Annotated in this window: 374 protein-coding genes, 6 pseudogenes and 2 riboswitches (2 of these 382 only partly in view); of the genes and pseudogenes, 188 read left to right on the top strand and 192 right to left on the bottom strand. The window is 62.0% G+C overall.

The window, feature by feature from the left end; translation table 11 throughout:
• From LIX93_RS03750 to LIX93_RS03735, 4 genes are all read right to left on the bottom strand, one after another.
• Positions 1-1419: the 5' portion of a VRR-NUC domain-containing protein gene (locus tag LIX93_RS03750; protein ID WP_346015211.1), read on the bottom strand. Its footprint begins 312 nt before the window's first position; only the first 1419 of its 1731 coding nucleotides appear in the window; it begins with the start codon at positions 1417-1419; its stop codon lies off the left edge, out of view.
• Between the two features lie 91 nt (positions 1420-1510).
• Positions 1511-2929: a PLP-dependent aminotransferase family protein gene (locus tag LIX93_RS03745; RefSeq protein ID WP_226502659.1), complete on the bottom strand. Its 1419-nt coding sequence runs from the start codon at positions 2927-2929 to the stop codon at positions 1511-1513.
• A complete protein-coding gene (locus LIX93_RS03740; protein WP_226502658.1) occupies positions 2926-4383 on the bottom strand; it encodes a hypothetical protein in 1458 nt (485 codons plus the stop codon). Before LIX93_RS03740 ends, LIX93_RS03745 begins: the two co-directional genes overlap by 4 nt.
• A 274-nt stretch (positions 4384-4657) precedes the next feature.
• A complete protein-coding gene (locus tag LIX93_RS03735) occupies positions 4658-5680 on the bottom strand; it encodes a zinc-dependent alcohol dehydrogenase family protein (RefSeq protein WP_226502657.1) in 1023 nt (340 codons plus the stop codon).
• 211 nt (positions 5681-5891) lie between these two features.
• Between LIX93_RS03735 and LIX93_RS03730 the strand changes: the two genes are divergently transcribed.
• From LIX93_RS03730 to LIX93_RS03690, 9 genes and pseudogenes are all read left to right on the top strand, one after another.
• Complete coding sequence (locus tag LIX93_RS03730) at positions 5892-6806, top strand: LysR family transcriptional regulator (protein WP_226502656.1); 915 nt, start codon at positions 5892-5894, stop codon at positions 6804-6806.
• Positions 6807-7333: 527 nt separating this feature from the next.
• Positions 7334-7651, top strand: a complete 318-nt coding sequence (locus tag LIX93_RS03725; protein ID WP_226502655.1) for a type II toxin-antitoxin system PrlF family antitoxin — start codon at positions 7334-7336, stop codon at positions 7649-7651.
• Complete coding sequence (locus LIX93_RS03720; RefSeq protein WP_226502654.1) at positions 7651-8070, top strand: type II toxin-antitoxin system YhaV family toxin; 420 nt, start codon at positions 7651-7653, stop codon at positions 8068-8070. The genes LIX93_RS03725 and LIX93_RS03720 overlap by 1 nt, the downstream gene beginning before the upstream one ends.
• A 464-nt stretch (positions 8071-8534) precedes the next feature.
• Positions 8535-10013: a benzaldehyde dehydrogenase gene (locus LIX93_RS03715; protein WP_226502653.1), complete on the top strand. Its 1479-nt coding sequence runs from the start codon at positions 8535-8537 to the stop codon at positions 10011-10013.
• An 18-nt stretch (positions 10014-10031) separates the two neighbouring features.
• Complete coding sequence (locus LIX93_RS03710; RefSeq protein ID WP_226502652.1) at positions 10032-11156, top strand: NAD(P)-dependent alcohol dehydrogenase; 1125 nt, start codon at positions 10032-10034, stop codon at positions 11154-11156.
• 79 nt (positions 11157-11235) lie between these two features.
• Positions 11236-12126: a transporter gene (locus LIX93_RS03705; RefSeq protein WP_226502651.1), complete on the top strand. Its 891-nt coding sequence runs from the start codon at positions 11236-11238 to the stop codon at positions 12124-12126.
• 106 nt (positions 12127-12232) lie between these two features.
• Complete coding sequence (locus tag LIX93_RS03700) at positions 12233-14044, top strand: sigma-54-dependent Fis family transcriptional regulator (protein WP_226502650.1); 1812 nt, start codon at positions 12233-12235, stop codon at positions 14042-14044.
• Positions 14045-14054: 10 nt separating this feature from the next.
• Positions 14055-14378: pseudogene (locus LIX93_RS03695) on the top strand (substrate-binding domain-containing protein); the annotation flags it as partial.
• Between the two features lie 55 nt (positions 14379-14433).
• Positions 14434-15075 (top strand): TetR/AcrR family transcriptional regulator, encoded by a 642-nt coding sequence (locus LIX93_RS03690; protein WP_226502649.1) that lies wholly within the window; start codon positions 14434-14436, stop codon positions 15073-15075.
• Positions 15076-15081: 6 nt separating this feature from the next.
• Here the strand turns inward: LIX93_RS03690 and LIX93_RS03685 are convergent, their stop codons facing one another.
• The 4 genes from LIX93_RS03685 to LIX93_RS03670 form a co-directional block, all read right to left on the bottom strand.
• Positions 15082-18645 carry a molybdopterin cofactor-binding domain-containing protein gene (locus tag LIX93_RS03685; RefSeq protein ID WP_226502648.1) on the bottom strand — a complete coding sequence of 1188 codons (3564 nt, stop codon included), beginning with the start codon at positions 18643-18645 and terminating at the stop codon, positions 15082-15084.
• Positions 18638-19147, bottom strand: coding sequence for a (2Fe-2S)-binding protein (locus LIX93_RS03680; RefSeq protein WP_226502647.1), 510 nt, complete (start codon positions 19145-19147; stop codon positions 18638-18640). The genes LIX93_RS03685 and LIX93_RS03680 overlap by 8 nt, the downstream gene beginning before the upstream one ends.
• 98 nt (positions 19148-19245) lie before the next feature.
• Positions 19246-19686, bottom strand: a complete 441-nt coding sequence (locus LIX93_RS03675) for a MarR family winged helix-turn-helix transcriptional regulator (RefSeq protein WP_226502646.1) — start codon at positions 19684-19686, stop codon at positions 19246-19248.
• Positions 19687-19788: 102 nt separating this feature from the next.
• On the bottom strand, positions 19789-20841 hold the full coding sequence (locus tag LIX93_RS03670; RefSeq protein ID WP_226502645.1) for a 2,5-dihydroxypyridine 5,6-dioxygenase: 1053 nt from the start codon (positions 20839-20841) through the stop codon (positions 19789-19791).
• A gap of 318 nt (positions 20842-21159) precedes the next feature.
• Between LIX93_RS03670 and LIX93_RS03665 the strand changes: the two genes are divergently transcribed.
• The 6 genes from LIX93_RS03665 (at position 21160) to LIX93_RS03640 (ending at position 28009) form a co-directional block, all read left to right on the top strand.
• Positions 21160-22308, top strand: coding sequence for an FAD-dependent monooxygenase (locus LIX93_RS03665; RefSeq protein WP_226502644.1), 1149 nt, complete (start codon positions 21160-21162; stop codon positions 22306-22308).
• On the top strand, positions 22305-23114 hold the full coding sequence (locus LIX93_RS03660) for an alpha/beta hydrolase (protein ID WP_226502643.1): 810 nt from the start codon (positions 22305-22307) through the stop codon (positions 23112-23114). The genes LIX93_RS03665 and LIX93_RS03660 overlap by 4 nt, the downstream gene beginning before the upstream one ends.
• 15 nt (positions 23115-23129) lie before the next feature.
• Positions 23130-23882 carry an Asp/Glu racemase gene (locus LIX93_RS03655; protein WP_226502642.1) on the top strand — a complete coding sequence of 251 codons (753 nt, stop codon included), beginning with the start codon at positions 23130-23132 and terminating at the stop codon, positions 23880-23882.
• Between the two features lie 11 nt (positions 23883-23893).
• Positions 23894-24520 (top strand): isochorismatase family protein, encoded by a 627-nt coding sequence (locus tag LIX93_RS03650; RefSeq protein WP_226502641.1) that lies wholly within the window; start codon positions 23894-23896, stop codon positions 24518-24520.
• Between the two features lie 140 nt (positions 24521-24660).
• Positions 24661-25938, top strand: a complete 1278-nt coding sequence (locus LIX93_RS03645) for an MFS transporter (RefSeq protein WP_226502854.1) — start codon at positions 24661-24663, stop codon at positions 25936-25938.
• Between the two features lie 85 nt (positions 25939-26023).
• Positions 26024-28009, top strand: coding sequence for a glycoside hydrolase family 3 N-terminal domain-containing protein (locus tag LIX93_RS03640; RefSeq protein ID WP_226502640.1), 1986 nt, complete (start codon positions 26024-26026; stop codon positions 28007-28009).
• Positions 28010-28096: 87 nt separating this feature from the next.
• Here the strand turns inward: LIX93_RS03640 and LIX93_RS03635 are convergent, their stop codons facing one another.
• The 3 genes from LIX93_RS03635 to glnT all read right to left on the bottom strand — a co-directional run bounded on the left by LIX93_RS03635 (position 28097) and on the right by glnT (position 31214).
• Positions 28097-28699 carry a TetR family transcriptional regulator gene (locus LIX93_RS03635; RefSeq protein ID WP_226502639.1) on the bottom strand — a complete coding sequence of 201 codons (603 nt, stop codon included), beginning with the start codon at positions 28697-28699 and terminating at the stop codon, positions 28097-28099.
• Positions 28700-28763: 64 nt separating this feature from the next.
• Positions 28764-29837: a putative urea ABC transporter substrate-binding protein gene (locus tag LIX93_RS03630; RefSeq protein WP_226502638.1), complete on the bottom strand. Its 1074-nt coding sequence runs from the start codon at positions 29835-29837 to the stop codon at positions 28764-28766.
• 18 nt (positions 29838-29855) lie between these two features.
• Complete coding sequence (gene glnT, locus LIX93_RS03625; protein ID WP_226502637.1) at positions 29856-31214, bottom strand: type III glutamate--ammonia ligase; 1359 nt, start codon at positions 31212-31214, stop codon at positions 29856-29858.
• Positions 31215-31366: 152 nt separating this feature from the next.
• Between glnT and LIX93_RS03620 the strand changes: the two genes are divergently transcribed.
• The gene (locus LIX93_RS03620) at positions 31367-32374 is read left to right on the top strand and encodes an alpha/beta fold hydrolase (RefSeq protein ID WP_226502636.1); all 1008 of its coding nucleotides are present in this window, start codon (positions 31367-31369) and stop codon (positions 32372-32374) included.
• A 208-nt stretch (positions 32375-32582) separates the two neighbouring features.
• Positions 32583-32738, top strand: a complete 156-nt coding sequence (locus LIX93_RS03615; RefSeq protein ID WP_226502635.1) for a hypothetical protein — start codon at positions 32583-32585, stop codon at positions 32736-32738.
• A gap of 252 nt (positions 32739-32990) precedes the next feature.
• Here the strand turns inward: LIX93_RS03615 and LIX93_RS03610 are convergent, their stop codons facing one another.
• The 6 genes from LIX93_RS03610 to LIX93_RS03585 form a co-directional block, all read right to left on the bottom strand.
• On the bottom strand, positions 32991-34760 hold the full coding sequence (locus tag LIX93_RS03610) for an ABC transporter substrate-binding protein (RefSeq protein ID WP_226502634.1): 1770 nt from the start codon (positions 34758-34760) through the stop codon (positions 32991-32993).
• Positions 34761-34822: 62 nt separating this feature from the next.
• Positions 34823-35095 carry a DUF2160 domain-containing protein gene (locus LIX93_RS03605; RefSeq protein WP_226502633.1) on the bottom strand — a complete coding sequence of 91 codons (273 nt, stop codon included), beginning with the start codon at positions 35093-35095 and terminating at the stop codon, positions 34823-34825.
• Positions 35096-35107: 12 nt separating this feature from the next.
• Entirely contained in the window at positions 35108-35908 is an 801-nt protein-coding gene (locus tag LIX93_RS03600) for a carbohydrate ABC transporter permease (protein ID WP_226502853.1), read from the bottom strand.
• 26 nt (positions 35909-35934) lie between these two features.
• Positions 35935-36801 (bottom strand): sugar ABC transporter permease, encoded by an 867-nt coding sequence (locus LIX93_RS03595; RefSeq protein WP_226502632.1) that lies wholly within the window; start codon positions 36799-36801, stop codon positions 35935-35937.
• Positions 36794-37945: an ABC transporter ATP-binding protein gene (locus LIX93_RS03590; protein WP_226502631.1), complete on the bottom strand. Its 1152-nt coding sequence runs from the start codon at positions 37943-37945 to the stop codon at positions 36794-36796. Before LIX93_RS03590 ends, LIX93_RS03595 begins: the two co-directional genes overlap by 8 nt.
• Positions 37945-39039 (bottom strand): ABC transporter ATP-binding protein, encoded by a 1095-nt coding sequence (locus LIX93_RS03585; RefSeq protein WP_226502630.1) that lies wholly within the window; start codon positions 39037-39039, stop codon positions 37945-37947. The genes LIX93_RS03590 and LIX93_RS03585 overlap by 1 nt, the downstream gene beginning before the upstream one ends.
• 337 nt (positions 39040-39376) lie before the next feature.
• On the opposite strand from LIX93_RS03585, the gene LIX93_RS03580 reads away from it, so the two are divergent.
• On the top strand, positions 39377-41218 hold the full coding sequence (locus LIX93_RS03580; RefSeq protein ID WP_226502629.1) for a sigma-54-dependent Fis family transcriptional regulator: 1842 nt from the start codon (positions 39377-39379) through the stop codon (positions 41216-41218).
• A gap of 75 nt (positions 41219-41293) precedes the next feature.
• Here the strand turns inward: LIX93_RS03580 and LIX93_RS03575 are convergent, their stop codons facing one another.
• Complete coding sequence (locus LIX93_RS03575; protein WP_226502628.1) at positions 41294-42469, bottom strand: saccharopine dehydrogenase NADP-binding domain-containing protein; 1176 nt, start codon at positions 42467-42469, stop codon at positions 41294-41296.
• A gap of 112 nt (positions 42470-42581) precedes the next feature.
• Between LIX93_RS03575 and LIX93_RS03570 the strand changes: the two genes are divergently transcribed.
• The gene (locus LIX93_RS03570; protein ID WP_226502627.1) at positions 42582-43478 is read left to right on the top strand and encodes a LysR family transcriptional regulator; all 897 of its coding nucleotides are present in this window, start codon (positions 42582-42584) and stop codon (positions 43476-43478) included.
• A gap of 91 nt (positions 43479-43569) precedes the next feature.
• On the opposite strand, the gene LIX93_RS03565 is transcribed toward LIX93_RS03570, so the two are convergent.
• Positions 43570-44001 (bottom strand): nuclear transport factor 2 family protein, encoded by a 432-nt coding sequence (locus LIX93_RS03565; RefSeq protein WP_226502852.1) that lies wholly within the window; start codon positions 43999-44001, stop codon positions 43570-43572.
• Positions 44002-44293: 292 nt separating this feature from the next.
• Here LIX93_RS03565 and LIX93_RS03560 point away from each other — a divergent pair, with 292 nt between their 5' ends.
• From LIX93_RS03560 to LIX93_RS03550, 3 genes are all read left to right on the top strand, one after another.
• Positions 44294-45106, top strand: a complete 813-nt coding sequence (locus tag LIX93_RS03560; protein ID WP_226502626.1) for an endonuclease/exonuclease/phosphatase family protein — start codon at positions 44294-44296, stop codon at positions 45104-45106.
• Positions 45107-45129: 23 nt separating this feature from the next.
• On the top strand, positions 45130-46386 hold the full coding sequence (gene clsB / locus LIX93_RS03555; RefSeq protein ID WP_226502851.1) for a cardiolipin synthase ClsB: 1257 nt from the start codon (positions 45130-45132) through the stop codon (positions 46384-46386).
• Between the two features lie 86 nt (positions 46387-46472).
• The gene (locus LIX93_RS03550; RefSeq protein ID WP_226502850.1) at positions 46473-47363 is read left to right on the top strand and encodes a lysylphosphatidylglycerol synthase domain-containing protein; all 891 of its coding nucleotides are present in this window, start codon (positions 46473-46475) and stop codon (positions 47361-47363) included.
• Positions 47364-47441: 78 nt separating this feature from the next.
• Here LIX93_RS03550 and LIX93_RS03545 read toward each other — a convergent pair whose 3' ends face one another.
• Both LIX93_RS03545 and LIX93_RS03540 read right to left on the bottom strand, forming a co-directional pair.
• Positions 47442-48113, bottom strand: a complete 672-nt coding sequence (locus LIX93_RS03545; protein WP_226502625.1) for a response regulator — start codon at positions 48111-48113, stop codon at positions 47442-47444.
• Positions 48113-49510: an ATP-binding protein gene (locus tag LIX93_RS03540; protein ID WP_226502624.1), complete on the bottom strand. Its 1398-nt coding sequence runs from the start codon at positions 49508-49510 to the stop codon at positions 48113-48115. The genes LIX93_RS03545 and LIX93_RS03540 overlap by 1 nt, the downstream gene beginning before the upstream one ends.
• 187 nt (positions 49511-49697) lie before the next feature.
• On the opposite strand from LIX93_RS03540, the gene LIX93_RS03535 reads away from it, so the two are divergent.
• On the top strand, positions 49698-50759 hold the full coding sequence (locus LIX93_RS03535; RefSeq protein ID WP_226502623.1) for an NAD(P)-dependent alcohol dehydrogenase: 1062 nt from the start codon (positions 49698-49700) through the stop codon (positions 50757-50759).
• Positions 50760-50889: 130 nt separating this feature from the next.
• Positions 50890-52341: a sugar porter family MFS transporter gene (locus LIX93_RS03530; RefSeq protein ID WP_226502622.1), complete on the top strand. Its 1452-nt coding sequence runs from the start codon at positions 50890-50892 to the stop codon at positions 52339-52341.
• Positions 52342-52387: 46 nt separating this feature from the next.
• Here LIX93_RS03530 and mapR read toward each other — a convergent pair whose 3' ends face one another.
• Positions 52388-53797, bottom strand: coding sequence for a GntR family transcriptional regulator MpaR (gene mapR / locus LIX93_RS03525; RefSeq protein ID WP_226502621.1), 1410 nt, complete (start codon positions 53795-53797; stop codon positions 52388-52390).
• 241 nt (positions 53798-54038) lie between these two features.
• On the opposite strand from mapR, the gene LIX93_RS03520 reads away from it, so the two are divergent.
• The 6 genes from LIX93_RS03520 to LIX93_RS03495 all read left to right on the top strand — a co-directional run bounded on the left by LIX93_RS03520 (position 54039) and on the right by LIX93_RS03495 (position 61178).
• On the top strand, positions 54039-55499 hold the full coding sequence (locus LIX93_RS03520; RefSeq protein WP_226502620.1) for a SulP family inorganic anion transporter: 1461 nt from the start codon (positions 54039-54041) through the stop codon (positions 55497-55499).
• A gap of 95 nt (positions 55500-55594) precedes the next feature.
• Positions 55595-56413: an HDOD domain-containing protein gene (locus LIX93_RS03515; protein ID WP_226502619.1), complete on the top strand. Its 819-nt coding sequence runs from the start codon at positions 55595-55597 to the stop codon at positions 56411-56413.
• A gap of 190 nt (positions 56414-56603) precedes the next feature.
• The gene (locus LIX93_RS03510; RefSeq protein ID WP_226502618.1) at positions 56604-56882 is read left to right on the top strand and encodes a DUF2790 domain-containing protein; all 279 of its coding nucleotides are present in this window, start codon (positions 56604-56606) and stop codon (positions 56880-56882) included.
• A 402-nt stretch (positions 56883-57284) separates the two neighbouring features.
• A complete protein-coding gene (locus LIX93_RS03505; RefSeq protein WP_226502617.1) occupies positions 57285-57563 on the top strand; it encodes a DUF2790 domain-containing protein in 279 nt (92 codons plus the stop codon).
• Between the two features lie 254 nt (positions 57564-57817).
• On the top strand, positions 57818-59899 hold the full coding sequence (gene tkt, locus LIX93_RS03500) for a transketolase (protein WP_226502616.1): 2082 nt from the start codon (positions 57818-57820) through the stop codon (positions 59897-59899).
• Between the two features lie 145 nt (positions 59900-60044).
• Complete coding sequence (locus tag LIX93_RS03495) at positions 60045-61178, top strand: MFS transporter (RefSeq protein WP_226502849.1); 1134 nt, start codon at positions 60045-60047, stop codon at positions 61176-61178.
• Between the two features lie 13 nt (positions 61179-61191).
• Here the strand turns inward: LIX93_RS03495 and LIX93_RS03490 are convergent, their stop codons facing one another.
• The 6 genes from LIX93_RS03490 to LIX93_RS03465 all read right to left on the bottom strand — a co-directional run bounded on the left by LIX93_RS03490 (position 61192) and on the right by LIX93_RS03465 (position 67821).
• The gene (locus tag LIX93_RS03490; RefSeq protein ID WP_226502615.1) at positions 61192-62034 is read right to left on the bottom strand and encodes an NAD-dependent protein deacetylase; all 843 of its coding nucleotides are present in this window, start codon (positions 62032-62034) and stop codon (positions 61192-61194) included.
• A gap of 91 nt (positions 62035-62125) precedes the next feature.
• On the bottom strand, positions 62126-62956 hold the full coding sequence (locus tag LIX93_RS03485; RefSeq protein ID WP_226502614.1) for a CoA ester lyase: 831 nt from the start codon (positions 62954-62956) through the stop codon (positions 62126-62128).
• 61 nt (positions 62957-63017) lie between these two features.
• Positions 63018-64220: a CaiB/BaiF CoA-transferase family protein gene (locus LIX93_RS03480; RefSeq protein WP_226502613.1), complete on the bottom strand. Its 1203-nt coding sequence runs from the start codon at positions 64218-64220 to the stop codon at positions 63018-63020.
• Between the two features lie 162 nt (positions 64221-64382).
• Positions 64383-65732 carry an MmgE/PrpD family protein gene (locus LIX93_RS03475; RefSeq protein ID WP_226502612.1) on the bottom strand — a complete coding sequence of 450 codons (1350 nt, stop codon included), beginning with the start codon at positions 65730-65732 and terminating at the stop codon, positions 64383-64385.
• Positions 65733-65741: 9 nt separating this feature from the next.
• Positions 65742-66929 carry an acyl-CoA dehydrogenase family protein gene (locus LIX93_RS03470; RefSeq protein WP_226502611.1) on the bottom strand — a complete coding sequence of 396 codons (1188 nt, stop codon included), beginning with the start codon at positions 66927-66929 and terminating at the stop codon, positions 65742-65744.
• 55 nt (positions 66930-66984) lie between these two features.
• Positions 66985-67821 carry a MaoC family dehydratase N-terminal domain-containing protein gene (locus LIX93_RS03465; protein WP_226502610.1) on the bottom strand — a complete coding sequence of 279 codons (837 nt, stop codon included), beginning with the start codon at positions 67819-67821 and terminating at the stop codon, positions 66985-66987.
• 150 nt (positions 67822-67971) lie between these two features.
• On the opposite strand from LIX93_RS03465, the gene LIX93_RS03460 reads away from it, so the two are divergent.
• The 3 genes and pseudogenes from LIX93_RS03460 to LIX93_RS03450 all read left to right on the top strand — a co-directional run.
• Positions 67972-68871, top strand: coding sequence for a LysR family transcriptional regulator (locus tag LIX93_RS03460; RefSeq protein WP_226502609.1), 900 nt, complete (start codon positions 67972-67974; stop codon positions 68869-68871).
• 97 nt (positions 68872-68968) lie between these two features.
• Positions 68969-70072: a tetratricopeptide repeat protein gene (locus LIX93_RS03455; protein WP_226502608.1), complete on the top strand. Its 1104-nt coding sequence runs from the start codon at positions 68969-68971 to the stop codon at positions 70070-70072.
• Between the two features lie 187 nt (positions 70073-70259).
• Positions 70260-71453 (top strand): annotated as a pseudogene (locus LIX93_RS03450) (ATP-binding protein); the annotation flags it as partial.
• Between the two features lie 117 nt (positions 71454-71570).
• On the opposite strand, the gene LIX93_RS03445 reads toward LIX93_RS03450, so the two are convergent.
• Genes LIX93_RS03445 through LIX93_RS03425 form a run of 5 tightly spaced genes read right to left on the bottom strand, consistent with a single transcriptional unit; the run spans position 71571 to position 78095 of the window.
• Entirely contained in the window at positions 71571-71948 is a 378-nt protein-coding gene (locus LIX93_RS03445) for a response regulator (RefSeq protein WP_226502607.1), read from the bottom strand.
• A gap of 21 nt (positions 71949-71969) precedes the next feature.
• A complete protein-coding gene (locus LIX93_RS03440) occupies positions 71970-73208 on the bottom strand; it encodes a hybrid sensor histidine kinase/response regulator (RefSeq protein ID WP_226502606.1) in 1239 nt (412 codons plus the stop codon).
• Positions 73202-73777: a chemotaxis protein CheB gene (locus tag LIX93_RS03435; RefSeq protein ID WP_226502605.1), complete on the bottom strand. Its 576-nt coding sequence runs from the start codon at positions 73775-73777 to the stop codon at positions 73202-73204. Before LIX93_RS03435 ends, LIX93_RS03440 begins: the two co-directional genes overlap by 7 nt.
• Complete coding sequence (locus LIX93_RS03430) at positions 73774-74595, bottom strand: protein-glutamate O-methyltransferase CheR (protein WP_226502604.1); 822 nt, start codon at positions 74593-74595, stop codon at positions 73774-73776. Before LIX93_RS03430 ends, LIX93_RS03435 begins: the two co-directional genes overlap by 4 nt.
• A complete protein-coding gene (locus tag LIX93_RS03425; RefSeq protein WP_226502603.1) occupies positions 74592-78095 on the bottom strand; it encodes a response regulator in 3504 nt (1167 codons plus the stop codon). Before LIX93_RS03425 ends, LIX93_RS03430 begins: the two co-directional genes overlap by 4 nt.
• Before the next feature lie 292 nt (positions 78096-78387).
• Between LIX93_RS03425 and LIX93_RS03420 the strand changes: the two genes are divergently transcribed.
• Complete coding sequence (locus LIX93_RS03420; RefSeq protein ID WP_226502602.1) at positions 78388-78762, top strand: response regulator; 375 nt, start codon at positions 78388-78390, stop codon at positions 78760-78762.
• 11 nt (positions 78763-78773) lie between these two features.
• Here LIX93_RS03420 and LIX93_RS03415 read toward each other — a convergent pair whose 3' ends face one another.
• From LIX93_RS03415 to LIX93_RS03405, 3 genes are all read right to left on the bottom strand, one after another.
• Entirely contained in the window at positions 78774-79127 is a 354-nt protein-coding gene (locus LIX93_RS03415; RefSeq protein ID WP_226502601.1) for an Hpt domain-containing protein, read from the bottom strand.
• Positions 79124-79819: a response regulator transcription factor gene (locus tag LIX93_RS03410; RefSeq protein ID WP_226502600.1), complete on the bottom strand. Its 696-nt coding sequence runs from the start codon at positions 79817-79819 to the stop codon at positions 79124-79126. Before LIX93_RS03410 ends, LIX93_RS03415 begins: the two co-directional genes overlap by 4 nt.
• Positions 79820-80143: 324 nt before the next feature.
• Positions 80144-81193, bottom strand: a complete 1050-nt coding sequence (locus LIX93_RS03405) for a DNA-binding protein (protein WP_226502599.1) — start codon at positions 81191-81193, stop codon at positions 80144-80146.
• Positions 81194-81469: 276 nt separating this feature from the next.
• On the opposite strand from LIX93_RS03405, the gene LIX93_RS03400 reads away from it, so the two are divergent.
• Positions 81470-81808, top strand: a complete 339-nt coding sequence (locus tag LIX93_RS03400; RefSeq protein ID WP_226502598.1) for a GtrA family protein — start codon at positions 81470-81472, stop codon at positions 81806-81808.
• Here the strand turns inward: LIX93_RS03400 and LIX93_RS03395 are convergent.
• Positions 81765-82670, bottom strand: a complete 906-nt coding sequence (locus tag LIX93_RS03395; protein ID WP_226502597.1) for a LysR family transcriptional regulator ArgP — start codon at positions 82668-82670, stop codon at positions 81765-81767. The genes LIX93_RS03400 and LIX93_RS03395 overlap by 44 nt on opposite strands.
• A 61-nt stretch (positions 82671-82731) precedes the next feature.
• Here LIX93_RS03395 and LIX93_RS03390 point away from each other — a divergent pair, with 61 nt between their 5' ends.
• The 4 genes from LIX93_RS03390 (at position 82732) to LIX93_RS03375 (ending at position 87105) form a co-directional block, all read left to right on the top strand.
• Positions 82732-83658, top strand: a complete 927-nt coding sequence (locus LIX93_RS03390) for a site-specific integrase (RefSeq protein ID WP_226502596.1) — start codon at positions 82732-82734, stop codon at positions 83656-83658.
• A 111-nt stretch (positions 83659-83769) separates the two neighbouring features.
• A complete protein-coding gene (locus LIX93_RS03385; protein ID WP_226502595.1) occupies positions 83770-84222 on the top strand; it encodes a MaoC family dehydratase in 453 nt (150 codons plus the stop codon).
• A gap of 147 nt (positions 84223-84369) precedes the next feature.
• Positions 84370-85995 (top strand): methyl-accepting chemotaxis protein, encoded by a 1626-nt coding sequence (locus tag LIX93_RS03380; protein ID WP_226502594.1) that lies wholly within the window; start codon positions 84370-84372, stop codon positions 85993-85995.
• 72 nt (positions 85996-86067) lie between these two features.
• A complete protein-coding gene (locus LIX93_RS03375; RefSeq protein ID WP_226502593.1) occupies positions 86068-87105 on the top strand; it encodes a GlxA family transcriptional regulator in 1038 nt (345 codons plus the stop codon).
• Between the two features lie 6 nt (positions 87106-87111).
• Here the strand turns inward: LIX93_RS03375 and LIX93_RS03370 are convergent, their stop codons facing one another.
• Entirely contained in the window at positions 87112-89022 is a 1911-nt protein-coding gene (locus LIX93_RS03370; RefSeq protein ID WP_226502592.1) for an EAL domain-containing protein, read from the bottom strand.
• Positions 89023-89306: 284 nt separating this feature from the next.
• Between LIX93_RS03370 and LIX93_RS03365 the strand changes: the two genes are divergently transcribed.
• Positions 89307-90383, top strand: coding sequence for an alkene reductase (locus LIX93_RS03365; RefSeq protein ID WP_226502591.1), 1077 nt, complete (start codon positions 89307-89309; stop codon positions 90381-90383).
• Between the two features lie 41 nt (positions 90384-90424).
• Here LIX93_RS03365 and LIX93_RS03360 read toward each other — a convergent pair whose 3' ends face one another.
• The 3 genes from LIX93_RS03360 to LIX93_RS03350 form a co-directional block, all read right to left on the bottom strand.
• On the bottom strand, positions 90425-91069 hold the full coding sequence (locus LIX93_RS03360; protein ID WP_226502590.1) for a TIGR04211 family SH3 domain-containing protein: 645 nt from the start codon (positions 91067-91069) through the stop codon (positions 90425-90427).
• 279 nt (positions 91070-91348) lie between these two features.
• Complete coding sequence (locus LIX93_RS03355; RefSeq protein ID WP_226502589.1) at positions 91349-92134, bottom strand: sulfite exporter TauE/SafE family protein; 786 nt, start codon at positions 92132-92134, stop codon at positions 91349-91351.
• A 118-nt stretch (positions 92135-92252) separates the two neighbouring features.
• The gene (locus tag LIX93_RS03350) at positions 92253-92606 is read right to left on the bottom strand and encodes a c-type cytochrome (protein ID WP_226502588.1); all 354 of its coding nucleotides are present in this window, start codon (positions 92604-92606) and stop codon (positions 92253-92255) included.
• 157 nt (positions 92607-92763) lie between these two features.
• Here LIX93_RS03350 and LIX93_RS03345 point away from each other — a divergent pair.
• A pseudogene (locus LIX93_RS03345) lies at positions 92764-92838 on the top strand (ribbon-helix-helix domain-containing protein); the annotation flags it as partial.
• Positions 92839-92973: 135 nt separating this feature from the next.
• On the opposite strand, the gene araD1 reads toward LIX93_RS03345, so the two are convergent.
• From araD1 to LIX93_RS03315, 6 genes are all read right to left on the bottom strand, one after another.
• A complete protein-coding gene (gene araD1 / locus LIX93_RS03340) occupies positions 92974-93972 on the bottom strand; it encodes an AraD1 family protein (RefSeq protein ID WP_226502587.1) in 999 nt (332 codons plus the stop codon).
• A 170-nt stretch (positions 93973-94142) separates the two neighbouring features.
• A complete protein-coding gene (locus LIX93_RS03335) occupies positions 94143-95054 on the bottom strand; it encodes an SMP-30/gluconolactonase/LRE family protein (protein ID WP_226502586.1) in 912 nt (303 codons plus the stop codon).
• A 28-nt stretch (positions 95055-95082) separates the two neighbouring features.
• A complete protein-coding gene (locus LIX93_RS03330) occupies positions 95083-96042 on the bottom strand; it encodes an ABC transporter permease (RefSeq protein ID WP_226502585.1) in 960 nt (319 codons plus the stop codon).
• Entirely contained in the window at positions 96039-97064 is a 1026-nt protein-coding gene (locus LIX93_RS03325; protein WP_226502584.1) for an ABC transporter permease, read from the bottom strand. Before LIX93_RS03325 ends, LIX93_RS03330 begins: the two co-directional genes overlap by 4 nt.
• Positions 97061-98512 carry a sugar ABC transporter ATP-binding protein gene (locus tag LIX93_RS03320; RefSeq protein ID WP_226502583.1) on the bottom strand — a complete coding sequence of 484 codons (1452 nt, stop codon included), beginning with the start codon at positions 98510-98512 and terminating at the stop codon, positions 97061-97063. The genes LIX93_RS03325 and LIX93_RS03320 overlap by 4 nt, the downstream gene beginning before the upstream one ends.
• Before the next feature lie 14 nt (positions 98513-98526).
• A complete protein-coding gene (locus LIX93_RS03315) occupies positions 98527-99549 on the bottom strand; it encodes a substrate-binding domain-containing protein (protein ID WP_226502582.1) in 1023 nt (340 codons plus the stop codon).
• A gap of 39 nt (positions 99550-99588) precedes the next feature.
• Between LIX93_RS03315 and LIX93_RS03310 the strand changes: the two genes are divergently transcribed.
• The 3 genes from LIX93_RS03310 to LIX93_RS03300 all read left to right on the top strand — a co-directional run bounded on the left by LIX93_RS03310 (position 99589) and on the right by LIX93_RS03300 (position 101816).
• Complete coding sequence (locus LIX93_RS03310; protein ID WP_226502581.1) at positions 99589-99738, top strand: hypothetical protein; 150 nt, start codon at positions 99589-99591, stop codon at positions 99736-99738.
• Between the two features lie 99 nt (positions 99739-99837).
• Complete coding sequence (locus tag LIX93_RS03305) at positions 99838-101085, top strand: GAF domain-containing sensor histidine kinase (RefSeq protein ID WP_226502580.1); 1248 nt, start codon at positions 99838-99840, stop codon at positions 101083-101085.
• The gene (locus LIX93_RS03300) at positions 101085-101816 is read left to right on the top strand and encodes a response regulator transcription factor (protein ID WP_226502579.1); all 732 of its coding nucleotides are present in this window, start codon (positions 101085-101087) and stop codon (positions 101814-101816) included. The genes LIX93_RS03305 and LIX93_RS03300 overlap by 1 nt, the downstream gene beginning before the upstream one ends.
• A 21-nt stretch (positions 101817-101837) precedes the next feature.
• On the opposite strand, the gene pcsA is transcribed toward LIX93_RS03300, so the two are convergent.
• From pcsA to LIX93_RS03285, 3 genes are all read right to left on the bottom strand, one after another.
• A complete protein-coding gene (pcsA, locus tag LIX93_RS03295) occupies positions 101838-102557 on the bottom strand; it encodes a phosphatidylcholine synthase (RefSeq protein ID WP_226502578.1) in 720 nt (239 codons plus the stop codon).
• A 182-nt stretch (positions 102558-102739) separates the two neighbouring features.
• Positions 102740-103219 carry a WbuC family cupin fold metalloprotein gene (locus LIX93_RS03290; RefSeq protein ID WP_226502577.1) on the bottom strand — a complete coding sequence of 160 codons (480 nt, stop codon included), beginning with the start codon at positions 103217-103219 and terminating at the stop codon, positions 102740-102742.
• Positions 103220-103383: 164 nt separating this feature from the next.
• Positions 103384-104598 (bottom strand): MFS transporter, encoded by a 1215-nt coding sequence (locus LIX93_RS03285; protein WP_226502576.1) that lies wholly within the window; start codon positions 104596-104598, stop codon positions 103384-103386.
• A gap of 327 nt (positions 104599-104925) precedes the next feature.
• Between LIX93_RS03285 and LIX93_RS03280 the strand changes: the two genes are divergently transcribed.
• Entirely contained in the window at positions 104926-106023 is a 1098-nt protein-coding gene (locus tag LIX93_RS03280; RefSeq protein WP_226502848.1) for an MltA domain-containing protein, read from the top strand.
• Positions 106024-106124: 101 nt separating this feature from the next.
• Here LIX93_RS03280 and LIX93_RS03275 read toward each other — a convergent pair whose 3' ends face one another.
• From LIX93_RS03275 to LIX93_RS03250, 6 genes are all read right to left on the bottom strand, one after another.
• Complete coding sequence (locus tag LIX93_RS03275) at positions 106125-106766, bottom strand: ribonuclease T2 (RefSeq protein ID WP_226502847.1); 642 nt, start codon at positions 106764-106766, stop codon at positions 106125-106127.
• Between the two features lie 49 nt (positions 106767-106815).
• A complete protein-coding gene (locus LIX93_RS03270) occupies positions 106816-109197 on the bottom strand; it encodes a DNA polymerase II (RefSeq protein WP_226502575.1) in 2382 nt (793 codons plus the stop codon).
• 3 nt (positions 109198-109200) lie between these two features.
• A complete protein-coding gene (locus tag LIX93_RS03265) occupies positions 109201-109653 on the bottom strand; it encodes a MarR family winged helix-turn-helix transcriptional regulator (protein WP_226502574.1) in 453 nt (150 codons plus the stop codon).
• 270 nt (positions 109654-109923) lie between these two features.
• On the bottom strand, positions 109924-110205 hold the full coding sequence (locus LIX93_RS03260; RefSeq protein WP_226502573.1) for a DUF1652 domain-containing protein: 282 nt from the start codon (positions 110203-110205) through the stop codon (positions 109924-109926).
• Positions 110206-110417: 212 nt separating this feature from the next.
• A complete protein-coding gene (locus tag LIX93_RS03255) occupies positions 110418-110786 on the bottom strand; it encodes a hypothetical protein (RefSeq protein ID WP_226502572.1) in 369 nt (122 codons plus the stop codon).
• Between the two features lie 148 nt (positions 110787-110934).
• Positions 110935-111828 (bottom strand): LysR family transcriptional regulator, encoded by an 894-nt coding sequence (locus LIX93_RS03250; RefSeq protein WP_226502571.1) that lies wholly within the window; start codon positions 111826-111828, stop codon positions 110935-110937.
• 132 nt (positions 111829-111960) lie between these two features.
• Between LIX93_RS03250 and LIX93_RS03245 the strand changes: the two genes are divergently transcribed.
• Complete coding sequence (locus LIX93_RS03245) at positions 111961-113025, top strand: Ldh family oxidoreductase (RefSeq protein ID WP_226502570.1); 1065 nt, start codon at positions 111961-111963, stop codon at positions 113023-113025.
• Between the two features lie 72 nt (positions 113026-113097).
• Positions 113098-114414 (top strand): MFS transporter, encoded by a 1317-nt coding sequence (locus LIX93_RS03240; protein ID WP_226502569.1) that lies wholly within the window; start codon positions 113098-113100, stop codon positions 114412-114414.
• Between the two features lie 105 nt (positions 114415-114519).
• Here LIX93_RS03240 and LIX93_RS03235 read toward each other — a convergent pair whose 3' ends face one another.
• Entirely contained in the window at positions 114520-115389 is an 870-nt protein-coding gene (locus LIX93_RS03235; RefSeq protein WP_226502568.1) for a family 16 glycosylhydrolase, read from the bottom strand.
• A 327-nt stretch (positions 115390-115716) separates the two neighbouring features.
• On the opposite strand from LIX93_RS03235, the gene LIX93_RS03230 reads away from it, so the two are divergent.
• The 3 genes from LIX93_RS03230 (at position 115717) to LIX93_RS03220 (ending at position 120062) form a co-directional block, all read left to right on the top strand.
• Positions 115717-116862: a hypothetical protein gene (locus LIX93_RS03230; protein WP_226502567.1), complete on the top strand. Its 1146-nt coding sequence runs from the start codon at positions 115717-115719 to the stop codon at positions 116860-116862.
• Positions 116863-117049: 187 nt separating this feature from the next.
• Positions 117050-118531: an MFS transporter gene (locus LIX93_RS03225; RefSeq protein ID WP_226502566.1), complete on the top strand. Its 1482-nt coding sequence runs from the start codon at positions 117050-117052 to the stop codon at positions 118529-118531.
• A 208-nt stretch (positions 118532-118739) separates the two neighbouring features.
• Positions 118740-120062: a methyl-accepting chemotaxis protein gene (locus tag LIX93_RS03220; protein ID WP_226502565.1), complete on the top strand. Its 1323-nt coding sequence runs from the start codon at positions 118740-118742 to the stop codon at positions 120060-120062.
• 101 nt (positions 120063-120163) lie between these two features.
• Here LIX93_RS03220 and LIX93_RS03215 read toward each other — a convergent pair whose 3' ends face one another.
• Entirely contained in the window at positions 120164-121555 is a 1392-nt protein-coding gene (locus tag LIX93_RS03215; RefSeq protein WP_226502564.1) for a sugar porter family MFS transporter, read from the bottom strand.
• A 184-nt stretch (positions 121556-121739) separates the two neighbouring features.
• On the opposite strand from LIX93_RS03215, the gene LIX93_RS03210 reads away from it, so the two are divergent.
• Positions 121740-122387 carry a nucleoside/nucleotide kinase family protein gene (locus tag LIX93_RS03210; protein WP_226502563.1) on the top strand — a complete coding sequence of 216 codons (648 nt, stop codon included), beginning with the start codon at positions 121740-121742 and terminating at the stop codon, positions 122385-122387.
• Positions 122388-122413: 26 nt separating this feature from the next.
• Here the strand turns inward: LIX93_RS03210 and LIX93_RS03205 are convergent, their stop codons facing one another.
• Genes LIX93_RS03205 through LIX93_RS03170 form a run of 8 tightly spaced genes read right to left on the bottom strand, consistent with a single transcriptional unit; the run spans position 122414 to position 130429 of the window.
• Complete coding sequence (locus LIX93_RS03205; RefSeq protein ID WP_226502562.1) at positions 122414-123166, bottom strand: SDR family oxidoreductase; 753 nt, start codon at positions 123164-123166, stop codon at positions 122414-122416.
• 23 nt (positions 123167-123189) lie between these two features.
• Entirely contained in the window at positions 123190-124314 is a 1125-nt protein-coding gene (locus tag LIX93_RS03200; RefSeq protein WP_226502561.1) for a zinc-dependent alcohol dehydrogenase family protein, read from the bottom strand.
• 37 nt (positions 124315-124351) lie between these two features.
• Positions 124352-125785, bottom strand: a complete 1434-nt coding sequence (locus tag LIX93_RS03195; protein WP_226502560.1) for an aldehyde dehydrogenase family protein — start codon at positions 125783-125785, stop codon at positions 124352-124354.
• Positions 125782-126501, bottom strand: coding sequence for an ATP-binding cassette domain-containing protein (locus tag LIX93_RS03190; protein WP_226502559.1), 720 nt, complete (start codon positions 126499-126501; stop codon positions 125782-125784). Before LIX93_RS03190 ends, LIX93_RS03195 begins: the two co-directional genes overlap by 4 nt.
• Before the next feature lie 10 nt (positions 126502-126511).
• On the bottom strand, positions 126512-127252 hold the full coding sequence (locus LIX93_RS03185) for an ATP-binding cassette domain-containing protein (RefSeq protein WP_226502558.1): 741 nt from the start codon (positions 127250-127252) through the stop codon (positions 126512-126514).
• Entirely contained in the window at positions 127249-128205 is a 957-nt protein-coding gene (locus LIX93_RS03180) for a branched-chain amino acid ABC transporter permease (protein ID WP_226502557.1), read from the bottom strand. Before LIX93_RS03180 ends, LIX93_RS03185 begins: the two co-directional genes overlap by 4 nt.
• A complete protein-coding gene (locus LIX93_RS03175) occupies positions 128205-129107 on the bottom strand; it encodes a branched-chain amino acid ABC transporter permease (protein WP_226502556.1) in 903 nt (300 codons plus the stop codon). The genes LIX93_RS03180 and LIX93_RS03175 overlap by 1 nt, the downstream gene beginning before the upstream one ends.
• Entirely contained in the window at positions 129104-130429 is a 1326-nt protein-coding gene (locus LIX93_RS03170; RefSeq protein ID WP_226502555.1) for an ABC transporter substrate-binding protein, read from the bottom strand. Before LIX93_RS03170 ends, LIX93_RS03175 begins: the two co-directional genes overlap by 4 nt.
• 339 nt (positions 130430-130768) lie before the next feature.
• Here LIX93_RS03170 and LIX93_RS03165 point away from each other — a divergent pair, with 339 nt between their 5' ends.
• Both LIX93_RS03165 and LIX93_RS03160 read left to right on the top strand, forming a co-directional pair.
• Positions 130769-131572 (top strand): CSS-motif domain-containing protein, encoded by an 804-nt coding sequence (locus LIX93_RS03165; protein ID WP_226502554.1) that lies wholly within the window; start codon positions 130769-130771, stop codon positions 131570-131572.
• A gap of 231 nt (positions 131573-131803) precedes the next feature.
• Entirely contained in the window at positions 131804-133345 is a 1542-nt protein-coding gene (locus LIX93_RS03160) for an EAL domain-containing protein (protein WP_226502553.1), read from the top strand.
• Between the two features lie 40 nt (positions 133346-133385).
• On the opposite strand, the gene LIX93_RS03155 is transcribed toward LIX93_RS03160, so the two are convergent.
• Complete coding sequence (locus tag LIX93_RS03155; protein WP_226502552.1) at positions 133386-134318, bottom strand: AEC family transporter; 933 nt, start codon at positions 134316-134318, stop codon at positions 133386-133388.
• Between the two features lie 11 nt (positions 134319-134329).
• Positions 134330-134635 carry a hypothetical protein gene (locus tag LIX93_RS03150; RefSeq protein ID WP_226502551.1) on the bottom strand — a complete coding sequence of 102 codons (306 nt, stop codon included), beginning with the start codon at positions 134633-134635 and terminating at the stop codon, positions 134330-134332.
• Positions 134636-134684: 49 nt separating this feature from the next.
• On the opposite strand from LIX93_RS03150, the gene mexE reads away from it, so the two are divergent.
• Genes mexE through LIX93_RS03135 form a run of 3 tightly spaced genes read left to right on the top strand, consistent with a single transcriptional unit; the run spans position 134685 to position 140632 of the window.
• Positions 134685-135923: a multidrug efflux RND transporter periplasmic adaptor subunit MexE gene (mexE, locus tag LIX93_RS03145; protein ID WP_226502550.1), complete on the top strand. Its 1239-nt coding sequence runs from the start codon at positions 134685-134687 to the stop codon at positions 135921-135923.
• A gap of 12 nt (positions 135924-135935) precedes the next feature.
• Complete coding sequence (locus LIX93_RS03140; RefSeq protein WP_226502549.1) at positions 135936-139124, top strand: efflux RND transporter permease subunit; 3189 nt, start codon at positions 135936-135938, stop codon at positions 139122-139124.
• The gene (locus tag LIX93_RS03135; RefSeq protein WP_226502548.1) at positions 139124-140632 is read left to right on the top strand and encodes a TolC family protein; all 1509 of its coding nucleotides are present in this window, start codon (positions 139124-139126) and stop codon (positions 140630-140632) included. The genes LIX93_RS03140 and LIX93_RS03135 overlap by 1 nt, the downstream gene beginning before the upstream one ends.
• An 85-nt stretch (positions 140633-140717) precedes the next feature.
• Here the strand turns inward: LIX93_RS03135 and LIX93_RS03130 are convergent, their stop codons facing one another.
• Entirely contained in the window at positions 140718-141671 is a 954-nt protein-coding gene (locus LIX93_RS03130; protein ID WP_226502547.1) for a tyrosine-type recombinase/integrase, read from the bottom strand.
• Between the two features lie 357 nt (positions 141672-142028).
• Positions 142029-144452, bottom strand: coding sequence for a membrane-bound PQQ-dependent dehydrogenase, glucose/quinate/shikimate family (locus LIX93_RS03125; RefSeq protein WP_226502546.1), 2424 nt, complete (start codon positions 144450-144452; stop codon positions 142029-142031).
• 288 nt (positions 144453-144740) lie between these two features.
• Between LIX93_RS03125 and LIX93_RS03120 the strand changes: the two genes are divergently transcribed.
• The 4 genes and pseudogenes from LIX93_RS03120 to LIX93_RS29685 all read left to right on the top strand — a co-directional run bounded on the left by LIX93_RS03120 (position 144741) and on the right by LIX93_RS29685 (position 151566).
• A complete protein-coding gene (locus LIX93_RS03120) occupies positions 144741-145721 on the top strand; it encodes a hypothetical protein (RefSeq protein WP_226502545.1) in 981 nt (326 codons plus the stop codon).
• A 241-nt stretch (positions 145722-145962) separates the two neighbouring features.
• Positions 145963-147021: pseudogene (locus tag LIX93_RS29535) on the top strand (glycosyl hydrolase family 28-related protein); the annotation flags it as partial.
• A 128-nt stretch (positions 147022-147149) separates the two neighbouring features.
• Positions 147150-147245, top strand: a pseudogene (locus LIX93_RS29530) (hypothetical protein); the annotation flags it as partial.
• Positions 147217-151566 (top strand): putative Ig domain-containing protein, encoded by a 4350-nt coding sequence (locus tag LIX93_RS29685; RefSeq protein WP_346015216.1) that lies wholly within the window; start codon positions 147217-147219, stop codon positions 151564-151566. The pseudogene LIX93_RS29530 and the gene LIX93_RS29685, both read left to right, overlap by 29 nt.
• 105 nt (positions 151567-151671) lie before the next feature.
• Here LIX93_RS29685 and LIX93_RS03110 read toward each other — a convergent pair whose 3' ends face one another.
• The 3 genes from LIX93_RS03110 to LIX93_RS03100 are packed head-to-tail and all read right to left on the bottom strand — an operon-like array spanning position 151672 to position 156118.
• Positions 151672-153024, bottom strand: coding sequence for a TolC family outer membrane protein (locus LIX93_RS03110; protein ID WP_226502543.1), 1353 nt, complete (start codon positions 153022-153024; stop codon positions 151672-151674).
• A 3-nt stretch (positions 153025-153027) separates the two neighbouring features.
• Positions 153028-154404 (bottom strand): HlyD family type I secretion periplasmic adaptor subunit, encoded by a 1377-nt coding sequence (locus LIX93_RS03105; RefSeq protein ID WP_226502542.1) that lies wholly within the window; start codon positions 154402-154404, stop codon positions 153028-153030.
• On the bottom strand, positions 154397-156118 hold the full coding sequence (locus tag LIX93_RS03100) for a type I secretion system permease/ATPase (RefSeq protein WP_226502541.1): 1722 nt from the start codon (positions 156116-156118) through the stop codon (positions 154397-154399). The genes LIX93_RS03105 and LIX93_RS03100 overlap by 8 nt, the downstream gene beginning before the upstream one ends.
• A 287-nt stretch (positions 156119-156405) precedes the next feature.
• On the opposite strand from LIX93_RS03100, the gene LIX93_RS03095 reads away from it, so the two are divergent.
• From LIX93_RS03095 to gloA, 11 genes are all read left to right on the top strand, one after another.
• A complete protein-coding gene (locus LIX93_RS03095; protein WP_226502540.1) occupies positions 156406-157680 on the top strand; it encodes a glycosyltransferase family 4 protein in 1275 nt (424 codons plus the stop codon).
• Positions 157681-157770: 90 nt separating this feature from the next.
• The gene (locus LIX93_RS03090) at positions 157771-158697 is read left to right on the top strand and encodes a MurR/RpiR family transcriptional regulator (protein ID WP_226502539.1); all 927 of its coding nucleotides are present in this window, start codon (positions 157771-157773) and stop codon (positions 158695-158697) included.
• Between the two features lie 50 nt (positions 158698-158747).
• Positions 158748-159653 carry an AraC family transcriptional regulator gene (locus LIX93_RS03085; protein ID WP_226502538.1) on the top strand — a complete coding sequence of 302 codons (906 nt, stop codon included), beginning with the start codon at positions 158748-158750 and terminating at the stop codon, positions 159651-159653.
• A gap of 167 nt (positions 159654-159820) precedes the next feature.
• Positions 159821-161146: a sugar ABC transporter substrate-binding protein gene (locus LIX93_RS03080; protein WP_226502537.1), complete on the top strand. Its 1326-nt coding sequence runs from the start codon at positions 159821-159823 to the stop codon at positions 161144-161146.
• Positions 161147-161331: 185 nt separating this feature from the next.
• A complete protein-coding gene (locus LIX93_RS03075; protein WP_226502536.1) occupies positions 161332-162258 on the top strand; it encodes a sugar ABC transporter permease in 927 nt (308 codons plus the stop codon).
• Positions 162259-162268: 10 nt separating this feature from the next.
• Positions 162269-163102, top strand: a complete 834-nt coding sequence (locus LIX93_RS03070; protein WP_226502535.1) for a carbohydrate ABC transporter permease — start codon at positions 162269-162271, stop codon at positions 163100-163102.
• 333 nt (positions 163103-163435) lie between these two features.
• Complete coding sequence (ugpC, locus tag LIX93_RS03065) at positions 163436-164539, top strand: sn-glycerol-3-phosphate ABC transporter ATP-binding protein UgpC (RefSeq protein WP_226502534.1); 1104 nt, start codon at positions 163436-163438, stop codon at positions 164537-164539.
• Positions 164540-164553: 14 nt separating this feature from the next.
• Positions 164554-166035, top strand: a complete 1482-nt coding sequence (locus LIX93_RS03060) for a mannitol dehydrogenase family protein (protein ID WP_226502533.1) — start codon at positions 164554-164556, stop codon at positions 166033-166035.
• Between the two features lie 7 nt (positions 166036-166042).
• The gene (gene xylB / locus LIX93_RS03055; protein ID WP_226502532.1) at positions 166043-167515 is read left to right on the top strand and encodes a xylulokinase; all 1473 of its coding nucleotides are present in this window, start codon (positions 166043-166045) and stop codon (positions 167513-167515) included.
• Positions 167516-167736: 221 nt separating this feature from the next.
• Positions 167737-168102 carry a histone-like nucleoid-structuring protein, MvaT/MvaU family gene (locus tag LIX93_RS03050; RefSeq protein ID WP_226502531.1) on the top strand — a complete coding sequence of 122 codons (366 nt, stop codon included), beginning with the start codon at positions 167737-167739 and terminating at the stop codon, positions 168100-168102.
• A gap of 304 nt (positions 168103-168406) precedes the next feature.
• Positions 168407-168931, top strand: coding sequence for a lactoylglutathione lyase (gene gloA, locus LIX93_RS03045; RefSeq protein ID WP_226502530.1), 525 nt, complete (start codon positions 168407-168409; stop codon positions 168929-168931).
• Positions 168932-168985: 54 nt separating this feature from the next.
• Here the strand turns inward: gloA and ahpF are convergent, their stop codons facing one another.
• The 4 genes from ahpF to LIX93_RS03025 all read right to left on the bottom strand — a co-directional run bounded on the left by ahpF (position 168986) and on the right by LIX93_RS03025 (position 176673).
• Positions 168986-170548, bottom strand: a complete 1563-nt coding sequence (gene ahpF, locus LIX93_RS03040; protein ID WP_226502529.1) for an alkyl hydroperoxide reductase subunit F — start codon at positions 170546-170548, stop codon at positions 168986-168988.
• Positions 170549-170803: 255 nt separating this feature from the next.
• Positions 170804-171367 (bottom strand): alkyl hydroperoxide reductase subunit C, encoded by a 564-nt coding sequence (gene ahpC, locus LIX93_RS03035; RefSeq protein ID WP_226502528.1) that lies wholly within the window; start codon positions 171365-171367, stop codon positions 170804-170806.
• 224 nt (positions 171368-171591) lie between these two features.
• Positions 171592-174021, bottom strand: coding sequence for an autotransporter outer membrane beta-barrel domain-containing protein (locus tag LIX93_RS29680; RefSeq protein WP_226502527.1), 2430 nt, complete (start codon positions 174019-174021; stop codon positions 171592-171594).
• A 630-nt stretch (positions 174022-174651) separates the two neighbouring features.
• Entirely contained in the window at positions 174652-176673 is a 2022-nt protein-coding gene (locus LIX93_RS03025; protein ID WP_226502526.1) for a hypothetical protein, read from the bottom strand.
• Positions 176674-177129: 456 nt separating this feature from the next.
• On the opposite strand from LIX93_RS03025, the gene LIX93_RS03020 reads away from it, so the two are divergent.
• Entirely contained in the window at positions 177130-177405 is a 276-nt protein-coding gene (locus LIX93_RS03020) for a LuxR family transcriptional regulator (protein ID WP_226502525.1), read from the top strand.
• Between the two features lie 62 nt (positions 177406-177467).
• Positions 177468-178076 (top strand): response regulator transcription factor, encoded by a 609-nt coding sequence (locus LIX93_RS03015; protein ID WP_226502524.1) that lies wholly within the window; start codon positions 177468-177470, stop codon positions 178074-178076.
• A gap of 50 nt (positions 178077-178126) precedes the next feature.
• Here LIX93_RS03015 and LIX93_RS03010 read toward each other — a convergent pair whose 3' ends face one another.
• Genes LIX93_RS03010 through LIX93_RS02995 form a run of 4 tightly spaced genes read right to left on the bottom strand, consistent with a single transcriptional unit; the run spans position 178127 to position 189135 of the window.
• Positions 178127-182197, bottom strand: a complete 4071-nt coding sequence (locus LIX93_RS03010; protein WP_226502523.1) for an RHS repeat protein — start codon at positions 182195-182197, stop codon at positions 178127-178129.
• A gap of 60 nt (positions 182198-182257) precedes the next feature.
• On the bottom strand, positions 182258-184867 hold the full coding sequence (locus LIX93_RS03005; RefSeq protein WP_226502522.1) for a hypothetical protein: 2610 nt from the start codon (positions 184865-184867) through the stop codon (positions 182258-182260).
• Positions 184868-184897: 30 nt separating this feature from the next.
• The gene (locus tag LIX93_RS03000; protein ID WP_226502521.1) at positions 184898-187318 is read right to left on the bottom strand and encodes a hypothetical protein; all 2421 of its coding nucleotides are present in this window, start codon (positions 187316-187318) and stop codon (positions 184898-184900) included.
• Positions 187319-187356: 38 nt separating this feature from the next.
• Positions 187357-189135, bottom strand: coding sequence for a hypothetical protein (locus LIX93_RS02995; RefSeq protein ID WP_226502520.1), 1779 nt, complete (start codon positions 189133-189135; stop codon positions 187357-187359).
• A gap of 201 nt (positions 189136-189336) precedes the next feature.
• On the opposite strand from LIX93_RS02995, the gene LIX93_RS02990 reads away from it, so the two are divergent.
• The 7 genes from LIX93_RS02990 to LIX93_RS02960 all read left to right on the top strand — a co-directional run bounded on the left by LIX93_RS02990 (position 189337) and on the right by LIX93_RS02960 (position 200734).
• The gene (locus LIX93_RS02990; protein ID WP_226502519.1) at positions 189337-189900 is read left to right on the top strand and encodes a hypothetical protein; all 564 of its coding nucleotides are present in this window, start codon (positions 189337-189339) and stop codon (positions 189898-189900) included.
• 17 nt (positions 189901-189917) lie between these two features.
• Positions 189918-190484 carry a hypothetical protein gene (locus LIX93_RS02985; protein ID WP_226502518.1) on the top strand — a complete coding sequence of 189 codons (567 nt, stop codon included), beginning with the start codon at positions 189918-189920 and terminating at the stop codon, positions 190482-190484.
• 44 nt (positions 190485-190528) lie between these two features.
• Positions 190529-195445 carry an RHS repeat-associated core domain-containing protein gene (locus LIX93_RS02980; protein ID WP_226502517.1) on the top strand — a complete coding sequence of 1639 codons (4917 nt, stop codon included), beginning with the start codon at positions 190529-190531 and terminating at the stop codon, positions 195443-195445.
• A gap of 207 nt (positions 195446-195652) precedes the next feature.
• A complete protein-coding gene (locus LIX93_RS02975) occupies positions 195653-196216 on the top strand; it encodes a fimbrial protein (protein WP_226502516.1) in 564 nt (187 codons plus the stop codon).
• A gap of 115 nt (positions 196217-196331) precedes the next feature.
• Complete coding sequence (locus LIX93_RS02970; RefSeq protein WP_226502515.1) at positions 196332-197030, top strand: molecular chaperone; 699 nt, start codon at positions 196332-196334, stop codon at positions 197028-197030.
• Positions 197031-197052: 22 nt separating this feature from the next.
• Complete coding sequence (locus tag LIX93_RS02965) at positions 197053-199602, top strand: fimbria/pilus outer membrane usher protein (RefSeq protein WP_226502514.1); 2550 nt, start codon at positions 197053-197055, stop codon at positions 199600-199602.
• On the top strand, positions 199592-200734 hold the full coding sequence (locus tag LIX93_RS02960) for a fimbrial protein (protein ID WP_226502513.1): 1143 nt from the start codon (positions 199592-199594) through the stop codon (positions 200732-200734). The genes LIX93_RS02965 and LIX93_RS02960 overlap by 11 nt, the downstream gene beginning before the upstream one ends.
• Before the next feature lie 7 nt (positions 200735-200741).
• Here LIX93_RS02960 and LIX93_RS02955 read toward each other — a convergent pair whose 3' ends face one another.
• The 3 genes from LIX93_RS02955 to galU form a co-directional block, all read right to left on the bottom strand.
• On the bottom strand, positions 200742-202253 hold the full coding sequence (locus LIX93_RS02955; RefSeq protein ID WP_226502512.1) for a hypothetical protein: 1512 nt from the start codon (positions 202251-202253) through the stop codon (positions 200742-200744).
• A gap of 126 nt (positions 202254-202379) precedes the next feature.
• Positions 202380-203735 carry a glutathione-disulfide reductase gene (gorA, locus tag LIX93_RS02950; protein ID WP_226502511.1) on the bottom strand — a complete coding sequence of 452 codons (1356 nt, stop codon included), beginning with the start codon at positions 203733-203735 and terminating at the stop codon, positions 202380-202382.
• 111 nt (positions 203736-203846) lie between these two features.
• Entirely contained in the window at positions 203847-204686 is an 840-nt protein-coding gene (galU, locus tag LIX93_RS02945) for a UTP--glucose-1-phosphate uridylyltransferase GalU (protein ID WP_226502510.1), read from the bottom strand.
• Between the two features lie 280 nt (positions 204687-204966).
• Here galU and LIX93_RS02940 point away from each other — a divergent pair, with 280 nt between their 5' ends.
• A complete protein-coding gene (locus LIX93_RS02940; protein ID WP_226502509.1) occupies positions 204967-205245 on the top strand; it encodes a hypothetical protein in 279 nt (92 codons plus the stop codon).
• Between the two features lie 69 nt (positions 205246-205314).
• On the opposite strand, the gene LIX93_RS02935 is transcribed toward LIX93_RS02940, so the two are convergent.
• Entirely contained in the window at positions 205315-205671 is a 357-nt protein-coding gene (locus LIX93_RS02935; protein WP_226502508.1) for a hypothetical protein, read from the bottom strand.
• Positions 205672-205817: 146 nt separating this feature from the next.
• Between LIX93_RS02935 and LIX93_RS02930 the strand changes: the two genes are divergently transcribed.
• From LIX93_RS02930 to modC, 5 genes are all read left to right on the top strand, one after another.
• The gene (locus LIX93_RS02930) at positions 205818-206120 is read left to right on the top strand and encodes a DUF1883 domain-containing protein (protein ID WP_226502507.1); all 303 of its coding nucleotides are present in this window, start codon (positions 205818-205820) and stop codon (positions 206118-206120) included.
• 28 nt (positions 206121-206148) lie between these two features.
• Positions 206149-206310, top strand: coding sequence for a hypothetical protein (locus tag LIX93_RS02925; protein WP_226502506.1), 162 nt, complete (start codon positions 206149-206151; stop codon positions 206308-206310).
• An 87-nt stretch (positions 206311-206397) separates the two neighbouring features.
• Entirely contained in the window at positions 206398-207144 is a 747-nt protein-coding gene (modA, locus tag LIX93_RS02920; protein ID WP_226502505.1) for a molybdate ABC transporter substrate-binding protein, read from the top strand.
• Positions 207144-207824, top strand: a complete 681-nt coding sequence (gene modB / locus LIX93_RS02915) for a molybdate ABC transporter permease subunit (protein WP_226502504.1) — start codon at positions 207144-207146, stop codon at positions 207822-207824. The genes modA and modB overlap by 1 nt, the downstream gene beginning before the upstream one ends.
• Positions 207825-207827: 3 nt before the next feature.
• Entirely contained in the window at positions 207828-208922 is a 1095-nt protein-coding gene (modC, locus tag LIX93_RS02910; RefSeq protein WP_226502503.1) for a molybdenum ABC transporter ATP-binding protein, read from the top strand.
• Between the two features lie 38 nt (positions 208923-208960).
• On the opposite strand, the gene LIX93_RS02905 is transcribed toward modC, so the two are convergent.
• Both LIX93_RS02905 and LIX93_RS02900 read right to left on the bottom strand, forming a co-directional pair.
• Positions 208961-212620: a transporter substrate-binding domain-containing protein gene (locus LIX93_RS02905; protein WP_226502502.1), complete on the bottom strand. Its 3660-nt coding sequence runs from the start codon at positions 212618-212620 to the stop codon at positions 208961-208963.
• Positions 212621-212623: 3 nt separating this feature from the next.
• Complete coding sequence (locus LIX93_RS02900; RefSeq protein WP_226502501.1) at positions 212624-213250, bottom strand: response regulator transcription factor; 627 nt, start codon at positions 213248-213250, stop codon at positions 212624-212626.
• 295 nt (positions 213251-213545) lie between these two features.
• On the opposite strand from LIX93_RS02900, the gene LIX93_RS02895 reads away from it, so the two are divergent.
• Both LIX93_RS02895 and LIX93_RS02890 read left to right on the top strand, forming a co-directional pair.
• Complete coding sequence (locus tag LIX93_RS02895; RefSeq protein WP_226502500.1) at positions 213546-214574, top strand: DNA topoisomerase IB; 1029 nt, start codon at positions 213546-213548, stop codon at positions 214572-214574.
• A gap of 85 nt (positions 214575-214659) precedes the next feature.
• The gene (locus tag LIX93_RS02890) at positions 214660-215334 is read left to right on the top strand and encodes a TIGR02466 family protein (protein WP_226502499.1); all 675 of its coding nucleotides are present in this window, start codon (positions 214660-214662) and stop codon (positions 215332-215334) included.
• 73 nt (positions 215335-215407) lie between these two features.
• Here LIX93_RS02890 and LIX93_RS02885 read toward each other — a convergent pair whose 3' ends face one another.
• Positions 215408-215560, bottom strand: coding sequence for a hypothetical protein (locus LIX93_RS02885; RefSeq protein ID WP_226502498.1), 153 nt, complete (start codon positions 215558-215560; stop codon positions 215408-215410).
• Positions 215561-215705: 145 nt separating this feature from the next.
• Here LIX93_RS02885 and LIX93_RS02880 point away from each other — a divergent pair, with 145 nt between their 5' ends.
• The 3 genes from LIX93_RS02880 to csrA all read left to right on the top strand — a co-directional run bounded on the left by LIX93_RS02880 (position 215706) and on the right by csrA (position 218822).
• Positions 215706-216506, top strand: a complete 801-nt coding sequence (locus tag LIX93_RS02880) for a glucose 1-dehydrogenase (RefSeq protein ID WP_226502497.1) — start codon at positions 215706-215708, stop codon at positions 216504-216506.
• Entirely contained in the window at positions 216499-218355 is a 1857-nt protein-coding gene (locus LIX93_RS02875) for a glycoside hydrolase family 15 protein (protein WP_226502496.1), read from the top strand. The genes LIX93_RS02880 and LIX93_RS02875 overlap by 8 nt, the downstream gene beginning before the upstream one ends.
• 275 nt (positions 218356-218630) lie before the next feature.
• On the top strand, positions 218631-218822 hold the full coding sequence (gene csrA, locus LIX93_RS02870; protein ID WP_226502495.1) for a carbon storage regulator CsrA: 192 nt from the start codon (positions 218631-218633) through the stop codon (positions 218820-218822).
• A 120-nt stretch (positions 218823-218942) separates the two neighbouring features.
• On the opposite strand, the gene LIX93_RS02865 is transcribed toward csrA, so the two are convergent.
• Both LIX93_RS02865 and LIX93_RS02860 read right to left on the bottom strand, forming a co-directional pair.
• Positions 218943-219266 carry a hypothetical protein gene (locus LIX93_RS02865; RefSeq protein ID WP_226502494.1) on the bottom strand — a complete coding sequence of 108 codons (324 nt, stop codon included), beginning with the start codon at positions 219264-219266 and terminating at the stop codon, positions 218943-218945.
• Positions 219267-219379: 113 nt separating this feature from the next.
• Positions 219380-221005 (bottom strand): methyl-accepting chemotaxis protein, encoded by a 1626-nt coding sequence (locus LIX93_RS02860; protein ID WP_226502493.1) that lies wholly within the window; start codon positions 221003-221005, stop codon positions 219380-219382.
• Between the two features lie 382 nt (positions 221006-221387).
• Here LIX93_RS02860 and LIX93_RS02855 point away from each other — a divergent pair, with 382 nt between their 5' ends.
• Positions 221388-221648, top strand: coding sequence for a DUF1652 domain-containing protein (locus LIX93_RS02855; protein WP_226502492.1), 261 nt, complete (start codon positions 221388-221390; stop codon positions 221646-221648).
• 58 nt (positions 221649-221706) lie between these two features.
• Here the strand turns inward: LIX93_RS02855 and LIX93_RS02850 are convergent, their stop codons facing one another.
• On the bottom strand, positions 221707-224250 hold the full coding sequence (locus LIX93_RS02850; protein ID WP_226502491.1) for a UvrD-helicase domain-containing protein: 2544 nt from the start codon (positions 224248-224250) through the stop codon (positions 221707-221709).
• Positions 224251-224485: 235 nt separating this feature from the next.
• Here LIX93_RS02850 and LIX93_RS02845 point away from each other — a divergent pair, with 235 nt between their 5' ends.
• The gene (locus LIX93_RS02845; RefSeq protein ID WP_226502490.1) at positions 224486-225190 is read left to right on the top strand and encodes a pirin family protein; all 705 of its coding nucleotides are present in this window, start codon (positions 224486-224488) and stop codon (positions 225188-225190) included.
• Positions 225191-225314: 124 nt separating this feature from the next.
• Here LIX93_RS02845 and pgm read toward each other — a convergent pair whose 3' ends face one another.
• Entirely contained in the window at positions 225315-226955 is a 1641-nt protein-coding gene (gene pgm, locus LIX93_RS02840) for a phosphoglucomutase (alpha-D-glucose-1,6-bisphosphate-dependent) (protein WP_226502489.1), read from the bottom strand.
• 202 nt (positions 226956-227157) lie between these two features.
• Here pgm and LIX93_RS02835 point away from each other — a divergent pair, with 202 nt between their 5' ends.
• Entirely contained in the window at positions 227158-228702 is a 1545-nt protein-coding gene (locus LIX93_RS02835) for a sensor domain-containing diguanylate cyclase (protein ID WP_226502488.1), read from the top strand.
• Positions 228703-228714: 12 nt separating this feature from the next.
• On the opposite strand, the gene LIX93_RS02830 is transcribed toward LIX93_RS02835, so the two are convergent.
• Entirely contained in the window at positions 228715-229443 is a 729-nt protein-coding gene (locus tag LIX93_RS02830) for a metallophosphoesterase (protein WP_226502487.1), read from the bottom strand.
• Between the two features lie 37 nt (positions 229444-229480).
• On the bottom strand, positions 229481-229996 hold the full coding sequence (locus tag LIX93_RS02825; RefSeq protein ID WP_226502486.1) for a DUF4946 domain-containing protein: 516 nt from the start codon (positions 229994-229996) through the stop codon (positions 229481-229483).
• A gap of 334 nt (positions 229997-230330) precedes the next feature.
• Between LIX93_RS02825 and LIX93_RS02820 the strand changes: the two genes are divergently transcribed.
• From LIX93_RS02820 to LIX93_RS02790, 7 genes are all read left to right on the top strand, one after another.
• On the top strand, positions 230331-231602 hold the full coding sequence (locus tag LIX93_RS02820; protein ID WP_226502485.1) for a 3-methyl-2-oxobutanoate dehydrogenase (2-methylpropanoyl-transferring) subunit alpha: 1272 nt from the start codon (positions 230331-230333) through the stop codon (positions 231600-231602).
• Positions 231599-232660, top strand: coding sequence for an alpha-ketoacid dehydrogenase subunit beta (locus LIX93_RS02815; RefSeq protein ID WP_226502484.1), 1062 nt, complete (start codon positions 231599-231601; stop codon positions 232658-232660). The genes LIX93_RS02820 and LIX93_RS02815 overlap by 4 nt, the downstream gene beginning before the upstream one ends.
• Positions 232661-233995 (top strand): dihydrolipoamide acetyltransferase family protein, encoded by a 1335-nt coding sequence (locus LIX93_RS02810; protein ID WP_226502483.1) that lies wholly within the window; start codon positions 232661-232663, stop codon positions 233993-233995.
• Positions 233996-234157: 162 nt separating this feature from the next.
• On the top strand, positions 234158-235042 hold the full coding sequence (locus tag LIX93_RS02805) for an EamA family transporter (protein WP_226502482.1): 885 nt from the start codon (positions 234158-234160) through the stop codon (positions 235040-235042).
• A gap of 100 nt (positions 235043-235142) precedes the next feature.
• Positions 235143-236378 (top strand): AGE family epimerase/isomerase, encoded by a 1236-nt coding sequence (locus LIX93_RS02800; protein ID WP_226502481.1) that lies wholly within the window; start codon positions 235143-235145, stop codon positions 236376-236378.
• A gap of 163 nt (positions 236379-236541) precedes the next feature.
• Positions 236542-238128: an inorganic phosphate transporter gene (locus LIX93_RS02795; RefSeq protein ID WP_226502846.1), complete on the top strand. Its 1587-nt coding sequence runs from the start codon at positions 236542-236544 to the stop codon at positions 238126-238128.
• A gap of 122 nt (positions 238129-238250) precedes the next feature.
• Positions 238251-239033 (top strand): class I SAM-dependent methyltransferase, encoded by a 783-nt coding sequence (locus tag LIX93_RS02790; protein ID WP_226502845.1) that lies wholly within the window; start codon positions 238251-238253, stop codon positions 239031-239033.
• Positions 239034-239267: 234 nt separating this feature from the next.
• Here the strand turns inward: LIX93_RS02790 and LIX93_RS02785 are convergent, their stop codons facing one another.
• Positions 239268-240551 carry an MFS transporter gene (locus LIX93_RS02785; protein WP_226502844.1) on the bottom strand — a complete coding sequence of 428 codons (1284 nt, stop codon included), beginning with the start codon at positions 240549-240551 and terminating at the stop codon, positions 239268-239270.
• A gap of 626 nt (positions 240552-241177) precedes the next feature.
• Between LIX93_RS02785 and LIX93_RS02780 the strand changes: the two genes are divergently transcribed.
• Entirely contained in the window at positions 241178-241996 is an 819-nt protein-coding gene (locus LIX93_RS02780; protein ID WP_226502480.1) for an NAD(P)-dependent oxidoreductase, read from the top strand.
• Between the two features lie 13 nt (positions 241997-242009).
• On the opposite strand, the gene LIX93_RS02775 is transcribed toward LIX93_RS02780, so the two are convergent.
• Positions 242010-243821, bottom strand: a complete 1812-nt coding sequence (locus LIX93_RS02775) for an ABC transporter ATP-binding protein (protein ID WP_226502479.1) — start codon at positions 243819-243821, stop codon at positions 242010-242012.
• A gap of 69 nt (positions 243822-243890) precedes the next feature.
• Between LIX93_RS02775 and LIX93_RS02770 the strand changes: the two genes are divergently transcribed.
• The gene (locus tag LIX93_RS02770) at positions 243891-244955 is read left to right on the top strand and encodes an FUSC family protein (RefSeq protein ID WP_226502478.1); all 1065 of its coding nucleotides are present in this window, start codon (positions 243891-243893) and stop codon (positions 244953-244955) included.
• 24 nt (positions 244956-244979) lie between these two features.
• Here the strand turns inward: LIX93_RS02770 and LIX93_RS02765 are convergent, their stop codons facing one another.
• Positions 244980-245468, bottom strand: coding sequence for a GFA family protein (locus LIX93_RS02765; RefSeq protein ID WP_226502477.1), 489 nt, complete (start codon positions 245466-245468; stop codon positions 244980-244982).
• 74 nt (positions 245469-245542) lie between these two features.
• On the bottom strand, positions 245543-246694 hold the full coding sequence (locus LIX93_RS02760; protein WP_226502476.1) for an MFS transporter: 1152 nt from the start codon (positions 246692-246694) through the stop codon (positions 245543-245545).
• A gap of 290 nt (positions 246695-246984) precedes the next feature.
• Between LIX93_RS02760 and LIX93_RS02755 the strand changes: the two genes are divergently transcribed.
• Positions 246985-249060: a mechanosensitive ion channel domain-containing protein gene (locus tag LIX93_RS02755; protein WP_226502475.1), complete on the top strand. Its 2076-nt coding sequence runs from the start codon at positions 246985-246987 to the stop codon at positions 249058-249060.
• Between the two features lie 21 nt (positions 249061-249081).
• Here LIX93_RS02755 and LIX93_RS02750 read toward each other — a convergent pair whose 3' ends face one another.
• From LIX93_RS02750 to lexA, 4 genes are read right to left on the bottom strand one after another with little or no spacing between them, the layout of a single operon-like run.
• Positions 249082-252237: an error-prone DNA polymerase gene (locus LIX93_RS02750; protein ID WP_226502474.1), complete on the bottom strand. Its 3156-nt coding sequence runs from the start codon at positions 252235-252237 to the stop codon at positions 249082-249084.
• On the bottom strand, positions 252234-253649 hold the full coding sequence (locus tag LIX93_RS02745; protein ID WP_226502473.1) for a DNA polymerase Y family protein: 1416 nt from the start codon (positions 253647-253649) through the stop codon (positions 252234-252236). The genes LIX93_RS02750 and LIX93_RS02745 overlap by 4 nt, the downstream gene beginning before the upstream one ends.
• Before the next feature lie 7 nt (positions 253650-253656).
• Positions 253657-254277, bottom strand: a complete 621-nt coding sequence (gene imuA, locus LIX93_RS02740) for a translesion DNA synthesis-associated protein ImuA (RefSeq protein ID WP_226502843.1) — start codon at positions 254275-254277, stop codon at positions 253657-253659.
• A gap of 44 nt (positions 254278-254321) precedes the next feature.
• Positions 254322-254936 carry a transcriptional repressor LexA gene (gene lexA / locus LIX93_RS02735; protein ID WP_226502472.1) on the bottom strand — a complete coding sequence of 205 codons (615 nt, stop codon included), beginning with the start codon at positions 254934-254936 and terminating at the stop codon, positions 254322-254324.
• A 267-nt stretch (positions 254937-255203) separates the two neighbouring features.
• Here lexA and LIX93_RS02730 point away from each other — a divergent pair, with 267 nt between their 5' ends.
• Entirely contained in the window at positions 255204-256829 is a 1626-nt protein-coding gene (locus LIX93_RS02730; RefSeq protein ID WP_226502471.1) for a methyl-accepting chemotaxis protein, read from the top strand.
• Between the two features lie 154 nt (positions 256830-256983).
• Positions 256984-257646, top strand: a complete 663-nt coding sequence (locus LIX93_RS02725; RefSeq protein ID WP_226502470.1) for an HAD-IA family hydrolase — start codon at positions 256984-256986, stop codon at positions 257644-257646.
• Positions 257647-257749: 103 nt separating this feature from the next.
• On the opposite strand, the gene LIX93_RS02720 is transcribed toward LIX93_RS02725, so the two are convergent.
• Positions 257750-258181 carry a carboxymuconolactone decarboxylase family protein gene (locus tag LIX93_RS02720; RefSeq protein WP_226502469.1) on the bottom strand — a complete coding sequence of 144 codons (432 nt, stop codon included), beginning with the start codon at positions 258179-258181 and terminating at the stop codon, positions 257750-257752.
• 98 nt (positions 258182-258279) lie between these two features.
• On the opposite strand from LIX93_RS02720, the gene LIX93_RS02715 reads away from it, so the two are divergent.
• A complete protein-coding gene (locus LIX93_RS02715) occupies positions 258280-259665 on the top strand; it encodes a PLP-dependent aminotransferase family protein (protein ID WP_226502468.1) in 1386 nt (461 codons plus the stop codon).
• A gap of 32 nt (positions 259666-259697) precedes the next feature.
• Positions 259698-260549 carry a CAP domain-containing protein gene (locus LIX93_RS02710; protein ID WP_226502467.1) on the top strand — a complete coding sequence of 284 codons (852 nt, stop codon included), beginning with the start codon at positions 259698-259700 and terminating at the stop codon, positions 260547-260549.
• A 13-nt stretch (positions 260550-260562) separates the two neighbouring features.
• Here the strand turns inward: LIX93_RS02710 and LIX93_RS02705 are convergent, their stop codons facing one another.
• A complete protein-coding gene (locus LIX93_RS02705; RefSeq protein ID WP_226502466.1) occupies positions 260563-260742 on the bottom strand; it encodes a hypothetical protein in 180 nt (59 codons plus the stop codon).
• On the opposite strand from LIX93_RS02705, the gene yghX reads away from it, so the two are divergent.
• The gene (yghX, locus tag LIX93_RS02700) at positions 260741-261628 is read left to right on the top strand and encodes a YghX family hydrolase (protein ID WP_226502465.1); all 888 of its coding nucleotides are present in this window, start codon (positions 260741-260743) and stop codon (positions 261626-261628) included. The genes LIX93_RS02705 and yghX overlap by 2 nt on opposite strands.
• Before the next feature lie 29 nt (positions 261629-261657).
• Here yghX and LIX93_RS02695 read toward each other — a convergent pair whose 3' ends face one another.
• From LIX93_RS02695 to LIX93_RS02675, 5 genes are all read right to left on the bottom strand, one after another.
• Positions 261658-262821 (bottom strand): HlyD family secretion protein, encoded by a 1164-nt coding sequence (locus LIX93_RS02695; protein ID WP_226502464.1) that lies wholly within the window; start codon positions 262819-262821, stop codon positions 261658-261660.
• On the bottom strand, positions 262818-264491 hold the full coding sequence (locus tag LIX93_RS02690; RefSeq protein ID WP_226502463.1) for an MFS transporter: 1674 nt from the start codon (positions 264489-264491) through the stop codon (positions 262818-262820). The genes LIX93_RS02695 and LIX93_RS02690 overlap by 4 nt, the downstream gene beginning before the upstream one ends.
• 145 nt (positions 264492-264636) lie before the next feature.
• Positions 264637-265596 carry a zinc-binding alcohol dehydrogenase family protein gene (locus LIX93_RS02685; protein WP_226502462.1) on the bottom strand — a complete coding sequence of 320 codons (960 nt, stop codon included), beginning with the start codon at positions 265594-265596 and terminating at the stop codon, positions 264637-264639.
• A 79-nt stretch (positions 265597-265675) separates the two neighbouring features.
• Complete coding sequence (locus tag LIX93_RS02680; protein WP_226502461.1) at positions 265676-266473, bottom strand: helix-turn-helix transcriptional regulator; 798 nt, start codon at positions 266471-266473, stop codon at positions 265676-265678.
• 195 nt (positions 266474-266668) lie between these two features.
• A complete protein-coding gene (locus LIX93_RS02675) occupies positions 266669-266995 on the bottom strand; it encodes a thioredoxin family protein (RefSeq protein WP_226502460.1) in 327 nt (108 codons plus the stop codon).
• Between the two features lie 246 nt (positions 266996-267241).
• Here LIX93_RS02675 and LIX93_RS02670 point away from each other — a divergent pair, with 246 nt between their 5' ends.
• The 3 genes from LIX93_RS02670 (at position 267242) to LIX93_RS02660 (ending at position 270838) form a co-directional block, all read left to right on the top strand.
• On the top strand, positions 267242-268924 hold the full coding sequence (locus LIX93_RS02670) for an AMP-binding protein (protein WP_226502459.1): 1683 nt from the start codon (positions 267242-267244) through the stop codon (positions 268922-268924).
• Between the two features lie 122 nt (positions 268925-269046).
• The gene (locus tag LIX93_RS02665) at positions 269047-269982 is read left to right on the top strand and encodes a class I SAM-dependent methyltransferase (protein ID WP_226502458.1); all 936 of its coding nucleotides are present in this window, start codon (positions 269047-269049) and stop codon (positions 269980-269982) included.
• Positions 269983-270067: 85 nt separating this feature from the next.
• Positions 270068-270838 (top strand): 3-hydroxybutyrate dehydrogenase, encoded by a 771-nt coding sequence (locus LIX93_RS02660; protein ID WP_226502457.1) that lies wholly within the window; start codon positions 270068-270070, stop codon positions 270836-270838.
• Positions 270839-270952: 114 nt separating this feature from the next.
• On the opposite strand, the gene LIX93_RS02655 is transcribed toward LIX93_RS02660, so the two are convergent.
• Positions 270953-272110: a PilT/PilU family type 4a pilus ATPase gene (locus tag LIX93_RS02655; RefSeq protein ID WP_226502456.1), complete on the bottom strand. Its 1158-nt coding sequence runs from the start codon at positions 272108-272110 to the stop codon at positions 270953-270955.
• Between the two features lie 85 nt (positions 272111-272195).
• On the opposite strand from LIX93_RS02655, the gene LIX93_RS02650 reads away from it, so the two are divergent.
• Complete coding sequence (locus tag LIX93_RS02650) at positions 272196-273899, top strand: ATP-binding protein (protein ID WP_226502455.1); 1704 nt, start codon at positions 272196-272198, stop codon at positions 273897-273899.
• Positions 273900-273937: 38 nt separating this feature from the next.
• Positions 273938-274213, top strand: coding sequence for a peptidylprolyl isomerase (locus tag LIX93_RS02645; RefSeq protein WP_226502454.1), 276 nt, complete (start codon positions 273938-273940; stop codon positions 274211-274213).
• Positions 274214-274312: 99 nt separating this feature from the next.
• Here LIX93_RS02645 and LIX93_RS02640 read toward each other — a convergent pair whose 3' ends face one another.
• Positions 274313-274585 (bottom strand): DUF1652 domain-containing protein, encoded by a 273-nt coding sequence (locus LIX93_RS02640; protein ID WP_226502453.1) that lies wholly within the window; start codon positions 274583-274585, stop codon positions 274313-274315.
• Positions 274586-274937: 352 nt separating this feature from the next.
• Between LIX93_RS02640 and LIX93_RS02635 the strand changes: the two genes are divergently transcribed.
• From LIX93_RS02635 to LIX93_RS02620, 4 genes are all read left to right on the top strand, one after another.
• Complete coding sequence (locus LIX93_RS02635) at positions 274938-275846, top strand: Ku protein (RefSeq protein WP_226502452.1); 909 nt, start codon at positions 274938-274940, stop codon at positions 275844-275846.
• A gap of 136 nt (positions 275847-275982) precedes the next feature.
• Positions 275983-278469 carry an autotransporter outer membrane beta-barrel domain-containing protein gene (locus LIX93_RS02630; protein ID WP_226502451.1) on the top strand — a complete coding sequence of 829 codons (2487 nt, stop codon included), beginning with the start codon at positions 275983-275985 and terminating at the stop codon, positions 278467-278469.
• Between the two features lie 567 nt (positions 278470-279036).
• Positions 279037-280623, top strand: a complete 1587-nt coding sequence (locus LIX93_RS02625) for an ABC-F family ATPase (protein WP_226502450.1) — start codon at positions 279037-279039, stop codon at positions 280621-280623.
• Between the two features lie 163 nt (positions 280624-280786).
• Entirely contained in the window at positions 280787-281980 is a 1194-nt protein-coding gene (locus LIX93_RS02620) for an MFS transporter (RefSeq protein ID WP_226502449.1), read from the top strand.
• A 6-nt stretch (positions 281981-281986) separates the two neighbouring features.
• Here the strand turns inward: LIX93_RS02620 and LIX93_RS02615 are convergent, their stop codons facing one another.
• Positions 281987-283030 (bottom strand): dienelactone hydrolase, encoded by a 1044-nt coding sequence (locus tag LIX93_RS02615; RefSeq protein ID WP_226502448.1) that lies wholly within the window; start codon positions 283028-283030, stop codon positions 281987-281989.
• A 303-nt stretch (positions 283031-283333) separates the two neighbouring features.
• Positions 283334-283942 carry an FMN-dependent NADH-azoreductase gene (locus LIX93_RS02610; protein WP_226502447.1) on the bottom strand — a complete coding sequence of 203 codons (609 nt, stop codon included), beginning with the start codon at positions 283940-283942 and terminating at the stop codon, positions 283334-283336.
• Positions 283943-284074: 132 nt separating this feature from the next.
• On the opposite strand from LIX93_RS02610, the gene LIX93_RS02605 reads away from it, so the two are divergent.
• Positions 284075-284983 (top strand): LysR substrate-binding domain-containing protein, encoded by a 909-nt coding sequence (locus tag LIX93_RS02605; RefSeq protein ID WP_226502446.1) that lies wholly within the window; start codon positions 284075-284077, stop codon positions 284981-284983.
• A complete protein-coding gene (locus tag LIX93_RS02600) occupies positions 284983-285327 on the top strand; it encodes an MmcQ/YjbR family DNA-binding protein (protein ID WP_226502842.1) in 345 nt (114 codons plus the stop codon). Before LIX93_RS02605 ends, LIX93_RS02600 begins: the two co-directional genes overlap by 1 nt.
• A 7-nt stretch (positions 285328-285334) precedes the next feature.
• On the opposite strand, the gene LIX93_RS02595 is transcribed toward LIX93_RS02600, so the two are convergent.
• Both LIX93_RS02595 and LIX93_RS02590 read right to left on the bottom strand, forming a co-directional pair.
• A complete protein-coding gene (locus tag LIX93_RS02595) occupies positions 285335-286165 on the bottom strand; it encodes an undecaprenyl-diphosphate phosphatase (RefSeq protein WP_226502445.1) in 831 nt (276 codons plus the stop codon).
• A gap of 450 nt (positions 286166-286615) precedes the next feature.
• On the bottom strand, positions 286616-287941 hold the full coding sequence (locus LIX93_RS02590) for a sigma-54 dependent transcriptional regulator (RefSeq protein ID WP_226502444.1): 1326 nt from the start codon (positions 287939-287941) through the stop codon (positions 286616-286618).
• A 315-nt stretch (positions 287942-288256) separates the two neighbouring features.
• Here LIX93_RS02590 and LIX93_RS02585 point away from each other — a divergent pair, with 315 nt between their 5' ends.
• Complete coding sequence (locus tag LIX93_RS02585) at positions 288257-288523, top strand: hypothetical protein (protein ID WP_226502443.1); 267 nt, start codon at positions 288257-288259, stop codon at positions 288521-288523.
• A 120-nt stretch (positions 288524-288643) separates the two neighbouring features.
• The gene (locus LIX93_RS02580) at positions 288644-289336 is read left to right on the top strand and encodes a DUF421 domain-containing protein (protein ID WP_226502442.1); all 693 of its coding nucleotides are present in this window, start codon (positions 288644-288646) and stop codon (positions 289334-289336) included.
• Between the two features lie 23 nt (positions 289337-289359).
• On the opposite strand, the gene LIX93_RS02575 is transcribed toward LIX93_RS02580, so the two are convergent.
• From LIX93_RS02575 to cobW, 4 genes are all read right to left on the bottom strand, one after another.
• Positions 289360-289902, bottom strand: a complete 543-nt coding sequence (locus LIX93_RS02575) for a VWA domain-containing protein (RefSeq protein WP_346015210.1) — start codon at positions 289900-289902, stop codon at positions 289360-289362.
• A gap of 119 nt (positions 289903-290021) precedes the next feature.
• Positions 290022-291062, bottom strand: coding sequence for an ATP-binding protein (locus LIX93_RS02570; protein ID WP_226502441.1), 1041 nt, complete (start codon positions 291060-291062; stop codon positions 290022-290024).
• Positions 291063-291068: 6 nt separating this feature from the next.
• Positions 291069-294830 carry a cobaltochelatase subunit CobN gene (cobN, locus tag LIX93_RS02565; protein WP_226502440.1) on the bottom strand — a complete coding sequence of 1254 codons (3762 nt, stop codon included), beginning with the start codon at positions 294828-294830 and terminating at the stop codon, positions 291069-291071.
• 3 nt (positions 294831-294833) lie between these two features.
• On the bottom strand, positions 294834-295898 hold the full coding sequence (cobW, locus tag LIX93_RS02560) for a cobalamin biosynthesis protein CobW (RefSeq protein ID WP_226502439.1): 1065 nt from the start codon (positions 295896-295898) through the stop codon (positions 294834-294836).
• 95 nt (positions 295899-295993) lie between these two features.
• Positions 295994-296212, bottom strand: a riboswitch (cobalamin riboswitch).
• A 101-nt stretch (positions 296213-296313) separates the two neighbouring features.
• A riboswitch (cobalamin riboswitch) is annotated at positions 296314-296558 on the top strand.
• A gap of 94 nt (positions 296559-296652) precedes the next feature.
• Between cobW and LIX93_RS02555 the strand changes: the two genes are divergently transcribed.
• The 4 genes from LIX93_RS02555 to cobM are packed head-to-tail and all read left to right on the top strand — an operon-like array spanning position 296653 to position 298747.
• Positions 296653-296847, top strand: a complete 195-nt coding sequence (locus LIX93_RS02555) for a CbtB-domain containing protein (RefSeq protein WP_226502438.1) — start codon at positions 296653-296655, stop codon at positions 296845-296847.
• 8 nt (positions 296848-296855) lie between these two features.
• Positions 296856-297539 carry a CbtA family protein gene (locus tag LIX93_RS02550; protein ID WP_226502437.1) on the top strand — a complete coding sequence of 228 codons (684 nt, stop codon included), beginning with the start codon at positions 296856-296858 and terminating at the stop codon, positions 297537-297539.
• Positions 297539-297940: a cobalamin biosynthesis protein gene (locus tag LIX93_RS02545; protein WP_226502436.1), complete on the top strand. Its 402-nt coding sequence runs from the start codon at positions 297539-297541 to the stop codon at positions 297938-297940. Before LIX93_RS02550 ends, LIX93_RS02545 begins: the two co-directional genes overlap by 1 nt.
• Before the next feature lie 60 nt (positions 297941-298000).
• On the top strand, positions 298001-298747 hold the full coding sequence (cobM, locus tag LIX93_RS02540; protein WP_226502435.1) for a precorrin-4 C(11)-methyltransferase: 747 nt from the start codon (positions 298001-298003) through the stop codon (positions 298745-298747).
• A gap of 120 nt (positions 298748-298867) precedes the next feature.
• On the opposite strand, the gene nfuA is transcribed toward cobM, so the two are convergent.
• The 4 genes from nfuA to sohB all read right to left on the bottom strand — a co-directional run bounded on the left by nfuA (position 298868) and on the right by sohB (position 304197).
• Entirely contained in the window at positions 298868-299452 is a 585-nt protein-coding gene (gene nfuA / locus LIX93_RS02535; protein WP_226502434.1) for a Fe-S biogenesis protein NfuA, read from the bottom strand.
• A 58-nt stretch (positions 299453-299510) separates the two neighbouring features.
• Positions 299511-300545: an acyltransferase gene (locus LIX93_RS02530; RefSeq protein ID WP_226502433.1), complete on the bottom strand. Its 1035-nt coding sequence runs from the start codon at positions 300543-300545 to the stop codon at positions 299511-299513.
• A 131-nt stretch (positions 300546-300676) separates the two neighbouring features.
• Positions 300677-302971, bottom strand: a complete 2295-nt coding sequence (locus tag LIX93_RS02525; protein WP_226502432.1) for a fatty acid cis/trans isomerase — start codon at positions 302969-302971, stop codon at positions 300677-300679.
• A 203-nt stretch (positions 302972-303174) separates the two neighbouring features.
• Positions 303175-304197 (bottom strand): protease SohB, encoded by a 1023-nt coding sequence (gene sohB / locus LIX93_RS02520; RefSeq protein ID WP_226502431.1) that lies wholly within the window; start codon positions 304195-304197, stop codon positions 303175-303177.
• Between the two features lie 369 nt (positions 304198-304566).
• Between sohB and metH the strand changes: the two genes are divergently transcribed.
• The 4 genes from metH (at position 304567) to LIX93_RS02500 (ending at position 311551) form a co-directional block, all read left to right on the top strand.
• Positions 304567-308259 (top strand): methionine synthase, encoded by a 3693-nt coding sequence (gene metH / locus LIX93_RS02515; RefSeq protein ID WP_226502430.1) that lies wholly within the window; start codon positions 304567-304569, stop codon positions 308257-308259.
• A gap of 510 nt (positions 308260-308769) precedes the next feature.
• Entirely contained in the window at positions 308770-310428 is a 1659-nt protein-coding gene (locus LIX93_RS02510; protein ID WP_226502429.1) for a nitrite/sulfite reductase, read from the top strand.
• A complete protein-coding gene (locus LIX93_RS02505; protein ID WP_226502428.1) occupies positions 310412-310906 on the top strand; it encodes a DUF934 domain-containing protein in 495 nt (164 codons plus the stop codon). The genes LIX93_RS02510 and LIX93_RS02505 overlap by 17 nt, the downstream gene beginning before the upstream one ends.
• A 330-nt stretch (positions 310907-311236) precedes the next feature.
• Complete coding sequence (locus tag LIX93_RS02500; RefSeq protein ID WP_226502427.1) at positions 311237-311551, top strand: SCP2 sterol-binding domain-containing protein; 315 nt, start codon at positions 311237-311239, stop codon at positions 311549-311551.
• A 123-nt stretch (positions 311552-311674) separates the two neighbouring features.
• On the opposite strand, the gene LIX93_RS02495 is transcribed toward LIX93_RS02500, so the two are convergent.
• The 7 genes from LIX93_RS02495 to LIX93_RS02465 form a co-directional block, all read right to left on the bottom strand.
• Positions 311675-313159: an efflux transporter outer membrane subunit gene (locus LIX93_RS02495; RefSeq protein WP_275948741.1), complete on the bottom strand. Its 1485-nt coding sequence runs from the start codon at positions 313157-313159 to the stop codon at positions 311675-311677.
• Positions 313156-316263 carry an efflux RND transporter permease subunit gene (locus LIX93_RS02490; RefSeq protein WP_226502426.1) on the bottom strand — a complete coding sequence of 1036 codons (3108 nt, stop codon included), beginning with the start codon at positions 316261-316263 and terminating at the stop codon, positions 313156-313158. The genes LIX93_RS02495 and LIX93_RS02490 overlap by 4 nt, the downstream gene beginning before the upstream one ends.
• 6 nt (positions 316264-316269) lie before the next feature.
• The gene (locus LIX93_RS02485) at positions 316270-319470 is read right to left on the bottom strand and encodes an MdtB/MuxB family multidrug efflux RND transporter permease subunit (protein ID WP_226502425.1); all 3201 of its coding nucleotides are present in this window, start codon (positions 319468-319470) and stop codon (positions 316270-316272) included.
• Complete coding sequence (locus LIX93_RS02480; RefSeq protein ID WP_226502424.1) at positions 319467-320768, bottom strand: MdtA/MuxA family multidrug efflux RND transporter periplasmic adaptor subunit; 1302 nt, start codon at positions 320766-320768, stop codon at positions 319467-319469. Before LIX93_RS02480 ends, LIX93_RS02485 begins: the two co-directional genes overlap by 4 nt.
• A 222-nt stretch (positions 320769-320990) precedes the next feature.
• Positions 320991-321491 (bottom strand): thiol peroxidase, encoded by a 501-nt coding sequence (gene tpx, locus LIX93_RS02475; protein WP_226502423.1) that lies wholly within the window; start codon positions 321489-321491, stop codon positions 320991-320993.
• A gap of 144 nt (positions 321492-321635) precedes the next feature.
• Positions 321636-321896 (bottom strand): DUF1652 domain-containing protein, encoded by a 261-nt coding sequence (locus tag LIX93_RS02470; protein WP_226502422.1) that lies wholly within the window; start codon positions 321894-321896, stop codon positions 321636-321638.
• A gap of 296 nt (positions 321897-322192) precedes the next feature.
• Complete coding sequence (locus LIX93_RS02465; protein WP_226502421.1) at positions 322193-323098, bottom strand: DUF72 domain-containing protein; 906 nt, start codon at positions 323096-323098, stop codon at positions 322193-322195.
• A 329-nt stretch (positions 323099-323427) separates the two neighbouring features.
• Between LIX93_RS02465 and egtB the strand changes: the two genes are divergently transcribed.
• The 3 genes from egtB to LIX93_RS02450 all read left to right on the top strand — a co-directional run bounded on the left by egtB (position 323428) and on the right by LIX93_RS02450 (position 327242).
• Positions 323428-325593, top strand: coding sequence for an ergothioneine biosynthesis protein EgtB (gene egtB / locus LIX93_RS02460; RefSeq protein ID WP_226502420.1), 2166 nt, complete (start codon positions 323428-323430; stop codon positions 325591-325593).
• 87 nt (positions 325594-325680) lie between these two features.
• Positions 325681-325905, top strand: coding sequence for a DUF6555 family protein (locus tag LIX93_RS02455; RefSeq protein WP_226502419.1), 225 nt, complete (start codon positions 325681-325683; stop codon positions 325903-325905).
• A gap of 206 nt (positions 325906-326111) precedes the next feature.
• On the top strand, positions 326112-327242 hold the full coding sequence (locus tag LIX93_RS02450) for a mechanosensitive ion channel family protein (protein WP_226502418.1): 1131 nt from the start codon (positions 326112-326114) through the stop codon (positions 327240-327242).
• 71 nt (positions 327243-327313) lie between these two features.
• Here the strand turns inward: LIX93_RS02450 and LIX93_RS02445 are convergent, their stop codons facing one another.
• A complete protein-coding gene (locus LIX93_RS02445; RefSeq protein WP_226502417.1) occupies positions 327314-327583 on the bottom strand; it encodes a hypothetical protein in 270 nt (89 codons plus the stop codon).
• Between the two features lie 676 nt (positions 327584-328259).
• Between LIX93_RS02445 and LIX93_RS02440 the strand changes: the two genes are divergently transcribed.
• The 16 genes from LIX93_RS02440 to LIX93_RS02365 all read left to right on the top strand — a co-directional run bounded on the left by LIX93_RS02440 (position 328260) and on the right by LIX93_RS02365 (position 347216).
• Positions 328260-329291: a glycoside hydrolase family 5 protein gene (locus LIX93_RS02440; RefSeq protein WP_226502416.1), complete on the top strand. Its 1032-nt coding sequence runs from the start codon at positions 328260-328262 to the stop codon at positions 329289-329291.
• A gap of 159 nt (positions 329292-329450) precedes the next feature.
• Entirely contained in the window at positions 329451-331700 is a 2250-nt protein-coding gene (locus tag LIX93_RS02435) for a polysaccharide biosynthesis tyrosine autokinase (RefSeq protein WP_226502415.1), read from the top strand.
• 20 nt (positions 331701-331720) lie between these two features.
• Complete coding sequence (locus LIX93_RS02430) at positions 331721-333013, top strand: hypothetical protein (RefSeq protein ID WP_226502414.1); 1293 nt, start codon at positions 331721-331723, stop codon at positions 333011-333013.
• Positions 333010-334137 carry a glycosyltransferase gene (locus tag LIX93_RS02425; protein ID WP_226502413.1) on the top strand — a complete coding sequence of 376 codons (1128 nt, stop codon included), beginning with the start codon at positions 333010-333012 and terminating at the stop codon, positions 334135-334137. The genes LIX93_RS02430 and LIX93_RS02425 overlap by 4 nt, the downstream gene beginning before the upstream one ends.
• Positions 334134-335255 (top strand): acyltransferase, encoded by a 1122-nt coding sequence (locus LIX93_RS02420; RefSeq protein WP_226502412.1) that lies wholly within the window; start codon positions 334134-334136, stop codon positions 335253-335255. The genes LIX93_RS02425 and LIX93_RS02420 overlap by 4 nt, the downstream gene beginning before the upstream one ends.
• A gap of 12 nt (positions 335256-335267) precedes the next feature.
• A complete protein-coding gene (locus LIX93_RS02415) occupies positions 335268-336500 on the top strand; it encodes an oligosaccharide flippase family protein (RefSeq protein ID WP_226502411.1) in 1233 nt (410 codons plus the stop codon).
• Between the two features lie 86 nt (positions 336501-336586).
• Positions 336587-337744, top strand: a complete 1158-nt coding sequence (locus LIX93_RS02410) for an outer membrane beta-barrel protein (protein ID WP_226502410.1) — start codon at positions 336587-336589, stop codon at positions 337742-337744.
• Between the two features lie 19 nt (positions 337745-337763).
• Complete coding sequence (locus tag LIX93_RS02405; RefSeq protein WP_226502409.1) at positions 337764-338297, top strand: polysaccharide biosynthesis/export family protein; 534 nt, start codon at positions 337764-337766, stop codon at positions 338295-338297.
• Positions 338298-338445: 148 nt separating this feature from the next.
• A complete protein-coding gene (locus LIX93_RS02400; protein WP_226502408.1) occupies positions 338446-339222 on the top strand; it encodes a WecB/TagA/CpsF family glycosyltransferase in 777 nt (258 codons plus the stop codon).
• Between the two features lie 24 nt (positions 339223-339246).
• Complete coding sequence (locus LIX93_RS02395; RefSeq protein ID WP_226502407.1) at positions 339247-340320, top strand: acyltransferase; 1074 nt, start codon at positions 339247-339249, stop codon at positions 340318-340320.
• A 36-nt stretch (positions 340321-340356) separates the two neighbouring features.
• Complete coding sequence (locus tag LIX93_RS02390) at positions 340357-341565, top strand: glycosyltransferase family 4 protein (protein WP_226502406.1); 1209 nt, start codon at positions 340357-340359, stop codon at positions 341563-341565.
• Between the two features lie 154 nt (positions 341566-341719).
• Positions 341720-342676 carry an acyltransferase family protein gene (locus LIX93_RS02385; RefSeq protein ID WP_226502405.1) on the top strand — a complete coding sequence of 319 codons (957 nt, stop codon included), beginning with the start codon at positions 341720-341722 and terminating at the stop codon, positions 342674-342676.
• Positions 342677-342710: 34 nt separating this feature from the next.
• On the top strand, positions 342711-343835 hold the full coding sequence (locus tag LIX93_RS02380) for an acyltransferase (RefSeq protein ID WP_346015209.1): 1125 nt from the start codon (positions 342711-342713) through the stop codon (positions 343833-343835).
• 381 nt (positions 343836-344216) lie between these two features.
• Positions 344217-345608, top strand: coding sequence for an undecaprenyl-phosphate glucose phosphotransferase (locus LIX93_RS02375; RefSeq protein ID WP_226502403.1), 1392 nt, complete (start codon positions 344217-344219; stop codon positions 345606-345608).
• 114 nt (positions 345609-345722) lie between these two features.
• Complete coding sequence (locus tag LIX93_RS02370) at positions 345723-346760, top strand: NADP(H)-dependent aldo-keto reductase (protein WP_226502402.1); 1038 nt, start codon at positions 345723-345725, stop codon at positions 346758-346760.
• A gap of 195 nt (positions 346761-346955) precedes the next feature.
• The gene (locus LIX93_RS02365; protein ID WP_226502401.1) at positions 346956-347216 is read left to right on the top strand and encodes a hypothetical protein; all 261 of its coding nucleotides are present in this window, start codon (positions 346956-346958) and stop codon (positions 347214-347216) included.
• 129 nt (positions 347217-347345) lie between these two features.
• On the opposite strand, the gene LIX93_RS02360 is transcribed toward LIX93_RS02365, so the two are convergent.
• From LIX93_RS02360 to ligD, 6 genes are all read right to left on the bottom strand, one after another.
• Complete coding sequence (locus tag LIX93_RS02360; RefSeq protein ID WP_226502400.1) at positions 347346-348008, bottom strand: glycosyltransferase family A protein; 663 nt, start codon at positions 348006-348008, stop codon at positions 347346-347348.
• Positions 348005-348634, bottom strand: coding sequence for a class I SAM-dependent methyltransferase (locus LIX93_RS02355; RefSeq protein ID WP_226502399.1), 630 nt, complete (start codon positions 348632-348634; stop codon positions 348005-348007). The genes LIX93_RS02360 and LIX93_RS02355 overlap by 4 nt, the downstream gene beginning before the upstream one ends.
• An 11-nt stretch (positions 348635-348645) precedes the next feature.
• On the bottom strand, positions 348646-349425 hold the full coding sequence (locus tag LIX93_RS02350) for a PIG-L family deacetylase (protein ID WP_226502398.1): 780 nt from the start codon (positions 349423-349425) through the stop codon (positions 348646-348648).
• Positions 349422-350441 carry an acyl-CoA dehydrogenase gene (locus tag LIX93_RS02345; protein ID WP_226502397.1) on the bottom strand — a complete coding sequence of 340 codons (1020 nt, stop codon included), beginning with the start codon at positions 350439-350441 and terminating at the stop codon, positions 349422-349424. Before LIX93_RS02345 ends, LIX93_RS02350 begins: the two co-directional genes overlap by 4 nt.
• A gap of 104 nt (positions 350442-350545) precedes the next feature.
• Positions 350546-351022 (bottom strand): hypothetical protein, encoded by a 477-nt coding sequence (locus LIX93_RS02340; protein WP_226502839.1) that lies wholly within the window; start codon positions 351020-351022, stop codon positions 350546-350548.
• Between the two features lie 93 nt (positions 351023-351115).
• On the bottom strand, positions 351116-353917 hold the full coding sequence (gene ligD / locus LIX93_RS02335; RefSeq protein ID WP_226502396.1) for a DNA ligase D: 2802 nt from the start codon (positions 353915-353917) through the stop codon (positions 351116-351118).
• Between the two features lie 353 nt (positions 353918-354270).
• On the opposite strand from ligD, the gene LIX93_RS02330 reads away from it, so the two are divergent.
• From LIX93_RS02330 to LIX93_RS02320, 3 genes are all read left to right on the top strand, one after another.
• Positions 354271-354849 (top strand): 2Fe-2S iron-sulfur cluster-binding protein, encoded by a 579-nt coding sequence (locus LIX93_RS02330; protein WP_226502838.1) that lies wholly within the window; start codon positions 354271-354273, stop codon positions 354847-354849.
• A 10-nt stretch (positions 354850-354859) separates the two neighbouring features.
• Positions 354860-355864 carry a xanthine dehydrogenase family protein subunit M gene (locus LIX93_RS02325; RefSeq protein ID WP_226502395.1) on the top strand — a complete coding sequence of 335 codons (1005 nt, stop codon included), beginning with the start codon at positions 354860-354862 and terminating at the stop codon, positions 355862-355864.
• A gap of 156 nt (positions 355865-356020) precedes the next feature.
• Positions 356021-358249 carry a xanthine dehydrogenase family protein molybdopterin-binding subunit gene (locus LIX93_RS02320; RefSeq protein ID WP_226502394.1) on the top strand — a complete coding sequence of 743 codons (2229 nt, stop codon included), beginning with the start codon at positions 356021-356023 and terminating at the stop codon, positions 358247-358249.
• Positions 358250-358384: 135 nt separating this feature from the next.
• On the opposite strand, the gene aroA is transcribed toward LIX93_RS02320, so the two are convergent.
• The 3 genes from aroA to LIX93_RS02305 all read right to left on the bottom strand — a co-directional run bounded on the left by aroA (position 358385) and on the right by LIX93_RS02305 (position 362841).
• The gene (gene aroA, locus LIX93_RS02315) at positions 358385-359644 is read right to left on the bottom strand and encodes a 3-phosphoshikimate 1-carboxyvinyltransferase (RefSeq protein ID WP_226502393.1); all 1260 of its coding nucleotides are present in this window, start codon (positions 359642-359644) and stop codon (positions 358385-358387) included.
• A gap of 202 nt (positions 359645-359846) precedes the next feature.
• Positions 359847-361400, bottom strand: a complete 1554-nt coding sequence (garD, locus tag LIX93_RS02310) for a galactarate dehydratase (protein ID WP_226502392.1) — start codon at positions 361398-361400, stop codon at positions 359847-359849.
• Between the two features lie 82 nt (positions 361401-361482).
• Positions 361483-362841, bottom strand: a complete 1359-nt coding sequence (locus LIX93_RS02305; protein WP_226502391.1) for an MFS transporter — start codon at positions 362839-362841, stop codon at positions 361483-361485.
• 508 nt (positions 362842-363349) lie between these two features.
• On the opposite strand from LIX93_RS02305, the gene LIX93_RS02300 reads away from it, so the two are divergent.
• Positions 363350-364432, top strand: coding sequence for a hypothetical protein (locus tag LIX93_RS02300; protein ID WP_226502390.1), 1083 nt, complete (start codon positions 363350-363352; stop codon positions 364430-364432).
• Positions 364433-364447: 15 nt separating this feature from the next.
• Here LIX93_RS02300 and LIX93_RS02295 read toward each other — a convergent pair whose 3' ends face one another.
• A complete protein-coding gene (locus tag LIX93_RS02295; RefSeq protein WP_226502837.1) occupies positions 364448-365758 on the bottom strand; it encodes an Nramp family divalent metal transporter in 1311 nt (436 codons plus the stop codon).
• Positions 365759-365882: 124 nt separating this feature from the next.
• Positions 365883-366779 carry a LysR family transcriptional regulator gene (locus LIX93_RS02290; RefSeq protein WP_226502389.1) on the bottom strand — a complete coding sequence of 299 codons (897 nt, stop codon included), beginning with the start codon at positions 366777-366779 and terminating at the stop codon, positions 365883-365885.
• A 106-nt stretch (positions 366780-366885) separates the two neighbouring features.
• Between LIX93_RS02290 and LIX93_RS02285 the strand changes: the two genes are divergently transcribed.
• Complete coding sequence (locus LIX93_RS02285; RefSeq protein WP_226502388.1) at positions 366886-367893, top strand: zinc-binding alcohol dehydrogenase family protein; 1008 nt, start codon at positions 366886-366888, stop codon at positions 367891-367893.
• A 31-nt stretch (positions 367894-367924) separates the two neighbouring features.
• On the opposite strand, the gene LIX93_RS02280 is transcribed toward LIX93_RS02285, so the two are convergent.
• From LIX93_RS02280 to LIX93_RS02270, 3 genes are all read right to left on the bottom strand, one after another.
• Complete coding sequence (locus LIX93_RS02280; RefSeq protein ID WP_226502387.1) at positions 367925-368635, bottom strand: anti-sigma factor; 711 nt, start codon at positions 368633-368635, stop codon at positions 367925-367927.
• A complete protein-coding gene (locus LIX93_RS02275; protein WP_226502386.1) occupies positions 368632-369198 on the bottom strand; it encodes a sigma-70 family RNA polymerase sigma factor in 567 nt (188 codons plus the stop codon). Before LIX93_RS02275 ends, LIX93_RS02280 begins: the two co-directional genes overlap by 4 nt.
• Before the next feature lie 142 nt (positions 369199-369340).
• Positions 369341-369883 (bottom strand): DUF3455 domain-containing protein, encoded by a 543-nt coding sequence (locus LIX93_RS02270; protein ID WP_226502385.1) that lies wholly within the window; start codon positions 369881-369883, stop codon positions 369341-369343.
• Positions 369884-370089: 206 nt separating this feature from the next.
• On the opposite strand from LIX93_RS02270, the gene LIX93_RS02265 reads away from it, so the two are divergent.
• From LIX93_RS02265 to LIX93_RS02250, 4 genes are all read left to right on the top strand, one after another.
• Positions 370090-370710 (top strand): trimeric intracellular cation channel family protein, encoded by a 621-nt coding sequence (locus tag LIX93_RS02265; RefSeq protein WP_226502384.1) that lies wholly within the window; start codon positions 370090-370092, stop codon positions 370708-370710.
• A 129-nt stretch (positions 370711-370839) separates the two neighbouring features.
• Positions 370840-371661 (top strand): transporter substrate-binding domain-containing protein, encoded by an 822-nt coding sequence (locus LIX93_RS02260; protein ID WP_226502383.1) that lies wholly within the window; start codon positions 370840-370842, stop codon positions 371659-371661.
• Positions 371662-373011, top strand: a complete 1350-nt coding sequence (locus LIX93_RS02255) for a sensor domain-containing diguanylate cyclase (RefSeq protein WP_226502382.1) — start codon at positions 371662-371664, stop codon at positions 373009-373011.
• Positions 373011-373760, top strand: coding sequence for a transporter substrate-binding domain-containing protein (locus tag LIX93_RS02250; RefSeq protein WP_226502381.1), 750 nt, complete (start codon positions 373011-373013; stop codon positions 373758-373760). Before LIX93_RS02255 ends, LIX93_RS02250 begins: the two co-directional genes overlap by 1 nt.
• Before the next feature lie 32 nt (positions 373761-373792).
• Here LIX93_RS02250 and LIX93_RS02245 read toward each other — a convergent pair whose 3' ends face one another.
• From LIX93_RS02245 to LIX93_RS02235, 3 genes are all read right to left on the bottom strand, one after another.
• Entirely contained in the window at positions 373793-375604 is a 1812-nt protein-coding gene (locus LIX93_RS02245; RefSeq protein WP_226502380.1) for a monovalent cation:proton antiporter-2 (CPA2) family protein, read from the bottom strand.
• Positions 375605-375833: 229 nt separating this feature from the next.
• Entirely contained in the window at positions 375834-376202 is a 369-nt protein-coding gene (locus LIX93_RS02240) for a response regulator (protein WP_226502379.1), read from the bottom strand.
• Between the two features lie 21 nt (positions 376203-376223).
• Positions 376224-377672, bottom strand: a complete 1449-nt coding sequence (locus LIX93_RS02235; protein ID WP_226502836.1) for an ATPase domain-containing protein — start codon at positions 377670-377672, stop codon at positions 376224-376226.
• A 243-nt stretch (positions 377673-377915) separates the two neighbouring features.
• On the opposite strand from LIX93_RS02235, the gene LIX93_RS02230 reads away from it, so the two are divergent.
• A complete protein-coding gene (locus tag LIX93_RS02230) occupies positions 377916-379262 on the top strand; it encodes a sodium:proton antiporter (protein ID WP_226502378.1) in 1347 nt (448 codons plus the stop codon).
• A gap of 66 nt (positions 379263-379328) precedes the next feature.
• Here LIX93_RS02230 and LIX93_RS02225 read toward each other — a convergent pair whose 3' ends face one another.
• Together LIX93_RS02225 and LIX93_RS02220 are read right to left on the bottom strand one after the other, a co-directional pair.
• Complete coding sequence (locus LIX93_RS02225; RefSeq protein ID WP_226502377.1) at positions 379329-379970, bottom strand: HAD-IA family hydrolase; 642 nt, start codon at positions 379968-379970, stop codon at positions 379329-379331.
• A gap of 108 nt (positions 379971-380078) precedes the next feature.
• Positions 380079-380636: a DUF924 family protein gene (locus LIX93_RS02220; protein ID WP_226502376.1), complete on the bottom strand. Its 558-nt coding sequence runs from the start codon at positions 380634-380636 to the stop codon at positions 380079-380081.
• A 265-nt stretch (positions 380637-380901) separates the two neighbouring features.
• On the opposite strand from LIX93_RS02220, the gene LIX93_RS02215 reads away from it, so the two are divergent.
• The 5 genes from LIX93_RS02215 (at position 380902) to LIX93_RS02195 (ending at position 387087) form a co-directional block, all read left to right on the top strand.
• Positions 380902-381921: an iron ABC transporter permease gene (locus tag LIX93_RS02215; protein WP_226502375.1), complete on the top strand. Its 1020-nt coding sequence runs from the start codon at positions 380902-380904 to the stop codon at positions 381919-381921.
• Positions 381918-382682 (top strand): ABC transporter ATP-binding protein, encoded by a 765-nt coding sequence (locus LIX93_RS02210; RefSeq protein ID WP_226502374.1) that lies wholly within the window; start codon positions 381918-381920, stop codon positions 382680-382682. Before LIX93_RS02215 ends, LIX93_RS02210 begins: the two co-directional genes overlap by 4 nt.
• A gap of 12 nt (positions 382683-382694) precedes the next feature.
• Entirely contained in the window at positions 382695-384803 is a 2109-nt protein-coding gene (locus LIX93_RS02205; protein ID WP_226502373.1) for a TonB-dependent receptor, read from the top strand.
• On the top strand, positions 384804-385928 hold the full coding sequence (locus LIX93_RS02200) for an ABC transporter substrate-binding protein (protein ID WP_226502372.1): 1125 nt from the start codon (positions 384804-384806) through the stop codon (positions 385926-385928).
• Between the two features lie 214 nt (positions 385929-386142).
• Positions 386143-387087 (top strand): hypothetical protein, encoded by a 945-nt coding sequence (locus tag LIX93_RS02195; RefSeq protein ID WP_226502371.1) that lies wholly within the window; start codon positions 386143-386145, stop codon positions 387085-387087.
• Between the two features lie 185 nt (positions 387088-387272).
• Here LIX93_RS02195 and LIX93_RS02190 read toward each other — a convergent pair whose 3' ends face one another.
• The 6 genes from LIX93_RS02190 to LIX93_RS02165 all read right to left on the bottom strand — a co-directional run bounded on the left by LIX93_RS02190 (position 387273) and on the right by LIX93_RS02165 (position 395457).
• A complete protein-coding gene (locus tag LIX93_RS02190) occupies positions 387273-387947 on the bottom strand; it encodes a response regulator transcription factor (RefSeq protein ID WP_226502370.1) in 675 nt (224 codons plus the stop codon).
• A gap of 10 nt (positions 387948-387957) precedes the next feature.
• A complete protein-coding gene (locus tag LIX93_RS02185; protein WP_226502369.1) occupies positions 387958-389232 on the bottom strand; it encodes a HAMP domain-containing sensor histidine kinase in 1275 nt (424 codons plus the stop codon).
• 25 nt (positions 389233-389257) lie between these two features.
• Positions 389258-392338, bottom strand: coding sequence for an efflux RND transporter permease subunit (locus LIX93_RS02180; protein ID WP_226502368.1), 3081 nt, complete (start codon positions 392336-392338; stop codon positions 389258-389260).
• Complete coding sequence (locus LIX93_RS02175) at positions 392335-393507, bottom strand: efflux RND transporter periplasmic adaptor subunit (RefSeq protein ID WP_226502367.1); 1173 nt, start codon at positions 393505-393507, stop codon at positions 392335-392337. The genes LIX93_RS02180 and LIX93_RS02175 overlap by 4 nt, the downstream gene beginning before the upstream one ends.
• Before the next feature lie 8 nt (positions 393508-393515).
• Positions 393516-394898 (bottom strand): efflux transporter outer membrane subunit, encoded by a 1383-nt coding sequence (locus LIX93_RS02170; RefSeq protein ID WP_226502366.1) that lies wholly within the window; start codon positions 394896-394898, stop codon positions 393516-393518.
• A gap of 292 nt (positions 394899-395190) precedes the next feature.
• Entirely contained in the window at positions 395191-395457 is a 267-nt protein-coding gene (locus tag LIX93_RS02165) for a DUF3077 domain-containing protein (protein ID WP_226502365.1), read from the bottom strand.
• Positions 395458-395723: 266 nt separating this feature from the next.
• Between LIX93_RS02165 and LIX93_RS02160 the strand changes: the two genes are divergently transcribed.
• Entirely contained in the window at positions 395724-396002 is a 279-nt protein-coding gene (locus LIX93_RS02160) for a type II toxin-antitoxin system RelE/ParE family toxin (RefSeq protein WP_226502835.1), read from the top strand.
• A 13-nt stretch (positions 396003-396015) separates the two neighbouring features.
• Positions 396016-396300, top strand: coding sequence for a HigA family addiction module antitoxin (locus LIX93_RS02155; protein WP_226502364.1), 285 nt, complete (start codon positions 396016-396018; stop codon positions 396298-396300).
• Between the two features lie 12 nt (positions 396301-396312).
• On the opposite strand, the gene LIX93_RS02150 is transcribed toward LIX93_RS02155, so the two are convergent.
• From LIX93_RS02150 to LIX93_RS02130, 5 genes are read right to left on the bottom strand one after another with little or no spacing between them, the layout of a single operon-like run.
• Positions 396313-397701: a sigma-54 dependent transcriptional regulator gene (locus LIX93_RS02150; protein ID WP_226502363.1), complete on the bottom strand. Its 1389-nt coding sequence runs from the start codon at positions 397699-397701 to the stop codon at positions 396313-396315.
• The gene (locus LIX93_RS02145; RefSeq protein ID WP_226502362.1) at positions 397698-399437 is read right to left on the bottom strand and encodes a HAMP domain-containing sensor histidine kinase; all 1740 of its coding nucleotides are present in this window, start codon (positions 399435-399437) and stop codon (positions 397698-397700) included. Before LIX93_RS02145 ends, LIX93_RS02150 begins: the two co-directional genes overlap by 4 nt.
• A gap of 58 nt (positions 399438-399495) precedes the next feature.
• Positions 399496-400374, bottom strand: coding sequence for an alpha/beta fold hydrolase (locus LIX93_RS02140; RefSeq protein ID WP_226502361.1), 879 nt, complete (start codon positions 400372-400374; stop codon positions 399496-399498).
• A complete protein-coding gene (locus tag LIX93_RS02135) occupies positions 400371-401765 on the bottom strand; it encodes an aminotransferase class III-fold pyridoxal phosphate-dependent enzyme (RefSeq protein WP_226502360.1) in 1395 nt (464 codons plus the stop codon). Before LIX93_RS02135 ends, LIX93_RS02140 begins: the two co-directional genes overlap by 4 nt.
• A complete protein-coding gene (locus LIX93_RS02130; protein WP_226502359.1) occupies positions 401755-402456 on the bottom strand; it encodes an MtnX-like HAD-IB family phosphatase in 702 nt (233 codons plus the stop codon). The genes LIX93_RS02135 and LIX93_RS02130 overlap by 11 nt, the downstream gene beginning before the upstream one ends.
• A gap of 237 nt (positions 402457-402693) precedes the next feature.
• Here LIX93_RS02130 and LIX93_RS02125 point away from each other — a divergent pair, with 237 nt between their 5' ends.
• Genes LIX93_RS02125 through LIX93_RS02115 form a run of 3 tightly spaced genes read left to right on the top strand, consistent with a single transcriptional unit; the run spans position 402694 to position 404262 of the window.
• Positions 402694-403479 carry a MipA/OmpV family protein gene (locus LIX93_RS02125; RefSeq protein ID WP_226502358.1) on the top strand — a complete coding sequence of 262 codons (786 nt, stop codon included), beginning with the start codon at positions 402694-402696 and terminating at the stop codon, positions 403477-403479.
• Complete coding sequence (locus LIX93_RS02120; RefSeq protein ID WP_226502357.1) at positions 403479-403850, top strand: EamA family transporter; 372 nt, start codon at positions 403479-403481, stop codon at positions 403848-403850. The genes LIX93_RS02125 and LIX93_RS02120 overlap by 1 nt, the downstream gene beginning before the upstream one ends.
• A gap of 25 nt (positions 403851-403875) precedes the next feature.
• Positions 403876-404262 (top strand): transporter, encoded by a 387-nt coding sequence (locus LIX93_RS02115; protein WP_226502356.1) that lies wholly within the window; start codon positions 403876-403878, stop codon positions 404260-404262.
• 630 nt (positions 404263-404892) lie between these two features.
• Here LIX93_RS02115 and LIX93_RS02110 read toward each other — a convergent pair.
• The 9 genes from LIX93_RS02110 to LIX93_RS02070 form a co-directional block, all read right to left on the bottom strand.
• On the bottom strand, positions 404893-406332 hold the full coding sequence (locus LIX93_RS02110; protein WP_226502355.1) for an efflux transporter outer membrane subunit: 1440 nt from the start codon (positions 406330-406332) through the stop codon (positions 404893-404895).
• 21 nt (positions 406333-406353) lie between these two features.
• Positions 406354-409473 (bottom strand): efflux RND transporter permease subunit, encoded by a 3120-nt coding sequence (locus LIX93_RS02105; RefSeq protein ID WP_346015208.1) that lies wholly within the window; start codon positions 409471-409473, stop codon positions 406354-406356.
• On the bottom strand, positions 409470-412685 hold the full coding sequence (locus tag LIX93_RS02100) for an efflux RND transporter permease subunit (RefSeq protein ID WP_226502354.1): 3216 nt from the start codon (positions 412683-412685) through the stop codon (positions 409470-409472). The genes LIX93_RS02105 and LIX93_RS02100 overlap by 4 nt, the downstream gene beginning before the upstream one ends.
• Positions 412682-413905, bottom strand: coding sequence for an efflux RND transporter periplasmic adaptor subunit (locus LIX93_RS02095; protein WP_226502353.1), 1224 nt, complete (start codon positions 413903-413905; stop codon positions 412682-412684). Before LIX93_RS02095 ends, LIX93_RS02100 begins: the two co-directional genes overlap by 4 nt.
• 256 nt (positions 413906-414161) lie before the next feature.
• Complete coding sequence (locus LIX93_RS02090; RefSeq protein ID WP_226502352.1) at positions 414162-414770, bottom strand: PqiC family protein; 609 nt, start codon at positions 414768-414770, stop codon at positions 414162-414164.
• Positions 414767-416449, bottom strand: a complete 1683-nt coding sequence (locus LIX93_RS02085) for an MlaD family protein (protein WP_226502351.1) — start codon at positions 416447-416449, stop codon at positions 414767-414769. Before LIX93_RS02085 ends, LIX93_RS02090 begins: the two co-directional genes overlap by 4 nt.
• Complete coding sequence (locus LIX93_RS02080; protein WP_226502350.1) at positions 416442-417059, bottom strand: paraquat-inducible protein A; 618 nt, start codon at positions 417057-417059, stop codon at positions 416442-416444. The genes LIX93_RS02085 and LIX93_RS02080 overlap by 8 nt, the downstream gene beginning before the upstream one ends.
• Positions 417056-417664 carry a paraquat-inducible protein A gene (locus tag LIX93_RS02075; protein WP_226502349.1) on the bottom strand — a complete coding sequence of 203 codons (609 nt, stop codon included), beginning with the start codon at positions 417662-417664 and terminating at the stop codon, positions 417056-417058. The genes LIX93_RS02080 and LIX93_RS02075 overlap by 4 nt, the downstream gene beginning before the upstream one ends.
• A 213-nt stretch (positions 417665-417877) precedes the next feature.
• Positions 417878-418102 carry a hypothetical protein gene (locus LIX93_RS02070; RefSeq protein WP_226502348.1) on the bottom strand — a complete coding sequence of 75 codons (225 nt, stop codon included), beginning with the start codon at positions 418100-418102 and terminating at the stop codon, positions 417878-417880.
• Between the two features lie 152 nt (positions 418103-418254).
• On the opposite strand from LIX93_RS02070, the gene LIX93_RS02065 reads away from it, so the two are divergent.
• Entirely contained in the window at positions 418255-418653 is a 399-nt protein-coding gene (locus LIX93_RS02065; protein ID WP_226502347.1) for a hypothetical protein, read from the top strand.
• Here the strand turns inward: LIX93_RS02065 and eutC are convergent.
• The 3 genes from eutC to eat all read right to left on the bottom strand — a co-directional run bounded on the left by eutC (position 418650) and on the right by eat (position 422472).
• Complete coding sequence (eutC, locus tag LIX93_RS02060; protein ID WP_311970015.1) at positions 418650-419501, bottom strand: ethanolamine ammonia-lyase subunit EutC; 852 nt, start codon at positions 419499-419501, stop codon at positions 418650-418652. The two genes, LIX93_RS02065 and eutC, sit on opposite strands and share 4 nt — an antisense overlap.
• 211 nt (positions 419502-419712) lie before the next feature.
• Positions 419713-421107 carry an ethanolamine ammonia-lyase subunit EutB gene (locus tag LIX93_RS02055; protein ID WP_226502346.1) on the bottom strand — a complete coding sequence of 465 codons (1395 nt, stop codon included), beginning with the start codon at positions 421105-421107 and terminating at the stop codon, positions 419713-419715.
• A gap of 3 nt (positions 421108-421110) precedes the next feature.
• A complete protein-coding gene (gene eat / locus LIX93_RS02050) occupies positions 421111-422472 on the bottom strand; it encodes an ethanolamine permease (RefSeq protein WP_226502345.1) in 1362 nt (453 codons plus the stop codon).
• Between the two features lie 342 nt (positions 422473-422814).
• Here eat and LIX93_RS02045 point away from each other — a divergent pair, with 342 nt between their 5' ends.
• Together LIX93_RS02045 and LIX93_RS02040 are read left to right on the top strand one after the other, a co-directional pair.
• Complete coding sequence (locus LIX93_RS02045) at positions 422815-423861, top strand: AraC family transcriptional regulator (protein WP_226502344.1); 1047 nt, start codon at positions 422815-422817, stop codon at positions 423859-423861.
• A 156-nt stretch (positions 423862-424017) separates the two neighbouring features.
• The gene (locus tag LIX93_RS02040; protein WP_226502343.1) at positions 424018-425172 is read left to right on the top strand and encodes an aminotransferase class V-fold PLP-dependent enzyme; all 1155 of its coding nucleotides are present in this window, start codon (positions 424018-424020) and stop codon (positions 425170-425172) included.
• Positions 425173-425331: 159 nt separating this feature from the next.
• Here the strand turns inward: LIX93_RS02040 and LIX93_RS02035 are convergent, their stop codons facing one another.
• The 11 genes from LIX93_RS02035 to LIX93_RS01980 all read right to left on the bottom strand — a co-directional run bounded on the left by LIX93_RS02035 (position 425332) and on the right by LIX93_RS01980 (position 438197).
• Entirely contained in the window at positions 425332-425916 is a 585-nt protein-coding gene (locus LIX93_RS02035; protein WP_226502342.1) for a peroxidase-related enzyme, read from the bottom strand.
• Entirely contained in the window at positions 425916-426440 is a 525-nt protein-coding gene (locus tag LIX93_RS02030; protein WP_226502341.1) for a carboxymuconolactone decarboxylase family protein, read from the bottom strand. The genes LIX93_RS02035 and LIX93_RS02030 overlap by 1 nt, the downstream gene beginning before the upstream one ends.
• Before the next feature lie 216 nt (positions 426441-426656).
• Positions 426657-428222, bottom strand: a complete 1566-nt coding sequence (locus tag LIX93_RS02025; protein ID WP_226502340.1) for an ABC transporter substrate-binding protein — start codon at positions 428220-428222, stop codon at positions 426657-426659.
• Between the two features lie 107 nt (positions 428223-428329).
• Positions 428330-429343: an ABC transporter ATP-binding protein gene (locus LIX93_RS02020; RefSeq protein WP_226502339.1), complete on the bottom strand. Its 1014-nt coding sequence runs from the start codon at positions 429341-429343 to the stop codon at positions 428330-428332.
• The gene (locus LIX93_RS02015) at positions 429333-430346 is read right to left on the bottom strand and encodes an ABC transporter ATP-binding protein (RefSeq protein ID WP_226502338.1); all 1014 of its coding nucleotides are present in this window, start codon (positions 430344-430346) and stop codon (positions 429333-429335) included. Before LIX93_RS02015 ends, LIX93_RS02020 begins: the two co-directional genes overlap by 11 nt.
• The gene (locus LIX93_RS02010) at positions 430343-431248 is read right to left on the bottom strand and encodes an ABC transporter permease (protein ID WP_226502337.1); all 906 of its coding nucleotides are present in this window, start codon (positions 431246-431248) and stop codon (positions 430343-430345) included. The genes LIX93_RS02015 and LIX93_RS02010 overlap by 4 nt, the downstream gene beginning before the upstream one ends.
• A complete protein-coding gene (locus LIX93_RS02005) occupies positions 431245-432219 on the bottom strand; it encodes an ABC transporter permease (RefSeq protein ID WP_226502336.1) in 975 nt (324 codons plus the stop codon). The genes LIX93_RS02010 and LIX93_RS02005 overlap by 4 nt, the downstream gene beginning before the upstream one ends.
• A complete protein-coding gene (locus tag LIX93_RS02000; protein WP_226502832.1) occupies positions 432219-433676 on the bottom strand; it encodes an NAD(P)/FAD-dependent oxidoreductase in 1458 nt (485 codons plus the stop codon). The genes LIX93_RS02005 and LIX93_RS02000 overlap by 1 nt, the downstream gene beginning before the upstream one ends.
• Before the next feature lie 271 nt (positions 433677-433947).
• Positions 433948-434898, bottom strand: a complete 951-nt coding sequence (locus LIX93_RS01995; RefSeq protein ID WP_226502335.1) for a LysR family transcriptional regulator — start codon at positions 434896-434898, stop codon at positions 433948-433950.
• A 202-nt stretch (positions 434899-435100) separates the two neighbouring features.
• Positions 435101-436423 (bottom strand): PAS domain-containing methyl-accepting chemotaxis protein, encoded by a 1323-nt coding sequence (locus tag LIX93_RS29510; protein ID WP_260524622.1) that lies wholly within the window; start codon positions 436421-436423, stop codon positions 435101-435103.
• A gap of 157 nt (positions 436424-436580) precedes the next feature.
• Positions 436581-438197 (bottom strand): PvdJ/PvdD/PvdP-like protein, encoded by a 1617-nt coding sequence (locus LIX93_RS01980; RefSeq protein ID WP_226502334.1) that lies wholly within the window; start codon positions 438195-438197, stop codon positions 436581-436583.
• 390 nt (positions 438198-438587) lie between these two features.
• Between LIX93_RS01980 and LIX93_RS01975 the strand changes: the two genes are divergently transcribed.
• From LIX93_RS01975 to LIX93_RS01955, 5 genes are all read left to right on the top strand, one after another.
• Positions 438588-439796 (top strand): MFS transporter, encoded by a 1209-nt coding sequence (locus LIX93_RS01975; protein ID WP_226502333.1) that lies wholly within the window; start codon positions 438588-438590, stop codon positions 439794-439796.
• 219 nt (positions 439797-440015) lie between these two features.
• Complete coding sequence (locus LIX93_RS01970; protein ID WP_226502332.1) at positions 440016-440771, top strand: hypothetical protein; 756 nt, start codon at positions 440016-440018, stop codon at positions 440769-440771.
• A 90-nt stretch (positions 440772-440861) separates the two neighbouring features.
• Positions 440862-442409: an S-type pyocin domain-containing protein gene (locus LIX93_RS01965; protein WP_226502331.1), complete on the top strand. Its 1548-nt coding sequence runs from the start codon at positions 440862-440864 to the stop codon at positions 442407-442409.
• Positions 442406-442870 (top strand): DUF6392 family protein, encoded by a 465-nt coding sequence (locus LIX93_RS01960; protein ID WP_226502330.1) that lies wholly within the window; start codon positions 442406-442408, stop codon positions 442868-442870. The genes LIX93_RS01965 and LIX93_RS01960 overlap by 4 nt, the downstream gene beginning before the upstream one ends.
• A 319-nt stretch (positions 442871-443189) precedes the next feature.
• On the top strand, positions 443190-443561 hold the full coding sequence (locus LIX93_RS01955; RefSeq protein WP_226502329.1) for a hypothetical protein: 372 nt from the start codon (positions 443190-443192) through the stop codon (positions 443559-443561).
• A gap of 140 nt (positions 443562-443701) precedes the next feature.
• Here LIX93_RS01955 and LIX93_RS01950 read toward each other — a convergent pair whose 3' ends face one another.
• Complete coding sequence (locus LIX93_RS01950) at positions 443702-444415, bottom strand: alpha/beta fold hydrolase (RefSeq protein ID WP_226502328.1); 714 nt, start codon at positions 444413-444415, stop codon at positions 443702-443704.
• Positions 444416-444511: 96 nt separating this feature from the next.
• Entirely contained in the window at positions 444512-444820 is a 309-nt protein-coding gene (locus tag LIX93_RS01945; RefSeq protein WP_226502327.1) for a YkgJ family cysteine cluster protein, read from the bottom strand.
• 260 nt (positions 444821-445080) lie between these two features.
• Here LIX93_RS01945 and LIX93_RS01940 point away from each other — a divergent pair, with 260 nt between their 5' ends.
• The 3 genes and pseudogenes from LIX93_RS01940 to LIX93_RS01930 form a co-directional block, all read left to right on the top strand.
• Complete coding sequence (locus tag LIX93_RS01940; protein WP_226502326.1) at positions 445081-445566, top strand: flavin reductase family protein; 486 nt, start codon at positions 445081-445083, stop codon at positions 445564-445566.
• Between the two features lie 101 nt (positions 445567-445667).
• Positions 445668-446420: a GntR family transcriptional regulator gene (locus LIX93_RS01935; RefSeq protein ID WP_226502325.1), complete on the top strand. Its 753-nt coding sequence runs from the start codon at positions 445668-445670 to the stop codon at positions 446418-446420.
• A gap of 11 nt (positions 446421-446431) precedes the next feature.
• Positions 446432-446556, top strand: a pseudogene (locus LIX93_RS01930) (LLM class flavin-dependent oxidoreductase); the annotation flags it as partial.
• A gap of 45 nt (positions 446557-446601) precedes the next feature.
• Here the strand turns inward: LIX93_RS01930 and LIX93_RS01925 are convergent.
• The 3 genes from LIX93_RS01925 to LIX93_RS01915 form a co-directional block, all read right to left on the bottom strand.
• Positions 446602-447954 carry an OprD family outer membrane porin gene (locus tag LIX93_RS01925; RefSeq protein ID WP_226502324.1) on the bottom strand — a complete coding sequence of 451 codons (1353 nt, stop codon included), beginning with the start codon at positions 447952-447954 and terminating at the stop codon, positions 446602-446604.
• 271 nt (positions 447955-448225) lie between these two features.
• Positions 448226-449158: a 2-hydroxyacid dehydrogenase gene (locus LIX93_RS01920; RefSeq protein ID WP_226502323.1), complete on the bottom strand. Its 933-nt coding sequence runs from the start codon at positions 449156-449158 to the stop codon at positions 448226-448228.
• Between the two features lie 35 nt (positions 449159-449193).
• Positions 449194-449733: a chalcone isomerase family protein gene (locus tag LIX93_RS01915; protein ID WP_226502322.1), complete on the bottom strand. Its 540-nt coding sequence runs from the start codon at positions 449731-449733 to the stop codon at positions 449194-449196.
• A gap of 226 nt (positions 449734-449959) precedes the next feature.
• On the opposite strand from LIX93_RS01915, the gene LIX93_RS01910 reads away from it, so the two are divergent.
• The 3 genes from LIX93_RS01910 (at position 449960) to LIX93_RS01900 (ending at position 452669) form a co-directional block, all read left to right on the top strand.
• A complete protein-coding gene (locus LIX93_RS01910) occupies positions 449960-450634 on the top strand; it encodes a response regulator transcription factor (RefSeq protein ID WP_226502321.1) in 675 nt (224 codons plus the stop codon).
• Between the two features lie 165 nt (positions 450635-450799).
• Positions 450800-451936, top strand: a complete 1137-nt coding sequence (locus LIX93_RS01905) for a D-alanyl-D-alanine carboxypeptidase family protein (RefSeq protein WP_226502830.1) — start codon at positions 450800-450802, stop codon at positions 451934-451936.
• A 142-nt stretch (positions 451937-452078) separates the two neighbouring features.
• Positions 452079-452669 carry a class I SAM-dependent methyltransferase gene (locus LIX93_RS01900; RefSeq protein WP_226502320.1) on the top strand — a complete coding sequence of 197 codons (591 nt, stop codon included), beginning with the start codon at positions 452079-452081 and terminating at the stop codon, positions 452667-452669.
• Between the two features lie 81 nt (positions 452670-452750).
• Here the strand turns inward: LIX93_RS01900 and LIX93_RS01895 are convergent, their stop codons facing one another.
• A complete protein-coding gene (locus LIX93_RS01895) occupies positions 452751-453770 on the bottom strand; it encodes a branched-chain amino acid aminotransferase (protein ID WP_226502319.1) in 1020 nt (339 codons plus the stop codon).
• Between the two features lie 241 nt (positions 453771-454011).
• On the opposite strand from LIX93_RS01895, the gene LIX93_RS01890 reads away from it, so the two are divergent.
• Both LIX93_RS01890 and ppnN read left to right on the top strand, forming a co-directional pair.
• Positions 454012-454953, top strand: coding sequence for a sensor domain-containing diguanylate cyclase (locus LIX93_RS01890; RefSeq protein ID WP_226502318.1), 942 nt, complete (start codon positions 454012-454014; stop codon positions 454951-454953).
• A 241-nt stretch (positions 454954-455194) separates the two neighbouring features.
• Positions 455195-456568: a nucleotide 5'-monophosphate nucleosidase PpnN gene (gene ppnN / locus LIX93_RS01885; RefSeq protein WP_226502317.1), complete on the top strand. Its 1374-nt coding sequence runs from the start codon at positions 455195-455197 to the stop codon at positions 456566-456568.
• A 63-nt stretch (positions 456569-456631) separates the two neighbouring features.
• Here ppnN and LIX93_RS01880 read toward each other — a convergent pair whose 3' ends face one another.
• Complete coding sequence (locus LIX93_RS01880; protein WP_226502316.1) at positions 456632-457828, bottom strand: sugar transporter; 1197 nt, start codon at positions 457826-457828, stop codon at positions 456632-456634.
• 363 nt (positions 457829-458191) lie between these two features.
• Between LIX93_RS01880 and LIX93_RS01875 the strand changes: the two genes are divergently transcribed.
• From LIX93_RS01875 to ada, 3 genes are all read left to right on the top strand, one after another.
• Positions 458192-458779, top strand: a complete 588-nt coding sequence (locus LIX93_RS01875; protein WP_226502315.1) for an N-acetyltransferase — start codon at positions 458192-458194, stop codon at positions 458777-458779.
• A 294-nt stretch (positions 458780-459073) separates the two neighbouring features.
• Complete coding sequence (locus tag LIX93_RS01870; protein ID WP_275948740.1) at positions 459074-459547, top strand: acyloxyacyl hydrolase; 474 nt, start codon at positions 459074-459076, stop codon at positions 459545-459547.
• 185 nt (positions 459548-459732) lie between these two features.
• On the top strand, positions 459733-460596 hold the full coding sequence (gene ada / locus LIX93_RS01865) for a bifunctional DNA-binding transcriptional regulator/O6-methylguanine-DNA methyltransferase Ada (protein WP_226502314.1): 864 nt from the start codon (positions 459733-459735) through the stop codon (positions 460594-460596).
• A gap of 17 nt (positions 460597-460613) precedes the next feature.
• Here the strand turns inward: ada and LIX93_RS01860 are convergent, their stop codons facing one another.
• Positions 460614-461373 carry the 3' portion of a PHB depolymerase family esterase gene (locus LIX93_RS01860; RefSeq protein ID WP_226502313.1) on the bottom strand. 155 nt of this gene lie beyond the right edge of the window, so only the last 760 of its 915 coding nucleotides appear in the window; its start codon lies off the right edge, out of view; its stop codon occupies positions 460614-460616.

Here is a 461373-nt window from a genome sequence, read left to right as displayed (position 1 = left end):
CAAGGCTTCGTCCAGCATGCTCCAGTATACGAAGGGCGACTGCAGGCCGAATTTATCGCGGTAGCGCTGGCGGATCGTCGCCGGGTAGCGGCCATCCTCCAGCTCCATGAGGCAGGCCTCGAACAGCGCCGCCCGGCGCGCGTGGAAGTCGGCCTGGTGCAAATCAGTGGGCCCGCTCTGGAATGGGTGAAAGAACGCTCCGGGCAATGGCGCGAAGATCGCAGGCCAGCACAGCAATCCGAACAATGACGTGAACAGGGTGTTCTCGACATAGAACACCAGGCCGCCCTCCTCCTGCAGATGCGCCTGGACCCAGGCCTCGACGCTGCGCGCTGGCCCATCACGCAGCAGGCACAGATCGAGACGTTGCGGCGGCGCGGCCTTGCGCTTGGGTTGCGCGGGTAACCCCAGGCCTCGGCGCAGGCGTGGCAGCATGCGTTGCAATTGCTGACGCTCGGCAGCGTTGGGCGCAGCCTCCAATGCATTTTGCGGCGATTGCAGGGCGCTTTGCGCCAATTCCACAGCTTGCTCCAAGCGGCCCATGCGTTCGAGTACGCGTACCTGCCGCGCGCGGCTTTCGGCGAAAGTGCTGGCCTGATAGATCACCAGCGCCTGATCCAGCAGCCCTTCGCGCTCATACAGATACCCCATCTGGAACAGCAGTTTGTCGCGTCGACTGCGCAGCCACGGGTTGTCGAGTTCAAGGCTCAGCACCCCAGCTACCAAGGGCTCGCGCTCAAGCCCTGCTTCCAACGCCTGGCGGGCCTCGTGCAAGACCATGTACTGGTCGATATGGGTCGCGTGATGCAGGCTGCGTGATTCCGCGTTCAGGGGTACTTGTTCGTAACGGTAGATCCCCAGGTCGGCCAGCACGAACTCCGACCAGTCCTGATAAAGATTGCCGAAAAACAGCAAGCGCATGCGCTCACACAGCCCGCGGATCTGCAGCGCGTAGACTGCGTCGTCCAGCTCCGGCCACCAATGGGCGAAGGGCTGCTCATCGAGGTAGTGCTCGCACAGCTGTTCGAGCCATTGCGCCTTGCGTGCCCCCGAGAGCAGGCCGTGGTGACGAAAGCGCTGATAGAGTTCGGCCTTGCCCAGCAGATCGAACAACTGCCCCAGGCTGATGGGGTGCTGATCGTCGACCCAGCCGCGCTGCAGTAACGGGGCCACGGCAAGTTCGGTAGGACCGATTTCGGCATAGACCAGTTTGCTCGCGCGATACAAGGGGCCTTTGCGCATGATCATCCGCACCAGCAGCGCCTGGGCGGCCTTGTCGAGCACGGCGAAGCCATCGACGAACGCCAGTTCTTCGTTGCAAAGCACATCGCTGTAGCGCTCGCGCAACCAGGCCAGTACCTGGCGAAAATTGCTCAGGTAGTAGAATGGGTCTTCGAGGGAGTTGGCAGGAATGGTCACGAGACGAGATATTTCAACGGAAAAAACATGGCCTGTTTATACATACAGTCCCTGCCGATGACAATGTCTGGCGACCAATGGATCGCCTCGATCAGCGACGGCCAGACTGCAACGCCTTGCGCAACTCGGCGATCACCCGCCCCGGCAGCCCCCGTCCGTTGACCGGACAGGCGATGCGCAGGCATTGAGAATGATGGCCCTGGCTGCTGAACACCGGCCCTGGGGCGATGAGGATGTGTCGTCTCAGCAGGTGGTCGTACACCTGTCGCACATCGATGGCGTGGCGGCTACTCACCCACACCCCGCTGCCACCCGCAGGCATCGGCACGCAGAGCAGATCGCCCAGGCTGTCATCGAGTTGCTGCACCAGCCGACCAACATTGAGTTTCAGGCCGTTGCGCAGGGAACGCAGTTGGCCATCGATGGCCCTGCGCTGGTAAAGGCGCGCGATGGCCTTCTGGCGTACTGGAGGCAGATGGAAGTCACGTTGCAACAAGCGCTGACGCACCGATGCAGTCATCGGCGAGCGCGCCTCCGGTGGAACCAGCAGGTAGCCATAGCGCGCTTCGGTGCCGATGGTCCGTGCGAACGAGCCACACACGAGCAAACGCTCCGGAGCTACCCAATCTCGCAAGGGAGTCTCATGGGAAAAACACAACTCGCCATGATCATCGTCCTCAAGCACCCAGGTGCCGTGGTGATCGAGCAGTTTTGCCAACGCCTGTCGAGTGGTGTCAGGCACGAGTGCGCCTTGTGGGCCATTGAGCGTGGAACTGAGGATCACCAGCGCCACCGCACGCTCGCGCAAGTAGTGTGCGGCCCGCTCGAGATCCAGGTCGCCGCCCATATCCAGGGGCAACTCGCAGACATCCAGCCCCGCAGCGTCGAGTGCCATCAGTAATACGGGGGACGCCGGGGTCGTGATCATCACCGTGCGGCCACTGATATCCAGCGCGGCCAGGGTGATATCGAGGGTGGCGCGCAGATCGGCCGCTAGATAGACATCATCGGCACACCAGCGGTGATGGGTAGCCTGGGTATAGCGCGCCGCCAGTTCGCGTCGCAGCGCCGGCTCGCCTAGTGGATGGCTGTCGGGGCTGCGGTGCTGGCGCCGGATCTCCCGCTCCCGTGTGGTCAGGGCCTGGCCAAAGGCGTCGCCAGGCCAGGGGTCGCTGCGGTGCAGTGCCCACATGCCCGGGGTACAGGCATGGTGGTAGAGGCTTTGCAGCAGATCGGGTTCGGCGGTGGGCGTGGCCAGTGCAGCGAGCGGCGGGCCCGCTGGGGAGGCGACAGCATAATAGCCGGACTTGGCCACGGACATGATCCGCCCCTCGCTTTCAAGTAGCTGGTAGGCATGCTGTACGGTCGATACGGAGACGTCCAGGCGGCTGGCCAGGTCGCGCAATGACGGCAGGCGGATCTTGTGCTCGCCGGTGGCTTCGGCAATCAGGCTCGCCAGATAGGCGTACACGGTTTGATAGGCATAGCCGCGGGCCGCTGCCCTGGTCATGATTCACGCTCGCGTCGGCTGGCCGGGCTCAGGGCGGGCAAACCGGTCACCGGATGCAGGCCCCGCACGCCACGGCTGTTGAGCGGCCAGTGCGGCGAATTCGCCAACAATCCCTGGTCGTCGTCGACGTGCACCCGCGCCATCCTGTACAGCTCCCGCAATCGTTTCAATGGCAACCCGCTGCTCTCGGTCAACCATTGTTGGACGGGCATGGGCACCGTCTCGCCAGCCAGTGCGCTATGCATATAGGGCAGCGCCCGCGGCATGCTGTGATGGCAATGGCGCAGATAGCGCGCAAGTCCGGCGCCCTGATCGACAAAAGGCGCGAACAGCATGCACACCAGCTGCTTTTCACCTAGGCCATAGCGTGTAGTGAGCAGCGCATTGGCCCGTTTGCGGTGGGCGGTGAGGGTTGCTTTGGTGGCATAACCGGCCAACGCTGCACGAAGCAACTCCTGGGGCAACTTGCGCTGACGCAACAAAGGGCTTGAGAGGTTCAGGTAGTGTTCGATGCCGTCGCGGTAGTCGAGCAGTGTCAGGGCTTCGGATCGCAGCCCTGCGATATGCGCCAGCAGCAATGGATGAGCAAGATCGGCCTGGCCGATCACCGCGCCCAGATCCGTCAGCCGAAAGCCGAGGAACTCGAGCAATGGCATGCAAGGTGTGTCGAGAATCTCGTCCATAAGATCGTCCAAGGCCAACGACTTGACGGTCCGTGGCGGACGAGCGCCCTGCCCGAGCCCCGCACGCAACGCGCAGAACGATTGGAGCAAAGGGTCATCGACTTCGCGCTGTTGAGCCAGCGATTGAGCACGGCGCGCGACTTGGCGGGACCAGAGTTGATACTGATGGCGTTGGCGCGGTGACTCGAGCCGGACCAGCGCATTCACCGCGCCGCCCCAGTGCAGGCCGCGCTGCAAGGCATTGGCGTAGCGCTGGTGATCGAGATGGCAGAAGGTCGCGCGGACATCGCCCCCGGTGATCTGCCCTGCCATCAACAAGTTCATGCGCCGGACGGCGGATAATGGCTCCATGCCAACTTCCGGCAGGTCGAAGGGCGATACCTGATGATCGTCGGCCAGCAGAGTCTCTACCCGTGGGTCGTCCTCGACGAACAAGGCAGCGTAGAGGCGCCGTACATTACCCGCAGTGGGCTCGGTGAGGGTTTCCTGGCGACAGGTCACGATTCGCAGAAGGAAGGTCTGCCCACAGCGTACCGTCAGGCTTAACTGCGCAGCGCGCAGAAAGGCGACGGCCTGAGCACTCTCGCGACCGCCATTATGGGCGACCATGATCCGGTACTCCCCCAACCGGCCCGGGCCACCCGCCGCCAGAATGATGCGCGGTATGAGCTGCTCTAGCGCCAGGCGCTGGCGATGGGAATAGTGGCACTGCAGTTTCTGTAACACCTGCAGATAGACGTAGTTGATGGCTTGTTGATGCAGCTCGCTCAAGATCGATCCCTGTCAAAACCGTCGGGCAACGCTCCACTCCGGCGGGGAGGCAAATGGCAGGAAGTATTATCGGGGCATGGGAATGTATTGAAAGATACAGATCAGCGCGGAAAACCAGTGCAGATTACCGGAATTTTCCTACACCGCGATCAAGCAAACGTAAGCGGGGATGTACAGATGGAGCGAGGGGGCCTGCCCCCGACAAAGCGTGTCAGCACCATCACCTTGCTGACACAGTTGATCGACGGCAAGCCCCCTCGCTACAGGGCTTGGCTCAAGCGGGTTCCACTTCCAGGGCCACGCGGGCGCCGCACGGGCACTCGTCCATGTAGCGGTGGGCTTCCACGAACTGGCCGAAGGGATAGACGCGAATCTCCTGGGGCAGCAGGATGCGATCGGCGGTCATCTGGTTGATGTCCGCCAACGCACGCTGCAAGGCCTCGTGATCCTGAACGATGCCCAGCTCCGGCTTGCCGGTGAAATTGCTGATGCAATGCACATAGAACTGAATATTCTTCTGGAACGCCGCGCACGCCGGGAACGGCGTCTGATTGCCGCCTTGCAGGCCGTACAGGATCAGGCTGCCACGGGGCGCAAGCACATCGCCCATCAATGACATCTGCGGGCCACCCAGGCCGTCGAAGACCATATCGACACCACGGCCATCGGTGAACTTGCTGATCTGCATGACCAGGTCCTGTTCCTCGGTGACGATGACCTTTTCCGCCCCCAGCGCCAGCAGGTAGTCGCGCTGCTCCGCTGATTTGGTCGCCGCGACCACCCGCACACCGAGCGCCTTGCCCAGTTGCACGAAGGCCGGGCCGGCGCAATGACTGGCATCGGTAACCAGCGCGACCTGACCGGGCTTGGTGCGCGCCAGGTCGCGATAGGCGAAGTAAGCGATCAGCAGCGGCGTGTAATGCACGCTGGCCTGAACCGGAGTGAGCAATTCGGGATAACGGGTCAGGGCGGTCACCGGCAGCACGATGACCTCACCGTAGACCGGATATTGATTGGGACTCTCGGCCGGGAAGCTGGCGACCTTGTCGCCGACCGCCAGCACTTCGACGCCCTCGCCTACTGCCACGACCACGCCGGCCATTTCATGACCCAGGCCAGCAGGCAGACGAGCGTGGGATGACGCCAGGTTCTGGCGCCACAGAATGTCGTACCAGCTGATGCCGATAGCTTCGACACGAACCTGCACTTCACCAGGCGCAGGCAAAGCGGCTGCGTGCTCTTCGCACTTGAGCACATCTGCCGGACCGAACTTGTGAAAACGGATCGTGCGGGACATCGCAAACCTCGTCAAAGTGACCTCTAATGCCATGAACTTTATCCGGGCTTTCCCGCTAAGGCTATGGCGGCCTATTAATAGTCAACATGCCTGTGATTGATCGGCGATTCAATCAACTGGCGACAATTTTCATTTTCTCGGTGCAGGTTACCAGTCTTTGCCCTTAAGATTCACCCCGCCCCCTCGTCGTCACTGAACAGAAGCACTGAAGATGAACCGTAACGACCTGCGTCGCGTCGATCTTAACCTGCTCATCGTCTTTGAAACCCTGATGCACGAACGTAGCGTGACCCGCGCCGCGGAAAAGCTGTTTCTCGGTCAACCGGCCATCAGCGCAGCGTTGTCGCGCCTGCGCAGCCTGTTCGATGATCCGCTGTTCGTGCGCACCGGGCGCAGCATGGAGCCGTCGGCACGCGCCACGGAAATCTTCGCGCTGTTGTCCCCCGCCCTGGACTCGATCTCCACGGCAGTGAGCCGTGCCTCCGAATTCGACCCGGCCACCAGCACTGCAGTATTCCGCATCGGGCTGTCGGACGATGTCGAGTTCTCGCTGTTGCCCCAGTTGCTCAAGCGTCTGCGCGGCGAGGCACCGGGGATCGTCCTGGTGGTGCGCCGCACCAACTATATTCTGATGCCGGCCCTGCTGGCCTCCGGCGAGATATCCATCGGCGTCGCCTACACCAACGACCTGCCCGCCAACGCCAAGCGCAAAGTGCTGCGCCGGGCACGGCCGATGTTGCTGCGCGCCGACAGCATGCCAGGGAGCATGAGCCTGGACGACTTCTGCAGCCGGCCCCACGCGCTGGTCTCCTATGCCGGCGACCTCAGCGGCTTTATCGATACAGCCTTGGAGAAGATCGACCGCAAGCGCCATGTGGTGCTGGCCGTGCCGCAGTTCAACGGGCTGGGCACGCTGCTAGCGGGCACCGACATCATCGCCATCGTCCCCGACTATACCGCCGATGCACTGACCGCCGTCGGTGGCCTGCGCGCGGAGGAGTTGCCGCTGGAGATTCAGAGCTTCGAGATGCACATGGCGTGGAGGGGGTCGCAGGACAATGATCCCGGTGAGCGGTGGTTGCGGTCTCGGTTGCAGATGTTTTTTGGCGACCCTGAGAGTCTTTAGGTGTCGTTGGGCAGGCTGTTTAGCTGATCATTTCTGCCTTTCCACAAACCATGGAGCTCCACTCACTTCCAGTGGTTTGCTAAATTGGGGGCACATCTTGGGATGGTTTGAAAAGGATGCCCCCAGCCTAAGGTCCAACAGTCTCCTTCATCGAAAATTCACCCGTTGTCAATGAGATCAGCAATGTTCACAGCGAGGCTCCCTATCATTTGCGATCCGGAGGGTTCTGAACGTCACTCGCTTCCCTGCTTCCAGCCCAAGCGTTTTCAAAAGTGCTATCAGAGTAGCCGCATGGTCCTGCTCCGCAACGGGTGGGAACAGAGTTCATGCGCGGTTTGGCAAGATATGCCTGAGCGATACGGCCCCTCGTCTGCAGTTTATGAGCGGGTTCGGATCGTGTCCCGCGGTAACTTATCGTGACACGCTTCTGAGCCTTCACCCTGCTTATGCTTGATTAGGGTAAAATCGAAATTGACCATGTAAGGATTATTCCTTACTACTCACTCAGCATATCCCGGAGAACACCCATGCCTGCCATCCACGAAATTGCCACATTGACTTCGAAGGGGCAGGTCACACTGCCCAAATCCGTTCGCCAGCTACTGGGCATTGATACTGGTGGCAAGATTGCATTCGACGTACGCGGAGGTGAAATCGTGGTCAGCCGCGTAGAAACCATCCACGAAGACCCTGCCATCGGTGCGTTCCTGGGTTTGCTGGAGGCTGATATCCGAGGCGGCCGCAACCTCGCCACTCTGCCGGAAGACTTGGCGCAAACCATGCTCGCCAACGCAAACCACTGCGTAAACCTGGACGAAGATATCGATGGTGAGGTCGCGATCTGATGCTGCGAAATGGGTGGAGACTGTTGTTCCATGAAGGTGTGACTTTACAGCTACGCAAATTGCAAGAAGCCGCCGATCGAGCCGAGCAGAACGATCCGCAAGGTTTTGAGAGCAACGCCAACGTCAAGCTGTTTCGGGCACTGAGCCATCTGATAATGGAGGCTGTGCCTGCCGACCCAGGCCGTGATGAGTTCCGCCAAGGCAACACGCTGGGCACCGCCTACAGACATTGGCGCCGCGCAAAAATCGGCAGGCGCTTTCGGCTGTTCTTTCGCTACGACTCAAGGTCCAAGATCATCGTCTATGCATGGGTCAACGACGAGAATACCCTACGGTCCGCAGGCAGCAAATCCGATCCCTACGCCGTGGTACCTGAGCACGCGGGCGCTCGTATTCTACCGCCCGCGAGCTGCGCCTGAGTACCTGACACATGTCGAAACCGCACCGGCACTCTGCGTTAGCAGCGCCGAACAAGAACTGGGCTGCGCATAACCATCTGTGGTTTCCAGGTCACCAAGGGAGAACGTCTGGGCGTTCCACCTCCCTACCCCAGTTCGGGCATACACTGAGAGCCATCCGGAGCCATATAGAAGGGTTCTCGACCATTACGAATCAGTCAATGTCCGCGAGTAGATCCACTGGAAGGGCCAACCTGCCCCGGGTGGAATTATGTAGTGATAGCCAACGTCCAGAAACTGAACACTCATCCTGGCGTCCATGTCCAGTATCTGGACATGGACGCCAAGGCCTGAGCCGCTAACACCCGCTACAACCCCTGCCCGTCCGCGCCTGCGGCAAAATGGCACGCCCTCTGCTATGCCAAGACAGCGCCGCAACGCCAACTCGGCTTTGCGCATACGTCAAAACAAGAGGGACACCCACAATGAGCACCCCTGCCTCAACTGCCGAATTTCTTCCGAACGCCCTGTGGCACCAGCGCCTGTTCACCGGTTCCTGGCAACCCGGCAACGCTGCATCCAGCGCGGTGGTCGAACCGGCCACCGGCAATGCCCTGGGCGAAATCGCCAATGCCGACGCGGCGCAGATTGCCAGCAGCGCCCAGCAGGCCGCCGACGCTCAACGTGGCTGGTACCAGCTGCCTTACGATGAGCGCTCAGCGCTGTTTCGCAAGGCCGCGCAACTGGCCGAGAGCCACTTCGATAGCATCGTCGGCTGGCTGGTCCGCGAAAGCGGCTCGACTCAGGCCAAGGCCGCCTTTGAAACAAACATCACCATCAAGGCCCTGCACGAAAGCGCTGCCCTGCCGTCACGCAGCCAGGGCGAAGTGCTGCCCTCCAGCGCTGGCCGCCTGAGCCTGGCGCGGCGCCGGCCGCTGGGGGTGATCGGGGTGATCTCGCCCTTCAACTTTCCGCTGTACCTGGCCATGCGCGCGGTCGCCCCGGCCCTGGCGACCGGCAACGCTGTGGTACTCAAGCCGGACCCGCGCACCGCAGTGTGCGGCGGCCTGGTGATTGCCCGCCTGTTCGAGTTGGCCGGCTTGCCCAAGGGCGTGCTGCACGTACTCCCTGGCGGCGCTGACGCCGGCGCAGCACTGACCAGCGACCGCAACATCGCCATGATCCAGTTCACTGGCTCCACCGGCGCGGGGCGCAAGGTTGGCGAAGCCGCTGGAAAACACTTGAAGAAAGTGTCCCTGGAGCTGGGCGGCAAAAACTCACTGATCGTGCTGGACGACGCCGACCTAGACCTGGCGCTGGCCAACGCCACGTGGGGCGTGTACTTGCACCAGGGGCAGATCTGCATGTCCACCGGCCGCTTGCTGGTGCAACGCGGCATCTACGACCGGTTCCTTGAAAAACTGGTAGCCAAGGCCGACAGCCTCACGGTTGGCGATCCTGCCAGCAGCCAAGTGCACCTGGGGCCGTTGATCAACGCCGCGCAGCGCGACCATGCCGCCAAGGTGGTCAAGGCCGCCGTCGATGCCGGCGCCAGCCTGGACGCCGGCGGCACCTATGAAGGCCTGTTCTTCAAGCCTACCGTGCTCAGCGGCGTGACCCGCGATAACCCGGCCTTCCATGAAGAAATCTTCGGCCCGGTGGCCGTGGTCATCCCCTTCGACACCGACGCCCAGGCCATCGAACTGGCCAACGATACCGACTACGGCCTATCCGCTGCGGTGCTGTCGCAGAACGTCAGCCGCGCCCTGAAGCTCGGCGAGCAGCTGCGCGTGGGTCTGCTGCATATCAACGACCAGACCGTCAACGACGAGGTCATCAACCCGTTCGGCGGCGTCGGCGCCTCTGGCAACGGCACCAGCATCGGCGGCCCGGCCAACTGGGAAGAATTCACGCAATGGCAGTGGCTGACCGTCAAGGGTGACGCCCCGGCCTATCCGCTTTAAACCAGGAGAACAATAACAATGAACGCAACCGTCTACCGTCCCGTTACCGCCGCCGTCACCCGCGGCAAAGGCGCGCCCTTCGCCCTCGAAACCGCACAGATCCGCAACCCGCGCGGCGATGAAGTGTTGGTACGCATCGTTGCCACCGGCATGTGCCACACCGACATGATCGTGCGCGACCAGTACTACCCCGTGCCGCTGCCAGCGGTGCTCGGCCATGAGGGCTCGGGCATCGTCGAAGCCGTGGGCCCACTGGTGCAGGGCCTGCAGGTGGGCGACCACGTGGTGCTGACGTACGGCTACTGCGGCCACTGCCTGTCATGCGGCGGCGGCCATACCGCCTATTGCCAGGAGTTCTTCGGGCGCAACTTCAGTGGTGGCGACCCGCAGGGCGAAAGCGCCTTGCAAGACGACGCCGGGCAACGGCTCAACGACCACTTCTTCGCCCAGTCGTCTTTCGCGACCTTGGCCTTGAGCCGCGAGAACAATGCGGTCAAGGTCAGCCGCGAGGCGCCGTTGGAACTGCTCGGGCCGCTGGGCTGTGGCATCCAGACTGGCGCCGGGGCGGTGATCAACTCGCTGAAAATCACCCCGGGCAGCAGCTTCGCCGCCTTCGGCGGTGGCGCCGTGGGCTTGAGCGCGGTACTCGCCGCACGGGTGGCAGGGGCCACGACCATCATCGCCGTCGACGTGGTGCCCTCCCGCCTGGCCCTGGCCAGCGAGCTAGGCGCCACCCACGTGATCAATAGTCAGGACACTGACCCGGTGGCGGCCATCCGCGAAATCACCGGCGGGGGCGTCAACTTCGCCCTTGAGTCCACCGGCCGCCCGGCCGTGTTGCGCCAAGCCGTGGACGCCCTCGGTAGCCGTGGCGCTCTGGGTGTGGTCGGCGCACCCGCGCTGGGCACCACCGCCGAGTTCGACGTCAACGACCTGCTGCTGGGCGGCAAGACCATCCGCGGCATCGTCGAAGGTGACAGCGTGCCTCAGAAGTTCATCCCCGAGCTGGTCAACCTGTACCTGCAAGGCCGCTTCCCGTTCGACCGCCTGGTGAAGTTCTACAACTTCGACGAGATCAACCAGGCCGCCGCCGACAGCGAAAAGGGCGTGACCCTCAAACCCATCATCCGTATCGGCCAATAAGATCACGCCCGGGGCGCCTGCCGCCCCGGGCCCTGTGCCGACAACCACCGGCGCACACAACAATAATAAAGGACCTTCCATGCACATCAATTCCCGCTCACGCCTGGGCGCGCTGGCGCTCGCCCTCGGTTCGACCAAAGCCATGGCCGTCGACGTCAACGCGGGCGACTACACCGCCCTGCCCGCCGGCACCAACATCGCCGCCTGGTACCAGCAATACAGCCACTCAGACCGCTTCAACGCCGACGGCGGCGCCGACAGCACCCGGCAAACCAGCCTCAAATCCAACATCAGCATACTGCGGCTGATCCACTTCATGGACATCGGCGGCATCACCGTCGACCCGCAGATCCTGTTGCCCTTCGGTCACGTCTACGACGCGCGCATCGGCGGGCAATCGCTAGGCAGCGCCAGCGGCATGGCCGACCCGATCGTCGGCGCCACTTTCTGGCTGGTCAACCAGCCCAGCGCCGGGGTCAGCGGCCGCTACTTCGGCATCACCCCGCTGCTGTACCTGCCGTGGGGCAGCTACGACCGCCACGATGCCGTTAATCTGGGCGAAAACCGCTTCAAGGGCGACCTGCAACTCGGCTGGGTCGAACCGCTGTGGGGCCGTTTTTCCATGGAGCTGTACGGCGACGCCGTGGTCTACGGCCACAACGACGACGCTGGCAGCGGCCGCCAGACCCTCAAGCAGGATCCCACCTATCAGCTCCAGGGCAACCTGCGCTACGACTTCAACCCTACCCAGCGCGTGGCCTTGGGCTACAGCGCCAGCACCGGCGGCAAGCAGTACCTCGACGGCGACTACACCGGCCAGAAGACCGAAGTGCAGCAAGTGCGCCTGGAATTCCAGCAGATGGTCGGCCAGCGGGTGCAGCTGAGCGCGCAGCTGACCCACGACGTGCGCGCCGTCGGCGGTTTCCAGGAAGATGCCGGCATCAATCTGCGCGCGCTGTTGGTGTTTTGAACTTGACGCTGGCGGGGGGAAGGTATATCTGAGAAAGGGCCGTGGCCGGTGCCTGTGCCGCCACGGGCCCTGTACTTTACCCCCAATAATGATTAGAGGTATCTCCATGGATGCCCTTGCAATGGTGGACCAGCAACGGCTGAGCCACGCGCGCCATCGCTTTATCGAAGGCGCCTCCTTGCCCCTTGGGCTGTTGCCGGAACCCATCGCCCAATCCTGGGCTCGCTCGCGGGCCAGCGGCCTGCTGCCGTGGAACACCTGGCAGGCCGAGCGTGACGACCAACTGCAGATTCTCGACGCCGCCGACCTGCGCCTGGCCGATTGCGTGCGCCCGGAAATCGACCGTTTGTGGCAGCAGATCGGTGGTTCCTCATGGACGCTATTCTGCGTAAACCCACAGGGCGTGATCGTCCATGCGCGGCAATCGCAGCAACTGGATGGGCCGCTGCTGCCATTACAGATCGGTCGACGCATCCAGGAAGCCGACATCGGCACCACTGCCCCGGCCTGCACCTTGGCCGAGGGCGTGCCGATGGTGGTGATCGGCAACCAGCACTACCTCAGCGAGCTGGAGCATGTGTTCTGCGTGAGCGTGCCGGTGCGCGGCCTGGGCGGGGAAATCATTGGTGCGCTGGACATCACCGGCGTGGGTGAGCGCCAGGCGGGCGCTGTGCTGGAGCAACTCAGCCACGCCGCCATGGCCGCCGAGAACCGCCTGTTCGTCGGGCTGGGCGACTGTCGCATCCTCTCTCTGCAGCACGACCCGCGCCTGCTCGGCACGCCGCTGCAAGGGCTGCTGGCCATCGACCACGCCGGCCGCATCCGCAACGCCAACCGCGCGGCGCAGCGGCTGCTGGGCCTGGCGCAGTATCAGCCGGATGGCCGCCACCTCGACCAGCTGTTCGAAGCCAGCACCGCCATCGATCTGCACCGCGCGCCCCAGCAATTGACCCTCAACGACGGCTCGCGGCTGTTCGCGCGGGTGCTGGAACAGCATCGCCCGGTAGTCAGCCGCAACACGTGCCTGAACCAGCCAGCGTCGCCGCTGGGCTCTGATACCGGGCTCAACCGCCAATTGCAGCAGGCTCACAAAGCCTTCGCCGCCGGCGTGCCGATTCTGTTGCAAGGCGAGACCGGCACCGGCAAGGAAGTGTTCGCCCGCGCCCTGCACGAGCACTGGAATCCACAAGCGCCGTTCGTGGCGATCAACTGTTCGGCGATTCCCGAAAGCCTGATCGAGGCCGAGCTGTTCGGCTATGCCGAAGGCACCTTCACCGGCGCGCGCAAGGGTGGCGCCAGCGGCCAGCTGGAAGCGGCCCATGGCGGTACCTTGCTGCTGGACGAGATCGGCGACATGCCGGCGGCCCTGCAGACGCGCCTGTTGCGGGTTTTGCAGGAACGGGAAATCACTCGGCTGGGTAGCAGCCAGCGCCGGCCACTGGATGTACGGGTGATCAGCGCGACGCACTGCGATCTGCCCCGGCGCATGGCCGCGCGGCAGTTTCGCGAAGACCTGTACTACCGTCTCAACGGGCTGAGCGTGTCGTTGCCGCCCCTGCGCGAGCGTGAAGACCTCGACATCCTGATTGAGCGCCTGCGGCTGCGCCACGCCGGCCCACCGCTGAACAGCCTCGCCCTGCAAGCGCTGCGCCGGCAGAACTGGCCCGGCAATGTGCGGCAGCTGGAACAGATCCTGCGCCTGGCGTCGGCACTGGCCCAGGACGAGGCCATGATTCGCCTCGAGCACTTGCCCATGGAGCTCCAACAACTGCCCATGGCGGCGCCTGACGGCGACCTCGAGGCGACGCTGCGGCGCACCGTAGAAAACGCGCTTGTAGCCAATGGCGGCAACATCTCCGCCGCGGCCGCGCAATTGGGGATTTCCCGTACCACGCTTTACAAGAAGCTGGGGCGGTGACTCAGCTCAGCTGAAGTCGCCGCCCCACCGCCCCACGGCGCTGTTTTGTAAAAACGACGAGATGGCCATCGGTGCGCTGATGCGAATCAAGCAAGCACGGCTGCGAGTGCCCACGGATGTATCCGTGGCAGGCTTCGACGAGTTCTCCATGGCCACCTACTGTGATCCGCCGTTGACGACCGTAGAGCAACCGGCCGAAGACTTTGGCCGCCACGCCGTACACAGGCTGGTCGCCCTGATCGAAAACAAGCCGTTGGCCGAACGCCACGTACAGCTGCCACTCACGCTGAGGATTCGTGCAAGTGCCTGCGCACCAGATGGCGCCGGTCGATAGCAGGGCAGCATGGCGTATGATTGGCGCTGCACTTTCTTTCAGCCACAGGACCTCCATGGCCACTCCCAATTCCGGGCTGCGCAGCCAACAAGCCGAAGAAACCCGCGCACGCATCCTCAAGGCCGCCACTAAGGTGTTCAGCCAGGACGGCTATTCGGGCGGACGCATCGAAAAGATCTCGCGGCTGGCCAAGTCCAACGACCGCATGATCTATTACTACTTCAAGAGCAAGGAGCAGTTGTTCATCCGTGTCCTGGAGGGCATCTACGCGGGCTTCAACGAAGCCGAGAGCCGCCAGCGCTTCGACCTCGCCCAGCCGGTCGCTGCCCTTGAGCAACTGGTGGGTTTCGTCTGGGACTACTACGGGCGCCACCCCGAATTCATCAGCATCCTGAATAGCGAAAACCTGCACAAAGGCAAGCACTCGCGCAAGTCGCCCCATCTGTTGGCGCTGTCGGGCGCGGCGCTGGATACCCTCGCGCCAATCATCCAGGCGGGGCAGGCGCAGGGACTGTTTCGCATGGATGTGGATGTGATCCACACCTACCTGATGATTTCCTCACTGTGCTACTTCTATAACTCCAACCTGCATACCTTGGGCGCCTTCCTGGGCACCGATCTGAACAGCAAGGGCGCGCGCGAGCACTGGCTGGATTACGCTCGCGACCAGGTACTGCGCGGGCTGGCGGCAGGCTGACAGGATTCAGTGGCTGCCTGGATTGACGCGCAGCCAGGCCACTTGCTTGCCCAGCGGTGGCCAAGGGGCCTTGTCGGCCGCAAAGGTGCTGCGCAGATAGGCCACCAGGTCGCTGACCTGAGTATCGGAGAGGCTGTCCTTGAACGCCGGCATATAACCCAGTTCGCTGACGGCCGGGTTGCCGATACCGTGAAGAATGACCTTGATCAGATTGTCGGGACGGTCGCTGTGCACGTTGGTATTCGCCGCCATCGATGGGCTCACGCCGAACAACTCGGGGCCGCCGTCCAGGGCACTGTGGCAACCGGCGCAGGCGCCTTCGAACACCCGCCGCCCATTGGCCAGGTTCGCCGTGACGGGCAGGCTGGCGACCGTCTTTTGCGCTTGGGCCACCGGCTCACCCTCGAGGCTGCCGAGGTAATGGGCGATCGCCCGCAGGTCATCGTCGGGCAAGGTCGACAGCTCGCTGACCACCGGTCCCATCGGCCCTGCCGCAACGCCGTGTTCGGTGCTGAAGCCGGTGCGCATGTAGCTGAACAACTGGTCTTCGGTCCAGGGCGTGGGCGCCTTGGACAAACCGGTCAGGGCGGGCGCTTCCCAACCGTCGACCATCGCCCCGGACAAGAACTTCGCCCCGCCCTGCTCCGCGCCCATCAGGTTGCGCGGCGAGTGGCAGGCGGCGCAGTGGCCCAGGCCGTTTACCAGATAATTGCCACGGTTCCACTGCGCGCTGCGTGCCGGATCGTCCTGATATTCGCCCTGCTTGAGGAACAGCGTATTCCAGCCCGCCATCAGCGCCCGCACATTGAACGGAAAGCGCATCTGGTTGGTCGGCGGCGTACTGGGCACTGCGGGTTGTGACATCAGGTAGGCATAAAGTGCCTGCATGTCTGCTTCCTTGATGTTGCGAAAGGCGGTGTAGGGAAATGCCGGGTAGAGGTGTCGCCCGTCACGGCTGATGCCTTGGCGCATGGCCCGGTCGAACGCGGCGAACGACCAGTTGCCGATGCCCGTCTGTGCATCAGGCGTGATGTTGCTGCTGTACAGCGTCCCGAACGGCGTATCCATGGCCAGCCCGCCCGCGTTGGTCACTCCACCGTGGGCGGTGTGGCATACGGCGCAGTCGCCGGCGGCGGCCAGTTGCCGGCCGCGTTCCAGCGTCGCCGCGCTCCAGGTGCCGGCCGGTGGCGGCGTCACGGCGGCGATTTCCGCGCGCCAGGGCATGGCACTGATACCCAGGCCCAGGGCAGTGCCGAACAGCCCTGCCAGGCCGCCGAACAGCCATTTGCGCTTCCTGCTTTTGACTGGCGCAGCGTAAGGCAGCCCGACCGGGTCCTGGGGCTCGGCAGCCTTGAGCGCCGCCAGCACCCGCTCGGCAGTGATCGGCAGCTCGCGAAAACGGATGCCGGTGGCATCGAATACCGCGTTGGCGATCGCCGCAGCGCTGGGCACCGAGGCCGACTCCCCTGCCCCCAGCGGCGGTTCATGCTGGCGCTGCATCATCATCACATCGACTTGCGGCACCTCGGGAAAGGTCAGGATCGGATAGCCGCCCCACTCCTTGCTGACCACCCGCGATTCCTCGAACGTCACCTGCTCCTTGAGCACACGGCTGGTGGACTGCATCACGTTGCCGTGAATCTGGTGCTGCACCCCGGCCGGGTTGACCATCATGCCGGCGTCATGGCCGACCACCACGCGAGTCACAGCGATGTCGCCGGTTTGCTTGTCGATGGCCACGTCGGCCACCCAGGCGGCCCAGGCAGCACCAAAGCCGGGGAATTTACTGTGGATGTATCGCGCGTAGGCGAAGCCGCGGCCACGCAACACACCGTCTTCGCCAGGGGTCTGACCGGGCTGGGTGTGTGGCGTCCATTGCGCGCGCTCGGCGGTGGCGCGCACCAGTTCGGCGGCACGCTCGTCAGGCAGATAGCGCAGGCGGTATTCCACCGGGTCAACGCCCGCCTCGTGGGCCAGCTCGTCGATATAGGATTCGTGGGCGAAGACGTTGGGCAGCGCCGATACGCCACGCAACCAAGAGGCGCGCACGATCGGCGCCATGTCCTCGATGCTGACTCGTAGCTCCGGGTAGCTGTAATGGGGCACCGCAGTGCGGTCGCCCATCTCGTAGGCCACCGGCACCGGCTCGACGCGGCCGGTCAGCAGCAGTGCCAGGGTCGGCGCGCCGTTGGATGGGTAGCGGGTGCGGAAGTCGTAGACGGCCAGGTCGCCGGCAGCGTCGATACCGCCGTCGACGTCCATCAACTGCGCGGTGCCCTTGGGCTCCCAAGCGTGCTCCTGCTCGCGGGTCAGTTGCACGCGCACCGGCTTGCCGACCGCGCGGGACAGCAGCACCGCGTCGGCGCATACATCATCGGCACAGTTGCGCCCGTAGCAGCCGGACGCCTCCATGCGGATGATCTCGATGCCGGTTTCATCGACCTCCAGCAGCCAGCCCAAGTCGGCGCGCAACGCGTGGGGATTCTGGGTACCGGACCAGATGCGGATCGCCTGGGGCTGGTAGTCGGCCACCGCGCAGGCCGGGCCGATGGAACCGTGCAGTTGGTAAGGCCACAGGTAACGGCGAGTCAGGCGAGTCGCGACGCTGGCCAACGCGGCATCGACGCCGCCGGTGTCGTGCACGACCCGCTCGATCGACGGGTTGTCGCGCAGTGCTTGTTCAATATTGTCGAGGTTGGGCAGATGTTGCTGCCAAGGCTTCCATTGCACCTTGAGCTCACGTGCGGCTTTGATCGCCTGCTCCTCGCGCTCGGCCACCACGCCGATAAAGTCGCCGATCACCACTACGCGGACAATGCCGGGAAGATGGGCGATTGAGCTTTCATCGACAGCGATCAGGCTGGTGCCGACGAACACCCCGGTGTCGTAGCCGTCATAGGGTGGGCGCACCACGCGGCCGTGGAGCATGTCCGGCACGCGCATGTCGTGCACGAAGGTCAGCTCGCCGGTGGCCTTGGCGGGGATATCGACCCGCGCCGAGCTTTGCCCTACCAGTTTGTAATCGGCCAAAGACTTCAACGGTGCGTCGCCGCTGAGGGTCAGCTCGATGCGCTGGCCCTGGATCAACTCGGCGAAACTCAGCGCCCGGCCATCGCGACTATGCACCACGCCGGCTTCGATGCGCAGGTCGTCACTGCCCAAACGCTCGGCCGCTGCCGCCAGCAACCAGCGGCGCGCTTCGGCGGCGGCGTTGCGCAGCGGCACGGCGGAGATCTGCAAGGTGGCACTGGCGATGGTTGCGCCCTGGTTCGGCGCCCGGGCGGTATCGCCCAGCACCACACGCAACTGGTCCATGCGCAGGTCGAGTTCTTCGGCGACGATCTGCCCCAGGGAGGTCTGGATGCCGGTGCCCAGGTCCACATGGCCGTTGAAGGCGTAGTACTCGCCGGTATCGCACAGGGCGATGAACAGCCCCAGCTCTTTAGGTTTGAGAATGGGCGTCTTGCCCTTGGGCACCAGTCCGGGCGGCGGCTGGATCTGGTCGACCACGAGCAACACGCCTTCGCGCGCCAGCAGTTCGGCCTGGGTCGGAACGGCACGGTCAGTCATTGCGACGGCTCTCACGATAAAGCTGGGCGGCGCTACGCACCGCAGCGAGGATTTCGAGGTGCGTGCCGCAACGGCACAGGTTGGCCGACAGCGCGCGGCGAATCTGCGCTTCGCTGGGGTCGGGGTTGCGGTCGAGCAAGGCCTTGGCGGTCATGATCATGCCATTCAGACAATAGCCGCACTGCGCCGCCTGGGCGTCGATGAAGGCTTGCTGTACCGGGTGCGGGCGATGGCGGTCGCCCAAGCCTTCGAGGGTGGTGACGTTACGATTCGCCACCCCACTCCAGGGCATCACGCAGGCACGCGTGGCTTTGCCGTCGACGATCACCGTGCACGCCCCGCATTCGCCCAGGCCGCAGCCGAACTTGGGGCCGTTAAGGTGCAGATCGTTGCGCAGCACCAGCAGCAAGGGCGTGTCGGCCATGGCGCTGCACGTCACCGGTTGGCCGTTGACGGTGCAACTGATGCGAGTCGACGCGGTAGGCGCAAGAGGTGTGTTCATGCCGCTCTCTATTTTCGTGTAGTACTTACTACATCAAAAGGCAAGAACGGTGCCAAGCGGCCAACTGACGCTCAAAGACTCGCGCCAGGTGCGGTGAATCAGGCAGGGTCGTCGATCATCTTGCGCAGCAGGAACAGCATCGCCACTCGCTCCCCGGGGTTGAGGTTGCTCAGGGTCAGCTCGCTGATCTGCTGGGCGCACGGCACGGTCTGCTCCACAGCCACGCGACCGGCCTCGGCCAGGTGCACGATGACCTTGCGCCGATCCTGGGCGTCATGCCCCAGCGCCACCAGTTCGCGCGCCTTGAGACGCTCGACGATGCCGCGGATGGTGGCCTGGTCGACGGCAGTCAGCGCCACCAGTTCGGTGAGCGAGCTGGGGCCATGGTCGCGCACGGCGCAGAGGGTGATGAATTGCACTGCGGTGAGCTGCGACTCGCCGACGTTCTGCTGGAAGATCGCCATATGGCGCTGATAAGCCTTGCGCAGCAAGTGCCCCACCTGTTCGGTGAAGGCATAGGAAGGATCGGTGGAACTCATGGGCAGGACAGGTCCGCAGCAGCTGGAAAACACATACGATAACTCAAAGCCCACCCCCACCGCGCGCCCGGACCTAGCATCACGGGCGCCAGCAGTACGCGGTCACTTGGCGATAGAAGCCGCCGGGGCGACGACATCACCGGCCAATACCACGGCCTGATCGTCCAGGTAGATGTCGCAGTGACGCAGCGGAATATCCATGTGGCACGGCGTCTTGCGTTTGCCGCCCACCTCGGTGTTAGGGCCGGTGGAGAACAGGAAGTTGCCGTAGAACGCACGGGCGTCCATGCACATGCCGTCGTTCTTGTCGTGCAGCCCCATGGCGGTCCATTGCGCGCGCGGCTGCAGGCCCCAGCCGATATGGGAGATGCCGTACACCTCGGGATCGTTGAAGTACTTCATGTATTCGCGCAGGTACTCCGCCTCGAAGCCGCCGTGAATGCGGGTGATGAAGCCTTTTTCGATCTCCAGGGTGATGCGCTCGCGGCAGTAGGTCTTGAACGGCAGCAGGATATCCCCCACGTCCAGCACCAGAGTGCCTGCGGCGGTTTCCTCGTTCGGCCAGGTGAACAGAAAGCCGCTGGGCCAATGGTCCCAGCGCCCAGGTTGATCAACATAGCCATACTCGGTGACCGCCGGGTACTGGCCTAGCGCCGCACGGAAATCGCTGCCGGCGCGGGAACGCACGGTCATCGTACGGGCCTGCTTGAGCACGGCTTCGGCGGCCATCACCCGTGCCTTGTCGGCCTCGCTCGGCAGCATGCGGGCCAGCACTTCCGGGGGCTCGACGGCCAGCAGGATGCGCGTGCCGGTCTTGAGGATCTGCTCCTGTTCGGGGGAATGCAGCAGCATCATGGTGTCGACGATCAGGTCAGCGGCTTCCAGCGCGCGCTGGGCCGCGAGGTTGCCGGTGAGCGCGGTGTCGCCGCAGTAGGCGGTCATGTCGTTGCCCATGGCCACCGGGGCATTGAAGGCCGGCAACTCCACGGCATACACCTTGGCGCCCAGCCGCTGCGCGGCCTCCATCGCCGCACGCACGGTGCGCGGGTTGGAGTAGTGGGCCTTGAGGATGGCCACGCTTTGGGTGGCGTCCACTTTCGACAGCGTGAGCACATGTTCGAACATCTGGGTCAGTTCAGCGTCGCTGACAGCCATTGCATTTTCTCCTGAGCCGGTGGGTTAAATATGCACCGCGATGGCGCGGCGCGCTTCGTGATGGTGCATATTTATAATGTATACGCTACTTAATGACACATTCAAAAAACCATGAAGCGGCGTCTGCAAAGTACGAGCCAATGATTAGAAAATTGATAAGTCTCATATTTCGCTGGGCATATACGCTGAATTAGCACCTTGGAAGCTTTTTCAACTATTTTTCGACAAGCCCCTTCACAGCGAAAAATAATAGTGCATACACTGTAAGTGCGTTCCGATCCCACGTTCCGGAGATCGGCCATCGAGGAGACAACACCCATGGGGGCAACACAACGAATCGCCATCGTCGGCGCCGGCCTGGGCGGCGCCGCAGCTGCCGCCTCGCTGCAGCAGGCAGGCTTCGAAGTCGATATCTACGAACAGGCGCAGCACTTCTCACGCCTCGGCGCCGGGATCCACATGGGCCCCAACGTGCTGAAGATCTTCCGCCGCCAAGGCATCGAGAAGCAGCTTGAAGCCATGGGCTCGCACCCGGACTTCTGGTTCAGCCGCAGCGCCGACGGCGAATACATGTCGCGCATCCCCCTGGGTGATTTCGCCCGCAAGGAATACGGCGCTGCCTACCTCACCGTGCATCGCGGCGACCTGCATGCCTTGCAGATGACCGCCCTCAAGCCCGGCTCGGTGCACTTCAACAAACACCTGGCCAGCCTCGACGAAAGCGGCAGCGACGTGCTGCTGAAGTTCGCCGACGGCACCCAGGTCCGCGCCGACATCGTGATCGGTGCCGACGGCATCAACTCCCGCGTTCGCGAACACCTGCTGGGCGTCGAAGCGCCCACCTACAGCGGCTGGGTCGGCCACCGCGCGTTGATCCCGGCGCACAAGCTGGCCAAATACGACTTCAATTTCGAAGACTGCGTGAAATGGTGGTCGGGCGACCGCCACTTGATGGTCTACTACACCACCGCCAAGCGCGACGAGTACTACTTCGTCAGCGGCGTGCCCCAAGCCGAATGGGAAGGCGGCAACGCCAGCTACGTCGACTGCAGCCGCGAGGCCATGTTCGATGCCTTCAAGGGCTACCACCCCAGCGTGCAGGCCTTGATCGAGAACGCCGAGGACATCACCAAGTGGCCACTGCTCAACCGCCAGCCATTGCCGGTCTGGAGCAAGGGCCGCATGGTGTTGTTGGGCGATGCCTGCCACCCGATGAAACCGCACATGGCCCAGGGTGCCGCCATGGCCATCGAAGACGGCGCCATGCTCGCCCGCTGCCTGATGGAGACCGGTCTCAGCGACTACAGCACCGGCTTTCGCTTGTATGAGGCCAACCGTAAAGAGCGAGCCTCCCGCGTGCAGGCCGTGTCCAACGCCAACACCTGGCTGCGCACCCAGGAAGACCCCTCGTGGGTATTCGGCTACGAATTGTTCGACCACCCGCTCAAATCAGAGAACGCAGCATGAGTCGCTTTCTCTACGGCGCCAACGTGCAGGCCAACGGCATTCGCCAGCATTACTTGCGCTATGGCGGCAAAGGCCAACCGCTGTTACTGATCCCGGGCATCACCAGCCCGGCCATCACTTGGGGTTTCGTAGCCGAGCGCCTGGCTGAGCACTTCGACACCTATGTACTGGATGCCCGCGGCCGCGGCTTGTCATCGACCGGGCCAGCACTGGACTACGGCACCGACGCCTGCGCCGACGACATCGCCGCCTTCGCCCAGGCCCTGGAGCTCAAGGACTGCGTGCTGGTGGGCCACTCCATGGGTGCACGCTTCATCCTGCGCGCCGCCACCCGCCATCCCGAGGCACCGTTCAGCCGCCTGGCCTTGATCGACCCGCCAGTGTCCGGCCCGGGCCGTCGCGAATACCCCGGCAAGCTGCCGTGGTACATGGACTCGATTGCCCAGGCCGAGCAAGGCATGAGCGCCGCCGACATGCTCGCCTTCTGCCCGACATGGACCCTGGAGCAACGCGCCCTGCGCGCCGAATGGCTGCACACTTGCTATGCGCCGGCAATCCTCAAGGCCTATGAGGATTTTCACCAGGTGGACATCCATCAGGACTTCCCCCTTGACCATCTCCCTACCCTGCTGATGATTGCGGGCAAGGGCGGCGTGATCGGCGCCGAAGACGAAGCCGAAATCCGCGCCCTGCAACCGTCGATCGAAACCGTGAAGGTGGACAACGCCGGGCACATGATTCCTTGGGACGACTTCGAAGGCTTCTTCCGCGCCTTCGGCAGCTTCCTCGGCCACCCCCTGAGCTGAATCCGGAGACCCACCATGAGCAAGCTCTACCGCATCGGCCAGATCGTGCCGAGCTCCAACACCACCATGGAAACCGAGATTCCGGCGATGCTCACCGCGCGCCAGTTGATCCGTCCCGAGCGCTTCACCTTCCACTCGGCGCGCATGCGCATGAAGCACGTGAAGAAGGAAGAACTGGCAGCCATGGATGCACAGTCCGACCGTTGCGCCCTGGAGCTGTCCGACGCCCGCGTCGATGTGCTCGGCTACGCTTGCCTGGTGGCGATCATGGCCATGGGCCGTGGCTACCACCGTGAATCCCAGCAGCGCCTGGGCCAAGTGGTGCTGGACAACGACTCCGAGGCCAAGGTGATCACTAGTGCCGGCGCTCTGGTAGACGGCCTCAAGGTGCTGGGTGCCAAGCGCATCGCCCTGGTGGCGCCCTACATGAAACCGCTGACCGAACTGGTGGTGGACTACATCCAGCACGAAGGTATCGAGGTGAAGGTGTGGCACGCCCTGGAGATCCCCGACAACCTCGACGTGGCTCGCCATGATCCGTCCCGTTTGCCGGGTATCGTCGCCGGCCTGGACCTGACCGATGTGGACGTGATCGTGCTCTCCGCCTGCGTGCAAATGCCCTCGCTGGGCGCCGTCGCCAAGGTCGAGGCACAAACCGGCAAGCCTGTGCTAACCGCCGCCATCGCCACTACTTACGCCATGCTTAAGGCCCTGCAACTGGAGCCGATCGTGCCCGGTGCCGGGGCCTTGCTGTCTGGCGCCTACTGAGGAGCACGCTCATGAGCAGCGCAGAAGACAATTATGCCGGGGTGTGGGGTAATCGCGTCGGCTTCGGTCAGCGCCCGGCATTGCTGCTGATCGACTTCATGCAGGGCTACACCACCGAGGGCGCACCGCTGTTCGCGCCCGGCGTAGTCGATGCCGTGTCCCATAGCGTCGAGCTGCTGGCGGCCGCACGCGCCATCGGCGTTCCGGTGATCCACACCAATATCCGCTACCATCCCGGGCACTTCGCAGACGGTGGCATGTGGGTGAAAAAGGCGCCGGTGATGAAGGACATGATCGAGGGCAATCCCTTGGCCGCGTTTTGCCCTGAAGTGACGCCACTGCCGACCGAGGTGGTGCTGACCAAACAATACGCCAGCGCCTTTTTTGGTACCAGCCTGGCACCCATGCTGCATGCACTGGGCATAGACACGCTGATCATGCTGGGCTGCTCCACCAGCGGCTGCGTGCGCGCCACCGCCGTGGACGCAGTGCAATACGGCTATCGCGGCATCGTCGTGCGCGAGTGCGTCGGCGATCGGCACCAGGCACCCCACGAGGCCAACCTGTTCGACATCGATAATAAATACGGGGATGTGGTTTCCCGAGCACAAACGCTGGACTATCTCGCCACGCTGTAAGGGCTCCCAGGGAGGCGTCCATTCAAGAGACGCCCCTCGCCCACTGATTCCTGTCTGCCCATGAACATAGCCCGTAGCGCCGCAAAAGCGGCAGAATCAGGAGACACGACATGTCACTCAGCGAAACCGGAGCCCTTGAAATGCCGCGTGCGCAGGCGTCCGACAGCTACCGCAAGATCATCTGGAGGCTGATCCCCTTCCTGTGTTTCTGCTACCTGGCCTCCTACCTGGACCGCATCAACGTCGGCTTCGCCAAACTGCAGATGCTCGACACACTGCACATGAGCGAAACCGCCTACGGCCTGGGGGCCGGGCTGTTTTTCGTCGGCTACATCCTGTTCGAAGTGCCGAGCAACCTGGTGCTGGAAAAGGTCGGCGCACGCCTGTGGATCGCCCGCATCATGATCAGTTGGGGGCTGCTGTCGGGACTGACCATGTTCGTCACCAGCGAATGGCAGTTCTACACCCTGCGCTTCCTGCTGGGCGCCGCCGAAGCAGGCTTTCTGCCGGGCGTGCTGTATTACCTGAGTCAGTGGTTTCCGTCCTACCGTCGCAGCCGCATCATCGCCCTGTTCATGATCGGCCTGCCGCTCTCGAGCCTGTTGGGCAGCCCCCTGTCGGGCTGGATCATGGGCCACTTCGGCGGTGTCGGCGGGCTGGCCGCGTGGCAGTGGCTGTTCCTCCTGGAAGCGGTGCCGACCGTGGTGCTGGGTTTCCTGTGTTTCGCGGTACTGCCCAACGGCATCAGCGACGCAAAATGGCTGAGCCACGCGGAAAAGTCCGAACTCAGCGCTGTGCTGGCCAAGGATGAAGGCGAAAACCCGGGCGGCCATTCGTTCCGCGACGGCTTCTTCAACATCAAGGTCTGGATGCTCGGCGGCATCGACTTCTCGATCCTGCTCAGTGCCTACGCCATGGGCTTCTGGCTGCCGACCTTCATCAAAAACGCCGGGGTGTCCAACCCCGCAGATATCGGCCTGCTGGTGGCCATTCCGAGCCTGGCCGGGTTGATCGGCATGCTCGCCATCGGCGCCAGTTCGGACAAGCACCGCGAGCGCCGCTGGCACATCATCGTGCCCTTTATCGTCGGTGCCGCAGCGATGTTCCTAAGCACCTTCTTCACCCAGAACGTGGCGGCGACCGTAGCGTTGTTCTCGGTCGCTTCGCTGACCATCATCGGCGCCGTGCCGGTGTTCTTCAGCCTGCCCGCGACCTTCCTCAAGGGCACCGCGGCCGCTACGGGCTTCGCCCTGGCCTGCTCGGTGGCAAACATCGCCGGGCTGGTAAGCAACTCACTCATGGGCGTGGTGATGGACCACTTCCACAGCCCGCAAATAGCGCTGTGGATCTTCGCCGGGTGCTTGTTGCTGAGTTCATTGCTGGTGGTGGCGCTGCCTGCAAAAGTCGTCAACCGATAAATCACCGCGCTCCACCGAGTGGCTTCAGCGATAGCAATATCACTGAAGTCCACGACCACTACCGCCCAGAAAACGGTGAACCCATTTGAACAAAGCCATCTCCAGCACGGCTGCAGTCATCGCCGCCTCCTGCTATCTGAGTGCCTGCAGCCATAGCGCAGCGACCTCGCCCGACATCGCCCAGCCCTCGCTCAAAACCGTTTCCAGCCCGTTGCTCCACCAGGATGGCCTGACCTTCAAGGACCTCGATCACAATGGTCTGCTGGACACCTATGAGGACTGGCGGCTGCCCCCCCAAGCCCGTACCAGAGATCTGGTACAGCGCATGAGCCTGGAAGAAAAAATCGGCTTGATGATGCACAGCACCGCCCCCTACATCGCGACAGGCGCAGACGCGGGTTACAACCTTGCAAAGCTCTCGCCATTGATTGCCGACAAGCACATCAATCATTTCATCTCGCGCCTCAGCATCTCCCCTGCCGAGATGGTCAGCAGCTACAACCAGCTTCAGGGGCTGGCAGAAAAGACCCGCCTGGGCATCCCGATCAGCTTCAGTACCGATCCACGTAATCATTTCCAGTACACCCTGGGTGCAAGCGTCAGCTCCGGCAGTTTTTCCCAGTGGCCAGAGACACTGGGGCTTGCTGCCATCGGTGACGAAAAACTGGTTGAGCGATTCGGCGATATCGCCCGGCAGGAATACCGCTCCATGGGTATCCAGATCGCCCTGTCACCCCAGGCGGACCTGGCCACGGAGCCGCGCTGGTCGCGCATCAACGGTACCTTCGGTGAAGATGTCGATCTGGTCAGCAAGATGACTGCGGCGTATATCAGCGGTTTTCAACATGGCAGCCACGGCCTGCAACCTGACGGCGTCGCGGCAACCGTCAAGCACTGGGCCGGCTACGGCGCAGCCTACAAGGGCCTGGATGCGATGAATGCCTACGGGCGCAATCTTGCTTATGGCGCCGAGGACTTCACGACACAACTGAGCCCCTTCAAGGCGGCGTTCGCCGTCGACGCGGCAGAGATCATTCCCACCTATGGCGTGCCACCTGAAGGGATCACCGTCAATGGCAAGCCTCTGGAGCGCGTCGGTGCAAGCTTCAGCAAGCAAATGCTGACCGAGTTGCTGCGCAAAGAGTACGGTTTCAAGGGCATCATCCTGACCGACTGGTTGATCACCAACAGCTGTACAGACGAATGCCTGACCGGCAGCAAAGTAGGGCAAGATCCCAACAAGGCTTATTCCAAGTACGGCATGCCGTGGGGCGTCGAGGGGCTGACCGAAAAACAGCGCTTCATCAAAGCGGTGGATGCCGGAGTCGATCAATTTGGCGGGACCTTCAATACCGAGCCGCTGATCGAAGCGGTCAAGGACGGCGCTGTCTCCATGGCCCGGATCGACCAGTCGGTCACGCGACTGTTATTGCAGAAATTCCAACTCGGCCTGTTCGAGACGCCTTACGCGGACGGCGCCGCAGCCGAGCGAATCGTTGGCAATGCGCAGTTCAAGGAAGAAGGCCTCCAGGCGCAGCGCCGCTCGCTGGTCATGCTGCAGAACCAGCAGCATGTGCTGCCGCTCAAACCCGGCACCAAGGTGTATCTGGTCGGTGTGTCGAGTGCTCAGGCGCAACAGCATGGTTTGACCGTGGTATCCGCTCCCGAGGCCGCCGATGTAGCGGTGGTACGCATGAACGCACCATTCCAGACCCATGCGACCTATGCGTTCGGCTCCGGGTTGCATGAAGGCGATCTGGACTTCAAGCAAGACAACGCCGAATACGCGGCGCTGCTGAAGATCAGCGCGAAAGTACCCGTCGTGACCACAGTCTATCTCGACAGACCGGCGATCCTGGGTAACGTCGCGCAGGCCAGCCGCGCGCTCGTTGCCAACTTCGGCGTGAGCGATCAGGCACTGCTTGATGTGTTGACTGGCAAGCAGGCACCAGAGGGCAAATTGCCGTTCGAGCTGCCGTCGTCCATGGCTGCTGTCGAGGCCCAACAATCGGGCAAGGCCGCCGACAGCACCTCGCCCCTCTACCCTCTGCATTTCGGCCTGAAGTACTGAGAGACAGGACTTTGGCACGCGAGGTATGCCTATCGAGCACTAGCACGCTAGGCAGCACGATGCGCGCCAGCGCTGACACTGAGCGCATCAGTCCAGCAATCGTAACAACCGCGCGCTGAACACCTTTGCATTCTTCTTCAAGCTGAACAGCTTGGGGTCTACCAACCACGTATGGGTGACGCCCATCAACGCCGTGTACAGCAATACCGCGCTTTGTTCGCTGTCCTGCTCAGGCAGTTGCTTCAACCGCTGTGCCTCACCAATCAGGCGCGCCAGGCTGTTCACGATCTTGCGCGTCAGTTTTCGCTCGCGGCGTACCGTGCCAGACATCTGCACGGTCAATTCTGTCTTGTTCAGCAAGATTTCGAAGGATTGTCGGTGCCAGCGGTTTTCCAGGAGCAAGGTGAACCACTGATCGCAAAAGTACTGCAACGCCTGCAAGGGGGTGGCCTGCAGCTCCAGGCTTTGGGCAACCAATTGCTCCAGCGGCGCCTGGGAATAGTGCAAGACCGCTTCGTAAAGTTCGTCCTTGTTCTTGAAGTGCCAGTAGATCGGCCCGCGGCTGAAACCCGCAGCGTCGGCAATCATGGCTAAGGTAGTGTGGGAATAGCCGTGCTGGCTGAAGAGCTCAAGCGCGGCTTCGATGACTTTCAGGCGGGTGGTTTCGGCATCTTCTTTGGTTCGGCGCATTGAGGCTCTTCACGTGTTCAGGAGCGTAGCCACGGCGCCATGGCAACGCCGTGGCGGGCCGTTGCTACAACCTGTTGTCGCGGGCCATCTGCATGTAGGAGGTATCGAAGCGCAGTTTGACGTTCTTGGCATCGCCGAGCAACTTGCCATTGGGCAGGCTGATACCAATGAAGTCTGCGTTGGCGGCGCCTTGGCCAAGCAGACCGTGGGCGAAGGAGAACTGCCTGACGCTGTCCATCGCATTGTAGGCCTGCTGGCTTTCAATGAACGCCAGCGATTCTGCGGGGGTCCAGAACATTTTCATGCCCTTGAGTTGCGACTCGTAACCGGCCTGATCAGTGCCCGACGCTTCGCCCAGAAAGGCACGGGCTTTGGCACCGGCCGGCGTGTTGCTGGCGATGATGCCCATCACCTCATACCACGCGCCGACCACTGCCTTGCCGAACGCCGGGTTGTCGGCCAACGTCTTGCTGTTGACCAGGGTCAGGTCTTTGATATGCCCAGGGATCTGGCTGGAGTCGAATACGCGATGAACGCCCGGTACGGCAGCGACCTGATCGAGCAGCGGGTTCCAGGTGACCACGTTGCGCACGTCCTTGCTGGCAAAGCTGCCGACGATGTCGGCATCCGAAGTATTGACCACCTTTACATCTTTTTCGCTGAGGCCGACGCTCTCCAGGGCATGCGCAAGCAGGTAGTGCGAGACTGACAACTCGACCAGATTGATTTTCTGCCCTTTGAGGGTCTTCATGTCGGCACTGTCTTTCATGACGATGCCATCGTTGCCATTTGAATAGTCACCCACGATCAACGCCGTGCTGTCGACCCCGCCCGCCGCTGGAATCGACAAGGCGTCCATGCTGGTCAGTACCACCGCGTCGTACTTGCCCGCGGTGTACTGGTTGATCGATTCGACGTAGTCATTGATCTGGGTGATGTTGACCTTGATGCCGTATTTATCGGCCCATTTTTTCATGATCCCGGACTCGTCGGCATACTTCCATGGCATCCAGCCGGCATAGATGCTCCACGCCAGGTTGAACTGTTGTTTAGGTTCGGCGTAGGCGCTGATCGGCAGGCTGCCGGCCAGGACCACGCTGATTGCACAGAGCAGCGTCTTCAGGGGCTTGATGGACATGGTCTGACCTCGTTCAATTTAGAAGAACTTCAGGTAGCGCTGTATTTCCCAATCGGAAACATGGGTGTGGTACGCGGTCCATTCATCACGCTTGAAGTCGATGAAGGCACGGAACAGGTCATCACCAAAGACTTCGCGCGACAGAGGGTCCGCTTCGAAAGCGTCAATGGCCTCATCAAGATTGCGCGGCAGGCATTCGATATCCATTTCGGCCACCTGCGCTTCGCTGTAGTTGTACATGTTCTCGCGGTGCGGCAAGCCGGGGTCAAGCTTGTCGCGAATACCCTCAAGGCCCGCTGCGAGGATCAACGCAGCACCCAGATAAGGGTTGCAGGCGATGTCCGCCGCTCGGCACTCGACACGACTGCCTTGGGAGGGGATGCGCAGCATGTTGGTGCGGTTGTTGTTGCCGTAGCAGACGAACACCGGCGCCCAGGTCGAGCCCGACATACTGCCCTTGCGCACCAGGCGCTTGTAGCTGTTGACCGTCGGCGCAATGACCGCGCAGATGGCCTGCGCGTGCTTCAAGACCCCTGCGATAAAGTGATAGCCCAATTGGCTGACGCCGCATTCATGAACATCGTCGTTGTCAGGCTCGAACAGGTTGCGCCCGGTCTCGCGGTCGGCCAGCGACATGTTGTAGTGCGCGCCGCTGCCAGTGCGGTCCGCCGAGGGTTTGGGCATAAAGCTGGCGAAGGCGCCGTGCTTGCGAGCGATCTCGTTGGCCAGCAGGCGGAAGAAAACGAAACGGTCAGCCATGGTGAGTGCGTCGGCGTACTTGAAGTCAGTTTCGAACTGACCGTTCGCGTCTTCGTGATCGAACGAGTAGACATCCATACCGATATCGTTGAGCGCCTCGACCAGTTCGCCAACGATGTGCAGGTTGTCCATCAGCCCGCGTGGGTCGTAGCAGGGCTTGGCCAGGTTGTCACGCTGACTGAGGGGTTCGAAGCCGCCGTCGGCAGTGTCCTTGAACAGGAAAAATTCGGTCTCGATGCCCAGATTGAAGGTGTAACCCATGGCGGCCGCAGCGTCGGTCTGGCGTTTCAGCGCACCTCGGGAGCAGGCGCTGAAGGGTTTGCCGTCCAGGTAGAGATCACTGGCAAACCAGGCCAGCTCTTTGTTCCAGGCGCACTGAATGGCGCTGGCCGGATCGGGCATTGCCGCGACTTCATTGTCGCTGATGTCCTGGGGCACGCCATCCAGTGCCGCGCCGGTGTACAGCTCCGAACCGTTGAGCATCTGGCCCAGATGCGCGAGCGGCACGAATTTACCTTTGATCACGCCATGAATGTCGACGTAGCTGGCCATGGCATATTTCACCCCCTTCGCCTGCAGGGTGATTTTCAGCTGTTCCGCTTCCGGGCTGTGGCTCATTGCAGTTTATCTCCGCTGATAAGGTCATGGCGCCAAGCGCCCTGGCACGATTCGTTCATTCAATATACATGCCAGCGTGTATATATAAGCGCAGAGCAAGGCTTGCCAGGTTTGGGCGCTCGGCTCCAGTGACACAAAGAGGAATAAGCTAAATGCTTGAGTTGATGAAAGAAAAACACTTCATGAATCTGGGCGACATCCCCCTCCAGAGCGGCCAGACGATCCAGGATGCACAGCTGTGTTACCAAGTGCTGGGCCGGCCCAATGCCGCGTGCGACAACGTTGTGCTGATCCCCAGCTATTACGGTGGCACGCATTGGGGCAGCTTGCCCTTGCTTGGTGCGGGCAGCCCGCTGGCCAGCGGAAACTACTGTGTGGTGCTGACCAACCTGTTTGGCTCTGGTTGGTCGAGTTCGCCCAGCAATGCCAAGCCAGGCCAGCGCGGAGCGGATTTTCCGCGGATCAGCCTGGTCGATAACATCGAGGCGCAGCGCCGACTGCTGGACACTCTGTTTGACCAATGGCGGCTGGCGCTGGTGTGCGGTTGGTCAATGGGCGGCATGCAGGCTCTGCATTGGGCGATGCATTACCCGGACAGGGTCGAGCGCATTTTGCCGATCTGCGCGACAGCCCAATGCTGGCCGCATAATCGGGTATTTCTTGAAGGCGTCAAGGCCGCATTGTGCGCCGACAGCAGTTGGCAACACGGACGTTACGAGGCGCAGCCACAGGCCGGGCTGCGTGCGTTCGGCCGGGTCTATGCGGGGTGGGCATACTCTCAGGCGTTCTTCCGTAACGGCCTGTACCGCGAGTTGGGCTTCAGTACGGTCGAGGCGCTGCTTGAGTTCTGGGAGAACGACCACTTGGCACAAGACGCCAACGACCTGCTGTGCACCCTGCACACCTGGCAAGACGCCGCACCGCCGAACGGTGAAAGCCTGGCTAGCGGCCTCGCCCGCATCCGTGCACGCACCCTAAGCATGCCCGGTAGCAGCGACCTGTACTTTACCGTCGAGGATGCGCGGCATGAGGCCAGCCTGATCAAGGATGCCCACGTGCAGGTACTGCAATCAGACTGGGGCCACTGCGCCGGGGGTCCAGGCCGCGACCGTCAAGCCATGACGCAGATTTTTGTGGGAATGGAGAGATTATTACTGTGATGCTTTCGAGCGAACATCAAACGCCCCAGCACCCACCTTGATGCGGCCCAGAACCTTTAGGAGCAAGCGGTTCACCTCCTCAGGCCGTTGCAGTCCGAGATGTATTGAACGCTCAAGCCCGGCCCAACTCCAAATCATGCCCAGATGCTCAACGCCGGCGTATCGCCTAGGTGGGTGTTTGAATCATTTACCCGATCGAGGAATTTTCATGACAGATCCACGTAACGTCGCTCACGACAAAAAAGTCCAGCAAGAGAAAAAGAACCACGGCGAAGAAATCGCGCCCGATGCCGAGCACGCGCCTCAGCCAGGCATGAAGCCACCCCTCAAGCACGACGATGACAAGCAAAACGAGCAGGCTTGACCCGGCACTGATCTGACCTGGAGCTTGCCGTATGGGTTGCTGGCGCAAGTCAGCAGCCGCTCGGTCACCCACAGATGAACGCAGCGTCCTGGACATACGTGATGCAGCCTGCTTGAAGACATCGAATCATTACCCATATCCTCTTCCGAACGACCAAGGATTTGCCAGGTAAGGATTGCTTATCCAGTCCCTGTTGACCAAGGTACGTCACCCAAACGGCACCCACAGGTACCGTTCGAGTAGCGTCAGCGATTACTTCTTGCCCGCCTCCCAGCTCTTGAGCAATTCGTTGTAACTGATGGTTTCGCCTTTAGGCTTCTCGTTCTCGAGTTTGCGTTGAGGTGCCAGGAACTGGCCGCCGCTGGATTCAGCCTTTTTGTACCAGGCCTCCGCCGAGGTCTCGGGGTTCATCTTCGGCGCGCAACCGCTGGCGTCCTGCACCTTGGAGCGCTCGATGCGCGTCATGATCGCGTCCTGGTCTTTCGCCAACCCGTCCAGTGCTGCCTGGGCCGACTTCTCGCCCGTGACCGCTTCGGCGACATGGCTCCACCACAGCTGCGCGAGCTTCGGATAGTCCGGTACGTTGGTGCCGGTGGGCGACCACTGCACACGGGCCGGGCTGCGGTAGAACTCCACGAGGCCGCCCAGTTTAGGCGCCAACGCGGTCATCTCCTTGGAATTGATGTCCGACTCGCGAATGGGGGTCAGGCCGACGATGGTTTTTTTCAGGGACACGGTTTTCGAGGTCACGAACTGCGCATACAGCCAAGCGGCCAAGCGCTGTTTCTCCGGCGTGGCCTTGAGGAAGGTCCATGAGCCCACATCCTGATAGCCCAGCTTCATGCCGTCCTTCCAGTACGGGCCTTTTGGCGACGGTGCCATGCGCCATTTCGGCGTGCCGTCAGCATTCATCACCGGCAAGCCCGGTTTGGTCATGTCCGCGGTAAAGGCGGTGTACCAGAAAATCTGCTGCGCGACATTGCCCTGTGAAGGCACCGGCCCCGACTCCGAGAAGGTCATGCCGGCTGCTTCAGGTGGCGCGTAGGCCTTGAGCCAATCGATGTATTTCTGCGTCGCGAATACCGCCGCAGGGCCATTGGTGTCGCCGCCGCGGGTGATGCTCGAACCCACCGGGTGGCAATCCTCCACGCGGATGCCCCACTCGTCCACGGGCAAGCCATTGGGCAGGCCCTTGTCGCCGCTGCCAGCCATGGAGAACCAGGCATCGGTAAAGCGCCAGCCGAGCGAAGGGTCCTTCTTGCCGTAATCCATGTGGCCATAAACCTTCTTGCCGTCGATTTCCTTGACGTCTTCGCTGAAGAACTTGGCGATGTCTTCATACGCCGACCAGTTCACCGGCACGCCCAGTTCATAACCGTATTTGGCCTTGAATTTTGCTTTGAGGTCGGCGCGTTCGAACCAGTCGGCACGGAACCAGTAAAGGTTGGCGAACTGTTGGTCGGGCAACTGATAGATTTTCTTGTCCGGGGCGGTGGTAAACGAGATACCGATGAAATCCTTGATATCCAGCGTCGGCGAGGTGAAGTCCTTGCCTTCATTGGCCATCAAATCACTGAGGGCTTCGGCCTTGCCATAGCGAAAGTGGGTGCCGATCAAGTCGGAATCGTTAACCCAGCCGTCGTAGATACTTTTGTCCGACTGCATCGCGGTCTGCAACTTCTCGATCACATCGCCTTCCTGCAGCAGGTCGTGCGTCACTTCGATGCCGGTAATTTCAGTAAAGGCCTTGGCCAGGGTCTTGGACTCGTACTCATGGGTGGTCAAGGTCTCGGATACGACCTTGATCTTCATGCCACGAAAGGGTTCGGCTGCCTTGATGAACCACTTGAGCTCGTCGAGCTGCTGCTCACTGGTCAGTGTCGATGGCTTGAATTCGTTGCCCACCCATTTCTTCGCCGCGTCTTCATACGGGTCCGCCCAGGTCGAGAGACTCAGCCCGCTGAGGGTCAGCAGGGTTGAAATCGTCACGCTATGTCGCAGCTTGTTTTTTTTATTGAACATAGACACCTCCAGTGATGCTTGTTATTAGTCCGCTGTTCGTGCGCTGGCAGGATTGAAAGGGCTCAACCCCAGCGCATGACCACCACCAGCCATACCAGGGAAACCCCGGTGGCTATCCAGATACTCCAGTCGGTCGCGCCGATCACCAGCAGATGCAGGTAGGCACTTCCCAGTAGCCCGATGAACAACCGATCACCACGCGTTGTGGAAATCGGCAGGAAACCCCGACGAGGGACGCTTGCCGAGCGCAGTTCCCAGGCGGTCATTGCCGTGAGCAGCAAGGCAATGCCGGCAAAGAAAATCGCGGTGGGCAGTGTCCAGGCCATCCAATCCATTTTTACCACTCCTCAGACACGGCCAAGAGCGAAGCCCTTGACCACATGGTTGCGAACGAACCAGATCACCAGCATGCCCGGCAGGATGGTCAACACCCCCGCCGCCGCCAGCACGCCCCAGTCGATGCCAGAGGCCGACACCGTGCGCGTCATCACTGCGGCGATAGGCTTGGCATTGACCGAGGTCAGGGTGCGCGCCAGAAGCAATTCGACCCACGAGAACATGAAGCAGAAAAACGCCGTGACGCCGATACCCGAGCCAATCAACGGGATGAAAATCTTGACGAAAAACTTGGGAAAGCTATAGCCATCGATGTAGGCCGTTTCATCAATCTCTTTCGGCACCCCGGACATGAAGCCTTCCAGAATCCACACTGCCAGCGGTACGTTGAACAGGCAGTGAGCCAAGGCGACCGCAATGTGCGTGTCAAACAAACCAATGGACGAATACAGCTGGAAGAACGGCAGCAGAAACACCGCAGGTGGCGCCATGCGGTTGGTCAACAACCAGAAGAACAAGTGCTTGTCGCCGAGAAACCGGTAGCGCGAGAACGCATAGGCGGCAGGCAGCGCGACACTCAGCGAAATCACAGTGTTCAAGCACACGTAATACAGCGAGTTGATATAGCCGCTGTACCAACTCTCATCGGTAAAGATCACCTGATAGTTGGCCCAGGTGAAGTCCCGAGGGAACAGCGTCAAGCCGCTGAGTATCTCGGTGTTGGTCTTGAACGACATGTTGACCAGCCAATAGATGGGCAGCAGCAAAAACAGCAAGTAGAGCCACAGGGGCACGAGTTTTCTGAACGACACGTTCTTGCGCATGCTCATGCTCTCCCTTAGTTCGTTTCGCCGTGGGTCATCGCGGTATAGAACACCCACGACACCAACAGAATGATCAGGAAATACACCAGCGAGAAGGCCGCCGCCGGGCCGAGGTCGAACTGCCCCAGCGCCATGGTCGTGAGCGTTTGGCTGAGGAAGGTCGTGGAGTTGCCGGGGCCGCCACCGGTCAGCACGAAGGGTTCGGTGTAGATCATGAAGCTGTCCATGAACCGGAGCATCACGGCAATCAGCAGCACGCTCTTCATTTTTGGCAGCTGGATGTGCCGAAACACCGCCCAATCCGACGCGCGATCGATCCGCGCCGCCTGGTAGTAGACATCCGGGATGGCACGCAAGCCCGAATAACACAGCAGCGCCACCAGCGATGTCCAGTGCCAGACATCGATGATCAGCACCGTCACCCAGGCGTCCGAGGCGTTGGCCGCGTAGTTGTAGCTGATGCCCAGCACGTTGTTGAGAAACCAGCCCATCAGGCCAATGTCGCCACGCCCGAAGATCTGCCAGATGGTGCCCACCACGTTCCAGGGAATCAGCAGGGGGATGGTCATGACGATCAGGCACAGCGACGACCATCGGCCCTTGGTCGGCATGCTCAAGGCGATGCCGATACCCAGCGGGATTTCGATCAACAGCACGCAGCCCGAATAGATGAACTGGCGCAGCAGCGAGTCGTGCAGGCGCGGATCCTGCAGCACCTGCCTGAACCAATCCGTGCCGACGAAGTAGCGGCTGGACTGATCGAAGATGTCCTGCACCGAGTAATTGACCACCGTCATCATCGGAATGATCGCGCTGAAGGCCACCAGCAGGAACACCGGCAGCACCAGCCACCAGGCCTTGTTGTTCTGCACTTTACGCATGGGCTACCCCTTGGGCCGAGTCACTGGCAAGCGGGACGTCGCCTTCGACGAGGAAATCATCGGCATAGACCATCAGCCATTGTCCCGGAAAGCTGATCCAGGCCTGCCCCTGCGGCACCGGTTTGTCTTCTTGCAGGCGCACCTTGAGCAACTGGCCGGCGAGCTTCAAGGTAAGGATCTTGTAGGTCCCGAGGTCTTCGACATAGGTCACGTCAGCGCACCAGGCTTCGTCATAAGGACCGTCCCAGACATGCACGAATTCGGGGCGGATCCCCAGGGTCAGGCGAGTCCATCGAGTCGCTGCCAGGCGCTGTTGCACGCCCTCGGACACTGGCACGACAACCTTGGCAAGACCGGCCTCACCAAACCCGACCCCACCCGGCTGGAGAGTGACCTCGATCAGGTTCATGCCGGGGCTGCCGATGAAATAACCCACAAAGGTGTGCCGGGGCTTTTCGAACAGTTCACGCGGCGTACCGAACTGCACGATCTGGCCGCCGTACATCACCGCGATCTTGTCCGCGAAGGTCGAGGCCTCCAACTGATCGTGGGTCACGTAGACCATGGTGATGTTGAATTGCTCGTGGATCTGCTTGAGCTTGCGCCGCAGTTTCCATTTCAAATGCGGGTCGATCACCGTCAGCGGCTCATCGAAGAGAATCGCCGACACGTCGTCGCGCACCAGCCCACGGCCCATGGAGACCTTCTGCTTTTCATCAGCGGTGAGGTTCCTGGCCTTCTTTTTGAGCAATGGCTGGAGATCAAGCACTTCGGCAATTTCACTGACCTTGGCGTGGATCCTTTTTTCATCCATGCCTTGGTTGCGCAGCGGAAACGCCAGGTTGTCGTACACCGTCATGGTGTCGTAGACCACCGGGAACTGAAACACCTGGGCGATGTTGCGCTGTTCCGGCGACAGCGCGTTGACCACCTTGGCATCGAACATCACCTGGCCCTCCGACGGGCTCAGCAGGCCGGAGATGATGTTGAGCAATGTGGATTTACCGCAACCGGAAGGACCGAGCAGTGCGTAGGCGCCGCCCTGCTCCCAGATGTGGCTCATTTCGCGGATCGCATAGTCGTCGGGGCCGGTGGGCGCGGCGACGTAGCTGTGGGCCAGGTTCTGCAAGCGGATCTCAGCCATCAGGCAACCCTCGCCATGCGCAGGCCAGGTGCCTGAATCAGGCCGCCTTGCGGGTCAAACACAAACAATTTGTGGGTGGGGATGTACACCCTGATCGGCGCGTCCACCTCGTATCCATGCACGCCCGGTAGATGCAGCACTAAGGCGAAATGCTCGTTGCGCACATGCAGGAAGGTCTCGGAACCACTGATCTCCGCCAGTTCGACGGTGACCGCCAGCTCCAGGTCATCATCGTTGGAGGGCACCAGGCTCAGGTGGCTGGGCCGTACACCGAACTGGTAATCACCATCACCGATTTTGCGCAGGTCAACGTTGAGCGGGAAGTGGGCGAAGTTGGCAAAGCTGACCTCGTTACCCTTGATGCTGCCTGGCATGAGATTGATAGGTGGCTCGGAAAACAGCTCGGCGGCCAGTACTGTCTTGGGCTGATGGTAGACCTTGGGAGTCAGGCCGCTCTGGATCACCCGCCCTTCGTGCAGGATGGTCGTGGTGCCGCCCAGCGCCAAGGCCTCGTTGGGCTCGGTGGTGGCATAGATGGCGATGGTGTGGCGAGCTTCAAAGAGCAGGCGCATTTCCTGACGCAGCTCTTCGCGCAGTTTGTAGTCGAGGTTGACCAACGGCTCGTCGAAGAGGATCAGCTCCGCGTCCTTGACCAGTGCACGGGCCATGGCCGTGCGTTGTTGTTGGCCTCCGGACAACTCGAGAGGATAGCGGCTCAAGAATTTTTCGATCCGCAGCATCGTGGCGGTTTCCAGCACCTTGCGCTGGATTTCGTCTTTCGAGACACCGGCCTGACGCAGCGGCGAGGCGATGTTGTCGTAAACGGTCATGCTCGGATAGTTGATGAACTGCTGGTACACCATGGACACGTTGCGATGGCGCACGGCAACCCGGCTGACATCGTTGCCATTCATCAGGATGCGCCCGCTGTCGGGCTTGTCCAGCCCGGCCATCAAGCGCATCAAGCTGGTCTTGCCCGACAAGGTACGCCCCAGCAAAACGTTGAATGAGCCAGGTTCGAAGCTCAGCGAGGCATCATCGATCCAGATCTGGCCGTCGATCGAGCGGCTGACGTGCTCCAGCGTGAGAGACATGGCGTGCCCTTTGGTCAGTGGCGATTTTTATTAGAAGGCGGGTGCTGGCCGACACGTTCGTCGACTGCTGGAGAGATAGCGACAATCGTGCCAAGCGCAGCCTGCCGACCTTCATTCGCCTGGGAAGCTTGCGCCAGAGCGGTGTCGGCAAACCATCGCGTGCCGGGAGCGTTCGTTGGCGAACACAAATGAACAGAAATAGCTGAACACTTGAACACAATGAACATTGACTTTGAGCAATACTGAACAACACTGCACAGAAGTTTTCAGGGCGCCTAAGCCCGGCCTACGCAGTACCCCATAACAATAAAAACACGCTGCACGGAGCGATCTCCACATGGCCACACCCGGCATTTCCATCGCGCACGACACCATGATCAAGGATTCCTGGGCACGCTGCAGGGAGTTCGGCCTGGACCACCGTTCGCTCCCGGCCTTCGGCCAGTTGCCGCCACAGCAGGTTTGCCAGTTGCTCGAACGTCACCGGGTGCTGTCGCTGACGGCGCACCAGCAAGTGTTGCCGTTCTACGAAAACATCCTGAGCAATGCCAACTGCCTGATCCTGCTCGCCGATAACCAGGGGCAGGTGCTCAACTCGTGGGGCACTCAGCGCTTCGTCGAACCGACCCAGGGCCTGGGCTTCGTAGCCGGTGCATGCTGGATCGAACAGGCCGCCGGCACCAATGCCATCGGTACCGCGCTGGCCGGTGAGCAAGCAGTGCACATCGAGCACGACGAGCATTTCCTCAAGGCCAATCGCTTCATGACCGGCTCTGCAGCGCCGATCTTCGACGCCTCACGGCGCTTGGTCGGGGTGCTGGACCTGTCCAGCGACAGTTTCTTGCCGCCCTCCTACACGTTGGGGATGGTGAAGATGATCAGTCAGACCATCGAAAACAGGCTGATCCTTGACCAGTTTCAGAACACCCATTTTCAGCTGACCTTCAACACGGGCCTGGACAACCTCGACAGCCAGTGGGCTGGCCTGCTGATATTCGATGAGAGCGGGCACATCCTTTGCGCCAACCGCCGCGCTGACAGCCTGCTGGGGACGAGCCTGTTGCAGGCAAGCATCGACGAGCTGTTCAGGACAACGCTGGCCGAGGTGCTCGATCAATCAAACGGGCAACCTTTCGCCCTGCAGGCGTCGCGTGACAACCGCTTTTACGGTCAGCTCAAACGTCCCAAAGCCCCCGTTCTGCCCTTGGCAAGTCTGCCTCGGTCAGGGCAACCGGTGGCCGGCGCGTTACCAATGGCTGTGGGTTTTGGCGACGCGAAGATCGAAAAAGCTTTCGAGCAGGCGCAACGATTGCTTGAAAAGAACGTACCGCTATTGATTCTTGGCGAAACCGGTGCAGGCAAGGAAGTGTTCGTCAAGGCGCTGCATCAGGCCAGCACCCGGGCCAAGCAGCCGTTGATCGCGGTGAACTGCGCGGCAATTCCTTCAGAGTTGGTGGAAGCGGAGCTATTCGGCTATGAAAAGGGCGCTTTTACCGGCGCGCACCACAAAGGCAGCATCGGGCTGATTCGCAAAGCGCACAAGGCCACACTGTTCCTGGACGAAATCGGCGACATGCCGCTCGCGGTGCAGGCACGCTTGCTGCGGGTCTTGCAGGAACGTTGCGTACAGCCTTTGGGCAGCAGCGAGCAACACCCGGTGGACATCCGGCTGATCTCTGCAACCCATTGCTCCCTGCGCGATCAGGTGCATCGCGGGCTGTTCCGACAGGATCTGTATTACCGCGTCAGCGGTTTGAATCTCGAACTGCCGCCGCTGCGCGAGCGCACTGACCTGCCCGCGCTGGTGCGCAGCCTCTGGAACCAGCACCGGGAACCCCGGCAAACGGCGGGCTTCGATTCGCACGTGATGGCACTGTTCGAACGCCATCCCTGGCCCGGCAACCTGCGCCAACTGAGTAATGTCATTCAGGTAGCGTTGGCTTTGGCCGACGGTGAGTTGATCGGTACCGCGCATCTACCGGAGGATTTCTTCGCCGACCTGGAGGTCTGCAACCACAGCGGCGTGACTGTCAAAACCGCTGACAGCCCCGCTGTTTCGGGCTCGTATGGCAATCTGAACGAGCTGTTGCAAGCCTGTGGCGGGAATATTTCGCAGCTTGCCAAGCACTTGGGCGTAAGCCGCAATACGGTTTATAAGCGGTTGCGCGCGCAGGTATGAACGTCCCTGACTGTGTTCAGGCCAACGTCTGTGCCAGCTGCGTGTGGCAGTTTTTTAGCAATTCGCCAAGGCAACTCACTGCTCAGGGCAAAACCTGATCCGTGCGTTCTTGCTCAGGCGCGAGATCAAGGCTTCGTTCAGCGCCGCCGCCGGCGTCCAGCAGCCACCGGGCGTCTGCTCGCGATCGACTTCGAAGGCCAACGCCAATGCCGACTCCGCGAGCATCTTGGAAGTGGACAGGTAGCCGGGGTCTTCATCACAGCTGACCGAGGCCTTCACCACTCTGCCCTCACCCAGTTCGGCATAAAACACCAGGTCGTAGAAACCGGCGTCGATTTCAGCCTGGCTCGGCCCTTGTCCAGGTTGCGGATGACCCCCTTCGTTGTAGGAGAACCCTGCCAGGCCCGGCACGTCATCCTTGGCAGGCGCAGCGGCGAGCATCAGCATTTCGTCATACTGGAAGTCTTCTCCCCACGGGTGGCCTTGCAGGTAGTTGGTACGGTGCACGGCCTTGGTATTGATGGTCGACATGATGAATGGCCCCACCCAGCTGCCCGCCACATCATCGACGTAGGGCGTCTGCCCGTCCGGTTGCTCGACACCCTCGAAGCCGGGCGTGTAGGCAAACGGATCGTTCAGTAAGGCGGCCAGGGCCGAATCCGTGGCTGCGGCCGCCTCGACAGCGCCGACGCTGGCGAAGGTGCCGCCCGACAACACACCGTGCATCTTGCGCATGCGCGCCCGCACACGGGGGGCGTACTGGCCGAACTGCTGCATGGCCTGCTGCTGGACGAACCACACGCCGAGGTCGAAAGGCACCGAGTCGAAACCACAGGAGAACACCAGTCTGGCACCGCAGGCGCGTGCGGTGGCCTGATGGCGCTCGATCATCTGCGCAATCCACGGGATCTCCCCGCACAGGTCCACGTAGTCCGTGCCGAGCTCGGCGCAGGCGGCAACCAAATCAGAGCCGTACAGCGAAAACGGCCCCGCCGTATTGATCATCACCCGGGTCGCCGACGCCATGTCGCGCAGGGTGGTCGGCTGTTCGGCATCAGCCATGATCAACGGCAAGGCGTCAGCGTCGGCCCAGGTGTCGCGGATGGCTTGCAGCTTGCTCAGGTTGCGGCCGGCGAGCGCCCACTTGACCGGGCCGCCGACCCCATGGGTGGCGAAGAAATATTCGGCGACCAGGCGGCCGGTGTAGCCGGTGGCGCCAAAAATGATCACATCAAAGGACCGAGAGCTCATGTCGTGGTGTTTCCTGCGAAGGGTTGAAAACAAGTGCGTCACTCTAGCAACCCAGGGTAATAATGATTAGCGGGTATGATAGGAATGGACCTATAACCTCAAGGCATCAATCATGCGTGACACGGTAACCGATCTGGTGGCATTCCTGAGGGTCGCTCGCGAAGGCAGCTTCACCAAGGCTGCGGCGCAGTTGGGTATCTCGCAACCGGCCCTGAGCCGTACCATCCGCAAGCTCGAGACACGGCTGGGGGTGCAGTTGCTGACGCGCAGTACCCGGAGTGTCGCCCCCACCGAGGCTGGGGTGCGGCTGATGGACACCATCGGGCCGCACTTCGATGGCATAGAAGCGGGCCTGGGCGAACTGGGTGAACTGAGCGGCAAGCCGACGGGTAATCTGCGCATCACCTCCCTCGAACATGCCAGTCCCTGGGCCTTGGCACCCGCAATCAGCCGGCTGATGGCCGACTATCCGGACATCACGGTTGAAATCAACGACAACTATGCCCTCGTCGACATCGTCGCCGAACGCTTCGACGCCGGTATTCGCATGGGCGAACAACTGGCCAAGGACATGATCAGCCTGCCGGTAGGACCCGCGTTTCGCATGGCACTGGTGGGCAGCCCCGCGTATTTCGAGCACAGGACAAAACCGCTCACGCCTGAAGATTTGACCGAGCATCAGTGCATCGACTTGCGCCTGCCGACATCGGGGGGCTTGTGGTCATGGCCGTTTGCCAAGGACGGTCGGGAAATCAAAGTGCGCGTTGACGGGCATCTGGTGTGCAACAGCCTGGCACTGATGCTCGATTTCGCTCGGGCGGGTAGCGGTCTTGTGTACGTACCAGAACATGTCGTAACGCAGGACCTCGCCCAAGGTCGGTTACTGAGATTGATGGAGGATTGGTGTGCGGCGGCCTTGTCTTACCATCTTTATTATCCGAGCCGACGCCAGCACAAGCCGGCTTTTCGGCTGTTGCTGGAAATCCTGCGTCGGGAGCCTGTACGTTAAAGGCTGCTGCAACGCAGGCAACCACGCAGGAAGAGAGAACAACAGAATCTGGCCAGCGGGCCGCCAGATTCTGCCTTATGGTGCGGGATGGCTAGAATTTGAAAGCCTGCCGCCCAATCAAAAGCCACTTGCCGCCACGCTGCTGCCACACTTGAAAATTCTCGATCTCGGTCGGCACCACTTGGCCACTGTTCACCGCTTCAGCCGAGAAATGGTTTCTGACGAGGGCGACATCACCATTCATGACGATCTTCTGGTTGAGCATCTTCAAGGTGTTGAAGCCGCTTCTACCGGTTTTGATATCGTCGATAAAAGCCTGTTTGTCTTGAACCTTGCCGCTGGAATGGCCGTAGCTGACGTTATCCGCCGTCAAGGCTTCGAGTTCGGCGATATTCTTGTGCAGCATCGCTTGCGTCAGACGATCCACCGCCGCCGTGACGGCGGCTTCATCCGACGCCGGTGATGCATTGACCAGACCGCTGAACAGGCAAAGAAAAATCAGGCTGCGCTTGAGTGCGTGCATAGTGGTGTTCCTTTTATTGTTGTTGGAGGGGACATTCCTGCCACCAGGTCGTACGATATCATACAAAGGTATTGCTCCTCATCCGGGTGACGTCAAGTGCTGCGGCGCTTGAATCAAATGCCCGTCCTGGCCATCAACCCTTGCCGTCAGGCACCCCACTGAAACTTCTTGCCCCTCGCCCAGTCGGAAATTCTGAGTCCGCTTTTCTCCCCCAAGCGGCTCTGGCGTAAGCCGCCCGACGCTCGCTGCCTGCCAAGGCACGACTGCGAATGACCCGCCAGGAGCTTTACTCATGCACACCCAGGATCTCGCCGACGCCGCCCATGCGACGCCAGCCACGGCATTGCCCACGGACGCCCCTGCGGTCACCGTCTTGCGGGTATTGACGGTCAACACCCATAAAGGCTTCAGCCCCCTGAACCGACGCTTTGTACTGCCCGAGCTGCGTGAAGCGGTGCGGGCGCTGTCCGCCGATGTGGTGTTCTTGCAGGAAGTGCTCGGTACTCACCGTCAGCACGGTCAGCGCTACGACAATTGGTCCGACGTCCCGCAATACGAGTTCCTTGCTGACAGCATGTGGCCGGTGTTCGCCTACGGGCGCAACGCGGTGTACCCGGACGGCGAGCATGGCAATGCCTTATTGTCGAAATTCCCCATCCTGCGCCACGACAACCTCGACGTGTCGGTGAGCGATGGCACTGAAGAGCGTGGCCTGCTGCATTCGGTGCTGGCGGTGCCAGGCCAGGGCGAAGTGCACACCATCTGCGTGCACCTGGGCCTGCGCGAAGCCCAGCGCCAGCAGCAACTGCGTTTGCTCTGTGAGCTGCTGCAAAGTATTCCCGAGGACGCGCCGGTGATCGTCGCGGGGGACTTCAACGACTGGCGCCAGCGCGCTGACGGCATGCTCGCCGAAGCGGGCATGCACGAAGTCTTCGTCGACACCTTCGGTGCGCCGGCTCGCAGTTTTCCGGCCCGCTGGCCGCTGCTGTGCCTGGATCGCATCTACTTGCGCAATGCCAAGGCCTTCATGCCCCAGGTGCTGTCGCGCAAGCCTTGGTCGCATTTGTCAGATCACGTCCCGCTGGCTGTCGAGGTGCACCTATGAGCCCGCCTGGCAAGGACGCATCGATGCAGGATTTCATCGCTCACCCCGGCGAACACTGGCGCACCGACAACGAAGCGCAGTTGCTGATCAACGGCGAAGAGTTTTTCCCGAGCGTGTTCGCCGCGATTGGCGGCGCCCGTGAAGAAGTCTTGATCGAGACCTTTATCTTTCGCGACGACAAGGTCGGCCGCGAACTGCAGCAGGCGCTGATCGATGCCGCGCAGCGCGGCGTACGGGTGGAGATGCTCGTCGATGGGTACGGCAGTGACGAGTTGCAAGCGCCTTTTATCCGCGCCATGACCGATGCCGGCGTCCATCTACTGGCGTTCGATCCGCAACCACGGCGGTTCGGTGTGCGGACCAACCTGTTCCGCCGCTTGCACCGCAAGCATGTCGTGGTCGACGGCGAGATCGGCTTTGTCGGCGGGATCAATTATTGTGCGGATCATTTGGCCGATTACGGCCCGATGGCCAAGCAGGATTACGCCATGCGTGTGCGTGGCCCTATCGTCGCCGACCTGCACCGCGCGACCCTCAAGCTGATGGACGAAACCAGCCGCCTGACCCGCGCAGCCAGGCCTTGGCTGTCCCGCGGCCCCGCGCCGGATGCCGATACCGCCAAGGCGAGGATGTTGCTGAGCGTGCGCGACAACACCGAGCACACCAACGATATCGAGCAGCACTATCTGCACGCGGTGACTCACGCGCGCCAACGCATCATCATTGCCAACGCCTATTTCTTCCCGGGCTATCGACTCCTGCGCGAACTGCGCAATGCGGCGCGGCGTGGCGTCGATGTCACGCTGATTCTGCAAGGCATGCCGGATATACCGCTGATGCGCTTGTGCTCGCGCCTGCTTTACAACTACTTGCTGCGCGACGGGGTGGTCATTCGTGAATATACCGAGCGCCCTTTGCACGGCAAGGTCGCCCTGGTGGACGAGCGTTGGGCGACGGTAGGGTCGAGCAATCTCGATCCCCTGAGCCTTTCGCTAAACCTGGAAGGTAACCTGATCATTGATGATCGCGCCTTCAACGCCCGGCTCCATGAGCACTTGCACGAACTGTCGCAAACCAAATGCAAATCCATCCCTCTGGAGCGCGTATTGCGCGGTTATTGGTGGCGTGCGCCGATCATCTTTGTGTGCTTCCACTTCTTGCGTCATTTTCCGGCGATCGTCGGCCTGCTGCCTGCCCACTCACCGAAACTCAAGCCGATGTTGCCGACGCCTGGAGTGACGCCTGTCACGCCAGCGTTCGATCAGGAGAAAGCCTCATGAAAGCGAGCGCCGCTGAACACGACGGCGCAGCCACCGCGCCCACTACGGGCCGCCAGCGCACTCTGTGGCGCTGGCTCAAGCGCGGTATGGCCGTGTTTTGTTTCGTCATGGTGCCGTTGCTGTTGTTCATGCTGGTGCGCAACATGGATTGGCAGGAAGTCAGCCACGCTCTGCGCTCCTACAAGCTGAGTACCTTGGTGCTGGGGGCGGCCATCATGTTGGCCAGCTATCTGGTATTCGCCAGTTATGACCTGCTGTCCAAGCGCTATACCGGTCACGATGTACCGGCCCCCAAGGTGCTGGCGCTGGCGTTCGTGTGCTATGCGTTCAACCTCAACCTGAGCAGTTGGGTGGGCGGCATCGCTCTGCGTTATCGGCTGTACGGCAAGCTGGGCCTCAAGGCGGCGACTATCACTCGAATACTCAGCCTCGGGCTGATCACCAATTGGCTGGGCTATCTGCTGATCGGCGGAACGGTCTTCGCATCAGGATTCCCCAACCTGCCCGAAGGCATGAAGCTAGGTTCCACTGGCTTGCGCCTGATTGGCGTGGCGATGGTGCTGGCCGGGGTGGCCTATCTGCTGGCCTGCGCCTTTGCGCGCAAACGCACCTGGCGTGTGCGTGGCAACGAGATCACCTTGCCGTCGTTTCGCTTTGCCTTGCTGCAAGGGGCGACCGGAGCATTGAACTGGGCCTTGATGGGCTCGCTGATCTATCTGTTGCTGCCAGCCAAGGCGAGCTGGTTCGAGGTGCTGGCGATTCTGTTGATCAGCAGTATTGCCGGGGTCATCACCCATATCCCGGCCGGGCTGGGAGTGCTGGAAACCATCTTTATCACCCTGTTGCAGGGCGAGTATTCCAAGGGCGCGCTACTGGCCGCGCTGATTGGGTATCGGGCGCTGTATTTTCTGCTGCCGCTGGCGATTTCCTGTGTGATGTATCTGCTGTTGGAACAGCGTACGCGCAAGTCAGGCTAGCGCTGTGGTGATGTTTATGGGCCCTTCGCGTTCAGTTGCGAAGAGGCCCGATCCAAGCCCGATCAAACACTGTGCAGTTCACAGTTCAAACCGGTACCCCACACCATAAATCGACTGAATCGGCGTGCAACTGGGATCGATCTGTTCCAGTTTGCGGCGCACATTCTTGACGTGGCTGTCGACCGTGCGGTCGGTCACCACGCGGTGATCCGGATACAGCCGATCCAGCAACTGATCCCGTGAAAACACCTGGCCCGGCGCGCTGGCCAGGCAGTTTAGCAGACGAAATTCCACGGGGGTGAGGTCCATCTCGACCCCACGATAACTGGCCTTCCAGCTACCTTCATCAAGGGCAAGCGCGCTACTCGCGCTGGCACCGCGCGGCTCGCGGCGGCGCAAAATGGCCCGCACCCGCGCCACCACCTCGCGCGGGCTGAAAGGCTTGCAGATGTAATCGTCGGCGCCACTGTCGAGCCCCAGCAGCCGATCGATCTCCTCGACCCGGGCGGTGATCATCATGATCGGCACGTCACTGAACTCACGCAGTTCACGGCACAACGACAACCCATCGCGGCCCGGCAGCATCAGGTCGAGCAAGATCAGGTCCGGTTCGCGGGCCTGCACGGCGGGGATCAGCTGCAAGCCGTTGGCCAGGCACTCCACGCTGTGACCGGCGGCCAGCAGATAGTCACGCAACAGCGCGGCCAGCTTGGGTTCATCCTCGACCACCAAAATATGCGCGGCGTCCATTACGCGGCTCCTTTGGGCAAACGAATACTCAGCCATAACCCGCCGAGCGGCGAGCGTTGGGCCGTCAAGGTGCCGCCGTGGGCGGCTACGATGCTCTCGCAGATCGCCAGGCCCAGGCCCGCCCCGCCGCTCTCGCGGTTGCGCGAGCCTTCCGTGCGGTAGAAACGCTCGAACAATCGCGGTAGTTGCTGATCGTCTACACCGGGCGAAGAATCGATGAAATCAATGCGAATAAGCGTGGGGTCATCGTTGAGGATCACTCGCAGTTCGCCACCGGGATCGGTGTAGCGCAGGCTGTTTTCGAGCAGATTGGTGAACAGCTGCTGCAAGCGATCGGCGTCGGCGGCCAGCCATTGCGCCAGGGGAGGCGCCTCGATGCTCAGGCGCAGTTGGCGCTGGCGAAACCGTTCGACCTGAGACGCCACCGCGCGGCGGACCTCTTCCTGCACGTCGATGATTTCCTTGCGGTAGCTCAGGGCGCCCACGTCGGTCAGCGACAACTCGTAGAGGTCATCCACCAGTTTGCCAAGCCGCGCCACTTCGCCTTGCAGCGATTGCAGCGCTGCGCGATCGGGCTTGCGCACGCCATCTTCAAGGGCTTCAAGCTCGCCGCGCAACACCGACAACGGCGTGCGCAACTCGTGGGAAACGTCGGCCATAAAGTCGCGCCGTAGACGCTCGTTGCGTTCCAGCGTGTGCGCCAGCAGGTTGAAATCCCGCGCCAGCTGCCCGGCCTCGTCATCGGTGATGACGTGCACGCGCTCGGCGTAGTCGCCGGCTGCAAGACGATGGGTGGCGGCGGCCACCTGGCGCACCGGGGCCAGCAGGCGGCGTGCCACCCACCAGGCGATCAGCCCGGCCAGCAGCACACAGAGGCTGCCGATCGCCAGGCTCCAGACCATCTGATTGTGGAAGAACCGCTGGCCGCCTGCTTCCGTTACGCTCTGGAACGGTGTCATCGCCAGCCAGCCGACGGTGCGCCCGTCGACATCGATCGGCAGGCGAATGGCATCCTGGCTGATCTGGTAGTAGCCCATGACCCGCTCGCCAGCGGCGTCCAGCAGGGTGATGCGAAACACCGCGCCGGTCAGGTCGGAGACCGGCGTCTGACGGCCAAAACGGGCACCGTCGGGTTCATTGATTGGCCGATCGGGGCGGATCAGCTCGAACCAGGCCGGTGGCTTGTCGTGCACGAAGTTCCAATCCTGATGCAGGCGCCAGGCGGCGACGAAGCGGGGCTGCACCGACTCCATACGCTGCACGCTGAGCTCGTTGAGGTAGCCGAGGAAGCCGCGCGAGAAGCTCACGCCGTTGGCCACCGCCATGGCCAGCACCACGGAAATCATGGTGGCCAGTACGGCGATAAAGAGCTTGGTCGAGAGGCTGGTTCTGATCATCAAAGCGGCCGGCGGGGTACACAATCGAGCCATTAAGGCCGCCAGGGCCCGGTTTTACAAGGGCTGTAAGCAAACTTCAAATTTTCTGCACATTTGCACCGCGGTGTTTTCATACACAGTAACCATTGTTGGCGTAGGCTTGTCCTGTGCCGTTTCCCCATGAGACTTCCTTTCAAGGAGCCATTAGATGACCCAGGCCTTAACCTACGCAGCGCAAAACGCCAGTGATCGCCTCAAGCCGTTCAAGATCGAACGGCGTGCACCGGGCGCTGACGATGTGCAGATCGACATCCTGTTTTGCGGCGTTTGCCACTCTGACCTGCATACCGCGCGCAATGAATGGCAGAACACCCTGTATCCATCGGTCCCCGGGCATGAAATCGTCGGCAAGGTGACCGCCGTCGGTTCGGCCGTGACGCGCTTCAAGGTCGGTGATCTGGCCGGCGTTGGCTGCATGGTCGACAGCTGCCAGCACTGTGCTTCCTGCGCCGAGGGCGAAGAGCAATACTGCGAAAACGGCTTCACCGGCACCTACAACGGGCCAGTGTTCGGCGGCGAAAACACCTTTGGTGGCTATAGCGACAGTGTGGTGGTGAAGGAAAAATTCGTCCTGCACATCGCCCCTACCGACAACCTGGCGGCCGTGGCGCCGCTGTTGTGCGCGGGCATCACCACCTTTTCGCCGCTCAACCACTGGAAAGTCGGCCCCGGCAAGAAGGTCGGCGTCGTCGGCCTCGGCGGGCTGGGTCACATGGCGGTGAAAATCGCCCATGCCATGGGTGCCCATGTGGTGCTGTTCACCACCTCCGAAAGCAAGCGCGAGGACGGTCTGCGCTTGGGCGCCGATGAGGTCGTGGTCTCGCGCAACCCGGACGAGATGGCCACCCAGGCCAACCGCCTGGACTTCATCCTCAACACCGTGGCCGCGCCCCACGACCTGGATGCCTTCCTCAGTCTGCTCAAGCGTGACGGCACCATGACCCTGGTCGGTGCTCCGGACCACCCGCATCCATCGCCTACCGTGTTCAATCTGATCTTCAAGCGCCGCAGCCTGGCCGGGTCGTTGATCGGCGGGATTCGTGAAACCCAGGAAATGCTGGATTTCTGCGCCAAGCAAGGCATCGTTTCGGATATCGAGATCATTGCCATGAAGGACATCAACGAGGCCTACGAGCGCATGATCAAGGGTGACGTCAAGTACCGTTTCGTGATCGATATGGCGACGCTCAAGGCTGAAGCCGCCGCCTGATACACTTTCGCTCCGTGCCAATAACTGGCGCAATGCCATTTAGTGTTGAACGTCTGCGTCGCGGCGCGATCCATTGACTACAGGGGCACCCCTACTGCCCCTGTCTTCTGAATAAAGGATCGTGTCAGCCATGCTTGCCTCCACCCCTGCCCCGCACGCTGCGGGCGCCGAAACCGATGACGCTGCCGCCAAGCGCGCCAATCGACTGATCATCCGCGTCGCCGTGATCGCTACCATGGGCGCCCTCGCCTTTGGCTATGACACCGGGGTCATTTCCGGTGCGCTGCCGTTCATGACCCTGCCTGCCGATCAAGGCGGCCTGGGCCTGACACCCATGACCGAGGGGCTGGTTGCCTCGTCGCTGATCCTTGGCGCGGCCCTGGGCTCGTTGTTCGCCGGCCACCTGGCCGATCGCTTCGGTCGCCTGACGGCGCTCAAGGGCCTGGCGATTCTGTTCATGATCGGCGCCCTGGGCAGCACGCTCGCGCCAGACGTAACCGTAATGGTCATCACCCGCTTCATCCTCGGCATGGCCGTGGGCGGTGCCTCTGCAACGGTGCCGATGTTTCTGGCGGAGATGGCCGGGCCTAAACGGCGCGGGCGACTGGTCAGCCAGAACGAGTTGATGATCGTGCTGGGGCAGTTCCTGGCCTATTCATCCAATGCCCTGCTCGCCTACTTCGCCCATACCCCCCACGTTTGGCGTTACATGTTGGCAATCGCCATGCTGCCGGCGGCGTTGCTGTATGTGGGTATGCATTTCGTGCCCAAATCGCCGCGCTGGCTGGCGTCCAAGGACCGCTACGACGAAGCGCGGGAGGTGCTGCTGGAGATCCGCGCCGACCCCGAGCAGGCCGAACGCGAGATGAAAGAAATCATTCGTCAGAACGAGATCGATCACGAGCAATCAGGCTGGTTTGCCGCGTTTGGCGAAGCCTGGACGCGCAAACTGCTGTACATCGGCATGGCCCTGGGCTTCGTCGCCCAGTTCACCGGTGTCAATGCGTTCATGTATTTCACCCCGATCATCCTCAAGTCGACGGGCCTGGGCACCAATGCCGCGCTGACCGCAACCATCGGCAATGGCGTCGTGTCCGTGCTGGCTACGGTGCTGGGTATCTGGCTGGTGGGGCGCATCGGGCGACGGCCAATGCTGATCAGCGGCCTGAGTTTCGTGGTGCTCGCGCAAGTGGCACTGGGGCTGGTGCTGAGCCTGATCCCGAGCGGGCCGATGCAAAGCTATCTGGCACTGGGCTGCATTTTGATGTTTCTGCTGTTCATGCAGACCTTCATCGCTCCGGTCTACTGGTTGCTGATGTCGGAGCTGTTCCCCTCCCATCTGCGCGGTTCGATGACGGGGATGGCGGTGTGCTTTCAGTGGATCTGCAACGCCACGGTGGCGTTCCTCTTTCCGCTGTCGTTGAGTCTGTTCGGCAGCGCTACCTTCCTGGTCTTCGCGGGCATCAACGTCGTCTCGCTGATCTTCGTGATGATCTGGGTACCGGAAACCAAGGGCAAGTCGCTGGAGCAGATCGAACGGCATCTGGAAAAGCACTTGGGCGAGGATGAAGTGCCTGCCTGATCATGACCGTAGCGAGGGGGCAAGCCCCTCGCTACCGCTTGAAACGTCAAAATCGCTGCAACAACTTCCCCAACGTCTGCATCGCCGCCTCGCTGTGCTCATCCCATGGATAACCGTGATTGAGCCGTGCGCAGTGGCCGAAGCGCCCGGTCGCGGAAAAGATCGGCCCGGGTGCCAGGCTGATATTGCGCTCCAACGCTTGGTGAAACAGCTGCAGCGAATCCACCTGGCGCGGGAACTCGAACCACAGGAAATAGCCACCCGCAGGGCGCGTCACCCGCGTTGGCGCCGGGAAATGCCGCGCCGCCGATGCCAGCATCGCGCTTTGCTGCATTTCCAGGTTGTCGCGCAACTTGCGCAAGTGCCGGTCATAACCACCGTGCTGCAAGTAGTCGGCGATGGCCGCCTGGGCGGGCACTGACGGCGAAATCGTGGTCATCAACTGTTGCCGCCTGATTCGCTCGGCAAAGCGCCCACCTGCTACCCAGCCCACTCGGTAGCCCGGCGCCAGACACTTGGAGAACGAGCCGCAGTGCATCACCAGGCCTTCACGGTCAAAGCCCTTGACCGGCTTGCGCGGCTGCACGCCGTAGTACAACTCGGCATAAACGTCATCCTCCACCAGTGGCACCTGGTGCTTGCACAGCAGGTCATAAAGCCCCTGCTTGGTCTCGTCACTCATGCTCGCCCCGAGGGGGTTCTGCAGACTGCTCATGAACCAGCAAGCCTTGATCGGCCATTGTTGCAGGCTCTGCGCGAGTATCTGCAGATCGATGCCCTCGCGCGGATGCACGGGGATTTCCACGGCCTTGAGCTTGAGGCGCTCCAGCACCTGCAGCGTGGCGTAAAACGCCGGCGCCTCGATCGCCACCAGATCACCAGGTTGGGTGACCGCCTGCAGACACAGGTTCAAGGCCTCCATGGCGCCATTGGTGATGACCAGCTCGTCGACCGGCGAATGCACGCCGCTGACCCCATAGCGCAAGGCGATCTGGCGACGCAGGTCGGCGTTGCCGGCGGTCATGTCGGCAACGATCGCGTGGGGCGACAGCGCCTTCAGGCTCTGGGCCATGGAGCGTGCCAGCCGTGCCAGGGGGAAGAGTTCCGGGCTGGGGAAGGCCGAGCCGAAGGGCACGGTCGCGGGGTTCTTCAACGAACTCAACACCGAAAACACCAGCTCGCTGACATCGACTTCGGTGGTGTGCGCCTGGCCATCGCCGGCGTCGGCTTCAGGCAGCGGCTGCATGGCGTGTTCACGCACAAAATAGCCGGAACGTGCCCGCGCCTGAATCAACCCGCGATCCTCCAGCAGATAGTAGGCCTGGAATACCGTCGACGGGCTGACCCCGTAGGTGCGGCTGGCATGGCGTACCGATGGGACCTTGGTATTGGCGGCCAGCACCCCGGAGCGGATCATTTCGGCGATTTGATCAGCGAATTTCTCGTAGCGTTTCATGGTCGATCCGCAGCAGGCAAACAGTCACAATCATGGCGGGCCGGGGATAAAAAGAACAGATGCAAAGTCGGGAGATATTTGCGGATCAGATGTACACCCTCTCTAACGGCCAGATTCCGGCCCGATCCCGGCCCGGCAGACACATCCGCTTGCAATTCTGATAGGATGACACCTCCTTTTTATGACAACTGCCTTGCGCGCCCCGGTGCCCGTGAGGTCTGTGTGCTGATCCAGGTTGCCCATGTCCCTGACCGCTTTGCGCAGTAACGTTCTCGCTGGCCTGACCTCATCCTTCGCCCTGGTGCCTGAATGCATCGCCTTTGCCCTGGTGGCACAGGTGAACCCGCTGATGGGCCTGTATGGGGCGTTCATCATCTGCACCCTGACGGCTCTGTTCGGCGGCCGTCCGGCGATGATCTCCGGGGCCGCCGGCTCGATGGCCGTGGTCATCGTCGCGCTGGTGGTGCAGCACGGGGTCGAGTATTTGCTGGCGACGGTGGTGCTCGGCGGTTTGATCATGACGCTGTTCGGCCTGCTCAGGCTCGGCAAGCTGGTCCGCATGGTGCCGCATCCGGTGATGCTGGGCTTCGTCAACGGCCTGGCGATCATCATTGCCATGGCCCAGCTGGATCACTTCAAGCTGCCCGACGGCCACTGGCTGAGCGGTCAGCCGCTAGGGGTGATGCTGGCGCTGGTGGCGCTGACCATGGCGGTCGTCTACCTGTTGCCACGCTTCACCAAAGCCGTACCGGGGGCACTGGTGGCCATCGTCGGTGTCAGCCTGCTGGTCGCCCTCACGGGTTTGCCGACTCGCACCCTGGCAGACATGGCCACCATCGCTGGCGGCCTGCCTGCGTTTCACTGGCCCAGCGTGCCGCTGAACCTCGCGACCCTGAAGATCATCGCTCCGTATGCAGCGCTGATGGCCATGGTCGGGTTGCTCGAAACCCTGTTGACCTTCAACCTCACCGACGAACTGACCGAGACCCGCGGCCAACCCAATCGCGAGTGCGTTGCCCTGGGCGCGGCCAACGTAGTGTCCGGCCTGTTCGGCGGGATGGGTGGCTGCGCGATGATCGGCCAGACGGTCATAAACCTCAGCTCCGGCGGGCGTGGGCGGCTGTCTGGCGTAGTCAGCGGGATCATGATTCTGTTGTTCATCCTGTTTCTGTCGCCGTGGATCGAGCGTATTCCCCTCGCCGCCCTAGCCGGCGTGATGTTCGTGGTCGCCCAGCAGACATTTGCCTGGGGTTCGTTGCGGGTGTTGGGCAAGGTGCCGCTGAACGACGCCGTGGTCGTGGTCGCCGTGACGGTGATCACCGTGCTCACCGATCTGGCCACCGCCGTGCTCTGCGGCATTCTCATCGCCGCCCTGGCATTCGCCTGGCAGCACGCGCGGGACATGCGCAGCGATGCTGATGACAGCGTCCCGGGGCGCAAGGTCTACACGCCGCACGGCACTTTGTTTTTCGCGTCGACGACGCACTTCCAGGCGCTGTTCGATCCCCAGCACGACCCTGATTCGGTGGTGGTCGATTGTCGGTATCTCCACGTCGTCGATCACTCGGCCATTGCCGCGCTGGAAGGGCTGGCGGCACGCTACGAGAAATTCGGCAAGGGCTTTGTGCTCAGTCACCTGTCGCCACGCTGCGAGCGATTGCTGACCCGCGCCGGGCTCGCTGCGAAAATCGCAGTCAATTAATCGCCCTGGGGGCAGATACACTCACAAGGACGGCTTTTTTGCCTTCCGCTGGAAATTGCCTATCGTTGGTTAATCTGTCGCAGAAGGTAGCCCCCATGGAACTCGAAAATCTCTTCAAGTCGCTGCATGCCCTTCCCAGCATTCCGAAGGTCGCCCAGGATCTGCTCCAGCAATTCGACAGCCCTAAAACCAGCCTCGACAGCGTGGCCAAGAACATCGAGAAAGACCCTGTCATCGCCGCCAAGATTCTGCGCCTGGCCAACTCGGCGCGGTTTCGGGGGTCGCGCGAATCCTCGAGCATCGAAGACGCCGCCATGCGCCTGGGCTTCGAAACCTTGCGCACCCTGGTGCTGTCCTCGGCCGTCACCGGGGCGTTCCAGGCCGGGCCCAACTTCGATCTCAAGGGGTTCTGGCACAAAAGCTTTCAGGTGGCAGGCATCTGCAAGCTGCTGGCCAAGCAGTCAGGGGCCGATGCAGAGATCGCCTTTACCTGTGGGGTGATGCACAACATCGGTGAATTGTTGATTCAGACCGGCGCGCCAGAGATTGCGGCACGTATCAACAGCGGGCGCGGTGGTGCCGGTCGGGTTGCCAACGAAACCCTGCAATTGGGTTTTGGTTATCCGGAAGTCGGTGCCGAGCTGGCCAGACGCTGGCAACTGCCCAAGGTGATTCAGGACGCCATTGCCTATCAGGCGCAGCCGCTGAAAGCGCCGGCCAATACGCCACAGCCAAGAATCGTCGCCCAGGCCATCCTCATCGCTGACGCCCTGGAAGAGCACGGCGGCGTGACCCCTGAGGCGCTGGAGGCCGTCAACGGGCCGTTGTTCGAGGGTGTCAAGCTCGAGGCATTGTTCGCGGCGCTCCCGGCGGTCCTGGAGGCCGACAAAGCGTTCTCCGAGCTGTTGACCTGATCATCTTCAGCGAGGGGATGCACCCCTCGCTGCCTTGTCGTTAAGCCAGCGTTACCTCGCGCGATCATTTTTGATGATGTGTTGTATCGATCCCTGGTATTTCTGCAATTCGACGCGCACGCCTAAACTTCAGTTACCGGAGCGAAACATGTGATTCGCTCCAGACCTAAACCAACTGGAGTCTCCCCTCATGAAAGTTGCCCTCTTCGCCGCCCTGTCGATGTTCAGCGTATTGGCCGCAGCCGCCGAGCCCGACACCTTGGCGCCCGTGACCGTAAATGCCGCGAAAGTCCCCACGGTTCAATATAACTACGCGCAACACCTGGACATCGCCAAAGTCATCAGTACCAAAGCTGATAACCCTGATGCTTGCGGCCTGACCAACGCCAATATGGTGTATGTCGACAGTAAAGGTGTGACCCACAGCCTGGAATATACGCGTCTGGGTAACGGATGCCAGAATGGGTAATCGTTCGATATAGGGATAAGGATCTGCGCCGATATGCAGAGCGGGTGTTCAGACTGAATCCTCATCAAAACGTTCCCGTCAGAAACCGCGGGTAATTACTACCTTGTAATTTGCAGCGGCTTCTATCGCTCCTATATTCTTTTCGGCACTAGCACATGACGCTGGCTCGCGTGCCCTTGATGGGTGTGCAAGCCCTATGGCGCGGAGCCTGTGAAGGTGTCTGGCGCCGTATCCGGCCTGTTGCGGCATACCACTCAAGCAGCGTCGACGGCAACAATCATTTTTGATGATGTGTTGTATTGACAAGCAGTATTTCTGGGTTCTCATGATCACGCCTAGAATTCAATCACCGGAGCGAAATACATGCTTCGCTCCCGACCTAAATCAAATGGAGTTCACCCTATGAAATATCCACTGTTTGCCGCTTTGTCTCTGTTCAGCGCATTTGCCGCCGCTGCCGAACCGACTTCGCTGGACCGGGTCACCGTCAACACCGCACAGCCGGCCACCGTCGAATATAACTATTCGCAGCACCTGGACATCGCCAAAGTGATCAGCATTAAAGCGGATGACCCCGACACTTGCGGCACCACCAACGCCAACATGGTGTATGTCGACAGCAAAGGTGTTACTCATAGCCTCGAATACACCCGCATGGGTAATGGTTGCCAGAATGGTTGAGTCCTCGGCATGGCCAAACCATGACCGAATCCGATACTCGATACCGAAAATAGCAAGCACGACATTATCGACACGCTTCAAATAAGAGCCGCTGGCAATTACGCTTCAGTAATTAACAGCGGTTTTTTATTGCCTTTATATTGCGTATTTACCCAAGCTTTCATGATTCCAAGGCAACTCAGGGCGGTGGCAGTGGTCAGCTTTACGAGCTGAATCATTTTTTCTACCCGTTCCAAGGCTAAAGGATCATTGTCATGCCCTCTTCTGCCCCATCGAACACCGAGCACAACAGCGCTCAAGAACTCCTCGCCATCAATACCATCCGCACCCTGTCCATGGACGCCGTGCAGAAGGCCAATTCCGGCCACCCTGGCACGCCGATGGCGCTGGCGCCGGTGGGCTACACGCTGTGGAGCCGCTTCCTGCGCTACCACCCGCAGCATCCCGACTGGCCCAACCGTGACCGTTTCGTGCTTTCGGTCGGCCATGCTTCGATGCTGTTGTACTCGCTGCTGCACCTTGCGGGTGTCGATGAGATCGACGCCGACGGCAAACTCACCGGCAAGCCCGCCGTGAGCCTCGACGACATCAAGCAATTCCGCCAGCTCGACTCCAAGACCCCCGGGCACCCCGAATACCGCATCACCACGGGCGTGGAGACCACCACCGGCCCCCTGGGCCAGGGCTGCGCCAACAGCGTCGGCATGGCCATGGCTGAACGCTGGTTAGGCGAACGCTTCAACCGCCCCGATGCCACGTTGTTCGACTACAAGGTCTACACCCTGTGCGGTGACGGCGACATGATGGAAGGCATCAGCTCCGAAGCCGCCTCGGTGGCCGGGCACCTCAAGCTGGCCAACCTGTGCTGGATCTACGACAACAACACCATCAGCATCGAAGGCCACACCGAGCTCGCCTTCAGCGACGACGTGGCGGCGCGCTTTCGTGCTTACGGCTGGCACACCTTGCACGTGAAGGATGCCAACGATACCGAGGCACTTGCCAAGGCCCTGGAGACCTTCCGCAACACCACGGATGCGCCGACCCTGATTGTGGTCGACAGCCTCATTGGCTACGGCGCGCCGCACAAGCAGAACACCGCCGCCGCCCACGGTGAGCCGTTGGGCGAGGACGAGATCCGCCTGGCCAAAGCCGCCTACGGGGTCAACCCGGATGTCAGCTTCGATGTTCCGGAGCAGATCCGCACCGTGCTGCACGATACGCTGGTGCAACGTGCCGACAGCCAGTTCAGCACCTGGAACCAGGCGCTGCAAAGCCTGACCCAGGCTGAACCGGCCCTCGCCGAGGAACTCAAGCGCATGCGTGCCGGTGAAATGCCAGATGGCTGGGTGGCGAAACTGCCGGTGTTCGAGGCCGACGCCAAAGGCATCGCTACTCGTGCTTCGGGCGGCAAGGTGTTGAACGCCTTCGCTGAACAGATCCCGTGGGTGATCGGCGGTTCTGCCGACCTGTCTCCTTCGACCAAGACCAATCTGACGTTCGAGGGCGCGGGCAGCTTCAGCGCCGCCAATTACAGCGGCCGCAACCTGCATTTTGGCGTTCGCGAGCATGCCATGGGGGCCATCGCCAACGGCTTGGCGCTGTCCTATCTGCGTTCTTATACCTCGACTTTCCTGGTGTTCAGCGACTACATGAAGCCGCCCATCCGCCTCGCGGCGATCATGGAGATCCCGGTCGTGTTCGTGTTCACCCACGACTCCATCGGGGTCGGCGAAGACGGCCCTACCCACCAGCCGATCGAGCACCTGACCCAACTGCGCGCCACCCCTGGCTTGCTGACCCTGCGCCCGGGCGACGCCAATGAGGCCGCCGAGGCCTGGAAGGTTGCCCTGAGTCAGACCCACAAGCCGTCGTGCCTGATCCTGTCCCGGCAAAACCTGCCGACCCTGGACCGCAGTCGCTATGCCCCTGCGTCCGGGGTGGCCAAGGGTGGCTATGTGCTGGCCGATGCCGAGAATGGCCAGCCGCAGGTCATTCTGCTGGCTACAGGCAGCGAGTTGAGTCTGGCGGTAGACGCCTATGAACAGTTGCAAAGCCAAGGTATCGCCGCGCGAGTAGTGTCGCTGCCGAGCTGGGAGCTGTTCGAAGAACAGGACGCCGCCTACCGCGAGCAGGTGTTGCCCGAGGCCATCAAGGCGCGGGTCGCGATCGAGCAGGCCGGCCCGCTGGGTTGGGATCGCTATGTCGGGCAAAGCGGCGCCAAGGTGGTGATGAACAGCTTTGGCGGTTCGGCGCCACTGGCCAAGCTGCAGGCCAAGTTCGGCTTCAATGTCGAGAACGTCGTGAAGCTGGCCAAGCAGCAGCTGGGCCAGTAATCCCCCCGTGTAGCAAGGCGCCCCAAGCGCCTTGCTACAGCCCATCGACATGGCACAATAGCGCTCTCCCAGCACTGCCCACGTCGAGACCTCAGTGACCGTTTTACCTGCTCGCCCTTCGATCATCCACTCCAGTTTGCTCGGCATCGCCCAGATCATCGCCTGGGGCGGGTCCTTCTATCTCACGGCTGTACTGGCTGCCGCTGTCGTCCGCGATACTGGCTGGGCGCAATCCTGGGTCTATGGTTCGTTATCGGTCGGCATCCTCATATCGGGCCTGCTGGCACCCGCAGTGGGCAAGCTGATCACCCGCTTTGGTGGCCGACCGATGCTGCTGGCCAGTAGCCCGATTCTGGCGATCGGCCTGTTGCTGCTGGCGATCGCGCCCAACCTGCCCTGTTTCGTCGGTGCGTGGTTAATCATCGGTACGGGGATGGCCGCGGGCCTCTACGACCCGCTGTTCGCCACCTTGGGCCAGCGATACGGCAAGAACGCCCGCGGCGCGATCACTCAAGTCACCTTGGTATCAGGTTTTTGCACCAGCATTACCTGGCCATTAGTGGCGCTGTTGGTCGAGCATCTGGGCTGGCGTGGTGCCTGTCTGGCCTATAGCGCGATGCTGGTGCTGCTGGTGCTGCCGATCTACCTGTTTACCCTGCCGCCTCAGGCCATCAAGGCGCCCACCACCGAGGCCGCTGGCGTGCCGACCGAGGAGCAGCACCTGCCAGCACCGCAGGGTCGAGTCTACTGGCTGATGACGGCCAGTTTCATTCTCGCCGCGGTGATCATGACAGCCATCTCCGTGCAACTGATCAGCCTGTTGCAGGCACGCGGTGCGACCTTGGTAACGGCCTTGGCCATCGCCGCACTGATCGGTCCCAGTCAGGTTGGCGCGCGAGTAGTCGAAGTACTGTTCGCGCGCAAGGCGCACCCGATCTGGAGCATGCTCGGTTCCACCGCCATGGTCGCCATCGGCTTGATCATGATTATGGCCGAGCCTGGCCTGGCGGTGCTGGGCATGATCCTGTACGGCACAGGCAGTGGGATTCGCTCGATCGTGCGCGGGACATTGCCGCTGGCGCTGTTCGGCGCCAAGGTCTATCCGCTGGTGCTTGGGCGAGTAGCGCGCCCGACATTGATTGGCCAGGCGCTCACGCCTATTGTCGGCGGGCTGATTCAGCAGCATTTCGGCGCGACGGTCACCTTCGCGGTTTTGGTCGCGCTGGCCCTGTCGAACATTGTGCTGGTCGCACTGCTGAGACGTGAAGTCGCGCGTTAGCCACCGCGCGCGGTCAACCCGCCAATAGCTCGGTCAACAACGGCAGCACCTGCTCGCACGGTGCCTGCACCTTGACCGTCAACAGCGCATCGGCGCGGGTCCTGCCCAGATTGATCGCCATCAGCGGCTTGCCCTGGCGCGACAGCTCCTGGCACAGCCGATAACTGGAATAGGCCATCAACGAACTGCCAACCACCAGCATCGCGTCGGCCGCCTCGACCGCCTGCAGCGCCGCCTCGGCGGTGGCCGGCGCAACGCCGTCACCGAAAAACACCACGTCTGGCTTGAGCCGATCGCTGCCACAGCTCGGGCAGATAGGCATCACGAATTGATCGAGAAAGTGCGCGGCCAGTTGCGCGTCGCCATCAGGGGCCAGTACGGCGTGCACATTGAGCAGGCTGGGGTTCTGTTCTTCAAGTAGCGCCTGGACGTCCGGGCGCGCCAGGCTGCGGCCGCAATCCAGGCACACCACGCGGTGCAGGTTGCCGTGCAGCTCGATAACGCCACGGCTGCCGGCCAGATCGTGCAGGGCGTCAACGTTCTGGGTGACGATGGCACTGACCCGCCCCCGCTGCTGCAAGGTGGCCAACGCCTGGTGCGCGGGGTTGGGCCGCGCCTGACCGACGCCGTGCCAGCCGAACATGGCCCGCGCCCAGTAGCGTTTACGGGCGCTGGCCGAGCCGATGAATTCCTGGTGCATCATTGGCGCGTTGCCACGACGCACGCCTTCGGTATCGCGGTAGTCGGGGATGCCGGACGCGGTGCTGATACCCGCGCCGGTCAGCACCAGCACCGAGCGGTCGGCCATGCGTTCGCACAGCCCGCTCAACGCTGCCTGGACGTCATTATCGAGCATGAGGAGTCTCCGTCGCTGCGTCGGATACTGCGTGATACACGTGACAGAGAGGTTAAACCATCCAGGCCGATGCTGCCGCGTCTGTCGACCATTACCCCGCCGTGAGGTCGGCGCTCGGCTGCGCGAGCAGGCGCCGGGCGCGGGCCAGCACGGGTGCGTCGATCATCTGGCCGTCGAGCTGAAAGGCGCCGGCGTTTTGCGCCGCCTGGGCCACCACTCGCTCGGCCCAGGCCACCTGCGCAGCGTCGATGCTCAACACCGCATGAATCGGCGCTACCTGCCGTGGGTGGATGCACAGGGTCCCGGCAAAGCCCATGTCTCGGGCATGGCCGATGGTTGCGCGCAGCCCTGCCTCGTCGGCGATGGCCGGGAACACGCCATCCAACGGCGCGGCCAGCCCCGCCGATCGGGCATGCAGGACCACTGCCAACCGCGCCTGGTCAAGGGCAAAAGTAGCCCCAGGAGTGCCGTCGTTGAGGTTCAGGTCGAGCGCGTAATCGATGCCGCCAAAGGCCAGGGTGGCGACCCCGGGGCTGCGGGCGATCTCGCCCAGCTGCAACACCCCAGTGGCGCTCTCGATGATCGGCACCACCGGCTTGCCAGTTGCCGCCGCGCGGATGATCTGCCCATGGCTTTCGGCTTTGGGCAGCACTACATGGGACACCTGTGGGCGATCGCTGCAAAAAGCCAGGTCGGCGGTGTGCTCGGCATGCGCGGCGGCGTTCACCCGCACCCACACCCGTACGGCGGGGTGCTGATCAAAAAAAATGCCCAGCTGGGCGCGCGCCTGGGCTTTGAGCCCGTCCTCCACGGCATCCTCGAAATCGACGATCACGGCATCCGCGCCACTGGCCAGGGCTTTGGCGAAACGCTCGGGGCGGCTGCCGGGAACGAACAGGGCACTGCGATAGAGCTGATTCATGCGGCTGCTCCAAAGGGGTCTGCGGGCGATAGGGCCGATGCCCGTCTGAATGACGACGCGGCTAGATGGTTCCTTGCGCGCGCAACCGTTCCAGATCCTGGGTGCCGTAGCCGAGTTTGCCGAGGATGCTCGCCGTGTGTTCGCCCAGCCCAGGTACTGCGTCCATGCGCGGTTCGAATGCGTCGTTACGGCCCGGCGGCAACAACGCCGGCAGCTTGCCTACCGGGCTGTCGATCTCGCGCCAGCTGTCGCGAGCCTTGAGTTGCGGGTGATCCCACACCCCGTGCATGTCATTGACCCGCGCGTTGGCAATCTGCGCGTGTTGCAGACGGTCCACTACCTCCTGAATGGTCAAGGTCGCGAAGCGCTCGACGATGATCTGCCGCAACTGGGCGCGATTCGCCGAGCGCTTGGCATTGGCATCGAAACGCTCGTCACTGGCCAGCTCAGCGTTCAACAGTACCTTGGTGCAGAACGACGCCCATTCACGTTCGTTTTGCAGGCCCAGCATCACCGTGTCGCCAGCGCCCACCGGAAAGGGCCCGTAGGGGTAGATCGTCGAGTGCGCAGCACCGGCCCGCGGTGGCGGCTCGGCGCCTTCGAAAGCGTAATACATGGGGTAGCCCATCCACTCCACCAGGCCTTCGAGCATGCTCACATCGATGCGGCTGCCTTTACCTGTCTTGGCCCGCAGCAGCAGTGCTGACAGCACGCCACTGTAGGCATACATGCCGGCGGAGATGTCGGCAATCGAACACCCGGCCTTGGCCATGTGCTCCTCGCCCGGGCCGCCCGTCACGGACAGAAAACCGCCCTCGCTCTGAATCAGCAAGTCGTAAGCCTTTTTATGCTCGTACGGCCCACCCTCGCCGTAACCGGAGATATCACACACGATCAAGCGCTCGAAACGCTCATGCAGGGCGTCGAACGACAGGCCCATGCGGGCCGCAGCGCCGGGCGCGAGGTTCTGTACCAGTACGTCGGCTTCAGCCAGCAGTTGCTCAAGAATGTCCCCGGCTTCATTTTGCTTGAGATCCAGGGTCAAGGATTCTTTCGAACGGTTGGTCCACACGAAGTGCGAGGCCAGGCCGCGGGTGCGGGTGTCGTAGCCGCGGGCGAAATCGCCGACCCCGGGGCGTTCGATCTTGATCACTCGCGCGCCCATGTCCGCCAGTTGGCGCGTGCAGAACGGCGCGGCGATGGCGTGTTCCAGACTGATCACGGTAATGCCGTCCAGCGGCCGTTGCAGGGGGTTGGTGGTCATTTCGGTTACCTCGCCGGCCCGCGCTGAGTCGGGCATGGTTCATCGGGTGGTGGAGCTATGTGGTAGAGCTATGTGGCGAATGCTCTGGGGTGAGTGCTCGATACTGAAGCTCGGTGGTGGGTCGCATTGCGGGGGGAGCCCCCTCGCTACAGCTCGAACACATCAAACCAGCTCGCTCAGGTCGGCGTTGTCGCGCAGCCCCCAGACTCGCTCGATCAGCACCTGCGCCTGGGCCGGCTGACGCGCCCCGGAGAACGCCACCAACCGTAAAAACTTGTCTTCAAGCTCCGCACGGCTGAGGGTATTGCCGGGGTCGCCCTTGGGCTCGTCGATCGCGCCATGCAACTGGCGGCCATCGACGGTCGTCACCACGACACGCCCCAGCCAGCGCTGCGGATAGGCCGCATCCACATGGGCATCGAGGGTCATGCTGACTTTGTCGCGCAAGGCCGACACCCTGGGGTCGGTCAACGCCAGCTCATGGAACTCGGTGAGGCCCGCTTGGCCATACACGGCGATAAGACCCAGCACGGTGCCCATGGAAAATTTGGCCTGGTGCACGGTCTGCGGCACCAAGACCCTGCCCAAGACATCGATGGCGCTTTGATGCACGCGGGTTTCCACCCGCTCGATATCAGCTGCACTCAGCCCTTCGCGCTGCATGACTTCAAGCAATGCATCGGCGGCAGGATGGGTGTGGCGGCACGAGGCATGGAACTTGAACGAAGTCTCGGCCAAAGCCCAGCGAGTGCCCAGGCCCTGGGACAGCTTGCTCGGGTCGGCATCGCTGGACATCCCGGCCGCCAGGCCCTGGTCGCCCTCAAGGATATTGCGCGCGCCGGTCAGGCCTTCAGCGGTCAGGTATGCCGCCAGCAGACCATCGGCGGCGGCCTTGGCGGTGTGCAGCTGCTTGGAGTCGGCGGCATCGCGCAGGAACTCCCACAACCCCGCGGCCTGGGTACCGGCGCTGCCCAGCAGGTCAGTGAACTGGCTTTGATTGAACGCCATCAACTTGCCCACGGCCACCGCTGCGGCCAAGGTGCCCACCGTGGCGGTGGTGTGGAAAATCCGGTAATGCGAGCGCCCGAGAAATTCCCCTATACGGATGCCCGCCTCGTACCCAGCCACTGCCGCCAACAGCAAGTCCCGGCCGCTCTTGCACAGATCCTGAGCAGCCGCCAGCGCGGCGGGAAAGACCACCGTCGCGGGGTGCAGTACCGAGCTGTTGTGCAGATCGTCCTGTTCCACCAGATGCGACGACGCAGCATTGACCAGTGCCGCGAAATACGCCGAACTGCGCTGCCCGTTGACCAGTATCTGCGCCGGGCCGCTGGCGGGTCCCATCTTCCGCGCGTAGGCCTCGAATAACGGGATGGGGCGCGCGCCCTGACTCGCCAGCGCCGAACCCAGCCAGTCGAGAAACAGGTCTTCGGTACGGCTGAGTACGGGTTGGGGAATGTCTTCGTAACGCAATGTGGTGAGGAACTGCACCAGGGCTTGAGTGTGGCTCATGGTGCCTCCTTAAAAGCTGCGCGGCAGCTCGAGCAGATGCTCGGCCACGTACGACAGGATCAGGTTGGTCGAGATCGGCGCGACCTGATACAGACGCGTCTCGCGGAACTTGCGTTCGACGTCGTATTCGCAGGCAAAGCCGAAACCGCCGTGAGTCTGCAGGCAGGCGTTGGCCGCTTCCCACGACGCCTTGGCCGCCAGGTACTTGGCCATATTGGCACTGGCACCGGCGTTCTGGCCGCTGTCGTATTCGTCGCAGGCGCGCCAGCGCATCAGGTCGGCGGCTTCGATCTCGATATGCGCTTGGGCGATAGGAAACTGCACGCCCTGGTTTTGGCCAATGGGCCGGCCGAACACCACGCGGTCCCGGGCGTAGGCGCTGGCCTTTTCGATGAACCAGCGGCCGTCGCCGATGCATTCGGCGGCAATCAAGGTGCGCTCGGCGTTGAGGCCGTCGAGGATGTACCTGAAGCCCTTGCCTTCTTCGCCGATCAGGCTGTCGGCGGGCAGTTCGAGGTTATCGAAGAACAGCTCGTTGGTTTCGTGATTGACCATGTTGGCGATCGGCTGCACCGTCAGGCCATTACCGATGGCTTCGCGCAGGTCGACGAGGAAAATCGACATACCTTCGGACTTCTTCTTCACTTCAGCCAGCGGCGTGGTACGCGCCAGCAGGATCATCAGGTCCGAATGCTGCACCCGTGAAATCCACACCTTCTGGCCATTGATCACGTATTTGTCACCTTGGTGCACGGCGGTGGTCTTGATCTTGGTGGTGTCGGTGCCGGTGGTGGGCTCGGTGACGGCCATGGATTGCAAACGCAGTTCGCCGCTGGCCAGCCTGGGCAGGTAGTACTGCTTCTGCGCCTCGCTGCCGTGCCGCAGCAGGGTAAACATGTTGTACATCTGCCCGTGCACGGTGCCGGAGTTGCCGCCGCAGCGGTTGACTTCTTCGAGGATGACCGAGGCTTCGGCCAGGCCCAGGCCGGATCCACCGTATTGCTCGGGGATCATCGCCGCCAACCAACCGGCCTCGGTCAGGGCCTTGACGAAGGCCTCGGGAAAGCCTTTGCGCTCATCGATACCGCGCCAGTAGGCGGCGTCGAATTCCGCGCACAGGCCGCGCACGCCTTCGCGGATGGCCTGCATTTCTTCGCTGTCGGCGCGGCCTTGGGGAACATTGTTGTTGTCGGTCATTGTTCATCTCCATGGAGTTCAGTCAGGGGCGTGGCGTGGGCTGGGCGCAGCCCTGTCAAAGCGCACTGTCGAAGTGCACTTGGGCGCTCTGCGCCAGGCCATCCGCATTGCTGGCCCACAACTCGGCCACGCCCGGCACGTCAATACGTCCACCAACGCTGAACGGTTGCGGCGCAATCAAGGGCCGCACGCCGCGATAACTGAAGCGCCGCACGTTGGCCTGGGGGTTGGCGCGAGTGAAGGCCCGCAGGTTCAAGGTCGCGATCATCGGCCCATGCACCACCAGCCCGCTGTAGCCCTCGGTGTCGGTGACATAGGGATGGTCGTAGTGAATGCGATGGCCGTTGAAGGTCACTGCGCTGTAGCGAAACAGCAGTACGGGGGTAGGTTCGATCTGCTCGGTCCACTGACCACTGGCAACGGGCTCCCGCGCGCCACGCTTGGGGGGCGTGGGCTCGCGGTAGACGATGTCCTGTTCTTCGCGAATGGCCAGCACGTCTTGTTGAAAATAGTCATGGCGCACGGTGACGAACAGCAAGGCGCCGGTACGGCCGTGTTTTTCTTCAATATGGGTAATGGTCGAAACGCGGGTCGCATCGGCGCCGGCCTTGAGCGGGGTAAAAAACTCGAGTCGCCCGCCGGCCCACATGCGGTTGCGATTATCGGCCGGGGGCAGGAAACCGCCCCGAGCCGGATGGCCGTCGCGGCCCAGGCCGGATTCAGGCACCGGGTCCTGGAAGAAACACCAGTGCCACAGTGCTGGCAACGGCTCGCCGACCTTCGGTACCGATTCACCGAACGTCGCGGCGATACGCTTGAGGAGGTTGACGCTGAAATGCTCCTGACTGGTTTCCTGACGGCCTATCCAGCTGGAAAGATCGGGGTCACTCATGGGAGGGCTGCTCCTTCGCACTGACGGCTTTTATCGTTGTGCGAGGATGATGGCGGCCATGCGCCGTTCTGAGAATTTGCATTTGAATAAGGCGGCGTTCGGCTATGCTGAACACCGCCAGGCCATGCCCAGCCTCACAGGACCCCTGCCATGCACTTCGATCTCGCCGATCTGCGGCTGTTCATCCATATCGCCGAATCCCCCAGCCTGACCCAGGGCGCCCGCCGCGCGTTTCTCTCGCCGGCCGCCGCCAGCGCGCGCATCAAGGCTCTGGAGGCGCAACTCGAGACCCGCTTGCTGTATCGCGACAGCCGAGGCGTAGAAATGACCCCGTCCGGCGAGCGCCTGCTGCAACATGCGCGCCTGATCATGCGCCAGGTGGATTACCTCAAGAGCGAGTTCGCCCAGCACGGCGGCGACTCGACGGGGCACATCCGTATCTTCGCCAACACCACGGCGGTCACCGAATTCCTCCCGGAGATACTCGCCGGCTTCCTGGCGCAACGGCCAGGGGTCACGGTCGATCTGCAGGAGCGACTGTCTCGCGATATCGTGCGCGGCGTGCTCGATGGCACCTCGGACATGGGCATCATTGCCGGGCCGGTCGAAGCCAGCGGCTTGCAGGTCATGCACTTCAGCACCGATCGCCTGGTACTGATGGTCCCGGTCGGACATCCGTTGGCGCAGATCGGCCCGGTCACCCTGGGGCAGACGCTGGAGTATCAGCACATCGGCTTGCACGAAGGCAGCACCTTGCTGAGCTTTTTGCGCGACCATGTAGAGCGGCTCGGCAAGCACTTGCACCTGCGTATCCAGATGTCGAGTTTCGAAGCCATCTGCCGGATGATCGAAGCTGGCGTGGGCATCGGCATCATTCCCGAATCAGCGGCGTTACGGCATAGCCGCACCATGCGCCTGTGCGCCGTGCAGCTCGACGAGCCGTGGGCGATCCGCGAACGCAGCATCCTGGTACGCGAACTGGACGCGTTGCCCGGCACCATTCGCGCATTGATCGCCACCCTGCTGCCCAACGGTCCCTTGCCCATTTAAGCCAACGCCCCCGAACTGTCTATAAGGGCAATTGACTCCAGCCGTAGACTGACCGAAGCTTGCCGACTCGCTCTTCGCGCCCCTCCATGGATTGTGCATGCTCAAGCTGCAACGCTTAGTGATCGTCTGTCTCGCCCTGCTGGCGCTGGCCGCCGCTGTGGTGGTGTGGCGCCATAGCGGGCCGCTGCAGGAGCCTGCGGTGCAGCAGGAGATTTTCGGCAAGGCGCTGCGCCAGGCCCGCAATGGCGAAGCCGGCTCGGCACGGGTGCTGTACCAGCAACTCGGCCGTGATGACCTGCTGCCCACGCAGCGCGCGGTGTTGTACGGCTTGCTGGCCGACTATCCGTCACCTCGAGCACTGAAACTGGCCCGTGCCGACCTGCACAACGACGACCCCGAGGTTCGCCAGGCAGCCATCAATGCCGTGGTCGGGCTGGTACCGGCAACCCAGCGCAGCCTGATACTCGGTCCGCTGCTCGACGACCCGCAAGCCAGCCTGCGCTATGCCGCCGCCACTGCCATGCTCGATTTGTCACCGGATGACGCCGGGCTGTATTTCGGCCCGCTGGACAAGGCCCTCGATGAATATCGTCAGGTGCTGCAGACGCAAAGCGCATCCGGTAACACCCCAGAGGGCGCTGACCCTGCTTCTGACGCGGGCCCTGACCTGGCCAGGCAACTGTTGCTCGCTCGCATCCTCATCCATCAAGGCGACCGCGCTGCTGCCAGCGCACTGCTGAAGCAGGTACTGACGCAACAACCGGATAACGCTCATGCCATCGCTTTGCAGGTACGCCTGCTCGATCAACCAGGCAACACCGATGCCGCCCGCCAATGGCTCGCCGAGCAGTTGCGTCAGTACCCTCAGTCGGCTGCACTGCAACACGAGCTGGGGCTCTGGCTGGTCGATCACAAACAGGACGAATACGCGCTGCTGGCACTGACCCGGGCGGTCGAACTGGCGCCGGACAACAGCACCTTCCGCTACAGCCTCGCCCTGACCCTGCATGCCATGGAACAGGTGGATGCGGCCCAGCGCCAATTGCAGGAGATTGTCCAGCGTCACCCTCAGGATCGGCGCGCTCGGGTACTGCTGATCAACTACTGGAAGGAAACCGGCCAACTGCAGAATGTCCAGGTGCTGCTGGCGCAACTGGAGCAACAGAACCCCGACGATCCGCTGGTCCAACAAGGCCTCTAGGCCAAAGCGCCGCGCGTCAGACCAATGTGCAATTGCGCATCGTCTGCAACTGAACCCCCTTCGGCGGGGCAGGTCCGTATTCAATAAGAATGCAGTTTTTTCGGAGACTTGGCCCTTGTCCAGTTCAGAGCAACAGCTGCACGACGCTCAACGACAGATCGAGCAACTACAGGGTCACATCGCGGCGCTCGAACTACAGATCGAGCAGCGCTCGGCGCAAGCGCGCGACAGTGAAGAAGCGCTGCGCCAGGCACAGAAGATGCAGGCGGTCGGGCAATTGACCGGCGGTATCGCTCACGACTTCAACAATATCCTCACTGGCATCATCGGCAGCCTCGAAATGATGCGCCGCCGCATCGCCAAAGGCCGCTTCGATGATCTTGACGAGCTGATCGAACAAGGCGTCAGCTCCGCCCACCGCGCGGCCAACCTTACCCACCGGTTGCTGGCCTTTTCCCGTCGCCAATCGTTGGATGCACAACCTGTCGAGCTCAATGCGCTGGTCGCTCAGATGAGTGACCTGCTGGTACGCAGCCTGACCCCGGCGATCGAGCTGTCCATCAATGGCGAGCCACAGCTGTGGACGGCGGTAGCCGACGCTAATCAGGTCGAAAGCGCCCTGCTCAACCTTGTCCTCAATGCCCGTGACGCGATGCCCTGTGGCGGCAAGCTGCGGGTCCAGACGCGCAATCAACGCGTCGATGCAGCCCAGCCCGACGCGGCCAGCAACCTGCGCGCCGGAGACTATGTGGTGCTGAGTGTCACCGACAACGGCGGGGGCATGCCGCAAAGCGTGGTCGACCGCGCCTTCGATCCGTTCTTTACCACCAAGCCGATCGGTCAAGGTTCCGGCCTGGGGTTGTCGATGATCTACGGCTTCTGCAAGCAATCCATGGGGCATGTCAGCATCGACAGCGCGCTGGGCAAGGGCACCACCGTCAACCTGTTCCTGCCCCGAGGCGAGCGGATGCCGGCGGCCAGCACTCCAGTGCCACGGGCTCGGGCGCCGAAAGCGCGCGATGGCGAATCGGTGCTGATCGTGGAAGATGATCCGGCGGTGCGCAAACTGGTGCGCTCGGTCCTCGAAGAGCAAGGCTACCACTGCCTGGTCGCCATCGACGCCGACAGCGCGCAGCCGATCTTCAGCTCGGACGCGCGCATCGATCTGCTGATCAGCGACGTCGGCCTGCCGGGCATGAACGGGCGCCAACTGGCCGAAGTCGGTCGCCATCACCGGCCGGGGCTCAAAGTGCTGTTCATTACCGGCTATGCCGAGCATGCAGCAGTACGCGACGGGTTTCTCGGGGCCGACATGCAGATGATCACCAAGCCGTTCCCTTTCGATCTGCTGACCGCCAAGGTTCACGAGATGATTGGCTGAGGTTTATCGGCCGGCAGTGCCGGCCTGTAAGCCGCCGAACGCGCTGCCACAGAGGTGGCAGCACAACCTACCCCTGTGGGATCGGGCTCTGCCCAAGAGAGGACCAGCTTCTCTGCATTAAGCCAGCTGCTTGTCTACCAGCTGCTTCAAGGTATCCAGATCGAACGGCTTGGCCAGGATCGGCGCCTTCCTGGCGATCGGGCTGCCCGACTCGGCGATTTCCTGCGGGTATCCACTGATGAAGATCACCTTCAACTCGGGGCGCAGTTTGACGGCCGGCTCGGCGATCATGACCCCGGAAATCCCGCCAGGCAGCCGGTAATCGGTGATCATCAAGTCCAGATGGGGCTTGGTGGCCAGGATTTCGAAGGCCTGCTCGGCATTTTCGGCCTGCAGTACCCGGTAACCCTCGCCTGCCAGATAGGTAGACAGAATCATCAAAATATTCGGTTCGTCCTCGACGATCAGGACAACGTCTTGCGCATCTTCACTCATGGAAAGCCTATTCAGGTAGGTCTAGCTGCCAATACGACCATGGGCCGTGGCAGAGGTTGCGTCCGGGTTGCAAGATTCGTCGAGTGGCAGCGTCACGCGGAACATCGCGCCCTCGCCCACTGCGCTATGGACGCTGATCGTGCCGCTGTGGGCGGTCACGATCTGCTCGGAAATAAACAGCCCCAGGCCCAGGCCAGACACCACATGCTTGGCCGATACCCGCTCGAACTGCTGGAAAATCCGTGACTGGTTTTCGGCGCTGATACCGATGCCGTGGTCCTGTACCTCTATGCGCGCGCCGTTCGCAGCGCTGGCCACGCGTACCTCGATCGGGCTTTTGCCGCCATAGCGCAATGCGTTGGACAACAGGTTGACCACCACTTGCTCAATGCGAAATTCATCCCAGATACCCACCACCGCCTTATCGCCGGCAAAGCTGATATGGGTACCGATGGCGCTCGCCTGGGGCTCGAAACGCTCGACCACGTTGGCAACCATCTGCGTCAGGTTGAACCGCGTCGGGCGAATCGACAGCTTGCCGGTACGAATGCGCGACACGTCGAGCATGTCCTCGATCAGGCGGATCAAGCTCAGGATCTGCCGTTCGTCGCGATCGACCATGGCCCGCAGCTTGTCGGGGGCAAAGGCGTCGAGATTGTCCTTGGCCAGGTGCAGCTTGCGCAGTTGGGTCTCGAGGATCAGCCCGTTCAAGGGCGTGCGCACTTCATGGGAGACGATCGACATGAAGTCATCACGCATGCGCACTGCGTGCTCGAGTTCGCTCTGGGTCACCTGCAGGCGGCGCAGCAGCACCTCCTGTTCCTGGCGCGCGCGTTCGAGCGCATCCAGCTGTTCCTTGAGGGCCTTGCGCTGGCGATACAGGTCGACGAACACGCTGACCTTGCTCTTCACCGCCTGCATGTCCAGCGGCTTGTGGAGGAAATCCACGGCGCCGCTTTCGTAGCCCTTGAAGGCATAGTTCATTTCGCGCCCAGCGGCGCTGACGAACACGATGGGGATGTGTTTGGTCTTCTCGGTGCTGCGCATCAGCTCCGCGAGTTCGAAACCATTCATGCCGGGCATCTGAACGTCGAGGATGGCCAGGGCGAACTCGTGTTGCAACAACAGGGACAGCGCGGCATCGGCGGACAGCGCCTTGTAGACCACGCGATCCTCACGCTGGATCAAGGCCTCGAGGGCCAGCAGGTTTTCCGGCAGATCGTCGACGATCAGCAATTTTGCCTGGAGGTGACTTAGCATTTACTTCGTTCCAGCTTGGCGAGCAAAGAGCCTATGCCGTTCAATGAAAGAATATGGTCGGGCTGCTGCAATTTCAGTGCGGCCAGCGGCATGGTCGGCATCCGCGCTTCGGCCGGATCCTGAACGATCGTCAAGCCGCCCTGACGCTTGATCGCAGCCAGCCCTTTGGCGCCATCCTCATTGGCACCGGTCATCAATACCCCCACCAGCCCGGGCCCATAGGCATCGGCGGCGGAATCGAACAACAGATCGATGGCCGGACGGGAAAAGTGCACCCGTTCTTCCTGACTCAGCGACAGGGTGAAATCGCGCTCCACCGACAGGTGATAGCTGGGCCCGGCGAAATAGATCACCCCGGGCTCGATCGCCACCTTGTCGCTGCCTTCGCGTACATCACGGCCCAGGCGCGTGGCAAATACCTCGGATAACTGGCTGCGGCGCTCGTCGGGCAGATGCAGCACTGTCAGGATGGGGATATCGAACGCTTTGGGCAGCGCGCTGAAGACGTGCAGCAGTGCCTCTACCCCACCGGCAGAAGCCCCCACGACGATCGCACCGTAACGATTCATTTCTTCCGGTAGATCCGTTCTTGCTTGACCAGCGGCTCGAATTTATCGCTGTACGCGGAAAAATCCACCGTCTCCTTGCTGCCCAGCACCATGAAGCCGCGATGACACAGGGACTCGTGAAACAGCCCGAACGCCCGCTCCTGCAAACCCTTGTTGAAATAGATCAGCACGTTGCGGCACGACACCAGTTGCGTCTCCGAAAACACGCTGTCGGTCGCCAGGCTATGGTCGGCAAAGGTCACGTTCTCGCGCAGGCTGCCGTCCATGATCGCGTGGCCATAGGCGGCGGTGTAATAGTCGCTGAAATCGCGTTTGCCGCCAGCGCGCTGGTAGCTGTTGCCGTAGATACGCATCGCTTCCATCGAATACACGCCCTTTTTGGCCTTTTCCAGCGATGTCGGATTGATGTCGGTGGCGTAGATGATGGTCCGCTCCAGCAAACCCTCTTCGCGCAGCAGGATGGCCATGGAGTAGACCTCCTCGCCTGTGCTGCAACCGGCGATCCACACCTTGATCGATGGATAGGTCCGCAACAGCGGCACCACTTCCTGGCGAATCGCCAGGAAGTGGTCGGGGTCGCGGAACATCTCGCTGACCGGAATCGTCAGGTATTGCAGCAACTGCATGAACGCGGTCGGGTCATGGATGACGCGCTCCTGCAACGCCGAGACGGTCTTGCACTCCAGTTGCGTCAATGCATGCTGGACGCGGCGCTTGACCGAAGCCCCGGCGTAATCGCGAAAATCGTAGCTGTACTTGAGGTAGATCGCCTCGATCAGCAGCCGAATCTCGATGTCGGTGTTCTGTTGCACTATCAAATACGCTCCAGTTGCGGCAGCCACACACGAATCAGCGAAAACAACCGGTCCAGCTCGATCGGCTTGGCCAGGTAGTCGTTGGCGCCCGCCTGCAGGCAGCGCTCCTGGTCATCCTTCATGGCCTTGGCGGTCACGGCGATGATCGGCAACTTGCGCCAGCGTGGGTCCTTGCGAATCTCTCGGGTAGCTTCGAAACCGTCCATTTCCGGCATCATGACGTCCATCAGGACCAGATCGATGTCACCCACCGTGTTGAGCCGTTCGATGGCCTCCAGGCCATTGCGACCGATCTCCACGACTGCGCCCTTGTGTTCCAGGGCGCTGGTGAGGGCAAAGATGTTGCGCACGTCGTCGTCGACCACGAGGATCTTGCGACCTTCGAAGACTTTGTCGCGGCTGCGGGCGGTCTTCAGCATCTTCTGCCGTTCAGTGGACAGCTGGGATTCGACTTTGTGCAGAAAGAGTGTGACTTCATCCAGCAGGCGCTCGGGGGAGCGCGCGCCCTTGATGATGATCGAGCGCGAGTACTTGAGCAGCTCGGCCTCTTCTTCACGGGTCAGGTTGCGCCCGGTGTAGACGATGACCGGCGGGAAGGCCTTGATTTCCTCGGTGGACATGCGCTTGAGCAGGTCGTTGCCGAGCATGTCGGGCAGCTTGAGGTCGATGATCATGCAGTCGTAGACATTGGCGTGCAGCAGGTCCAGGGCCTCCTGGGCATAACCTACGGCGGTGATCTCGATGTCGTCGTCGCCGATCAGGCGGGCAATGCTGTCGCGCTGCAAGTCGTCGTCCTCGACCAGAAGGATGCGCTTGAGTTTTTGCGTGAGTTTGGATTCGAGCTTGCCGAACACCTGCTTGAGCTCTTCACGACTCGTGGGCTTGACCGCGTAGCCGACAGCGCCCATGTGCATCGCCGCTTCGACGCGATCTTCCACCGAGATGATGTGCACCGGGATATGCCGGGTGGCCGGCAGCTCCTTGAGTCGCTGCAGCACAGTGAGCCCGGAATGATCGGGCAGGCGCATGTCGAGCAATACCGCGTCAGGAATGAACTGCGCCGCCAGGTCGAAGCCCTCATCGGCGGCGTGGGCCACTAAGCAGTGGTAATCCAGCTCGTGCGCCAGATCGAAGAGGATGCGAGCGAAATTCGGCTCGTCCTCGACCACCAGAATGCAACGCTTGCTGAACGGGCCGAGCTCGCGATCATCGACAAACGGCGGTGTGCGCACCACGGGCGGTTCGAGCGGTACCACTGGTGGCACTTCGACCGGCCCATGGCTGGATGAAAACGTCGTCGCTTGCAAGGTGGCGGCAGCGCTTTCAGGGCGCGGTGAAGCATCGAACTGCTCCGGCAGCACCAGGGTAAAGGTGCTGCCCTGCCCCAAGGCGCTGGTAACGCTGATGTAGCCGCCGAGCAACGCCGCCAGGTCGCGGGAAATCGAGAGCCCCAGGCCGGTGCCGCCATAGCGGCGGTTGGTGGTGCCGTCGGCTTGTCGGAAGGCTTCGAAGATGCCCTGCTGCTGGTCGGCGGCAATGCCGATGCCGGAGTCGCGGACATGGAAGGCGATGCCTTCGCCAGGTTGCGCAGCGATGGTCACGCTGACGCTGCCCAGCTCGGTGAACTTGAACGCATTGGACAGCAGGTTCTTGAGGATCTGCTCGACGCGCTGGCGATCGGTATACAGAGTGGCCGGGGCATTGTCGGCAATATTGATACTGAACCCCAGGCCCTTGTCGGCAGCCAGCGGCGTGAACATCGTGCGCAAGCTGTCGGCCAGCCCGGTCACCCGAGTGTTTTCCGGGCGCACTTCGAGCTTGCCGGCTTCGACCTTGGAAATATCCAGAATATCGTTGATGAGGTGCAACAGGTCGTTGCCGGCGGAATAGATCGATTCAGCGAACTTGACCTGCTCGGCGGTCAGGGTCTGCTCGGCGTTTTCGGCGAGCAGCTTGGCCAGAATCAGGGTGCTGTTGAGCGGCGTGCGCAGCTCGTGGGACATGTTGGCAAGGAACTCGGACTTGTACTTGCTCGACCGTTGCAGCTCTTCGGCACGCTCTTCGAGCTGTATCTGCGCCTGATTGAGCTCGGAGTTCTTGCGGTCCAGCGCATCGCGCTGATCGGCCAGGGCATCGGTACGCTCGGCCAGTTGCTCGTTGGTCTGCTCGAGTTCGGCCTGTTGGGTTTCCAGGTGGGCCTGGGACTCCTTGAGCACCCGCGACTGTTCTTCGAGCTCTTCGTTGGCGGTTTTGAGTTCTTCCTGCTGGACCTGCAACTCTTCGTTGAGCTGCTGGGTCTCGGCCAGCACTTCCTGCAGGCGCTGGCGATAACGGGCTGCTTCGATGGAAGTACCGACGTTGTTGCCGACCAGTTCAAGGAACTCGACATCACGATCGCTGAGTTCACGCAGGAAACCCAGTTCAACCACACCATTAACGCCGTCATCGTTACGGGCCGGCATCACCAGCACGCTGCGCGGTGCGCCATCGCCCAGGCCGGAGGCGACCTTGAAGTAATCGCCAGGCAAGTTGTCAAGGCGCTGCACGCGGCCGCGCTGAGCCACTTGTCCAGTCACCCCTTCGCTCGGCAAGAGGTTCTGCTCGGCGTTTTCCTGCTCGGCCGAAAACCCGTAGCTGGCCACGCGGCGCAGGCCGCCTCGTTCATCGCGTACATAAACGGCGCCCACGACCGCACCCAGATATTGCGCGAAAAACTCCAGAATGTTGCGCCCCAGCAGGTTCACGCTGAGCTGGCCGATGACCTGTTCGGCCAATTGGGTCTGCCCGGTACGCAGCCAGGCCTGGCCCTGCAAGCGTTCGGCGCTGGTGCTCAATGCTTCGAGGTTGCTGCCATACTGGCTGGACAGGCCCAACAGATCGCGACGGCCGAACCAGGCAAGCAGGCCGCTGAGCAACACCACGAAGATCAGATAACTGGTGATCGACACCGTGACGGTATAGGTGACGGCTTCGGAGCGCGCCACCCGCAGTTGCTGTTCGGCACTGATGAAATCGCTGTACTCGTTACGCATTTCGTCCGTCAGGCGCTTGCCTTGACCTTTATGGACGATGCTGCGGAAGTCGCCGTCGACCTTGCGCACCTCGATCAGACTTTTAGCCAGCTCGTTCCATTCTTTCTGCACCGCCAGGATGCGCGTCAGCCGATCGACCTGGGACGGGTTGTCCGCGACCAGCTCCTGCAAAGCCTCGAGCTCGGCGGTGACCCGCGGCCGGGCGATCTCGTAGGGGCCCAGGTAGTCGACCTCCCCTGTCAGCAGATAGCCGCGCATGCCGGTTTCCATGTCCACCGACAGGCGCGCCACCTCATTGGCGTTGTTGATCACCCGGTCTGTATGGTCGACCCAGCGCATCACCGAGATCAGATACAGGAGGATGACAATGAAGACGGCCACGCTCAGCACGCCCACACCCAGCGGCAGGCTGATATTGCGTTGCAGAACCTTGCGGAACCCTTGTTCATCAATAGAGGCGTTTTTGGTCATGTCCATGGCCTGGGCGGGGAAATATTCAAGGCTGGGATTCTGCCGCAAATTCGTCAAAAAGTTCTAAGTTTCCTACGCCAAGTTAAGAAAATTCTTACGAAAATGGCGTTTTCGGATAGGCTTCACCTTGACCAGCACCGATAAATGGCCAAATGCCAGCTCTCTAAGCGACACTGCAGCCTGGAGTTTTTACTCGGGTGGGGAACTTGTCGGGGGCCGCCACGTACTCATAGTGAGCAAGGGTGGCATCCTGCCCTCATCACCGATCATACGTTTTCAGGAAAGCCTTTCAATGTCCGAAGCCAATCCCGTCACTATCCTCGTCGTCGAAGATGACGCCATCGTGCGCATGTTGATCGTCGATGTGCTCGAAGAACTCGAGTACAAGGTGCTGGAGGCCGAAGACAAGGCAGGGGCAATGACCTTGTTGAATGACGTCGCGCAGCCACTAGCGCTGATGATGACCGACGTCGGGCTACCGGACGGTAACGGCATTGACTTGGCGCGCGAGGCGCTGAAGCTGCGTACCGGCCTGCCCATACTGATTGCCAGCGGGTACGGCGATTCGGCTGAGAACCCACCCGGCACCGAGGTACTGGCCAAGCCCTTCTCCATCGACCAGTTGCGCGACAAGGTGCGTGGCATGCTGGGCGGCGGCGTTAATTGATGGGCATAGCGCTAGCGCTGCTGGTATTGCGCTAGTTGCTGTCGCAAGCGAATCAGGCGTTCCTGGCTGTCGGTCGGAATGTGCGCCACTTCTCGCAGAACTCTCTCGAAACTTTCCAGCTCCGCCAGCATCGGGGTAGCGCCCGCCGTCAGCGCCGCACCGTGCAGACGGTGAACCCTGTGCAGCACCTCACCTGGCTGGGCACCTAGCAAAGCACATTCGAGCAATCGCAAGTCCTCGTGGCTGGTCTCCAGAAACATGCGAGTCAGGATGCGCTTGTCCTCGGCCGACAGCTGGAATGATCCGGGAGCGTCCGGCCGATCCGGAGCTGAGCGCTCAAGACCGCTCACCCATGGCGCTTTCATCGCTGCTCCAGTTGCGAGCGGATCTTGAACAGTTCGTTATCGCTGGCCAGGCCCAACTTGCGAAACGCCGATTGCTTTTGCGTGCTGATGGTCTTGATGCTGCGCGAGAATTTCCCGGCGACCTGAGTCACCGACATGCCGGCCAGGCAGCAGCGCAGCACTTCGCGTTCCCGCAGGGTCAGGTTGTTGGTCCTGACCAGCGCCTCGATCGCGGACTTGTTACCTTTGATCGTTGAGTCTGGTACTTGCGTGGCGATATCCCGATCCTCCAGCAACGAGGCCATCCTCGGCTCCAGGTAGACGGTGCCAGTCGCCAGCGCGCGCACGCCTTCCAGCAAATGTACCGGGTCGCTGTCCTTGCCGATGAAACCCATCGCGCCACAGCGCAGCGCCAAGCTCACGGTGGCTGGGGTGTGCGTGGCCGAAATCACCAGGAGTTGAACGGCGGGAAACTTTATCCGCAGTGCGCGGATGAGGTTCAAACCATCGGTTTCTTCCGGGCCAAGGGCAAAATCCATGACCACGACATCGACGGGCGATTGCTTGAGTGCCAGTAGCAGGTCACGGCTACGCGTGAAACATCCGACGATGTCGAATTCAGCATAGGTGCCGAGCACATGCTGCATACCGCACAGCACGAATTCGTGGTCATCGAGCAGCATGAGGCGGATGGGGTTGCTGGTTTCACACATGGTGTATTGGCGCCCTGCGTTAGAAATGGGGTTACACCTGCCGGCGCGGTAAAGCGAGGTTCGGGCTGAGATGAATGTCGCGGGAGCTGCTCTGCATTGGGCTGTGCCGGCGCTCTTCACGGGGCGGAATCTTAACGGCGGGGGGCGTGCAGCCCTATAGGAAAAGTCTGAAACACGTAACTGCATGTATTTAATTGATAAACGCTATCGATACAGGTGATGAGGGGATGCACGCCAGTGATGTTACTTTTTACCTCGAAGCACGAATCCACTCGCGCAGCCTGGTTTTCCCCCGACCTCCAGTGCTTGTCGAGCGGTTCCACTTCAGTCCTTTGGTGAAACTCCTCTGACCGCCCTCCCCGCAGATGGCGGTCTTTTTTTTGCCCCGCTTTTAACGTTGCTGGCTGGCAGTGCGGGGGCTTGAGCCTCGCTGGCCGCGGCCTCGACTTGCTGCTGTGCGCGCGCCGCAAGCTCCAGCAACTGTTGCTGCAGCACCGCTTGTGCACCCTCTGCCTGTGCCGCGCGACGCCCCCAATCGCTGACCAGTTCACGCTGCTGGGCCAACTGCACTTCGTGTTGCTCGGCCAGGCGCTTTCCGAGGGCCTGCTCAGCGGCCTGCGCCGCGAGTTGCAGCTGCAACTGGCGCTCGCTGTGGGCGGCCTCGGCGAGCAAACGCTCGTTGCTGCGGTTAAGGCGGGTCAGCTCATCCTGACGGACCACCGCCGATTGCTGCAGTTGGCGGACTTCGACCTGAATCATCTGCACCTGGGCTTCGTGACGGCGCTGCTCCTGTTCACGCTGCTCACGCACCGAATCGCGATAGTGCTGTAGCGCATCACGACTGTGACGATGCTGCTCCTCCAATGACTGCACCCGTTGCTGCTGGTCATCGAGGCGTAACTGCAGATCGTCGCAGGCCTGGCTCAATCTGGCGTTACGGGTGAGCTCGGTCTGCAAGCTGCTTTGACTGACCTGCAAGCGCTCGCTTGTCTGCTCCAGTGCCGACTGCAGCACAGTCTCGCGTATCAGGGCCTGGTCGAGCTGCGTTTCAGCGGCTTGAGTACGGGCTTGCAGCGCTGCGGCCTTGGTTTCCAGGTCGGCCTGGGCCTGGTCCAGGTAAGCCTGGCTCTCGTCCCGCAATTGCTGGGCGATATTGGCGACCAAGGTGCTAAGGGCGTCCGTCAATACCGGCGCTCCTTGAGCAACGGCAGGCATTGCGTCATCGAGTTCGCGCAGATAGCGATGAATAGTGCTTTTTGATCCCGTGTTGCCCAATTCGATACGTATGGCATCGATGCTCGGGTGCTCGCCCCGTGCCAGCAAGCTTTCTCGCGCCCTGCTTACAAGGGCCTTGTTGATACCGCCACGGGCCATGGTCACTCCGGATAGTTTCGTACTGTGGTACGTATTATGTAATTACACCGAACCAATGGCGAATTCTTTTTGTAAAAATCTTAGAAGCTAGCATTCAATAATTGAGCATTATCGAATGGCAGCCCGCTCGCGGCCCTGCTTCTGGGCTACAGAGGTGTACCGAAATCCGCATCAGGAGCGCCTCGTTCCGACCTACCTATCAGATCTGCTAGGTAGACACCCACCCTCTTCTAGCCTCGCATCCAATAGAGGGGAGCAATGATCGTGGGGAGGAACATGGATAAGACTTGGCAGGAGTTCGCCACCTACGCGGTGATAGGCATTGCCAACAGCGTGATTCACTGGCAGCTATTCTTCATTTCCCGTGACGCCTTCGAACTCAATCAGGCGCTGAGCAATTTCCTGGCGTTTTGCGCGGCGGCCTCATTTTCGTTCTATGCCGATTCCCTCTACACCTTTGGGGGAAACGTTTCTATGGCGCGGTACCTGGTGTTTATGGCGTTCGACGACTCCTGCGCGCACAGACAGTGCACGCAGTTCAAGGCCCCCTTGGCCCAAGGGGTTAACGGCCTCAGTTACCCACAAAAACGGGCACCTCCAGCCACTCATGACTGACCTTGCGTAAATGGGCGGTCAACGTGCTCAGCAACTCACCGCCATTACGCCAATGGTGCCAGTACAACGGCACTTCCAACGACCTGTTCGGCAGCAACTCGACTAACACCCCTGCCCGCAACTGCTCGGCAATCTGCAACTCCGGTATCAAGCCCCAACCCATCCCCGCCTCGGCCATGCGGATAAAGCCTTCCGACGATGGGCACAGATGGTATTGAAAGCTGCCCGCCGCCTGCAGCGAGGCCATGTAACGATGCTGCAAGCTGTCGTCCGGGCCGAACACCACGGCGGGCGCTCGCTCCAGGCGTTCAATCGTGACACCTGGGGAGAAATGGCTGGCCATGAATGCAGGGCTGGCTACCGCCCGGTAGCGCATGACCCCCAACAAGACACTGCGCGCGCCAGCCACGGGGCGTTCGCTGGCACACAGACAGGCCGCCACTTCGCCGGCGCGCATGCGCTTGAGCGCGACTTCCTGATCCTCGACCACCAAATCCAGCAACAAGCGCTGCTCGCGACAAAAGTCACCCACCGCGCCCGCCCACCACGTGGCGAGGCTATCGGCATTAAGGGCGATGCGCAGGCGATCGGGCAAGCCAGCTTCGTTCAGCGTCGGCACCTGCCCCAGCAAGTCGCGCTCCAGCAACCGCACCTGTTGAACGTGGTTGAGCAGGCTCATGCCCACGGGTGTGGCGGTCGGCGGGCTACTGCGCACCAGCACCGGCTGACCGACCCGCGCTTCGAGCAGTTTGATCCGCTGCGACACCGCCGATTGCGAGAGATTGAGCGCCTGGGCAGCACGCTCGAAACCGCCCTGCTCGATCACCGCGCTCAGGGCGGCCAGCAGTTTGTAGTCGATCATCGATTTTCCTGATGTGCGATACTTGAGATTCATTGCCCTTATACAGGTATTGCCGACGGACATGAACGAGCAGATCGAGCGGTATCTCAAGGCCGGCACCCGCGACAACACCCGGCGCAGCTACCAGGCCGCGGTCGAGCACTTCGAAGTCAGCTGGGGTGGCTTTCTGCCAGCGACCGCCGACAGCATCGCGCGCTATCTGGTGGACCATGCCGAGCGCCACTCCATCAATACCCTCAAGCAGCGCCTCGCCGCCCTCGCCCAGTGGCACATCAGCCAAGGGTTTCCGGACCCGACCAAGGCACCGATGGTCAAACAGCTGCTCAAAGGCATCCGCGCCACGCATCCAGTGCAGCAGAAACAAGCCGCGCCGTTGTTGCTGACCCAGTTGGAGCAGGTGGTCAGCGCGCTCGAAACCAGCGCTGCGACCGCCGCTGAACGTCACGACATGGCGGCACTGTTACGTGCCCGGCGCGATATCGCGCTGTTATTGATCGGTTTCTGGCGCGGCTTTCGCGGGGACGAGCTGGCGCGCCTGCAGGTCGAGCACATCCAGGCCGAGCCCGGAACCGGCATGACCCTGTATTTGCCTCACAGCAAGGGGGATCGGCTCAACCAAGGCGTCAGTTATCGCGCGCCGGCGCTCAAACGCCTGTGCCCGGTGCAGGCTTATGGCAACTGGATCACCGTGGCCGGCATCGCCCATGGCCCGGTGTTCCGGCGCATCGATCGCTGGGGCAACCTGGGCGAACAAGGTCTCAACGCCAACAGCCTGATCCCCTTGCTACGCGGCGTGCTCGAGCGCGGCGGGCTGCCTGCCGACCTGTATAGCAGTCACTCGCTACGTCGCGGATTTGCCACTTGGGCAAGCGCTAACGGTTGGGACATCAAGGCGTTGATGACCTACGTGGGCTGGAAGGACATGAAGTCGGCATTGCGCTATATCGACCCGGCGATGTCGTTTGCCAATCTGCAGTTGTTGCCGTGAATCCGTTGAGTTTATGCAATACGCACTAGCGCCTTAACCGCCGAAGCCCAGGTATTGTGATCATCATTCAATATGCTTTACTGGTCGATTGGACCTTTTCGGAGATAGCTGATGACCGCCCCCGCCTCGCTCTACCTTGAATCCTTCAACGTCGGCGACACCTTCACCAGCGCCAGCACCGTGATCACGCTCGAACAGATCAAAGCCTTCGCCAAGGAATTCGATCCACAGCCCTTCCATCTCGATGAAGCCGCCGCTCGCGATACGCTCTTTGCGGGCCTGGCCGCCAGTGGCTGGCACACCGCCGCGCTGACCATGCGCCTGCTGGTCGACAGCCTGCCCCTGGGCGACGGCCTGATCGGTGCTGGCAGCGACCTGCGCTGGCCGACCCCGACGCGCCCTGGCGATGAACTGCACGTGCGCAGCAAAGTGCTGGAGATCAAGCCCTCACAATCCAAACCCGACCGTGGCATCGTCGTGGTGCAATGCGACACCCTTAACCAACGCGGCGAATGCGTGCAACGCGCCATCAGCCAATTGCTTGTGTTTCGCAGCGCTCGATAAGCGAATGCGTGCAAGTACCGACCTAGAGCGGTTGACGTTGAACTGTGCGTTTATCGCCCGGATTGCACCGGGCGAGTGCTCAAGTTTGCGGACGGACGGTGGATAACGTGATGACAATTATTTCATCCGTAATCCGGAGTGCAACCCATGTTCGTCCACCTCAAAGTCCGCACCGGCATGATCGGCGTCTTGCTGCTGTTCGTTGTGGCCCTGCTGTTTTCCATCGTCAATAGTTGGTGGTCGGCTGTGCGCAGCCATGACCAGATCGACGAGCTGAGCCGCACTTCGCATCAGATCGACGGCATCAACAACGCCCTGCTGCTGGCGATCCGCACCAGCGCCAATGTGTCGTCGGCTTTCATTGAAACGGTGGGCGGTCGCTTTGACGATGCCGAAGCGCGGCTGGTGCGCAGCGAGGGCATCTGGAACGACGCCATCGCCAAGGTCAATGCCTCGACCACCGACCTGCGTGACCCGCAGCTCAAGGCGCTGGCCGAAGACCTCAAAGGCGCCTTCGCCGAATACGGCGCTGCGATCGTCGGTCAACGGGCCGCTACCCGTGCGCGTTCGGCAGACCAATATTTCGTGGTCAATATCGCAGCCGGTAACGGCATGACCAAGCTTCAGGAAATCCGCGTCAAACTGGTGGGCGCGCTGGACGCACGCGCCGCCGAGATCAATCAAGAGTCGACGGCCCGCCTGGCCACCGCCAAGCTGCTGTCCATCGCCTTGGGCGCAGTGACGCTCGCACTCGCAGTGCTGTGCTGGATATTCATTAGCGGTCGAGTGTTGCGCCCTTTGCGCGACGCCGGCGAGCATTTCAAGCGCATCGCCAATGGCGATCTGACCCGTGAAGTCATCTCCCCAAGCCGCAACGAGATCGGCGAACTGTTCGTCGAGTTGCAGCGCATGCAGGCCAGCCAGCGCGAAACCCTGATCCAGATCGCCGGCTCCGCGACGCAACTCGCCTCGGCCGCCGAAGAGCTCAACGCCGTGACCGAAGAAAGCAACCGCGGCCTGCAGCAGCAGGACATGCAGCTTGAACAAGCGGCCACGGCGGTCAACCAGATGACCAGCGCAGTCGAAGAGGTGGCGCGTAACGCCGTATCTACCTCACAAGCGGCCACAGCCTCCAACACTCTGTCGGAAAAGAGCCGCCAGCAGGTGCGCGAAAACATCGCCGGCACACAGTCCATGACCGCCGAAATCCAGGGCAGCGCCGAGCGCATCCAACACCTGGCCGATGAAGTCCGCAATATCGGCAAGGTCCTCGATGTGATCCGCGCCGTCTCGGAACAGACCAACCTGCTGGCCCTCAATGCCGCCATCGAGGCTGCGCGCGCCGGTGAAGCCGGTCGTGGCTTCGCAGTGGTGGCCGATGAAGTGCGCACCCTTGCCTACCGCACCCAAGAGTCGACCCGCGAGATCGAACAGATGATCGCCAGCGTGCAGGGCACTGCCGAGCAGGCTGTCGAGTCGATGCGCAGCAGCACCACGCGCGCCCAGGGCACCTTGGAAATCACCCAGGCTTCTGGTGCTGTGCTGGAGGACATCTTTGCCGCCATCGGCCAGATCAACGAGCGCAACCTGGTGATCGCCAGCGCGGCGGAAGAACAGGCCCAGGTGGCGCGAGAAGTGGACAGCAACCTGGTGGCGATCCGCGATCTGTCGGCGCAGTCGGCGGCAGGTGCCCTGCAGACCAACGCCGCCAGCCACGAACTGTCGCGCCTGGCCGCCGAACTCAGCGCTTTGGTGGGGCGTTTCCGGACCTGAGAGCTGGCCTCGCCAGGGTCCTTGGTTTAGGTCAAGATAGCCGGCAGAATCCGCGCTCGACCAAGGACCCCCATGCAATCCGCTTTCGAAAGCGTACTGGCCAACAAGAACATGGCGCACCAGGCCAAGCGCGGCCTGGCATCATCCGGCGGCAACCGCCAACGGGTCGCTCTGGTGCTGTTCGAACACTTCTCCATGATGGCGTTCACCGGTGCCGTCGATGCCCTGGTCACCGCCAACCTGCTCAATCCTGAACCGCTTTACGAGGTCTGCTCGTTCGGGCTGACCGCCACCCAGGTGACCAGCGATCTGGGCATTGTCATCTCGGCCGACCACGCGCTGAACGCCCTTGAAGAAAAGTCCTGGGACCTGATCATCCTGTGCGGCGGCTTTCGCGTGGCCCTGCGCGAGCACGCGGTACTGCGCAGCAAATTGCGCGCCGCGGCGGCCAAGGGGGCGATGCTTGGTGGCCTGTGGAACGGTGCATGGTTCCTGGCCCAGGCGCACTTGCTGGACGGTTACGAATGCGCCTTCCATCCCGAAGGCCGAGCGATGATGGCGGAGGATTATCCCGACGTGCGACTGAGTTCGCGAAGCTTCGTCATCGATCGCCAGCGGATCAGTTGCGCGGGCGCCAACAGTTCGCTGCGCATGATGCTGGAGGTCATGCGCCGCCAAGGCGCCGGACACCTGATCAGCGCCGTGGAAGAGATTCTGGCCTGTGATCAGAACGCCGATGTGCAAGACATCTCCGTCATGGCCATCGACTCTGACCCGACGCTGCCACAACCCTTGAAGTCCGCTTTGGAGCTGATGCACAACAATATCGACGAGCCCTTGAGCGTCGACGAAATCGCTCGCTGCGTGCAGCTTTCCAAGCGTCATCTGGAGCGCCAGTTCTGCAGTTTCATGAAGGCCACCCCGACCCGCTATTACCTCGAATTACGCCTGACCCGGGCGCGGCAACTGATCCAGCAATCCAACCGGCCGATCGCCGATATCGCCGTGGCTACCGGTTTTGTCAGCCTGTCGCATTTTCAGCGGCGCTTTCGCGAGTTCTTCGACATCGCCCCCGGGCGCTTGCGCACAGCCGGGCGCAGTGCTTCATGACTGCGCTTATGACGGCAGCGGGCTCTGGTTCTTTTCCAGCCACTCCAGTGTCTGCGCGAACGGCATGGGCCTGGAGAACAGATAACCTTGCACGGTCCGGCAGCCCAGGCTCAGCAGCGCATTCATCTCGTCGGTGGTCTCGACGCCTTCGATAATGCAGTCCAGGCCCATGTCCTGACTCAAGGCCACCAGTGACTTGACGATCTTGTAGCTGGCGGGGTTTTCATGGATGCCGGTGACGAAACTGCGATCGACCTTCAATTTGGTCAGGGCCAGCGCGTGCAACTGGCTCAGGCTCGAGTAGCCGGTGCCGAAGTCATCCAGCGATACGCCGCAGCCCATCCGGCGGAACAACCCGATGGCCCGCTGTACCTGGACGATATCCTGCATCACCGCGGTTTCGGTGATTTCCAGATCCAGCTGCGCCGGATCGAATTGGCTCGCCAGAATGGTATCGATGATTTGCTGGACGTTTTCCTGGGAGCCGCAATCATGGGCGGACAGATTGAACGACAAGCGTACCTCGGGCGGCCACTGTTCCGCTGCCCGCAGCGCCTTGCGCAACAGCGGCAAGGTCAGGCGATTGATAAAGCCGATGCGCTCGGCAATCGGTATGAACTGGCTGGGCGGCACGCTGCCCAGGTCCGGGCTGGCCCAGCGCGCAAGTGCCTCGAAGGCTACCGTGCGGCCACTGTGCAGATCGACGATGGGCTGGAACAGCACACTGAACTCAAAATCCAGCTTTGCCCGGCGCAGCGCCTGTTCGGTCAGTGTGTCGCGTTGCAATTGCTGGTGGTGCGCGGCACAAAACAAGCTCAGGACGCCCGGATGATTGCGCTTGCTCTGGTACAGCGCATAGTCGGCGTATTCGTAGACGCTAGCGGCGCTGGAGGCCAGATCCGGGTAAGTGGCGATGCCCAGCGAGGCGCTGATCTGCACCGGCACGTCGATCAGGGTAAAGGGCTTTTTCAGCTCGGCGCAGATGCTGTCGCCGAATGCCTGCAGCTGCTCATTATCGCGCACATGGGTGAAGATCAAGGCGAACTCGTCACCGCCCAACCGTGCCACCTGCATGGTCGCGTCCATCGATGCGGTCAGACGCTGGCCGACCTGCACCAGCAAGCGGTCGCCCACACTATGGCCGTAAACATCGTTGACCGGCTTGAAGCCGTCCAGATCCAGAATCCCCACCGCCAGCCGCTGGCCCGTCTGCTGCGCCTGCGCCAAGGCTTTATCCAGAGCGGTGAAAAACTGCCGGCGATTGGGCAAGCCGGTCAGGCTGTCCTGGTTGGCCAGGCGCAGGTTCTCGTCACTGAGTTTTTCGGTTTCGGCCTGGGCGTTGACCAGCCGCGTGAAATCGCCGTAGTGGTTCTGCAGGATTACCAGCATGGCCCCTGTCACCAGCACCACGTTCACCGCGGTGGCAACAAAGGTGGTGATATGGGTCGAGGCGAAAAAACCGACGAACACCACATTGACCACCGCCGCCGTGATCAACGCCGCCGAGCGCAACTGCATCAGGCAAAAGATACAGCCGATGACGGTGATGCCCATGTAGAAAGCGACATGCGCCTGCTCGTACGCCCCCCCATAGCGGAACAGCGACAGCGCCCACACAGCGAATCCTGCGGAGATGAATCCGGTCATGCGGGTGGTGCGGGTCAGGGCCTCGTAGATGACTTGCGGCTCGGGTATCGCGCGGCTTTGGCGCTGATGCCAGACCCAACTGCGCACCGAACACACCAACGTCAGGACCACCGGCACGGTCAGTGTCAGCCAGCCTGGTGCATAACTGTAGTGCGTCCAGGCGAGGGCCCAACTGTTGACCAGCAGGATGAAATACATCATCGGGATTTGCCGGGACAGCACCCGGTACTGCGCCTGCAACAGTTTAGGATTGTCGCGGGGCACAGACATCAGCGTCCGCCATTTGGCGGCCAGTTCTGTCTTCATAGGTGAGGGCATCTCGTTTTCCAACAGCGTCTGGCAGTGGCCACGCTGACGTCGACGGCTAGCGTCAGGCTTGCTTGTTTATCGGCGCAAGCCCCGGATTCTGTAGGCTCGGCGATAAATGGCAGATCGATTGCGTGATTGCGTGCGTAGTGATCCAAACCATGCCAGGAACCACCGACCTGGGCGCTTGTCGCACATCCAGTGCCCGCAATTTCTGGCCGTCTTCTCCTTCGTGACAGGATCCCTCTATGCCCAGCCTTTTCGAACCGCTCAATCTCGGCGCCCTGACCGCTCCGCATCGCGTATTCATGGCCCCGCTGACGCGCGGGCGCTCGAGCCGTACCCATGTGCCCAGCGACCTGATGATCGAGTACTACACCCAACGCGCCAGCGCTGGGCTGATCATCACCGAAGCCACCGGTATCTCCCAGCAAGGCCTGGGCTGGCCTTATGCGCCCGGTATCTGGAGCGACGAGCAGGTCGAAGCCTGGAAGCCGGTGACCGACTCGGTGCACGAAGCAGGCGGTCGTATCGACCTGCAGCTGTGGCACATGGGCCGCATCGTGCATCCGAGCTTTATCGGCGGAGCAACGCCGGTATCGGCCTCGGCGACCACTGCGCCGGGCAGCGCTCACACTTACGACGGCAAACAGCCCTACGCCCAGGCACGGCCGTTGACCCTGGACGAGATCAAGCGCCTGCTGGACGATTATGAGAAGGCCGCGGCCAACGCCCTGGCAGCGGGTTTCGACGGGGTGCAGATTCATGCCGCCAATGGCTATCTGATCGATCAGTTTCTGCGCGACAACAGCAACTTTCGTCAGGATCAATATGGCGGCTCGGTGGACAACCGCATTCGCTTGCTGCTGGAGGTCGCCGAACGTGTGGTGCACACCGTCGGCGCCGAACGCACCGGTGTGCGGCTGTCGCCCAATGGCGACTCGCAGGGGGTCAACGACAGCGACCCCAATACCCTGTTCAGCGCAGCGGCGGCAGGCCTGGACAAGATAGGCATTGCCTACCTGGAGCTGCGCGAACCTGGATTCGACGGCACCTTCGGCAAGGCCGACCGCCCGCCCGTGCACCCGGTGATTCGCAAGGCGTTCAGCCGGCCGTTGATCCTCAATTCCGATTACACCCTGGAGCGCGCACAAGCGGCACTGGATGCCGGTGAGGCGGACGCGATCACTTTTGGCCGGCCATTCCTCGCCAATCCGGACCTGCCCTATCGGCTCTCAAAGGGGCTGGCGCTGAACGAGGATGTCATGGCGACCTGGTACAGCCAGGGCCCCGAGGGCTATGTCGACTATCCGTTCGCCGACTGACTCGCCAGGTTCGAGGCCTCCCACACGGGGCCTCACGGCACTTAGAACCAGCGATCCTTGCGCTTGCGGCCACGGCTCAAGGCCGGCAGGATCAATCCCGCGAGCAGGCCTGCGCCGGCGATGCTGCCGCCATAGACCATGTAGCTCATCATCACTTGCTTGTTCTCGTCACCCAGCTTGGCTTGGGCGGTGCGCAGATCCGATTGGGCTTCGGACAACTGATCGTTGAGCGCTTTGCTGCGCCCCTGCAGCTCGTCGATCAGCGATTTGCGTGTGTCCAGGGTTTCCTGCATGCCTTGCACGCGCTGCTTCCAACTGTCGTCGATAGTCTTGAGCTGTGTGCTCAGCTCGGTCACCTGCTGGGTCAATTGCGGCACGCGTTCGACCGGGCCAGGCACGTCCTGCAAATTGCTGCTGGGCAGCCATACCGTGTCACCCGACTCGCCCTTGACCTGGCTGTAGTCACCTTGAGTATTGATCAGCTCCAGTTTTTGCCCGGACTTGACTGTGCCGACAATTCGATAACCATCGGTGGGACCGCTGCGTACGTACGTGCTGAGGTTGTCGCTGACCCAGCGCTCATTACTGGCACCGTGGGCCTCGCTGGCGACAAAGGTGACGAGCAGGCCGCCCAACAGGCAGGTCAAGGGCGAGCGGCGGAAAACGGAACGACGGATCAGCGACATAATGGTATTCACTTGAAAAATAGATAAAAAAGCCCCGATGACCGGGCCGATGACCATAACGATTGAATATCGACGAGGCGCCGCCAGTACGCACGGGCATATCGCTACGACTGCCACGCTCGGTGGCTAACTGCGAGGGAAAACGCCTGGAACCTGGCTGACAGCCAGCGTCGGGCAGCCAAATTGCTGCCAGCACAAAGACCGTTTTATTGGCGCAAGGTTCCGTCAAGGAGGGATATGAGCATGGGCGCGTCAGACAGCTGACGCTTGAGGCGCGTTTCAGAACGTCAGTTTGTAGCCAACCAACAGCAGCATCACCGCCAGGCAGGGGCGTAGCACTTTATCTGGCACGCGGCCCGTCAATTGACTGCCGATATAGATGCCGGGCAGCGAACCCAGCAACAGAAAACCTAAAACGCCCCAATCCATATTGCCCATGCTGGCGTGCCCCAGGCCGGCGACCAGCGTCAGCGGTACCGCGTGGGCGATCTCGGTACCGACCAACCGTCGGGTCGGCAGAAATGGGTAGAGAATGAACAACGCCACGGTCCCCAATGCGCCCGCGCCGATGGACGTCAGGGCGACCATGGTGCCCAGTACCAGGCCAGTGACCACGGTCATCGCATTGAGCCGCGCACCACTGGGCTGATAACGGCCTCCGGCACGGCGGTGGGCGAAGTCGAGCAGCTGTTGCTTGAACAGCACGGCAAGCGCGGTCAGCAGCAACACCACCCCGAGGCCCTGTTTGATGATGGCGTTCATCGCCTCAGGGGCGGTATGCAGTGAGCTGAGGTACCACAGCGTCAGGGCCACGGCCGGGACGCTGCCCAGGGTCAGCCAGCCGGTGACGGTCCAGTCGATATTGTCGTTCCTGCGGTGCACCAGCACGCCGCCGGATTTGGTGATGGCCGCGTACAACAGGTCGGTGCCCACCGCAGTTGCCGGGTTGATGCCGAACCACAGCAGGATCGGCGTCATGAAGGACCCGCCCCCTACCCCGGTCATGCCCACGATGAAACCGACGACCAAGCCTGCCACTACGAAACCGATATTACCGAAATCCATCAACTGCCCTAGATGCCGCGCGCGGCCTTATGAAAAAACTGGCGCAGCATAGCCAGTTTTCTTATAAGCGCCATATATCGATGTGATCTATTGTTATTCCAGATCGGCAATCGCCGAATTATTCGGCGTTCTGGTTTGCCTGCAGCCAAGCCAGCAAGTCGTCTAGCTTTTGCGCATCGCTGATCCCCCAGAAATGCATATTGGTGCCAGGCACCACGTCGCTGGGATCCTTGATAAATGCCATGAGGGTGTCACGCTGCCAAGTAATACCCGAGGCTTTCATGGCGCTGGAGTACACGTAGTCGCGGGTGGTACCCGCCACACGGCCGAAGATACCGTTCAGTTGCGGCGCGAAGGCGGCCTGTGCATAGCGTCCAATCTTGTGGCAGCCGCCGCACGTCTTGGTGAACAAGGCTTCGCCTGCCTTTGGATCGCCGTCGGCCAGCGCATGGCTGCTAATGCTCACGAGCATCAGTACGGTACAGGCCAATTGCCGTAAGCGGGAGCGCGAGGTATTGCACGAGCGCAGCCGAGGCCCGATACCACCAGAAGCCACAGCTCTATTGAGTCGTTGCGCGAAGAATCGATCGCAGTGCATAAACACACGAACACCTACAGTAGTACAAAACATGAATACTACCTGCTGGCACGTCGCCGGTTCTACCGACACCGATCAAGCACTTCGCATGTTCCTCGCCAGTCAAACTAGGCGCCATGATCAACACCCTGCAGCCTGCGCAGGGGCGGCCGGCTGACCATCGAGATCGGCGCCCGCACAAAAACCGCCAGCGTCGGGTAAACGCGGCGGCTTCCATGGTTTTACACAGCCTGCATTTCGATCAAAGGCTATGCACATCACCCGGACGAAACACCTCGCGGCTCACCTGCACCGTATTGCGCAGCGGCGCGCCGAACTCACTGATGCTGATCTCGAACTCATCGCCCGCCTGGGTGCGGATATTGTCGGCGACGGACAGGGTCGCGGTGCCGAAGAAATGCACGTGCACGTCCCCTGGGCGCAAGAACTGCTGATACTTGAAGTGGTGGTATTCAAGGTTTTCCAGGCTGTGGCACATGTTGTCCTCGCCGCTGAGGAACTCCTTCTCCCAGATCACTTCGCCACCGCGGCGGATCCGACTGATGCCTGCCAGGTGGCTCGGCAAGGCGCCGACGCGCAGTTCCGGACCATAGGAACAGTTGCGCAGCTTGGAGTGCGCCAGGTACAGGTAGCTGCGACGCTCGAGCACGTGGTCGGAAAACTCGTTGCCCAAGGCGAAACCCACTCGGTACGGACGGCCATCATCGCCGATCACATAGAGCCCGGTGAGCTCCGGCTCTTCGCCTCCATCTTCGGCGAAAGGTGGCTGCTGCAACGCGGCACCGGGGCGTACCACGCAAGAGCCGTCGCCCTTGTAGAACCACTCCGGTTGCGCGCCTGGGCTGCCGGGTTGTGGCTTGCCGCCCTCGATACCCCATTGGAACATCTGCGCCGAGTCGGTCAGGGTGCCGGGATCGGCGGCCTTTTGCTGATGCATCTTGTCACGGGTGGAAGCGCTGCCCAGGTGGGTCAAGCCGGTACCGGTCACCAGGCAATGAGCCGGGTCCTGATGGTCGAGGGGCGGTAGCACGCGCCCTTGCTCCAGGGCCAGCGCATAGCGCTCGTCGCTCGGTTGGGTCCCTCGCGCGATGACTTCTTCCTGTAACGAGCGCTTGTTGCGAATGGCGGCAAGCGCCAGCTCACGGGTCGAAGTGGTATCGACGACGATATGGATCTGCTCGCCCTCCACCATGCCCACCTGGCGCTGCCCTTGGGTATTTTCAAACTGTACGAGACGCATGGACTACTCCCTTTTTATGATTATCGAGCCTGATTCGCGCAGCTTGCCGCTCTCAATGCGTTCTTGCCTAATGACAAACGCTTACTGAGCGATAACTTTCAGTCATCCCCCCACGCCTACAGATCGGCATCCCGACCCCATCACCGTTTTGCGCCCCCGCAGTACGCCTCTCACGGCAACTGCGCCCCCGTCACGGCCACATGGATCATGTACAGCGACGTATTCGCCGCAATGAACAGCCGATTGCGCCGCGGCCCGCCAAACGTCAAGTTGGCGACCTTCTCGGGCAGGCGGATCTTGCCCAACAAGGTCCCGTCCGGGGCGAAGCATTGAATCCCGTCCCCGGCGCTGGTCCAGAGATTGCCCTGCACGTCGATACGAAACCCATCTGGGATACCCGGCTCGATCACCGCGAACACCCTCGACGCACCCAAGCGCGTGCCATCGATCACCTCCAGTGCGCGAATATGATGGGGCGCATCCGGGTCGTGGCTCCGGGCCGAATCCGCGACGTAGAGGGTTTGGCCATCGGGGCTGAACGCCAGGCCGTTGGGCTGTACGAAGTCGTTGGCCATGCAGGCGATTACGCCACTAAGCGGGTCGATCCGGTAGACGAAACTGCCCTCCTGCTCCGGTTCCGCCTTGAAGCCCTCATAATCGCTGAGGATGCCGTAGGTGGGATCGGTGAACCACACCGCGCCATCGCGGTGCACCACCACGTCGTTAGGCGAATTGAGGCGCTTGCCCTGGAATTGGTCGGCCAGCACGGTGATGCTGCCATCGGCTTCTGTGCGGGTCACTCGTCGGGTGCCGTGCTCGCAGGTCACGAGCCGCCCTTGCAGGTCGCGCGTGTTGCCGTTGGCGAAGTTGGAGTTGGCCCGGAACACCGACACCCCGTGGTCGGGTATCCAGCGCAGGATGCGTTCGTTGGGGATATCGCTCCACAACAGGTAACCCCCGTCGTTGAACCACACCGGGCCCTCGGCCCAGCGGCATTTGTCGTACAGGCGCTCGAGCTGGGTGTTGGGGATGGTCAATGCGCGAAAGCGCGGGTCAAGGTGCTCATAAAGTTCGTCGGACACTGCGGCGATCCTCGTAAAAATAGGCTATTCAGGCGCGGGCCGTTTGGCGGCCGCTCATGGCCGTGATGACGGCGATGATGATCACGCCGGTCAGGATCAGGCGGACCCCGGCACTGGCTCCGAAACTGTTGAGCATGCTCACCAGCAGGTACAGGAACAGCGCTGCGCCCCAGATGCCCGGGACGTTGGCGAAGCCGCCAGCTACCGAGGTACCGCCGATCACCACTACGGCGATGGATGCCAACAGGTATTCATCGCCCATGCTCAGCGACGCGCCACCAGAGAACCCGGCCAGCAGCAAGCCGCAGAGGCTGGCGAACAAGGCACTCAGCACATAGGTAGCGAACCGCACCCGGCCCACCCGCACCCCGGCCAGCTCCGCCGCACGCGGGTTCTGGCCGATAGCGAGCACCCAGCGGCCATACAGGGTGCGCGTCAGTACCACACCCATCAGCACCGCCAGGAGCATCACCGCCAGGGCAACGTAAGGCACCCCGAGCAGCTTGCCGGTGGCGAAGGCGTAGAAGTCGTCCGGTGGCTGGATCCGCACACTGCGCCCGTAGGCGATTGCCAGTGATTGCAGAAGGAAACTGGCCGACAAGGTGGCAATGATCGGAGGGATACGCAGCAGCCTGATCAGCGCGTAGTTGCCGCACCCGACCAGCACGCCGGTGGCCAGCACGCCGAGCACACCCAGCCAGATCAGTTCGTTGTGGCTGTCCATCAGCTTCATCGCCACCGCGCCGCTCAATGCCACGTTGGCGGGGATCGACAGGTCGATATTGCCGGGGCCGGTACTGATCACGAACATCTGGCCGATGCCGACGATCACGAAAAACGCCGAGAACCCCAACGCGCCGGACAGCAACGCGCCGCTGCCTGCGCCACGGTTGAACACCAGCGTCGCCGCCCAGATCAGCAGCGCTGCCAGAAACGACCACAGCCAAGGCTTGTCGAGTACACGTTTGATGATGGGGATGTCCTTCATGGCTGACGTGCCTCCATACGGTTGACGGCAGCCCGCAGGGCCAGCACCAGAATCAGAATCGCGCCCTGGGCACCGATCTGCCAATCCGGTGAGATCCGGATAAACGACAACAGCGAGCCCGCCAGCACCAAGGTCAAGGCCCCCAGTACCGCGCCGATCGGCGACACCCGTCCACCGACGAATTCGCCGCCGCCAAGGATCACCCCGGCGATCGACAACAAGGTGTAGCGCAGCGCCACGCTGGCATCGGCCGAGGTGGTCAGCCCGACCAGAAACAAGCCGGACAACACGCCAAAGCCGCCGGCCATGGCATACAAGGTGACCTTGATGCGCAACAGCGACCAACCGGCCTTGGCGATCGCCAGCGGGTTGCCGCCTGCGCCGCGTAGCACCACACCCAGGGTCGAACGCATCAGAAACAGATGCACCAGCAGCGCCAGGGCAATGCACACGATGATGGCGAATGGCAGCAGGGGCGGCTTGATCCGCACCAGTGCCTGCAACCATTGCGGCGCAGTGCCGCCGGGGGCCGGCAGCAACAGTACGGCGGCGCCGGTCCAGATGAACGACATGCCCAGGGTCACCACGATCGACGGCAGGCGCCGGGCATGAATCAAGGCACCCAGCAGCGCATAGACCAGCACGCAGCCCAACAACGCCAGCACCCCGAGGATGGGGTGATCGTTGAGCAGGGTCGCGGCCACGCAGGCAACGAAGCTGATATAGCTGCCCAGCGACAGGTCGAGATCGTTGACGGTGATGATCAGCATCTGCGCGATGGTCGCCAGGGCGATCGGCACTGCCAGATTGAGCATCAGGTTCATGCCCATATAGCTCATGGCCCGCGGCTGCAGGATAAAAATGGTGCCCAGCAGCACCACCAATGACAACGCCGGCAAGGCGCTGCGCAGCCAGCGCGCCCGATTGACCGGCGACACCCTGGTGCGTGTAGCGAGGGGGCTTGCCCCTGATCCACTCTCGTCAGCCACCACTGCCCCCTCGATACGCGTCGGCATGTTCATGCCACCTCCTCGGCGAAGGAGCCACGCAGGATCCGCTCCTCGCTCAGTTCGTCACGGGGCAGGTCGAGCACCGCCTGGCCGTCGCGAAAGACATAGATATGGTCGCAGTAGTCCAGCTCTTCGAGCTCGGTCGTGTACCAGACGAAGGTGCGCCCGCGGGCCGCTTCTTCGAGGATGATCGAATACACCTCACGCTTGGTGCCGACATCCACGCCGCGCATGGGGTCATCCATCAGGATCACTGGCGCGGTGGTCGCCAAGGCTCGGGCGAACAGCGCCTTTTGTTGATTGCCACCGGACAGCGAGAGGATTGGCGCGTTCATGTCCGGCGTACGGATCGCCATGCGCTGCTGCCACTGGCCCGCCAGCGTAGCGCACGCCCGGGGATCGATCAGGCCACCGCGTTTGAGCTGCTTGAGGGCGCTGAGATCGAGGTTCTGCGCGATCGACCAGAGCGCGAATACGCCATCGTTCTGCCGATCGCCTGCCACCAGCGCTGCGCCTTCACCGCTGGCGATGCGGCGGCGCAGGATCTGCGTCAGCAGTTGGCTCTGGCCGTGCCCGGCGAGCCCGGCCAGGCCGATGATTTCGCCGCGCCAGGCGCGCACGCAACCGCCATCGAGCTGAGCGGCCGGGCGCTGCTCGAGCAGCGCCGCACCCTGCAAGCGTTTGCTGCTGTAGGCCTCGGCCTGTGCCTTGGCGTGGCTGGCGGCGCTGCCCATCGACTCGACCAAGGTCGCATGGGTGAAGGACGTAGCGGCGCGGGTATCGACCACCTTGCCATCGCGCATCACTGCAATACGGTCACAGGTGCCGAGCATCTCGCCGAGGATATGGCTGATCAGCACGATGCTGCCGCCCTGCCCCACAAACCGCCGAACAAAGGCCAACAACTGCGCCGAGACCCGCGAGTCCAGCGATGAGGTCGGTTCATCGAGGATCACCACATCCAGGCGTTCGTCCACGCACACAAACGCGCGGGCAATTTCGACCATCTGCCGTTTGCCAATCGCCAGGTCGGCGACGATGTCGTCGGCGCTGATGCCGTGATGGGGAAAGATCTCGTCAAGGCTTGCCTCGATCAGCTTGCGGGCGTGACGCCGCCAGCCGAAGCCGCGAATCGCCGGGCACATCAAGCGAGTGTTCTCGGCGACGCTCAGGTTGGGACACAGTGACAACTCCTGGAACACGCAGCGGATCGCGCATTGCCGGGCGATCTGCACGCTATAGTCGTCGCGGCGGTCACGGCCCTCGATCAGCAGGCTGCCGCAATCTGCGGCCAGCGTGCCGGCGAGCACCTGCATCAAAGTCGATTTACCGGCGCCGTTATGGCCGATCAGGCCGAGACATTCCCCGGCCTGCACGCTGAGGTCGACACCATCCAAGGCCCGCACCGCGCCAAAGGACTTGCCGATACCCGCGAAGGTCACGCGTTGCGCTGTAGACATGGCAGCCTCCAGGCTCAATGAGTGGCGGGTGCTTGCAGCTTGGCGACGTCATCGACGCTATAGACCTGGCTCACCAGATCGCCCTTGGCGAGGCCCTTGAGCTGTTGTTCGAGAGTGTCCTGAGTGACGCTCACCGCTGGCGATACCAGGTCATGCGGCAGCTGCTTGCCATCGAGTAACTGCTGGGCGACCCAGAACGCCAGGCTTGAGATGCTGGGCGCACTGGAGATGGAGAAGCTCTGGTAGCCGTTGAGGTCCTTTTGTTTTTTCCACCAGGAGAGTTCTTCTTCGCGGTTGCCGAAGACGATGGTCGGCGTCGGCCGGCCAGCGGCGGTAAAGGCCTGCGCGGTGCCGTAGCCATCATCGCCCTGGGTGACTACTGCATCGATCTTCGGCAGGCTCGGCAACACGCCGGCAACGGCCTTTTGCGCCGCAGTCTGCGACCAGTTGCCGTTGACTGCAGCGACTATTTTCAAGTTTGGATGCTTGGCGGCGCCGGCCACGATGCCGGAGTGGATCAGCTCGTCCACCGAAACCCCGGCCAGGCCGCGCACTTCCAGCACGTTGGCGCCATTGGGGTAGCGACTGGCGAGGTAGTCCATCTGGTCGATGCCGCTTTGCTTGAAGTCCATCGAGATGCGGTAGGCGCAGGGCTCGGTGACCACGCCATCGAACGACACGACGATAATGCCAGCGTCGCAGGCCTGCTTGACCGCGCCGTTGAGTGCCGTGGGCGATGCCGCGTCGATGACGATAGCGTTGTAGCCTTGCAGGATGAGGTTCTGGATCTGCGCGGCTTGTTCGGTGGCCTGGTTTTCGCCGGTGGTGAACGAGTCGGCCGACGCGATGATGCCGGTCTTGACCGCCTGATCGGTGGTCTGCTGCCAGCTGTTGAGCATGTTCTGGCGCCAGGCGTTGCCGGCATAGTTGTTGGACAGGGCGATGGTCTTGTCGGCGGTGGCAGCCTGGGCCAGCATCAGCGGGGCCATTACCAGAGCGCTGGACAGCAGCGCGCAACGGAGCGTGTCGAGTTTCATGTCGTGACCCTTGTTATTGTTGTGGGGCATCGTGAATGAGTGCAGGCACTGACCTGGGGCCTGGTGCAGCTGCAGGGCCAGTCTGCACCGCTAATACCGGTGCGTCTGTGGGCATTGGCGCAGATCGGTTGCGGGTTCCCGCAGGTCAAAGGCGGGGATGTGCAGTTTTTCACTGTGCCTGACGCTTAAGGTAAATGCAGTGCGACTGCCCAACGACGATGAGCCGTACGAAGCGTTATGATGGCCGCAACCCGTATTCCCACTACAAAAACAAACCTGGGAAGCACCGTGCAAAGACCCCTGATTTCGGCGGAACACGTCCTACAGCATTTCCTCGGCATTTCCCGCGCTCTGGCCGGGCAGCTAGACCTGCAATCGATGGTCAACGCGGTGTCCGACGAGATTCGCTTCATTCTCCCCCACGACCATATCGACGTGAGCCTGCTGCTCGACGGCGAAAACCATTTGCATGCCTATGAAACCGGGGTGCAAACCGCCTGGAGCCACTTCGTCGATCATCCCCTGCCGATTGTCGAGAGTCCGATTCGCGCACTGCTGCTGGGCCAGGTAGCGTTCATTCTCAGTGACGACGCGATGCTCGATTCACGTTTTCACTTCCCTGGAGCGTTCGCCCAGCCGATCTTCGATGCGCAACTGCGCAGCCGCCTGCACGTGCCGTTGCGTGCCCGTGGCGAGATCATCGGCGCGTTGAGCTGCTCCACTCACAGCGCCAATTTCTATACCCAGGCCGATGTCGACCACACCCAGCACGTCGCTGACCTACTGGCGTCCTACCTGTATGCGCTGCGCCAGGCGGACCAGGCCAAACACCTGGAAATCGCCCAGGCGCAGACCCGTGCCCGCGAGGAAGGTTTGCGCCTGGGCGCGTTGCGTTTGACCGAAGAACTCGAAAGCGAACGCCAGCGCATCGGCATGGACCTGCACGATCAAACGCTGGCCGACATGACCCGCCTGCACCGGCGCATTGCGCGCTTGCAGTTGCAGGCGCCGGTCTCGGCCGACGCCTTGCAGCCGGTCAGTACCGCGTTGCAGGAGAGCATGCAGGAGCTGCGGCGCATCATCGACGCCGTCAAACCCACCGTGCTGCACCTGTTCGGCTTTGCCGAAGGGCTCGAAGACCTGCTGCTGCGCAGCGTGCGCAACAGCGGCCTGAACATCGATACCCACCTGTTCGATCACAGCGACGGCGTGGCCGGGCAGCTCAGTGAAGCGCAACAGATCGCGCTGTTCCGTATCGTCCAGGAAGCCGTCAACAACGCCATCAAGCACGCCTCCCCCGCGTCCATCACCGTACAGATCAGCCGCGTCGCCGAACACCTGCAGTTGACCATCGTCGATGACGGCCAAGGCCTGGATGGCAACAACCGCATGGACACCGGCGGCATCAAGAACATGCAGACCCGCGCGCAATTGCTGGGCGCGCAGGTACAGATCGACAAGGGCCCAGGCAACCGGGGGACCCAGGTGTGCGTGAGCCTGCCGCTGCCTGTCAGCCAATTGATGGAGCATGCCTGATGGACATTTTGCTGGTAGAAGACGATCCGGTGCACCGGGCGTTTCTCAAGGAAATCATCGAAGGGGCGATGCCGGAGTGCTCCCACCTGTGGGAAGCCGAAGATGGCCGTGTCGGCGAGCGCCTGGCCCATGAGCATCAGGTGGCCGCAGTGGTCATGGACCTGCAGATGCCCCGGCATACCGGCGTCGAGGCCGCCAAGACCATCTGGCGTGAGCGGCCGGACACTTCGATCCTGTTTTGGTCCAACTACGCTGATGAGGCCTACGTGCGGGGCATCTCGCGCATCGTGCCGGAGGGCGCCGCGTACGGCTATATCCTCAAGACCGCCTCCGAGGAACGCCTGCGCCTGGCCTTGCGCAGCCTGTTCATCGAACAGCAATGCGTGATCGATCGGGAGATACGCGGCGTGCAGCAAAAGGCCCAGGATCATCTCCAGGGCCTGAACGATTCGGAATATGAGGTGTTGCAGGATATCGCCCTGGGCCTGACCGACCGAGCCATCGCCGGCCGCCGCAACCTGTCGCTGCGCAGTGTGCAGAATCGCCTGCAGCAGCTGTACGAAAAGCTCGGGGTGTATCAGCCCGACATCAGGGGGGAACGTAGCGCAGCATTCAATCTGCGCTCGCGAGCCGTGAATGTGGCGATGCTGCGCAAGGTGCTCAACCGCACCGCCATGGAACAGGCCGAGGCCGAGTTGCAGGAGTGGTTGCGCGATCCGCGCAACCTCTGAAGCCCTGCACCTGGCGCCGGTTCAGTTACGTACCCGGCCCACCCATTCCAGCGCCGTGCGCCAGAAGCACACCAGCAGAAAGTACGCCGACATCAGCGACCAGACCACCAGGATCAGTGTGCCGTTATTGGGCTGGTTGACCACCATCGACAGGCTGCACAGCAGCCAGATGGCGGTCACCGCGATGTTGATCGGCATGAATTTGCGCACGCGAAACGGGTGCAGAAACTTCATCCGGGTCAGGGTCAGCAGGCCCAGGCCGATGATGGTCACCACATTGACCCACGCTGACGAGTCGAGGATGTACATGCACAGCGCGACGACGTTCCAGGCCGCGGGGAAGCCGACGAAGTAGTTGTCCTTGCTCTTCATGTTGACGTTGCAAAAGCAGAACAGCGACGACACCAGGATGATCGACACGCACAGCAGCAAGGTGTATTGCGGCAGCGGGATATAGAAGTAGATGAACAGCGCAGGGATGAACACGTAGGTCAGGTAGTCGATGACCAGGTCCAGTGTCGAGCCGTCGAAATGCGCGAGCACCGTCTGCACATTGACCTTGCGCGCCAGCGCGCCATCCAGGCCGTCGACCACCAGCGCCACGCCCAGCCAGAGCAGGCAGGTCTTGGGGTGACCTTCGAATAGCGCGATGGTCGCCATAAAGGCCAGCACCACCCCGGTGGCGGTAAAACCGTGGGCACCCCAGGCCTTGAGTCTGGCGGTGGATCTGAGTGTTATCACAAAAGGCTCTCCAAGAATAAACGGGCCGTGCCAGGCGCTTAATCATCAGCACCGCAGCTATCGACCGAACCGAACGGCAGAAGGTTCAGGGACCCACCCCGCTCAATTGCCGTAAGTGTAAGTGCAACAGTCGCTTGGCGCCGGACGTTTGCTCACAAAAGCTCGCCGGGCGCTACCGCTTGTCAGTTCAGAAACGCCAGGCTGTCGCCAACCTGTGCGACCTCGTACCAGGCCATGACCTGTTCCGTACCCACTTCGCCCTCTGCCGGCGTACCTGGCCAGAAATCCTCGGCCGCCACCGGTTGGTAGGCACCCTGCTTGACCTCGAAGATAACACCACTGACATCCAGCGACAGCACGGCGTGCCAGGTATTGGCCGGGGTTTCCAGCACAGCGCTGTCTTCCCCGAGGATGGTGCGGGCGGTCACTTGCCCTTGGTCATCGAAATTCAGCACCACGAAACGCCCGTTCAATGGCGTGAGCAGCTCGAAGGTGTGCGGGTGACGGTGCACGCGCACATAAGTGCCGGGCTCCATGGCAATCGCCAGGCGCTGGACCGGGTCCTGCAGCTCGGGATGCAGATTGCGGTTGGCGCGCAGGCGCGGGGCTTGGGCGGCCTGTGCTGCGAGGTCGACCAGCTCGACGCGGGTAATCTGCTTCATCGGAGATAACACCATAGGGGAAATACCCCGCATTATGCCCAATGAACACGTAGCCGTCATTGCCACTGGCTCGCGATCCCCTGCGGCGAGGAGGCGTCTGGCGGCGATTCGGTCTGTCAGGTGAGTGCGGTGCATGCGGCGTTTGTCGCGAGCAGGCCCCCTCGCTACGAAGAGGTGCTCGGTCGCTGCGTAAGGGTGACCAGCGCACACCCGGCCATCAGTACGAAGGTCGCGAGGAATACCCAGCGCATTCCCAGATGGCCGCCGACGAAACCACCGGCCACAGGCCCCAGGACCTGGCCGATGTACTGACTGGAAGTGGAGTAGCCCAGCATGCGTCCGGCGATACCCTGCGGCACGTTATGGCGAATGATGCTGGCGATGCACGGCAGCAGCCCGCCCAGTGCCAGGCCCATCAGGAACCGCAGCACTACCAGTTGCCACGGGTGGGTGACCAGTGCCTGGGGAATCAACAGCGCTGCCGCTGCCGCCAGGCACAGCGTCACGATCCGCCAGTGCCCTACGCGATCGGCCACCTTGCCCAGGCGCGACGCCGATAAGATGCTGCCCAGCGCCGTGGCCGACATCACCAGCCCGGCCATGAGGGTCAGATGATCGGCGTGCAACTCCATCAGGTAGACAGTGATGATCGGCTCGATCGACATGGTCGAGAACATCAGCACCCCGGCGATCACGAACATCGTCACCACCGGCCTGGGGTTGTTCAACTGCCGCCACACCGAAACCTTGTCGGCCTGCTGCTGGCCGGCGGTGCGTGGCGGCCGGGGCACTTCCTTGAGCAGCAACAAGGTGGCCAGGAAGGTGATGAAGATCACCCCGCCCGCCAGGAAAAAGGTATTACGAATGCCCATCAAGGGCGGCAGCAGCCCGCCAATCAGCGGGCCGGCCAGGCTGCCCGCCATGATCCCTGACGACAACACCCCCAGCGCCCACCCGGAACGGCCCTTGGGCGTTTGCGTGGCGACCAGGATGGTGGCCCCCGAGGCGTATCCCCCGAGCAGGCCGGCCAGTAAACGCAACAGCACCAGCTGCCAGATGTTCTCTGCCAGGCCGATCAGCGACATGGCGATGGCCATGCCCAGGCTTGCACGAATCAGCATCAGCTTGCGCCCATAGCGATCGCCCAGGCGGCCCCAGAGCGGCGCGGTCAATGCCGCCGACAGGAAGGTGGCACCGAAGGCGATACCCGACCACTGCACCACGGCGGCAGGATCAGTCACGCCCAGGTGCTCGACATACAGCGGCAGGAATGGCAGCAGCAGGGTCATCGCGACGATGGTGGTGAACGCACCGAACACGCAGACAGTGAGATTGCGCTGCCAATGGCGCTCGGCGGGGTTGTCGGCTTCAGTGCTCATGACCTGCTCCTTGACGGGAATGGCGCTACGCTACCGGGCCCTGTACGATAAATAAAATTCATGTTTTTTATATCGTGCATTCCGTTTAGGAATGTGATCGACCTTGCGAGGTGCCCGCTACCCACCAAGACGCTGGCAAACACGCCTGATGTTCGCCCCTTTCGCCGCCGGATGCGCAAGCCAGCGCTCACAGGTGGCACCGTCATTTGACTCACCGCCCTGCTTTGCCCAAGCTAGCGGGCTTCAATTCATCAGCCAAGGTTGCTTCGCGTGCCTGATCTCCGTTTTTCGTGGCGCGCTTTGCGTCTGTGCTCCCTGCCCTTGCTCCTGCTGCTGGCCAGCTGCGAAAAAAATCCTGCGCCCACCGCGCCAACACCCAAACCACCGACCTATGTCAGCGTCGACTGGTCCGCACTGCCCGCCGTCAGCGACGCTGACCTGCTGGCCGGCTTTTCGGCCTGGTCCTCGGCCTGCACGCGCCTGGCCAAGGACCCGGTCTGGGGTGCTACGTGCAGCGCCGCCAGCCAGGTACAGGCCAACGCGCCGGCGGTGCGCGCCTTCCTGCAGCAGAACCTGCAAGCCTACAGCCTGCGCTCGGGCGGCAATGACAAGGGCCTGATCACCGGTTACTACGAACCCGTGTACCCCGGCAGCCTGCAACGCACCGAGCGCGATACAGTGCCCGTATATGGTGTGCCCGACGACCTGATCATCGTCAACCTGGACAGCATCTACCCCGAGCTCAAGGGCAAGCGCTTGCGCGGGCGCCTTGAAGGTCGGGTACTCAAGCCCTATGACGATGCCGCGACCATTCAGGGCAAGGGCGCCAATGCGCCGGTGCTGGCCTGGCTGAGCAATCAGATCGACCTGCAGTTCCTGCAGATTCAAGGCTCGGGCAGGATTCGCCTCGACAACGGCCGTCAGGTACGCATCGCCTATGCCGACCAGAATGGCTACCCGTACAAGCCGGTCGGCCGCTGGCTGGTGGAGCAAGGGCAGCTGAAAAAAGAAGAAGTGAGCATGGGCAAGATCCGCGACTGGGCACTGGCCAACCCGCAGCGCCTGCCGGAAATGCTCGCGAGCAACCCCAGTTATGTGTTCTTCACTACTCGCCCGGACAGCAACGAAGGTCCGCGTGGCTCGTTGAACGTGCCGCTGACCACCGGCTACAGCGTAGCCATCGACCGTAAAGTGATTCCCTTGGGCAGCTTGCTGTGGCTTAACACTACCCGCCCGGACGGTACGGCGGTGGTCCGGCCGGTAGCCGCGCAGGATACCGGTGGCGCCATTGCCGGCGAAGTGCGTGCGGATCTGTTCTGGGGCACCGGCGACCAGGCCGGCGAACTGGCGGGCAACATGAAGCAGCAGGGGCAGATCTGGCTGCTGTGGCCCAAGGGCATGGCGTTACCGCCAGTGCAGCCTTGAATACCCTGCAGCGAGGGGGCTTGCCCCTGATTCGGTACGTCAGGCGCATAACGGGGTCAGGCCAACGGGGGTAAGCCCCTCGCTGCAGAAACCGGTAACCGTCAGCGCACTGCGGGGATCCGCACCTCACCACTGCGACACTGGCTGCGCACGCCGTTGTCGCACGCCTTGAACGTCAAGTCCTTGGTCAGGCACACCCACACCTCGGCCAGTTCCGGGCCATTGCAACGCACCGCAATGGCGTTGCTCGGCAGCCCGGGGTTGGCGCGCTGAAACAGATCGACGATCGCCTTGGGTTCCAGGCTCCGGTAGGTCGTCGACGGTTGCAGCGCGGGCGGGATCTTGACCACTGCCAACGCCTTGTCAGCCTGACTGAAATAGCCAGCGCCGCCCAGGCCTGTGCAGGTGCCGTGTTTCTTCCACTCGTGGCTCAGCAATTGGCCGCTGACGTACAAGTTGCTTCCCTGGGCCCGCTCCGCTGCGGTCAGCGGCGCTGCCCCTTTACAGAATTGCGGCCAGCCGCCGCGATCATACTGCGGCCACAGCCCGTGCAAGACGAATCCGTAGCCCTTGCCCGTGCATTGCTCGTTATCGGCATGGGTCAGACAAAAGGTCGGCGACCAACTCAGGGCCAACAGGTAGTAGTCAAACACCCCCGCGACCGAATCATCAGAGCGCCGGTCATTGCGGGCTTGCGCCAAAGGGGCGGTGGCCAGTACGACCGCGAGCAGCAGCCAAGGCATCAGTTTGTTGTTCAAGCGGCATCATCCATAGGGGCAAGAGGCGTGCACTTTAGAACAAGCCCATCTGCCCGCCAATCAAAGTAGCGAAGTCATCACCCACAAACGGCAGGATGGCATCGGCCACCGGCTGCAATTGTTTGCTCAGGTAATGCTCGTAATCGATCGCCGAGGCTCGGGTCTCCAATGGCTCGGGGCCGGCCACGGTGATCACGTAACTGATCCAGCCGCCGCGTTGGTACTGCAACGGGCGGCCGTGCAGCGCATTGTATTGATCGGCGAGCCGCGCAGCGCGCACCGGCGGGGGGACATTGACCTGATACTGGTCAAGCGGGCGGCGGACGCGTTTGCGGTAGATCAATAATTCGTCGAACTCGCCGTCCTGGGTGCGCTGCACGTAATCGCGCACGAACTGGCGGTATTCCTGGCGTAAAAAGATCCGCTCATACAGCGCCTGCTGGAATTCCCGGGCCAGGGGCGACCAGTCGCTGCGTACTGTCTCGAGGCCTTTGTAGACCATCCGCGTGCTGCCATCGGCCTGCGTGACCATACCGGCGTAACGTTTCTTGCTGCCCTCTTCGGCGCCGCGGATGGTCGGCATCAGGAAGCGCTGGTAATGGGTTTCGAACTGCAGTTCAAGCGCACTGTCCAGGCCGTAATCAGCCTGCAGATGCTCACGCCACCACTGATTGACCTGGGTCACCAGCCCCTGCCCGATCGCTGATGCCTGGGCTTCGTCGTGAGCGCCCTTGAGCCACACGAACGTAGAGTCGGTATCGCCATAGATCACACTGTAGCCCTGGGCCTCGATCAGTTGCCGGGTGCGCTGCATGATCTCGTGGCCGCGCAGGGTAATGGACGATGCCAGGCGCGTATCGAAGAAGCGGCAGCCGCTGGAGCCCAACACGCCGTAAAAGGAATTCATGATGATCTTCAACGCTTGAGACAACGGCGCGTTGCCCTCGCGCTTGGCGACCTCGCGGCCCCGCCAGACACTTTCGATGATCGCCGGCAGGCAATGGCGCTCACGGGAGAATTTCGCGCCGCGAAAGCCGGGCACCGGATGCTCTTCAGGCGCTTGGCGCAAACCTTCGATCAGGCCGACCGGATCGATCAAAAAGGTGCGAATGATCGAGGGATAAAGGCTTTTGTAATCCAGCACCAGCACCGATTCATAAAGCCCTGGCCGCGACTCCATGACGAACCCGCCTGGGCTGGCCTGGGCGGGTATATCCCCCAGGTTGGGCGCAACGAACCCCTGGCGATGCATCAAGGGGATGTACAGGTGGCCAAAAGCCGCCACCGAGCCGCCGCTACGGTCTGCGGGCAAGCCGGTGACCGTGGCGCGCTCGAGCAGGAAGGTCAGCAGCTCGGTCTTGGCGAATATCCGCGTCACCAGCTCGCAGTCCTTGAGGTTGTAGCGGGCCAGCGCCGGTTTGTCTTCGGCGAACATGCGGTTGATCGAGGCCATGCGCTGGTACGGATTGTCGATGTCTTTGCCTTCGCCGAGCAGGGTCTGAGCGACGTTCTCGAGGCTGAACGAGCTGAAACTCCAGAATGCCGAGCGCAAACCCTCGATGCCGTCGATGATCAAGCGCCCGGCCGCTGAGGCGAAGTAATGCTGCTGACTGCCGTGCTCGCGCCACTGCATCTCTTCGCCGCCGCGCCCCAGACGCAGCGGTACCGCCAGTTGCCGAGCATGCTGATGCAGCACGCGCAGGTCGAACTGCACCAGGTTCCAGCCGATGATCGCATCGGGGTCGTGGCGCGCCATCCAGGCGTTAAGGGCTTCGAGCAGTTGCACGCGGGTGGCACAGTATTGGAGGTCGAAATCCACCCGCGTGGCATCACCGTTAGCTGGCCCAAGCATATACACCTGGCGTTGGCCGCAGCCCTCCAGACCAATACAGTACAGCTCGCCCTGCTCGGTGGTTTCGATATCCAGCGACACCAGGCGCAGCTTGGGACGGTAATCGGCACTGGGTTTGAGCTGGGCGTTGGTCAACACCCCTTGAGCATCCGGCTGGCCGCTGAAGCTGACCGGTGCGGTGATGAAGCGCTCCATCAAGAAGCGCTCGGGCGGGCGGATGTCGGCCTCATAGACATCGACCGAATGGCGCCGCAGCAGGGTTTCCAACGCCATCAGCTGTCGATGCTGCTGGCAATACAGGCCGAGCACTGGACGATGCTGAAAGTCGCGCAGCTGCAGCGGGCGAATGTCGGCGCCCGCCTCGTCGCTCAGCAATGCTTGCACCTGGTCGCGCTGGGCCTCAGGGAAGAATGCCACCGAGGGTTGCGGCGCCAGACGCACGTGCCGCGGGCCCTGGTCAGTCGCCAGCCAGAACTCGACCCACGTGCCCTGAGGGCTGTCGTGCCAATGCCGGGTGAGGATGAAACCTTGCCCTGTTTGCGTTACCCCGGTTACCTCAGCCACGCCTTAACCCCTGGCCGACACCAGCCGATCGTCGTAGGCGATTTCCAGCAGGGTCTGGCGCAAGGCGCAGGCCTTGGTCTCGCCGAATACTTCCAGAAAATGCGCTTGGGCGCGCTGCCACAGCCCCTGGGCGAGCTCGAAGGTAGCCTGTCCTTCGGCGCTCAGGGTGATCAACCGCCGACGGCGGTCTTCGATGCACTGCTGCTGTCCGATCAGGCCATCGCGCTCCAGTGGCTTGAGGTTGTGTCCCAGCGCCGAACGGTCCAGCACCAGCGCATCGGCAAGTTCCTGCAGCGTCGGGGGGCACTGCGCCCGTGCGGCCAGTTCGGCGAGGATCGCATATTGGGTCGAGCGCAGGCCCGAAGGCGCCAATGCGTCGTCGTAGAACTGGGTGATGCGCCGGGAGGCCTTGCGCATGGCCGTTGCACAACACAGGCCGGCTTGATCGTTGGGCATGATGCGGGGGGTGTCCGAGGGGCGAAACGGTGAACATAGGGCATATGCCCCGTTCAGGCAACTGCCGCTGGTAGGGAGGCTCGGATAACGTGGCAATTTGCCCGGTATGGCGGTCCAGAGGATCGCTTTCGCACGCAAGCCTTGCCAATACAGCTCGCGATCGAATCGCCGAACACTTGTGGGAGCAAAGCTTGCTCGCGATGAGGCCGGCACAGCGTGCCTACACCCAGGACTCTGCCGCAGGGCTCGCCTCAAGAAGCGAGCGCGACGTCAGTTATTGTGCGTCTTGCTGCCGCCAGACGGCTGATGGTGGCGGCTGAACCATTCCTGGTTGGCCCGCAGATCGGCCCTGAGTTCGGCAATCAGGTCATTGATGGCGCGCACTGACACGAGCTTTTGCGTGGGAACTCCCACCACCAGCAAGTCGACCTGGCCCGTGTGGGGGTCGGTGACTTCGATCGTCAACGTACCGCCGGGGTTGACTGCGCAACTGCACGTCATCGGCCCGAAACTTGATTCTATGATCTGGCGCAATTCACGGATGGGTATCACCGACTGTCCTCCCCTGGTCTGCCCGGATATCACTTTGAAAATGGCTTCAAAGGATGCTTTTGAGGATGGAGCAATACCGGACCAGACGCTTCTATTACATCTGGACGGAATACATTGCGCAGGGTTCAGAATAGTCGTTCAACGGTGCTCACAGCTAGTGACAACTTGCATCGGGGCGCCGATACAGACCTTCCTCGGCGCCACTGGCACCCTCAGAGCTCGGCGCTGGCGTCCGAGTGGGAGCTCAAGCCGGCCAGGCGGGTGGCGCCGACGCCGCACTGAATCAGCATGTTGCGCTCATGGAAAGACTGGCTGGCGACACGCTGCTCAGCTTCAGGCTCGGACAGTCCATCGATGTGATTGCGGGCAATTACCTGATAACCGGTATCGCCACAAGCGATCACCGCTTGCGAGCGGCAAGCATCCCAGCTACCGAATACACCATTGCACTGGATGCTTTGCGCCGGGCTGGAGTCGGCCAGGTAGGCTTGCTGGGACGTGGCACAGCCGCTGAGGACGGTGACGGCAACCGCAGCGAAAATGAAGGTAAAACGGCGAAGAATCGATTGAGTGGCTGGCATGGTGGTAGCTCCTTGGTCTGTGGGGCCATTTTAGGGAGCTGCCTGCGGGGGCAGAAATCACTGCTGACGATAGTGAACATCGGCGCCGAGGATAATACTTCGCATGCTAACTAATCACCTGCTTGCACTCACACCTGCAGGCAGGGGCTCAGGGGCCCACCAAGGTTTCGATGATCAACCGCGCGGCCGGTTGGCAGGCGGCGTTGTCGGTAGTGCGCCGCCACGCCAGGATCAGGTCCACGCTCACCTCCTCGGCTCCCACTATCGGCTTGAGCACCACTTCGGCCGGCATGAAGCGTTCTACCGATTGCGGCACGATGCCGACGCCTAGCCCGGCGGCCACCAGCGCCAGGATCGAGTGGGTCTGCGTGACATGCTGAACATCGGCGAAGGTCACCCCGCGAACGTGCAACCAGCCATTGATCAAGTCATGCAGGTACAGCGCCTCGACCGGCGGATAGGTGATCAATGTCTCGCCGGCCAAGGCTTCGAGGGCGATTGCACCGGCCTCGGCCAAAGCATGCCCAACGGGCAATACCGCGCAGAGGCGTTCGCGGTAGACGCGCTGCGAATCGATGCCGGCCTGGATCATGGGCGGGCGCGACAGGCCGATATCGATCTGCTCATCGCGCAACGCCGCCCACTGTTGGGGGGAGGTCATTTCCCGCAGGGTCAACGACACCTCCGGCATCTGCGCCCTTAGCAGGGCCACCATGCGCGGCAAGAACACGTAGCTGGAGGCCGCCGTGAAAGCGATGGTCAAGGCGCCACTGTCGCCGCCCGCGATACGCCGGGCATCGCGTACCGCGTCCAGCGACTGCGCCATGATGCGTCGGGCCGAGCGCACGAAATGCTCACCGGCGGCCGTCAGGCGGATATGACGCGAGCTGCGGTCGAACAAGGGTGCGCCGACCTGATGCTCCAGGGCCTGGATCTGCCGCGTCAATGGTGGCTGAGTCATGTTCAGGCGCGCGGCGGCGCGACGAAAATTCATCTCGTCGACGACGGCAAGGAAGCAACGCAACTGGGCAAGGGTAATCATCGATGCACAATAGGTATCAACTGATTCATACGCAAGCGTAGACGGTATCAAGCCCCTGATTTAGCGTGAACGGCACTGCTCCCGATCACTTTCGGGCTGATCCAATAAAAACGCTGACAAGAAGAGGTGTGCATGCCTGTCGTTGCGCTCTACCGTCCCCCGCAAGCCCTGGCGAGCCTGGCCGCCACACTGTTCGGCGCCGCCGGCATGGACAGCGAAAAAGCCCATTGCGTCGCCGACCTGCTGCTGCTGACCGACATGCTCGGCCGCGAAACCCATGGCCTGGCGCAATGCGGCGCCTACCTCAAGGAGCTCCAGGGCGGTGGCATGACCGCCACCGGCGTGCCGGAAACCGTGCGCGATACCGGCGCCACCGTGGTCTGGGATGGTGATTACCTGCCCGGCCTGTGGCTGATGCAGCGCGCCCTGACCCTGGGCTTCGAGCGGGTGGCCGAGCACGGCGTGTTCACCTTCGCCATGCGTCGCAGCCACCACATCGGTTGCCTCGCGGCCTTGGCCAAACAGGCCACCGACCGCGGCTACTACGCAATGATCGCCTCCTCCGGGCCGCACACCCAGGCAGTGGCGCCCTTCGGCAGCAAGCAGGCGTTATTCAGCCCCAACCCTTTCGCCTTTGCCTTCCCGACCTCGACCGCCCCGGTGCTGGTGGATACCTGCGCCTCGCTGACGACCATCTCCATGACCCGCGAAAAAGTCGCCGCTGGCGAGCAGTTCGCGCAGCCCTGGCTACTCGACAGTCAGGGCCGGCCCACCCGCGATCCGCGGGTGGTGGAAGCGGCAAGCGAGCGCGGCAGCCTGATGCTGCTGGGCGGCAGCGAGGCGGGCCACAAAGGCTTCGGCCTGGCGCTGATGGTCGAAGCGCTGACCCAGGGCCTGGCCGGATTCGGCCGCCGCGACGCCCCCAAACGTTGGGGCGCCAACGTCTACCTGCAATTGATCGACCCCAACGCCTTCGCCGGCGCTGGCCAATCGCTCGAGCAGATGGACTATCTGGTGGAGGCCTGTCACGCCTGCGCGCCGATCGACCCACTGCAGCCGGTGCGTCTGCCGGGCGAACAGGCCACCGCCAACATCGCCCGCGCCCGCCGCGAGGGGGTGAAGGTCAACCCCGGGGTACAGGCGAGCCTGCGCGAATGGGCTGCCACCCTGGGGGTGGATGCCAGCCTGCTGGACTGACGCTTTGCCTGCAAGCACGCGGCACCCGACTCAAGCAAACCGCTCTCGATAAAAATAACTACGGAGTCCGTCATGTTGGAAACTACCCAACGCGCCAAATCGTATGCTGGCACCGCTACGCCCTATCGCACCCGCACGCGCTGGCTGATGCTGAGCATGGTGTTCATCGGCACCATCATCAACTATCTCGACCGCTCGAACATGTCCATCGTCGCCCCGCTGATCTCCAAAGAGTTCAGCGTCAGCCCGGTGGCGATGGGCTTCATGTTCTCGGCGTTCTCCTGGGCCTATGCCGCGGCAACCCTGCCCGGCGGCTACTTCCTGGACCGTTTCGGCACGCGCAAGACGTATGGCGCCTGCCTGGGCGGCTGGTCTTTGCTGACGGTGCTGCAGGGCTTTTCCGGGAGTTTCATGTCGCTGTTCGGCATGCGCCTGGGCGTGGGCGCCGCCGAAGCGCCGGCGTTTCCGGCCAACAACAAGCTGGTGACCAACTGGTTCCCGCAGAAGGAACGCGGGGTGGCCGGCAGCGTCTGCTCCATGGGCGTCTATGTGGGCACTGCGCTGCTGACCCCGCCGGTGTTCTGGATAGCGCAGACCTATGGCTGGCGCGAGGTGTTCTTCGTTTCCGGTGGCCTGGGATTGGTCTGGACCCTGGTGTGGTTCCGGGTGTATCGCGACCCTGACGAGGCAACCCAGGCCAACACCGCCGAGCTGGCGTATATCCGTGAAGGCGGCGCCATCACCACCGATACCGCCAAGGGCCAGGCATTTCGCTGGGACCAATTGCGCAAGCTGCTGACCTACCGGCAGATCTGGGGCGTGTGCATCGGCAAGCTGGCAGCCACCTGCACCCTGTACTTCTTCCTGACGTGGTTCCCGACCTATCTGATCCAGGAGCGTGGCATGACCATGCTGCACGCAGGCTTCGCCTCGATCGGCCCGTATCTGGCTGCGGCTATGGGGGTAATGTTCGGCGGCGCGTGGGGCGACTGGATGATCAAGCGCGGCATGAGCGTCAACTTCGCGCGCAAGGCGCCGATGGTCATCGGCTTGCTGCTGACCGGTACCATCGTGCTGGCCAACTTCACCAGTTCCAACATCTTGGTGGTGGGCATTCTGTCGTTCGCGTTTTTCGCCCAAGGCATGTCGTCGACCAACTGGGTGGTCGTCTCGGAGATCGCTCCGCGCAATCTGGTGGGCATGACCGGCAGCGTCATCAGTTTTGCCAGCAACCTGGCCGGGATCATCACCCCGATCACCATCGGTTTCATCGTGCAGAGCACCGGCTCGTTCCAGTGGGCTCTGGGGTTTTGCGCGATCGTGGCGATGATCGGGGTGTTTTCGTACACGGTGATCCTGGGCAAGATCGAGCGGTTGCATATTGATTGAGGCCTTCGCCAGCAGCGCTGGCCTCTTCGCGGGCAGAGCTGGCTCCCAGCCAGACATGCGTCAACCGCGGGAGCCGTGCCCGCGAAAGGGCGCTGGCAAGCACTATCAATCCGCCTGCCGCCACACCCGCACGTAATCGATATCGAAGGTGGACGGCAGATACGCGTCGTCCACCGGGCCGAACCAGGCCCACATCGCCTCACTGTCGAAAACCAGCTGCATGGGGAAGAACCAGTGGGTATTGGGTGCTTCGCGCACCTTCACACCGTCCACATACCAGACCAGTTTTTCCGCGCTCCAGTCAAAACCGTAAACGTGGTAAGCCTCGGCCAGCCGCCAAGGCGCCGTCCAGGCCTTGCCGACATCGAGGTGCTGATCACTGGTCGGGGTGCGCCATACGTGGGCATGCATGTGGTAGGCGCGGTCGAACTCAGGGTGGGTGGTGCGCCCGCCGATCTCGAAGATATCGATCTCGGTGGCGTTGTCAGGCAAGCCGGTCCAGTGCAGGAAAAATCCACTGGAGGCCCCGGAATCCATGGCCTTGGCCCGGGTCTCGTAATAGCCATAGCGGGTGCGTTCCTGGCTGCGCACCAGCGCCGTGGTGTAGGCGAAATCCGGATTGCCGTTCATGAACGGCACTTGCTGCTTGCGAAACACGATCTTCAACAGGCCATCGCTGACCGTGGCGTTCTCATGCACGAACACCGAGGGCGCCGGGCCGATGCCCTCCTCCGGCTTGCCAGGCGCGACCAGATGCCACCGGCTGGCGTCCAGGGTGTTGCCGTTGAATTCATCGCTGAACTGCGGATCGAGCGCCCAGTGACCACGATTCTGCTGATCGGACAGCGGCAAGTCGGCGCGCACATGGGCGGGGGTGTCGCCCAGCGGACCGACGCGGGTCCAGTCGTCGGCGGCCGAAGCCGTGCCGATGAGCCCGGACAGGCACGTAGCGTAAAGTAGAAGATTGTTTGCCATGCAGGCCTCGCAGACGAAAAAAAACCCGCCGAAGCGGGTTTTCCCAAGACCATTCCAACTCCTGTCGGCGGCCATCCAGGCCATGGTCGATCATCCTTGATCCAGTGGCACTACCTGCGCCGCTGTGGATAGGTCTAGATTACTGCGCCGTGCCGTGTCGGCATAGAGCCAAACGCCACCACGGCGTGTAAGCCTTTCGCTATAGGCGGCAGGATGCGCGAGGGCGTCTTTACCAACTTTTTACCTCGTTGATACTCATTCGTACTCCATGCTGGCGACACTACGGTCATAATGCGGCTCCATTCTGCAAGGTCCGGTTGCAACCCCATGCCCATGCCCGCCCCTACTGTTCGCTTCGCCTGTCCCCTTCTGCTCGGCCTTGCCCTCGCGCTGGGTGCCTGCTCCAGCCAGCCCGACAAGGATGAGCCGCCGTTCATTTCGACCCAGACCTACCTGAAATCGGCCTACACCGCACCGCAGCACTTCAAGTTCGCCAGTTTTGACACCCGTTGGGCCTGGGGTGGCCAGCAGCAGGACGGCCAACGACCGGGCGCGCAAGAACAGGGCAAACACGAAGTGGATCTTTCCCTGCTGGTGCCCGAAGGCGTCAAGAACGTCCCGGTCATCATCTACCTGCCCGGCCTTGGCGAAGGCGCCAACGGCGGCGAGCTGTGGCGCCAGACCTGGGCCGACGCCGGCTACGCAGTGCTGTCGATCCAGGCCACCCGGGACAACGCTTCGATCTACAACAGCAGCAACGCCCGTGACGGCGCTTTTCGCACCATTGCCGCCAACGCTTTTGCCGAGGCACCGGCGGCCAACCGGGTAGCAGAGGTCAACCGTATCCTCAGCGAGGCTCGACGTCGCGGCCAGGCGGGCGAGGCCGGTTTCGCCGCGCTGGATACCAGCAAAGTCGCCGTCGCCGGTTTCGATCTGGGTGCACAGACCGCCGCCGCCCTGGCCGGTGAACGTCAGCCCGGCCAGCCACGGCCCGTTGACTGGAAACCGCTCGCGACCATTTTGCTCAGCCCCTACGTGCCAGGGGGCGTCGACGATCGGCGCTACAGCCAGATCGACTCGCCGCTGCTGGCGGTGACCGGTCCTATGGATGAGGACCCCTTCAGCTGGATCGCCAGTGCTCAACAACGCTTCGCTCTGTTCCGCGGCCTGAGCCATGACGGCTACCAGCTCACACTCAACGACGCGACCCACACGGTGTTGTCCGGCACCATCGCCAAGGTCGACAAGAGCGACAAAAAGCCGCGCGGTGGTGAGGATGATCCGTCAGGCCCCAACCGCCGTCCCGGTCGCCCGGCCAACCCTGGTTTCGATGCTCGGCAGGCCGGCAGCGTGGCCGCCGTGACCATCGCCTTCCTCGATGCCCGGCTCAAGCAATCGGCCACGGCCCAGCAATGGCTGGATGACAAGGCACAGAACTGGCTGGCGCCGGTCGGTGGTCTGCAGCGCAAATGACCGCCTAAGGATACCGTGCCAGGTGGCGCGAAGTGTCGATGCCAACACATGACACTTCGTCGCGACCTGTGTGCATCTCTATCAAGGTGAAGTCCGAAGCGCGCGTTTGGCGGCGTACTGTTTGAACTGATGGCAATCGCGACAACTCCACTGTCATGGGCCTGCCCCAACAACAAAAGGAGTTGCCATGAGCACCCAAGCACTGTCCCCCGCCGCTCGCGATACGAACACCGCGCAAGACCGCATCTACGAAACCGACCTGCCCGCGCGCCTCGATCGGCTGCCTTGGACGCGCTTTCATACCTTGCTGGTGTTCGCCCTGGGCATCACCTGGTTGCTCGACGGGCTGGAGGTCACGCTGGCGGGTTCGGTGTCCGGCGCGCTGAAAAGCAGCCCCGCGCTGCACATGAGCAATGCCGACATAGGCCTGGCCGGCGCGGTCTACATCGCCGGCGCGGTACTCGGCGCGCTGTTCTTCGGCTGGCTGACCGACCGCCTGGGCCGGCGCAAACTGTTTTTCATCACCCTGTTCCTGTATGTCGGCGCCACCGCACTGACAGCGTTTTCGTGGAGCCTGTGGAGTTTTCTGCTGTTCCGCTTCCTGACCGGTGCCGGCATCGGCGGTGAATACACGGCGATCAACTCGACGATTCAGGAGTTCACCCCGGCGCGCTTTCGCGGCTGGGTCGACCTGACCATCAACGGCACCTTCTGGGTGGGTGCTGCGCTGGGGGCCTTTGGCTCGATCATCCTGCTCGATCCCGCCCATGTCGGCGGCGACCTGGGCTGGCGCCTGTGCTTCGGTATCGGCGCGGTGCTGGGCCTGGTGATCATGCTGATGCGCCTGTGGGTGCCAGAGAGCCCGCGCTGGCTGATCATCCACAATCAGCCTGAAGAGGCCACACGCATCGTCGAAAACATCGAGAAGCACTACCGCGAGCGCGGCATCGACATCCCGCCGATTACCGAAAAGCCCCTGCGCCTGCATGCCCGAGACCACACGCCGCTCAAGGAGGTGTTCACCAGCCTGTTCGTGGTCCACCGCCAGCGCGCCCTGGTGGGCCTGACGCTGCTGACCGCTCAGGCGTTTTTCTACAACGCGATTTTCTTCACCTACGCCCTGGTGCTGACCGATTTCTACAACGTGCCCTCCGAGCATATCGGCTGGTACGTGCTGCCCTTCGCGCTGGGCAACTTCTGCGGGCCGCTGCTGCTGGGCCGGCTGTTCGATGTCATCGGTCGGCGAGTAATGATCAGCAGCACCTATGCGCTGTCCGGCGTGCTGCTGGCCATCAGCGGCTACTTGTTCCAGCAGGGAATTCTCGACGTGACCCAGCAGACCATCGCCTGGATGGTGATCTTCTTTTTTGCCTCGGCAGCGGCCAGTTCGGCCTATCTGACCGTGGCCGAAACCTTCCCGCTGGAAATCCGCGCCTTGGCCATCGCCGTGTTCTACGCCTTCGGCACCGGCCTGGGCGGCATCGTCGGCCCGTCGTTGTTCGGTGCGCTGATCCAGAGTCACGACCGTACGAATGTGTTCATCGGCTATCTGATCGGCGCGGCGTTAATGATCATCGCTGGCGCAGTACAGGGCATATGGGGCGTGGCGGCCGAGGGCAAGTCGCTGGAAGAGGTCGCCAGGCCGTTGTCGCAGGTGCAGGCGGGTTGACGATTGGGCAGCGGGCGCAAGGTGCATTTCGGTAGAAATACAAAAAATCCGCGCCAAAACCTGACAAGTCCAGCCTGCGCATAAACGTGTATCTGACAACTTGCCCGGTACGCTCGGGTGCACAGTTTATCTGTGCGCCCATCGCTCAAGTCCAGCCCTGGCATGCCGATGCAGTGATAATCCTAAAATCACAGGCTGGGCACGGGCGATGTTCAACAAGCATTTGAAGCAGGAACTGGCAGCGCTGCGCGAAGAGCTGTCGTCGGTCGAGCAGGTCCGTGACAGCCTTGATAGCGAGATGTTGGCGCTGTACCTGGACCCGCAGGGCCGGATCGAGTCCGCCAATGCCAATTTCGAGAAGGAAATGCTCTACCCCACCGCCAGCCTGGTGGGCAAGCATGTCGAAGAGCTGGTGCCCGCTTACCTGAAAAACGACGACATCTACAAAAGGTTCAAAAACGCCCTGACCCGTGGCGAACACCATAGCGGCGCGGTGCGCCTGCTGCGCGGCAATGGCAAAGAAGCCTGGCTGCGCGCCGTGGTGCAGCCGATAAAGAACAGCAGCGGCGTGGTCCGCCATTACTCAATGTATTGCAACGACCTCACCCGCACCATCGAGCGCTCCCGCGAGGACGAGAGCCTGATCAAGGCACTGCTGCGCTCTACCGCAGTGATCGAGTTCAACCTCGACGGCGAGGTGATCACGGCCAACGATCGCTTTCTACAAGGCATGAGCTACTCCCTCGACCAAATCAAAGGCAAGCACCATCGGCTGTTCTGCGACCCCGAGGAATACAACTCTCAAGGCTACAAAGCATTCTGGGAAAAACTGCGCCGCGGTGAATTCGTCGCCGACCGTTTCAAGCGTATCGACCGAAATGGCCATGTGGTGTGGCTCGAAGCCTCCTACAACCCGGTGTTCGATGCCCACGACAAACTCTACAAGGTGGTCAAATTCGCCACGGTAATCACTGATCAGGTCAACCGCGACATCGCCGTGGCCGAAGCCGCCAATATCGCGTTCAGCACCTCGAAAGATACCGATGCCAATGCGCAGAACGGCGCCGCCGTGGTCAAGCAGACCGTCGCGGTCATGAGCCAGCTCGCGGCCTGCATGGATCAGGCGGTGGAAGGCATCGCGGCGCTGGACAACCAGTCCCAGTTGATCGGCACCATCATCAAGACCATCAGCAGCATTGCCGAACAGACCAACCTGCTGGCGCTCAACGCGGCCATCGAGGCGGCCCGCGCCGGGGAGCAAGGGCGTGGCTTTGCGGTAGTGGCCGATGAAGTGCGCCAGTTGGCCTCGCGCACCAGCAAGGCCACCGAAGAGATCACTGCGGTGGTCCAGCAGAATCAGGCGTTGGCGGCGACTGCCGTAGGCCTGATCGACACCGGCAAACGGCAAGCGGGCGAAGGCAAGGAATTGGCCGACCAGGCCGGTGGTGTGATCGTCGAGATTCAGGACGGCGCGCGCAAAGTGGTGGACGCGATCGGGCAGTTTGCCAATCAGCTCAGCACGCACGCCTGACAAATCCCTGTAGCGAGGGCGGCTTGCCCCCGAAAACAGACCGTCCCCTCGCTGTGAGGGGGCATCATTTTTCGGGGGCGAGCCGCCTCGCTACAGGTGGCTCACTTCTGTTGATACGGGTAGAACCGCTTCTCGCGCAGCGCGTGCTCGATCTCTTCGAGACTCTTGCCCATGGTCTCAGGCACGTAGCGGTAGATGAAAATCAGCGACAGCAGCGAGATCCCGGTGTAGAGCCACAACGTGTAGGCGACGCCCAGCCAGGTCACCAGGCTGAGCGTGGTCAAGGTCACGATCAAATCGAAGAACCAGTGGCTGAACGCCCCGACGCTTGCGCCCTTGCCGCGCACGAACAGCGGGTAGACCTCGGCGTTGATCAGCCAGATACACACGCCGAAGCCGCCGCAATTGAGCATCAGATAGGCCGCCAGGCATGCCACCACCACCCAGCGCTGAGTATCGGTGGTCGGGCCGGCGCCCATGAACAGATAACCCATCAGCGCCAAGGCGACGATGGAACCGGGGATCATCCACAGCAGATACCGGCGGCGGCCATACTTGTCCACCAGCCAACTGCCGACCACGGTCATCAGCACGATCAGCAAAGTACTGCTGCCGGTCGCCAGCACCGCCACCTGATCGGAGAACCCGGCCTGCGTGAGGATCGTCGGCGCGTAGTAGATCAGCGCGTTGTTACCGGTGATCTGCGAGAACATCGAGATACACGCCCCCACCAGCAAGGCCGGACGGATCCACGGCTTGGCCAGGTCGCGCCATTCGCCTTCGGGCTGCTTGAGGCTGATGGTCTTGATTTCCTCCAGCTCGTCGCTGGCCTGTTGATCGCTGCTGCGCACACTGCGCAGGACCGCCAGCGCTTGTGCCTCACGGGATTTGACCAGCAGCCAGCGCGGGCTCTCGGGCAGTACGGTCATGCCCAGCAGCAGAATGATCGCCGGCACCACGCCCAGGCCGAACATCCACCGCCAGTGATCGCCCAGGCCGAAACCGGTGAAGTACGCCACGGTAATGCCGAACACCACCATGAACTGGAACAGCACCACCAACTTGCCGCGATGCTCCGGCGGCGCCACCTCGGCGATGTACACCGGGATGATCTGCGTCGCACTGCCGGCGCTGAGCCCCAGCAGAAAGCGCGAGAGAATGAGGATCGGCACACTGGGTGACACCGCCGACAGCAACGAACCGATGGCGAAAACGATGCCCACCAGGATGATCGAGCGGCGCCGGCCGAAGTGGTCGGAGATCGGTCCACTGCCCAGGCAACCGAACAAGGCACCAAAGATGATCCCCCCGGTCACCAGCTGTTTGAGGGTGTCGTTCAGGGCAAACTCCCTGCCCAGGCCCAGCAGCGCGACGCCGATGATGCCGGTGTCGTAGCCGAACAGCAGACCGCCCAAGGCGGCGATGACGGCGATGCCGATCACCAGCCCAGGGCGGCGTTTTACTTCAGTTGCGACGTTGTTGTATGTCGTCATGGGGTCATCCCGTTGGCCCGATGTTATTGGACAGCCTGCGTTAGAGCCTTCGCGGACTGCTCTGAAATTTCCTGTAACAGTTGTTAGTACGCATAAGTGCCGAATAAATTCCCTGGGCGGTGCAAGCAGCAAATCGCGTTTGCCGTTGTCATACCGGCACCCCAACAGCAATCGGAGCCTTCACATGACGCAAACTGCCGCGGCCCTGCCGCAACTGCCCAAGGGCCTGGTCGACCGCGCGCGGATGATGATTCGCAGCGGTGGGCGGCGCTTGCTGGGAATTGCCGGTACCCCCGGCTCGGGCAAATCGACGGTGGCGCAGTTGCTCGCCGAGGCCCTGGGCGAACACGCCGTGGTGGTGCCCATGGACGGTTTTCACCTGGCCAATCGGGAACTCGCGCGCCTGGGGCGGGCCGAGCGCAAAGGCGCGCCGGATACCTTCGATGTGCAGGGTTATCTGGCGTTGTTGCATCGCCTCAAGGCGCAGCAGCCGGGGGAAACCGTGTATGCACCGCTGTTCGATCGGCAGATCGAGGAAAGCCTGGCGGGCGCGATCCCCGTGGCCGCCGAGGTGCCGCTGATTATCAGCGAAGGCAATTATCTGCTGCTGTCAGAAGGTGGCTGGGCGCCGGTGGCCCAATGCTTCGATGATCTGTGGTTCGTCGCGGTCAGCCCGGCGCAGCGTCGTGCGCGGTTGGTGGAGCGCCATATGCGCTTCGGCCGCAGCCGCGAAGAGGCCGAAGCCTGGGTGGACAGCACCGATGAGCCCAACGCGCAACTGGTCGATGCCGATCGCGCGCGGGCTCATGTGATGGTGCCTTGGGCGGGGTAGTACACATCAACGCTGCTGAATCTGCCTCAAACCACCCGCCCACCATCCACCGGCAGCTCGACGCCATTGAGGAACGCTGCGGCGTCGCTGGCCAGAAACAGCGCCACCGCAGCCACATCCGCAGGCGTCGACAGGCGCCCCAACGGAATGGTCGCAATGAACCGCGCACGGTTCTGCGGGGTGTCCGGCACGCCCATGAAATCCTCCAGCAACGCCGTCTCGCCCATCACCGGGCAGATATTGTTGACCCGGATCCCATCGGGCCCCAACTCCACGGCCAGGGACTTGGACAGCAGATTCACTGCGCCTTTGGAGCCGTTGTACCAGGTCAGCCCCGGCCGTGGCCGAATGCCCGCCACCGAGCCGACGTTGATGATCGAGCCGCTGCCACGCTGACGCATCAACGGCACCACCGCCTTGACCATGTGAAAGATCGATTTGACGTTGACATCGAACACCCGGTCGAAGGTCTTCTCGTCGACGTCCATCAACGGCTGGTTGCGGTGGGTGGTGCCAGCATTGTTGACGACGATATCCGGCGCCCCGAAGACGCCAACGCAGAACTCGACCGCCGCTTGAACCTGATCGCCCTGCGTCACGTCGCAGCGCACCGCGCGGGCGTTGCTACCCAGCTCGGTGGCCAGGCGCTCGGCCGCCTCGGCGTTGATGTCGGCGAGGATCACCTTGGCACCTTCGGCAATGTATAACCGAGCGATACCGGCGCCGAAACCACTCGCGGCACCGGTGACGATGGCGATCTTGTCTTGTAGTTGAGCCATGTTGTTCTCCGGAAAAAGAGGTTCTAGAACACGATCAGGTCGCGCAGGCTGTTGCCACTGGCCAGCCCGTCGAAACCTTCGTTGATGTCTTCGAGCGCCAGCTTGCGGCCAATCAGACGGTCCACCGGCAAGGCGCCGCTGCGGTATAAACCCAGGTAGCGCGGCACGTCGCGGGCCGGTATGCAGGAACCGATGTAACTGCCCTTCACCGTGCGCTCCTCGGCCGTCAGGCTGAGCTGTTGCAGGGGCCAGCGATCGTCGGGGCGAGGCAACCCGGCGGTGACCGTGGTGCCACCGCGCCGGGTAGCACCGTAGGCCAGCTCCATGGCGGGTACGGAACCGGCGAACTCGAAGGCGAAATCCACACCGCCGCGGGTCAGCTCGCGGATCTGCGCCACGGCGTCCGGGTCCCGGGCGTTGACCGCAGCGGTAGCGCCCAGGGACAACGCCAACTCCAGTTTGGAGGCCTGCACGTCCACCGCGATCAGCGGATGGGCACCGGCCGCCCTGGCGCCCAGCAAGGCGCTCAAACCTACACCGCCCAGGCCGACGATCAATGCCGACGCCCCTGGCGTGACCTTGCCGGTATTGACCACCGCGCCCACCCCGGTGAGTACGGCACAACCGAATACCGCGGCCTCGACCGGATCGATGCTGTCGTCGACAGGGATGCACGAACGCGCACTCACCACAGCGTGATCGGCGAACGCCGAGACCCCGCAGTGATGGCTGACATGACTGCCCTCCGCGCTCAGGCGATAGCCACCCTCAAGCATCTCGCCCTTGCCATTGGCTTCGGCACCCGGCTCGCACAACGCCGGGCGGCCCTCCATGCACGGCACGCAATGCCCGCAGCTGGGCACGAACACCAGCACAACCGTCTGCCCGACCCGCACGTTACGTACCCCGGCGCCGACTTCCACCACCTGTGCGCTGGCTTCATGCCCCAAGGCCATGGGCAGCGGTCGGGGCCGTACACCAGTGATCACCGACAGATCGGAATGGCACAATCCGGCGGCGATCATCTTCACTTTCACCTCCCCCGGCCCCGGCGGCGCCAGGTCCAGTTCGGTGATGTGCAAGGGTCGGCTTTGCGCAAACGGCGCCGACAGGCCCGATTCGCGAAGTACCGCAGCTCTGATTTTCATTCAAGGCTCCTGCTCTGATGCATTCGAATAATCGCTGTCACCCGTGGTGGCTGACGACCGTTTTGGTCAGGCTGAATTCTTCCAGCGCCATAAAGCCTTTTTCGCGACCATGGCCACTCTTGCGGATACCACCGAACGGCAGCTCCACACCGCCTCCGGCGCCGTAGCAGTTGATGAACACCTGCCCGCCTTCAAGGCGCCGTGACAGCCGCTGCTGGCGCGCACCGTTCTCGGTCCAGATCGCCGCCACCAGGCCGTATTCGGTGCCGTTGGCCAGGGCCACGGCATCGTCTTCATCATCGAAAGGCAGCACCGCCAGCACCGGCCCGAAGACTTCTTCGCGGGCCAGGCGATGGTCTCTGGGCACGGGCCCGAACATCATCGGCCGCACGTAGTACCCCGCGCTGGGCAGCTCGGCATCGAGGATGCCCTCGGCCAGCACCGGCAGCCCGGAATCGCGGCAATAGGCGACGAACTCGTTGACCCGGCCGAACTGCGCTTTGGTGATGATCGGCCCGCAGTCCGGCGCGCTGTCCGGGGCGCCGACACGCATCTGGCAAAAACGCTCGGCGACGCGGGCGACCACCTCGTCGAACACCTCGCGTTGAATCAGCAAGCGGCTGCCCGCCGAACAGGTCTGCCCGGCGTTCTGGATGATCGCGCCGACGATGATGGGCACCGCTTTATCGAGATCGGCATCGGCAAACACCACTTGTGGTGACTTGCCGCCCAGCTCCAGCACGCATTTGACGTAGTTCTTCGCTGCGGCGGTCTGGATGGCCGTGCCAACCTGTGGCGAGCCAGTAAAGGTGATCAGGTTGATGCCTGGATGCTCGGCCAACGCTGCACCCGCCTCGCGCCCATAGCCGGTGACGATGTTGAGCACGCCGGCGGGCAAACCGGCCTCGACCGCCAGTTCGGCGACGCGCAATGAGGTCAGGCAGGCATCTTCGGCCGGTTTGACCACCGAGGTGTTACCCATGGCCAACGCCGGCCCCAGCGTGCGGCCAAGCATCTGCGCCGGGTAGTTCCACGGAATGATGTGGCCGACTACGCCGAACGGCTCGCGCTGCACGGTCACCGAGTAGCCCGGCAGATACGGCAGGACTTCACCGTGAACCTTGTCGGCAGCGCCGCCGTAAAACTCGAAGTAACGTGCCAGCGCTTCGATGTCCTTGCGTGCCAGGGCCAACGGCTTGCCCGTGTCCCTGGCTTCGATCCCGGCCAGTTCATCGATGTGATCGAGGATCTTGACGCCGATACGGGTCAGGGTCCGGCCGCGTTCGGTGGCGCTCAGCCTACCCCACTCGCCCGCCAGCGCCGCGCGGGCAGCCTTGACGGCAAGGTCGATGTCCTCGGCCTGACCACGGCCGATGGTTGCGTATTGTTCGCCCGTGGCGGGTGCGAACACCGGGATGCTGTCTTGGCTGGATGCCACGTGCCACTGACCGCCGATAAACAGCTTGCTCATGAGTAAGCCTCCAGGCTCAGGGAAGAAAACGGTTGATCGGGGCGCGATGGCGCCTTCGGCTGTTCGGGCAGCAGTGCGCCACGTTCGATATGCAGTGTGCGATCGGGCACATCCTTGAGCAGGCTGGCGTTGGATTCGGTCACCAGGATGCACAGCTGTGGCTGGGTCTGCTGCAGGCGCTTGAGGGCTTCGCTGTACTGATTGGCCAAGGCCGGGGCCAGGCCCTGGAATGGTTCGTCGAGCAGCACCAGGCGCGTACCGATCATCAGCGCCCGGCCCAGGGCGGCGATCTTGCCCTGGCCGCCGGACAGTGCCGCGCCGGAGCGCGCAAGCATGTCCTTGAGTTGCGGGACCACTTCCAACGTCATGCTCAGGCGCTCGTCGACGGCTGCTTTCTTGAAGCCGCTGACCTGGCAGGGCAAACGCAGGTTTTCTTCTACCGTCAGGCTCGGGAACATCACCCGTTCCTGGGGCGCGTAGCCGATGCCCAGACGCGTGCGATTATGTGCCGGCACGCTGGCCAGATCAGTGCCGTCGAACAGAATCCGCCCGCTGCGCAGCTTGACGAAGCCCATGATCGCCCGCAGCAGCGTAGTCTTGCCGGCACCGTTGCGGCCCACGACGGCAACGATGCTGCCCGGTGGCAGCTCGGCCTGGATGTTACGCAGCACCGGGACTTTGACGATGTCGGCGCTGATAGTGTCGAAGTGCAGCATGGTCAGCTCCTCAGATGCCCAGCACCTGGCGTTGCACAGTGGGGTCGGCAAGCACTACGTCCGGCGTGCCGTCGGCGGCGATGCCGCCGCTGATCCAGGCCGCGACGCGGGTGGCGTAGCGGCGCACGATATCGACGTCGTGCTCGACGAAGATGGCCGTGACCCGCTGTTCGTCCAGGGCGCGCATGAGGATCTCCATGATCCCGTGCTTTTCTTCGCTGGACACGCCGCTGGTGGGCTCGTCCATGATCAACAGGCGTGGCTGCAGCATCAGTGACATGGCCACATCGAGCAGCTTGCGCTGGCCCTCCGGCAAGTTGCTGACCGGCTCATGTTCGCGCTCGCGCAGGCTCACCAGTTCGAGCACGCGGTCCACCGCCACGGCGTCGGCGCTGCGCCCTAACGGTCGCCAGAATGGCAGCCGTGGTTGGCGTGCCATGCCCGCCAGCTCCAGGCACTGGCGCACATTGTGCTCAAGAAACAGCTGGGGTAATTGAAACGAGCGCGCCATGCCCTGACGCACGATGCGCCGCGGTGACTGCCCGGTGATGTCATTGCCGGCAAAGCTGACGTTGCCTGCAGTGGGCCGAATCAGCCCGGTGCAGATATTGATGAAGGTGGTCTTGCCGGCGCCGTTCTGGCCGATCACGGCCAGGCGCTCGCCCTCTTCGAGGCTGAAGTCGATGCCGTTGGCGACCACCAGGCCACCGAACGCCAGCGTCAGGCCGCGGGTCTGCAGGAGCGCACTCATGACTCACCCTCCAAGGATTCGCGGCGAGCCGCACGGCGTTTGTGCAACAGCCCACTGAGGCCGGAGGGCAAAAAATAGATGATCACGATCAAGGTCGCGCCCACCAGCAACTGCCAGGCACCGCTGACCAGCACCGCCGCGTACATCTTCAGGAACTCGTAAAGCAAGGCGCCGACGAACGCGCCCAGTGCATGGCCCGAGCCGCCCAGAATGGCAATGAAGACGAATTCGCCGGAACGCAGCCAGTAACCCATCTCGGGGGTCACCAGCCCTTGCGACAGGCCAAACAACGAACCCGACAGACCGCACAGCCCGGCCGACAGTACGTAGCCCTGCCACAACAGCTTCCTGGCACTGATGCCCAGGTATTCGAGGCGCGTTTCGTTGCTTTTCATCGCCATCAGCGCTTCACCGGCGCTGGAGCGCAAATAACGCTGCACGCCCCAGATCACCAGCACCGCGCAAACCAGCACCAGCACCAGCAGGGCGGTTTCGAAGCCGTTGCGGGCGAGGTCGAAGCCAAGCAGGGTCGGCCGCGCCACACGCAGGCCATCGGTACCGCCGGTGTAGGCGTAGAACTTGCCCAGCAGAGTGAACAGCACCATCGACAGCGCCAGATTGAGCATGCCGAAGAAGATCTCCCGGTAGCGCACTACAAACGCGCCAATGAGCATGCCGGCCACCACGCTGGCCAGGGTACCGAGCGCGATCAGCGCAAATCCGTCGAGGCCGCGATAGCGCACGCTCAGGTACGCCACCGTGTAGCCCGAGATGCAGGCGTACATGGCGTGACCGAAAGAGATCTGCCCGGCCCGCAGGAGCACGACGATGCCCAGCGCCGCCAGGCCATAGCACAGCGCCAGAATCAGCGGCAACTTCAGCCACGGGAAAGCCGCCGCCAGGCCCAGTACGACACCGCTCAGCGCAATCGCCCCATACAGAGTGGTTCGCATCAGATTCTCCTCGCCTGCGCCACGGTGAACAGCCCTTGCGGGCGGATCAGCAGCACCAGCACCATGATCACGTAGGGCATGACTACCTCGAGCTCGGGCATCAGGTACACGCAGAAGGACCGCGACAGGCCGATCATCAGCGCAACGATCAGTGCGCCGGAGATCTGCCCGAGCCCGGCACTGGCGACCACGGCGAACGACAGCACGATCATGTCGGCCCCGATGCCGGGCACCAGTGAGGTGGTCGGCGAGGCCAATGCGCCCCCCAGCGAGCCGAGCATGGCGCCGACCACGAACGTCAGGTAGGCGATACGCTTGGCATTGATGCCCATGGCGGTCGCCACTTCGCGATCATGGGTGACCGCAACGATCTGCCGACCCATGAGGGTGCGCCGCAAGAACCACTGCAACAGCAGGTACACGGCAATGGCCGCGCCCGGCACGAACATCAGCTGGTAGTTCATGTACATCACGCCCAGCAGCTGCGAGGTGCCCATCTGATTGACGACGTCGGAGACGAAATACGGCTGGGTGCCCCAGATCATCCGCTGCAGGTCTTCAAAGATCATGAAGGCGCCGAAGGTGACCAGCAGTTGCAGAATCGGGTCGTGGTCCTGAAAGCGCCGCAGCAACAGCATCAGCACGGTGCCGAGGACCACCCCGACCAGCAGTGCGCCACCGATCAGCGCCGTCAGCGAGGCAGCCAGCGAATCACCGCCCTGCCCCAGCCACACGCCCAGCGACGCCGCCGCATAGCCGCCGCAGGCATACAGGCTGCCATGGGCGACGTTGAGGATGCGCACCACGCCAAAGATGAAGGTCAGCCCCAGCGCCACCAGAAACAACAACCCCGCATACGACACCCCATCGAGCAGCGCCAGCATGAAGATGTCGCGGGTCATGGCTGTTTATCCAGCAGGCTGACTTTGTCGAGCAGCGCCGGTGTCAGGGTTTTAAGCCACGCCGGGGTCGACTCGCCCGCCGGGGTGGTCACCAGGGCGGCCGGCACGATCATGATGTTCTTGAGGACTTTGAATCTGTAGTCGGGGCTGCTGGTGGTCATGCCGAACAGTTGGTCTTCCAGGCCTTGGCCATCTTCGGGGCGGATAGTCACGGGGGCGGTCAGGCCACGGAACTCCAGCCCACGAAAGGCCCTGGCCAGTTGCTCCTCATCCGGCCACTGGCCGTTATTGGCGACGATGGCTTTTTTGTAGGCGGCAGTCATTGCGTCCAGCGCCTGCACCATGTGGTACACCGAATAGATCGGGTAGACACCGGTCTTGGCGCGGTATTTATCGACGAAGGCCTTGTGTTTAGGGTCATTGATATAGCGCGGTTCAAGGAAGTAGTGATCGCCGCGGGCGCCGATCAGCACGCCATCGGGCAGACTGTTGCCCAGGCGCTCAAGCGAAGACTCGCCCAGGGCGAGGAAGAACTGCGAATTCTTCAGCAAGCCACGCTGGCTCGCCTGACGCACGAAGGTGTCCAGGTCGCCCCCCCAGGAAGTGCTCAGCACGACGTCCGGACGCAACACTTGCAGGCGGCTGACTTCGGCGGAAAAATCCGAAGCGCCGAACTTGGGAAACAGCTCGGCGACCACCTGCACGTCGGGCTTGAGGGCCTTGAGGGTGGTCTGGAAGATATCCCACGAGTCGCGACCCCAGGCGTAGTCCTGGTTGACCACGGCGATGGTCTTGAAGTCCGGTTTCATCTTCAGCAGATAGAGGACGCTGGCGACCATTTCGGTCACGGCGTTGGCCTGACTGCGAACGATGTACTGGTATTGATGGCCTTCAATAGCCTTCTCGGTGCCGCAGTCCCACAGGATGTTGACCACCTTGAGGTCTTCGGCAACCGGGGCCAGCGTGTTGCAGTTGCCGCTGGAGATCGACGCCAACATGATCTGGGCGCCTTGCTCCTGGACCACGCGCCGGTACTCGGACAACAACCGGTCACCCCCTACGCCTTCGTCGATGTAGATGGGCGCGACCTGGACGCCGTCGATACCACCGCCAGCATTGAGTTCGTCAAGGTAGATTTGCGCGGCTTCCCTGGCCGGCATGCCGAACACCGAGGCCGGGCCGGACATGAACGTGGTGATGCCGATGGGCAAGCTGGCAGGCTTTTCGGCGGCCTGTACGCTTGAGCTGGCGAGGCAGCCTAACGTGAATGAGCATAAAGAGAACGCGAACAGACCCGCAGTCATTGCTTTGCGCTTGAACATGGCTTTGCCCTTTCGGCTATTGTTTTTGTTGAAAAGCGTACGTCTTGAAGCGTAGTCCTCCAGCAGAGTGACGAGGGCCCCGTATGTTGTGAATCTTTAAATCTGTAACCCGGCGTTCGGCGTTGCCGAATGCTGCGATGCACTAACGCCACAGGATCAGGCGAGCGCGCAGTGCGCCGCCACTGCAGGTGACCAACTCACATTCCTACCTACCCTGATGAAAAAGCCCACAAGTACCGTCCCTTCGCGGAAGGATGCTAGCGGCTGCGATTCCTTAGCCTGAGTCGTCCGCGCCGCCCCCTCCGGGCAGCCGCCATTCATCAGCAAGGGATTGCCTCCATGACCCAGCATCGCCCCCAACACCCCAGATCCGCCCGTACCTTCAAATTGAAGCCCTTGCTGCTGTCTGCGCTTGTGGGGCTGATCCCGGTCATCAGCGGCATGCTGATCCTCTATTGGCAGGTCGATCGCTCATTGATGCGCGACAGCCTGGCTGCCGGACAACGGGCTATCGCCAACATCGACCGAACCCTCGAACGCGCCGACGACGTGACCGCACGCGCCATCTCCTTGGCGGGACAGGAGTGCAGCGCCATCCTCGAACCGATGCGCCGCCTGGTAGTGGGCTACCCCTCGGTACGCTCGATCGTGATGGGCGACAGCGAACGCCTGTATTGCGGTAGCGAAATCGGCGAGTTCACCCGCCCTGTAACCCCGGATATGAACTCGACCAACAAATTGATTCTGCGCACTGCCAGCACTTCGATGCCTGAACAACCTTCGTTGCTGTTTCGCCGGTTCGAGGGGCGCAACAGTGTCAACGCCGTGGTCGATGCCCTGGTACTGGGCGAAAACCTCGCCCACGCCCGCAACGGTGCCACCGTGCTACTCGAACACAACGGGCTGTTTCTCGATCCCGAGGGACGGATATCGGCTTATGACTTCGACGACCATGGCGATCATCATGCAGTGCAGGTGTCGGCGCACTACGGCTACACCATCCACAGTGGTTATGGCCCGAATGAAGTGACCAAGGCCTTCAAGGCCCAGGCATTTCCCATGTTCGGCACGCTGCTGCTGTTGGGCGTCATTACCGCCGGCGTGTGCCATTGGCTGTCACGCCTGCCGCGCGGGCAACGCTGAACACCGATCCAGACCGCCTGCCTGTCTTCGCGGGTGGGCGCTTGCGGCGCGCGAGGCCGGCCCCCCTCTGCACATTTACCCATCGGCGACAACCTGGCAGTCCTGCGAGTAACCCCCACGCCTGTTTGTGGCTATCATGCATCGAGCTGTCTCACCCGGACCAAGACGTAATCGCGCCTGGCCATGGCCGACGTCCGCGCCCCCGCCTTGTTGCACTGCTGGTGTATGCCTATGCCCTTGAACCGCAAGTCCGCACGCCGCAATGCCCTGCTACCTTGGCTCGTGGGCGCTGTGCCCGTGTTGTTGGGGCTGGTGATCACTTATTGGCAAGCCGAACGGGCGCTGGTCAACGAGGGAGAACTGACCGCCACTCAAACCGTCGAGCAGATCGAGCGCATCCTCGACAATGTTGCCGGTGCCGCCGACGAGCTGTTGCCATTGGCCGGCACACCCTGCGCCGACGCGCAGTTGGCGTTGCGCGATCAGGTTGCCCGTCGCCCCTACGTGCGCTCCACGCTCATCGCCGAGCGCGGCAGTCTGTATTGCAGCTCGCTGTTCGGCGACTTTCGCGAGCGCTTGAACGCGGCGGATTACGTCGACGGTCGGCTGTCGCTGATCAGCGGCAACAGCGTGACGCCGGGGCGCGCGGTGCTGCTGTACCGCGCCCACCGCGACGACCCGCAGCATCCCGATCAGAGCGCCCTCGCTGCCCTCGACGGCACTCACGTGATCAATACCCTCAACACCTTGGGGCGCCATAACGATTTGATCCTGCAGGTCGGAGCGGACTGGCTATCAGCCGATGGCCAGGTACAGGAACAGGCCCTACCGGTGTTCGACATGGCGCCGGTCACCGTGCAATCGGCGCGCTACCCCATCAGCGTGCATACCGGTTTCGCGGCAGGATCCGCCTGGCAAGTGATGGTCAGCGACTATCCGGCGCTGCTGGCGCTGTTGCTGTTCCTCGGCCTGTTGGCCGGGCTGGTCTGTCGCTGGCTGCTCAAGCGCGCGCATTCGCCGCCGGCGGAACTGCGTCGGGCGCTCCTGGCTGCCGAGTTCGTGCCGTACTTCCAGCCGGTGGTGCGCAGTACCGACAAACACTGGGCCGGCGCCGAGGTCCTGATGCGCTGGCAGCATCCGCACCTAGGGTTGGTGCGCCCTGACCTGTTCATTCCGCTGGCCGAAGACTGCGGCGAAATCGTCCCCATGACCCGCTCGTTGATGCATCAGACCGCCCAGTTGATCAGCCCCATCGCCCATCGGCTCGGCGAACAGTTCCACCTGGCCTTCAACATCAGCGCCGCGCACTGCCAGGACCTGACGCTGCTCGCTGACTGTCGCGAATTCCTCGCCGCGTTTCCCGAAGGCAGTATCAAGCTGGTGCTGGAATTGACCGAGCGAGAGCTGATTGAGCCCAGCGACGTGACCCAGCGCCTGTTTGCCGAGCTGCATGAAATCGGCGTAAAGATCGCCCTGGATGACTTCGGCACCGGCCACTCCAGCCATTCCTATCTGCAGGCGTTCAAGATCGACTGCCTGAAGATCGACCAGAGTTTCGTTGCCATGATCGGCGTCGAAGCGCTATCGCGGCATATTCTCGATAACGTCATCGACCTGTGTCACAAGCTGGAACTGCAAATAGTCGCCGAAGGCGTCGAGACGCCGGAGCAAGGAGAGTACCTGGCGGCGCAGAACGTCGATTACCTGCAAGGCTATCTGTACGCCAAGCCCATGTCGGGGGCCGATTTCATCGCCAGGTTGCCCCAAGCATGACCCGTAGCGAGGGGACTTGCTCCCTCGCTACAGGCCGCCATTAGTGCTTGATGCAGATCAGCAACAAACTGATGGTAATGAAGGACGCCAGCGTGGTGATCACCAAGGCGGCGGCACAGCGACCTTCAAGGCCGAAGCGCTGCCCCAGGATCGGATACACGCTCATCATCGGCGCACTGGCCATGATCAGGCCTGCAGTCATCATCGCCGGCTCGACGTCGGCCAGTACCAGGAAGCCGAGGCTGAGCAGCAACGGATGCAGGATCAGCTTGCCCGCCCCGATCTGCAGGATTTCCCCCACCTGCCCGCGCACCTTGGTGCCGTACAGCACGCCGCCGATCACGAACAACGCCACAGGCGCGGAAGCCATCGAGAGCATTTCGATCAGCTTGAGCGGCACCACCGGCAACTTGACCTCGGCGATCGACAGAATACCTCCGGTGATGATCGCCAGGATCAGCGGATTGCGCGACAGGCGCTTGAACGTTTCACGCACTACCGTCAGCGTCGAACCGCCGCCCTGATGACCCGCCTCGGCGAGCGCCAGTGCCAGCGGAATCATCACCAGGTTCTCGACCATCATGCCGAGAGCCAGAGCGACGCCGGCCTGGGGCCCGACGGCCATCAGGGCAATCGGATAGCCGATAAAGCCACTGTTGGAGGTGCCCATGCCCATGGCAGCGATCGCACTGTTGCTGAGGTTGTGCCCATGCAGCTTGCGAAACACCACCAGCCCTACCGCCAGGCAGCCCAATGACGCCAGTACATAGGCGATCAGGTAATGGGGGTTGAGGACTTCGGCAATTGGCCGCAGGGCCAGGGCACGGATGACCAGCGCCGGCATGGCGAAGGTGATCACGAATGTACCAAGGCCGCGCATCTGTTCACGGCTCAACAGGGAAAAACGGGCGGCCAGGTAGCCCATGCCGATGATGCAAAAAATGGGTGCGGTGATTCCGAGAACTTCCAGCAAGCGGGCTTCCCTCAGCGCTGGCGGCCGACAATCGTGGCCTCCATGCTCCCTTGATTATTGTGTACGGGTGTGTCCACGATATAGCGCTCGCAGGGGTATCTCCAGCGGTTTTTTCGAGGGCGAGCCGCCTCGCTAAGGGTGATGGAGCGAGGCCGCTTGCCGCCGACCAGTACGAATGGCCGAGCGATCGACTGCGACATCGTTATCAACCTAATTGATAGCAGGCTTGCTAAATAGCTGTTTTCAGACCAAATATTTCGATGTTTATCATTCACAGTGATATTCATCTTCGAACCATTCGATTCGTCGATGGTCATGATCGAAGCCATGATCCGCCCACTCTCAATCTATCGGTGGGCAGCACACATGGAACAGTCTTTCAATCACTTGCGTTTTCCTCTCGCGGCCATCGCCCTGGTGGTCATGACTGCCTGCGGTCGCGCGCCGGAGGTTGCTCAGGCCCCAGCTGCACCCCAGGTCAGCGTCGCCAAAGTGCTGGAGCAGCCGATCAACGAATGGGACGAGTTCACCGGCCGCCTCGAAGCGCCGGAAACCGTCGAAGTGCGGCCGCGCGTATCTGGTCAGATCGACAAGGTGGCCTTTACCGAAGGCGCGTTGGTGAAAAAAGGCGACCTGCTGTTCCAGATCGACCCGCGCCCGTTCCAGGCCGAGGTCAACCGTCTGGATGCACAGCTCGCCCAGGCGCGCGCCACGGCCGCGCGCACCGACAACGAAGCGCAGCGCGGCGAGCGCCTGAAAGCCAGCAATGCGATTTCTGCCGAGCTGGCGGAAACGCGCACCACCACCGCCCAGGAAGCCCGCGCCGGTGTCGCGGCCATCCAGGCGCAACTCGACCTGGCGCGCCTGAACCTGAGCTTCACCCGGGTGACCGCCCCCATCAGCGGTCGCGTCAGCCGCGCGGCCATCACCGCTGGCAACATCGTCACCGCCGACCAGACGCCACTGACCACCCTGGTCTCGACCGAAAAGGTGTATGCCTACTTCGACGCCGACGAGCGCGTGTTCCTCAAATACAACCAGCTGTCGCGCGCCGGCCAGCGCAGCCAGACCAGCCCGGTGTACCTGGGCCTGTCCAACGAAGATGGCAACCCGCACCTGGGCCAGATGGATTTCATCGACAACCAGGTCAACCCGCGCACCGGCACCATCCGTGGCCGCGCCGTGTTCGACAACAGCGACGGCAGTTACACCCCGGGCTTGTATGCGCGCCTGAAACTGGTCGGCAGCAAGACCTACGACGCCGTGCTGATCAAGGACGAAGCCGTCGGCACCGACCTGGGCAAGAAATTCGTGCTGGTGATGGACAAGGACAACAAGGCCGCTTACCGCTCAGTCGAACTGGGGCCCAAGCTTGAAGGCCTGCGCATCGTGCGCAGTGGCCTGGTCAAGGGCGACAGCATTGTCGTCAACGGCCTGCAACGGGTACGTCCGGGCTCTACCGTGACCCCGCAGGACGTACCGATGGCCAGTGACGCGACCCTCGCCGCCCTCGCCCAGCAGCAACAGGCCCTCGAAGCCCGCACCACCGTCAAGACCGATTCGCCGGCGCCCCGCCTGGCGGCTGTTACCTCGCCACGCGGTTAAGGAAGCATCCCGATGAACTTCTCGCAATTCTTCATCAAGCGGCCGATCTTCGCCGCTGTGTTGTCGCTGGTGATCCTCATCGCCGGCGGCATCTCGCTGTTCCAGTTGCCCATCAGCGAGTACCCGGAAGTGGTACCGCCGACCGTGGTGGTGCGCGCCACCTTCCCCGGCGCCAACCCCAAGGTCATCGGTGAAACCGTAGCCGCCCCGCTGGAGCAGGCCATCACCGGTGTCGAGCACATGCTGTACATGTCCTCGCAATCGACTGCCGACGGCAAGCTGACCCTGACCATCACCTTCGCCCTCGGCACCGACCTGGACAACGCACAGGTTCAGGTACAGAACCGTGTGACCCGTACCGAACCCAAGCTGCCTGAAGAAGTGACGCGTATCGGTATCACCGTCGACAAGGCCTCGCCAGACCTGACCATGGTGGTCCATCTGACCTCCCCTGATAAGCGCTACGACATGCTTTACCTGTCCAACTACGCGACGCTCAACATCAAGGATGAGCTGGCGAGCCTGAACGGTATCGGTGATGTACAGCTGTTCGGCATGGGTGAATACTCGCTGCGCGTCTGGCTGGACCCGAACAAGGTCGCTTCGCGCAACCTGACCGCCACCGATGTGGTCACGGCCATTCGTGAACAGAACCGCCAGGTGGCTGCCGGCCAGCTCGGCGCACCGCCGGCGCCAAACGCGACAAGTTTCCAGATGTCGATCAACACTCAAGGCCGGCTGGTCAACGAAGAAGAATTCGAGAACATCGTGGTGCGCGCCGGTGCCGATGGAGAGATCACGCGCCTCAAGGATATCGCCCGCATCGAACTCGGCTCCAGCCAGTACGCCCTGCGCTCACTGCTCGACAATCAGCCTGCGGTGGCGATTCCGATCTTCCAGCGTCCTGGGTCCAACGCCATTCAAATATCCAACGACGTTCGCGCCAAGATGGCCGAACTCAAGAAGAACTTCCCCGAAGGCATGGATTACGCCATCGCCTACGATCCGACGATATTCGTGCGCGGGTCCATCGAGGCCGTGGTCCATACCCTGTTCGAGGCTTTGATCCTGGTGGTCGTGGTGGTCATCGTGTTCCTGCAGACCTGGCGCGCCTCGATCATTCCCCTGGTGGCCGTCCCTGTCTCACTGATCGGCACCTTCGCGGTCATGCACCTGTTCGGGTTTTCGCTCAACGCCCTGTCGCTGTTCGGTCTGGTGCTGGCCATCGGTATCGTGGTGGATGACGCCATCGTCGTGGTGGAAAACGTCGAGCGCAACATCGAACTAGGGCTCGAGCCCGTCGCTGCGACCCGCAAAGCCATGAGCGAGGTGACTGGACCTATCATCGCGACGGCGCTGGTGCTGTGTGCGGTTTTCGTTCCTGCGGCGTTCATCTCCGGGCTCACCGGGCAGTTCTACAAACAGTTCGCATTGACCATCGCCATCTCGACTGTCATCTCGGCGTTCAACTCCTTGACGTTGTCGCCGGCGCTTTCCGCGGTACTGCTCAAGGGACACGACGCGCCCAAGGATCGGTTTTCGAAGTTTCTGGATGCCTCGTTGGGTTGGTTCTTTCGTCCCTTCAACCGCGTCTTTGAAAAAGCCAGCCATGGGTATGTGGGTGCGGTACGTCGGGTGATTCGCGGCAGCGGCATTGCGCTGTTCGTCTACGCCGGATTGATGGGCCTGACGTATCTCGGCTTCGCCACCACTCCCACCGGTTTCGTGCCCCCGCAGGACAAGCAATATCTGGTGGCCTTCGCGCAACTGCCGGATGCCTCGAGCCTGGACCGCACGGAGGACGTGATCAAGCGCATGTCCGATATCGCGCTCAAGCAACCGGGTGTGCAGTCCGCCATTGCGTTTCCGGGACTGTCGATCAACGGCTTCACCAACAGCCCAAACAACGGCATCGTGTTCGTCACGCTCAAGCCATTCGACGAGCGCCGGGACCCGAGCCTTTCGGCGGGCGCCATCGCCGGGGCGCTGAACGGCAAGTACGCGGCCATTCAGGACGCCTACATGGCGATCTTCCCGCCGCCGCCGGTCATGGGGCTGGGGACGATTGGCGGTTTCCGCCTGCAAATCGAAGACCGGGGCAACCTGGGCTACGAGGAGCTGTACAAGGAAACCCAAAACGTCATCGCCAAGAGTCGCAGCGTGCCGGAACTGGCCGGGCTGTTCACCAGCTACACCGTCAACGTTCCGCAAGTGGATGCCAGCATCGACCGCGAGAAAGCCAAGACCCACGGTGTGGCGATCAGTGACATCTTCGACACCCTGCAGGTGTATCTGGGTTCGCTCTATGCGAACGACTTCAACCGCTTCGGCCGCACCTATCAGGTCAATGTCCAGGCCGAGCAGCAGTTCCGTCTTGACCCTGAGCAGATCGGTCAACTGAAGGTGCGCAACACCCTGGGCGAGATGGTCCCACTGGCGACCTTCATCAAGGTGGGCAGCACCTCGGGGCCTGACCGGGTAATGCATTACAACGGCTTCGTGACCGCAGAAATCAGTGGCGCCGCCGCGCCGGGCTACAGCTCTGGCCAGGCCCAGGCCGCCGTCGAAAAACTGCTCAAGCAGGAACTGCCCAACGGCATGACCTACGAATGGACCGAGATCACCTATCAACAGATCCTCTCGGGCAATACCGCCCTGCTGGTCTTCCCGCTCTGCGTGCTGCTGGCATTCCTGGTGCTGGCCGCGCAATACGAGAGCTGGAGCCTGCCGCTGGCGGTGATCCTGATCGTGCCGATGACCTTGCTGTCGGCCATTACCGGCGTGATCCTGTCAGGTAGCGACAACAACATCTTCACTCAGATCGGCCTGATCGTGCTGGTGGGCCTGGCGTGCAAGAACGCGATCCTGATCGTCGAGTTCGCCAAGGACAAGCAACAGGAGGGCCTCGACCCGTTGGCCGCGGTACTGGAAGCCTGCCGGATGCGGCTGCGACCGATCCTGATGACTTCGTTCGCCTTCATCATGGGGGTAGTGCCGCTGGTGATTTCTACCGGGGCCGGCGCCGAGATGCGTCATGCCATGGGTGTGGCGGTGTTCTCCGGGATGCTCGGGGTGACCTTCTTCGGCCTGCTGCTGACACCGGTGTTCTTTGTGCTAATCCGTCGTTACGTCGAACGTGCTCAGGCTCGCAAGGCCGCCCGGACGGAACATACCCGCGCATTGGCGCAGGAGAGCCACTGATGAACGCCCTTCAACATCAAACTTTGCGAGTGCGTAGCGTGACTTCCAACGCCCTGAAACTCTTCGCCCCGAGCCTGTTGCTGCTGGCACTGGCCGCCTGCGCTGTGGGCCCCGACTACAAGACCCCCGAGACGGCGGCGGCGAATGTCGTTGCCGCCAACGACGCCAGCCACTATGACCACGCACGGTTCGAGAGCGTCTGGTGGCAGCAGTTCGACGATCCGACCCTCAACACGCTGGTCACTCGATCGGTGCAAGACAACCGCGACCTGCGTGTGGCTTTCGCCCGCCTCAAGGCCGCGCGGGCGATTCGTGACGACATCGCCAACGACAACCTGCCGGTGGTCACCAGCCGTGCCAGCAGCGATCTGGGCAAGGCCCAGGTGCCAGGACAGACCACCGACCGGGTCAATATCGAGCGCTACGACCTGGGCCTGGACATGGCCTGGGAGATCGACCTGTTCGGGCGTATCCAGCGGCAACTGGAAGCCAGCAACGCCGAAGAAGACGTCGCTCTGGCGGACCTGCAACAGCTGCAAGTCACCATGATCGCCGAGTTGGTGGACGCCTATGGCAACTTGCGCGGCGCCCAGCTGCGCGAGCATATCGCCGCCGAGAACCTGAAGAACCAGCAGGATTCGCGGGCCATTACCGTGAGCCTGCGCGATGCCGGCGTCGGCAATCAACTCGATGTGGTGCGCGCCGATGCGAGGCTGGCGGGGGTAGAAGCGACGATTCCGCAACTGCAGGCCGACCAGGCGCGGGCGCGTAATCGCATCGCCACTTTGCTGGGCGAGCGCCCGGACCACCTCAGTGTGGACCTGGGCCCCAAGCAACTGCCGGCGATCGCCAAGGCGTTGCCGATCGGTGATCCGGGCCAATTGCTGCGTCGCCGCCCGGATGTGCGTAGCGCCGAGCGCAAGCTGGCCGCCGCCACCGCCAATATCGGCGTGGCCACTGCCGACCTGTTCCCCCGGGTCAGCCTGAGCGGCTTCCTCGGTTTTACCGCGGCACGCGGTTCGCAAATCGGCGCCAGCGCCGCCAACGCCTGGAGCCTGGGCCCGAGCATTACCTGGGCGGCCTTCGACCTGGGCAGCGTGCGCGCGCGGATTCGCGGCGCCAACGCCAACGCCGAGGGCGCCCTGGCGACCTATGAGCAGCAGGTATTGCTGGCGTTGGAGGAGTCGGAAAATGCCTTCAGCGACTATGGCAAGCGTCAGCAACGGTTGATCTCGCTGATGCGCCAGAGCGAGTCGAGCCGTGCGGCCGCCGACCTGGCCTCGATTCAGTACCGCGAAGGTGGGGTGGATTATCTGGTGCTGCTGGATGCCGAGCGCGAACGTCTGAGCGCCGAAGACGCCCAGGCCCAGGGCGAGATCGAGCTGTATCACGGCATCGTGGCGATCTATAAAGCGCTGGGTGGGGGTTGGCAGCCGGCCGCTACGGCTGCGGCGTCAGCGCCGGCACCTTCGCAGGCAAGCCTTGTTCCCACAGGTGCACGGCTCTAGAGCGGAGAACTCCCACGGGTGTACGCCTGTGGGAGCAACGCGTGCGCTCGAAGAGGCCGAGCGTGCTTGTACAGATTGCGCAGACTCACAGCTCATACCGATCCACCGCCCGGCGCCGCTCGTTGTCATCACGCATGTCATACGCCGCCGTGGTCTGGATATTGGTGTGGTGCGCCAGCTTCTGCGCGATCGACAGATCGTGCTCCTCGATCACCCGCGTGATGAACGAACGGCGAAAGTCATGGGGCATGATCTTCACACCCACCTCTGCGCCCCGCTGCCGGGCGATGTAGTAAATCGCATGCTTGGTGATCCGTTCCCGGGTGATATGACTGCCTCGGCGGATGCGATTGAACAGAAAGTCATCATCCGCCTGCCCCTGGGGCAACTCGCTGCGCCGCAACTCGAGCCATGCCTGCAACTTTTCGAACGCCCAGGCCGGGGCGTATTTGAGCAACTCGCGATTGCCCTTGCCGATCACCCGCAGGCTGCGCTCGGCGAAGTCGATCTGGCTGAGGTCGAGGTTGACCGACTCCGACTTGCGCATCCCGGAGCCGTACAGCACGGCGATCACCGCCGCGTCGCGCTTGCCCTGCGGGCGCGGATCGGCAGCGCAGGCCGCCATCAGGTCGCGGATCAGCGTGCGCTTGAGATTGCGGCCGTTGCCCAGGCGCGCGCCTTGGGTGGGTTTGACCGCACGGATCTTGAGCAAATGGGCGTGTTCTACCAGTTCAAGGCGCCAGGCCTCATTGACCACACCTCGGATGGCATTGACGTACAGCGACGAAGTATTTGGCGCATAACCATCTTCACGCAGGGCCGCCACCAGGCCAGTGACGTGGGCCGCTTGCAACAGGTGCCAGGGCACCTCGGTGATATCGGTGTCGGCAAAGCCGAGCCGATCGGCCGCGTCCTGCAACACATAGCGCAGGGTCAACTGGCTGCTCGGCGCCAGCCGCGCGAAATATTGCACCAGTGGGTTGCACAGTGGAGATGGCGGTGTGAAATCAGCAAACGGAGGGGAATCGTGATCAGGCAAACCGGGGCCGCTCTCGGCAAAAGGCGGCAGTTTAGCAGCCGTCGCAGGCCAATTGGCTAGCCAGTGGTCTTATAGTTGAAGTATCAGGCGAGGTAATGGTTGCATGAGGTTGATTGAGTGAAGGATTTTATCGGTCGCCGCGCGTGTTCGCTAACGTACCCACCACACGGCTTGCTCTGCAGCACCGCCTGTTCGGCGCAGGCGGCACGCCAGGGCGCGGTCGTCAGCGTTTTACAACGGCAGGGATCGCGCGGGCTTCTTCGCGAGCAAGCCCTGCCCCCACAGCGTTGACCCTCACCGAGTCGTACCACTGTGAGCAGGGCTTGGCCGCGAACAGGCCAGTAGCCCTGCCGATGACTATTTGTCGTCCAGCGCGTAGGCGACGATGTAATCCCCGGTCGTGGTCCCCAGCCCGCCGTGGCCACCCGCAGCAATGGCCACGAACTGCTTGCCATCCACCGCATAGGACAACGGCGTCGCCTGCCCACCTGCCGGCAGTCGGGCCTTCCAGATCACCTCTCCATTGCGTTCATCGATGGCGCGCAGATAGTTGTCGGCCGTGGCACCGACGAATACCAGCCCACCTTTGGTGACGATATTGCCGCCAATGTTGAAGATCCCGGTGTTGAACGGCAGGTTGTTGTGGGTGCCGAACGGCCCGGTATCACGGGTGGTGCCCAGTGGATGCTGCCACGCGACCTTACGTGTGTTCAGGTCGATGGCGGTCAAAGTGCCCCACGGCGGGGAGTTGCACGGTACGCCCAACGGATTGAGCCACGGGTGCACGCTGGCCACATAAGGCGTGCCGTACTGCGGCGCAAACGCCGACGGGTTTTGCGGCTGGTCACCCTTGCCATCCCAGGCCGGCACCTGTGGGTGCGTTTCGCGCGGGCTCATCTGCACGATAAAAGGGATGTAGTTGGCATTGGCGATCACCACCTTGTGGTTCGGATCGATGGATGCGCCCATCCAGTCAATCACGCCATCAAAGGCCGGATAGACGATGGTGGTCTGCAAACCAGGAGGCGTGAACTGCCCGCGGTAGTTGAACGACTTGAACTGGATGCGGCAGATCATCTGGTCGAACGGCGTGGCGCCCCACAGATGGTTCTCGGTCAGATCCGCCGGGGTCACCGAAGGCAGGCCAGTGGAATACGGCTGGGTCGGCGAGGTGAAATCGCCGTTGACCGCGCCTTGGGGTACCGGTTTTTCCTCGACCTGGGCGATGGGTTTGCCATCACGGCGATCGAGCATGAAGAACTCGCCGCGCTTGTTGGTCTGGACCAACGCCGGGATCTGCGCGCCTGGGTTGGCGGGATCGGGTACATCCACCAGCGACGGGCCGATGGGCAGGTCCATGTCCCACAGGTCGTGGTGGGTGGTCTGGAAGTGCCAACGTTCTTCACCTGTGGTGATGTCCAGGGCCACCACCGAGCTGTTGTATTGTTCATCGAATGGCCGACGGTGACCGCCGAAGTAATCCGGCGTCGCATTGCCCAGTGGCAGGTAAACCAGATTACGCTCTGGGTCGGCGGTGTAGACGCCCCAGGCGTTGGGCGTGCCGCGGGTCAGCTCGTCGGTGGCGCCAGGCTTGAAGTTATGCGGGGTATGGCCGATGTCCCAGGCCCAACTGATGGCGCCGGAGATCGGATCGAACGCGCGCACAGCGCCTGAAGGTTCGTGCTCGGCCTGGTTGTCCCAGACCCAGCCGCCCAGGATCAGCCGATCGTGCAGGACCAGCGGCGGCGACGTCACGAAATGGAAGCCCTTCTGCACATGCCCCAGATACTGCGTCAGGGACACGAAGCCGTGCTCGCCGAAGTCTTCGCAAGGCTTGCCGGTCTCGGCGTTCAAGGCCATCACCCGGGCATCGAGTACCGGTGCGATGATACGTTTCGGGCAATCGGTGGCGACGCCTTTGGGCGCTTCGTAATAAGCCACCCCACGGCACGCCAGGTAGACATCGGCATCCGTATCGGCGTGGGGGTTGAAGCTCCATTTTTTCTGCCCGGTCTTGGCGTCGAAGGCAACGACCCAACTGTGACCGGTGCACACGTAAAGGGTGTCGCCGACCTTGGTGGGGGTGTCTTCAAAGTTGAATTCGTGACCGGCATCGGTACCGCCCACGTCCTCACCGGGCCTCATGGTGTCGCCGGTCTGTGCTTGCCACGCCACCTTGAGGTGGTTGATGTTCTGCGGCGTGATCTGGTCCAGCGGCGAGAAGCGATCGCCTTTGGCGGTGCGACCGTAGTATTGCCAGTCGGCGTCGGCTACCGACGTATCGTGCCCATCGCTGACATTGGCCGGCAACGCCAGTTCGCCTTGAACACCTGGGGTTTGGGTCAGGGACACGACACCTGTGCCGACGGCGATAACCACCGCGACCGCCAGTGGCAAGTGCGCACGGCCATAACCGCTGGCAGATGCACCGAGGCGTCGCGCGACCCACGGCAGCAGCAAATAGATCCCCAGGCACGTCGGAATCAACAGCCTTGGCTCCAACTCCCAGCCACGCAGGCCAACTTCATGGAGCGCCCATGCGACGGTGCCCAATAGCACCAGTGCATACAACAGCAGCGACCAGCTGCGGCCCTTGATCAGACCGATGCCAGTGATCAGCGTACCCGCGCCGGCCAGCAGGTAATAAGGCGTCCCGCCCAGCACCAGCAGGTAAAGCCCGCCCGCAGCCAGCAGCAGGCCGGCAAGACCCACCAGTGCACCGGTGGTGCGCGGTGCCCTGCGGGTCCGCGGGGTTGATGAAGCAGTAGATGGGTCAGACACGTCGAAAGGCCTCCGGAGAAAAAATAGCGCGCAAGCGCCCGCAAGCCTGGCGAAGTGCCGGCCCGGGAGTATGGGCATCGAGGGTGCGGCATTTGGCCACAGATGTAACAATATATGACCGAACAAATAGCAAGCAAGCTAACTAATCCCCTCGGCGGATAATTAAAGTTTGAACTTTCTTTCACCGTTACGCTCAGCCGCATGCTCTAGCATCACCCTCTCGGGCTTTCTGCTTTACTCATACGTTGCGCGTCATTCGCCTCTGCGAGGCATTTACGAGGGCAGTCCTTGAATCGAGTATCGCTGTGCACTGCCGCCCTCATACTGGGCCAGTTGACCCCCATTGCTGCCAGTGCCTCGGCATCTGCCCCTGAGCTGCGCAGTGTCGAACCCGTCAAGGGCCAAGGCGTGCTGCACTACTACGAGTCGGACGACGCGCAATCGGCCGGCAAGGTCCCGACCGCTGCAGTGATCGCCATCCACGGCCATCCACGGGATGCACTGCGCACCTTTCAGGCCACCGCGACGGCGGTCAAGGGCACCGATACTCTGGTAGTGGCGCCGCTGTTTCAGGTCGACGAGCGCCACTCCGACCGCTGCGTCAGCGCCGGTGAACCACTGGCCGAACCGGGCGATCTGTTGTGGACATGCTCCTCGTGGATTGCCGGCGAACCAGCCAACAACGCACCAGGGGTAAGCGCCTTCAATGCACTGGACGCAGTGGTGGCCCAGGTCCACGAGCAATTTCCCAGTGTAAAGACCATCACCGTCGCCGGGTTTTCGGCGGGGGCGCAGATGGTCCAGCATGCGATCGCCTTCGCCGCGCCGGCGCCGACCGGGGTCACACTGCGCTATGTGGTGGCCGACCCCGGCACCTGGCTGTATTTCGATACCTGGCGGGCCTCGGCGACCACCGGCTGCGCGGACTTCAACCAGTGGAAATACGGCCTCGACGGGCTGCCGGCCTGGCTGAAGAAGACCCCAGAACAGGCCCGTGAACGCTATGCGACGGCCGATATCCGCTACCTCGAAGGCGAGCTGGACAGCAGCAACGCCAAGGGCACCTTCTATCCGATCCTGGACAAGAGCTGCGCAGCCATGGCCCAAGGCCCTTATCGCCTGCAGCGCGGGCAGGCCTATCAGACCTATGAACGGGAGCAGCTCAAGCCGAATAAACCGCGGCCGCTGGCAATCGTTCCTGGCTGCGCTCATGAGGTGACGTGTGTATTTCCGTCGGCTGAAGGTCGGGCGGCGCTGCTGGGGCAGTGAAGATACGGGCCAGTCGCTAACGCACGAAAGTCTCAATTCCCCCTACCGCCGCACTGAATAAAAAGTCAATTAACTGTCATTAATTCTTTACGAACGTGAACCGCTGATCACTTTGTTCGGTTTTTTGACAACTCCCCGATATTCGGTCGTAACTTTTCTCTTCTGTCCTGTCATAACAGCGGTGCCTGCCGATGGTTTATTGGCAGTCAGCGTGTTTCTGGCCTGATAAGGAGATAAGTGCATGATTTTCAACGTACAAGACTTTGGCGCCAAAGGCGACGGCATCACTGACGATACCGCAGCCATCCAAAAGGCGATCGACGCGGCCTCTGCCGCCGGCGGCGGCCAAGTGTACGTGCCAACCGGCACTTATATCGTATCGGGTGGCGAGGAACCCTCTGACGGCTGCTTGATGCTCAAGAGCAATGTGTACATGTCCGGCGACGGCATGGGCGCCACCACCATCAAGGTGGCCGATGGCTCCGACAAAGAGATCACCGGCATCGTGCGGTCTGCCTATGGCGAGGAGACCCACGATTTCGGCCTCAGCAACCTGACCCTGGACGGTAACCGGGACAACACCACAGCCAAGGTCGATGGCTGGTTCAACGGTTATATCCCCGGCAAGATCGGCTACGACTCCAATGTCACTCTCGATGGCGTCGAGATCAAGGACTGCTCCGGCTACGGCTTCGATCCCCATGAACAGACCGTCAACATGGTGATCAAGAACAGCGTATCCCACGGCAATGGCCTGGACGGCTTCGTCGCTGACTTTCTTAGCGACAGCGTCTACGAGAACAACGTTGCCTACGACAACGACCGCCATGGTTTCAACATCGTCACCAGCACCCACGACTTCACCCTCACCGATAACGTCGCCTATGGCAACGGCGGTGGCGGTATCGTCGTGCAGCGCGGCAGTGAAAATATTCCTTCGCCCACCAATATCACCATCACCGGTGGGGAGATGTACGACAACGGCGCCGAGGGCGTGCTGATCAAGCTATCCGACAACGTCACCGTCAGCGGCGTCGACATCCACGACAACAACGGCGCCGGGGTGCGCCTGTACGGCAGCAACAACGTCACCGTCAGCGACAACACCCTCACCAACAACGCGCTGGGCGCGGGTGTGCCAGAGGTGATCATCCAGTCCTATGACGACACTCAGGGCGTCTCGGGCAAGTACTACAACGGCAGCGACAACACCATCGAAGGCAACACCATCAGTGGCAGCAATCTGTCGACCTATGGCGTCGCCGAGCGCAACGAGGACGGTACTGACCGCAATGCCATCGTCGGCAACACCATCAGCCACACCAGCAAGGGCGACACCCTGGTGTATGGCGATGGCAGCTATGTGAGCGCGACGATACCGGTGATCACCGTGCAAGGCACCGATGGCAACGACACCTTGCTGGGCAGCAACGCCAACGAGATCTTCTACGGCGGCGCTGGCAAGGACACCATCAGCGGCGGCGCTGGCGACGACATCCTCGTCGGCGGCGCCGGTGTCGATAAACTCACAGGCGGTGCGGGCGCCGATACTTTCCGCTTCTCCAGCCCGACCGACAGCTACCGCACGGCCACCAGCAGCTTCGACGACACCATCACCGACTTCAACGTCAGCCAGGACAAGATCGATCTCGCCGGCCTGGGTTTCACCGGTCTGGGCAACGGCCGCGGCGGCACCTTGCAAGTCAGTTACAACGCCAGCACCGACCGCACCTACATCAAGGACTACGACGCCGATGCCAGTGGCAACCGCTTCGAGCTGGTGCTGTCCGGCAACCTGGCCAGCACCTTGACCGCCAGCAACTTCATCTTCAATCGAGTGGTCACCGGCACCACAGGCAATGACTCGCTGCAAGGCACCGATGGCCCCGACACGCTGCTCGGCCTCGCGGGCAACGACAGCCTCAGCGGCGGCGCTGGTGATGACCGCCTCGATGGCGGCGCTGGCGCCGATACGCTCACTGGCGGCGCTGGGGCGGACACCTTCGTGTTCTCCAGCCGCCTGGACAGCTATCGCAACTACAATACCGGCGGTGCGAACCTGGGCGACCTGATCACCGATTTCAACGCCAGCGCCGACAAGATCGACCTCTCGGCCCTGGGCTTCACCGGCCTTGGCGACGGCAAGAACAATACCGTGTACCTGGTGCTCAACAGCGCCGGCACCAAGACCTATATCAAGTCGCTGGCCGCCGACGCCGCGGGAAACCGCTTTGAAGTGGCTCTGGACGGCAACTTTCTGAACACGCTGACTGCGGCCAACTTCGTCTTCGCCACCACACCGACGGTCAACCATGCGCCGGTAGTGGCCTCGCCGCTGCTCGACCAGAACGCGACGGAAAACACCCCGTTCACCTTCGTCGTGCCGGCCACCAGCTTCACCGATCCGGACAACGACAGCCTGGCCTACAGCGCCACCCTGGCCGACGGCAGCGCCCTGCCCGACTGGCTGAAGTTCGACGCTGCCACCCGCACCTTCAGCGGCACCCCGAACGACACCGCCTCGGGCACCTATTCGGTGCTGGTCAGCGCCACGGATGCCAGCAACGCCAAGGTCAGTGACAGCTTCACCCTCGCCGTGCAGGATGTGCCTGCGCCGCCGAGCGTGATCAACGGCACCCCTGGCAACGACACCCTGACCGGTACTGCGGCCAACGAGCAGCTGATTGGCGGCGCGGGTAACGACGTCATCAACGGCGGGGCCGGCAACGATATCCTCATCGGCGGCGCCGGGGCCGACAAGCTCACCGGCGGTGCGGGCGCCGACGTCTTCCGCTACACCTCCAGGCTGGACAGCTACCGCACCGCGACCACCAGCAACAGCGATCAGATACTTGATTTCGATCCAAGCGCCGACAAGATCGACCTCTCGGCCCTGGGCTACATAGGCTTGGGCGACGGCAAGAACGGCACGCTGCAAATCAGCTACAACGCCACCACCAACCGCACCTACCTCAAGGACCTGGTCCCTGACGCCAGTGGCAACCGCTTCGAGCTTTCCCTGAACGGCAACCTGGTCAGCAGCCTGACCGCCAGTCATTTCGTGTTCGCCGATCAGGAGCAAACCGGCAATGTCGCCCCAGTGGTGGTGATCCCGCTGCTGGACCAGAACGCCACTGAAAGCACCCCGTTCACCTATACCGTTACCAGCAACAGCTTCGCCGACGGCAATCAGGACCTGCTCACCTACACCGCGTCCCTGGTCGATGGCAGCCCCCTGCCCACCTGGTTGACCTTCGATGCCAGCAAGCTGACGTTCACGGGCACTCCCACCGACACCGCGTCCGGCGCCTATAACGTATTGGTCAAGGCCACCGACCCATCGGGTGCGTCGGTCAGTGACAACTTCGCCCTGACGGTCGCCGATGCCCCGGCCAATACCATTACTGGCACCAGCGCCGGGGAAACCCTCACCGGTACCGCCGGCGCCGATTTGATCCTCGGCCTGGGTGGCGACGACACCATCAAGGCCGGCGCCGGCATGGACATCATCGACGGCGGCGCTGGCCGTGACGCCCTGTACGGGGGCGATGGCGCCGACACCTTCCGCTTCAGCAACCTGTCGGACAGCTACCGCGACTATGACGCCGGCGGCGTCACGGCCACGGATACCATCTACGACTTCACGGTGGGCAGCGACAAGATCGATGTCTCGGCGCTGGGTTTCCTCGGCCTGGGCGACGGCGACCATAACACCCTGGTCATGAGCCTCAATGAAGCGGGCGACAAGACCTACATCAAGTCCAGCGTGGCGGACGCCGACGGCAATCGGTTCGAGATCGCCCTCGCCGGCAACTACCTTGATACCCTCACCAGCGCCGACTTCGTCTTTGCCGAACGCGCCCAGCAGGACATTCTCTATCTGCCGACGCTGGGGCAATCGAACGCGCGTCTGCTGCGCATGACCGAAGACGATGACCAGTCCGGCACCTCGATGCTGGTCAACGACCTGACCAAGTACACCCCCTATGACGTGCGCAGCCAATTCACCGATGCCGACGGCAATGGTATCGATATCGCGGTGGGGGGCAGCACGGTCAACGGCCTGTCGACCGGCACTCCGGAGGAGCTCAGGCTGTCCTGGTGGCTGACCGACACCAACCAGCCAGGCCCGGCGCTGTTGCGCGCGGTCGCACTGCTGAAGGACCAGCTCGGCCAGCTCAACGCCATCGATAACGTGACCATGGGCATCATCTGGGGCCAGGGCGAGGAAGCCGCCCAGGAAATCGCCCGATCCACCGATAAAGTCGCCGCGGCAGCAGCCTACAAGGCCGCCACTCTGGCGGTGTTCGACTATCTGCACGCGCAGCTCGGCAACTTCAACGTGTACATGATGGAGACCGGGCACTACGAGCAGGATGCCGCTCGCGCTCGTGGCTATTCCGAAGACAAGATCGCCGGCATCGTCGAAGGCGTCGGTATCGTGCGTGAAACCCAGGAAGCTATCGCCGCCGAGCGCGCCGATGTGAAGCTGGCCGTGGACTACACCGACCTGCCGCTGCGTTACGAGGTGGATCCGCTGGTGTACCCCGACGATGTCTGGCACTTGCATGAAGAGTCGGCGGAGATCGTCGGCCAACGCCTGGCGGACTACATCGCCGATGACCTGGGCTACCAGGGCAACCCGGACGACAACAACAGCGTGCAGGCGATCTTCGATGGCGCCCAGAATGCCGGCGGGATGATTTTCGGCACCGATCAGGACGACACCCTGGTCGGCACCGCCGGCAACGACACCATCAATGGCGACCTTGGCGCCGACACCATGACCGGTGGCGACGGTAACGATATCTACATCGTCGACAATGCGTTCGACACAGTGATTGAAACCAACGCCGCCCCCTCGCAGGTAGACGCGGTGCAGGCCTCGGTCAGTTGGACCCTGGGCGCCAACCTTGAGAACCTGGTACTGACCGGTGTCTCGGACATCGACGGTACCGGCAACGAGTTGCGCAATTTCATTACCGGCAACTCCGGCAACAACGTACTCGATGGCGGCGCAGGTGCGGACAGCCTGAGCGGCGGCGATGGCAACGATACCTACTATGTCGACAACGCCGACGACAACGTCATCGAAAACAGCAGCGCTGGCATCGACAGCGTGCACAGCAGCCTGGCGGCCTACACCCTGACCAGCAACGTCGAGAACCTGTACATCGATTCACCGGACGCTGCCAATGGCACCGGCAACGCGCTGGACAACACGCTGTTCGCCGGTGCCGGCAACAACGTGCTGGACGGTCGCGCGGGGATCGACACCGCGTCGTACGCCAATGCGGCGGCGGGGGTGACGGTCACCCTCTCGACCTCGGCGCAACAGAACACCGGCGGCTCCGGGCTCGATACCCTGAAGAACATGGAGAACCTCAGCGGTAGCAGCTACGCCGACACCCTGACCGGCAACAGCGGTGCGAATACCCTGGATGGCGGCGCGGGCAACGACACACTGGTGGGAGGCGCCGGGGATGACCGTCTGATCGGCGGCGCGGGCACCGATACCCTGACCGGCGGCACTGGCGCCGATACCTATGTGTTCGGGGCGGTGGCGGATATGGGCGTCGGGGCATTGCGTGATGTCATCAACGGCTTCAAAACCGCCGAAGGTGATCATCTGGACTTCACCGGGCTGGATGCCAACCCGCAGACCTCGGCTATCGATGCGTTCAGCTTCATCGGCAGCAATGCCTTCGACGCCAGCAACGCCACCGGGCAGTTGCGCTTCGCCGACGGGATTCTGTATGGCAGCGTGAATGCCGATGCGACGCCGGAGTTCGAGATTCAGCTGGTGGGCGTCAAGGAGTTGCATCAGTCGGACTTTACTGCGTAACGCTCGCGGGCCCCTTCGCGGGAAGAGCACACTGCCACAGGGGATCGCACTCCACCTGTGGCAGCGGGCTCTGCCCGCGAAGGGCCAATGCCCCCGGACCATCTATTAGAACAGCGTCTGGACCTGCGCCAGCACCGCACGATTCATCTGCCCCGTGTGGGTATGCAGGCTCACATAGCTCTGCAGCATGTCCAGCTTGGTGTTGAGCAGATCGCGGCGGGCCTGGAACAGCCGCTGCTGGGCATCGAGAATATCCACCGTCGAGCGCACACCACCCTGGAACCCCTTCTCGGTCGACGTCAGCGCGCGCTGGTTGGATTCCACCGCGCGCAACATCGCCTTGCTCTTGGTAAAGCCCGCGACTACGCCCAGGTAATCGGTTTCGATGTCCTCGGCCAGTTGCTGGCGCTGCACGTCGTAGTCCGACTGCGCGCCGGCCAGCTGCGCCTCGGCCTTGGCCACCGAAGCCCGCACAGTGCCGCCCCGGTACAGCGGAATATCCAGTTGCACGCCCACGTAGTAAGTGTCCTGACGCGGGTCGAGGTCGTTGTACTGCTGGGTTTCGCGGTGGGTGGTCTGAGCAGTCAGCGATAGCGTCGGGTAGTGCCCGGCACGCTGGGAGTCGGCCTGGGCCTCGGCCACCTTGACCGCCGACAGCCGCGCGGCCAGCTCCGGGCTGGCGTCGCGGGCGATCGCCGTCCAGTAGGACAAGTCCTGCTCGGTGGGGATCGGGCTACTGCTGGCGAGCTCTTCGTGCATTGGCTGGATATCGTCGATGGCCACGCTGGCGCGCCCCGACAAGGCCCGTAGCGCGGCAACCCGCTTGGCCTGGGCTTCGGCCTCCTGGGCCTCGACCAGATCAAAGCGCGCCTGGGCCTCGTCGATGTCGGTGACCGCGCCCTGCCCCAACTCGTAGAGCCTTTTGCTCTGGGTCACGAGGCCGCTGATGGCGGTTTTCTGCTGGGCGATCAGCTTGATCTCGTTCTCGGCGCGAGCCACATCGAAATAGCTCTTGGCAACCCGGTCATAGAGGCCTTGCCCGGCCACATCGAACTGCTGCACGCCCAGCTGGCCGCGCGCCTTGCCTTCCTGAAACGCGGCCCAGCGGGCCTTGTCGTACAGCGGTTGCTGCACGGCCAGGGTGACGTTATTGGCCTGGTAGTCGTTGCTGTTGACGTAGGTGTTGTCCTCACCGCCGTCAGTGCGCCCGCCACGCCCGTAGCGCGAACTCAGCGACACTTGCGGGTACAGCCCGCCGCGGCCGATAGCCTCTTCGTGCTGCGAAGCTTCATAGGCGTGGTTGGCCGACTGCTGGGTCGGGTCATTGACCCGCGAGGCGTCGTATGCCGCGGTGAGGCTCAGCGGTTCTGCGGCCCAGGCCGGGCTGATCGCCGCCCAGGTGGTCAACAGGCAAAGCGGCCAGAGCGCCTTGTGGGCGCGGTGCTTACGCTCGGTCATGGCTCATTCCTCCTTGAAGGCTGCGAGCAAACGTTCGCGCAGGGGTTTCATCAGGTAGTTCATCAAGGTGCGTTCGCCGGTGACCACGGTGACGTCGGCGAGCATGCCGGGGCGCACCAGCAAGCCGGCGGCCAGCAGCGAGGCGACGGTGTCGGCCGGGATGTCGACCCGGGCGGAAAAATACGGTTGGTGGGTCTGTTCGTTGAGCAGCTGGTCGGCAGACACGGTGGTGACAATGCCGGTGACCGTCGGCGTATCGACCCGCTGCAATGCTGTAAAGTGCACGTGCACCGGCAACCCCGGGCGCAGCTTGTTGGCCATCAGCGGTTCGAAGCGCGCATTAATGGCCATGGGCGCGTCCAGCGGCACCACTTGCATCAGGCTTTGCCCAGCCTGGGCGACGCCGCCAACGGTGTGGATACTCAGGTCCATGACCTGACCGCCCACAGGGGCGCGGATAGCACCGTTGTCGACCTCGAATTGCAGCGCGCGAATCTGATCGGCAAAACCTGAAGCCTCGGCCGAGACTTCGCTGAGCTGGGTTTCGGCGTCGCGGCGAAACTCCTGCTGGGTCTGCAGGGCCTTGAGGCGGCTCTCGTTGATGGCCTGGCGGGTCTTGCCCACGTCCCCTATGCCCGAGGCGATCTGCCCGGCCAGTTGCGCGGCGTTACGCTCGGCCTCGAACAACTTGTTGCGCGGCACGTAGCCCTCACGGGCAAGATCGCGCAGGCCTTCGAGCTCCTGTTGCTGGAACTGCATCTGGGTGTCGTAGTTGCGCTTGACCCCTTCATAGCCGCGCAACTGCTGTTCCAGCGACGCGGATTCGTGCTCGATGATCTGTACGCGGCTGGCCAGCTCGGTGCGGCGAGTCTGGAAGAGCTGCGTCTGCAGGGCCATGGCCGCCTTGACCCGTGGCTCGTCGGCATGGTCCAGCAGCTCGGCAGGCCACTCGATGCTGGTTTTGCCAAGTCGTTCGGCGATCAACCGCGCCTCGATGCTGCGGTCGTTGAGCAGCTTGCCCAAGGTCACGTCGAGCTGCGATTGTGCCTGCACGGTGTTGAGCTGCACCAGCAACTGCCCCTGCGTAACGCGGTCGCCGTCATTGACCAGCAACTTTTCCACTACCCCGCCCACCAGCGACTGCACGGCCTTGCGCTCGCCTGCGACCACCACGGTGCCGCTGCCCACCACCCCTTGGTCGAGGGGCGCCAGGCAGGCCCAGAGCAAAAATCCGCCCAGGGCCAGCACCAGAAACCCCACCCCGTAACGGGCCGCAGCGCCCGCATCGGTGCTGGCACTGGGTAACGTGCCGTTGCTGCGGACACTCAAGCCATGGGGCTGCTCGCTATAAGACCGGGCACCCGGAGTCAAATCACGCATCTTTGCCAGCCTCCCTGACGACCGTCGGTTTCGGTGCCGGCATCAGCGCCTTGAGCACCCGATCGCGGGGGCCGAAGGCTTGTTGCGTGCCGTCCTTGAGCAGCAGGATCTGATCGACCACGGCCAGCACACTGGGCCGGTGAGTGATCAGCACCACGGTGCTGCCAAGCGCTTTCAAGGCGCCGATGGCCTGGACCAGCGCGAGCTCGCCCGCCTCGTCGAGGTTGGAATTGGGCTCGTCGAGCACAATCAAGGTGGGGTTGCCATACAGTGCCCGCGCCAGGCCGATGCGCTGCTTTTGCCCACCTGACAAGCCCAGCCCGCCAGGACCCAATGGCGTGTCGTAGCCCTTGGGGAAACGCAGGATCATTTCATGGATGCCAGCGTGGCGGCTGGCGGTGATGATCTTGTCGGCATCCTGCTCGCCGAAGCGGGCGATGTTATCTGCCACGGTGCCGTCGAACAGCTCGATGTCCTGGGGCAGATAGCCCAGGTGCGGCCCGAGGGCATCATGGGACCACTGGCTGATTTCGGCCTCGTCCAGCCGCACTGAACCGCCCAGCGGCGGCCATACCCCGACCAATGCCCGGGCCAGGGTCGACTTGCCACTGGCACTGGCGCCGATCACTGCCAGCACCTCGCCTTTGGCAAGGCTCAAGTTGATGCCCCGCAGCGTCGGCTGCGGCGAACCCGGCGGGCCTACATAGAGTTGCTCAAGGCGCACAGCGCCACTGGGTGGCGGCAGCGGCATGCGCAGGCGGTCGCGAGGATGCTGGGTGAGCAAGTGGCTCAGCCGCTGGTAGCTTTGGCGCCCGGCATTGAACTGTTTCCACGAGCCGATGGCGATTTCCACCGGCGCCAGCGCCCGCCCCAGCAGCAGCGACATGGCAATCATCATGCCGGCCGACAGCTGGCCTTCAAGCACCAGCAACGCACCCAGCCCCAGTGCCAGAGACTGCCCGGAAATACGCACGAAGCGCGTGGTCGAGGTGATCCGCGCACTGCGGTCGCTGGCATGCGCCTGCGCGGCGATGATGCCCTGCTGCAACAGGCTCCAGCGCTGGCGCAACGGCCCAAGCATGCCCAGCGCCTGAATCACTTCGGCATTCTGCAAGGTGCTGTTGACGTAGATTGCCGACTGTACGCCCAGGCGATTTGCCTCGCCCAGACGCACCCGGGTCGCCAGCTCGCCCCACAGGGCGAGGCCGATGAGCACCAACGCCAGGACCAGCGTCAGCACGCCGAACCAAGGATGAAAGATGAACGCAACGATCAGAAATATGGGCAGCCAGGGCGCATCGAGCAAGGCGATGAGGCCCTGACCGGTGATCAACTGACGCAAGGTGGTCAAGTCGCTGAGCACCTGCGCCGGGTTGGCGTTGTGTTCGCGCAGGCTGCGCGCAAAGGCGGCGTCGAAAATCCGCTCGCCCAGGGCATCGTCCAGGCCCGCACTCATGCGAATCATCACCTGGCCGCGGATCCATTCGATCAACGCGCTGAACATGAACAGTCCCAACGCGATCAGGGTAAGCATGAACAGCGTGGTCTCGTTGCGGCTGGTCAGCACGCGGTCGTAGACCTGCATCATGTACAGCGAGGGCACCAGTACCAGCAGGTTGATCACCCCACTGAACAGCGCCAATGACCAGAACACCCGGCGGTAGCTGAGCAACGCGGCATCGATGTCGTGATGGGGGTCGAGTAGCAGGCGCATAGGGTCTGACCGCAAGTATCGGCGCCACCCTGCGGCGAGGGGGCTTGCCTGCGACGGCGTGTCAGTCAACTGATGTTTCTCTGACACGACATATCGGGGGCAAGCCCCCTCGCTACAGTTCAAGCACCAGGGGTTATCGTTCGCAAAGTACTGACCGCATTTCCGCAAGTTAGTGCCCGCAGGTATCAATAACGAGATAAACGTCAATATTCTGTCTTCTTCGCTCGATCCAGTGGCGAAGGCCCTGTGCTTTAATGGCGACCCTTTTTTACTCGTGAGCTTGAAACATGCGCGTGCTGGTCATCGGCTATGTGTGGCCTGAACCCACTTCCTCCGCGGCCGGCGGGCATATGATGCAAATCCTTGAGGCGTTTGTCGGGCAAGGCTGGGAGGTGACGTTCAGCAGCCCGGCCGCGGCCGGTGAACATACGGCGGACCTGGCTGCGCTGGGCATACAACGATGCGCGATCACCCTGAACGACAGCAGCTTCGACCGCTTTATCGAAGGCCTGCAGCCTGACATCGTGCTGTTCGATCGTTTCATGATGGAAGAGCAGTTCGGCTGGCGCGTCGAGCGCCATTGCCCCACTGCCCTGCGCGTGCTCGAGACCAGTGACTTCGCCAGCCTGCGCGACGCTCGCCAGCGCTTGCTCAAGCAACACCTCAAGGACGCCCCCGAGCCGGATGACTGCACGGCACTGTTCGCACCTCAGGGCCAGGCGCTCTATGCCCATATGGCCGAAGCCGACATGACCCTGCGCGAGATCGCCGCGATTTATCGTTGCGACCTCAGCCTGATGATCTCCGATGTGGAAATAGACCTGTTGACGCAGGTGTTCGGCGTGCCGGCCAACCTGCTGCTGTGGTGCCCGCTGATGCTCCAGGCCCCGGACTCGCCGCTGCCGGGTTTCGCCGAGCGCCAGCACTTCTTGAGCATCGGCAACTTCCGCCACGCCCCCAACTGGGATGCCGTGCAGTGGATGAAAACCGCCGTGTGGCCGTTGATCCGTGCGCGCCTGCCACAAGCGCAACTGCATATCTACGGGGCATACACGCCGCCCAAAGCCACTGCGTTGCACAGCCCCAAACAGGGGTTTCTGGTACTCGACCGGGCCGAGGATGCCTTGGTGGTGATGCGCCAGGCACGTGTAGCGCTCGCCCCTTTGCGCTTTGGCGCCGGTATCAAGGGCAAGCTGGCAGACGCCATGCTGTGCGGCACGCCCAGCGTCACCACGGTGATGGGCAGCGAAGGCATGCAGGGCGCGCTGCCATGGCCCGGTGCCGTAGCCAATGATGCTCAGGGTCTGGCCGCTGCCGCTGTGGCACTGTATCAAGATCCTCAACGCTGGCTGCTGGCTCAGGCACAAGGCGTGCGCTTGCTCGCCGAGCGCTACGCCGCCAAACCCCATCAAGAGGCCCTGATCGCTCGCTTGCAAGCACTGCGCGGTCAACTCGGCGCGCATCGCTTGGGCAACTTCACCGGTACGTTGTTACGCCATCATCACCACAAAAGCACTCAATACATGGCGCAATGGATAGAAGCGAAAAACCGACTAGACTGATAACTTTTAAAGCGCAAGATATTTAATCAGGTAGCCTCCTGTTGTCGACTTACCTGCAACTCCAATGCCGTCAGGATGAGGGCAAAAACCATGCACAACCCTTCAGGAAATACCCTTTACGAAAGCCCGTTGATGCTGCAGTTCATCGACTTGCTGCCCACCTTGAAGCCCGCGTTGCGCAAGGTCGCCGATTACGTTCTGCGCGAACCGCTGCAAGCGGCGACCATGAACATCCATGAATTGGGCGCCAGCACCGGCGCCTCCACCGCCGCCGTCCACCGCTTCGCCAAGGCGATGGGTTTCGATGGGTTCATCGGCCTGCGCCAAGCGCTTCTGGTCAACCTGAGGGGGTGGGTCGCGCCGGCCGTTCAAATACCGGAGGCGCTGGACCTTGCCAGCGGCCACTTCAGTCTCGGCCAGCAGGTCCAGCAGACCAAGCACAATCTCGACACCCTTATGGACAGCAATCCGCAGTCGTCTTTCGACGCTGTGGTCCAGGCACTGGAGGGCGCCAGACGGCTGTATATCATCGGCTTTGGCAACAGCTTTCACATGGCGGGTTTGCTGGGGGCTTTTCTGATCCCCTTTGGTAAAGACGTCTCGGTCGTCAGCAACGATGGCGGCGTCGACATCACCGCCCATCGCATCGCGCCCATCACTGCCGATGACGTGCTGCTGGCACTGTCGCTTCCCCCTTATACCCGCGAAACCGTGCATCTGACGCGTTATGCCAGAAGCAAGGGCGCGCGCATACTGGCCCTGACCGATGCACCGATCTCGCCTCTGGCGGTGCTGGCGGACCACGCCCTGTATGCTCCACCGACTCATCCGGTATTACGCAACAGCAAGATCGCCTTGCTGAGTCTGATTGAAGCTCTGGTCGCCGCCATTCAGTTGCGTCATCAGCCCATGATCGAGCAGGCCCTGTACCAGGCGAGCGAAGCACAGATCTATATGCATGGCGAAGACCCGTCAACGGAAGGCTCCATGGCTGAAGGTGCCTATGCCCAGAAGTGACGGGTACCCCTGCTAAAAAGCTCACAACAATAACAATCCGGCCAACACCCATGTCCAGAACCACTCGCGTCACCGATCCGTCCTACGAGCTGATGGACGACCATGAAGGGTTGTCCATCATCTACCGCCAGCATGGCTTCCCCTGCCCGCTGGTACGCTGGCATTTTCACAAGGAATACGAGCTGCACCTGATCGTTGCCAGCGCCGGCAAGGTCTTCGTCGGTGACTATATCGGCAACTTCACGCCCTACAGCCTGTTCCTCACCGGCCCCAACCTGCCGCACAACTGGATCAGCCAGATCGCCCCCGATGAAGTGGTGGATAAACGCGATATGTTGGTGAACTTCACCGATGATCTGCTGGAGAGCGGCTATCAGGTGTTTGCCGAGCTCAAGCAATTGACCCCGCTACTGGAACGCTCGCGATACGGCATCGAGTTTCGCGATCCCAAGGTCATCCTGCAGGCCGCCGAGTTGATGCAGGCCATCGCCGATAGCCAGGGGATCAGGCGCCTGGGGCATTTCTTCATTCTCATGGAGCTGTTGGCAAGCTGTGAGCAATACCAGCTGCTGTCGGCCACGACCTCGCTGCAACTGGCCGACGAAAGCAGCATCGATCGCACCAACCGCGCCGTGGATTATATCTTCGCCCACTACGGGCGCGAGTTGTCCCTGGAAGAGGTGGCCGAGCACTTGGGCATGAAGCCGACGTACTTTTCTCGCGTATTCAAGCAAGCCACTGGCCGTTCGTTCGTCGAGTTCGTCAATCGCTTGCGGATCAGCAAGTCCTGCGAGTTGCTGGCCGACGGTGACCGGCCCGTGACGCAAGTGTGTTTCGAGTCGGGCTTCAACAATATCTCCAACTTCAATCGGCGCTTCCAGCAACTCAAGGGCATGACTCCCTCCCATTATCGCCGGCTGGCGGTGCAGCGTTTGAGTGAGCGAACCCGCGGCTGAGCACGGTCCGACCCGAGTGCAAGAAAGTATCAGTCAGCGTGCAGCTACGGCGTTGCCAAACGCTCCATTCGGGGCTGTAATCAGCGGCAGATGCTTGCCATTGCGCAGGACAACAAAAACAAAAACCACTGAATCGGGCCCTTTGGGTACCGATGAGGAGACGCACGATGCACACTCCCGCAAAAACGCTGCTTGCCATTGCCTGCCTGGGCCTTACCGCCAGTGCGTTCAGCCTCAGCGCCTCTGCCGCCGATACCTTGACCATCGCCACGGTCAACAACAGCGACATGATCCGCATGCAGCGCCTGTCCAAGACCTTCGAACAACAGCACCCGGACATAAAGCTCAACTGGGTGGTGCTTGAAGAAAACGTCCTGCGTCAACGCCTGACGACTGATATCGCCACCCAGGGCGGTCAGTTCGACGTGTTGACCATCGGCATGTACGAAGCTGCACTCTGGGGCGCCAAGGGCTGGCTCGAGCCCATGACCGATCTGCCCGCCACCTACGATCTGGACGACGTGTTCCCCTCGGTGCGCGAGGGCCTGTCCGTCAAGGGCACCCTGTACGCCCTGCCGTTCTATGCCGAAAGCTCCATGACCTACTATCGTACCGATCTGTTCAAGGCAGCCGGGCTGACCATGCCGGAGCGCCCGACCTGGGAGCAGATCGCCGATTTCGCCAGCAAGCTCAATGATCCGAGCAAGGAACAATACGGTATCTGCCTGCGCGGCAAAGCCGGCTGGGGCGAGAACATCGCGCTCATCACCACCATGGCCAACAGTTACGGCGGGCGCTGGTTCGATGAGAAGTGGCAGCCGCAATTCAACACCGAGCCGTGGAAAAAAGCGCTGAACTTCTATGTCGACACCATGAAGAAATCCGGCCCGCCCGGGGCTTCGAGCAACGGTTTCAACGAGAACCTGGCGCTGTTCAACAGTGGCAAGTGCGCGATCTGGGTCGACGCCAGCGTGGCCGGCTCGTTCGTCATCGACAAGACTCAGAGCAAGGTCGCCGACAGCGTCGCCTTCACTTATGCCCCGCATCAGGTGACCGACAAAGGCTCGGCATGGTTGTATTCCTGGTCGCTGGGCATCCCCACCAGTTCGAAAGAGAAACCCGCCGCCAAGGCCTTCGCCGCCTGGGCGACGTCCAAGGAATACGCCGAGTTGGTGGCCAAGACCGACGGCGCTGCCAACGTGCCGCCTGGGACGCGCAAGTCGACCTACTCCGATGCCTACATGAAGGCGGCCCCGTTCGCCAACATCACCCTGGAGTCGTTGAAGGTGGCTGATCCGAGTAAACCGTCCGTGGACCCGGTGCCTTATATCGGCATTCAGTTGGTGACGATCCCCGAGTTCCAGGGCATCGGCACTTCGGTAGGCAAGTTGTTCTCGGCGGCGCTGACCGGCCAGACCACGGCTGACCAAGCCTTGGCGGCCGCGCAGACCAGCACCGAGCGCGACATGAAGCGTGCCGGGTATCCGAAGTAGGCGCTGCCGTCGACACCGCTTTCGAGCAAGCTTTGCTCCTACAGGTGCACGCAGTCCTGAGTCGTGCACCGTGAGAGATTGCTCCCGCAATGTGTACAGACTTTGAGTCGTACACCTGCCGGAGCAAGGCTTGCCCGCGAAGAGGCCCTTGAAGCCAACGCTCGATCCTGGAAGGTACGAAAACAATGAACACCCACACCGCCAAGGCGCAGCTGCACGTCCCCAAGGACGCCGCCAAGCGCCGCTTGATCAACCCCGGCTGGTTCCTGGTCAGCCCATCGGTCGTGCTGTTGCTGCTGTGGATGATCGTGCCGCTGGGCATGACCGTCTACTTCTCGCTGATCCGCTACAACCTGCTCAACCCCGGTGAAAACCAGTTCGCGGGGCTGGAAAACTTTGAATTTTTCATCACCGATTCCGGCTTTTTGCCGGGGGCCTGGAACACCTTGGTGCTGGTGGGCAGTGTGCTGCTGATCAGCGTGGTGTTCGGCGTACTGATCTCGGCGCTGCTCGAAGCCAGTGACTTCGTCGGCCGCGGCATCGTGCGGGTGTTGTTGATTTCGCCGTTCTTCATCATGCCCACGGTGGGCGCGCTGGTGTTCAAGAACCTGATCTTCCACCCAGTCTCCGGTATTCTCGCCGCGCTGTTCAAGGCCCTCGGTCTGCAGCCCATCGACTGGCTGGCCAACTACCCGCTGCTGTCGATCATTATCATCGTCAGCTGGCAGTGGTTACCGTTCGCCATTCTGATCCTGATGACCGCCATGCAATCACTCGACCAGGAACAAAAAGAGGCCGCGCGCCTGGACGGTGCCGGGCCGATCGCGATCTTCTGGCACCTGACCCTGCCGCACCTGGCGCGGCCGATTGCCGTGGTGGTGATGATCGAGACGATCTTTCTACTGTCGGTGTTCGCCGAAATCTTCACCACCACCAACGGCGGCCCCGGTTTTGCCTCGACCAACCTGGCGTACCTGATCTACAACCAGGCGCTGGTGCAGTTTGACGTCGGCATGGCCTCGGCGGGTGGGTTGATCGCGGTGGTGATCGCCAACATCGCAGCGATTGTGCTGGTGCGCATGATCGGCAAAAACCTGACCGACAAGACTTGAGGAGCCCGCCATGATGACGCTCAAACAATCGCGGCGCCTGCAAAGCGCCTTGCTCGGCACCTTGGCGTGGATCATCGCGCTGGTGATCTTCTTCCCGATCTTCTGGATGATCCTCACCAGCTTCAAGACCGAGATCGATGCCTTCGCCACGCCGCCGCAGTTCTTCTTCACACCTACGCTGGAGAACTACCTGCACATCCAGGAGCGCAGCGACTACTTCCACTTCGCCTGGAACTCGGTGCTGATCTCCTTCACCGCCACGGCGCTGTGCATGCTGATCGCGGTGCCGGCGGCGTACTCGATGGCGTTCTACGAGACCAAGCGCACCAAGAAAACCCTGCTGTGGATGCTCTCGACCAAGATGCTGCCGCCGGTGGGCGTGCTGATGCCCATCTACCTGCTGGCCAAGGGCGCGGGGCTGCTGGATTCGCGCACGGCGCTGATCATCATCTACACCCTGATCAACCTGCCGATCGTGGTGTGGATGGTGTACACCTATTTCAAGGACATTCCCAAGGACATCCTCGAAGCCGCGCGCCTGGACGGCGCCACGCTGTGGCAGGAGATGGTCCGCGTGCTGCTGCCGATCAGCAAGGGCGGGCTCGCCTCGACCGTGCTGCTTTCGCTGATTCTGTGCTGGAACGAAGCGTTCTGGTCGCTGAACCTGACCAGCTCCCAGGCCGCGCCGCTGACGGCATTGATCGCCTCGTACTCAAGCCCCGAAGGGTTGTTCTGGGCCAAGCTGTCGGCGGTGTCGACGTTGGCCTGTGCACCCATCCTCATCTTTGGCTGGATCAGTCAGAAGCAGTTGGTGCGCGGCCTCTCTTTTGGGGCGGTCAAATGAATTTCGTTCCGCAGGCCCGGCCCCTTCGCGGGCAAGCCTTGCTCCCACAGTGCAAGCCGGTATGGAGTCGTACACCTGTGGGAGCGTCAAGTGAATGTCTTTTTGCAGGCCCGGCCCCTTCGCGCGCAAGCCTGGCTCCCACAGTGCAAGCCGGTATGGAGTCGTACACCTGTGGGAGCGTCAAGTGAATGTCTTTTTGCAGGCCCGGCCCCTTCGCGGGCGAGCCTTGCTCCCACAGTGCAAGCCGGTATGGAGCCGTACACCTGTGGGAGCAAGGCTTGCCCGCGAAGAGGCCCGCCCAGACAACAACAATCCAATATCAGGAACCCAGACATGGCCACGCTGAAAATAAAAAACCTGAAAAAAGGCTTCGAAGGCCTGCAGATCATCAAAGGCGTCAACCTCGAAGTCCATGACCGCGAATTCGTGGTGTTCGTCGGCCCGTCAGGCTGCGGCAAATCCACCTTGCTGCGCCTCATCGCCGGCCTCGAAGATGTCACCAGCGGCACCATCGAACTCGATGGCCGCGACATCACCGAAGTCACCCCGGCCAAGCGCGACCTGGCCATGGTGTTCCAGTCCTACGCGCTGTATCCGCACATGACCGTGCGCCAGAACATGGCCTTCGCGCTCAACCTGGCCGGCCAGGACAAGGCCGAAGTGACCCGCAAGGTCGACGACGCCGCGCGCATCCTCGAACTTGGCCCGCTGCTCGATCGCAAGCCCAAGCAACTGTCCGGCGGCCAGCGCCAACGGGTGGCCATCGGCCGCTCCATCGTGCGCAACCCGAAGATCTTCTTGTTCGACGAACCCCTGTCCAACCTCGACGCCGCCCTGCGCGTGCAGATGCGCCTGGAGCTGTCGCGGCTGCACAAGGAGCTGCAGGCGACCATGATCTATGTCACCCACGACCAGGTCGAGGCCATGACCCTGGCCGATAAAGTCGTGGTCCTCAATGCCGGCCAGATCGAACAGGTGGGCTCGCCGCTGGAGCTGTATCACAGCCCAGCCAATCTATTCGTGGCAGGCTTTTTGGGCACGCCGAAGATGGGCTTTCTCAAGGGCAAGGTCAGCCGCATCGACGGCCAGGCCTGCGAAGTCGACCTGGCGGCGGGCACGCGCATCACCCTGCCCCGGGTCAGCCCGACCCTGAGCGTCGGTGGCGAAGTTACCCTCGGTATCCGCCCCGAGCACCTGGAGCTGGCCAGCGAGGGCCAATGCCAACTGGCGGTGACCGCCGATGTCAGCGAACGCCTGGGCAGCGATACGTTCTGCCACGTGCTCACCGATTCGGGGGAGCCGCTGACGTTGCGGATCCGCGGTGACATGAGCAGCCAGTACGGCGAGCGCCTCAATCTGTATCTCAATGCCGAGCATTGCCACCTGTTCGATGCCCAGGGCGTCGCGGTCATCCCCGCGCTGCGCGCTGCGGCCTGAAATCGAGAACCGTCATGAAACTCAATCTGAAAAACCTGTCGCAGCTCCCCGCGCCTGTCGAACGCCCCGCCTACCAGGCATCGAGCACCACCCAGGGCATCGTCCACATCGGCGTTGGCGGCTTCCACCGCGCACACCAGGCGTTCTATACCGATCGCTTGATGAACCGCGGCGAGGGCCTGGACTGGGCCATCTGCGGCGCCGGCCTGCGTGCCGAGGACCGTAAGGCACGCGATGACCTGGCCGGCCAGGATTACTTGTTCACGTTGGTGGAACTGGCCGATACGCCGGACACTGAAGTACGCGTCATCGCCGCCATTACCGGCATGCTGCTGGCCGAAGATGACCCCCAGGCATTGATCGCCAAACTCGCCGATCCCGCCACCCGCATCGTTTCGTTGACCATTACCGAAGGCGCGTACTGCATCGACGACAGCAGCGGCGAATTCATGGCCCATCTGCCGCTGATTCAGCACGACCTGGTGCACCCCGACGCCCCCAGGAGCGTGTTCGGCTTCTTGTGCGCCGCGCTGGCTCGGCGCCGCGCTGCGGGGGTTGCGCCGTTCACGGTAATGTCCTGCGATAACCTGCCCCACAACGGCGCCGTGGCCCGCAAGGCGCTGCTGGCGTTTGCCGCGTTGGGCGAAGACCAGGCCCTGCATGACTGGATCGCCGCGAATGTGAGCTTTCCCAATGCCATGGTCGACCGCATCACGCCGATGACCAGCAACGCCCATCGCCTGGCGTTGCACGATCAACATGGCATCGACGATGCCTGGCCGGTGGTCTGCGAGCCCTTCGTGCAGTGGGTGCTCGAAGACAAGTTCAGCAACGGTCGACCCGCCTGGGAAAAGGTCGGCGTGCAGTTCACCGACGACGTCACCCCGTACGAAGCGATGAAGATCAAACTGCTCAACGGTAGCCACTTGGCCCTCACCTATCTCGGCACCCTGGCAGGTCATGAGTTCGTTCACGAGACCATGAACGATCCGTTGATCGTCGACTACATCCGCCAGTACATGGACCTTGATGTCACCCCCCAACTGGCCTCGGTGCCGGGTATCGACCTGAGCGACTACAAGGCGACGTTGATCCAACGCTTCTCCAACCAGAAGATCGCCGACCAGTTGCAGCGAGTCTGCTCGGACGGCTCGTCGAAGTTCCCCAAATTCACCGTGCCCACCATCGACCGTCTGATCGCCGATGGCAAGCCTCTGGACCGTGCCGCGCTGGTGGTAGCGGCCTGGGCCCTGTATCTGCAACAGCCGGCCGACGTGCGCGCTTATACCATCGTCGATCCGCGGGCCGACTTTTGCCGGGAACTGGTCAGCGACGATGCCAAGCTGACCGAACGCTTGCTGGGCGTCGAAGAGATTTTTGGCAAGACCATCGCGCAATCGACGGAATTCGCTGCAGCGTTCGAGCGTCAACTGCGCAACCTGCGCACATTGGGTGTGCAGGGCACGCTGCACGCCCTGCGGGGCAACGGGAGGTAGAGTGGGCATGTTTCTGGGCATTGATTGCGGCACTCAAGGTACCAAAGCGCTGATCCTCGATACCCGCACCGGCAAGGTGCTGGGCCACGGGTCCGCGCCTCACACGCTGGATGCGCAGGCCAATGGCCGACGCGAGCAGGATCCGGCCCAGTGGGTGGCGGCGTTCGAAACGGCCACCGCCCAGGCGCTACAGGAAGCGGGCATCGATGGCCAACTGATCGAAGGCGTCGGGGTGTCAGGCCAGCAACATGGCCTGGTGCTGCTGGATACTGATGGCCAGGTGTTGCGCCCGGCCAAGCTCTGGTGCGATACCGAAACCACGGCCGAAAACGACAGGCTGCTGCACTATCTGGGCGGTGAAAAAGGCTCGCTGGAACGTCTAGGGGTAGTCATAGCGCCCGGGTACACCGTCTCCAAGCTGCTATGGACCAAGGAGCAGTTTCCACAATTGTTTGCGCGGATCGATGCAATCCTGCTCCCCCACGATTACCTCAATTACTGGCTGACCGGACGGCGTTGCAGCGAATACGGGGATGCCTCGGGCACCGGTTACTTCAACGTGCGCAGTCGCCAGTGGGACCAGCAACTGCTGCGCCATATCGATCCCGATGGACGCCTGCAGGCAGCCCTGCCCGAGCTGCTGGACGCCCATGAGGCCGTGGGCCAGATACGCCCGGAAATCGCCCGGCGCCTGGGTATCAACCCAGCGGCTGTGGTCGCCAGTGGCGGCGGCGACAACATGATGGGCGCCATCGGAACCGGCAACATTGTCGCCGGGGAAATCACCATGAGCCTGGGGTCGTCGGGCACGGTGTACGCCTACAGCGCCGAGCCGGTCATCAACCCGAGCAGCGAAGTAGCGACTTTCTGTTCATCCAGCGGCGGCTGGCTGCCGTTGATCTGCACCATGAACCTGACCAACGTCACCAGCGCCGTGCGCGAGCTGTTCGAACTGGACCTGGCGGGGTTCAATCACCAGATCGAACGCGCACCAATCGGCGCCGAGGGGGTGCTGATGCTGCCCTTCCTCAACGGCGAACGCGTCCCCGCCCTGCCACAGGCGCAAGGCAGCCTGCATGGCTTGACCAGCAGCAATCTGAACCAGGCCAATCTATGCAGAGCGGCGGTCGAAGGCACTACCTTCGGGCTGCGTTACGGCCTCGACCTGCTGCGCGACAGCGGCTTGCCTTGCCACAGCATCCGCTTGGTGGGCGGCGGGTCTAAGAGCCCGCTGTGGCGCCAGATAGTGGCCGATATCATGGGCGTTCCGGTGATTTGCACCGAAGAACCGGAGGCCGCCGCGCTAGGCGCGGCGATTCAGGCTGCCTGGTGCGTCAGCGCGGACGCGACGACGTTGCAAGCGCTGTGCAAACGCTGTGTGCGAGTGGACGACCACAGCCAGACGCCACCGGTGCCGGCGAACGTCGCCAAGTACCAACAGGTCTATCAGCGCTATCGCCAGCAACTAAAGGCGTTGTGAGAAAACGCCGTACAAGTTGATAGAATCGCCGCCAGCTTTTCAGGTGCGTAACTAACGACTTGATACAATTTTTGTGAAAATCAACTAAATCGCCGTCATACAACGGCTTTTTAGTTGATTTTTTGCGTTCTTCTGCAGCTGGCTTATTTACGTTTTGTCTTTTGGACACTATTCTGGCGACACATCAATGTGACCTCGTCACCCCTGCCGGAGCTTCAACCATGTCCAGACTCGCCGAATTTCGTGCTGCCGAAAAAGCCTTGCAAGAGCAACTTGCACAGCTGGAGACACTGAAAAACGACGCAGGCCTCAAGAAAGAAATCGAATTCGAAGAAAAACTTCAAGCATTGATGAAAAGTTACGACAAGAATCTGCGTGACGTCATCTCGATTCTCGATCCTTCCGCCGTCAACGCCAAATCCACCCCCGTTGCCCCGGTCAAGACCCGCAAGCCTCGTGTACTGAAAGTTTACGAGAACCCGCACACCGGCGAACTGATCGAAACCAAGGGCGGCAACCACAGCGGCCTTAAGGCGTGGAAGCGCGAGCACGGCAGCGATACCGTCGAAAGCTGGTTGCGCGCTTAAAAGTTTTTTTAAGGTTCACGGAACCACTGCCTGATTTTCACGGTATTTTCACCGTTGGAGGGAGATTATCAAGGCTGCTGAAGGACCAGCGCCCCATATGCCCGCTTCGGCGGGCTGCTTATTTCTCGCTCCGCCGTTTCAATCCTCTCCTGCGCTTCATTCGAACTCCACTCTCCTGAATATTTGTTCACATTCGCTCCACTCCGGCCGTGCATTTGGCATTAGCGCCCTCCCTGCGTATTATTGATCAGCCCCGTCGCAAGACGCTTTGCATTGGCGACGATCATTTTCCAACGGAGCCCTCATGAGTCTCGACACCCTTAACACCTTGGCCGGCGTAACCGCGAGCCCTGACACAGCGACGCAACAGTTCGTGTTCAACCACACCATGTTGCGCGTCAAGGACATTACCCGCTCGCTCGATTTCTATACCCGCGTATTGGGATTCAGCCTGGTGGATAAACGCGATTTCCCTGAAGCCCAATTCAGCCTCTACTTCCTCGCCTTGGTCGATAAACAGCAAATCCCCCAAGACGACGCAGAACGCCATCAATGGATGAAGTCGATTCCCGGCGTATTGGAATTGACCCATAACCATGGCACTGAATCAGACGCCGACTTCGCCTACCATAATGGCAATACCGACCCACGCGGTTTCGGCCATATTTGTATTTCGGTTCCGGATGTCACAGTTGCGTGCGCCCGATTTGAAGAACTCGGGGTGACTTTTCAAAAGCGCCTGAGCGATGGCCGCATGAAGCATCTGGCCTTCATCAAGGACCCGGATGATTACTGGGTCGAAATCATCCAACCTGCGCCAATGGCGTGAAGGTATAAAAAAACCCGCGAATTCGCGGGTTTTTTTATCTATGCCAATACAGTATCAAGCCGGTGCGGAAGTGCGAATCAAGTGGTCGAACGCTGCCAGCGATGCCTTGGCGCCCTCGCCCATGGCGATGATGATCTGTTTGTACGGCACAGTGGTGACGTCACCTGCGGCAAATATGCCGGGATGGCTGGTTTCGCCCCGGGCGTCGACGATGATCTCACCACGCGGGCTCAACTCGATAGCGCCTTTTAGCCAGTCAGTATTGGGCAGCAAGCCGATCTGCACGAATATGCCTTCCAGCGCGACGGTGTTGAGCACGCCGTTGATGCGATCCTTGTAGACCAGGCCATTGACCTTCTGACCGTCGCCGGTCACTTCAGTGGTCAACGCGTTGGCGATCACCGTCACGTTCGGCAAGCTGTGCAGCTTGCGCTGCAATACCGCGTCTGCACGCAAGAGGCTGTCGAACTCGATCAGGGTCACGTGACTGACGATACCGGCCAGGTCGATGGCCGCTTCCACACCCGAGTTGCCGCCACCAATCACCGCAACTCGCTTGCCCTTGAACAACGGGCCATCGCAGTGCGGGCAGTACGCGACGCCGCGGTTGCGATATTGCTGCTCGCCCGGCACATTCATTTCGCGCCACCGGGCACCGGTAGCCAAAATCAGCGACTTGGACTTGAGCACCGCGCCATTGGCGAAATGCACTTCATGCAGGCCGCCATCGACGGCGGGGATCAGTTTCTCGGCACGCTGCAGGTTCATGATGTCGACTTCGTACTGCTTGACGTGCTCCTCCAGCGCCATGGCCAGCTTCGGCCCTTCGGTTTCCTTGACGGAAATGAAGTTCTCGATCGCCATGGTGTCGAGCACCTGACCGCCAAAGCGCTCCGCAGCCACGCCGGTACGAATGCCTTTACGCGCGGCATATACGGCCGCCGCCGCACCGGCAGGACCACCACCGACCACCAGCACATCGAAGGCTTCCTTGGCATTGAGTTTCTCGGCCTGACGAGCACCCGCGCCGGTGTCGAGCTTGGCGAGAATTTCTTCCAGGCCCATCCGGCCCTGGCCGAAGTTTTCACCATTGAGGTAGAGGCTCGGCACCGCCATGATCTGACGTCGCTCGACTTCGTCCTGGAACAGTGCGCCGTCGATGGCCACGTGGCGTACTTTCGGGTTGAGCACCGCCATCAGATTGAGCGCCTGGACCACGTCCGGGCAGTTCTGGCACGACAGCGAGAAGTAAGTCTCGAACAGGTACTCGCCGTCGAGCGCCTGGATCTGGGCGATGACTTCTTCGCTGGCCTTGGAGGGATGGCCGCCCACTTGCAGCAGGGCCAGTACCAACGAGGTGAATTCATGGCCCATGGGGATGCCGGCAAAGCGCACGCCGATGTCCGCACCTGGGCGATTGATGGAAAACGACGGCTTGCGTGCATCCTGGCCATCGCTGCGCAGGGTGATCTTGTCCGACAGTGCATCGATATCCTGCAGCAGCCCCAGCAACTCCTGGGACTTGGCGCCGTCGTCCAGCGAGGCGACGAGTTCGATCGGTTGGGTGACCCGTTCCAGGTACGACTTCAACTGCGCTTTGAGGTTGGCGTCCAACATGAGGGCGATTCCTTGGTGGTGTCTGAAAATAAAGGCGCAACAATCCCGCCCGCTGTTATCAGCAGAGTGGTCGATGCGGGTTCAAAAATAAAATATACAGCGGATCATTACCTTCACACCTGTAGGAGCGGGCTGTGCCCGCCAAGCCTTCAAGGTCGATAATGCCGACCTCTTCGCGGGCAGCGCGCGCCCCCACAGGGTGGATATGGCTGGCGATGGGAGCATCAGGGAGATGCTCTCAGCGCCGTTGGCAATTTAGATCTTGCCAACCAGGTCCAGCGATGGAGCCAGAGTCGCTTCGCCCTCTTTCCACTTGGCTGGGCAGACTTCGCCCGGGTGGGCGGCAACGTACTGAGCGGCTTTGACTTTGCGCAGCAGCTCGGATGCGTCACGGCCAACACCACCGTCGTTCAGTTCGACGATCTTGATTTCGCCTTCTGGGTTGATCACGAAAGTACCGCGGTCAGCCAGGCCAGCTTCTTCGATCAGCACGTCGAAGTTGCGCGAGATCAGGTGAGTCGGGTCACCGATCAGCGGGTACTGAACCTTGCCGATGGCTTCCGAAGTGTCATGCCAGGCTTTGTGAGCGAAGTGGGTGTCAGTCGAGACGCCGTAGATTTCCACGTTCAGCTTCTGGAATTCAGCGTAGTTGTCAGCCAGGTCGGTCAGTTCGGTCGGGCAGACGAAGGTGAAGTCGGCTGGGTAGAAGAAAAAGATGGACCATTTGCCTTTGAGGTTAGCTTCCGAAACCTCTACGAACGCGCCGTTGTGAAAGGCAGTTGCGTTAAATGGTTTTACTTTGCTGTTGATGATAGGCATCAGGTGACTCTCCTTCAGGGTTGATAATCTGATGGGGGGTATCCTAACGGCCTTTTGCCCATCGTGCCCATTGGCAAAGTCGATGTGTGCGATTGCTTTTGCCTATCGATGGACACTATAAAGAGTCATGGACGCGAGGATGGCACGCCCTGCTCCCACAAGTACAACTCGGTCTGTGGGTGCAAGGCTTGCCCGCGAAGAGGCCGAACCAGCGGAACGCCGAATTACCAGCTAAACCGCACCCCTACGTTAGCCCCCCAAGGCTGCGAGAGCTTCTCGCCATCGGTGTACTGGAAGTCGGCATGCACGTCCCACTTGTCGGCGATGGCCACCGACAGGCCCGCCCCAAGTTCGCCACGCGACCCGGACAAATCGTTGTTGAAGCTGTTGCCGTTGACCGACACCTCGTTGCCCTTGGCAAATTCATGCACATAGGCCGCCCGCACATAAGGCTGGGCATAGCGCCCTTCGCCCAGATCAAAACGGCGTCCGGCCGTGGCGCCCAGCTTGCCGAGCAGCGAGCGAGTACGTTCGCCACTGGCCTGCATGTCATTGTCGAGGCTGTAATCGCGCCCCTGAATGAATACCGTGGCCAACTGCGCCGAGGGTTCGACGAAGTAGCCATCATCGAGCTTGATATGCTTGCCGAACTCCGCCGAGGCGCCCAGTGCGTTGTTGTCGTAGCTGCCTTTGGTACGGGTACCGTCGCTGAGATTGACCTTGGAGTCGTTGTTGAACCGGTTGAATTTCAGCACGCCATCAAAGTAGTACCCGCTCTGGGCATCCAGCCAGGTGGTATAGACCCCCGCATAGTAACTTTTGACCGTACCGCTGGAACCGCGGGCCAGGCTCAGGTCGGAGTCGCTATGACCCGCCAGCACCCCCAACAGCCACTGGCCGTCGCCCACGGGCAGCGGCGCATCCGCACCGATCGAGAAACCATTCTGCTGCTGGCTGTAGCTCAGGCCATTGTTGGCACTGACGTCGTACTTGGCGCCGTAGACCCGGCTCCACGCCCCGGTCTGGCTGCTGTTGCTGCGCAATTCACCCATGCGGCTGCGCAGCGAGCTCAACTCGCCGTACCACACGGTAGGCGCGGTGTTGAACAACGCCAGCACCGAGGCGGTACCGGGGCTGATGGTCTTCTGCGAGGCATCCAGGTACCAGTCGGTACCCTCGCCGCGCAGTCCATAGGACCAAGTGCCCAGGTCGACAGCGCCGCCCACCAGCCCGAAGGTCGCATCGCCCGCGTTGATATGCACCACGTGCAGGCTGGTGTCGCTGACCGGATCGGTGCCGGTGCTGGCGATCAGCAACTCGTGATTGCCGCTGGCATTGCCGGTGACGTTGAGGAAGTCACGGTCGCCCGAAGCGAAATCGACGTCCATGACAAATGTGCCGTTGCCTGACAGATCGCCGACGTTCAGTGTCTGAAAGTCCGTGGCCTCGCCGAAGCGCACACGTCCGCCGTTCAAGCTCAGCGTGTCGACCGTACTGTCCTCGACCATCTGCCATTGCGCGTTATTGTTGATGCTCAGCGACTGCAGGTTTTCCAGACGACCGGTCAGCAAGGAGCCCGAGTCAAGGGTGACGTTGGCGGTTGTGCCGGCGGCGGCGATCACGTCACCGGTCAGTTGGCTGCCATTGGCCAGGGTTACTTGCGCAGTGCTGGTATCAGCCAGCTTGACCGAGCCAGTCATCTGGCTGCCGCTGTCAAGGCTCAAGCTAGCGCTGCTGGCGTCGTTGAGGTTGAGATCGCCCAGCAAATGACCGGCATTGGCGAGGCTTACCTGTGCCGAACTGGTACCGGCCAGGTTGACCGAACCCGTCATCTGGCTGCTGCTGTCAAGGCTCAAGCTAGCGCTGCTGGCGTCGTTGAGGTTGAGATCGCCCAGCAAATGACCGGCATTGGCGAGGCTTACCTGTGCCGAACTGGTACCGGCCAGGTTGACCGAACCCGTCATCTGGCTGCTGTCCAGGTTCAAGGTGGCGCTGCTGGCGTCGATCAGGTTGATGTCACCCAGCAACAGGCTGGAAGTGGCCAAACTCAGCTGTGCGTCCGTCGTATCGGCCAGGTTGACTGACCCGGTCATCTGGCTGCCACTGCCCAGGCTCAGGCTGCCCGTACTAGCGCCGGCCAGATTGAAATTACCGCTCAGCAGACTGCCGTTGGCCAGTGCCAGGTTGGCCACACTACCGTCTTGCGCGTCGACATCGCCAGTGAGGCTGGCGCTGTTCATGCTCAAATCCAGCAGCGCATCACCGAACCCTGCAATGGGCGCATGCACGATAATGTTGCCCGTCAAATCGCTGTTGCTGACGTTGGCCTGTACCTTGCTGCTGCCATTGACGTCCAGGATTACCCCGTTACCGCCCACCAGGGTCGAGCCGTTGCGGATATTGATCACTGAGGTGGTCAAGCCCCGATTGAACACATTGATCGCAGCACCCGTGCCCCCTTCTACCGAGGTGTTATCAAGATCGACCACCGAAATACCGTTGTTGGCCGGCCGTATTACGGTAATGCCGAAATTGCCGCCCTTGATCTGGCTATCGATCAGCATGATGGTACCGCCACTGGAACTCAAACCGTTGCCATTGGCGCCAGTGGCGGTTACCTGCGAATTGATCAATGTCAGGTCGGATTCCGCCACATTAATGCCTCCCGTCCCTCCCGTTATTTGACTATTTCGAATGACGGCCGTGCTTGGACCGGCCAATGTGCTCGTGACCCGCATACCCACTGCGGTACCGAAGATGACGCTGTTATCGACAGTCAGGGCGGAGCCTTGGTTATTCAGGCCAGTACCGGCGGACCCACGCAAGCCGATAGTTGCGCCACTGAGATTTACGGTAGACCCAAGGGTGCTAATACTCTCAGCATCACTGTTGATAACATTGAATACACCGCCATTGACCACATTCCAGGCCTGATAGGCTTGATCATTATCGATTAGCGAAACGGTGGTGCCATCCACGTCCCCTGCCAACGAGTAGCCACTCCACAGTAACGGCACCACGGTCAGGTACCTGATCAGGCCCGCCAAGGGGCTCAAAGGGAACTGTGCGGGACGGACGGGCAAAGCGTTGCGGGACGTATTCAACAAGATATCCTCTAGGGGGAGTGATGGGCATGGGTGGGTGCCCACCTCGCGGGTCCGCATGGTAGTTGCAACGATTTGTAATCTCTTTAGGACACGTCTGATTTTGCTTCTCGATCATTCAGTACCGACGCCAACAGGGCGCAGCGACCGGGATCACTGCGCCCACACGGCGTCTCTGACTCAAGGCAACTGGGGTATCTCGCACAAGCCGCCAGGGGTCCCCATCGTCACAAGGTTTTCTTTGATCTGCGACGTCACCGTCAACCCCTCGACCGCGATGGTGTAATAGTACTGGCACCAACCGGAGCCTCCTGTGGCGGGGTGCAAGCTGAACAACCGGTCCTCTGCGGGCTCTACCGTGGAAATATCGTTGGTGCTGCTCCACTTGAACGTTTTTGTCTGATGACTCTGAGGGATCTCGACACCCACTCCACCATCGGAAGCGCGCGTATAGCCCTTCCAATACACGGTCACCTCGGTTTTACCGTCTTCGAACTGCGGGTTACGAGGGATCTTTATATGGATGCGACCATGGTCCATGTGAGCGACTCTGCAATTGATGATGGCGCGCTCGTTGTCCGCCTCCGCCTGCGGCAGACCAGGGGCGATAAGGGTCAACTCGACGACGTTGACCAGAACCGGCGTCGGTTTGCACCAGAGCTCGTTGGCGCCGCTGGGATCGCTGATGCTGTAGGAAACCGGTACCTCCAGACCATTACCGCCAGCCTGGATCACCCCCCAGAGTATCTTGATGTCGACGGGACTACCGGGTAAGTCACCTGCTGCGACGGAGTGTGGATCCCCGACTGGAACATCTCGCCAATAGGCCTGAATGACGTCGCCCTCTTTAGCGCCGTCAAAAAGCGCAAATTTCAGGGTCGCGTCTTTCTCAAAGTTGTCCTTACCTTCAAGGGTGTTGTCGTCACCGGCGAACGGCTTGAGGGTTACCCGCGGCAAGTCGGGATTGACCGGCTCGGGCCACTCGGGATTGGGCGGACCTACGGTCTCGAAGTTAGCAATGACGGTAATCTCAGCCGACGGCCAGGCGTTATAGCCCCGCCAGACCTGATACGACACCTTGATGTCGACATCCCCCGTGGTGCCTTCCGGATATTCCTTGCGCAGCACATCATTGGGCACACGGATATCCATCGGAAAACCCACGCCGTTATACAAGTAAACAGGCGGCAGATCAGTAGCGCCCCATGTCACCACGATGGAGTCGCTCGAACGGAAATAATCGCCAATCGGGCCAACGGTTACATCAATGCCTTGGGCGATATCCGCGTACTCGAGTTTCGGGTTGGCCAGAAACACAGAAGGACGGGCGATGGGACCTGGTACTGGCCCCTTGGCAACTTTGACCGGTAACGCCTGGGATAGACGGCTGATATTGCCGGGCTTGTCCTTGAGAAAATAGAAGAAATAACAGCGCCCGTTTACTTCGGCAGTATCGAGAAGCAGTTGCTTTGGAACAGTGACCTTGCGATCCACCAGCAACGCTTCTTGCATGTTAGGCAGCGGCTGTCCATCTTCGGGAATTTGCCCCAGCCATGACCACATGATCACATCGCCCGCGTCGTCATTGGCATAGGTGGGGATTTCCACTTCCAGCCCTTGGGTCAAACCGGCGATATAGGCATCGTCGACCAGAAAAGTTTCCTGGTCAAACGGGTATATGACCGGTGCGAGCATTTCGTCTGTTGCGCCAGGTGGGGTCCAGTCCTGAATGGCACTGACCACCTTGGAAGTTGACTCCGGCCCAGCCCAACTCTCTACACGGAAGCGATAGTCGAACGCCCCTTCGTCATTCATATACACTGCTGGCATCGATATACGAACCGGGAAAAGGCCGGCAACGGCTTCTAGCTCAATGACTTCACCTAGCAGTTGATAGGTCAGGTCCGGCTCGCCCTGATGCTTACGTTCAAGGAAAATCTTGTCGACTTCTCCAGGATACTCTGAGGGGTTAAAATATCCCAAGAGGTACACAGGCTGCGCCTGGTTCTTTTGCCCGGCCTTGAACCAACGGTCCTCGACCATATTGCTTGTTTCGAAATACGGCGCCGCTACTTCATCGTCAGCGCGCGGTTTGCGTTTCGATAAGGCCTGCGCCCGCAGATGTTGGTAAGCCTTTTGCCGACGTTCACGTTCATCCGCTCGCTTTTGCTTGGCTGCTTTCAACCTGGTGTTGAAGCTCATATCTGCAACTCCCTTATCGAACTCGGTGGTTGTGGGTTTACCGACATCAACATGACGCGCGGACGCCCTTACCACGGGATTAGGAGGCATATGACGGATTTCGCCTACTGTAAGAAATGACAGGTTTTTAGAACACTTCGCTATAGATAAAATAGCCATTAGGCTTGGCGTACAAAAAATGAAGACTTTTATTTTAGTGAATATTTAATTTCATCAAAAAACGGCGCAACGCCAGATATATCGAAAATTTCGACCTTTGTCATTTTTGTCGAAAATTCCTACAAATCCAATCAATTAGGTCCTACATTAATCTTCCGGCAGCACTACTAAACTGCAAAACCTGTCATTTCCTACAGGTTTCAAACATGGCAAATCAGGCTATAACCCATTGCGTATCCAGTCGCATCTACGCAGGTCCTAGCCAGCGACCTGCATCCACCGTTGGGAGTGATTGCCATGCCAAGGAATTCTCGCAAACACCTGAGCACCAGCCCCGCCGATGCGGACACCGCCAAACATCTGGGGTCGATTTCGCTCACCTGCCGCGAGCAACAAGTGCTAATGTGGGTCGCTCAGGGAAAAAGCTCATGGGAAATCGGCCACATCATCGAATGCAAGGAATGCACAGTGAACTTCCATTGCCGAAACATCATGGGGAAATTGAATGTGAGCACCCGTGCTCATGCCTTGATCATGGCCGTGGGACTGGGACTGCTAAGCCCCGGACCATAGGGCGCACCGCGCCCGGAGCGGCCGTCCATCTGCTGGGTAATTGAATCTTGGACCTCAAAGTAATGATCGCAGACGACCACCCTGTCGTCCTGCTCGGCACTACCGCAACGCTTAGCGCCGACCCTCGTCAAGGCTTCGAAGTGGTCGGCACCGCCAATACCGTGGTCGGCCTTTTCGATTTGCTTGCTCGGGTAACCTGCAAAGTCTTGATTACGGACTTTTCCATGCCCAAAGGCGAACTGGCCGATGGCCTGACGATGATCGGCCGCATACGCCGCGAATACCCCCAAGTACAGATCGTCGTGCTGAGCATGCTCAGCAGTACCCACATATTGCGGGCGTTACTGCGTATGGGCGTCATGGGTTTGTACAACAAGAACGAAAACCTGACCGAATTACCGCGGGCGACGCGTCTGGCGGGAATGAGACGTCGCTATATCAGTCCCAGTTATATGCGCAAGCTGGAACAACCCAACGATCCGTTGTCAGCACGAGAACTTGAGGTATTACGGATGATGGCCAACGGGTTGTCGGGTCGCGATATCGCCTTGCTTACCCATCGCAGTGAAAAGACCGTAAGCCGGCATAAACGCAATGCCATGGACAAGCTGGGACTGGCCCATGACAGCGCGCTGCTCGATTACATCACTGGCCTGGACGCCAGCGGCTAAAAGGTCCAACTCTGCACGAAGGTCGATAATGGCCCCCGTGCAGGCATGCGTCATGCCTTGGGAGCGAGTTGCGTCTGATGCTCCGCTACGAGGGCATCACCCGCACGCACGATGGTGCGGGCGTCACCGTTGACCTCGACCAGGCTAACCAGCTCTCCGGATCGGTAGAAGCGGCGTTCGGCGGCGGCTTGGCAGATCCGATCGTCGGCGCTGTAGCGATAATCCAGCTCCGCCGCGTCGGTCGGCTTGACCCTGACCAAACGGCTCAGCCCATCGTACTCCAGCTCCCGGCCCTCCTCGTCTTGCAGCAGGCAGCCATTGGCATCGTATTTCAAGATCATGTTGAACCTGGCATACGCTGCGTGATCGTTAGTGATCTCTACCAGTACCGCCGGATCTACAGCACTGTAGGCGTACGTGGCAAAGTTGCTCCCTGACGTGCCGTCAGCCTCCTTGAACTCGGTCAAGACAATCTCATGGTTGTCGATGGCGTCGCACAGAAACACCTGGCTGACCATCTGCTTGTTCGCCGGATCAAAAGGCGCCTCACTGCCGGTGGCCGTGTACGTATCCAGCCGCCCGCGGACGTCGTAGTTGAAACCTTCCTCCCGCAGCACTGTGTCCGCTTCGCTGAGGGTGCGTTTGCTCATCTGGTCGAGCAAGGTGTAGGCCTGGGCGAGTTTTTGCACCTGGCCGTCGCCCAGGTCGAACGTGCGCAGGACCTCTCGCCCCTGTTCGTCATATTCCAGGCTAATGTTGACCTGCTGATCGAGTGCATCGTCCCGGGTATTGATACCATCGTTCAGGCCCGACGCGTTGTACGTCAGACGAGTGTGAGTGGTTCCCAGTCGAGTGGCGCTCAGACGTCCGCCCAGGTCATAGCTGTGGGTCTGGGTATTGCCCAGTACGTCAGTGTAACTGAGCAGTCGGCCGCGCAAGCTGTAGACGTAGCTCATGTCATGCTCGCCGTTGGCATCGATGAGCCGCTCGGACTTCAGCTCGCCTGTACTGAAGAACTCGCGCTTGAACTCATGCCCCGACTCGCTGCCTGACAACAACCGCGCATTTTGCTGGTCGAGGCTGTAGATCGCCGAAATAGGCCCGCCATCGATCTGCCGAGTTACCGGATCATCGCTCAGGTGGGGTTTGTAGGTGTAGGCAATCATATCTCCGGCTGGCGTGTGCACGAAATCCGGCTGCGACCCGGTGCTGTTGTAGGTATTTCTTCGATGACGGTTGCCGATGATTGAAACAGTGAGGCGCGACAACCCATCAAACTGCTGAGTCCCTAGATGATAGGTCTTGCCCGCCGCCACGACACCGATGGAAGTCGGTAGATCTTCGCTGCTATGCGCTGCAAACTCGCGTTTGACTACCGCGCCGTCCGGCAACACGTTGCTGATCAGGCGGTCGAACACGTCATAGCTATAAGACGTCGCACGGCCGCGCGCGTCCTGCTCTTTGCGCAGCCGGCCCAGGCCGTCGTACTCGGAGGCCTCCTTGCTATACAACCCTCCGGCAACGCTCCGACGCTCTACCCAATCGGCCTTTTCGAACAGGTTGTTCTTGGTCACGGTCTTGCCAATCCCTGTACGCCAGGCGCTGGTCTCCAGAGACACTGGGTCGGTCTGCTCGTAGTCCACCACACCATCGGGGCCGGTCGCCGACTTTTGCTGGCCCCAATCGTCGTACGTAAACACAGTCGTCAAGGCCAGACTGTCTTGACCCAACCAATCCCATTCGGCCTTGGTGAATGAAGTATCGGACACCGCCGGAGCATCGCCCAAGCGTACATCAAACTCGGTTTCGCTGACCAACTGCCCCAGCGCGTCATAGCTGGCAGCGTAGGTCTGCACGAACTCGCTGGCGCGGGTCGGCGAGTCGCAAAGCTGGCGCTCTTCTTTGATGGCGCGGTTAAGACCATCGAAATACGTACGGGTTTCCACCCCCTTGACATCGACGACCCGTTGCACGGCCTGTTCGCCCGCAGCATTGACCAACCCATAGAAATAGCTGCGCTGGGCACGCTCAGGGGTGTTGGGCGCAGCGATTTCAGCGGTTACCTGATCGAGCGCGTTGTACTGCGTTTCGATCTCCACGCCATTATCGTCGTGGTCAAGCAGGACGTTGCCGGTCAGTATCGACGCTTGGCGGCTGATGACCTTCTGTAGTGAATCGAAGGTGGTCGTGGTCTCTACGGTCTTCAGCGTGGCACTGGCAGATATTTTCTCGTACGTGTATTGGGTGGTCGATGCATAGCCGCCAGCGGTCACAGGCGCACCCGTGGCCGGGAAGGTGGTGACACCGCCCAGCGTGACTTTCACCGACTTGGCACGACCATGCTTTCCCGGGTGCGTCGGTTCATGCAGATAGTCGCTGACCTTCACCTGCACTTCGGTCGCACTATCATTGACCAGCGTGGTCTGCAGCTCGCTTGAAGGTGCCAGCCAAGGCATCAAGGAGCCCGACACCGGTGGCTGTTGGCCGGACTCGTAAGGGATCAGGTTCAGCGGATCCAGCAGTGCATAACGATAGCGAGTTCGCAGAACCGGCTCATCGGTATAGGCAGAGTTGGCCGGGTAGGTGGTTTGCTCGCGCAACTGGCTGACGAAGCCGTAAGGATGGGCTGGGCAGCCCTCGGAAGCTTCGGCGGGGTACCAGGTACTGACCTCACGCACACCATTGGCCGCCGTTGTTTCGGTCGGGTTGCCGTAGCGATCGAAGGTGCTGTATTCAGTCTCGGTACGTGCAGTGCCAGCGGCCACATTCCTCCAAGTGGTCTCGACTTGCCGGGGCAATTGGACTTGAGCAGGCTGCAGATCGAAGTCCAGCCCTTCAGTGATGTGATAACGGGTCACAACGCGCTTGATAGAGTCGTTCTGCTGGGTGCTTTCTTCAATCAACAGGTGATAGCGGTTGAAAGTACGAGTGATGGATCGTACCGCCACGCCGGCCACCCACAGTGTCTCGACCGAGCCATAGCGATAAGCGGTGCGCGTCTTGTAGATGTTGTCCAGCCCGTCGTCTTCGAAGATGACATCGCTCAGGCCGGCCCCCAGAAAGTTGTGAATGCTGGGGTTTCCATCGAGGGTATAGGTGTAGCGGACCTCGATCACCGGCTGGCCGAACCCCGGATCGGTGACGTGGCGGGTTACCCGCGGCAACGGCGGGCGGGCTTTGGCGGCAGCACGTGCCTGCGTCACCGCCGGCGACTCGCCGCTGCGCTGGCGACGTCCAAGCTCGAAACGCTCCCGCGCTTCCCGGGCCAACAGGGACAACGGTTCGCCATCATCGGTCAGTTGATCGGCTGCGCTTGAGCCGTCGGGGAAAACGTGACCATCATCCAGATACTCGAGGGTTTCAACGGCACCGGTAGGCGAGCTGATGGTCTTGAGGATCAACATCCCTTTCGCCAATTCATAGGTGAATCGCCAGGAGGACGCGGGTGTCGATGGCAGGCTGATGCGATCGACTCGGTCGCCGGCGCCCAGCCGCAAAGTATAGCGGGCCCAGGCGCCGCCGTCCTCGGCGGCGCCCGGCCGTTGATCGATGTGTACCAGCTTGCCGTCGATCGAAATCTGCAACAGGACAGAGCTGTCGTCGCGCACGGTGGCTAACCGCAAAAAATTTCCGAAGGGTTGGTAGTCCAACTGCAAACGATGCCCCTGAGGCGACTCGACATAACGGGGCAGCGCCACCTGATAACCGGCAATGCCCTGCTCCTGGAGATACTCCACCAATCCCGACTTGTGGACTACACGGTACCAGCCGTTACCGTCTACAAAACAGCGAAAAGAGTCGAGTTTCTGCTCCTTGAATACCAGTCTGCCGCCCTCGGTAGCCGTCGACTTGAACGTTTCCCCCGTGCTCAGCGCGAGAATACCGGTAGCCGGCGTATACTGCGAAAGTTTCAAGTCCCACCCCAAGCCATAGCCACTATGCGTGGTATTGAGCGGATTATAGCTGAGGGATATCGGGAACTCGGGGCCATTCAAATCATAGGACTGCAGCGCCGGCAAGTTGATCGCCAACGTATATTGCCCGGTACGCGGATCGACACCGCTTTCAATAAAGCTCATGAAATTAAAGGCATTGGAATGCACAGCGGTTGAAGAAGTCATTTAGGTCATGTCCTTTAAATTAAACCATGGCCCCTGCGGGCCATGGGCATAGCGAGGGGTTTAAATAGGTTGGGAATTACGCACTACCCTTTCCCGCTTATCGGCTTCGAACCCAAAGGAATTGCGATGTCGCGTACCATTTTCATCCCACAGGACGGCGGTGAAAGTACGCTCGAGATTGAAGCCCGGAATCAACGATTTTTGCCGATAGAAAACTTCCAGCACCCGATGCAGCGAAATCAACAGCGTACCGGTGTCACCTTTCTCGGCATCGATCACCCTGGAGCCCGGCACTTCATCGGTGAAGTCTGGACTGTCATACAACACCGAATTATAGAGTTCGCTCGCATATCGCAAGTGCGTCTGAGGTGCGCTCTCGCGCTCTACCCCAACTAGCATATAGCCCAGGTAGCTGAATGCGTCTTCCTTGGGGTACGGGCTTTCCCATCTGACCCCGGGACCGTCTTCCTCCCATTGCAAACGCAGGAATCTGATCCGCTGCTGATCAAATAGCAGTTGATAATGCCAATAATCGACACTGGTAAAGTTCCACGCGTTATTAGGGTTGTCTGGCTTCCAGTACTGATCACTCGGGTCGTTGCTTTGGTATCCGCCTTCGACGCGTTTATTGGTCGTATCGTACTGATAAGACGAATACTGCGGTACAGCACGAGGTTCCACCGTCAGCTCCCGCTCATCTTGCTCCCCGCCCGTGACATTGGAAGTATGTTCGCGATTGTAAATGTCGGTTAAACGCACAGCAAAAACGGCGGGGCTTTCCGCCAGCGTGTGTAAATACAGGGGAAGGGTTCGTGTATCGTTCGGAGCAGCGGCCAGGCCGTGAGCGTTCGTCCCGCGCGCCAGATTGAAACGATTGCGCTTGGTACTGAACGCCCACTCGGGAACAGGGTCGGTAGACCCGGAAGGAGGCGGTGTCAAGCCTTCGACTGTCGTTGGCAGAAACGGCACTTCCCGACCGTCCTTGAAGACAAGCCGCAGGGTTGCAAGTTCTTCAGGCAGCAACGGCTTGCCGTTTTCGCCGGTGTCCCAAGTCACAGCGATCTCCAACTGCTGCAGACCATTGGCGTAAGGTCTAGCACCGGTCGACGCGGCCTTGAGTTTAAGTGTCAGGTTTTCCCAGTGTGCAGACTTGGTACTCATGTCGAATTGGACAATGCAATAGCCAAATCCAATGGGCATTACCGATGTGCCTATCTCTATCCAACATTCATAGACGACGACTTCGATATCGGCGGTAGGGTTTTCCGGCGATACATAGAACCCATCTTCGGCGACTGTGCCTGCGCCAATGACCGTCCAGCGCTTACGAAACTCAGGATGGCCGGCGTAAATATCATCGTTGGCCTCTAGAAGCAATGCGGCATTGGGGGCGAAATTTTTCGCCAGGGGCGGATAGATTTCAATCCGGTTGGCCTCAGCCTGAAGGATGATACAAACCTCATGGTAAGCGCCCGATGGGGTATGCGTCGCAAGCACGCGCTGAATAGCCACTTTTTCGCCTGCCGCCAGCGCTGCCGGAGGCGTATAGGTTGCGGACGTGCCGTTGGGCACGAGCGTGCCCAGGCCGGGAGTTCCAAGTTGCCAGGTCCAGACTTGCGTGGCATCGCTCGACGCCTGGATCGTAACGGCCGGGCTCCTCACTTCCCGGGTAATCACTTGCGCGGTCACTCCAGGTGTATGGCGTTGCGCGCGCGGTGCGTCCGGTGCGGAGGCTGCTTTGCTGAAGCGCCCGAATACAACCTCATCCACGGTATCAGTATGACGGTCGACTACTGAAAAGTACTTCTCGTTCGGGAATAGTAACTGACCAAACAACCGCTCTGCCCCGCCCTCCCTTAACTTCGGATACGTAGGCGCCACCAACACCGTGGCGCTGTAGTCACTGCCCGGGTCATCTGGAATGAAATACGGGAACGTGGCGTCATCGGGAACTCCTCCACGCGTACCGTCGGGATGCGCAATAAATAGTACCACCGCCCCCTCGCCGCTGGCGCTGTCAGGCTTGGCCTGGGTGCGGAGCACGAAACTTTTCGGCAGCGTGTGGCCGCGCTCGGTTTCGATCCAGCCTAGCGGCAGTTCCCCGCTCGCATGGCTGGCATAGCGCAAGTTGATTTGCTCGAGCAGAAATTCGCCGAGTTTTCTGCGGGCGACATCGAAAGAGCCCAACTCGCAGTGTGGATTTTGGCCTGTCCCAAGGGTGAGCTTGACCGCGCCATAAGGATCTACAGTGCCATCCTGCTGTGCCAGATCGACTTCGAAGGTGAACCGGTAGGTGCGCCCTACGCTGGCGTTAATGATGCGAGTGACCCGTTCAGCCTGACCAACGCTCAGGCTATGCTCGGTGTATATCCCTTTGGTCAGGGCAAAACTGACCAACATTCGTGAATCCTGCAAAGAGTTGGATATAAACGAGATGCGGGGGGCTTCTAACACCATACCCGTGAGGCTGGCGAAACTACTGCCGTCCTCGCTAGTACGGATGCGCAGGGCCTCGATAGGCGTCAATGCCGCCGAACCATGAACCATCAGGGAATAATGGTCCGCCAGGCGCTGGGCAATCCTCGTCCCGTCGAATACTGCAATGGCGCCCCAACCCGCGGTATGGGAGCGACTTTTTAGTTGTTGCAATAACTGCTGTTTAGTAGCCATGAAGATAAGTCCTGATATAGGGGAAAGGGCTCAGCCAATGCAAACAAGCAAATTGGAATCTTCCGGGGCCGGTGGTTCAGGCGGGAACGAAACCAGTGGCAAGGCGAGCAGGATATAGCCCCAATAAGGTGGCAGCCCTGGAATGGGTGCCTGATAAGTGGCAACCACCAATGCGAATGGCAGCACGGGATCGGCATCGGCTGTTAGCAATCCGTTGCTGGCTATGGTCGCGGAACCTGCCACGACTTCCCAGGTGATACCTGGAGGGTCATTCTCCAGACTGAGCTGTACCGTGCGATTTGCGGTATCGAACTGACTTGCCAAGGGCTGGAATATAGGCAACAGGTTATGCAAAACCGCTACGAACACGCGTTCGGTGAGACTACCGACGGTAACGCTGATCGGTACAACCCTTACCAATGCATTGGCGATAGCCGTTTCTGGTGGGATGAAAAGCCGCGCGTTGGGTTCGCCCGGGATCAGTTGCAGTGTTCCATCCTCAGCGGCCGGGCCCGTCCACACAGCAGGTGTGGTGGAGAGTGAACCAAAGGATATTTTGGTGTCGCTACGTGACTGGATTCTGCTGAATTGAATCAGCGGGTTAAGTTCAAGCGATCGACGCACGGTAGTTACCAGAGCGGATGCGCGCGTCAAGCCCTTTACAGCCTCGACCACGACCTGCACTTGCGATCCACTGAGTTGTGCAAGCGTCGGTGCGGTGTAGCGGCCCGTGGTGCTTATGGAACCCGGGTGATGCGTTTCACCGGGCAAGTTGCGGACCGACCATGTCACCCCGGACCCAGGTTTGGAAATAGCGAAATCATGAGTGCTGCCTGCGACCAACACCGGAAACTGGTTGGTCACGGTAAAATCCGACAAGCCTGGGGCGATATGGCCAAACATTGCCATATCATGGCATAGCTCGGCTTGACTGAGCCTTGTCTCGAAAGGCCGATCAAGCAGCAGGCTCGTCAAGGGCACCGTCTCCAAGCCAGTTGGATATCGCATCTTGCGCGCCATAGTTTCGAGTAAAGTTCTCGCAAGATTGCGGACTGTCGTATACACGCCCTGCCAGTCAGCTATCCAAGAGTCATAGTTATACTCGCTCGCAACCAGCTCAGACGTGGAAGCTGATAGCACATTCGCCTCAAGTTTCTGGGTGCCCTCATTCAACAGCAGTTGGTAGCGGATATCAACCGAGCCGCCAATTTTTATCTCGCACTTTCGGCTCTTATCATCAGGATTGCCATCAGAATAATAGGTTTCAAGCTCAACAATGGTACTAGGCACCTGCACTTTTATCGATAAAACGTTTCTGAGCCTATCCGGCGAAACAGGGCTCACGATTTCAATTGATACTTTGGCACCGTTGGGGCCCACCGGCGTAGTCGCGCCCTTAATCGCGACTACGGGATATCTCGACCCAGGTAGCGGTGCCACAATCCACTCACCACTATTAACATTCAATACCCCTTCGGCCACCTCCAGGCGAGTAAATTCATTTGCTCTATTGACTCTGACCGCGAACGGTGCAGGGGGCGGCATGATCACAGCATAATAATCTTTATCACCAATAAAGTAAGCCTTGAAGCAGGCCAATAATAACCTTGCATCCTGCAGGATAACCGTAGCGGTGTACTCATCGGCGCTATCATCAGGTACCAGATAGGCAACGTCCGTTTCACGCACAGGCCAACTGGATGTTTCGAGAGGATCGTCCATTTTTATGAAGGCGACGACGGCACCTTCCCCATATCCAACCTCATTGCGACTCGCCGATGGCGCCTTGCGCTGGGTTCTTAGTCCAAATGAATGAATCGCGAGTACACCGGTGTTTCTCTGGACCCGACTCACAATCCATTGCCGGTCGGCCTTGTCCCATTTTGCAAACTCTTCTTTTAAAAGGCTGCTATTTGCACCAGGGTCCCAAATGGTCTCACCAAAGTTTGCCCGGTAGGTCCCATCTACCAAATCCAGTGCGATCACCCCCACCTCCCCTACTTGTTGCAAAGGCATAAAATTTATCAGGCCACTGAAGTTCGGCGCGTTTAATGCGGTGATCTCATTGATTCTCTTGCAGGTAACAAAGGACTCACCTGCATACTCGTATTGTGTTTCGCGACCTCCGACAACAGGCAACGTCACGCGCGTAACCGGGTCCGCTTTTTCAATGCTCGACTCTTCGAATGACACCAAAACAGAGCCCAGCGATATGTTTTCAAAAAACCGATAAACACGGTCCCCTACCGGCTCCGATCCGGTAATAACAGGAAGACGTCCACCTCCGCTATAGCGTCGAAGGTACTGCTCACGAAATGCTGCATTAATCGTAGCCCGATCAAAGGCGGCTAACGCGTCCCAACCAAACGTTCTGTTCTTCGTCAGCAACCATTCCAGCAATTCGTTTTTGCTGATGTCAATGGCAGTATCGTCACTTGATGGATCTGACATGATGTAGTCCTCTGTCTGCAGTAAAGCCGCCTTACAACTTATAAGGTAGGCGCGATAATTTTGAAGTAAACTCTTGGAAACAGGACACTCGTCTCCCCCCCATCAGCGGTCACACTGACGGTCAATTCAAGAGTGGAGTCGGGCTTGAGTTTGAGCAGCCACTCCTTGCTCAAATACGCCTGCACTGGCGCAGTGGTGTTGGTGACTCTGCGGGCCTTGACGAATTCGTTGGTCTCGACGATGCCGGTGCGCAAAGTGCCCATTGCCGATATCGTCAGCAGTTGCCCCAGCGCAATCAGCGGCCAGGGGGCGACGCTCATCAAGGCTCCCGAGGAGCCAAGCCGCGCCACCTGCAACTCGCCATTGACCGCATCCGTAGATTGCAGGGTCGGATAGCCATTGCTGGGAATCGGCAGCACCTTGAGGCTGAACACCTCGGAATCACGGGGTGCGTCGCCATTGGCTGTGACGCGGTAGAACACCTTGACGACCTTGCCGATGTTCGACGCGACCACGTTGGGGCTGATCAAAAAGCTGGGCGGCCTGGCGCCGTCCGAGACGGTGACAATCTCGCTACCGGTGCCCGCGAACCCTTCCCAGTGCATCTGCACCTGCGCGTCGGCGGGATAAACCGCTTTGCTGGGCACCCGAACACGAATGCCGTCCTTGGTGTCCCCGGCCTTGAACTCGCCTTGCGCTTCACCTGCGCCACTGGCACCGTCGACCACCGGCAACGGCAGTTTCATGGTCGCCCTCACGGCCAGCACCAGAGGCTCGCCACCCTGGCCCATGCCAGGGCGGGCAACCTGATAGCGCAGGGCGATGTTGCGATCCAGGTAATCCTCGAGCCAGTCCCCCTGCACGGTCGCTTCCAGCAAGCCGCTGTCTACCGAGCTGCGGTCCAAGCGAATACCGGTGATGAATTCGACCTGATGGTTGGCGGTATCCTCGATGCTGATGATCAGCGAGTCGCCTTCCTGCAGTTCAGGGTAAGCCGCGATGCGGAACGTCAGGCCATTGCTGACCAGCCCTGGATCGATAGGGCCGCCACCCGTATGTTCGAGGATACGCAGCATGGGCAGACGATCGGCTGGCGCTGGCAGTATGGCGAAACTCTGCGTGGGTGATGCGCTATTGCCGCCGCCCTTGTACTCGATGGAGTAACTCAGCACCCCAGTACCGTTTCTAATCAACGCAATGTTCGAGTACGGGATCTCGAAACCGACGGGCAGGCCCACTTCCGACTCCACCACCTCATGGTCAGCCCTGAACTCGGGGATATTCCCGCCGTTGTCGCGAACGCCCTGCCAGCTAAGAAAGACCTTGTCACCCGCCTGCATCGCTTGCCATGGTGGGATCGCCGCCATCGCGCCCCTGCCATCGAGGCCACTGGCATCGAATTGCAGCCGGTGCGCTTCCCTTATGGAGGCGACGGTCAGGCCTGCCCCGGGGAAATGCCGGAAGCCGACCAGGATATTGACCCGAAGCGATTCCGGGTAGTCATGTTCGAACTCCCAGGTGGGTTGCACCGTGTAGGAAAGCACCGCATGGCCCTGGTCGAGCTCTATGAGCATGAGGTATGGGATTTCGACCAGTATCTCTTCATCGCCTTCCACAAGTTCCCGAGAATCGGGAAACCAGTCGCGCTTCTCGCCGTTGCGGGTAGTACCGTGCCAATAAGCATGCAGCCACAATCCCTTCGCGGCCGTCGTCGCCTGGCAGATCGTGCGCAGCGCTTCGTTGTTCAGCTTTTCAAGGTCCAGGACCCCATATTGATCCAGCCCCGGAACCCTAGGGGGTGGTAGATCGAGTGCCATATCTCAGTCCTTCTTCAATGCCCCACCGCGATCTCGTAATGGGGGAGACGTGTATCTGTCGGGCATTGTCGAATGCTATTGCAGGCCGCCGATACTCACAGAACTGATAGGTACGCAAACCAAAAACGGGTGCTACCGTTGGGCTTCGAGCTGCTGATGATCATTGGCAGCACCAAACGTTAATTACTAGCAGGGTTTGACATGAACTTCCTAACAGGTCGCTGGCATTCAGCGAAGACTATATGTTTTGGCGCTTCGCTTATATTTTTCTTGCTGGGGTGTCATCGACCGGCTGATACTGCCACTACTGTTTCTGGCAGCAAGACCACTACAGGAACAATTAGCTTGCTGACTGACTGGTGGGCGGGGCCTGGCACCTGCCACTTCCCCGCGTCTAATCGCAATATTGCCATAGAGGTCCCTATAGCTAATTGCGGTGTAAGGTGGCCGAAATGGATTGTCTTTACTGAAGTTCCGTCGGCTACAACCATACGTTTTATCGAATACCAGGGAATAAACGGGTGTAGCACTGCAGCGGATGCCCCGGTCTGGTATGACATTGAGTTTAAAACTCGTGGCGAATACACCAGTGATAATAAAGATCCTTGGAAAATTCAGTCACTGCTACGCGCCGCCAAGCCCGGAGCGATTGTGGATCATAATTTACAGGTGCTCAAAGTAGTGACTGTCGGCGACGACAAGGACGCGAGTTATGACTACCAGGGCAAATTGAACTGCATTCGGATCCGCGATAGCCGAAGCTAATATTCCTGGAGATGACAATGAACGTAACAGATAAAAACAACTGGCGATGGGCAGGATTAGTGTATCTGCTTTTTTCAGTTATTGCGCAAGCAGACTCGGGACTTCCTCGCAATACTGGTTCTATTATCCTGAATGGAACATGTTCAATTCCGATTACTGAAAAATCTTTAAGGAAAGTCAGCAGCTGGGAGTATGGCACGTTCGAACCCTGTGATATCAACACCGTCAACACAATCCAGCTAAAAGATGTACGCTCTGCCGTGACTATAAAGTTGCGCAGTTATGGGGTGCGTGAGCGTCCTATAAGCGGGCTCCCCCGTCAGCCGCCCAACGACTGCGACGAAACTCAAAGCCAATACGCTTTTCGTATCGACATCAAAACAGTCGGCAATATCACCGGGACCAGCAAACCATTCGACATAGACGATCTGCTAAGTGCCAGTCCCGCATCGGGTGAAGTGCGTGCAAATAGCCACGGGGGCAGAGCGGTAGTCGAGAATCTTCGATTGGTTTCGAAAAGCCAGACCCTTGTTCCAGAATATCCTATTCATGAGTACTTGAGCTGTTTTCACTTCGACTTCTGAACCCCATACGATGTTTAACGACATGACCCAGGAAGGGGATCGACATGACTGCACATAATAATATTTCTTCGAACGCCTTCAACGCGGTGAGTTTTGTCAGCAATGGCGTAGACCCGCGTACCGGCCAATACACGGTTACCGTCAATTTGCCCGAGCTCAATGGCAACCAGCTCTGCGGCCCTGCGTTACCTTTGGGCTTGAGCTTCAGCCCTATCAATACGCGCGACAGTGGCTACGGTGTCGGCTGGGACCTGTCCTTGACGCAGTTCAACCCGACCACTCGGGTACTCTCGCTCGCCAGCGGCGAAACCTACAAGGTCACAGGGCAAGGCTCGGAACCCAAGATCGCCGAATGCAAACTCGAGACCTTCAAGTTTTTCGACGAAGGCGCTGGGCGTTATCGCGTGGTGCACAAGAACGGGCTGGTGGAAGTACTGGCCGCCAGCGGGATCGCCGGCTACGTGCTGGCGCTACCGGTGCAGATCCAGTCACCGGAAGGCCATTCCCTGTCATTGAGTTACGAGCCTTATGGCAACTTTCAGCGTCTGCGCGAGGTCAAGCAAGCAGATGGCAGACCGCTGTTGCTGCTCAGGTACAGCAGCGGCTCCCTGAACATCAGCTATCTGGAGGGCGCTAGCGACCGGATTCTGGCCACCTACATGCTGATGCTCGACACCAGCACTAGCTGGCTGAAGCACCTGATTTTACCGAGCGGCGAAAATGCGCGATGGAGCTTCGATTACGAGCGTATTGGCGATTACACCTGCCTCAAGAGCTTGCGCTCACCCCAAGGGGCGATAGAGACCAACGTACATGGCGGACGTCATCCATTTCCCGCCAGCAACAAGGTGCTGCCAAGGGTCACCCAACACGTCATCGATCCGGGCCGCGGACAACCGGTGACCGAAACGCGCTATACCTATAGCAGCAACAACTTTCTGGGTTATAACGCCGCCAGCCTCACCTGGCGCGACGATGGCATGGATAATCTCTACAGGGTGACCGAGGCCTACGAGTACTACAGCATCCAGACCCGCTACAAGGACAATGTTGCGGGGCGCACCATCAAGTCCACCTACAATCGGTATCACCTGCTCACCGAGCAAGTGACCACCAACGGCAACGCTCGGCTGATCAACGCAACCGAGTACCATCTGGACGACAGCCTGCCTTTCGATCTGCAAATGCCGCAATGCCAGCTGCCGCGCAAGACCCTGTCGCGGTGGACCTTGGTGGACGACCCCACAAGTCTGCGCGACGAAGTAGAAACCACTCGCTTCGACGCCTTCGGCAACAAGATCGAGCATATCGATCCGAGTGGCGTTCGCGAGACCTGGAGCTACTACTCGGCACTGGGGGAGCCTGGCTGCCCTCCAGACCCGTACGAATTCTGCCGCCAGGCCAAAGCGCATCGACGTTATCCGGCCAAGCCGTCGGCTCCGGTTGCGGCGCCGCTCCCACGGCTGACGAGCGCCCGCAAGATACCGGTCAAACGCAAACAGTCGACGCGGGTGTACAGCGATGAGCCGGTAATGATCACAGCCTACACGTACAAGACTCATCCACCGCTGAACGGTGGCCCGGTGACGCCGCTGGTGCTCGACACCTCCACCACCAGCACCGAGACGCCAGCCGGCGAACAGGTGCAGCTGCAATCCACCTACAGTTACTACGATTGCCCGGATATCCCCGGGCGTCACGGCAAGCCGCATACCACGGTCGAAGAGCAAAACGGTTACCGTTCCACCATCACCCACGACTATGACTATGTGACTCGCCCAGGGGGCCTGACCCACCGGGAGCAAGTCAGCCACGCGTTCGATGGAACCACGAGCGAAAGCCTGCAGTGTTTCGAGCTGTATACCGGCTTGCTGCTGGAAGAGCACACGCTTGAAGGTCGCATCCTGCGCAATGAATATGACGCGTTAGGGCGCCTGACCAGTGAAGGGGTGGACAGTGCCGATGGCCGGTATCCTGCCGTCCGCCGCTATAGCTATTCCTGGCCCACGACTACGGGGCGCTTTGCCGAGCATCGCGTGGTGGATGCAGAAGGCATCGAAACCATCGAGGAGCTCGACGGCATGGGCCGTACGATCCGCGAGCTACAGCAAAAAGCAGATGGCAGTAGTGACGATGATCAGTTCAGGCTGGTGTATAGCGCTCAGTATGGCCACGAAATGCAATTGCTCGAGGAAACCCGACACGACTGGCTCGACGACCAGCCATTGGCGACGACTCGACGCCTGGAGTACGACGAGTGGGACCAGGAACGCCGCGAGGTGGATGCCAACGGAATTGGCGTCAATACCCTGGTCGACCCATTCGAGCGAACCGTGACCCGGTGGCAGGACGGCATGGCCAAGACCACCACGTACAACAATCAGTTCGGCAAGCCGGAATCCGTCATCATCTACCCGCCCGACTCGGAGCCCGATGCTGCCTGGGTCAGCCGCGAGCGATCCGTTTATGACGGGTACGGCCAGGTGCGCTTGAAGATCGCTAGCAACGGCGGCCGCACTTCCCACGATTACGACGTGTTCGGGCGACTCACTCGCCAGCAGTTGCCGGACCGAACCCGTATCTATCAGCATTATGCCGAACACAGCAGCTCGGCGTTGATCACCGAAATCCAGGTGAGCCACAATCACCGTACAACGGCACCGAGCGTGGTGGCGAGCCAGCGCTTCGATGGACTGGAGCGTGTCGTTCAGTCAACGGTAGGGTCGCGGAACACGCAATTGCGCTACTACGGCAATCTGGACGTGGTCGATGAACGTATCACCCCCGCACAACAGACCATCAGCTATGAATATGATCTGGGCCTGGGCAACGAGGCCACCGCTACCCACGCCGAAGAATCCTGCACCTTCGAGTATCACCCGATAACGGCGGCGCTTACCAAAGCCACCTCGTCCCAGGGGACGCAGGAATACCACTACGATCGAGCTGGCAGGATCATCCTGGAGCGCAGTGAGACCGCAGGGAAAACTCGGGAGGTGTCCTATCGTCATTCTGCGGCTGGACGCTTGTTGGGGCAGATCGAGCGGGTCGGCGCCACGCAACTGGAAACCACTATCAAATATGATGCCGGCGGTCGAATCCAACGCACTGTTGCGGGGCAACTGCGCACCGATTTCGAATATAATCCCCAGGGCCAGCTTGCTCGTACCACCACTCAGGATCTATACAGCGGCAATACTTCGGTCACTGAACTGGAATATGATGCTCTGAAACGCGAAATCCTGCGCACCCAACGCCTGTCTGGTGCTGAATACCAGACGGCGCTGACCTGGGCGCCGGACGGTCATTTGCAGCATCGTGAGTTGCGTACCGGCATTGCGCAGACACTAGCGTTGCGCGAAAGCTTCACGTATGACCTGCGCGGGCGCCTCATCGAGTATGTCTGCAGTGGACCGGACCTGCCGCAGGACGCTTACGGTAACTCGATTGTCTGTGAGCAGTTCGATTTCGACGAGCTCAATAATCTGATGTTCTGTACGCGCTGCTTTGGCGATGGCAGTAAAGATGAAGCCCGCCACTTCTATGCCGATGACGATCGCTGCCAGTTGCGCGCAGTGACCCATACCCACCCCGACTACCCGGCCGAAACCCTGTTCAGCTATGACGCTGACGGCAACTTGACACTCGATGCCGACGGCCGCGCACTACAATACGACCGCCAGGGCCGCCTATTGCAAGTCAGCCAAGCCGATGGCGCGCCCCTCACCCGTTATCGTTACGATGCGCACGACCATCTTTTGGGTGTGACTCGCAGCACGGACGCCGAGACGCTGCGGTTTTATCAAGGCAATAAAGTGTGCAGCATGGTGGAGGGCGAACGTGTCCGCTCATTCAGTTACGCCGACGAGGTACCGCTGGGCGAGCAACGTGTGGGTGAACCCGATGACACCCTGTTGACCCTGTGTGGCGAGACCCACACCGTGCTTGCCGAGATCAAGGGTCAAGGGCAGGTCAAACGCGCCAGTTACACCAGCTACGGTGATACCCCCAAAGCACTCGACAGCGCTTTGGCCTTCAATGGCGAGGTACGTGAAGCGGACACTGGGTGGTACCTGCTGGGCAAGGGTTATCGCGCCTATGATCCGCAGCTGCGTCGCTTCCTCAGCCCTGACAGTGCCAGCCCGTTCGGCGTGGGCGGTCTGAACTCCTATGCCTATTGCTTGGGCGACCCTGTTGGTTTGCGTGATCCATCCGGCCACTTCGCGCAACCACAACGGGAGTTGCGTGAATATAACAAGGCGCTTGCAGCCGCAGCCGGGAAAAATGCCCTCGCTTCACTGGGTATGGGCACAATGTTTGCTGTTCTGGGCGCAGTGGTGTTCGCTCCACTGACCGGGGGGTTAAGCCTGGCTTCGCTCTCTATTGGACTAGCGATCGAGATGACCGAATTGTCGCTCAGGACCGCGTGGCTCAACGATATCCAGGCGAAGGGTAAAAGTACCCAAGCCTATAGTATTTATGACAATCTCACGTTGATTGTCGGGATTGTCGGGATCAGCGCATCGTTGTCACAAGCGATACCCAAGATTGGTGCGAAGCTGAGCAAACGCATACGGATGGACCAGCTATACGAACAAGGAAAGAACATTCCTCGCCCTAAAACCAAAGCGCCGCAAGTATCACCGCGCAGCCAATCGATACCTTACGCTGGCATTACAAGACCTAGGCCGAGCGTAAAACCTCGATCACCCGTCAATGAAATGATGCTTGACCCTAGAACAGGTATCGGTTCGACCAACGTCGCCCCTAACGTGGACCCCCCCTTTAGATACGACGATCCTAGTGGAAGCAACATAGATTTTGTCAGCGGCCTGTCAACGGAGTTCGAGGCGGGGTTGGGGCAAACGTCACAAATGCGGTCAAAATTCAAGTTCACGGGCGCTACGCGCGATAGGGAAAAGCGGGTGCGCAGTCCTCTGAGCGCCGAGCAAATGTACTAGCAAGCACCCAAATCCTGCACGAAATCCGCCCCCTTTTCAGGGGGCGAACCCGCCTGAAAAAATCAGATATCTCTCATATCAACGCCCCCCTTCGCTCCCTAGACTCTTCCCCCACGCAGACGACCACTGACACGCTCCCCACGAGCGAGCCGGCACTGTCTTGCGCTTTTGAGTGCTGGCATTTTCAATCCAAACAAGGAAGCAACGATGAAAAAACTGCTAATGGCTGCACCTGTCGCACTGGCAATGGCGATGACTGCCGGCACCGCTGCTGCTGCCGAATCGGGCTCGGGCACTATCTATTTCACTGGTGAAATCAAAGCGGGCACCTGTGCAATCGATGTCACCACGCCAGGCTCCCCGGCGGGCAACCGCATCTTCCTCGGCCAGGCTACCCCTGCAGATTTTGGCGCGGCTGGAACCGAGGTCAACAACACCAAGTTCGCCCTGGTGGTAGACCCTGCCAACGGCTGTTCCGTAAATGACGGCGTCGCCAAGGTCAACTTTGCCTCCAACGACGGCGCGCACCCTGGCAACCCGCAACTGCACGCCCTGCGCGCCGGCACGGCTCAAGGCGTAGGCATCGCGATCCGCGACGCCAGTACCAAACTCATCATCGCCCATGGTGCTGACTCCAAAGACTTCACCACTGTGAAAGATCAGCCCCTGGTGATGGACTTCACCGCCGGGTACATGAGCACAGTCGCCTCCGCCAACATCGTTGCTGGGGACGCTTACGCTGACGTGAACTTCACCGTCACCCTGCCGTAACACCCCGTACCGATGACAAAAGGTCGGGCACCAGCAGGGTGTCCGGCTCACAGGTAAGCCTATGCGCACTCATTTTTCCCCCTCTTCTGCCCCAGGATCCAAGGCTCGCTTATGCATGGCCGTCCTGGCATTGACCTGGCATGCGAGCAGCCAGGCCGCCCTGACCATGAGCACCACCCGGGTGGTGTATGACGCTGACCGTCGTGGCGTGTCGCTGTTGGTGGCCAACCCGAGCAAAAACGTGTTCGCCGCCCAGGCCTGGGTCAATACCGAGCAGGATGACACCACCAGCAGCGTGCCCTTCGTGACCAACCCGCCGCTGTTCCGGCTCGATCCGGTCAAGCAGCAGCAAGTTCAGATCAGCGTGCTGCCGAACGAGCTTGCACAAGACCGCGAATCACTGTTTTTTTTCAACTTGCAGGAAATCCCCCAACTCGACGACAGCCAGGCCAACGTATTGGCGATTGCCATGCGCACGCGCATCAAGCTGTTCTACCGACCGCCCGCACTCAAAAGCGGCCCGCAGCAGCAGTTCGACACCCTCAGTTGGTCGTTGGTGCAGGCCGATGGCAAGCGACGCCTGGCGGTCGATAACCCTACGCCCTATCACGTGACCTTTTCGCGGCTGCTGCTCAATGCCCACGGCAAGTCCGAAAGCATCAACACCTCGGCGATGGTACGGCCCCTGAGCCGCCTCTACTACGATCTGCCCGCCGGCTACAAGCAAGGGCCGATGAAGGTGGAATTTACCACCGTCAACGATCACGGCTCCTCCAGTCGACCGCTCACCATGACCGTCGCGCAGCCGCACTGAACCCCTTTTGCAGGATTCAACCATGACCCGTTCATCAGGAACCGGACGTCCGGCTTTTGCGCTGCGCCTGGTTCGCCCTTTGGTCCTCGGTGCCGGCGTCTTTGCCTTGGCCGAACCCCACGCCTGGGCCAGTGACTCGACGCTCACGTTCCAGTCGCGTTTCATGTATCAGGGCGCGGGCTGGCCAACAGATGCCGGCCAGCTAGCGCTCGATGACCTCGCGCGTACCAGCGCGCTCGGCCCTGGACGCTACAGTGTGGCCTTGTCAGTTAATCTGCGGCCTTTCGATCAACGTGAGATCGACTTCACGCTCGACCCGCAGAATCGGCTACAGCCATGCTTGTCCAGCGCACTGCTGGAAGAGCTGGGCGTCAACCTCGGCGCAATCCAGGACAGAGCACTGCTCGAGCCATCCTGCATCGACCTGAGCAAGGCGATCACCGGCGCGTTCAGCGACTTCAACGCCAGCGAGTTGGCCCTCACGGTGTCGATCCCGCAAATCTCCATGCGCCGCGACAGCCACAAAAACGTGCCGGTGGAGCGCTGGGACCCAGGCATCAACAGCGCGTTCGTCAACTACCAGGCCTCGGCGCAACAGGGTCGCAGTGCCGATGGCCGCACCTATCGGAATCAGGACCTGTACCTGCTCAGCGGCATCAACCTGGGCGCTTGGCGACTACGCAGCAGCCAGTCGCTGCGCAATCACGAATCGGGTCGTGAATGGCAACGGGCCTATACCTATGTCGAGCGTGATGTGCCCGGCACTCTGGCACGCCTGACGCTGGGAGAAACCTACACCGGCGGCGAAGTGTTCCGTAGCGTACCAATCCTCGGTGCGACCCTGGCCAGCGACATGGCCATGCTCCCCGACAGCGCGCAAAGCTACGCGCCGGTGATTCGCGGCGTGGCGCAAACCCGCGCGCGAGTCGAGGTGCTGCAGAACGGTTATCCACTGTATTCCACCTACGTCAGCCCCGGTCCTTACGAGATCGACGACCTCAGCACCGGGGGCGGCAGCGGTGAGCTGGAAATCGTCGTCACCGAGGCCGATGGCCAGATACGCCGCTTTACCCAGTCGTACTCGGGGCTGAGCAACCTGATGCGCCAAGGCGTATGGCGTTACCAGGCCAGTGCCGGGCGCTATCACTCACCTGGCCAGAACGCCCAGCCGCTGCTTTGGCAAGGTGACATGGCTATGGGTATTGGTTGGCATTCGACGCTTTACGGCGGCCTGATGTTCAGTGACTTCTATCAAGCGCGCAATCTGGGCGTGGCACGGGACTTTGGCAGTTTTGGCGCGCTCTCGTTGGACATGACCTTGTCGGATGCCGACATCGGCAGCCAGCAACACTCCCTGCAGGGCAGCAGCTACGCCCTGCGCTATGGCAAAGCCTTCGCCAGCCGGACCACCTTGCGCTTCGCCGGGTATCGCTATTCCACCGAAAACTACCGTGATTTCGAAGAGGCCTTGAACCAGCGCACCCATCACTACAATTACCTCGGCAGCCGGCGCAGTCGCGTGGAGGCGGCGATCTACCAGAACATGGGTCGCTACAGCAGCCTGAGCCTGACCCTGTCGCAGGAGACCTACTGGAACAGCGATTACGAACGATCGCAGTTCCAGGTGTATTTCAATACGTCCCACCGCAATATCGGCTACAACCTCTATGCATCGCAGTCGCTGTCCGAACGCAACAACCGCTCCGATCGTCAACTGGGGCTGAGCGTCAGCATCCCGCTCGGCGGGCGCAATACGCGGCTGAGCGTGGATGCACGGCGCAGCGGCGATCAGTGGTCAGAGCGTGCCAACCTCTCGGGCACTTTCGATCAAAACCGCTACAGCTACAACGCGTCGCTCGATCAACGCGGTGCCGGTGAGCGCAGCGGCGCGCTTTCGTTAGGCTATCAGGGGCCCTTCAGCACGCTGGGCGGCGGTTATACCCGAGGCAGCAACTACGACAGCCTGTCAGTCAACGCCAGCGGTGCCCTGCTGGCGCATGCCGACGGTATCGCGTTCGGGCCCTATGTGGGCGAAACCATGGGCCTGGTGCACGTCCCGGATACCCCCGGAGTCTCGGTCGCCAATACCACCGCGTCCAAAACCGACGCCAAGGGCTATGCGCTGATCCCGCACCTGCAACCTTACCGTATCAATCAGGTGCAACTGCACACCGATCATTTAGGGCCTGATGTCGCCCTGGAGAACGGCACCACGCAACTGGTACCGACACGCGGTGCGGTAATCAAGGCCAGTTTCGTGGCGCGTCGCCAGCAACCGGTGGTGATCAATGCCAAGGGCCACGACGGCAGCCCCCTGCCCTTTGGCGCCACAGTGCGCAATGCCACCGGAGTGACCCTGGGCGTCGTCGGCCAGGCCGGCCAGATCATGCTCGCCAGCCTCGACCAAGCGCAAACCCTGCACGTGCAGTGGGCACAAAGCTTGTGCCAGCTGCATCTGGACCCAAACACCATGACCGTCCGCGACGGTTATCGCCTGCAGGCCCTGACCTGCGACCGTACCCCACCCGCCACTGCCGTCCGTGAGCAGCAGGAGCCAGTCGATGAAGTTTGACGTCGTTACCCACGCAGGCCTTGCCCTGCTAGCCTTGAGCTGCGCCCAAGGCGCCAGCGCCGATGACTTCCGTTTCAACCAGTGCAATATGAGTAGCCGCAACAACAGCGACACCGCTCGCTATGTGGTGTCCATGGGCGATTTCTACGTGCCGCGAGACGTGCCGGTGGGTACGGTGATCGGCGAGGCGTTCAAAGGCAAGTCGACGCCCGCCCCGGGAGGGCTGAGCGTAAGTTGCAATCGGACTGCCTGGCAAAATCCAGACATCGACAACCCGGTATTCGTCTCGGACGTCATTGCCCTGGGCCGGCCTGTCCCTGGGGCGCTGCCTAGTGTCGGGGGGCAAGACCTGACCGGCAAGGTATTCGAGACCTCAGTGCCTGGGGTCGGCATCGCGGTGCAGTTTGGCAACCCCTATAGCGATCAAGGCTCGCGTCCCGGCGATTTCCAGACGCTTACTCGGCTTGCGCCGTTCAGCGCCACCAATTACTTTCCGAATCAGTCTGCCGGGCCCAACCTGCTGACCTTGACCGTGCGTACGCTGCTGATCAAGACCGGCCACATCGAACCGGGAACCCACAGCATCGCGCCGGACGTCCTATTCGAGGGCAGTATGATGCCCGCCGTGCCGAAGGCTTTTACCGTGGCCCTGACCGGCACAGTCCGGCAGGCCCAATGCACTTTGTCACCCAGCAATCCAGATATCGACGACCCGGTAGACCTGGGCGACTGGACCACAGACGACTTCAACGGCCCTGGCACATTCACCCCGGCAAAGGCTTTCGGCATCAACCTGCAAGACTGCGAAAGCAACCCGGGCGACGATGGATTTGGCTTCGCCACCGCCCACGTGACCCTGACCGGCACTGACGGCTCGGCCATTGTCGACAAAGATATCGGGCTGTTCAGTCTCGACAGCAACGCCACTGCCGGCGGCGTCGGCATTCAGGTTCTCAAGGGTGATGGCGCCACCCCCGTGACGCTGGGCGAAGCCTTCCCCATGGTGCGCATCAAGCCGTCGGGCAATACTCGGATGGAATTCAGCGCGCGCCTCTATCAACTGCCCGACGGCACCCGGGTCAGTGCCGGGACCACCACGGGGGCGTTGAACTTCACCGTGAGTTATCTGTAGCCAGGTGTCAGGCCACCACCGTAATGCCGCCGGACGCCGGGAATGCCACCCAGTTCTCTCCTGCATCGAAGCTGACCCTGACGTAGAGGGCCAGTGCGCTATTGCTGCGCAGCGTCTGTAGCCAGGCTTTAGGCAAGGCGACGGATACCCCGCTGTTGATCTGTCCTGAGGTCACAGGGGTTGCGTCAAGCATCACGTACTCGCTGGCAAGACCGTTTTGGCCGGTGCCCTCGGCCCAGAGCCTGATTTTTTGTGTGGTGGAAATCAACGGCCAGGGCCGCAGGGTGATGGTGTCGCCGGTGGTCAGCGTGCTGAGGCTGATACGGCCACTATTGTTTATGGCTGCTTGACTCTGCACCTGCGGCAGGTATTGCTGGTCAATAACGCTCACGATCAGCCGCAACGGATCGGAAGCCGGCAGTTCCGGGTGATTGAGTAGCCCGTAGGTGATGACCAGCGTCTTGCCAATGCAGGCCGCGACTTGCTCCTTGGTGATGAATCCGCGCCATGGACCGGTATCTGAGATCCTCGCCTGGGTTTGCGCTGCGCCAGTCGTGCCTGGAGTACCCCAGTAAATCGAAGCGATTTCGTCGGGATTGAACGCGGCATTGGCGGGCACCCACACCGTCACGCCGGTCAGGGCCTTGGTCGGGTCGAGTACATTTGATACCCCGCCATTGGACGAATCACGCACCTGGGGCGCGGGCCAATACCGGGGTAGCGGCGCGGCGCTGACGTTCAGCTCGACCGCCGCCGACAAATTGCTCTCATTGCCTGCGCGATCGGTCACGCGATAAGTGGCGTAGCGCCGGCCATCACCCAATGCACGAATCTGCGCCCCCGTGAAGGTCAGTTCTATGGGCTTGCCGAGGTCGCCGACGCCCAGTACTTTGTCCGGCTGCGCCAGGCTGCCGACCGCCGCCTGCTCCCAGTAAGGGGTCAGCATGTCGCCGACACGCACCGGGTAATACTCAGGGACCTGGGCTACCACCTGATCGCCATTGAGCTCAAGGTAGCGCGCGGTGATATCCGTCGCCGCATCGGGCGGGAAGACCAGGCGCCCTCGGTTATCGCCCAGGTCCGGCGAGGTGGTATCGACGACGAAAGAAAACACCTGCGAGTCGCCACTTACCCCGGATAGCCCCAAGGTGACTCGGTAATAGACGCTGTGAAGACCCTCGGTGAGGTAAATTCTGTCCAGCATGATGAACAACTCATCGGCCTGAATAGGCGAATCCCAAGAGCGAGTCGCGACCGCAGCGGGCCGGTCGTCGAGAAACAGCTGCAGCACGTCCGGATATTGCACAGTCGGCTCGGAGTATTGCCAGAGATCAAATTCGAGGCGCAGATCGGCACGGACTTGCTGTTTGCTGAGCAGGTTGTGCTCGCCGCCCTCGATATCCGGCAAGGTGTCAGCCCGAGGTGCTGGCAGCAACGCCATGTCGTCGTGGAGCACCCAGTGCCACAGCCGGCGCCATAGCCTGTTTAGCGATACCCCACTCTTGCGTTTCCTGCCCATCGACCGCTCCATTGACTGTGTAATACCAAGTCTGATTAGAGAGCGGCGGCGGCTGGCTGCCTACTACAAGAACTGCTAGGTGTCGGGCCCCGCTATCCGTGCTAGGGCCGATGTGGCGAGGCGGGATCAGCGACTGGGGGTGCGCAGGGTCACGAACTCTTCCGCAGCAGTTGGGTGTACGCCGATGGTCTCGTCGAAAAGCTGCTTGGTGGCGCCGGCCTTGAGCGCGATGGCCAGGCCCTGGACGATTTCACCGGCGTCGGGGCCGACCATGTGGCAGCCCAGGACCTTGTCGGTCTGGCTGTCGACCACCAGTTTCATCAGGGTGCGTTCCTGGCTCTCGGTGAGGGTGAGCTTGAGGGCACGGAAGTCGCTCTCGAATATCTGCACCTGATGGCCCTGCTCGCGCGCCTGCTCTTCGGTCAGGCCGACCGTACCGATCGGTGGCTGGCTGAATACCGCCGTGGGAATGTGCTGATAATCCACAGGGCGATACTGTTCAGGCTTGAACAACTTGCGTGCCACAGCCATGCCTTCGGCCAGGGCCACCGGCGTCAGCTGCACGCGGCCGATCACATCACCGAGGGCGAGGATCGATGGCTCAGTAGTCTGGAACAACGCGTCGACTTTGATGAAACCTTGGTCGTTGAGCTGCACAGCGGTGTTTTCCAACCCCAGGTTGTCGAGCATCGGCCGGCGTCCGGTGGCATAGAACACGCAATCGGTCTCCAGCTCGCGGCCATCCTTAAGGGTGGCCTTGAGGCTGCCGTCAGCCAGTTTGTCGATGCGTGCGATATCGGCGTTGAACTGCAGATCGACGCCGGCGCGGATCATCTCGTCGCGCAAGTGGGTGCGCACCGTGCCATCGAAACCACGCAGGAACAGCTCGCGCCGATACAGCTGGGTGGTCTGCGCGCCCAGGCCGTTGAAGATGCCAGCGAATTCGACGGCGATATAGCCGCCACCGACCACGATGACGCGCTTAGGCAATTGTTCGAGGAAAAAAGCCTCGTTGGAGCTGATGGCGTACTCGCGGCCGGGGATCTCGGGGATCACTGGCCAGCCGCCGGTGGCGATCAGGATGCGCTCGGCGCTGTAACGCTGACCGTTGACCTCGACGGTGTGCGGGTCCAGCAGATGGCCGTGGCCTTCGAGCAAGGTCACACCGCTGTTGACCAGCAACTTGCGGTAGATACCGTTGAGGCGCTCGATCTCGCGGTTCTTGTTGGCGATCAGGGTCGGCCAGTCGAACGTGCTTTCGCCGACGGTCCAACCGTAGCCCTTGGCCTGCTCGAAGTCCTCGGCGAAATGCGAGCCGTACACCAGCAGTTTTTTCGGCACGCAGCCGACGTTGACGCACGTGCCGCCCAGATAGCGGCTCTCGACCACGGCGACCTTGGCGCCGAAGCCTGCCGCGAAACGCGCAGCGCGCACACCGCCGGAGCCGGCACCGATGACAAACAGGTCGAAGTCGTAGGCCATTGCTGTGTTCCTTCTGGTATTCGAGGGGCGCAGTCTAGCAGCGCCCGGCAGACAAATAAAAACGCCGCCGATGGCGACATCGGCGGCGTTGGTTCGACAACCTGCAGGCGCTTACAGCGCTTTGCCAGTCTTGTAGAAGTTCTCGAAGCAGAAGTTGGTCGCTTCGATGTAGCCTTCGGCGCCACCGCAGTCGAAACGCTTGCCCTTGAATTTGTAGGCCAATACGCAACCGTCCTGGGCCTGCTTCATCAAGGCGTCGGTGATCTGGATTTCACCACCCTTGCCGGGTTCGGTGTTACGGATGATGTCGAAGATGTCCGGGGTCAGGATGTAGCGACCGATGATGGCCAGGTTCGACGGTGCATCTTCAGGCTTGGGCTTCTCGACCATGTTGGTCACCCGGTAGATGTCTTCGCGGATCATGTCGCCGGCAATGACGCCGTACTTGTTGGTTTCCTGCGGATCTACTTCCTGGATGGCGACGATGGAGCAACGGAACTGGTTGTACAGCTTGACCATCTGCGCCAGTACGCCATCGCCGTCGAGGTTGACGCACAGGTCATCCGCCAGCACCACGGCGAACGGTTCGTCACCGATCAGCGGCTCACCACTGAGGATGGCGTGACCCAGGCCTTTCATTTCTATCTGACGGGTGTAGGAAAAGGTGCATTGCTCGATCAGGCGGCGGATGCCGACCAGGTATTTTTCCTTGTCGGTGCCTTTGATCTGGTTTTCGAGCTCGTACATGATGTCGAAGTGGTCTTCGATGGCACGCTTGCCACGGCCGGTCACGATCGAGATTTGGGTCAGACCGGCTTCCAGTGCTTCTTCAACGCCGTACTGGATCAGCGGCTTGTTGACCACCGGCAGCATTTCTTTGGGCATGGCTTTGGTCGCTGGCAAAAAGCGAGTGCCGTAACCGGCTGCGGGGAACAGGCATTTTTTGATCATTGGGAGTCCTTAACAGGGCGTTGCGGCTGAATTCGGCGCAGTCTAATCAGGCCAGGGTGCGAATGACAATGCCTTGGCCCGGGGTGTCTGCAGGTTAAATAGAAAAATCTGTACGGGGATAGTTCCACGGCGATGAAAAAATCCTGCCGCATGACGGCGAACCGATCATTTTTATATACCCCACAACGCGCAATGTATAGCATTGAGCCATACACTGCGGGGGCAAACAGTCTTCGTTGTGAGCGTCAGACACTTCCCCTCTATCCATCGATGACTTCCCATGCGCAACCACTTCGCACTCATTGCAGTCCTGGCCCTAGCCGGATGTGCGACCGCTTCGCCAACCTACCTCAAAGACGGCCGCCAAGGACTGAGCATCAACTGCTCCGGCGAGGCCATGAAATGGCAGCAGTGCTACGACAAGGCAGCGGCCTCCTGCGCCAGTGGCCAGTACACCATCCTGGACCGCAACGGCGTACCAGTAGCGGCCGATGATCAGAGCATCACCGCCGATCTGGGTAATTACAAGAACCGCAATATGGTGATTACCTGCAAGTGATGGGTAATGTCTGACGGCCCTTTCGCGCGCAAGGCTTGCCCGCGAAGAGGCCACATCAGACAACCCACATCACCCGGAAATACACTGATCTGCCGCTTTGCGCACATCGCCGAAGCGCAGCGGGAAGTTGTTCAGGTGCTCGTGCACCTTGATCGAACTGCCGCTGGAGCGATCCTCGATGAGGATCACCGCAGCCGGGCCGTCGGACATTTTCTGCGGTACGATCAAACGCAGGCCATTGTGAATGGGCTCAAGCTTCGACGGCTTGCGTGACCCTTGCAACTTGTTCATGACGCATTCCGCGTATTCCTGGGGCTTCTTCCCGGAAATCACACTCATGGTTTCTGGCGACTGTTCAATTTCGCCAACCGACGTACAGCCACCCAGCAATACCAACGCCGCCATGCCCCACCAGACCCGCTTCATATACTTCTCCACGCAAAAAAAATCTTGAGACCGCACCAGTGATGTTTTGCTCCCCTAGCTGGCAGGTTTTTCGACTGCGAGCGCCAGAGCCAGTGCCATCATGGTATTGTTACACTTTTGCCCGCTATACCGCTTCGGAGCTTTCCATGAAATTCGTCCACCAGCGCGAACACCTCAACGAAGACGACCTCGTCGTGATCGTGTGCTCCCAGCGCTGCAATATCCGTTTGATGAGCGACGCCAATTTTCGCAGTTTCAAGAATGGCGGCCGGCACAGCTATCACGGCGGCGCCTTCGATACCTTCCCCGCGCGCATTACCGCACCCAGCACCGGGTTCTGGAACATCACCATCGATACCGCCGGCACCAAACCGACCGCAGCCGTGCGCAAGCCTGCGTTCACTCATACGATTAAGATTGTGCGCCGGTCGGCGTCAAAATTCAGTTAAGCGCCAGGCGCTAATAGGGACTGCCACCGTGACCAAATACGTGATCCGCTACCTGCTCAACGGCGAACGCCGCTGGGACTTCGCCCATTTGAACACTGGCTCGCTAGAAGAAGCCACTGCCGCCTTGAAGGGCATCCACGGTGACGACATCAGCCAGGTGTCCGACATCAGGGTCAGCAAGGCGTTGTGACACAGCAACTGCGCCACGGGGCTGGCGCTTCGCTATATATTGATTTATATAACGACACGATAACAACCAACACCCCCGGAGCACTCGATGATCCCTCGCCTTGCCCTCTTCACCCTCAGCGCCTTGTGCCTGTCGATGGCCCACGCCGATGAAGTCCAGGTAGCCGTCGCTGCCAACTTCACCGCGCCGATTCAGGCCATCGCTGCCGACTTCGAGAAAGACACCGGGCACACGCTGGTCGCCTCCTACGGCGCCACCGGCCAGTTTTATACCCAGATCAAGAACGGCGCGCCCTTCGAGGTGTTCCTGGCCGCAGACGACAGCACGCCGGCCAAGCTGGAGAAAGAAGGCGATACCGTTGTCGGCTCGCGTTTCACCTATGCGGTAGGCACGCTCGCCCTGTGGTCGGCCAAGGAAGGCTATGTCGATGATCGGGGCGCGGTGCTCGCGGCCAATCAATACCAGCACCTGTCGATCGCCAATCCCAAGGCCGCGCCCTATGGCCTGGCTGCAACGCAAGTGCTCGACAAACTCAAGCTGACCGAGGCCACCAAAGCCAAGATCGTCGAGGGCCAGAACATCTCCCAGGCCTATCAGTTCGTCTCCACCGGCAACGCCGAGCTGGGTTTCGTTGCCTTGTCGCAGATCTACAAAGACGGCAAGGTTACCAGCGGCTCGGCCTGGATCGTGCCGAGCGACCTCTACTCGCCGATCAACCAGGACGCCGTGGTGCTCAGCAAAGGCAAGGACAGCGCCGCTGCCAAGGCGTTGATGGACTACCTCAAAGGGCCTAAAGCGGCCGCGATCATCAAGTCATACGGCTACGCCCTCTGATGCCATTCAGCACCAGCGATCTCAGCGCCATCTGGCTGACCCTGCAGCTGGCGACTCTGACCACGGTGATTCTGCTCCTGGTCGGCACGCCCATCGCCTGGTGGCTGACCCACACGCGCTCGCGCCTGCGCGGGCCAGTCGGGGCGATCGTGGCCTTGCCACTGGTGCTGCCGCCGACGGTGATCGGTTTTTACCTGCTGTTGCTGCTGGGGCCGCATGGGCTGATCGGCAAGACCACGCAGGCCCTGGGGCTGGGTACCGTGGTGTTCAGCTTTGCAGGGCTGGTGATCGGTTCGGTGCTGTACTCCATGCCTTTTGTGGTACAGCCGCTGCAGAACGCCTTCACCGCCATCGGCAAACGCCCGCTGGAGGTGGCCGCTACCTTGCGCGCGTCAAAGCTCGACTGTTTCTTCAGCGTGGTCATCCCGCTGGCGCGGCCGGGTTTCATCACCGCCAGCATCCTCGGTTTCGCCCATACCGTCGGCGAATTCGGCGTGGTGCTGATGATCGGTGGCAACATTCCCAACCGTACCCGTGTGGTGTCGGTACAGATCTTCGACCATGTCGAGGCCCTCGAATATGCCCAGGCGCATTGGCTGGCCGGGGCGATGGTGGTGTTTTCGTTTTTCGTCCTGTTGGCGCTGTATTCCAGCCGCGGCCACAAGACCGCCTGGAACTGAGCCATGACCACAGCGCCACCAATCATTGCACGCCTGCGTCTGAACAAGCCGGGGTTCACGCTGGACGTCGACCTGCGACTGCCTGGCACTGGCGTCAGCGCCCTGTTCGGCCCCTCGGGGTCGGGCAAGACCACTTGCCTGCGCTGCCTGGCGGGCCTGGAACAGGCCGATGAAGCTTATATAGAAGTGGCCGGCGAGGTCTGGCAAGACAGCGCCCGCGGGATCTTTCTCGCGCCCCATCGCCGAACCCTGGGGTATGTGTTCCAGGAAGCGAGCCTGTTCGAGCACTTGTCGGTGCGCGACAATCTGCTGTATGGCTGGCGCCGCGTCGCCGCCGCGCAACGCCGGGTGCAGATGGATCACGCGTGCGCGTTGCTGGGCATCGATGGCCTGCTGCAACGACGCCCTGACGAGCTGTCCGGCGGTGAACGCCAACGCGTCGGTATTGCCCGTGCTCTGCTGACCAGTCCCGGCCTGTTGCTGATGGACGAGCCCCTCGCCGCCCTCGACAGCGCGCGCAAGAACGACATCCTGCCGTATCTGGAGCGCTTGCATCAGGAGCTGGCAATCCCGGTGGTGTACGTCAGCCACGCCCAGGACGAGGTCGCGCGCCTGGCCGACCATCTGGTCCTGCTCGACAGCGGCCGCGTGCAGGCCAGCGGGCCGATCACCCCGATCCTGGCGCGGCTGGACTTGCCCTTGGCGCAACAACAGGACGCCAGCGTGGTGATCGACGGTCGAGTGATCGGCGTCGACGCACACTATCAACTGCTCGACCTCGCGCTGCCCGACAGCCCGTTGCAGTTGCGTATCGCCCATGCGCCCTTGGCAGTCGACAGCCGCCTGCGCGTGGCGATCCAGGCCCGGGACGTGAGTCTCAGCCTGCAGGACGAACACCAGAGCAGCATCCTCAACCGCCTGCCGGTTACCGTCAAAGCCCTGGTCAGCGCCGCCAACACCGCCCATGTGCTGGTGAGCCTGGACGCCGATGGCACCCCGCTGCTGGCACGTATCACGCGCTATTCAGCGGAACAACTGGGTATCGCTCCGGGCCTGCAGGTGTGGGCGCAGATCAAGTCGGTGGCGGTGCTTGCCTAGCCTGAAGCCGTTGACATCGATGTCCCCAGGCCAAAAGCCTAGGCCGATTCGGTGGTCTGCTCCAGCGCCTGTGACAATTCGTGCATCGCCTCACGCAGTGTCGCCAGGGCATCTGCCAACGCCAGCGGACCATCATCCGCCAGCGCCTCGCACCAGGCGCAGGCCTGCAGCACGTGATCGGCACGGATCATCCGTGCACTGCCTTTGATCCGATGCACCAGATCCGCCAGTTGCTGCAGGTCGCCTGCCGCCGTCAAGGTATCCAGGCGCTGCAGATCCTGTCGATGACAGGCCACCAGGGTTTCGAGCAACTGCGTGAAATTTTCTGCGGAGCCTGCGGTCAGGCGGCGCAGTTCGCTCAAGTCAATCACCTGCGTCGGCTCGTTCAGGTGTCGACAGGCGCCCACCTCACGCAGGCAATCGGCCAGATGCGCCAGGCTCAAAGGCTTGAACAGGCAGTCGTCCATGCCCGCATCCAGGCAGCGTTGACGCTCCTCGGGCTGCGCATTGGCCGTGCAACCGACGATCAGGCACGCCAGCAACCCGCCCTGACGCTCACTGTCACGGATCTTCCGCGCGAGCACATAGCCATTGCCCTCCGGCATGTTGCAGTCGGTGATTACCGCGTCGAACGTATCGTTGCGCCACAGTTCGAAGCCAGCGGCGCCGTCCTCGGCCACCCTCACCGTATGCCCCAGATAACTCAGTTGCTGATCGAGCAACAGACGATTGGGCGGGTAATCGTCCACCACCAGCACCCGTAACGCCCGGCCGCCCTTGACCGGTAACGGTGTTATCGGATGACTGATGGGGACGGGCTCCACCGCTGCCCTCAACGCCTGCAAGGTAACCCACACCTGTGTGCCCTGCCCCGGCTCGCTGTGCAGGCGCAACGAGCCGCCCATCAATTCGCACAGCGCCCGGCTGATGCTCAGCCCCAAGCCAGTGCCAATGCGGCTGCCGATCACCTGATTGCTCGCCTGCACGAAGGGTTCGCACAGGTATTGTTGTTCGTGCTCGGCGATGCCCACACCGCTGTCTTCGACGCACAGCACAATGCGCACCTCGCGCCCCAGCGGCTGCACCTCGAGCCTGACCCGCACGTACCCGGCCTCGGTGAACTTGATCGCATTGCCCACCAGATTGGCCACCACCTGGCGCAGGCGCACCGGGTCCAGGATCAGCTCTTGATGGGTGTCGCCCAGCAACTGCAGCTCCAACGCCAGCCCTTTGTGCCGGGCCTGGGCGTCGAACACCCGCAGTACCGATTCGATCCAGGGCCGCAATGCCACCGCCCGTGTTTCCAACTGCAGATGGCCGCCTTCGATGCGGGTGATGTCGAGGATATCGCCGATCAGGTCCAGCAACCCTTGGGCCGCCTCGGCCGCCACTTCGATGGCGAGGCGATCCAGACGGCCCTCGTCGGCCTTTTTCAGCGCCAGCTCGAGCATGCCCAGCACGGCGTTCATCGGCGTGCGGATTTCATGGCTCATGGTCGCCAGGAAGTGCGTCTTGGCCTGGTTGGCCGCCTCGGCTTCCTGGGTTGCCTGCTGATGAGCGAGGCACAGGCGTTCGCGCTCGGTGACGTCGATCCAGCCGGCAATCAACCCGACCGTCTGGCCGCCCGATGCCTTGTACGGCAGGATCCAGTGATAGATGGTCATTTCCGCGCCGCTGGCGAGGGTCAACTTGCGGTCTTCGACAATCGGCTTGCCCTGAGCCATGACCCGCAGATAGGAGTCCTGATAGAACTGCGCCGCCTGCGGCTCGACCACTTTGGTCATGGTGATCGGTTGGCCGATCAACTCCTCTCGACTTGCCCCCAAAGCCTTGAGGTAACTGGCATTGCAGTTGAGCAGCAAGCCTTGGCGATCGCGCACGTAGATCGGGTGGGGCGTGCCGTCGATCATCACCCGCATGAACTCCAGTTGATCGGTCAGGGCCTGCTCCGCGCGTTCGCGGCGGCGGATCTGGCGGCGCAACCAGGTGATCCATATCAGCGCCAACAGCAATAGCGCACCGCCCACCCACAGCACCCGGAAGACCCGCTCCCGGTGCCGGCTCCAGTAGCTGTCGGCAACGATGACTTGCGGATGGCTGCGGTGGGTCAGCGCCTCCAGCTCCTGGGGCTCGATGCTCAACAAGGCCTTGTCGATGATCGACAACAGCTCGCTTTGCCCGCGCGCTGTGGCGAAGGCGAAATTGGCCGGGCTGACCGGCAGCGAGGCACTGATGCGTAATTCACCGCCGTAGCGCGCGGCCAGTTGATAGCGGGCGCTGAGCAGCGACACCACGGCCGCGCTGGCCTTGCCCTGAGCCACCAACGCCAGGGCATTGGCCACGGTGGCGGCGTGCACCAATGGCACATGGGGGTAACGCTCGGCCAGTTCGTCGAGTAGAAAAGTGCCCTGCACCACCGCCACCGGCTTGCCAGCCAATTGCTCCAGACTGGTGGGTGCCAGGCCGTCGTCCGGTGTCACCAGCACCATTCCGCTGTTCAAGTAAGGTCGACTGAAGGCCAGTTGTTCCTCGCGGATGGGGCTCGGCGCCAAAGCCGCCAGCAAATGGGCTTCCCCGCGCATGATGCTGCGGCTCATCTGCGCCAACGATGTGGAAGACTGCACGTCGAACACCAGACCAGTACGCTGGCCGACGGCGTCCAGCACCTGGGCACTGATACCGCGAAAGCGCCCTTGCTCGTCGCGATAACTGATGGGCAGCAGTCCTTCGTCGATCAGAACCTTGACCTGCGGGTGGCGCTGCATCCAACGCTGCTCGGAGGCGCTCAGCTGCACTTCGGCGCGGCGCGGGATCACCACCCCTTCGACGCTCCAGCGCCGCAGGATCGCGCGGCGCTCCAGCGGGTCGATCACTTGCAGCGCGCGGTTGACCAGCGCCAGCAAACGGCTGTTGCCTGGCGCCATGGCGAAGCTGAAGTGGCTTTCGCGCAATGCCGGGACCTGAGTCAGCTGCAGGTTGTTCAGCAGGCTGCGGCCGAGCTGGAAGTGCGCCCCCAGAGCATTGCCCAGATACAGGTCGGCTTGCCCGAAGGCCACCGCGCCCATGGCCGCCAGTGACGATTCATAGATCAGCACCTCGGCATCGGGATACAGCATGCGCACCACATCGTCGGGCAAGTAGTGCTGGACGATCGCCAAGCGCTGCCGGGTAGGCTGCACGATCTGTGCTTCGGGTGGGTCGATCCGGCGTACCAGTACCGTCTGGTCGAGACCATACGCCTGGGACAAGCTAAGGTTGGCGTTCGCCACTTCGACGCTGTTGGAGGTCCCCAGCAGGTCGATCTCGCCGCGCTCCAACGCCCGCAGGGCGGCATCGCGGTTGCGATAGCGCGACACCGTGACCTGCAGGTTGAGCAATTCGGCGATCAGCCGCGCGTAGTCGGCGGTGATGCCTTCGTAGTCGCGACCGCTGCCAGTCATGTCGAACGGCGGATAATCGGGCTGGCTGACGCCCAGGCGCAAGGTGTGGCGCTCCCACAGCCAGCGACGATCTTCAGCGCTGAGGTCCATCTCGACCATGGCCCTGGCATTCAGTGTCGAGCGCCCGAGCAATTGCAGGGTTTCAGGTACGGGGGGCAACGTTTGAGGTGACACCGGGCTCTGCGCCTGAACCTCGGCATGGATGAAACAGCAGCCAAGCACAGCATGGGCCAGGAGTCTGGAAAGACGCACATTCATGGCTTATATCAACTCGTGGCGTTTGGCGAGATCGGCCAGGTCCACCAGCGTGCGCACCTTGAGCTTGTACATGATGCGCAACTTGTAGGTGCTGACAGTCTTGTGGCTGAGCATCATGTGCTCGGCCACTTCACTGTTGCGAAAGCCGCGAGACAGCTGCTGCAGCACGATCATCTCGCGATCGCTCAGGCCGGCGATGGCCTCGGCTTCGCTGGCGCTGCGGTCACCGCGGTAGACGGATGCCTCTTCGACGTCCGGAAAATAGGTGTAGCCGCTCATGATTGCGCCAATGGCCTTGGACAACTCGTACAAGCGGTCGCTCTTGCACACATAACCCTTGGCACCGGCCTTCATGCACCGCGCCGAAAAATACTCGGCGGGCTGCGAGGTCAGCACCAGAATACGCGCCGGAATGCGTTGTTCGCGGATACGCTGGATCACTTCCATGCCGTCCAGGCCCGGCATGCTGATGTCGAGGATGATCAGGTCGGGGATGTAGTGCTTGGCCATCTGCAGTGCCTGCGCGCCGTCGCTGGCCTCGACGATGGTGTCGAAGCGTTCCTGCTTGAGCAACACCTTCACGCTGGCGCGAATGAACGGGTGATCGTCCACGATCAATGCCTTGTACATGGGGCCCTCCCAGGGCTTTGGTGTTCGGCAGCCGCCTCCAGGCAGCGGCTCGGCGCACAGTATTGGCGAGGATTTCGGCAGGGTCTGTAGGACCTTTCTGAAGTTACCTGCGATTAATCCTACAAACCCCTCGCAGGCCCGTGGTTGCGGGGTCCGCGCCACAAAAAATCTGCATGTGCGTGCATTTGAGGGGGCTGTCAGCGCTGCTAGGGCGCCGCGCGAAAGCCATTTCGATCGCACCCCGCGAGATGGCCGCGGTCAACAGCTCAAGCATTGCGCCACCAAGGTCCCCTCTATGCCCGACTCATCGAATCTGCCCCGCCTGCCCGCCGACCTCCATTACGTCGACGATTCGCAGCCAGGCCTGCGCCGCAAGGTACTGCGCGGCCATTTCGCCTATTTCACCAGCGCCGGCGAGCGCATCCGCGACAAAGCCGAAATCGAGCGCATCAACAAGCTGGTAATCCCGCCGGCCTATACCGATGTGTGGATCTGCGCCGATCCCAACGGCCACTTGCAGGCCACTGGCCGCGACGCGCGGGGCCGCAAGCAATACCGCTATCACCCGCGCTGGCGCGAACTGCGCGACGAGGGCAAATACGCGCGCATGCTGGCTTTCGGCAAGCAGCTGCCACGGGTACGCAAACAACTGGACGAGCACTTGAGCACGCCAGGACTCAACCACGACAAGGTCATGGCCACGGTCATCTCGCTGCTCGATGCGACGTTGATCCGCGTGGGTAATACCCAGTACGCGCGGGATAACCGCTCTTACGGGCTGACCACGCTGCGCAATCGCCACGTCGAGGTGCACGGTAGCCAGATCGCCTTCGAGTTTCGCGGCAAGAGCGGCGTCGAGCATCAGGTCAGCATCAAGGACCGACGCTTGGCGGGGATCGTCAAACGTTGCATGGAGTTACCGGGCCAGGCGCTGTTCCAGTATCTGGACGACGACGGCCAGCGCCACGGGGTCAGCTCGTCGGACGTCAACGCCTACCTGCACCGCCTTACGGGTGCCGACTTCACCGCCAAGGATTACCGCACCTGGGCCGGCACGGCGATGGCCTTGGAGATGCTGCGCGAACTGCACTGGCAGCCCGAGCCACAAGCCAAACAGCACATTGTCGAGATGGTCAAAGAGGTGGCCCGCCATCTGGGCAATACCCCGGCAGTGTGTCGGCGTTGTTATATCCACCCGGCGGTACTCGAGCATTTCGCCTTGGGCGAACTGGCCAAGCTGCCCAAGCCGCGGCAACGCAAGGGCCTGCGCATGGAAGAAGTGGCGCTGGCGAGTTTTCTGGAAAAACTCGTGCAGATCGCCTGAGTCGTTGCGACAGGTCATGGCATCTAGCGGGCGCCTGTAATAGGCTTTGTCCTTATATCTTTACCTTGATCGAGCGAATTCCGTTATGTCTGACCAGCCTGCTTCCCCTCCCTTCGGCGTCGATGCCGGCCAGATCAAGATCAACAAACTCTTCGCCACCCCGGTCGCCAGCCTGCAGCACCCTGAGTTTCAGCGCCTCAATGCCGAGTTGCGCGAGACCATCCTGGCTCGGGAGGCCGCGCAACCGAGCACCGACCACAGCAACGAGGGCGGCTGGCAGTCCACCGATGACTTCGGTGAATGGTCCGGTGCGGCTGGGGCAGAGTTGCTGGCGTTCGCTCAGGAACTGGCCAATCAGCTGTCAGCGGTCAACTCGCCGGAACATGGTCTGATCGAAGCCAAGTTGACCTGGACGTGCGCAGCCTGGGCCAACGTCAATCGCTCCGGCCATGGCAATGGCGTGCATGGCCACCCGGGCGCGTATTGGTCGGCGGTGTATTGGGTCGACGATGGCGGGCGCGGTGAAGATGCCGCACTGGGCGGCGAACTGGAATTCGTCGACCCACGCGGGGTGATGCCGACCATGCTCTACCCAGCCTTGCGGATGCGAATCGAAGGCTGTCTGACGGCGGGGTTCATGAGCAAAATGGCGCCTGCTGCGGGGACGCTGGTGATGTTTCCGTCGTGGCTGCTGCATTCGGTCAAGCCCCATCGCGGGGATCGGGCGCGGATTTCGATTGCGTTCAATTTCGGGTTGTAAGATCGGTTACTTGCGCTCGCTGTAATGGCCTCTTCTTCGCCGCCGAAGAGGCCCTATCAGGCGTTGTAAAAACTCACCGTTTCTTTGGATCCGGCGGCGTCCCTGGCCGTTCGGCCTCGCCCTTCTCGTTCATCCGCTTGTTTTTTTCCCCGACCTTGCCGGCATTCGCCGGTTCGTTTTGCAGATCTTCACGTTTCGACCTGGATTCATTATTGGGCTGCGTCATCAGGCGTTCCTCGATAAGGACATACTCTAGTTCAGGCACCCGAATCCTGAAAAAGGTGCCATGTAATTTTCCTGAACCGATACACCCAACCGCCAGTCAGCTAAAGGAGACCCCCTTCACATCCTTGCAGACAAGGCCCTCCATCATGCATATATCCCTTGAAAAACACGTTGCCCTGGTCACCGGTGCCAGTTCCGGCCTCGGCGCAGGCGCCGCCAAGGCGCTGGCTGACGCAGGTGCTGCCGTGGTGATCAACTACAACAGTCACGCCGAGCCGGCCGAGGAGCTGGCCCAGCGCATCCGCGAAAATGGTGGACGCGCCATTGCCATCGGTGCCGACGTGTCCAAGGAAGAGGACGTCGATCGCCTGTTTGCCGAGACCCTCGATGCCTTTGGCGCCCTCGACATTCTGGTGGCCAACTCCGGCCTGCAGCGCGACGCCGCCACGGTAGACATGACCCTGGCCGACTGGAACAAGGTAATCGAGGTCAATCTGACCGGGCAGTTCCTGTGCGCGCGCGCCGCACTGCGCCAGTTCGCCCGCCAGGGGCCACGCCTTGAAGTCTCCCGAGCGGCCGGCAATATCATTCACATGAGCTCGGTGCACCAGCTGATTCCCTGGGCCGGGCATGCCAACTACGCGGCGTCCAAGGGCGCCATCGATCTGCTGATGCGCAGCATCGCCCAAGAAGTCGGGCAGCAGCATATCCGCGTCAATGCCATCGCGCCGGGAGCGATCCGTACCGCCATCAATGCCGATGTCATGAAGGGCGATACGGAGAAAAAGGTGCTGGAACTGATCCCCTATGGGCGCATCGGCGAGGTCGAGGACGTTGCCAATGCCGTGGTCTGGCTGGCCAGCGATCTGTCCGATTATCTGCACGGCACCACGCTGTTCATCGATGGCGGCATGAGCCTCTATCCAGGGTTTCGTGACAATGGCTGAGTCTACCGCGCGTCACCTCGACCCCCTCGCCTCGCAACGCCCGATCGAAGCCCATGGCCTGATCGGCAACATGCGCAGCGCCGCACTGGTAGCCGACACCGGTTGCATCGATTTCTGCTGCTGGCCAGACTTCGACAGCCCTTCGCTGTTTGCTGCACTGCTGGACACCCCCGATGCTGGCGTCTTTGAGCTGGCCCCGGACCTCCCGGATGCGCGTCGGCTGCAGATCTATCTGCCCGATAGCAACATTCTGCAAACCCGTTGGATCAGCGAACAGGCGGTGGTGGAAGTCACCGACTTCATGCCTATCCCGGAGAACGTCGACGACACCCCGCGCCTGGTAAGGCGCGTCAAGGTCGTCAGCGGCCAAGCGACCTTCGCGATGCGCTGCCGGGTGCGCCATGACTACAGCCGCGCCGACACCCGCGCCGAATCGGACAGCGTCGGTGAAAAGCCCGGCGTAAGCTTTCATGCCGACGGCCAGCCCAGCCTGCGGTTGTGCTCCGACCAGGCGCTGGATGTGGACGACAACGCTGCCGTGGCCCGCTTCGAGTTGAGCCATCAGCAAACTGCCGAGTTCATCCTCGGCAGTACCGATGACCCCTTGGTGTACGCCGACAGCAGTGACCACTGCCTGCGCGCCACGATCGACTATTGGCGCGAGTGGCTCGGCCACGCCCATTATCGCGGGCGCTGGCGCGAGATGGTGATGCGCTCGGCGCTCACCCTCAAGCTGCTGACCTCGCGCAAGCACGGGGGCATCATCGCTGCCGCGACCTTCGGCCTGCCAGAACAACGCGGTGGTTCGCGCAACTGGGATTACCGCTACACCTGGATCCGTGATGCATCGTTCACCGTGTACGCCTTCATGCGTCTGGGCTTCAACCAGGAAGCCAACGATTACATGCGCTGGGTCCATGACCGCGTGGGTGCCAGTTGTGAGGAACAGGCCAAATTGCACATTCTCTATGGCCTGGACGGCCGTGAAGAACTGCCCGAAGCCAACCTCGACCACCTCAGTGGCCATGGCGGTGCGCAACCGGTGCGTGTCGGCAACGAAGCCTACAAGCAGAAGCAACTGGATATCTACGGCGAGCTGCTGGACGCGGTCTACCTTGCCAACAAGTACGGGGAAGCGATTTCCCACGAGGGCTGGCAACACGTCACGCAACTGGTCGATCAAGTCTGTCAGAGCTGGCGCGAGAAGGATGTAGGTATCTGGGAAATGCGCGGCGAACCGCAGCATTTCCTGCACTCGCGGCTGATGTGCTGGGTCGCGCTGGACCGAGCCCTGCGCCTGTCCTTCAAACGCTCGCTGCCCGCCCCCTTCGCGCGCTGGGACACGGAGCGCCAGGCCATACACGATGACATCTGGAGCAACTTCTGGGACGCGGAACGCGGCCACTTCGTCCAGTACAAGGGCAGTGATCGGCTCGACGGCTCGATGCTGTTGATGCCATTGGTGCGCTTCGTCGGCGCCAGCGACCCGCGCTGGCTGAGCACGCTGGATGCCATCGAGCGCACGTTGGTGCGTGATGGCATGGTCTACCGCTATCGCACCGACGAGCAGAATGGCGACGGGCTGGACGGCAGCGAAGGCGCCTTCACGGCGTGCTCGTTCTGGTACGTGGAGTGCCTGGCCAGAGCCGGTCGGGTCGAGCAGGCGCACTTGGAGTTCGAGCAACTATTGCGCTACGCCAGCCCGTTGGGGCTATACGCCGAAGAGTTCGACATGCACGGCCGTCACTTGGGCAATACGCCCCAGGCGCTCAGCCACTTGGCATTGATCAGCGCGGCGAGTTTTCTGAACCGCAAGTTGAGTGGTGAACGAACCCTTTGGCAGCCATAAATGTGCGTAATTATTGCAAGATGAACAAAAGGTTGCAGGACATCTGCGGCGCCGCCGGATATCATGTGCGCAGTTATCCGGCGGTTTAGCATAAACCCAGCCATACTTCCTTTGGGTATCGTTCCCATTTCGCCAGTATTCCGCTTCAGGACGTGTCGACGAGGATTCCCGCAACGGAATTAAATCTTCATCCGTGCGTCCATTAAGTGGGGGGTGCAGCGGAAGACACCGACCATCGGACACATTTTTTTGCGTAAAGGACTTAGGAGCCATTCATGCTGATTCTCACCCGCAAGGTAGGCGAAAGCATCATCATTAACGACGACATCACCGTTACTATCCTGGGGGTCAAAGGCATGCAAGTGCGTATTGGCATCGACGCACCCAAGGAGGTCCAGGTGCACCGCGAAGAGATTTTCAAGAAAATCCAGGCTGGCAGCCCTGCTCCAGAGAAAGACAGCCACTAAGGCAATCGCTTTACACCTGTAGCGAGGGGGCTTGCCCCGATCACGATTTATCGGTCTCCCAGTGGGGACAGATGGATCGCCATCGGGGCAAAGCCCCCTCGCTGCATTGCGGTGTATGGATCAGACTGGCGTCTTCTGGTGATGATCGTCCAGCGGCGCACCGTGGTGACCGCCCGCTACGCGTTTAGCTTGATCGATCCCCCAATTGAGCAGTTTTTCGACCGTCCAGTGATCATCCTTGGCCACTGAAGTCTCGTTGTGGATCTCCGTGCCCTCTGGCGACAGCACCACCACCTGCCACTGCGGGCGTTTGGGGTTGTGCACCACCGGCGTTACCGTGACGCGGATGGTGCAATGATTGGCCAGGGTTTCCTCATGGACGCGCTGCTTCCCCTCATCCGGGCCGTTTTTATGGTCTTCGTAGTCCGTCGCTTGGTCCAACATGGTGAAACCTCCATCACTAACGTGATTATTGCCACTCTCTATAAACGACAGGTAGCAAGGCCGGAGGTTCAAGATTGACCGCCCGGCGCGACTGCCGGGCGTTTGGTCAAAGCTCACACCGTGAAGCGCGCCACCAAGGCGTTGAGGTCCACGGCCAGACGTGAAAGCTCATGGCTGGCCGCGCTGGTCTGCTGCGCGCCGGTGGCCGTCTGATTGGCCAGGTCGCGAATATTCACCAGGTTGCGGTCGACCTCGCGAGCGACTTGCGCCTGCTCTTCGGAAGCGCTGGCGATCACCAGGTTGCGCTCATTGATCAAGGCCACCGATTCGGCGATCTGCACCAGCGCACCGTCGGCGTCACGAGCCAGGGTCAACGTGCTCTGGCTGCGTGCGGTGCTTTGTTCCATCGACTGCACCGCATCGCCGGTACCGCTCTGAATACCGGCAACCATCTGCTCGATTTCGCGGGTCGACTGCTGGGTGCGATGAGCCAGGGCCCGAACTTCATCCGCCACCACGGCAAAACCGCGCCCGGCCTCGCCCGCGCGTGCGGCCTCGATGGCAGCGTTGAGCGCCAGGAGGTTGGTCTGCTCGGCGATGGCGCGAATCACGTCCAGTACCTTGCCGATATCACGCCCCTGGGCAGCCAGGCCTTCGATCAACTGCGAGGTGTGCAGCACATCCTGCGTCATGGTCTGAATAGCGCTCACCGTGGCCACCACCCGCTCCCGCCCCTGCCCCGCGAATCGAGTGGAGTCGGCTGAAGCCTGGGAGGTCGACACTGCGTTGCGCGCAACCTCCTCTACCGCAGCGGTCATCTGGTTGACCGCGGTGGCGGCTTGTTCGATTTCGTCGTTCTGTTGCGCGACACCACGGGCGGACTCTTCGGTCACCGCACTGAGTTCCTCCGCTGCAGAAGCCAGCTGTGTCGCCGAACCTGCGATCTGTGACACGGTGCGGCGCAGGTTACCCTGCATCTCATCCAGCGCCGCCAGCAAGCGCGCAGGCTCATCATGACCCTCAGCGCTGATGCTCACGGTCAGGTTGCCCTTGGCGATGGTGCGAGCGGCCTCCAGCGCCTGGTTCAGTGGCTGGATGATGCTGCGGGTGAGCAACCAGGCCAGCAACACAGTCAGCAAACACGCGACGATGGCGAACACGACGACACCCGTGTTGGCGAAGCGGTACTGTTCGGCGGCGATCTGACCGTTCTCCTTGGCCTCGCGCTGATTGATACCGATCAGCGCACGAATTTGATCGCCCATCTGATCGGTACCGTCCTTGATACGGGTATTGATCAATTCGCGCATCTCCTCGACTTTGTTCTGCCGCGAGAGATTCAACATTGAATCCTTCGCGCTCAAGTAGTTATCGAGCGTGGTGCTGAATTGTTTAAATACTGTCGACTCTTCGTCGCCAATCGTCAGGCTGGCGTAATTGCGCTGCGCAGTCCGAACTTTGTCGACTAATACGCCGATACGGGTTTCGGCTTCGTTCAAGGCCGCCGGTTCGCGGTTGGTCAAGATGCGAAATGACAGGATTCGCAACCGCAGGGTATTTTCCGAGAGGTCACCCAGGAAGGTGATGCTGGGTATCTGGTTGCCTTCCATTTCCAGCGAAGCGTCGCGGATCACGCTGATGCGGCTCGTGGCGAACCAGCCCAGCCCGACGACCAGCAAAGCGATGAAGGCGAATCCCAGAAACGCGCGAGGGGCGATATTGAGGCGGCGTAGCGACATGTCGGTCTCTCTCGTAAAGGCGTGCGGCGTCCACTGCTCCGTTGTTGTCGTCCGTATGAGGACGCGGATGCCCTCATAAGGTCTATCGGCCCTTTTGCCCGAACTTGAGCTCGACAAGCGAAATATTTGAGAGCTAATTATTTAACCGTTCAGTCCGTTCTAAGCGTTGAGCCGATGATGGCAAATTAATACATATGCCCATTGGTCGGACCGGCCGTGATGCACGTCAATAAAGTCGAATAAAGTTCCGGTTGCCGGTAAAAAATTAGTCTTATTGTCATCAGTGGGTGCTATTTTTATTTTGCACATCAATTCCAGCTACTGCTGGGTCCTTCCTTGGGAGCAGCAACGGATCGCTGCACGAAGCATTAGGGGCAGGCACATGAACAAGATGACGTTCCCCAATGCATGCCAGGTCATGCGTTGGCACTTTCACCCTCTGGGCTTCGAGGCCAGCATGGACGCCCCCAGCAGTATGGTCGCGCGATTGTTCGATCGTGCCAGCGGCCAGACCCTCATCGCGATCGCCGGCATCCCCTGCGCGACCGTCATGAACGCCGCCGATGTAGAGATCATCATCGAGGCGGTCGAGGCAGAACTCGATGCCTTCATACCGCCGCAGTCGTTGTGTGCAGTCGGCTGATGAATTTGGCGGCGAAGAGGCCGGTATGGCTTGCGCAACAACCATAACCGTATCGCGTTCAATCGACGCGAGTAGCCCGATGATCGTCAAAGAACGGCTTTGCACCGTCGACATGATCCGAGGCCTTGGCGGCGCCGGCCGCACCCTCCTTGCCTGAGGCGTCAACATACCAATAGCAATACTGGATCGCCCGGGTCACGCCGACGTAAGCCAGGCGCAGCGCTTCGTCACGCTGTGCCTTGTCATAACCTTCGGTCTCGCCGGGCGCGCTCAGACCTGCCAGCCGATAGAGCTGATTCTTGTAGGGTGAGCGCGTCAGGTGCTGGCAGTCGCCGACCATGAACACTACATCCGCTTGCAGCCCCTTCGCACTGTGATAGGTCAGCTGCTTGAGCCGGCGCTGATCTATTGGCTTTCTATAATCTTCATTAACTATAGATTCTATATGTTTGTTTAATATAGGTTTATCTGAATATTTCCGATACAGCACCAGCACTGAGTCGCCCCGCCGGTAATGGTCGATCAAACGCTGAGCGAGGGCTTCATCGTCACGTTCGCAGACGCGTACAGGCTCCAATGCAGACTCATCCCAGCCCACCGACCGGGCTTTTTTACCCGCGATGGCGGGGGTGGACTTCACCAGATGCTCGGCGGCATCGATGATGTGCTGATGGCTGCGGTAGTTGTCGCTGAGCATGACCCGCGTGGTAGCGGGCGCGATGAAAGTCTTGGCAAAGTCGGTGAAATACCGCGGCGAGCTGCCACGCCAGCCGTAGATCGACTGCCAGTCATCCCCCACCACCAACAATGAAGAATGTTGCGCTGCACGGCCCCGGTGCAAGTCCGCGCCACGGCGACGGATCTCCCGCAGGCTGGCGCGCAGCCACGAGACGATCTGCGGCGAAACATCCTGGAATTCATCGATCATCAGGTGTGACATCGAACGCAATATGGGATCGCCGAGCAGCCGCAGGTTTTCCGGGTTGTTCTCGCCAAACAGGGCGAACATGCGGTTGTAGGTCATGATCGGCGGCGTCTGTGCCTGCAAGTGTTGTTCGAAGGCACGCCAGTACCGGCTCAAGGCCTCGAAGAACAGCCGGTCCGGATCGTCGCTGGCGAAGGTCATGGCGGCGACGGCAGCCGCCACGTCGAGCCCGAGGTTTTCGATAAAGCCGGCGGTGGCCACGAACGCGTCGAGCAATGGCGCAGGCGCCAGCTCGCCATTGACTCTGTACGCGAACCCCGGCCCTGCTACGGCATCACCAGCCAGACTCTGAGTCAGGCGCCTGGCACCGAGGTAATTTTCCAGCCAGATGATCGGTTTGGGGCTGAAAGCTTGAAACAGTGTGCGCTTGATGACCCATTCAGCCCAAACCGGCAACTTGGCGCCGTTACGCTTGATCTGCTGGCTTTCGCTCGGGTCGAAGCCGAGCACTACCCAGGCATCCAGCGCCCGGATATAGCCGTGGCAATGAAAACGGTGGCCGTTGATCTGCAAGGGTGTTCGGTCCGGTTCGATGCCCTGGATCGGCCACGCCCCGGCGCGAAACCACAGATCCTCGATACTGTCGCACAGCTCTTCGTCGCGCTTTGACGCGAGCTCGGTCACCGCCGCGCGCTTTTGCACGTCGGGGTGGTCACGCTCCAAGCGGGTCAGCTGCAGGGCCTCGCGGCGCATCAGGTCGATCAGTTCGGCAAAACGCTCATCACCTGCCATCAAATCGCGATAGCACAGGTTCATCTGCAGGCGCTGGGTATCGTTCAGGCGCAGATCGAAGGGGTTGCTGTCGGCCTCCTCCATAGCGAGGGGGCTTGCCCCCGAAAACCCCTCCAAAGTGCCTTGGGTGCCGGATTCAGTGGCAACCCCCCTGGCTACAGGAGCACTGCCGAGGTTTTCGAAAGCCTGTAGCTGGCCGAAGCCGGGCAAGCTGCGCACCATCGGCAGGATCCGCGAGTGAAAGGTGCGCACCAGTTGTTGCGCTTCACGCGAACTCAGCGCATGACCCCACAGGGCCATCACCGCCACCAGCCGGGTGATGAAATCCTTGCGCGATTCGCGGGTAAAGGTCACTACCGTCAACCCATCGAGTTCATAGCCCAGGTAGTGCACCAGCAACACGATCCGCAGCACCAGCGAGGTCGACTTGCCGGCGCCTGCACCCGCGATGACACAGGTGGACGGCGTATCGCTGAAGATCATTTTCCATTGCGCTGCGCTGGGCTGCTGATGCCTGGGCAAGCGCGTGGCGACATCGGCCTTGATGCGTTTCTTGAGATCGGCGCTCAACCCCAGGCGCCAATCGTCGAACAGCGCGTCGTCGACACCGGGCGCACTCACCGCCGCTGGCCGCGTGTCGCGAATTACCAGCACCTGGCGGCCTGCCTCCAGGCCGTCCAGATGGCCATCCTCATAGCCCTCGCGCACGCCATCGGCGTGCCCGGCGCGATGCCCCGCCGCATGACCGTGAAACCAGGAATCTCGGTGCTGGGCCTGCAGGCCATTGAGCCCACGCCCGAGCAATCGCGCGGCAAGGCGCTTGAACCAGGGCAGCTCGGCGGGTGGAAGCAGATCGACGGACAATCGGGAAGGACGGCTCGGCACGCGGACTCCAGCAAGGTTTTTGGCAGCCGACATCTTCGCCGCTATGGCCGGTCTTTGCCAGTCAATTGCTTTGTGATCAAGCTATTAGGCGACGAATCGCAAGCATAAGATCAGCTGCATGCATCCGGAAACAATCGACAAATCCGATGCTTTCACTGTGAAATCTGCGCTTTTTAATCGAGCACTATTAGCACAGAATTCCTATCCATGATCCCTTTCGTCTATGGAGACCAGCATGCTTGAACTACGGCCTTTCGCATCCCTCGGCGGTGCCGACCATGGCTGGTTGAATGCCCACCACCACTTCTCGTTCGCGCAATACCATGACCCCAAGCGTGTGCACTGGGGCAATCTGCGCGTATGGAACGACGACATCATCGCTCCGGGTACCGGTTTCCCCCAGCACCCGCACCGCGACATGGAAATCATCACCTACGTGCGTGAAGGCGCCATCACCCATCAGGACAGCCTTGGCAACAAAGGCCGCACTGAAGCCGGCGACGTGCAAGTGATGAGTGCAGGGACTGGCGTACAGCACAGCGAGTACAACCTGGAGACCATCGAAACGCGGATCTTCCAGATCTGGATTTTCCCTGACGACAGCCAGCTTGGCGCAGCGCCGTCGTGGGGCGCGCAGCCATTTCCCAAAGGCGAGCGCGGCGAGGGCTTTGTGACGCTCGCCAGCGGTAAGCCGGAGGATGACGCGAGCTTGCGGATTCGCGCGAATGCACGTTTGGTAGCAGCGACGTTGCGGGCGGGCGAAACCGCCGAGTATGTGCTGGAAAGCGGTCGCAAAGCCTATCTCGTACCAGCGACTGGCTCCATAGAAATCAATGGTTTACAGGCCAAAGCTCGAGACGGTATCGCTATTGATAATGAGCCGGTGCTGATAGTGACAGCCCTGGAAGACACCGAGATCGTGCTCGTGGATGTCGCCTGACAAATCACTTTAACCTTGATGGATTTATCCTTTTAATTCATAAGGTTAGAGCTAGAAGACGCTTGGATGTACCTGTAGTGAGGGGACTTGCCCCTCGCTACAGGTGTAACTATCTCCCTGGCAATCAGGCGATTGCGCTATCCACCAGCACCTGAGCCTCACTCACCAAGCGCTGCAGGTGCGCCTCATCGACAAAGCTCTCGGCGTAGATCTTGTAGATATCCTCGGTGCCCGACGGCCGTGCAGCGAACCAGCCATTGGCTGTCATCACCTTCAAGCCACCGATCGCCTGGTTGTTGCCTGGCGCATGGCTGAGCACGTGTTCGATCTTTTCACCCGCCAGCTCGGTCGAGGTCACTTGCTCGGGCGACAACTTGCTCAGCAAAGCCTTCTGCTGGGGGTTGGCCTTGGCTTCGACACGCGTTGAAAACGGCTGGCCAAGGGCCTCGGTCAGCGCCTCATAGGCTTGGCTTGGATCGCGCCCGGTACGCGCGGTCATCTCGGCCGCCAGCAATGATGGAATCAGGCCGTCCTTGTCGGTGCTCCAGACGCTGCCATCGCGACGCAGGAACGAGGCTCCGGCGCTCTCCTCTCCACCAAAACCCAGCGAACCGTCGAACAAGCCATCGGCGAAATACTTGAAGCCCACGGGCACCTCGTACAACCGCCGACCCAGCCGTGCGGTGACCCGATCGATCATGCCGCTGCTGACCACGGTCTTGCCCACGGCAGCATCGGTGCGCCACTGCGGACGGTTCTGGAACAGATAATCGATCGCCACCGCCAGATAGTTGTTGGGCGCCAGCAGACCGCCGCTCGGGGTGACGATGCCGTGGCGGTCGTGGTCCGGATCGCAGGCGAAGGCGACGTCGAAACGGTCCTTGAGGCCGATCAGGCCTTGCATTGCGTAGGGCGAGGAAGGGTCCATGCGGATCTGCCCGTCCCAGTCGACGGACATGAAACGGAAGGTCGGATCGACTGCGGTATTGACCACAGTCAGGTCCAGGCGGTAATGCTCGGCAATCGCCGACCAGTAGCGCACACCGGCGCCGCCCAGAGGATCGACGCCCAGGCGCAGCTTGGCCGAGCGAATCGCGTCGAAGTCGATGACGTTGATCAGGTCCGCGACGTAGGTGTTGAGGTAGTCGTGGCGATGGGTCGTGGCGGCCTTGAGCGCCTGCTCGTAGGGCATGCGTTTGATGCCCTTGAGTTCATCGGCAAGCAGCTCGTTGGCCTTGGTTTCGATCCATTTGGTGACATCACTGTCAGCCGGGCCGCCATTGGGCGGGTTGTACTTGAAACCACCGGCTTGTGGCGGGTTGTGCGACGGGGTGATGACTACACCGTCCGCCAGGCCCTGGGTACGGCCGCGGTTGTAGCAAATGATGGCGTGGGAGATTGCCGGGGTCGGCGTGTATTCGTCGTCGGCAGCGATCATGGTCTCGACGCCATTGGCCGCGAAGACTTCCAGCGCACTGGCGCCCGCCGGGGTCGACAGGGCGTGGGTGTCGATACCCACGAACAGCGGGCCGTTGATACCCTTCTGCTGCCGGTACAGGCAGATCGCCTGGCTGATGGCCAGGACGTGGGCTTCATTGAAGCTGCCATCGAAGGAACTGCCGCGGTGCCCGGATGTACCGAAGGCTACACGCTGGGTGGCTACCGACGGGTCGGGGCGCTGGGTGTAATAGGCGGTGACCAGACGCGGGATATCGACCAGCAACTCGGCAGGTGCAGTTTTTCCGGCAAACGGACTGAGCTTCATGCAAAACCTCTGAACAGGCAACTAGGGCTGGAAATGGCAGTTTACTGGCAGTTCGACCATTGCGGCAGGGGTTCTATCCCTCACAAGTCAAAAGATCAGCGGGCCGTGGCAACGGCCACGTGACATTGGTCAAGCATATCGGCTCGACCTTCACTATCATCACTCGATTATCAGCCGACAAGCGACGCCGATGTCCGCACTCATGTCCCCTCTTAAAGAACCGCCCAACAGCGAATCCACGCGTCATCTGGCACTGGTGCTGATCATATTGGTCGGCTGCTCGGTTCTGGGGCTGGTGGCCTGGGAGGCCGTGACGTCGCGCCAGCAAGCGCTCGACGCCGCGCAAGTGACGGTATCGAACCTCTCGCGGTCGTTGACCCAACATGCCGACGATACGGTCGGGGAAGCCGAAACGGTGCTCAGCGGACTTGTCGAGCGGGTGCATAACGACGGCGTCACCGGGCCCCAGCACGAACGCCTGCACCTGGTGCTCAAGCAAACCACGGCCGCACTCGATCAACTGCACGGGCTGTTCATCTATAGCTCCGATGGCCGCTGGCTGGTGACGTCTAACGATGTCGATCCGCCCAATGCCAATAACAGCGATCGCGAATATTTTCTTTGGCATCGCAGCCACCCCGGGCCCGCCGTGCACATTGGAGCGGTCATCGTCAGCCGCTCTACCGGCGAGCTGATCATTCCGGTTTCGCGGCGCCTGGACAACGCCGACGGCTCTTTTGGTGGCGTGGTACTGGCGACACTGAAGGTCGATTACTTCAAGAAATTCTACGACGGCTTCGATCTCGACGAACAAGGCGCCATTGTCCTGGCGTTGGGCGATGGCACTATCCTGATGCGCCGCCCGTACGACCCCAAGGTTATCGGCACGAGTATTGCCAAAGGAGTGATCTACAGCCAGATGCTCCCCCACGCATCGACAGGCGCACGCATGGTGGTATCCGTCGTCGACGGTGTGAATCGCATGATCGCGTATCGAGCCTCCAGCGTTTACCCCCTGCTGATCCTCGCCGCGCAGCCTGAGTCGGCGATTTTCGCCGGTTGGCGTGCCAACTTGTTACGTTCGGCGGTGCTGGTGGCGCTGGTGTTCGCCGTGCTGGGGGCTTTCGCCGTCCTGCTGCTGCGCCAGATCCGCCACAATCAGCGCACCGAGGCAGACTTGCTGCTGGCCCATGCCAGCCTGCAGCAAATGGCCATGCAGGATGGCCTGACGGGGCTCGCCAATCGACGCCAACTGGACCTGGCCCTGCCCCAGGAGATCGGCCGTACCGTGCGCACTGGCCGCCCGCTGGGGCTGATCATGCTCGATATCGATCATTTCAAGCGCTTCAACGATCTGTACGGCCATCCCGCTGGTGATGCGTGCATTCGCGATGTCGGCCGCGCGGTACAGGGCTGCGTCGGCCGTGCAGGCGATCTGGTCGCCCGTTATGGTGGCGAGGAGTTGCTGGTGCTGTTGCCCGAAAGCGACGCCCCCGGTGCCTGGCGCGTCGCCCAGCGCATTGTCGAAGCGGTGCAGGCACTGGCAATCAAGCATGCGGGCAGTGAGCATGGCGTCGTGACGGTCAGTGCCGGACTGCACGTATGGACTGCTACCAACCCGATCCCGACCGCGGAGGCGCTCATCGCTGCAGCCGACGTGGCCCTGTACGCCGCCAAGCACGGCGGTCGCAACCAGGTCTTCCCGACGCTCGATGAGCCGATCCGGGTCCGTCCGCAGGTATTTTGAGACCATGCGCGGCTAGAAACCGCGTAAGGGCTGCTCGTGAATCCGCAAGGTGCTCAGCTCGATGAAGGTGAAAAACCCTTCGCTCCAGCCTGCCGTATCGATATGAAAGACATTGCCCAGCTGCCGCGCCCGCCGCAGCGGCGTGTGGCCGACCACCACCGCGCGCACGTCCTTGACGCCACTGAAGTCGCGGCGCTTGAGGCGCGAGCGCGACCACTGGAAGATCTCGTCGACCCCCCCGCCCGCGTCTGGGGTATAGCCCTCTTGCAGCTCATGCGTCTGCAAGTAAGTGCGCAAGGTGGCCCAGCTGGGGAATGGGCAGTCGGCATGCACCAGACCTATCAGGCCTTCGGCGGTTTCAATCTCGATGGCCACCGGCAAGCGCCGGAATCGCTGGGCAAAACGTTCGCGGGTGGCCTGCGGGCTGTCGATGAACCAGGCCCCGCCGCTCTGCCGGTAATCCATCAGATTGAGCCGCGAGTGGCCAGCCATCAGTTGCAGGGTCAAGACCTCATGGTTGCCCTGCACGGCGAAGAACCAGGGTTTTTCGAGCCAGTCCAGGGCATCGAAGCTGTCAGGGCCGCGATCGACCAGGTCGCCGACGCTGAACAGCCGATCGGTGGCCGGATCGAAACCCAGTTGATTCAGCGCGGCCTGCAGGCGATGAAAATGCCCGTGGATATCGCCCACGGCAAAATCACGCCCGCGGGCGTTGGCCGAAAAATGGGCGAACTGACTCATGGTGCTGCTCTCCTCGAATGCAAGCCTGAACCGTTGCTCATGGTTGCGGGCTGAATATCAGTGAATCGCGGATGCCCTTGACCGCTGTTTCGTTATCGCTGTAGCCCTGGGCCGAGCCAGCATAGGTCAACGACCAGGCACTGCCTTGGGCCGTGGCGGCCACCAGCGTCTGGGTCATGACGTGGCCGCCATTGAGGAGCACCTTGCAGGTGGTTTCCATGGCGGTCAGATTGCCTAGTGTACCGGGATGAATGCTGTTGCAGACGCTTTGATAGCCGCCCTTGGAGAAATCGATCTGCATGGCCTTGCGCATTTCCAGCAGCACGCCGGACAGATTGACCTGGTGGTCGGCCGCCACTGGCGTGCGCGTCAACTCGACCACCATCGCCGGATCACCGTGGTCGTCGGCCTTGACCGCGCGCTGTCGGTGCGCCTGATTGGCAGGGGCTGCGGGCAATGCCTCGACCTGCCAGCCCGGCGGCCAGACGATCACGCTGTCATCGGCCAGCGCCCGGGCGGCGCAAAATACCAGCGCCCAAGGCAGACATTTCAAAGCGTGGCGCGGCCAACCCCGATTAAAAACTACAGAACCTGATGCCAAGGTACAGAACTCGCTCGCGAGAAATTCGAAGCGACCAGTCTCGCAGAGCCAATCGACCGGTTTCAATGGGCTGGTGGAAAACAGCGCACCCCAGGCCACAGATTATTTATCCGCCAATTGAGCCTGGCGCAGAATAAACCACCTGCCTGCTGCGGCGCAGCCCGTCAATTAAGGACATTTATTCTCCCAAGGCCGTCGTACACTGATGCCATCGGCTCACAGCGATTGGGCCTGCCATACCGTTGCACCCCACTAATAAAAAGCACAAAAGCGAGGGTTGTGAAGCGTGAATACCCCCTACGAGCCCCTGCGGCTGCATGTCCCCGAACCCAGCGGTCGGCCTGGCTGCAAGACCGACTTCTCCTATCTCAACCTGGCCGGCGCCGGCAGCGCGCGCAAGCCGCCCATCGATATCGAACCCCGCGAGACCCAGGACCTGGCCGTGGGCCTGGTGCGCGTGCTCGACGAGCAAGGCCGAGCGGTGGGCCCCTGGGCCCCGGAGTTGCCCGCCCAGACCTTGATCGAAGGGCTGCGCGCGATGATTCGCACGCGGCTGTTCGACACCCGCATGGTCACCGCCCAGCGCCAGAAAAAGATGTCGTTCTATATCCAGAGCCTGGGCGAAGAGGCCATCGGCTGCGCCCACGCTCTGGCCTTGCAGTACGACGACATGTGCTTCCCCACCTACCGCCAGCAAGGCATCCTGATGGCCCGCAAGGTGCCGCTGCTGGACTTGATGTGCCAGCTGCTGTCCAACGAGCGCGATCCGCTCAAGGGTCGGCAACTGCCCGCGCTTTATTCGCACAAGGAGGCGGGCTTCTTCACCATCTCCGGCAACCTGGGCACGCAGTTCATCCAGGCCGTGGGCTGGGGCATGGCCTCTGCGATCAAGGGTGACACGCGCATTGCCTCGGGCTGGATCGGCGATGGCGCCACGGCCGAGGCTGATTTCTATAACGGCCTGACCTTCGCCCACGTGTACCGCGCCCCGGTGATCCTCAACGTGGTCAACAACCAGTGGGCGATTTCCAGCTTTCAGGGCATCGCCGGCGGCGAGGCGACCACCTTCGCCGGACGTGGCGTGGGCAGCGGTATCGCGTCGTTGCGAGTGGACGGCAACGACTTCCTTGCCGTGTATGCGGTCAGCCAATGGGCCGCCGAGCGGGCCCGGCGCAACCTGGGCCCGACGTTGATCGAGTGGGTGAGCTACCGCGCCGGGCCGCACTCGACCTCCGACGACCCGACCAAATACCGCCCCGCCGATGACTGGAGCCACTTCCCTCTGGGAGACCCGATCGCGCGCCTCAAGCTGCACTTGATCGAGCTGGGCGTTTGGACCGATGCCGAGCACAGCGAGGCGGTCGCCGAGATCGACGCCGAGATAATCGCTACCTTCAAGGAGGCGCAACGCTACGGCACCCTGCACGATGGCCATGTGGCCAGCGACAGCAGCATTTTCGACGACGTCTACCATGATCTGCCCGAGCACCTGCGCCTGCAACGCGAGCAGATGCAAGCCCTGGCCAGCACCCATCGCCACGGGAGCAGCGCAGCATGAACAGCCAGACCGAACTCCAACCGGCGCTGCAAGACGCCAGCGCTACCACGGTGATGACCATGGTCCAGGCGATCCGCTCGGCCATGGACGTCATGCTGGAGCGCGACGACAACGTCATCGCCTTCGGTGAAGACATCGGCTATTTCGGCGGCGTGTTCCGCTGCACCGAAGGCCTGCAGGCCAAGTACGGCAGGTCACGGGTGTTCGACGCGCCCATCTCCGAGGGCGGCATCGTCGGCGCGGCGGTAGGCATGGGTGCCTACGGACTGCGCCCGGTGGTCGAGATCCAGTTCGCCGACTACGTCTACCCCGCCTACGACCAGATCACCTCCGAGGCCGCCCGACTGCGCCATCGCTCCGCCGGCCAGTTCACCGCGCCGCTGACCCTGCGCATGCCCTGTGGCGGCGGCATTTATGGCGGGCAGACCCACAGCCAGAGCCCGGAAGCCATCTTCACTCAAGTGTGCGGCCTGCGCACCGTGATGCCATCCAACCCCTATGACGCCAAGGGCCTGCTGATCGCCTCCATCGAGTGCGACGACCCGGTGATCTTCCTCGAGCCCAAGCGCCTGTACAACGGGCCGTTTGACGGCCATCACGAGCGGCCGGTGATGCCTTGGTCGAAACACCCCGCCAGTGCCGTGCCGGAAGGTTATTACCGGGTGCCTCTGGATTGCGCGGCCATCGCCCGCCCCGGTCGCGCCGCCACGGTTCTCACCTACGGCACCACGGTGCACGTCGCGATGGCGGCCGCCGAGGAAACCGGTATCGACGCCGAAGTGATCGACCTGCGTAGCCTGTGGCCGCTGGACCTGCAAGCCATCGTCGACTCGGTGCGCAAGACCGGCCGTTGCGTGGTGGTGCACGAAGCGACCCGCACCTGCGGGCTCGGCGCCGAACTGGTGGCCCTGGTGCAGGAGCATTGCTTCCACTGGCTGGAGGCGCCGGTCGAACGCGTCACCGGTTGGGACACCCCCTACCCTCATGCCCAGGAATGGGCCTATTTCCCCGGCCCGACCCGCGTTGGCGCGGCCTTGCAACGCGTCGTGGAGGTTTGAATGGGTACTCACGTCATCAAGATGCCGGACATCGGCGAAGGCATTGCCCAGGTCGAACTGGTGGAGTGGTTCGTCAAGGTCGGCGACAGCGTCAGTGAAGACCAGGTGGTGGCCGATGTCATGACCGACAAGGCCACGGTGGAGATTCCCAGCCCGGTCAGCGGCACGGTCATCTCCCTTGGCGGCGCGCCGGGGGATGTGCTGGCAGTGGGCAGTGATCTGATACGGATCGAAGTGGCTGGCGAGGCTGAACAGGAAGCGCCAGACCCCCTGCGCGAACGGGCTCTGCCCGCGAAAGGGCCAGCCTGTGCTGCGCAAAGTGATCAGACGTCCACTGCCCTGCTCACATCGGTCGACGGTGCCGGACCCTCAGCGGATGAGGCGAAGTTTGAAACGCCTTCGCGCGAAGAGCCCGCTCCCACAGGGCCCGAGAATGACGATCATGCTCAGGTCGAACCCGTCTCCCTACGCACCCTGGCGGCCCCGGCTGTACGCAAACGCGCCGCCGATCTGGGGATCGATCTGCACAGCCTCAACGGCAGCGGTCCTGATGGACAAATCCTGCACGCCGACCTGGATGCTCGATTGCTGGCCGCATGCACCACCGGCGCAAGCCCTGCACGCGCCACCCAGCCCGGCGACGAACAGCAGATCCCGGTCATCGGCCTGCGGCGCAAGATCGCCGAACGCATGCAGGACGCCAAACGCCGCGTCGCTCACTTCAGCTATGTCGAGGAGATCGACGTCACTGCCGTCGAGGCGTTGCGGGTCGATCTCAATCAACGCTGGGGCGAGCAGCGCGGCCGCTTGACCCTGCTGCCGTTGCTGGTGCGCGCACTGGTGATGGCGGTGCGCGAGTTCCCGCAGATCAACGCGCGCTATGACGATGCCGCCCAAGTGATTACCCGCTATGGTGCCGTGCATCTGGGTATCGCGACCCAGAGCGACAGCGGCCTGATGGTGCCAGTGCTGCGCCACGCCGAATCCGCCGACCTGTGGAGCAATGCCAAGGAGATTCAACGCCTGGCCGACGCCGCGCGCCGCGGCAAAGCAACCCGCGAGGAGCTCAGCGGCTCGACACTGACCCTCAGCAGCCTCGGCGCGCTGGGCGGGATTGTCTCGACACCGGTGGTCAATACCCCCGAAGTAGCGATTGTCGGAGTCAACCGCATCGTCGAACGCCCGGTCGTGATCGACGGGCAGATCGTGATTCGCAAAATGATGAACCTGTCGAGCTCGTTCGATCACCGAGTGGTCGACGGAATGGATGCGGCCAAGTTCATTCAAGCGGTCAGACGTTTGCTGGAACAACCGTCGTTGCTGTTTATCGATTGAGCCTGCCTCAACACCTCTAGCGAGGGAGCTTGCTCCCGAAAACCGTGTCGGCCCCGCTCTGTATCGCCACGAGTATTTTCGGCGCCAAGCCTCCTCGCAACAGGTGCGGTACTTGCGCTATCCTCAGGCCCCGCCTACCGCCACACAAGGAGCGCACCCCCGATGGCACCCAAGGATCTGTTCATCGCAATCATCGTAATCATTGCCTGGGGCCTGAATTTCGTGGTGATCAAGGTCGGGCTCGACGGCCTGCCCCCCATGCTTCTGGGGGCCCTGCGCTTTGCCCTGGTCGCCTTCCCCGCCTTGCTTTTCATCAAGCGCCCACAGCTGCCATTGCGCTGGTTGATCGCCTACGGTGCGACCATCTCTCTGGGGCAGTTCGCGTTTCTGTTCGAAGCCATGGCCCACGGCATGCCACCGGGGCTCGCATCGCTAGTGCTGCAGGCACAAGCCTTCTTCACGCTGTTTTTCGCCGCGCTGTTCCTCGGTGAAAAACTCCGCGCGGCCAGTCTGGCGGGCTTGATCGTCGCAGCCCTGGGCCTGGCGCTGATCGGCTTCGATGGCTCACGGCCAACGCCGGTCATTGCGGTGGTGCTGACCCTGTGCGCTGCCGCCATGTGGGCCATGGGCAATATCATCACGCGGCGTTTCGGCAACATCAATCTGGTCGGGCTGGTGGTCTGGGGCGCGCTGATTCCGCCGATTCCATTTTTCGCCCTGTCGCTGTGGCTCGAAGGCCCGGCGCTGATCGAACAATCACTGCTGCACATTGGTCTGCACTCTATCCTGGCGCTGTTTTATCTATCGTTCGTCGCCACCATGCTCGGCTACAGCCTGTGGAGCAAGTTGCTGTCGCGCTACCCGGCCGGCAAGGTCGCGCCCTTCTCGCTGCTGGTGCCGGTGATCGGCCTGGCGTCCGCAGCGTTGCTGCTCGACGAGCGCCTGGGCCAGTTGCAATGGATAGGCGGCGCGCTGGTCATGGCGGGCTTGGCGATCAATGTGTTCGGGCCCAATCTGTGGCGGCGTTTGCAGCCGGTGCAGGCTTGAACTTGATGCGTGGCTTGCGGGGGATACACAACCCCACATGCAACCACCCGGCAATCCCAGGCTCTATACCTCCACATCCCCAACAACAAGATCGTTGCCCATGACCTTCAGTAATATCCCCGCCGAAAGCTGGCTCAATACTCCCGTCCACCGCGCCTGGCTAAAGGTCGAGGCGCAGCGACTGTTACAGTTCGCCCGCGCCGCGCAGATGCCCGACGGCTTCGGCGCTCTGGATCGCTACGGCAAGCTGCCTGACGATGCCCGCGCCGACACCCTGCACACCGCCCGCATGGTCCACTGTTTTGCCATCGCCCACCGCCAAGGCGTCGAAGGCGCGGCGGCATTGGTCGATCACGGTGTCGCGGCGCTGCACGGTGCCCTGCGCGATGCAGCGTTCGGCGGCTGGTTCGGCTGCCCGGACGCGGCCGATGGCGATACCGACAAGCCCGCCTATCGTCACGCGTTCGTCGCCTTGGCCGCCAGTTCGGCACATGTCGCTGACCGACCCGGTGCCAAGGCCTTGCTGGACGACGCCGTCGCCATCCTCGAAGGGCATTTCTGGCAGGAAGAGGAAGGCGCCTTGTGCGAGAGTTTTTCCCGGGACTGGCAGCAATCCGAAGCCTACCGCGGCGGCAACAGCAACATGCACGGCACCGAGGCCTTTCTTGCCCTGGCCGACGCACTGCAAGCCCCGCTGTGGCTGGACCGGGCGCTGCGCATCAGCGAGCGGATCATCCACCGTGAAGCGCGGGCAGCCAATGACATGCCAGTCGAGCATTTCGACGCGCAGTGGCAGCCGCTGCTCGACTACAACCGGGATAAACCCGACGACCTGTTCCGCCCGTTCGGCCAGACCCCCGGGCATGCCTTCGAGTGGGCCCGCCTGCTGTTGCACCTCGAAGCCGCGCGGCGAGTTGCCGGCCTGTCGGCCCCACAGTGGCTGTTAGACGACGCCCGGCACCTGTTTGCCGCCGCCACGCATCACGGCTGGGAGGTCGATGGCGAACCCGGCATCGTCTATACCCTGGACTGGCAACAGCAACCGGTGGTTGCCGATCGCCTGCACTGGACACTGGCCGAAGCGGTCGCGGCGGCCGGCGCCTTGTTGCAGCGCACCGGCGAGATCGAGTACGAGCAGTGGTATCGCCGTTTCTGGGATTACATCGACACCTGGCTGATCGATCGCCAGCATGGCAGCTGGCATCATCAACTGGGCGCCGACAATCAGCCCAGTCACACGATCTGGCCGGGCAAACCGGATCTTTATCACGCCTATCAGGCTACCTTGTTGCCGCTTCTGCCGTTGCATCCGAGCCTCGCCAGCGCCCGCTTTTGACGGTCGATGCCTGGAGCGAGAGGGCAAGGTCTCTCGCTCCGGGGGTGTGAAACCACCACCAACCATCGCCTTCATTGACCCACGTAGGAAAATCTTCACATTGCAGGGCTAGGCTTGGAGTCCCACTCAAAGGGTCCATCCGATGAATACCTCCGCCGAACATATGCACCGCGCCGTAGAAGCGCGTCCTCGTCTCGAACACCCCGTGGGCAAACGCAGCATCCTGTTGTTCTGCGGCCTGCTGATCGTGGGCATGGTCATCACCGCTTGGGGTATTTTCAGCGATGTCGACCAGGCCGGTACGGTCGCCAGTACCTGGCTGCCCTATGGCCTGCTGGGCCTGGCACTGCTGATTGCCTTGGGCTTTGAGTTCGTCAACGGTTTCCACGACACTGCCAACGCTGTTGCCACGGTCATCTACACGCATTCGCTGCCAGCCAATGTCGCGGTGGTCTGGTCGGGATTTTGCAACTTCGCCGGCGTGCTGTTCTCCAGCGGCGCGGTGGCGTTCGGCATCATCGCCCTGCTACCTATCGACATGATCCTGCAGGTCGGCTCCAGCAACGGCTTCGCGATGATCTTTGCCTTGCTGATCGCGGCCATTATCTGGAACCTTGGCACCTGGTGGTTTGGGCTACCGGCGTCTTCCTCCCACACCCTCATCGGCTCGATCCTGGGCGTGGGCGTGTGCAGCGCCTTGATCAACGGCCGCCCTGGCAGCGAGGGGGTGGACTGGAATCAAGTCACCAAGGTCGGCTACACCCTGCTGCTGTCACCGATCGTGGGCTTTGTCTGCGCCGCCCTGCTGCTGATGCTCATGCGCGTATTGATCAAGCAACGCGAACTGTACCGCGCACCGGTCGGCAACCAGCCACCGCCGGCGTGGATTCGCGGGCTGCTGATCCTGACCTGTAGCGGCGTGTCGTTTGCCCACGGTTCCAACGACGGCCAGAAAGGCATGGGCCTGATCATGCTGATCCTGGTGGGCACCTTGCCCATGGCCTATGCGCTGAACCGCGCCGTCCCCTCTACCCAGACCACGCAGTTCGTGGCGGTCGCGCAAGTCACCCATGATGGCCTGATGCAAGCTGCTCCCGGGGCAGCACCGGCAGATCCTTACGCCGTTTTGCTGGAGTTCGTACGCACCCATCAGAACAGCCCCCAAGTGGTACCGGCACTGGCCGCCGTCACTGGGCGCATTGCGGACGAGGTGCAGAACTACGGCACCCTGGACCGCGTGCCGGCGCAGGCCATGAACAACGTGCGCAACGATATGTTCCTGACCTCCGAGACCATTCGCCTGGTCAACCAGCAGCACCTGAGCAGTTTCAGCGCGCAGACGCAGACCAACCTCAACGAGTTCAAGCGTCAGATCGACGAAGCCACGCGGTTCATTCCGGCCTGGGTCAAGGTCGCTGTGGCCATTGCGCTGGGCCTGGGCACGTTGGTCGGCTGGCGACGCATCGTGGTGACGGTCGGCGAGCGCATCGGCAAGACCCACCTCACCTATGCGCAGGGCGCCAGCGCCGAACTGGTGGCCATGGCGACCATCGGCGCGGCGGACGTGTTCGGCATGCCGGTCTCCACCACCCACGTGCTGTCCTCGGGCGTCGCCGGCACCATGGCCGCCAACGGCAGCGGCCTGCAATGGGCGACCGTGCGCAACCTGTTGCTGGCGTGGGTGTTCACGCTGCCTGCGGCGATGTTGCTGTCGGCGGGGTTGTACGCGTTGTTCCATGCCCTCTTCTGAATCTGTAGCGAGGGGGCAACCCCCCTCGCAACCCAAACAAAACCCGGCGATGCCTGAGGGATTGACTACGCTTTGAGAAGAACAATGGCGTAGACATTCGTTTGAGGGCATCCATGAAATCCATAAAAGAAATGCTCCATTGGTCCGCGTTCAGCGGTTATGTGCAAGCTGCCGATGTGTATGCCAAGGGCCGGCCGGGCTACCCCCCACAGGTCAACAAGTGGTTGAAGGACGTCATCAAGGTTGGCCACGACACCGTGGTGCTCGACCTCGGTGCTGGCACCGGCAAGTTCACCCAGCTCTTGCTGGATCTTGAAGCCAAGGTCATCGCCGTTGAACCAGTGCAGGCCTTGCTCGACCGATTCAAGAAGAATTTCCCTCAGGTACCCGCCTACCTGGCAGCAGCCGAAGCGCTGCCAAGCGAACTGCGCGATCACTCGGTAGACGTGGTCGTCTGCGCCCACGCCTTTCACTGGTTTGCCAACAACGAGGCCATGGCGCAGATCCATCGGGTACTCAAGCCAGGTGGGCGCCTGGTGATGCTATGGAATCTGCGTGATACCCGCGAGCCCTGGGTCGCCGAAGTGGCAGGGCTGGTCAGCGAGCTGGCGAGCGACAATCCGCGCTACTACAGCCAGGAGTGGCGCAAGGTCTTCCCTTATGGGAAGTTCGCACCGCTGCACGAGGAACATTTCGCCCATCTGCACACGGGCGCGCCGGAGGATGTGATCGTCAATCGGGTCAAGTCGATCAGCTTTATCGCCTCCAAGCCCCAGACTGAACAGGACGCTATTCTGGCCAAAGTGCGAGGGGTGATCGCCAATCATGTGGATCTCAAGGGCAAGGACTCGGTGTCAGTGCCCTACGACACAGCGGCGTTCTATACCGTGAAGATATTGCCGTAGGAGCTTGAGCGTGAGTCGCCTGTGCGGGCCTCTTCTCGTGCAGTTTTGCTCCCCGCAGTGCTAGCCGAACTCGAAGCGTTCGACTCGCGGTGTGCAATCGGTACTAGCCTCTGCGCCGTCGAAAGCGCACCTTTGACCCCACAGGTGTACGATTCAGGGTCAGTCAACGCTGTGGGAGCAAGGCTTGCCCGCGAAGGCGTCCTTCAAGACGCCTCGCGGCCCAAGCCAGCCGCATCAAGCTGAAGGCAACGCGTTCCCGCCTATCGTGGTATCTGGCGAAACACGCGGCTCTGGCGGCTTGACCAACGCGCGCGCCACGCTCAGCACCACCACCGCCGCGATCAGGTCGAACGCCGCCAGCACTACGAACAGCGGGCTGTAGCCGACCTTGGTGACCAGCACACCAAACACCATGGTGAACGCTGCAGCCCCCAGATAGCCGAACATGCCGCCCATACCGGTCGCTGTCGCCACTTCGTTCTTGCCGAACGAGTCAGAGGTGATCGAATACAGCGCCCCGGACAAGGTCTGGTGCGCGAAGCCACCGATGCACAGCAAGGCGATGGCCGTGTACGGGCTGTCCACCAGGCCGATGCAGGCTGGGCCGATCATGCACAGGCAACCGAACAGCATCACCAGCTTGCGTGATGTGAACAGCGAAACCTTCAGGTAGCGATGGAAAAACGGGCTCAGGTAGCCACCCAGCACGCAGCCGATGTCGGCAGCCAGGAAGGGCAGCCAGGCGAACATGGCGATTTCCTTGATGTTCATGTGACGCTCGGTCATCAGGTACAGCGGGATCCACGCGTTGAACGTCTGCCAGGCCGGCTCCGACAAGATCCGCGCCGAGGCGATGGCGTAGAAGTTGCGCGAGGTGATGATCTTTTTCCAGCTGCCTTTTTGCCGGGGCACGTCCTTGAAATGCGCCTCCTGGCCAGACAGGATGTACTCGCGCTCAGTGTCACTGAGGGCTTTCTGATCCTTGGGATGCTTGTACAACACTGCCCACAGGCCGGTCCAGACGATACCCAGGCCGCCTACCACCAGAAACGCCAACTCCCAGCCGCTGTGCAGAATCGCCCAGACTACCAGCGGCGGCGCCAGCAGCGCACCGAATGAGGAGCCGATATTGAACCAGCCGATCGCCACCGAGCGTTCCTTGGCCGGGAACCATTCGGTGGTGGCCTTGACGCCGGCGGGCAGACCCGCAGCCTCGGTCAGGCCCAACAGCCCGCGCAGAAACGCCAGGCTCTGCCAGCCCGTGGCCATGGCCGCGCCCGCACACGCCACCGACCAGGCGAGGGCGAAAATGGCGAAGCCCATCTTGGTGCCGATGGCATCGATGATGTAGCCGGCCACCGGTTGCATGAGCGCATAGCAGACTTGCCAGGCGACCACGATCTGGGCGTATTGCGCGGTGGAAATACTCAGATCGGTCATCAATGTCGGCGCCGCCACCGACAGCGTATTGCGGGCCAGATAGTTGACCACCAGGCCGGCCGTGACCAACCCGACCATCCACCAGCGGATGCCTTTGATTTTCATCGTTTCACCTGAATTTGTTGTTGGAATGTGAACGCAGGGGTCGTTACGACAAGGCGTCGCCCGCCCCGATGGCAGCTGTGCTCAGCTGACCGGTACGAGCAAGAATGAAGGGTTGCCGAACACCTCGGCGGACGATCGGGTGTGGTGAATGCTGAAACAGAACTGCCGACGTGGGAGGTTCATCATGGCGGTCTACTCGGGTTTTATTGTTATGTGGCGGCGCTGTCGGGGAGACAAGTCGTCGTACCACTGCGCTATTTATAGCGAGTTGTTTCCAGATATGTCAAACGAAAATATCGGACCTGTCAGGATGACTGAACGGTTCTTGGAATGACTGCTGCGCACTACTTAGCCTAGCTATAACTGAATATGGGGCCCTAAGCATCGCGAGCAGCTCTCAGCTCTACATTCCTCTCTTGACGATCTTGTACGACAACATAACAGCTGACAGAATAACCCTGATATGAGCTAAGCTTTTGTACGCCGACCCTGTAGCGAGGCGGCTTGCCCCCGATGGCAACCTTGGGGAAATACCGCTATCCGGGGGCCGCCCCCTCGCTACAGGTTGATCACCTCCAATAACAATTCGGGATTTTTTCATGAGCAGCAGCCCTACCCCTTTCAATCGCCTTTTGCTGACCGGTGCCGCTGGCGGCCTGGGCAAGGTCCTGCGCGAGCGCCTCAAGCCCTACGCCAACATCCTGCGGCTGTCCGATATCGCCGAGATGCCTGCGGCGACTTCGGCGCACGAGGAGGTCGTGCGCTGCGACCTGGCCGACAAACAGGCCGTCGACCAGCTCGTCGAGGGCGTCGATGCGATCCTGCACTTTGGTGGAGTGTCCACCGAGCATTCGTTCGAAACCATCCTCGGCGCCAACATCTGCGGCACCTTTCATATCTACGAGGCGGCCCGGCGCCATGGGGTCAAGCGGGTGATCTTCGCCAGTTCCAACCACGTCATCGGTTTTCATCAGCAGACCGAGACCCTGGACGCCCATTGCCTGCGACGCCCGGACAGCTATTACGGGCTGTCGAAGTCGTATGGTGAAGACCTGGCGAGTTTCTATTTCGATCGTTATGGCATCGAGACCGTCAGTGTGCGCATCGGCTCGTCCTTCCCGGAACCGCAGAACGTGCGGATGCTGGCCACCTGGTTCAGCTATGACGACCTGGTGCAGCTGATGGAGCGCGCGCTGTACGCCAGCGACGTGGGGCATACCGTGGTTTATGGGGTCTCGGACAACAAAGCCGGCTGGTGGGACAACCGTTATGCCGCGCACCTGGGCTATAAGCCCAAGGACAGCTCCGAGCCGTTCCGCGAGAAGGTCGAAGCCTTGCCGCCGCTACCGGCCGACGATCCGCAACGTATCTATCAGGGCGGTGCGTTCGCGGCGATGGGGCCGTTCGAGGGCAAGTAGATCAGGGTTGGCATCACCTATACCCCCGCGCCTGCAGATCGAACAACTGCGCATAACGCCCGCCAGCCGCCATCAGGCTGGCGTGGTCGCCGCGCTCCAGCACCCTGCCCTGATCCAGCACGACAATATGCTCGGCATTGCGCACGCTGGAAAAGCGGTGGCTGATCAACAGCGTCATACGTCCGCGCGCATATTCGCGAAAGTGCTCGAACACCGCCGCTTCGGCGCTGGCGTCGAGTGCCGCCGTGGGCTCGTCCAGAATGAGAATGTCAGCCTCACGGCGCATATAGGCCCGCGACAAGGCGATCTTCTGCCATTGCCCGCCTGACAACTCCTGCCCTCCCGCAAACCAACGGCCCAATTGCGTGCCATAGCCCTGGGCCAGGCCTTCGATAAAGGGCGCTGCCATGCCCTGCTCCGCAGCTTCCTGCCAGCGCTGGTGATCGTCGAACGCGCGCACATCGCCCACACCGAGGTTCTCGCCGACCGAAAACTGATAGCGAATGTAATCCTGGAAGATCACCCCGATGCGCTCACGCAGCGCGGCTTCATCCCAACTTTGCAGGTCGCTGCCATCCAACAGGATGCGGCCCTGCTCGGGCTGATAAAGACGGGTGATCAGCTTGATCAGCGTGGTCTTGCCCGAACCGTTTTCGCCCACCAGCGCTACGCTGCGCCCAGGCGCCAGGTGCAGGTCGATGCCTTCGAGCGTCATGCGTCCGGCACCGGGATAGCGAAACCCCACGCCTTCGAGACGCAGGCCGTCGCCCGGCTTGATCCCCACGGTCAGGCTGCCGCCAACGGTAGTGACCGGCTGCGCCAGATACTCATGCAGATCCGCCAGGTACAAGCCATCTTCGTACAAGCCGCCGATCGCACTCAGACTGCTGCTCACCGCGCTTTGCCCCTGCTTGAACAGCACCAGGTACATGGTCATCTGCCCCAGACTGATATGCCCGTTCACGGTGTCGATCACCACCCAGGCATACGCCAGGTAAAACGCTGCGGTGCCCAGCAACCCGAGGGCGAATCCCCAACTGTCGCGCCGCAAGGTCAGGCGCCGGTCCTCGGCATAGAGCCGGCCATAGGCGTCGCGATAACGTTGCAACAGCAGGGGCGCGAAGCCAAACAGCTTGACCTCCTTGATGTGCGCCTCCTGGGACAGCAGCGCTTCGATATAGCTTTGCCGACGGCTTTCCGGCGCGCGCCGGGTGAACAGGCGGAACGCATCCCCAGAGAAATGCGCCTCGGCAAAAAAAACCGGCAGTGCGCCGATCAGCAATATCGCCAGCGCCCAAGGCGAAAAGTGCACCAGCAGCACGGCGAAGCTGATCAGCTGGATCAGGTTCTGCACCAGCCCCAGTGATTTGGTCACCAAAGCCAGTGGCCGCGTCGATGCTTCGCGACGCACGCGCACCAGCTTGTCGTAGAACTCGGAGTTTTCAAACTGCAGCAGCGATAACGTCTGGGCCTTTTCAAGGATCAGCAGATTGACCTTCTGCCCCAACTGCGCGCGCAGCAAGGATTGCTGCACCGACAGCCCCCGTTGCGCGCCCGCCAGCAAGGCCAGCACGCCGGCCTCCAGCAACACATAGCGCAACACCGGCCATAGCGGTGGGCCTGACGCGCTGGGCGGCAGGGCCATAGAGTGCACCACCGCATCGACGATACGCTGCCCGACCCAGGCCGCCAGCGCTGGCAACATCCCCGCCACGAGGGTGACGATGATCAGGCCGATGAACAGCCCGCGTGACGTCTGCCACACCAGGCCCATGGCCCGCGCCGCTTGAACAAAGAAACCCCTGAAGCGTTGGAGCACTGGCATGCGACGATGAGCCTCGCAGTTATAAAGTTGTGTCAGGATATAATCAGCCCAATGATGGTCAGTTAACCCATGAAATTACAGAAAACTTTTCCCCTGCCTTTTTGGTTGCGGCGCGTGTTGCGCCCGCTCCTGGACCCTTATCGCCGGTATCGGCACGCGCGGCTTATTCACGCCGGCCGCATCGTGGTCAGTCTGCTCGCGAGCATTTTGCTGACCACCGGCCTGAACCTGCCCCATGGCGAGTGGGCCTCGGTGACGCTGCTGATCGTCATCGGCGGCTTGCAACACCACGGCAACATCGGCAAGAAATCCATCGAGCGCGCCTGGGGTACCTTGATCGGCGCCGGCCTGGGCCTGGCGCTGGTGGCACAGCAGAACTATCTGGGCCTGCCCCTGCTGACCTACGTGCTGATGTGCCTGGCCTGCGGGTTTTTCGCCTATCACGCCATTGGCAAGGGCGGCTACACGGCATTGCTGTCGGCGATTACCCTGTTCATCGTCGCCGGCCATGGCGACAATCCGATGTCCGACGGTTTGTGGCGCACGGTCGATATCCTCATCGGCATCGCCCTGGCGCTGGCGTTCTCCTTCGCGTTGCCGCTGTATGCGGTGTACTCGTGGCGCTACAACCTCGCCAGTGGCTTGCGTGATTGCGCACAGGTGCATGCGCGGCTCATCAACGGCGAATCGGTGAGCAGTGACGAATTGGTCAGGCTCATGAACCGTCTCAACGCGACCATGCTGCAACTGCGCTCGCTGATGCCGTCGGTGTCCAAGGAAGTCAAGGTATCCATGACTCAGCTGGACGAGATCCAGCGCTTGTTCCGCATGTGCCTGAGCAGCCTTGAATTGCTCGGCAACCTGCGTCCCAACGTCAATGACGAAGGGGCCATGGCGGTGCTGCGTGACAACCTGCTGGGCGAGCACCGCAAGATTCGTCATCAGTTCATCGCCATGGCGCGCGCCCTGCAGGCGGGCGCCATCGATAGACTGGAACGCCAGATCGATGCCCCGCCACTGCGCGCCGTGCCCGCCGAATGGGTGGGTTATCAGATGATGACCGTGCAGCTGTCGCACACGTTGGATGCCATGCAGGGCAAGCTTGCGCGCACCGCGCGGCGGTGGAAGATCTGAGATCGAGGGCGATTCGAACGGCCTCTATTTCTCCAACCCCAACCGCTGATGCCAGTCGGCGATCGACTCCTTGGGATATTTCTCGAACTGCTGGTCCTTGGGCCCAGCCTGGACCTCGACCCAGGGCGCCTTGGAGTCGAGCAACAAGTGGGTATGCTCCGGCGGTACGGGTAGCGGCGTATCGATGGCGCTGGCGAAGGGGTGAATCAGCTCTGGCCATTCAGGGCTGAACAGCCACAACGCACTTGCGCACAGATGGCAGAAATGCCGCTCGGCGCTACTGGCGTGGCTGCGTTGCTCGCCCTTCTCGCGCATTTTCGCGTGATAGATGCTGATGTTCTTGCGGCCCTGGACCTTGAGGGTCGTCGCATCGCCACCCAGGTTGATGGCATAGCCGCCACCGCCCTGGGTCTTGCGGCAAATCGAGCAGTAGCAGCGTTGATAAGGGTACGGGTGGGCGCTGTCGAGGCTGAAGGTGACGGCGCCGCAATGGCAAGATCCTTCCAGGTGCATGGTGAGGCTCCCGATCGCTGAGTGTTGAAGATAGACACCCGCACGGCGCTGACGGTTTCCTCGGATGTGCCGCACTACTGACGCAGATAGCGACCGCTGCAGGCAACCGCCAGTAGCAACGGGATCAACACGCCGATAGCCAGCGACAAACTGCTGAGGTGGGAAATCAAGCCGATCGCCGCTGGCCCCATGAGAATCCCCGCGTAGCCCAACGAGGTCATCGCCGGAATGGCCGCGCTCTGCGGCATGCTGGTCTGCCGCCCGACTGCGGTGTAGAGCACCGGCACGATGTTCGAGCATCCTGCCCCGACCAAGGCATAGCCCAGCAGCGCCGCCGGCCAGGCCGGTACCCATAGCGAAATCGCGATACCAGCGGCAGCACAGGCACCGCCGAGGATGGTCACCCGCGCCCCACCGAGGCGGTTGACGATGGCATCGCCCGTCAGCCGGCCCACGGTCATGGTCGCGGCGAAGGCGGCATAGCCGAGGCCAGCATAGCTGGCGTCCATGTGCCGCTGCGACACCAGAAATACCGCGCTCCAGTCCAGCATCGCACCCTCGGTGAGGAATACGATGAAGCACAGCACGCTGAGGAACAGCACGATGCCGTGAGGCACGGCGAACAACGGTCCGTCGCTGGCACTGCCAAACGGCAGCAGATGCGCTGCTGCGCGATAAAGCGCCACCAGCAATACCGCCACTACTACCAGGATGGCGATCAGCGGCGTCAGGCCTGCGCTGAGCAGCCCCGTCACGCCCGCTGCCCCGATGATCCCGCCGAGGCTGAACAACCCGTGAAAGCCCGACATCATGGCCCGCTCGCTGGCCTTCTCGACAATGATCGCCTGGATATTGATCGCGCAGTCGAGCATTCCCATGGCGGCGCCAAACACCAGCACCGCCGCCACCAGTGCCGACAGGTTGGAAACACTGGCCAGCAGCGGCAGCATCAGGCAGACCAACAACCCGGCAACGCTGATCACTCGGCGGCAACCCAGCCGTGCCGTCAGGTAGCCGGCCAGGGGCATGGCCAGAATGGAGCCACCGCCCAGACACAGCAGCACCAGGCCCAAGGTTCCATCGTCGATGCCAACGCGCTGCTTGGCCAACGGCACCAGCGGCGCCCAACTGGACATGGAAAAACCGGTGACGAAAAACGCTACGCGGGTAGAAAACTGTTCGCGTTTGCCGGGCAACGCCCGTGAATGGGAGGTCGTAGAGGACATGGGTCAGCCTTGACAGCAGTGACGCTCACCAGCGCCACGATGGAAAAAATGCAGGAGGCAGCATCGATCTGTAGCGCGCGGCTTGCCCCCCACGAGTCATGGGCATAAGGGCCCGCCACGCGCAATCAATACCCAGCGCGCAGCTCAATCGCTACAGATGACTACCTTCCTGTCGAGCAAATGAACCAGAGAACCGCGCCGGATATTATCGTGTTGTTCATCAACAGTGGCCGAACTTGCGCGGCCCAGAACGATCAGTCACTGAGGTAACGACCACAAAGGCCCTCCCCGTGTTCAGTCTGAAACGTAACCTCGCGTTGTTGGCAATACTCCTCTTTAGTACCCATTTACTGGCCGCTGCACCGGCCGCCCCCGCCGCCGCGCCAGCTCCGGCCACGAGCGCTACAGACAAGACCGCTGCGGCCGAAGATGACAAATCGGCGTTGGTGCAGGGTGGCTTGCTGGGTGCTATCACCACAGGGCTGGACACCGTGCAGGATCAACTGTCGATCGACAACAACGTCCTGGACGCCTGGCGGTTGCGCACCGATCGTGCCGCTGACGAAGTCGACACCTTGATCAGCAAACATTCAAATCGCCCGTTCACCCGTTTGGTGGCGGATTTTTTCATCCTGACCTTGAGCTGGCTCGCCACCTTCGCAGTCCTGGCCAGCATTGGCCGCTGGCTGCGCAAGCGTGCCGGCAGCTCGAAGTTTTTCCGCGCACGCGTCCGCATACTGGGGCTGCTGGGCTATCTACTGGCGTGGACTTTACCGGCCATGGCCAGCCTGCCCGTGACTTTGGCAGTGAGCCATCAGTTGGACCTGTCGGTGACCCGTGCCCTGGCCTTGTGCCTGGCCTACTCCACCACCAGCGGGATTTTTTCCACCACCCTGATCCTCTGCGTCATCACCCTCTTCGATGTCGGCCACAAGCACCGCGCCGTGCAGATATTGCGCAATTACGCGCCCCTGCGCCTGTTTGCCATCGGCTTTCTGGCAGCGTTGAGCGATGCCTTCGACAGCCCGCAGATCGCTCGTCAGTTTGGCGGCAACCTGGCCAGCAGCCTGGCGGTGTTCACCGGGCTGGTCGCGACCTTGATGTTCGCCGCCTTGGTGATCCATGTGCGCCGGCCGGTGGCCCACCTGATTCGCAACCGTCCGCTCAAGCAGCGTCACGAACACCCCGCCATCCAGGAGACCCTGCGAATTTTTTCGGGCCTTTGGTACTGGCCGATCCTGTTGATGATTCTGGTTTCGCTGGTGCATTTGATCGGTGCCCAGGAGAACAGCCAGGCCACTCTGCAGCGCGCGTTGATGACGACCGTGCTGCTGGTCAGCGCGGTGTTCGCCAGCACGCTGATGCATCATGTGTTCCGGCCCCATGAACAGGTCGCCGCCGAGCAGATCCGGCCTTACCGCGAGCTGCTGCGCAGCCTGTTGCATGCATTGTCGCGCATCGCCATCGCTGTGGCGTTCATCGAAATCCTCGGGCGCATCTGGGGTGTATCGGTACTGGCCTTCGCCGCCAACAACAGCTTCGGCCGGGCCATCAGTAATTCGCTGAGCAGCATCGGCCTGATCCTGCTGGTGACCTGGCTGCTGTGGGTGGTGATCGACACCGCCATTCAGGAAGCCCTCAAACCCGCGGTTGGCAAGCGCAGCACGCGCCAGCCCAGCACACGGGTCAAGACCATCCTGCCCATGATGCGCAACGCGGTGAAGATCGTGCTAGTGGTGATCTGCACCATTACCACCATGGCCAATCTGGGCATCAACGTCGCGCCACTGCTGGCCGGTGCCGGCGTGGTCGGCCTGGCGATCGGCTTCGGCTCCCAGCAACTGGTGCAAGACGTGATCACCGGGCTGTTCATCCTGATCGAAGACACTATCGCCATTGGTGATTGGGTCGTGCTTGACTCCGGCCATGCGGGCACCGTCGAAAGCCTGACCATCCGTACCCTGCGCCTGCGTGACGGCAAAGGCTTCGTGCATTCGGTACCGTTCGGGCAGATCAAGGCCGTCACCAACCAGTCGCGGCAGTTCGCCTATGCGTTCTTCTCGGTGCAAGTCAGCTACGACAGCGATATCGACGAAGCCCTGCAGATCATTCGCGACGTCGGTCAGCAGATCAGCGAAGACTTACTGCTCAAGAACAACCTGCAAGGGCCGCTGCAAGTATTCGGGGTCGACAAGATGGACCTCAGTGGCATCACCCTCACCGCGCAGTTCCGCACTATTTCCGGCGGCCAGTACGGCGTCAGCCGCTCGTTCAACGAGCGCTTGAAGAAGTCCGTGGATCAAACCGACAAGGTCAATTTCGCGCAGTATTATCCTGGGACCTTGGCGCTGCCGGCGCCGAGCTGAGCCATTGCTGCTCGTCCCAGGTCAACGGAAATCCCGACTGCGCACATCGAGGCCATGCAGCAAGGGTGTCATGTCCTGCAGATGGCCGGCGATCACGTGGCACACCTCGCCCACGCGCTCCAACCGGCCACGCACTTGCAGCAGCTGCGAGCCTACCAGCACGCGGCGCTGGCGTTCGGCCAAATCGCGCCAGACCACCACATTGATCATGCCGAACTCGTCTTCGAGGGTCACGAAGGTCACCCCGCTGGCGGTACCGGGTCGCTGGCGACCGACCACCAGCCCGGTCACGATCACTGGCCGGCCATGTTCGACCTGGGCCAGCGCCTGGGAGCTGCGACAGCGCAGGGGCTCCAGACGAACGCGCAACAGAGCCAACGGGTGCGGGCCCAGGGTCGTACCGACGCTGGCGTAATCGGCGTGCAGATTTTGCCCTGTGCTGGGCACGGGCAAGGCGACAGGGGCTTCCTGCACGGCGGCCACGTTGGCGAACAGCGGCAACTGCGCCTCGACACTGGCCACCTCCCAGCGCGCCTGATGCCGATGCCCGGCCAGTGCGCGCAAGGCGCTGGCATCGGCCAGACGCTCCAGTGCTGCCGGCTCCAGGCGCGCCCTTGCGGCAAGGTCATTGACGTCAGCGAATGGCTTTTGCGCCCTCGCCTGGGCGATCCGCCGGCCGTCGTCCTCCCTGAAACCCTTGATCATCCGCAAGCCCAGGCGTATGGCCGGCTGCGCTTCACCGTGATCCTCCAGCGAACAATCCCAGTCACTGTGCAACACATCCACAGGGCGCGTCTGGATGCTATGCCTGCGGGCATCCTGCAGCACCTGGTCCGGGCTGTAGAAACCCATGGGCCAGCTGTTGATCAGGGCGCAGGCGAAGATCGCCGGTTCATGGCATTTGAGCCAGCAACTGGCGTAGGTAAGCAAGGCGAAACTGGCCGCATGGGACTCTGGAAAACCATAGTTGCCAAAGCCCTTGATCTGCTCGAAGATGCGCGCCGCGAACGCCTCGGTGTAACCACGGGCGAGCATGCCTTCGGTGAGCCGCAACCGGTGCGGTTCAAGCCCGCCGTGGCGCTTCCAGGCGGCCATCGAGCGGCGCAACTGGTCGGCCTCGCCGGGGGTATAGCCGGCGGCGACGATGGCCATTTCCATGACCTGTTCCTGGAATAGCGGGATACCCAGGGTGCGCTTGAAGACCTTTTCCAGTTCAGGGGACGGATAGTCAACAGCCTCTTCGTTGTTGCGCCGGCGCAGGTACGGATGAACCATGTCGCCCTGGATCGGCCCCGGACGGACGATGGCGACTTCGATCACCAGGTCGTAGAAGGTCCTGGGCTTGAGGCGCGGCAGCATGGCCATCTGCGCCCGCGACTCGATCTGGAACACCCCGACGGTGTCGGCGCGGCTGATCATCTGGTAGGTCTGGGCACATTCTTGAGGCACGCTGGCCAGGTCCAGCCTGAGGCCGCGATAAGCGTGCAGCAGATCGAAGCTGCGCCGCAGGGCACTGAGCATGCCCAGCGCGAGGATGTCGACCTTGAGCAAGCCCACGGCATCCAGATCATCCTTGTCCCACTGGATGACGGTGCGGTCGGCCATGGCGGCGTTTTCAACCGGCACCAGAGTGTCCAGCGGATGCTCGGAGATCACGAAACCACCGGGGTGCTGGGACAGGTGCCGGGGGAAGCCGATCAACTCGCCGGTCAGCGCCAGCACTCGGCGCAGCAGCGGACTCTCGGGGTCGAAGCCGGCCTCCTGCAGGCGTTCTACCGGGGGTATGTCATCACTGTAGCGGCCCACGCAATCGGCCAGGGCGTTGACCTGATCGGGCGGCAAGCCCAGCACCCGTGCGACGTCACGCACTGCGCCGGCACCGCGATAGCTGCTGGCCACGGCTGTCAGCGCCGCACGCCCGCGGCCGTAACGCTGGAACACATACTGCAGGACTTCTTCGCGGCGCTCATGCTCGAAATCGACGTCGATGTCCGGCGGCTCGTTGCGCTCGCGCGAGATGAAGCGCTCGAACAGCATGTTCTGGTGGACCGGGTCGATGGCGGTGATGCCCAGTGCATAGCAGACCACCGAGTTGGCCGCCGAACCACGACCCTGGCAAAGAATGCTGCGCTCCTTGGCGAAGCGCACGATGTCGTGCACGGTGAGGAAATAACTCTCGTAATGCAGGTCGGTGATGGTCTCGAGCTCTGTCTCGATCTGCTTGCTTACCTTGTCCGCCATGCCCTGCGGCCAGCGCTCCCTGGCGCCGCGCGCGGTCAGTTCGCGCAGCCAGGAACTGGCCGTCTGGCCTTCGGGTACCAATTCGCGCGGGTATTCGTAGCGCAACTGGCCAAGATCGAAGCAGCAACGCCGGGCGATCGTCTGCGTCTGCTGGAGCAATGGCGCAGGATACAACTCGGCCAGCGCCGCCAATGGCCGCAGGTGGCGCTCACCGTTGGCGAACAGGCGGTGGCCAGCTTCGGCCACCCGGGTGTGATGACGGATGGCCGTGAGCGTGTCCTGCAGCGCCCGGCGCCCACGGGCATGCATGTGCACATCACCGGTGGCCACGGCCGGCAACCCCAGGCGCAACGCCTGGGCCAGCCAGCGCTGCAGGCGCTCGCCATCCTCGGCGCCGCGGTGCAGGCCGATGCCCAGCCACAGACGGTCGGCGAACAGCGTCTGCAACCACAGGCCGTGGCTGTCATCTGCATCGGCGCTCGGCAGCCACAACGCCAGCAAGCCGGACAGGTCAGTCGCTACGAAGTCTTCACGCAAGGAGCAATATTCGCCCTTGGCTGCCCGCCGGCGCGCCAGGGTGATCAACCGACACAGTGCTTGATAGCCTTGCAGGTTTTCGACCAGCAAGACGATCTTCGGCCCTTCATGCAGCTGGATTTCGCTGCCGACGATCAGCATCAAGTCTACGGCCTGGGCCGCCTGCCAGGCCCGCACGATACCTGCCAGGGTGCATTCGTCGGTGATTGCCAAGGCACTGTAGCCTTGCGCCTTGGCACGCTCGAACAACTCCCGGGCACTCGAAGCGCCGCGCTGAAAACTGAAGTTGGACAGGCAATGCAGCTCGGCATAGGCCGGGGGCGGCACCACAGCCGGGGGTTCGCTGGGCACGGAGGCTTGCCGTGCACGACCGATGCGTTGCAGTGCAACGACGTTCATCCGAACCACCCTTGCAACCACCACTGCTGCGGTGCGGCCACTGGCCGATAGACCCAGGCGCACTGCCCCTCGGGGGTTTGCAGCCGGTAATAATCGCGACGCACATCGGCGCCATCCCACCAGCCGGTCTCGATGCGCTCAGGGCCACTCAGCAACTGCCCGGCGTATTCACTCAATGCTTGAGGCTCGCGCAGCAGCCAGCCAGGCCGCGGGGTGGGTAATGCCTGTGGATAGCCCTGCCCTTGTTCAGCCAACAGCCAGGCACACTCCGGACGATGATCGGCCTGTGCGCACAGCCCCTGCACGGCGGCATCGCCCAACCTGGCGCGCAAGCGTTCGCGCAACTGCTCCCAGGGCTGGGACTGCTGCGTGCGCTCATCGAAGAGTTCGCGACGGGTCGGCACGAAGCTGGGCAACTGCTCGGCCACCAGCCGCACGCTGCGCACCGGGCACGGCACCTGGACATGCTCGAGGCGCCCGCGGGCCAACTCGAACAACAGGCCCGGATCGCGCTCGGCGGCCAGCAGGCCCACGGGGATGAGGGTATCAGGCTGTTCGGCATGCTCCAGGTGCAGGTTGAAACGCTGCACACCGCCATCGCGCCCCGTCAGGAAAGCACCGAGATCGCCAATCAGGCGCCGCAGCGGAAACAACAAGGCCTGGTGCGATTCCACATCGAAATTGAGCTCAAGGCGGGTATCGAAGCGGTCCGGGGGCACATAGCATTCCAGCGCCATGGGCCGCTGCCCCAGCAAGGTGTCGAGGTGCACCAGCACATCCTTGGCGAAGCGCCGGGCCAGGGTGTCGCGGGGCAATGCCAGGACCTGTTCGACACAGTGCAGGCCCATGCGCACAAAGGCGGTGGACACCTCGGGCGCCAGGCCCACGCGATCGATGGGCATTTGCCCGATATGCGCTTGCAGCATGGCCTCATCCACGACCGCCAGACCATCGTAGACATTGGCCAGCATTCGCGCGGCCATGGGGTTGGGCGCCAGCACGACCCGATGACTAAAGCCCAGGCCCTGCAACTCCTGACGCAAACGAGCCTCGAAGCGCGCCCAGGGCCCGAACAGATTGAAGCCCGACTGCACTTCCAACAGCAGGGCGCGAGGGAAATGCAGGCTGACCTGGGAACTGAAACCATAACCCCAGGCTGCCAGTAGTTGCTGGCAATGGTCGATACGCGCCGGGTCATGCTCGGCGCAGGTAAAGCCTTTAGCCAAGGCCTGAGCGGTGCTGAGCAACTGACCTGCCCGCAGCCCCAATGCCTTGGCAGGCGCATTGACGGCCTGCAGCACGCGTCGCTGCGTCGGCCCGCTCAGCAGTACAAGCGGCTGGGTCGGGTCTTCGTGGCGGCGCGAAACGTCATCCAGCGCCAACTGCGGCAGGAGAATGCAGGCCCAGAGCATGCGCGCCTCACCCCGCCCGATCACAGGCAATGGGTGCAGCGGGCGCTACGCCACCGCGGCATTTGAGGACCCGCCATTGCGGGGGTTGCAGCTCGATCATCAGGCGCAAGGCGGCCGGTGAAGCATTGACGGCGGCCGCTTGAGGCCGGCAGGCGAATGCCAGCGTCTGACCGTTTTCGGCCGCCACCTGCAACCGGCGCAAGGCCTTGTCATCGGCATGCATCGGCCAGCACAACACAGCGCCGCAACTGCCTGAGCGCAAGCATTGCTCGGCGGCCCACAAGGCATCCTTGCCCTCGGCAGCGATCACCGATAAATGCCGCAACTCGACGCCCGCCGCCTGCCAAGCCGGCGCATAGGGCACATGGGGCGGTCCCACCAGGACCACACGTTCGCCACTGGCAGTGAGCCGGGCCAGGGAGGGCCAGAGCAACTGCAGCTCGCCACAGCCATGGGCCGGCAGCAGAAGTTCGCTGAGTGCCGAAGCCGGCCAACCGCCACTGGGCAACACCGCATCGAGGGCTGCATGGCCGGTAGGTTGCTGGCCACTGATCCTGGGGGTGGCGCGGCCTTTCCACAGCCGTCGTTGATCAAGCAACCCCTCGAGACTGGTCACGGCACCCGCCATATGCGCAGCCGAATGGCTTGCCGCAGTGCCTGCCAACGCGCCGATCATCGCCGCACCAATCCGCAAAAAATACCTTCGATGATGAAGTCCTGCCCCGGGCCGACATCAATGGGCGCATAGGCCGGGTTGCGCGGCAACAGGCGAATACCGTCGTCATTCAGCTCGAAGCGCTTGATGGTGACCTCGCCTTCGAGCCGCGCCACCACAATCTGGCCATTGCGCGCCTCGGCCTGGCGCTGCACGCCCACCAGGTCGCCATCGAGGATGCCGTCTTCGATCATCGAGTCGCCCTCGACCCGCAACAGAAAATCCGGGGCGCGGGCGAACATGCGTGGATCGAACAACAAATGATCGTGGATCTGGGCATCCGGCTCGATCGGCCGCCCGGCCGCCACGCGCCCCAGCAAAGGGATCTCCAGTAAAGCGTTGCGCGGGGCTTGATCGAGCAGGCGGATACCCCGCGCCTGGCCTGCCCGTACTTCGATATAGCCGGCCTCCGTCAATGCCACGATGTGCTTGCGGGCCACGCTGCGGGAGGCAAAACCGAAGGCTTCGGAGATTTCCGCCAGGCTCGGCGACTGCCCCTGATCGTTCAGGCGTTGGCGGATGAATTCGAGAATGGCGCTGCGGCGCTGGGATAAAATAGTCATGGAGTACATTTGTACTCTTTTGCGATTTGATTGACCAGCGCCTTTGGTCGTTCATCGGCAATGATGACGCCCCAGCCCCGCCTGGAACACCACTGAGGTCACTACTTGATTGCGTTCGCTGTACCTGAGTAAGTGAAAAGTCATGCGATCAGGGGTGTCAGCCTGGGGGCTGTATCGATTCAGTCATAAAAATACGGTTTTGCCCCCCTATTGTCGGTGGCTTACCGGCCGATACGCCCCCTAATGACCACTACACTCGGATCGAGGCTCACTCCCATGTCGCTGCGCAGTATCGGCATCGCTACCCGCGCTACCCTAGGTTTCGGCATCATTGCCGTGCTCGTGCTTTTTCTGGGCATCATGAGCCTGCGGCAGATGTCGGAACTCAACAAGAACGCCATCGACATCGCGCAGAACTGGCTCAAATCCACGCGTATACTTGGCGAGCTGGCCGACACCACCACGCGCTTCAGGACCATGAGCTACTTCATCCAGGTCAACCGCAGCCAGACCGATATCGACAAGGCCGACGCCCGCATCGAGACCCTCACCCAACAAGTGCGCGGCTTGATGGCGGCCTACCAGCCCACCATCAGCAGCCCCGCCGAGCAAGGCCTTTACGATGATCTAAGCAAGGCCCTGAACAGCTACATCGGCGCACAGGACCGCCTGCGTGCGGCGTCCAAGGCCAAGCAGGAGGACGTGATCCCCGACATGATCAACGGCGACCTGAAAACCTACTCCGATCAGATGTCGCCGGTGCTGGTGAAGCTGATCGAGCTCAACCGCAAAGGCGCCGACGCTGCCGTGATCGACTCGCAATCCGACTACGGTGACGCCAGGAACCTGGTGATCGGCGTGCTGGTGCTGGTCGCCGCCATGACCGTCCTGCTCGCTATCCTGCTGACGCGCAGCATCGTCGGGCCCTTGAATCGGGCGGTCAAAGTCGCCGAAGACGTGGCCAACAGCGACCTGAGCAAGAACGTCGAGGTCGATGGCGACGACGAGGTGTCGCGTCTGCAACAGGCCTTGAGCACCATGCAAGGCAACCTGCGCAGCACCATCCAGCGTATCTCCGGCTCTGCTACACAGCTGGCCTCGGCCGCCGAAGAGCTCAACGCCGTGACCGAAGAAGGCTCGCGCGGCCTGCAGCAGCAGAACAACGAAATCGACATGGCGGCCACTGCGGTCAATGAAATGACCGCCGCCGTGGAAGAAGTCGCCAGCAACGCCGTGACCACCTCCGAGGCCTCGCAGCAATCCTCGGCCGCCGCCTTGCAAGGTCAGCAGCGGGTCAGCGCCACGGTCAGCGCGATCTCGCAGATGAACCAGGACGTCGAAGCCACCTCCGAGCAGGTTCGCAAGCTGGCCGGGCAGACCCGCGACATCGGCAAGGTGCTGGAAGTGATCCGCGCCATCGCCGAACAGACCAACCTGCTGGCGCTCAACGCCGCCATTGAAGCGGCCCGTGCTGGTGAAGCCGGGCGCGGCTTCGCAGTGGTGGCCGACGAAGTACGAGCCTTGGCGCATCGTACGCAGCAGTCGACCCAGGAAATCGAAACCATGGTCAGCGGCATTCAACAAGGCAGCACCCAGGCGGTGACGGCCATGGAAAACAGCAGCAGCAAGGCGCAGAGCACGCTGGAAACCGCTCGCGGCGCCGGCGATGCCCTGGAAGAGATCACCCGCAGCATCAACGAGATTTCCCAGCGCAACCTGGTGATCGCCAGCGCGGCCGAAGAGCAGGCTCAGGTCGCCCGCGAAGTCGACCGCAATCTGGTGAATATTCGCGACCTGTCGATGCAGAGCTCGGCCGGTGCCCATCAGACCACCGCCGCTAGCCAGGAGCTGTCACGCCTGGCGCTGGATCTGAGCCAGATGGTCAATACCTTCAAGGTGTGATAGGCCCTCTGCAACGAGGGGGCTTGCCCCGTAAATATTCGCCCTGTGCATTGCCTGCGGCTGAAGAATTTTCGCGGGCAAGGCCCCTCGCTACAGACATGGCCGCGCTCTGTTAGGATAACCGTCCCTTGTTTTCCATGACGGATCCGCGCCCATGCTTGCTGCGTTGCTGTTCGACCTCGATGGCACCCTGACCAATTCCGACACCCTGCACCTTGTGGCTATTCAGCAGTTGCTGCTGGAAGAAGATGGCCGCTCGTTCACCGAGCATGAATTCGAACAACACTGCGCTGGCCGCGCCAATGCGCAGATGTGCATGAACCTGTTCCCACAGCGCAGCATCACCGAACACCAGGCCTTCGCCGATCGCAAGGAAGCGCGGTTTCGCCAGCTGGCGACCCAGCTGGAGCCTATCCCTGGCGCCACCCGCTTGCTCGATTACGCCGAGCAGCACGGCATCGGCATGGTGGTGGTCACCAATGCACCGCGGGCCAACGCTGATCACATGCTTGCTGCTCTGGGCTTCAGCGAACGGCTGGCACGCGTGGTGGTGGCCGAGGAGCTGCCTCATGCCAAGCCGCATCCGCTGCCCTACCTCACCGGGCTTGAAAAGCTCAAGGCAGAAGCCCACGTGGGCATCGCGTTCGAGGATTCGATCCCGGGTCTGACGGCCGCCAAGGCCGCAGGCATCTTTACCGTGGCACTGGCGACGACTCAAAGCCCTTCCGCGCTGCAGGCAGCAGGCGCGGATCTGGTGATCGATGACTACAACGACCCGCGCTTGTGGGCGCATATCGAGCAGATGCACAGTGCCTGAAAAGGCGCTGTAGCGACGGTGCCTGGCGCGAAGATAGCGCGTAAGGCACCTGCGTAGTGGCAGATGCAATATCGCAGGCAGCCACCTCGATACACTGCACCAGTTATAAACGCATGCCCACCGCCAACCGATTGAAGGCGTTCATCAACGACACGGCAAATGTCAGGTCGGAAATTTCCGCATCGGTGAACAACGCTTTCAAAGGTTCAAACAGCTCATCCGGGGCGCCCTGCCCCGACACATGGGTCAGCGCCTCGGCCCATGCCAGCGCCGCTCGCTCGCGCAGGTCAAACAGCGCGCTGATCCGCCAGCCCGCCAGGCAATCGAGTTTGCGCTGGGCCATGCCGCTATCGCGCAAGGCCTTGGCATGCATCTCCAGGCAGAAGGCACAGCCGTTGATCTGCGACACCCGCAAGTACACCAGCTCGACCAGAGGCAGGCCCAGTGGGCTGTCGGTCAAGGCTTGGCTGGTGTCCAGCAGGCCTTGGTAGGCGGCGGGCGAAAGGGTCGAAAACGGCAAGCGCAGCTGGCTCATGATGAAGCTCCGGTTGGTAGAAAGTGTGCTCACTCTAGAGCGCCTATGGCCTATGCTGTAGAGCCAAGAATCGTCATAACGACTAGGCCATAGCCCCCATGCCCAGCTCTGCGGACCTGCCGGTCTACCGTCAACTCTATCTGCGCTTTCGCCAATCGATCGCCGAAGGCCGTCTGCGTCCCGGCGACCGGGTGCCCTCAGTGCGCGCCCTGGCCGCCGAGTTGAACCTGGCGCGTGGCACGGTGGACAGCGCCTACCAGCTGTTGATCGGTGAAGGCTACCTGCTGTCGCGCGGGCCTGCGGGCACTGTGGTGTCCCCGCAGTTGCAGGCCAGCGCGCAAACCCTGGCGCCGTCGCTGCCACCTGCTGCGATGCCGTCGCTGATGCATGGCGGTGGCGCGCCCCTGGCCTTGCAGATGGGCCTGCCGGCACTGGACCTGTTCCCGCGCAAGACCTGGAACCGCCTGGCCAGCCGCGAACTGCGTCGCAGCGGCATCGACGGCCTGGTCTATCCCGATGCCCGCGGGCTGCCGCCCTTGCGCACGGCGGTGGCCAGTTACCTGGGGATTTCGCGCGGGATCGTCTGTGCACCTGAGCAGGTGTTCATCGGCGCCGGCTATCGCGCCTGTCTGCAGTTGATCTGCACCGCCGTGCTGCAACGTGGCGATCGCTGCTGGTTCGAAGATCCGGGGTATTTCATGGCGCGTCGGGTGCTCGAAGCCGCCGACATCGAGCTCATACCGGTTCGCGTCGACGCCCATGGCCTGGACATCGACGCGGGCCTACAAGCGGCCCCCCAAGCCCGCTGCGCGCTGGTCACGCCCACGCACCAGAGTCCTCTGGGCGTGTCGCTGTCCCTGCCGCGACGCCAGGCTCTGCTGGACTGGGCCAACCGCCAGGGCAGCTGGATCATCGAAGACGACTACGACAGCGAATACCGCTACCACGGCCGCCCATTGCCAGCACTCAAAAGTCTTGATCGCGAGGGCCGGGTGCTCTATTGCGGGACTTTCAGCAAGGTATTGATGCCGGGGCTGCGCCTGGCCTATCTGGTCGTGCCGCCAGCCCAGGTCGAGCGCTTTTCCGCGGTCGCAGACGCCTTGCACAACCATTGCCCGCAACTGTTGCAGGCGACCGTGGCGAGGTTTATGGAGGACGGGCACTTCGCCCGCCATCTGAACAAGACCCGCAGCCTTTATGCCCAACGCCGTCAAGGCCTGAGCGACGCTTTGCAGCGCGAGTTCGGTGCACAGTTGCAGATCGACGCTCAGGCCGGCGGCATGCACCTGCTCGCACGCTTGCCTGCCGGGACTGACGATCAGGCCATCGTGGCAGCGGCGCGCAAGGTGGGGTTGTCGATGGAGCCGTTGTCGACCTGGTATTTGCGAGCACCGCCCTGCCCCGGGCTGCTGATGGGCTTTACCAACGTCGCCGATGCGGTCCAGGCCAGCGATGTAGCTGCGCGACTGCGTAGCGTTTTGTAAGATAGGCGGCCATTCAACCGGAGGAGACTTTCATGGGTGCCATGCCATCCGCTGTGCGTTGCGTCGTGCTGTCGATCGGAGTCGCTATGGCAGGCAATGCGCTGGCCGGCGAAGAGTCTCAACTGATCGAGTCCATCAATGCCTACCGCAGCCAGCCGCAGCGTTGTGGTGAAAGCGCCTCGCCGGAATTGCCGCCGCTGTCGGCGGACCCGCGCCTGGTGCTGCCGGCCAGCGGTGTCGGCGACCTGCAACAGGCCATGACCAAAGCCGCCTACCCGATGGTCAATGTGCAGGCCATCAGCCTGTCCGGGCCGCGCGATGCCGCGTCGGCGATGACCGCCATTCAGCAGACCTTCTGCAAAGTGGTACTCGATCCACAATTCGTCGACATCGGCGTCAGTCGCCAGGACCGCGACTGGCGCATCGTCCTGGCGCGGCCGCTGCTCAGCGCGCGGCTGGGGGATTCGGCCAGCGAAGGCCAACAGCTTCTGAACCTGGTCAACAGTGCCCGCGCCCAGCCCCATCAGTGTGGCGCTCAACCGTTCAACGCCACCAGCCCGCTGACCTGGAACGCTCAACTGGCCAGCGCCGCTGACGGTCACAGCCGTGACATGGCCAACAAGAACTACTTCGATCACAAGGATCGCGACGGCTACATGCCCGGCGACCGCGCTGAACTGGCCGGCTACGTGCCCAAGGAAATCGGTGAGAACATCGCCGCCGGCCAGGACAGCGCCCGCAAGGTGGTCGACGCCTGGCTGGCCAGCCCGGGACACTGCGCCAACCTGATGAATCCGCGGGTCAATGAGTTGGGGGCCGGGTATGCCACAGACCCGAAAAGCGATGCCGGGATCTACTGGACGGCGATGATGGGGGCGCAATAGGTGATGGGCAGAATCAGCCGTGGCTGAACATGCCCGTGCTGTACAGCCGCACGGCTGCGAGTGCCATGCCGATGCAGAACGCCTCGATGCCATAGGCCGTCCGAGCCGCCGCGCCCAACACTCCTCCTGGCCCAATCCGCAAATCCCGACCATAGTTGAAGGCTCGCCCACCCTCGCTCACGGAGTGCTGCATGGAACGTCTCACCGCCAAAGACTTCGCCCCTGAACTGCTGGAGCTCTACGACTACTACGCCCATGGCAGGATCAACCGTCGGCAATTTCTCGATCGCGCGGCAACCTTTACCGTAGCCGGCATGAGTGCCAGCGCTCTGTTGGCCTCGCTCAGTCCCGACTATGCACTGGCCGAGCAGGTAGCCTTTACCGATCCGGACATCGTCGCCGAATACATCACCTACCCCTCGCCCAAAGGCAACGGCCAGGTGCGCGGCTACCTGGTGCGGCCGGCCAAGCCCAGTGGCAAGGTTGGCGGTGTGGTGGTGGTGCATGAAAACCGTGGACTCAACCCCTATATCGAAGACGTCGCCCGGCGCGTGGCCAAGGCTGGCTTCATCGCCCTGGCACCCGACGGCCTGACCTCGGTGGGCGGCTACCCAGGTAACGACGACAAGGGCCGCGAGCTGCAGGAAAAAGTCGACCCAGGCAAGCTGATGAACGATTTCTTCGCGGCCATCGAGTGGTTGATGCAGCATGACGCCAGCACCGGCAAGGTCGGCATCACCGGTTTCTGCTATGGCGGTGGCGTGGCCAATGCGGCGGCGGTGGCGTACCCGGAACTGGCCGCGGCGGTGCCCTTTTACGGCCGTCAGCCGGATGCCAAAGACGTCGCCCGCATCAAGGCGCCCCTGCTGCTGCATTACGGCGAACTCGACACGCGCATCAACGAAGGCTGGCCTGCCTACGAAAAAGCCCTCAAGGCCGATGGCAAGACATACGAGGCGTTTATCTATCCGGGCTGCAATCACGGCTTTCACAACGATTCGACACCCCGCTACGACAAAGCCGCAGCGGAACTGGCGTGGAATCGCACGATTGCCTGGTTCAAGCGCTATCTGGCTTGAGGCGCGGCACCTGAGGGCGTCGGCAGCCCTTACGGCTGTGGCGTCTCACCGCGATCGCTTTCCACCACAAAACCAGTATCGATACTCACCACCACCGACAACCCCGGGCGCAAGCGTTGCGCCTGGGGTTGATCGGCATCGACGCTGATGCGCACCGGCACTCGCTGGGCAATCTTGACGAAGTTGCCGGTGGCGTTATCAGCCTGCAACAGGCTGAACTCCGCACCGGTCGCCGGTGCGATGCGTTGCACATGGCCGCGCAGCCGCTGGTGGTCCAGCGCGTCGACCGTGAAAGTCACCGGCTGCCCGACCTGTACGTGATTCATCTGGGTTTCCTTGAGGTTGGCGATCACCCACAAGGTATCGGGCACCAACGCCATCAACTGCGTGCCGGCGCTCACATAAGCGCCGAGGCGCACACCAATCTGCCCCAGCTGGCCATCACGCGGCGCCGTCACGCGGGTGTTGGACAGGTTGATACGTGCCAGTTGCACCGCCGCCTCGGCGTTGGCGACCGAAGCCTGCAGCGAACCGCGATTGACCACTGTGCTACGCAGGTCCTGACGGGCGATCTCCAGATTGGCCTTGGCCTGAGTCACCGCCGCCAGCGCCTGGGCGTTGGCAGCGCGGGTCACATCGAGCTGGCTGCGGGACACCGAACCATCAGTGATCAGCGCCTGATTGCGGCGCAGGTCGGCGGCGCTCTTGTCAGCCTGCGCCTGAGCGTCGGCGATGGCGGCCTGGCGCAAGGCGATGGTGGCCTCGGCGCTGCGTTGCTGCTGGGTGTTGTTGTCCAGCGCGGCTTTTTGCACCTGCACCTGAGCCAGGGACTGATCCAGCTGCTGGGTGTAGGTGCGATCGTCGATGCGTACCAGCAAGTCCCCCGCCTTGACGAACTGAAAGTCCTGCACCGCCACTTCATACACATACCCGGAGGTCTCCGGGCTGATGACAGTGACCTGACCCTTCACCATGGCGTTTTCGGTGGACTCGATCTTGCTGCTGAACGGTGGCAGCTGCCAGGCGTAGAGCACGATCAGCACGCCGGCCAGGGCGACGCCACCGAACAACAAGGTCGACAGCAGCCGTGTGCGCCGCGAGCGCGGCTCGGTGGCCGCGGCTGCGGGGGGCGGAGTCTGTCCTTCCGGGGTGGCGGCGATGGCGTTGGTGGTCGTACTGGTCGGTTCGGTCATGAAGTGCGGGCGCCAGGGGTCGTGGTCGAGGTCGAGGTCGTCATAGGGGCCGCTGCGGCGGCTCTGCGAGTCGTGCTTTTGAGCCAGAGCACACGAATGCTCAGCCACACCAGCGTGAGGCTGGCGATAATCGCGATCAAGGCAAATACGTCGTTGTAGCCCATGATATTGGCTTCACGCGTGGCGGCACTGGCCAGTGAACTGGTGCCTTGCAGGTTGCGCGCCGCAGCATTGGGGATGCTCGCCAGGTAACTGTTGGCGCCGCTTTGCACTCGCGCGGCCACCAGGGGATTGTCCAGCACCAGGCGCTCGACGATGTAGCTGGAGTGGTATTTCTCCCGCACGATCTGATAGGTGCCCAGCAGTGCAGCGCCCGCCAGGCTGCCGAGGTTCTGGCTGATGCCGAACATCACCGAAAAGCTGACCAGATTGCGCGGATTGGTGACCACATTGCGCACCCCCAGGGCCATTGTCGGCCCAAGGAAGAATGTGCTGCCGAACGCCAGCAGGAATTGGCTCAGGTACATATTGGCCGGGCGCGTGAGGTTGTTCGAGAAGCTGTCCAGCGCCCCGCCGATCGCCATCATGCCCAGCGACACCAGCAGCGGCATGAACAAATGATCGGCGTGGATGGTCAGGGCGCTGGTCACCAGGCCAGCCACGGCGCCGATCAGCATCACCACGTACAAACTGTGCAACTGCTGGCTGCTCATGCCCAGGTACTGCATGAAACCTACCGCGCCAGTGGATTGTTCGGACGTGACCATGCGGATCAACAACACCGCCAAAAACAGGCGAAAGATAGGTCCACTGCCCAACCAACGGGTCATCAGCAGCGGATTGGTGCGGTTGTGCTCGATGCACAGGCCGGCCAGGATCAAGGCGATGGAAGCTGCCGAGGCCCAGCCGATCCAGGGGGCCTCCAGCCACCAGTCGATGCGCCCCAGCGACAGCACCAGGACCAGCAGCCCGACGCCGGTGGACAGCAAGGCGAAGGTGAGGAAGTCGAGGTTCTCGAACGTCTTGAAGCGGTCCCCCGGTGGCAGCTTGAGCAGCAACACGCAGCCCAGAGCAGACAATGCCAGGCCCAGTTCGAACAGATACAGCCCGCGCCATTCGGCGATCTGCAGCAAATCTTCGGAAAACAACCGGGCCAGGGGGATAGCCAATTGCGCCGTGCCCAATCCCAGTACCAGCGCCTTGAGCCGCCACTTGGCCGGGAAGGCCTGGATCATGTAATACAGGCCCAGCGAGCTGAGGGCCGCGCCGACCATGCCGTGGGCGGCCCGCACGGCAATTGCCGACTCCAGGTCGTTGACGAACAAGTGCGCAAAGGTCACCAACGCATACAGCGCCAGGAACACCTCGGTAAACGCGCGCAGGCCAAACTGCTGGCGGAATTTCACCAGCAGCAGGTTCATCGACACGTTGGTCATGACATAGGCCGCCGGCAGCCAGGCCATCTCCGCCGTGGTGGCTCCGAGCGCGCCTTGCAGGTAGACCAGATTGGCGGTGACCAGTGCATTGCCCAGGCCGCCGGTAATCCCGACCAGCAATCCGACGGCGGCAAAGGCATAACGTTTAGGGGTGGAATGCAGCGGCGTCGACGGCGAACCAGGCATGCTCGGCCGTTCGTGGGGTTGCCATTGGTGAGGGGCGTAGCGATCCATCCGGTGACCTTGTCGACGAGCGTGTATGCACACGCGTAGTAGACCTCAGGCAGCGTCGGCTTGCCAACGTTCCTTCACTGGCCCGCACCTTGGATGTCGAACGCCCCGGCCGGCCGGAAGCCGCACACTTGCGCTCAGCCGCACGTCAAGGAATCAGAATCACCTTGTCGCTGCTGCCCGCATTGACCTCGGCAAAGCGTTGCGGCCCCTCGCTCAATGGCACTTCCAGCAGGCCTTCAGGCAGCGCCAGCAAGCCTTGATCGAAGTAGCCGCCAAAGTGCTCGAGCATCCGCGCACAGGCAGCGCAGTCGTACAGCAGCGAGTTGACCCCGACCACCGAGCCACCCTTGCGGTACAGCCCCAGCGCCGGCAGCTGCACATACCCCTCCACCGGGGCGGCGATGATGGCGATACGGCCGAACTTGGCCAGGGCGCCGACCGCAGCTGGCAACCAGAAGCCGGTGGTATCGAAAATCACCTCGGCACCGCCCTCGAACACGGCGTGCACCTGGGCGCCGAGGCCTTCGGGCTGGTCCAGCACCAAGGTTTCATAGCCCTTGGCGCGCAACGCCTGTGCCTGCTCTGGCTTGCGTACCGCCGCCAGCACCTGAGCACCACGAATCCTGGCGAAGGCCAATGCCGCGCTGCCGACCGCACCGTTGCCTCCGATCACCAGCACCCGTGTGCCAGCGATCACGCCGCTGCGCTCAAGGGCGTCCCAGGCCGTGGTATAAGGCACCCCGAGGCTGGCGGCCTGGGCGAAGCTCAGGGATTGCGGCTTGCGCGCGACCCCGCCGTTGGGCACGGTCAAATAGGCGGCGTGGGAGCCATCATTGAAAAACCCCAGATCGCTGCCCGTGCCCCAGACTTCCTGACCAACCCACTCCTGGGGGCCCTCGACCACCACCCCGGCAAAGTCGCGACCAGGGATGCGCGGCAAGGTGGTGTAGGGAAAGCGCCCGAGCACATTTTTGACATCGCTGGGGTTCAGGCCGGCCGCCTTGACCTGCACCAGCAATTGCCCAGGTGCGGCCACGGGTACGGGCACTTCAACGCATTGCACCGCGGCAAGGTCGCCAGTGCGGGAAAATTGCAGGGCTTGCATGGGGGTTGCTCCTTGGGTCGATTGACTGTGGCGCCAGTGTATGGCGGCTTCACAGGGGGTATCGGCCAAGAGCTTCGGTTTATCGGCCAGTTTCCAGCATGAAGGCCGAGGGCGACATCCCGCGCTCGCGGCGGAACATGTCGCTGAAACTGCTGGGTGAATAGCCCAGGGCGTGCGCGACCCGACTCACGGGCAACCCTTGCAGCAACTGCGCGGTCGCCGTGGCCAGTTGCACCTGACGGCGCCATTGGGCAAAGCCGACACCCATGCTTGCCTGAAACAGCCGGGCCAGGGTGCGCACGCTGGCACCGACCTGCTCGGCATGCTGCTCGAAAGAGATGTCCAGCGAAGGCGAGTCGATCACCGCCTGGCACAGGCTGCGCAGCCGCCGGTCGCTGTGTTCGGGCATGGGGATACTCGCCCCGCGGTGCTGAGCACGTTTGAGCTCCAGCAAGGCCAGACCGACCAGCGCTTCGTAATAATCCGGCTCGGCGCCGGTGGCCGCGCCCAAGGGATCATAAGCCTGTGCCACCAACCCGACGATAAGTTCGCGCAGCAGGCCGTTGACCTCCAGCACCCGCACTTGCCCATCCAGCGTTGCCGCCAGGGCGGGTCGCAGATAGATGTTGCGCATCTGCAGGTCCGACACCACGCGGATCCCATGGAGCACGCCAGGCGGCAGCCATACCGCCCGTTGCGGCGGCACCGCGATGGCCTCGCGCGGCGTTTCGACCCACATCACCCCGGACACCGCATACAGCACCTGCCCCCAATCATGACAATGCGGCTCGGTGAAATGCCCACGGGCATAGGTGCGCGCCAGGGGCAGTACCGGGACGGAGGGGTCGCTCAAGTCTGGGGGTGCGGCGAGGGCCATGGTATCGAGATCGCGGGCGTCAGGAGTTTACGGCCAGCAGGATATCACTGTTGGCGGCGGGTAAAGATCACCCTGGCGCGCGACTGCCACGGGGCTTGCCTGCGAATACGCAACGTCCGTGGCCGTGCTGCTGATGCGTTGGGGCTTTCGGGGGCAAGCCCCCTCGCTATAGGCAGGGTACGACGTCAGCGGCGATCAGGCCTCGTGGGTCAGTTGCTCGAAAGCTTCCTCGATATCGCTGATCCGAGTTGGCCGCACCAGGCGCGACACCTCCTGGCCATCCTGAAGGAAGATCAACGTAGGCCACAGCTTGACCCTGAACGAGCGCCCCAATGGGCGACCGCTGGCATCCTCGACCTTCAGGTGGTGCACTTGCGGGAAGTCGGCAAATACTTGCTTGAGCAACGGTTGCGCAGCCTGGCAATGGCCACACCAGTTCGTGCCGAACTCGATCACCGCAGGGCCCTTGTGAGCGTTGACGTCGGTGCGGTCGGGTTGATCTGCGCTATAGGTGTCCTGCATGGTGGTTCCTTGAGTGACCGGGGCATTACTTCATTGGAGCTCACGCCGGGCCTGACGTTCCCTGGATTCGCAGGGATCAGGGAGCTGCAAGCGGCAAGCCTCGAGCTATTTTGCATAACCAATCGGCAGATTTACCTGCTTGAACAACGTATTGCTGGCCTAACCTGTACTAGCTTGCAGGTTGCGGCTTGAGGCTGGCCTCCCGCTTCCCGCACCTGAGCACAATAATAAAAATAGGACACCGCCATGCCCTGCCCCGAGTTCATCGCCGCTCGAGACTTTCTGCTTGCCCACCGCACCGACTACGCCACCGCCGCCCGGGATTTTCGCTGGCCGCAACTGACCCATTTCAACTGGGCGCTCGATTACTTCGATGACATGGCCAGCGGCAATGGCGCCACGGCGCTGTGGATCGTCGAGCACGACGGCCAATCCAACCGCTACAGCTTCGAGCAACTCTCGCAGCGTTCCAATCAGGTCGCCAATCACCTGCGCTGGCTGGGGGTGCAGCGCGGCGATCGATTGCTGGTGATGCTCGGCAACCATGTGGCGCTTTGGGAAACGCTGCTGGCAGCCTTCAAGCTGGGCGCGATCGTGATCCCCGCCACCACCTTGCTGACCACCGAGGATCTGCGCGACCGCCTCGATCGCGGTCAGGTCCGCCATGTCGTGGCGGGCAGCGAGTGGGTCGACAAGTTTGCGGACCTGGCCGGTGATTACACGCGCCTGAGCGTCGGCGCCCGGATGGACGGCTGGATCGATCATGAAGACGCCCGTCACTATCCGCTCAGTTTTGTCCCCAGCGGCCCTACCCTGGCCACTGACCCGGCGCTGCTGTATTTCACGTCGGGCACCACGTCAAAGCCGAAGATGGTCCTGCACAGCCAGCAGAGCTACCCGGTGGGGCACCTGTCGACGCTGTACTGGATCGGCCTGCAGCCAGGAGACATTCACCTCAACATCTCCTCACCCGGCTGGGCCAAGCATGCCTGGAGCTGCGTGTTCGCACCGTGGAACGCCGGCGCCTGCGTGTTCATTCATAACACCCCGCGCTTCAACCCGGCGGCACTGCTGGAGATCATCGCGCAACATGGCATCACCAGCCTGTGTGCACCGCCCACGGTGTGGCGAATGCTGATCCAGCTCGACCTCAACGGCCGGCAGGGGCAGCTGCGCGAACTGGTCGGGGCCGGCGAGCCGCTGAACCCGGAAATCATCGAACATATCAAGGCCGTCTGGGGCTTGAACCTGCGCGACGGCTTCGGCCAGTCCGAGACCACCGCGCTGGTGGGCAACAGTCCTGGCCAGCTGCTCAAGCCGGGGTCCATGGGCCGGCCGCTGCCGGGGTATCAGGTCACGCTGCTCGACCCTGATGGCCAGCCTGCCAGCGAAGGCGAAGTGGCCTTGCCGTTGTCGGGCGCACCAATGGGGCTGATGCTGGGCTACGCCGATGCCCCCGACAAGACCGCCGACGCCATGCGCGGCGGCGTGTACCGCACCGGCGATACCGCCGCCATCGATAGCGACGGCTACATCACCTTCGTTGGTCGCGCCGATGATGTGTTCAAAGTCTCGGATTACCGCATCAGCCCGTTCGAACTGGAGAGCCTGCTGATCGAGCACCCGGCCGTGGTTGAAGTGGCCGTGGTGCCAAGCCCGGATCCCCAGCGTCTGTCGGTGCCCAAGGCCTTTGTGATTCTGGCCGAGGGCGTCGAGGCCGACGCGCACCTGGCCCGCCTGCTGTTCGTGTTCGCCCGCGAGAAGCTCGCACCCTACAAGCGCGTGCGACGCCTGGAGTTCGTCACCGAGCTGCCCAAGACCATCTCCGGCAAGATTCGTCGGGTGGAGCTGCGCCTGCTTGAGGCGCGGGTGCGCGAGTCGGCGGTGCGCCGCGACCAGGAATATTTCGAAGAGGATTTCCACAGCTGAACTCCGTGCCTTGTCGGAGCGGGCTCTTTCGCGGGCAGAGCCCGCTCCCACGGGAGGAGCCACCCGATTTGCGTCAAACCCGCTAGAATGCGCGCCCCTGTTTTTGCCTGTGAACACTATCCATGACGCCCGACGCCCTGACCGTGCTGCAGCAACACCTCGACCTCGCCCTCGCCCAGCCCACCGGCGAGGCTCGGCGCCTGCTGCACGGTCGCGGGCAACGCTGGCCGGGGCTGGAGCAGGTGACGGTGGACTGGCTGCAAGGCATGGTGCTGGTGTCGCTGTTTCGCGAGCCGCAGGCCCCGCAGCTGCAGGCGCTCAAGACCTTGCTGTTGCAGTGGGCGGCCCAACCGGCCTGGACCCTGGCAGGCGGCAAGGCCGTGCTGCTGCAACACCGCTACCTGCCCGCCAGCCCTACCGAATGCCTGCTCGGCGAAATCATCTCGCCTTGGGTGATCGAGGAAAACGGCCTGCGCTATCAGCTGGACCTCGGCCGCTCGCAGAACACCGGGCTGTTCCTGGACATGCGCTACGGCCGTCAGTGGGTACAGGCCAACGCTCAAGGCAAGCGGGTGCTCAATCTATTCGCTTACACCTGTGGCTTCTCGGTGGCGGCAATCGCTGGCGGAGCGTCGTGCGTGGTCAACCTCGACATGGCCAAGGCCGCCTTGAGCCGCGGACGCGACAACCACCGCCTCAACGATCACGACCTGAGCAAGGTCAGCTTCATGGGCCACGATCTGTTCAAGTCCTGGGGCAAGGTGATCAAGGCCGGGCCTTACGATCTGGTGATCATCGATCCACCGTCATTCCAGAAAGGCAGCTTCGTTCTCACTCACGATTACCGCAAGGTCCTGCGCCGCCTGCCGGAAGTTCTCAGCGCGGGCGGTCAGGTACTGGCCTGCCTCAACGACCCGCAGGTGGGCGCGGACTTCCTGATCGACTGCATGGCCACCGAAGCACCGCAGTTGCGCTTCCGGCAGCGCCTGGAAAATCCGCCGGAGTTCGTCGACATCGACCCCGAAGCCGGGCTCAAGGCCCTGGTATTCGCCGAGTAGCGATCTCCGATGGAACACGGCAGATTTCCCGCGCAGCTGCTACAAAGACAGCACTCAGAACGATAACAACGACGGGAGACAGGCAATGATTCTGAAAGGCAAGACTGCATTGGTCACCGGCTCTACCAGCGGCATCGGCCTGGGCATCGCACTGTGCCTGGCCAAGGCCGGCGCCAATGTCATCCTCAATGGCTTTGGCGATGCCAGCGCGGCCATCGCGCAAGTGGCCGCGCATGGCACGCAAGTCGGTCACCACCCGGCTGATGTCAGCGATCCGCAGCAGATCGCCGCAATGATCGACTACGCCCGCGACGACTTTGCCGGCATCGATATCTTGATCAATAACGCCGGTATCCAGCACGTCGACGCGGTCGAAGATTTCCCGGTCGAGCAATGGGACGCCATCCTCGCGATCAACCTGTCGTCGGTGTTTCACGCCAGCCGCCTGAGCCTGCCCGGCATGCGTGAGCGTGGCTGGGGGCGGATCATCAATATCGCCTCGGTGCACGGCCAGGTCGGCTCGATCGGCAAGGCCGCCTATGTCGCAGCCAAGCACGGTGTAATCGGTCTGACCAAGGTCATCGGCCTCGAAACCGCTACCACCCAGGTCACCTGTAACGCCATCTGCCCAGGCTTTGTGCTGACGCCCTTGGTGCAACAGCAGATCGATGCGCGTATCGCCAAGGGCGTCGACGCTGAGCAGGCGCAACACGAACTGCTCGCCGAGAAGCAACCGTCACTGGAGTTCGTCACCCCCAGCCACCTGGGCGAGCTGGTGCTGTTCCTGTGCAGCGAGGCCGGCAACCAGGTCCGCGGGGCGGCGTGGAATGTCGACGGGGGCTGGCTGGCGCACTGAGTTCTGATGTCAGCCGGATTGGCCTCTTCGCGGGCAAGCCTCGCTCCCACAATTGACGCCGTGGGAGCGAGGCTTGCCCGCGAAAAGGCCAGATGCATCAACGCAAATCTCGAATCACACCTGCTCTTCGTCGTTGACCAGCCCCCAGTCGCCCTTGGGCAATTCCTTCACCGGCGTAGGCGCCGCCGGGGCCGAGGTATGGGTGGCGCCGCCGTCGGCGTGCAGCTTGAGGCGCAGGCGCAGGTTGTTCTGCGAATCGGCGTTCTTCAGCGCTTCTTCCTCGTCGATAGCGCCTTCGACGACCAGATCAAACAACGCGCTGTCGAACGTCTGCATGCCCTGGTTACCGGCCTTTTCCATGATGCCCTTGAGATCGCTGAATTCGCCACGGTGAATCAGGTCGCGAATGGTCGAAGAGCCCAGCATCACCTCTACCGCCGCCCGCCGCTTGTTGTCGACGGTCTTGACCAGCCGCTGGGACACGAACGCCTGCAGGTTGTTGCCCAGGTCATTGAGCAATTGCGGGCGGCGGTCTTCCGGAAAAAAGTTGATGATCCGGTCCAGCGCCTGGTTGGCGTTGTTGGCGTGCAAGGTCGAGATCGCCAGGTGGCCAGTGTCGGCGAAGGCCAGCGCATGCTCCATGGTCTCGCGGTCGCGGATCTCGCCGATCAGGATCACGTCCGGGGCCTGGCGCAGGGTATTTTTCAGCGCCGCCTGGAAGCTGCGGGTATCGACGCCGACTTCGCGCTGATTGATGATCGACTTCTTGTGGCGATGGATATACTCCACCGGGTCTTCGATGGTGATGATGTGGCCGCTGCTGCTGCGATTGCGATAATCGATCAGCGCTGCCAGCGAAGTCGACTTGCCAGAACCCGTGGCGCCGACGAACAGCACCAGCCCGCGCTTGCGCATGATCACGTCGAGCAGGATCGGCGGCAGCTTGAGGTCCTCGAATTTGGGGATATCGAGCTTGATGTTGCGGGCGACGATCGACACTTCGTTGCGTTGCTTGAAGATATTGATCCGAAACCGCCCGACGCCGTGCATCGACAGCGCGAGGTTCATTTCCAGATCGCGGTCGAACTCCAGGCGCTGTTCGGCGTCCATGATGTCCATGGCAATGGCGGCGATCTCGCCTGGCTTGAGTGATTCGCTGCTCAACGGCTTGAGTACGCCATTGAACTTCGCACAAGGCGGCGCCCCTGTGGACAGATAGAGATCGGAGCCGTCCTGGCTGACGAGGGTTTTCAACAGGGCCTGGATATCCATGGGGCAAAGTCCGCGCGGCAATCGATAGGAAGTAAGCTATAGCTTGGCGGTTTTTCAGGCCAACGTGCAAATAAAGGGTAATGCAATGAAAGGATTGTCCGAGGGCGGCATGGCGGCCACGCTCATTTCGAGGCTACATGCCAGCGCCAGTCCCCTGCCAGCGCTGGAGCAGTGGCCGCAGAGCCTGCGCACCGCTGTGGATATGATCATCCACTGCCCGATGCCGATGCTGCTGCTGTGGGGGCCACAGTTGTGCCAGCTATATAACGATAGCTTCGCTCTGCTGGCAGGCAGCAAGCATCCCCGTGCGTTCGGACAACCGGTCGATCTGATCTGGCCGGAGCTGCGGCCGTTCACCGACCCGATCTACCAGGCGGTGCTCGGCGGCGAGGTGCGCAGTTATGTCGAGCAAGGCTTTTCATTACCGCGCGGCGACCATGAAGCCCAGGTGTGGCTTGACCTCACCTACAGCCCGGTGCGCGACGAGAGTGGCCAGATCAGCGGCATTCTGGTCACTGCCATCGACGCCAATGCGCGCCTTGAGGTACAGGCTGAACTGCAAAGGCGCTCCGAGGCCAGCACCGAGATGCATCAGCGGTTGCACGAAGAAATGCAAGAACGCGAGCGCGCAGAGGACGCCCTGCGCCATGCCCAGAAGATGGAGGCCGTGGGCCAGTTGACCGGCGGCATCGCCCATGACTTCAACAACATGCTCACCGGCATCATCGGCAGCCTGGATTTGATGCAGCGTTACATCGCCAATGGCCGCAGCGCCGAGATTTCCCGCTTCGCCGAGGCCGCGGTGACCTCCGCGCAACGTGCTGCCGCCCTGACCCATCGACTGTTGGCGTTCTCGCGCCGCCAGTCGCTGGATCGCCAGCGCATCGACCCCAATCAATTGGTCCACTCACTCGAAGAGTTGCTAAGCCGCACCAAAGGCGAACACATCGAATTGCGCATCCGCTTCGGCCACGACATCTGGCCCGTCGACACCGATGCCAATCAACTGGAAAACGCCCTGCTCAACCTGGTCATCAACGCCCGCGACGCCATGCCCGACGGTGGCGTCCTGCGCGTCGAGACCGCCAACTGCGTGCTCGATGGCAGCTTGCGTCAATTGGGCCTGGAGCCGGTAGCGCCCGGCGAATACGTGATGATCAGTGTCACCGACACGGGCTCGGGGATGTCGCCAGCGGTGTTGGCCAAAGCCTTCGACCCGTTTTTCACCACCAAGCCTACCGGCCAGGGCACCGGCCTGGGGCTGTCGATGATCTACGGTTTCGCCCAGCAATCAGGGGGCCACGTCAGCCTCGAAAGCACGGTCGGCCAAGGGACCCGGGTGCACCTCTACCTGCCGCGTCATGCCGATGCCGTGCAGGTCGAAAACGTGCTGCAGACCCCAGAGAACATCCCCCGCGCCCAGCAGGGCGAAAGCGTATTGGTGGTCGAGGACGATCAAGCGGTGCGCATGCTGGTGCTCAACGTGCTGGACGAACTGGGCTACCGTGGTCACCCCGCCGCCGATGCGCGCACGGCCATACCGCTGCTCGAATCCTCGTTGCGTATCGACTTGCTGGTCACCGATATCGGGTTGCCGGGCCTCAATGGCCGGCAGTTGGCGGAGATCGCCCGCCAGCATCGGCCGGGGCTCAAGGTACTGTTCATGACCGGTTACGCCGAAAAAGCCGCCGAAAAGCAACATTTTCTCGACGACGCTACGGACATGGTCGCCAAACCCTTTACCATTGACGTCCTGGCGAACAAGATTCGCGACATGATCAACGCGTAGCCCCCTGCGCGCCCCCTCCAGACAAAGCAAGCACGCCCATGAAAGCACAAGCCCGGCACATCCTCGTCAAGACCAGCGACGAGGCCGAACAACTCAAGCAACGCATCGCCAAAGGCGAAGCCTTCGATGTGTTGGCGAAAAAATTCTCCCTATGCCCTTCAGCCAAGCGCGGTGGCGATCTGGGTGAGATACGGCCAGGGCAGATGATCGGCGCTATCGACCAGATCATCTTTAAAAAGCCTCTGCGCGTAGTGCACGGCCCGGTCAAGAGCAAGTTCGGCTATCACCTGGTGCAGGTGTTCTACCGGGATTGATCCTGCGAGGCCTCGCGAGAACCCCTGAACAGCAAAAAGCCGCCGACACTTGAGAGTATCGGCGGCTCGTCTGTTATCGGCCCGGGGTCGGGTGGCGCGTCAGAGGCTGGCGCTGGCGCGCTTGGCTTGTTCGATGCGACCTTTTTGGTGATTGATGGCCAAATTGCTGCGCAGGCCCGCTACCAAGTTGGAAATGGCGCGGCTGCTGGTCAAGGATTGGGTGCTGATGCCGGTAACCGTCAAGTCGATGTGATCGGTCTTTTGATCGTACACCCGTACCGTCAGGGATTTATCCTGAGCCTGGGTGCATTGGCAGCGCATGGGCAGAAAGCTGCTTTCAATAATGTTGCGAAGTTCTAAAGTGGACAGCATAGCGACATCTCCTTGTAATTTCAGAGTCCGTGGCACCCGCGGGGAACAGAGGCGGCAAACCGCAGCCTAACTGTCACCAGTGCTCGTTCGACATGAACGCGTCCGTGGACTCTTGCTGTATAGCAGCAGGTTCCATGCCTACGCTAATACCGTTCATCTGCGCTATATATATCAATGGGTTGCGCCATAAACTTGAGACTTTGCTAAAAAGCCAGCATGCGCATTGCACGATGGCCGAATTTCGTCCCTGCAATTTGCATGGCCGTGCGCGCCAAAGCGAAGCATCTGCAACTTGTGGCCGCACCTGAATGTCACCTGTTCATCACTTCCACTCTGGCGAAAGGTATTGGCAATGGCACGGGCAATCTGGAAAGGCGCGATCAGTTTCGGGCTGGTACACATCCCCGTGGCGCTGGTATCGGCCACGGCCTCCAAGGGCGTCGATTTCGACTGGCTCGACAAACGCAGCATGGACCCGGTCGGCTACAAGCGCATCAACAAGGTCACGGGCGAGGAGATGGACAAGGAGGACATCGTCAAGGGTGTGCAATACGAAAAAGGCCGGTACGTCGTGCTCAGCGAAGAGGAAATTCGCTCAGCCCACCCGGTCTCGACCCAGACCATCGAGATCTTTTCCTTCGTCGCCAGCGACCAGATCCCGCTGCAAAACATCGATACGCCCTACTTCCTGGCGCCCGATAAGCGTGGCGAGAAAGTCTATGCGCTGCTGCGCGAAACCCTGATCCGCAGCCAGAAGGTCGCCCTGGCCCAAGTGGTGCTGCACACCCGGCAATATCTGGCGGCGGTCATGCCGCTGGATGATGCCTTGGTACTGGTGAAACTGCGCTGGCCTGCCGAAGTGCGCGAGCTGGCGGTGCTGGAGCTCGGCGATGCGGTGAAAAAAGCCGAGCTCAGCAAGCGCGAGCTGGACATGGCGCAACGCCTGGTGGACGATATGAGCGGCGACTGGCAGCCGGCGGACTACGTCGATCAATTCGAAGAAAAGATCATGGCCCTGGTCGACAAGAAGGCTCGCGACGGCAAGATCGAGGACGTCGAGACCGGCGATCCCGAAGACGCGCGTCAAACCGCAGATGTCATCGACCTCACGGAGCTGCTCAAACGCAGCCTGGGCGGCAAACCCGCCACCAAGGCGGCCAAGGACAAAGCTCCCGCTAAAGCCGCCGCACCGCGCAAGCGTGCTACCAAAGCCGCGCCGGCTGCGAAGCCGGCGACCCGCAGAGCAAAAAAAGCCTCCTGAGTCAAGCTCACAAAACTACTAGTTTGTATCTGGATTGATGTACGCCTATACCTGAGGACGACAAGAACTCTGGGTATGGAGCTGCCGGTCTATTCGCAGTGAACCGCTCCCAACTTTGAACAAGGAAGGCGAGCGGATGCGTGTATTGAAAGTTTCAGGTTTGGCGACCCTGACCTCATTGGCAGTGTTGACCCAGGCCGCCTACGGCGCCTGCAGCTTCTCTCCTACCCTTGGCGATGACGCTTACGTGTGCGACAGCGGCACCGCGCCCAGCCTCACCGACCTGCAGGGCAACAACCGGCTGACCCTGCCCGCAGGGGGCAGCGGGACCATCACCGGCGCGGTGACCTTCGGCGCTGGCGCCGACCAGATCAGTATCGGCTCCGGCACCATCGGCGGCGCCGTCAGCCAGGGGGCTGATATCGACGACTTCATCATGACCGGTGGCCGGATCGCGTCGCTGGCTCAAGGCGACGGCCGCGACACCTTCCGCATGACCGGCGGCACCATCGTCGGTGCCTTCGAAGATGGCGATGTGGCTGCCATGAGCGGCGGCACTATCGGCCGTGTCGACATGAAACTCGACAACAACGTCTTCGATCTGTCCGGGGGACGCATCATCGGTAACCTGGTGACCGGTTTCGGGCTCGATACCGTCACCGTCAGCGGCGGCAGTATCGGCGGCAATATCAGCGTCAGCGGTGGCAATGACGTGGTCACCGTGAGCGGCGGTAGCGTGGGCGGCAACATCCTGATGAGCTTTGGCGACGACCGCTTCATTTGGCGTGACGGCGGCACCATCGCCGGCACCATTCAAATGGGCGACGGCACCGACAGCGTGCTGCTCAGCGGCCTCACCGAGAGCCTGCTGGCTAGCAGCGCGGGGATCGACGGCAGCACGGGCATCGACACCCTGACCTTTGATCGCACCACCAGCCGCTCCGGTGCGCGCTACAGCAATTTCGAGCAGGTCAACCTCGACAACGGCTCGACCCTGGACCTGGATGACCGACTGGTGCTGGGCGACAGTGGCACTGGCACCGGCAACCTTGGGATCGACAGCACCAGCGTATTGAGCTCCAGCCAGGGCGGCGTCGCTCCGTTTACCGCGGGTCAGAACGTCAGCGTCGATAACGCCGGGCTTATCGACCTGACCACCAGCGGCAGCCGCGCCGACGATCGCTTGACTATCGTTGGCAACTATGTCGGCAGCAATGGCCAATTACGGTTGCAAAGCGTACTCGCGGGCGACGGTGCCGCGTCCGACCGACTGGTGGTGTCCCAAGGAACATTGAGCGGCAGCACGGCAATTAGCGTGGTCAACCTTAATGGCACCGGTGCCCTGACTACCGCCAACGGCATCCAGGTGGTCGAGGCCAATAACGGTGCAAGCAGCAGCAACGGTGCCTTTTCCCTGGCCAGCGCGGTGTCCGCCGGCGCGTATCAATACTATCTGTTCAAGGGCGGCATCACGGCCGGCAGCGAGAACAGCTGGTACTTGCGCTCCAGCGTGGTGGCCCTGCCGGTGGCGGCGACGCCGAGCACGCCGAGCACGCCTGGCGATTCGGCTGACCCCTCGACACCTGCCGAGCCCGTGGCGCAAAGTGCGCCGATCGCGGCCGTCGGCACCCCCGCCTTGCCGGCGGCCGCCGCTGGCCAAAGCATCGCTCTCTATCGCGTCGAGGTGCCGCTGTACAGCGTCATCCCTCCTGCCGCGGCGCTGCTGGCACAAACCAGCCTGGGGACTTTCCACGAGCGCCAGGGCAGCCAGCGCCTGTTGCACGAGGCTGGATGGGTTCCTGCCGGCTGGGCCCGGGTGTTCGGCAACAGCCTGCGTCAGAGCTGGGCCGGCGACGCGGCGCCGAGCCTGAACGCCAGCATCGATGGCTATCAGGTGGGCCACGACCTGTATGCCCATTTGAATGACGATGGCTATTGGCAGCGCGCCGGGGTGTTCGTCAGCCATGCGCACATGAGCGGCGACGTCAAAGGCTTTGCCTTGGGCTTCGATAACACCCACGCTGGGCGGTTGCGTCTGGATGGGGACAGCCTGGGGGCCTATTGGAGCCTGATCGGCCCCCAGGAGCAATATCTGGATCTGGTGCTGATGGGCACTCGCTATGATGGTCGCAGCCGCTCAGAGCGTGGCCTGACCCTGAATCTGGACGGCCATGGGGTGAGTGCGTCCGCCGAAGTCGGCTATCCCCTGCGCATCAGCGATCACTGGCGGGTCGAGCCACAAGCGCAACTGGTCGCGCAACGCGTCGACCTTGACGCCAGCCATGACGCAGTCGCCAAGGTGGGCTTCGATAACCCGACCACGTGGCGCGGTCGCCTCGGTGCACGGCTGCTGGGCGACTATCAGATCCGCGGCGTACCGATGCAGCCTTATCTACGTACCGACCTGTGGCGCACCTCGGGTGGCGACGACGGCGTCACCTATGACCACGCCGAAACCCTGCACACCCGCCAGCGCAGCACCACGCTGGACCTGGGCGGCGGTGTCGCGGCGCGCCTGAACAGCCGCACGCAGGTCTATTTGAGCGCCGGTTACAGCCGCAATCTCGACAGCGTGGCCGAGCAATCCCTGCAAGGCACCTTGGGATTGCGGATCTCCTGGTAGGCGATCAACCGCGCGATCAACCGCGCGATCAATAGCGTGATCAACAGAGCGGTGAAGAGCGCGACGAAAGGTCGCCTGTTCCGATTTGTCTACATCCATTTCACGCCACGTTCACGCCTTCAGGCGCATCTTTAAGTCACTCCTTTGTGTGATCCCTTTAGCCCGCGCCCCATCGCGGGCTTTTTCTTGCGTGCGATTTGTCAACAGTCGATGTTTCCGAATTGTCTACATCCATTTCACGACTCGTTCACGCCCGCAGGCGCATCTTCAAGTCACTCCTTTGTGTGATCCCTTCAGCCCGCGCCCCATCGCGGGCTTTTCTTTGCCTGGCGTTTGGCACCGCCCCTGCCATACCCCTGTCGCCTCAGCTGTGCGACAATAGCCGAAATGTCCGGTTTCAACCCCGCGCAGGTATAAAAAAGCTCACGGCAGATACAGCTGCAGTGGGCTTTTGCGCGTTGAATGGGCTCATGCTCCGACTGGAGCGAACTGAACAGATTGCAGATCGGCCCAACGCGGGCTCAGTTTCACTCCCAGCGCTCTCTACGTTATTGATAGGTAAGCCCTTTGATCTCCACAGCTAACATCACCATGCAGTTCGGCGCCAAGCCGCTGTTCGAGAACGTCTCGGTCAAGTTCAACAACGGCAACCGTTATGGCCTTATCGGCGCCAACGGTTGCGGCAAGTCGACCTTCATGAAAATCCTCGGCGGCGACCTCGACCCGACCGGTGGCCAAGTGATGCTGGAGCCGAACGTGCGCCTGGGTAAACTGCGCCAGGACCAGTTCGCCTACGAAGAATTCAGCGTGATCGACACCGTGATCATGGGCCATGAAGAGCTATGGAAGGTCAAGGCCGAGCGTGATCGCATCTACTCGCTGCCGGAAATGAGCGAAGAAGACGGCATGGCCGTCGCCGAGCTTGAAACCGAATTCGCCGAAATGGACGGCTACACCGCCGAATCCCGTGCCGGTGAGCTGCTGCTGGGCCTGGGTATCCCCCTGGAACAGCACTTTGGCCCGATGACCGAAGTCTCGCCCGGCTGGAAGCTGCGCGTATTGCTGGCCCAGGCGCTGTTCTCCGATCCTGAAGTGCTGCTGCTCGACGAGCCGACCAACCACCTGGACATCAACACCATCCGCTGGCTGGAAAACATTCTGACCCAGCGCTCCAGCTTGATGATCATCATCTCTCACGACCGTCACTTCCTGAACAGCGTGTGCACCCACATGGCTGACCTGGACTACGGCGAGCTGCGCCTGTTCCCGGGCAACTACGACGAATACATGACCGTGGCTACTCAGTCCCGCGAACAATTGCTGTCGGACAACGCCAAGAAGAAAGCGCAGATTTCGGAACTGCAATCCTTCGTCAGCCGCTTCTCGGCCAACGCTTCAAAAGCCAAACAGGCCACTTCTCGCGCCAAGGCAATCGACAAGATCCAGCTGGCCGAGGTCAAGCCTTCGAGCCGTGTGAGCCCGTTCATCCGTTTCGAACAGAACAAGAAGCTCCACCGTCAGGCGGTTATCGTCGAGCGCATGGCCAAAGGCTTCGACGGCAAGCCGCTGTTCAAGGACTTCAGCTTCCAGGTCGAAGCAGGCGAGCGCGTAGCCATCATCGGCCCGAACGGCATCGGCAAGACCACCCTGCTGCGTACCCTGGTCGACGAACTGACCCCGGATGCCGGTAGCATCAAGTGGACTGACGCCGCCGAACTGGGCTACTACGCCCAGGATCACGCGCACGACTTCGAAGACGACGTCACGCTGTTCGACTGGATGGGTCAGTGGACCCAAGGCGAACAGATGATTCGTGGCACCCTGGGCCGCATGCTGTTCTCCAACGACGAGATCCTCAAGTCGGTGAAGGTGATCTCCGGTGGTGAGCAAGGCCGCATGCTGTTCGGCAAGCTGATCCTGCAAAAGCCGAACGTGCTGATCATGGACGAACCGACCAACCACCTGGACATGGAATCCATCGAGGCGCTCAACCTGGCGCTGGAAAACTACCCCGGCACGCTGATTTTCGTCAGCCACGACCGTGAATTCGTGTCGTCGCTGGCCACTCGCATCATCGAGCTGAGCCCAAGCGGCGTGACCGACTTCAGTGGCACGTACGATGACTACCTACGCAGCCAGGGTGTAGCGTTCTAACGTCTGATACCTGAAATCCCATGGGAGCGGGCTCTGCCCGCGAAGCTTTCAACGCTTCGCAGGCAGGGCCCGCTCCCACAGGGCATGCGTCAACGCGGTGCTTTTCTTTCTTGTCGGACAACGCCATGATGGGGCTCTCTTACCGCTGACCGCGATCGAGCCCATGCCTGCCGCCACAACCCCCGCCGCCGACACCCGTGCGATCACTCTGCAGATCGTTTCCATCGTCTTCTATACCTTCATCGCCTTCTTCTGCATCGGCCTGCCGATCGCGGTGCTGCCCGGCTATGTCCACGATCAGTTGGGCTTTAGCGCGGTCGTTGCCGGTCTCGTCATCGGCATCCAGTATCTGGCCACCCTGCTCAGCCGTCCGGTTGCCGGGCATCTGGCCGACAGCCTGGGCACCAAGCGCACCATCGTCTATGGCCTTGCCGGCATAGGCGTCGCCGGGCTGCTGACGCTGATTTCCACCCTGGTGCAATCCATCCCGGATGTAAGCCTGGGCATTCTGCTGGTGGCGCGGGTCATCCTCGGCACCTCGCAAGGGCTGATCGGTGTCGGCACCACCAGTTGGGGCATCAATCAGGTGGGAGCCGAGCACTCGGCGCGGGTGATTTCCTGGAGCGGCATCGCCTCCTATGGCGCCATCGCCCTAGGTGCACCGCTGGGCGTGGTACTGGTCGGCGCCTTGAGCTTCAACGCGTTGGGCGTGGTGTTGATGGTGCTCGCGGGCGTGGCGCTGTGGCTGATCCGCAACAAGCCGTCGCTGTCCGTGGTACGCGGCGGCGAGCGCATGCCATTCTGGTCAGCGTTCGCTCGGGTTGCCCCCTATGGCGCGATGCTCGCACTGGCATCCATCGGCTACGGCACACTGACCACCTTCATCACCCTCTATTACGTGGAACAGCATTGGCTGGGCGCGGCGTATTGCCTGACAGCGTTCGGTATCAGCTTCGTGATCGCGCGCATGGTATTCATCAACGCAATCAATCACCTCGGCGGCTTTACCGTATCGATCATCTGCATGAGCGTCGAAGTAGTCGGTTTGGTCTTCCTCTGGCTGGCCCCCAACCCGGTGTTCGCGCTGATCGGCGCCAGCCTCACCGGCTTCGGCCTGTCGCTGGTCTATCCAGCCTTGGGCGTGGTAGCCATTCATCAGGTACCGCCCTCCAGCCGAGGTGCTGGATTGGGCGCATTCGCGGTGTTCTTCGACCTGTCGCTGGCCATCGCGGGCCCACTGATGGGCGGCTTGGCGGCGAGTTTCGGCTACGCCTCGATCTATTTTGCGGCAGCCCTGCTGGCGCTCGCAGGCCTGGGCCTGACGCAGCTCTACAGGCGCCGCGCCGGTGAAGAATAACGGCGCTTATTGGTCGGCGGTCTGCAAGCCCGCGCGGGACGGTTTGCTCAGCGCTTCAGCGAAGAAGTGCCCGGCCTGATCGATAAGATCGTGATGGATGCCGACACGGTCCACCCCGTCCGCGTCGTTGCACAGGCCCGGTGCCGAGGCCTTCTGCTCGTCGCTGCAGGGCGCCATGAAGACAAAGTGGCCAGCGCCGGGCAGCAGACGGTAGTCGGGGTTGTTGGTGAGCTTGCGCGCCAGCGCCCCGGCATTCTTGTCGAACGCCACCAGCTTGTCGTTGTCGCCCGCGTAGATGAGCGTCGGCACCGTCACACTCGCCAACGTCTGGCGACCGAACATCAGGCTCAACGGCGCCATCAGCAACAAGGCATGAACACGAGGGTCGGCGTGGGGCGCCAGATCATCGCGATCGACCACCAGTTCGCCACGGGTCTTGCAAGCATCGGCGTCGTCGGGTTTCTCCACGCAGTATCTGCGCAGGCGATCCAGCTCCGGCCGAGCGCCAGTCAGGATCAACGCCGTCTCGCCGCCCGCGGAGTAGCCGATGACACCGACCTCCTGCGGGTTGATATAGGGCGACAGCATCGGGTCCTGAAGGGCCTCGGTGATGGCCTCGGAGATCTGCATCGGCCGGCCGTACAGATTGCTAAGCGCGCCCAGGCGGCTGTGGTCGAGGTTGTTGTCGCCCGGATGCACCACCGCTACCACTACGAAGCCTTTGCGCACCATGGAGGTGATCAGATCATGCAAGGCCAGCGGTGTGCCCGTATTGCCGTGAGACAACACCAGCAAGGGGAAACGACCGATGGCGAAGGTGGTGTCCTCGCTGGCATCGACCTGAAAGCCGTCGAGCTTGCTGGGGCGTGCCGGGGCGGTCGAGGGATAGAAGGCAAAGGCGTGCATTGGCTGCTGATCGACCGGGTCGGTAAAGGTCAGCCGGTGGTAGCCGACGCTCCAGTTCATTCGCGGTGCAGGCACAGCTTCGGCCTGCACCGAAACAAGGCTCAACAACGCCACCACGATCACATATGCACAAACACGCATCACATCCACCCTTCCCTTGCCAGACCCGAAGCCACATGCGCCTTGATAGACAGGACGCTTAGCGATTTCGGTGTGCGGTTCAGACGCCTTGAGTGTATGACAAAGCACAAGGTGGGCCAGTTGCCTTGGATGAAGGATTATTTTCTTTTGAAATGACAAATGCCGACAGCCGGTTGTCCGTCACGCGGGGCTGGCGTTGCAAGGCGCGCTTGCGGCCGCACAATGTGGTCAGAATCCATGATTGCTGAACGAGAAAAGCCCGTCGGCATCACCGACGGGCTTTCTCATGACATCACCTTGGCAGTCTTACGCCGCAGCGAATTCCTCGGCGATCTGCGCCTGAGCACCTGCGATCGCCTTGACGCGCGCGTCATCACCATAGGCCAGACCTTCGGCACGGATGAAGTGGATGTCGGTGACGCCGATAAAGCCGAACAGCAGCTTCAGGTAGTCTTCGTGGGCAGCGCCGCTGGCTTGACCGGCGTGGATGCCGCCTGCGGTGGACACGACGATGACTTTTTTGCCGCCGCACAGGCCTTCAGGGCCGGCTTCGGTGTAACGGAAAGTCTGACCGGCGACGCAGATACGGTCGATCCAGGCCTTGAGCTGAGTCGGGATGGTGAAGTTGTACATCGGTGCACCGATGACCACGGTGTCGGCAGCCAGGAACTCGGTCAGCGCAGTGGCGTTGAGTTTGGCTTCGTGCTGCTGGGCGGCGTCACGTTTTTCCTCTGGAGTGCCAACAGCCAGCAGAGTGGCAGCGCTGAAGTGGCTCAGTGCATCGGTGGCCAGGTCGCGAGAAGTCACCTGGGCGCCTGGGCTAACGGCCTGGATAGCTTCGACCACAGCCCGGGTCAGCGGGCGGGACGCAGAGTTGTCGCCGAGGATGCTGGAATCGATGTGCAGAAGTTTCATGGTCATGCTCCTTGAAGAAGGATCGCGCCCAGTGGCGATCAGAATGTTGGCCATCCTACGGAAACTGGGAATATGTGAATAGTCAGCGAAAATACGTTAGATTGTCCCACTGACAGGACAGTGAGCCAGCGGATGCAAGATCTCAACGACCTTTATTACTTCGCCAAAGTGGTGGAAGCCGGCGGCTTCGCGGCCGCTGGACGCTTGCTCGGTGTGCCCAAATCGCGCTTGTCCCGGCGCATCGCCGAACTCGAAGAACGGCTCGACGCGCGTCTATTGCAGCGCACCACCCGGCATTTGCAACTCACCAGCGTGGGCGAGCGGTATCTGCACCACTGCCAGGCCATGCTGGTCGAGGCCGAGATGGCCGACGAGGTGGTCGCCAGCGTATCCAGCGAGCCACGTGGACGCTTGCGGGTATCGTGCCCGGTGGGGCTTGCACATCAATTCCTGCCGCCGGTGGTCAGCGAATTCCTCGCAGCGCACCCGCTAGTGCAATTGGACCTGGTGCTGGTCAACCGGCGTGTCGATGTGATCGCTGAAGGCTTCGACGTCGCCCTGCGCGTGCGCGAGTCCGGCGACGAGGACCCGCACCTGATCAGCCGCCGGCTACGCGAGGCGCAGACCATTCTGGTAGCAAGCCCGGGCTTGCTGCAGCAGCATCGCATCGACACCCCGGATGACCTGGCCAACGTACCCGTGCTCGGCGCGCTGGAGCCCGACCGCAAGGTGCATCTGCGCCTGGTCGATGCCAACGGCAACAAACGCGATTTAGTGCTGGAGGCCCGGTTGGGCGTCGAGGATTTTACCGTGCGCAAGGCCGCGACTTTGGCCGGGCTGGGCGTCACCGTGCTGCCTACACTGGATTGTGAGGCCGAACTCAACGATGGCACCCTTATCCGCCTGCTGCCCGAGTGGTCGATGCCCGGTGGCTGGCTGCAAGCGGCGTACCCGCATCGGCGCGGCATGATGCCAGCGGTCAAGGCCTGGCTTGAACACCTGGAAAACACTTTCAAGAGTTGCCCGAAGCGCTTTATATGATGACGACCGACGAGATAGCAGCCTTCTGCCTGGCCTTGCCGGGCGCCCGCGAAGACTACAAATGGGGCGGCGTGCGGGTGTTCTCGATTGCCGAGACGCGCATGTTCGCAGTGATCGGGCTGCGCGCTGACGACCTTGCGTTCAAGGTCGCCAGCGAGCTGTTCCTCGGATACGTGGATCGCCCGGGCGTGCACCCTGCCCCGTATCTGGCCCGCGCCCACTGGATCAGCCTGAGCGCGCCCTATGCCATGGGTGCCGAGGAGCTGCAGGATTTGCTCAGGCGCTCGCACCAACTGGTGGTGCAGCGCCTGCCCAAACGCCGGCAGATCGGCCTCAAGCTTTGATCGGCTGTCAGACAGTGACGCTGGACCAGTCGATCCAGCCAAACTTCCAGGTCATCAGGATCAGGATGCCGAAGGCGATGCGATACCAGGCGAACACCGCATAGCTGTGGTTGGCGATGAATTTAAGCAGCGCGCGTACCGCGATCATCGCGAAGATGAACGCCACGATAAAGCCGATGATGAACACTGGCAGATCTTCAGCACGGAACAGATGCCGAAACTTGAAGCCGGAATACACCGCCGCACCAACCATGGTCGGCATCGCCAGGAAGAACGAGAACTCCGTGGCCGCCTTGCGCGACAGGCCGAACAGCAAGCCGCCAATGATGGTCGAGCCAGAGCGCGAAGTGCCTGGAATCATGGCAAGACATTGTGCACAGCCGACCTTGAGCGCATCGGTCCAGTGCATGTCGTCGACGTGGTCGACGCGCACCTGATGCTGGCGCTTCTCGGCCCAGAGCATCACGAAGCCGCCCACCACCAGGGCCACCGCCACCGTGATGGGGTTGAACAGGTACTCATGGATCAGATCGGCGAAAATCACCCCGAGCACCACCGCCGGCAAAAAGGCGATGAACAGGTTGAGGGTGAAACGTTGTGCGTTGCGCTGGGTCGGCAGGCCCGTGATGATTTCCAGTATCTTGCGGCGGAACTCCCACACCACCGCCAGGATCGCACCTAGCTGGATGATGATGTTGAACGCCATTGCCCGTTCACCGCCGAAATTGATCAGGTCGGCGACGATAATCTGGTGCCCGGTACTGGATATCGGCAGAAATTCGGTCAACCCCTCGACCACCCCCAGAATCACAGCCTGTGCGGCACTCCATAAATCCATCGTATTCCCCTGGAACAGGTCAGCCTGAGGCATGACCGATAGTAGTTGTCGTAGCGCCTAAGGCGTACCTGCGGGCAAAAGCAGTGTGCATCATCGGCAATCAAAAAAACGTGAAACAAATCAAGTATTTCTGAGCCGTAATTTTCGGACCGTCAGAAATATGACCAAGCATTGCGCGTGCCAGTTCAGTGATGGCCAGCATGCCAGGCGACGAAATGATTGCTTAATGCCATTAACGGCGGAACGCAGCTCTAATTAGCACGCCTAGGGTTACAATCGCCAGCTTTTACGCTCAGGAAAGAACAGGTTTGCGCTGGACCCGCACTGGCACAGTGTGAACATTGACCTTTTAATGCCCAATGACGGTCGGCGACACCAAACAGATCGTGGTGTCGAGGGTTCCGAATCGTCAGGTATGAATACGCGCGTGGCGCAACAGTCGTGTGGGGATCAGCGCATCTGATGCTTGTGCAGGAGCCGATAGAACGTCGGCCGGGAAATGCCCAGCACCTTGGCGGCGACGCTGAGGTTGTCGCTGTGATGATTGAGCACATCGCTCAGGGCCTGGCGCTCTGCCCGGTGCTTGTACTCTTCGAGGGTGCCCATAGGCGCACTCCCGGCGTCGGCGCTCTTGAGGCCCAGATCTGCCGAGGCGATATGCCGCCCCTCGGCCAGGATCACCGCGCGGCGCACGCGGTTGGACAGCTCACGAACGTTGCCCGGCCAGGCATGTCTGGCCATGGCAACCAAGGCGCCCTCACTGAATCCGCAGGCCTTGACGCCGATTTCCTCGCTGTAGCGACGGGCGAAATGCTGGGCGAGCATGGCCAGATCGCCGTGGCGCTCGCGCAGTGCCGTGGTCTGCACCTGCAACACGTTGAGCCGATAGAACAGATCATCGCGAAAGCGCCCTTGGGCGACGGCCGACTCGAGATCGGCCGAACTGGCCGCCAATACCCGCACATCCAGGTCAAGTGCGGTCTGACTGCCGACGCGCTGGAAACGCTTTTCCTGCAGGCACGCGAGTAACCGCGCCTGGGTCTCGAGTGGCAGCGCCTCGACGGTGTCGAGAAACAACGTGCCCCCTTGCGCCTGCTCCAAGCGTCCGAGCATACCGTCGGGAGCGCTGATGAAGGTGCCCCGGTCGAAGCCGAACAATTCACGGTGCAGGGTCTGCACCGACATGGGCGCGCAATAGAACGTCACGAAGGGTTGCCCGGCGCGGCTGGACTGGCGGTGCAGGTATCGCGCCGCACGCTCTTTGCCGGTGCCGTTTTCACCCCGGATCAGCACTGCCGATTCGGTGCTGGCGAACGTGCCTAGCAGCCGTCGCAAATCGCGCACGGCCCGGCTTTCGCCGACCAGATCGCAGTCATCATCCGCCGCTAAGGGGTGGTTGACTGCGGGCGCGATCGCCCCACCTGCAGCGCGTTCGAGGGCGCCGAGCAGCAGATGAGGCTCGGTAGGCAGGGTGAGAAATTCGAAGAACAATTCACAGACGAAATTGCCGATGTCCTGCGCGCGCAACCCGTCGGCATCGACGATCGCCAGCCACTGCGCTGTGCTGCCACTGATCAGGGCCTGGATTTCATGGGGCCATTCCAGATGAAACGGCCGCAGACGCAGAATCCCGACATCACAGGGAGTATCGCCGGCGGCGCCAAGGCTGCAGGTGTCGACTGCCCAGCCATGCGCGCTTAAATCAGGCAACAGGCTGTGGCAGGCATCGCATGGGTCGACGATCAACACACGTCGAACGGGTGCCAGTTCCAGCATGTCTTCTCCCGCGCGCCGGTCGGGAATTATGCGTTAAAACAGTCATTTGGCGCGCTTGTTTGCAACAGTAACAATTTATTTGACGCTTTTGGGCTACCGTCTGTCTGCAAATTAATTTCCATACTGGGGCTTGCGGGAATTTTCCTTCTTATTCAACGTCCACAGTGCGCATGAGGATTCAGAGTCATAACGTTATAGCGGAAATTTTTTATTTAATTCCCAAGGTGTGACTCCCAAGTGCCTTCAGTGCATCAGTACTGATAATCGCCATAGCGCGAAGCACACACCCACTTGGGCAACGAGAGAGACGACCCCATGAACGCCCCGCTCCGTGTCAACGAAGCACTTCTGATCGCCGGCCACGCTTTTCAACCTTTCCAATGCGTCGCCTGGGCACCGCAAGACGGTAACGGCGAATTGAGCCTGACCGTGATTGACCGCACCTGCGCATCCATCGACCGCAAGCAGGTACCGCGCAGCACCTACTGCGATCCGGCCCAGCTGGCCACCCTGCTGCAGGCGTTGCGCGCCGAGCTCAGCGAAAAAGGCTACGAGCTGCAACCCTGGTCGATGCCACAGTAAGCATCCCACGCTGCCGCCCGCTGACTGAATGGCTCGGGCGGTCAAGCTCCCTCCACTCGCGTGGAACTAACCTCCCCGCCCGCCTGCCCATAGCTCATCCCTCTGCATAGCGAGCAATCGATGAGCGCGTTCGACTGGCACCGCCTGCTGCTGAATGACAATACCCCCGGCTTCCTGGCCGAAGTCACCGTACGCACGCTGATGGCGTACATTGTGGTCTTCATTTTTCTCAAGATCGCCGGCCGCCGGGGTGTGCGGCAGCTGTCCTTGTTCGAGCTGGTTGTCATTCTTACGCTAGGCTCTGCGGCCGGAGACGTGACGTTCTACGAGGATGTGCCGATCCTGCCGGTGGTCACGGTGTTCGCGGCAATGATCTGCCTGTATCGCCTGACCCTCTGGCTCACCGAACGCAGCAGTCGCTTCGGTGAATGGCTGGAGGGCAAGCCGCTGGTGATCATCAAGGAAGGGCGTTTCGAGATCGAAACTCTGGACCAGGGCAACATCAGCCACGACGAGTTTCTGATGGAATTGCGCCTGCACGGCGTTGAACACCTGGGGCAAGTGCGACTTGGCATACTGGAGGTCAATGGCGACGTCAGCGTGTACTTTTATGAGCGTGACGAGGTCAGGCCGGGGCTATCGGTGCTGCCGCCTGTGTGCCGTCCCCTTGAGGACCACGCCGAAGGGCCCGGGCTCTACGCCTGTCTGCACTGCGGGCATTTGGAGCGCATGGCTCAGCAGCAGAAGCTCGACTGCCCGCGGTGCAAATACACGCTGTGGAGCCCGGCGCTGAGCAATCCGCGGGCAGCATGATCGCGGCTGTCGTCGGCTAGCGTCTATCCGGGAAGATCATCGACATGACGGTATTCGGCCCGCAGCTGATCCGCCAATACCCGCGCGCGCCCCAGCCGAATGGCGCCCCGTTCGATATCGACCACGCAGGTCTGGCAAGGCATCGCCTCTAGCGCCGGCCAATGCTTCAATCGTCCATCGGTCATCACCAGGCAGCGCTGCAATTCGTCAGGATGGCTCAGTTGCCGACGCTGCAGCCACTGCCGCGCCTGCTGCACGGCCTGCAATAACGGCGTCCCACCGCCAGCCCCCAGTTGCGCCAACCAGGGCTGCAGGGCCGCCGAGGCTTTCAGCCCTTGGCGCTGCCACTGCGGGGTCGTGCCGCTGGCGGTGAGCAAGGCCAGACGCGCGCGCTGGCGATAGGCATCGTCGAAGACAGCGGCCAACAAACCCTTGGCTTGGCTTAAAGCGCCGTGACGGCGAGTGGATGCCGATGCATCGACGATGATCAGCCACAGTTCACCCGCCTTGCCCTGGCGTTGCTGCCAATGCAGATCGGCGTGGCGTTGCGGCCGACCGTGACGCAAGGTGGTGACCCAGCCGATCTGCTCGCCGCGGCCGCTCTGCGCCCTGCCCCGACTTCCCTGTGCCAGCTTGCCCTTGGGTCTTGCGCCATCCGCCCCGAGGGCTTTGGCCGGGCGAATGCTCAGGGCTTTTTTGGCCAGCTCGGCACATCGCGCCGCTGGCCTATGGCTTCAGGTCGCGCGGGCATGGCACCCCATTGACCCTCGGGTAACGAGGCATCCGCCGCCGCGTCACCGGCCGAGCCGCCCGGCGATTGTTCAGGGGACGACTGCGGTGGCTGAGTGGCTGCGGGCGGCTCGCCGGGATCGGCCTGGCGACGACGATGACGCAGGGCAAATTCGGCCACCGCATCGATATCGACCGCAGTGATTGCCATCGCTCCACGCCACGCCGCATGGGCGCGAGCAGCACGCAACCACACCAGGTCGGCGCGCAAGCCGTCCACCGCCGCGGCGAAGCAGCGCCGGTTGATTTCGGCCAGCGCCGCATCATCCAGCGGGATCGCCGGCACCGCCTGGCGCGCGCTCGCACAGCGTTCACGCAGCTGCTGTTGTGCCACCGCCCATTGGGCGCAAAAGCCCTGAGGATCGGCGTCGAACGCCAGGCGGCGGCGCACGATCTCGCCGCGCAGCGCAGGCTCGGGCAGCCCGTCCAGCAACACGTTGAGGCCGAAGCGGTCGAGCAGCTGCGGGCGCAATTCGCCCTCTTCCGGGTTCATGGTGCCGATCAACACGAAGCGCGCCGCATGCTCATGGGAGATGCCGTCACGCTCGACTCGATTGCGACCGCTGGCGGCCACATCCAGCAGCAGATCCACCAATGGATCGGCCAGCAGATTGACCTCGTCCACGTACAGCACGCCGCCGTCGGCCTTGGCCAGCACACCGGGCGAGAACTTCACCTGGCCCTGGCCCAGCGCAGCATCGAGATCGAGGGTGCCGACCAGGCGATCCTCGGTCGCGCCCAACGGCAGAGTCACGAAGGTACCACTGCCCAGCAGATCGGCCAGACCACGGGCGACGGTGCTCTTGGCCATGCCCCTGGGCCCCTCGATCAACACACCGCCGATCTGCGGATCGATGGCGGTCAGGCACAGCGCCAGCTTCAGTGAATCGGCGGCCACTACGGCGGCCAGGGGGAAATGGGCAGTCTCGTGGGTCATGAGGGTTCAGGCGTCTTCTTCAATATCGAGCAAAAGGTTTTCCAGCGCCTGGCGGTACTCGCCGGGCGCCCCCCAAAGGCGACGCTGCTGGGCTTCGAGCAAGCGCTCGGTAATATCGCGCAGGGCCGCCGGATTGTGCTGCTGGAGGAACTGGCGCGTATCGGCATCCAGCACATAGGCATCGGCCAACAGCGCGTACTGGTGATCGTCGATCAACTGTGTGGTGGCGTCGAAGGCGAACAAGTTGTCAACGGTCGCCGCCAGCTCGAAGGCGCCCTTGTAGCCATGGCGTTTGACGCCCTCGATCCATTTCGGATTGGCGGCGCGGGCGCGCACCACGCGGTTGAGCTCCTCCTTGAGGGTGCGGATGCGCGGCACGTCGGGCTGGCTGTGATCGCCGTGGTAGCTGGCGGTGCTGCGGCCACTCAAGGTCTCGGCGGCCGCGAGCATGCCACCCTGGAACTGGTAGTAATCGTTGGAATCGAGCAGGTCGTGCTCGCGGTTATCCTGATTCTGGACGACCGCCTGCACCTGGCCGAGCCGCGTGGCGAACTGCTGACGCGCCGGCGTGCCTTCGTCGGCGGCGCCATAGGCATACCCCCCCCAATTGAGATAGACCTCGGCCAGATCCTCACGGCTCTGCCACAAACGGCCTTCGACCGCCCCCTGCACGCCCGCGCCATAGGCGCCAGGCTTGGCCCCGAAAATGCGCCAGCCGGCTTGGCGCTCGGCCTGATCGCGGCTGATCCCTTGGGCCTGCAAGGCTTCGCGCTCGGCACGTACCCGCGCCGCCAGTGGATTCTGCTCCTCCGGCTCGTCCAGGGCGGCGACCGCCTGCACGGCCGCATCGAACAAGCGGATCAGATTGGCGAAGGCATCACGGAAGAAACCTGACACCCGCAGTGTGACATCCACTCGTGGGCGATCCAGCAGGCTCACCGGCAGAATCTCGAAGTCATCGACGCGCTGGCTGCCCGTCGCCCACACCGGCCGCACGCCCATCAGCGCCATGGCCTGGGCGATATCGTCGCCACCGGTGCGCATGGTCGCCGTGCCCCACACCGATAATCCGAGCTGACGCAAATGATCGCCGTGATCCTGCAAATGCCGTTCGAGAATGAGGTTGGCCGAGGCGAAGCCAATACGCCAGGCCGTGGTGGTCGGCAGGTTGCGCACGTCCACCGAAAAGAAATTGCGCCCTGTGGGCAGCACGTCAAGGCGCCCACGACTTGGCGCGCCGCTTGGACCCGCCGGCACGAAACGGCCGCCAAGGGCATCGAGCAAACCGGTGATCTCTGCCGCGCCGCATGCGTCGAGACGCGGTGCCACCTGAGTGAGCAGCTCGTCAACGATCAACCGGGTCGGCTCCCAGGCAGGATCGTCCGGCAGCGTGAGACCGCCCTGCTGCGCCTGCTCTATGAGCTGCAAGGTGAACAGCTCGAGCCGTTCGCGGGTATCGCCATGGGTGCGCCAGGACTCGGCGCTGATCTGCGCCAACGCCAAGGGCTTGTCGCCCTGCCAGGCTTCACCGAGGTCACAATCGAGCGGATCGAAGCCCAGGCCGAAGCCCTTCGCCAACGCCCGTAACACACTGCCACGACCGTCACGGCCATCGCCGCGAGGAATGCGCAGCAGGGCCGCCAGGGTATCGATGCGCAAGCGACCTTGAGGCGACTCGCCAAAGATATGCAGCCCGTCGCGAATCTGCGACTCCTTCAAATCACACAGGTACGTGTCCAGCCGCGGCAGCCAGACCGCCGCTTCAGCGTCGGCATCCATCGCCAGCTCCTGATCCAGACGGGCTTCGCGCACCAGTGCGAGAATGTCACGCTGTAGCTCCAGCGCCCGCCGCGGATCGAGCAACTGCGCTTCGTAATATTCATCGGCCAGCAGTTCCAGATCGCGCAGCGGCCCATAACTTTCGGCGCGGGTCAACGGCGGCATCAGGTGATCGATGATCACCGCCTGGGTGCGGCGTTTGGCTTGGGCGCCCTCGCCTGGGTCGTTGACGATAAAGGGATAGATGTTCGGCATCGGCCCCAGCAGGGCGTCCGGCCAGCAGGCGGCGGACAAGCCCACGCCCTTGCCCGGCAGCCATTCGAGGTTGCCGTGCTTGCCAACGTGAATCAGGGCATCGGCGCCATAGGCATGGCGCAGCCAGAAGTAGAACGCCAGGTAACCGTGGGGCGGCACCAGGTCCGGGTCGTGATAGACCGCGCTGTGATCGACCTGAAAGCCGCGCGCCGGCTGGATACCGACGAAGGTCAGGCCAAAGCGCAGACCGGCGACCATCATCCGCCCGTTGCGGCACATCGGGTCGCTGTCAGGCTCGCCCCAGCGCGCGCGTACCGCGTCCTGATTGGCTTGCGGCAAGCGAGCGAAGGCCTGCAGGTAGGTATCCATGTCGAGGCTTTGATGGCACGGACGCTGGTCGAGCCCGTCCGGGTCGTTGGTCACGCCGCCCAGCAGCGCATGGATCAGTGCGGTGCCGTCGGCGGGAATATCGCTCACTGGATACCCCTGCTCGGCCATGGCGCGCAGGATATTGCGCGCCGCCGCCGGCGTATCCAGGCCCACGCCGTTGCCGATACGGCCGTCGCGGGTCGGGTAATTGGCAAGGATCAACGCCACGCGTTTTTGCCCGTTGGGCAAGCGCGCCAGCTCGGCCCAGCGCCGGGCCAGCTCGGCGACGAAGTCCATGCGCTCGCGGTGCGGCCGGTAGCAGACCACATCGGACTGACTGCGCTCGCTGCGCCAGGCCAAGTCCTTGAAGCTGATCGGCCGGCTGATGATGCGCCCGTCCAGTTCCGGCAGGGCGATATGCATGGCCAGGTCGCGGGAGCCAAGCCCTTGCGCGCTGGCGGTCCAGGCCGGTTCGTTGTCCTGGGCGCAGATGGCCTGGATGACCGGGATATTGCGCCGGAACGGTCTGATATGGGGCGCTTCAGGGGTCGACTGGGCGAAGCCGGTGGTGTTGAGAATCACCGCCGCCTGCACCTCGTCAAGCCAGCCTTCGACGGCGCTCAGGCACGCCGGTTCCTTTAGGCTGGCCACCGCGATAGGCAGAGGATTGAGCCCCGCTGCCTGCAAAGCCTGGCAAAAGGTATCGATAAATGCCGTGTTCGCCGACTGCAGGTGTGAGCGATAGAAGAGGATAGGCACCACCGGTGCTTCACGCAGCCAGTGCTGACGCCAAAAATCCAGGTCAGCCTGGGGCTTTTGCGGATGATAGACAACGGTGCGCGGCAACGCCTGTGGCTCCTGCCAGCTATAACCGCGCAGGCCCAGCCAGCGATCGGCCAGGCAATGGAACAGATTGCGGGCGTTATCCACGCCCCCTTGGCGCAGGAAATGCCAAAGCCTCTCGGCCTCCGCCGCCGGCACGCCGCTCAGGGCGCTCAGCTCTGGGTCTGGATTATCGCAACCCGGCACCATAATCAGCTGCGTGCCGCGGGCCTTGAGCGTCAGCAGTTGCTCGACGCCATAGCGCCAATAGCCGATGCCGCCGTGCAACGACAACAGGATGACCTTGGCGTGACGCAGCACCTGATCGACGTAAAGGTCGACAGAGGCGTGATTCTGCACCTGCATGGGGTTGGCCAGGCGCAGCGTCGGGTAGTCGTCCGGCAACTGCTGGGCGACCTCGGCGAGCATGGCCAGATGAGAGTCGCCACTGCACAGAATCACCAGCTCGGCGGGGGTCTGCCCCAGGTCGGCGATGCTGTCGTCGGGGACAAAGCCGCCGGGCTGGGTTCTGAGCAGGTGCATGGGTCAGGCGGACAACGCGGCGCGCAATTGTGCTTCCAGGGCCGCAGCGTCGAGCTCCTGGCCGATCAGCACCAGCTTGGTGATACGCGCTTCGTCACTGCGCCAGGCGCGGTCGAAGTGCTTGTCGAAACGAGTGCCCACGCCCTGGATCAGCAAGCGCATCGGCTTGTTCGGCACAGCGGCGAAGCCCTTGATACGCAGGATGCCGTGCTGCACCACGAGTTGCGTCAGGGCGTCGAGCAGCAGGCTTTCGTCGGCTTGTGGCAGGTCGATGGAGATCGAGTCGAAAGCATCGTGGTCGTGATCGTCGTGGTCATCACCGTCGTGATGGTCATGGTGGGTCTTGCGCCCATCGATGTGCACCTCGGACTCGGCACCCAGCCCCAGCAATACGTCCAACGGCACGCGACCGCTGCTGGCTTCGATGACCTTGACCGCGGCCGGCAGCTCTTCGGCGACTTCGGCGCGCACGGCAGCCAGTGCCTGCGGATCGATCAGGTCAGCCTTGTTAAGGATCACCAGGTCGGCGCTGGCCAGTTGATCGGCGAACAGCTCATGCAGCGGCGACTCGTGATCAAGGTTGGGATCAAGTTTGCGCTGGGCGTCGACCTGATCCGGATAAGCCGCGAAAGTCCCGGCGGCGACGGCTGGGCTGTCGACCACGGTAATCACCGCATCGACGGTGCAGGCATTGCGGATTTCCGGCCACTGGAAGGCTTGCACCAACGGCTTGGGCAGGGCCAGGCCGCTGGTTTCGATGAGGATGTGGTCGAGGTCGCCGCGGCGTGCCACCAGCTCGCGCATGACCGGGAAGAACTCTTCCTGGACCGTGCAGCACAGGCAGCCATTGGCCAGCTCGTAGACTCGGCCGCTGGCCTCTTCTTCGGTGCAGCCGATGCTGCACTGTTTGAGAATGTCGCCGTCGATGCCCAGCTCGCCGAATTCGTTGACGATCACGGCAATACGCCGGCCCTGCGCGTTGTCGAGCATGTGCCGCAGCAAGGTGGTCTTGCCCGAGCCGAGGAAGCCGGTGACGATGGTGACGGGAAGTTTGGCCAGTGTTTTCATCGGATGCCCTTGGCAGGAGTGGCGGGCATACGGGACGAGAGCCGCGGTGCGCTGAGCCCACGGTGCGTTCGCCACCGGATCACCCCGCCCGGTTGTTAAGAGAAACGGTTCGAGGCAGGTCTCCTGGCTTGCGATGTGCCAGCGACTGGCAAAAGAGCACAGGCTGGAGTGACTCGACGCCTTCCCGCAGCGGGCGCAGTGGCAGTGTCGAACCGGGCATCGCTTACAGTTGCGGGGGCAGCCGCGGCGTTGGACCGCGTTCCCTTCTTAGCTGCACCCTCGCAAGGGGCAGAACCTCAGTGCAGCAAGGGTACGGAGTGTGGGGAACGAGGTCAATCGGCGGTGCAAGGTTTCCCTTGGGCCATGAGGGCTGCCAACATGAATGATGAGATTGACTCCCGGCAACGCCCATGCTCTCCTACGCGTTCGTTTGGGTGCCCCTAACAGGGTGAAACGGGAAACCGGTGCGTCGTGAATCTTGCTTTCGTCCATGACAGGCAAGCAGCGATCAGTCCGGTGCTGCCCCCGCAACGGTAAGCGAGAGAAGCGTCTGATCCACTGTGCCGGCATCAAGGTATGGGAAGGTGACGCTGACTGGCGTGATGCCCTGGCATCTGCCCCTCGTGAGCCCGGAGACCGGCCCAATCCGTTTTTCGACACATACCTGCGGTGGGCGGGCGCTGTGGCTGCCTGCGCGCGCCCATGCCAGGCCGTCTGCGCCGTTCCCGCACCCTGACCTTCAGAGGGAGCTGCCATGTCAATCCGCAATATCACCTCCGGCGCCATCGCCGACAGCGCCGCCATCACCCAACGCCAACGCCTGATAGCCGCGCTCAGCGCCGCTGCGCTAGGGGTGTGCCTAGTGTATTTCGCCGGCTTCTCGCACATCGAAGCCGTGCACAACGCCGCGCACGACACCCGTCACAGCGCCGCCTTCCCCTGCCACTGAGGTTTTCGATGATCAAGCGTATCGCGCAAACCGCAGGCTTCACCGGGCTGTTGGGCGCCCTGCTGCTGACCTTGCTGCAAAGCTTTTGGGTGGCGCCGCTGATTCAGCAGGCCGAAACCTACGAGAAAGCGCCCGCCGCCGTGCATGAACACAATGAGGCCGTGGCCGCTCACGAACATGACGCTGAGGCCTGGGAGCCGGAAGACGGCTGGCAGCGCGTGCTGTCCACTACCGGCGGCAACCTGGTGGTGGCGGTCGGTTTTGCCTTGATGCTGGCCGGGCTCTATACCTTGCGAGCCCCGGGCCGCACCCGCGAGGGGTTGCTCTGGGGGTTGGCGGGCTACGCTGTATTTTGCCTGGCGCCAACCCTGGGCCTGCCACCAGAGCTGCCTGGCACGGCGGCGGCCGATCTGAGCCAACGGCAGATCTGGTGGGCTGGCACTGCAGCCTCTACCGCTGTTGCCTTGGCGTTGATCGTGTTCGGCCGCAGTTGGCTGCTGAAACTGGCCGGCGCCGTCATCCTGGTGATTCCGCACTGGGTTGGTGCACCACAGCCCGAGGTGCATGCCAGCCTGGCGCCCGAGGCGCTGGAAAGCCAGTTCAAGTGGGCCTCGCAACTGACCAACGCCGCATTCTGGCTGGCCTTGGGCCTGATCAGCGCTTGGCTGTTTCGCCGCAAGGAGGCCGCCTGATGAGCCATTTGGTGGCCGGCTTCGGTTGTCGCAGCGGCTGCCCGCTCGACATTCTGGCCACCCTGCTCGATCAGGCCCTGCGCACCAATGATCTGGATCGCGGCCAACTGGTCGGCATCGCCAGCCTCGACCGCAAGGCCGACGAGCCAGGGCTGGTGCAATTGGCGGCGCGATTGCGCGTGCCCTTCTACACCTTCAGCGCCACCGAACTGCTGGCTTATGACTCGCAGCTGAGCCACCGCTCGCCGACATCCTTTGCCCATACCGGCTGTTATGGCGTAGCGGAAAGCTGCGCGCTGGCGCTGGCCGAAGAGCTTGGGGAGTCGCGCCCGCAGCTGCTGGTCAACCGTCAACGGACAGCCGAGGCCACTCTGGCACTGGTGGGAGTCAGTGCTGGATAGCGGGTATCATGGCGAGGCAACACCTTCCCCACGTGAATCCTTTTCAACTTCGGGCCTCTCATGACCGTTTTTTTCATTGGTGCCGGTCCCGGCGATCCTGACCTCATCACCGTCAAAGGCCAGCGCCTGATCCGCCGATGTCCGGTGATCATCTATGCCGGTTCTCTGGTACCTGCTGCGGTACTCGCGGGTCACAGCGCACATCGAGTACTCAACAGCGCCGAGATGCATCTGGAGCAGATCATCGAGGCGATGCGCGAAGCCGATAGCCAAGGCCAAGACGTCGCCCGCGTGCACTCGGGGGATCCGAGCCTGTATGGCGCAATCGGCGAACAGATTCGCCAACTGCGAGCACTGGGCATTGCCTGGGAGATTATCCCCGGTGTGACTGCTACCGCCGCCTGTGCAGCGCTGCTGGGCGCCGAGCTGACCCTGCCGGATATTTCGCAAACACTGATCCTCACCCGCTACGCCGACAAATCCCCCATGCCGCTGGGCGAAGATCTCGCGAGCCTGGCACAGCACCGTTCAACCATGGCCATCCATCTCGGCATCCAGCACTTGGCAAAGATCCTTGACGAACTGCGCCCCCACTATGGCGATGATTGCCCGATAGCGGTGGTTCATCGCGCCAGCTGGCCGGATCAGGATTGGGTGATGGGCACGCTGGCCGATATCGAGGCGAAGGTTGTGAGCAAGGGCTTCAGACGCACTGCATTGATTCTGGTCGGTCGTGTGCTGGGGAATGACGTGTTCAGCGAGTCCGCGTTGTACCGAGCGGGGCATGCTCACTTGTATCGCGATTGAACAGGACCGGCGTTGATTGCCCGAGAAGCGGCCATGTGCAGCAACCCACGACCCAGCTCATCACCCATAAAAAAACGGCACTCACGGATGCCGTTTTTTCAGGTTATGCAGCCAACGCTATCAGTAGTAGGCGTTTTCTTTCTGCGTGTGGTCGGTCACGTCGCGCACACCCTTGAGCTGCGGGATACGCTCGAGCAAGGTGCGCTCGATGCCTTCTTTCAACGTGACGTCTGCCTGACCGCAGCCCTGGCAACCACCGCCGAACTGCAATACCGCGATACCGTCCTCGACCACTTCGATCAGGCTGACCTGACCACCGTGGCTCGCGAGCCCAGGGTTGATCTCGGTTTGCAGGTAATAGTTGATGCGCTCGTTGACGGGGCTGTCTTCGTTGACCATCGGCACCTTGGCGTTCGGCGCCTTGATAGTCAACTGGCCGCCCATGCGATCGGTCGCATAGTCGACGACGGCGTCATCGAGGAACGCCTCGCTGACCGCGTCAATCCACGCGGTGAAGCTTTTGAGCCCCAACGCGGTGTCTTCAGGCTTTTCTTCACCGGGCTTGCAATACGCTATACAGGTTTCAGCGTACTGGGTGCCAGGCTGAGTGATGAATACGCGGATGCCGATTCCAGGCGTGTTCTGCTTTTGCAGCAGATCGGCCAGATAATCATGGGCAGCGTCGGTAATAGTTATAGCGCTCATGTAAGTTCCTCACAGACTTGCCCGCAGTTTACGCCAAACCTGGCCCGCTGACAAAGTCCTAGTATTTTTGTCGGGATATAACCGTCGGCGCAGAGGCTGTCTGGCGTACATCCGTCCAGGCTTTGATCCGCCAATACAGGCGCTTCTCGATCAAGACATAGCTACCCCACCCGATCAGCGCGATTACCGGCACGCACACCGCGAACACCGCGTAAGGATTGAGCTGCCAGTGTTCGCTGGCCAGCCAGCCGCCGTATAGCACCAGTACATGCACCAGATACACCGAATACGAGCAGTCCCCCAGCGCCTTGAGCAGCCGGCTGCCTTTGAAGTACGGCTCCATGGCCACGCAGCCCAGCACGATCATGGCGCTGGGCACGCCCCAATGCAGCAACCGGTCACTGGCATCCAGCTCGTAGATCGCCAGCGCCGATGCCGCGATCAGCGTCAACGGCGCCCAGAACCCCTGTGCCACCCAGCCCCGACGGTAGAGAATGCCGATGCCGATGCCCAGCAGAAATTCGTAGATGATGTTGTTTTCATAGAAACGACTGACCACGCCGTAACGCCCCAACACCTCACTGACGACAAACAAAGCCGCCGCAACGATCAGGGGCCGATGACGTTTAGGCACCGTGAACACCAATGAAAACAGCAAATAGAAGAACATTTCGTAGTTCAGCGTCCAGCCCACGTTCAAGGTGGGATACAGGCCATATCCCCCTGGATTTTCCGCAGGAATGAACAACAGCGACAGGACGAAATGCGGCAGATCCACCGCTGGGTGCGGCAACCACTGGCCGAGGCACACCAGCATCAGCCCCATCAGCACCGTATACAGCCAATAGGCCGGGATGATGCGGATAGCGCGATTGAGCAAAAAGCGCCCGGCGGGCATGTCCTTGTCCTGGGTCGACAGGTAAATCACCAGGCCGCTGATCACGAAGAAGATATCGACGCCCACCGCCCCCCTGTCGGTGAAGAACTGCCCAATCGGACCGCTCGGGTGAAAGTCGAAAAAGATCTGCATGAAGTGATGGCAGACCACCATCCAGGCGGTAAGCGCCCTGAGTGCTTGAAGCGAAATCAGCATTGCAAACGCCTGTCTTGAATCCCACAACTGGCGCACCCTTTCGGGGCGCCCTGTGTTGCGTCGGACTTCACTTTGGCGCAAAAGGTCCCGAGAAAGTCAGATCGGCCATTCGCGGGCGATACTGACGGCGGTCATAAATTCTCGTAGCGGTTCATGTCCAGCACCCCGGCATTCACCGGATTGGTCTCCTGCAAGTAGGTCGTCAGATCATGGAAATAGAACCAGAACTGCGGATGACTGCGACGTATCCCCCAATGGTCGACGATTTTTTCGAAGCCGGCTGCATCCTTGACCGCCATCATCTGGTCTACAAATGACGGCACTTCGGACGCCGGGACGTTGAACATGAAGTTCGGATAACTGGTCATGACCCCCGGAAATACCGTGAGGGTGTCCAACGCTGGCTGATAGCGACTCGATTCACCCAGCAGAAACGCTACGTTGCTGTGCGCGCGGTTGCGCAACACGCTGTAAATCACCCGATGGCCCTGGCCATCATCCACCCGCAGCATGGTCGCCTCGGGCATCCGATCGATGACCTGAAGCCCACCTGCCGGGCGCGATGCCAAGCGACTCAGGGATTGTTCGGCTTCCTGGATCAAGGGCGGCGCACCCGGACGCGAGCAGTAGGCACCGGTACAACGGTTGATCGGGTCGGGGTTGGCATTCAGCGTGGCATAGCGTGCCAATAGTTGCCTGGCGAAATCGGCCTTGGGGTCTTTCTTGATCAAGACCAGTCCGGTGGGCTTGCTGTCGTCGATCTTCTGATAATCGAGCCACATCTTCAGCTTGCCGCCGTTCTGATACCAGTCATCGAGATAGTCCTCACGGCTGTCAGCCGGCATCAAGCGCAAGAAGTTGACCTCGGCGCCGTTACGGATCAGGTCGAAGTACAAGCGGGTCTGCGCCTGATGAGCGACGTTGCCGAATACATCGAAATTGACCGCCAATTGGTAATAGGTGCGCTCAAGCAGCGGGTAATCGAACAGCCACAGGGTCTGCGGTATTTCACCGACCAGGCCCTTGGTCACCGTGGCGCTGTCGAAGTGACGGAAAATACTCAACAGCGCATTGTCGTTACCTGCCCACAGGCTCGACCAGCTCGGCGGCGGTGCGTCGCCATAGGTATCGCGGCGCAGTGCCTCGTAGGCATTGCGCTTGTCGCGATAACGCAGCCACAGGGCCAGCACACTGCCAACGTCGTCGTTCTGCCCAGGCATGGCCAACAATGGCGTGGCTTTGGCCCGATACTGCGGGTCGGTGACGTACAGATCATGTTCCGGGGCCTGGAACATCACCCAGAAATTGTCGCGAATCACGTCGGTCGCAATCTGCCCGCGGCAGACCGGACCACGAATGAAGGTGTCGACGAAGTAATCGGCATTGTCGAGCATGAACTGATAGCGCGCGCCTGCCGGGATCTGCGCGAAGGTTTCGAACGGATTGGCGCGGTGCTGCGGACCATAACCCGGCAGTCGGGTGACCTGCCAGTCGCCGGTGTAGAACAGTTGCTTGATTCGCGCCATTTTTGCCGCGTCGAACGGATAGGTGATGTGGGTCTTGTAGACGATCGCCCCTTCTACCGGCCACAGGCGGTAGTAGAAGGTCGTGCCTGGATCGTCATCAGGCCGCCGGCTGGCGATCAGATCGATCGGCTGGCCGCTGGGTGTGCGTGAGCGGACCCACTGGAAAAAATGCCCCGACTGGCCGCGATCAAAGAAGATGTGCGCCAGATAGAGGTGCTCAAAGAGCCAGCGCCCCACCAGGGACTCCCGAGCGCCAGGGGCATTGAGAAACGCCTCCCATTCAGTGATCTGCCGCGCCTCGCTGGGGTTCGGCTGCACGGCCTGCTGATCGACAGGCGCGCCTTGGGCGAGCCAGGCTTGCAAGGTGTGATATTGGCCATCGGTCAGCCCGGTGACCGCCAATGGCATCCCTTCGCGGGGATGGGCACCGGCGTAGGCATTGAACTCGCCCGGCATCGGGCACATGTTCTGCCGTTCGAGCCCCAGCACGATGCCGTCGGGCAGCTTCGCATTCGGCGTCAATGGAGCCTGACGCCCGAGCTCGAGCATGCGCGCCATCAGCGCGGCCTGACTGCCCTGGGCATCGAGCACCGAGTAAAACCCCTTGTGGCGCCATTGCTCAGGGCCGAACCCGTCGATGAACAGCCGAGTAGGCGCCTGCGCGAGACTGCGGTAGCCATCATATACCGGCACCTTGGAGGCGCCCCGGGCAGCCCCTTCGGCGCTGCCGAGGTTGAGCTGGCAGGCGGAGTCATAACAGGCATGGCAGGCGATGCAGCGCTCGGTAAAAATGGGCTGCACGTCATGGGTGTAGGAGATAACCGGCGTCGCCGGGGTTTGCGCCTGAGGGCTCCCGCAAAACAACAGCAGGAGAGCGCAAAGGATCGAGCGGTAAGGCATTTGGCCGGTTTTCCTGAATCATCAGGAGCCGATTGTAACGCTTGATGGCCACTACAGCAGCTGAAACTATGGTCGAACCATTCACTGTGGGAGCGAACTCTGCTCACGAAAGGGTCATCACGCCTGTGCACGATCCCGGCGGTCATGCTGGCATCGATGCTGCCTTCGCGAGCCGAGCTCGCTCCCACGGGGGGTGACGCGGGCTACCAGAACCGCTGCTGGCTGATCTTGCCCCACGCCTTGATCGCCATCTGCTCGATCCCGGTGCTCGCCGCCATCCCTACCCGCTCCTGCAAGCTCTTGCGCTCGGCATAATGCAGGTGGAACACCTCCGCGACCTTGGCGCGCTCGGCCAGGTACTCGTCACTGGTCTTCAACTCGTCGACCAGCTTTTTGTCCAGGGCGGCGACACCCAGCCAGACTTCGCCGGTAGCGACCTGATCGATCTGCAACTGTGGGCGGTAATGCGCCACGAAGTTCTTGAACAGCTTGTGGGTGATGTCCAGGTCTTCCTGAAACTTCTCGCGCCCCTTCTCGGTGTTTTCGCCAAACACTGTCAGCGTGCGCTTGTACTCACCTGCCGTGAGCACTTCGAAATCAATATCGTGCTTTTTCAGCAGGCGATTAACGTTCGGCAACTGCGCCACCACCCCGATGGAACCCAGTACCGCGAACGGCGCGCTGACGATCTTCTCGCCAATGCAGGCCATCATGTAGCCGCCGCTGGCCGCGACCTTATCGATGCACACAGTCAAGGGCACACCCGCCTGGCGGATACGCGCCAGTTGCGAGGAAGCCAGGCCGTAACTGTGAACCATGCCGCCGCCGCTCTCGAGGCGCAGCACCACTTCATCCCTGGATGTGGCCAGCGTCAGCAGCGCGGTGATTTCGTGGCGCAGACTTTCAGTGGCGGATGCCTTGATGTCGCCATCGAAATCGAGCACGAATACCCGCGCCTTGGAATCGGGCTTTTTCTTCTCTGCCTTGGCCGCCTTGGCTTGAGTCTTGCGCAAGGCCTTGAGCTGATCCTTGTCCAGCATGCCGGACTCCAGGCGTTCGCGCAGGCCCTTGTAGAAATCATTGAGTTTGCTGATCTGCAGCTGCCCGCCAGTCTTGCGCCGGCCCTTGCTGCGCAGCGAGGCGATACTGGCCAGGACGATGACGATGGCAATGACCAGGGTAACGGTCTTGGCCAGGAAGCTGGCGTAATCGAACAGAAAATTCAAGAGGGCTCCTTTAACCGATGCACAGCGCCCGGCTGTCCCGGCGCGCTTGTCCGCCCAGCATACCGGCGGGCGCGCGCAGGTGCCAGTCGCGTGCGCGCGGGGTGGTAACAGGTTATTTGATGCGGGACCCATGAGATCGCTTTTTCGCAGGCAAGCCTAGTTCCCACACTCGTACGACTCAGCACCATCGTTCCTGCCAGAAAGGTCCCGCGTTCGGCGGCGAAGGGCCCAGCCGCCACATCCCCGGGCTCAACATGAGCGCTATTCATGTTCATCCCAACTCCCTCAAATGCGTTGCAGCTTTGCTATCATCGATCCCCTGTAAACGGCCTTCAGCGCCCGAATTGTCTCTAAAGAGTATGTCTTCCCATGTCCGATCGCAGCACTCGTCTGTCAGTCTTCAAGCAAGCACTCAAAGAGCGCATCCTGATCCTCGACGGTGGCATGGGTACCATGATCCAGAGCTACAAGCTCGAGGAAGAGGATTACCGCGGCGAGCGTTTCGCCGATTGGCCGAGCGACGTCAAGGGCAACAATGACCTGTTGCTGCTCAGCCGCCCGGACGTGATCGCGGCCATCGAAAAGGCCTACCTCGACGCCGGCGCCGACATCCTCGAGACCAACACCTTCAACGCCACGCAAGTGTCCCAGGCCGACTACGGCATGGAGTCGCTGGCCTACGAGCTCAACCTCGAAGGTGCCCGCATCGCCCGCCAGGTGGCCGACGCCAAGACCCTCGAAACCCCAGACAAACCACGCTTCGTCGCCGGGGTCGTCGGCCCTACCAGCCGTACCTGCTCGCTCTCACCAGACGTCAACAACCCCGGCTACCGCAACGTCACCTTCGACGAACTGGTGGAAAACTACACCGAGGCCACCAAGGGCCTGATCGAGGGCGGCGCCGACCTGATCCTGATCGAAACCATTTTCGACACCTTGAACGCCAAGGCGGCCATCTTTGCCGTGCAGGGCGTGTTCGAGGAGTTGGGTTTCGAACTGCCGATCATGATTTCCGGGACCATCACCGATGCCTCGGGCCGCACCCTGTCGGGCCAGACCACCGAAGCCTTCTGGAACTCGGTGCGCCACGCCAAGCCGATCTCGGTCGGCCTGAACTGCGCCCTGGGCGCCGCCGAGCTGCGTCCGTACCTCGAGGAACTGGCCAACAAGGCCGAGACCCACGTCTCCGCGCACCCCAACGCCGGCTTGCCGAACGCCTTTGGCGAATACGATGAGCTGCCCTCGCAAACCGCTGCCATCATCGAAGAATTTGCCCAGAGCGGCTTTCTCAACATCGTCGGCGGTTGCTGCGGCACCACACCCGGCCATATTGCCGCGATCGCCAAGGCCGTCGCCGGGTATGCGCCGCGGGTCATTCCGGACATCCCCAAGGCCTGCCGCCTGTCGGGTCTGGAGCCGTTCACCATCGATCGCAGCTCGTTGTTCGTCAACGTCGGCGAACGCACCAACATCACCGGCTCGGCGAAATTCGCTCGCCTGATCCGCGAAGACAACTACACCGAAGCCCTCGAAGTCGCCCTGCAGCAGGTCGAAGCCGGCGCCCAGGTGATCGATATCAACATGGACGAGGGCATGCTCGATTCGAAGAAGGCGATGGTTACCTTCCTCAATCTCATCGCTGGCGAGCCGGACATCTCCCGAGTGCCGATCATGATCGACTCCTCGAAGTGGGAAGTCATCGAAGCCGGCCTCAAGTGCATCCAGGGCAAGGGCATCGTCAACTCCATCAGCATGAAGGAAGGCGTCGAGCAGTTCATTCATCACGCCAAGCTGTGCAAGCGCTACGGCGCTGCCGTGGTGGTGATGGCCTTTGACGAGGCCGGCCAGGCCGACACCGAAGCGCGCAAGAAGGAAATCTGCAAACGCTCCTACGATATCCTCGTCGACGAAGTCGGCTTCCCGCCGGAAGACATCATCTTCGACCCGAACATCTTCGCGGTCGCCACCGGTATCGAGGAGCACAACAACTACGCCGTCGATTTCATCAACGCCTGCGCTTACATCCGTGACGAACTGCCCTACGCGCTGACCAGCGGCGGCGTGTCCAACGTGTCGTTCTCGTTCCGCGGCAACAACCCGGTGCGCGAGGCGATCCACTCGGTGTTCCTGCTGTATGCGATCCGCAACGGCCTGACCATGGGTATCGTCAACGCCGGCCAGCTGGAGATCTACGACCAGATCCCGGCCGAGCTGCGTGACGCGGTGGAGGACGTGATCCTCAACCGCACTGCGGAAGGCACCGACGCCCTCCTCGCCATTGCCGACAAATACAAGGGCGATGGCAGCGTCAAGGAAGCCGAGACCGAAGAGTGGCGCGGTTGGCCAGTCAACAAACGCCTGGAGCATGCACTGGTCAAGGGCATCACCACTCACATCGTCGAAGACACCGAAGAGTCTCGCCAATCCTTCAGCCGTCCGATCGAGGTGATCGAAGGCCCACTGATGTCAGGCATGAATATCGTTGGCGACCTGTTCGGCTCGGGCAAGATGTTCCTGCCTCAGGTGGTCAAGTCGGCGCGGGTGATGAAACAGGCGGTAGCGCACCTGATCCCCTTCATCGAGCTGGAAAAAGGCGACAAGCCAGAAGCCAAGGGCAAGATCCTCATGGCCACGGTCAAGGGCGACGTGCACGACATCGGCAAGAACATCGTCGGCGTGGTGCTCGGCTGCAACGGCTATGACATCGTCGACCTGGGCGTCATGGTCCCGGCAGACAAGATCCTCCAGGTAGCTCGCGAGCAAAAGTGCGACATCATCGGCCTGTCCGGCCTGATTACCCCTTCGCTGGACGAGATGGTCCATGTAGCCCGCGAGATGCAGCGCCAGGACTTCCACCTGCCGTTGATGATCGGCGGCGCAACCACCTCCAAGGCCCACACGGCGGTAAAGATCGAGCCCAAGTACAGCAACGACGCGGTGATCTATGTGACCGACGCATCACGCGCTGTCGGCGTGGCGACCCAGTTGCTGTCCAAGGAATTGAAAGCCGGCTTTGTCGAGCGCACCCGTGCCGAATACGTCGAAGTCCGCGAGCGTACCGCCGCACGCAGTGCGCGCACCGAGCGTCTGAGCTACGCCAAGGCACTGGAGGCCAAGGCGGCGTTCGACTGGAGCACCTACACGCCGGTCAAGCCAAGCTTCACCGGCGCCAGGGTGCTGGACGATATCGACCTGAACGTGCTCGCCGAATACATCGACTGGACGCCGTTCTTCATTTCCTGGGATCTGGCCGGCAAATACCCGCGCATCCTCACCGACGAGGTGGTGGGCGAAGCGGCGACGGCGCTGTTCGCCGATGCGCAGACCATGCTGCGCAAGTTGATCGACGAGAAACTCATCAAGGCCCGCGCCGTGCTGGGCTTCTGGCCGGCCAATCAGGTGCAGGACGACGACATCGAAGTCTATGGCGATGATGGCCAGCCATTGGCCAAATTGCACCACCTGCGCCAGCAGATCATCAAGACCGATGGCAAGCCGAATTTCTCCCTGGCGGACTTCGTCGCGCCCAAGAGCAGTGGCGTCACCGATTATGTGGGCGGCTTTATCACCACCGCCGGTATCGGCGCCGAAGAAGTGGCCAAGGCTTATCAGGACGCCGGCGACGATTACAACTCGATCATGGTCAAGGCCCTGGCCGACCGCCTGGCCGAGGCCTGCGCCGAGTGGCTGCACCAGCAGGTGCGCAAGGAGCACTGGGGCTACGCACCGGATGAACAACTCGAGAACGACGAGCTGATCAAAGAGAAATACCGTGGCATCCGCCCTGCCCCCGGCTACCCGGCTTGCCCGGATCACACCGAGAAAGGCACGCTGTTCGAGCTGCTGGATACCAATAACCAAAGCGGCGTGACCCTCACCGAGCACTACGCGATGTTCCCGACGGCGGCAGTCAGCGGCTGGTATTTCGCTCATCCGCAGGCGCAGTACTTCGCGGTGGGCAAGGTCGACAAGGACCAGGTTGAAAGCTACACAGCACGCAAAGGCCAGGACATCAGCGTGACCGAGCGCTGGCTGTCGCCGAATCTGGGATATGACAGCTGAATGATGCTGACCGCAGGCCATCTTCGCGGGCAGGTCCTACTCCCATAGATGTGCGCCTGCGGGAGCGGGGCTTGGCCGCGAATAGGCCAGTTGCCATTACCCAGAGCCGGTCAGTGATGGCTGGCCCAGAACACCACTGCAGCCACCACCAGGATGACCACAAAGGCTATGGCCCAGGCATCGACATGACTGGCATTTTTACGCGGTTTGATCGAATGGTTCATCAGGCGTCGTCTCTTGTGATTGTTATCGGACGGGATGTCACTGGAGCAGGACATACAATACAGTCAAGTTCACCAATGCCCTTCTTACAAGTAGGGATATCGGCCAAACTCAGTACTGAATGATTAACAGCCATGCCAGTTATAACCTTGGGTTATTTACTTATATTCAAACGTCACTATTAAGCATATCCGCAAACGGGTATATTCCGTCGGCTCCGAAGCCGGAGTGCGCGGCCGTGCGCGCAGTTATGCAGAGATGCTGTAGCAGCCTGAGAACAGGACCACTATGTACGTTTATGACGAGTACGATCAACGGATCATCGAGGACCGCGTCAAGCAGTTCCGTGACCAGACCCGCCGCTACCTGGCCGGGGAGTTGAGCGAAGAAGAGTTTCGCCCGCTGCGCTTGCAGAACGGGCTGTACATCCAGCGTTTCGCGCCCATGCTGCGAGTCGCCGTGCCCTATGGCCAACTGACGTCGCGCCAGGCGCGAATGATGGCCAAGATCGCCCGCGACTACGACAAGGGCTACGCCCACATCAGTACTCGCCAGAACGTGCAGTTCAACTGGCCGGCGGTCGAAGACATCCCGGACATCCTCGCCGAGCTGGCCACCGTGCAGATGCACGCGATCCAGACCAGCGGCAACTGCCTGCGCAACGTCACCACCGACCAGTTCGCCGGTGTCGCTGCCGACGAAGTCATCGACCCGCGCCCTTGGTGCGAAATCATCCGCCAGTGGACCACCTTCCACCCGGAATTCGCCTACCTGCCGCGCAAGTTCAAGATCGCTCTCAATGGCGCCAGCACCGACCGTGCCGCCATCGAAGTGCACGATATCGGCCTGGAGCCGGTGTACAACGAAGCCGGCGAGCTGGGCTTCCGCGTCCTGGTGGGCGGCGGCCTGGGCCGTACGCCGGTGGTCGGCGCGTTCATCAATGAATTCCTGCCCTGGCAAGACCTGTTGAGCTACCTCGACGCCATCCTGCGTGTGTACAACCGCTATGGCCGTCGCGACAACAAGTACAAGGCGCGCATCAAGATCCTGGTCAAGGCCCTGACCCCTGAAGTGTTCGCCGAAAAGGTCAACGCTGAGATGGAGCACTTGCGCGGCGGCAGCACCACGCTGACCGAAGCCGAGCTGCAGCGCGTAGCCAAGCACTTCGTCGATCCCGAATACAAGGCCCTGAGCGATTTCAGCGCCCAACTCGGCGCGCTGGAAGCCGAGCACCCAGGTTTCGCCCGCTGGCGCGCCCGCAACACCCTGGCGCACAAGAAGCCCGGCTACGTGGCTGTGACCCTGTCGCTCAAGCCAACCGGCGTTGCTCCAGGCGACTTGACCGACAAACAGCTGGATGCCGTCGCCGACCTGGCCGAGCGCTACAGTTTCGGGCAGCTGCGCACCTCTCACGAGCAGAACATCATCTTCGCCGACGTCGAGCAGCAACAATTGCACGCCCTCTGGCTGGAACTGCGCGAAGGCGGGTTCGCCACGCCGAACATCGGCCTGCTGACCGACATCATCTGCTGCCCCGGTGGTGATTTCTGCTCGCTGGCCAACGCCAAGTCGATCCCGATCGCCGAATCCATCCAGCGCCGCTTCGACGACCTGGACTATTTGTTCGACATCGGCGACATCGACGTCAACATCTCGGGCTGCATGAACGCCTGTGGTCATCACCACGTCGGCCACATCGGCATCCTCGGTGTCGACAAGAAAGGCGAAGAGTTCTACCAGGTCTCCCTGGGTGGCAGCGCCAGCCGTGACGCCAGCCTGGGCAAGATCCTCGGCCCATCCTTCGCTCAGGAACTGATGCCTGAAGTGATCGGCAAGCTGATCGACGTTTATGTAGAAAAGCGCACGGAAGACGAGCGTTTTATCGACACCTACCAGCGTATTGGTATCGATCCGTTCAAGGAGCGCGTCTATGCAGCGAATCATTAAGAACAATGCCGTCATCGACGAGACCTGGCACCTGCTGCCCAAGGACACGAGCTTTGACAGCATCAGCAACTGCGACGACCTGATCGTGCCGCTGGCGCTGTGGCGCGAACACGGCAACGCCCTCAAGGCCCGCGATGGCGGCCTGGGCGTGTGGCTCGATGCCGACGAAGAAGCCGAAGAGATCGGTGACGATGTCGAGCACTTCCAGGTCATCGCCTTGAACTTCCCGGCCTTCACCGACGGGCGCAACTACTCCAACGCTCGTCTGCTGCGTGATCGGTACGGCTACAAGGGTGAACTGCGGGCAATCGGCGATGTGCTGCGCGACCAGTTGTTCTACCTGCACCGCTGCGGTTTCGACGCCTTCGCCCTGCGCGCCGACAAGGACCCGTACGAAGCGCTGGAAAGCCTCAAGGACTTCAGCGTGACCTACCAGGCCGCCACCGACGAGCCGCTGCCGCTGTTCCGGCGCCGCTGAGGTCCGTCACAGCCCTGCCATTGGCTGCCGTCATGGCAGCCAAACACGCCAAAAGGCCGATCATTCGGCCTTTTGCCGTTTTCGGAGTGGGGCTCAGTGATGAAGGGGCCAAGAAGCAGCAGAACTGGCCCCTTTTGCTGCCAGCGCACGAGTGCCTGAATGTAAATTCAAACGAGCTTTTCAAACGCTTGTATGTTTTCGTTGACAGCTCGCTGGGGGCCCCCTAACCTCGTCGGGTCCTGCTTTGGGAGTGGTCAATTTCCAACCACCCCCATCAGCGCCCGCCTGGACCCCGGGCGGTTGCTCAAATCACCCAATAAGGAACGCGCCATGACCGATGTAGCCAAAGCCGTTGAAAAGATGAAGGCCAAGTTCAATCCCGCTGCCGCCGGCGGCCTGGACCTGGTGTTCGGTTTCCGCATCGACGAGACCGAGAACTTCTCGCTGATCGTCAAGGACAGCACCTGCGAACTGCAGGAAGGCGAAAACCCGGACGCCCAGGTCACTCTGGTGATGGACAGCGAAACGCTCAAGGGCATCGTCAGCGGCGAGACCGACGGCATGCAGGCGTTCATGGGCGGCAAGCTGCGCGCTGAAGGCGACATGATGCTGGCGATGAAGTTGAGCGAGCTGTTCCCGGTCTAAGCGCTCGTTGCCTCTGCAGGAGCGAGGCTTGCCCGCGAAGACGTCAGGCGTAGCACCATTGGCCGCCGACACCTTCGCGAGCAAGCTTTGCTCCTGCAGTGCAAGTCGCACCTGAGCCGTACATTACGGCCGATTCAATTCCCCATCCCAACCACCACCCAGCGCGGCGATCAACTGCACGCTGGCAATCAGCCGGCTTTGCTGTAACGCCAGCACGGTGCGCTCATTATTCAACGCCGTGGCCTGCACCGTCACCACATCCAGATAGCCGATCACCCCAGCGCGGTACTGATTGGTAGTCAAGCGCAGCGACTGCCGGGCCGCATCCAGCGCTTGCTGACGAACCCCCGCCTCGTCTTCGTACACCTTCAACTGGCTCAGGTAGTTTTCCACTTCCTGAAAACCGTTGAGCACCGTCTGCCGGTATTGCGCCACCGTCTGGTCGTAGACGGCCTCGGTACGTTCCACCTCGGCAGCACGCTGGCCGCCGTCGAACAGGGTCATGGCCAGCTGCGGCCCCACCGACCAGAAACGGTTAGGCAGGGAGATCCAATTGGCAAAGGTACTGCTGCTATAGCCGCCGGCCATGCTCAAGGTCAAATCCGGGTAGTAAGCGGTCTTGGCCACGCCGATATTGGCATTGGCAGCGATGACAGCGCGCTCGGCAGAAGCAATATCGGGGCGCCTCTCCAGCCATTGCGACGGCACGCCCAGCGGGATCTGCGGTAGCTGCGGCACGCTCTGCACCGGCGCCACGCTGAAATTCGCCGGGGCCTGGCCAGTGAGCACGGCGATCGCGTTTTCCTGCTGGGCCCGCTGCCAGATCAGGTCGATCAGGTCAGCCTGGGTCGACTTCAGCTGGGTTTGCGCCTGGGCCACCGCATCCTGGCCCGAGATACCGGCCTTGTACTGGTTCTGGGTGAGGGTCAGGGAGCGCTGGTAGGTCTCCAGCGTCGATTCCAGCAGGCGCTTCTGTTCATCCAGCACCCGCAACTGCAGATAGGCTTGCACCAGCTGCGATTGCAGGCTCAGGCGCATCGCCGCCAGATCGGCATAGCTGGCCTGGGCGCTGGCGGTATCGGCCTCCAGGCCGCGACGCAAGCGGCCCCATACATCGGCCTCCCAGCTGACCCCAAGCTGGACGTTGTGAGTGTCGCGGATACCGCTGCTGGAACTGCTGAGGCTCGAACCGCTGCTGCCGGTGCCCTGGCTCGCGCGGCTCTTGCTCACATCCAGCGTCACACTGGGGAAGAACGCGCCACGGGCGCTGCGCACCAGTGCCGCCGCCTGGCGATACTGGGCCTCGTATTGCGCGACCGTCTGGTTGGACCGATTGAGCTGCTCCACCAGCCCGTCGAGTTGCGCGTCGCCATACAGCTCCCACCAGGCCCCGCGTGCCAAGGCATCACTGGGCTGTGCCTGACGCCAACCCGCGGCTTCCTTGAACTGCGCGGGCGCGGCGACTGCCGGGCGATGGTAGTCCGGCCCCACGGCGCACGCGCTCAGCATCAACCCGCACAAGGCAAGCCCTGCAACGCGTGACCCGCGGGCGGCGAACAGCCGCACGGTTAACGCGCAGGGCTGGGAATCAGGCAAACGAGCAGTCATAGCGGAGTTTCCAGGGCAACATCGGTACGCACCCCACGCCAGCGGTTGACCCGGTGACGAAGGCGATCCAGAGAAAGGTAAACAACAGGCGTGGTGTAAAGCGTCAAGATCTGGCTGAGCACCAGGCCGCCAATGATGGTCAGGCCCAGCGGGCGGCGCATCTCGGCCCCAGCGGCCGTGCCCAGCAACAGCGGCAGGGCGCCGAGGATGGCCGCCATGGTGGTCATCAGGATCGGCCGCAGGCGTTGCAGGCACGCGTGGCGAATCGACTCCAGCGGCGTCATGCCTTCATTGCGTTCGAGCTGCAAGGCCAGGTCGATCATCAGGATGGCGTTTTTCTTCACCACGCCGATCAACAGAAACAGCCCCAGCAGCGAGATCAGGCTGAACTCGCCCCCCGTCAGGTAAATGGCCAGCAACGCCCCTACTCCCGCCGACGGCAAGGTCGAGAGGATGGTCAGCGGGTGTACATAGCTTTCGTAGAGGATCCCGAGCACCAGATAGACCATCACCAGCGCGCCCAGAATCATCAGCGGCTGGCCCTTCTGCGCCGCCGCGAAGGCACCGCCGGTACCGCCATTCTTGACGATGATGCTCGACGGCAGGCCAACGCCGGCCAGTGCCCGCTCGATTGCCGCCCCCGCCTGATCGAGGGAAACACCCTCGGCCAGGTCGAAAGAGATGTCTTCGGAGGCGAACTGCCCTTCATGGCTGACCGAATCGTCCGCCAGGCTGTTTTCGTAATGGGCGATCGCCGACAGCGGCACCGTGGCCCCTGCGCCGGTAATGATCTGTACCTGATTGAGGGTGATCGGGTCCTGGGCGTACTTGGGGTTGATTTCCATCACCACCTTGTACTGGTTGAGGCTGTCGTAGATGGTCGAAATCTGCCGCTGGCTATAGGCGTTGTTGAGCACCGCCGTGACCCTGTTCATGTCGATGCCCAGGCGCTTGGCCTGATCGCGGTCCACCACCAACGTGACCTGCGCGGTGCCGTGGCCTTCGCGGGCATCGATGGCCGTCAGCTGCGGCAAACCGCGAAAGGCCGCGACCACCTTGGGAAACCACAGGCGCAGCGCCGCCAGGTCGTCGCTCTGCACCACATAGTTGTACTGCGAAGTCTGCTGGTCACGGGCGCCGCCGAACTGCAAGTCCTGGTCAGCCATCAGGAACAGCCGTGCGCCGGGCACCGGTGGCAAATCCTTGCGCAGCCGGTCGATGATCTGCTGAGCGTTGTCGTCACGCTGTTCGATGGGCTTGAGGCGCACCAGCACGGTGGCGTTGTTGGTGCCGTTGTTGCCGCCGATAAAGCCGGCGACGCTGGCCACCGATTTGTCCGCCAGCAAGGCGTGGCGATAGATTTCCATCTTCGGCTGCATCACCGCGAACGACATGCCGTCGTCACCCCGGATAAAGCCCATCAACTGCCCGGTGTCCTGCTGCGGCAGCAAGGTCTTGGGCACCACGATGTACAAGGCGACGTTGACGCCAATGGTCACCAGCAGCACCAGCAAGGTCAGGCGCGGGTGACGCAGGACCCAGCCCAGGGTGCGATCGTAGCTGGCCACCAGCCGTTCGTTGAGCCGCGCACTGGCGCGCTGCAGGCGGTTTTCGTCACCCGGGCTGTGGGGCTGCAGCCAGCGCGAACAGAGCATCGGCGTCAGCGTCACCGACACCAGCAACGACACCAGCACCGCCGCCGCCAAGGTGATGGAAAACTCGCGGAACAACATTTCCACCAGGCCGCCCATGAACAGGATCGACAGAAACACCGCCACCAGCGACACGTTCATCGCCAGCAGCGTGAATCCCACTTCGCGGGCGCCATTATAAGAGGCCTGTAGCGGCGCTTCACCCTCGTCGATGCGCCGCGAAATGTTCTCCAGCACCACGATGGCATCGTCCACCACCAACCCGGTGGCAAGAATCAACGCCATCAACGACAGGTTGTTCAGTGAAAACCCGTACAGATACATCACCGCGAACGTGCCGATCAAGGACACGGGCACCGCCAGCGACGGAATCACCGACGCGCGGAAATTGCCGAGAAACAGGAACACCACCAGGATCACCAGGCCCACGGCGATCAACAGGGTCAATTCGGCCTCGTGCAGGTTGGCGGTGATCACCGGCGAGCGATCCATTGCCAGGTCGAGCTTGACGCTGGCCGGCAGCAACGACTCCAACGCCGGCAGCTGGGCCTTGATCTGCTTGACCGTCTCGATGATGTTGGCGCCGGTCTGGCGGTTGATCACCAGCAACACCGCCGCCTGCTTGTTGAAGAAGCCCGCGTTGTAACGGTTCTCGACCGCATCGCTGACCCGAGCGACGTCCGACAGCCGCAACACCGCGCCGTCCTGGGTGCGGATGATCAGCGGCCGGTAATCCTTGGCTTTTTCCAGCTGGTCGTTGGTTTGCACCTGCCAGCTGTTGGCGGCGTCTTCGACGAAGCCGGTGGGCTGGCGCACGTTGGCATTGGCGATCGCACTGCGCACATCATCCAGCGACACCGCGTAATGGCTCAGCGCCTGAGGCTCGAGCTCGACCCGCACCGCTGGCAACGAACTGCCGCCCACCTGCACCTCGCCGACACCATTCACCTGAGACAGGCTCTGGGACAGGATGGTCGAGGCCAGGTCGTAGAGCTCGCCCTTCTGCAATACCGTGGAGGTCAGTGCCAGTACCATGATCGGCGCTTGCGAGGGGTTGACCTTCTTGTAGGTGGGCATGCTGCGCATACCGCTGGGCAGCAGCGAGCGCGAGGCGTTGATGGCGGCTTGCACTTCGCGGGCGGCGCCATTGATATCGCGCTTGAGGTCGAACTGCAGGATCACCCGGGTCGAGCCCTGAGTGGAGCGGCTGTTGAGGCTGGTGACACCGGCGATGCTGCCAAACGCCCGTTCGAGCGGCGTGGCCACAGTCGACGCCATGACCTCTGGGCTGGCGCCAGCCAGCTGCGCCGAAACCACGATCACCGGAAAATCCATCTGCGGCAACGGTGAGACCGGTAGTAGTCGGAACGCCACGCCGCCCAGCAGCATGACCGCCAGGCTCAGCAGCAGCGTGGCGACAGGACGACGGATAAACGGTCCGGAGATGTTCATCGCGCGTCACTCATGGCTCGGCCTGACGACATGGGCACTGTCATCGACACCTGGTGCGGCAGGTCGCGCCTTTGGCCGCCAGCGACGACCCAGGCGATCGAAATACAGGTAGATCACCGGCGTGGTGAACAAGGTCAGCATCTGGCTCACCAACAGCCCACCGACCATCACCAGCCCCAGCGGCTGCCGCAACTCGGCACCGGAACCCGTCGCCAGCATCAGCGGGATGGCCCCGAACAGCGCCGCCAGCGTCGTCATCAGAATCGGCCTGAAGCGCAGCAGCGCTGCCTCGAATATCGCCGTCTGCGGATCGATGCCGCGGCTGCGCTCAGCGTCCAGGGCGAAGTCGATCATCATGATCGCGTTTTTCTTGACGATCCCGATCAGCAGAATGATACCGATGATCGCGATCATCCCCAGATCGTTGCCGGTCAGGATCAGGGCCAGCAAGGCGCCGACCGCGGCGGACGGCAGCGTGGAGAGGATGGTGATCGGATGGATGAAGCTCTCGTAGAGCACACCGAGGACGATGTACATGGTCACGATAGCCGCGAGAATCAACCACAAGGTGCTCGACAGCGATGCCTGGAACGCCTGCGCCGCGCCCTGGAATTCAGTGCGCACACCCAGCGGCATGTCGATCTCGTGTTGTACCTGCTCGATCAACGCCACCGCTTCGCCCAGTGATACGCCTTCGGCCAGATTGAACGACATCATCACTGCCGGAAACTGGCCGATGTGGGTAATCGCCAGTTGCGTCTGCCGTTGCTCGATGTGGGCCAGGCTCGACAGCCGCACCTGCCCACCGATGGCCTCGGTGTTGGTGCCAGAGTTGGTGCCAGTGGCGGTATTGCTGGTCGAGGTTGCCGCGCCGTTGCTGGTCTTGACGTAAATCTGCTCCAGCGCCTGCGGGCCGATCCTCCCGCCGTCGGCGGCCTGCAGCACCACACGGTACTGGCTGGCCTGGGTATAGATGGTCGATATCTGTCGCTGGCCGAAAGCGTCGTACAGGGCGTTGGTGATATCGGACACGTTGACGCCCAGGCGCTTGGCGGTGTCCCGGTCAATGTTCAGATAGACCTGCAGGCCTTTGTCCTGCAGGTCGCTGGCCACATCGGTGAGTTGCGGATGCTGCTTGAGCGCCTGCACCAGGCGGTCGCTCCAGGTGGCGAGCATATCCGCGTCGGGTGACGACAGGCTGAACTGGTACTGCGTGCGGCTGACTCGATCCTCGATGGTCAGGTCTTGCACCGGCTGCATGAACAGGCGTACCCCGACCTGGGTGTCTACCTTCGGCTGCAGGCGCGTGATGATCTGGCTGGCGGTCAGGCTGCGCTGGTCGTGGGGCTTGAGATTGATCAGGAAGCGCCCGCTGTTGAGCGTGGCGTTGTCGCCGTCGACACCGATATAGGACGACAGGCTGTCGACATCCGGGTCTTGCAGGATGACGTCCGCCAACGCCTGCTGGCGCTGGCTCATGGCCTTGAAGGAAATTGCCTGGGGCGCTTCGGAGATCCCCTGGATCACCCCGGTGTCCTGCACCGGAAAGAAGCCCTTGGGTACCACGATATAAAGCACCACGGTCAGGCCCAGGGTGGCGACCGCTACCAGCAAGGTCAGCGGTTGATGGCGCAGCACCCAGCGCAGGCCGTGGCTGTAACGCTCGATCAGCCAGTCGATCCACAGCCCGCTGGCCCGATAGAAACGCCCCTGCTCGTGGGGTTGTGGTTCACGCTTGAGCAACCGCGCGCACATCATCGGCGTCAGGGTCAACGACACCACCAGCGAGATCAGGATCGCGACCGCCAGCGTGATGGCGAACTCGCGAAACAGGCGCCCCACCACATCGGCCATGAACAGCAGCGGAATCAGCACGGCAATCAGCGACACCGTCAGCGACACCAGGGTGAAGCCGATCTGCCGAGCGCCCTTGAGCGCCGCCTGCAGGGGCGTTTCGCCCTCCTCGATGTGCCGGGAAATGTTCTCCAGCATGACGATGGCGTCGTCGACCACAAAACCGGTGGCAATGGTCATGGCCATGAGCGTCAGGTTGTTGATGGAGAAACCCGCCACGTACATCACCCCGAAGGTGCCGATCAGCGACAGCGGCACCGCCACCGAGGGGATCAGTGTGGCGCTGGCGCGGCGCAGGAAGACGAACGTGACCATCACCACCAGGGCGATGGCGATGAACAGCTCGAGCTGCACATCCTTGACCGAGGCGCGAATCGTCTGGGTGCGATCGGTCAGCACCGTGACGTCGAAGCCGGCGGGCAGGTTGTCGGTGATCGACGGCAGGACCGCCTTGATACGGTCGACCACCTCGATGACGTTGGCGCCGGGCTGGCGCTGGATATTGAGCAGCACTGCCTGGTTTTTGTTGGCCCAGGCCGCCAGCCGTTCGTTTTCGGCGCCATCGGCGATCTCGGCGACGTCCTTGAGCCGTAGCGGCGAGCCATTGCTGTAGGCAAGAATGAGGTTGGCGTACTCTTCGGGCGAGCGCAGCTGGTCGTTGGCATCGAGCATTGCCACCCGTGTAGGGCCGTCGAAATTGCCTTTAGGCTGATTGACGTTGGAAGCGCCGATCAGCGTGCGCACATCTTCGAGATTGAGACCGTGGGACGCCAGCGCCTGGGTGTTGACCTTGATCCGTACCGCCTGACGCTGACCGCCGGCGATGGTCACCATGCCGACCCCTGATACCTGCGCCAGCTTCTGCGCCATGCGGGTGTCGACCAGATCGTTAAGCTTGGGCAGCGGCATGGTTTTCGAACTGACCGCCACCGTCAGCACCGGGGTGTCGGCGGGATTGACCTTGTTGTAAACCGGTGGCGCAGGCAGGTCGCTGGGCAGGAGGTTGGTGGCGGCGTTGATCGCGGCCTGCACCTCCTGCTCGGCAACGTCCATATTGATATCGAGGCTGAAGCGCAGGGTCAGCACCGATGCCCCGCCGGAGCTGGTCGAGGCCATCTGCTGCAGCCCGGGCATCTGCCCGAACTGGCGTTCGAGCGGCGCCGTCACCGCACTGGTCATCACATGGGGGCTGGCGCCCGGGTAGAGGGTCATCACCCGAATGGTCGGGTAATCCACCTGCGGCAGCGCTGCGACCGGCAGCAGCCGGTAGGCCAAGGCACCGGCGAGGATGATCGCCAGCATGCTCAGCGTGGTGGCGACCGGGCGCAGGATGAACAGGCGGGAGAGGTTCATGCGCCGTGCTTGCCTTCGCCGGCGTTCTGGTCCTTGCCCTGCAGGTGCTGACGCGGTTCGGTAGGCACCTGGCCAGGATCGTTGACCACCTCCACGGCATTGCCGTCGCGCAGGCGATCGGTGCCTTCGAGCACCACCCGCTCACCGGCCTTGAGGCCGTTCAGGATGACCGTCGAAGAGCCGTCGCTGGCACCAAGCTTGAGCTGGCGCAGGCTGACCTTCTTGTCGTCGCCGACCACATAGACGTAGCTGCCGTCGGTGCCGAACTGAATCGCCGCACTCGGGGCCAGCACTACGTTTTTGAGGGTGTTGGCCAGCAGCCGGATATTGACGAATTGATTGGGAAACAGCGCCTCGTCGCGGTTCTCGAAGCGGGCCTTGAACTTCAGGGTGCCGGTGGTGATATCGATCTGGTTGTCGAGGCTTGCCAGTACGCCACTGGCCTGCAGTTTGGCGTCACCGCGATCCCAGGCCTCGGCCGGCAGTGTAGCGCCACTGTGGTAACGCTCCAGCACCGGGTTGAGCTCGGCTTCCGGCAGGGTGAAGACCACGGTGATGGGCTGCATCTGGGTGATGACCGCCAGCGCGGTGGTGTCATTGGCCGCCACCAGGTTGCCGACGTCCAGCTGGCGCAAACCGACGCGGCCGCTGATCGGCGAACGAATCTGGGTGAAGTCGAGGTTCAGCTTGGCATCGTTGACCGCTGCCTCGTTGGTCTTGATGGTGCCTTGGTACTGCCCCACCAGAGACGCCTGAGTGTCGAGTGTCTGTTTGGCGATGCTGTCCTCCTTGAACAGCCCCTGGTAGCGCTGCAGGTCGATCTGCGCGTTCTTGAGCAATGCCTGATTCTGCGCCAGGGTGCCTTGCGCCTGTTGCAGGGCGATCTGGTAGCTGCGTGGGTCGATCTGCGCCAACAGGTCGCCGGCCTTGACCACCTGGCCTTCCTGATAATTGACCTTGACCAGTTCCCCGGCAACGCGGCTGCGCACGCTCACGGTATTGGTCGATGTCACCGTGCCCAGTGCCTTGTAGTACACCGGAAAATCACCTTGAGTGACCGCCGCCACGCGCACCGGCGTGGGCTCCTCGGAACCACCGAAGCCAGGCCGGCCAGGGCCGCCAGCACGACGGCCGGCGTGTCCACCATGGCTGCCCGCCGTCGCGCCGGGGCCTGCGGCGGCCTGGCCTGTTTCAGCGCGATGCGCCCAATACCACCAAGCAGCGCCTGCCAACACGATCAACAACACGACGAACAACAGCCAGCGAAGGGAAAAACGGCGCGAATCAGACGATTGCATGGGGTGGACGACCCTTGTTCAAGAAGGCTTTTACATTCAGAGGGATGCAAGATAAGCATTGATACGTATTTAGCAAAGCGCCTTTACGGGCAATTTACGTATCCTGAGATGTCAGGGGTTTGATTTCCCCCGCCAGTACTATGCCATTACGGCCCCAGGACGTGCGCACAAATAAAAACGGCCTGACGAAAACGCCAGGCCGTTGCTGTTCAGGTGCTCGGATTACTTGAGGACGGCCAGCGCCGCTTCGTAATCAGGCTCTTCTTTGATTTCCTTGACCAGCTCGCTGTGCAGCACCTTGTCGTTCTCGTCCAGCACCACCACGGCGCGGGCAGTCAGGCCCTTGAGCGGACCGTCGGCGATGGCGACGCCATAGTTGCTGGCGAATTCCGCCGCGCGGAAGGTCGAAAGATTCTTGACGTTTTCCAGGCCTTCGGCGCCGCAGAAACGCGCTTGCGCGAATGGCAGATCGGCAGACACGCAGAGCACCACAGTATTGGCCAGCTCGTTGGCCTGCGCGTTGAACTTGCGCACCGAGGTCGCGCAGGTTGGCGTGTCCACGCTCGGGAAGATGTTGACGATTTTGCGTTTGCCAGCGAAGGTCGCCAGCGTCGCTTCGGACAGATCGCCCGCTACCAGCGTGAACGCCGGCGCAGCAGCACCAGCTTGCGGCAGTTGACCATTAACGGTGATCGGGTTGCCACCAAGCGTCACTTGAGCCATGAACTGATTCCTTCTGGTTTTTGGGAAGAGGCAAAGTTAACCACGATTCCTTTGACCAAGAAAGACGCTGCGGTTTGAGGCATGCAGCGCAGGCGCTTGGAAGCGGCGCCTGCGAGGGTGGATGTGCAGACGAGGGCGAGGCGATCAACTGGCCTTCGCGTGAGGCATCTGCTTGTGGCACAACTCGTCACGCAGCTCCCCAACCAGCTGAAGAATCGCGCGACTGCTGCTGAATCGCTCATGGGCGATGCCGCTGACGCTCAAGTCGACTTGCCCGGTATCAGGGTTGTGGATACGAATCATCAACGTATTGCCCTCTTCTTCCAGGCATTCGCACCGGAGGGGCAGAAACTCCGACTCGATGATCTGGCGCATTTCCAGCGGGCATAAACCTAATGCTTGCATGATGGCTATCCTCAGACAGTGATTCGACGCGGCAGGCAGGGCCTGCAGTAGTCTTCTGGTATATACCTGTCAGCCATGGACCGCAAAAGCCTGCGGACAACCTGCACTCGTAATTCCACGCCTGATGATCCAGATCAACAAACCTGGCAACCAAATCCCGCCAATAATCGATTCAGCCATCCGATAAACCAAATCGACCATTTATCTGGTTTTCCTACCCACACGATAGCCGGGAGGCGTAATCCCAGAAAGCAGTCCGGCCTGTCGCGATACGAATGTTCGGGGCAAGCGCCTCGCTACAAAGGTTCGCCAGGGCGCGCCTGCAGCGTTGCACCGAGATCCAGCAGGTCGATCAAAGCGCGCGCATCGTAGGGCGCCCGAACCTTGACATCGTTATCGAAATAGCAGAACACCTCGCGTGCCGTTCGCTTGTTCGCCTTGGTCGAATCGATAGTCACTGCATCGTCGACCTGCTGCCCCGCCGCCCAGCGTTCGATGCGCCGGCGCCAGTGCTCGAGCGCCTCGGCCGAATAGCCGCTCTTGTACAACTCAGCGTCGCCGTGCAGGCGTATGTAGATGAACTCTGCGGTCAAGTCCTCGGCATAGGGCCACTTGCCTGCCGTGTCAGCCATCACCAGCGCAACCTTGTACTTGCGCAGCAAGGCAATGAACTCGGGCACCGCAAAGCTGGCGTGGCGAATCTCCACTGCATGGCGCAACTTGCCGCGCTTGGGCATATCCAGGTAGCCCGGCTTGCGCAACCGCTCGTCACAGCCCTCGGCACACCGGCGCGCTTGCGCCATGGTCTGCGGCAGCAATTGCAGGAAATGCTCGAAGCGCTTGGCATCGAATTTGAAATTTGGCGCAAACTGCCACAGCAGCGGCCCGAGTTTCTCCTTGAGTTGAAACACCCCGGAGGCGAAAAAATTCGCTAAAGGCACTTCAATCTCGCGCAGCCGCCGCGTATGGGTAATATAACGCGGGCCCTTGACGCTGAAGACGAAGCGCTCGGGCGCATCGCTGTACCACTGCGCATAACGCTCAGGGGTCTGCAGGGCATAGAACGAACCGTTGATTTCGATACTACTGACCGCTCGTGAGGCGAAATGCAGTTCGTTCTTCTGCGCCAGGCCTTCGGGATAGAAATCCTTGCGCCACGGCGCATAGCGCCACCCTGATATACCAATATGCACGCCGGTCATACGCCTCTCCACTCGGGGATACTGAAGGTCCGACCCAGCTGAAAGGCACCCGGTTCACTCCCATCCTGGCGACCACTCGACCGAACTGAAGTGCTTACACGCAAAATAATGCGAACCCCCGGCGCTCACCTCAGTCACATCTTTCAGATTAATAACCTGAGCGTGCAGGCGAGCGCAACGGTGCCCGGATTCGCCAGCGCGCGATGTGATGCCAACGCTTGCGCTCCTGGCGGCCGGTCACGCTCCGCAGTCAGCCATGTGCGTACCGGGCAGCAGTCCCCTGCCGTCCCCCATCGTCGCCCGCGACGGAGCCGTTGGAGCCGCTATAGATGAACCATACCGCCCACAGCGTAAAATCCCTGCCCGCCCACAACGATGCCGCTCAGCGTTATCAGAGCGTGCGCCGCTACACCGAACAGTTGATCGCGCCGCTGAGCGCTGAGGACCTGGTCGTGCAATCCATGCCCGACGCCAGCCCCGGCAAATGGCACCTGGCGCACACCACCTGGTTTTTCGAAACCTTCCTGCTAAAGCCCAACCTCGTTGACTATCGCCCGTTCGATGCTCACTTCGCCTACCTGTTCAACTCCTACTACGAGGCCGTTGGCCCCCGCCAGCCGCGCCCGCAGCGGGGCATGATGACGCGGCCGACGCTCGACCAGGTGCTGGCCTATCGAACCTACGTCGACCTGCACATGCAGGACTTGCTGCAAACCACGCTCAATAAGGAAGCCCACGAACTGTTCGACCTGGGCCTGGCACATGAACAGCAGCATCAAGAGTTGCTGCTGATGGACACCCTTCATCTGTTCAGCCTGTCGTCGCTCAAGCCTGCCTACGACTCCCTCTGGCCGCGCGACAAACCTGGACGCAAGGGAAAATGGCGCGCGCTGGACGGCGGCTTACAGGCTATAGGTCATCAAGGCGAGGGCTTCTCGTTCGACAACGAAAGCCCGCGACACAAGGTCTGGTTGGAGCCGTTCGAGATCAGCGATCGGCTGGTCACCAACGGTCAATGGCTGGCGTTTATCGAAGCCGGCGGCTACCAGCAAGCCGGGTGGTGGCTCTCAGAGGGGTGGACGACGGTCCAGGCCGAAGATTGGCAGGCGCCCTTCTATTGGTATCGGCAAGACGACGCTTGGTACGAGTTCAGCTTGCGTGGCTTGCACCCGCTGGACCCGAATGCACCGGTGACCCATGTCAGCTATTTCGAGGCCGCAGCCTACGCCCACTGGGCCGAGGCACGCCTGCCCACTGAAGCCGAATGGGAAGTTGCCGCCCACGCCGGGCTATTGGAACAACTTGACGATGTCGGCTGGCAGTGGACCCAGAGCGCCTACAGCGCCTACCCCGGGTTTCGCCCTGCGGCCAGCGCTGTGGGTGAATACAACGGCAAGTTCATGATCAACCAGATGGTTCTGCGCGGTGGCGCCAGTGTCACCAGCCCCGACCACGCCCGCCCGGCCTATCGCAACTTCTTCGCCGCCAACCAGCGCTGGATGTTCAGCGCCGTGCGGCTGGCCAGGGATACCCGCCCTGCGCTGTGCAACGGGCCGGAAACCGAAGGTCAGGACGAGGAACGCAAAGCCTTCGCCGCCGATGTGATCGTCGGGCTGTCGGCACCGCAAAAAAGCCTGTCGCCCAAGTACTTCTACGACACCCTCGGCTCGCAACTCTTCGAGGACATCTGCGAGGCGCCGGAATACTACCCGACCCGTGCCGAAGCGGCGCTGTTGACCCGCGTCGCGCCGCAAATGGCCGCGTTGATCCCGGATGACGCCGCGCTGATCGAATTTGGCAGCGGCGCCAGCGAGAAGACCCGCCTGCTGCTGGATGCCACCCCGCAGCTGGGCGTCTATGTGCCGATCGATATCTGCCCCAACGCGCTGCAGCGGGCTTGCGAGCAACTGCGCAGCGCCTATCCGAATCTGCAGATTGCCCCTCAGGTGGACGACTTCACCAAGGTCATGCACTTGCCAGAGGCGACTCGCGACCGGGCTCGAGTGGGCTTCTTCCCCGGCTCGACCCTGGGCAACTTCACCCATGCCCAGGCCGTGGACTTCCTGCGCGCGACCCATCATCTACTGGGTCGCGACGCGCGCTTCATCATTGGGGTCGACATGGTCAAGGACAGCGCCATCCTCGAAGCCGCCTATGACGACGCGGGCCAAGTGACAGCGCGCTTCAACAAGAACCTGCTGACCCGCATGAACCGCGAGCTGGACGCCGACTTCGATCTGGCCACCTTCACTCACAAGGCGCTGTGGAATGCCGAGCTGGCGCGCATCGAGATGCACCTGGTCAGCCAGCGTGACCAGATCGTCCACGCGGCCGGGCAAGCCTTCGCCTTCAAGGCCGGCGAGTCGCTGCACACCGAGAACTCGCACAAGTTCACGGTGCAGTCCTTCACTGCCCTGGCCGCCCAGGCGGGCTGGAAAGTCAGCCATCAATGGCTGAGCGACGACCCGCAAGTGGCGCTGTTCTGCCTCGCCTAGGCCGGCAGGAGACCGCTGAGCAATCAAATGGAATTATTTGACGCGCGTCACACTCTGTACTGCATCACAAGGAGGATTCACAGCACCATGAACAGCGCAAAACTCTTCGTCATCGACTACACCCTCCACGGGGCGCCGAAATCATTCGTGATCCGCGCCGCAAACATGGACAACGCCGAAGCCTGGCATTGGGCGAGTTGTGACGCAGGCGTGGGCCGAATAGGCAAATTCGGCCGCGACCAGGTCAAGAAGACCAGCAAGCCGATCGCCGAGAAGTTCGGTATCGAAGAGGTGCACTGGCGCCAGGCCTGACTCTCGATCAAACGCGGTACTCTGTGGGAGCGGGCTCTGCCCGTGAAATAGCCTCGGCCTGATACCTGACCGGGCCAGCGCCCTTTCGCGGCCAGTGCCAGCTCCCATATTTGCCTGCATCCCCCGAGATAGACAGCTCCCTCGGGAACCCCAGCTCCAACGCAGGGTCGGTTCTTACTGAACCCTTTCACCGGAGCTGTACCCGCATGGATCACTTGCTGCCCGAACGCTGGCTCGACAAACTCCCCATGCCCTGGCTGGCGACCCTCGCCGCCGCACTCGTTGCCGTTATCGTCATCCTCCTCATCCGCTGGGTCGGCCTGGTCGTGCTGCGCCGCCTTTCCAAACCGTTCCTGCTCGCCCAGCAATTGCTGCACAACGCCGAGCAACCTTCTCTGTGGCTGATGCCGCTGCTGGCACTGCAATCGGTGTGGACGTCCGCCGACGACGATCTGCTGCTGATCAAGAGCGTGCGTCACGTCAACGGCTTGCTGGTCACTGCCGCAGTGATCTGGCTGGCGCTGCGCTTCGTACGTGCGGTCGCCCACACCATCGCCCTGCGCAACCCCCTGGAGGTCGAGGACAACCTCAACGCCCGGCGCATTCAGACCCAGGTGCGGGTGCTGGTGCGCTGCCTGAACGTGCTGGTCATCCTGTTCGGCAGTGGCCTGATCCTCATGAGCTTCCCGGCCGTGCAGCAGATCGGCACCAGCCTGCTGGCCTCCGCAGGCCTGGCCGGGCTGGCCGCCGGTTTCGCCGCCAAGCCGGTGCTGGGCAACCTGATCGCCGGGCTGCAGATCGCCATCAGCCAACCCATCCGCCTCGATGACGTAGTCATCGTCGAAGGCGAATGGGGGCGCATCGAAGAAATCACCGGCAGCTACGTGGTGGTCAAGATCTGGGACGAAAGGCGCCTGGTGGTGCCCCTCACCTACTTTATCGAAAAGCCGTTCCAGAACTGGACGCGCGCCAGCGCCAATATCATTGGCTCGGTATTTCTGTGGGTCGACTATTCCATGCCGCTCGAAGCCCTGCGTGAAGAAGCCAAGCGCGCCTGTGACGAGATACCTCATCTATGGGACGGGCGCGTTTTCGTACTGCAGGTCACCGACACCAGCGAGAAAACCATGCAGATACGCATCCTCCTCAGCTCGCTGGACTCCTCCAGGAACTTCGATGCGCGCTGTCACGTGCGCGAGCGTCTGATCGCCTTCATCAATCATCAATATCCCGAGTGCCTGCCGCAGCTTCGTGCCGAAATGTCGACAAAAACGGCGCGGCCGAACCCGCAAGAGCCTGATATGACTCATGAGATCGAACGTCAGCCACCGGTGTGATTATTTTTGTGGGAGTCCGCGCGAACGCGCTGGACGGGGTGTAGCGGGTGAATCGTCTTGCGGCTTGAACCTTACAACGCTTGATCGTTGGCGATCATTGCCTGTACGACCACGCCTTTCTGTGCGTCGGTCAATTCGTCCCAGCAGTGCACTTTCACGTAGTAACCCAGACCGATGGCAATGTAGAGCCCCAGGCCCGTGATCATGGCGATGGCGGTTTTCGACAAACGCCCCTCGCTGTCCTCATAGCGGTTATAGGACTCGTCGCGTGGCTGGGCGGTGAAGCCTTGCAGTACGCGTCTGGCGAATTGGAACAGGTAAAACAGAACGATGCGCCCCATGGCGAAATTAGTCCTCAATAAATTGAACGGTGGCAAACGGCCATTGTCACAGGTACCGATTGCAAGAAATGCCATGAAAAGGCCATCAGCCTTTGCGGCAGTTGTATGATAACTGATTTGATTTTCGGATTCGAACATGTTGCAAGGTATTTCGACGAGCGTGGTGCGACATTTTGCCATCCGCTACGCGACCCGAATCGGTGCGCCAATCCAGGGCTAATGTATCAACTCGGTGCATGGCAATTTGACACTACTAAAAAGGCATTTTATTGACGGTTTCTTCATAATGCCGGCCGTCAGAATCGTCAAGATCGAGCTCTAATTGTCCCTTATATTTCTATGAGTTATTGGCAGATCCTATACAACTCGTGTAAATTGGCGCCCTGAGACCAATCTGCGGCCCGCAAATTGCTTTCTTGAAAGTGACAGTTACATGACGCTTTCGCCGTCATTGTTGATCCCCTAGAAGATTTTCACGACAAGGTTCATACGAACCTTGTGGCGGTAGCGTGGTTAATCGTTTTTATACGTCGCGTACCGCTCATCTTGTGTGCCCCGCTCTCTGCTGGTGCTTCGCTAACCTCTTTTATACGGTCTGGTTCGTGCGTCACTGCCTGCCATCTGCGGCAGACTGCATGGGCGTTAAGTTCACACCACATCAGCACAGGACGCCATGATGAAAAAGTTGATAGGTGCGTTGTTCGTCGGCTTTTGTCTGATGGCGTGCGTCGAGACCCATGCCGACACACTTGTGCCCTACGGCAATCGCTTGCCGCTGGTGCATATGAATGTCGCGGGTCCGGGTTTCAATGACAGGGTGCTGCCGGGGCGCAACGGTTACGACTATGCCTTCCCTTCCAGCACCTACCTGGATCGCTGGCAGAGCAGAGGCATTCGCATCATCCGCCTGTCAGTGCTGTGGGAGCGCCTGCAGCCAACGCCTGAGAAAGAGCTCGACACCGCATATGCCCAGGGTATCGACAAGTTCCTGACCCAAGCAGCGAAGCGCAACATGGGCGTTATTCTCGACATCCACAATTACGGGCGCTACTACCAGAAGGTCATTGGTACCAGCGACGTGCCGCTGACGTATTACGAGAGTTTCATGCGTCGAGTGGCGCATCGCTGGAAAGATCACCCAGGCTTGGTCGGTTACGACCTGATGAACGAACCCTACGGTGCCGCCGATGCCTATTGGCCCTCCGTCGCCCAGGCCGGTATCAATGGTGTGCGCGCGGCCGACCCGGTGAAGGCTATTTATGTTGAAGGCAAGTCGTGGTCCAACGCACTGAACTGGCCGACCCTCAATGGCGACCTGTTGCTGCTCAAGGACCCGGCCAACAATCTGGTGTTCTCGGCGCACATGTATGCCGATGTCGACGCCAGTGGCACCTACCAGACCGCCATACCGGCCAGTTTCGATACGGACCTGGCCGTGAACCGCGTCAAGCCCTTCGTCGAATGGCTGGTGCGCAATAATCGCCGAGGCCAGCTCGGCGAGTTCGGTGTTCCGCCTGACGCTGGGTACCTCAAAGCCATGGATCGACTACTGACCTACCTGCACACCAAGTGCGTGCCATTGTCGTACTGGGCCGCCGGCGAGCTATGGGGAGGCTACCCGCTGTCGATCGAGCCGGACGGCGGCAAAGACAAACCGCAATGGGCCGTTGTCGGCCCCCATGTCAAAGAAACCAATAGCTGCCCCTGACATTGTAATGATGCAGCGCCGTCGCGCTGCCGCCCTACCCCTTCGCTATTCCCTGACCTGATCGAATAAAGCCGCGTCCCCTTCGCGCCGTCCTGTCCTGCCCCTGTCGGTACCCGCCGCCGTGCGCGGGTAGCTGTCCTATTGATGAGAGCCCAATCTATGCAAACTAATGTTCGCGTGATGTCACCCAATGTGAATGCACATCACCCCGATAACGCGCCGAAGCACCTTGACCTGATGCAACTGGCCTCGACCATCTGGCGCAGGAAATTCCCGATTATTGGTTGTACGGTCATAGTTGCGGCTGCCACGGCCTTCGTCGCGCTGCAAATGGCGCCGGTGTTCCAGGCCACCACCACCTTGATGGTGAGCGAGAAGAACGCCAAGGTGGTGTCCTTCGACCCTAATACCGCCAGTGACTCCAACGCGGCGAATCAGTACCTGGAAAGCCAGTTCGAGCTGATGAAGTCGCGCACCACCGCCGACCAGGTCGTACAGGAATTGGGCTTGGCTCAATACCCTGAATTCGATCAAAGCAAACATCCCTCGGTGAAGCAGCACCTCAAGGATTGGCTGTTGGCCCACGGCGTGGGCGGCTCCTGGCTGAAAGCCAACGAGCCAGCCCCCACCCCGGAACAGCTCGCAAATAATGTGACCCGTCAATTTCAGAGCAGGGTCAATATCGCTCAGCTCGGCAAAAGCCAGCTGGTGCAGATTCAAGTCGACATGACTGATCCAGTGATGGCCGCCAAGGCCGCCAACGCCCTCGCCCACGCCTATATGGAAAGCCAGCTGCAAGCCGCCATCGGCGCCTCAGGCACCGCTAGCGCCTGGATGAACAGCCGCCTGGGCGAACTGGGTGCCAAGCTCAAGGATTCCGAGGAACGCCTGCAGCAATACCGCGATGCAGAAAACCTGGTCGACGTTCAAGGCGTCAGTACCGTCAGCGCCGCGCAGTTGTCGGTGACCGGCGAGAAAATGATCGAAGCTCGCCGTCAACGCGCTGAAGCCGAAAGCCAGTATCGTCAGGTGCAGAGCAACCAGGGCGGTGGCTGGGAGAAGCTGGTCAGCCTCCCGGCTGTGCTGGCTGACCCGCTGGTGCAGAAATTCCGCGCACAGCAGGCCGAAGCTCAAGGCAAGGCCGACGAACTGTCACGCCGCTACGGGCCGCGTCACCCCGCCATGGAAGCAGCGAACTCTGATGTAGCTGCCGCCACCAGCAGCCTCAAGGCGCAGGTAGAGCAAGTGGTCGCCAGCATCCAGCGCAACTACCAGCTGGCCCAGGCCAACGAGGGGTCGCTGGTGTCGTCGTTCAATTCCAACAAGTCGCAGATCCAAGATATCTCCCGCAAGGAGTTCAAGCTGCGCGAACTGCAACGTGAAGTCGATGGCGACCGTGCGCTGTACGAAACCTTTGCCACTCGCCTGCGCGAAACCACCGCGACGTCCGATCTAGGCAGCGCCAGCATTCGTATCGTCGATCCGGCGATCACCCCGATGGTACCGGTGCGTCCGAACAAACCGTTGATCGTAGCGCTGGCAGCCATCTTGACCTTGATTCTGGGCAGTGCCCTGGCTTTGATCCTTGAAGCGCTGAACAAGACCTTCAAGACCATCGAGCAAGTCGAAAGCCGGCTCAACGTACCCGTGCTAGGCATCGTGCCTAAAACCAAGCTGAACAAGAAACGCCACCCTGGCATTCTGTTCGGCGACGTCGCCGAGCAACGTTTCAGCGAATCGATCCGCACCATCCGTACCGGTGTCATTCTCAATACCATCGAGAAGCCGGAGCAGGTGATTCTGATCACCTCGTCGGTACCACGTGAAGGCAAATCGACGTTCTCGATCAACTTCGCCGGCGCCATGGGCCAGCTGAAAAAGACCCTGCTCGTCGACATCGACCTGCGCCGCCGAAGCTTGGCCGCGATGCTCGGCTCGCCAGTCAACGGCGTTGGCCTGACGGACCTGGTCAATGGCGAAGCGTCCCTTGAAGCGTGCATCCAGAGCAAGGACGGTTTCGACTTCCTAAGCGCTGGCAAGCAAGTGCATAACCCGCTGGAGATGCTGTCTTCCCGCGCCTTCCTCAATACCCTGAAGATGCTCAAAGATCGCTACGACACCATCATCATCGACTCTCCGCCGACACATGCGGTCAGCGACGCACTGGTTCTGTCGTACTTCGCCGACTCGGTCATCTATGTGATCAAGGCCGCTTCCACGTCCGCGCGCCTGGCGGAAAAAGGTCTTGATCGTCTGGCCCAAGAGAATGCACCGCTGCGGGGTGTGGTACTCAACCAGGTCGACATCAAGAAGTCCCTGCAGAACGGCGGTCGCTTCGACGGTTTCTACGACTACTACGACTACAGCGCTCTGCCCAACCCTGACAAAAGCACGGCCAAGACGATCTGAATCACTGGGGTAGTACGTATATGAACGATTCCACCTTGCGATTCCACGACCGTCCGGTCCCCGTGCAGCTGGTACAAGCCCATGCTCCTGTGGATCGCTGGGTGCTCGGGCTGACGCTGCTCGCCGTGACCTACAACGCGCTACTGGCGTTCATCAACGCCCATGTGTTTTCGGTCAACTTCGCACTGGTCGCCGTCACCGAAATCATGATCCTGAGCGTGTGCTTGGTGAAACTGGTGAAGGACGGCATCAAGCACGATTGCGCCAATATCCTCTGGTACTGCGTGGCGTCGCTGGCGATCGCCATGGCCATTAGCCTGATGAACGGCGTGCTGTTCGTGGATGCGTTTCGCAACGCGCTGATCATCACGTTGTTCCTGTGTCTGGGGCGCAATATCCAGTTCGCCACCTTGCGCAAGACCTTCCTGGTGGTCAGCGTGCTGGTGCTCGGGGTCATGCTGATCGAGATGACCTCGCTGCTCACCTACGCACAGATCTTCAAGCCCGCGGTGTATTTCCTCAATACCCGTGGCATGCCTGAATTCGAACTTGATGACACTGGTATCTTCCGTAACGCGCTGGGCTTCGCAGGGCGCTTTTCGTTCGGCATCTTTGCCGGCCCACGCACCTCCTCGCTGTTTCTGGAGCAGGTGTCGCTGGCCAACTTCGCCGCCGTGCTGTGCGTGTTTCTGCTCGCCTGCTGGCCACGCCTGAGCTTTCGCGAGCGCGTGGTGCACGTCGCATTGGCAGCTTTGATCATCCTGTCCAATAACACCCGTACCACCTCGATCCTGTTCGTGTTGTCGATCGTTGGTTATTTCGTCTACCCGCGGCTGCCGCGCTACCTCAACGTACTGGTTGCGCCGCTGATCATTGTCGCCGGCGTGACCATCTACAATATGTACCCGCACTATATCAACGACGACTTCGCCGGTCGGGTTTCCCATACCGGGCGCATCATTTCCAACATGGGCTTCCCTGAGTATCTGGGGATGCAGATCAACCAGCTCGCCAGCCTCATGGATGCTGGCTATCCCTACGTGATCTATTCCAGCAGCTTTATCGGTTTCATTCTGTTCTGGTTGATGGTGTCGTTCGTGATCCCGCAGCGCACACCGGCGCAGATGCGCTGTGCCTATGGCCTGACGATCTACATCTTCGTCAACCTGCTGATTGGCGGCACAGCCATCTTCTCCATCAAGGTCGCAGCCCTGTTGTGGTTGCTGGTGGGGTTCATCTCCAGCCCCGAGCGCTTTGCCGAAGAGCACTCGGCGGTCACTCAACCGCAACAACCCGCAAGGAGCAAAGCATGAATATCATCCATGTGGTCCGCCAATTTCATCCCAGCGTTGGCGGCCTGGAGGACTACGTGGAGAACCTTGCGTACGAGCAGCTGAGCGCCGGCCACAATGTTCAGGTCTTCACCCTCAACAGCGATTTTCAGACCGACGAAACGCTGCCGGCCCTGGAGGTCTGCAAAGGGATTCAGGTCCGCCGTTTCGCCTGGAAAGGTTCGCAGCGTTATCCCGTGTGCAGCCTCGACCTCAAGGCACTGGATGGCGCCGATATCGTCCATGTGCATGCGATCGATTTCATTGTCGACTATCTGTCGCTGATGAAGCGCCTCGGGCGTTTCGGCAGCAAGCTGGTGGTGTCTACCCACGGCGGGTTTTTCCATACCAACAAGAACCAGCGCATCAAGCAGCTGTTCTTTCAGACCATCACGCGCTTCACCCTGTCGGGCGCCGACGCCATTCTCAGTTGCAGCGATAACGATCATGCCTTGTTCCAGCAGATCGCCCCGCGCACCCAACTCATCAAGAACGGTACGCGCCTGCGCAAGTTCGGCCCGGTCCAGGCCACCAGCCGCACCCACGACATGGTCTACCTGGGCCGCTTCAGCTCCAACAAGCGCCTGCCGTGGCTGATCGAAGCCTATGCCGCGCTGAATTGCCCCATGGGGATGCTTAAGATCATCGGGCGTAGCAAGACCGGTGATGCCGACGCGCTGAGCGCACTTATCGACCGCCTCGGCTGTGGCGACCGGGTGACACTGGTGCTCGATCAGAGCGACGAGCAGATCCGCCAGCATCTGACTACGGCGCGCTACACCGTGAGCGCCTCGGAATATGAAGGCTTCGGCCTAGGCGTGGTGGAAATGATGTCCTACGGCCTGCTGCCGTTTCTGGCCGATCAGCCGCCGTCGTTCATCGACTTCGTCAGCGGCGCCGGCTGTGGCCGCTTGTTCGCTCACGACCCCCAGGCATTCGAACAGGCCTATCTGTTGCTCACCCAAGGCTGGTCGGAAACAGCCGCACTCAGAGCTCAGACGTACGCCGAACAGTTTTCCTGGCCGGCCGTGGCCAAGGACATCATGGCGGTTTACCACAGCACGCTCGAATCGGACATCGACGGCACCAGTGAGGGAGTGATATGAGCAACATGACCCCAGACAGCGCATTGACCGCCGCCCTGCAGCCTGCCGCCGTCCCGGCGCCAGCGGTGACCAAGACCATCCACAATTTCTACTACTTGCAATACCTGCGGGGCATCGCGGCGCTGATGGTGGTGTATTTCCATGCACTGGTGCAGCTGGATACCATGGGCATCGCCACGCCGCTGCCCAGAATCGGCGAACCAGGCGTGGATCTATTTTTCGTGCTCAGCGGTTTTTTGATGTGGATCACCACCGTCAACAGCAAGATGACCCCACTCACTTTCATGCGTAAACGCATCATCCGTGTCATTCCGCTGTACTGGACCCTGACCCTGTTTGCCGCAGCGGTGGCGCTGATCGCGCCTAACGTGCTCAAGCACACGGTGCTCGAAGGCCATCACTTGATCTCGTCGCTGCTGTTCTGGCCGGCGCCAAACCCGGCGTATACCGGCCCTGGCGAAGAAGGAATGCTGTTGACGCCGCTACTGGTGCCCGGTTGGACCCTGAATTACGAAGCCTTCTTCTATGTCCTTTTCGGCCTGATGATGTTCGTCAAGCCCACCGCTCGCCTGCTGCTGTTGCCCGCCGTGTTCGGCGTACTGGTGTGGGCCAATGCCACCTTCAACAGCCACTCCCCTGCGTTGGCGGTGTTTGGTCACCCCATGGTGTTCGAGTTCTACTTCGGCGTACTGGTGGCGGTGATGGTCAAGCGTGGCTGGTATCCAAGGCCCACGATCGCTGCGGCGATGCTGGCGGCCGGAATCGGCGCGATCGTGATCCTCAATTTGCGCTTCACCGTCGAAGATCGGCTGTTCGCGTTCGGCTTGCCGGCAGCCTGGATCGTCTACTGCCTGTGCGCCCTGGAGCTGCAACGCCCCGCGCTGCGCTCCAGATGGCTGCAGGCTATCGGTGATGCCTCCTACAGCCTGTACCTGACCCACGTGTTCAGCCTGCCGCTGTGCCGCCTGGTGTTCCAGCACCTGACCACGGCCACCGACCTGTTGACCCAATTGTTGTTCTGCCTGGCGTGCGAGCTGCTGTCGATCACCGTCGGGCTCATGGTCTTTCGCGCCTATGAACAACCCGTCGCCAATTACCTCAGTCGTTACCGACGCTGAGCCGGAGCTGGTATGCATCGAATCATCGAACGTCTGTTCCTGCTAGGCTTGCGCGGTACCGGCTTGCTGTCCAAGTTCGTCCTGACCCTGTTCATCGCCAAGGAAATGACCCTCTCGGACCTCGGCCTCTACGGCCTGATCGCCGTCGGCGCAACCCTGATCCCAGCGCTCTACGGCCTGGGGCTCAATGGCCCGTGCAGCCGCAGCCTGGTCAACGTCAGCCGCCCGCAAGCCATGGTGCTGCTGTCGACCCGAGTCAGCATCACCCTGATCCTGCACGCGGTGCTCACGCCGCTGGCGGTTTTCATCATCAGCCTGCTGATCCCGGCCGCAGACCACCTGCTGTTGCTGCTGGTGGCCATCACGCTGTTTCTGGAACATCTGGCCACCGACATCAATGCCGCTCTGGTGGCGCGCTTCAAGTCCAAGTTCGCCGCCGTGCTGGTATTCATTCGCTCGGGTGCCTGGCCGCTGCTGTTCATCGGCATGGCCTGGTACATGCCGCAGTACCGCAGCGTCACGGTGATCGTCGAATTCTGGCTGGCGAGTCTGTTGGTGGTGGTGCTGATCTGCCTGGCCGCAGCCGTGGTCACTCGGGCCTGGAAGCTGGCGCGATTCGATCGCGAGCAAGCCTGGGAAATGATCCGCAAGGGCCGCAACTTCTACATCTCGGATATCGGCAGTTCGGGCTCGCTGTACCTGGACCGCTTTCTGGTCACCAGCTTTCTCGGGCTCGAAGCCACCGGGGTTTATACGTTTTTCTGGTCGCTGACCAATGCGATCAACAACGTCATCTTCTTTGGCGTCACCAGCCAACTCGGGCCGCGGATCATTGCGGTGATCCAAGGCGGCGACAAGGCCTCGATCGACTCATCTTGCCGCGCGATGCAGCGCGAGATCTGGATGTGGTGCCTGGGCATGTCGGTGGTGCTGGTGTGTCTGATGCCGCCGTTGCTGGCGCATCTGGGCAATGACAAGTTCGAAGCGCACAAGAGCGTGCTGTTCATCATGTTGGCGGCAATCCTGTTGCGAACCGTCTCGGAAGGCACCAGCAACATTTTGTATGGCTACCACAAGGACCGGGAGATCGCCGTGATCTCGCTTGCCTCCATGGGCCTTTCGGCGCTGTTCACCCTGATCACCGCGCCCTTGTTCGGCTTGCCGGGCGTTGCTTTCGCCATGTTGATCACAGCCTTGGCCGTGTACCTGTGGCGCCAGCGCATCGCCAATGGATTGTTGGCCTGACAACGGGCTTTGCATTGATATCACCGACAACAACAAGACGTCATTTCATAGCCTTGTGTTGCTGTACCTCCCAAAGGATTGCACAAATGATCAAAAGAACCGCCTTGGCCGCCACGCTCGTCAGTACGTTCTCGATCAACGCCCAAGCCGAGCTGGCCAAGCCGGCAAGCATTGATATCGGCGGATTCGATTTCACCCCGCAGCTCAACCTGACCCAGTCCTACGACGACAACTTCCGCACCCTGCCCGATCACAAACAAGCGTCGTGGATTTCCTCGGTGGCGCCGATATTCCTGCTCCAGGCCGAGACCCGCAACACCGGCTATCAGCTGCAGTACATCGGCAACAACCAGACCTACTGGGACGACTCCAGCGCTAACCACACCGATCACCAGCTCACCTTTCGCAGCGTGCTGGAGTTCGACTCGCGTAACCGCCTGCGCTATGACCTGGGCTACAAGCAGCTTGAACAGACCACAGACACCACGGTGCGTACCGAGAACGACCGCTACACCGTCAAGAATGCCGGCATCGGTTACACCTTTGGCGCCGCGACGGCGAAGAACCAGATCGACCTCGGTCTGGATTACGAGCAGCGTCGATTCCAGAATGCCGACGGCATCAACGATGACATGGAGCGCAACACCACCGCGTTCATCGGCACCTGGTACCACCGCCTCAGCGGCAAGACCCGCGCGCTGGGCGAGGTTCGCTACACCGATTTCGACTACTTGCAAAGCGGTAACCCGCGCACCAGCGTAGGGACCGCTGCACTGGTTGGTCTGGAGTGGGATGCCACCGCCAAGACCACCGGCAAGGTGCGCATCGGCGAAGAACAAAAGGATTTCAACGACAGCGATCGCAACGACCGAAGCCCGACCTGGGAAGTGGGCATCGATTACAAGCCACGCACCTACTCGACCTTCAGTTTGAACACCCATAAGTCCTATGACGAAGGTGACGACGGCGCCAGCGCGATCCATGTGGTCACTAGCAAACTCGGCTGGGAGCACCACTGGAGCCAACGGATCAAGACCACGTTCGACTACACCCACGCCGAGCTCGAGTACGAGGGGGTCGACCGTCAGGACAAGCAGAACATCTTTGGTAGCAAGATCACCTATGGCCCACGTCGCTGGGTCGACGTCAGCCTCGGGTATCTGCGTATCAAGAACGACTCCACCGCCGAGCTGGAAGGTTTCACCCGCAATATCTATCTGCTCAGCGTAGAACTCAGCCTTTGACGACTTCAGGACTATCATCATGAATATTCGCGCCGCCTTCACCAGCCTCATCCTGCTGCTCTCCTCGCCTCTGGTCGCCCACGCGGACTCGGCGCCTTACCGCCTGAGTTCCGGAGACGTGATCAACATCAGCGTCTACGGCGAGAAGGATTTGAGCATCGACAAACTCGAACTCAACGACAGCGGGACCTTCACCTATCCCTTCATCGGTGAAGTGAAAGCCGGCGGCAAGACCACCAGCGAAGTGGAAAAGGACGTGACCGCGCGCCTGAGCCAAGGGTATCTGGTGTCGCCAAGGGTGTCGGTGAGCGTTGCCAGCTATCGACCATTTTTCATCGGCGGTGAAGTGAAGTCGCCCAATGGCTATGCCTTCAAGCCAGGATTGACGGTCGACGGCGCCATCGCCCTCGCCGGCGGCCTGACCGAACGTGGTTCGAGCAAGCGCATCACCATCATCCATGGCTCGGACAATGCCCGGACCGCGGAAAAAGCCACCCTCAACACTCCGGTCAGCGCGGGTGACACCATCACCGTGGATCAAGGCTTCTTCTAACCCCGGGTACCAGCGCTTCACGATTTCCTTTGCCGGGCGCCCGCGCGCCCTCGACCCTCCGGGCACCTTGATTTTTTCGGTAACGCGGTAGCGCTTTGCCGAAAAACACCGCGCCGGGCACATACCCTCCAAATCGCCGGGATTAACGATGACGACCACCGCTTGCCGAGATGACATTCTCAGCCGCCTGGATTTGTGCGATGAAGAGGCGTACCAGCAGTTGCTGCACCGCTTGCAGAACCCCGAATGCGCACAGATCGTCGGGTTTCTGAACCAGCACGGGTACAACCTTATCGAGCAACAACCCGTGTTCCGCCATTGCTTCATGGAGATGGACTATCTCTTGCGCGACGGTGCCGGCATCAAGCTCGCCTGCAAACTCAATGGTCTGGACCCAGGACTGAACCTCAACGGCACCGACTTCATACCCCAGGTGGTCAGCCACCTGAAGGCCCATGCCGCCCTGCCCTTGCAGTACTTCGTGTTCGGCACTCAGGAGCCGTGGCTCGGCACCGGCGCCCAGGCATTGCTGGGCACCAGCGAGGTACTGACGCTGAACGGCTTTCAGGACGAAGACGCTTATCTGAGTTTCTTCGAACAGCACTACCGGCCAGGCCATCTGGCCTTGGTGGTGCTGGCGATGGGTATGCCCAAGCAGGAAACCGTCGCCGTGCGCCTAAAGCACGCGTTCAACAGCACCCCGGCGGTGATCATCTGCGGCGGTGCGATCGTCGACTTCGCTGCCGGCCGGGTCGAGCGCGCGCCGCAATGGGCGCGCCAGTTCGGGCTGGAATGGGCGTATCGGCTGTACCGAGAACCGCGGCGGTTGTTCAAGCGTTACATCCTCGGGATTCCGCTGTTTCTGCTGTACATCCTGCGCAACCGCAACAAAGACACGCCACGCGCTCCTGCGACACGCCCCTGAAACCATCTTCACCAGGTGACCCCTATGGACAGTAACAAGCGGATCGACGCCCTCACCGGCATCCGAGGATTTGCAGCGCTTCTGGTGGTCTACGCCCACCTGACCGAGAACGGTTTTTTCAGCATTCACCGCCTGCACCCTGGTGAAGTAGGCGTGATGGTGTTCTTTACCCTCAGCGGCTTCCTGATGTCGTACCTGTACTGCGAAAAGCCCTTCAGCACCGATACCGTGCTCAAGTACGCCGTGGCTCGCTTTTCGCGCATCGCACCTGCCTATCTGACGGTGGTGATGGCTTCGTTTCTGATCTGCCGCTTTATCGACCCCGATTTCGTCTACAGCATCTTCGGCTGGAACTTCGCCCGTCATATCCTGTTTTCGGGGAACGTCTCGGCGCTCTGGAGCATCCCGCCGGAAGTGCAGTTCTATGCGGTGTTCGTCGGTATCTGGTTCGCGGCATGGCGCGCCATCAGCCAGAAAGACTTCAGCATGATCGCGCTAATGGGGCTACTGATCGCCGTAGTGATGGGCCTGCGGGCCAACCTGCCGGGTACATTCGTCGGCTCGATGATCCATTACTTCTTCATCGGCGTGGTCTTTGGCCTGATCCGCACCCAGGCTTCATCGGTCAACTTCAGTCATCGCAATATCACTGCGCTGCAGGTCATCGCTCTGGCGCTGATCGGACTGGTGGTCGGCAACATCATCTATGTCGACGTCGGCACCAAGAAAGAGATGTACAACGACCTGCTGCCATCGCTGTTCGCCGGGCTGTTCATCTTTGTTTTCTCGTTCCCGACCCTGCTCAACCGCATCTTGTTTGAAAACCGTGCGTTGCAGCGCTGTGGCGAGTGGAGTTTCTCGATCTACCTCCTGAACCTGCCGATCATCTACGTGGCCCAGAAGTTCATGGGACCTGCCCCGCACCCTGCTTTGCTGGCCGTAGTCATCACCGCAGCAATACTGGTGTGTGCCTACCTGTGCTTCCGCTTGATCGAGACGCCCGGTGGCCGCTGGATGAAGCGCCAGGGCGATGGCCTGATCAAGACCCGCTTCGGCCTTGCCTCGCTGTCGCTGACTGCCAAGAAACCCGCCGACTGATCGGGCTTCCCGCTTACTGTTTACTGGAGTTGCTCGATGTTTATTCGCCGCCTATACAGAGGCCTGCGGGCCACCGTGCTGCAACGTATGATCCCTCGCAGCCGAGCGCCGATCTTCGCCGGCCACAAGCAAGCCATCGAGATAGTCGGTTTTTTCCACACGGCCTCGGGGCTGGGTGAATCCGCGCGGCAGTGCGCGCTCCAACTTCATCAGCAGGGCCACAAGATCCGCTGCATCAGTGTCGAGCGGTTCTTTCTCAAGCCGGTGGAATTGGAATGGCATCTGGCTGATACCGCCGAGGAACACGAGGTCGGCTGCCGGGTACTGCACCTTAATCCACCCATGATGCCGCCGGTGATCTTTCGCCTGGGCCTGAGCCGCTATCGCCGGGTCTTCAACGTAGGCGTGTGGGCCTGGGAGCTGGAGCAGATTCCACAGGAATGGCGCAATGCACTGGGTTATATCAACGCGATCATCTGCCCCTCGGAGTTCACCTCCACGGCGATCCGCCAATACACCGACAAGCCAGTGCTGACCGTGGCGCACCCAGTGACCGCCGGCATAGCCCAGGAAGGCGTGCGCCGGGCACTGGGGCTCGCCGAAGACGCATTCGTGGTAACCAGTGTCTTCAGTTTCGGCTCAGCGCAGGAGCGCAAGAACCCGCAAGCGATGGTCGCGGCCTTTCTGGAGGCGTTCGCCGACACCCCGAACGCGCATATGGTGCTCAAGACCAACCGCGCCGATGACTCGGCTACCACGAAGGCATTTTTGGCGATGATCGCGCAGCACGCCAACATCACCCAGATCGGCGAGATCTGGGACAAGGAAAAAATCGTCGGCCTGCTCAAGGAGTCCGACGTGTGTTTGTCCCTGCACCGCTCCGAAGGTTTTGGCTTGACCATGGCCGAAGCCATGTTGGTCGGCACCCCGGTGGTGGCCACCAACTGGTCCGGCAACACTGACTTCTGCAACGACGAAAACAGCTACCCGGTCCGTTTCACACCTATCGCCGTAGACTCCGGGCATCCTGAATTTGCCGGCATGGGCGCCTTGACCTGGGCCGATGCCGATGTCAGCCACGCCGCCGAGCAACTGCGCTCGATCAAGGACGATCCACAGTTGGCCGCGCGCAAGATTGCCCAAGCCTTGCAGTTACAAAGCTTCTTTGCCAAGCCTGCTTACATCAGTGCACTGAACAGCCTCAAGCAACCCCAAAAAAACCCCGTGGCCTCCCCCGCCCGGTGACCCGACAATAACGAAACTGCCAGTCCGGGACTCGGCTGTGCCGATCCTGGCAATGACTTCATGCGCGCTGTACAACCAAGAGCTTGCAGTCAAGCACTTGCGGCCACGCTTTGAGGACAAGTCGTACATCCTGATCGCTCCAAGGAGTCGTCACTTGACGCGTAACATTGCTTTGGACATTTTGAAAGTGGTGCTGGCCATGATGGTCGTCGGCATCCATACGTACTTTCTCCGAGATATCAACTCGCTGGCCGAATACCTGACTGTCAACGGAGTTTTCCGCATGGCGGTGCCCATCTTCTTCCTTACCAGCGGCTTCTATTTCTACCAGGCGCTGGCCGGAGATACGCACGCACGCTGGCTCAAACGGGTCTTGATGCTGTACGCGTTCTGGATGATGTTCTACGCCTATTTCTGGTTCCGACCGAGCGCCTGGTCATTCGAAGAGCTAGGGCGGATGCTGCTGATCATCTTTCTCGGGTATTACCACCTGTGGTATGTGGCCGGAGTGATCGGCGCGGCACTGATGATGACGCTGATGCGCGATTGGCGATGGCCCTGGGTGGCAACGCTGGTGATTCTTGCTTACAGTATCGGCACCTTACTGCAATACAGTGCCAGCTATCAGTGGTTGGATGATCAAAACATTGACAGGATTCTGACCGACAGCTGGAGCCATCGAAATTTCCTGTTCAGTGCGTTCCCTTTCTTTTGCATTGGCTACTTCATCAACAAGTTTTCGCTTCATCGCCAGATCACGCTGTCCGTCGCAGTGGCGGCTGCGTGCGTGGGGCTGGTGTCGCTGATTGCAGAGTCTTGGTTGAACTTCCGCAATCTGGCAAATGACACTGGCTTCGACAACATGGCGTCATTGATACTGGTGTGCCCTGCGGTATTCATCTGCACATTGAAAATGAATATCCAGGGGGGCAGCAAAAACTTGTCTTTGTACAGCGCGGGCATCTACTTTGTGCATATATTCTTTTTGCTCGCTTGTCTGCGCCTGTTTGATATGGATGGCACCCGCCTGACGTTTGTCATTCTGGGGCTGTCGCTGATTGCATCGTTTTTCCTCATCAAAATAAACAAGCGCCTTAAAGTCATCCTCTAGCGCTTGGAAAAATCTCGAACAGGAACGATCAATAATGTCTCAATCGTCGGTTTTAGCCGAGCCCGCAGTTCTTGTGAACCGACGCATTCAGCTTCGCCTACCGATGATCGATATTGCCAAAGGTCTTGGCATTTTGCTGATCGTTCTGGGCCATAACACACTGTTCGTTGACAACTTCGACCTGTTTGCCCGCACCCTGACCTCCTTCCGCTTGCCGTTTTTCTTCTTCGTTTCGGGGGTCACCCTATCACTGGGCGATGGCAATCTGCGGCGGATCATCATGGAGCGCGCTGATGCGTGGCTCAAACCGTGCGCGGTGGTGATCATTTTCGTTGGCATGGCGAAGATACTCGCGGGTACCGCCAGCCTGGAAAACCTGCTGGTCGGCCTGAGCTTTGGTGCGGGCTTCACCCTCGCGTGGCCGCCTCTGTGGTTTCTGCCGCATTTATGGCTGGTGTATAGCTGCAGCGCGGCGGTATTGATCGTTGCCCAGAACTGGCTGACTACGGCATTGGCCAAGATCACCTTGTTGGGCTTGTGCGCCGCCGGCGGCTTCTATCTCGTGCACCTGTTCGACACGCCTTACCAGAACGACCTGTGCATCAAGCAGCTCAACTTCACCCTGCACCTGTTCGAGTGCGGTCTGCCGTTCAGTGCCGACTTGCTGTTGATCACCAGTTTCTTCTTTTTTTCCGGACACTTCCTGTCAACGCGGATCAGAAACTTGCAGCCGAGCCCGTTGCAGGCGATAGCTGCCTTGATGTGCCTGATCCTCCTGCGTCAAGCGTTCCCACTCAAGCTGGACTTGAATGGCCGACTCTATGACGACCTGTTGCTTACACCGATCGAAGCACTGTTCGGCATCTACGTGATGTTGTGTCTGTGCTTCTTTCTTTCGAAGTCAGCGTACATATCAAGATTTTTCGGTTACTTCGGCCGAGTCAGTTTGTTCATTCTGATTTTCCATGCGCCAGTGCTATACACGATGTTGCGGGTACTCCCGCGCTGGTTGCACTCGGAAGTCAGTGTCGGTTGTGCTGCCTATGTCATCGCGATCAGCACTTCCATCGCCCTTTACTATGTCTGTCGCAGCAACCACTTACTCTCGACGCTGATGTTTGCCCAAAAAGCCAAACTGCGCCCTCGGCAGGCGACCTGAGAGTGACTGCAAAGAGGGCCGATTGACGGCACTATAATTTCGTTCCGGTGACTGGCAAAGCCGATGCCGCTGGTGTAAATTCGAACTCGCGACAGACGATAGCGTTGCGCATTTTTATCTGACGCCCATTATCAGGCGGTTCTCTACCCTTTCTGATATTCCATACGCAACACGCATTGCCCTATCTGTTTTATATAAATGATATCCCCAAGCTGCCCGAGCAGCTTGTGGCGGTAGCATGGCGTTTACCCGTTCGGCAGCCCTGCGCTGAACGCCCCTCATAACTTCCTTTCAAACCGTGCTGTTTTTCAGCATGGCGGGAAAGTGCGCGCAATTTTGTGCGCCGTGATCAGGACAGCCCTACGTGTCGGAGACCAGACTATGACTTCGCAATACACAAGTCGCGCAACACACCGCAAAGGCCTGACTTTCTGGAGCCAATGGGCCTGCGGCATGGCCTTGGCCAATCTGGTGCTGATCATGCTGGTGTGGGATCAGGTCGGCACCGTCGCCAGCGAATACCGCGTGGCGATGATTCTGACCGTGCTGGGTTCAGTGCCGGCCTACAGCTTCCTGCAGGTCTACCACAAACGTCACGGCATCCTGTCGGGCATGGGCCGCTTGCTGGCGGGTTGGATGAGCCTGCTCGGCGCGTTGATCGCCATTGCCTTCCTGACCCAGACCACCGCAGTGTTTTCCCGCCAAGTGATCATGCTCTGGGTCGGGCTGGGCTATCTGGCGCAAGTGGCCAGCTTCCTGCCGCTGCACTATCTGGCGCGTATGCACTCGCGCAAGGTACGCAATGAGCGTCGTTCGGTGATCATCGGCATCAGCCCCATGGCCGATGCGCTGGCGAAAAAACTGACAACGCCCAACCGCGTGCCGGTCATCGGCTTTATCGCTGCCTCCGGCGAAAACGGCCTGGTGCCTACTACCTTGCCGCTGCTCGGCAATGTCGACGAGTTGCGCGATATCATCGTGCGCGAAGAGGTCCGGCGCGTGTACATCGCCCTGCCGCTGGCGCAACTGGCGACCATCGAAGGCCTGTACATCGACCTGCTGGACATGAGCGTCGACGTGGTCTGGATTCCGGACTTCGGCAGTATGATGCTGCTCAACCAGTCGATTTCCGAGATCGAACGGATGCCGGCCATTTACCTCAACGAAAGCCCGATCAGTTCCCACCCTGCCGCCCTGCTGGGCAAGGAATTGATGGAACGCACCCTGGCCGCGCTGGCAATCGTTGCTCTCAGCCCGCTGCTGATCGGCGCATCCATTGCGGTCAAGCTGTCCTCCCCTGGCCCGGTGCTGTTCAAGCAGAATCGCCACGGTTGTAACGGTGAAGTGATCAAGGTGTGGAAATTCCGCTCGATGCGCGTGCATGACGACAGCGAAGTACGCCAGGCCACCCGCACCGATGACCGCATTACCCGCGTTGGCGCCTTTCTGCGTCGCAGCTCTATCGATGAATTGCCGCAGTTGTTCAACGTGCTGTTCGGCGAGATGGCCCTGGTCGGCCCGCGCCCGCATGCTGTGACCCACAACCTGTATTACACCGGCAAGGTCGAAGCCTACATGGCCCGCCACCGCCTCAAACCCGGCATCACCGGGCTGGCCCAGATCACTGGGCACCGCGGCGAGACCGAGACGTTGGAAAAGATGCAGCAACGCGTGGCCCAGGACCTGAACTACATCAACCAGTGGTCGTTGTGGCTGGACATCAAGATCCTGGTGAAGACGCCGTTCACACTGTTTTCGAAAAATATCTATTGATATGCCAAAGTGGCAGGACGCCCACCGGCGCGTAGACTGGTTTTCACTGGCGTTGAATGCCCCATTCCACTATGGTTTGGGGCTGAAAAACGCCTATCCATAAGGAAGCCAGTCATGCAGTTTCGTCCCCTTGGCAAGACGGATATCAACGTCAGCGCCATCGCCCTCGGTACCATGACCTGGGGTGAGCAGAACACCCAGGCCGAAGCCTTCGAACAGATCCGTCTGGCCAAGGCCGCCGGTGTCAATTTCATGGACACCGCCGAGATGTATCCGGTACCGCCCAACGGCGAGACCTACGCGACCACCGAGCGCTATATCGGTGAATACTTCAAGCAGCATGGCGACCGTGCCGACTGGATCCTCGCCAGCAAGGTCGCCGGCCCCGGCCGTATGGCCCACATCCGCGACGGCAATCCACGGCTCGACCGCAAGAACATCCCCGCTGCGCTGGATGCCAGCCTCAAGCGCCTGAACACCGATTACCTGGACCTGTACCAGTTGCATTGGCCTGATCGCAAGACCAACTTCTTCGGGCAACTCAACTACCAGCATCATCTGGAAGACGAGTTCACCGCCATCGAGGAGACGCTCGAGGTGCTCGACGAGCAGGTCAAGGCCGGCAAGATCCGCCATATCGGTTTGTCCAACGAGACCCCATGGGGCACTCAGCGCTTCCTGCACCTGGCCGAAACCCGTGGCTGGCCGCGGGCTGTATCGATCCAGAACCCCTACAACCTGGTCAACCGCAGCTTCGAAGTGGGCCTGGCTGAAATCGCCATTCGCGAGCAGATCGGCCTGTTGGCGTATTCGCCGCTGGCCTTCGGTGTGCTGGCGGGCAAATACCTCAATGGTGCGCGTCCAGCCAAGGGCCGTTTGACCCTGTTCGATCGCTTCCAGCGTTACAACAACCCGCAGACCGACCGCGCCGCCGCAGCCTATGTGGCGCTAGCCCGCGAACATGGGCTGGACCCGGCCCAGATGGCCTTGGCGTTCGTCACCGGGCAGCCATTCGTGACCAGCAACATCATTGGTGCCACGACGCTGGAGCAGTTGGAAAGCAACCTGAAGAGCATCGATCTGGTGTTGTCGCCAGAAGTGCTGGCCGGGCTGGAAGCGATCCACGTCGAACAACCGAACCCAGCGCCATAAGGCCTGTCTGTCGAACCGGGTGCAATAAGGCCAATGCAGCGAGGGGCTTTGCCCACGATCGGAAGTATCAGCCAGCGCATCGGTGCGCTGACTTATCCATCGGGAGCAAGCTCCCTCGCGACAGGATTGGATTGAAACTCCTGCGCCGCTCGCGGTCTCACAGTGATAACGCTGTGATTTCGCGAGGACCGCGCCATGACCGCTACCCCTGCCCGCCTCGACTACGCACATGGCACGCTGTTCGGGCCTATCCCCAAAAGCGTCGACTGTGACGTCATCATCACGCCCATCACTCCGGGCGCCTTTCAGGTACAGGTGCTGGCCCCCGTGCCGGACGACTTGCACAAAGCCCACTCGCTGGTCATTACCCTCTCCCCCGAACGCCGCTTGAGCGGCAGCCTTGCCCATGCGCGGCGGTTGGATAATGGGGATCTGGAATTGCAGATTGATGTTTGATGCGCGGGTGCGGTGGCGCTTTTGCGGGCGCCTTCGCGGGTAAGCGTTGCTCCCACGGTGTCAGACGATGTTGAGTCGTAGCTGTGGAGCAGGGCTTGCCGCCAAGAGGCCGCATGCCCGCCACCGGATTCAGACCACCGCCGCCACCGCCAGCGATTTCAGATAATCCCCAAACCCCTCCCGCGCCCGTGGATCGGAACGGGCGCTGGTGCTCACACTGTTGAGTGCCGTCCAGACGATCTTCGCCCCACTGCGCTCCAACGCCTGCACCAAACCGACATCCTCGTGCGCCGTGAGCGGCTTGAAGCCCCCGGCGCGACGGTAAGCCTTGGCACAGATCCCCAGATTGGCGCCATGGATGTGCCGGTGGTCCTCACGGGCTTGATAGCCATCCAGATACCGCGCCTGGATATCCACGCCGTGGTTCTCCCAATCCAGCACCTGCACCGTGCCACAGACCACATCGGCCTTGAACGCCAATTGCTGCATCAGCCAGTCGGCGGGCACCTGGCTGTCGGCGTCGGTGCAGGCCAGCCAGCGCGCACCCCGTGACAGCATGCACGCAGCGCCCACCCGTCGTGCATGGCCGACGTTGCGCGCGCTGATCGACAGGGTCAGCGCATCGAAGCCGCGCGCGACCTTGCCCGACTGGTCATCGCAGCTGTCCAGCACCACGAGGATCTCCACGGCTTCGCCGCCGAGGCCCGGATGACGGGCGGCGATATGCAGGGACTCGAGGCAATACGGCAGGAGATCCTGCTCGTTATGGGCGGGGACGATAACGCCGATCATAGCGCTTCCTCATCGAGATCGATCGCGCAAGGCTGTACGCACCAGAATTCCAAGAGAAAATCCGCCTCTTCATGGCGCACCGCGCGATGCAGCGGCAGCTTCGCATCGAGCATGGCATGCACCTGCCGGCCATCCTGCGGGCAGCCGTCGATGGGGTGCAACCAGTGACAAGCGAGTAGCGCACCGCCGGGACTGAGACTGGCAACCGCTCGATCGATCAAAGCCGCGAGGTCGGCAGGCGACAGGTAATACGCCACTTCGCTGAGCACGATCAGGTCGAACTCGCCGCCGGGCCAATCACCTGGCAAACGCCCCTGAACCACTTCGACAGCGGAATATTCACGCAGCCTTGCCGCCGCCAGGCGCACCGCGTCACTGCTCAGGTCCATGCACAGCAACGACTCGCTGCGCTCGGCCAGCAGCACGCTAAGCTCGCCGTTGGCACAGGCCGGTTCGAATACGCGCTCATAACGCTGACGCGGCAGGGCGGCCATGGTCAGGTCGCGCTTGCGCTGCTCATACCAGCGGGTGCGAAAGGCCCAAGGGTCATCACTGGCGGCGAACATCTGATCGAAGTACTCGGCGGGCACGCTTGCGGTGGCATCTCTTATGGCAGCATCACTCATATCGGCATCACTCAGGTAAAGACCAATTCAAAGGGCTGCAGCAGCCGCTCCAATGTGGCGCGGTCAAGAACTGGCGGCGCGCCGGTACTGGGGTCATCATGCAGTTGGCTGGTGTGGGCGCGAATGGCTTCGCGCTTGCGTTCAAGCTGATCGTCGTTGAGCAGCAACTTGCGGGCTCGCCCCCAGGGCAGCCGCGGGTCTTCCGGATGGGCCCAGTGCCAGGCCCAGACCGGCACCTCCAGCAGAGTCGCACCCTGCTCTCGCGCCGCCTGAGCTGCGGCGCGGCCCACTGCTTCGTGGTCACCGTGGCCGTCATGGCACCAGGTCGCCAGCACGTAGTCACCAGCGTGCAGGCTACCGCTGATGGCACGCACCAGCGCCGCTTCATGCTCGGCGACACGGGCATCGGGCAACGCCAGACGCTGCCAGCTCAGGCGTGACAGATCCAGGCCAAGGCGCGCCAGGGCGCATTCGCTCTCGACCCGCCGCTGGGCACGCAGGCGTGCTACCGGCCATTGCTGGGAGCCTGGATGGCTAGCGTCGCCGTCCGTTACCGATATCAAATGTACGTCTGCCACTCGTTCGGCCATGGCCGCCAGCAAGCCGCCACAGGCAAGAATCTCGTCGTCCGGATGCGGCGCGACTACCACCAGCCGCGCGCCCGGGGGAATCAGCTCGTCGATGGACACCACCGCAGCCCTGCGCAGCGCCCGGCTCGCCTGCCAGTCCCGCAGGGGTGTGCCGACCACGCCGAACGGGGCATCCACGGACTGTACGTTGGCACGGCTCATAGCGACCACTCCCCGGCAGGCTGCGCCGCGACCAGCCGGCCAAGGCCCGCCAGATCGCGTTCGGCATGACTTTGGCGGATGAACACCGGCAAGTCGGCGATCAATCGGGCGAAGTGCGGATTTCGGCAATAAGGCCCCGCCCCCAGCGCGCGACCGACGTGGTGGAGCACGGTTTCGACCGCTGCCTCCACGTGCGCTCGGACACGTTGCACTGCCAGTTGAGCATTATCGAATGGATAGGCATCGATCCACGCCGCGCATTCGCGCAAGGCCGACGCCGCGCCGTACAAGGCCGCGTCCACGGCCCCCAGGTGAGCATCGGCGTGCGGGTCGCTGCGTCCACGACTGCTGCGCAGGTATTCTCCCAGCGCCTGAGCCGCGCCATACCAGGCCGCAGCAATACCGGCTCCGCCCTGCCAGAAGCCCGGGCGGCTGAGGTATTCACCGCTGGCGCCTACGGGGCAGGCCGGCGCGTGGTCAAAATGCACATCGACACTGGCGGTATGGGCCATGCCCACCGCCTGCCAACCCTGCTCTGAACGGCGCACGCCCGGCTGATCGAGCTTGACCGCTACCAGCTGTGGCTCATCCTGCTCATCCCAGGCGGTCAACAGCGCGTGATCGACCTGCAGTGCGCCCGAACACCAGGCCTTGCGGCCCTCCAGGCGCACGCCGGCGGGGCTGCGTTCGGTAATCCGCACTCTGGCATCAGGCGGCTCGGCGGCCCACACCCCCCAGATACCTGGCGCCTGCAGGTCGCTGGCGCCGAGCTCTTCGAGAATGGCGACGGCATCGGTATGACCTTCGAACAATTTGAGCAGCGCCAGATCGATGCCCGCCACCTTGGCCAACACCTGCCAGCGCCCCAAGGTGTCGCCGTCACCCGGCAGCGGCAGCTCGGTGAGCCGTTGATCGATACAGCGCAGCATGGCCTGGCGCAGGCTTTCATCGACACTGAGCGCAATCGGCCGTTGGGCGAAGTCGCTAAGCGCGTCCTTGGGGAGCTGACTATTCATGGTTCGTGCACCTGTCCTTGTGAATCGCATCGCGGCCACGCAATGTCGGGCCTGTTGAATTACGGCATCCTCACGTCATCGGGGTTCAATCTATTTCGTCGACTTCAGACACCCGGATTGCCGAACTGTACATAGAGGGCAAACACCCCCAGCACGGCCCAGAAAATCGAAAACAGCCAAGGCGTGCGCAGCGAGAACAGCAGCGACTTGGCGTAGCCTTTTTCGGTGGACTCGTGGCTGCTGAACAGCGGCGAGTCGTCGTAGGCCATGCCCATGATCGGCTCGCTGCTTAACAGCTGGCTTTGCTTGAAATGCCAATGGTCGATGATGTCGTAGGCGGCGCGGATGCCTGGCCAGGCGTGCAACGAACTGACGATGCCCAGCAGCGCCAGCAGGGGCGGCACGAACAAGGTAAAAAGCTTGCCCCACTCGGGATTGAGGTTGGCCATCGACGACGCGAACGCGATAACCATGAACGACTGCGCCGACAGGTAGGCGTTGGTGCGGTTGGACAGCAGCGCGGTTTCGTAATGGATTTCCTTGCGGTAGAAATCCAGGCGGTCCTTCGCCGAGCCGAACATATGGGCGGCGTTGCTATCGTTAGGGGGTGCCACAGTTTCGGTGATGATCTTCGACACGGGTTTCTCTTTTGATCAAGGCCAGATGGATGACGCTCACGCCTTGAGCCCCAGGCGCTTGCGCATGGTGGCCGTGATGCGTTGGCGACACTTGTCGAAGTCTGCCCAAGGGTCGTCCCGCAGCTCGGCCAGACGTTCGTGCACGTTGTGTATGTTCCACTCGCTGGCACCTTTGAGCTGCGCAACTTCATCGCGTTCAATCGGCACCGAGACCGCCAGGCCTTCGCGTGCTCGCGCGGCGTAGGCACAGGCGGTGGTCGCGCCCAGGCCGTTGCGCAGGTAGTCGATGAAGATCTTGCCGACACGGTTCTTGGGGCCGGACACTGCCGAGAAGCGTTCAGGTACCAGCTTGGCGATATGGTTGACGATGGCGTGGCTGAAATCCTTGACGCTGTCCCAGTCGGCCTGGGGCTTGAGCGGCACGACGATATGGATACCCTTGCCACCGCTGGTCTTGAGAAACGATGTGAGGCCCAGCTCATCAAGAACAGTCAGGGTCAGCTGCGTCGCCTCGATCATGGCCTTCCAGGGCAGCGCCGGGTCCGGATCGAGGTCCAGGACGAAGCGGTCCGGGTGGGCGAAGTCAGCGCTGGTGGCGTTCCAGGTGTGCAGTTCGACGGTGCCCATCTGAATCGCGCCGATCAGCGCCTTGGGGGAATTGATCACCATGCACGCCTGCCCGGCTTCGGCCTTGTCGTAGTGCTGCAGCTCGTCGATGGCCAGTTGACCGGCGTTTTTCTGGAAGAACAGTTCGCCTGAGATGCCGTCCGGCGCGCGGACCAATGCGACCGGCCGGTCCTTGAGTTGCGGGAGCAGCCAGGGGGCGACGCTGGCGTAGTATTCGGCGAGCTGCTGCTTGGTGGTGCCGCTGCTGGCATCGATGATGCGATCAGGGTGGGTGATGCGCACTAGGTGGCTGCTGTCGGCTTTGCCTTTGCTGCTTTTGCCTTTGCTGCTTTTGCCTTTGCTGCTTTTGCCTTTGCTGCTGCCGCTTTTGTGTGGGAGCGGGCTGTGCCCGCTGCGCTGTGTGCGCTGTGAAGATTCAGATGCTTCGCGGGCAGAGGCCGCTGCCACAGCTTCCGCAGCGGGCGTTTCAGCGGTGATATCCCGCGCCGGCTTGTCGTCGCGCAGGCCATGGAAGACCGAATGGCGCACCACCCCGTCGCGGGTCATCTCGGCATAGGCCACTTCGGCCAGCAAGCTGGGCTCCAACCAGTGCACGCCTCGGGCATCGGCACCCGTCGGCGGGTTGGCGACGGCTTGGGTGCGGCGCTCGAGCGGCTCCAGACGCTGCAGAATCGAGCGCAACGTCGCCTCGCTGAACCCTGTGCCGACCTTGCCGGCGTAGCGCAACTCGCCGCTGTCCTGATCGTGCAGGCCCAGCAGCAACGCACCGAAACCGCTGCGGCTGCCCTTCGGCTCGGTATAGCCGACCACCACGAATTCCTGACGATGTTTGCACTTGAGCTTGATCCAGTCTTGGCTGCGCCGAGAGCGATAGGCGCTGCCGACGCGTTTGCCAATCAGCCCTTCCATCTGCATCTGGCACGCGCTGTCCAGCAGCGAGGCGGCACCCTCGTCAAAATCGTCCGAGAAGCGCAGCGTGTCACTCGTGTGAGTCTTGAGCAGTTTTTTCAGCGCTGCACGGCGTTGTTCCACTGGCACCTCGGTGAGGTCCATGCCATTGAGGTACGGGGCGTCGAACAGGTAATAAACGATCTGTTCACTGCGCTCACTTTCAAAAGCGTTTTGCAGCGCCTGAAAGTCCGGCACGCCGTGCTCGTTGGCCACCACCATTTCGCCGTCGAGCCAGCCGGAACTCAGGCCAAGCTCGGCCAAGGCCTGCGCCTGATGCGCCATCTTAGCCGTCCAGTCGTGGCCATTACGGGTGAACAGTCGCACCTCGTCGCCCTCGATGCGCGCCAGCACCCGGTAGCCATCGAACTTGATCTCGTAGCGCCAGTCGCCACTGGCAGGCGCCGAGTCGACCAGGGTGGCGAGTTGCGGCTTGAGGCTGGTCGGCAGGGGTGCCTTGCGGGCGCCTTCGAGTTTGCCGCTGCGGCTGCGGCGTGGTGCGGCGGACGGGGTGGCGATAGGTTTGGCGGCGGTGTCAGGCTCCGGGGCTTGGGGCACAGACTGCGCCTTGGGTGCCTTGGCTGTCTTGGTCCTGGTACTGGACTTGGCATTGCTGCTGGCCTTGGCGCTCGATTTATCTGTGTCATGGGCATCGGGCTTGGCGGCTGCGCGCTTGCCGTTGCCGCGCTCCTTCGGCACCAAGGTGCGGTCGCTCAGCACGCTGTCGGGCTCGGCGATCAGCACGTCGTAGTCGTCCAGCGAGCGCGCCTGTTCGTCCTGATGCTTGATCAGAAACCACTGCTGCTTGCGACCCGGCATATGGGTACGCACCAGATTCCACAGCCCCCCCAGCTTCTCGCCCTGCAGGCTGAACTTGAGCTTGCCCTTGGCGTAGCCCTGCTGCGGATCGCCCTCGGGAATCCACACGCCACGGTCCCAGACGATCACGTCGCCTGCGCCGTAGTGGCCCTCGGGGATGTGGCCTTCGAAGGTCGCGTAGTCGAGCGGGTGATCCTCGACATGCACCGCCAGGCGCTTGGCTTTCGGGTCCAGTGAAGGGCCCTTGGGCACCGCCCAGCTCTTCATGGTGCCGTCCAGTTCCAGACGAAAATCATAGTGCAGATGGCTCGCGTCATGCTTCTGGATGCAGAACTGCAAGGCATGGCCGCCCTTCTTGCCCTTGCTGCGTCGGGCACTGCCTGCAGGCTCGGGCGTGGCGTCGAAATTGCGTTTCTGGTTGTAGTCGTGCAGCGCTTCGCTCATCGCCCACCTCGGTTGTCGGCTTCATATCCATGCGAATCGGCAGCCGTTCAGGAGTTCAAACCGTTGATCGGCGACATCCGATGGAACGCCCGTACGGTTTTGCGTGACCAACACATACAACGCGACACGATCTGTGGAAGCGGGCGCTGCCCGCGAAGCTATTGACGGCATCGTTGGCCAGCCGCAATCAAGTGCTTCGCGGGCAGAGCCCGTTCCCGCAGAACTGCACGCTCAGTACCCGCTAGAGGTACAGACAGCCCCCTACCGTACTGATGGAGACCGCTCGCATGAGCAAGAAGAACCACGAACGCGTCGAACCGGATCGCACTCAAGCAGGCGCCCCGCTACTGCCCATGTCGCGGCGCTCAGTGCTGCAGGCCATTGGGGTAAGCGGCACCGCAGCGGCACTTGGCAGCGGGCTGGCGGCCGAAGCCGCCGCCGATCCCCGTGACGCGGCGCCCATCGAGCCTGGCAGCCAGCCGCTCAAACTGGTGATCAACGGCAAACAGCAGACCTTGCGCGTCGACCCCCGCACCACCCTGCTCGATGCCTTGCGCGAGCGCCTGCACCTGACCGGAACCAAGAAAGGCTGCGACCATGGCCAATGCGGCGCCTGCACCGTTCACGTCAACGGTCGGCGGGTCAACTCGTGCCTGAGCTTCGCGTTGATGCACGAGGGCGACGAAATCACCACCATCGAAGGCCTCGGCACCCCAGTCGAGATGCACCCGATGCAGGCGGCCTTTGTCGAGCACGACGCTTATCAATGCGGCTATTGCACCAGCGGCCAGATCATGTCCGCAGTGGCGCTGGCCAAGGAGCCTTGCGGCGGCTCGGATGCCGAGATCAAGGAAGCCATGAGCGGCAATATCTGCCGTTGCGGCGCCTACTCCAACATCCTCGCTGCCATCCAGCAGACTCGCAAAGCCTGAGGCCCCCGCCATGCAGACATTCGCTTTCAACCGCGCCAGCAGCGCCGAACAGGCTATCCGCCTCGGGCTTGCCAGCCAGACCGCACAACAAGGCGCCAGCGTGCGTTTCATCGCCGGCGGCACTACCCTCACCGACCTCATGAAGCTGGGGGTCGAATATCCCCAGCAGTTGGTCGACATCAATCATCTGCCACTGGCCGAGGTCAGCGCCGTCAGCGGCGGCGGCCTCAAGGTGGGTGCGCTGGTGCGCAACAGCGACCTGGCGCAGCACGCGGCGGTCAAGGCAGAGTACGCGGTGCTCTCGCAAGCGCTGCTGTCCGGCGCCTCGGCGCAATTGCGCAACATGGCCAGCACCGGCGGCAACCTGCTGCAGCGCACGCGTTGCACGTATTTCCGTGACAACCACAGCCCCTGCAACAAGCGCGAACCGGGTAGCGGTTGCGCGGCGATAGGTGGCATCAACCGTACCTTGGCGATTTTCGGCACCAGCGAGCATTGCATCGCAACCAATCCGTCGGACATGAATGTCGCCCTGACCGCGCTGGAGGCGCAGGTGCATATTCGCGGCAGAGATGGCGAGCGCGTGGTGCCGATTGGCGAGTTTTTCCTGGTACCGGGTGATACCCCGGAAAAGGAGAACGTATTGCAGCCGGGCGATCTGGTGACCCATGTCGAGCTGCCGGCTCCGCGCTCCGGTAGCCGCTCCGGCTACTTGAAACTGCGTGACCGCGCCTCATATGAATTCGCCCTTGCCTCGGCCGCCGTGGTGCTGCAGATCGACGGCGGGCGCGTGCGTCACGCACGAATCGCCATGGGCGGCGTGGGCACCAAGCCGTGGCGCGCCACGGCTGCCGAGCAGGCATTGATCGGCGCCCCGGACACGGCCGCGAGCTGGCAACTGGCGGCGGAAGCGGCCGTCAAAGGCGCCCAGCCACAGAGCGAAAACGGCTTCAAGATCGAGCTGGCCAAGCGCTGCGTCGCCCAGGCGTTGGCCAACGTTGCAGCCCTGGCGTGAAGCGTATGGCCGCATCGCAGGCAAAGCCCGGTCCCAACCTGTACGGCGCTGGAGCTGGGCGCACTGTGGGCGTAAAGCCTGCTCGCGAAAAGGTCCTCACCGCTGGCACACATTCAAGATTCAGTTCGCCCTGAGCGGCGGACCCTCGGAGGCCACATGGCACCAGTATCCAACACCGCCGAGGCCGTGATCGGCCACGGCTTTACCCGCATCGACGGGCCAAAAAAAGTCACCGGCACGGCCCGCTACACCTCCGACCACGCCTTCCCGGGCCTGGTGCACGCAGTGCCCGTGACCGCGACCATCACCACCGGACGCATCACCGCCCTCGACCCTGGGGCAGCGCTGCAGATGCCCGGTGTCATTCAGGTGTTCCATTCCGGCAATTTCAGCGATCAGGTCTACCGCAAGCAAAGTGGCGGCGGCAAGACTGACGAGGCCCGCCCACCGCTGGCCGATGACCGTATCACCTACTATGGCCAGTACGTCGCCCTGGTGGTGGCCAACACCTACGAGCAAGCCGTGGCGGGCGCCGCGGCGGTCAAGGTCAGCTACGCCGCCGACCAGGCCAACGTGTCCATGCGTTTGAGCGCCGAGGAAAAGGAATCGGTCGACACTGAGCGCGGCGATGTGACCAAGGCCTTCGCCAATGCGCCAGTTAAGATCAACCACACCTACACCACGCCACCCCACGCCCACAATCCGATCGAGCTGCATGCCACGGTCGCCCTGTGGAACGGCAAGGAGTTCACGCTCTACGAGACCTCTCAGGCGATCATGAATCACCGCATGGTCATGGCGCAAATGCTCGGCGTCGCGCCGGAGCAGATGCGCATCATCACTGAATATCTGGGCTCGGGTTTTGGCGGCAAGCTGTGGCCGTGGAGCCATTCGCTGCTGGCCGCGGCTGCTGCGCGTCAACTACAGCGCCCGGTCAAGCTGGTGGTCGACCGCGAGATGATGTTCCACAACGTCGGCCACCGCACCAACACCCAGCAACGTATCCGCCTGAGCGCCGATGCCAGTGGCAAGCTGCAGTCGGTGCAACACGACTACCTGTTTCACAACGCGCGGCTGGACACCTACAAGGAAAACTGCGGCGAAGCCACGGGGTATCTGTACAGCTCGCCGAACTTGCGCGCCGCCTGGTCGTTCGCTCGTCGCGACATCGCTCCGCCCACCTCGATGCGCGGGCCGGGTGCTGTGCCTGGGCTCTACGCGCTGGAATCGGGCATGAACGAGCTGGCCGTGGCGCTGAACATCGATCCGCTGCAACTGCGCCTGATCAATGAGCCGGCCACCGATGAAAGCACCGGCACGCCCTTCAGCTCGCGTCACCTCACCGAGTGCCTGACCACCGGTGCCGAGCGTTTCGGCTGGGCGCAGCGAGATCCGCGTCCGGGCTCGATGCGCAATGGCGCCGGCGTGGTGATCGGCTGGGGCATGGCGGCCTGCACCTGGATGGCCAAGGCGCTGCCCGCCGAGGCGACCGTGCAGTTCGACAGCCAGGGCGGCGCCACGGTACTGAGCGGCACTCAGGATATCGGCACCGGCACCTATACCGTGGTGGCGCAGATGGTCGCGCAGCTGACCGGGCTGCCGCTGACTCGCATCGAAGTGACCATAGGTGACAGCAGCCTGCCGCCAGGGCCGATGTCCGGCGGCTCGATGGCCACCGGTTCGCTGGTGCCAGCGGTGCAAGAAGCGACCCAGGCGGCCATCGACGCAGCCATTGCCGTGGCGATCGAAGAACATCCGCCGTTTCATGGCATGCAGGCCGAGGCGCTGACCTTCGCGCGGATGCGCATCTATCCCAAGGGCAGCGACCCGGCCAGCGGTATCGAGGTTGGCCAGCTGTTGAGCAATGCGCGGATGAAATACATCAGCGGCAGTGGCAAGACACCCGGCAGCAAGGACGTCGACGACAAGTTCTCGATCCACTCCTACGGCGCGCATTTTGTCGAGGTCACCTGGGAGCCGGAGATGGCACGTTTGAAGGTCAACCGCGTGGTCACGGTGATCGATGGCGGCAAGGTCATCAACCCGCGTACCGGGCGCAATCAGATCGAGGGCGCGATCATGATGGGCGTGGGCATGGCGCTGTTCGAGGCGACTGAATACGACCCTCGCACCGGGCAGCCGGTGAACAGCAATCTGGCGGATTACATCGTCACTACCCATGCCGATGCCCCGGAGGTGGACATCACCTTTCTCGACTACCCGGACACCACGCTCAATCCGTTGGGCGCACGGGGTATCGGCGAGATCGGCCTGGCGGGAGTGAGCGCGGCGATCACCGATGCGGTGCGCCATGCGACGGGGGTGGTGGTGCGCGATTTGCCGGTGCGGATCGAGGACTTGTTGAAATCCACATTGGCTACCTGACACGACCCTGATCACTGTGGGAGCGAACTCTGCTCGCGAAGGCATGGGCAGCACCGGATATCGTCATAACCACCGGCGGTATTGCTGCAATGCGCGGTCAGAGCCCGTTCCCACGGGGATTGACAGGCGTCGTTATCAGGCCATTTCCACCGTCACACCCAGCGAGCGCAAGGCGTTCCAGTACTCAGGGTAGGTCTTGCCGACGCATTCCGGGTCGAGCACGCGAATACCGCTGACTTTCAAGCCCGCCAACGCAAAGCACATGGCGATGCGGTGATCGCTGTGGGTGTCGACCAAGGCATCGCAACGCGTACCGGCCAATGCCGGATCAGCCGCCACCAGCAAGTCATCCCCTTCGACCGTTGCCAGCCCCGGGCGGATGGCGTTGAGTCCGTCGTACAGGGCTTGAACGCGATCGCACTCCTTGACCCGCAGGTTGGCCAGCTCGACGAACCGTACCGGGGTGTTGTTGAACGCTGCCAGCACGGCCAGGGTCGGCACCGCATCCTGCATCTGCGAGCCGTTGATGACGGCCGGCATGTTCGGGTAGGCGGCGATGAACGCTTGGGCCTGGGCATCCGGTTGAGTGAAGTCGGCTTCGGCAATGCCCAGGTCGATCTTGCCACCGGTCAGTGCCTGGGCGGCCCACAAGTAGGTAGCAGCCGAGGCGTCTGGCTCGATCAGGTAGTCGCACGCGGTGTAGCCAGTAGCGGCGATACGCCAGGTAGTGTCATCGACCACGTCCACCTGCGCGCCGAAGGCCTTCATGCAGGCCAGCGTGAGGTCGACGTAGCCACGGGCACCGATATCCTTGCCCGACAGTTTGACGTCGATGGCCGACTCGCCGCACGCCGCCAGCATCAGCAAGGCGGATACATACTGGCTGGACAGGCCGCCATCGATCTCGAACTGCCGCGCCGGCACCGTGCCGGTGCCCTGTACCAATACTGGCGGGCAGCCGGTGGCACTCGACACCCGTACACCGCCCGCACGCAGGGCGTCGAGCAGCGGGCCGATCGGGCGCTTTTGCATGTAGTGGTCACCGTCGAGGGTCACCGCGCCATCCACCGTCGCCACAGCAGCGGTCAGGAACCGTACCGCGGTACCGGCGTTGCCGAGAAACAGCGCCTCGCTCGGCGCCTGCAGGCGACCCGTGCTGGTGACCACGAAGGTGGTGTCATCGGGCTCGTCGACAGTCACGCCCATGGCCCGCAGCGCGTTGGACATGTGCCGGGTATCGTCGCTCTTGAGCGCACCGGTCAAACGGCTGGTGCCCTTGGCCAACGCGGCCAGCAGCAAGGCGCGGTTGGTGATCGACTTGGAGCCGGGCGGCGAGACCTGGCCGTGCAAGGCAAACCCAGGCGGAATGACGGTAGCGGTGTGCGGCGCGCCCATGACAGCGTTTCTCCAGATCAGAACCGGCGCCCTGCGGCGCGAAAGGCGCACATGATGCCATTAATGAAAAGGTCGAGGCAAAAAGCGGTGCCACGGAGGGTGCGTTTACGGGGCAAATGGCAAACTGGGCGGACGCCCACGGCAGAAAAAACCCGGTGACAAGGCAGCGCCCTGATCCGAATGCGCCGCCCTGCCCGCCCGATCACGTCACCGGTGCAGGGTTGAACAGCACGATATCGTTGTGCAGACGATGCTGCTCGGCCCAGGTCTGCTTGCGGCCGCTGGCGACGTCCAGGTAGTAGTGGAACAACTCCCAGCCCAGCTCCTCGATGGTCGCGCGGCCGGTGGCGATACGGCCGGCATCGACGTCGATCAGGTCGGGCCAGCGCTCGGCCAGCTCGGTGCGCGTAGAGACCTTGACCACGGGTGCCATCGCCAGGCCGTACGGCGTGCCGCGGCCGGTGGTGAACACATGCAGGTTCATCCCGGCGGCCAGCTGCAAGGTGCCACAGACGAAATCACTGGCCGGCGTTGCGCAGAAGATCAACCCCTTGCGTTCGACCCGCTCGCCAGGCCCGACCACAGCGTTGATCGCGCTGCTGCCGGATTTGACGATCGAACCCAGAGATTTTTCGACGATGTTCGACAACCCACCCTTTTTGTTGCCTGGCGTGGTATTGGCGCTGCGGTCCGCGGCGCCACGCTCCAGGTATTGGTCGTACCAGTCCATCTCGCGCACCAGTGCCTGGGCCACGTCCATGTCCTGGGCGCGTGAGGTGAGCATATAGATAGCGTCGCGCACCTCGGTGACTTCAGAGAACATGACCGTGGCCCCCGCGCGAATCAGCAAATCCGACGCGAACCCCAAGGCCGGGTTGGCAGTGATCCCGGAAAACGCATCGCTGCCGCCGCACTGCATGCCCAGGATCAACTCGCTGGCCGGGACGGTTTCGCGGCGACGCTGGTCGAGTTTTTTCAGACGCGTCTCGGCCAGTTCCATGATCTGCTCGATCATCTCGACAAAGCCGTGGCTGGAATCCTGAAGGCGATACAGCCACGGATCGCTGAGGTCAACCGAGCTGTCGTTTTCGTGCATTACCTGACCGGCCTGCAGCTTCTCGCAGCCCAGGCTGATCACCAGCGCTTCGCCACCCAGATTCGGGTTGCGCGCCAGATTGCGCACGGTACGGATGGGGATATAGGCATCCCGCGCATTGATCGCCACGCCGCAGCCGTAGCTGTGGGTCAGGGCCACGACGTCGTCGACGTGGGGGTACTTGGGCAGCAGTTCGTCGCGGATGCGCTTGACCGCGTGATCAAGCACGCCGGTCACGCATTGCACGGTGGTGGTAATGCCGAGAATGTTGCGGGTCCCGACGGTGCCATCGGCGTTGCGAAAGCCCTCGAAGGTAAAGCCTTCAAGCGCAGCCAGCGGCGCGGGCACGGCGTCGGACATCGGCAGGCTGTCCAGCGGCGGCGCGGACGGCATCGCCAGCTGGGTTTCCTGCACCCAGCTGCCTTGGCGCAGGTCTTTCAAGGCATAGCCGATGATCTGGCCGTAACGGCGCACCGCACCGCCCTCAGGGATGTCTACCAGCGCCACTTTATGACTTTGCGGGACGCCCTCGACAGTGGTCAGGCCGTCGGGAAAACGGCTGCCTTCGGTGACGCCCTGATCGTTGACCACTACCACGACGTTGTCGTCTGCGTGCAGACGCACATAACGGGGAGAGTCGGAATGTTCGATGAGTTGCATGGGTTGGCCCTTTTTATCGACGCACAGGCTGAATCGGGTGAAACGTCGGTCACCCACAGGCTGACCGACTCCAAGCGTTGTATCAGTGAGCCGGTGCAGCGCCCGAAGGCGATTCCACCAACAGTTTGCCATCTGGATCACGCAGCTCCACGCGCTTGATCGGGCCGACGATCACCAGATAGGCGAACACCGCCACCAGCGCATTGGCACCGACATACACCAAGGCCCATTTGAACGAGCCCGTGGTGGAAATGATGTAGCCGATGACGATCGGCGTGCTGATCGACGCCAGGTTGCCGAACATGTTGAACAGGCCACCGCTGATCCCGGCGATCTGCTTGGGCGAAGTATCGGACATCACCGCCCAACCCAACGCACCCACGCCTTTGCCGAAGAACGCCAGAGCCATGAAGCCCACCACCACCCATTCGAGCTGCACGTAGTTGCACGCCACGATGGTGGTCGACAGCAGCAGGCCGCCGATGATCGGCAACTTGCGCGCCAGGGTCAACGAATGCCCGCGGCGCAATAGCCAGTCGGAAATCACCCCGCCCAGCACCCCGCCGATAAAGCCGCAGATCGCCGGCAACGAAGCGATGAAGCCGGCCTTGAGGATGGTCATGCCGCGTTCCTGCACCAGGTACACCGGGAACCAGGTCAGGAAGAAGTAGGTAATGCCGTTGATGCAGAACTGCCCGAGGTAAATCCCGGCCATCATGCGGTTGCTCAGCAGTTGCTTGATGTAGCCCCATTTCGGACCGCTGTTGCCCTTCTGCGCGCTGTCCATGTCAACGACCGCGCCACCCTGAACGATGTGCTCAAGCTCTTGCGCGCTGATCATCGGGTGTTCCTTGGGGTTGTGGATGTATTTGATCCACGCCAGCGAGAACGCTATACCGGCCGCACCCATCACCACAAACACGTGTTCCCAGCCAAAGGCGTGCACGATCCAGCCCATCAGCGGCGCGAACAGCACTGTGGCGAAGTACTGTGCCGAGTTGAATATCGCCGAGGCGGTGCCGCGTTCCGCCGCCGGGAACCAGGCCGCGACGATGCGCGCGTTGCCGGGGAACGACGGCGCTTCGGCCGCCCCCACCAGGAAGCGCAACAGGAACAGCGCGATGACCGCGTTGGCCATCGGCAGGTAGCCGACGAAGCCTTGCAACAGGGTAAACGCCGACCAGGTGAAGATGCTGATGGCGTAGACCTTCTTCGAACCGAAGCGGTCCAGCAGCCAGCCGCCAGGGATCTGCCCGAGCACGTAGGCCCAGCCAAAGGCGGAGAAGACAAAACCCAGGGTGACGGCATCGATGCCAAGGTCTTTCTGCAAGCTCGATCCGGCAATCGCGATGGTCGCCCGGTCGGCGTAGTTGATCGTGGTAACCACAAACAACAGAAAGAGGATCAGATAACGTACATGCGTGTTTTTCGACGCTTGCATGCAGTGGTACTCCCACGATTATTTTTATTGGACACGGTCGCGATCAATGCCGCGATGGGAGACAAGTTATCGTACAAGCATAGGAATATCCATCCCCGGTTGTTCTTTTTTTGCAGACAAGGCAACGGTATCGCCAATATGAGAATCAATCCTGTCTACCCGCAATCGTTAGGCTAAACAGGCATTGATACCTTCCAGTAGATGCCTTTCCCGTATCACCAGTTGTCCGACTACCCTACTCCGCCATTTTGCGAAGCAGCTTGACGCCAAAAAAGGTGGCACAACGCCGGTATCTCCTTGGGAATCAGCGGTTTTCGCGAGCAAACCCCCTTCGCTACGGGGCAGATTCCGGTAATAGTTCACATCCTTTGATCTAGCCCCCTTGACCCAGCAAACAGGGGGCCATACGGCACTGGACAAGGGCATTGGCGAGGATTAGCTTTACCGCTTCGGTAGAGACGCCATGGATGCGTCTGCGCAGCCTACTTACGCGATTGAGGTGTATATCGTGAGGATTTCGCCCCTGCTGGCTTTCGTGCTGGGCAGCCCCCTGTTGGTCGGGTGTGGCGCCGCACCGGTAAAGCTCAAGTACGTGCAATATGAAGATGGGCGCAGCGAAGGCCGCGGGGATTACAGCGGGCTGACCAAATTCAGCCTGGCCAAATCCATTCTGCTGGTGCGCCCCGCCGAAACCGGCGGCCCCGCGCTCATGACTTCGGTGCCGGCCGAAGCGTCCGGCCCCCTGACCCACTTCGGGGTGCAGCAGGAAAACGGCGCTGGCGCCGGTCACCTGCTGACGGTGACCAAACTCGACAATTCCAACCTGGTGCATCGGCTCACCAGCGACGCGCAATTGCAGCCCGATCAGCCGTACAAAAACGCAGCCTCCTCGGGCGCGCCCATGGCAGTGGCGGCGAGCGTCGACCTGCCCACTAGCAAAAAAACCAGCGCCGCGCTGAGCTTGCCGCTAGCGATCGATACTGGCCGCTTGCTCGACCAGGCGTTTCGCGGGCCTACCACCATGTGGGCCGTGAGCGAAAACTCCAATCGCAAGATTGCTTTCGAGATCGCCTTCGATGCGGTGCCGACGGACGCGATCGAAACCCGCCAGCTCGACCTCGCCAAAGCGTCCGGACTGTACTTCTATTCAGCCTGCCGCACCGCCACCGTGACCTTCCTCACCGCGCCCCTGACCCGCCAGCAATTCACCGTGACCGTTGCCGATCCGCACTTCGTGCAGACTATCGCCGTCGCGCCGCAGAGCAGCATCACCAGCCATTCCGGCTGCGGCGTCGACATTCACTCGCCGGTGGCCGAAGCACCGCAAGCACTGAACGAGCTCAATCAGGCGATCGCCCAGGCCCGCTCGCTGAACACCGCCTGGCAGACCGTGCCCGGCACCGACAAGGCCAGCGCCATCGCCGAGGCCGAGGCCGCCAACAAGGCCGCGCAAAAAACCGTCAAGGCGGCCGCTGCAAAGGCTGCGGCGGCCACCGCAGCGGCAGAGCAGAAAAAGCGTGATGAAGCACTGCGCAACGCCGAAGTCCAGTTACCCAAGCGGGCGCCTTCTACCCAGACGTTCGCCTTTTAAGCTCGCGCGCCGGGCTCAATCGCTGAAGGTAAACACCAGCAGCATCAGGTTCGCCAACGAGATCAGCCCGAACAACCCCCACGCCAGCCAGCGTACCCAGGCGCTATTGACGAACTCGCCCATCAGCTCAGGGTCGCTGGTAAAGCGGATCAACGGCCACAAGGCAAACGGCAGTTGCAGACTGAGCACCACCTGGCTCAACACCAGCATCTTGCCCACCGCGCTATCGCCCAGCCACCACACGCCGATCAGGGCCGGTAGCAGCGCCATGCCGCGGGTGACCAGGCGGCGCTGCCAGCAAGGGATCGAACGCTGCAGGAACCCTTCGAGCACCACCTGACCGGCAATGGTCCCGGTAAAGGTCGAGCTTTGCCCCGAGGCCAGCAGCGCCACGCCGAACAGCAGGCTGGCCAGGGTACCTCCGACCAATGGATCGAGCAGATGATAGGCATCCTGAATTTCCACCACATCGGTATGCCCGGTGCCATGGAAGGCGGCGGCAGCCAGGATCAGAATCGCGGCGTTGATCAACAGCGCCAGCAGCAACGAGACGAAGGTGTCCAGCCGTGCATAGCGGATCGCCGTGGCCTTGGCGTCGGGTTCCTGCTGACGCACCCGGGTCTGCACCACTGAGGAGTGCAGATACAGATTGTGCGGCATCACGGTCGCGCCGAGGATACCGATAGCCAGATACAACGGTTCCTGGTGGCTGAGCACCTCCCAGCTGGGTCGCAGCCCTGCCGCTACATCGGGCCAATAGGGCTTGATCAGCACCAGTTCGATGAAAAAACACACGCCGATGGTGCCGATCAACCCAAGAATGATTGCTTCGAGCCGCCGGAAGTTGGCGCCTTGCAAGGCCAGCACCAGCACCGTGTCGAAGGCAGTCAGCACCACGCCGCCGAGCATCGGCACCCCCAGCAACAGATGAAAGGCCAGCGCGGCCCCTAGCACTTCGGCAAGATCACAGGCCAGAATCGACAACTCGGCCAACAGCCATTGACCGCGCGCTACGCCAGGTCGATAACGCTCCCGCGTCAGCTGCGCCAGGTCACGGCCGGTGGCGATGCCCAGCCGTGAGGCGAGATTCTGCAGGGCCATCCCCGCCAGGCTCGCCAACACCACGACGAACAACAAGGCGTACCCGAAGCGCGACCCTGCTTCGATAGCCGTAGCCCAGTTGCCGGGGTCCATGTAGCCCACCGACACCATCAAGCCCGGACCGAAGAACAGCAGCATCTTGCGCAGCGACGAAGCATTGGCGGGGACGTCCACCGTCTCGGTGGCGGCCGAAGGGCAGAACGGGGCGGTGGCGAGGGACGGCAATTTATATTTCACGGATACCTACGCAAACAGAGGGCTCTGGACGGAGCTTATCTCGGGGTGAGACAAGCAAGCCCATTAATGTTTCCAATTATGTCGATTATCATTCTCATTTTCTACCCACACCTTATAGCGCCGCGCACTGGTCCTTGAGCCACCGATACAGCAACTGCACGGTCGGCGAAAACTGCCGGCGATGCGGGCACACCAGTTGCAGCGGTACGCTGTCGCCCAGTACCTGGGGCAAGATCACCTCCAGCCGCCCGGCGCGCACATCCTTGCTCACATCCAGCCAGGACTTGTAGGCAATGCCCTCACCCGCCACCGCCCAGCGCCGCACCACATCGGCGTCGTCACTGAGCAAATGCCCGGATACGGCGATGGTCTGCGACGCTCCCGCGCCGTCGACGAACGCCCACTTGTCGTAGACCCGGCCCTTGAGCAAGTACAGTAGACAAGCGTGTTGCGCCAATTGCTGCAACGTTTGCGGACGACCCTGCCGGGCCAGATAGGCGGGCGCGGCGACCAGCACGCGGCGGTTGTCCGGGGCCAGGGGCATCGCGACGAAACTGGCGTCGTCCATGCGCCCATAACGCAGGGCGATGTCGATCGGCTCGCGAAACACGTCGGCCACTTGATCGGACAGAAACAACCGCAGCGTGATCTGTGGATGCTCGTGGCGAAAAGCACTCAGCCAGTCGAGCACGATATTGCGCCCCAGATCCGACGGCGCCGCCACCTGCAGCACCCCACTAAGCCCGGCCTGCGCCGGACGCAGCCGCTCCTGGCCTTCGCGCAGAGCCTCGAGCGCTTGGCGAGCGCTGGGCAGATACACTTCGCCTTCGGGGGTCAAGCGCAAGCTGCGGGTCGAACGCGCGAACAGACGTATGCCCAACTCGGCCTCCAGGCGCTTGATCGCCGCGCTGACCTGACCCGGCAGCAAGTCAACCTCTCGCGCAGCGTTGGAGAAACTGCCCAGCGCGGCGGTACGCACGAACAGATTGAGATCGTCGAAGCGGACCATTTTCATTCCTGCAGTGAAAGTGCTGAACTATTTTGCAGGTTTTTCAATCAAGTGAAAACGTCCATCCTAGGCTGCATCATTGATGCCTATCCTTGAAGGAACCCCCATGAAAGCCATCGCCTATCGTCAACACGGTCTGTCCATCACCGATCCACACGCACTGATCGACCTCGAACTGCCTGCGCCGACACCCGGCCCGCGCGACCTGCTGGTGGCAATCAAGGCGATCTCGGTCAACCCGGTCGACACCAAGATCCGCGCCAGTGCGGCCGTCACCGAGCCCCGCGTGCTGGGTTGGGATGCCGTCGGCGTGGTACAGGCAGTGGGCGCCGACGTCAGCCTGTTCAAGGTCGGTGACGAGATCTACTATGCCGGCGACCTTACCCGGCCAGGCACCAACAGCGAATTGCATCTGGTGGACGAGCGCATCGCCGCCCTCAAGCCTAAAAGTCTGGACGCCCCCAGCGCCGCCGCTCTGCCGCTCACCAGTATCACTGCGTGGGAGCTGCTGTTCGACCGCCTGGGCATCGTTGAAGGCGGTGGTGCCGGGCAATCGTTGCTGATCATCGGCGCTGCGGGCGGGGTCGGTTCGATCCTTGTCCAACTGGCGCGTCAGCTCACGCAAATGACCGTGATCGGCAGCGCTTCGCGTCCGCAGACCCAGGAATGGGTGACCGGCCTGGGCGCTCATCACGTGATCGACCATAGCCGCTCGATTCCCGAGGAGCTGGCGCGTATCGGCGTCGGCCAGGTCAGCCACCTCATCAGCCTGACCCACACCGACAGCCGCTTTGCCGAATTGATCGAGGCGCTGCAGCCGCAAGGCCATCTGGCGCTGATCGACGATCCCAAGACCCTCGACGTGGTGCCGATGAAGCGCAAATCGCTGTCGCTGCACTGGGAACTGATGTTCACCCGCTCGATGTACCAGACCGACGACATGATCGCCCAGCACCAGTTGCTCACGCGGGTGGCCGAGCTGATCGATAGCGGTGTACTGCGCACCACTGTGGGCGAGCACTTCGGCACCATCAACGCCGCCAATCTGATACGCGCCCACGCGCTGCTCGAAAGCGGCAAGGCGCAGGGCAAGATCGTGCTTGAAGGTTTCTGAGCGGCAAATGCGCGAGGGCCTGGTGCCCTCGCTACAGCGCCTGCCCGAGCTTGACCGCGCGGCCAATGAATTGCACCGGGCCGGTGGGCTTGCCCACCGTGGAGCCACCGGCGTTCTCCAGCGTCAGCTCGAACAGTTGATTGGCCTGCAGGGGTGGGAGTTTGTCCAACGCGACGCGCAAACTCTGCCCCGGCTTGACCAACCCCAGCGACACCGGGCCTTGCCAGTCATCGGCCTTGGTCCAGAACTCAAGTGCTTTGTCGGCCGGGACTTGCGCCACCGCCAAAGGGATCAACTCGACTTCCCGTGCACTGCCGGCCTGCACCACCCATCCTGGCGCCTTGTCCTGCGGGGCGACCAGCACCACCAGATACTGGGGCGTTGCCACGGCCGCGACGCGGGTCAGCAATAACGCGGCCATGATCACACTTGCCGCCAGCCCGGCAGCCGTCATACCGCGCCACAGCGCCAACGAGTCCCACCAACGGCCGGCGCGCGCTTTGGCGTGCAGGCTGCGCTCGATGCGCTTCCACAACAAAGCAGAAGGCACCTGCGCGGGAGCCAGCGCTGTCAGCGGCAACAGCCGCCGCTCCCAGTCGTCCACCGCAGCACGCAGCGCGCCATCGTGCTCCAGGCGCCGCTGCACCTCCAGCCGTTGCGGCAGTTCAAGGGCGCCCAGCACGTACTCACCCGCCAGCGCGCGAAGCGGCGCAGAAACGGGGTCAAGGGGGGGTTCGCTCATCCCATGCACTCCTTCAAACTTGCCAGACTGCGTTTGATCCAGGCCTTGACCGTGCCCAGCGGAGTGGCCAGACGGTGGGCGATTTCAGCATGGGAGAAACCATCGACATAGGCCTGCACGATACATGCCCGGCGCAGCGGTTCCAGGCTGGACAGGCAGCCGTGCAAACGCTCTCCCTGCAATGCCGCCTCCAGCGCGGCGTCGACTTCGGCGCTGGCCTGCTGCGCGTCACGCGCCTCCAATATAGCGGCCTGCTCGTCACTGACCTGAACCTCCCGGCCACGGCCGCGCAGTACGTTGAGGGCGAGATGGCGGGTGATGCTGAACATCCAGCCACGCGCACTGCCGCGACCGGCATCGAAGCTGGCCGCGCCGCTCCAGATGCGGATGAAGGCTTCATGAACGATGTCCTCGGCCAGCGCCTGATCCTGCACCAGGCGCCGTGCGACACCCAGCAAGGCGGCTGCCTCCTGCTGATACAAACGCTGCAGGGCCGAATGCTCGCCGCGTGCACAGGCGCCCAGCAAAGCGTGGTGATCGAACAGCGGTTCAGGTACGGACAAAGGCGCGACCGTCAGCAAATGGGAGGAGCGAAACCATCTCTGCTCGCCAGCGATGGCGCGCCATCGGCCGTCGTCGCTAGCGGCAGGTGGAGCACAGCGTAGAAGACTTTGGCAGCCCCCATCACTGCGCAACTGTTGCTACTTATTTCGCAGCCCAGAAGATGTAATCCGCCTGGTATTTGACCTGTTCCTGCAAGCCCTTCTGCGCCGCGGTGCAGGCGCTGGCCGGCGCCACACCACCCTTGAGCGCCACGCGTTGTACGTAGGTCACGCTCACCATGGCGCCTTTGCCCTCAGCCGGGTTGGCCTTGACCAACTGATAGGGCAGATTGCCGGCCCCCGCAGGCGCCACCGCGAGCTGCGTACCGGTGATTTTCGAGCCGTCCTGAGCCTGCCAGGTGGCGGGCGGCCCGAAGTAGCTACCGATCGGCTTGCCAGCGCGATCGTTGAGCACCGCCTTGGGCCCGACGAACACCCATTCGGTGGCGGCGGCGTTGTCGGCCTTGGCGCGGCACTCATAGGTGATCTCGCCTACACCCACGGTTTCGAGGGCGATCTTGTGCCCCTCCGGTACCTTGACGGCGTCCGGCAGTTCCATGGCCGCCTGGGCCAGGGGCGCGCCGGCCAGTACACAGGCTGCGGCCAGCGGGACGAAAGTCAGGTGAAGCAAGCGTTGGATGTTCATGCAGGTCTCTCCAAAGGGGTAGTGAACCGGGCAGCGAACAGGGCTGCTGAAGGTACTACCCGCCGCAGGGCCAACTGGATGCAGCGCCCGCGTTTATTTTTTGCCGCACCTGCGCGCGGGCTTGGCACTTCCCAACCGCTCGATAAACAGCAAGAATCGCCGCTCCCGACCCTATCAACCCCCCACCATCGGTAGCGACGTTCAGCATGGACATGCCTTGGGTCTATACGTTTTTCGATCTGCTCGGCACCTTGGCGTTCGCCCTCAGCGGCGCCATCGCCGCGCGGCAACGAGGCCTGGACCTGTTCGGTATCGTCACCGTGGCGTTCTGCGTGGCCTGTGGCGGCGGCATCGTGCGCGATGTGTGCGTGGGCGCCGTGCCGGCCGCCGGGTTGCTCGATGTGCGCTACCTGGCCATCGCTATCGGCGCCTCGCTACTGACCATCCTCGCCTACGCCGCGGTGCAACGCATCAGCCAGCCGGTGCAACTGTTCGACGCCCTGGGCCTGGGCTTTTTCGCCGTGGCCGGCGCCCATAAAGCCTGGCTCTACACGGGCAACCCGCAGCTGGCGGTGATGATGGGCGTGCTCAGCGCTGTGGGTGGCGGGGTGATCCGCGACATTCTGCTCAACCGCACGCCGCAGATTCTCGAGAAGGAAGTCTATGCGCTGGCGGCGTTGCTGGCGGCCCTGATCCAGATGGGCGGTGATTGGGCCGGGGTGCGCGCCCCCAGTTGGTCCGCGTTGGGCATGCTGGCGGGAGTGGGTTTGCGCCTGATGGCGCTAAGATTCAAATGGAACCTGCCGCGGTTTACCGGCGACAGCTAAGGCTAAATGCCACCATCGCTCCCCTCGGTCTCAAGAATTGCCCCACACCGCCGATACCGTGGCCAGAAGAGCAGTACGGTCACTTGGCAGCGGTCCCATCGCGGGCGCTTGGGTCATCGATCTGCAGTCATGAGGTCGCCCTTGATGAATGCGCCGCTGTCGCACAGCACCCTACGTTTGCCCCTGCTGCTGGCGATGCTGGCCGCCTTTGCCCTGCCTGCGGTGCGGGCGGAATCGGCGCAGCCGCTACTGGAGGCGGCATTGCAACTGCCTTTGCAGGTGGTCACCGAAGAGTTGCCGCCCTACAACATGACGGTCGATGGGCGTCTGACAGGCATGAGCACCGAGGTGGTCGAGGCCGCTCTCAAGGAGGCGGGCCTGAGCGCTCCCATCCAGTCCATGCCCTGGGCTCGCGCCTACGACCTGGCGCTGCATGACGACAACGTCCTCATCTACTCCATGGCACGGATTCCCGAACGCGAAAGCTTGTTCCAGTGGGTGGGTGCCATCGCGCCTACTCAGTGGTACGTGTATTCATACCCCGAGCGGCCGATTCCGATCGAACGCCTGGAAGATGCCAAGGCCTATCAGAACGGCGTGGTCAAGCAGGATGTCGGCGAGTTGTACCTGCTCGCCCGCGGGTTTCGCAACGGCATCAACCTGCAATCCAGCAATCGCCGTGAACTCAACTACGAAAAGCTCAAGTCCGGCCACATCGACCTCTGGATCGCCAACGATCTAAATGCCATCTACCTGGCGCGCCAGGCCGGCGACGATCCGGCCAAGACCCTGGTGCGCGCCCTCGCCCTGCCCGACCTGGGCGGTGACGCCGGCCTGTATATGGCGTTCAGCCTGAAAACCCCGGCGCCCGTCGTCGCCCGCTTGCGCCAGGCGCTGCAGCGCCTGCATGACAACGGTACCTACGCGGCCATCGCCCGGAAGTGGATGTAGATGGCCGCCCGCCCCGAATCGGAAATCATCACACAACTGTGGCCCCACACTCGCAACTCCGCTTCGTTGGGGCGACGCCTGGTGCTTGCGACGCTACTGTTCTGCCTGTTCTTTACCCTCGGCACGGTGGCCGTGCGCACCTGGTTCGCCTGGAACAACAATCTCAAGGCCATGAACGCCGAGCTGCACCTGATCGACCAGGTGTTCCAGGGCACGCTGGCCAAGGCTGTGTGGGAGATGGATCGCGATGCCCTCAAGGAACAACTCGACAGCGTGGCCGCCGCCGCGCCGGTCGGCCAGGTGACCTTACGCATTCTGCGCCCTGGCCGCGCCCCGGAAATCCTCGAGCGGCGCCGCAACACCCAACCCGACCCTGCCAGCGCGCCATCGCTGCACCGCGACCTGGCCGTGACACCCTACCCCGACGCCAGCGAACAGGTCGGCGACCTGACCATCGTCGGCGACCCGAGCCTGCTGTGGCAGCGACTGTGGAAAGAAGTCGCGGTGATCATCCTCACCCAGGTCATTCAGTCGCTGGCCTTGGCGGGGCTGATCATGGCGATGTTCAACCGCACCGTCACCGTGCACGTGCGCCACGTGGGCCGCCACCTGTCACAACTGACGCCCGTGACCCTGGGCCGGCATTTGCGCCTGCGCCGCCAGCGCCGCAACGGCGATGAACTCGACTTGCTCGAAGCCGGTGTCAACCTGGTCCAGGAAAAACTCGCGACCTACCTGCAGCGCCAGCACGAAGACGAGCAGGCTCTGGCCGCCAGCCGCGACCAATTAGCGGAACTGGTCGAGCAGCGCACCGCCGAGTTGCGCGCCGCCAACGTGCGCCTCGAGGCCTTGAGCCGCTTCGACCCGCTGACCGGCCTGGCCAATCGCCGCCACTTCGATGAACTCAAGGCTTTGGAATTCAACCGGGCGTTACGCCAAGGGCATCCGCTGTCGGTGCTGATGTGCGACATCGACCACTTCAAGCCCTATAACGATAGCCACGGTCACGCCATGGGCGACCAGTGCCTGAGCAACGTGGCCATCGTCATGAGTAGCGTGTTCACCCGCTCCGGCGAATTGGTGGCGCGCCTGGGCGGCGAGGAATTTGCCGTTCTGCTGCCGGGCTTCGATCTGCTGCAGGCCCATCAGGCCGCCGAACGCCTGCAAGTAGCGCTGGCCACAGCCCAACTGGCCCACGGTGCCTCGCCCGTGTCGCCGTACATGACCATTAGCATCGGCGTCGCCGAGCTGGACCGTGCAACCATGGACCGATTCGATCAACTCCTGCAGCGTGCCGACCAGGCTCTTTATCGGGCGAAAAGCCAGGGCCGTGCCCGGAGCGCCAGCTGATGATGCGCCTGCCCCGCAGACCCCGATACGGCACCGTGGCAGCCCTGTTGCTGGCCCTGTATTGGCACGGCGCCAGCGCCGAAACCATCGAGACCGTGACCGAGGATTCGTCCTATAGCTATATGCAGGATGGCAAGGTCGGCGGCGCCGCCGGACGCATCGTCGAGGCGCTCCTCAAGCAAGCCGGCCTGGATGATTACCGTATGGCCATCTACCCATGGGCACGGGCTTATGACCGGGCGCTACGCGAACCGAATGTGATCATTTACCCCATTTTGCGTACCGCAGATCGAGAGAACCTATTCAAATGGGTTGGCCATCTCGATTGGACCTTGCCGATTCTCTACAAACTGCGCGCCACGCCGTCGTTGCGCATCGCCACACTGCAAGACGCACGGCCCTACCGCGTGGGCGTGCTGCGCGACGATTATCGGGAAAAGTACCTCCGCGATCAGGGCTTTACGCGCTTGGTGGTGGCCGCCAGCAACCAGGAGAACTTCAACCGCCTGCTCAACGGGCAGGTGCAACTGGTTGCCATGCCTGAGCGCGATGCGCGCAAGTTCTGCGCCGATGCCCACGTGCCCTTCGAGACGCTGGAAAAGGCCTACGCCATGGACGATCTGTCGCGGGAGATCTACATCGCCTTCAGCCGCGCCACCTCGGACGAGATCGTCGATCGCGTGCGCACTGCTTACGAGCAATTGCAGCAGAGCGCAGTGATCGAGCGGCTATTGCAAGAACAGCCCTGAGTAGCGGCTGTCCTGAGCTGAGGCCATGAGCATCAATGGGCCTTTTCGGCCTCTTCCTGCTCCCGATCGGCATCAAACAACCGCGCCAGCTCGGCCCGCGCTTCCTGAGCGCTTTGCATGACCTTGGCGGCATCGTCGTAGACCTTGTGCTGCGCTTGCAGCAGCTGTTCGTCGTGCAGCTTGAAGCGCCGAATCCGCGCGTCCGCCTGGGACTGGCTCAAGCCCAGGCCCATCAAGGTGCGCCGGCTCATTTCCAGGCTCGAGTAGTAGGTCTCGCGCACCGCCACCGCGCCCACGTCCACCAGCCGATGCACATGCTGACGATTGCGCGCCCGGGCGATGATCTTGATGTGCGGATACAGGCGACTGACCAGTTCGGCGGTGCGGATGTTGATGTCCGGGTCATCGGTGGCGATCACAAAATATTCGGCCTGTTCGACCTTGGCCGCCTGAAGGATTTCGGGGCGCAGCGGATCGCCATAGAACACTGGCACATGACCAAAGCTGCGGGAGAACTCGACGCTCTCGACGGCCGTGTCCAGGGCAACGAAATTGACCTTTTGCGCGCGCAGTATCCGCGCGATGATCTGGCCCATGCGGCCCATGCCGGCGATCACCACCCGCGGGGCATCGCTTTCGATCTCGCTGTACTCGGCGGGAATTTCCCGCGCCGGCAGCGGGCGCGCCTTGAGCAGGTGCCGGCCCAGCAGCAATAACAGCGGAGTCACGGCCATCGACAAGGTGATGGTCAGCACCAGCAAGTCGTACAGCCCGGCATCGAACAACCCTTGATCGCGGCCGATCTTGAACACCACAAAGGCGAACTCACCGCCCGCTGCCAGCACCAGCCCCAGGCGAAGCGCACTGCGCCGATCAAGACCACCGCCCAGGCGCCCGATAAAGATCAGCAGGGGCAGTTTGATCAGCACCAGCAGCAGGGTCAGGCCCAGCACCTGGGCGGGTGCCTGAAACAACAGACCGATGTTGGCGCCCATGCCGACGCTGATGAAAAACAGCCCCAGCAGCAGCCCCTTGAAGGGCTCGATCTGCGATTCCAATTCGTGGCGGTACTCGGAATCGGCCAGCAGCAAGCCGGCCAGAAAAGCCCCCAGGGCCATGGACACGCCAGCCAGGTCCATCAGCCACGCGGTGCCGATGACCACCAGCAACGCGGTGGCGGTGGACACCTCGGGCAAACCGGTACGGGCGACGATGCGAAACACCGGGCGCAGCAGATAACGCCCGCCCACCACCACGACGGCGATACTGCCCAGCACGCGCAAGCCATGGTTGAGCGCATCGCCGCCCTCGCCTTGACTACCCCCGGCCAACAGCGGCACCAAGGCAATCAACGGAATGGCGGCGATGTCCTGAAACAGCAGAATGGCGAATGCCAGGCGGCCATGGGGGGCGTTGAGCTCCTTGCGCTCGGCCAGGCTCTGCAGGCCGAACGCGGTAGACGACAACGCCAGGCCCAAACCCAGCACCACGGCACTGTTAAGTGGCTGGCCAAAGCCGAGCAAGGCCACACAGCCGATCACCAGACCGGTCAGCAACACTTGCGCCAGGCCTACCCCGAAGACCGATTTGCGCATTACCCACAAACGCTTGGGCGACAATTCCAGGCCGATGATGAACAGCAACAGCACCACGCCCAGCTCCGAGACATGGGCCACGCTTTGCGGGTTTCCGATCAGCCCCAGCAAGGAGGGGCCGATGACCACGCCTGCGAGCAGATAACCCAGGACCGCGCCCAATTGCAAACGCTTGGCCAGCGGCACGGTGATCACCGCCGCGAGCAAGAACACCACCGCGACTTGAAGCATGTTGCCTTGTTCCGGCATTCGCCAGATCTCCCTTTGCAGTTGAACGATAAATCGACGCAAGCGCGGGGTTTGCACTGGCCCCTTCACGAGCAAGCTTGGCGACCGCAGTGCTAGCCGACCTTGGCGCTAGTCGATCTTGAGTCGTGCACAGGCGCGAGCAAGGGGGCGCGTTCGGCGGCGCAGAGGCCAGCCCTGACACCACAGACGCAAAAGAATAAACGAGGAATGCGACTGAAAAAGGACTTTTTCAGTGCTTGTCGGGCGGAAACAGCTGCTTGACCATATCGATGATCTGAGCAATCTGGAACGGCTTGTCGAACACCGCCTTGAAAAGTTCAGGGTGTTCGCGACCCAAGGCACCCTGCGCGCCGCTCATCAACAAGATAGGCAGATTCTTGCATTCTTCACGGGCGCGGATCGCCTTGGCAAACTCGAGCCCATCCATCACCGGCATCATGAAATCAGTGATGACCAGCTCCGGCCGCTCTCGCGTCAGAACGTCGAGTCCTTTTTTGCCGTTGCTCGCGGTAACGGTCATATAGCCCTCATCCTCGAGCGCAAACCCAAGTATGTCGGCAATCAAGTACTCGTCATCGACGATCAGGATGGTGGTCATTTCACATCGATCCGGATGACATCAGCGACTTGTTGTCGTGGTAGCGGTACCTGAGAGCACGGACTCGGCATTTTTGAATGCGGCCTTGCTCAGGTTTATGCCCTTATCTTTGATGACCATCTCCAGCAAGGATGAATCGTAAATACTGTCTCTGACTTTAAGAATGGTCAGCAAGCGCTTAAGTTCAGATTCAAATTCAACGAAACGCATCAGCAGGATATTGTCGACCACACTGGACAAATCAGGCACTGGCGAGGTTATTTCGGGCCCAAATAACCCGCGCACTTCCCAAGTGGTAAATACCGTCACACCGCGAGAGCGCAACTCGCCCATCAGGGCACTGAAGAACTCCGTCAGACGCACCGGACTGGTGGCAACGCGCGTCATGCCTCCAAGGCTGTCGATCAGTACGCGCTTGATGTTTTTCTCGTCCACCAGGCGCAGCAGGTAGGCGCCCAGACCGTCGAGCAATCCGTCGGTAGTGGGCTGCCAGGCGACATGCAGGGCGCCTGAATCGAGCATGCCGGTGAAGTCGAAACCCAGCGCGTGGGCCTTCATGCACAGGCGCTGCGGCGTCTCGTAGAAACCGAAATGCAAGCCGGGCTCTTCAGGCGTGGACGCCGCCAGAAAGTTGATCCCCAGGCTGGTCTTGCCGATACCCGAAGGGCCCATAGCCAAGGTCACCGACGAGCGCGACAGGCCACCGCCGATCAAGCCGTCGAGCGAGGCCATGCCGCTGGTGACTCGCGTCATGTCGGCCTGATCGGCGCGCGACGGATGACCGTACAGCGCTTCGAGGCGCGGATAGATGACGATGCCGTCATCGGTGATCTCGCATTCGTGCAGGCCCGACAGCGCACCGCTGCCGCGGGTCTTGCGCAATTGGATACGGCGCACCGAACGGGTGCCGAACAGCTCTTCCCCCATCTCGATGACGCCGTCGACCATAGTGTGTTCCGGGCTACCGTCGTCCAGCCGCGAACTGGTCAGGAACAGCACGGTGCAACCGGCGAAGGCGGCATGCCCTTGCAGCTCGGAAATGAATTTTTTCGTGTCGATCTGCGAGTCGGCCTTGGAGCGCGCGTTGAGCAATCCGTCGACGATCATCACCGTGGCTTTCTGGCGAACGATCTCACGGCGCAACAGCTTGACCACTTCGTCCAGGCCTTCGTTTTCCAGCGTATCGAAAGCGCTGACGAACTGAATGTCGCCGCCGATCTTCGAGGCGTCGAAGAAGCTCAGGGTGGACAGGTACTGGAACAATCGCTCATGGGATTCGGACAGCAAGGTGGCGACCAGTACACGGCCGCCATTGCGCACATGATTGAAGCCCAACTGGTTGGCCAGAATGGTTTTGCCAGAGCCCGGACGGCCTTGGATGATATAGGACGAACCGGCCACCAAGCCGCCTTTCAACAAGGCGTCGAGCCCTTCTATTCCGCTCTTGAGGCGTTTTAGCTGTTCCAAGATCCGGTCTGCCTTTGTAAGTTGTCGCTAGAAGTCTGCTGCGCAAGCGCGATTAGCGCCGGGAGCCAAGGGGTTGTAAGCCTTGGCGGGGTAGGCGCTTGGAAATTAGCGGCGATTCTATCCGCTTCGGACATTTTCTGCATTGAAAAGAGTATTGACAGCAAAAGAGTCAACTATTGCGGCCGGGCAAAGTCACATCTGCATGGCCTGTGGGCCCCCTGCTCTTCCACCTGGCCGCGAGGTTTCATGAGTTTTATCCTTTGCCTGACGGTAATGGGCGTCCTGTTGCTGATACTGGCGCTTACTTCTTCCTATTTGCGCTGGCTGCCGGTCACCACCTCGGCGGTGTGCCTGCTGTTCGGCCTGGCCATCGGCCCATTGGGCTTGAATCTGTTCGATCTGGATCTGCGCGACGCCGCGCCCTGGCTGGAACGCCTGACCGAAGTCGCAGTGTTGTTTTCGCTGTTCGGCACCGGCATCAAACTGCGCCTGTCCCTGGGACGCTCGGCCTGGCGCGCCGCCTATATGCTGGCGGGCCCGGTGATGATCGCCACCATTCTGGGCGTGACCCTGGTGGCCCATTACGCCTTGAACCTGAGCTGGGGCGTGGCGGCGCTGCTCGGCGCGATGCTCGCGCCCACCGATCCGGTACTGGCTAACATGGTGCAGGTCAACAATGCCCAGGACCTGGACCGAGTGCGCTTTGGCCTGTCCGGCGAAGCAGGCCTGAACGACGGTACGGCGTTCCCGTTCGTGATCTTCAGCCTGTTGTTGCTGCAGCAGGGCACGCTGAACGTCGATTGGGTCGGCGACTGGGCACTGAAAAATCTGCTGTGGGCGGTGCCGGTCGGACTGTTCATCGGCTATGCGCTGGGGCGGTTGATCGGCCAGTTGATGATCTACCTGCGCATCAAGCATGCCGACAGCACCTTGTCGCCCAATGACTTCCTGGCCTTGGCGCTGATAGCGCTGAGCTATGTGGCGGCGTCGGCGGTGGGCGCGTTCGGCTTTTTGTCGGTGTTCGCCGCCGGGCTCGGCGTGCGTCAGGCCGAGGCACGCTCGTCGCGCAGCGAGGTGCCGTCCGAGCACCTGACCCAACCCGTGCTGGGCCATAGCCATTCGGCCAAGCCCGAGCAGGCGGTGGCCGGCAATTACGATGAACTCGAGGCTCCGCAACTGGCCGCCGGGGTGATGATGGGGGACATGCTCGCCTTTGGCAGCCTGGTGGAACGCTCCATGGAAGTATTGCTGATTACCTTGCTGGGTACGCTGCTGGCCAGTTACTGGGACTGGCGCGCCATGGGCCTGGGGCTGGCCCTGTTCTGCGTGATTCGTCCGTTGAGCGTGTGGCTGCTGGTGGGCCGACGTTTGCTCAACGGCCATCAGCGCGCCTTGCTCGGCTGGTTCGGGATCCGCGGGATCGGTTCGATCTATTACCTGTGCTTCGCGCTGGGTCATGGATTGCCCGATGACGTGGCGCGGACCTGCATCAGCCTGACGGTGTCGGTGGTAGCCCTGAGCATCCTCTTGCATGGCATCAGCACCCAGCCGTTGCTGGAGCACTACGAACGCCGCAATAGCGGTCAGACGTGAACTGACCGGGGTTATTGAAGGCCTCTTCGCGAGCAGACCTCGCCAGCCACGACGGAGCAAAGGTTTTTAACGCAACCGCTGAAGCAACGCGCTCACATCGTCATAGGTCGGGGTGCGGTGAAAATTGGCGGCGTTGTCGAAGGTCGAGAAATCGAACTCGCCAAAGCCCGCCACCTGCGCCCCGGCAGCCAGGCCCGCTTCGGCCCCGGCGATGCTGTCCTCGACCAGCAGGCATTCATGGGGCTGTAGCCCCAGCAATCTGGCCGCCTCGATGATCAACCCCGGCGCCGGCTTCCAGGAACGCACCTCATAGGCACTGGCGATATGCTCGAAGTGTTCGAGCAGGCCGGCCTGCCCCAAACAGGTTTCGATTTTCAAACGCGGGCCATTGGAGGCTACCGACTTTGGCAGGTCGAGGCTGGCAACGAAGGCCTTCGCCCCTGGCATGGGCTGCAGGCCCTGGCGAAACAGGTCCAGGCTGCGCTCGCGGAACGCCACCATGAACGGCTCGCCATCCAGGCTCGGGTGCTCCTTGCACAGTTCGGCGATGAACACCGCGAACTGCACGCCGCGAAAACGCCGCAGCACTTCGGCCTCGGGTAGTTCAATGCCGCGTTCGATCAACATCTTGTGCAGCAGACCCGCCGCGACGTTCTCGCTGTCGACCAGAGTTCCATCGGAATCGAAAATCACACCTTTGATAGCCACATGCCACTCCTCGGCTCATTCATTTGCCCGCGACCGCCAACGGCGTACCCCCGGGCGTAACGCCCATCTGATCGATCCGACTCCCTATAGTTCACCTGGCATCGCGCCTCAACCGGCGAAACCTCCGGCATCGAGGAACGCCAACTCCTCGGACGAGCTTTCCCGACCCAGCAGCCGATTGCGATGAGGGAACCGCCCGAAGCGCGCAATCACGTCGCGGTGGAGTTCGGCGTGGTGCAGGGTTTCTGCACTGATGCCGCGGTTGAACGCCACCGACAGGTTCTGGTCGGCAAGGCGTTCGGAATGCTCGAGCGGCAGATAGAAGAATTGGCGCAAATCTGGCTCGACCTGTTCATCGAGGCCCGCATCGACCACCTGGCGGGCGTAATGACAGGCCAGGGCATCGGTGGCGAACATATGCGCGGTGTCGCGAAAGGCGTTGCGCGGGAACTGATCCAGCAGGATCAACAGGGCCAGGGCGCTGTCCGGGGCATCCAGCCAGGCTTCGAGCTCGCGACGCGCCGCCGCCAGGTGCAGGTCGATAAAACGCTGGCGAAACGCATCGTCGAACTGCAGGTCCTTGGCGAACCAGCGTTCACGCCCCGCCGCCAGCCAGAAATCGATCACAGCCTGGTGATCCATCGTTGCCGATTGTCCATTCGCCATCTTGTGTTCTCCAGAACCTGACTGCCGAAAAATCCAGGTACGAGGCCATGCGGCTTCGCGAGTAGTAACGAATTTGATACGGAATGGGAGATTTTACAAATGGTTTCAATCGATCAGGGCGCAAAGGCTGCCCGCGAAGCACCCAGCACATTCAGCGATGACCAGGCTGATAGCGTGAAAGAAAACTCAGCTCCAAGCCCTCTAGGTAGCACTCCGTAGCCTATCGCTATATATTCCGCTACACACCGAGTTCCCTGAGCGTTCAATGCCCCGCCTCCCCCGATCCTCCCTGCCGTGGCTCAGCGCCCTGTCGCTGCTGGCGGCAAGCCTGCTGGCGTTGCTCTGCGGGCGCTATGCGATATCCCTGAGCGAATGCATGCAATTCATCAAAGCCTCTGCCGGCCTGGGCGACATGCCGGCCGGGCGCTTTGCGCTGCTGCATGGCCTGATCGTCGAGTCGCGGCTGCCGCGCGTGGTCGCCGGCCTGCTTGTGGGCGCCGGGTTGTCGGTATCCGGGGCGGCCTATCAGGCAGTGTTCCGCAACCCGCTGGTGTCACCGGGCCTGCTGGGCGTGCTCAGCGGCTGTGCGTTCGGCGCGGCGCTGGGGATCATCCTGCAACTGCACGGCCTGGCCATCCCGGCGCTGGCTTGCGTCACCGGGTTGATCGCCGTGGCAGTCGGGGTAGGCATCGCCAATCTGTTTCACAACCCCTCGATCCTGTTGCTGGTGCTCGGTGGCATCGTCGCCAACGCGCTGTTCACCGCGTTGCTGTCGATCACGCAGTACCTGGCCGACCCGGTCGATCAACTGCCGAGCATCGTCTACTGGTTGCTCGGCAGCCTCAGCGCAGTCGACCACCAGGCGCTATGGGTGATCGCGCCGCTGCTGACGCTGGGCATCGCCGTGCTGTGCCTGGGGGGCCGCGCCATCGACGCGCTGTCGCTCAGTGACGACGAGGCCCACAGCCTCGGCGTACCGGTACGCACCATCCGCTACGGGGTGATAGTGCTGGCCACCTTGATCTGCGCGCTCACCGTGAGCCTGGCGGGCATGGTCGGTTGGGTCGGCCTGCTGGTGCCGCACCTGGCGCGCCTGCTGGCAGGCCCGAGCAACGCCCGGCTCCTGCCGGTCAGCGCCTGCCTGGGCGGGGTGTTTCTGCTGGCCGCTGACGGCGCCGCGCGCAGCCTGACCCCCGGCGAGATTCCGCTGGGGATCATCACCGAACTGTTCGGCGCCGTGGCCTTCGTGCTGGTGCTGCAGCGCGTGCGCAAGGGCTGGCTATGACGTTGTTGCGTTGCGAAGCGCTCAGTTATCGGCTGGGTCGGCGGGTGATCCTCCAGGACATTTCGCTGACCCTCAACCCCGGCGACAACATCGCCCTGCTCGGCGCCAATGGGGCCGGCAAAAGCACCCTGCTGCGCCTGTTGCTGGGGCTGATTCGCCCCGCCAGCGGTGAGGTGTATCTGGGCAGCCAACCCCTCAGCGCTCTCAGCCGCCGCGCCATCGCCCAACAAATGGCCTACGTACCACAAAGCCATGTGCCGAGCTTCCCCTATACGGTCGAGCACATCATCGCCCAAGGCCGCTTGCCGGTCACCGGCCTGGGTCGCGCGCCGGCCAGCGCCGATCTCCAGGCGGTCAGCCACGCCTTGGCGCAACTGGGCATCGAAGCCTTGCGCACGCGGGTGTACACCGAGCTGTCCGGCGGCGAGCGGCAATTGGTGCTGATCGCTCGGGCGCTGGTGCAGCAAGCGCGCATCATCGTCCTCGACGAGCCCATCACCGGCCTGGATTTCGGCCATCAATTACGCCTGCTGGCCCTGCTCCAGCGCCTGGCCGAGCAAGGCCTGTGCGTGCTGTCGAGCAGTCACCGCCCGGAGCAGGCGCTGGCCGCCAGCAACCGCGTGCTGGTCCTGCATGACGGCCTGCTGATCGGCGACGGCGCGCCTGCTGCGGTGATCGACAGCGCGCTGATGCAACGCCTCTATCACGTCTCGGTGCGGCAGATCGACACCGAAGGCCAACGCTTTTTTGTCCCCCTGTGAGAACTCCAGACCATGCAGCACCGTCGCCGTTGCCTGACTTTCACCCCACTGCTGCTCAGCGCTGCGGTTCACCTGGCCCACGCCGACGAGGTGCAACTGGCGCCGATCGACGTCAGCGCCGTGGACAGCGCCCAGCAGCAAGCACGGGATAAATCCGCCACAGTCGGGCCGATGGGCGAACGCAGGTTGCAGGACACCCCCTACTCCGTCAGCGTGGTGCCCCGCGAGCTGACCGAAGACCAGCAGCTCAAGAGCTTCAAGGACATGATCCGCTACCTGCCGTCGGTCCAGGCCGATGGCGCGCGCCCGCAAACCCGCGGCTTTCAGGGCAGCGTCGTGCAGAACAGCCGCCTGGACGGGCTCAACGTGGTGTCCACCACCGACTACCCCGCCGAGCAACTGGGCGGCGTCGAGGTGCTCAGCGGCTTATCGGGTTCGCTGTATGGCCCGGCCAACCCCGCAGGCACCTTCAACCTGCTGTCCAAGCGCCCTACGGACTTCACCCGCAACCGCGTCACGGTTGGCCTGGGCACCGGCATGAGCTGGCTCAAGGCGGTCGACCTCAGCGGCCCCTTCGATCCGGAAGGCAAGATCAAGTACCGTCTCAACCTGGTCGACGAGCAAGGCCACAGCTACGCGCCCGGCAGCACCTTGCGCCGCCAGTTGGTGAGCCTGGCCACCGATTTTCAGCTCAGTGACGACAGCATCATCGAGACCAATCTGAGCCACTACAACTATCTGGACAAAGGCTTCCCAGGCAAATTCGCCACCAGCGGCAATGGCGTCACCCTGCCCCACGCCCTTGACGCGACCCGCAGCAACCTGGGGCAGAACTACGCCGGTGACAACAACACCACCGACACCGCCAGCGTGCATTTCAAGCACAACCTCGATGACAACTGGAAGCTCGACATCGGCGCGCTGCGGCAAATCGCCGATCGCGAATCCACGGCCGTCACCAACACCTTCACCGACAACGCCGGCCGCTATGCCAGCACCGTCTCCAGCGCCACGGCGAGCCGCTTCACCATCAACAGCTACCTGGCCAACCTCAATGGCACGGTGTACACCGGCGCCATCCAGCACCAGTTGACGTTCGGGCTCAGCGGTTTTGACTGGGACAACTACAACCCGGTGGCCGGTGCGACACAAAAACTGGGCACCGCCTCGCTGGGCGATCCAGCCAACTTCGCCGAACCGGACTACCCGGACTTCACCGACCGCTACCACTCGGCCAACGCCAGCCAACGCTCGCTGATAGTCGCTGACACCCTGACTTTCAACCCGCAGTGGAGCCTGATGCTCAGTGGCAGCCAGAATCGCCTGACCACTGACAATTACACGACCACAGGCGGGCATTTCGCCAACCAGGCCACCGGCATCAGCAGCGCCGAGAGCTTGATGTACAAGCCAATCGACGACTTGACCCTGTACGTGACCTACGCCGACAGCTTGCAACAGGGCGACAGCATCCCGGCGGGCAGTCTCAATGCCGGGCAGATCCTTTCGCCCTACCGCAGCCGCATGGTGGAAGTCGGCGGCAAATGGGTGGTCGATGGCGTCAACCTGTCGTTGGCAGCGTTCCAGATGAAACGCCCGTTCGCTTATGCGCAAAACAACGTCTATGCCGTGGCCGGCCAGCAACGCAACCGCGGCCTGGAGTTCATGGCCGACGGCAGCTTGACCCGCAACCTGCGGGTGTTCGGCGGCATCACCTGGCTCGACCCGAAACTGCTCGACACCGCCACCCCCAGCACCGACGACACGCGCATCGTCGGCCTGGCGCGCACCACCGCCAGCCTGCTGACCACCTACCAGATCGAGCAAGTGCCGGGCCTGGCAGTCAACCTCAATGCCCGCTACATGAGCGCGCGACCGATCGATGACAGCAACGACCACTGGGTAAGCAGCTACGAGACCTTCGACCTGGGCGCCAGCTACAGCACGCGCGTACTCAAGCGCGACACGGTGTATCGCCTGGAAATGACCAACGTCGGCAACAGCCATTACTGGACCAACATCGTCCCCGGCGGGCTGAACGGCTACACCGGCGCCGGGCAGACCAGCGCCAGCCTGGGTGCGCCGCGGATGCTGCAGGCGTCTGTGCAGGTGGATCTGTAGATGGCCTGGCTCACCTCGACTCGATGCCGCCTGTTACTGGCGGCCCTGCTGCTCGCCCATGTGGGAGCGGGCTCTGCCCACGAAGGGGTCATGGCTGACGCCGCAGCGCCTGCGGTTGCTGCCGATTCTTCGCAGATTGCAGCGCTCGCTTCGCGGCCACAGCCCGCTGCCGCCGAGGACGGCGTGGCGCGACAGATACGCGACGACAGCGGCCGCGAGGTCACGGTACCTGCCCAGGTGCACCGCATCGCCGATGGCTGGTACGCGCACCACGTGCTGCTGATGACTCTCGGCGCCGGCCAGCGGATCGTCGCCACGGTCAATCACCCTCAAGGCCAACCTTGGATGTTCAAGGTGCTGCCCAGCCTCGGCCAGGCCACCGCCATCAATGGCACGGCCTTCAATGTCGAAACCTTACTGAGTGACCGCGTCGATTTGGTGTTCACCAGCACCGGCGATCGCCAGGCAATGGCTTATGAGCAAGCTGGGGTGCCGGTGATGCGCATGGGCTACACCGACCTGCCGGGGTTGCAGCGCTCCATGCTGGCCACCGCGCAGGCGCTGGGCGGCGCACAGCCGCTGGAACGGGCCAAGGCCTATAACCGCTATCTGGACGAGCAACTGGCGACGGTCGAAGCCCGCGTAGCCGATGTGCCTCAGGCCCAACGCCCAAGGGTGTTGCACATCGCTTCGCTCGATCCGTTGAAGGTCGATGGCAGCGATACCTTGATCGATCAGTGGATCCAACTGGCGGGCGGGCGCAACGCCGCCGTGGGCCTCAAGGGCAACCTGCAGCCGGTCTCGGCCGAGCAGTTGCTGGTCTGGCAGCCGGATTTGATCGTCCTCGCCGCCAACGCCGGGGATATCAGCCCATCATCGCTGTTGCAGCAACTGCCCGCCGTGCAACAGGGGCATGTGGTGCGTAATCCGGCCGGGGTGTTCCCTTGGGATCGCTACGGCACCGAGGTGGCGTTGCAGCTGGAGTGGGCGGCACAGCAACTGCACCCGGAGCGCTTCAAGGAGGTTGATATGGTCGCCAAAACCATGGATTTCTACCGGCGCTTCTTTGATTACCCGCTGACGACGGCCGAGGCGCAACGCATCCTCAAGGGGCTGGCGCCCTAGGAGCTCGAGTCACCTGGCTGGCCTCTTCGCTGTGCAGTTCGCCCGGAATTGCCAGGCCAATCATGCAAACTGCATGAAAATGGATTTACATATTTATGCAACCATATGAATTTAAAGGATTTTATTAATTGCAAAAATTGGCACGCCGCCTGCTCCTACAGTGGTATGGATCCCTTCTGGATCTTCACTGCCCGCGACATGGAGTAGCACAAAAATGGTTACCTACGCCGAAACATCTGCCCTGACCCAGCCCGCAGGGCTTGGACGAGACGCTGCACTGGACCGCAGCCACACCCACCGATCAGGTATCTCCTGGGCGGCCATCTTCGCCGGTGCGGCCGGAGCCGCGGCCCTGTCGCTGATCTTGATCCTGCTCGGTACCGGCCTTGGCTTCTCCGCCATGTCGCCCTGGGCCGATCATGGCGCCAGCGCGACTACCTTGGGCGTTTCCTCGATCGTGTGGCTGGCCCTGACGCAGATCATCGCCGCTGGCATGGGTGGTTATCTGGCGGGCCGCTTGCGTTCACGCTGGGTCAACACTCACGGTGATGAGGTGTACTTCCGCGATACCGCCCACGGCTTTCTGTCCTGGGCAGTTGCCACGCTGGTGACCGTAGCCCTGGTGGTAGGCTCTGCCAGCGCCGTGGTCAGCGGCGGCGCCAAAGCAGGTGCGGCAGTGGTGGCTGGCGGCGCAAGCGTTGCTGGCGCGGCCGCAGCCAATAGCAGCGATCCCTATGGCTACTTCATCGATGCCCTGTTCCGCGACACCCGCCCCGTAGCCGTCAGCGACGATGCCGCGCACGGTGTGGTAGGCCGGATCATCGCGCGTACGATCTCCAACGGTGGTCAACTGGCTGCCGACGATCGCGCCTATCTGGCGCAGATGGTCACCCAGCGCACTAGCCTGACCCAGGCTCAGGCTGAACAACGGGTCGATCAGGTATATGGCCAGGCTCGCCAGAGCGTAGAAGATGCCAAGGTCGCCGCGCAGAAAGCCGCCGATCAGGCTGCCAAGGTGGCCGCTACCGCTTCGCTGTGGATGTTCGTAGCGCTGCTGTGTGGCGCGTTCTTCGCCAGCTTCGCGGCCATCTACGGTGGTCGTCGCCGCGACGCAGTGGTCTATGTCGAAACCGAACATCACCGCGCCAGCGCGCTCTGAATCCAACCCGAAAGGAGATCCATCATGCGTTCATTACTGTTGTTCTTTCTCGGCGTGCCAATCCCTATCATCATCCTGATCGCGCTGTTCATGCACTGACAGGTCATGAACCGGTAGCACTGCCCTCGGCCCCCGCCCCTCTCCAGGTGCGGGGGCCGACTGTTTTGATAGCCGCTGATCCTCGCCTAGGCGTCTTGCGCTAGCTTGTAACCCAGGCCATGCACGGTGTGCAGCATGGGCTGTTCGAAGTCCCTGTCCAGGGTGCGACGCAACAAATGAATGTTGCTGCGCAAGCTATCGCTGCTCGGCACATCGCGGCCCCACACCGCCTCTTCCAGCTCTTTGCGCTGCACGATACCAGGGCTCTTGCGCATCAGTAGTTCGAGAATCTTCAGGTTGGTCGGGTTGAACTTGAGCAGCAGCCCGCCACGGGTCACCTCCAGGGTGTCGAGGTCGAAATGCAGGGCACCGACCTTGAGCATGCGATTACCCTTGCGGCTGCGCCGCGCCACCACCGCTTCGATCCGCGCCAGCACCTCGCTCATCGCAAAGGGCTTGGTGACGTAATCGTCGGCGCCGACATCGAAGCCCCTCAAGCGGTCGGCCAATTCGTCCCGAGCACTGAGCATCACGATCGCCACGTTGGACTTGGAGTGATGACGCAGCGTATGGCAGATCTGGTTGCCGTCGATGCCGGGCAGCATGATATCCAGGACGATCGCATCGAACGGCTTGGAGGCCGCCAGGTTCAACCCGGTCAGCCCGGTAAGGGCCCCTTCTACCTCATGGCCTTTGAGCGTGAAGAATTCGATCAGGTTGTCGTGAATGTCCTGGTGATCTTCCACCACAAGAATACGCATCGGGCGTCTCCTAAACTTTTAGCAGCTGCACGGTGAACCGGCAGCCATTGGGTTCGCGGGTGCTCAGGCTGACTTCCCAGCCTTGGCTGGTGCAGATTCGCTGCACCAGGGACAGGCCCAGGCCCAGCCCTTCGCCGCGTTTTTCCGGCCCGCGTATGAACGGTTCGAACATCGCGTCCTGTTGATCCGGGGCAATACCGATACCGCTGTCCTCGACCGTGAAGCCGGTCGGCGTCAGCGTCAGGCTGACAAAACCGTGATCCGAGTAGTGCCAGGCATTGCGTAGCAGGTTACCCATGACCGAATGCAGGAATGTCTGATTGTAGAGGCCGGTCATCGCGTCGTCGGGACGGTAGATGAATTCGAGCCCCTTGGCCTCGATCTGCTTGCCCCAGATTTCCGTCAACTCGTCGGCGGTCGCCCGCAGGGTCACCAGATTGCCCTGGGCGGTGACGTTGTCCTTGTCCCGTGCCAGCAGCAAAAAGGTCGCCACCAACTGCGTCATCGCCTCGGTAGCGCGGGAGATCCGCGTCACCTGCTGACGGGCGCGCGGGTCCAGCACCGAGGTTTCGAGCAGTACATCGCAGGAGCTGGCGAGGATCATTAACGGCGTGCGCAGCTCGTGGCTGACATCGCTGGTGAACATCTGCTCGCGCCCCAGCGCCGCGCGCAGCTTGCTCAAGGCCTCATCGAAGGCCAGGGCAACCTCGCCCACCTCGTCGGCGGCGTAATCCGGGGACAACGGCGGCGCCATCTCCAGCAACTGATCACGGTGGCGCACCTGGCGCGACAAGCGGATGACCGGGGCCATCACTCGCCGGGCAAGCATCCAGCCCAGCAGCACGGCGAGGATGATACTCAGCACGAAGCCGGAGGTGACCACGGTGAACAGCAAACGCTCGCGCTGCTTGAGGTCTTCCTGGTCCCGCAGCAGCACGTACTTGCGATCGCCCACGGTCTGGACCATGGCGTAGTAGGTCTTGTCGTCGCGGCTGATTTCCTGAAAGCCTTCTGGCAGCGGCTTGAGGTCATCGGCCATGGCCAGGTCGCCCTGGCCTTCGGTGGCGAAGAAGAGTTCGTCCTTGTCCGGCTGGAAACGCCAATCATCGGCGTTGTCCATCATCAACAGGCGATGCAGGTTGCCGCTCAGGCTGATGGTGGTCAGCTTGCGCTCCACCACATGCACGGTGGCCACGATACCGACGGCGAACACGCCTGCGACAAAGGCGCTCATCAAGGCGAAGACCACAACGATTCGCCTCGCCAGGCTTTGTTTGAATTCCATAACGCTCCAAAACGACGCACCGACCTCAAACCGGTACGTTCCCCCTGATAACCAACCCTCTGGTGCGGCGACGCTCGAACCAAAGATAGACCACGGGGGTGGTATACAGGGTAAGCACTTGCGATACCAGCAGTCCGCCAACAATTGTGATGCCCAGTGGCTGACGCAGCTCGGCGCCGGCACCGTGCCCGAAAGCCAGCGGGATAGCGCCCAACAAGGCAGCCATCGAGGTCATCAGAATCGGCCGCAGGCGCAGCAGGCAGGCCTCGCGCACCGCGTCCACCGGCGCCATGCCGCGCTGCTGACACTCAAGGGTGAAGTCGACGATCATGATCGCGTTCTTCTTGACGATACCGATCAGCAGAATGATGCCGATCATGCCCAGCACCGACAGGTCGAGCCCCGCCAACAGCAAGGCCAGCAGCGCGCCGAACCCGGCCGACGGCAGGGTCGAGATGATGGTCAGCGGATGAATGGCATTCTCGTACAGCACGCCGAGCACGATATACACGGTGATGATCGCCGCCAGAATCAGCCACGGCTGGGACTTGAGCGAAGCCTGGAACGCCTGCGCGGTGCCTTGGAAGCTGCCCTGCACGGCATCCGGCAGCCCCACCTGCAAGGCGGCCTGATCGATGGCGTTGACCGCATCGCTCAGTGCCATGCCCGGTGCCAGGTCGAACGACAAGGTGATCGCCGGGAACACGCCCTGGTGGTTGATGATGATCGGCACCTGTTCGTGGCTGAGGTGAGTTACCAGGTCGAGCGGCACCATCGCGCCACTGGTGGACCGTACATAGAGGTGCGAGAGGGTCTGGGTCGAGGTCTGCCAGCTCGGGTCCAGCTCGAGGATCACGTGGTTCTGGTCCAGCGCGGTGAACATCGTCGCCACCTGGCGCTGGCCAAACGCGTCATAGAGCACATCGTCGATGGCCTGGATACTCACCCCCAGCCGCGCCGCCGTGGCGCGGTCGATGGTCAGGGTCGCCTGGTTAGTGCCCTGCTGCTGGTCCGAGGTCACGCCGGTCAATTGCGGCAGGGTCTTGAGCTTGTCCATCAGCACCGTGCTCCAACGCTCCAGCTCGGCGCTGTCCGGGTCCTGCAGGGTGTATTGGTATTGGGTCTTGCTGACCCGCCCGCCCACCTGAATGTCCTGCTGGGGTTGCAGGTACAGCTTGATGCCCGGCACCGCATTGAGTGCCGGTTGCAGGCGCCGGATGACTTGCTGGGCGCTGACCGTGCGCGCCTCGAACGGCTTGAGGTTGACCACCAGCCGCGCCTGGCTGACGGTCGGGTTGGGCCCGATCCAGAAGTACACCTTGGCTACCGCCGGGTCGGCCTGCACCACGGCGGCGACCTGCGATACCAGATCCAGCATCTGCGCGGGCGAGGTGTCCGCGCCGCTTTCAGCGATACCGGTCATCAGGCCAGTGTCTTGCTGCGGGAAAAAGCCCTTGGGGATGATCACATACAGCGCGCCGGTGGCCAGCACCGTGGCGATGGCGAAGGCCAGGGTCAGGCGTTGGTGGCCCAGCACCCAGTCAAGGCTGCGCCGGTAGCCTTCATTGATATGATCCAGCACGTTTTCGCAGGCACGCTCGAAGCGATTCGCCGGCTTGTCCTCCGCATGGGGTTTGAGCAGCCAGGCGCAGAGCATCGGCGTCATGGTCAAGGACACCACGCACGACACCAGGATCGCCACGCTGACCGTCACCGCGAACTCGCGCATCAAGCGTCCGACCATCCCCGACATCAACAGGATCGGCAAGAACACCGCGATCAGCGAGACGGTCATCGAGACGATGGTAAAGCCCACCTCGCGCAAGCCATCGCCGGCGGCCTGCAGGCGCGACTTGCCCATCTCCAGGTGGCGGACGATGTTTTCCATGACCACGATGGCGTCGTCGACCACAAAGCCGACGGCAATGGCCAGGCCCATGATCGACAGGTTGTCGAGGCTGTAGCCGAGCAGATACATGACCCCAAAGGTGCCGATCAGCGACAGCGGTATGGTCATCGCCGGGATCAGCGTGGCGGTGGCCTTGCGCAGGAACAGGTAGATGACCACGACCACCAGCAACACCGAGATCATCAGGGTGAACTGCACGTCCTTGATTGACGCGTCGATGGTCTGGGTCCGGTCGCCAGCCACCACGATCTGCACGTCTCGCGGCAGGGAGGCGGTGAGCACCGGCAGGTTGGCCTTGATGCCGTTGATGGTCGAGAGCACGTTGAAGCCCGGCTGCTTGTGGATGTCGACGATCACCGTCGGCTCGCCATTGATGCGCGCGTACTGCTCGGTGTCCTCGGCGCCCGCCACCACCCGGCCGATATCGCTGACCTTGATCGGCACGCCATTGCGGTAGGCGACCACCTGATCGCGATAGCCCTGGGGTTCGAGCAACTGGTCGGAGGTGCCCAGGGTGACGGTACGCGTCGGCCCGTCGAGGTTGCCCTTGGGCTGGTCGAGGGTGCTGATGCCGACGATGCTGCGCACGTCCTCGAGCGTCAGGCCACGGGCCGCCATGGCATCGGGGTCGATCTGGATGCGGATGGCCGGCACCTGCTGGCCGTGGAAATCCACCTGGCCGACGCCGGGCAGTTGCGACAGGCGCTGCGCCAGGTAGTTGTCGGCATACAGGTTGAGCTCGGGCAGCGTGCGCGTCGGTGATGTGACCGCGAGCGACAGCACGGTGGCTTCGGCCGGGTTGATCTTGTGGAAGGTCGGGTCGGTGGTCATGGTTTTCGGCAGCTGCGACTTGGCTGCCGACAGCGCCGCCTGGACATCACCGGCCGCGCCGTCGATGTTGCGATTGAGGTCGAACTGCAGGGCGATCTGGGTCTTGCCGGCGGCGCTCGACGAGGTCATCGAGGTGACCTGCGGCACGGCGGCGAAGGCGCGTTCCAAGGGCGTGGCCACCGATGAGGCCATCGTCTCGGCGCTGGCACCGGACAGCGTCGCGGTGACCTGAATGGTCGGGAAATCCACGGTCGGCAAGGCTGCTACCGGCAGTTGCAGGTAGGAGAAAATCCCCAACAGCAACACACCCGCCGCCAGCATGCACAGGCCGACACGCCGCTGAATCAGGCTGACCAGCGCGTTCATGGCTGCACCGCCGGCTCGACCGCAGGCGGCAGCACCGTGACTTTGACGCCGCTGGCGATCCGCGACTGGCCTTGGATGACGACGGTTTCACCGGGCTGCACGCCGCGGGTGATCCACTGCATGCCGTCGACCACTTGCTGAGCCTTGACCGGGCGCACCTGGACCTTGTCATCGGCACCGAGCACATAGACGAAGTTGCCGTCGCGGCCCAACTGCACGGCGTTGGCGGGCACCACGGTCACGCCGCGCTGGGTGTTGACCAGCAACCGCGCGCTCACCAGTTCACCCGGCCACAGCTGGCTCTGGCTGTTGTCGAACTGCGCCTTGAGCTGGATCTGTCCGCTGCTGGCGGCCACCTGACTGTCGATAAAACTCAACGCGCCGCTGGCCAAGGTCTTGCTGCCGTCACGGCGCAGCGCCACTACTTGCAGGGGCTGGCCCTTGGCGTATTCCTCAAGGATTTCCGGCAACTGGTCCTGAGACACGGCAAAGGCCACGGTGATCGGGTTCATCTGGGTGATGGTCACCAGGCCCGTGGCCTCGGCGCCGTGGGCAATGGCGCCGACATCCAGTAGGCGCTGGCCGGTGCGGCCGTCGATCGGTGCGCGCACCTGGGTGAATTCCAGTTGCAGACGAGCGTTGTCCAGCGCGGCCTGGTCCGCCTGCACCGCCGCCACCTGGGCAGCGACCTCGGCGCGATAGGTATCGACATCCTGGGTCGGCCCGGCCTTGGCATTGGCCAGGTTGACGGCACGATCGAGGTTGACCTTGAGGCTGGCCAACTGCGCCTGGTCCTTGGCCACCAGCGCTTTGGCCTGATCGACCTGGGCCTGATAGACGCGCGGATCGATCTGCCCCAGCAAACTGCCGGCCTTGACCGTCTGCCCCTCTTGGAACAGCACTTTCTGCAGCTCGCCATCCACACGTACCCGTACGTTCACGGTGTTGAGGGCCTGGACGTTGCCGATAGCGTCGAGCCAGATCGGCAAGTCCTGCTGAGTGACCTTGGCCACCCGCACCGGCACCGGGCCGCCGCCAGCGTGGCCGCTGACCGGTTTTGACGCTGGCCAATAGAAATAAACCACCGCGACCAAGGCGGCGAGCGCCACGAGGATGACCATCGAACGCAGGCGCAGCCGAGGTTTTACAACAGGGTCTTGGACATTCATCGGGGCATTCATCGGTCGATAGCCTGGGAAGAAGTGGACGCAGCAATGGCCTGCGGCGAGAAGTCGCCACCCAAGGCGCGGAACAGGCCGACAGCCGCCTGCAAATGAGCCAGGCGCACTTGCAGCAACGAGTCTTCGGCCTGGTACTGGGTGCGTTCGACGATCAGCAGGGTCTGGAAGTCCGTGGAGCCGAGGCGGTAGCGCACTTGCGCCAGGCGCGCGGCTTCACGGGCCGAGGTGACGGCGGCCTGGCTCAGGCTGTAGTTCTTGTCCAGCTCGCGGGTGGCGCTGAGCTGGGTTTCGACGTCTTGCAACGCCACCAGCATCGATTGCCGGTAGCTGGCGATCAGCTCCTGCACATGGGCCTCATCGAACGTGAGCTGCCCCTTGAGTTGGCCGCCCGTGAATACCGGCTGGGCCAGGGTGCCGATGGCACTCCAGATCCCGCCACCTGCCAGGGTGTCGACGCCAGCCAACACGTCAATGGACAAGCTCGGCAAAAAGGCCGCACGGGCGACGCCGACATCGAAGTTGGCAGACTTGACCCGCGCCTCGGCCGCCTGCACGTCCGGGCGCTGACGCAGCAGGCCGATAGGCAAGCCGGCCGACGGCTGCGGTGTTTGCAAGGTGTGCAGCGCCGGGCCATGGATGCTGAAGCCCAGAGGGGGCACGCCGGTCAGCACGGCCAGTTGATACAGGGCCTGATCGCGCTGTTGCTGCAAGGTCGGCACGGCCGCCTGGAAGGTTTGCAGGGCGTTGCGCTGTTGCTCGACCTCAAGGTTGGACACCGCCCCCTGACTGGCCTGGTACTGCACCAGGTCGAGCACTTGCTGGGCGTCGTTGGCGATCGAGCGCGCGAGGTTCAGGCGTTCGTCCAGCGACAGCACCGTGAAGTAGGCGTTGGCGATGTCGGCGCTCAGGGTCATGCGCAGGGTCTGGGCGTCGAACACCGTGGCCTTGGCCAGAGCGTCAGCGGAATTGGCCCGGGCGCGGTTCTTGCCCCAAAAATCCAACTCGTAAGTGGCTTCGCCGAACACGCTGGCCTTGGGCGTGACGCCGTAGTTGTTCTGGCGTTGCTTGAGGCCACCGAGGCTGACCTGAGGGAACTGCGCCGCACCCGCCACTTGGGCAGAGCCCTGGGCTTCGTCGATGCGGCTGATGGCGGCCTTGAGGTCGTAGTTGTGGTTCAGGCCTTGGTCGATCAGTTGATCGAGTTCGGGGCTGGCGAAGCCTTTCCACCACTGCCCCCCAGCGGCCGGCGCGACCACGGACTGACCGTCCCAGTGATCGGCCACCGGCAGCTCGGGCGTGTGGTAGCTGGGCACCAGGGAACAGCCGGCCAGGGTCGCCAGCAGGGCTATGGCAGGAACGTTGATCAATCCACGAGACATCGACACACAGCACCCCAGCCAACGCGAACGGTTGCGAATGAGGTGCAGATTAGGGGCCGGCGTTTAGCGCCGGATTCGTCGAGGGATAAACTTTTGTTTAGAAGCTGTTAATGGCGACCACTTGATCACCCTGTAGCGAGGGGGCCTGCCCATCGCTACAGGGTTGGCAGGCCTAGCGTCGTACATCGATGGGAGAAAAGCTTACTCGCGAAGGGGCTAGCGGCATCATCGCAAAGATCGAGGACAGCACACATGAACCGTCCGCGAGTACGATTGGCTCCCCCCAGGGCAATCAGGCCCACGCATTCATCGCCTGCGCCACATCATCCATCAACGCCTTGGCCATCTCGTTCAGGTACAGAGCAGACAACGCCGCATGGCCTGTAGGGTCACCGAACGCCGCTTCAGTCATCAATTTGTTTGCGCAGTCTTGCAGGATGGAGGCGTGTTCGAGGGCGTCGACGGCGGGGATATCGGGGTTGACGGTGAACAGGGAGTGGCCATCGAGCGAGCGGCCCCACTGGGTGGTTCCAGCGGTGTTGAGAGGAGCTTGAGTCATAGGGGTGAAATCCAGATTGAGAATGGAATTTCGCCAAAACAGCTCTTGGCAGGCCAAAATGAGCCCGCAAGACGGTATAGGCGCATCGCGCCAAATGGTCTGGGCCGCCAAGCCCATCTCGCTGATGTGCAGCGAGGGCCGAGAGGTTAACTCGCACCACGCCTGATCACAAGTCTTGCGAGGGCAAAGCTTCCGGGCGATGCGCGGACGTATCGGGACACAGTTGATCATTGGAATTGTGTGACGCCTAGCGTCACGCTATGCTGATGATCAAGACCTTCCAGCACAAAGGCCTCAAAGCCTTCTACCACAGCGGTACCACCCGCGGAATCCGCGCTGACCATGCACGGCGACTGGCACGGATGCTGCCGATTCTTGATCGGGCAGCGATTCCTGGGGATGTCGACATTCCCGGCTGGCGGCTCCACCTGCTCAAGGGCAGTCTGGATGGCTATTGGTCAGTGAGCGTTTCAGGTAATTGGCGCCTGATATTTCGCTTCATTGGCTCGGATATCGAACTGGTCGATTATCTTGATTACCATTGAAAGGAGCCGTCGCATGGCCATGCACAACCCGCCCCACCCTGGCGAAACGCTACTTGAAGATGTCCTGCCTGCACTGGGGCTCAGCATCGCCGCTTTCGCCCGCCATCTCGGTATTTCCCGCGAAGCCCTGTCCCGGGTTTTGCATGGCCGTGCGGGTATCTCGATCGACCTTGCGCTGCGGCTGGAACAAGCAGGTATCAGTACCGCGAGGCTGTGGGTGGGAGTCCAGGCGGATTACGACTTGTGGCGGGCCCGGCAGCAGAAGCGCCCGACCATCGAGCGGCTGGCTGTCGCGTGAACGCGGCAGCGCCTACCGGGCTATTCGATCGACCTGAATGCCGAGCTTCTTGAGGCGATACCAAAAGCTGCGCTCACTGATGCCCAGCAGCTGCGCGGCGGCGGCTTGCACGCCCCCGCTCTGCTGCAACGCCGCCAGCATGAACTGCTTCTCCATCTGCGCCAGGCTGCCATCCAGATCACTGGGCACGCCTGCTTCAACACCCGGCTCCCGGTCAATCGCCGGGGTGGAATGAAACAGATACCCCGGCAGATCCACCGCTTCGATGGTCGCGCCCTGGGCCACGATGATCGCCCGCTCCACACAGTTCTGCAGCTCGCGAATATTCCCCGGCCAGCTGTACTCGGCCATGGCCTGCAATGCCTCGGCGCTGAAGCCGTTGATCCGCTTGCCGGTGCTGGCGCCCAAGGTGCGGGCGAAATGCCGGGCCAGCGGGGCGATGTCTTCGACCCTTTCGCGCAGGGCCGGTAGCGGGATCGGGAAGACGTTGAGGCGATAGTAGAGGTCTTCGCGAAACTCCTTGTTGGCCACCGCTTCCAGCAAGCCTTTGTTGGTCGCGGCGATGACCCGCACGTCGACCTTGCGCTCGCGCGTATCCCCCACCGCCTCGATTACCCGCTCCTGCAAGGCACGCAGGATCTTGGCCTGCAAGGGCAGCGGCATGTCGCCGACTTCATCGAGGAACAGCGTGCCCTTGTCGGCCTGCACGAATCGCCCGACCCGATCCGCCAGCGCGCCCGTGAAGGCGCCCTTGCGGTGGCCGAACATTTCACTCTCCAGCAACCCTTCAGGGATGGCCGCACAGTTGACCGCCACGAACGGTTGATTGGCGCGGCTGCCGTGGTTGTGAATAGCGCGGGCGACCATCTCCTTGCCGGTGCCGCTCTCACCGGTCAGCAGAATGGTCGCGCTGCTGTCGCGCACCGACTCGATGGCCTGCAGCACACGGCTGAACGCCGGGCTCTCGCCTACCAGGCTGTCGATCTGCTGGTGCTCGTGTAATTGCGCGCGCATCCGCGCGTTGTCGCGCAGGATGTCGCCGAACTGCAGCGCCTTGTGCACGGTGATGTCCAGCTCGTCGATGTCAAAGGGCTTGGCGATGTAGTCATAGGCGCCGTTGCGCATCGACTGCACGGCGTTGCGCACCGTGCTGTAGGCGGTCATGACGATCACCGGCAGCAGCGGGAAGCGCGTCTTGATCTCCCCCAGCAGCCCCGGGCCATCGAGCCCCGGCATGCGCCAATCGGTGATCACCAGATCGATGCTCTCGTGCTCCAGCGTCTGCAAGGCAAGCAGACCGTTGGCGGCGGTGAGCACGTGCAAGTCGGCACTGGTCAATGCCGAGACCAGCAGGTCGCACAGCTTGGGTTCGTCGTCGACCACCAGAATGCGCCGGCTCATGGCTGCGCACTCAGATAGAGGTTGAAGGTGGCGCCCTGCCCCGGCACGCTCAGGCATTCTACCCGGCCGTCGTGGCTCTCCATGATGGAAAACACCTTGGCCAGGCCCAGCCCGGTACCGGAGGCTTTGGTGGTGACGAAGGGATTGAAGATACGTTCGAGCATGTCTGTGGGGATTCCCCTGCCGGTGTCGGTGAAGCTTAGCTGGGTAATCGATCCCTTGACGACAATCCCCAGGCGCAGCGTGCCGCCCTCGGGCATGGCGTCGATGGCATTGAGCACCAGGTTCAGGCAGGCCTGCTGCAAGAGCCGCGAATCGGCATACAGCGTCGCCCCCGGCGCCTGGTCGTCAATGATCGCTTCGACCTGATGATTGGCCAGCTCCGGGCCGCAGAAGCCCAGCAACTGCTCTAGCCACGGCCGCGCCTCGAACACCGCGCGCACCGGCGCACTGGGTTTGGCGAACTCGAGGAACTCGGTGATCAGCTCGTTGATACGGGTCACTTCACTGATCACGTATTCGAGGTGGCGCATGTCGGTTTCCGGCAGGCTCGCGCGGCGGTGCAGCAACTGCGTGGCGGTCTTGATGATGCCCAGCGGGTTGCGGATCTCGTGGGCCAGGCCCATGGCGACTTCGCCCAGGGTGTGCAAGCGATCGCGACGGCGCAGTTGCGCTTCCAGGTGCTGCAGATCGCTCAAGCCCTGAGCCATGAGGTTGAACGTACTGCTCAGCTCCGCCAGCTCCTCGCCAGCCGGCACCTCGACGCGCTGGCTGTAATCGCCGGCGGTAATCGCCCGCACGCCGCGCGACAGTGCACGCAGCGGCCGGGCAATGCGCCTGGCCAGCAACCAGCCAACGCCCAGCGACAACCCGGAACCGACCAAAAACAGCAACATGAACAGGTTGCTCTGGTTGATCGCCCCCATCAGCGCCGAGTGCTTGAGCAAACCACTGAACACGGCGCCCTGCAGCGCGCCATCGTCGCTGAAGATCGGTCGATAGACGCCGTCATAACGCGCCGTCGACTGCGGGCTCGGCACACGCGAAGTGCGCAGCACCTGTTCGATCTCCGGCGGCAGGATCCCGCTTGGGTGCTCGTCGAATTTTTGCGTCGAGAACACTTCAGCCAGCCCCTGGGGACTGTTGAGGTACAGGCGTAAATCCAGCGAGTGCACATCGGCGACGCTGGTCAGAAAACCCTGGTCGAGGTAGCTGGCAATCACCAGTTGGTAATCGCTGCCGTCCAGCGTCGCCGGAAACCGCGAGACCACGGTGCCGGTGGGGTTGTCGCCTTGGTAGACGATCTGCAACGAGACATCCGGCAGATCCTTGATCTGATGCAGCACGGCGTCGGACGCCGTGGTGAACACCACCTTGTAGTCGCTGATGCGGATCAACGCCACCACGTCGACGCCCATGGCGTTGGCGATGTCGTTGGTCATCTGTTGGTGCTCGGCGCTGACAGGCACCTGTCCGAGACTGTAGTGCAGCAGCAGCTGCGCCACCTGAGTGTTCTGGCGCAGGGTTTCGCTGGTTTCGTCTTCGACGATCTTGGTCGACTCCTCGAGCCACACCCGCACGTTGGCGTTGAAGATGCTCGACAACGTCGTCGCCGCCAGCTGCGCGGCGATCATGGTCGGCACCACACTGACCAGCCAGAACGCCAAGACCAGCTGGCGTTGCAGACTCCATTGGGACACTCGAAACATTCGGCGCAGGCCGCTGATGACGCTCATCCTTACTCGCTTGTGTCCAGGGCCGGGTCGCTTCGAGCCGGTCGGCTCCAAGGCTGCCTCAAGAGGCGCATTCCTGCAACTGCAAGACAGGTGCCGAGGCAGGCGCCTGTTCGAGTCGCAGGGTGTCGATAAACTCGGCACTGAGGGCGATGACTCGGGGGTATTCCAGGTCTACGGTGATCATGTGGTAGCAGTTGTCGAGCAAGATCTTGGTCACCGGCCCGCCGCTGCGTCGTTCGATGTAATCGGCATTCCAGGGGCTGGTGATGTCGTCCTCGCGCGAATGCAGAACCAACGCTGGCGTGGTCATGCCCGGCAGGCTCTGCTTGACCTTGGCGATCAGGCGATGCAACTCGCGCACGCTGACCCCGGACATCATCAACAGGCCCGCGCTGTCACTTTCACCGGCCAGCATCTGCTTCTCGATGATCGCTCGCAGGCGCGGGTTCTTGATGCCATAGGGCGACTTCTCGACGAACTTGCACAGGTGCACCCCGAATGGGATGCGCATCAGCCAAGGCGACAACGGCGCCAGCCGCGTCATGTTCCAGCCGTCATAGCGCAGCGTGGTCGAGTACAGCAGCAACCCCGAGACCTTCCCGGGGTTTTGCGCCGCCAGGTACATCGACAACAACGAGCCCATCGACAAACCGCCGACGAACACCTGCGCGTACAACGCACAGATACCGTCAAACGCGCGCTGGGCGCTGGCGAACCAGTCGCTCCAGCGCGTGGCACGCAAGTCGGCATTGTCGCCGCAATGCCCGGCCAGGGTCGGCACGAACACCGTGCAGCCACGTTTGGCCAGCCCTTGGGCCACCCGGCGCAATTCCGCCGGGGTGCCCGTCAGGCCGTGGATAAGCAACACCGCGACGGCGCCGTTACCGATTACAAAACCGGCGCCGCCCTCGCCCAGATCCACTCCCGGACAATTCATTTTTTGCAGACTCGGTGCAACAGGCGATCGAGCAGGCCGATGGCCAGATCGATTTCCGCGTAGCTGATTTCCAGCGACGGCGCCAGGGTGATGACGTTCTTGTAGTAGCCGCCCACGTCGAGGATCAGGCCCAGCTTGCGACCGTCGATTTCCAGATCGCCTTTCATGCCTTCTTCGACCATGAGATCGAGCATGGCCTTGTCCGGGGTGAAGCCGTCTTCCTTGCAGATCTCGCAGCGCAGTGCCAGGCCCAGTCCGTCAACGTCGCCGATGATCGGGTAGCGGCGTTGCAGGTCCTGGAGGCCGGCGAGGAAGTATTTGCCCTTCTCCATGACCATGCGGCCGTAGTCGATCTCGCTGGTCATGCGGAACATTTCCAAGCCCACGGCGGTGCCCAGCGGGTTGGAGGCGAAGGTGGAGTGGGTCGAACCTGGCGGGAAGATGCCCGGGTTGATCAGCTCTTCGCGGGCCCAGATGCCGCCCAGCGGGTTGAGGCCGTTGGTGAGTGCCTTGCCGAAGACGATGATGTCCGGTTTGACGTCGAAGTGCTCTATCGACCATAGCTTGCCGGTGCGGTAGAAGCCCATCTGGATTTCATCGACGACCAGCAGAATACCGTGCTGGTCGAGGACCTGCTTGAGCTCGCTGTAGAAGTTCATCGGCGGTATCACGTAGCCGCCGGTGCCCTGAATCGGCTCGACGTAAAAGGCCGCATATTCGCACTGCTGGGTTTTCGGATCCCACACACCGTTGTATTCGGTCTCGAACAGCCGCGCGAACTGCTGCACGCAGTGGCTGCCGTATTCTTCCTTGGTCATGCCCTTGGGGCCGCGGAAGTGGTACGGGAACGGGATGAACTGCGCGCGCTCGCCAAAATGGCCGAAGCGGCGACGGTAGCGGTAGCTGGAGGTGATCGATGAAGCGCCAAGGGTGCGGCCGTGGTAGCCCCCCTCGAAGGCGAACATCAGGCTCTTGCCGCCCGAGGCGTTACGCACCACTTTGAGCGAGTCTTCGACCGACTGCGAGCCGCCGACGTTGAAGTGCACGCGACCGTCCAGGCCGAATTTCTTCTTGGCGTCGACGGCGATGGTTTCCGCCAGTTCGATCTTGCCGCGGTGCAGGTATTGGCTGGCGATCTGCGGCAGGGTGTCGATCTGCTGCTTGAGTACGTTGTTCAAGCGCGGGTTGGAGTAGCCGAAGTTGACCGCCGAGTACCACATTTGCAGGTCGAGGTAGGCCTGGTCTTCGGTGTCGTACACGTAGGAGCCCTCGCAGCGGCTGAAAATGCGCGGCGGCTCGACGTAGTGAACGGTGTCACCGAAGGAGCAATACTTGGCTTCCTTGTCCAGCAGGATCTGGTCTTCGGGGCTTGCGATGCGTTTATCCGACATGGTGGAAGAGTTCCTGTGATTCGAGGCTGTAGTGAGGAGCGGGTGCGGCGACTGCCTGTGGCAAGCGCGCCAGCAGCGCTGGAAGTTCGCTGAAGGAATCGAAGCGCGCGTAGGGGATGCCCTGGCGTTCGCAGTGTTCGGCCAGGCGGCCTTTGGCGAACACGAAGTCGGCGCCAGCGGACACGCACATGTCCGACTGGCCATCGCCAATCACCAGCACGCGTTTGCCGGGCTGGGTCGACTTGCATTTGCAGTTGCCCGAGGCCGCGCGACAGGCGTCGCTGGCGTGGGGGAAATCGATGCTCCAGGCGTCCGGGCCGGCCTGGCGCAGACGGTTGGCGATGATTGGCAGCAGGCTGCAGTAGTTGCGCGACAGAATCCGCGCGATGGCTTGTTCGATGCCGTCGCTGACCACCTCGATGGAAGCGCCGAGTTCGCGCACGTGATCGACGAAATCGGGGAACGCCGGATCGATCTCGACGCTGTCGAAATACCCCAGCAGCTCGCTGGGCGTAGCCTTGACCATCGCCAGTTGGCGACCCAGGCATTCACGCGAACCGATGTTGCCGGCCAGCCACTGGTCTTCTACCGCTTCCCAGGCAGGATCGGCGAAGCGTTGAAGAATGTTGTCGATGACATCGCTGCGGGTGATGGTCCCGTCGAAGTCACACACGATATGCCACTGCAGCATCTGCATTGTCCTCGTTGATGCGGCGCACGTTGCGCGCAACGAGGCTAGAGCATGGACTGTGCCAGCTGTGGCAAACGCCAGCGGGCCGGGCCTTGCGGGCATTTCGAACGTGAATGCGCAAGGATTTCCCGCCCCCGGGCTACAATTTTTGTAGCTCGCTACAAACAACATGAGTGCTTGCACGGGCTGCGGCGATGGGGATAGATGCGCGCATTCATCCGATTGGAGTTGCGGATCATGCCCGCCCGTTTTTCATTGTCCTTGCTCATCGTGGGCCTATGCGCCAGCGCCTCTGTGCTTGTCGATGGCAGCGCCGTGGTCAGCGCCGCCCCCCTCACCGGCGACATCGGGGCTGGCGCCAGCTATGAGGTCCATGACCCCAGCGGCAGCCGCTACGAAACCCGCCCCCTGCCCTACTTCGATGTGACCTGGGGCAACGTTGAGCTGAGCAGCGACGACGGCTTGCAGTGGAGCGCCTTGCACAGCGGCGGCTGGAGCGCCGGGCCCTTCATCAATCACCTCGACGGTCGCACGGCCAACGGTTCATTGCGGGGGTTGGGCGATGTCGACGACATGCTGGTGGGTGGAGGTTTCGTGGCCTACAGCCCGCAACCCTGGTGGAACGTCTCGGCCCAGGCCGGGCGCACGGTGGGCGGCGGCAGTGGCAACGGCGGCCTGATCGGCAAGCTCGGTGGCGAGCTGGACTACCCGGTGTACCGCGGCATCATGGGCAGCAGCCAAGTGAGCGCGCACTTCAGCGACCACGCCCTGATGCAGACGTTTTTTGGCGTCGATGCCCAACAGGCACAGGCATCCGGGCTGCGCACCGACCATGCCGGCGGCGGCCTGCAGGCCACCGTGCTGAGCCAGGCGCTGCAGTTTCCGTTGCTCGACAATTGGTCGCTGGTGACCAACCTGAGCTGGACCCATCTGCAAGGCGCGGCGGCGGACAGCACCCTGGTCAAGGCCCGCGGCCGGGTCGATCAGGGCGAGGCCGACGTCGCCGTGGCGTATCACTTCTGATGACCTTGACTCTCTTTGCCCTCATCGCCTTGACGGTGTCGCTCGACGTGGTCGGGCAGCTGGCGTTCAAGCTCGGCCTGGACTCCCTGCCAGAGCTCGCGGGTGGTTTTCGTCTGCTCGGCTTTTGCCGGCAACTGTTCGCTGCGCCGCTGTTGTGGACCGGCATTCTGGCCTATGTGGTGGAATTCGTGACCTGGCTGACGGTGCTGTCCATGGCGCCGTTGAGCCTGGTGTTTCCGGCCGCAGCGCTGAGCTACTGCGGCGTAGTGGTGGCCGGGCGCGTGGTGCTCAAGGAGCACATCAGCCGCCGCCGCTGGATGGGCACCTTGCTGATCACCGCGGGGGTGATGCTGGTGTGTACCACGCAATGAATCCCCTGACTGACTGGACCTGATCATGACCATGCACATCACCAAGCAGAGCGCTGGCGTCGGCTTGTGGGCCCTGCTGATCGGCTCCGAGAGCGTCGCCCAGCTTGCCATGAAGATCGGCAGCGCAAGCCTGACCAGCCTGCCCATGGGGCTGGATTGGCTGAAGACCGCACTGAGCAGCCCCGGCGTACTGATCGCCGTGGCGTGCTACGTCTTTTCGTTTTTTACCTGGATGCTGATTCTGCGAATTACCACGTTGTCCAAGGCCTTCCCGTTGAGCTCGGTGGTGTTCGTCGCGGTGCTGCTGGGCTCCTGGCTTGGGCTGGGCGAACACATCAGCGGCCTGCATTGGCTGGGGGGCCTGGTGATCGTTGCAGGCATTGGCGTGATGGCTGAAGGTGCCGAGGGGTGAACCGCTGAATCTGATACCCGCACTGGGGCGCAAGGTTGCGCGTTCGGTGGTGAAGAGGCCCTCAAATTCAACTCTAAAGGTGGGGCGTTGACAGTGGTGTGTGGCCCTTTGCTGCGGGCCTGTGCGGCTCGCCCTGCCCATTGGCCCTTCGCCTAGGCTCAGGGTACCCGCGTTCCGGCACCTGAAGAGAGGGCACGGCGCAACGGGCCTTCCATGGCCCAACGCGCCTGACCCGGCATCCTGCCGGGATCTCCCTCTCTTCAGGCGCCTCCACGCGGCCTGCTGGAGGGGCGGCCGCACAGGCCCGCAGCAAAGGACCAGCCGAGATTTAAGTGCCCTCCAAAAAGAGCTTTTTTGGAGTAACAACACAAATATCACTGTTCTGCTTTCGAGCCGGCCTTGGGGTCGCGGCCCCCTTCCAGCAGGCCGCGCTTCGACGCACTGGCGAGGGGATAGCCGGCATGGATGCCGGCTAAGCCCCGTTGGGCCAAGGAAGGCCCATCGGGGCGTGCCCCTCGCCAGTGCGTCGAAGCGCGGGCACCCTGAGCCAAAGCGAAGGGCCAATGGCGGGGGCCGCGACCCCAAGGCCGGCTCGAAAGCAGAACCACCCCAATCCCCAGCCAGCAAAAATCACTGCCCAGCGTTCGCCCCCTCCCAAGACCCACCCAAAGCCGCCTGCAACTGCACGCTAGTCACCAACTGGGTCCCCACCAAACTCAGCAACGTCTGCCGTTCACTAAGACTCGTCGCCTGCGTCGTCGCCACATCCAGATAGTCGATGACCCCGGCTTCATACTGATCCCGGCTGACCGACGCGGAATCCTCCGCCGCCTCTGCAGAAGTGCGACGCGCCACCAATTCCGGCTCCAATGTCCGCAGCTCGACCAGATAATCCTCCACCTCGCCCAAACCGGTCAGCACCGTCTGTCGATACGACGCCACTGAAGCATCGTAAGCCGCCCTCGCCTGCTCCACCGTCGCCTTGGTCTTGCCGAAGTCCAGCAACGTACCGGTCAGGCTCGGGCCGATGGACCAGAAGCGATTGGGCAAGGAGAACAGATTGCTCATGGTCGAGCTTTGATAACCGCCACTGGCACTCAGCGTCAGGTCCGGATAATAGGCCGCAGTGGCCACCCCGACCGCAGCGTTCGAGGCTGCCATTTCCCGCTCCGCCGCGGCGATGTCCGGGCGCCGCTCCAACAAACGGCTCGGCACACCCAGCGGCACCTGAGGCACGTGGTAAGCCCACTTGGCATCCGCCGCCAGGCTGAAATCCGCCGGCGCCTTGCCCATCAATAAGGCGATGGCATGCTCGTACTGCGCGCGCTGCCATTGCAGATCGAGCATCGACGCCCGGGCACTGTGCAACTGAGTCTTGCCGGTGGACAGGTCGGCGCGCGAAACGATGTTCTCGTCGTACTTGTTCTGGATGATCTGCAGGTAACGCTCGTAGCCCTTGATGGTGTCCTCATACAGCGCAATGCGCCGATCGAGAATGCGCAGCTGGAAGTAATCCTGGGCCAATGACGATTGCGCGCTGAGGGTCGCGTTGGCCAGATCGGCGGCGCTGGCCTGGGCACTGGCGCGATCTTCCTCGACAGTACGGCGCAGCTTGCCCCAGATATCGGCCTCCCAGCTCAGGCTCAACGTCGCCGAGTGCTCGTTGCTGGGGCCGCCTGCGCTGCCAGCACTGCTCGAACCGCTCGATCCGGTGCCGGTCTCGCTGCGGGTGGTGGCGCCGGTGGCCGAGACAGTCGGCAGCAACTCGGCCCGCGATCCACGCACCAGCGCCAGCGCTTGGCGGTATTGCGCCGCGTACTGAGCGACGTTCTGGTTATTGAGCTGTACCTGGGCCACCAGCGCGCTCAACTGCGGGTCCTGATACAGCGCCCACCACGGGCCCTTGGGCAGTTCATCCTGGGGGCTGGCGGCCTTCCAGCCCGCGGCTTCCTTGAACGCCACCGACACCGGGGCGCTGGGGCGCTGATAGTCCGGGCCGACCATGCAGCCACTCATCGCGGCGGCGACGGCCAGGGCCAAACACAGACGCGACGGCTTGAAAACATTCATGGGATAACCTTCATCAGTCAATCAGCCGGCGGCGTGCGAGCGGCGAATACGGGTATGCCACAGCTGCCGAGTGGCACGGCTCAGGCGGTCTAGATACAGGTACACCACGGGGGTCGTGAACAACGTCAGCAACTGGCTGAGCGCCAGGCCGCCGGCGATCGCCATGCCCATGGGTTTACGCAAGTCGGCGTCGCCGCCACTGCCCAGGGCCATGGGCAAGGCGCCGAAGAACGCTGCCAGGGTGGTCATCAGGATCGGCCGCAGACGCATGCGGCAGGCTTCGATGATTGCCTGCTCGGGGCTCAGGCCCTGCTCGCGTTCGGCCATCAAGGCGAAGTCGATCATCATGATGGCGTTCTTCTTGACGATGCCGATCAACAGCAAGATGCCGATCAAGGCGATCACCGTCAGCTGCATATTGGTGACCTTCATCAACAGCAAGGCACCGACCCCGGCCGAGGGCAAGGTCGACAGAATGGTCAGCGGATGCACATAGCTCTCGTACAGCACGCCGAGGACGATATACACCGCCAGCAGCGCCGCGAGGATCAGCCACGGCATGCTCTTGGCCAGCGCCGCGAAGGCCTGGGCGGTACCAGCGAAACCCACCTGCACATCGCGCGGCATACCGAGCTTGTCGATGGCGCCATCGATAGCCGCAGTGGCCTGCTCCAGCGATACGCCATCGGCCAGGTTGAAAGCCACGGTGCTGGTCGCCGACTGGCCCTGGTGCGCCACCGACAGCGGCGCGTTGTCCGGGCTGAACGAGGCGAAGGCGGTCAACGGGATCTGCTGCTGGTCGCTGTTGACCACATACATCCGCGCCAGCATGGTCGGATCCTGGGTGTACGCCGGGTCAAGGCCCATGATCACGTGGTACTGATTCATGGTTTTGTACAGCGTGGCGACCTGGCGCTGGCTGAAGGCATTGTTGAGCAGATCGTCGATGTCGCTGGTGCTCACTCCCAGGCGGCTGGCGGCGGCGCGATCGATGTGCAGCTTGATCTCTTGACCGCCAGTCTGCGAATCGGAGTCGATACCGGTCAGCTGCGGCAAACTGCGCAACGCCGCCTCGACCTTGGGCGTCCACAGCCGCAGCACGTCGAGGTCGTCGGCGCGCACGCTGAACTGATAGGTCGCGTTAGCGCTGCGGCCACCGATGTGGATATCTTCGGCGGGCATCATGAACACCTGGATGCCGGCGGTCTTGCTGTTGGCCATGCTCAGGCGATTGGCGATCACCTGAGCGGTGTCCTTGCGCAATTTGTAGTCCTTGAGGCGGATGAAGAACATCCCCGTGTTGCGCGAACCGAAACCACCGCTGCCGGTGGAAGTGTTGACCGCCTCGACATCCGGGTCGGCGGCGATGGCCTTGGCGATCTTCACCAACTGTGGTTCCAGGGCCTGGAACGAGGTGTTCTGGTCGCCGCGCACGGCGCCCATGAGCACCCCGGTGTCCTGAGCCGGGAAGAAACCCTTCTGCACCGTGGCGTACAGGTAGACGTTGAGCATCACCGTCAGCAGCAGGCTGAACAGCGTCAGCAGGCGATGACGCATGACCCACACCAGCGCCGCCAGATAGGCATCCTGCAACGCCTGCAAGCCGCGCTCGACCCACTGATACAGGCGCGGCACCGGCTTTTGATGATCGGGCTGACGCAACACCAGCACGCACAGCACCGGGGTCAAGGTCAGCGACACCACCATCGACAGCACCAGCGCCACGCTGAGCGTCACGGCGAACTCCCTGAACAAGCGCCCGACGATGTCGCCCATCAGCAGGATCGGAATGAACACCGCTATCAACGAAACCGTCATCGACAGCACGGTAAAGCCCACTTCCCGGGTGCCCATCAGCGCTGCCCGCAGCGGGCGCATGCCCTGCTCCTGATAGCGCGCGATGTTTTCCAGCACCACGATGGCGTCGTCCACCACAAAACCGGTGCAGATGATCAACGCCATCAGCGACAGATTGTCGAGGCTGTAGCCCACCAGGTACATCACCGCGCAGGTGCCGATCAAGGAGACCGGCAACACCACAGCGGGGATCAAGGTCGCGCGCGCGTTGCGCAAAAACACGAAGACCACCACGATCACCAGCAGCACGGCGATCAGCAGGGTCTCCTCGGTATCGTGCAGCGAAGAACGCACCGTGGTGGAACGATCGATCATGGTCGCCAGCTGTACATCACCCGGCACCATCGCCTGCAGCTGCGGCATCAGCGCCTTGATGCTGTCGATGGTCTGCAGCATGTTGGCGCCCGCCGAACGCGTCACACCCAAGGTCACCGACGGCTGGCCGTTGAAGTAACCACCGACGAAGGTGTCCTCCACCGAATCGTAGACGTTGGCAACATCGCCCAGATGCACCGCAGCGCCGTCCTGATAGCTGACCACCAGCGCCCGGTATTGATCGGCCTGATCGAGCTGGTCGTTGCTGTCGATCATCCAGTGCTGGCCGTCACCCTGAAGAATGCCCTTGGGCTTGGCCTTGGTGGCGTTGCTGATCGCCGTGCGCACGGTGTCCAACGAGATGCCGGCGTGGGCCAGCTGCTGGGGCTGCAAATCGATGCGCACGGCGGGCAGCGAACCACCGCGCACCGACACTTCGCCAACGCCCGTGACCTGAGCGATCTTCTGTTGCAGCGTGCTGTAGGCCAGGTCGTACAGCTCGCCGCGGCTGCGGGTCGGCGAGGTCAGCGCGAGCATGATGATCGGCGCGTCCGAAGGGTTGGCCTTGCGGTAGGTCGGCAGCGACGGCATTGAGCTGGGCAGCAAGCTGCGCGAAGCATTGATGGCCGCCTGCACATCGCGGGCGGCACCGTTGATGTCGCGGTCCAGGCCGAATTGCAGCACCAGGCTGGTGGAGCCCTGACCGCTGCTCGAGGTCATCTCGGTGATCCCGGCGATGGTCCCGAGGCTGCGCTCCAAGGGCGTGGCCACGGTGGCGGCCATGGTTTCCGGGCTGGCGCCAGGCAGGCTGGCACTGACGATCACCGTGGGGAAGTCCACCTGCGGCAGCGGCGCCACCGGCAGCAGGACGAAGCCGAGTACACCGGCCAGGGTGATGCTCAGGCTCAGCAGCAGCGTCGCCACGGGCCGCCGGATAAAGAACCGCGACAGGTTCAGCGGGCGGCTCACGGCGTGATCCTTGCCTGATCATTGCGGCGACCGAATCGGGCACGCGCGCGCTCCGACAGGCCATCGAACAACAGATAGATGACCGGCGTGGTGAACAGCGTCAGCAACTGGCTGAGCAGCAGACCGCCGACGATCACCAGCCCCAACGGCCGGCGCAATTCGGCGCCGGCGCCGGTGGCCAGCATCAACGGCAAGGCGCCGAACAACGCCGCCAGCGTGGTCATCAGGATCGGCCGCAAGCGCAGCAGGCAAGCGCGATGGATCGCGTCGCGGGCGCTGAGGTGCTGGTGCTGACGGCCCTCGAGGGCGAAGTCGATCATCATGATGGCGTTCTTCTTGACGATACCGATCAGCAGAATCACGCCGATCAAGGCAATCAGGCTGAACTCGGTGCCACACAGCAGCAACGCCAGCAGCGCGCCGATAGCCGCCGATGGCAAGGTCGAGAGGATGGTCACCGGGTGGATGAAGCTCTCGTAGAGCATGCCCAGCACGATGTACATGGTCACCAGCGCCGCCAGAATCAGCCACAGGGTGTTGCCCGTCGCGGCCTGGAAGGCAGCGGCGGCGCCCTGATAACGCAAAGTGATACTGGACGGTGCCTGCAGCTCGGTCATCACGCTGCTGATGGCCTGCTGCGCTTGCTCCAGCGAGTAGCCGTCGGCCAGGTTGAACGACAGCGTCACGGCCGGAAACTGATCCAGGCGCGCCAGGCTCAGGGCGCCGGTACGCTGGCCGACCTTGGCGATGTCGGTCAGGCGCACCATCGAGGCCGGGGTGTTGGCGGTGGTCGTGCTGCTGGTCGAGCCCGTGGTTGCAGTGCTGCTCGAACCGGTACTGGTACTGGTACTGGCGGTGCTGGTGCTGGTGCTGGTCGACGCGTTGGCCGCCGCCAGATAGATATGGTCGAAGGCCTCCATGGAATTCTGGAAGCGACCCGGCACCTGCAGCACCACGCGGTACTGGTTGGACTGAGTGAAGATGGTCGAAATCAGACGCTGACCGAAGGCGTTGTACAGCGCCGTATCCACATCGGATGCGGTGATACCGTAACGCATGGCCGCTGCCCGATCCAACTCGACATAGGCAACCAGCCCCTGATCCTGAAGGTTATCGACGACATCACGGAGCTCCGGGCGGTTCTGCAGCTTGGCCATAAGCTTGGGAATCAAGGCCGCCAGATTGGCGCTGTCGGCATCGTCCAGGGTGAACTGATACTGGCTAGGCGTCAGCTGATCATCCACCGTCAGGTCCTGGGAACTGGTGAGATTCAGCTGCATGCCCGCGACGCTGGCGGTGGACTGCTGCAAGCGCTTGATGATTGCATCGGCGGTGTCGCTGCGTTCGTCGAACGGCTTGAGCTCGATCTGCAGCCGGCCGTTGTTGAGCGAGGCGTTGGTGCCATCGACACCGATGGTCGAGGACACCGATTGCACCGCCGGGTCCTGACGCACCACCTCGACCAGCGCCTGCTGACGGCGCGCCATTTCGCTGAACGACACGTCCTGGGAGGCGCGGGTAAAACCCTGCAGCAAGCCGGTGTCTTCTGGCGGGAAAAAGCCCTTGGGCACGATGAGGTACAGCAGCGCCGTCAGCGCCACGGTGGCGACCGCCACCAGCAGCGTCAGGCGCTGATGATCGAGCACCCACAACAGGCCGCGATCATAGCCGTCGAGCACGCGCTGGTACTGGCGATCGCCCCAGGCGGCAAAGCGGCTTTGCTGGTCTTTTTCGACATGGCGCAACAGGTGTGCGCACAGCATCGGCGTGAGGGTCAGGGAAATGACCATCGACACCAGAATCGCCACCGCCAGGGTGATGGCGAATTCGCGGAACAGCCGGCCGACTACATCGCCCATGAACAGCAGCGGGATCAGCACCGCGATCAGCGATACGGTCAGCGAGATGATGGTGAAGCCGATCTCCTGGGAGCCCTTGAGCGCGGCCACCATGGGCGTCTCGCCCTCCTCCAGATGCCGCGAAATGTTCTCGACCACGACGATGGCATCGTCGATCACGAAGCCGGTGGCAATGGTGAGCGCCATCAGTGTCAGGTTGTTGAGGCTGAATCCGGCCAGGTACATGACGCCGAAGGTGCCGACCAGCGACAGCGGCACCGCGACACTGGGGATCAGCGTGGCGGTGAGGTTGCCGAGGAACACGAACGTCACCAGCACCACCAGGCCGATGGACAGCATCAGCTCGATCTGCACGTCCTTGATCGAGGCGCGGATGGTTTGCGTGCGGTCGTTGATCACCGCCAGTTGCACCGAGTCCGGCAGGGCCTTTTGCAAGGTCGGCAGTTGCGCCTTGATGTTGTCGACCACGTCGATGACGTTGGCGCCGGGTTGGCGCTGCACGTTGACGACGATCGCCGGCTGACCGTTGGCGGTGGCCGACAGGTATTGGTCCTGGGGCGCTTCGGCGGTGGTGGCGACGTCTTTGAGACGCAGCGCGGCGCCGTTTTCATAGGCCAGCACCAGCTCGCCGTATTCGGACGCATCGCGCAACTGGTCGTTGGCATCGATGGTAATCGAGTGCGCCGGGCCGTCGAAACCACCCTTGGAGCCGTTGACGTTAGCGGCGTTGACCTTGGTGTAGACGTCTTCGAGAGTCAGGCCGTGAGCGGCCAGCGCTACCGGGTTGACTTCGATCTTGACCGCTGGCTGCTGACCTCCGGCCAGGCTGACCAGGCCCACGCCGGAAATCTGCGACAGCTTGAGCGCCACCCGGGTGTTGACCAGGTCCTGCACACGGGTCAGCGGCAGGCTGTCCGAGGTCGCGGCAATGGTCAGCACCGCGGTGTCGGCGGGGTTGACCTTTTTGTAGGTGGGCGGGTTGGGCAAGTCGGTCGGCAGCAGGCTGTCGGCGGCGTTGATCGCGGCCTGGACTTCCTGCTCGGCGACGTCCAGCGACAGGTCGAGCGAGAACTTGAGAGTAATGACCGAGGAGCCTGCCGAGCTCACCGAGTACATCTGCGACAGCCCGGCCATCTGCCCCAGCTGACGCTCCAGCGGTGCAGTCACCGCCGAGGCCAGCACGTTGGAGCTGGCGCCGGGATAGAGGGTCGAGACCTGGATGGTCGGGTAATCGACTTCCGGCAGCGCCGAGGTGGACAACAGCCGGTAGGCAAAAATCCCCGACAGCAACACCGCCACCATCAGCAACACCGTGGCGACCGGGCGCTCGATAAACAGCCGTGATGGATTCATGGGGCTTTGGCGCCTGCCGTCTTGTCGGCGGCGGGTTTTTCGATCTCCACCGCTGCGCCGTCGCGCAGGTGATCGATACCCCGGGTAACGACCTGATCGCCATTGGCGATGCCGTCGGTGATCACCGTGCGCTCATCGATATTCGGCCCGACCTGCACCGCCTTGCGGTTGGCCTTGCCGTCCTTGACCACATAGACAAAGTGCCCACCGGAGCTCAACTGTACCGCCGCCGCAGGGATGACCACAGCGCTCTTCAGAGTGTCGGTCTGCAGCTTCACGTTGACGAACTGATTGGGGTAGAGCTTCTCGTCCGGATTGTCGAACACAGCCTTGAGCTTGATGCTGCCGGTGCTGGTGTCGATCTCGTTGCTGATGAACTTCAGGGTGCCGGTGGCCAGCACTGCGGTGCCGAGTTGATCCATGGCCTGCACGCTCAGCGCCTGGCCCTGGCGCACCTTGGGCAGCAGGCTGGCGAGTTGCGCCTGAGGCAGGCTGAAGGTCACGCCGATCGGGTTGGTCTGGGTGACGGTGACGATGCCGGTGGTGCTCCCGGACTGCACGATATTGCCCGGATCGACCAGGCGCAGGCCGACGTAGCCATCGATGGGCGAGACGATGCGCGCGTATTGCAGGTTGAGCTTGGCGGCATCGATCTGCGCCTGGTCGGTCTTGGCCGCACCGGCGTATTGGCCGACGGTGGCGACCTGGGTGTCGAGGTCTTGCTTGGCCAAGGAGTCCTTGGCGTACAGACGCTTGTAGCGCTCGACGGTGAGCTGCGCGCTCTTGAGCAGTGCGTTGTTTTCTTCCAGCGCGCCTTTGTATTGATCCAGGGTGGCCTGGTAGGCACGGGGGTCGATCTGCGCCAGCAACTGGCCCTTTTTCACGTACTGGCCTTCGGTGAAGTACACCGCCTGCAGTTCGCCGTCGACGCGGCTGGTCACCGTCACCGAATAGTTGGGGATCACCGTACCGAGCGCCTGCTGGATCACCGGCACGTCGGCCAGCCCGGCCTGACCAGTGGCGACGCTGATGGTGGCGTTCATGCCCATGCCCGGCCCGCCCGGCCCCCGACGGCCGCCTGCGGCCATGCCGCCTGGCGCCGAGTCAGGGCTGGAGGAATGCGTGTAGATCAGGTAAGCCCCACCCAGCACGGCAATGCACAGCACGGTGAGGAGCAGGGGTTTACGGGAGCGAGATCGGGCAGCCGGAGTTTGGGTCATTGATACACTTCTGCAAGGCTGAAATACGAGGCAGGCACACAGCAATGCCCGCGAACAGGATGGAGATTAGGCAAGAATTGTGCAGGAAATATGGAGGGGGGTGGCGGGCCTCAGGGATGTGGGCTGAATGTACAGGCCTATTCGCGGGCAAGCCTTGCTCCCACAGAGTTAACCGATCCTGAGTCGTACACCTGTGGGAGCAAGGCTTGCCCGCGAAGAGGCCGATAGCCTTGCACATCTATCCCTGACAAAACGCTTACTGCGGGCAACCAACGGCAGGATTATCCGCCCACTGCCGCGCCGTGCCGGCAATGCGCGCCGCCAGATCACCGATGGCTTTCTGATGCGCCAACACCAGGCTGTTGAGATCGACCCCGGCGTTATCCTTCACCACCGTTGCGCAGGTCAGGGTGGTGCGCTTGCTGTCGTCATTGCCACGACGGCTCAGGCTCCACACCACATCCACCAGCGCGTACTGCCCAGGCACGCTGTCGAACCGGCGCACGTCAGCCTGCAACGACACCACCGGTTGCCCGGCATTTTTCGGCAAGCCCGACAGATCGCGAACACCCAGTTGGCGTTCCATCTGTGCCGCCAGGGCGTCGTGGAACTCGTCCGCCAGCGGCGCGCCCCAACGTTCGTTATCGAGGATGGCCAACCGGCCCTGATCCTGGCGCACCACCAACTGCGGCTGATCGACCTGCACCGGCATGCGCACGGTCAGCAGCTCGAACTGAAAGTCCGCGGGCGTGACCGCCTTGGGCGCCGATTCGGTGGTGGGCACCAGTGTGTAGTAATGAGTGGCCGGCGACGTACAGGCCGCCAATCCCAGCGTGGTGCCCAGCAGCAGATAACGCAGCATCATGGTTTGGTTTCCAACTGAATATCACGAGAAGACGAGCCACTGGAGCGATAGGCGTCCGGCGAGCCTTCGCTCACCCGTCCGCGAATCAGCGATTCAGGATGGCGGCCGAGGAAGTCGGTCAGTACCCGCACCGAGCGTGCAGTGCGTTGTACTTCGTCCATGGCCTGGCCGATCTGCTGACGCTGCGGCGAATCATCGCCCAGGGTGTCGGCGGCGGCAGCCATGGTCTTGCGCGTCTGGGCCATGGTATCGGCCAGTTCCGGCAGGACCTGACCGTTGAAGCGGCTAAGCGTCTTGTGCATTTCGTCGAGGCTGCCGTTGAGGTTGTCGGCAATCTGCTCGATCGGCAGCTTGCTGACCTTGTCGACCATGGCCTGCAACTGCTCCTGCAACTTGTCGAAGCTGCCCGGCGCGGTGGGGATTTCCAGCGGCCGCGCAGACATATCGAAGTTCACCGGCGCTACCTTGGGCAGGAACGCCAGGGAGATATACAACTGCCCGGTCAGCAGGTTGCCGGTGCGCGCCTGAGCCCGCAAGCCATGCTTGACGAACTCCGAGAGCATTTTGGCGGCCTGCGCATCCTCGTTGCCCTTGCCGGCGATCTGCGTGAGCTTGTCGTTGGCCTTGCCGAGCCGATCCGGGAAGATCACCGCGCCGACCATGGTCGGGAAGGTCTGGGTCTTGGCGTCATAATCGAGGTCGATCGACACCACGCGGCCCAGGTTGACCCCCAGGAATTCAACTTGCGAGCCGACCGTCAGGCCTCGCAGCGACTGGTCGAAGCGCATGCGGATATAGCGCGGCGTACCGTCCGGGGGCGCCAGGGCGCTTTGCTGATCGGCGAACAGATCGAACTTGGTCATCTCCGCCGCTTGCTTCTGATCGGGATTGTACTTCGGCTCGACGAACGCCACGCCGCCGGACACGATCGAGGACACCGACTGGGTGTTGACCTTCAGGCCATCGGCACCAAGGCTGATATCCACGCCGCTGGCGTTCCAGAAACGGGTATTGGTGGTGACGAATTCATCGTTGGGCGAATTGACGAACACTTCGATGTCGACGCCCTTGCCGTCCTGGCTCAAGCCCACCTGCACCACCTGGCCAACCTGAATGCGCCGGTAGTAGACCGGCGAGCCGATGTCCAGCGAACCGAGGTCGTCGGCATGCAGGCTGAAGCGCTTGCCACGCTGGCCATAGGTAATGGGCGGCGGAATTTCCAGGCCGCGAAAATCGCTGCGGGTCTGTTTCGAGGCGCCAGGGTCGGCACTGATAAAGGCGCCCGACAACAAGGTGTCGACGCCCGAGATCCCCTGAGCGCCGATGCGCGGGCGTACCACCCAGAAGCGCGAGTCTTCGGTGGTGAATGACTTGGCCGAGTCCTTGAGCTCGATGGTCGCGACCACGCGGTTGCGATCTTCGCTCAGGGCGATGGCAGTCACCTGGCCGATCACCACGTTCTTGTACTTGACCTGCGTCTTGTTGGCTTCCAATCCTTCGGCCGTCTCGAAACTGACGGTGATCTTGGGGCCGGCCGACAGCGAGTTGTGCACCACCATCGACAGCCCGATCACGGCCGCGACAATAGGCACCAGCCACACCAGGGAAACGTTGAAGCGACGCCGACGAACGTCGGGATTGCCCGGCGTGCGGGAAGGATCAGCAACGGGTTCAGACATCTTCAACCTCTGCGTCCCAGATCAGCCTGGGATCAAAACTCATGGCTGCCAACATGGTCAGCACAACGACGAAACCAAAAAACAGGATGCCCAGCCGCGGCTCGATGGTGCTCAGCGAGCGGAACTGCACCAGCGCCGCCACCAACGCCACCACCAGCACATCGAGCATCGACCAATAACCGATCAGCTCGATGAACCGGTACAACCGCGAGCGCTCGCGCATGGCCCACTGGCTGCGCCGCTGCGCAGTCACCAGCAAGGTGCCGAGCACCAGAAACTTGATGCAAGGCACCGCCACGCTGGCGACGAAAATCAACACGGCGATGTCCCAGGACCCGCCCTCCCAGAATTCGATCACACCGCTCATGATGGTGTTCTCGGCGCCACTGCCGAACAGATCGGTATACATCACCGGCAGCAGGTTGGCGGGAATGTAGAAAATCATGCTGGCCAGCAGCAGTGCCCAGGTGCGGGTGATGCTGTTGGGCTTGCGCGGGTGCACGCTGGCATCGCAGCGCGGGCAACGATGAGTGCCTTCGACGCAGGCCAGGCCGCAGGTATGGCAAAGGGTCAGCCCCATGGCGGCGGCGGTGGGCGCAGGACTGCTCATTCGCGCTCCTCCAGTTCGGTCCATAGGCGCCGAATGCTCTTGCCGGATATCAGGATGATCAACACGGTGAGCATGGCCAGCGCCCACAAGCCCAGCCCCGGATGCACACTGAGCATGCCACCGAGCTTGACGATGGCCACCAGGATGCCGAGCAGGCACACCTCGAGCATGCTCCAGGGCCGCAGTTGTTCGAGGGTACGCATACAGGCCTTGAAGCCCGGCGCGCGCAGCCCAACGTTGGCGTAGCTGAGCAACCAGCACAGCAGCAGGATCTGCAGGCCCGGAGCGAGGATGATACACAGGCCCGCTACCGCCGCGATCAGGCTGATCTGCCCTTGCGCCAGGGCCTCGACCGACTGCCACAGCGTCGCGGCATTGGCCAGGCCCTTGAGACTGATGGAGATGACCGGGAAAATATTGGCGAACAGAAACAGGATCAGCGCCGTGACCGACAGCGCGAACAGTTGCTGAATGCTCAGCCCGTGACCGCGTTCCAGCACCCCGCCACAGCGCTGGCACAAGGATTTTTGCCCGCTGAGCAGCGGCACCGGCGCGTAGACCGCGTCGCAGTGTTCACAAATGATCCAGGGGCAGGGTTCGGTCATGGGGCAGTTTGATCGTCGTGTTGAAAAAATGCCGGCTCAGGGCGCGCGACACTATAAATCAAACGCAGGCGAGTGGCGTCATTATGGCGTCAATCAACTGCGACTTCACAGTGTGGAGGCCGTCTCGGCGAGTCCTGCAGAGATAGCCACTTGCCATAGACCGCGACTGGTGGCGCAGGGTTCAAGGGTCGCGGAAGGTTCGCGGCCCACGACTCACAGCGAGCGCAGATTCCACGCCAGCCAGCGCCAGGGGTATTGCTCGGCAAAGCCCGCGCCCTTGCATTGCTCCTGGTGCACGAATACCCGATGCCCGCGGCTCAGGGGCTGATAGTTATGGCAATAGGGGCAGCGCACGATATCGCCTTCGAGTAGCCACTGGCGCGACCACTCCAGCATGTGTTCATCGCGCTCGGCGTATGGATCGGAATATGAACTCAACGGCAAAGGGCCTTCAATACGGCAGGATACAGACGGCCGACAAGGTTACCTCAGGTGGCATGAGGTTTCATCTGTGGGCGCTGAACGGGTGTTTTGCCTGGTCGCAGCGCTTCAGTAGGCAAGATCACCGACCAAGACTATGATCTGACCCCATGAACCCACCCCCACTGCGCCAACCCTGCCCGCCCGGTGCTTGCATATGCGAGCGCGAACGGCTGCAAGCGTTGCCAGACGCTGACCTGCGGATTCTGCTGCTGACCCGCCAGGAAGAGAAACGCTTGCTCGAACGTCTCGAAAACCTCGACAGCCTGGCTGACCTGGTGCGCGTGCAGCAACGCATGTTCGAGCAACTGGGCTTGCGCGTGCACGTGGGCCCCGGCGCCAATGAAGTGCGCACTATGCGCGGCATCCGTATCGAGCTCGATGAACTGCCGGGGATGTGCCGCAAGACCCGTCAGGCGATCCCCGCCGCGATTCGCCGCAGTCTGGAAAAACGTCCGGAAATCGCCTTCAACCTGCTCAACGCCAACGACTTGCTGCGCGACGCCTAGTCTTGCCGACGCGTCCCGGCCAGCAGAAAATTCCCCGGTCGCTCACCCTCGCCCGCTTCCAGCAGCGGCACCTGGGCTTCATCCTTGAGGCTCACGCCCGATAACTGCCGCACACAGGCCTCACGCATCAGGTACAGCAATTTGTGCGCGGCCATGCCGTAGCTCATGCCTTCGAGGCGCACGTTGGATATGCAGTTGCGTGCCGCATCGGTCAGCCCGACCCGCGGCGCGTAGGTGAAATACAGGCCCAGGCTGTCCGGTGAACTGAGCCCAGGGCGCTCGCCGATCAGGATCACCACCATGCGCGCCTTGAGGCGCTGCGCCACTTCGTCGGCCACCGCCACGCGGCCCTGGCTGACCAGGGTCACGGGTGCCAGGCTCCAACCCTCGGCGGCGGCCTGGTCGTCGATACGTCGCAGCATCGCCAGGCTATGGCGATCGACCGCCAGCGCCGACAGACCGTCGGCGATCACCACCGCGACGTCGTAACCCTGGGGGTTGGCTTGTGCGTGGGCATCGAGCAACGCCGCCGAGTCGTCATCGAGCCGGCGCCCCAGGTCGGGACGTTGCAGGTAAACGTGGCGATCGGCGGCGGCGCTGTGCAAGCTCAGGCACTCACGGCCACGCTCGGCCAGTTGCGTGGCCAGCGCCCCGCCGTCGAACGGCAGGTGCACGGCATCGCGGGCCTGGGCGTGGGCGAACTGAAAGTCCAGCTGAGCGCTGGTGGGCAAGCTGGTACCGGCGCGACCCAGGGCGATACGCGCGGCGGTCAGATTGCGCAGTTGCTGCCAGGGGTCGGCCTGGGCGGGGCTGGTAGAGGGCGGGGTGTCATCGGGGGGCAGTTTCACGGGGTACCTCGGTTTTCTATGCAGGTCGCTGGATTCGCGTGCTGCTGATGGCCTCTTCGCGGGCAAGCCTTGCTCCCACAGGTGTACGACTCAGGTCCAGCTTGCACTGTGGGAGCAAGGCTTGCTCCCACAGGTGTACGACTCAGGTCCAGCTTGCACTGTGGGAGCAAGGCTTGCCCGCGAAGGGGCCGGCCCGGTTTGCACAAGTACATCAGGTAAGCTGCGCCAACGCCTGCCGGAACGCCGCAGGCAAACGGTTACCCAGGCGCAACTCGCCATCGCGTTGATGCAGGATGCCCATGCGTGCCAGCCACTCTTCATATTCCGGCGCGGGCTTGAGGCCCAGCGTCTTGCGCGCGTACAGCGCATCATGGAACGAGGTGGTCTGGTAGTTGAGCATGATGTCGTCCGAACCCGGGATTCCCATGATGAAATTGATGCCCGCCACCCCCAACAGGGTCAGCAGCATGTCCATGTCATCCTGATCGGCTTCGGCGTGGTTGGTATAGCAGATGTCGCAGCCCATGGGCACGCCCAGCAGCTTGCCGCAGAAGTGATCTTCGAGGCCGGCGCGGATGATCTGCTTGCCGTTGTACAGGTACTCGGGGCCGATGAAACCGACCACGGTATTGACCAGAAACGGCTTGAAATGCCGAGCCACGCCATAGGCGCGGGATTCGCAGGTCTGCTGGTCGACGCCATGGTGGGCGTTGGCCGACAGCGCACTGCCCTGCCCGGTCTCGAAATACATGAGGTTGTTGCCGACCGTGCCGCGCTTGAGGCTCAGGCCCGCTTCGTAACCTTCTTGCAACAGCTGCAGGCTGATACCGAAACTCTCGTTGGCCGCCTGGGTGCCGGCGATGGACTGGAACACCAGGTCCAGCGGCACGCCGCGCTCGATGGCGGCGATCGACGAGGTGACGTGGGTCAGCACGCACGCCTGGGTGGGAATCTTGTAATGGTTGATCACGCCATCGAGCATCTTCAACAGCTCGGTGATGGCGCTGAGGCTGTCAGTAGCCGGGTTGATGCCGATCATGGCATCGCCGTTGCCGTACAACAGGCCGTCCAGGGTGCTGGCGGCGATTCCGGCCGGGTCATCGGTCGGATGGTTGGGCTGCAGGCGCGTGGACATTCGCCCACGCAGCCCGATTGTGTTGCGAAAACGGGTGACCACGCGGATCTTCTGCGCCACCAGCACCAGGTCCTGAATGCGCATGATCTTCGACACCGCGGCGGCCATTTCCGGTGTCAGCCCAGGCGCCAAAGCGCGCAGGCTGTGCTCATCGGCCTCATCCCCGAGCAGCCAGTCACGCAACCCGCCTACGGTCAGATGGCTGACCACGGCGAAGGCCTCGGCATCATGGCCGTCGATGATCAGCCGCGTGACCTCGTCGACTTCATAGGGGATCACCACCTCGGTGAGGAACTGCTTGAGCGGTACGTCCGCCAGGGCCATTTGTGCGGCCGCGCGCTCGGCGTCGCTGGCAGCGGCGACGCCTGCCAGGTAATCGCCCGAACGCGCCGGGCTGGCCTTGGCCAACAACGACTTGAGACTGTCGAAGCGCCAGGTCTGGCCACCCACTGTGTGTACGAAACCGCTCATGGCTCAAGCTCCTGTGGTCAAGGCTGCACTGGGCACACCGCGGCTGCGTACGGCGGCGCAGAACAGCGCACCCACCACCATCAAGGCGAGGAAGACGCCGAAGATCAGGGTGTTGAACCAGATCATCGCGATCAGGCAAACCACCGCCAGCACCAGGGCGATGCCCGGCACGATCGGGTAGCCAGGGGCGCGGAAGCTGCGCTCCAGATGCGGCTCGCTGGTGCGCAGTTTGAACAGGCTGAGCATGCTGACGATGTACATGACGATGGCGCCGAACACCGACATGGTGATCATGGCGGCCGTCAGGGTCATGCCTTGCAGGTTGACCAGGCTGTCGCTGAAGATCGCCGCGATGCCGACCACGCCACCGGCGAGGATGGCGCGGTGCGGGGTCTGGAAGCGTGACAGCTTGGCCAGGCCTTTGGGCAGGAAGCCGGCGCGCGCCAAAGCGAAGAATTGACGCGAGTAGCCCAGGATGATGCCGTGGAAGCTCGCGACCAGGCCGAACAGGCCGATCCACACCAGCATGTGCATCCAGTTGGAGTTGCCGCCGACCACGGTTTTCATCGCTTGTGGCAAGGGATCGTTGATGTTCGACAGCGCGCGCCAGTCACCCACGCCACCGGCGAAGATCATCGTACCGATGGCCAGCACCACCAGGGTCAGGATGCCGCCGATATAGGCACGCGGGATGGTGCGCTTGGGGTCCTTGGCCTCTTCGGCGGCCATGGCGGCGCCTTCGATCGCGAGGAAGAACCAGATCGCGAAAGGTATCGCCGCAAAGATACCGGCGATGGAGCCGCTGCTGAAGCTGTTCTCACCCGACCAGCCACCGAGCACGAAGTTGCTGAAGCTGAAGCCCGGCGCGACCACACCCATGAATACCAGCAGTTCGATGACCGCAAGGATGGTCACGACCAGTTCGAAGGTCGCGGCGATGTTGACCCCGACGATGTTCAGGCTCATGAACACTACGTACGCGCCGACGGCTGCCCAGCGCGGGTCCAGCCCCGGGAACTGCACGTTGAGGTAGGCACCGATGGCCATGGCGATGGCCGGTGGCGCGAAGACGAACTCGATCAGTGTCGCCAGCCCGGCGATCATCCCGCCACCCACACCAAAGGCCCGCAGGCTGTAGGCAAACGGCCCGCCAGCGTTAGGAATAGCGGTGGTCAGTTCGGTAAAGCTGAAGATGAAGCAGGTGTACATCACGGCGACCATCAGCGTCGTGACCAGAAACCCCAAGGTACCGGCGGTGCCCCAGCCATAGCTCCAGCCAAAGTACTCACCAGAGATCACCAGCCCGACGGCGATGCCCCACAAGTGCAGTGTGCCCAGCGTGGGCTTGAGTGTATTGACGGTCATTGATCACACCTCGGAAATCCAGCGGCAAGATTGCGTAAGGCCAGCATAACCATAGGCTACGGGCCAAGACTTGACCGCGAAAACGCGCATTTGCGCTGTGCGGTCAATTTTTACGATCGTCGCGCCAAAGCGGGGCGGTGCGCCCCAGAAACGCACACTTCTACGGCATTCATCCTTGTAGCGAGGGCCTCGGCCCCGGCTGCGGTCTATCCGTTACAAGTAATGTGCCTGATAACAGGTGATCGAGCGCGGGCCTCCTTGCTACAGGCGAATACGGTCATCAGCCGGAATGGACTTTGCATGAAACATTTTCATACAGATCTTCAACGGTACCGATTGACTATGCTCCAGCCCTTCCTCGCACCCGCCGCCAGCACCGCCCGCCCCAGCAACCAAGGCGTGTTGTCAGCGGCAGCCAATGGTCTGGACGGCTTCATCAGCCACCACGGCGGTGACCTGGACCGAGTGTTCGGCCGCGCCGGTATCGACCCCGAACAACTGCAACACCCCACCTTGAGCCTGGCGTTGCCCAACTATTGCCAGGTGCTCGAAGAAGCCGCCCGGCAAACCGGTTGCGACAACTTCGGCCTGCGTTACGGTCAGCAGTTCAAGCCCCAGGCCCTGGGGCTGCTGGGTTATGTGGGGCTGTGCTCGGAAAATCTCGAGCAGGCACTGATCAACTTCGCCGCAGCCTTCCCCTATCACCAGCACAGCACCTTGATCCGCCTGGTGGACCAGGGCGAGTGCTACCGTTTCGACTATCAAGTGCGCCACGACGCCATCGTCGAGTGTCGTCAGGACGCTGAACTGACCATGGGCATGGCAGCCAACCTGATCCGCCATGTGCTGGGTGACGGCTGGACGCCGCGCGAAGTGGGCTTCGAGCACGCCCGCCCGCAGGACTGGCGCGAGCATCGCGACGCCTTCGGTGCACCGGTGCGCTTCGGTCAGGGCGGCAACTGGATGCTGATCCCCAAGCAGCCATTGATCGGCCACGCCATGCCGGGCCACGACCCGATGCTGCTGATGGTGGTCAAGGACGCCATTCGCCAGCTCGGCGAACGAACCTGCGGGGCGGAACTGCCAGAGCAGATACGACAACTGTTGCGAGCCACGCTGCATCATGGCGAACCGGTGCTGGAGTTGATTGCCGAACACCTGCAGTTGAGTCCGACGATCCTGCAACGGCGCTTGCGTGACCACGGTTTGAGTTTCACTCAGATGGTGGACCAGACCCGCCAGGCCATGGCGCGCCAGCATTTGCGCGATGGGCACTTGAGCATTTCGCAACTGGCGCCGTTGTTGGGTTATTCAGAAACGAGCGCGTTTTCCCGGGCGTTCAAGCGCTGGTTCGGGGTCAGCCCGCGGCAGTGGCGCCAAAGTAGCTAGTCGCCGGAACACTGAGGAGAATATTAATTCGAATAAGTACCAGATTACCGAATTTATTTCCATGCCACCCGCGACATAGAGCGGTTTTATCAAAATATTTCTCCACTGACACGAGTAACCTTTCCCTATTCTCAGTCACTCGTGAAATCCTTCCCCATGACTCCTCTCCCGCTCTATTTCGACTATGCCGCCACCACCCCCGTCGACGACCGCGTCATCCAGGCCATGGTCGAGTGCCTGGGGCGTTCGGGCAACTTCGGTAATCCGGCGTCCATCTCCCATGCCTTCGGCAGCAATGCCAGGCAGGCAGTGGAACTGGCGCGGCGCCAGGTGGGCGAGTTGGTGGGAGCGCCCGCCGAGTCGATCATCTGGACGTCGGGCGCGACCGAGTCCAACAACCTGGCGATCAAGGGCGTCGCCATGGCCAGCACACCGCAGCGTCGCCACCTGATCACCAGCGTGCTCGAACACAAGGCGGTCATCGACACGGTGAATCAGCTTGAAGCCCAGGGTTTTCCTGTCACCTGGCTGACTCCGGATGGCAACGGGCTGATTCAGCCCGCAGCGGTGCAGGCGGCCTTGCGCGCGGACACCTTGCTGGTGTCGCTGATGCGAGTGAATAACGAACTGGGTACGCTGACCGATATCGCTTCGATCGGTACGTTGGTGCGCGAGCATGGCGCTTTGTTTCATGTCGATGCCGCACAGGCGACGGGCAAGGTCGATATCGACCTGGCCGCGTTGGAGGTCGACTTGATGTCGTTCTCGGCGCACAAGACGTATGGCCCCAAAGGCATCGGCGCTTTGTACGTGGGCCCGCGTGCACGGGGCGCAGTGCAGGCGCAGATCCATGGTGGCGGGCACGAGCAAGGGTTGCGGTCGGGCACCTTGGCGACTCATCAGATCGTCGGCATGGGCAGTGCATTTGCCATCGCGGCGAATGAACAACAAGCCGAAACGCAACGCATCACCGCGCTGTCGCAGCAGTTGCGTGAAGGCCTGTTGGCGCTGCCGGGGGTGACGCTCAATGGCTGCGCAGCTCAGCGCATCCCGCATACGCTGAACCTGTGCATCGCCAAGTCTGGGTTCAATAGTGCCTCGCTCGCTGGAGCGCTGGCCGTGTCGTCGACCTCGGCGTGCAATTCCGCCAGTAACGCAGCGTCCCACGTATTGCTCGCCATCGGGCTGGACCACAGCCAGGCCAGCAGCAGCGTGCGCATCAGCCTCGGCCGCTACAGCCATACGGCGGATGTGGAGCAGGCGATCGCAATTCTTGACCAGGCCCTGAAAGCACCCGCGCCGCTTTGGTAACGCTGTGATGTTCTGGCTCGCGTATGGACCTAAAAGATCTATCGCTTGAAAGGGCCCCTTCGCGGGCAAGCCTCGCTCCCACAGGTGGACGACTCAAGATCGGCTGAGTCTGTGGGAGCGAGGCTTGCCCGCGAAGAGGCCAGTGCTGCTAACGCAAACCTAGACGTTGTACACCGGCTCACCCAGATTGAGCATCAGCCGATTGGCCCAGGCGAAAATCGAAATCGCGTGGATCAGGTCCAGAATCGGCCCCTCTTCGAGCCCATGCTCACGCAGCGCCGCGATATTCGCTGCGCTGATATTCGCCGGATCAACCGTCAGATCGATCGAAAACTGCACGATGGCACGCTCGCGCGGTGTGGTCCCGGCCGTCGCCGGATCGGCGAACACTTCGGCGATCACATCATTGCGCTTGGCCAGCTGCTCGAAACGCTGGGCGTGCACCGAGCAGCAATACACACACTGATTGATCCGCGACACCACGGCGCTGGCCAGCTCGCGCTCAGCGCGGGACAGCCCACCCGGCGCGTACATGATGGCGTTGAAGGCCAAAGAGCGCTGACGCAGGATCTCGGGTTGATGAATCAAGGTCAGGTAGTAATCCGACACCTTGGCCTGGGGATGGCTCTCCTCCAGCACCGCCGTCTGCTCGGGGGTGGCCTGGTCGACGCTGACAGTGGGCAGCCAGGCTTTCCAGCCCAGCACTTCGTTGGTGAAACCGGCAATACGGATCGGCTCGCTCATCACGCAACTCCTGCGGATTGCATCGCCAGCAGACCGCTGGCCAGACGCACTTGATAGGACATGAACGCCACCAGCTGCGCGAGAGTGACGATTTCCGGGGTCGACAGCCCGGCCTCGGACAGCGCGATCAGGGCGTGACGATCGCCTTCCACCGGTGCCTTGATCAAGGTCCCGGTGAACGCCAGCACAGCCTGCAAGCGCGGTTCGCCCAGGGCTTCGATGGCGCCCGTGGCAACGGCTGACAGCTGCTCGGCCGACACGCCGATCGCCTCGAGACGCTCCAGGTAATGCGCTGCCAGCAGCGGCTGCGGTGTCAGCAGGCAGGCGTGGTACGCCACCAGCAGGCGCTCGGCCTGACTCAGGCCGTCGGCGACCTCAGCGGCGAAGAACAGCTCGTAGCTGCTCTGGGTGGCAGCCAGCACCTTGTTGCGAAACTGCCGCGCGGCATGCACCGGCGAGCCGGGTGCGATGTGCAGCAGGGTGTCGAGCACGTCCGGCTCGGTTGTGGATTCAACGAAGGTCATTGTGGGTTCTCCATCAGGACCGAGAAGCTTGGGCGCTCAACGACCACTACAAGGATCGGGCATCGTTGGCGTGCGGAAAATCGTTTCGCGGGCCAGCCTGGCTCCCACAGTCAACAGCCCCAGAGCCGTACACCGTGGGAGCAAAGCTTGCTCGCGAAGAGGCCGGTCGTGACAACGTCTACCCCATGGCAGACATACGTCCCCGGCCCCATACGTTTACTTCTGTTCAGTCACCATCATCGCCGCCGTGCGATCGCTCACCAACGGCTCGACCTTGAGGCCTTTACGCGCCGCCCAGATGTTCTGGTAGTGGAACAGCGGAATGATGCCGACGTCATCGCTCACCACTTTCACCGAGTTCTCCAGAATCGCGCGGCGCTTGGCCTCGTCGAATTCTGCAGTGGCGTCCTGCAGCGCCTTGTCTACCGCCGGGTTACTGTAGTGCCCCCAGTTCGAAGCGCCCTGCCCTTTGGCACCGTCCACGGTGGTGAGGATGTTGGTCAGCGCATAGGCCGCCTCACCGGTGCCGTTGCCCCAGGCAATCACGCTCACCGCCAGCTCGTTCTTGTTGGCCTTGCCGGCATACACCGCCCATGGCATCACATCGAGCTGCACCTTGATGCCGATGCGGGTCCAGAACTGCGCCACTGCTTGCATGGCCTCCGGCGCCTGCGGGTAACGGTCGCCCGGCACGCTGACCGTCAGCTGGAAGCCTTCGGGGAAACCGGCTTCGGCCAGCAGTTTCTTGGCCTCGGCCGGGTCGTAAGGGATGTTCTTGATGTTGGCGTTATAGCCGTAGGTGTTGGACGGCATCCACTGATTGGCCTCGGTCACCGTACCCTGCATGATGCGCTCGTCGATGGCCTGACGGTTGATCGCCAGCGACAACGCTTTGCGCACCCGCACGTCAAGCAGCGGGTTTTCAGGCAGCGGCTTGCCGGCGTTATCGCGGATCAAGTCGTTCGGGCCCTTGCGAAAGCTCGGCTGAATGATCAGCGCGCGCAGGCCTTGATAGGCGTACACGCTGACCGCCGGGCTTTGCTTGAGGCGCGCGATATCGGTCGGTGCGACCTTGTCGATGACGTCGACATCACCGGCCAGCAAGGCTGCGGTGCGGCTCGAAGCGTTGGCGATGAAGCGATAGTCGACCTTGTCCCATTCCGCCTTCGGCCCCCAGTACGCATCGTTGCGCTCGAAGATCGTGCGGTCGCCCGGCACGTAGGACACGAAGCGATACGGCCCGGTGCCGATCAGCGCCTTGCCGGAGTTGTAGTCGGCGCTCTGGGCGTTTTCCCCGGCGTGACGGCTGACCACGTACACCGAGTTGATGTCCGGCAGCAGGTTGGCGTTGGGCGCCTTGGTCTTGACGATCAGGGTATGGGCGTCCTTGGCGGTGACCGTGTCGACGGTGCGCAAGGCGCCGGCGTAGGACGCCACGCTGCCTGGTACGGCGCGGGCACGCTCGTAGGAGAAGACGAAGTCGTCGGCAGTCATGGGCGTGCCGTCCGACCATTTGACGTCATCGCGCAGGTCGAATTGCCAGGTCAGCGGATCGAGGACTTTCCAGCTCTTGGCCAGGCCCGGCATGGTCCGATCGTCACGACGATCAGCCAGCGATTCGAAAAAATGCAAAGCGACGGAACGGTCACCGGCATAGTTGTTGAGCTGTGGATCGAGAGACGAAATCGGATCGGCGAAACCGATGCGCAGCGACTCGGCCGAGGCGCCGGTGGCGGCGAGCAGTAACGCGGTGGCAAGCAGTGAACGAATGCTAGGTTGCATGCAGATTTCCTTGTGTGTGGTAGCGGGCTCCGCCCGCGAAGAGGTCGAAGACCTCAACAACTTCGCGGACACAGCCCACTCCCAAAGGGTGCGGGTCATGTCAGGGTTTAGATCTGGTCATTCAAATGGCAAGCGCTCAGATGATTGGGTGCAACCTCTCTGAGCGGTGGAGCCTGCTCCCGGCAGCGCGCAAAGGCGTGCGGGCAGCGGGGATGGAAATGACACCCGCTGGGCGGGTTCAGCGGGCTGGGGATTTCCCCTTTGATCGCGTCATACCGGGTACTGCGAACATCGAAGCGCGGAATCTGTGCCAGCAACGCCTGGGTATAGGGGTGATTGGCCGCGCCAAACAGCTCTTCCACCGGCGCGCTCTCCACCACGCGGCCCAGGTACATGACGATTACCCGATCGCACAGGTGCTCGACCACACCCAGGTCGTGGCTGATGAACAGATAGGTCAGGCCCAGCTCGTCGCGCAGGTCCATGAACAGGTTGAGGATCTGCGCCTGGATCGACACGTCCAGCGCCGCTACCGATTCATCGCACACCAACAACTGCGGCTGCACTGCCAGCGCCCGGGCGATGCCGATGCGCTGACGCTGGCCCCCGCTGAACTGATGCGGATAGCGCTGGCGCAGGCTCGGGTTGAGGCCGGCGCGTTGCAGTTGCGCGCTGACGTAGTCATCAAAACCGGCGCTGTCGGTCAGGCCATGCAGGCGTGCGCCTTCACCGACGATGCGGTCGACGCGCAGCCGCGGATTGAGGCTGGCCGAGGGATCCTGAAAGATCATCTGGATCTTCAAGCGCGCAGCGTGGCGCTCGGCGGCGCTGAGTTCATCGACCGCCGTGCCGTCGATCCGCACCTGGCCACTGGACGCCGGCATCAACCCGGCCACCATGCGCCCAAGGGTCGACTTGCCGCAGCCCGACTCGCCCACCAGCCCCACCACCTCGCCGCGCTGAATGCGCAGGTCGACGCGGTCCACCGCATGGGTGACAGAGGTTTTGCGGGTCAATTGCAGGCGCTGCGCCCAGCGCTCGAAAGCCCCCTCGCCGCTGGCCTTGCCGAAGGTCTTGCTGACCTGATCGAGCTCGACGATCGGGATCACATTACTGTCCATGGCCACCTCCCGGATGGAAGCAACGCACGCTACGGCCGGGTTCGATCTCACGGCTTTCAGGCTCCTCGGCACACACCGCACTGGCCCGCGGGCAGCGCTCGGCAAAGGCGCAGCCGGCGGGCATCGACAGCAGGTCGGGCGTCATCCCGGGGATCTGCCGCAGCCGCTGGCCACGCTGGTTTCGGCTCGGCAGGCTGTCGATCAGCCCTTGGGTATAGGGGTGCAGCGGGCGGTCGAGCACATCGCCCACACTGCCCTGTTCGACGATCTGCCCGGCATACATCACCGCCACGTCGTCGGCCAGGCCGGCGACCACCGACAGATCGTGGGTGATCCAGATCAGCGAGGTGTTCTGCTGGCGCACCAGTTTCTGTACCTCACTGAGGATCTGCGCCTGAATGGTCACGTCCAGGGCGGTGGTCGGCTCGTCAGCGATGATCAAGTCCGGGGCGTGCAGCAGCGCGATGGCGATCGCCACCCGCTGGCGCATGCCGCCAGACAGTTGATGGGGATAGGCATTCAAGCGCTCCTCGGGGCTCGCAATACCCATCAGCGCCAAGGTGCGACTCGCATGCTCGCGGGCGTCGCGGCGGCTCAGCGAACTGTGCGCGCGCACGGCTTCGATCATTTGCGTATCGACGCGCAGCACCGGGTTGAGCGTCATCATCGGGTCCTGGAAGATCATCGCGATGCGATTACCCTGCAGCTGGCGCAGCTCTCTGGCGGAGAGTCTGGTCAGGTCACGGCCCTTGAACAGCACCTCGCCGCCGCTGATCCGGCCAGGGGCGTCGACCAGGCCGAGGATGGAGAAGCCGGTCACCGACTTGCCCGAACCCGATTCGCCCACCAGACCAAGGATGCGTCCCGGTTGCAGACGCAACGACACGTCGCGCACCGCTGGCAGGACGCCCGCACGGGTGTAGAACGACGTCGACAGGTGCCGCACCTCAAGCGTCGCCTCAGGCACGACGACGGGGGCCGCTTTGATCTCAGCCAGATTCATCGTTGCAGCCTCGGGTTGAGCACGTCGCGCAGGCGGTCGCCTACCAGGTTGATGGCGACGATGGTGGTCAGCAGCGCCAGCCCCGGATACAAGCTGATCCAATATTGATTGCTGAGCATGTACTGGAAGCCGTTGGCGATCAGCAGCCCCAGCGATGGCTCGGTGATCGGCACGCCGAGGCCGAGGAACGACATGGTCGCCTCCAGGGTGATGGCGCGAGCGATTTGCAGGGCGCCGATGACGATCAGCGGCGGCAGGCAATTGGGCAAGATGTGCCCGACCACGATGCGCCACTGGCCGATGCCCTGGCCGCGGGCCGCTTCGACGTATTCGCGGCGGTTCTCCACCAGCGCCTGGCCACGCGCGGTGCGAGCGTAATAGGCCCACTCCAGCAGCACCAGGGTGATCATCACATTGCCGACGCCCTTGCCCAGCCAGGCGAGAATCATCAGCGCCATGAGCACCACCGGAAACGACAGCAGCAAATCCACAAGGCGCATCAGCAGTGCGTCGACCCAACCACCCGCGCGAGCCGCCAGCAGGCCAAGCAAAGTGCCGACCACTGCGGCGATCAACGCCGAACCGATGCCCACGAACAGGCTGATGCGCAGGCCATAAATGATCGCCGAGAGCAGATCGCGCCCCTGACCATCGGTGCCCAGCCAGTAGGTATAACCGGCATCCATATTGGCGCTGCCGGGCGGCAGGCGTGCGTCGAGGACATTGAGCTGCATGAGGTCGTAGGGGTTCTGCAAGGTCACCCACGGCGCCAGCACCGCCACGGCGAGGATCGCCAGCAGCAGCACCGCAGCCGCCACGGCCACCTTGGATTGCAGGAATTCATCGACGCCGCGGCGCCATGGCGATTGCGCCTGGAAGCGAGTTGCAGGAACGACGCTCATCGCGGCGACTCCACACGGACCCGGGGATCGAGCAGGTGATACAAGCCGTCGACGATCAGATTGAGAATCACGAAAATCACCACCACTATCATCAGGTAGGCGACCACCACGGGGCGGTCCAGGCTGTTGATGCTGTCGAGGATCAGCTTGCCGGCACCGGGCCAGGCAAAGATGCTTTCGGTGACCACGGCATAGGCGATGGTCGAACCCAGCTCCAGGCCCAGCACGGTCACCAGCGGGATCATGGTGTTGCGCATCACGTGCATGAGCATGACCCGCATCGGCGACAGGCCCTTGGCCCGGGCGAACTTGACGTAATCCTGGGGCAGCACTTCACGCACTCCGGCGCGGGTCAGGCGCAGCACCAGAGATATCTTGAACAGCGCCAGGTTGAGGGCCGGCAAGATCAGGTGCTTGAGGCCATCGAGGGTCAACCACGACCACTGCACACCGAACAGTTCACGGGTTTCGCCACGGCCGCTGGCCGGCAACCAGCCCAGGTTGATGGAAAACACCAGAATCATCATCAGCGCCACCCAGAACGCCGGCAGCGAAAAGCCGAGGATACTGCTCGCCATCAGCACTTTCGACAGCGGATTGTCGGGGTACATGCCGGCGAACATGCCCAGCGGTATACCGATGACAACCGCCAGCAACAGCGCGCCAACGGCCAGCTCAAGAGTCGCGGGCAGGCGCTGCAAAATCAGCTGCAAGGCGTCTTCGTGATAGACGAAGCTCATCCCCAGATGGCCGTGCACGGCGCCCTGCAGGAACACCAGGTATTGCTGCCACAGCGGCTTGTCGAGGCCGAGCTGCGCGATGGCCGCCAGACGCTCGGCCTGGTTGAGGTCCTCGCCTACCAGAATGTCCAGCGGGTTGCCGATGGCATTGAGGCCGATGAATACCACCAGGGTCATCAGCCACACCACCAGCAACGACTGGGCAATGCGCTTGAGGGTCCAGCCGAGCATCAACGACGCTCCTCGGCGGTCAGCTCGCCGGCCACCCACTCATCGCCGAGCAGTTCAGGGTCGGCGTAGTCCTGCATGGCCTGAAAATGCAGGTCGATATCATCGCTGAACAGTTGGCTGACCAGCCCTTGGGCCATGCGGCGAGCGCCCTCGCTGATGGCCGGGATATCGCCGGACACCGCGCCATAGCTCAAGGCAGCCGGGTAGCTGAAGCAGTGGATGCGGTGCAGGCCGGGGCAACTGCCCGGTTGTTTTTCGAGAAACTCGAAGCAACTGCCCAGGTCCGGCAGCGCGGCCAGCTCGGCATCCTGCTCGTCGGCCGGGGCCTCGAAACGGTCGCCCCAGAAGCGAATGTGTTCGGCGAAGGGCGCGAACTCCGGACGCTGCTGCAAATCGGCACGAAAGCCGGTGGCGAACACCAGAAAGTCATACTCGAGCTCGGCCTGAGCGGTGCGCACCAGCACCGTGCCCTGCCCCGACTCCTTGATCGACAGCACTGATGCCTCGAACAGAAAGCGCGAATTGCCCGCGCTGGAAACCCGCAAGGTGCTGCCCCGCGGTGCTGGCACCTGCTGGGTGTTGAGATAGTGGCGCAAGCGCCATTTCCAGGCGTCCGGCAGGCGCCAGTAGCCGTGCACCATGCCGGGGTTGCCAGCGCCCTTGCCTTTGTTGATGCGCGGCATCACGGCGCGGCGGATCAACAGGTCGACCTTGGCGGCGCCCGCCTCCAGCGCAGTGGCCGCGCTGTCCATCGCCGAGGCGCCGCCACCGATGACGCCCACCCGCTTGCCGGCGAACCAGTCGCCCTGCAGTCCCGCCGCCGAATGGCACCAGTAGCGAGGCGCGACACTGTGAGCGTAGTCCGGCACCCACGGACCGCCCAGGCCGTCACGGCCAGTGGCAAGCACCACATGGCGGGCGAGGACTTCACGGCTGGCGTCGCCATGGCTGACGCTCAGTGCCACCAGTCCATCGGCACGGGGCTGCACGCGGGTCACGCGGTGTTCATTGCGTACGTCGACCTTCATCACCTGGCGATACCAACGCAGGTACTCGGCCCACTGCAAGCGCGGAATCTTGTCCAGCGCGGCCCAGGCGTCCAGGCCGAATTGGGCTTCGTACCAGGCACGGAAGGTCAGCGCCGGCAGGCCCAGTGCCGGGCCGGTCAGTTGCTTGGGCGAGCGCAGCGTCTGCATTCGCGCCGTGGTCGCCCACGGGCCCTCGAAGCCCAACGGCGCCTGATCGAATACCTGCACGGTGACGCCCAGATGGCGTAGCTCGGTGGCCACCGCCAGGCCGGCCATGCCCCCGCCTATCACCGCGACGTCGAGCACCGCCTGACCCTGCTCAATGCGCGGCTTGACCCACGCCTTGGCCGGCAATTCGAGCCATTCGAGGTCCTGGCGCAGGCGCGCTTCGAGGGCGGCGAGGCCGATAGGGGCGTTGGGCTGTGGCATGAGGATCGGTCCCGGCAAGGCAATGGAAGAATAGGCGACTGCTCGCGCCGGTGGGCCATTGCGACTTGAGAGGGCCATGGCATCACCTGCAGCGAACCGCCCGCACGAGAGCGAGAGCGGCGTGTCGATCATTCAAAAAACGCGCCATACATACGATATATGGATGATCAGGCGTCATGAATGCGATATACGAATACTAAAAGACGGTTTTTATTCTGCCAAAGACCTAAAAGGCATATTTATAGATCGAAACTGAATTTATCGACGGTCGCTATTCAGCGTAGATGCTCTGCAATAGCGCATCGTGTTGCCCGCTGGCGTGCATCACCATACCCGGCACCAAGGCGCGCGCGGTCTCGCCCAATGCCTCGATCAGCGCTTGGGTGACCTCCGAGCGCGGGCTGGCATAGGCCGAGATCAAGCCGAAGAAGAACGGTATATGGCAGTCGATCGCACGTACCACCAAGCCTTCGACTGGCACACCATGGGCAGTGAATGGGTCGACCAGGGCCACTCCCAGGCCGGCGCGGGCCATCTGCATGGCGATCAGCGAAGTGTTGGTGTCGAGCATATGAGGGGGGGTGTCGCGGGCGTCTTGGAAGGCCTTGTCGATGCGGCGGCGAAACCGGTAGGGATTGGACATACTGATCAGCGTCTGCTCGGCCAGCAATGCCATGCTCAAGGTGTTGTGGGCAGCCAGAGGCGAATCGGCGGCCAGCACCGCGACGCAGGGTGCCTCGCCGATCCAGTGGATATCCAGGCCGCGATGCTCCAGCGGCAGGCTGACGGCCCCCAGGTCGACGGTTTTCGACAGCACGGCCTGGACGACGTTTTCTGGGGACATGCTGTGCAGCTGAATGTCGTAGGGGCGCAACGCCTGCGGCAGGCGCGCCAAGGCCGCGGGCAACAAGCCGGCAGCCAGGGCCGGAATGCCGACCAGCTTGATATGGCGATTCTCGTCGAGGGCGATGTGCTCGGCACGCTGGCGGATATTACGGATGCCCAACAGCGCGCTCTCGACCTCGGCGTACATCATGAAAGCTTTTTGCGTGGGCGAGACCTTCGGACCGCTGCGCTCGAACAAGGCGAACCCCAGCTCCTGCTCCAGCTCCTGGATCATTCGCGTGACCGAGGGCTGGGAGCGCCCGAGCATCTTCCCGGCGGCGGTGACGCTGCCCGCTGACATGACCGCCGCGAAGGCTTCCAGTTGACGCAGATCCATGGGTTCAAGCCTTGTGCGAGGGTTAACCGCGCAAGCTTACTGTATGTGCAGAGCCTGACCCAAGCGTGGGGGCTGTGCCGGCCCCTTCGCCGCCGAACGCGCAATCCCGCTCCCACAGGTGCATGACGATAGTTCGACCAGCCCTGTGGGAGTACAGCCCGCTGGCGAAGGGAGCAATCGCCACAACGCCATTACCGGACGATCAGCTGCTGACCTTGCGATCATTGGCAAACATGCTCACCGCATCCACCGCCTGCCCGGTGCCCTCGAAGATTTTCAGGATCACATCCGCCGCCTGGTCCGCCAGTAGCACGCTGTTGCCAGCGCGTTCACGGGTCGCGCCCATGCTGTTGATGGTCTGGCGAGTTTCGCGCTGGATGCTCTCGACCATGGTCGACACCTCTGCCGTGGACCCGGCGGTACGTCCTGCCAGTTGCCGCACTTCGTCGGCGACCACGGCGAAGCCACGACCCTGGTCACCTGCCCGCGCAGCCTCGATCGCGGCGTTGAGCGCAAGCAGGTTGGTCTGGTCGGCGATGCTGCGGATGGTCCCGACGATGGTGCTGATCTGCTCGGACAACTGCCCCAGCGCATCGAGCATCCCCGACGAGGTGTCGATATCACTGGCGATATTGCGCATCTCCTGCGCCGCCTGACGGATCACCTCGGTGCCCTGCTCCGCGACTTTTTGCGTCTCTACCGAAATCCGCCAGGCCTGGGACGCGCTGTGGGAGTCCTGATCGTGACGGATAACCTGGGCGGTGATATCGGTGGCGAACTTGACGATCTTGTCGAGCCGACCGCTGGGGTCGTACACCGGGTTGTAGTTGGCTTCCAGCCATACCGCCTGGCCCTGGCGGTTGCGGCGCTCAAACTGACCGCTGAACAGCTCGCCCTGATTCAGGCGCTTCCAGAAATCCTGATACGCCTTGCTGGCCGCCAACTCCGGCGCGCAGAAAGTCCGGTGGTGCTTGCCCTGAATATCCTTGAGGCCGTAGCCCATGGTCCGCAGAAAATTGTCGTTGGCCGTGATCACCGTGCCGTCTAGGTTGAACTCGATGACCGCCATGGCCCGATCGATGGCCTTGAGCTTGGCTTCTGCCTCATGTTCAGCCTCGATACGCGCGGTCACGTCGGTGGCGTACTTGACCACCTTGCAGACTCGCCCGGTATCGTCCAGCACCGGGTTGTAGCTCGCTTCGAGCCACACCTTGCGCCCTTTGGCGTCGATGCGCTCGAAGGTACCAGCGACAAATTCGCCGGCGGCCATGCGCGTCCACAAACGACGGTATTCAGGGCTGTTGGCGTATTGCGGCTCGCAGAACATCCGATGGTGTTGTCCCTTCACCTGGTCGGCGCTGTAGCCCATGGTCTTGAGAAAATTACCGTTGGCTTGAAGAATCCGACCGTCCACGTCGAACTCGATGACTGCCATAGCGCGATCAATGGCTTGCAGCAGACTGCGTTGCATCGCCATCTCGCGCTTGAGGTCAATCATGCCTTGCTTGTTATTGGCGAAAAACATGTTGCTCGCTCCCGGACAGGCACCACGTCGGACCGGGTGCCAGTACGTTGTACGATACCTGTACATGAAAACTATACAAGAGCAGTTCATCACTAGAGCTTAAGCTTTAGACCACGTAGATCAAGGCTTACAGCCATAGAATAGCTTTTAGCCACTATTATACCTTGGCCGTTGGCAAGCTCCGCGCATAGTAGGGTCGGCGCGGCGCCCTGGACACCGCATCGCCTATGTGATCCTTGTCGTCGGCGGCAATATGCAATGCCAGCTTCATCACCTCCACCTCGCTGGCATCGGCTTCGTTGCTGGCCGTGAGTTCAGCGCCGCAGCCATGGGTCGTCGACCCCAGCCAGGGCTCGTCCACCGTGACCCAGGGCCCGGTGGCGAACCACGGCACGCCCCGCACTTCGCGGCGTACCACCTGGCCTGGATGGGCGCGCTCGTGGGCATCGAACCAGTCCTCGACGCGGTCATCGATCCAGCCATGCAGGCGCCAGAACGTCGGATTGAGGTGGGAAGAGAACGGATCGCCCAGAAAATCGTTGTCGCGGGCGAACCAGTGCTCGGCGAAGTCCGACGGATCACGCGCGGCCGGCACCGGCTCGCCGGTCGCAGGATTGCGCGGCACGCTCGACCAGCACATGTGCAGCCAGTCGTGCAGGCTCAGCTCCAGCTCGGAGCCGAACTGCGCCAAGGTCATCTTCGCCAGGTATTGATGATCGCGATAACGGGACTCCCAGACCTGAAAGTTGCTGTAGAAGGTTTCCGGACTCTTCACCAGGCCCATCCCGACGCTGTAGGGTTGGTCTTCCGGGATCTGCCAGGTCGGCGGCACGCAGCAGCCGCCGTGGTTGTCGTAAAAACGTGCGAAGCCGACCCAATCCTGTACGGCCGCCGGCGGCGGCACCGGGAAATGCCGCCAGGACGGCAGGTCCTGGTAGGTGCGCGCGGTGGTCAGCATGTAGCGATGCATGAAGAAGAAGTCTTCGCCTGAGCCGTTGTGGTCCTTGGTGCGCCCTCGGGCATCGCGCTCGGCGTTGCGCGGGCCAGGTTGCCAGCCCAAGGCACGCAAGGCCTCGCGACGGTCATCGGACAACAAATGCCATTTGTCCCGTGAAAAGTGCCACAACTGGTGCTCCAGGCGTTTTTGCGGGGTGATGCCCCAGGCCAGCAAGCCGGGCGCGACAGGCAAGCGTTCGCGCGATTCCGGGAACGGCTGCTTGCGCGCAACGAAATTCGCCACTTTACCCACCGATGGCTTGTTCGGATCCAGGGTGTGCAGTTCGCCGGTCATGGTGTCGGCATCGGCCACCCCGAAGCTCGCCCACTGTTCATTCAGTTGCGAGACAAACTCATAGGCCGCCACCTGCCGCGGCGATTCGCGATCGAGCAGCCGCCAGCGGATTTCCTGCACCGATGCATCGACCATGTCGCCGAGTATCCGGTAGCGTGGTTCGGCGGGCGTGCGCAGATTGGCGGCGGAATCGACATAGCCGGATAAACCGCGGCCGCGCTCGGCGACGTCCAGAAACATCTGTACATCGCTGCCAGGCAGCCCTTCGAGTGCCGGCATACCGCTGACGTCCAGCAACCAGATGCCGCGCAACTGGCTGCTGAGATGTTGCATCTTGGCGTCGGCCAGTTCGACTTTGGGGGCGTCCGGGGTCAAGTCCTTGTCCCGGTAGGCTTTGTAACGTTTGGCGGCGAAATAGCCGGCAGGCGCCAGCACGCCAGTGAGCGCCATCCCCGCCAGAATCTTGCGGCGTGAAATCTCCATGCATCCCTCCCCATACAACAAAAAAAGGCGCGCTCCGACCTCCTGGTCAGCATCGCCGTGCACCTTGCTAAACAGACAAAAGACAGAATATTGACTTTTTTTAGATTTTTTAATAATCACGCCATCTAATTGACGAATACGTTAACAGATATTTCAAGATCCCCGCTAGTGGCCCCTGGGTACCGCCCGGCGGCCACCCGTAGCCAAGAGCCTCGCCCGCGACAGGGCGTATCGGCAGCATCTGCCTTGAGGCCCTATTTCCGGGGGCAAGCCTCCTGGCTACAGCGTCGTTTGCGGACCCCCATGGCCGGAATGAGCGGACCTCAGGCCTATTTTTCTTCACCGCGCGAACCGTCAAGATGGCCACCTTCAAGACAAGGGACTGCGTCCATGAGCATTTCACAGGAATTCCCCCGCGACGCTGTCGAACAGCCCGTCGCCGATACTCGTCTGCCTTGGACCGGCCTGCTGGCCTTGGCCATGGCCGGATTCATCACCATCCTCACCGAAGCCCTGCCGGCCGGCCTGATGCCGCAGATGGGCAAGAGCCTGCAGGTCTCCGAAGCGCTGGTGGGGCAACTGGTGACGCTCTATGCGCTGGGTTCGTTGCTGGCGGCCATACCGCTGACCTTGATGACTCAAGGCTGGCGGCGTCGGCCACTGTTGATGATCGCCATCGGCGGCTTTGCCGTGGTCAATACCATCACCGCACTGTCCAGCTGGTACCCGCTGACACTGGTGGCACGGTTTTTCGCCGGGGTGTTCGCCGGGTTGGTCTGGGCGTTGTTGGCCGGCTATGCGGCGCGCATGGTCGCGCCGCCACTCAAGGGCCGGGCGATTGCCGTGGCCATGGTCGGCACCCCGTTGGCGCTGACCCTGGGCATTCCCGCCGGCACGCTGCTGGGCACCATCGCCGGCTGGCAGACCACGTTTATCTGCATGTCGGTGATGACCCTCGCGTTGTTGCTGTGGGTGCGGGTCAAGGTGCCGGACTTCGCGGGTCAACCTGCCACCGAGACCTTTTCACTGGGCTCGGTGTGGCGCATCGCCGGGGTCAAGCCGGTGCTGTTGGCGACTCTGGGGTTTGTCCTCGCGCACAACATTCTCTATACCTACATCGCCCCGCTGCTGGTGCCATCGGGCCTGGACGCGCAAGTCGGCATCGTTCTGCTGGTATTCGGCGCCTCGGCGCTGGGCGGTATCACCCTGATCGGCATGCTGATCGATCGCTGGCTGCGCGAGTTGACCCTGGTGACGACGTTGATGTTCATCGGTGCCAGCGTTGCCTTGGCGCTGTGGAGCCAAAGTGCGGCGGCGGTGTACGCCCTGATGGTGGTCTGGGGCCTCGCCTTCGGCGGCGCCGCGACGCTGCTGCAGACGGCCTGCGCCAAGGTCGGCGAACGCGCCGCCGACGTCGCCCAGGCGATGCTGGTGACCACCTGGAACATGGGCATTGCCGGCGGCGGTATCGTGGGGGGCTTGTTGCTGCATGGCCAAGGCACCCGCAGCCTGCCGTGGGTCGCGGCGCTGCTGCTGGCGGTGGTCTGGGTAACGGTGCTGCTGGCGCGGCGGGCGGGGTTCAAGCCAGTGGCCCATTGACCGGCATCACACTGTAGCGAGGAGGCTTGCCCCCGATAATATCGGCCACTCCTCGCAGCAGCTGGCTGGCCCCTTTAAGCCGCAAGCCAGGCTGTTGAAGGCGTACGCGCCTGCCTCCCTGTTCAGGCTTCCTTTTCTTACAACTTCAATATCCATCCCCACCTACAACCGCTTCACCCCACCGGTCACGCTGTCCTTTCCTGACAAAGAGACAGCGACATGGATGACCATCTCAGAAACACACGGCAAGGGCCGGTATACCTCGACTCATCTCACATCACCTCGACCTATGATGGTGTGCTCCTGGAAGCGAACCACCCGCTCGGCAGGCCAGGCGGTTACGTGTTTGGAACCGGATATCTGTCTTCCACCGCCATCCCGATTTTCCCCGAAGACTACGGACCACCTCAGCCTGAAGCCTATGAAAAGGAAGTCGACGCTCAGCTTCAGGCTTCGAAGCAAAGGGTATCCCAAGCCAATCCGCAGATCCTTGCCACGGCCCGGGCAGATATCGATACCAGGGTGGCGGACACCGCCCCTTTGGTCGACATCTCGCCAGTAGGCCATATTGCCGCGAAGCTTGTAGTAATCGACTCCCTGATAGCCGAAGCCAATCGCCTATCAGTCAGATGGCAAGCCGGGACGCTGCAGTTCTTTGGCCGCGATATCTGGCAAACCACGGCACCGGACTTTACTGCCCATGTGCAAATGGCAGGGCAATTCGCCAATCACCGCGTGGCGCAACAGGCTGCACGCCAATGGCGCGAATCCCTGGCGGCCGCCGAGCAGGCTCAAAAGACAATGATGCGCATTGCAGCGCTTGAAAGTCTTAAGAAGGCCACTCAAGAGGCTTTGCAATTCGCTACAGGCCAAGCACATGGCCAGGATCCTACCGGATGGGAGCAGCAGATCAATAGCGCCCGAGCGGGCGCGGATCAATTGATTGCCAAACTGCCGAACTTCTTGCAGGGGTAGGTCGCCAGCCAGCCGCATATCAACGGCCTCGCTGATCCTGAGCAATACCTTTCGGCGGTAAAAGGTCATATCGAGGCATTGCTGGCAGGCATGCCACCGTTGCCGTTACAAGCGGGCGTGGACAGTCTTTTTACCGATCCGCCGTTAGGTAAGCCAGAACTGGAAGCACTGTTGCAGTTCGTAGAACTCGACCGCGACAAGGGACTGAATACGTCGTTCTCCAAAGCTCGCGAAGCTGTTCTGCGCAATGAAAGCATTCGCCACCTGAAAGAGTTGGCTGTAAGGCTGGATGCAATCCGCACTGCTACGGCGTCCAGCCAGCAGCGCCTGGCCGAACATAACGCTCAACAAGCCGCGTTGACGGCTGAGCTGGAACGTCAAGCCACAGCAAAGCGCGAACAGCTGGAGCAGCAGGCTCGCGAGGAGGCGCAGGCTGCCGCAGCTGAACTGGAGAGACGCCTGAAGGCACAGGCGCAACAGGATGCTCTGAACGCGGCTAACGCGCGCCTCGATGCGTGGCGGGCGCTACCAGGCGCCTTGGTTGTCGACATTCCGCAGCTCAAAGGTCAAGCCCCCTCGCTGGTAGCCGCAGGCTCAGCGCTATCGATCCTAAACAGTAATCCCCTATCGCTGCGGACCGCCATCAGGACGGCTATCGACATACTCTCCAAGATCGCGCTCGGGATAACCTCATCGGCCACGGTGTTGCTGTCGGGCCTGGCGGTGGGCTTTATCGCTCTGCTCTGGCCATCGAACCTGGGCAATGGAGAGCGTCGCAGCGTGCTGCTGATGCCGCTGGACACCTTGCCTGCGCCAGATTCGGCCACCTTGGACGCGGCAGCGCAAAGCGGCCAACCGGTCACCTTGCCATACGCCGCTACGTTGCGCAGTGACGCCGATGGCTTACGGATAAATGTAGTCGCTGGCCGCGAGGACTTTCCGCTCCGGGCACAGGTTATCGACCTGACGTTGAACACGCAGACAGGTGCCTATCAGGCGTTGATCAATACCCCGCCACGGCTGATCCACGTCACGCCGATAGTGCAACCCGGTGATGCCTCCACCGAACTGCCTATCACCGATCCGCTGAAGCCTGTCCAGCCGGGTCCTTCTTTGGAACTGCAAGGTCTGACCGGAAACGTAACCCCTGGTTACGAAGCGCTGGATGCCGAGCTGTATATCCTTCGCTATCCTGCCAGCACCGGCTTGCCTACGCTTTATCTAGCGGTTGAACGGCCGCCAGTGGAGCTCGGAGAGGTCGGGCCGTATAAAGATTTGGCGCAACGCAGTAAGGGAGATCGATTGGATATCGACCATGTTCCGTCAGGCAAAGCACTAGAGATCCACTACCTAGAAGCGAATCCTCTGATGCCAGTTGACGTGCGTAAGAAGTTAGTTAGTAGAGGGGCCGCTGTCGCTATCCCAAGGGAAATCCATCAGAGATACAGCGAAACTTATGGAGGAAGGAATACCAAAGATAAATCGGCACTCGATGGTGCTAACTTAGAGGCAGCCGTGAATAGCAACATCAACGCATACCGACCCGCGCTCCTCGAATCAGGTATGTCAACCGAGCAAATCACGGCCATAATTGAGGCTTTGCACGAAATGAACCGGAAGGACGGCCTTTACGAATGATTGAACAGAACTTTGAAAAGGTAGTAGCTGCTCTCGGCAAACCCGAGGCAGAGGTCATCGCTGAGCTGGGACTACTTCCTGATATGAAATACCCAACTGAGGATGAATCCTTCTTCTTCGACTACAAACCGGAGACGGGTGTAGAATTTGTTTTCGACTCAGAAACTTTCCACTTCATTAAGGTGCATATTCTACTTAGGCCGTCCCCGATGGCAAGCCACGTGTATACAGGCGCCCTCCCCTTGGGCATCTCACTGGACTGGAATCGAGAAAAGGCCCATTCCATCCTTGGCCAACCGACGAAATCCTGGCCGGCCAATAACATACCAACTATCGGTGATGTAGGCGGCTGTGATTCATTTACGCTGACAGGTCACGAGCGTCTTGAACTGTTCATCGGATATTCAACCTCCGGAGATATTGACCAAATCAGTGTAATGCACAAGAACCGCCCCGTTTGACCTCCTCATATATATTTTAACGATTGGGCGTGATTATTAGTAATGCTGGCGTCGCCATTGACAATCTACATGGGCGGCGTCAGCGTTTTCGTCCTAGTCTAGGGAAGGAATTGGCTACCTCTGAACAGGAACGCACCTAGCGCCACGAAGTACAGGATGTCGAGCTGCATAAGCCCAGCTATCATGCCAGCGCATTATCTTGCGGTTACATCTATGCGAAAAATTGATCCCGAGGATCTACGTAACATTCTCGCCATGTGCGCGTCACTGACCATTCCAGTAAAGCCCTCACAAAATCGAAAAAAACTGAAATATATAAATGGTCGCAGAAAAATTTAACGAAATATTAAATGCATTAGGCAGAGCAGAATCAGAGGTCATTAACGTTCCGGGTTTGACGCCAAAAATGAAAGACCCCATCGACGACAATTCATTCAGGCATACGTACTCAATAGAAAATGGCGTTGATTTCATGTTCGATGCTCAAACCTCAAAGTTCGTCGAGGTTCACATCCAGCTAAAAGCCCGGCCTGGGGATATGCAGGTCTACTCCGCGCCACCACCGCTAGGTATTTCCAGCACTTGGATAGAACCCAAGCCTTGGAATTTCTTGGTTCACCGACTCGTTCCTGGCCCGCTACAACACTTCCTGTATTGGGAGAAAGAGGCGGATGTGACTCTTTCCCAATAGCGGCATATCCAGATACCGAGCTCTTCGTTGGGTACTCCACGGCGTGGGAGGTGGAGCGGATGAGTTCGATGCATAAGGATCGACCAATCCAGCAGCAGCGCCCTTCGTTGCAAATAAACGAAGGGCGCTTGCCCTACCCTCTACCGAGCCTTCAACCAATCCCGCAAATCACTCACCTCGGCCTCGCTGATCGAATGGCGCAATCCCGGATACAGATGAATCTGCGGGGTAATGCCAATCGCCCGTAGGCTCTCATCGGCCTGGGTCGCACTCGCCACCGGCAGGACGTTATCCGCCGTGCCATGGCCGATGAAGAAGCGCACCTTGGCGTACTGCGGATCAGCCTTCATCCTGGTCCGCAAGGGTGGCAGCAACTTGCCACTTAGCGCCGCCATCGCGCCGATGCTTTGCGGATCATGCAGCGCGACCTGATAGCTCATGATCGCGCCCTGACTGAAGCCCACCAGGGTCACCCGATCCGCACGCGTGTGGTACTTGGCCACAGCCGCTTTGATGAACGCGGCGATACGCGCTTCGCTGCTGTTCACGTCGCCGCCCAGGCCATCGTATTCGGTCGCCTCACCCTTGGGGGTGAACCACTGGTAGCCGTCCTGGCTGATCTGCATCGGCGCCTGCACCGACAGGTAGGTATAGCCTTCGGGCAAATCGTCCTTGAGGCCGAACAGGTCCGCTTCGTTGCTGCCGTAGCCATGCAGGAAGATCACCAACGGCTGGTCGGGCTGGCCGTTACCGGGCTGTTCGAGGTATTGCAGCGGCAGGTCGCCGTGCAGTGCGGGCTGGGCAAGCAGCAGAGGCGAAAACAGCAGGGACAGAGCAGCGATGAGCAGTTTCATGTCGGGATAGAGCCTTCGGGCTATGAGGGTGCACCGATCATAGCGCCCATGCCGCGCGCTTGCAGCGCCGCCATGAGCGCCTGACGCAAACATTCATCAAGGCGCCACACGCTCTTCAAGGCAATCGTCGCCGCCCATCTCGAATTCCCGACAGATCAGCGGCCGCTGACGGTAGATGCTGCAGCTCATGGTGCGGCGGTCGAGCGCCGCGCACCAGCCATCGTCGAGCCGCGCCATGGTCTCCGAGCCCCAGTCATCGACCTCGATAAAGCGCTCCGGCACCCCGGTGTCGGTGATCAACATCACTTCCAGGCGGCAGCATTTGGCCGCGCAGGTAGTACAGCTCACCGCATCAGGCGGTGCAGCATCGGTGATGGGGTGCAACGTGATCAAAGGCAATTCCATGGGCTATAGAGGGCGAGGCATGGAGGGTAGCCGGATCCGTGGCGAGCACAAGGTTTTTCCGACCTGCAACGCCTGCCTCGCAAACAGCGCCGACCCAGATAAATAGCGTTTGCACAGTCAAACTTATGGTATACCATCAGACCAGATACATGGCCGAGTCGATTCCGTGCTGGCCTACACCGAACTGAAAACGGTGTGGATCAACCTCTTCCAGGCGCCCATGCCTGACCCCTTCGTGATGCATTGACAGGTACCTGATCATGATCGAACCCAGTCTTTATAAAGAAGTGATGGCCTCGTTTCCGTCCGGCGTGACCGTGGTCACTGCGCTGGACGCCGAGGGCGGCATCGTCGGCATCACCGCCAGTGCTTTCAGCGCCCTGTCGCTGGACCCGGCCCTGGTGCTGTTCTGCCCCAGCTACAGCTCCGACACCTACCCTGTGCTGCGCGCCAGCAAGCGCTTCGCCATTCACTTGCTCAGCGGGCCGCAACAGGCTCACGCCTACGCCTTTGCCAGCAAGGGCAAAGACAAGGCCAAGGCCATCGAGTGGACACTCAGTGAGCAGGGTAATCCGTTGCTGGAAGGCGCCACGGCCATCATTGAGTGCGAGCTTTGGCGCGAATACGAGGGCGGCGATCACGCCATTGTGGTCGGCAAGGTGACCAATCTGATCCTGCCGCACGAACCCGTCACACCGATGATCTATCACCGTGGCAAGCTCGGCGCGCTGCCGGCGTTCTGCTGAGGCCCCACCGTTACCCCCGTGATAAACTGCCCGATGCCGAGCGCCCTGAGTGGCGTTCGGTGCCTTTCGTGCCCAGCACAGCCTCAACCAGAGCGGACCCGATGAAACGCCTGCCACTTGACGATAGCTTCAAGGTCCATCGCAACCCCGTTACCCTGCGCGAAATCGTCCTGGACAAACTGCGCGGCGCCATCATGAATTTCCAGCTGCTGCCCGGCGACCGCCTGGTGGAGCGCGACCTCTGCGAACGTCTGGGTGTCAGCCGCACTTCAGTACGCGAAGCGCTACGCCACCTCGAGTCCGAAGGCCTGGTGGAATTCGCCGACGCCAAGGGCCCGAGCGTAGCGATCATCACCTGGGCCGACGCTTGTGACATCTATGAGCTGCAATGTGTGCTGGAGGGCTTGATCGTGCAGCTGTTCACCCTCAACGCCAAGGCCAAGGACATCCGCGCCCTTGAGAAGGCCCTGGAGGTCAATCGCAGGGCCCTTGAAGAGCAGGAGCTGCCAGCGGTACTGGATTCGGTTCAGGGTTTCTACGATGTGCTGCTCGAAGGCGCCGGCAACAAGGTCGCGGCCACTCAGCTGCGCCAATTGCAGGCGCGCATCAGCTACCTGCGGGCCACGTCGATGTCCCAGGCAAACCGCCGCAGCGCCAGTAACGAAGAGATGCAGCGCATCGTCGCGGCGATCAAGAGCGGCGATGCCCTGGCCGCTCACCAGGCGTCGGTCGACCACGTGCGCGCGGCCGCCAAGGTGGCGCTGGATTATCTGCGCGGCGAGCAGGAAGGCAACGCCAGGGTGCACGAGATCGCCACGCCGGTGATGCTCAAGGAACCGCGTATCGCGCGCTGAAGTTGCACTGGCAATACCGGCATCAACGACTGGGCGTGGACGCGTTCGGCTTCTGGTGCGACAGCGGCCTGCCGCACGCCGAAAAGAAAAATCCCTGAAGTTGTTCATTGAGCGGGTCGTGCCGGCGTTTCGTTAGCACGCCGGCTGTGGGCGGCAATCACGCTCCCGCCCTCGCCGTCTACTAGAACAACGCCAGCTGATAGGTGAGGATCAAGCGGTTGTGATCGATGTCGCTCGCCCCTGTCGCATTGGTGCGGAACGAACCGTTGCGCACACCGATGCCCACGCCTTTGAACGTACCTTCCTGGATCACGTAATCCAGAGCGATGTCGCGCTCCCATTCGTTCTGATCACCGCCCGCCGTCGCCTTGATGTTCTGGCCATTGAGGTAAATGGTCGAGAACTTCAGGCCCGGCAGCCCCAGGCCTGCGAAGTCATAGATGTACTGGGCAAAGCTGGTGTTCTCCCCGGCACGGGCGAAGTTGGAGATCAAACGGTCGGTGATCAGGTAGGTGGTACCGCCGCCGGCACCTTCGTTGACCAGGCTGCCCTGGTTGAGCTGCACGAAGTTGCTGCCTTCCGAGACCCGCTGATGGCCGGCCATGAAGCTGTGGCCGCCCAGCGCGTAGGTGAACGACGCGCTCCAGGTGTTGTTCTGGATCTCGCCGGGGGTGCGTGCATACCCGCTCGTCTTGTAGCCTTCGGCGCGCCCGGAAGCACTGCCGTTGGCGCCGTCGGAACCAGTGTGGAAGAAGCGCAGGTCGGTCTTGAACGATTGGCTCTTGTCGATGGCCCAGATGTGGGTCAGGCCGGCGAAGTGCTGGGTGTAGTAGTCTTCAAGGTTGGCGTAGTAGTACTGCGCGGTGAGGCTCTTGGTGACGGCATAATCGCCACCGGCGAACCAGAACTTGTTGCTTTGCTGAGTACCGCCACTGACCGCGAGCCCGGTGCTGTTGGTCGAAGCACGGCCGACAGCATGCTCGATCAGGCCGCCGGTGAAGGTCAGGTGATCGATGTCCTTGCTGATGAATTGCGTACCCTCGAAGGTCTGCGGCAACAGGCGGCCATCGTTGGGCACGAGGATCGGCAGGTTAGGGATCAGGGTGCCGGTCTTGACCTCGGTCTTGGCGAAGCGCACCTTGCCAGTCAGCCCCAGACGCCCGAACTGGTCGGCATCATGGCCCCCGTCGGTAGGAAACAGATTGCCTGGGCTTCGATCTTCGCCGGCCTTGCCGACTCTGCCGCCACCGTCCAGCCGCACCGCATAGGTGCCCAGCGCATCCAGGCCAAAGCCTACGGCACCTTCGGTATAACCAGACTGCACCTTGAGCACGAAGGCCTGGCCCCAGTTGTGTACCTGGCCGCTGTAGGCGCTGTTGCCAACCTTGCCTTGACTCTCGCGAATGTCGTTGGACAAGTCGAGGTTTTTGAGGCTCAGCGTGGCCTTGCTGTCGTCGATGAAACCGGCGGCGCCCGCTTGTTGGGCGGCGATGCCGAGGGCGATGGCCATTGCCAGCTGTGAAGAGGTGTTCATGCTCGATGCTCCAGTGCAGACATGAAAGTCTTGAGTTTCTGCTGGGGCTCGAAGGCAAGCGATGGCTTGCCGTACATCCGAATGGACTTGAGCCCCTAATGGGCTCGTTGCGGTGGACCGCTGGCGACGGGAGGCAATTTATGACAGGTGAATTATTATTAAAAATAATTTTTTTATCGCATTCAAGAATTAAAAAGCATATCGGACTATTCGGTTAATTCAGAGTTCCGCCAAAAATTCGTTTGGAGCTATCCTTGCTTCTGATGGGGAATCACCCCACCGGATTGACCATCGCCTGCCCTGCCAGATAACGCTCGACGTTATCGATGAACAGCTCCGTCTGCCCGGCCCAGGCCGAATCGGAGCGGCCGGCGATGTGCGGGGTCAGTACCAGATTCTCGAACTCCAACAGCGCCTCGGGCCGAGCGGGCTCGCTTTCGTAGACATCCAGCGCTGCCCCGGCGATCACGCCCTCGCGCAACGCTGTCGCCAATGCCGTGGTGTCCACCACTGAGCCGCGGCCGATGTTCACCAGGTAGCCTTCAGGGCCCAGCGCTTGCAGGATCGAGCTGTCGATCAGGTGCAAGGTCGCCGCGCCACCGGGCACCGCCACTACGAGAAAATCGCACCAATGCGCCAGGGCTTTCAGGTCGGCGAAGTAGCGCGGCGGCCAATCCGTCACCGGGTTGCGGCTGTGATAGCCGATGTCCATGTCGTAGCCGCCCGCACGCTTGGCCAGGCAGCGGCCGATATGGCCGGCGCCCACCAGGCCGAGGCGGCGCCGGTGCAAGCCGGGGTCGCTGGGCAGGGTGTTGCGATCGCAGCCGGCCCGGGCCAGGCGATCCATCTGCGGAATGCGCCGCACCACTGCGCCCAACAGCGCCATGGCATGGTCGGCAACGATATCGGCATTGGCACCGCCACCGTGGGTCACCGCGATACCGCGCTGAGCGGCATGCTGATGATCGATGTTCTCGTGACCGGCGCCCATGGCACTGGCGATCCGCAGCGCCGGCATGGCGTCGATCTCGGCAGCACTCAAGCCCCGCGAGCCGTTGGTCAGTACCGCCTGTACGCGGGCCGATTGAGCGTCGCTCAGGGCCTCGGCAGCGGGGTTCAATACCTCGAAACGCTGCTGCAGTCGCTGTACCACGGTATCCGGCATGGGCACCAGCAGTGCCAGCGGTATGGATTCGGATGACATGTCCAGACGCTCCATGAATGTTAATGAATCGGCAGCTAGTTCTTGCTTGTGCCCAGCAACTGCGCGCGCAGATCCGGATCGCGGCTGCGCGGATCGAGCCAGATGGCGAAGAACGCCTTGGCGTAGGTCAGGTCCTTGATCTCGCTCTTGAGCTGGTCGCCGACGTAGAACTGTGCACCTTGCCCCGGCAGAAACACGCCGGTCAGTCGGCTGCCTTCCTCTACGTCGACGAACGACTGCTGCATCTGTTCACGCCAGCGTTGCAGCTGCTCGGCACTGACTGCGCTGCCTTGGATACGCTTGATTTCATTGATGCTGGCGTCCACCAGGGCGTCGCCCTTGATCGACCTGTGGTAGGTCAATTCAAGGGCGAAGGGAGTGCTGTCGTCCAGATGGTCGGCCGGGGTATACAGTCGCGCGGTATAGACCAGAAAGCCGAATTTGCGAAAGTCCCCGGCGCCCAGCAGGTGGGCGTTCGCCAGCGAGGTCTGCCAGCCGGCCAGTGCTGCGGGGCTCAGCAGCAACACGGCAAGCATCGAAGTCACCAGTAACGTCAGACGGCTGAACAGCTTCATCTACCACTCCAGTCGTATCGCCCGTGGATCACAGACGCTATAGGCAAAGCCGCCAATGCACAACTGCGCATAACGGACCGCAGGCCGCGCATACAGGGGCATAGGCATTAAACATTAGTTAATTTACCGCCGCCACGCACCGCCCTTAGGCTGAGAACAGGGTATATCGCCAGGTGTGCCCGGCCGAACGGCTGTTCCTTCGGCCCGATACGCAGCGGAGCCGTCAATGAAGTATGTGCTGGTAATCGAACAGGATGAAGTCACGGCCCAGGCCGTGATGGCGGAGCTCAAGGGGCACGGATTCAGCGTGCAATGGGCCGACAACGGCTCCACCGGCCTGGCCATGGCCGTAGCGGGCCGGTACGACAGCATCATTCTGGCCCGGCGATTACCCGACATCGACGGCCTGACCATCGTCGCCACCCTGCGCGAGCAGCATATCCACACGCCGATCCTGATGCTCAGCGTGCCCGCCGGGGTAGACGCCAGCGTCGAGCACCTGCGCAGCAGCGGCGACGACTACCTGACCAAACCTTTCACCAGTGGCGAACTGGCAGCGCGGCTGGCCATGCTGCAGCGCCGTGGCGAGGATGCGAACCTGTCTGCATCGCTGGTCAGCGGGCCCTTGCAGCTGGAACTCGATACCCAGCGGGTCACGCGCGATGGTCAGGCGCTGGAACTGCTGCCCTCGGAGGTCAAGCTGCTGGCGTTTCTGTTGCGCAATATCGGCCAGCGGGTGACCAGCACCATGCTTTTCGAACAGGTGTGGGGCTACCCCTTCGACCCCGGCAACCAGATCATCGAAGTGCACATCGATCGCCTGCGCCGCAAGCTCGTCGGCCCCGGCGCACCGACCCTGCTGACCTTGCGCGACGGCGGCTATCGGCTGCAGGCCTCATGACTCAAGCGCTGCATCGCGTCCAGTAACTTTTATTTAATCTCGCCCCCGTTGAGCGGCCGCTGGCTCTGGCCTACCGTGTGCGACCTTTTTTTCATATTCACTCAAGGCCCGCCGTCCGTGACCTTTCGCTTGCTGCCGTTGCCCCTCGCCCTCGCCTGTGCCGTCATCACACCTTTGGCCCTTGCCGACGGCCCCGTCTCCGCAACCCTGCGCAGCGCCGAGCCGATGATTCCTGCACCGCCGCAACTGGGCGCGCGGTCCTGGGTAATGATGGACGCCACCACCGGCACCATCATCAGCAGCCAGAACCCCGACGAGCGCCTGCCACCGGCCAGCCTTACCAAGTTGATGACGGTGTACATCACCACCCATGAACTCATGGCCGGACGTCTCAAGCCTGACGACAAGGTCACCATCAGCGATAACGCCTGGCGCACTGGCGGCTCGCGGATGTTCATCACCCCCAACAGCCAGATCAGCGTCGACGACTTGATGCACGGCGTGGTGATCGATTCCGGCAACGATGCCGCCGTGGCGCTCTCCGAACGCATCGCCGGCAGCGAAGACGCTTTCGCCGGGATGATGAACCAGACCGCGCAGAAGCTGGGCATGACCAACTCCCACTTCATGAACCCCACCGGCCTGCCGATCGACGACCACTACTCGTCGGCCCACGATATGGCGGTGCTGGCCCAGTCGATCATTCATGACGAACCCGCCTACTACCCGCTGTACGCCAACAAGTACTTCACCTGGGGCGGGATTCGCCAGCCGAACCGCAACTTGCTGCTATGGCGCGACGCCTCGGTCGACGGCCTCAAGACCGGCCACACCGACGCCGCCGGCTACTGCATGGTGACCTCGGCGGTGCGCAATGGCGAGCGCCTGATCACGGCGGTGTTCGGCTCCACCAGCATGGCCAACCGAGCCTCGGACACCGAAACCTTGCTGACCTACGGCTTCCGTTTCTATGAAAACGCCAAGTTGCAGAACGGCCGGGCGGTGCTTGCACAGCCGCATGTGTGGAAAGGCGCCGCCGATACCGTCCCGGTCGGCCTGGCCAGCGACCTGGTGCTGACCCTGCCGCGCCGCAGCCATCAGAATTTCAACGCGCACGTCAACCTCAACCCGGAGCTGGTCGCGCCATTGCCGGTGGGCACGGTGGTCGGCAGCTATGACGTATTCGATGGCACCGACAAGCTGGTATCGCGACCACTGGTGACCTTGGCCGACACGCCTCAGGGTGGCTGGTTGCATCGTTTGCTGGATGGGATTCGGATGTTTTTTGCGTCGAAGTTCTGAGGCGCGTTGTGTATCGATGCAAATGCCCCCTTGAGAACACTCGAGTATCAAAGCTGAAACCCGAATCCCCCTTGCAGTCGCCGGGGGAATACTGGCACATTCAGCAACAGGCTTTAGTCCAAAGCCTGTTTGGAGATGTGCCATGGATGTCGACACCCTCAACGCGTATAACGTCTACGCCAAGCCCTTCGCCCAGCACTGGCACGAGCAACCGCAACCCAGCGATCTCTACACCCTGCTGAACACCTTCTTCACTCCTGGCCTCACTGCCGATATCGGCTGCGGCGCCGGGCGTGATGTGGCATGGCTCAACAACGCCGGTTTCGACACCGTGGGTTATGACGCCAGCGACCTGTTGCTCGACCACGCCCGCTATCGCTACCCGAACCTGCGCTTCGAGCTGTCCTCGTTGCCGGATCTGGCCAACATTGTCAGCGAACGCTTCCAGAACATCCTCTGCGAGTCGGTGATCATGCACCTTGACCTGCGCCTGATCCGCCCCTCGGTGGCGCGCATGCTCGACCTGCTGGTGCCGGGCGGCGTGCTCTATATCAGTTGGCGCGTGATGAAAGGCAGCGCCAAGCGCGATCAGCATCGTCGCCTGTATTCGGCCTTCGATAAATCGCTGATCCTCCAGGAATGCCTCGGCCACCGGGTGCTGCTGGATCGCGAAGACCTGAGCGAAGCGTCCGGCAAGCGCATCCAGCGCATGATCATTCGCAAGCGCGGATGAACCGCTGCGATAACGAGCCTGCCATAAAAAAACCCATCCACCGCTTGCGCCGTGGATGGGTCGTCGTCCTGCAGTTGGGTGTTACACCTTGACGATCCAGCCCGCCGGGCCTTCGATGTCACCGGCCTGCACGCCGGTCAGCTCGTTGTACAGACGCTGGGTCACCGGGCCGACTTCGGTCTCGCTGTAGAACACGTGCATCTTGCCGTCGTATTCGATACCGCCGATCGGCGAGATCACCGCGGCGGTGCCGCACGCGCCAGCTTCGACGAACTGGTCGATCTTGTCGATGAACACGTCCCCTTCGATCACGGTCAGGCCCAGGCGCGTTTGCGCCAGCTCGATCAGCGACAGGCGGGTGATGCCCGGCAACACCGACGGCGATTTCGGCGTGACGAACTCGTTGTTGGCGGTGATGCCGAAGAAGTTGGCCGAACCGACCTCTTCGATCTTGGTGTGGGTTTGCGGATCGAGGTAGATGCAATCGGCAAAGCCGGCGCTCTTGGCAGCCGCACCCGGTTGCAGGCTGGCGGCGTAGTTGCCACCCACCTTGGCGGCACCGGTGCCGTTGGGGGCTGCACGGTCGTAGCTGGAGATCTGGAAGTTGTGCGGCTTCATGCCGCCCTTGAAGTAAGGGCCGACCGGGATGCAGAACACCGAGAAGATGAATTCAGGGGCGGTACGCACGCCGATGTTGTCGCCCACGCCGATCACGAACGGGCGCAGGTACAGGGCGCCACCGCTGCCATAGGGCGGGATGAAGCGTTCGTTGGCCTTGACCACCTGCTTGCAGGCATCGATGAACATCTCGGTCGGCACGTGCGGCATCAACGTGCGATGGCAGCTGCGCGCCATGCGCAAGGCGTTCTGATCCGGGCGGAACAGGTTGATCGAACCGTCCTTGCAGCGATAGGCCTTGAGGCCTTCAAAGCACTGCTGGCCGTAATGCAGGGCGGTGGAACCTTCGCTGATGTGCAGCACATTGTCTTCGGTCAGGGTGCCTGGCTGCCAGTCACCGTCCTTCCAGTTAGACAAATAGCGCAAATCGGTCTTGATGTAATCGAACCCCAGTTTGTCCCAGTTAAGGCTTTCGTGACCCATGACACCCTCTACGCTTTGAACGACCGCCTGAACCTTTCAGGCCGCTGATTATTGACAATGGCTGTAACAATACTGCATTCGGACGCCGGTTTCAGCAGGTGCGTGGCCACATGAGCAACTTTCATCGGCGCGAGCTGCGCGCCTGGCCGTTCGTCCGTTGCCACGCACGGGCCTTGCGCAAATCCGCGCTAGTGGCAACATGCTATCGAGCACCGCCCATCTCTTTATTCGAAGCCTCCCCATGCCCAACTTCCCTCTCGAACCTGAAAGCGACGTCTACAAGACCCTGCTCGAATCCACCAAGGCCATCCCTTGGCGCATCGACTGGGACACCATGACCTTTACCTACGTCGGCCCGCAGATCGAGGCGCTGCTGGGCTGGACGCCACAAAGCTGGGTGGGCATCAACGACTGGGTCGAGCGCATGCACCCGGATGATCGCGATTATGTGGTGGAGTTCTGCGTGACGCAGTCCCAGGCCGGGGTCGATCATGAGGCCGACTATCGAGCGCTGACCAAGGACGGCGGGTATGTCTGGATCCGCGACGTGGTCCACGTGATCCGCAAGGACGGCAAGGTCGAGGCCTTGGTGGGTTTCATGTTCGATATCAGCGAGCGCAAGGCCACCGAGGAGCATCTGCTCCAGCTGCAAAAACAACTGGAGGAATTCTCCTTCAGCGATGGTCTGACCGGCATCGCCAACCGGCGCATGCTCGACAAGGTGCTGGAGCGCGAATGGGCCCAGGCGCAACGCAGCCAGAAGCCGATTTCGCTGATTCTCGCGGACATCGATTACTTCAAGCAGTACAACGACTGCTACGGCCACATGAAGGGTGACGAATGCCTCAAGCGCGTCGCCCAGAGCCTCAGCCTGGCGGCCAATCGACCGCTGGATTTCATCGCCCGCATGGGCGGTGAGGAATTCATCTGGGTACTGCCCGAGACCGATGCCGCCTCGGCCCGCGAAGTGGCCAACAAGTGCCAGCAGTTGATTCGCCAGGCGCAGATCCCTCACGAACGCTCGCAGGTATCGAACTGGCTGACGGTCAGCCTCGGGGTGGGGACCATGATCCCGGGGCAGCAGGCCCACGCGCTGAGTTTTGTCGAGAAGGTCGACGAGTTGCTGTATCTGGCCAAGCACAATGGCCGCAAGCGCGCCGAGTATGGGCAGTTTGGGGGCTGATGCTGTGTATCGGCTGGGAGGGGCCCTTCGCGGGCCAGCCGCATCACCGCTAATTCAAGAGATGAAACCTGCCCGCCAATTTTCCTCGACAGCTGCTCTGACGTTTTGGTTATGCTAGGGTCAAATAAATCGCTAACCGCTTATTACCCATAAGGAAATGCTTGCGTCGCGTCCAACCGCAACACCGCCTGATGCTTGCGGGCCGCAGTGGCCTGCAGCTGTCGATTCAAGGAACCAGAGTATGGCTCAAAGACACGTCATCAACGCCTCGGTCAGCCCCAGGGGCAGCCTGGAGACCCTGTCCCAACGCGAAGTGCAGCAGCTCAGCGCTGCCGGTTCGGGCAGCACCTACACCCTTTTTCGCCAGTGCGCCCTGGCCATCCTCAATACCGGCGCCCATGTCGACAACGCCAAGACCATCCTCGAAGCCTACAAGAACTTCGAAGTCCGCATCCACCAGCAGGACCGCGGCGTACGCCTCGAACTGCTGAACGCGCCCGCCGACGCTTTCGTCGATGGGGAGATGATCGCCAGCACCCGTGAAATGCTCTTCAGTGCCCTGCGCGACATCGTCTACACCGAAAGCGAGCTCGAAAGCCAACGCATCGACCTCAGCAACTCCCAGGGCATCACCGACTACGTGTTCCATTTGCTGCGCAACGCTCGCACCCTGCGCGCCGGCGTAGAGCCCAAGATGGTGGTGTGCTGGGGCGGTCACTCGATCAACTCGGACGAGTACAAATACACCAAGCGCGTCGGTCACGAGCTGGGCCTGCGCAAGCTCGACATCTGCACTGGCTGCGGCCCTGGCGTGATGAAAGGCCCGATGAAGGGCGCCACCATCGCCCATGCCAAGCAGCGCCTGGAAGGCGGCCGCTATCTGGGGCTGACCGAACCCGGCATCATCGCCGCCGAAGCGCCCAACCCGATCGTCAACGAGCTAGTGATCCTGCCGGACATCGAAAAACGCCTCGAAGCCTTCGTGCGCGTCGGCCACGGCATCATCATCTTCCCGGGCGGCGCCGGTACGGCGGAGGAATTTCTCTACCTGCTGGGCATCCTCATGCACCCGGACAACCACGACCTGCCCTTCCCGGTCATCCTCACCGGGCCGAAAAGCGCGGCGCCGTATCTCGAACAACTGCACGCCTTCGTCGGCGCTACCCTGGGTGAAGCGGCGCACAAGCATTACCAGATCATCATTGACGATCCAGTCGAAGTTGCGCGGCAGATGGCCTCGGGCCTGAAGGATGTGCGGCTGTTCCGCCGCGAGCGCAACGACGCCTTCCATTTCAACTGGCTATTGCGCATCGAGGAGAGCTTCCAGCGGCCGTTCGATCCGACCCACGCCAACATGGCCAGCCTGCAATTGCGCAAGGACCTGCCGGCCCATGAACTGGCCGCCAACCTGCGCCGGGCGTTTTCCGGGATCGTGGCCGGCAACGTCAAGGACAAGGGCATTCGCCTGATCGAGGAGCATGGCCCCTACGAGATCCACGGCGATGCCTCGATCATGCAGCCGCTGGACAAACTGCTGCAGGCGTTCGTGGCGCAACACCGGATGAAGCTGCCTGGTGGCGCGGCGTACGAGCCGTGCTACCGCGTAGTGACCTGACCTTGTGGGAGCGGGCTACACCCGCTCCCACAGCTGCAAGCTGCAAGCGTTCAGTGTGTCAGTTCAATCCTCCAGAGCATCTGAATTTTCTGGCTTGGCGAACCGATAGGTCGTGAAGCAGCACACCAACAAGCCACTGACCGCCAGCATGCCGCCCACCAGCCCGATGTTCGATGTGCCCAGCTGACTCATCACCACGCTGCCCAGCAGCGCACCACCGCCGATACCGATGTTGTAGATCCCGGAATGCAAGGCCATGGCCACGTCGGTGGCATCCGGCGCCAGGCTGATGACCTTGGACTGCATCACCAGGCCGAAGCACATGATCGCCGCGCCCCAGATCACACTCAAGGCGCCCAGGTGCGAAGCGTTCAGAGAGAACGGCAACAGCAACATCAGGCACAGCCCCAGCACCGCCACCGAAGCGATCAAAAAGCCCCGCGGGAAGCGGCTGCTGTACAGGCTGAACAACAGCGAACCGATGACTCCGGCGCCGCCAAACAACAGCAACAGCACGGTGGTCATGTCGCCGCTCAAGCGCGCCACCCCTTGCGCGAAGGGTTCGATATAGCTGTAGGCCGTAAAGTGCGCAGTGACCACCAACGCCGTCAGCACATACAGCGACACCAGCGCCGGGCGCTTGAACAGAATCGGCAAGCTGCGCAGCGAACCCGAGTTCTGGCTCGGCAGCAACGGCAGCGTCTTGGCCAGCCACAGCACGGTCAGCGCCGCCACCCCGGCGATCGCCAGGAAGGTCGTGCGCCAGCCCAGCGCTTCACCGACGATACGCCCGATCGGGATGCCCAGCACCATCGCCAGCGACGTGCCAGTGGCCAGCAGCCCCAGCGCCTGCACTTGTTTGCCCGCCGGCGCTACACGCACCGCCAGCGACGCGGTGATCGACCAGAACACCGCGTGGGCAACGGCGATACCGATGCGGCTGATCAGCAACACAGCAAAGCTGTTGGCCATGCCGGACAGAATGTGGCTGGCGATAAACACCACAAATACGGCTACCAGCAAGGTGCGCCGTTCGATATTGCGGGTCAGCAGCATCATCGGCAACGACAGCAAGGTCACCACCCACGCATACACCGTGAGCATCAGCCCGACCTGGGCAGTGGTCATCGAAAAGCTGTGGCCGATCGCGCTCAACAGGCCGACCGGCACGAATTCGGTGGTATTGAAGATGAAGGCGGCAAGAGCCAGAGCGATAACGCTCAACCAGCTGCCAGCCTGAGTGCTCGTGGATGTATTCATCGAGTGTCCGTCAAACCTCATGGTGCCTTGCGCCCGCAACGGCCGTGAGCTGCACGCAAGAACCGGTAAACCCGCCCCTACAGAAAATCCACGCACGAAAACCCCGCTCGAAGGGAATCCCTTGAACGAAGCAGCAATGAGCAGAATTTTTATCGGTATGGTTTTTTCGGTACGAGAGGTACGGCCAGATGCAGGGCATTCTACGCCGGTGCCGGGCACGGGACAATAATCCCCTGGGTGAGGATCGGCCGTTTGGCGCCAAACGGTTGCGACCGGTTGCCGCATGCGCTGCTGCCGCGCCACCCCGGGCAATAGCCCAGACAGGCTGCTAGACTGCTGCGCAGCTTGCCCTCCGAGGACTTTATGATCGACATCCGCCCCATGACCGCCGCCGATTTCGAGCGCTTCTGGCCGACCTTCCAGGCCGTCGCCGAGGCCCGGCAAACCTATGCCTACGACCCGGCCCTGACCTTCGAGCAAGCCCGCTATCTGTGGCTTGAACTGCCCTTGCACACTCTGGTGGCCGAGGCAGATGGCCAGTTGCTTGGCAGTTACTACCTCAAGGCCAATGCCGCCGGGCCCGGCAGCCATGTCAGCAACTGCGGCTACATGGTCACCGAGGCGGCGCGTGGCAAAGGCGTCGCACGGCTGATGTGCGAGCATTCCCAGCAGCTGGCGCGCGATAACGGGTTTTTGGCCATGCAGTTCAACTCGGTGGTCGCCAGCAACGAAGTGGCAGTGGCCTTGTGGCAGAAACTCGGGTTCGAGGTGGTCGGGCGCTTGCCCAAAGCCTATCGCCACGCTCTACACGGGTTCGTGGATTGCCTGGTGATGTACAAATGGCTGACCGCAGAACCCGCCTTGGCGCCCACCTCTTCGCCTAAGCTGCTGATCGGGCGCAAAAATATCGAATCGGTCGTGTCCAGACCGCGACGCACGCCCCGTGGCTAGCGGCATACATGCCAAAGGACAGACGTGAATGGCATCTGAAAAATCGGTGAAAAAAACGTAATGAATCTGTAGAACTTTGCGCAATGACCTAAGGTCATTAGCGAACACTGGCTTGTAAAGTTGATGTTACAAAAGCCTGGAGGGCCGCCTTTGGAGGCCTCTATCAAGGCGTTGTGCAAGCGACGGTGAAACCTGGACAGTACGTCATAAAAAAACAAACCAGATGGAGCTTGAAAAATGGGGTTGAAGCGTAGTCTCGCAATCAAATGTGCGATGGGGTGTCTGGTAGCAGCCATGGCCGGCAGCGCCCAGGCAGCCACGATCAGCGGCGCAGTCGGCATGACCGGTCAGAGCGACATGACCTACCGAGTCGGCCTGGGGCTGGATTGGGACAAGACCTGGCTGCAGTCCTCGGTGGGCCACCTTACCGGTTACTGGGACCTGGGCTTCACCTACTGGGAAGCGGGTGAACACACCAGCGCGCGGCAGTCGATTTCTTTTGCACCGGTGTTCGTCTACGAGTTTGGCGGTGGCACTGTGGTGCCCTACCTCGAAGCCGGCGTCGGCATCGCCGGTTTCAGCGGCACCCATGTGGGCAGTCGCGATCTGGGCTCCTCATTCAACTTCGAGGACCGCCTGGGGGTGGGCCTGAAGATCGCCCAGGTGCACCGCGTCGGCGTGCGCGTCATTCACTATTCCAACGCCGGGCTCAGTGAGCCTAACGAGGGGATCGAGTCGTACTCGCTGTTCTACAGCATGAACTTCTGATTTTCCCTACCGATTGCCTGTAGCGAAGGGGCTTACTCTGGACAGATTTCCAGACAACCACCATGGAGGCTGACCCGCCCCTTCCTAGTGCGAGACCCTCGCTACAGGGCCAAGAGCAAGACTCGGAGTTTTATCGATCTCGCAGGGCTTTATAGTGAGCTCATCGCCTGAACGTCGAGTCCGATATGAAACCCGCATCCACCACCCCGAATGCCGAGCGCATCACCCGCGCCTGCCAACTGATCGAACAGGCCGACACCCTGCCGAGCCTGAACGAGCTGGCAGACGCCGTGGGGCTCAGTGCGTTCCACTTTCATCGCCAGTTCAAGGCCGCCACCGGACTCACACCCAAGGCCTATGGCGCTGCGCACCGGGCACGCAAGCTGCGCACGGCGCTGACTCAGGGCAGCTCGATCACCGAGGCCTTCTACGACGCAGGCTTCAACTCCAATGGTCGCTTCTACGAGGCCGCCACTGGCCTGCTTGGCATGAAGCCCGCAGACTTTCGCGGCCGCGGCCACAACAACCGCATTCGCTTCGCCGTGGGTGAATGCTCACTGGGTTCGATTCTGGTGGCGCAAAGCAACCGGGGTATCTGCGCCATCCTGTTGGGCGACGATCCCGATCAACTGCTGCAAGAGCTCCAACGGCAATTCGCCAATGCCGAGTTCATCGGTGGCGACGGCGATTTCGAACAGTTGGTTGCACAGGTGGTGGGCTTTATCGAGGCCCCGGCGCTGGGCCTCGACCTGCCGCTGGATATCCGCGGCACCGCCTTTCAGGAGCGCGTCTGGCAGGCACTGCGCACCATCCCGGTGGGCAGCACTGCCAGCTATGCGCAGATTGCCGCGCAGATCGGCGCACCCAACGCCTACCGCGCAGTGGCCCAGGCCTGCGGCGCCAACACGCTGGCCGTGGCGATCCCCTGCCACCGCGTGGTACGCAGTGACGGCGGGCTCTCGGGCTATCGCTGGGGCGTGGAGCGCAAGCGCCAATTGCTCGAAGGCGAACGGCCCGGTGCCTCCAGCGGCGAACCCGCAGACGGCTGAACCCGCACCCCTGCTCGCTAGAGCTGCCAGAACAGACAGGCCTGGGCCGCCACATCGAACCCCGGATTCATCGCGCCCAGCCAGCGAGGTTGCCGCACATAGGGTTGATGCACCACATGGCCGCCACCCTTGAGCGCATACAACACCACCGTGACGCCCTGGGGATTGCGCCACAGGCTGCGCATGGGCGCCAGTTTCGGCAATTGGTGAGCCGACACGGTGTCGTCCTGCTGCAACCGAGCACCCGCTCGCTGCGCGAAAAATTCTGCGGTCGCCATCGATGAGCGCACCGCGTCGCGCCGGGCCAGGCCGAACCAGCTTCCGCTGCCGCCCTCGAACGGATTGAGCCGGTCAGCCGTCCCGTTGATGATCAGCATCGGCACTGCCACGCCGCCCACTGCCGGCCCGGGGGCGTCACCGATCGGCAAACTGGCGGCGATCGCCGCGACACCGGCCAGCTGCTGTGGCACTGCCAGTGCCAGCCGATAGACCATCTGGCCGCCGCTGCCATAACCCAGTACATAGACCCGCTCGACATCGATCGCATGCTCGACAGCCATTGCCTCGATCATGGCCTGAATAAACGCTATGTCCTCGGGGCTGCCACTGCCCCACCCGGCTGGCTGGGCGGCCGGATAGGCCACCGCGAAGCCGCATACGCGCGCCTGCTGCTCCAGCGCCTGGCCGATCAACCCGCGCATCGCTGCAGGATCTTGTCTCTCGCCATGCAGCGCAATCACCAGCGGTGCGTCCGGGACCAGTTCGCGGGGGACGTAG

This window comes from Pseudomonas sp. MWU16-30317 (genome assembly GCF_020515695.1).
Taxonomy (GTDB): Bacteria; Pseudomonadota; Gammaproteobacteria; order Pseudomonadales; family Pseudomonadaceae; genus Aquipseudomonas.
The sequence above is the reverse complement of the archived record's forward strand: the minus strand, read 5'-3'. Positions and strand labels throughout refer to the sequence as shown.

Coding starts and splice junctions, on each gene's coding strand:
- LIX93_RS03745 (WP_226502659.1), bottom strand. CDS start 2,929: ATGACCAGGGCAGCGGCCCGCGGCTATGCCTATCAAACCGTGTACGCC.
- LIX93_RS03735 (WP_226502657.1), bottom strand. CDS start 5,680: ATGTCCCGCACGATCCGTTTTCACAAGTTCGGTCCGGCAGATGTGCTC.
- LIX93_RS03730 (WP_226502656.1), top strand. CDS start 5,892: ATGAACCGTAACGACCTGCGTCGCGTCGATCTTAACCTGCTCATCGTC.
- LIX93_RS03725 (WP_226502655.1), top strand. CDS start 7,334: ATGCCTGCCATCCACGAAATTGCCACATTGACTTCGAAGGGGCAGGTC.
- LIX93_RS03720 (WP_226502654.1), top strand. CDS start 7,651: ATGCTGCGAAATGGGTGGAGACTGTTGTTCCATGAAGGTGTGACTTTA.
- LIX93_RS03715 (WP_226502653.1), top strand. CDS start 8,535: ATGAGCACCCCTGCCTCAACTGCCGAATTTCTTCCGAACGCCCTGTGG.
- LIX93_RS03710 (WP_226502652.1), top strand. CDS start 10,032: ATGAACGCAACCGTCTACCGTCCCGTTACCGCCGCCGTCACCCGCGGC.
- LIX93_RS03705 (WP_226502651.1), top strand. CDS start 11,236: ATGCACATCAATTCCCGCTCACGCCTGGGCGCGCTGGCGCTCGCCCTC.
- LIX93_RS03700 (WP_226502650.1), top strand. CDS start 12,233: ATGGATGCCCTTGCAATGGTGGACCAGCAACGGCTGAGCCACGCGCGC.
- LIX93_RS03690 (WP_226502649.1), top strand. CDS start 14,434: ATGGCCACTCCCAATTCCGGGCTGCGCAGCCAACAAGCCGAAGAAACC.
- LIX93_RS03685 (WP_226502648.1), bottom strand. CDS start 18,645: ATGACTGACCGTGCCGTTCCGACCCAGGCCGAACTGCTGGCGCGCGAA.
- LIX93_RS03680 (WP_226502647.1), bottom strand. CDS start 19,147: ATGAACACACCTCTTGCGCCTACCGCGTCGACTCGCATCAGTTGCACC.
- LIX93_RS03675 (WP_226502646.1), bottom strand. CDS start 19,686: ATGAGTTCCACCGATCCTTCCTATGCCTTCACCGAACAGGTGGGGCAC.
- LIX93_RS03670 (WP_226502645.1), bottom strand. CDS start 20,841: ATGGCTGTCAGCGACGCTGAACTGACCCAGATGTTCGAACATGTGCTC.
- LIX93_RS03665 (WP_226502644.1), top strand. CDS start 21,160: ATGGGGGCAACACAACGAATCGCCATCGTCGGCGCCGGCCTGGGCGGC.
- LIX93_RS03660 (WP_226502643.1), top strand. CDS start 22,305: ATGAGTCGCTTTCTCTACGGCGCCAACGTGCAGGCCAACGGCATTCGC.
- LIX93_RS03655 (WP_226502642.1), top strand. CDS start 23,130: ATGAGCAAGCTCTACCGCATCGGCCAGATCGTGCCGAGCTCCAACACC.
- LIX93_RS03650 (WP_226502641.1), top strand. CDS start 23,894: ATGAGCAGCGCAGAAGACAATTATGCCGGGGTGTGGGGTAATCGCGTC.
- LIX93_RS03645 (WP_226502854.1), top strand. CDS start 24,661: ATGCCGCGTGCGCAGGCGTCCGACAGCTACCGCAAGATCATCTGGAGG.
- LIX93_RS03635 (WP_226502639.1), bottom strand. CDS start 28,699: ATGCGCCGAACCAAAGAAGATGCCGAAACCACCCGCCTGAAAGTCATC.
- LIX93_RS03630 (WP_226502638.1), bottom strand. CDS start 29,837: ATGTCCATCAAGCCCCTGAAGACGCTGCTCTGTGCAATCAGCGTGGTC.
- glnT (WP_226502637.1), bottom strand. CDS start 31,214: ATGAGCCACAGCCCGGAAGCGGAACAGCTGAAAATCACCCTGCAGGCG.
- LIX93_RS03620 (WP_226502636.1), top strand. CDS start 31,367: ATGCTTGAGTTGATGAAAGAAAAACACTTCATGAATCTGGGCGACATC.
- LIX93_RS03615 (WP_226502635.1), top strand. CDS start 32,583: ATGACAGATCCACGTAACGTCGCTCACGACAAAAAAGTCCAGCAAGAG.
- LIX93_RS03610 (WP_226502634.1), bottom strand. CDS start 34,760: ATGTTCAATAAAAAAAACAAGCTGCGACATAGCGTGACGATTTCAACC.
- LIX93_RS03605 (WP_226502633.1), bottom strand. CDS start 35,095: ATGGATTGGATGGCCTGGACACTGCCCACCGCGATTTTCTTTGCCGGC.
- LIX93_RS03595 (WP_226502632.1), bottom strand. CDS start 36,801: ATGCGTAAAGTGCAGAACAACAAGGCCTGGTGGCTGGTGCTGCCGGTG.
- LIX93_RS03590 (WP_226502631.1), bottom strand. CDS start 37,945: ATGGCTGAGATCCGCTTGCAGAACCTGGCCCACAGCTACGTCGCCGCG.
- LIX93_RS03585 (WP_226502630.1), bottom strand. CDS start 39,039: ATGTCTCTCACGCTGGAGCACGTCAGCCGCTCGATCGACGGCCAGATC.
- LIX93_RS03580 (WP_226502629.1), top strand. CDS start 39,377: ATGGCCACACCCGGCATTTCCATCGCGCACGACACCATGATCAAGGAT.
- LIX93_RS03575 (WP_226502628.1), bottom strand. CDS start 42,469: ATGAGCTCTCGGTCCTTTGATGTGATCATTTTTGGCGCCACCGGCTAC.
- LIX93_RS03570 (WP_226502627.1), top strand. CDS start 42,582: ATGCGTGACACGGTAACCGATCTGGTGGCATTCCTGAGGGTCGCTCGC.
- LIX93_RS03565 (WP_226502852.1), bottom strand. CDS start 44,001: ATGCACGCACTCAAGCGCAGCCTGATTTTTCTTTGCCTGTTCAGCGGT.
- LIX93_RS03560 (WP_226502626.1), top strand. CDS start 44,294: ATGCACACCCAGGATCTCGCCGACGCCGCCCATGCGACGCCAGCCACG.
- clsB (WP_226502851.1), top strand. CDS start 45,130: ATGCAGGATTTCATCGCTCACCCCGGCGAACACTGGCGCACCGACAAC.
- LIX93_RS03550 (WP_226502850.1), top strand. CDS start 46,473: ATGGCCGTGTTTTGTTTCGTCATGGTGCCGTTGCTGTTGTTCATGCTG.
- LIX93_RS03545 (WP_226502625.1), bottom strand. CDS start 48,113: ATGGACGCCGCGCATATTTTGGTGGTCGAGGATGAACCCAAGCTGGCC.
- LIX93_RS03540 (WP_226502624.1), bottom strand. CDS start 49,510: ATGATCAGAACCAGCCTCTCGACCAAGCTCTTTATCGCCGTACTGGCC.
- LIX93_RS03535 (WP_226502623.1), top strand. CDS start 49,698: ATGACCCAGGCCTTAACCTACGCAGCGCAAAACGCCAGTGATCGCCTC.
- LIX93_RS03530 (WP_226502622.1), top strand. CDS start 50,890: ATGCTTGCCTCCACCCCTGCCCCGCACGCTGCGGGCGCCGAAACCGAT.
- mapR (WP_226502621.1), bottom strand. CDS start 53,797: ATGAAACGCTACGAGAAATTCGCTGATCAAATCGCCGAAATGATCCGC.
- LIX93_RS03520 (WP_226502620.1), top strand. CDS start 54,039: ATGTCCCTGACCGCTTTGCGCAGTAACGTTCTCGCTGGCCTGACCTCA.
- LIX93_RS03515 (WP_226502619.1), top strand. CDS start 55,595: ATGGAACTCGAAAATCTCTTCAAGTCGCTGCATGCCCTTCCCAGCATT.
- LIX93_RS03510 (WP_226502618.1), top strand. CDS start 56,604: ATGAAAGTTGCCCTCTTCGCCGCCCTGTCGATGTTCAGCGTATTGGCC.
- LIX93_RS03505 (WP_226502617.1), top strand. CDS start 57,285: ATGAAATATCCACTGTTTGCCGCTTTGTCTCTGTTCAGCGCATTTGCC.
- tkt (WP_226502616.1), top strand. CDS start 57,818: ATGCCCTCTTCTGCCCCATCGAACACCGAGCACAACAGCGCTCAAGAA.
- LIX93_RS03490 (WP_226502615.1), bottom strand. CDS start 62,034: ATGCTCGATAATGACGTCCAGGCAGCGTTGAGCGGGCTGTGCGAACGC.
- LIX93_RS03485 (WP_226502614.1), bottom strand. CDS start 62,956: ATGAATCAGCTCTATCGCAGTGCCCTGTTCGTTCCCGGCAGCCGCCCC.
- LIX93_RS03480 (WP_226502613.1), bottom strand. CDS start 64,220: ATGACCACCAACCCCCTGCAACGGCCGCTGGACGGCATTACCGTGATC.
- LIX93_RS03475 (WP_226502612.1), bottom strand. CDS start 65,732: ATGAGCCACACTCAAGCCCTGGTGCAGTTCCTCACCACATTGCGTTAC.
- LIX93_RS03470 (WP_226502611.1), bottom strand. CDS start 66,929: ATGACCGACAACAACAATGTTCCCCAAGGCCGCGCCGACAGCGAAGAA.
- LIX93_RS03465 (WP_226502610.1), bottom strand. CDS start 67,821: ATGAGTGACCCCGATCTTTCCAGCTGGATAGGCCGTCAGGAAACCAGT.
- LIX93_RS03460 (WP_226502609.1), top strand. CDS start 67,972: ATGCACTTCGATCTCGCCGATCTGCGGCTGTTCATCCATATCGCCGAA.
- LIX93_RS03455 (WP_226502608.1), top strand. CDS start 68,969: ATGCTCAAGCTGCAACGCTTAGTGATCGTCTGTCTCGCCCTGCTGGCG.
- LIX93_RS03445 (WP_226502607.1), bottom strand. CDS start 71,948: ATGAGTGAAGATGCGCAAGACGTTGTCCTGATCGTCGAGGACGAACCG.
- LIX93_RS03440 (WP_226502606.1), bottom strand. CDS start 73,208: ATGCTAAGTCACCTCCAGGCAAAATTGCTGATCGTCGACGATCTGCCG.
- LIX93_RS03435 (WP_226502605.1), bottom strand. CDS start 73,777: ATGAATCGTTACGGTGCGATCGTCGTGGGGGCTTCTGCCGGTGGGGTA.
- LIX93_RS03425 (WP_226502603.1), bottom strand. CDS start 78,095: ATGACCAAAAACGCCTCTATTGATGAACAAGGGTTCCGCAAGGTTCTG.
- LIX93_RS03420 (WP_226502602.1), top strand. CDS start 78,388: ATGTCCGAAGCCAATCCCGTCACTATCCTCGTCGTCGAAGATGACGCC.
- LIX93_RS03415 (WP_226502601.1), bottom strand. CDS start 79,127: ATGAAAGCGCCATGGGTGAGCGGTCTTGAGCGCTCAGCTCCGGATCGG.
- LIX93_RS03410 (WP_226502600.1), bottom strand. CDS start 79,819: ATGTGTGAAACCAGCAACCCCATCCGCCTCATGCTGCTCGATGACCAC.
- LIX93_RS03405 (WP_226502599.1), bottom strand. CDS start 81,193: ATGGCCCGTGGCGGTATCAACAAGGCCCTTGTAAGCAGGGCGCGAGAA.
- LIX93_RS03400 (WP_226502598.1), top strand. CDS start 81,470: ATGGATAAGACTTGGCAGGAGTTCGCCACCTACGCGGTGATAGGCATT.
- LIX93_RS03395 (WP_226502597.1), bottom strand. CDS start 82,670: ATGATCGACTACAAACTGCTGGCCGCCCTGAGCGCGGTGATCGAGCAG.
- LIX93_RS03390 (WP_226502596.1), top strand. CDS start 82,732: ATGAACGAGCAGATCGAGCGGTATCTCAAGGCCGGCACCCGCGACAAC.
- LIX93_RS03385 (WP_226502595.1), top strand. CDS start 83,770: ATGACCGCCCCCGCCTCGCTCTACCTTGAATCCTTCAACGTCGGCGAC.
- LIX93_RS03380 (WP_226502594.1), top strand. CDS start 84,370: ATGTTCGTCCACCTCAAAGTCCGCACCGGCATGATCGGCGTCTTGCTG.
- LIX93_RS03375 (WP_226502593.1), top strand. CDS start 86,068: ATGCAATCCGCTTTCGAAAGCGTACTGGCCAACAAGAACATGGCGCAC.
- LIX93_RS03370 (WP_226502592.1), bottom strand. CDS start 89,022: ATGTCTGTGCCCCGCGACAATCCTAAACTGTTGCAGGCGCAGTACCGG.
- LIX93_RS03365 (WP_226502591.1), top strand. CDS start 89,307: ATGCCCAGCCTTTTCGAACCGCTCAATCTCGGCGCCCTGACCGCTCCG.
- LIX93_RS03360 (WP_226502590.1), bottom strand. CDS start 91,069: ATGTCGCTGATCCGTCGTTCCGTTTTCCGCCGCTCGCCCTTGACCTGC.
- LIX93_RS03355 (WP_226502589.1), bottom strand. CDS start 92,134: ATGGATTTCGGTAATATCGGTTTCGTAGTGGCAGGCTTGGTCGTCGGT.
- LIX93_RS03350 (WP_226502588.1), bottom strand. CDS start 92,606: ATGCTCGTGAGCATTAGCAGCCATGCGCTGGCCGACGGCGATCCAAAG.
- araD1 (WP_226502587.1), bottom strand. CDS start 93,972: ATGCGTCTCGTACAGTTTGAAAATACCCAAGGGCAGCGCCAGGTGGGC.
- LIX93_RS03330 (WP_226502585.1), bottom strand. CDS start 96,042: ATGAAGGACATCCCCATCATCAAACGTGTACTCGACAAGCCTTGGCTG.
- LIX93_RS03325 (WP_226502584.1), bottom strand. CDS start 97,064: ATGAACATGCCGACGCGTATCGAGGGGGCAGTGGTGGCTGACGAGAGT.
- LIX93_RS03320 (WP_226502583.1), bottom strand. CDS start 98,512: ATGTCTACAGCGCAACGCGTGACCTTCGCGGGTATCGGCAAGTCCTTT.
- LIX93_RS03315 (WP_226502582.1), bottom strand. CDS start 99,549: ATGAAACTCGACACGCTCCGTTGCGCGCTGCTGTCCAGCGCTCTGGTA.
- LIX93_RS03300 (WP_226502579.1), top strand. CDS start 101,085: ATGGACATTTTGCTGGTAGAAGACGATCCGGTGCACCGGGCGTTTCTC.
- LIX93_RS03290 (WP_226502577.1), bottom strand. CDS start 103,219: ATGAAGCAGATTACCCGCGTCGAGCTGGTCGACCTCGCAGCACAGGCC.
- LIX93_RS03285 (WP_226502576.1), bottom strand. CDS start 104,598: ATGAGCACTGAAGCCGACAACCCCGCCGAGCGCCATTGGCAGCGCAAT.
- LIX93_RS03275 (WP_226502847.1), bottom strand. CDS start 106,766: ATGCCTTGGCTGCTGCTCGCGGTCGTACTGGCCACCGCCCCTTTGGCG.
- LIX93_RS03265 (WP_226502574.1), bottom strand. CDS start 109,653: ATGCCCAACGATCAAGCCGGCCTGTGTTGTGCAACGGCCATGCGCAAG.
- LIX93_RS03255 (WP_226502572.1), bottom strand. CDS start 110,786: ATGCCAGCCACTCAATCGATTCTTCGCCGTTTTACCTTCATTTTCGCT.
- LIX93_RS03250 (WP_226502571.1), bottom strand. CDS start 111,828: ATGATTACCCTTGCCCAGTTGCGTTGCTTCCTTGCCGTCGTCGACGAG.
- LIX93_RS03245 (WP_226502570.1), top strand. CDS start 111,961: ATGCCTGTCGTTGCGCTCTACCGTCCCCCGCAAGCCCTGGCGAGCCTG.
- LIX93_RS03240 (WP_226502569.1), top strand. CDS start 113,098: ATGTTGGAAACTACCCAACGCGCCAAATCGTATGCTGGCACCGCTACG.
- LIX93_RS03235 (WP_226502568.1), bottom strand. CDS start 115,389: ATGGCAAACAATCTTCTACTTTACGCTACGTGCCTGTCCGGGCTCATC.
- LIX93_RS03230 (WP_226502567.1), top strand. CDS start 115,717: ATGCCCATGCCCGCCCCTACTGTTCGCTTCGCCTGTCCCCTTCTGCTC.
- LIX93_RS03225 (WP_226502566.1), top strand. CDS start 117,050: ATGAGCACCCAAGCACTGTCCCCCGCCGCTCGCGATACGAACACCGCG.
- LIX93_RS03220 (WP_226502565.1), top strand. CDS start 118,740: ATGTTCAACAAGCATTTGAAGCAGGAACTGGCAGCGCTGCGCGAAGAG.
- LIX93_RS03215 (WP_226502564.1), bottom strand. CDS start 121,555: ATGACGACATACAACAACGTCGCAACTGAAGTAAAACGCCGCCCTGGG.
- LIX93_RS03210 (WP_226502563.1), top strand. CDS start 121,740: ATGACGCAAACTGCCGCGGCCCTGCCGCAACTGCCCAAGGGCCTGGTC.
- LIX93_RS03205 (WP_226502562.1), bottom strand. CDS start 123,166: ATGGCTCAACTACAAGACAAGATCGCCATCGTCACCGGTGCCGCGAGT.
- LIX93_RS03200 (WP_226502561.1), bottom strand. CDS start 124,314: ATGAAAATCAGAGCTGCGGTACTTCGCGAATCGGGCCTGTCGGCGCCG.
- LIX93_RS03195 (WP_226502560.1), bottom strand. CDS start 125,785: ATGAGCAAGCTGTTTATCGGCGGTCAGTGGCACGTGGCATCCAGCCAA.
- LIX93_RS03190 (WP_226502559.1), bottom strand. CDS start 126,501: ATGCTGCACTTCGACACTATCAGCGCCGACATCGTCAAAGTCCCGGTG.
- LIX93_RS03185 (WP_226502558.1), bottom strand. CDS start 127,252: ATGAGTGCGCTCCTGCAGACCCGCGGCCTGACGCTGGCGTTCGGTGGC.
- LIX93_RS03180 (WP_226502557.1), bottom strand. CDS start 128,205: ATGCGAACCACTCTGTATGGGGCGATTGCGCTGAGCGGTGTCGTACTG.
- LIX93_RS03175 (WP_226502556.1), bottom strand. CDS start 129,107: ATGACCCGCGACATCTTCATGCTGGCGCTGCTCGATGGGGTGTCGTAT.
- LIX93_RS03170 (WP_226502555.1), bottom strand. CDS start 130,429: ATGTTCAAGCGCAAAGCAATGACTGCGGGTCTGTTCGCGTTCTCTTTA.
- LIX93_RS03165 (WP_226502554.1), top strand. CDS start 130,769: ATGACCCAGCATCGCCCCCAACACCCCAGATCCGCCCGTACCTTCAAA.
- LIX93_RS03160 (WP_226502553.1), top strand. CDS start 131,804: ATGCCCTTGAACCGCAAGTCCGCACGCCGCAATGCCCTGCTACCTTGG.
- LIX93_RS03150 (WP_226502551.1), bottom strand. CDS start 134,635: ATGACCATCGACGAATCGAATGGTTCGAAGATGAATATCACTGTGAAT.
- mexE (WP_226502550.1), top strand. CDS start 134,685: ATGGAACAGTCTTTCAATCACTTGCGTTTTCCTCTCGCGGCCATCGCC.
- LIX93_RS03140 (WP_226502549.1), top strand. CDS start 135,936: ATGAACTTCTCGCAATTCTTCATCAAGCGGCCGATCTTCGCCGCTGTG.
- LIX93_RS03135 (WP_226502548.1), top strand. CDS start 139,124: ATGAACGCCCTTCAACATCAAACTTTGCGAGTGCGTAGCGTGACTTCC.
- LIX93_RS03110 (WP_226502543.1), bottom strand. CDS start 153,024: ATGACCGAGCGTAAGCACCGCGCCCACAAGGCGCTCTGGCCGCTTTGC.
- LIX93_RS03105 (WP_226502542.1), bottom strand. CDS start 154,404: ATGCGTGATTTGACTCCGGGTGCCCGGTCTTATAGCGAGCAGCCCCAT.
- LIX93_RS03100 (WP_226502541.1), bottom strand. CDS start 156,118: ATGCGCCTGCTACTCGACCCCCATCACGACATCGATGCCGCGTTGCTC.
- LIX93_RS03095 (WP_226502540.1), top strand. CDS start 156,406: ATGCGCGTGCTGGTCATCGGCTATGTGTGGCCTGAACCCACTTCCTCC.
- LIX93_RS03090 (WP_226502539.1), top strand. CDS start 157,771: ATGCACAACCCTTCAGGAAATACCCTTTACGAAAGCCCGTTGATGCTG.
- LIX93_RS03085 (WP_226502538.1), top strand. CDS start 158,748: ATGTCCAGAACCACTCGCGTCACCGATCCGTCCTACGAGCTGATGGAC.
- LIX93_RS03080 (WP_226502537.1), top strand. CDS start 159,821: ATGCACACTCCCGCAAAAACGCTGCTTGCCATTGCCTGCCTGGGCCTT.
- LIX93_RS03075 (WP_226502536.1), top strand. CDS start 161,332: ATGAACACCCACACCGCCAAGGCGCAGCTGCACGTCCCCAAGGACGCC.
- LIX93_RS03070 (WP_226502535.1), top strand. CDS start 162,269: ATGATGACGCTCAAACAATCGCGGCGCCTGCAAAGCGCCTTGCTCGGC.
- ugpC (WP_226502534.1), top strand. CDS start 163,436: ATGGCCACGCTGAAAATAAAAAACCTGAAAAAAGGCTTCGAAGGCCTG.
- LIX93_RS03060 (WP_226502533.1), top strand. CDS start 164,554: ATGAAACTCAATCTGAAAAACCTGTCGCAGCTCCCCGCGCCTGTCGAA.
- xylB (WP_226502532.1), top strand. CDS start 166,043: ATGTTTCTGGGCATTGATTGCGGCACTCAAGGTACCAAAGCGCTGATC.
- LIX93_RS03050 (WP_226502531.1), top strand. CDS start 167,737: ATGTCCAGACTCGCCGAATTTCGTGCTGCCGAAAAAGCCTTGCAAGAG.
- gloA (WP_226502530.1), top strand. CDS start 168,407: ATGAGTCTCGACACCCTTAACACCTTGGCCGGCGTAACCGCGAGCCCT.
- ahpF (WP_226502529.1), bottom strand. CDS start 170,548: ATGTTGGACGCCAACCTCAAAGCGCAGTTGAAGTCGTACCTGGAACGG.
- ahpC (WP_226502528.1), bottom strand. CDS start 171,367: ATGCCTATCATCAACAGCAAAGTAAAACCATTTAACGCAACTGCCTTT.
- LIX93_RS03025 (WP_226502526.1), bottom strand. CDS start 176,673: ATGAGCTTCAACACCAGGTTGAAAGCAGCCAAGCAAAAGCGAGCGGAT.
- LIX93_RS03020 (WP_226502525.1), top strand. CDS start 177,130: ATGCCAAGGAATTCTCGCAAACACCTGAGCACCAGCCCCGCCGATGCG.
- LIX93_RS03015 (WP_226502524.1), top strand. CDS start 177,468: ATGATCGCAGACGACCACCCTGTCGTCCTGCTCGGCACTACCGCAACG.
- LIX93_RS03010 (WP_226502523.1), bottom strand. CDS start 182,197: ATGACTTCTTCAACCGCTGTGCATTCCAATGCCTTTAATTTCATGAGC.
- LIX93_RS03005 (WP_226502522.1), bottom strand. CDS start 184,867: ATGGCTACTAAACAGCAGTTATTGCAACAACTAAAAAGTCGCTCCCAT.
- LIX93_RS03000 (WP_226502521.1), bottom strand. CDS start 187,318: ATGTCAGATCCATCAAGTGACGATACTGCCATTGACATCAGCAAAAAC.
- LIX93_RS02995 (WP_226502520.1), bottom strand. CDS start 189,135: ATGGCACTCGATCTACCACCCCCTAGGGTTCCGGGGCTGGATCAATAT.
- LIX93_RS02990 (WP_226502519.1), top strand. CDS start 189,337: ATGAACTTCCTAACAGGTCGCTGGCATTCAGCGAAGACTATATGTTTT.
- LIX93_RS02985 (WP_226502518.1), top strand. CDS start 189,918: ATGAACGTAACAGATAAAAACAACTGGCGATGGGCAGGATTAGTGTAT.
- LIX93_RS02980 (WP_226502517.1), top strand. CDS start 190,529: ATGACTGCACATAATAATATTTCTTCGAACGCCTTCAACGCGGTGAGT.
- LIX93_RS02975 (WP_226502516.1), top strand. CDS start 195,653: ATGAAAAAACTGCTAATGGCTGCACCTGTCGCACTGGCAATGGCGATG.
- LIX93_RS02970 (WP_226502515.1), top strand. CDS start 196,332: ATGGCCGTCCTGGCATTGACCTGGCATGCGAGCAGCCAGGCCGCCCTG.
- LIX93_RS02965 (WP_226502514.1), top strand. CDS start 197,053: ATGACCCGTTCATCAGGAACCGGACGTCCGGCTTTTGCGCTGCGCCTG.
- LIX93_RS02960 (WP_226502513.1), top strand. CDS start 199,592: ATGAAGTTTGACGTCGTTACCCACGCAGGCCTTGCCCTGCTAGCCTTG.
- LIX93_RS02955 (WP_226502512.1), bottom strand. CDS start 202,253: ATGGGCAGGAAACGCAAGAGTGGGGTATCGCTAAACAGGCTATGGCGC.
- gorA (WP_226502511.1), bottom strand. CDS start 203,735: ATGGCCTACGACTTCGACCTGTTTGTCATCGGTGCCGGCTCCGGCGGT.
- galU (WP_226502510.1), bottom strand. CDS start 204,686: ATGATCAAAAAATGCCTGTTCCCCGCAGCCGGTTACGGCACTCGCTTT.
- LIX93_RS02940 (WP_226502509.1), top strand. CDS start 204,967: ATGCGCAACCACTTCGCACTCATTGCAGTCCTGGCCCTAGCCGGATGT.
- LIX93_RS02935 (WP_226502508.1), bottom strand. CDS start 205,671: ATGAAGCGGGTCTGGTGGGGCATGGCGGCGTTGGTATTGCTGGGTGGC.
- LIX93_RS02930 (WP_226502507.1), top strand. CDS start 205,818: ATGAAATTCGTCCACCAGCGCGAACACCTCAACGAAGACGACCTCGTC.
- modA (WP_226502505.1), top strand. CDS start 206,398: ATGATCCCTCGCCTTGCCCTCTTCACCCTCAGCGCCTTGTGCCTGTCG.
- modB (WP_226502504.1), top strand. CDS start 207,144: ATGCCATTCAGCACCAGCGATCTCAGCGCCATCTGGCTGACCCTGCAG.
- modC (WP_226502503.1), top strand. CDS start 207,828: ATGACCACAGCGCCACCAATCATTGCACGCCTGCGTCTGAACAAGCCG.
- LIX93_RS02905 (WP_226502502.1), bottom strand. CDS start 212,620: ATGAATGTGCGTCTTTCCAGACTCCTGGCCCATGCTGTGCTTGGCTGC.
- LIX93_RS02900 (WP_226502501.1), bottom strand. CDS start 213,250: ATGTACAAGGCATTGATCGTGGACGATCACCCGTTCATTCGCGCCAGC.
- LIX93_RS02895 (WP_226502500.1), top strand. CDS start 213,546: ATGCCCGACTCATCGAATCTGCCCCGCCTGCCCGCCGACCTCCATTAC.
- LIX93_RS02890 (WP_226502499.1), top strand. CDS start 214,660: ATGTCTGACCAGCCTGCTTCCCCTCCCTTCGGCGTCGATGCCGGCCAG.
- LIX93_RS02885 (WP_226502498.1), bottom strand. CDS start 215,560: ATGACGCAGCCCAATAATGAATCCAGGTCGAAACGTGAAGATCTGCAA.
- LIX93_RS02880 (WP_226502497.1), top strand. CDS start 215,706: ATGCATATATCCCTTGAAAAACACGTTGCCCTGGTCACCGGTGCCAGT.
- LIX93_RS02875 (WP_226502496.1), top strand. CDS start 216,499: ATGGCTGAGTCTACCGCGCGTCACCTCGACCCCCTCGCCTCGCAACGC.
- csrA (WP_226502495.1), top strand. CDS start 218,631: ATGCTGATTCTCACCCGCAAGGTAGGCGAAAGCATCATCATTAACGAC.
- LIX93_RS02865 (WP_226502494.1), bottom strand. CDS start 219,266: ATGTTGGACCAAGCGACGGACTACGAAGACCATAAAAACGGCCCGGAT.
- LIX93_RS02860 (WP_226502493.1), bottom strand. CDS start 221,005: ATGTCGCTACGCCGCCTCAATATCGCCCCTCGCGCGTTTCTGGGATTC.
- LIX93_RS02855 (WP_226502492.1), top strand. CDS start 221,388: ATGAACAAGATGACGTTCCCCAATGCATGCCAGGTCATGCGTTGGCAC.
- LIX93_RS02845 (WP_226502490.1), top strand. CDS start 224,486: ATGCTTGAACTACGGCCTTTCGCATCCCTCGGCGGTGCCGACCATGGC.
- pgm (WP_226502489.1), bottom strand. CDS start 226,955: ATGAAGCTCAGTCCGTTTGCCGGAAAAACTGCACCTGCCGAGTTGCTG.
- LIX93_RS02835 (WP_226502488.1), top strand. CDS start 227,158: ATGTCCCCTCTTAAAGAACCGCCCAACAGCGAATCCACGCGTCATCTG.
- LIX93_RS02830 (WP_226502487.1), bottom strand. CDS start 229,443: ATGAGTCAGTTCGCCCATTTTTCGGCCAACGCCCGCGGGCGTGATTTT.
- LIX93_RS02815 (WP_226502484.1), top strand. CDS start 231,599: ATGAACAGCCAGACCGAACTCCAACCGGCGCTGCAAGACGCCAGCGCT.
- LIX93_RS02810 (WP_226502483.1), top strand. CDS start 232,661: ATGGGTACTCACGTCATCAAGATGCCGGACATCGGCGAAGGCATTGCC.
- LIX93_RS02805 (WP_226502482.1), top strand. CDS start 234,158: ATGGCACCCAAGGATCTGTTCATCGCAATCATCGTAATCATTGCCTGG.
- LIX93_RS02800 (WP_226502481.1), top strand. CDS start 235,143: ATGACCTTCAGTAATATCCCCGCCGAAAGCTGGCTCAATACTCCCGTC.
- LIX93_RS02795 (WP_226502846.1), top strand. CDS start 236,542: ATGCACCGCGCCGTAGAAGCGCGTCCTCGTCTCGAACACCCCGTGGGC.
- LIX93_RS02785 (WP_226502844.1), bottom strand. CDS start 240,551: ATGGTCGGGTTGGTCACGGCCGGCCTGGTGGTCAACTATCTGGCCCGC.
- LIX93_RS02780 (WP_226502480.1), top strand. CDS start 241,178: ATGAGCAGCAGCCCTACCCCTTTCAATCGCCTTTTGCTGACCGGTGCC.
- LIX93_RS02775 (WP_226502479.1), bottom strand. CDS start 243,821: ATGCCAGTGCTCCAACGCTTCAGGGGTTTCTTTGTTCAAGCGGCGCGG.
- LIX93_RS02770 (WP_226502478.1), top strand. CDS start 243,891: ATGAAATTACAGAAAACTTTTCCCCTGCCTTTTTGGTTGCGGCGCGTG.
- LIX93_RS02765 (WP_226502477.1), bottom strand. CDS start 245,468: ATGCACCTGGAAGGATCTTGCCATTGCGGCGCCGTCACCTTCAGCCTC.
- LIX93_RS02760 (WP_226502476.1), bottom strand. CDS start 246,694: ATGTCCTCTACGACCTCCCATTCACGGGCGTTGCCCGGCAAACGCGAA.
- LIX93_RS02750 (WP_226502474.1), bottom strand. CDS start 252,237: ATGAACGTCGTTGCACTGCAACGCATCGGTCGTGCACGGCAAGCCTCC.
- LIX93_RS02745 (WP_226502473.1), bottom strand. CDS start 253,649: ATGCTCTGGGCCTGCATTCTCCTGCCGCAGTTGGCGCTGGATGACGTT.
- imuA (WP_226502843.1), bottom strand. CDS start 254,277: ATGGCGGGTGCCGTGACCAGTCTCGAGGGGTTGCTTGATCAACGACGG.
- lexA (WP_226502472.1), bottom strand. CDS start 254,936: ATGTACTCCATGACTATTTTATCCCAGCGCCGCAGCGCCATTCTCGAA.
- LIX93_RS02730 (WP_226502471.1), top strand. CDS start 255,204: ATGTCGCTGCGCAGTATCGGCATCGCTACCCGCGCTACCCTAGGTTTC.
- LIX93_RS02725 (WP_226502470.1), top strand. CDS start 256,984: ATGCTTGCTGCGTTGCTGTTCGACCTCGATGGCACCCTGACCAATTCC.
- LIX93_RS02720 (WP_226502469.1), bottom strand. CDS start 258,181: ATGAGCCAGCTGCGCTTGCCGTTTTCGACCCTTTCGCCCGCCGCCTAC.
- LIX93_RS02715 (WP_226502468.1), top strand. CDS start 258,280: ATGCCCAGCTCTGCGGACCTGCCGGTCTACCGTCAACTCTATCTGCGC.
- LIX93_RS02710 (WP_226502467.1), top strand. CDS start 259,698: ATGGGTGCCATGCCATCCGCTGTGCGTTGCGTCGTGCTGTCGATCGGA.
- yghX (WP_226502465.1), top strand. CDS start 260,741: ATGGAACGTCTCACCGCCAAAGACTTCGCCCCTGAACTGCTGGAGCTC.
- LIX93_RS02705 (WP_226502466.1), bottom strand. CDS start 260,742: ATGCAGCACTCCGTGAGCGAGGGTGGGCGAGCCTTCAACTATGGTCGG.
- LIX93_RS02695 (WP_226502464.1), bottom strand. CDS start 262,821: ATGACCGAACCGACCAGTACGACCACCAACGCCATCGCCGCCACCCCG.
- LIX93_RS02690 (WP_226502463.1), bottom strand. CDS start 264,491: ATGGATCGCTACGCCCCTCACCAATGGCAACCCCACGAACGGCCGAGC.
- LIX93_RS02685 (WP_226502462.1), bottom strand. CDS start 265,596: ATGCAAGCCCTGCAATTTTCCCGCACTGGCGACCTTGCCGCGGTGCAA.
- LIX93_RS02680 (WP_226502461.1), bottom strand. CDS start 266,473: ATGGCCCTCGCCGCACCCCCAGACTTGAGCGACCCCTCCGTCCCGGTA.
- LIX93_RS02675 (WP_226502460.1), bottom strand. CDS start 266,995: ATGCAGGACACCTATAGCGCAGATCAACCCGACCGCACCGACGTCAAC.
- LIX93_RS02670 (WP_226502459.1), top strand. CDS start 267,242: ATGCCCTGCCCCGAGTTCATCGCCGCTCGAGACTTTCTGCTTGCCCAC.
- LIX93_RS02665 (WP_226502458.1), top strand. CDS start 269,047: ATGACGCCCGACGCCCTGACCGTGCTGCAGCAACACCTCGACCTCGCC.
- LIX93_RS02660 (WP_226502457.1), top strand. CDS start 270,068: ATGATTCTGAAAGGCAAGACTGCATTGGTCACCGGCTCTACCAGCGGC.
- LIX93_RS02655 (WP_226502456.1), bottom strand. CDS start 272,110: ATGGATATCCAGGCCCTGTTGAAAACCCTCGTCAGCCAGGACGGCTCC.
- LIX93_RS02650 (WP_226502455.1), top strand. CDS start 272,196: ATGAAAGGATTGTCCGAGGGCGGCATGGCGGCCACGCTCATTTCGAGG.
- LIX93_RS02645 (WP_226502454.1), top strand. CDS start 273,938: ATGAAAGCACAAGCCCGGCACATCCTCGTCAAGACCAGCGACGAGGCC.
- LIX93_RS02640 (WP_226502453.1), bottom strand. CDS start 274,585: ATGCTGTCCACTTTAGAACTTCGCAACATTATTGAAAGCAGCTTTCTG.
- LIX93_RS02635 (WP_226502452.1), top strand. CDS start 274,938: ATGGCACGGGCAATCTGGAAAGGCGCGATCAGTTTCGGGCTGGTACAC.
- LIX93_RS02630 (WP_226502451.1), top strand. CDS start 275,983: ATGCGTGTATTGAAAGTTTCAGGTTTGGCGACCCTGACCTCATTGGCA.
- LIX93_RS02620 (WP_226502449.1), top strand. CDS start 280,787: ATGCCTGCCGCCACAACCCCCGCCGCCGACACCCGTGCGATCACTCTG.
- LIX93_RS02610 (WP_226502447.1), bottom strand. CDS start 283,942: ATGAAACTTCTGCACATCGATTCCAGCATCCTCGGCGACAACTCTGCG.
- LIX93_RS02605 (WP_226502446.1), top strand. CDS start 284,075: ATGCAAGATCTCAACGACCTTTATTACTTCGCCAAAGTGGTGGAAGCC.
- LIX93_RS02600 (WP_226502842.1), top strand. CDS start 284,983: ATGACGACCGACGAGATAGCAGCCTTCTGCCTGGCCTTGCCGGGCGCC.
- LIX93_RS02595 (WP_226502445.1), bottom strand. CDS start 286,165: ATGGATTTATGGAGTGCCGCACAGGCTGTGATTCTGGGGGTGGTCGAG.
- LIX93_RS02590 (WP_226502444.1), bottom strand. CDS start 287,941: ATGCTGGAACTGGCACCCGTTCGACGTGTGTTGATCGTCGACCCATGC.
- LIX93_RS02585 (WP_226502443.1), top strand. CDS start 288,257: ATGAACGCCCCGCTCCGTGTCAACGAAGCACTTCTGATCGCCGGCCAC.
- LIX93_RS02580 (WP_226502442.1), top strand. CDS start 288,644: ATGAGCGCGTTCGACTGGCACCGCCTGCTGCTGAATGACAATACCCCC.
- LIX93_RS02570 (WP_226502441.1), bottom strand. CDS start 291,062: ATGACCCACGAGACTGCCCATTTCCCCCTGGCCGCCGTAGTGGCCGCC.
- cobN (WP_226502440.1), bottom strand. CDS start 294,830: ATGCACCTGCTCAGAACCCAGCCCGGCGGCTTTGTCCCCGACGACAGC.
- cobW (WP_226502439.1), bottom strand. CDS start 295,898: ATGAAAACACTGGCCAAACTTCCCGTCACCATCGTCACCGGCTTCCTC.
- LIX93_RS02555 (WP_226502438.1), top strand. CDS start 296,653: ATGTCAATCCGCAATATCACCTCCGGCGCCATCGCCGACAGCGCCGCC.
- LIX93_RS02550 (WP_226502437.1), top strand. CDS start 296,856: ATGATCAAGCGTATCGCGCAAACCGCAGGCTTCACCGGGCTGTTGGGC.
- LIX93_RS02545 (WP_226502436.1), top strand. CDS start 297,539: ATGAGCCATTTGGTGGCCGGCTTCGGTTGTCGCAGCGGCTGCCCGCTC.
- cobM (WP_226502435.1), top strand. CDS start 298,001: ATGACCGTTTTTTTCATTGGTGCCGGTCCCGGCGATCCTGACCTCATC.
- nfuA (WP_226502434.1), bottom strand. CDS start 299,452: ATGAGCGCTATAACTATTACCGACGCTGCCCATGATTATCTGGCCGAT.
- LIX93_RS02530 (WP_226502433.1), bottom strand. CDS start 300,545: ATGCTGATTTCGCTTCAAGCACTCAGGGCGCTTACCGCCTGGATGGTG.
- LIX93_RS02525 (WP_226502432.1), bottom strand. CDS start 302,971: ATGCCTTACCGCTCGATCCTTTGCGCTCTCCTGCTGTTGTTTTGCGGG.
- metH (WP_226502430.1), top strand. CDS start 304,567: ATGTCCGATCGCAGCACTCGTCTGTCAGTCTTCAAGCAAGCACTCAAA.
- LIX93_RS02510 (WP_226502429.1), top strand. CDS start 308,770: ATGTACGTTTATGACGAGTACGATCAACGGATCATCGAGGACCGCGTC.
- LIX93_RS02505 (WP_226502428.1), top strand. CDS start 310,412: ATGCAGCGAATCATTAAGAACAATGCCGTCATCGACGAGACCTGGCAC.
- LIX93_RS02500 (WP_226502427.1), top strand. CDS start 311,237: ATGACCGATGTAGCCAAAGCCGTTGAAAAGATGAAGGCCAAGTTCAAT.
- LIX93_RS02495 (WP_275948741.1), bottom strand. CDS start 313,159: ATGACTGCTCGTTTGCCTGATTCCCAGCCCTGCGCGTTAACCGTGCGG.
- LIX93_RS02490 (WP_226502426.1), bottom strand. CDS start 316,263: ATGAACATCTCCGGACCGTTTATCCGTCGTCCTGTCGCCACGCTGCTG.
- LIX93_RS02485 (WP_226502425.1), bottom strand. CDS start 319,470: ATGAACCTCTCCCGCCTGTTCATCCTGCGCCCGGTCGCCACCACGCTG.
- LIX93_RS02480 (WP_226502424.1), bottom strand. CDS start 320,768: ATGCAATCGTCTGATTCGCGCCGTTTTTCCCTTCGCTGGCTGTTGTTC.
- tpx (WP_226502423.1), bottom strand. CDS start 321,491: ATGGCTCAAGTGACGCTTGGTGGCAACCCGATCACCGTTAATGGTCAA.
- LIX93_RS02470 (WP_226502422.1), bottom strand. CDS start 321,896: ATGCAAGCATTAGGTTTATGCCCGCTGGAAATGCGCCAGATCATCGAG.
- LIX93_RS02465 (WP_226502421.1), bottom strand. CDS start 323,098: ATGACCGGCGTGCATATTGGTATATCAGGGTGGCGCTATGCGCCGTGG.
- egtB (WP_226502420.1), top strand. CDS start 323,428: ATGAACCATACCGCCCACAGCGTAAAATCCCTGCCCGCCCACAACGAT.
- LIX93_RS02455 (WP_226502419.1), top strand. CDS start 325,681: ATGAACAGCGCAAAACTCTTCGTCATCGACTACACCCTCCACGGGGCG.
- LIX93_RS02450 (WP_226502418.1), top strand. CDS start 326,112: ATGGATCACTTGCTGCCCGAACGCTGGCTCGACAAACTCCCCATGCCC.
- LIX93_RS02445 (WP_226502417.1), bottom strand. CDS start 327,583: ATGGGGCGCATCGTTCTGTTTTACCTGTTCCAATTCGCCAGACGCGTA.
- LIX93_RS02440 (WP_226502416.1), top strand. CDS start 328,260: ATGAAAAAGTTGATAGGTGCGTTGTTCGTCGGCTTTTGTCTGATGGCG.
- LIX93_RS02435 (WP_226502415.1), top strand. CDS start 329,451: ATGCAAACTAATGTTCGCGTGATGTCACCCAATGTGAATGCACATCAC.
- LIX93_RS02430 (WP_226502414.1), top strand. CDS start 331,721: ATGAACGATTCCACCTTGCGATTCCACGACCGTCCGGTCCCCGTGCAG.
- LIX93_RS02425 (WP_226502413.1), top strand. CDS start 333,010: ATGAATATCATCCATGTGGTCCGCCAATTTCATCCCAGCGTTGGCGGC.
- LIX93_RS02420 (WP_226502412.1), top strand. CDS start 334,134: ATGAGCAACATGACCCCAGACAGCGCATTGACCGCCGCCCTGCAGCCT.
- LIX93_RS02415 (WP_226502411.1), top strand. CDS start 335,268: ATGCATCGAATCATCGAACGTCTGTTCCTGCTAGGCTTGCGCGGTACC.
- LIX93_RS02410 (WP_226502410.1), top strand. CDS start 336,587: ATGATCAAAAGAACCGCCTTGGCCGCCACGCTCGTCAGTACGTTCTCG.
- LIX93_RS02405 (WP_226502409.1), top strand. CDS start 337,764: ATGAATATTCGCGCCGCCTTCACCAGCCTCATCCTGCTGCTCTCCTCG.
- LIX93_RS02400 (WP_226502408.1), top strand. CDS start 338,446: ATGACGACCACCGCTTGCCGAGATGACATTCTCAGCCGCCTGGATTTG.
- LIX93_RS02395 (WP_226502407.1), top strand. CDS start 339,247: ATGGACAGTAACAAGCGGATCGACGCCCTCACCGGCATCCGAGGATTT.
- LIX93_RS02390 (WP_226502406.1), top strand. CDS start 340,357: ATGTTTATTCGCCGCCTATACAGAGGCCTGCGGGCCACCGTGCTGCAA.
- LIX93_RS02380 (WP_346015209.1), top strand. CDS start 342,711: ATGTCTCAATCGTCGGTTTTAGCCGAGCCCGCAGTTCTTGTGAACCGA.
- LIX93_RS02375 (WP_226502403.1), top strand. CDS start 344,217: ATGACTTCGCAATACACAAGTCGCGCAACACACCGCAAAGGCCTGACT.
- LIX93_RS02370 (WP_226502402.1), top strand. CDS start 345,723: ATGCAGTTTCGTCCCCTTGGCAAGACGGATATCAACGTCAGCGCCATC.
- LIX93_RS02365 (WP_226502401.1), top strand. CDS start 346,956: ATGACCGCTACCCCTGCCCGCCTCGACTACGCACATGGCACGCTGTTC.
- LIX93_RS02360 (WP_226502400.1), bottom strand. CDS start 348,008: ATGATCGGCGTTATCGTCCCCGCCCATAACGAGCAGGATCTCCTGCCG.
- LIX93_RS02355 (WP_226502399.1), bottom strand. CDS start 348,634: ATGAGTGATGCTGCCATAAGAGATGCCACCGCAAGCGTGCCCGCCGAG.
- LIX93_RS02350 (WP_226502398.1), bottom strand. CDS start 349,425: ATGAGCCGTGCCAACGTACAGTCCGTGGATGCCCCGTTCGGCGTGGTC.
- LIX93_RS02345 (WP_226502397.1), bottom strand. CDS start 350,441: ATGAATAGTCAGCTCCCCAAGGACGCGCTTAGCGACTTCGCCCAACGG.
- LIX93_RS02340 (WP_226502839.1), bottom strand. CDS start 351,022: ATGTTCGGCTCGGCGAAGGACCGCCTGGATTTCTACCGCAAGGAAATC.
- ligD (WP_226502396.1), bottom strand. CDS start 353,917: ATGAGCGAAGCGCTGCACGACTACAACCAGAAACGCAATTTCGACGCC.
- LIX93_RS02330 (WP_226502838.1), top strand. CDS start 354,271: ATGTCGCGGCGCTCAGTGCTGCAGGCCATTGGGGTAAGCGGCACCGCA.
- LIX93_RS02325 (WP_226502395.1), top strand. CDS start 354,860: ATGCAGACATTCGCTTTCAACCGCGCCAGCAGCGCCGAACAGGCTATC.
- LIX93_RS02320 (WP_226502394.1), top strand. CDS start 356,021: ATGGCACCAGTATCCAACACCGCCGAGGCCGTGATCGGCCACGGCTTT.
- aroA (WP_226502393.1), bottom strand. CDS start 359,644: ATGGGCGCGCCGCACACCGCTACCGTCATTCCGCCTGGGTTTGCCTTG.
- garD (WP_226502392.1), bottom strand. CDS start 361,400: ATGCAACTCATCGAACATTCCGACTCTCCCCGTTATGTGCGTCTGCAC.
- LIX93_RS02305 (WP_226502391.1), bottom strand. CDS start 362,841: ATGCAAGCGTCGAAAAACACGCATGTACGTTATCTGATCCTCTTTCTG.
- LIX93_RS02290 (WP_226502389.1), bottom strand. CDS start 366,779: ATGGTCCGCTTCGACGATCTCAATCTGTTCGTGCGTACCGCCGCGCTG.
- LIX93_RS02285 (WP_226502388.1), top strand. CDS start 366,886: ATGAAAGCCATCGCCTATCGTCAACACGGTCTGTCCATCACCGATCCA.
- LIX93_RS02280 (WP_226502387.1), bottom strand. CDS start 368,635: ATGAGCGAACCCCCCCTTGACCCCGTTTCTGCGCCGCTTCGCGCGCTG.
- LIX93_RS02270 (WP_226502385.1), bottom strand. CDS start 369,883: ATGAACATCCAACGCTTGCTTCACCTGACTTTCGTCCCGCTGGCCGCA.
- LIX93_RS02265 (WP_226502384.1), top strand. CDS start 370,090: ATGGACATGCCTTGGGTCTATACGTTTTTCGATCTGCTCGGCACCTTG.
- LIX93_RS02260 (WP_226502383.1), top strand. CDS start 370,840: ATGAGGTCGCCCTTGATGAATGCGCCGCTGTCGCACAGCACCCTACGT.
- LIX93_RS02255 (WP_226502382.1), top strand. CDS start 371,662: ATGGCCGCCCGCCCCGAATCGGAAATCATCACACAACTGTGGCCCCAC.
- LIX93_RS02250 (WP_226502381.1), top strand. CDS start 373,011: ATGATGCGCCTGCCCCGCAGACCCCGATACGGCACCGTGGCAGCCCTG.
- LIX93_RS02245 (WP_226502380.1), bottom strand. CDS start 375,604: ATGCCGGAACAAGGCAACATGCTTCAAGTCGCGGTGGTGTTCTTGCTC.
- LIX93_RS02240 (WP_226502379.1), bottom strand. CDS start 376,202: ATGACCACCATCCTGATCGTCGATGACGAGTACTTGATTGCCGACATA.
- LIX93_RS02230 (WP_226502378.1), top strand. CDS start 377,916: ATGAGTTTTATCCTTTGCCTGACGGTAATGGGCGTCCTGTTGCTGATA.
- LIX93_RS02220 (WP_226502376.1), bottom strand. CDS start 380,636: ATGGCGAATGGACAATCGGCAACGATGGATCACCAGGCTGTGATCGAT.
- LIX93_RS02215 (WP_226502375.1), top strand. CDS start 380,902: ATGCCCCGCCTCCCCCGATCCTCCCTGCCGTGGCTCAGCGCCCTGTCG.
- LIX93_RS02210 (WP_226502374.1), top strand. CDS start 381,918: ATGACGTTGTTGCGTTGCGAAGCGCTCAGTTATCGGCTGGGTCGGCGG.
- LIX93_RS02205 (WP_226502373.1), top strand. CDS start 382,695: ATGCAGCACCGTCGCCGTTGCCTGACTTTCACCCCACTGCTGCTCAGC.
- LIX93_RS02200 (WP_226502372.1), top strand. CDS start 384,804: ATGGCCTGGCTCACCTCGACTCGATGCCGCCTGTTACTGGCGGCCCTG.
- LIX93_RS02195 (WP_226502371.1), top strand. CDS start 386,143: ATGGTTACCTACGCCGAAACATCTGCCCTGACCCAGCCCGCAGGGCTT.
- LIX93_RS02190 (WP_226502370.1), bottom strand. CDS start 387,947: ATGCGTATTCTTGTGGTGGAAGATCACCAGGACATTCACGACAACCTG.
- LIX93_RS02185 (WP_226502369.1), bottom strand. CDS start 389,232: ATGGAATTCAAACAAAGCCTGGCGAGGCGAATCGTTGTGGTCTTCGCC.
- LIX93_RS02180 (WP_226502368.1), bottom strand. CDS start 392,338: ATGAACGCGCTGGTCAGCCTGATTCAGCGGCGTGTCGGCCTGTGCATG.
- LIX93_RS02175 (WP_226502367.1), bottom strand. CDS start 393,507: ATGAATGTCCAAGACCCTGTTGTAAAACCTCGGCTGCGCCTGCGTTCG.
- LIX93_RS02170 (WP_226502366.1), bottom strand. CDS start 394,898: ATGTCTCGTGGATTGATCAACGTTCCTGCCATAGCCCTGCTGGCGACC.
- LIX93_RS02165 (WP_226502365.1), bottom strand. CDS start 395,457: ATGACTCAAGCTCCTCTCAACACCGCTGGAACCACCCAGTGGGGCCGC.
- LIX93_RS02160 (WP_226502835.1), top strand. CDS start 395,724: ATGATCAAGACCTTCCAGCACAAAGGCCTCAAAGCCTTCTACCACAGC.
- LIX93_RS02155 (WP_226502364.1), top strand. CDS start 396,016: ATGGCCATGCACAACCCGCCCCACCCTGGCGAAACGCTACTTGAAGAT.
- LIX93_RS02150 (WP_226502363.1), bottom strand. CDS start 397,701: ATGAGCCGGCGCATTCTGGTGGTCGACGACGAACCCAAGCTGTGCGAC.
- LIX93_RS02145 (WP_226502362.1), bottom strand. CDS start 399,437: ATGAGCGTCATCAGCGGCCTGCGCCGAATGTTTCGAGTGTCCCAATGG.
- LIX93_RS02140 (WP_226502361.1), bottom strand. CDS start 400,374: ATGAATTGTCCGGGAGTGGATCTGGGCGAGGGCGGCGCCGGTTTTGTA.
- LIX93_RS02135 (WP_226502360.1), bottom strand. CDS start 401,765: ATGTCGGATAAACGCATCGCAAGCCCCGAAGACCAGATCCTGCTGGAC.
- LIX93_RS02130 (WP_226502359.1), bottom strand. CDS start 402,456: ATGCTGCAGTGGCATATCGTGTGTGACTTCGACGGGACCATCACCCGC.
- LIX93_RS02125 (WP_226502358.1), top strand. CDS start 402,694: ATGCCCGCCCGTTTTTCATTGTCCTTGCTCATCGTGGGCCTATGCGCC.
- LIX93_RS02120 (WP_226502357.1), top strand. CDS start 403,479: ATGACCTTGACTCTCTTTGCCCTCATCGCCTTGACGGTGTCGCTCGAC.
- LIX93_RS02115 (WP_226502356.1), top strand. CDS start 403,876: ATGACCATGCACATCACCAAGCAGAGCGCTGGCGTCGGCTTGTGGGCC.
- LIX93_RS02110 (WP_226502355.1), bottom strand. CDS start 406,332: ATGAATGTTTTCAAGCCGTCGCGTCTGTGTTTGGCCCTGGCCGTCGCC.
- LIX93_RS02100 (WP_226502354.1), bottom strand. CDS start 412,685: ATGAATCCATCACGGCTGTTTATCGAGCGCCCGGTCGCCACGGTGTTG.
- LIX93_RS02095 (WP_226502353.1), bottom strand. CDS start 413,905: ATGACCCAAACTCCGGCTGCCCGATCTCGCTCCCGTAAACCCCTGCTC.
- LIX93_RS02090 (WP_226502352.1), bottom strand. CDS start 414,770: ATGATGCTGCGTTATCTGCTGCTGGGCACCACGCTGGGATTGGCGGCC.
- LIX93_RS02085 (WP_226502351.1), bottom strand. CDS start 416,449: ATGTCTGAACCCGTTGCTGATCCTTCCCGCACGCCGGGCAATCCCGAC.
- LIX93_RS02080 (WP_226502350.1), bottom strand. CDS start 417,059: ATGAGCAGTCCTGCGCCCACCGCCGCCGCCATGGGGCTGACCCTTTGC.
- LIX93_RS02075 (WP_226502349.1), bottom strand. CDS start 417,664: ATGACCGAACCCTGCCCCTGGATCATTTGTGAACACTGCGACGCGGTC.
- LIX93_RS02065 (WP_226502347.1), top strand. CDS start 418,255: ATGAACCCACCCCCACTGCGCCAACCCTGCCCGCCCGGTGCTTGCATA.
- LIX93_RS02055 (WP_226502346.1), bottom strand. CDS start 421,107: ATGAGCGGTTTCGTACACACAGTGGGTGGCCAGACCTGGCGCTTCGAC.
- eat (WP_226502345.1), bottom strand. CDS start 422,472: ATGACCGTCAATACACTCAAGCCCACGCTGGGCACACTGCACTTGTGG.
- LIX93_RS02045 (WP_226502344.1), top strand. CDS start 422,815: ATGCTCCAGCCCTTCCTCGCACCCGCCGCCAGCACCGCCCGCCCCAGC.
- LIX93_RS02040 (WP_226502343.1), top strand. CDS start 424,018: ATGACTCCTCTCCCGCTCTATTTCGACTATGCCGCCACCACCCCCGTC.
- LIX93_RS02035 (WP_226502342.1), bottom strand. CDS start 425,916: ATGAGCGAGCCGATCCGTATTGCCGGTTTCACCAACGAAGTGCTGGGC.
- LIX93_RS02030 (WP_226502341.1), bottom strand. CDS start 426,440: ATGACCTTCGTTGAATCCACAACCGAGCCGGACGTGCTCGACACCCTG.
- LIX93_RS02025 (WP_226502340.1), bottom strand. CDS start 428,222: ATGCAACCTAGCATTCGTTCACTGCTTGCCACCGCGTTACTGCTCGCC.
- LIX93_RS02020 (WP_226502339.1), bottom strand. CDS start 429,343: ATGGACAGTAATGTGATCCCGATCGTCGAGCTCGATCAGGTCAGCAAG.
- LIX93_RS02015 (WP_226502338.1), bottom strand. CDS start 430,346: ATGAATCTGGCTGAGATCAAAGCGGCCCCCGTCGTCGTGCCTGAGGCG.
- LIX93_RS02010 (WP_226502337.1), bottom strand. CDS start 431,248: ATGAGCGTCGTTCCTGCAACTCGCTTCCAGGCGCAATCGCCATGGCGC.
- LIX93_RS02005 (WP_226502336.1), bottom strand. CDS start 432,219: ATGCTCGGCTGGACCCTCAAGCGCATTGCCCAGTCGTTGCTGGTGGTG.
- LIX93_RS02000 (WP_226502832.1), bottom strand. CDS start 433,676: ATGCCACAGCCCAACGCCCCTATCGGCCTCGCCGCCCTCGAAGCGCGC.
- LIX93_RS01995 (WP_226502335.1), bottom strand. CDS start 434,898: ATGGATCTGCGTCAACTGGAAGCCTTCGCGGCGGTCATGTCAGCGGGC.
- LIX93_RS29510 (WP_260524622.1), bottom strand. CDS start 436,423: ATGTTTTTCGCCAATAACAAGCAAGGCATGATTGACCTCAAGCGCGAG.
- LIX93_RS01980 (WP_226502334.1), bottom strand. CDS start 438,197: ATGGAGATTTCACGCCGCAAGATTCTGGCGGGGATGGCGCTCACTGGC.
- LIX93_RS01975 (WP_226502333.1), top strand. CDS start 438,588: ATGAGCATTTCACAGGAATTCCCCCGCGACGCTGTCGAACAGCCCGTC.
- LIX93_RS01970 (WP_226502332.1), top strand. CDS start 440,016: ATGGATGACCATCTCAGAAACACACGGCAAGGGCCGGTATACCTCGAC.
- LIX93_RS01965 (WP_226502331.1), top strand. CDS start 440,862: ATGCCACCGTTGCCGTTACAAGCGGGCGTGGACAGTCTTTTTACCGAT.
- LIX93_RS01960 (WP_226502330.1), top strand. CDS start 442,406: ATGATTGAACAGAACTTTGAAAAGGTAGTAGCTGCTCTCGGCAAACCC.
- LIX93_RS01955 (WP_226502329.1), top strand. CDS start 443,190: ATGGTCGCAGAAAAATTTAACGAAATATTAAATGCATTAGGCAGAGCA.
- LIX93_RS01950 (WP_226502328.1), bottom strand. CDS start 444,415: ATGAAACTGCTCATCGCTGCTCTGTCCCTGCTGTTTTCGCCTCTGCTG.
- LIX93_RS01945 (WP_226502327.1), bottom strand. CDS start 444,820: ATGGAATTGCCTTTGATCACGTTGCACCCCATCACCGATGCTGCACCG.
- LIX93_RS01940 (WP_226502326.1), top strand. CDS start 445,081: ATGATCGAACCCAGTCTTTATAAAGAAGTGATGGCCTCGTTTCCGTCC.
- LIX93_RS01935 (WP_226502325.1), top strand. CDS start 445,668: ATGAAACGCCTGCCACTTGACGATAGCTTCAAGGTCCATCGCAACCCC.
- LIX93_RS01925 (WP_226502324.1), bottom strand. CDS start 447,954: ATGAACACCTCTTCACAGCTGGCAATGGCCATCGCCCTCGGCATCGCC.
- LIX93_RS01920 (WP_226502323.1), bottom strand. CDS start 449,158: ATGTCATCCGAATCCATACCGCTGGCACTGCTGGTGCCCATGCCGGAT.
- LIX93_RS01915 (WP_226502322.1), bottom strand. CDS start 449,733: ATGAAGCTGTTCAGCCGTCTGACGTTACTGGTGACTTCGATGCTTGCC.
- LIX93_RS01910 (WP_226502321.1), top strand. CDS start 449,960: ATGAAGTATGTGCTGGTAATCGAACAGGATGAAGTCACGGCCCAGGCC.
- LIX93_RS01900 (WP_226502320.1), top strand. CDS start 452,079: ATGGATGTCGACACCCTCAACGCGTATAACGTCTACGCCAAGCCCTTC.
- LIX93_RS01895 (WP_226502319.1), bottom strand. CDS start 453,770: ATGGGTCACGAAAGCCTTAACTGGGACAAACTGGGGTTCGATTACATC.
- LIX93_RS01890 (WP_226502318.1), top strand. CDS start 454,012: ATGCCCAACTTCCCTCTCGAACCTGAAAGCGACGTCTACAAGACCCTG.
- ppnN (WP_226502317.1), top strand. CDS start 455,195: ATGGCTCAAAGACACGTCATCAACGCCTCGGTCAGCCCCAGGGGCAGC.
- LIX93_RS01880 (WP_226502316.1), bottom strand. CDS start 457,828: ATGAATACATCCACGAGCACTCAGGCTGGCAGCTGGTTGAGCGTTATC.
- LIX93_RS01875 (WP_226502315.1), top strand. CDS start 458,192: ATGATCGACATCCGCCCCATGACCGCCGCCGATTTCGAGCGCTTCTGG.
- LIX93_RS01870 (WP_275948740.1), top strand. CDS start 459,074: ATGGCCGGCAGCGCCCAGGCAGCCACGATCAGCGGCGCAGTCGGCATG.
- ada (WP_226502314.1), top strand. CDS start 459,733: ATGAAACCCGCATCCACCACCCCGAATGCCGAGCGCATCACCCGCGCC.